The 459,691-nt window shown below is 66.6% G+C and carries 427 protein-coding genes, 9 tRNA genes, 1 other RNA gene and 2 riboswitches (1 of these 439 cut by a window edge); of the genes, 165 read left to right on the forward strand and 272 right to left on the reverse strand.

The window, feature by feature from the left end:
• The coding region (gene malQ, locus AOP75_RS01580) for a 4-alpha-glucanotransferase (protein ID WP_062076623.1) at positions 1–2,115 on the reverse strand (2,115 nt) is incomplete at its 3' end.
• Positions 2,116–2,220: 105 nt separating this feature from the next.
• Here malQ and AOP75_RS01585 point away from each other — a divergent pair.
• The 6 genes from AOP75_RS01585 (at position 2,221) to AOP75_RS01610 (ending at position 8,338) form a co-directional block, all read left to right on the forward strand.
• Positions 2,221–3,345, forward strand: coding sequence for a mechanosensitive ion channel family protein (locus AOP75_RS01585; protein ID WP_161794520.1), 1,125 nt, complete (start codon positions 2,221–2,223; stop codon positions 3,343–3,345).
• Between the two features lie 16 nt (positions 3,346–3,361).
• The gene (locus AOP75_RS01590; protein ID WP_062078291.1) at positions 3,362–3,784 is read left to right on the forward strand and encodes a globin; all 423 of its coding nucleotides are present in this window, start codon (positions 3,362–3,364) and stop codon (positions 3,782–3,784) included.
• Between the two features lie 22 nt (positions 3,785–3,806).
• Complete coding sequence (locus AOP75_RS01595; RefSeq protein ID WP_062076625.1) at positions 3,807–4,694, forward strand: acyl-CoA thioesterase; 888 nt, start codon at positions 3,807–3,809, stop codon at positions 4,692–4,694.
• A 374-nt stretch (positions 4,695–5,068) separates the two neighbouring features.
• Positions 5,069–6,340: a quaternary amine ABC transporter ATP-binding protein gene (locus AOP75_RS01600; RefSeq protein WP_062076626.1), complete on the forward strand. Its 1,272-nt coding sequence runs from the start codon at positions 5,069–5,071 to the stop codon at positions 6,338–6,340.
• Positions 6,337–7,275, forward strand: a complete 939-nt coding sequence (locus tag AOP75_RS01605) for an ABC transporter permease (RefSeq protein ID WP_083966616.1) — start codon at positions 6,337–6,339, stop codon at positions 7,273–7,275. The genes AOP75_RS01600 and AOP75_RS01605 overlap by 4 nt, the downstream gene beginning before the upstream one ends.
• A gap of 142 nt (positions 7,276–7,417) precedes the next feature.
• On the forward strand, positions 7,418–8,338 hold the full coding sequence (locus AOP75_RS01610; protein WP_062076628.1) for a glycine betaine ABC transporter substrate-binding protein: 921 nt from the start codon (positions 7,418–7,420) through the stop codon (positions 8,336–8,338).
• Positions 8,339–8,492: 154 nt separating this feature from the next.
• Here the strand turns inward: AOP75_RS01610 and AOP75_RS01615 are convergent, their stop codons facing one another.
• Positions 8,493–8,975 (reverse strand): acyl-CoA thioesterase, encoded by a 483-nt coding sequence (locus AOP75_RS01615; RefSeq protein WP_062076629.1) that lies wholly within the window; start codon positions 8,973–8,975, stop codon positions 8,493–8,495.
• 180 nt (positions 8,976–9,155) lie between these two features.
• Between AOP75_RS01615 and AOP75_RS01620 the strand changes: the two genes are divergently transcribed.
• Entirely contained in the window at positions 9,156–9,422 is a 267-nt protein-coding gene (locus AOP75_RS01620) for an HPr family phosphocarrier protein (RefSeq protein WP_062076630.1), read from the forward strand.
• Positions 9,423–9,493: 71 nt separating this feature from the next.
• On the opposite strand, the gene ptsP is transcribed toward AOP75_RS01620, so the two are convergent.
• Positions 9,494–11,167, reverse strand: coding sequence for a phosphoenolpyruvate--protein phosphotransferase (gene ptsP, locus AOP75_RS01625; RefSeq protein ID WP_083966617.1), 1,674 nt, complete (start codon positions 11,165–11,167; stop codon positions 9,494–9,496).
• Positions 11,164–12,507, reverse strand: coding sequence for a PTS transporter subunit EIIC (locus AOP75_RS01630; protein WP_062076631.1), 1,344 nt, complete (start codon positions 12,505–12,507; stop codon positions 11,164–11,166). The genes ptsP and AOP75_RS01630 overlap by 4 nt, the downstream gene beginning before the upstream one ends.
• A 206-nt stretch (positions 12,508–12,713) precedes the next feature.
• Here AOP75_RS01630 and AOP75_RS01635 point away from each other — a divergent pair, with 206 nt between their 5' ends.
• From AOP75_RS01635 to AOP75_RS01650, 4 genes are read left to right on the forward strand one after another with little or no spacing between them, the layout of a single operon-like run.
• Positions 12,714–13,496, forward strand: coding sequence for a GntR family transcriptional regulator (locus tag AOP75_RS01635; protein WP_062076632.1), 783 nt, complete (start codon positions 12,714–12,716; stop codon positions 13,494–13,496).
• Positions 13,493–13,735 carry a PTS sugar transporter subunit IIB gene (locus AOP75_RS01640; protein WP_062076633.1) on the forward strand — a complete coding sequence of 81 codons (243 nt, stop codon included), beginning with the start codon at positions 13,493–13,495 and terminating at the stop codon, positions 13,733–13,735. The genes AOP75_RS01635 and AOP75_RS01640 overlap by 4 nt, the downstream gene beginning before the upstream one ends.
• 50 nt (positions 13,736–13,785) lie before the next feature.
• Entirely contained in the window at positions 13,786–14,016 is a 231-nt protein-coding gene (locus tag AOP75_RS01645; protein ID WP_062076634.1) for a PTS sugar transporter subunit IIB, read from the forward strand.
• Positions 14,013–14,480, forward strand: coding sequence for a PTS sugar transporter subunit IIA (locus AOP75_RS01650; protein ID WP_439645179.1), 468 nt, complete (start codon positions 14,013–14,015; stop codon positions 14,478–14,480). The genes AOP75_RS01645 and AOP75_RS01650 overlap by 4 nt, the downstream gene beginning before the upstream one ends.
• Before the next feature lie 121 nt (positions 14,481–14,601).
• Here AOP75_RS01650 and ettA read toward each other — a convergent pair whose 3' ends face one another.
• The 5 genes from ettA to AOP75_RS01675 form a co-directional block, all read right to left on the reverse strand.
• Positions 14,602–16,284 (reverse strand): energy-dependent translational throttle protein EttA, encoded by a 1,683-nt coding sequence (gene ettA / locus AOP75_RS01655; RefSeq protein ID WP_062076635.1) that lies wholly within the window; start codon positions 16,282–16,284, stop codon positions 14,602–14,604.
• 140 nt (positions 16,285–16,424) lie between these two features.
• Complete coding sequence (locus tag AOP75_RS01660) at positions 16,425–16,958, reverse strand: single-stranded DNA-binding protein (RefSeq protein ID WP_062076636.1); 534 nt, start codon at positions 16,956–16,958, stop codon at positions 16,425–16,427.
• A 167-nt stretch (positions 16,959–17,125) separates the two neighbouring features.
• Positions 17,126–17,938: a pyrroline-5-carboxylate reductase gene (gene proC / locus AOP75_RS01665; RefSeq protein WP_062076637.1), complete on the reverse strand. Its 813-nt coding sequence runs from the start codon at positions 17,936–17,938 to the stop codon at positions 17,126–17,128.
• Positions 17,935–19,296: a GTPase gene (locus tag AOP75_RS01670; RefSeq protein ID WP_062076638.1), complete on the reverse strand. Its 1,362-nt coding sequence runs from the start codon at positions 19,294–19,296 to the stop codon at positions 17,935–17,937. Before AOP75_RS01670 ends, proC begins: the two co-directional genes overlap by 4 nt.
• Entirely contained in the window at positions 19,293–20,882 is a 1,590-nt protein-coding gene (locus tag AOP75_RS01675) for a dynamin family protein (protein ID WP_062076639.1), read from the reverse strand. Before AOP75_RS01675 ends, AOP75_RS01670 begins: the two co-directional genes overlap by 4 nt.
• A 261-nt stretch (positions 20,883–21,143) precedes the next feature.
• On the opposite strand from AOP75_RS01675, the gene AOP75_RS01680 reads away from it, so the two are divergent.
• A tRNA-Arg gene (locus AOP75_RS01680) sits at positions 21,144–21,216 on the forward strand.
• Here the strand turns inward: AOP75_RS01680 and AOP75_RS01685 are convergent.
• Positions 21,178–21,810: a TetR/AcrR family transcriptional regulator gene (locus tag AOP75_RS01685; protein ID WP_083966817.1), complete on the reverse strand. Its 633-nt coding sequence runs from the start codon at positions 21,808–21,810 to the stop codon at positions 21,178–21,180. The two genes, AOP75_RS01680 and AOP75_RS01685, sit on opposite strands and share 39 nt — an antisense overlap.
• Positions 21,811–21,893: 83 nt before the next feature.
• On the opposite strand from AOP75_RS01685, the gene AOP75_RS01690 reads away from it, so the two are divergent.
• The gene (locus AOP75_RS01690; RefSeq protein ID WP_062076640.1) at positions 21,894–22,619 is read left to right on the forward strand and encodes a DUF2306 domain-containing protein; all 726 of its coding nucleotides are present in this window, start codon (positions 21,894–21,896) and stop codon (positions 22,617–22,619) included.
• On the opposite strand, the gene AOP75_RS01695 is transcribed toward AOP75_RS01690, so the two are convergent.
• From AOP75_RS01695 to AOP75_RS01720, 6 genes are all read right to left on the reverse strand, one after another.
• A complete protein-coding gene (locus AOP75_RS01695) occupies positions 22,613–23,647 on the reverse strand; it encodes a LacI family DNA-binding transcriptional regulator (RefSeq protein WP_062076641.1) in 1,035 nt (344 codons plus the stop codon). The two genes, AOP75_RS01690 and AOP75_RS01695, sit on opposite strands and share 7 nt — an antisense overlap.
• An 11-nt stretch (positions 23,648–23,658) precedes the next feature.
• Positions 23,659–25,176: a sugar ABC transporter ATP-binding protein gene (locus tag AOP75_RS01700; protein ID WP_062076642.1), complete on the reverse strand. Its 1,518-nt coding sequence runs from the start codon at positions 25,174–25,176 to the stop codon at positions 23,659–23,661.
• Positions 25,177–25,233: 57 nt separating this feature from the next.
• On the reverse strand, positions 25,234–26,250 hold the full coding sequence (locus tag AOP75_RS01705; protein WP_062076643.1) for an ABC transporter permease subunit: 1,017 nt from the start codon (positions 26,248–26,250) through the stop codon (positions 25,234–25,236).
• Positions 26,247–27,347, reverse strand: a complete 1,101-nt coding sequence (locus tag AOP75_RS01710) for an ABC transporter permease (RefSeq protein ID WP_062076644.1) — start codon at positions 27,345–27,347, stop codon at positions 26,247–26,249. Before AOP75_RS01710 ends, AOP75_RS01705 begins: the two co-directional genes overlap by 4 nt.
• A 5-nt stretch (positions 27,348–27,352) precedes the next feature.
• On the reverse strand, positions 27,353–28,906 hold the full coding sequence (locus tag AOP75_RS01715) for a sugar ABC transporter ATP-binding protein (protein WP_062076645.1): 1,554 nt from the start codon (positions 28,904–28,906) through the stop codon (positions 27,353–27,355).
• A gap of 107 nt (positions 28,907–29,013) precedes the next feature.
• Entirely contained in the window at positions 29,014–30,024 is a 1,011-nt protein-coding gene (locus tag AOP75_RS01720) for an ABC transporter substrate-binding protein (protein WP_062076646.1), read from the reverse strand.
• 429 nt (positions 30,025–30,453) lie between these two features.
• Here AOP75_RS01720 and AOP75_RS01725 point away from each other — a divergent pair, with 429 nt between their 5' ends.
• Both AOP75_RS01725 and AOP75_RS01730 read left to right on the forward strand, forming a co-directional pair.
• Positions 30,454–31,542, forward strand: coding sequence for an NADH:flavin oxidoreductase/NADH oxidase (locus AOP75_RS01725; protein ID WP_439645180.1), 1,089 nt, complete (start codon positions 30,454–30,456; stop codon positions 31,540–31,542).
• A gap of 143 nt (positions 31,543–31,685) precedes the next feature.
• Positions 31,686–32,159, forward strand: a complete 474-nt coding sequence (locus AOP75_RS01730) for a hypothetical protein (protein WP_062076648.1) — start codon at positions 31,686–31,688, stop codon at positions 32,157–32,159.
• 50 nt (positions 32,160–32,209) lie between these two features.
• Here AOP75_RS01730 and AOP75_RS01735 read toward each other — a convergent pair whose 3' ends face one another.
• From AOP75_RS01735 to AOP75_RS01745, 3 genes are read right to left on the reverse strand one after another with little or no spacing between them, the layout of a single operon-like run.
• Complete coding sequence (locus AOP75_RS01735) at positions 32,210–32,992, reverse strand: hypothetical protein (RefSeq protein WP_062076649.1); 783 nt, start codon at positions 32,990–32,992, stop codon at positions 32,210–32,212.
• Complete coding sequence (locus tag AOP75_RS01740; RefSeq protein WP_062076650.1) at positions 32,989–33,891, reverse strand: ABC transporter ATP-binding protein; 903 nt, start codon at positions 33,889–33,891, stop codon at positions 32,989–32,991. Before AOP75_RS01740 ends, AOP75_RS01735 begins: the two co-directional genes overlap by 4 nt.
• A complete protein-coding gene (locus tag AOP75_RS01745) occupies positions 33,888–34,244 on the reverse strand; it encodes a GntR family transcriptional regulator (RefSeq protein ID WP_062076651.1) in 357 nt (118 codons plus the stop codon). The genes AOP75_RS01740 and AOP75_RS01745 overlap by 4 nt, the downstream gene beginning before the upstream one ends.
• 213 nt (positions 34,245–34,457) lie before the next feature.
• Between AOP75_RS01745 and orn the strand changes: the two genes are divergently transcribed.
• The 3 genes from orn (at position 34,458) to AOP75_RS01760 (ending at position 36,150) form a co-directional block, all read left to right on the forward strand.
• Positions 34,458–35,078, forward strand: coding sequence for an oligoribonuclease (gene orn / locus AOP75_RS01750; RefSeq protein ID WP_062076652.1), 621 nt, complete (start codon positions 34,458–34,460; stop codon positions 35,076–35,078).
• 82 nt (positions 35,079–35,160) lie between these two features.
• Positions 35,161–35,236, forward strand: a tRNA-His gene (locus AOP75_RS01755).
• 119 nt (positions 35,237–35,355) lie between these two features.
• Complete coding sequence (locus AOP75_RS01760; protein WP_083966620.1) at positions 35,356–36,150, forward strand: DUF4126 domain-containing protein; 795 nt, start codon at positions 35,356–35,358, stop codon at positions 36,148–36,150.
• Between the two features lie 105 nt (positions 36,151–36,255).
• Here AOP75_RS01760 and AOP75_RS01765 read toward each other — a convergent pair whose 3' ends face one another.
• Entirely contained in the window at positions 36,256–37,029 is a 774-nt protein-coding gene (locus tag AOP75_RS01765; protein WP_062076653.1) for an ABC transporter ATP-binding protein, read from the reverse strand.
• A 60-nt stretch (positions 37,030–37,089) separates the two neighbouring features.
• On the opposite strand from AOP75_RS01765, the gene AOP75_RS01770 reads away from it, so the two are divergent.
• The 3 genes from AOP75_RS01770 (at position 37,090) to AOP75_RS01780 (ending at position 39,651) form a co-directional block, all read left to right on the forward strand.
• The gene (locus AOP75_RS01770) at positions 37,090–37,752 is read left to right on the forward strand and encodes an ABC transporter permease (protein WP_062076654.1); all 663 of its coding nucleotides are present in this window, start codon (positions 37,090–37,092) and stop codon (positions 37,750–37,752) included.
• Positions 37,749–38,477 (forward strand): ABC transporter permease, encoded by a 729-nt coding sequence (locus AOP75_RS01775; protein ID WP_062076655.1) that lies wholly within the window; start codon positions 37,749–37,751, stop codon positions 38,475–38,477. The genes AOP75_RS01770 and AOP75_RS01775 overlap by 4 nt, the downstream gene beginning before the upstream one ends.
• A gap of 145 nt (positions 38,478–38,622) precedes the next feature.
• Complete coding sequence (locus AOP75_RS01780; protein WP_062076656.1) at positions 38,623–39,651, forward strand: glycine betaine ABC transporter substrate-binding protein; 1,029 nt, start codon at positions 38,623–38,625, stop codon at positions 39,649–39,651.
• A 269-nt stretch (positions 39,652–39,920) separates the two neighbouring features.
• On the opposite strand, the gene AOP75_RS01785 is transcribed toward AOP75_RS01780, so the two are convergent.
• Complete coding sequence (locus tag AOP75_RS01785; RefSeq protein WP_152649910.1) at positions 39,921–41,129, reverse strand: Fic family protein; 1,209 nt, start codon at positions 41,127–41,129, stop codon at positions 39,921–39,923.
• Between the two features lie 56 nt (positions 41,130–41,185).
• Between AOP75_RS01785 and AOP75_RS01790 the strand changes: the two genes are divergently transcribed.
• Complete coding sequence (locus tag AOP75_RS01790; protein ID WP_062076657.1) at positions 41,186–41,374, forward strand: hypothetical protein; 189 nt, start codon at positions 41,186–41,188, stop codon at positions 41,372–41,374.
• A 148-nt stretch (positions 41,375–41,522) separates the two neighbouring features.
• Here the strand turns inward: AOP75_RS01790 and AOP75_RS01795 are convergent.
• Both AOP75_RS01795 and AOP75_RS01800 read right to left on the reverse strand, forming a co-directional pair.
• Positions 41,523–41,598: transfer RNA gene (locus tag AOP75_RS01795), tRNA-Lys, on the reverse strand.
• A 78-nt stretch (positions 41,599–41,676) separates the two neighbouring features.
• Entirely contained in the window at positions 41,677–46,164 is a 4,488-nt protein-coding gene (locus tag AOP75_RS01800; protein WP_062076658.1) for a hypothetical protein, read from the reverse strand.
• A 435-nt stretch (positions 46,165–46,599) separates the two neighbouring features.
• On the opposite strand from AOP75_RS01800, the gene bcp reads away from it, so the two are divergent.
• From bcp to AOP75_RS01815, 3 genes are all read left to right on the forward strand, one after another.
• Positions 46,600–47,073: a thioredoxin-dependent thiol peroxidase gene (bcp, locus tag AOP75_RS01805; protein WP_062076659.1), complete on the forward strand. Its 474-nt coding sequence runs from the start codon at positions 46,600–46,602 to the stop codon at positions 47,071–47,073.
• A 36-nt stretch (positions 47,074–47,109) separates the two neighbouring features.
• Positions 47,110–47,194: transfer RNA gene (locus AOP75_RS01810), tRNA-Leu, on the forward strand.
• A 109-nt stretch (positions 47,195–47,303) separates the two neighbouring features.
• Entirely contained in the window at positions 47,304–47,831 is a 528-nt protein-coding gene (locus AOP75_RS01815) for a GNAT family N-acetyltransferase (RefSeq protein WP_062076660.1), read from the forward strand.
• Between the two features lie 217 nt (positions 47,832–48,048).
• On the opposite strand, the gene trxA is transcribed toward AOP75_RS01815, so the two are convergent.
• Entirely contained in the window at positions 48,049–48,411 is a 363-nt protein-coding gene (gene trxA / locus AOP75_RS01820; RefSeq protein ID WP_062076661.1) for a thioredoxin, read from the reverse strand.
• Between the two features lie 130 nt (positions 48,412–48,541).
• Here trxA and AOP75_RS01825 point away from each other — a divergent pair, with 130 nt between their 5' ends.
• Positions 48,542–49,084: an NUDIX hydrolase family protein gene (locus AOP75_RS01825; RefSeq protein ID WP_062076662.1), complete on the forward strand. Its 543-nt coding sequence runs from the start codon at positions 48,542–48,544 to the stop codon at positions 49,082–49,084.
• Positions 49,085–49,173: 89 nt separating this feature from the next.
• Here AOP75_RS01825 and rdgB read toward each other — a convergent pair whose 3' ends face one another.
• The 10 genes from rdgB to AOP75_RS01875 form a co-directional block, all read right to left on the reverse strand.
• A complete protein-coding gene (rdgB, locus tag AOP75_RS01830; protein WP_062076663.1) occupies positions 49,174–49,785 on the reverse strand; it encodes an RdgB/HAM1 family non-canonical purine NTP pyrophosphatase in 612 nt (203 codons plus the stop codon).
• Positions 49,785–50,537: a ribonuclease PH gene (gene rph, locus AOP75_RS01835; protein WP_062076664.1), complete on the reverse strand. Its 753-nt coding sequence runs from the start codon at positions 50,535–50,537 to the stop codon at positions 49,785–49,787. Before rph ends, rdgB begins: the two co-directional genes overlap by 1 nt.
• Positions 50,538–50,574: 37 nt before the next feature.
• Positions 50,575–51,348, reverse strand: a complete 774-nt coding sequence (locus tag AOP75_RS01840) for an MBL fold metallo-hydrolase (protein WP_062076665.1) — start codon at positions 51,346–51,348, stop codon at positions 50,575–50,577.
• Positions 51,348–52,151 (reverse strand): glutamate racemase, encoded by an 804-nt coding sequence (gene murI, locus AOP75_RS01845; RefSeq protein WP_062078301.1) that lies wholly within the window; start codon positions 52,149–52,151, stop codon positions 51,348–51,350. The genes AOP75_RS01840 and murI overlap by 1 nt, the downstream gene beginning before the upstream one ends.
• On the reverse strand, positions 52,144–52,779 hold the full coding sequence (locus AOP75_RS01850; RefSeq protein WP_062076666.1) for a DUF2017 family protein: 636 nt from the start codon (positions 52,777–52,779) through the stop codon (positions 52,144–52,146). The genes murI and AOP75_RS01850 overlap by 8 nt, the downstream gene beginning before the upstream one ends.
• A complete protein-coding gene (clpS, locus tag AOP75_RS01855) occupies positions 52,776–53,063 on the reverse strand; it encodes an ATP-dependent Clp protease adapter ClpS (RefSeq protein ID WP_062076667.1) in 288 nt (95 codons plus the stop codon). Before clpS ends, AOP75_RS01850 begins: the two co-directional genes overlap by 4 nt.
• Positions 53,064–53,107: 44 nt before the next feature.
• A complete protein-coding gene (locus AOP75_RS01860; RefSeq protein WP_062076668.1) occupies positions 53,108–53,398 on the reverse strand; it encodes a DUF3039 domain-containing protein in 291 nt (96 codons plus the stop codon).
• A 142-nt stretch (positions 53,399–53,540) separates the two neighbouring features.
• Positions 53,541–55,151 (reverse strand): hypothetical protein, encoded by a 1,611-nt coding sequence (locus tag AOP75_RS01865; RefSeq protein ID WP_062076669.1) that lies wholly within the window; start codon positions 55,149–55,151, stop codon positions 53,541–53,543.
• Complete coding sequence (locus tag AOP75_RS01870; RefSeq protein ID WP_062078304.1) at positions 55,127–55,876, reverse strand: ABC transporter ATP-binding protein; 750 nt, start codon at positions 55,874–55,876, stop codon at positions 55,127–55,129. The genes AOP75_RS01865 and AOP75_RS01870 overlap by 25 nt, the downstream gene beginning before the upstream one ends.
• Positions 55,877–55,925: 49 nt before the next feature.
• Positions 55,926–56,888, reverse strand: a complete 963-nt coding sequence (locus AOP75_RS01875; RefSeq protein WP_062078306.1) for a calcium/sodium antiporter — start codon at positions 56,886–56,888, stop codon at positions 55,926–55,928.
• A 174-nt stretch (positions 56,889–57,062) separates the two neighbouring features.
• Between AOP75_RS01875 and AOP75_RS01880 the strand changes: the two genes are divergently transcribed.
• Positions 57,063–58,136 carry a fatty acid desaturase family protein gene (locus AOP75_RS01880; protein WP_236683056.1) on the forward strand — a complete coding sequence of 358 codons (1,074 nt, stop codon included), beginning with the start codon at positions 57,063–57,065 and terminating at the stop codon, positions 58,134–58,136.
• A 94-nt stretch (positions 58,137–58,230) separates the two neighbouring features.
• On the opposite strand, the gene AOP75_RS01885 is transcribed toward AOP75_RS01880, so the two are convergent.
• The 3 genes from AOP75_RS01885 to AOP75_RS01895 form a co-directional block, all read right to left on the reverse strand.
• Positions 58,231–59,187, reverse strand: a complete 957-nt coding sequence (locus tag AOP75_RS01885; RefSeq protein ID WP_062076670.1) for an aldo/keto reductase — start codon at positions 59,185–59,187, stop codon at positions 58,231–58,233.
• A gap of 244 nt (positions 59,188–59,431) precedes the next feature.
• Positions 59,432–59,799, reverse strand: a transfer-messenger RNA (tmRNA) gene (ssrA, locus tag AOP75_RS01890).
• Positions 59,800–59,904: 105 nt separating this feature from the next.
• Complete coding sequence (locus AOP75_RS01895) at positions 59,905–60,465, reverse strand: TetR/AcrR family transcriptional regulator (protein ID WP_062076671.1); 561 nt, start codon at positions 60,463–60,465, stop codon at positions 59,905–59,907.
• A 140-nt stretch (positions 60,466–60,605) separates the two neighbouring features.
• Between AOP75_RS01895 and AOP75_RS01900 the strand changes: the two genes are divergently transcribed.
• Together AOP75_RS01900 and AOP75_RS01905 are read left to right on the forward strand one after the other, a co-directional pair.
• Complete coding sequence (locus AOP75_RS01900; protein WP_062076672.1) at positions 60,606–63,242, forward strand: MMPL family transporter; 2,637 nt, start codon at positions 60,606–60,608, stop codon at positions 63,240–63,242.
• Between the two features lie 109 nt (positions 63,243–63,351).
• Positions 63,352–64,317, forward strand: coding sequence for a serine hydrolase domain-containing protein (locus AOP75_RS01905; protein ID WP_062076673.1), 966 nt, complete (start codon positions 63,352–63,354; stop codon positions 64,315–64,317).
• Here the strand turns inward: AOP75_RS01905 and AOP75_RS01910 are convergent.
• The 5 genes from AOP75_RS01910 to ftsE form a co-directional block, all read right to left on the reverse strand.
• On the reverse strand, positions 64,314–65,207 hold the full coding sequence (locus AOP75_RS01910) for a formate/nitrite transporter family protein (RefSeq protein ID WP_062076674.1): 894 nt from the start codon (positions 65,205–65,207) through the stop codon (positions 64,314–64,316). The two genes, AOP75_RS01905 and AOP75_RS01910, sit on opposite strands and share 4 nt — an antisense overlap.
• An 81-nt stretch (positions 65,208–65,288) precedes the next feature.
• On the reverse strand, positions 65,289–65,753 hold the full coding sequence (gene smpB / locus AOP75_RS01915; RefSeq protein WP_062076675.1) for an SsrA-binding protein SmpB: 465 nt from the start codon (positions 65,751–65,753) through the stop codon (positions 65,289–65,291).
• Between the two features lie 129 nt (positions 65,754–65,882).
• Positions 65,883–67,295 (reverse strand): M23 family metallopeptidase, encoded by a 1,413-nt coding sequence (locus AOP75_RS01920; RefSeq protein ID WP_062076676.1) that lies wholly within the window; start codon positions 67,293–67,295, stop codon positions 65,883–65,885.
• Positions 67,292–68,203 carry a permease-like cell division protein FtsX gene (gene ftsX / locus AOP75_RS01925; protein WP_062076677.1) on the reverse strand — a complete coding sequence of 304 codons (912 nt, stop codon included), beginning with the start codon at positions 68,201–68,203 and terminating at the stop codon, positions 67,292–67,294. Before ftsX ends, AOP75_RS01920 begins: the two co-directional genes overlap by 4 nt.
• On the reverse strand, positions 68,203–68,895 hold the full coding sequence (gene ftsE, locus AOP75_RS01930) for a cell division ATP-binding protein FtsE (RefSeq protein WP_062076678.1): 693 nt from the start codon (positions 68,893–68,895) through the stop codon (positions 68,203–68,205). The genes ftsX and ftsE overlap by 1 nt, the downstream gene beginning before the upstream one ends.
• Before the next feature lie 197 nt (positions 68,896–69,092).
• On the opposite strand from ftsE, the gene AOP75_RS01935 reads away from it, so the two are divergent.
• A complete protein-coding gene (locus AOP75_RS01935; RefSeq protein WP_083966622.1) occupies positions 69,093–69,551 on the forward strand; it encodes a DUF1801 domain-containing protein in 459 nt (152 codons plus the stop codon).
• Positions 69,552–69,583: 32 nt separating this feature from the next.
• Here AOP75_RS01935 and prfB read toward each other — a convergent pair whose 3' ends face one another.
• Complete coding sequence (prfB, locus tag AOP75_RS01940) at positions 69,584–70,702, reverse strand: peptide chain release factor 2 (protein WP_062076679.1); 1,119 nt, start codon at positions 70,700–70,702, stop codon at positions 69,584–69,586.
• Between the two features lie 89 nt (positions 70,703–70,791).
• Here prfB and AOP75_RS01945 point away from each other — a divergent pair, with 89 nt between their 5' ends.
• From AOP75_RS01945 to AOP75_RS01955, 3 genes are all read left to right on the forward strand, one after another.
• The gene (locus AOP75_RS01945; protein WP_083966819.1) at positions 70,792–72,126 is read left to right on the forward strand and encodes an ion channel protein; all 1,335 of its coding nucleotides are present in this window, start codon (positions 70,792–70,794) and stop codon (positions 72,124–72,126) included.
• A 131-nt stretch (positions 72,127–72,257) separates the two neighbouring features.
• Positions 72,258–73,127, forward strand: coding sequence for a bile acid:sodium symporter family protein (locus AOP75_RS01950; protein ID WP_152649911.1), 870 nt, complete (start codon positions 72,258–72,260; stop codon positions 73,125–73,127).
• A gap of 67 nt (positions 73,128–73,194) precedes the next feature.
• On the forward strand, positions 73,195–73,863 hold the full coding sequence (locus AOP75_RS01955; protein WP_062076680.1) for a hypothetical protein: 669 nt from the start codon (positions 73,195–73,197) through the stop codon (positions 73,861–73,863).
• A 69-nt stretch (positions 73,864–73,932) separates the two neighbouring features.
• On the opposite strand, the gene adhE is transcribed toward AOP75_RS01955, so the two are convergent.
• Positions 73,933–76,671, reverse strand: a complete 2,739-nt coding sequence (adhE, locus tag AOP75_RS01960) for a bifunctional acetaldehyde-CoA/alcohol dehydrogenase (RefSeq protein WP_062076681.1) — start codon at positions 76,669–76,671, stop codon at positions 73,933–73,935.
• A 213-nt stretch (positions 76,672–76,884) separates the two neighbouring features.
• Between adhE and AOP75_RS01965 the strand changes: the two genes are divergently transcribed.
• Genes AOP75_RS01965 through AOP75_RS01980 form a run of 4 tightly spaced genes read left to right on the forward strand, consistent with a single transcriptional unit; the run spans position 76,885 to position 79,569 of the window.
• A complete protein-coding gene (locus tag AOP75_RS01965; RefSeq protein ID WP_062076682.1) occupies positions 76,885–77,175 on the forward strand; it encodes an SAV_915 family protein in 291 nt (96 codons plus the stop codon).
• The gene (locus AOP75_RS01970) at positions 77,172–77,453 is read left to right on the forward strand and encodes a hypothetical protein (RefSeq protein ID WP_062076683.1); all 282 of its coding nucleotides are present in this window, start codon (positions 77,172–77,174) and stop codon (positions 77,451–77,453) included. Before AOP75_RS01965 ends, AOP75_RS01970 begins: the two co-directional genes overlap by 4 nt.
• Positions 77,454–77,462: 9 nt before the next feature.
• Positions 77,463–78,647, forward strand: a complete 1,185-nt coding sequence (locus AOP75_RS01975) for a hypothetical protein (protein WP_062076684.1) — start codon at positions 77,463–77,465, stop codon at positions 78,645–78,647.
• Positions 78,648–78,699: 52 nt separating this feature from the next.
• Positions 78,700–79,569, forward strand: coding sequence for a hypothetical protein (locus AOP75_RS01980; RefSeq protein WP_062076685.1), 870 nt, complete (start codon positions 78,700–78,702; stop codon positions 79,567–79,569).
• Between the two features lie 67 nt (positions 79,570–79,636).
• Here the strand turns inward: AOP75_RS01980 and pflA are convergent, their stop codons facing one another.
• Both pflA and pflB read right to left on the reverse strand, forming a co-directional pair.
• Positions 79,637–80,515 carry a pyruvate formate-lyase-activating protein gene (pflA, locus tag AOP75_RS01985; RefSeq protein ID WP_062076686.1) on the reverse strand — a complete coding sequence of 293 codons (879 nt, stop codon included), beginning with the start codon at positions 80,513–80,515 and terminating at the stop codon, positions 79,637–79,639.
• A 76-nt stretch (positions 80,516–80,591) separates the two neighbouring features.
• Positions 80,592–82,862 (reverse strand): formate C-acetyltransferase, encoded by a 2,271-nt coding sequence (gene pflB / locus AOP75_RS01990; protein WP_062076687.1) that lies wholly within the window; start codon positions 82,860–82,862, stop codon positions 80,592–80,594.
• 152 nt (positions 82,863–83,014) lie between these two features.
• Between pflB and AOP75_RS01995 the strand changes: the two genes are divergently transcribed.
• Positions 83,015–85,534 (forward strand): glycoside hydrolase family 2 protein, encoded by a 2,520-nt coding sequence (locus AOP75_RS01995; RefSeq protein ID WP_062076688.1) that lies wholly within the window; start codon positions 83,015–83,017, stop codon positions 85,532–85,534.
• Here the strand turns inward: AOP75_RS01995 and AOP75_RS02000 are convergent.
• The 8 genes from AOP75_RS02000 to AOP75_RS02035 all read right to left on the reverse strand — a co-directional run bounded on the left by AOP75_RS02000 (position 85,531) and on the right by AOP75_RS02035 (position 91,531).
• Complete coding sequence (locus AOP75_RS02000) at positions 85,531–85,968, reverse strand: pilus assembly protein TadG-related protein (protein WP_062076689.1); 438 nt, start codon at positions 85,966–85,968, stop codon at positions 85,531–85,533. The two genes, AOP75_RS01995 and AOP75_RS02000, sit on opposite strands and share 4 nt — an antisense overlap.
• The gene (locus AOP75_RS02005; RefSeq protein WP_236683057.1) at positions 85,965–86,468 is read right to left on the reverse strand and encodes a pilus assembly protein; all 504 of its coding nucleotides are present in this window, start codon (positions 86,466–86,468) and stop codon (positions 85,965–85,967) included. Before AOP75_RS02005 ends, AOP75_RS02000 begins: the two co-directional genes overlap by 4 nt.
• Complete coding sequence (locus AOP75_RS02010) at positions 86,461–86,805, reverse strand: TadE/TadG family type IV pilus assembly protein (RefSeq protein ID WP_062076691.1); 345 nt, start codon at positions 86,803–86,805, stop codon at positions 86,461–86,463. The genes AOP75_RS02005 and AOP75_RS02010 overlap by 8 nt, the downstream gene beginning before the upstream one ends.
• A gap of 31 nt (positions 86,806–86,836) precedes the next feature.
• Positions 86,837–87,067, reverse strand: coding sequence for a hypothetical protein (locus tag AOP75_RS12690; protein ID WP_062076692.1), 231 nt, complete (start codon positions 87,065–87,067; stop codon positions 86,837–86,839).
• Between the two features lie 38 nt (positions 87,068–87,105).
• On the reverse strand, positions 87,106–88,026 hold the full coding sequence (locus AOP75_RS02020; RefSeq protein WP_236683058.1) for a type II secretion system F family protein: 921 nt from the start codon (positions 88,024–88,026) through the stop codon (positions 87,106–87,108).
• Positions 88,023–88,883, reverse strand: coding sequence for a type II secretion system F family protein (locus AOP75_RS02025; protein ID WP_062076693.1), 861 nt, complete (start codon positions 88,881–88,883; stop codon positions 88,023–88,025). Before AOP75_RS02025 ends, AOP75_RS02020 begins: the two co-directional genes overlap by 4 nt.
• The gene (locus tag AOP75_RS02030) at positions 88,880–90,055 is read right to left on the reverse strand and encodes a TadA family conjugal transfer-associated ATPase (protein ID WP_062076694.1); all 1,176 of its coding nucleotides are present in this window, start codon (positions 90,053–90,055) and stop codon (positions 88,880–88,882) included. The genes AOP75_RS02025 and AOP75_RS02030 overlap by 4 nt, the downstream gene beginning before the upstream one ends.
• A 126-nt stretch (positions 90,056–90,181) precedes the next feature.
• Positions 90,182–91,531 (reverse strand): NAD(P)-binding domain-containing protein, encoded by a 1,350-nt coding sequence (locus AOP75_RS02035; protein WP_083966624.1) that lies wholly within the window; start codon positions 91,529–91,531, stop codon positions 90,182–90,184.
• A 97-nt stretch (positions 91,532–91,628) separates the two neighbouring features.
• On the opposite strand from AOP75_RS02035, the gene AOP75_RS02040 reads away from it, so the two are divergent.
• The gene (locus AOP75_RS02040; protein WP_236683059.1) at positions 91,629–92,348 is read left to right on the forward strand and encodes an SOS response-associated peptidase; all 720 of its coding nucleotides are present in this window, start codon (positions 91,629–91,631) and stop codon (positions 92,346–92,348) included.
• A 102-nt stretch (positions 92,349–92,450) separates the two neighbouring features.
• On the opposite strand, the gene AOP75_RS02045 is transcribed toward AOP75_RS02040, so the two are convergent.
• The gene (locus AOP75_RS02045; protein WP_062076697.1) at positions 92,451–93,320 is read right to left on the reverse strand and encodes a biotin--[acetyl-CoA-carboxylase] ligase; all 870 of its coding nucleotides are present in this window, start codon (positions 93,318–93,320) and stop codon (positions 92,451–92,453) included.
• A gap of 41 nt (positions 93,321–93,361) precedes the next feature.
• Between AOP75_RS02045 and AOP75_RS02050 the strand changes: the two genes are divergently transcribed.
• The 3 genes from AOP75_RS02050 to AOP75_RS02060 all read left to right on the forward strand — a co-directional run bounded on the left by AOP75_RS02050 (position 93,362) and on the right by AOP75_RS02060 (position 95,804).
• The gene (locus tag AOP75_RS02050; RefSeq protein ID WP_062076698.1) at positions 93,362–94,951 is read left to right on the forward strand and encodes an acyl-CoA carboxylase subunit beta; all 1,590 of its coding nucleotides are present in this window, start codon (positions 93,362–93,364) and stop codon (positions 94,949–94,951) included.
• Complete coding sequence (locus AOP75_RS02055; protein ID WP_062076699.1) at positions 94,948–95,196, forward strand: acyl-CoA carboxylase epsilon subunit; 249 nt, start codon at positions 94,948–94,950, stop codon at positions 95,194–95,196. Before AOP75_RS02050 ends, AOP75_RS02055 begins: the two co-directional genes overlap by 4 nt.
• Positions 95,197–95,279: 83 nt before the next feature.
• Complete coding sequence (locus tag AOP75_RS02060; protein ID WP_161794521.1) at positions 95,280–95,804, forward strand: SanA/YdcF family protein; 525 nt, start codon at positions 95,280–95,282, stop codon at positions 95,802–95,804.
• On the opposite strand, the gene AOP75_RS02065 is transcribed toward AOP75_RS02060, so the two are convergent.
• The gene (locus AOP75_RS02065) at positions 95,801–96,163 is read right to left on the reverse strand and encodes a DoxX family protein (protein ID WP_062076701.1); all 363 of its coding nucleotides are present in this window, start codon (positions 96,161–96,163) and stop codon (positions 95,801–95,803) included. The two genes, AOP75_RS02060 and AOP75_RS02065, sit on opposite strands and share 4 nt — an antisense overlap.
• Positions 96,164–96,283: 120 nt before the next feature.
• Here AOP75_RS02065 and AOP75_RS02070 point away from each other — a divergent pair, with 120 nt between their 5' ends.
• A complete protein-coding gene (locus AOP75_RS02070) occupies positions 96,284–96,781 on the forward strand; it encodes a MarR family winged helix-turn-helix transcriptional regulator (protein ID WP_062076702.1) in 498 nt (165 codons plus the stop codon).
• A 70-nt stretch (positions 96,782–96,851) separates the two neighbouring features.
• Here the strand turns inward: AOP75_RS02070 and AOP75_RS02075 are convergent, their stop codons facing one another.
• On the reverse strand, positions 96,852–97,295 hold the full coding sequence (locus AOP75_RS02075; RefSeq protein WP_062076703.1) for a MarR family winged helix-turn-helix transcriptional regulator: 444 nt from the start codon (positions 97,293–97,295) through the stop codon (positions 96,852–96,854).
• Between the two features lie 159 nt (positions 97,296–97,454).
• Between AOP75_RS02075 and AOP75_RS02080 the strand changes: the two genes are divergently transcribed.
• From AOP75_RS02080 to AOP75_RS02095, 4 genes are all read left to right on the forward strand, one after another.
• Positions 97,455–99,251, forward strand: coding sequence for an MFS transporter (locus AOP75_RS02080; protein ID WP_062076704.1), 1,797 nt, complete (start codon positions 97,455–97,457; stop codon positions 99,249–99,251).
• A 240-nt stretch (positions 99,252–99,491) separates the two neighbouring features.
• Positions 99,492–100,118, forward strand: a complete 627-nt coding sequence (locus AOP75_RS02085; protein ID WP_062076705.1) for a Maf family protein — start codon at positions 99,492–99,494, stop codon at positions 100,116–100,118.
• Between the two features lie 171 nt (positions 100,119–100,289).
• Positions 100,290–102,071, forward strand: coding sequence for an acetyl/propionyl/methylcrotonyl-CoA carboxylase subunit alpha (locus tag AOP75_RS02090; protein ID WP_062076706.1), 1,782 nt, complete (start codon positions 100,290–100,292; stop codon positions 102,069–102,071).
• 45 nt (positions 102,072–102,116) lie between these two features.
• Positions 102,117–104,048 (forward strand): endonuclease/exonuclease/phosphatase family protein, encoded by a 1,932-nt coding sequence (locus tag AOP75_RS02095; RefSeq protein WP_062076707.1) that lies wholly within the window; start codon positions 102,117–102,119, stop codon positions 104,046–104,048.
• A 7-nt stretch (positions 104,049–104,055) separates the two neighbouring features.
• On the opposite strand, the gene AOP75_RS02100 is transcribed toward AOP75_RS02095, so the two are convergent.
• A complete protein-coding gene (locus tag AOP75_RS02100; protein WP_062078315.1) occupies positions 104,056–105,459 on the reverse strand; it encodes an NAD(P)H-quinone dehydrogenase in 1,404 nt (467 codons plus the stop codon).
• A gap of 62 nt (positions 105,460–105,521) precedes the next feature.
• Here AOP75_RS02100 and AOP75_RS02105 point away from each other — a divergent pair, with 62 nt between their 5' ends.
• Positions 105,522–106,322 carry a purine-nucleoside phosphorylase gene (locus tag AOP75_RS02105; protein ID WP_062076708.1) on the forward strand — a complete coding sequence of 267 codons (801 nt, stop codon included), beginning with the start codon at positions 105,522–105,524 and terminating at the stop codon, positions 106,320–106,322.
• A complete protein-coding gene (locus AOP75_RS02110) occupies positions 106,319–108,034 on the forward strand; it encodes a phospho-sugar mutase (protein WP_062076709.1) in 1,716 nt (571 codons plus the stop codon). The genes AOP75_RS02105 and AOP75_RS02110 overlap by 4 nt, the downstream gene beginning before the upstream one ends.
• 330 nt (positions 108,035–108,364) lie before the next feature.
• Here the strand turns inward: AOP75_RS02110 and deoC are convergent, their stop codons facing one another.
• A complete protein-coding gene (gene deoC, locus AOP75_RS02115) occupies positions 108,365–109,063 on the reverse strand; it encodes a deoxyribose-phosphate aldolase (RefSeq protein WP_062076710.1) in 699 nt (232 codons plus the stop codon).
• A gap of 145 nt (positions 109,064–109,208) precedes the next feature.
• Positions 109,209–109,273, forward strand: a riboswitch (guanidine-III (ykkC-III) riboswitch).
• A gap of 9 nt (positions 109,274–109,282) precedes the next feature.
• Between deoC and AOP75_RS02120 the strand changes: the two genes are divergently transcribed.
• Positions 109,283–109,597 carry a DMT family transporter gene (locus AOP75_RS02120; RefSeq protein WP_062076711.1) on the forward strand — a complete coding sequence of 105 codons (315 nt, stop codon included), beginning with the start codon at positions 109,283–109,285 and terminating at the stop codon, positions 109,595–109,597.
• A gap of 55 nt (positions 109,598–109,652) precedes the next feature.
• Here the strand turns inward: AOP75_RS02120 and AOP75_RS02125 are convergent, their stop codons facing one another.
• From AOP75_RS02125 to AOP75_RS02165, 9 genes are all read right to left on the reverse strand, one after another.
• Entirely contained in the window at positions 109,653–110,720 is a 1,068-nt protein-coding gene (locus tag AOP75_RS02125) for an adenosine deaminase (RefSeq protein WP_062076712.1), read from the reverse strand.
• Positions 110,721–110,760: 40 nt separating this feature from the next.
• Complete coding sequence (locus AOP75_RS02130; protein ID WP_062076713.1) at positions 110,761–111,777, reverse strand: hypothetical protein; 1,017 nt, start codon at positions 111,775–111,777, stop codon at positions 110,761–110,763.
• Positions 111,778–113,100 (reverse strand): thymidine phosphorylase, encoded by a 1,323-nt coding sequence (locus tag AOP75_RS02135; RefSeq protein WP_062076714.1) that lies wholly within the window; start codon positions 113,098–113,100, stop codon positions 111,778–111,780.
• Positions 113,097–113,498, reverse strand: coding sequence for a cytidine deaminase (locus AOP75_RS02140; RefSeq protein ID WP_062076715.1), 402 nt, complete (start codon positions 113,496–113,498; stop codon positions 113,097–113,099). Before AOP75_RS02140 ends, AOP75_RS02135 begins: the two co-directional genes overlap by 4 nt.
• Positions 113,499–113,508: 10 nt before the next feature.
• Complete coding sequence (locus tag AOP75_RS12775; protein ID WP_062076716.1) at positions 113,509–114,807, reverse strand: ABC transporter permease; 1,299 nt, start codon at positions 114,805–114,807, stop codon at positions 113,509–113,511.
• The gene (locus AOP75_RS02150) at positions 114,804–116,144 is read right to left on the reverse strand and encodes an ABC transporter permease (protein WP_083966627.1); all 1,341 of its coding nucleotides are present in this window, start codon (positions 116,142–116,144) and stop codon (positions 114,804–114,806) included. Before AOP75_RS02150 ends, AOP75_RS12775 begins: the two co-directional genes overlap by 4 nt.
• Positions 116,141–117,658, reverse strand: a complete 1,518-nt coding sequence (locus tag AOP75_RS02155) for an ABC transporter ATP-binding protein (RefSeq protein ID WP_062076717.1) — start codon at positions 117,656–117,658, stop codon at positions 116,141–116,143. The genes AOP75_RS02150 and AOP75_RS02155 overlap by 4 nt, the downstream gene beginning before the upstream one ends.
• 119 nt (positions 117,659–117,777) lie before the next feature.
• On the reverse strand, positions 117,778–118,851 hold the full coding sequence (locus tag AOP75_RS02160; RefSeq protein ID WP_062076718.1) for a BMP family lipoprotein: 1,074 nt from the start codon (positions 118,849–118,851) through the stop codon (positions 117,778–117,780).
• A 141-nt stretch (positions 118,852–118,992) separates the two neighbouring features.
• On the reverse strand, positions 118,993–120,078 hold the full coding sequence (locus tag AOP75_RS02165; RefSeq protein WP_062076719.1) for a mannose-1-phosphate guanylyltransferase: 1,086 nt from the start codon (positions 120,076–120,078) through the stop codon (positions 118,993–118,995).
• Between the two features lie 52 nt (positions 120,079–120,130).
• On the opposite strand from AOP75_RS02165, the gene sdhC reads away from it, so the two are divergent.
• Genes sdhC through AOP75_RS02185 form a run of 4 tightly spaced genes read left to right on the forward strand, consistent with a single transcriptional unit; the run spans position 120,131 to position 123,510 of the window.
• Positions 120,131–120,505, forward strand: a complete 375-nt coding sequence (gene sdhC, locus AOP75_RS02170; protein WP_269078801.1) for a succinate dehydrogenase, cytochrome b556 subunit — start codon at positions 120,131–120,133, stop codon at positions 120,503–120,505.
• Positions 120,505–120,957 carry a succinate dehydrogenase hydrophobic membrane anchor subunit gene (locus AOP75_RS02175; RefSeq protein ID WP_062076720.1) on the forward strand — a complete coding sequence of 151 codons (453 nt, stop codon included), beginning with the start codon at positions 120,505–120,507 and terminating at the stop codon, positions 120,955–120,957. The genes sdhC and AOP75_RS02175 overlap by 1 nt, the downstream gene beginning before the upstream one ends.
• A complete protein-coding gene (gene sdhA, locus AOP75_RS02180; RefSeq protein WP_062076721.1) occupies positions 120,954–122,729 on the forward strand; it encodes a succinate dehydrogenase flavoprotein subunit in 1,776 nt (591 codons plus the stop codon). Before AOP75_RS02175 ends, sdhA begins: the two co-directional genes overlap by 4 nt.
• 13 nt (positions 122,730–122,742) lie before the next feature.
• A complete protein-coding gene (locus AOP75_RS02185) occupies positions 122,743–123,510 on the forward strand; it encodes a succinate dehydrogenase iron-sulfur subunit (RefSeq protein WP_062076722.1) in 768 nt (255 codons plus the stop codon).
• Positions 123,511–123,591: 81 nt separating this feature from the next.
• Here the strand turns inward: AOP75_RS02185 and AOP75_RS02190 are convergent, their stop codons facing one another.
• From AOP75_RS02190 to sigE, 8 genes are all read right to left on the reverse strand, one after another.
• Positions 123,592–124,362 (reverse strand): DUF4190 domain-containing protein, encoded by a 771-nt coding sequence (locus AOP75_RS02190; protein ID WP_062076723.1) that lies wholly within the window; start codon positions 124,360–124,362, stop codon positions 123,592–123,594.
• 87 nt (positions 124,363–124,449) lie between these two features.
• On the reverse strand, positions 124,450–125,844 hold the full coding sequence (locus tag AOP75_RS02195; protein WP_062076724.1) for a choice-of-anchor A family protein: 1,395 nt from the start codon (positions 125,842–125,844) through the stop codon (positions 124,450–124,452).
• A gap of 61 nt (positions 125,845–125,905) precedes the next feature.
• Positions 125,906–126,988 (reverse strand): YihY/virulence factor BrkB family protein, encoded by a 1,083-nt coding sequence (locus AOP75_RS02200; protein WP_062076725.1) that lies wholly within the window; start codon positions 126,986–126,988, stop codon positions 125,906–125,908.
• Positions 126,989–126,991: 3 nt separating this feature from the next.
• A complete protein-coding gene (gene trpS / locus AOP75_RS02205) occupies positions 126,992–128,005 on the reverse strand; it encodes a tryptophan--tRNA ligase (RefSeq protein WP_062076726.1) in 1,014 nt (337 codons plus the stop codon).
• Positions 128,006–128,055: 50 nt separating this feature from the next.
• Positions 128,056–128,442, reverse strand: a complete 387-nt coding sequence (locus AOP75_RS02210; RefSeq protein WP_062076727.1) for a twin-arginine translocase TatA/TatE family subunit — start codon at positions 128,440–128,442, stop codon at positions 128,056–128,058.
• Between the two features lie 36 nt (positions 128,443–128,478).
• Entirely contained in the window at positions 128,479–129,939 is a 1,461-nt protein-coding gene (locus tag AOP75_RS02215) for a S1C family serine protease (RefSeq protein ID WP_062076728.1), read from the reverse strand.
• Between the two features lie 21 nt (positions 129,940–129,960).
• Entirely contained in the window at positions 129,961–130,803 is an 843-nt protein-coding gene (locus AOP75_RS02220; RefSeq protein ID WP_062076729.1) for an anti-sigma factor family protein, read from the reverse strand.
• Positions 130,800–131,390: an RNA polymerase sigma factor SigE gene (gene sigE, locus AOP75_RS02225; RefSeq protein ID WP_062078319.1), complete on the reverse strand. Its 591-nt coding sequence runs from the start codon at positions 131,388–131,390 to the stop codon at positions 130,800–130,802. The genes AOP75_RS02220 and sigE overlap by 4 nt, the downstream gene beginning before the upstream one ends.
• 127 nt (positions 131,391–131,517) lie before the next feature.
• On the opposite strand from sigE, the gene AOP75_RS02230 reads away from it, so the two are divergent.
• Positions 131,518–132,150, forward strand: a complete 633-nt coding sequence (locus AOP75_RS02230) for an O-methyltransferase (RefSeq protein ID WP_062076730.1) — start codon at positions 131,518–131,520, stop codon at positions 132,148–132,150.
• 115 nt (positions 132,151–132,265) lie between these two features.
• Here AOP75_RS02230 and AOP75_RS12335 read toward each other — a convergent pair whose 3' ends face one another.
• The 3 genes from AOP75_RS12335 to dapE all read right to left on the reverse strand — a co-directional run bounded on the left by AOP75_RS12335 (position 132,266) and on the right by dapE (position 134,465).
• On the reverse strand, positions 132,266–132,433 hold the full coding sequence (locus tag AOP75_RS12335) for a DUF3117 domain-containing protein (protein WP_083966629.1): 168 nt from the start codon (positions 132,431–132,433) through the stop codon (positions 132,266–132,268).
• A 113-nt stretch (positions 132,434–132,546) separates the two neighbouring features.
• A complete protein-coding gene (locus tag AOP75_RS02235) occupies positions 132,547–133,320 on the reverse strand; it encodes an LOG family protein (RefSeq protein ID WP_062076731.1) in 774 nt (257 codons plus the stop codon).
• A gap of 38 nt (positions 133,321–133,358) precedes the next feature.
• Positions 133,359–134,465: a succinyl-diaminopimelate desuccinylase gene (dapE, locus tag AOP75_RS02240; protein ID WP_062076732.1), complete on the reverse strand. Its 1,107-nt coding sequence runs from the start codon at positions 134,463–134,465 to the stop codon at positions 133,359–133,361.
• Positions 134,466–134,570: 105 nt separating this feature from the next.
• Here dapE and dapD point away from each other — a divergent pair, with 105 nt between their 5' ends.
• A complete protein-coding gene (dapD, locus tag AOP75_RS02245) occupies positions 134,571–135,515 on the forward strand; it encodes a 2,3,4,5-tetrahydropyridine-2,6-dicarboxylate N-succinyltransferase (protein ID WP_062076733.1) in 945 nt (314 codons plus the stop codon).
• A 1-nt stretch (position 135,516) separates the two neighbouring features.
• Positions 135,517–136,383 carry a hypothetical protein gene (locus AOP75_RS02250; protein WP_062076734.1) on the forward strand — a complete coding sequence of 289 codons (867 nt, stop codon included), beginning with the start codon at positions 135,517–135,519 and terminating at the stop codon, positions 136,381–136,383.
• A gap of 106 nt (positions 136,384–136,489) precedes the next feature.
• Here the strand turns inward: AOP75_RS02250 and AOP75_RS02255 are convergent, their stop codons facing one another.
• The 7 genes from AOP75_RS02255 to typA form a co-directional block, all read right to left on the reverse strand.
• Positions 136,490–137,779, reverse strand: a complete 1,290-nt coding sequence (locus AOP75_RS02255) for a citrate synthase (RefSeq protein WP_083966630.1) — start codon at positions 137,777–137,779, stop codon at positions 136,490–136,492.
• A 57-nt stretch (positions 137,780–137,836) separates the two neighbouring features.
• Entirely contained in the window at positions 137,837–138,958 is a 1,122-nt protein-coding gene (gene dapC, locus AOP75_RS02260) for a succinyldiaminopimelate transaminase (protein WP_062076736.1), read from the reverse strand.
• A gap of 9 nt (positions 138,959–138,967) precedes the next feature.
• Entirely contained in the window at positions 138,968–139,291 is a 324-nt protein-coding gene (fdxA, locus tag AOP75_RS02265; protein WP_062076737.1) for a ferredoxin, read from the reverse strand.
• 90 nt (positions 139,292–139,381) lie between these two features.
• A complete protein-coding gene (locus AOP75_RS02270) occupies positions 139,382–141,631 on the reverse strand; it encodes a VanW family protein (RefSeq protein ID WP_062076738.1) in 2,250 nt (749 codons plus the stop codon).
• Between the two features lie 91 nt (positions 141,632–141,722).
• Complete coding sequence (locus tag AOP75_RS02275; RefSeq protein WP_062076739.1) at positions 141,723–142,073, reverse strand: hypothetical protein; 351 nt, start codon at positions 142,071–142,073, stop codon at positions 141,723–141,725.
• 82 nt (positions 142,074–142,155) lie between these two features.
• Positions 142,156–142,758, reverse strand: a complete 603-nt coding sequence (locus AOP75_RS02280) for a hypothetical protein (RefSeq protein WP_152649912.1) — start codon at positions 142,756–142,758, stop codon at positions 142,156–142,158.
• A gap of 144 nt (positions 142,759–142,902) precedes the next feature.
• Positions 142,903–144,798, reverse strand: coding sequence for a translational GTPase TypA (typA, locus tag AOP75_RS02285; RefSeq protein ID WP_062076741.1), 1,896 nt, complete (start codon positions 144,796–144,798; stop codon positions 142,903–142,905).
• A 101-nt stretch (positions 144,799–144,899) separates the two neighbouring features.
• Here typA and AOP75_RS02290 point away from each other — a divergent pair, with 101 nt between their 5' ends.
• A complete protein-coding gene (locus tag AOP75_RS02290; RefSeq protein ID WP_062076742.1) occupies positions 144,900–145,499 on the forward strand; it encodes a hypothetical protein in 600 nt (199 codons plus the stop codon).
• On the opposite strand, the gene AOP75_RS02295 is transcribed toward AOP75_RS02290, so the two are convergent.
• A complete protein-coding gene (locus AOP75_RS02295) occupies positions 145,443–146,102 on the reverse strand; it encodes an FMN-binding negative transcriptional regulator (protein ID WP_062076743.1) in 660 nt (219 codons plus the stop codon). The two genes, AOP75_RS02290 and AOP75_RS02295, sit on opposite strands and share 57 nt — an antisense overlap.
• Positions 146,103–146,173: 71 nt before the next feature.
• Positions 146,174–147,604, reverse strand: coding sequence for a helix-turn-helix transcriptional regulator (locus tag AOP75_RS02300; protein ID WP_062076744.1), 1,431 nt, complete (start codon positions 147,602–147,604; stop codon positions 146,174–146,176).
• 114 nt (positions 147,605–147,718) lie between these two features.
• Between AOP75_RS02300 and AOP75_RS02305 the strand changes: the two genes are divergently transcribed.
• Positions 147,719–149,557, forward strand: a complete 1,839-nt coding sequence (locus tag AOP75_RS02305) for a phosphoenolpyruvate carboxykinase (GTP) (protein ID WP_062076745.1) — start codon at positions 147,719–147,721, stop codon at positions 149,555–149,557.
• 85 nt (positions 149,558–149,642) lie between these two features.
• Here AOP75_RS02305 and AOP75_RS02310 read toward each other — a convergent pair whose 3' ends face one another.
• From AOP75_RS02310 to AOP75_RS02325, 4 genes are all read right to left on the reverse strand, one after another.
• Complete coding sequence (locus AOP75_RS02310) at positions 149,643–150,212, reverse strand: hypothetical protein (protein WP_062076746.1); 570 nt, start codon at positions 150,210–150,212, stop codon at positions 149,643–149,645.
• 17 nt (positions 150,213–150,229) lie between these two features.
• Positions 150,230–152,209, reverse strand: coding sequence for a glycosyl hydrolase family 18 protein (locus AOP75_RS02315; protein ID WP_083966632.1), 1,980 nt, complete (start codon positions 152,207–152,209; stop codon positions 150,230–150,232).
• A 196-nt stretch (positions 152,210–152,405) separates the two neighbouring features.
• The gene (locus tag AOP75_RS02320) at positions 152,406–155,069 is read right to left on the reverse strand and encodes a glycosyl hydrolase family 18 protein (protein ID WP_083966633.1); all 2,664 of its coding nucleotides are present in this window, start codon (positions 155,067–155,069) and stop codon (positions 152,406–152,408) included.
• 164 nt (positions 155,070–155,233) lie between these two features.
• Positions 155,234–158,104: a LuxR C-terminal-related transcriptional regulator gene (locus AOP75_RS02325; RefSeq protein ID WP_161794522.1), complete on the reverse strand. Its 2,871-nt coding sequence runs from the start codon at positions 158,102–158,104 to the stop codon at positions 155,234–155,236.
• Between the two features lie 224 nt (positions 158,105–158,328).
• On the opposite strand from AOP75_RS02325, the gene AOP75_RS02330 reads away from it, so the two are divergent.
• Positions 158,329–158,673: a DUF952 domain-containing protein gene (locus tag AOP75_RS02330; RefSeq protein ID WP_062076748.1), complete on the forward strand. Its 345-nt coding sequence runs from the start codon at positions 158,329–158,331 to the stop codon at positions 158,671–158,673.
• Between the two features lie 25 nt (positions 158,674–158,698).
• On the opposite strand, the gene AOP75_RS02335 is transcribed toward AOP75_RS02330, so the two are convergent.
• Entirely contained in the window at positions 158,699–159,760 is a 1,062-nt protein-coding gene (locus AOP75_RS02335) for an EamA family transporter (protein ID WP_083966634.1), read from the reverse strand.
• A 39-nt stretch (positions 159,761–159,799) separates the two neighbouring features.
• Here AOP75_RS02335 and AOP75_RS02340 point away from each other — a divergent pair, with 39 nt between their 5' ends.
• Positions 159,800–160,339, forward strand: coding sequence for a CGNR zinc finger domain-containing protein (locus tag AOP75_RS02340; RefSeq protein WP_062076749.1), 540 nt, complete (start codon positions 159,800–159,802; stop codon positions 160,337–160,339).
• A 27-nt stretch (positions 160,340–160,366) separates the two neighbouring features.
• Here the strand turns inward: AOP75_RS02340 and AOP75_RS02345 are convergent, their stop codons facing one another.
• The gene (locus AOP75_RS02345; protein ID WP_062076750.1) at positions 160,367–161,200 is read right to left on the reverse strand and encodes a DUF4097 family beta strand repeat-containing protein; all 834 of its coding nucleotides are present in this window, start codon (positions 161,198–161,200) and stop codon (positions 160,367–160,369) included.
• Positions 161,197–161,706 carry a toxin-antitoxin system HicB family antitoxin gene (locus AOP75_RS02350; RefSeq protein WP_062076751.1) on the reverse strand — a complete coding sequence of 170 codons (510 nt, stop codon included), beginning with the start codon at positions 161,704–161,706 and terminating at the stop codon, positions 161,197–161,199. The genes AOP75_RS02345 and AOP75_RS02350 overlap by 4 nt, the downstream gene beginning before the upstream one ends.
• An 87-nt stretch (positions 161,707–161,793) precedes the next feature.
• Here AOP75_RS02350 and AOP75_RS12695 point away from each other — a divergent pair, with 87 nt between their 5' ends.
• Positions 161,794–162,012: an SCO4848 family membrane protein gene (locus AOP75_RS12695; protein WP_062076752.1), complete on the forward strand. Its 219-nt coding sequence runs from the start codon at positions 161,794–161,796 to the stop codon at positions 162,010–162,012.
• Here AOP75_RS12695 and AOP75_RS02360 read toward each other — a convergent pair.
• Positions 162,009–162,467 (reverse strand): HIT family protein, encoded by a 459-nt coding sequence (locus tag AOP75_RS02360; RefSeq protein WP_062076753.1) that lies wholly within the window; start codon positions 162,465–162,467, stop codon positions 162,009–162,011. The two genes, AOP75_RS12695 and AOP75_RS02360, sit on opposite strands and share 4 nt — an antisense overlap.
• 160 nt (positions 162,468–162,627) lie before the next feature.
• Positions 162,628–163,176, reverse strand: coding sequence for a GNAT family N-acetyltransferase (locus AOP75_RS02365; protein ID WP_062076754.1), 549 nt, complete (start codon positions 163,174–163,176; stop codon positions 162,628–162,630).
• Positions 163,177–163,583: 407 nt separating this feature from the next.
• On the opposite strand from AOP75_RS02365, the gene AOP75_RS02370 reads away from it, so the two are divergent.
• From AOP75_RS02370 to AOP75_RS02380, 3 genes are all read left to right on the forward strand, one after another.
• Entirely contained in the window at positions 163,584–163,802 is a 219-nt protein-coding gene (locus tag AOP75_RS02370) for a hypothetical protein (RefSeq protein WP_062076755.1), read from the forward strand.
• An 84-nt stretch (positions 163,803–163,886) separates the two neighbouring features.
• On the forward strand, positions 163,887–164,108 hold the full coding sequence (locus AOP75_RS02375) for a hypothetical protein (RefSeq protein WP_062076756.1): 222 nt from the start codon (positions 163,887–163,889) through the stop codon (positions 164,106–164,108).
• A gap of 44 nt (positions 164,109–164,152) precedes the next feature.
• On the forward strand, positions 164,153–165,073 hold the full coding sequence (locus AOP75_RS02380; protein ID WP_062076757.1) for a pseudouridine synthase: 921 nt from the start codon (positions 164,153–164,155) through the stop codon (positions 165,071–165,073).
• Between the two features lie 36 nt (positions 165,074–165,109).
• Here the strand turns inward: AOP75_RS02380 and AOP75_RS12480 are convergent, their stop codons facing one another.
• From AOP75_RS12480 to AOP75_RS02410, 5 genes are all read right to left on the reverse strand, one after another.
• The gene (locus tag AOP75_RS12480) at positions 165,110–165,424 is read right to left on the reverse strand and encodes a DUF2510 domain-containing protein (RefSeq protein ID WP_062076758.1); all 315 of its coding nucleotides are present in this window, start codon (positions 165,422–165,424) and stop codon (positions 165,110–165,112) included.
• 188 nt (positions 165,425–165,612) lie between these two features.
• Complete coding sequence (locus tag AOP75_RS02390; protein WP_062076759.1) at positions 165,613–166,044, reverse strand: VOC family protein; 432 nt, start codon at positions 166,042–166,044, stop codon at positions 165,613–165,615.
• Positions 166,045–166,634: 590 nt separating this feature from the next.
• On the reverse strand, positions 166,635–167,207 hold the full coding sequence (locus AOP75_RS02400) for a GNAT family N-acetyltransferase (RefSeq protein WP_236683060.1): 573 nt from the start codon (positions 167,205–167,207) through the stop codon (positions 166,635–166,637).
• A 254-nt stretch (positions 167,208–167,461) separates the two neighbouring features.
• Complete coding sequence (locus tag AOP75_RS02405; protein WP_062076761.1) at positions 167,462–168,199, reverse strand: class I SAM-dependent methyltransferase; 738 nt, start codon at positions 168,197–168,199, stop codon at positions 167,462–167,464.
• Positions 168,196–168,807 (reverse strand): hypothetical protein, encoded by a 612-nt coding sequence (locus AOP75_RS02410; protein ID WP_062076762.1) that lies wholly within the window; start codon positions 168,805–168,807, stop codon positions 168,196–168,198. The genes AOP75_RS02405 and AOP75_RS02410 overlap by 4 nt, the downstream gene beginning before the upstream one ends.
• 708 nt (positions 168,808–169,515) lie before the next feature.
• Here AOP75_RS02410 and AOP75_RS02415 point away from each other — a divergent pair.
• The 4 genes from AOP75_RS02415 (at position 169,516) to AOP75_RS02430 (ending at position 172,061) form a co-directional block, all read left to right on the forward strand.
• Positions 169,516–169,899, forward strand: coding sequence for a hypothetical protein (locus AOP75_RS02415; RefSeq protein ID WP_152649914.1), 384 nt, complete (start codon positions 169,516–169,518; stop codon positions 169,897–169,899).
• Positions 169,900–170,045: 146 nt separating this feature from the next.
• Positions 170,046–170,645 carry a class I SAM-dependent methyltransferase gene (locus AOP75_RS02420; protein WP_062076764.1) on the forward strand — a complete coding sequence of 200 codons (600 nt, stop codon included), beginning with the start codon at positions 170,046–170,048 and terminating at the stop codon, positions 170,643–170,645.
• A gap of 176 nt (positions 170,646–170,821) precedes the next feature.
• The gene (locus tag AOP75_RS02425) at positions 170,822–171,421 is read left to right on the forward strand and encodes a DNA alkylation repair protein (RefSeq protein WP_062076765.1); all 600 of its coding nucleotides are present in this window, start codon (positions 170,822–170,824) and stop codon (positions 171,419–171,421) included.
• Between the two features lie 172 nt (positions 171,422–171,593).
• Complete coding sequence (locus AOP75_RS02430) at positions 171,594–172,061, forward strand: P-loop nucleotide/nucleoside kinase family protein (protein WP_062076766.1); 468 nt, start codon at positions 171,594–171,596, stop codon at positions 172,059–172,061.
• A gap of 108 nt (positions 172,062–172,169) precedes the next feature.
• Here the strand turns inward: AOP75_RS02430 and ychF are convergent, their stop codons facing one another.
• On the reverse strand, positions 172,170–173,255 hold the full coding sequence (gene ychF, locus AOP75_RS02435; protein WP_062078323.1) for a redox-regulated ATPase YchF: 1,086 nt from the start codon (positions 173,253–173,255) through the stop codon (positions 172,170–172,172).
• A 62-nt stretch (positions 173,256–173,317) separates the two neighbouring features.
• Here ychF and AOP75_RS12490 point away from each other — a divergent pair, with 62 nt between their 5' ends.
• Entirely contained in the window at positions 173,318–173,518 is a 201-nt protein-coding gene (locus tag AOP75_RS12490; RefSeq protein WP_152649915.1) for a hypothetical protein, read from the forward strand.
• Positions 173,519–173,573: 55 nt separating this feature from the next.
• Here the strand turns inward: AOP75_RS12490 and AOP75_RS02445 are convergent, their stop codons facing one another.
• From AOP75_RS02445 to AOP75_RS02460, 4 genes are all read right to left on the reverse strand, one after another.
• Positions 173,574–175,355 (reverse strand): ABC transporter ATP-binding protein, encoded by a 1,782-nt coding sequence (locus AOP75_RS02445; RefSeq protein WP_062076768.1) that lies wholly within the window; start codon positions 175,353–175,355, stop codon positions 173,574–173,576.
• 2 nt (positions 175,356–175,357) lie between these two features.
• Positions 175,358–176,341, reverse strand: coding sequence for an ABC transporter permease (locus tag AOP75_RS02450; RefSeq protein ID WP_083966635.1), 984 nt, complete (start codon positions 176,339–176,341; stop codon positions 175,358–175,360).
• Between the two features lie 47 nt (positions 176,342–176,388).
• Entirely contained in the window at positions 176,389–177,906 is a 1,518-nt protein-coding gene (locus tag AOP75_RS02455) for an ABC transporter permease (protein ID WP_062076769.1), read from the reverse strand.
• Positions 177,907–178,050: 144 nt separating this feature from the next.
• Positions 178,051–179,826 carry an ABC transporter family substrate-binding protein gene (locus tag AOP75_RS02460; RefSeq protein ID WP_062076770.1) on the reverse strand — a complete coding sequence of 592 codons (1,776 nt, stop codon included), beginning with the start codon at positions 179,824–179,826 and terminating at the stop codon, positions 178,051–178,053.
• A 265-nt stretch (positions 179,827–180,091) separates the two neighbouring features.
• Here AOP75_RS02460 and AOP75_RS02465 point away from each other — a divergent pair, with 265 nt between their 5' ends.
• Positions 180,092–181,366 carry a DNA recombination protein RmuC gene (locus AOP75_RS02465; RefSeq protein WP_062076771.1) on the forward strand — a complete coding sequence of 425 codons (1,275 nt, stop codon included), beginning with the start codon at positions 180,092–180,094 and terminating at the stop codon, positions 181,364–181,366.
• A 445-nt stretch (positions 181,367–181,811) separates the two neighbouring features.
• Here AOP75_RS02465 and AOP75_RS02470 read toward each other — a convergent pair whose 3' ends face one another.
• A complete protein-coding gene (locus tag AOP75_RS02470) occupies positions 181,812–182,789 on the reverse strand; it encodes a 4-hydroxy-3-methylbut-2-enyl diphosphate reductase (protein WP_369345454.1) in 978 nt (325 codons plus the stop codon).
• A gap of 68 nt (positions 182,790–182,857) precedes the next feature.
• On the opposite strand from AOP75_RS02470, the gene xseA reads away from it, so the two are divergent.
• A complete protein-coding gene (gene xseA / locus AOP75_RS02475; protein ID WP_062076773.1) occupies positions 182,858–184,123 on the forward strand; it encodes an exodeoxyribonuclease VII large subunit in 1,266 nt (421 codons plus the stop codon).
• A gap of 79 nt (positions 184,124–184,202) precedes the next feature.
• On the opposite strand, the gene AOP75_RS02480 is transcribed toward xseA, so the two are convergent.
• Together AOP75_RS02480 and AOP75_RS02490 are read right to left on the reverse strand one after the other, a co-directional pair.
• Positions 184,203–189,764 carry a lamin tail domain-containing protein gene (locus AOP75_RS02480; RefSeq protein ID WP_152649917.1) on the reverse strand — a complete coding sequence of 1,854 codons (5,562 nt, stop codon included), beginning with the start codon at positions 189,762–189,764 and terminating at the stop codon, positions 184,203–184,205.
• A gap of 245 nt (positions 189,765–190,009) precedes the next feature.
• A complete protein-coding gene (locus tag AOP75_RS02490; protein ID WP_161794523.1) occupies positions 190,010–190,444 on the reverse strand; it encodes a hypothetical protein in 435 nt (144 codons plus the stop codon).
• An 85-nt stretch (positions 190,445–190,529) separates the two neighbouring features.
• On the opposite strand from AOP75_RS02490, the gene AOP75_RS02495 reads away from it, so the two are divergent.
• The 4 genes from AOP75_RS02495 to AOP75_RS02510 all read left to right on the forward strand — a co-directional run bounded on the left by AOP75_RS02495 (position 190,530) and on the right by AOP75_RS02510 (position 194,911).
• The gene (locus tag AOP75_RS02495) at positions 190,530–190,802 is read left to right on the forward strand and encodes an exodeoxyribonuclease VII small subunit (RefSeq protein WP_062076777.1); all 273 of its coding nucleotides are present in this window, start codon (positions 190,530–190,532) and stop codon (positions 190,800–190,802) included.
• Positions 190,799–191,722, forward strand: coding sequence for a carbohydrate kinase family protein (locus AOP75_RS02500; protein WP_062076778.1), 924 nt, complete (start codon positions 190,799–190,801; stop codon positions 191,720–191,722). The genes AOP75_RS02495 and AOP75_RS02500 overlap by 4 nt, the downstream gene beginning before the upstream one ends.
• A 162-nt stretch (positions 191,723–191,884) precedes the next feature.
• A complete protein-coding gene (locus AOP75_RS02505; RefSeq protein WP_062076779.1) occupies positions 191,885–193,288 on the forward strand; it encodes a class II fumarate hydratase in 1,404 nt (467 codons plus the stop codon).
• Between the two features lie 309 nt (positions 193,289–193,597).
• Positions 193,598–194,911 carry an NAD(P)/FAD-dependent oxidoreductase gene (locus tag AOP75_RS02510; protein ID WP_062076780.1) on the forward strand — a complete coding sequence of 438 codons (1,314 nt, stop codon included), beginning with the start codon at positions 193,598–193,600 and terminating at the stop codon, positions 194,909–194,911.
• Between the two features lie 106 nt (positions 194,912–195,017).
• Here the strand turns inward: AOP75_RS02510 and AOP75_RS02515 are convergent, their stop codons facing one another.
• The 3 genes from AOP75_RS02515 to AOP75_RS13020 all read right to left on the reverse strand — a co-directional run bounded on the left by AOP75_RS02515 (position 195,018) and on the right by AOP75_RS13020 (position 196,057).
• A complete protein-coding gene (locus AOP75_RS02515; protein WP_062076781.1) occupies positions 195,018–195,506 on the reverse strand; it encodes a hypothetical protein in 489 nt (162 codons plus the stop codon).
• A 121-nt stretch (positions 195,507–195,627) separates the two neighbouring features.
• On the reverse strand, positions 195,628–195,894 hold the full coding sequence (locus AOP75_RS02520; protein ID WP_062076782.1) for a metal-sensitive transcriptional regulator: 267 nt from the start codon (positions 195,892–195,894) through the stop codon (positions 195,628–195,630).
• 1 nt (position 195,895) lies between these two features.
• Complete coding sequence (locus AOP75_RS13020) at positions 195,896–196,057, reverse strand: DUF8730 family Cys-rich protein (protein ID WP_500778384.1); 162 nt, start codon at positions 196,055–196,057, stop codon at positions 195,896–195,898.
• Positions 196,058–196,137: 80 nt separating this feature from the next.
• Here AOP75_RS13020 and AOP75_RS02525 point away from each other — a divergent pair, with 80 nt between their 5' ends.
• Complete coding sequence (locus AOP75_RS02525) at positions 196,138–197,781, forward strand: FAD-dependent oxidoreductase (protein ID WP_062076783.1); 1,644 nt, start codon at positions 196,138–196,140, stop codon at positions 197,779–197,781.
• 103 nt (positions 197,782–197,884) lie between these two features.
• On the opposite strand, the gene purE is transcribed toward AOP75_RS02525, so the two are convergent.
• Together purE and AOP75_RS02535 are read right to left on the reverse strand one after the other, a co-directional pair.
• Entirely contained in the window at positions 197,885–198,391 is a 507-nt protein-coding gene (purE, locus tag AOP75_RS02530) for a 5-(carboxyamino)imidazole ribonucleotide mutase (protein WP_062076784.1), read from the reverse strand.
• Positions 198,391–199,533 (reverse strand): 5-(carboxyamino)imidazole ribonucleotide synthase, encoded by a 1,143-nt coding sequence (locus AOP75_RS02535; protein WP_062076785.1) that lies wholly within the window; start codon positions 199,531–199,533, stop codon positions 198,391–198,393. Before AOP75_RS02535 ends, purE begins: the two co-directional genes overlap by 1 nt.
• On the opposite strand from AOP75_RS02535, the gene AOP75_RS02540 reads away from it, so the two are divergent.
• Positions 199,532–200,056, forward strand: coding sequence for a GtrA family protein (locus AOP75_RS02540; protein WP_062076786.1), 525 nt, complete (start codon positions 199,532–199,534; stop codon positions 200,054–200,056). The genes AOP75_RS02535 and AOP75_RS02540 overlap by 2 nt on opposite strands.
• Here AOP75_RS02540 and AOP75_RS02545 read toward each other — a convergent pair.
• Together AOP75_RS02545 and AOP75_RS02550 are read right to left on the reverse strand one after the other, a co-directional pair.
• Positions 200,034–201,341, reverse strand: coding sequence for an ATP-binding protein (locus AOP75_RS02545; RefSeq protein ID WP_062076787.1), 1,308 nt, complete (start codon positions 201,339–201,341; stop codon positions 200,034–200,036). The genes AOP75_RS02540 and AOP75_RS02545 overlap by 23 nt on opposite strands.
• A gap of 8 nt (positions 201,342–201,349) precedes the next feature.
• A complete protein-coding gene (locus tag AOP75_RS02550; protein WP_062076788.1) occupies positions 201,350–202,027 on the reverse strand; it encodes a response regulator transcription factor in 678 nt (225 codons plus the stop codon).
• A 92-nt stretch (positions 202,028–202,119) separates the two neighbouring features.
• Between AOP75_RS02550 and AOP75_RS02555 the strand changes: the two genes are divergently transcribed.
• The 3 genes from AOP75_RS02555 (at position 202,120) to AOP75_RS02565 (ending at position 207,978) form a co-directional block, all read left to right on the forward strand.
• Entirely contained in the window at positions 202,120–204,243 is a 2,124-nt protein-coding gene (locus AOP75_RS02555) for a glycosyltransferase family protein (protein ID WP_062076789.1), read from the forward strand.
• 64 nt (positions 204,244–204,307) lie between these two features.
• Positions 204,308–207,280 (forward strand): type VII secretion EssC family protein, encoded by a 2,973-nt coding sequence (locus tag AOP75_RS02560; RefSeq protein ID WP_062076790.1) that lies wholly within the window; start codon positions 204,308–204,310, stop codon positions 207,278–207,280.
• Between the two features lie 443 nt (positions 207,281–207,723).
• Positions 207,724–207,978, forward strand: coding sequence for a WhiB family transcriptional regulator (locus AOP75_RS02565; RefSeq protein ID WP_062076791.1), 255 nt, complete (start codon positions 207,724–207,726; stop codon positions 207,976–207,978).
• Positions 207,979–208,015: 37 nt separating this feature from the next.
• Here the strand turns inward: AOP75_RS02565 and AOP75_RS02570 are convergent, their stop codons facing one another.
• Positions 208,016–209,458, reverse strand: a complete 1,443-nt coding sequence (locus tag AOP75_RS02570) for a sensor histidine kinase (RefSeq protein ID WP_062076792.1) — start codon at positions 209,456–209,458, stop codon at positions 208,016–208,018.
• A gap of 63 nt (positions 209,459–209,521) precedes the next feature.
• On the opposite strand from AOP75_RS02570, the gene AOP75_RS02575 reads away from it, so the two are divergent.
• Genes AOP75_RS02575 through AOP75_RS02585 form a run of 3 tightly spaced genes read left to right on the forward strand, consistent with a single transcriptional unit; the run spans position 209,522 to position 210,759 of the window.
• Positions 209,522–210,016 (forward strand): DUF2505 domain-containing protein, encoded by a 495-nt coding sequence (locus AOP75_RS02575; protein WP_062076793.1) that lies wholly within the window; start codon positions 209,522–209,524, stop codon positions 210,014–210,016.
• A gap of 3 nt (positions 210,017–210,019) precedes the next feature.
• Positions 210,020–210,400 (forward strand): fluoride efflux transporter FluC, encoded by a 381-nt coding sequence (locus AOP75_RS02580; RefSeq protein WP_062076794.1) that lies wholly within the window; start codon positions 210,020–210,022, stop codon positions 210,398–210,400.
• Positions 210,397–210,759: a CrcB family protein gene (locus AOP75_RS02585; RefSeq protein ID WP_062076795.1), complete on the forward strand. Its 363-nt coding sequence runs from the start codon at positions 210,397–210,399 to the stop codon at positions 210,757–210,759. Before AOP75_RS02580 ends, AOP75_RS02585 begins: the two co-directional genes overlap by 4 nt.
• On the opposite strand, the gene AOP75_RS02590 is transcribed toward AOP75_RS02585, so the two are convergent.
• The 5 genes from AOP75_RS02590 to AOP75_RS02610 form a co-directional block, all read right to left on the reverse strand.
• A complete protein-coding gene (locus AOP75_RS02590; RefSeq protein ID WP_062076796.1) occupies positions 210,756–211,040 on the reverse strand; it encodes a DUF427 domain-containing protein in 285 nt (94 codons plus the stop codon). The two genes, AOP75_RS02585 and AOP75_RS02590, sit on opposite strands and share 4 nt — an antisense overlap.
• A 95-nt stretch (positions 211,041–211,135) precedes the next feature.
• Positions 211,136–212,428, reverse strand: a complete 1,293-nt coding sequence (locus AOP75_RS02595; protein ID WP_062078327.1) for an APC family permease — start codon at positions 212,426–212,428, stop codon at positions 211,136–211,138.
• Between the two features lie 163 nt (positions 212,429–212,591).
• Positions 212,592–212,665: transfer RNA gene (locus tag AOP75_RS02600), tRNA-Met, on the reverse strand.
• Between the two features lie 45 nt (positions 212,666–212,710).
• On the reverse strand, positions 212,711–215,749 hold the full coding sequence (locus tag AOP75_RS02605; RefSeq protein ID WP_062076797.1) for a UPF0182 family membrane protein: 3,039 nt from the start codon (positions 215,747–215,749) through the stop codon (positions 212,711–212,713).
• A gap of 46 nt (positions 215,750–215,795) precedes the next feature.
• A complete protein-coding gene (locus tag AOP75_RS02610) occupies positions 215,796–216,896 on the reverse strand; it encodes a YlbL family protein (protein WP_083966638.1) in 1,101 nt (366 codons plus the stop codon).
• Between the two features lie 112 nt (positions 216,897–217,008).
• Between AOP75_RS02610 and AOP75_RS02615 the strand changes: the two genes are divergently transcribed.
• From AOP75_RS02615 to AOP75_RS02620, 3 genes are all read left to right on the forward strand, one after another.
• On the forward strand, positions 217,009–218,466 hold the full coding sequence (locus AOP75_RS02615) for a zinc-dependent metalloprotease (protein ID WP_062076798.1): 1,458 nt from the start codon (positions 217,009–217,011) through the stop codon (positions 218,464–218,466).
• A 143-nt stretch (positions 218,467–218,609) separates the two neighbouring features.
• Positions 218,610–218,768: a DUF5679 domain-containing protein gene (locus tag AOP75_RS12740; RefSeq protein ID WP_143340430.1), complete on the forward strand. Its 159-nt coding sequence runs from the start codon at positions 218,610–218,612 to the stop codon at positions 218,766–218,768.
• Positions 218,769–218,901: 133 nt separating this feature from the next.
• Complete coding sequence (locus AOP75_RS02620) at positions 218,902–219,714, forward strand: hypothetical protein (RefSeq protein WP_152649918.1); 813 nt, start codon at positions 218,902–218,904, stop codon at positions 219,712–219,714.
• Positions 219,715–219,757: 43 nt separating this feature from the next.
• Here the strand turns inward: AOP75_RS02620 and AOP75_RS02625 are convergent, their stop codons facing one another.
• Together AOP75_RS02625 and nudC are read right to left on the reverse strand one after the other, a co-directional pair.
• Entirely contained in the window at positions 219,758–221,740 is a 1,983-nt protein-coding gene (locus tag AOP75_RS02625; RefSeq protein WP_062076800.1) for an ATP-dependent helicase, read from the reverse strand.
• A gap of 15 nt (positions 221,741–221,755) precedes the next feature.
• Entirely contained in the window at positions 221,756–222,670 is a 915-nt protein-coding gene (gene nudC / locus AOP75_RS02630) for an NAD(+) diphosphatase (protein ID WP_062076801.1), read from the reverse strand.
• Positions 222,671–222,738: 68 nt separating this feature from the next.
• On the opposite strand from nudC, the gene AOP75_RS02635 reads away from it, so the two are divergent.
• Complete coding sequence (locus AOP75_RS02635; RefSeq protein ID WP_062078332.1) at positions 222,739–223,671, forward strand: phosphotransferase; 933 nt, start codon at positions 222,739–222,741, stop codon at positions 223,669–223,671.
• On the opposite strand, the gene AOP75_RS02640 is transcribed toward AOP75_RS02635, so the two are convergent.
• The 3 genes from AOP75_RS02640 to AOP75_RS02650 are packed head-to-tail and all read right to left on the reverse strand — an operon-like array spanning position 223,668 to position 231,123.
• The gene (locus AOP75_RS02640; protein WP_062076802.1) at positions 223,668–226,958 is read right to left on the reverse strand and encodes an ATP-dependent helicase; all 3,291 of its coding nucleotides are present in this window, start codon (positions 226,956–226,958) and stop codon (positions 223,668–223,670) included. The two genes, AOP75_RS02635 and AOP75_RS02640, sit on opposite strands and share 4 nt — an antisense overlap.
• Entirely contained in the window at positions 226,955–230,092 is a 3,138-nt protein-coding gene (locus AOP75_RS02645; RefSeq protein WP_062076803.1) for a UrvD/REP family ATP-dependent DNA helicase, read from the reverse strand. Before AOP75_RS02645 ends, AOP75_RS02640 begins: the two co-directional genes overlap by 4 nt.
• A gap of 41 nt (positions 230,093–230,133) precedes the next feature.
• On the reverse strand, positions 230,134–231,123 hold the full coding sequence (locus tag AOP75_RS02650; protein ID WP_062076804.1) for a DUF3152 domain-containing protein: 990 nt from the start codon (positions 231,121–231,123) through the stop codon (positions 230,134–230,136).
• A gap of 51 nt (positions 231,124–231,174) precedes the next feature.
• On the opposite strand from AOP75_RS02650, the gene AOP75_RS02655 reads away from it, so the two are divergent.
• A complete protein-coding gene (locus AOP75_RS02655; RefSeq protein WP_062076805.1) occupies positions 231,175–231,393 on the forward strand; it encodes a DUF3107 domain-containing protein in 219 nt (72 codons plus the stop codon).
• Between the two features lie 6 nt (positions 231,394–231,399).
• On the opposite strand, the gene AOP75_RS02660 is transcribed toward AOP75_RS02655, so the two are convergent.
• The 7 genes from AOP75_RS02660 to AOP75_RS02690 form a co-directional block, all read right to left on the reverse strand.
• Complete coding sequence (locus AOP75_RS02660) at positions 231,400–231,894, reverse strand: gluconokinase (RefSeq protein WP_062076806.1); 495 nt, start codon at positions 231,892–231,894, stop codon at positions 231,400–231,402.
• Between the two features lie 11 nt (positions 231,895–231,905).
• A complete protein-coding gene (locus AOP75_RS02665) occupies positions 231,906–232,817 on the reverse strand; it encodes an ABC transporter permease (RefSeq protein ID WP_236683105.1) in 912 nt (303 codons plus the stop codon).
• A gap of 111 nt (positions 232,818–232,928) precedes the next feature.
• Positions 232,929–233,912 carry an ABC transporter permease gene (locus AOP75_RS02670; RefSeq protein ID WP_062076807.1) on the reverse strand — a complete coding sequence of 328 codons (984 nt, stop codon included), beginning with the start codon at positions 233,910–233,912 and terminating at the stop codon, positions 232,929–232,931.
• Positions 233,913–233,917: 5 nt separating this feature from the next.
• The gene (locus AOP75_RS02675; protein ID WP_062076808.1) at positions 233,918–234,727 is read right to left on the reverse strand and encodes an ABC transporter ATP-binding protein; all 810 of its coding nucleotides are present in this window, start codon (positions 234,725–234,727) and stop codon (positions 233,918–233,920) included.
• Positions 234,724–235,578: an ABC transporter ATP-binding protein gene (locus AOP75_RS02680; protein ID WP_062076809.1), complete on the reverse strand. Its 855-nt coding sequence runs from the start codon at positions 235,576–235,578 to the stop codon at positions 234,724–234,726. Before AOP75_RS02680 ends, AOP75_RS02675 begins: the two co-directional genes overlap by 4 nt.
• Before the next feature lie 89 nt (positions 235,579–235,667).
• Positions 235,668–237,362, reverse strand: a complete 1,695-nt coding sequence (locus AOP75_RS02685; RefSeq protein WP_062076810.1) for an ABC transporter substrate-binding protein — start codon at positions 237,360–237,362, stop codon at positions 235,668–235,670.
• A 97-nt stretch (positions 237,363–237,459) separates the two neighbouring features.
• The gene (locus AOP75_RS02690; protein ID WP_062076811.1) at positions 237,460–239,916 is read right to left on the reverse strand and encodes a beta-glucosidase; all 2,457 of its coding nucleotides are present in this window, start codon (positions 239,914–239,916) and stop codon (positions 237,460–237,462) included.
• Between the two features lie 214 nt (positions 239,917–240,130).
• On the opposite strand from AOP75_RS02690, the gene AOP75_RS02695 reads away from it, so the two are divergent.
• The 3 genes from AOP75_RS02695 to trhO all read left to right on the forward strand — a co-directional run bounded on the left by AOP75_RS02695 (position 240,131) and on the right by trhO (position 243,443).
• Positions 240,131–240,766 carry a TetR/AcrR family transcriptional regulator gene (locus AOP75_RS02695; RefSeq protein WP_062076812.1) on the forward strand — a complete coding sequence of 212 codons (636 nt, stop codon included), beginning with the start codon at positions 240,131–240,133 and terminating at the stop codon, positions 240,764–240,766.
• Between the two features lie 196 nt (positions 240,767–240,962).
• Entirely contained in the window at positions 240,963–242,558 is a 1,596-nt protein-coding gene (locus tag AOP75_RS02700; protein WP_062076813.1) for a DEAD/DEAH box helicase, read from the forward strand.
• A gap of 6 nt (positions 242,559–242,564) precedes the next feature.
• Entirely contained in the window at positions 242,565–243,443 is an 879-nt protein-coding gene (trhO, locus tag AOP75_RS02705) for an oxygen-dependent tRNA uridine(34) hydroxylase TrhO (protein WP_062076814.1), read from the forward strand.
• Here trhO and AOP75_RS02710 read toward each other — a convergent pair.
• From AOP75_RS02710 to AOP75_RS02720, 3 genes are all read right to left on the reverse strand, one after another.
• Positions 243,440–243,772 (reverse strand): thiamine-binding protein, encoded by a 333-nt coding sequence (locus AOP75_RS02710; protein ID WP_062076815.1) that lies wholly within the window; start codon positions 243,770–243,772, stop codon positions 243,440–243,442. The two genes, trhO and AOP75_RS02710, sit on opposite strands and share 4 nt — an antisense overlap.
• Positions 243,773–243,811: 39 nt before the next feature.
• Complete coding sequence (locus AOP75_RS02715; protein WP_062076816.1) at positions 243,812–244,633, reverse strand: PHP domain-containing protein; 822 nt, start codon at positions 244,631–244,633, stop codon at positions 243,812–243,814.
• 88 nt (positions 244,634–244,721) lie between these two features.
• Positions 244,722–246,626 carry a hypothetical protein gene (locus AOP75_RS02720; protein WP_062076817.1) on the reverse strand — a complete coding sequence of 635 codons (1,905 nt, stop codon included), beginning with the start codon at positions 246,624–246,626 and terminating at the stop codon, positions 244,722–244,724.
• Between the two features lie 181 nt (positions 246,627–246,807).
• Here AOP75_RS02720 and AOP75_RS02725 point away from each other — a divergent pair, with 181 nt between their 5' ends.
• The 3 genes from AOP75_RS02725 to AOP75_RS02735 all read left to right on the forward strand — a co-directional run bounded on the left by AOP75_RS02725 (position 246,808) and on the right by AOP75_RS02735 (position 250,921).
• Positions 246,808–248,193: an aminopeptidase P family protein gene (locus tag AOP75_RS02725; protein WP_062076818.1), complete on the forward strand. Its 1,386-nt coding sequence runs from the start codon at positions 246,808–246,810 to the stop codon at positions 248,191–248,193.
• A 151-nt stretch (positions 248,194–248,344) separates the two neighbouring features.
• Positions 248,345–249,877 carry a thioredoxin family protein gene (locus AOP75_RS02730; RefSeq protein WP_062076819.1) on the forward strand — a complete coding sequence of 511 codons (1,533 nt, stop codon included), beginning with the start codon at positions 248,345–248,347 and terminating at the stop codon, positions 249,875–249,877.
• A 60-nt stretch (positions 249,878–249,937) separates the two neighbouring features.
• The gene (locus AOP75_RS02735) at positions 249,938–250,921 is read left to right on the forward strand and encodes an LLM class flavin-dependent oxidoreductase (RefSeq protein ID WP_062076820.1); all 984 of its coding nucleotides are present in this window, start codon (positions 249,938–249,940) and stop codon (positions 250,919–250,921) included.
• A gap of 227 nt (positions 250,922–251,148) precedes the next feature.
• On the opposite strand, the gene AOP75_RS02740 is transcribed toward AOP75_RS02735, so the two are convergent.
• A complete protein-coding gene (locus AOP75_RS02740; RefSeq protein ID WP_062076821.1) occupies positions 251,149–252,549 on the reverse strand; it encodes an aminotransferase-like domain-containing protein in 1,401 nt (466 codons plus the stop codon).
• A 96-nt stretch (positions 252,550–252,645) separates the two neighbouring features.
• On the opposite strand from AOP75_RS02740, the gene AOP75_RS02745 reads away from it, so the two are divergent.
• From AOP75_RS02745 to AOP75_RS02755, 3 genes are all read left to right on the forward strand, one after another.
• Entirely contained in the window at positions 252,646–254,157 is a 1,512-nt protein-coding gene (locus AOP75_RS02745) for a pyridoxal phosphate-dependent decarboxylase family protein (RefSeq protein ID WP_161794524.1), read from the forward strand.
• Between the two features lie 242 nt (positions 254,158–254,399).
• Positions 254,400–255,668 (forward strand): magnesium transporter MgtE N-terminal domain-containing protein, encoded by a 1,269-nt coding sequence (locus AOP75_RS02750; RefSeq protein WP_062076823.1) that lies wholly within the window; start codon positions 254,400–254,402, stop codon positions 255,666–255,668.
• Entirely contained in the window at positions 255,665–256,195 is a 531-nt protein-coding gene (locus AOP75_RS02755; protein WP_062076824.1) for a DUF1003 domain-containing protein, read from the forward strand. The genes AOP75_RS02750 and AOP75_RS02755 overlap by 4 nt, the downstream gene beginning before the upstream one ends.
• Positions 256,196–256,227: 32 nt before the next feature.
• Here the strand turns inward: AOP75_RS02755 and AOP75_RS02760 are convergent, their stop codons facing one another.
• Entirely contained in the window at positions 256,228–256,860 is a 633-nt protein-coding gene (locus tag AOP75_RS02760) for a hypothetical protein (RefSeq protein ID WP_152649921.1), read from the reverse strand.
• A 134-nt stretch (positions 256,861–256,994) separates the two neighbouring features.
• Between AOP75_RS02760 and AOP75_RS02765 the strand changes: the two genes are divergently transcribed.
• The gene (locus AOP75_RS02765; protein WP_062076826.1) at positions 256,995–258,128 is read left to right on the forward strand and encodes an Mrp/NBP35 family ATP-binding protein; all 1,134 of its coding nucleotides are present in this window, start codon (positions 256,995–256,997) and stop codon (positions 258,126–258,128) included.
• A 163-nt stretch (positions 258,129–258,291) separates the two neighbouring features.
• Here AOP75_RS02765 and AOP75_RS02770 read toward each other — a convergent pair whose 3' ends face one another.
• A complete protein-coding gene (locus AOP75_RS02770) occupies positions 258,292–258,744 on the reverse strand; it encodes a hypothetical protein (protein ID WP_062076827.1) in 453 nt (150 codons plus the stop codon).
• A gap of 88 nt (positions 258,745–258,832) precedes the next feature.
• Between AOP75_RS02770 and AOP75_RS02775 the strand changes: the two genes are divergently transcribed.
• Positions 258,833–260,062 (forward strand): galactokinase, encoded by a 1,230-nt coding sequence (locus AOP75_RS02775; protein WP_083966644.1) that lies wholly within the window; start codon positions 258,833–258,835, stop codon positions 260,060–260,062.
• A gap of 107 nt (positions 260,063–260,169) precedes the next feature.
• Here AOP75_RS02775 and AOP75_RS02780 read toward each other — a convergent pair whose 3' ends face one another.
• The 5 genes from AOP75_RS02780 to AOP75_RS02800 all read right to left on the reverse strand — a co-directional run bounded on the left by AOP75_RS02780 (position 260,170) and on the right by AOP75_RS02800 (position 264,904).
• Complete coding sequence (locus tag AOP75_RS02780; RefSeq protein ID WP_062076828.1) at positions 260,170–260,973, reverse strand: exodeoxyribonuclease III; 804 nt, start codon at positions 260,971–260,973, stop codon at positions 260,170–260,172.
• Positions 260,973–261,860, reverse strand: coding sequence for a bifunctional methylenetetrahydrofolate dehydrogenase/methenyltetrahydrofolate cyclohydrolase (locus AOP75_RS02785; protein WP_062076829.1), 888 nt, complete (start codon positions 261,858–261,860; stop codon positions 260,973–260,975). Before AOP75_RS02785 ends, AOP75_RS02780 begins: the two co-directional genes overlap by 1 nt.
• On the reverse strand, positions 261,860–263,152 hold the full coding sequence (glyA, locus tag AOP75_RS02790) for a serine hydroxymethyltransferase (RefSeq protein WP_062076830.1): 1,293 nt from the start codon (positions 263,150–263,152) through the stop codon (positions 261,860–261,862). Before glyA ends, AOP75_RS02785 begins: the two co-directional genes overlap by 1 nt.
• A 45-nt stretch (positions 263,153–263,197) precedes the next feature.
• A riboswitch (ZMP/ZTP riboswitch) is annotated at positions 263,198–263,286 on the reverse strand.
• 34 nt (positions 263,287–263,320) lie between these two features.
• Positions 263,321–264,334 (reverse strand): acyltransferase family protein, encoded by a 1,014-nt coding sequence (locus tag AOP75_RS02795; protein WP_062076831.1) that lies wholly within the window; start codon positions 264,332–264,334, stop codon positions 263,321–263,323.
• Positions 264,335–264,370: 36 nt separating this feature from the next.
• Entirely contained in the window at positions 264,371–264,904 is a 534-nt protein-coding gene (locus AOP75_RS02800; protein ID WP_062076832.1) for a GNAT family N-acetyltransferase, read from the reverse strand.
• Between the two features lie 109 nt (positions 264,905–265,013).
• On the opposite strand from AOP75_RS02800, the gene AOP75_RS02805 reads away from it, so the two are divergent.
• Positions 265,014–265,823 (forward strand): CDP-alcohol phosphatidyltransferase family protein, encoded by an 810-nt coding sequence (locus AOP75_RS02805; protein ID WP_062076833.1) that lies wholly within the window; start codon positions 265,014–265,016, stop codon positions 265,821–265,823.
• A gap of 19 nt (positions 265,824–265,842) precedes the next feature.
• Entirely contained in the window at positions 265,843–266,697 is an 855-nt protein-coding gene (gene purU, locus AOP75_RS02810) for a formyltetrahydrofolate deformylase (protein WP_062076834.1), read from the forward strand.
• 2 nt (positions 266,698–266,699) lie between these two features.
• Here the strand turns inward: purU and AOP75_RS02815 are convergent, their stop codons facing one another.
• The 10 genes from AOP75_RS02815 to AOP75_RS02860 form a co-directional block, all read right to left on the reverse strand.
• Positions 266,700–267,584 (reverse strand): glycosyltransferase family 2 protein, encoded by an 885-nt coding sequence (locus tag AOP75_RS02815; protein ID WP_062076835.1) that lies wholly within the window; start codon positions 267,582–267,584, stop codon positions 266,700–266,702.
• A gap of 51 nt (positions 267,585–267,635) precedes the next feature.
• Positions 267,636–268,511: an N-acetylglucosamine-6-phosphate deacetylase gene (gene nagA, locus AOP75_RS02820; RefSeq protein WP_062076836.1), complete on the reverse strand. Its 876-nt coding sequence runs from the start codon at positions 268,509–268,511 to the stop codon at positions 267,636–267,638.
• Positions 268,512–268,532: 21 nt separating this feature from the next.
• Positions 268,533–269,315 carry a glucosamine-6-phosphate deaminase gene (locus AOP75_RS02825; protein WP_062076837.1) on the reverse strand — a complete coding sequence of 261 codons (783 nt, stop codon included), beginning with the start codon at positions 269,313–269,315 and terminating at the stop codon, positions 268,533–268,535.
• On the reverse strand, positions 269,308–270,213 hold the full coding sequence (locus AOP75_RS02830) for an ROK family protein (RefSeq protein ID WP_062076838.1): 906 nt from the start codon (positions 270,211–270,213) through the stop codon (positions 269,308–269,310). The genes AOP75_RS02825 and AOP75_RS02830 overlap by 8 nt, the downstream gene beginning before the upstream one ends.
• Entirely contained in the window at positions 270,210–271,649 is a 1,440-nt protein-coding gene (gene nagZ / locus AOP75_RS02835) for a beta-N-acetylhexosaminidase (protein ID WP_062076839.1), read from the reverse strand. The genes AOP75_RS02830 and nagZ overlap by 4 nt, the downstream gene beginning before the upstream one ends.
• A complete protein-coding gene (locus tag AOP75_RS02840; protein ID WP_062076840.1) occupies positions 271,646–272,494 on the reverse strand; it encodes a carbohydrate ABC transporter permease in 849 nt (282 codons plus the stop codon). Before AOP75_RS02840 ends, nagZ begins: the two co-directional genes overlap by 4 nt.
• Positions 272,494–273,441: a carbohydrate ABC transporter permease gene (locus AOP75_RS02845; RefSeq protein WP_062076841.1), complete on the reverse strand. Its 948-nt coding sequence runs from the start codon at positions 273,439–273,441 to the stop codon at positions 272,494–272,496. The genes AOP75_RS02840 and AOP75_RS02845 overlap by 1 nt, the downstream gene beginning before the upstream one ends.
• Before the next feature lie 127 nt (positions 273,442–273,568).
• Positions 273,569–274,915: an extracellular solute-binding protein gene (locus tag AOP75_RS02850; protein ID WP_062076842.1), complete on the reverse strand. Its 1,347-nt coding sequence runs from the start codon at positions 274,913–274,915 to the stop codon at positions 273,569–273,571.
• A 71-nt stretch (positions 274,916–274,986) separates the two neighbouring features.
• Positions 274,987–276,204 carry an ROK family protein gene (locus tag AOP75_RS02855; protein WP_083966646.1) on the reverse strand — a complete coding sequence of 406 codons (1,218 nt, stop codon included), beginning with the start codon at positions 276,202–276,204 and terminating at the stop codon, positions 274,987–274,989.
• Positions 276,205–276,417: 213 nt separating this feature from the next.
• On the reverse strand, positions 276,418–276,750 hold the full coding sequence (locus tag AOP75_RS02860; protein WP_152649922.1) for a hypothetical protein: 333 nt from the start codon (positions 276,748–276,750) through the stop codon (positions 276,418–276,420).
• A 261-nt stretch (positions 276,751–277,011) separates the two neighbouring features.
• On the opposite strand from AOP75_RS02860, the gene AOP75_RS02865 reads away from it, so the two are divergent.
• Positions 277,012–278,553, forward strand: coding sequence for a LasA N-terminal domain-containing protein (locus AOP75_RS02865; RefSeq protein WP_062076844.1), 1,542 nt, complete (start codon positions 277,012–277,014; stop codon positions 278,551–278,553).
• A 77-nt stretch (positions 278,554–278,630) separates the two neighbouring features.
• On the opposite strand, the gene AOP75_RS02870 is transcribed toward AOP75_RS02865, so the two are convergent.
• Both AOP75_RS02870 and AOP75_RS02875 read right to left on the reverse strand, forming a co-directional pair.
• Positions 278,631–279,620, reverse strand: a complete 990-nt coding sequence (locus AOP75_RS02870; protein WP_062076845.1) for a malate dehydrogenase — start codon at positions 279,618–279,620, stop codon at positions 278,631–278,633.
• Positions 279,621–279,702: 82 nt separating this feature from the next.
• Positions 279,703–280,920, reverse strand: coding sequence for an NADP-dependent isocitrate dehydrogenase (locus tag AOP75_RS02875; protein ID WP_062076846.1), 1,218 nt, complete (start codon positions 280,918–280,920; stop codon positions 279,703–279,705).
• Positions 280,921–281,045: 125 nt separating this feature from the next.
• Here AOP75_RS02875 and AOP75_RS02880 point away from each other — a divergent pair, with 125 nt between their 5' ends.
• The 3 genes from AOP75_RS02880 (at position 281,046) to AOP75_RS02890 (ending at position 285,436) form a co-directional block, all read left to right on the forward strand.
• The gene (locus tag AOP75_RS02880) at positions 281,046–282,140 is read left to right on the forward strand and encodes an acyltransferase family protein (protein ID WP_062076847.1); all 1,095 of its coding nucleotides are present in this window, start codon (positions 281,046–281,048) and stop codon (positions 282,138–282,140) included.
• A 96-nt stretch (positions 282,141–282,236) separates the two neighbouring features.
• On the forward strand, positions 282,237–283,106 hold the full coding sequence (locus AOP75_RS02885) for an aquaporin (protein ID WP_062076848.1): 870 nt from the start codon (positions 282,237–282,239) through the stop codon (positions 283,104–283,106).
• A gap of 182 nt (positions 283,107–283,288) precedes the next feature.
• Complete coding sequence (locus AOP75_RS02890) at positions 283,289–285,436, forward strand: acyltransferase family protein (protein ID WP_062076849.1); 2,148 nt, start codon at positions 283,289–283,291, stop codon at positions 285,434–285,436.
• Positions 285,437–285,448: 12 nt separating this feature from the next.
• Here AOP75_RS02890 and AOP75_RS02895 read toward each other — a convergent pair whose 3' ends face one another.
• The 3 genes from AOP75_RS02895 to purN are packed head-to-tail and all read right to left on the reverse strand — an operon-like array spanning position 285,449 to position 288,051.
• Complete coding sequence (locus tag AOP75_RS02895) at positions 285,449–285,829, reverse strand: DUF3017 domain-containing protein (protein WP_062076850.1); 381 nt, start codon at positions 285,827–285,829, stop codon at positions 285,449–285,451.
• 30 nt (positions 285,830–285,859) lie between these two features.
• Complete coding sequence (purH, locus tag AOP75_RS02900; RefSeq protein ID WP_062076851.1) at positions 285,860–287,416, reverse strand: bifunctional phosphoribosylaminoimidazolecarboxamide formyltransferase/IMP cyclohydrolase; 1,557 nt, start codon at positions 287,414–287,416, stop codon at positions 285,860–285,862.
• Positions 287,413–288,051 carry a phosphoribosylglycinamide formyltransferase gene (gene purN, locus AOP75_RS02905; RefSeq protein ID WP_062076852.1) on the reverse strand — a complete coding sequence of 213 codons (639 nt, stop codon included), beginning with the start codon at positions 288,049–288,051 and terminating at the stop codon, positions 287,413–287,415. Before purN ends, purH begins: the two co-directional genes overlap by 4 nt.
• Positions 288,052–288,101: 50 nt before the next feature.
• Here purN and AOP75_RS02910 point away from each other — a divergent pair, with 50 nt between their 5' ends.
• Positions 288,102–288,527 carry a hypothetical protein gene (locus AOP75_RS02910; protein ID WP_062076853.1) on the forward strand — a complete coding sequence of 142 codons (426 nt, stop codon included), beginning with the start codon at positions 288,102–288,104 and terminating at the stop codon, positions 288,525–288,527.
• A gap of 4 nt (positions 288,528–288,531) precedes the next feature.
• Here AOP75_RS02910 and AOP75_RS02915 read toward each other — a convergent pair whose 3' ends face one another.
• The 3 genes from AOP75_RS02915 to sucC form a co-directional block, all read right to left on the reverse strand.
• Positions 288,532–289,824: a cell division protein PerM gene (locus tag AOP75_RS02915; RefSeq protein WP_062076854.1), complete on the reverse strand. Its 1,293-nt coding sequence runs from the start codon at positions 289,822–289,824 to the stop codon at positions 288,532–288,534.
• 247 nt (positions 289,825–290,071) lie between these two features.
• Entirely contained in the window at positions 290,072–290,950 is an 879-nt protein-coding gene (gene sucD, locus AOP75_RS02920; protein WP_062076855.1) for a succinate--CoA ligase subunit alpha, read from the reverse strand.
• Between the two features lie 12 nt (positions 290,951–290,962).
• Entirely contained in the window at positions 290,963–292,129 is a 1,167-nt protein-coding gene (gene sucC, locus AOP75_RS02925) for an ADP-forming succinate--CoA ligase subunit beta (protein ID WP_062076856.1), read from the reverse strand.
• Positions 292,130–292,322: 193 nt separating this feature from the next.
• Here sucC and AOP75_RS02930 point away from each other — a divergent pair, with 193 nt between their 5' ends.
• Positions 292,323–293,165, forward strand: coding sequence for a L,D-transpeptidase (locus tag AOP75_RS02930; protein ID WP_062076857.1), 843 nt, complete (start codon positions 292,323–292,325; stop codon positions 293,163–293,165).
• Between the two features lie 16 nt (positions 293,166–293,181).
• Here the strand turns inward: AOP75_RS02930 and AOP75_RS02935 are convergent, their stop codons facing one another.
• From AOP75_RS02935 to AOP75_RS02960, 6 genes are all read right to left on the reverse strand, one after another.
• Positions 293,182–294,132, reverse strand: coding sequence for an L-lactate dehydrogenase (locus AOP75_RS02935; RefSeq protein WP_062076858.1), 951 nt, complete (start codon positions 294,130–294,132; stop codon positions 293,182–293,184).
• A 249-nt stretch (positions 294,133–294,381) separates the two neighbouring features.
• Complete coding sequence (pcrA, locus tag AOP75_RS02940; protein WP_083966650.1) at positions 294,382–296,961, reverse strand: DNA helicase PcrA; 2,580 nt, start codon at positions 296,959–296,961, stop codon at positions 294,382–294,384.
• Positions 296,962–297,060: 99 nt separating this feature from the next.
• Positions 297,061–297,510 carry a hypothetical protein gene (locus AOP75_RS02945; RefSeq protein ID WP_062076859.1) on the reverse strand — a complete coding sequence of 150 codons (450 nt, stop codon included), beginning with the start codon at positions 297,508–297,510 and terminating at the stop codon, positions 297,061–297,063.
• Between the two features lie 63 nt (positions 297,511–297,573).
• Positions 297,574–298,695, reverse strand: coding sequence for a GGDEF domain-containing protein (locus tag AOP75_RS02950; RefSeq protein WP_062076860.1), 1,122 nt, complete (start codon positions 298,693–298,695; stop codon positions 297,574–297,576).
• A gap of 110 nt (positions 298,696–298,805) precedes the next feature.
• Entirely contained in the window at positions 298,806–299,456 is a 651-nt protein-coding gene (locus tag AOP75_RS02955; protein ID WP_062076861.1) for a response regulator, read from the reverse strand.
• Positions 299,453–300,475 (reverse strand): sensor histidine kinase, encoded by a 1,023-nt coding sequence (locus tag AOP75_RS02960; RefSeq protein WP_062076862.1) that lies wholly within the window; start codon positions 300,473–300,475, stop codon positions 299,453–299,455. Before AOP75_RS02960 ends, AOP75_RS02955 begins: the two co-directional genes overlap by 4 nt.
• Positions 300,476–300,657: 182 nt before the next feature.
• Here AOP75_RS02960 and AOP75_RS02965 point away from each other — a divergent pair, with 182 nt between their 5' ends.
• The 3 genes from AOP75_RS02965 (at position 300,658) to AOP75_RS02975 (ending at position 303,665) form a co-directional block, all read left to right on the forward strand.
• Positions 300,658–302,343, forward strand: a complete 1,686-nt coding sequence (locus AOP75_RS02965; RefSeq protein ID WP_062076863.1) for a PspC domain-containing protein — start codon at positions 300,658–300,660, stop codon at positions 302,341–302,343.
• Positions 302,340–302,789 carry a hypothetical protein gene (locus AOP75_RS12700; protein WP_062076864.1) on the forward strand — a complete coding sequence of 150 codons (450 nt, stop codon included), beginning with the start codon at positions 302,340–302,342 and terminating at the stop codon, positions 302,787–302,789. Before AOP75_RS02965 ends, AOP75_RS12700 begins: the two co-directional genes overlap by 4 nt.
• A gap of 174 nt (positions 302,790–302,963) precedes the next feature.
• Positions 302,964–303,665 carry a hypothetical protein gene (locus tag AOP75_RS02975; RefSeq protein WP_062076865.1) on the forward strand — a complete coding sequence of 234 codons (702 nt, stop codon included), beginning with the start codon at positions 302,964–302,966 and terminating at the stop codon, positions 303,663–303,665.
• A gap of 42 nt (positions 303,666–303,707) precedes the next feature.
• Here the strand turns inward: AOP75_RS02975 and AOP75_RS02980 are convergent, their stop codons facing one another.
• The 5 genes from AOP75_RS02980 to AOP75_RS03000 form a co-directional block, all read right to left on the reverse strand.
• Complete coding sequence (locus AOP75_RS02980) at positions 303,708–305,297, reverse strand: stealth family protein (protein WP_062076866.1); 1,590 nt, start codon at positions 305,295–305,297, stop codon at positions 303,708–303,710.
• Between the two features lie 364 nt (positions 305,298–305,661).
• Positions 305,662–307,236, reverse strand: coding sequence for a glutamine-hydrolyzing GMP synthase (gene guaA, locus AOP75_RS02985; RefSeq protein ID WP_062076867.1), 1,575 nt, complete (start codon positions 307,234–307,236; stop codon positions 305,662–305,664).
• Positions 307,233–307,598 (reverse strand): DUF3817 domain-containing protein, encoded by a 366-nt coding sequence (locus tag AOP75_RS02990; protein ID WP_062076868.1) that lies wholly within the window; start codon positions 307,596–307,598, stop codon positions 307,233–307,235. The genes guaA and AOP75_RS02990 overlap by 4 nt, the downstream gene beginning before the upstream one ends.
• Positions 307,595–308,392, reverse strand: a complete 798-nt coding sequence (locus AOP75_RS12835; protein WP_062076869.1) for an SURF1 family cytochrome oxidase biogenesis protein — start codon at positions 308,390–308,392, stop codon at positions 307,595–307,597. Before AOP75_RS12835 ends, AOP75_RS02990 begins: the two co-directional genes overlap by 4 nt.
• Positions 308,389–309,591, reverse strand: coding sequence for a GGDEF domain-containing protein (locus AOP75_RS03000; protein WP_062076870.1), 1,203 nt, complete (start codon positions 309,589–309,591; stop codon positions 308,389–308,391). The genes AOP75_RS12835 and AOP75_RS03000 overlap by 4 nt, the downstream gene beginning before the upstream one ends.
• 170 nt (positions 309,592–309,761) lie before the next feature.
• On the opposite strand from AOP75_RS03000, the gene pta reads away from it, so the two are divergent.
• From pta to AOP75_RS03020, 4 genes are all read left to right on the forward strand, one after another.
• The gene (gene pta / locus AOP75_RS03005) at positions 309,762–311,840 is read left to right on the forward strand and encodes a phosphate acetyltransferase (RefSeq protein ID WP_062076871.1); all 2,079 of its coding nucleotides are present in this window, start codon (positions 309,762–309,764) and stop codon (positions 311,838–311,840) included.
• Positions 311,837–312,973 carry an acetate kinase gene (locus AOP75_RS03010; RefSeq protein ID WP_062076872.1) on the forward strand — a complete coding sequence of 379 codons (1,137 nt, stop codon included), beginning with the start codon at positions 311,837–311,839 and terminating at the stop codon, positions 312,971–312,973. The genes pta and AOP75_RS03010 overlap by 4 nt, the downstream gene beginning before the upstream one ends.
• A 131-nt stretch (positions 312,974–313,104) precedes the next feature.
• The gene (locus AOP75_RS03015) at positions 313,105–313,893 is read left to right on the forward strand and encodes a hypothetical protein (RefSeq protein ID WP_062076873.1); all 789 of its coding nucleotides are present in this window, start codon (positions 313,105–313,107) and stop codon (positions 313,891–313,893) included.
• Positions 313,894–313,921: 28 nt separating this feature from the next.
• Positions 313,922–315,730, forward strand: coding sequence for an ABC-F family ATP-binding cassette domain-containing protein (locus AOP75_RS03020; RefSeq protein ID WP_062076874.1), 1,809 nt, complete (start codon positions 313,922–313,924; stop codon positions 315,728–315,730).
• Positions 315,731–315,816: 86 nt separating this feature from the next.
• Here the strand turns inward: AOP75_RS03020 and AOP75_RS03025 are convergent, their stop codons facing one another.
• Entirely contained in the window at positions 315,817–316,983 is a 1,167-nt protein-coding gene (locus AOP75_RS03025; RefSeq protein WP_062076875.1) for an ABC transporter permease, read from the reverse strand.
• On the reverse strand, positions 316,980–317,882 hold the full coding sequence (locus AOP75_RS03030) for an ABC transporter ATP-binding protein (protein ID WP_062078342.1): 903 nt from the start codon (positions 317,880–317,882) through the stop codon (positions 316,980–316,982). Before AOP75_RS03030 ends, AOP75_RS03025 begins: the two co-directional genes overlap by 4 nt.
• 228 nt (positions 317,883–318,110) lie before the next feature.
• On the opposite strand from AOP75_RS03030, the gene AOP75_RS03035 reads away from it, so the two are divergent.
• A complete protein-coding gene (locus AOP75_RS03035; RefSeq protein ID WP_062078344.1) occupies positions 318,111–320,549 on the forward strand; it encodes a phosphoketolase family protein in 2,439 nt (812 codons plus the stop codon).
• A gap of 62 nt (positions 320,550–320,611) precedes the next feature.
• Here the strand turns inward: AOP75_RS03035 and AOP75_RS03040 are convergent, their stop codons facing one another.
• The 3 genes from AOP75_RS03040 to AOP75_RS03050 all read right to left on the reverse strand — a co-directional run bounded on the left by AOP75_RS03040 (position 320,612) and on the right by AOP75_RS03050 (position 322,940).
• On the reverse strand, positions 320,612–320,983 hold the full coding sequence (locus tag AOP75_RS03040) for a hypothetical protein (protein WP_062076876.1): 372 nt from the start codon (positions 320,981–320,983) through the stop codon (positions 320,612–320,614).
• Positions 320,984–321,098: 115 nt separating this feature from the next.
• Complete coding sequence (locus AOP75_RS03045) at positions 321,099–321,620, reverse strand: DUF4854 domain-containing protein (protein ID WP_062076877.1); 522 nt, start codon at positions 321,618–321,620, stop codon at positions 321,099–321,101.
• Positions 321,621–321,815: 195 nt separating this feature from the next.
• Positions 321,816–322,940: a GuaB3 family IMP dehydrogenase-related protein gene (locus AOP75_RS03050; protein ID WP_062076878.1), complete on the reverse strand. Its 1,125-nt coding sequence runs from the start codon at positions 322,938–322,940 to the stop codon at positions 321,816–321,818.
• Positions 322,941–323,004: 64 nt separating this feature from the next.
• Between AOP75_RS03050 and AOP75_RS03055 the strand changes: the two genes are divergently transcribed.
• Both AOP75_RS03055 and AOP75_RS03060 read left to right on the forward strand, forming a co-directional pair.
• Positions 323,005–323,712, forward strand: coding sequence for an exonuclease domain-containing protein (locus tag AOP75_RS03055; RefSeq protein WP_062076879.1), 708 nt, complete (start codon positions 323,005–323,007; stop codon positions 323,710–323,712).
• Positions 323,713–323,796: 84 nt separating this feature from the next.
• A complete protein-coding gene (locus tag AOP75_RS03060; protein WP_062076880.1) occupies positions 323,797–325,071 on the forward strand; it encodes a Glu/Leu/Phe/Val family dehydrogenase in 1,275 nt (424 codons plus the stop codon).
• Between the two features lie 167 nt (positions 325,072–325,238).
• Here the strand turns inward: AOP75_RS03060 and AOP75_RS03065 are convergent, their stop codons facing one another.
• Both AOP75_RS03065 and guaB read right to left on the reverse strand, forming a co-directional pair.
• Positions 325,239–325,988 (reverse strand): TSUP family transporter, encoded by a 750-nt coding sequence (locus tag AOP75_RS03065; protein ID WP_062076881.1) that lies wholly within the window; start codon positions 325,986–325,988, stop codon positions 325,239–325,241.
• Between the two features lie 12 nt (positions 325,989–326,000).
• Complete coding sequence (gene guaB, locus AOP75_RS03070) at positions 326,001–327,509, reverse strand: IMP dehydrogenase (protein WP_062076882.1); 1,509 nt, start codon at positions 327,507–327,509, stop codon at positions 326,001–326,003.
• Between the two features lie 248 nt (positions 327,510–327,757).
• Between guaB and AOP75_RS03075 the strand changes: the two genes are divergently transcribed.
• Positions 327,758–328,048 carry a WhiB family transcriptional regulator gene (locus AOP75_RS03075; RefSeq protein WP_062076883.1) on the forward strand — a complete coding sequence of 97 codons (291 nt, stop codon included), beginning with the start codon at positions 327,758–327,760 and terminating at the stop codon, positions 328,046–328,048.
• Positions 328,049–328,162: 114 nt separating this feature from the next.
• On the opposite strand, the gene groES is transcribed toward AOP75_RS03075, so the two are convergent.
• A complete protein-coding gene (groES, locus tag AOP75_RS03080; RefSeq protein ID WP_062076884.1) occupies positions 328,163–328,456 on the reverse strand; it encodes a co-chaperone GroES in 294 nt (97 codons plus the stop codon).
• Positions 328,457–328,649: 193 nt separating this feature from the next.
• Here groES and AOP75_RS03085 point away from each other — a divergent pair, with 193 nt between their 5' ends.
• Positions 328,650–329,840 (forward strand): THUMP-like domain-containing protein, encoded by a 1,191-nt coding sequence (locus tag AOP75_RS03085; protein ID WP_062076885.1) that lies wholly within the window; start codon positions 328,650–328,652, stop codon positions 329,838–329,840.
• Here AOP75_RS03085 and AOP75_RS03090 read toward each other — a convergent pair.
• Positions 329,832–330,329: a hypothetical protein gene (locus AOP75_RS03090; protein ID WP_062076886.1), complete on the reverse strand. Its 498-nt coding sequence runs from the start codon at positions 330,327–330,329 to the stop codon at positions 329,832–329,834. The genes AOP75_RS03085 and AOP75_RS03090 overlap by 9 nt on opposite strands.
• 20 nt (positions 330,330–330,349) lie before the next feature.
• Positions 330,350–330,961: an L-lysine exporter gene (lysE, locus tag AOP75_RS03095; protein ID WP_062076887.1), complete on the reverse strand. Its 612-nt coding sequence runs from the start codon at positions 330,959–330,961 to the stop codon at positions 330,350–330,352.
• Between the two features lie 69 nt (positions 330,962–331,030).
• On the opposite strand from lysE, the gene AOP75_RS03100 reads away from it, so the two are divergent.
• Positions 331,031–331,900, forward strand: a complete 870-nt coding sequence (locus AOP75_RS03100; RefSeq protein ID WP_062076888.1) for an ArgP/LysG family DNA-binding transcriptional regulator — start codon at positions 331,031–331,033, stop codon at positions 331,898–331,900.
• Here the strand turns inward: AOP75_RS03100 and AOP75_RS03105 are convergent.
• Together AOP75_RS03105 and tsaD are read right to left on the reverse strand one after the other, a co-directional pair.
• The gene (locus AOP75_RS03105) at positions 331,892–333,544 is read right to left on the reverse strand and encodes a glycoside hydrolase family 3 N-terminal domain-containing protein (protein ID WP_152649923.1); all 1,653 of its coding nucleotides are present in this window, start codon (positions 333,542–333,544) and stop codon (positions 331,892–331,894) included. The genes AOP75_RS03100 and AOP75_RS03105 overlap by 9 nt on opposite strands.
• 47 nt (positions 333,545–333,591) lie before the next feature.
• Positions 333,592–334,629, reverse strand: coding sequence for a tRNA (adenosine(37)-N6)-threonylcarbamoyltransferase complex transferase subunit TsaD (gene tsaD / locus AOP75_RS03110; protein ID WP_062076890.1), 1,038 nt, complete (start codon positions 334,627–334,629; stop codon positions 333,592–333,594).
• 80 nt (positions 334,630–334,709) lie between these two features.
• On the opposite strand from tsaD, the gene AOP75_RS03115 reads away from it, so the two are divergent.
• A complete protein-coding gene (locus AOP75_RS03115) occupies positions 334,710–335,306 on the forward strand; it encodes a malonic semialdehyde reductase (RefSeq protein WP_062076891.1) in 597 nt (198 codons plus the stop codon).
• Positions 335,306–335,665, forward strand: a complete 360-nt coding sequence (locus AOP75_RS03120; RefSeq protein ID WP_083966656.1) for a DUF3817 domain-containing protein — start codon at positions 335,306–335,308, stop codon at positions 335,663–335,665. The genes AOP75_RS03115 and AOP75_RS03120 overlap by 1 nt, the downstream gene beginning before the upstream one ends.
• A gap of 3 nt (positions 335,666–335,668) precedes the next feature.
• Here AOP75_RS03120 and AOP75_RS03125 read toward each other — a convergent pair whose 3' ends face one another.
• Both AOP75_RS03125 and AOP75_RS03130 read right to left on the reverse strand, forming a co-directional pair.
• The gene (locus tag AOP75_RS03125; RefSeq protein ID WP_062076892.1) at positions 335,669–336,379 is read right to left on the reverse strand and encodes a GNAT family N-acetyltransferase; all 711 of its coding nucleotides are present in this window, start codon (positions 336,377–336,379) and stop codon (positions 335,669–335,671) included.
• A gap of 242 nt (positions 336,380–336,621) precedes the next feature.
• Positions 336,622–338,139 carry a SulP family inorganic anion transporter gene (locus AOP75_RS03130; RefSeq protein ID WP_062078348.1) on the reverse strand — a complete coding sequence of 506 codons (1,518 nt, stop codon included), beginning with the start codon at positions 338,137–338,139 and terminating at the stop codon, positions 336,622–336,624.
• A 218-nt stretch (positions 338,140–338,357) separates the two neighbouring features.
• Here AOP75_RS03130 and AOP75_RS03135 point away from each other — a divergent pair, with 218 nt between their 5' ends.
• Positions 338,358–338,753: a MerR family transcriptional regulator gene (locus AOP75_RS03135; RefSeq protein ID WP_062076893.1), complete on the forward strand. Its 396-nt coding sequence runs from the start codon at positions 338,358–338,360 to the stop codon at positions 338,751–338,753.
• On the opposite strand, the gene AOP75_RS03140 is transcribed toward AOP75_RS03135, so the two are convergent.
• From AOP75_RS03140 to glmS, 6 genes are read right to left on the reverse strand one after another with little or no spacing between them, the layout of a single operon-like run.
• A complete protein-coding gene (locus AOP75_RS03140; protein ID WP_236683108.1) occupies positions 338,710–339,201 on the reverse strand; it encodes a GNAT family N-acetyltransferase in 492 nt (163 codons plus the stop codon). The two genes, AOP75_RS03135 and AOP75_RS03140, sit on opposite strands and share 44 nt — an antisense overlap.
• Positions 339,202–339,206: 5 nt before the next feature.
• On the reverse strand, positions 339,207–339,815 hold the full coding sequence (gene tsaB, locus AOP75_RS03145; RefSeq protein WP_062076894.1) for a tRNA (adenosine(37)-N6)-threonylcarbamoyltransferase complex dimerization subunit type 1 TsaB: 609 nt from the start codon (positions 339,813–339,815) through the stop codon (positions 339,207–339,209).
• Positions 339,816–339,825: 10 nt separating this feature from the next.
• Complete coding sequence (gene tsaE / locus AOP75_RS03150; protein ID WP_439645182.1) at positions 339,826–340,323, reverse strand: tRNA (adenosine(37)-N6)-threonylcarbamoyltransferase complex ATPase subunit type 1 TsaE; 498 nt, start codon at positions 340,321–340,323, stop codon at positions 339,826–339,828.
• A complete protein-coding gene (alr, locus tag AOP75_RS03155) occupies positions 340,320–341,429 on the reverse strand; it encodes an alanine racemase (RefSeq protein WP_062076895.1) in 1,110 nt (369 codons plus the stop codon). The genes tsaE and alr overlap by 4 nt, the downstream gene beginning before the upstream one ends.
• Positions 341,429–341,785, reverse strand: coding sequence for a holo-ACP synthase (locus tag AOP75_RS03160; RefSeq protein ID WP_062076896.1), 357 nt, complete (start codon positions 341,783–341,785; stop codon positions 341,429–341,431). The genes alr and AOP75_RS03160 overlap by 1 nt, the downstream gene beginning before the upstream one ends.
• Positions 341,786–341,795: 10 nt before the next feature.
• Complete coding sequence (glmS, locus tag AOP75_RS03165; RefSeq protein ID WP_062076897.1) at positions 341,796–343,661, reverse strand: glutamine--fructose-6-phosphate transaminase (isomerizing); 1,866 nt, start codon at positions 343,659–343,661, stop codon at positions 341,796–341,798.
• A 153-nt stretch (positions 343,662–343,814) separates the two neighbouring features.
• Between glmS and coaA the strand changes: the two genes are divergently transcribed.
• A complete protein-coding gene (coaA, locus tag AOP75_RS03170) occupies positions 343,815–344,789 on the forward strand; it encodes a type I pantothenate kinase (RefSeq protein WP_062076898.1) in 975 nt (324 codons plus the stop codon).
• Between the two features lie 92 nt (positions 344,790–344,881).
• On the opposite strand, the gene AOP75_RS03175 is transcribed toward coaA, so the two are convergent.
• The 46 genes from AOP75_RS03175 to eccD form a co-directional block, all read right to left on the reverse strand.
• The gene (locus AOP75_RS03175; RefSeq protein ID WP_161794525.1) at positions 344,882–345,577 is read right to left on the reverse strand and encodes a copper homeostasis protein CutC; all 696 of its coding nucleotides are present in this window, start codon (positions 345,575–345,577) and stop codon (positions 344,882–344,884) included.
• A gap of 10 nt (positions 345,578–345,587) precedes the next feature.
• Entirely contained in the window at positions 345,588–346,466 is an 879-nt protein-coding gene (locus AOP75_RS03180) for a DedA family protein (RefSeq protein ID WP_062076900.1), read from the reverse strand.
• Between the two features lie 112 nt (positions 346,467–346,578).
• The gene (gene glmM, locus AOP75_RS03185; RefSeq protein WP_062076901.1) at positions 346,579–347,943 is read right to left on the reverse strand and encodes a phosphoglucosamine mutase; all 1,365 of its coding nucleotides are present in this window, start codon (positions 347,941–347,943) and stop codon (positions 346,579–346,581) included.
• Between the two features lie 10 nt (positions 347,944–347,953).
• Positions 347,954–348,433: a 30S ribosomal protein S9 gene (rpsI, locus tag AOP75_RS03190; protein WP_174435791.1), complete on the reverse strand. Its 480-nt coding sequence runs from the start codon at positions 348,431–348,433 to the stop codon at positions 347,954–347,956.
• 28 nt (positions 348,434–348,461) lie between these two features.
• A complete protein-coding gene (gene rplM, locus AOP75_RS03195) occupies positions 348,462–348,905 on the reverse strand; it encodes a 50S ribosomal protein L13 (RefSeq protein ID WP_062076903.1) in 444 nt (147 codons plus the stop codon).
• Between the two features lie 187 nt (positions 348,906–349,092).
• Entirely contained in the window at positions 349,093–349,638 is a 546-nt protein-coding gene (locus AOP75_RS03200; RefSeq protein WP_062076904.1) for a hypothetical protein, read from the reverse strand.
• 113 nt (positions 349,639–349,751) lie between these two features.
• Complete coding sequence (gene truA / locus AOP75_RS03205) at positions 349,752–350,651, reverse strand: tRNA pseudouridine(38-40) synthase TruA (RefSeq protein WP_062076905.1); 900 nt, start codon at positions 350,649–350,651, stop codon at positions 349,752–349,754.
• Between the two features lie 55 nt (positions 350,652–350,706).
• Positions 350,707–351,261, reverse strand: a complete 555-nt coding sequence (gene rplQ, locus AOP75_RS03210; RefSeq protein WP_062076906.1) for a 50S ribosomal protein L17 — start codon at positions 351,259–351,261, stop codon at positions 350,707–350,709.
• 18 nt (positions 351,262–351,279) lie between these two features.
• Positions 351,280–352,272 (reverse strand): DNA-directed RNA polymerase subunit alpha, encoded by a 993-nt coding sequence (locus tag AOP75_RS03215; RefSeq protein WP_062076907.1) that lies wholly within the window; start codon positions 352,270–352,272, stop codon positions 351,280–351,282.
• Positions 352,273–352,436: 164 nt separating this feature from the next.
• Entirely contained in the window at positions 352,437–352,826 is a 390-nt protein-coding gene (gene rpsK / locus AOP75_RS03220) for a 30S ribosomal protein S11 (protein ID WP_061963598.1), read from the reverse strand.
• Between the two features lie 3 nt (positions 352,827–352,829).
• Entirely contained in the window at positions 352,830–353,198 is a 369-nt protein-coding gene (gene rpsM, locus AOP75_RS03225) for a 30S ribosomal protein S13 (RefSeq protein ID WP_062076908.1), read from the reverse strand.
• A gap of 128 nt (positions 353,199–353,326) precedes the next feature.
• Complete coding sequence (rpmJ, locus tag AOP75_RS03230) at positions 353,327–353,440, reverse strand: 50S ribosomal protein L36 (protein ID WP_061960951.1); 114 nt, start codon at positions 353,438–353,440, stop codon at positions 353,327–353,329.
• 63 nt (positions 353,441–353,503) lie between these two features.
• Positions 353,504–353,725: a translation initiation factor IF-1 gene (gene infA / locus AOP75_RS03235; RefSeq protein WP_061960952.1), complete on the reverse strand. Its 222-nt coding sequence runs from the start codon at positions 353,723–353,725 to the stop codon at positions 353,504–353,506.
• 170 nt (positions 353,726–353,895) lie between these two features.
• The gene (locus tag AOP75_RS03240; protein ID WP_062076909.1) at positions 353,896–354,198 is read right to left on the reverse strand and encodes a hypothetical protein; all 303 of its coding nucleotides are present in this window, start codon (positions 354,196–354,198) and stop codon (positions 353,896–353,898) included.
• A 106-nt stretch (positions 354,199–354,304) separates the two neighbouring features.
• On the reverse strand, positions 354,305–355,006 hold the full coding sequence (locus AOP75_RS03245) for a hypothetical protein (protein ID WP_152649924.1): 702 nt from the start codon (positions 355,004–355,006) through the stop codon (positions 354,305–354,307).
• Positions 355,007–355,282: 276 nt separating this feature from the next.
• On the reverse strand, positions 355,283–355,963 hold the full coding sequence (locus AOP75_RS03250; protein WP_062076911.1) for a hypothetical protein: 681 nt from the start codon (positions 355,961–355,963) through the stop codon (positions 355,283–355,285).
• 136 nt (positions 355,964–356,099) lie between these two features.
• Complete coding sequence (map, locus tag AOP75_RS03255) at positions 356,100–356,909, reverse strand: type I methionyl aminopeptidase (RefSeq protein ID WP_062076912.1); 810 nt, start codon at positions 356,907–356,909, stop codon at positions 356,100–356,102.
• 18 nt (positions 356,910–356,927) lie between these two features.
• Positions 356,928–357,494 (reverse strand): adenylate kinase, encoded by a 567-nt coding sequence (locus tag AOP75_RS03260; protein ID WP_174435792.1) that lies wholly within the window; start codon positions 357,492–357,494, stop codon positions 356,928–356,930.
• Positions 357,494–358,792 (reverse strand): preprotein translocase subunit SecY, encoded by a 1,299-nt coding sequence (secY, locus tag AOP75_RS03265; protein WP_062076913.1) that lies wholly within the window; start codon positions 358,790–358,792, stop codon positions 357,494–357,496. The genes AOP75_RS03260 and secY overlap by 1 nt, the downstream gene beginning before the upstream one ends.
• Positions 358,793–358,878: 86 nt before the next feature.
• On the reverse strand, positions 358,879–359,550 hold the full coding sequence (gene rplO / locus AOP75_RS12345; RefSeq protein WP_083966659.1) for a 50S ribosomal protein L15: 672 nt from the start codon (positions 359,548–359,550) through the stop codon (positions 358,879–358,881).
• A complete protein-coding gene (gene rpmD, locus AOP75_RS03275; protein WP_062076914.1) occupies positions 359,550–359,732 on the reverse strand; it encodes a 50S ribosomal protein L30 in 183 nt (60 codons plus the stop codon). Before rpmD ends, rplO begins: the two co-directional genes overlap by 1 nt.
• 2 nt (positions 359,733–359,734) lie before the next feature.
• Positions 359,735–360,298: a 30S ribosomal protein S5 gene (gene rpsE, locus AOP75_RS03280; RefSeq protein ID WP_062076915.1), complete on the reverse strand. Its 564-nt coding sequence runs from the start codon at positions 360,296–360,298 to the stop codon at positions 359,735–359,737.
• A gap of 23 nt (positions 360,299–360,321) precedes the next feature.
• The gene (gene rplR / locus AOP75_RS03285) at positions 360,322–360,693 is read right to left on the reverse strand and encodes a 50S ribosomal protein L18 (RefSeq protein WP_062076916.1); all 372 of its coding nucleotides are present in this window, start codon (positions 360,691–360,693) and stop codon (positions 360,322–360,324) included.
• Positions 360,694–360,696: 3 nt separating this feature from the next.
• A complete protein-coding gene (rplF, locus tag AOP75_RS03290; RefSeq protein ID WP_062076917.1) occupies positions 360,697–361,233 on the reverse strand; it encodes a 50S ribosomal protein L6 in 537 nt (178 codons plus the stop codon).
• A gap of 19 nt (positions 361,234–361,252) precedes the next feature.
• On the reverse strand, positions 361,253–361,651 hold the full coding sequence (gene rpsH / locus AOP75_RS03295; protein WP_062076918.1) for a 30S ribosomal protein S8: 399 nt from the start codon (positions 361,649–361,651) through the stop codon (positions 361,253–361,255).
• 63 nt (positions 361,652–361,714) lie between these two features.
• Positions 361,715–361,900 (reverse strand): type Z 30S ribosomal protein S14, encoded by a 186-nt coding sequence (locus AOP75_RS03300; RefSeq protein WP_061960963.1) that lies wholly within the window; start codon positions 361,898–361,900, stop codon positions 361,715–361,717.
• A 1-nt stretch (position 361,901) separates the two neighbouring features.
• Positions 361,902–362,462 (reverse strand): 50S ribosomal protein L5, encoded by a 561-nt coding sequence (gene rplE / locus AOP75_RS03305; RefSeq protein ID WP_062076919.1) that lies wholly within the window; start codon positions 362,460–362,462, stop codon positions 361,902–361,904.
• Positions 362,459–362,800: a 50S ribosomal protein L24 gene (gene rplX, locus AOP75_RS03310; protein WP_062076920.1), complete on the reverse strand. Its 342-nt coding sequence runs from the start codon at positions 362,798–362,800 to the stop codon at positions 362,459–362,461. The genes rplE and rplX overlap by 4 nt, the downstream gene beginning before the upstream one ends.
• Entirely contained in the window at positions 362,800–363,174 is a 375-nt protein-coding gene (rplN, locus tag AOP75_RS03315; protein ID WP_062076921.1) for a 50S ribosomal protein L14, read from the reverse strand. The genes rplX and rplN overlap by 1 nt, the downstream gene beginning before the upstream one ends.
• 60 nt (positions 363,175–363,234) lie before the next feature.
• Positions 363,235–363,522, reverse strand: a complete 288-nt coding sequence (gene rpsQ / locus AOP75_RS03320) for a 30S ribosomal protein S17 (protein WP_062076922.1) — start codon at positions 363,520–363,522, stop codon at positions 363,235–363,237.
• Positions 363,523–363,534: 12 nt separating this feature from the next.
• Positions 363,535–363,777, reverse strand: a complete 243-nt coding sequence (gene rpmC, locus AOP75_RS03325; protein WP_061960968.1) for a 50S ribosomal protein L29 — start codon at positions 363,775–363,777, stop codon at positions 363,535–363,537.
• Entirely contained in the window at positions 363,777–364,196 is a 420-nt protein-coding gene (gene rplP, locus AOP75_RS03330) for a 50S ribosomal protein L16 (protein WP_062076923.1), read from the reverse strand. Before rplP ends, rpmC begins: the two co-directional genes overlap by 1 nt.
• 5 nt (positions 364,197–364,201) lie before the next feature.
• Positions 364,202–365,011: a 30S ribosomal protein S3 gene (gene rpsC, locus AOP75_RS03335; protein WP_062076924.1), complete on the reverse strand. Its 810-nt coding sequence runs from the start codon at positions 365,009–365,011 to the stop codon at positions 364,202–364,204.
• Positions 365,011–365,385, reverse strand: a complete 375-nt coding sequence (gene rplV, locus AOP75_RS03340; protein ID WP_062076925.1) for a 50S ribosomal protein L22 — start codon at positions 365,383–365,385, stop codon at positions 365,011–365,013. Before rplV ends, rpsC begins: the two co-directional genes overlap by 1 nt.
• 29 nt (positions 365,386–365,414) lie before the next feature.
• Positions 365,415–365,693 carry a 30S ribosomal protein S19 gene (gene rpsS, locus AOP75_RS03345; RefSeq protein WP_061960972.1) on the reverse strand — a complete coding sequence of 93 codons (279 nt, stop codon included), beginning with the start codon at positions 365,691–365,693 and terminating at the stop codon, positions 365,415–365,417.
• Positions 365,694–365,705: 12 nt separating this feature from the next.
• Entirely contained in the window at positions 365,706–366,542 is an 837-nt protein-coding gene (rplB, locus tag AOP75_RS03350; protein ID WP_062076926.1) for a 50S ribosomal protein L2, read from the reverse strand.
• Positions 366,543–366,561: 19 nt separating this feature from the next.
• The gene (gene rplW, locus AOP75_RS03355) at positions 366,562–366,867 is read right to left on the reverse strand and encodes a 50S ribosomal protein L23 (RefSeq protein WP_062076927.1); all 306 of its coding nucleotides are present in this window, start codon (positions 366,865–366,867) and stop codon (positions 366,562–366,564) included.
• Positions 366,864–367,553, reverse strand: a complete 690-nt coding sequence (gene rplD / locus AOP75_RS03360) for a 50S ribosomal protein L4 (protein WP_062078358.1) — start codon at positions 367,551–367,553, stop codon at positions 366,864–366,866. Before rplD ends, rplW begins: the two co-directional genes overlap by 4 nt.
• Before the next feature lie 4 nt (positions 367,554–367,557).
• A complete protein-coding gene (rplC, locus tag AOP75_RS03365; protein WP_062076928.1) occupies positions 367,558–368,220 on the reverse strand; it encodes a 50S ribosomal protein L3 in 663 nt (220 codons plus the stop codon).
• Between the two features lie 27 nt (positions 368,221–368,247).
• Positions 368,248–368,556: a 30S ribosomal protein S10 gene (gene rpsJ / locus AOP75_RS03370; protein ID WP_042213186.1), complete on the reverse strand. Its 309-nt coding sequence runs from the start codon at positions 368,554–368,556 to the stop codon at positions 368,248–368,250.
• A gap of 334 nt (positions 368,557–368,890) precedes the next feature.
• On the reverse strand, positions 368,891–370,081 hold the full coding sequence (tuf, locus tag AOP75_RS03375; RefSeq protein WP_062076929.1) for an elongation factor Tu: 1,191 nt from the start codon (positions 370,079–370,081) through the stop codon (positions 368,891–368,893).
• Between the two features lie 119 nt (positions 370,082–370,200).
• Positions 370,201–372,315, reverse strand: a complete 2,115-nt coding sequence (gene fusA / locus AOP75_RS03380) for an elongation factor G (protein ID WP_062076930.1) — start codon at positions 372,313–372,315, stop codon at positions 370,201–370,203.
• A 43-nt stretch (positions 372,316–372,358) separates the two neighbouring features.
• Complete coding sequence (gene rpsG, locus AOP75_RS03385) at positions 372,359–372,829, reverse strand: 30S ribosomal protein S7 (RefSeq protein WP_062076931.1); 471 nt, start codon at positions 372,827–372,829, stop codon at positions 372,359–372,361.
• The gene (gene rpsL / locus AOP75_RS03390; RefSeq protein WP_062069968.1) at positions 372,829–373,203 is read right to left on the reverse strand and encodes a 30S ribosomal protein S12; all 375 of its coding nucleotides are present in this window, start codon (positions 373,201–373,203) and stop codon (positions 372,829–372,831) included. The genes rpsG and rpsL overlap by 1 nt, the downstream gene beginning before the upstream one ends.
• 258 nt (positions 373,204–373,461) lie before the next feature.
• Entirely contained in the window at positions 373,462–376,059 is a 2,598-nt protein-coding gene (gene eccB, locus AOP75_RS03395; RefSeq protein ID WP_062076932.1) for a type VII secretion protein EccB, read from the reverse strand.
• Positions 376,060–376,062: 3 nt separating this feature from the next.
• The gene (eccD, locus tag AOP75_RS03400; protein WP_062076933.1) at positions 376,063–377,400 is read right to left on the reverse strand and encodes a type VII secretion integral membrane protein EccD; all 1,338 of its coding nucleotides are present in this window, start codon (positions 377,398–377,400) and stop codon (positions 376,063–376,065) included.
• 248 nt (positions 377,401–377,648) lie between these two features.
• Here eccD and AOP75_RS03405 point away from each other — a divergent pair, with 248 nt between their 5' ends.
• The 9 genes from AOP75_RS03405 to AOP75_RS03445 all read left to right on the forward strand — a co-directional run bounded on the left by AOP75_RS03405 (position 377,649) and on the right by AOP75_RS03445 (position 389,579).
• The gene (locus tag AOP75_RS03405) at positions 377,649–377,963 is read left to right on the forward strand and encodes a WXG100 family type VII secretion target (protein WP_062076934.1); all 315 of its coding nucleotides are present in this window, start codon (positions 377,649–377,651) and stop codon (positions 377,961–377,963) included.
• Positions 377,964–378,010: 47 nt separating this feature from the next.
• Entirely contained in the window at positions 378,011–378,289 is a 279-nt protein-coding gene (locus AOP75_RS03410) for a WXG100 family type VII secretion target (RefSeq protein WP_062076935.1), read from the forward strand.
• A gap of 77 nt (positions 378,290–378,366) precedes the next feature.
• Positions 378,367–378,765, forward strand: coding sequence for a hypothetical protein (locus tag AOP75_RS12595; protein WP_062076936.1), 399 nt, complete (start codon positions 378,367–378,369; stop codon positions 378,763–378,765).
• Between the two features lie 10 nt (positions 378,766–378,775).
• A complete protein-coding gene (locus AOP75_RS03420) occupies positions 378,776–380,158 on the forward strand; it encodes a S8/S53 family peptidase (RefSeq protein WP_062076937.1) in 1,383 nt (460 codons plus the stop codon).
• Between the two features lie 2 nt (positions 380,159–380,160).
• Positions 380,161–381,615 (forward strand): hypothetical protein, encoded by a 1,455-nt coding sequence (locus tag AOP75_RS03425; protein WP_062076938.1) that lies wholly within the window; start codon positions 380,161–380,163, stop codon positions 381,613–381,615.
• A 108-nt stretch (positions 381,616–381,723) separates the two neighbouring features.
• Positions 381,724–383,082, forward strand: a complete 1,359-nt coding sequence (locus AOP75_RS03430; RefSeq protein ID WP_062076939.1) for a hypothetical protein — start codon at positions 381,724–381,726, stop codon at positions 383,080–383,082.
• Positions 383,079–384,566: an FHA domain-containing protein gene (locus AOP75_RS03435; RefSeq protein WP_083966661.1), complete on the forward strand. Its 1,488-nt coding sequence runs from the start codon at positions 383,079–383,081 to the stop codon at positions 384,564–384,566. Before AOP75_RS03430 ends, AOP75_RS03435 begins: the two co-directional genes overlap by 4 nt.
• Positions 384,563–388,531, forward strand: a complete 3,969-nt coding sequence (eccCa, locus tag AOP75_RS03440; RefSeq protein ID WP_062076941.1) for a type VII secretion protein EccCa — start codon at positions 384,563–384,565, stop codon at positions 388,529–388,531. Before AOP75_RS03435 ends, eccCa begins: the two co-directional genes overlap by 4 nt.
• A gap of 46 nt (positions 388,532–388,577) precedes the next feature.
• Positions 388,578–389,579, forward strand: a complete 1,002-nt coding sequence (locus AOP75_RS03445) for a DUF2510 domain-containing protein (RefSeq protein WP_083966662.1) — start codon at positions 388,578–388,580, stop codon at positions 389,577–389,579.
• 160 nt (positions 389,580–389,739) lie between these two features.
• On the opposite strand, the gene AOP75_RS03450 is transcribed toward AOP75_RS03445, so the two are convergent.
• From AOP75_RS03450 to AOP75_RS03490, 9 genes are all read right to left on the reverse strand, one after another.
• On the reverse strand, positions 389,740–393,615 hold the full coding sequence (locus tag AOP75_RS03450; RefSeq protein ID WP_062076943.1) for a DNA-directed RNA polymerase subunit beta': 3,876 nt from the start codon (positions 393,613–393,615) through the stop codon (positions 389,740–389,742).
• A gap of 18 nt (positions 393,616–393,633) precedes the next feature.
• Positions 393,634–397,110: a DNA-directed RNA polymerase subunit beta gene (gene rpoB, locus AOP75_RS03455; protein WP_062078360.1), complete on the reverse strand. Its 3,477-nt coding sequence runs from the start codon at positions 397,108–397,110 to the stop codon at positions 393,634–393,636.
• Between the two features lie 362 nt (positions 397,111–397,472).
• The gene (rplL, locus tag AOP75_RS03460; RefSeq protein WP_062076944.1) at positions 397,473–397,859 is read right to left on the reverse strand and encodes a 50S ribosomal protein L7/L12; all 387 of its coding nucleotides are present in this window, start codon (positions 397,857–397,859) and stop codon (positions 397,473–397,475) included.
• A gap of 63 nt (positions 397,860–397,922) precedes the next feature.
• Positions 397,923–398,444, reverse strand: coding sequence for a 50S ribosomal protein L10 (gene rplJ / locus AOP75_RS03465; protein ID WP_062076945.1), 522 nt, complete (start codon positions 398,442–398,444; stop codon positions 397,923–397,925).
• A 364-nt stretch (positions 398,445–398,808) separates the two neighbouring features.
• Positions 398,809–399,507 (reverse strand): 50S ribosomal protein L1, encoded by a 699-nt coding sequence (gene rplA, locus AOP75_RS03470; RefSeq protein WP_062076946.1) that lies wholly within the window; start codon positions 399,505–399,507, stop codon positions 398,809–398,811.
• A 65-nt stretch (positions 399,508–399,572) separates the two neighbouring features.
• A complete protein-coding gene (gene rplK, locus AOP75_RS03475; protein ID WP_062076947.1) occupies positions 399,573–400,004 on the reverse strand; it encodes a 50S ribosomal protein L11 in 432 nt (143 codons plus the stop codon).
• A 57-nt stretch (positions 400,005–400,061) separates the two neighbouring features.
• On the reverse strand, positions 400,062–400,844 hold the full coding sequence (nusG, locus tag AOP75_RS03480; protein ID WP_062076948.1) for a transcription termination/antitermination protein NusG: 783 nt from the start codon (positions 400,842–400,844) through the stop codon (positions 400,062–400,064).
• A 30-nt stretch (positions 400,845–400,874) separates the two neighbouring features.
• Positions 400,875–401,132 (reverse strand): preprotein translocase subunit SecE, encoded by a 258-nt coding sequence (gene secE / locus AOP75_RS03485; protein ID WP_062076949.1) that lies wholly within the window; start codon positions 401,130–401,132, stop codon positions 400,875–400,877.
• A 56-nt stretch (positions 401,133–401,188) separates the two neighbouring features.
• Positions 401,189–401,264 (reverse strand) — tRNA-Trp (locus AOP75_RS03490).
• 317 nt (positions 401,265–401,581) lie between these two features.
• On the opposite strand from AOP75_RS03490, the gene AOP75_RS03495 reads away from it, so the two are divergent.
• From AOP75_RS03495 to AOP75_RS03545, 11 genes are all read left to right on the forward strand, one after another.
• Positions 401,582–402,790 carry a pyridoxal phosphate-dependent aminotransferase gene (locus AOP75_RS03495; RefSeq protein ID WP_062076950.1) on the forward strand — a complete coding sequence of 403 codons (1,209 nt, stop codon included), beginning with the start codon at positions 401,582–401,584 and terminating at the stop codon, positions 402,788–402,790.
• 164 nt (positions 402,791–402,954) lie between these two features.
• Positions 402,955–403,848 (forward strand): ABC transporter ATP-binding protein, encoded by an 894-nt coding sequence (locus AOP75_RS03500; RefSeq protein WP_062076951.1) that lies wholly within the window; start codon positions 402,955–402,957, stop codon positions 403,846–403,848.
• On the forward strand, positions 403,845–404,678 hold the full coding sequence (locus AOP75_RS03505; RefSeq protein WP_083966665.1) for an ABC transporter permease: 834 nt from the start codon (positions 403,845–403,847) through the stop codon (positions 404,676–404,678). Before AOP75_RS03500 ends, AOP75_RS03505 begins: the two co-directional genes overlap by 4 nt.
• A 60-nt stretch (positions 404,679–404,738) precedes the next feature.
• The gene (locus tag AOP75_RS03510) at positions 404,739–405,524 is read left to right on the forward strand and encodes a hypothetical protein (RefSeq protein ID WP_062076952.1); all 786 of its coding nucleotides are present in this window, start codon (positions 404,739–404,741) and stop codon (positions 405,522–405,524) included.
• Positions 405,525–405,626: 102 nt separating this feature from the next.
• Positions 405,627–407,039 carry a sensor histidine kinase gene (locus AOP75_RS03515; RefSeq protein ID WP_083966666.1) on the forward strand — a complete coding sequence of 471 codons (1,413 nt, stop codon included), beginning with the start codon at positions 405,627–405,629 and terminating at the stop codon, positions 407,037–407,039.
• Complete coding sequence (locus AOP75_RS03520) at positions 407,036–407,695, forward strand: response regulator transcription factor (protein ID WP_062076954.1); 660 nt, start codon at positions 407,036–407,038, stop codon at positions 407,693–407,695. Before AOP75_RS03515 ends, AOP75_RS03520 begins: the two co-directional genes overlap by 4 nt.
• 89 nt (positions 407,696–407,784) lie before the next feature.
• Positions 407,785–409,056, forward strand: a complete 1,272-nt coding sequence (locus AOP75_RS03525) for a sensor histidine kinase (protein WP_062076955.1) — start codon at positions 407,785–407,787, stop codon at positions 409,054–409,056.
• Positions 409,057–409,070: 14 nt separating this feature from the next.
• Positions 409,071–409,724 carry a response regulator transcription factor gene (locus tag AOP75_RS03530; RefSeq protein ID WP_269078802.1) on the forward strand — a complete coding sequence of 218 codons (654 nt, stop codon included), beginning with the start codon at positions 409,071–409,073 and terminating at the stop codon, positions 409,722–409,724.
• 144 nt (positions 409,725–409,868) lie between these two features.
• Positions 409,869–410,612 (forward strand): ABC transporter ATP-binding protein, encoded by a 744-nt coding sequence (locus AOP75_RS03535; protein ID WP_062076956.1) that lies wholly within the window; start codon positions 409,869–409,871, stop codon positions 410,610–410,612.
• A 49-nt stretch (positions 410,613–410,661) separates the two neighbouring features.
• On the forward strand, positions 410,662–413,193 hold the full coding sequence (locus AOP75_RS03540; RefSeq protein ID WP_161794526.1) for an ABC transporter permease: 2,532 nt from the start codon (positions 410,662–410,664) through the stop codon (positions 413,191–413,193).
• Between the two features lie 146 nt (positions 413,194–413,339).
• Positions 413,340–413,984 carry a GyrI-like domain-containing protein gene (locus tag AOP75_RS03545; RefSeq protein WP_062076958.1) on the forward strand — a complete coding sequence of 215 codons (645 nt, stop codon included), beginning with the start codon at positions 413,340–413,342 and terminating at the stop codon, positions 413,982–413,984.
• 49 nt (positions 413,985–414,033) lie between these two features.
• On the opposite strand, the gene AOP75_RS03550 is transcribed toward AOP75_RS03545, so the two are convergent.
• Positions 414,034–415,110, reverse strand: a complete 1,077-nt coding sequence (locus tag AOP75_RS03550; protein WP_062076959.1) for a UDP-N-acetylmuramate dehydrogenase — start codon at positions 415,108–415,110, stop codon at positions 414,034–414,036.
• Complete coding sequence (locus tag AOP75_RS03555; protein WP_062076960.1) at positions 415,107–416,498, reverse strand: MFS transporter; 1,392 nt, start codon at positions 416,496–416,498, stop codon at positions 415,107–415,109. Before AOP75_RS03555 ends, AOP75_RS03550 begins: the two co-directional genes overlap by 4 nt.
• Positions 416,499–416,628: 130 nt before the next feature.
• On the opposite strand from AOP75_RS03555, the gene AOP75_RS03560 reads away from it, so the two are divergent.
• Positions 416,629–417,693, forward strand: a complete 1,065-nt coding sequence (locus AOP75_RS03560; protein ID WP_161794527.1) for a LacI family DNA-binding transcriptional regulator — start codon at positions 416,629–416,631, stop codon at positions 417,691–417,693.
• Between the two features lie 19 nt (positions 417,694–417,712).
• Here the strand turns inward: AOP75_RS03560 and AOP75_RS03565 are convergent, their stop codons facing one another.
• From AOP75_RS03565 to AOP75_RS03595, 7 genes are all read right to left on the reverse strand, one after another.
• Positions 417,713–418,144 carry a MaoC family dehydratase gene (locus tag AOP75_RS03565; RefSeq protein WP_062076962.1) on the reverse strand — a complete coding sequence of 144 codons (432 nt, stop codon included), beginning with the start codon at positions 418,142–418,144 and terminating at the stop codon, positions 417,713–417,715.
• The gene (locus AOP75_RS03570; RefSeq protein WP_062076963.1) at positions 418,141–418,587 is read right to left on the reverse strand and encodes an FAS1-like dehydratase domain-containing protein; all 447 of its coding nucleotides are present in this window, start codon (positions 418,585–418,587) and stop codon (positions 418,141–418,143) included. The genes AOP75_RS03565 and AOP75_RS03570 overlap by 4 nt, the downstream gene beginning before the upstream one ends.
• A gap of 213 nt (positions 418,588–418,800) precedes the next feature.
• Entirely contained in the window at positions 418,801–420,261 is a 1,461-nt protein-coding gene (locus AOP75_RS03575; RefSeq protein WP_062076964.1) for an NCS2 family permease, read from the reverse strand.
• Positions 420,262–420,429: 168 nt separating this feature from the next.
• The gene (locus tag AOP75_RS03580; RefSeq protein WP_062076965.1) at positions 420,430–421,443 is read right to left on the reverse strand and encodes an endonuclease/exonuclease/phosphatase family protein; all 1,014 of its coding nucleotides are present in this window, start codon (positions 421,441–421,443) and stop codon (positions 420,430–420,432) included.
• A 167-nt stretch (positions 421,444–421,610) separates the two neighbouring features.
• Positions 421,611–421,775, reverse strand: a complete 165-nt coding sequence (gene rpmG / locus AOP75_RS03585; RefSeq protein ID WP_042213233.1) for a 50S ribosomal protein L33 — start codon at positions 421,773–421,775, stop codon at positions 421,611–421,613.
• A 65-nt stretch (positions 421,776–421,840) separates the two neighbouring features.
• Positions 421,841–421,914: transfer RNA gene (locus tag AOP75_RS03590), tRNA-Met, on the reverse strand.
• A gap of 53 nt (positions 421,915–421,967) precedes the next feature.
• Positions 421,968–422,043: transfer RNA gene (locus tag AOP75_RS03595), tRNA-Thr, on the reverse strand.
• Between the two features lie 119 nt (positions 422,044–422,162).
• Between AOP75_RS03595 and AOP75_RS03600 the strand changes: the two genes are divergently transcribed.
• The 5 genes from AOP75_RS03600 to nrdG all read left to right on the forward strand — a co-directional run bounded on the left by AOP75_RS03600 (position 422,163) and on the right by nrdG (position 429,283).
• Positions 422,163–423,449, forward strand: a complete 1,287-nt coding sequence (locus AOP75_RS03600; RefSeq protein WP_062076966.1) for a winged helix-turn-helix domain-containing protein — start codon at positions 422,163–422,165, stop codon at positions 423,447–423,449.
• A gap of 100 nt (positions 423,450–423,549) precedes the next feature.
• On the forward strand, positions 423,550–425,025 hold the full coding sequence (locus tag AOP75_RS03605; RefSeq protein WP_174435793.1) for a sugar porter family MFS transporter: 1,476 nt from the start codon (positions 423,550–423,552) through the stop codon (positions 425,023–425,025).
• 100 nt (positions 425,026–425,125) lie between these two features.
• On the forward strand, positions 425,126–426,208 hold the full coding sequence (locus tag AOP75_RS03610; protein WP_062076967.1) for a tRNA-dihydrouridine synthase: 1,083 nt from the start codon (positions 425,126–425,128) through the stop codon (positions 426,206–426,208).
• 139 nt (positions 426,209–426,347) lie between these two features.
• Complete coding sequence (gene nrdD / locus AOP75_RS03615) at positions 426,348–428,699, forward strand: anaerobic ribonucleoside-triphosphate reductase (RefSeq protein WP_236683062.1); 2,352 nt, start codon at positions 426,348–426,350, stop codon at positions 428,697–428,699.
• A gap of 2 nt (positions 428,700–428,701) precedes the next feature.
• A complete protein-coding gene (nrdG, locus tag AOP75_RS03620) occupies positions 428,702–429,283 on the forward strand; it encodes an anaerobic ribonucleoside-triphosphate reductase activating protein (protein ID WP_062076968.1) in 582 nt (193 codons plus the stop codon).
• On the opposite strand, the gene AOP75_RS12495 is transcribed toward nrdG, so the two are convergent.
• The 3 genes from AOP75_RS12495 to AOP75_RS03635 form a co-directional block, all read right to left on the reverse strand.
• Complete coding sequence (locus tag AOP75_RS12495; protein ID WP_062076969.1) at positions 429,247–430,587, reverse strand: GmrSD restriction endonuclease domain-containing protein; 1,341 nt, start codon at positions 430,585–430,587, stop codon at positions 429,247–429,249. The two genes, nrdG and AOP75_RS12495, sit on opposite strands and share 37 nt — an antisense overlap.
• A 138-nt stretch (positions 430,588–430,725) precedes the next feature.
• The gene (locus AOP75_RS03630) at positions 430,726–431,229 is read right to left on the reverse strand and encodes a GNAT family N-acetyltransferase (protein ID WP_152649927.1); all 504 of its coding nucleotides are present in this window, start codon (positions 431,227–431,229) and stop codon (positions 430,726–430,728) included.
• Positions 431,230–431,285: 56 nt separating this feature from the next.
• Positions 431,286–431,370: transfer RNA gene (locus AOP75_RS03635), tRNA-Tyr, on the reverse strand.
• 135 nt (positions 431,371–431,505) lie between these two features.
• Here AOP75_RS03635 and AOP75_RS03640 point away from each other — a divergent pair.
• Together AOP75_RS03640 and AOP75_RS03645 are read left to right on the forward strand one after the other, a co-directional pair.
• Positions 431,506–431,997, forward strand: a complete 492-nt coding sequence (locus AOP75_RS03640; RefSeq protein WP_062076970.1) for a YajQ family cyclic di-GMP-binding protein — start codon at positions 431,506–431,508, stop codon at positions 431,995–431,997.
• Positions 431,998–432,128: 131 nt separating this feature from the next.
• Positions 432,129–432,839 carry a YwiC-like family protein gene (locus tag AOP75_RS03645; RefSeq protein WP_161794528.1) on the forward strand — a complete coding sequence of 237 codons (711 nt, stop codon included), beginning with the start codon at positions 432,129–432,131 and terminating at the stop codon, positions 432,837–432,839.
• Positions 432,840–432,872: 33 nt separating this feature from the next.
• Here AOP75_RS03645 and AOP75_RS03650 read toward each other — a convergent pair whose 3' ends face one another.
• Positions 432,873–434,600: a thiamine pyrophosphate-dependent enzyme gene (locus AOP75_RS03650; RefSeq protein WP_062076972.1), complete on the reverse strand. Its 1,728-nt coding sequence runs from the start codon at positions 434,598–434,600 to the stop codon at positions 432,873–432,875.
• Between the two features lie 322 nt (positions 434,601–434,922).
• On the opposite strand from AOP75_RS03650, the gene AOP75_RS03655 reads away from it, so the two are divergent.
• Entirely contained in the window at positions 434,923–436,059 is a 1,137-nt protein-coding gene (locus AOP75_RS03655) for a VanZ family protein (protein ID WP_236683063.1), read from the forward strand.
• Entirely contained in the window at positions 436,056–436,790 is a 735-nt protein-coding gene (locus AOP75_RS03660; protein WP_062076973.1) for a DUF1361 domain-containing protein, read from the forward strand. The genes AOP75_RS03655 and AOP75_RS03660 overlap by 4 nt, the downstream gene beginning before the upstream one ends.
• Here AOP75_RS03660 and AOP75_RS03665 read toward each other — a convergent pair.
• The 5 genes from AOP75_RS03665 to AOP75_RS03685 form a co-directional block, all read right to left on the reverse strand.
• Positions 436,757–437,041 (reverse strand): DUF4190 domain-containing protein, encoded by a 285-nt coding sequence (locus tag AOP75_RS03665; RefSeq protein ID WP_161794529.1) that lies wholly within the window; start codon positions 437,039–437,041, stop codon positions 436,757–436,759. The two genes, AOP75_RS03660 and AOP75_RS03665, sit on opposite strands and share 34 nt — an antisense overlap.
• A 171-nt stretch (positions 437,042–437,212) precedes the next feature.
• A complete protein-coding gene (gene htpX / locus AOP75_RS03670; RefSeq protein ID WP_152649928.1) occupies positions 437,213–438,088 on the reverse strand; it encodes a zinc metalloprotease HtpX in 876 nt (291 codons plus the stop codon).
• 146 nt (positions 438,089–438,234) lie between these two features.
• Complete coding sequence (locus AOP75_RS03675; protein ID WP_062076975.1) at positions 438,235–439,611, reverse strand: FAD-dependent oxidoreductase; 1,377 nt, start codon at positions 439,609–439,611, stop codon at positions 438,235–438,237.
• A gap of 125 nt (positions 439,612–439,736) precedes the next feature.
• Positions 439,737–440,390: a DUF4125 family protein gene (locus AOP75_RS03680; protein ID WP_236683064.1), complete on the reverse strand. Its 654-nt coding sequence runs from the start codon at positions 440,388–440,390 to the stop codon at positions 439,737–439,739.
• The gene (locus AOP75_RS03685; protein WP_062076976.1) at positions 440,372–442,318 is read right to left on the reverse strand and encodes a DUF4037 domain-containing protein; all 1,947 of its coding nucleotides are present in this window, start codon (positions 442,316–442,318) and stop codon (positions 440,372–440,374) included. Before AOP75_RS03685 ends, AOP75_RS03680 begins: the two co-directional genes overlap by 19 nt.
• A 298-nt stretch (positions 442,319–442,616) precedes the next feature.
• Here AOP75_RS03685 and AOP75_RS03690 point away from each other — a divergent pair, with 298 nt between their 5' ends.
• From AOP75_RS03690 to rarD, 10 genes are all read left to right on the forward strand, one after another.
• Positions 442,617–444,398, forward strand: coding sequence for a nitrite/sulfite reductase (locus tag AOP75_RS03690; protein ID WP_304524081.1), 1,782 nt, complete (start codon positions 442,617–442,619; stop codon positions 444,396–444,398).
• Complete coding sequence (locus AOP75_RS03695; protein ID WP_236683065.1) at positions 444,395–445,129, forward strand: phosphoadenylyl-sulfate reductase; 735 nt, start codon at positions 444,395–444,397, stop codon at positions 445,127–445,129. The genes AOP75_RS03690 and AOP75_RS03695 overlap by 4 nt, the downstream gene beginning before the upstream one ends.
• Positions 445,130–445,161: 32 nt before the next feature.
• Positions 445,162–446,097, forward strand: coding sequence for a sulfate adenylyltransferase subunit CysD (cysD, locus tag AOP75_RS03700; protein ID WP_062078380.1), 936 nt, complete (start codon positions 445,162–445,164; stop codon positions 446,095–446,097).
• Positions 446,097–447,536, forward strand: a complete 1,440-nt coding sequence (locus tag AOP75_RS03705) for a sulfate adenylyltransferase subunit 1 (RefSeq protein WP_062076977.1) — start codon at positions 446,097–446,099, stop codon at positions 447,534–447,536. The genes cysD and AOP75_RS03705 overlap by 1 nt, the downstream gene beginning before the upstream one ends.
• The gene (locus tag AOP75_RS03710) at positions 447,537–448,340 is read left to right on the forward strand and encodes an ABC transporter ATP-binding protein (RefSeq protein WP_062076978.1); all 804 of its coding nucleotides are present in this window, start codon (positions 447,537–447,539) and stop codon (positions 448,338–448,340) included.
• Positions 448,327–449,160 (forward strand): ABC transporter permease, encoded by an 834-nt coding sequence (locus AOP75_RS03715; protein ID WP_062076979.1) that lies wholly within the window; start codon positions 448,327–448,329, stop codon positions 449,158–449,160. The genes AOP75_RS03710 and AOP75_RS03715 overlap by 14 nt, the downstream gene beginning before the upstream one ends.
• A gap of 283 nt (positions 449,161–449,443) precedes the next feature.
• Positions 449,444–451,243, forward strand: a complete 1,800-nt coding sequence (locus tag AOP75_RS03720; RefSeq protein WP_062076980.1) for a glycosyltransferase family 2 protein — start codon at positions 449,444–449,446, stop codon at positions 451,241–451,243.
• Positions 451,240–451,965: an efflux RND transporter periplasmic adaptor subunit gene (locus AOP75_RS03725; protein ID WP_062076981.1), complete on the forward strand. Its 726-nt coding sequence runs from the start codon at positions 451,240–451,242 to the stop codon at positions 451,963–451,965. Before AOP75_RS03720 ends, AOP75_RS03725 begins: the two co-directional genes overlap by 4 nt.
• A complete protein-coding gene (locus AOP75_RS03730) occupies positions 451,965–453,989 on the forward strand; it encodes a glycosyl hydrolase (RefSeq protein WP_062076982.1) in 2,025 nt (674 codons plus the stop codon). Before AOP75_RS03725 ends, AOP75_RS03730 begins: the two co-directional genes overlap by 1 nt.
• A 201-nt stretch (positions 453,990–454,190) precedes the next feature.
• The gene (gene rarD / locus AOP75_RS03735; protein ID WP_236683066.1) at positions 454,191–455,129 is read left to right on the forward strand and encodes an EamA family transporter RarD; all 939 of its coding nucleotides are present in this window, start codon (positions 454,191–454,193) and stop codon (positions 455,127–455,129) included.
• A 286-nt stretch (positions 455,130–455,415) separates the two neighbouring features.
• On the opposite strand, the gene AOP75_RS03740 is transcribed toward rarD, so the two are convergent.
• The 4 genes in view from AOP75_RS03740 to nuoL are tightly spaced (at most 4 nt apart) and all read right to left on the reverse strand, a layout consistent with a single transcriptional unit that may run on beyond the window.
• Entirely contained in the window at positions 455,416–456,411 is a 996-nt protein-coding gene (locus tag AOP75_RS03740; RefSeq protein WP_062076983.1) for a polyprenyl synthetase family protein, read from the reverse strand.
• A 4-nt stretch (positions 456,412–456,415) separates the two neighbouring features.
• Positions 456,416–457,996 carry an NADH-quinone oxidoreductase subunit NuoN gene (gene nuoN / locus AOP75_RS03745; protein ID WP_062076984.1) on the reverse strand — a complete coding sequence of 527 codons (1,581 nt, stop codon included), beginning with the start codon at positions 457,994–457,996 and terminating at the stop codon, positions 456,416–456,418.
• Positions 457,993–459,486 (reverse strand): NADH-quinone oxidoreductase subunit M, encoded by a 1,494-nt coding sequence (locus tag AOP75_RS03750; RefSeq protein ID WP_062076985.1) that lies wholly within the window; start codon positions 459,484–459,486, stop codon positions 457,993–457,995. The genes nuoN and AOP75_RS03750 overlap by 4 nt, the downstream gene beginning before the upstream one ends.
• 3 nt (positions 459,487–459,489) lie before the next feature.
• Positions 459,490–459,691 carry the end of an NADH-quinone oxidoreductase subunit L gene (gene nuoL, locus AOP75_RS03755; protein WP_062076986.1) on the reverse strand. The gene runs 1,679 nt beyond the window's last position, so only the last 202 of its 1,881 coding nucleotides appear in the window; the start codon falls outside the window, past its right edge; it ends in the stop codon at positions 459,490–459,492.

The following is a 459,691-nucleotide window of genomic DNA, read 5'->3' on the forward strand; positions in this document are numbered from 1 at the left end:
CACCGCCTTGAGCAAACGCTTGAGGCGGGGGTGGTCGAACAGGTCGTCGAGCAACACAGGTACTCCGTTGCTGTCCGCGAGCGCGACCCGCCAGTTGGGGTACTCGGTGTGCGTACCGGGGTGATTTTGCGAGCGGGTCTCCCCCACCGCATCGGTCAACGCGACGGAGGTCAGCAACGCCGGGCTGTTCAGCGCCAGCCTGTGCACGCCAGCCACAAGGTCCTCTTCTTCCCAGTCCTCAATCATCCAGTCGCGCGAGCGCAAGAACTCCACCATGCGGTCGCGTTCGTGGTCGCTCTTGGCCTGCTCATCCTCCATCGAACCGCCGAGGAGGCCCAGTTGCGCACGGGTTTCGATGTGGCCGCCCGCGAGGTACGTCGCCGTCGGCGGGAGGTCGTGCACCGTGACGGAGACGAGCGCGTCGGAGCGGTACTGCTCTGGCGGCGTCGGCGATCCGTCGTGCTGCTTCTCAAACAGGGCCACCACGGTGCCCAGCAGTCCGCGCTCGTTGAGGTAGTCGGACACCCACGGCTCGAGGGTCCCGAGGTCCTCGCCAATGACGATCGCCCCGGCACGCTGCGCCTCAAGGGCCAAGATGCCAATGAGCGCCTCGTGATCGACGTTGACGTACGCGCCGTCTGAGGGTTCGTGCCCTGCGGGCACCCACCACTGGCGGAACAGTCCCAGAATGTGGTCGATGCGCAACGCGCCCGCGTGCCGGACGGCAGCCCTCACCACGTCGCGGAACGGCAGGTACGCCGCGGCCTCAAGCGCACGGGGCTGCCACGGCGGCTGCGACCAGTCCTGGCCGCGCTGGTTGTACATGTCCGGGGGTGCCCCCACTGATACGCCACGCGCCATGACGGGACCCATGGCCCAGGCATCGGCCCCAAACGGATGAACTCCGACGGCGAGGTCCGTCATGAGGCCAATCCGCATGCCAGCGTCCCGCATGCGCCGTTGCGCACGCTCCAACTGCTCATCCGCGACCCATTGCAGCCACGCGTGGAAGAGGATGCGCTCGGCGTGCTCGTCGCGCCAGGCGTCGACTGCGGCGCGCGCACCGACCGAGAGTTCCTCGGGCCAGGGCACCCCTCGGTGGGCCTCGGCGATCGAGCACCACGTGGCGTAGTCCTCGAGGGCGCGTCCTTCCCGCATGCAGAAGGCCTCAAACTGTGCCTCACGCCCGGCAGACCGGGGCGCGGCGAACACCTGCTCGAGCGCGGCTGACTTCGCGCGCACCACGGCGTCACGGTCAATGTGGTCGCCGGTGGCGTTGGCACGGCGCGGGCGCTCGGATTCCCACGCGAGCACCGCCCGCTGTTGCGACGGCAGGTACGCGACCTCAGGGATGTCCTCAATGCGGATGTACAGGGGAGAAAGGAAGCGCCGCGAGGTCGGCAGGTAGGGCGAGGGCTCGATGGGCGGCACGGGCTCGGTCGCGTGAAGCGGGTTGATCTGCAGAAAGTCCGCGCCGCCGTGCACCACGCTAAGCGCACCCAGGTCGCCTAGGTCGCCAAAGTCGCCCATGCCCCACGAGCGCTCCGAGCGCACCGAATACAACTGGGCGGCCAGACCCCACGGGCGGCTCTCCCGGACGGAGGCGGGCACCTCGACACGAGCCGGGGTCACGACCACGTAGCCGCGCCCACGGCGACCGTTCGTAGTGGCCTCGATCCTGTGCCATCCCAACGGCACGTCGCCAGGCAGGTCAAAGGTGGCGCGTCCGATCGCGCGCGGCCCATCGCCACGTGGCGGCACGTAGATGTCGATCTGCTCCAGTTGCCGCACGCTGCCATCTTCGAGAGAGAGCGTCGCGGTCGCGGGGTCGCCGTGGGTCACATGCACGGGGATGTGGGTTCCCGATCCCTGCCGCACCACGGTGACGGGGGGCACCAACCTGCTCCACCGGTGGTCATCGATTGCCGCGAGCGCACGTTCGCATCCGGCGTCATCGGCGGCATCCATCCCCATGGCGCGCAGCACCGCGCGCACTGCCGAGGCGGAGGATTCGCGCCGCTGCCCGTCCCACCCGGTATACGACAGCGACACGCCGCATTCGCTGGCGAGACGAGCGAGCGCATCGCTGATTTCTTGCGTGGGGGTGTCCGTCATGGTCCTATCCTGCCAGGGCACACGTGCCCGTGACCATGGCCCATGTCCCACCTCCCGACGTCACTTGTATTTCCGTTCCGCCCGCAAGTGGCTAACCTGGACAACGTGTTTGACTTCAGCGCGTCCTCCGACCCTTCGACCTCGAGCACCTCGCCCAGCACCTCGCCGTCACCCTTGACCGTGCCAGACACGGACGACATTGGCCGCTGGTTGGCGGGCGTGGAGGAGCGCGCGCCCAGCCTGATCGCGGTGGTCGTGATCGCCTTCGTCATCTGGATCGTGTTCCACTGGGCTATCAAGCTGTTCACCCGCTCGATCGAGCGCGGCGCCCCCATGTCGGATCCCAAGACGGTCGCGGCGCTCAAGAAGGCGAAGATCCGCCTTCCCCAACAAGACGACATCGATGCGCGGCTTGAAGCGGAACGCCGCCGCCAACGCGCACACACTCTCCAACGCGTGCTGAACTCCGCCCTCACGCTGGTGATCATCATCATTGTGCTCATTACGGTGCTGGGCGTGCTGGGCGTTCCGGTGGGGCCGATGCTCGCATCCGCGGGAATCTTGGGTGTGGCCCTGGGCTTTGGCGCCCAGTCGCTCGTCAAGGACCTCCTCGCCGGCGTGTTCATGCTGATCGAGGACCAGTACGGAGTGGGCGACGTGGTTGACCTCGGCGCGGCCGCTGGTTCGGTCGAGGAGGTGGGCCTGCGCTCGACCCGTTTGCGCGCGCTCGACGGCACCGTCTGGTACGTCCCCAACGGAGAGATCACCCGCGTGGGCAACATGACGCGCCTGTGGAGCCGCGTCATGGTCGAGGTCCGCTTCGCGTACGACACCGACATTGAGGCCGCTCGCGAGGCCATGATCGACGCGGTCAAGGCCGCCGCGCAGGAGTCCGACGAGGTACGGTCGGCGCTCTTGGGCGAGCCGGAGGTCGCCGGAATCGAGTCCCTCGAGTACAACGCCATCATGCTGCGCCTCATGTGCCAGGTGAACCCCGCCATGCAGTGGGACGTCCAGCGCGAGGTCCGCCGCGAGATGCGGCGCATCTTTGGCGAACGCAACATCCGTCTGGCCGTTCCTGGCGACGCGATGGTCATCGACGAAAAGCCCGCCAAACGTGCGCCGCGCATTCGCGACAAGCGCAAGCACGACGAGCAGCCCTCCGATGACGACGGTCGACCGCTGCCCCCGCCCTCGCAGGACCTCGATGGTGACGGCGAGACCGACTGACGTGACCCAACCCGGCATGAATGTGGGCTCCGGCCCCACCCACGAGCCCGAGCAGAGCTTCTTTGAGGCCGTGGGCGGGCACGAGACCTTTGCGCGCATCGTCCACCGCTTTTACCAGGGCGTGGCGGAGGACCCCATCTTGGGGCCGATGTACCCCAGCCACGACATGGAGGGCGCCGAGTGGCGCCTCGCTGCCTTCCTTGAGCAATACTGGGGCGGCCCCACGACTTACTCGGATCAGCGCGGGCACCCCCGCCTGCGCATGCGCCACCACGGGTTCCACGTCAACCCCGAGGCCCGCGACCATTGGATCGCGCTGATGCGCGACGCCGTGGCCGCAGAGAATCTGTCCCCCCTGCACGCGACCACGCTCATGGACTACCTCGAGCGCGCCGCTCATTCGATGATCAATACTTTTGACCCCACGCCTGAGTCGTGAGGGCCGTCCCAAGGAGACCTTGATGGAGCACGTGGAAGACACCTGGGCCGAGCAGGCCGTTGCGTCCGGCATGGACGTCCTGAATCTGCGCAGGCTGGGTGACACCTCGTTTGAAGGCGACTCACTGCCCATGCCAGGAGGCCGCGCGTACGGCGGTCAGGTGTTGGCGCAGTCGCTGCTGGCGGCCGGGCACACCGTCGATGACGACCGTGCCGTCCACTCGATGCACGGCTACTTTCTGCGCCCAGGAGATGCGTCGCGTCCCATCACCTTCGAGGTCGAGGAACTGCGCGACGGGCGTTCCTTCTCCGCGCGCCGCACGCACGCCTTCCAGGACGGCAAGCCCATCCTGTCCATGATCGCGTCTTTCCAGCTCGACCAGGAGGGTCCAGAGCACTCCGTGCCAATGCCCGAGGTCCCCGGACCAGACTCCGTGGTGTCCGCGCTGGAGATCTTGGCGCCCATGGCCGGCCACCCCACGGCCGACTACTGGCTGGAGCGCACGCCCTTTGACCTACGTCACGTCGAGGGCTCCCTGTTGCTGCAGCCTGACCCGCGCCCCAAGCAGTACCAAACCACCTGGATTCGATTGCGCAAGCCCATCGAGGACTCGAGTGGACTCATGCACCGTGCGCTGCTGGCGTTTGCGTGTGATCAGGTGATGCTGGAGCCCCTGCTGCGCCGTCACGGCGCCTCTTGGATCACGCCCGGAGTGAACTTCGCCAGCCTTGACCACGCCATGTGGTGGCACCGCCCCGCGCGGGCCGACGAATGGCTCCTCTATGTGCAAGACGCTCCCACGGCTCAGGGCGGGCGCGGCCTGGGCGGCACGTGGATCTTCTCTGAGGATGGACGCCTAGTCGCGTCGGCGTCCCAGGAAGGCATGTTCCGGATGGCACAGGAGTCGTAAAGGCTCGGTCACGGACGCCTTTACCGAACCGTGACCAAAGTCCCCCGATAGTAGTTTTACCAGGGCCGATGCCCGCTCGAGTTGAGCGGGCATCGGCCCGTTTTGGTGCATCTCACTTGAGGCGTCCACCATCTCGTTGATAGCGTCATCAAGCCGTTTCGGGGTTCGCGTCAGTCACGACCGAAACGTCAATGACCAGCCCAGGCCTTGTGGCAGCGCCGTTCCCCGGCAGCGCCCCTGGCGAGCGCGCCTCTTCCCCATGGTGGAGTCCGCGGGCCCGTGACTGCCGTACGACGGCTGCGTGTCCCCTCGCTTGATTGACGAGGCCGCAATTCAACGCCCGTCGACTGACACGGGCGGCTGAGGATAAACGAGTGAACGACATCGCTTTGAAGGCGGAAGGCCTCTACAAGGTCTTTGGCCGCAACGCGTCAGATGCCGTCAAGAAATTACGTGACGGCGTCTCGCGAGACCAGCTTGACGGTGCCACGGCAGCCGTAATCGACGCCTCTTTCGAGGTCAACAAGGGCGAGATCTTTGTGGTGATGGGCCTGTCAGGCTCCGGCAAGTCCACCCTGATCCGCGCATTGAACGGCCTCCAACCAGCGACCACCGGCTCGGTCACAGTCGGCGACCAGTCCATCACGGACGCGAGCCCTGCGCAGCTGCGCGAGATTCGCCGGCACAAGATCTCCATGGTGTTCCAGCACTTCGCCCTGCTGCCCCACCGCACCGTGATCGACAACGTGGCCTACGGCCTGGAGATCCAGGGCATCAGCAAGGACCAGCGCCTCCAGCGCGCCCTCAAGGTCACCAAGATCGTCGGGCTGTCCGGATGGGAAGAGAAGTACCCCTCGGAACTGTCCGGCGGAATGCAGCAGCGCGTGGGACTTGCCCGCGCCCTCGCCGCTGACACCGAGGTGCTGCTGATGGACGAGGCATTCTCTGCGCTCGACCCCCTGATCCGCCGCGAGATGCAGGACCAGCTCCTCGAGCTGCAGTCCGAGCTCGGCAAGACCATCATCTTCATCACGCACGACCTCAACGAGGCCATGTACATCGGCGACCGGATCGCGGTCATGCGCGACGGCCGCGTGGTGCAGATTGGCTCCCCCGAGGACGTGCTGACCAACCCCGCGAACGACTACGTCGAGCAGTTCGTGCAGGACGTCGACCGCGCCAAAGTGCTGACCGCAGAGTCGGTCATGCGCAAGCCGCGCGCCGTCATCCGCGAAGACGCAGGCCCGCGTGCCGCGCTTCAAGCCATGCGCGAGAACGAGATCTCCGCTTTGTATGTCACCAAGCGCGACCGCACCATCGTGGGGTGGGTCCGCGACCGCGACGCCATGGAACTGGTGCGCAAGGGTGAACGGGCACTCGCCCCCATCATTCAGACTGACCACGGCGCCGTGTCAAAGGACACTGCGCTCGCAGACCTCTTCATCCCGTCACTTGAAGCGGCCTTGGCCCTCGCCGTCACCGACGACAACGGTCGCCTGGTGGGCGTCGTACCGCGCGTGACACTGCTGGCGGCCCTGGGCGGCGAGCCCGAGGCGGCCACCTCCGCAGAGCCCGTCATCGAACCCCTCCCCACCGAGGTGGTCGACAAGGTGCTTGACGCATCGACGGAGAAGGGAGGCCTGTGATGGATTTCCGCATTCCTGTAGGCGACTGGATCGCCGGGTTCTTTGACTGGCTCGAGGCAACCTTCTCGTGGTTCTTTGAGATCCTCGGCGACCTCTTCACCTCGATGGTGGACGCGCTCGTGTGGGTGTTCAGCACCCCGCCGGTGTGGGTCGTGATCCTGGTGGTCGCGCTCGGCGCACTTTTGGCTCGCGGTTGGAAGTTCGCGATCGGCGCCGCCATTGGCTTGCTCTTCATCGTGAGCGTCAACCAGTGGGACAACGCAGTGGACTCGCTCGCACTCGTGCTGGTGTCCGCATTCCTGGCCGTCGCGCTCGCCGTGCCGCTCGGTATCTGGGCCGCACGCAATGACACCGTGTCGAAGATCGTGAAGCCCGTCATGGACTTCCTGCAGACACTGCCGGCCTTTGTCTACCTGATCCCCGCGATCGCGCTGTTCAGCGTGGGAGTGGCGCCAGGTGTGATCGCGACTCTTGTGTTCGCAATCGCCCCAGGTGTGCGCCTCACGGAATTGGGCATCCGCGGCGTCGACAAGGAAGTGGTCGAGGCCGGCGAGGCCTTCGGTGCCACCCCGCGTCGCATCCTGCGCCAGATCCAGCTGCCCCTGGCACTGCCGTCGATCATGGCTGGCATTAACCAGATCATCATGCTGAGCCTGTCGATGGTCGTCATCGCCGGCTTTGTGGGCGCAGGCGGCCTGGGCGGTGACGTCGTGCGCGCCATCTCCGCGCTCGACGCGGAACTTGGCTGGGAGGCAGGACTGTCCGTCGTCGCCCTCGCGATCCTGCTGGACCGCTTCACCGCGGCCTTTGGCAAGAACGCTGGCCTGTACGCGTACTGGTCCAAGCAGCGCAAGCTCAAGCGTGAGGCCGATGAGCAGGCACGCCTCGACGCTCTCGAGCACGAGACCGCTGAGACTCACAGCTCCGCGTCCTAACCCCACCACCGCATCGGCCCTCGCGGCCGCTGCCACTACCGCAAGACTTCGCAACCCACGTGGTTGCGGGCGCCCCGCCCGAACCGGACGGCGGGACGCTTCCACGGCACCCGGAAATCCCTGTGCCGAGAAAGGAAGAAACATGTTCAAGCGCACTGGAACCGCATTTGCGATGACCGCCGCGGCGGGCCTCGTGCTCGCCGGTTGCGCGTCCTCCGACGAGGACTCGACTGAAGAGACCACCGCTGGCGCCACCACCGGCACCGAGACTGAGGCCGCCGCTGGCGGCGAGCTCACCCTCGCCGTGTTCAACGGCTGGGACGAGTCTCTCGCCAGCTCGCTCGTGTGGCAGCACGCACTCGAGAACCAGGGTTACGACGTGACTCTCGAATACGCTGACCCCGCCGTGGTCTTCAAGGGTGTGGCCGACGGCGCCTACGACGTCGTGACCGACGTGTGGCTGCCGCTGACCCACGCCTCGTACATCGAGGAGTACGGCGACGACATGGAGGAGCTCGGCGCTTGGTTCGACTCCGCCGCACTCACCATCGCGGTGAACGCCGATGCCCCGGTGAACTCGATCGAGGAGCTCCCCGACTACGTTGACGACATGGGTGGCCGCATTGTGGGCATCGAGCCCGGCGCTGGCCTGACCGCCGCCACCGAGTCGGCCATCGAGGCATACGGCCTGTCCGACTACGAGTTCATCACGTCCTCGACCCCCGCCATGCTGTCGGAGCTCGACTCCGCTGCATCCAACGGCGAGAACATCATCGTGACCCTGTGGGAGCCCCACTGGGCCTACGGTGCCTACGACATCAAGAACCTCGAAGACCCCGAGGGCGTCATGGGCGAGGCCGAGGAGATCGTGACCTATGGCCGCACCGGCCTGACCGAGGAGTTCCCCGAGGTCGCCGAGTGGTTCGGTAACTTCACGATGGACTCCGAGCTCCTGTACGACCTCGAAAACCAGCTGGTTGACGCGGACCAGGGCGACTACGAGCAGATCGTGGCCGACTGGGCAGCCGAGAACCAGGAGTGGGTGGACTCGCTCACCGCGTAAGTCTCACCCCAGCAGTACTGACAGCGCCGGCTGGCCCACAAGGGCCGGCCGGCGCTGTTCCCTTTCCCCTGGCCGTACATACTCGGCGGGGATCCGGGGGCTCAGAGCTTTTCGCCGTCACTTCTCGGTGGTGGCGAGCCGGCACAGGCCCTCCTCACCGCTTGCGGAACTCGACGGGCGCGTCGACAAAACCCGCCCACGCCTCGCGTTCGCGCTCGGTGAGCCGACGCGGCCGCTGCGACGCGGCATCCACCAGTACCAACGTCGTGGCCGCCTTCGCGTACACCACCTGATCACCGGCATCCCGCGGGGACCGTACCTCGTAGCAAATCTCGATGCTCGCTCCCCCAAGCCTCCCAATCCACAGCTGCACATCGAGCGGCTTGCGCACATACGGCGCCGGCGCGAGGTACTCGATCTGTTGGCCAGCGATGAGCGTGATCGTCTCCGCGCCCGGCCCGCCAGCGATCACCGCGGTGGCGTGACCATCGTGCGAACCCTCGCCCCCAGCCTCATCGGCCCAGAAGGCACGGATCCGAGCTTCCTCGAGGAGACGCAGCATCTCGGCGTTGTTGACGTGGCCGTAGGCATCGATGTCGGACCAGCGGAGCGTGACGGGAACGTGGATTCGGCTCATAGGGCCACCGTACCGCCGTCAATCTTCGGCCAGGAGGGCCGATGCTGGCGTAGCCCGCCGTGTATGTTCGGCCAGGCGAGAAGGGGGCTGGGCGGTGGCCGCGCGGTTAGGGGCCCGGTGGACGCGTAGTGGTCTAGACCGGTACGCTGAGGGTGTTCATCTCACCGTCTGGAGGTCGCCATGGAGCGCACTGTCACTGTCGCCATCGAGGAGGGCCTGCACGCCCGCCCCGCCGCTTTGTTTGTCGCCGCCGCCCAGGAGGCGCCGGCCGACGTCACCATTTCCACGGGCGGCGAGCCGGTGCCCGCCGACTCGATCCTGTCGATCATGACGCTCGGCGCGAAGGCAGGCGACACGGTCACGCTCGCCACTGAAGGCGACAGCGACGATGACGCAGCGGCGCTCGACTCGCTGGAGGCCTTCCTTCAGCAGAAGGTCGTCAGCTAGCCCCTCGACGCGCAACGGCGGTGGCCCCGGAGAGAGTCGGGTCCACCGCCGTTGGCGTATCAGCGGGGCGTCTAAAGGCCCCACTCCTCCAGCGCGGGGATGCGCTCACGCACCCGCGCACGGGCCTCGTGGGCCGAAGGCGCCTCCCGCGCCACCTCTGCCAACGCGCGGCACTCGTCCCACGTCAGGGTCGCCAGCACGGCGCCGACGGCGGGAAGCGAGCGTGCGGTCATGGACAGCGACGCCACCCCCAGACCCACCAGCACGGGCGCCAGCGCCGGGTCGGCGGCCGCCTCGCCACACACGCCGACCGGCCGGTCGTGGCCTGCCGCGCCCTCGCAAGCGACGGCGATGAGGTCCAGCACGGCGGGCTGCCACGGGGTGGACAGCTCGGCGAGCGAGGCCAGTTCGCGGTCCGCTGCGAGTGCGTACTGGGTCAGGTCGTTCGTGCCCACGGAGGCGAACGTCGCCACCTTGAGGAGATCGCGTGCACGCAGCGCCGCCGCCGGAATCTCGATCATGATGCCGGCCTGCTCAATGCCGAGGCTCGCACACGTGTCGACAAAGGACTGTGCCTCCGCGACCGTTGCCACCATGGGGGCCATCACGTGGACGTCCGCGCTGGTGGCGGCGGCCGCCTGCGCGATGGCGTTGAGCTGATCCTCAAGGACCTCGGGCCGCTCCCACGAGGTCCGCAGGCCGCGAACGCCCAGCGCCGGGTTCGGCTCATCATCGGCGGTCACGAACGGCAACGGCTTGTCCGCGCCGGCATCGAGCGTGCGGATGACGACCTTTTTGCCAGGGAATGCTTCGAGCACCGTCGTGTACTGAGAGACCTGCTCCTCGATCGAGGGGGCCGTGTCGCGACCCAGGAAGCAGAACTCCGTCCGGAACAGGCCAACACCCTCCGCGCCCGCCTCCGCGGCGGGCGCAGCGCCGGCGGGGTCGCCGATGTTGGCCAGGAGCGCGACGCGGTGGCTGTCCTTGGTCGCGCCAGGCCCGGTCAGTTCCGAGGGCGCCTCGATCGCGGCGGCAAAGCGCTCCACGAGCGCGTCATCCGGGGCAACATGGATCTCCCCCGCTCCGCCGTCGACCGCAAGCAGGTCTCCATCAGCGATGTCGTCCGCACCGCTTACGGCGACCACACACGGGATGCCAAGCGAGCGAGCCAAGATCGACGTGTGCGAGGTGGGTCCGCCGCCACTGGTGACGATCGCGAGCACCGCGTCGGCGTCAAGCGTCGCGGTATCCGCCGGCGCGAGGTCGTGCGCGACCAAGATATAGGGCTCATCGCGCACTGGCACGCCTGGCCCGGCAACGCCAGTCAGGCGAGCCACGATGCGAGCGCGCACGTCGCGGACGTCGGTCGCGCGCTCTGCCAAGTTACCGCCAAGCGCCAAAAGCTGCTCAGCCAAGGCATCGGCCGCCTGCCAAACGGCCCACTCGGGGCTGTCACCGTCGTCGCGCACGCGCTTTTCGGCAGCGCGGATCAGCGACGGATCCGTGGCCATCGTGGAGGTCACGGTGAGAATCTCGGATGCGGTACCGGACGCGGAAGCCGCCGCAGCCAGCAGGTCTTCCCTGACCTGATGGCTTGCGGCGGTGATCGCCTCCACGGCCGCCTCCCGCTCGGACTCAGGCAATGCCTCAGACGGAGCGGGCTCGGCGACCGCGGGGGCCATCCTCGCGGCCGGTGCCGCGCGGCGACCAGGACTCACGCCCACGCCGCGCAGCACCGTCGTCACGTGCGGTCACCTCCCGACGAACTCGCCGAACTGTCGAGCCTATTGAGCTTGGCCGCGTCGGCATCGGCCTCCAGCTCGGACGGCGACTCGTCGACCTTGGTCAACGTGTCGTCAGTCGTAGCCTCTGCACCGGTGTCATCGTCCTCGCGACCCGGGGTCTTGAGGTTCCACTTGGTGATGACCCAACGGAAGAGGAAGTAGTAGATGACCGCATAGCCCAGGCCGATCGGAATGAGCAGCAGCGGCATCTCCGCGATCCGGAAGTTCAGCAAGTAGTCGATCGCGCCTGCAGAGAATCCGAAGCCGTCGCGGATGCCAATCGCATTGACGAGCGCGAGCGACGTACCAGTCAGAACCGCGTGGATCACGTACAGCGGGTAGGCGACGTAGACGAAGGCGAACTCGAGGGGCTCGGTCACACCGGTCACGAAGGCCACCAATGCGGCGGAGCCCATGATGCCTGCGGTGAGCTTGCGCTTGTGAGGCTTGGCGGTGTGGACGATCGCGAGCGCGGCCGCCGGCAGGGCGAACATCATGATGGGGAAGAATCCGGTCATGAACAGGCCGGCCGTGGGGTCGCCGTGCAGGAAGCGCGCGATGTCGCCCTGCCACACCGCGCCGCTGGCGTCGGTGTACTCGCCGAACTGGAACCACGGGAACGCGTTCAGCAGGTGGTGGAGACCGAAAGGCAGCAGCAGGCGGTTCAGGGTGCCGTAGACAAAGCCACCGATGATTGGCAGACCGGTCACCCAGGTCCCGACGGCCGTGAACCCGGCATCAAACCAGGGATAGATCAGTGCGCCAATGACGGCGATGATGATCGACATACCCGCCGTGACGATGGGCACAAAGCGGCGACCACCGAAGAACGCCAGGTACGGCGGCAACTTGATGCGCGAGTACTTCTGGAACAGCAGTGCGGCGGTCATACCAATCACGATGCCGCCCAGCACGCCGTAGTTGATGAGCTCGCCTTCGTCGAGCATGCGCGGCGACAGCGCGTCGGAGACGCCCTTGAACACCAGATAGCCGACGACCGCGGCGAGGCCGGTGGAGCCATCCGCCTTGCGTGCGTAGCCCACCGCGACACCGACCGCGAACAACAGGGGCAGGTTTGCAAACAGTGCGTTACCGGCGGCGCCCACGACGTCAGCGACCGGCTGCATCCACGGCCAAAAGCTCGCGACGCCGTCGGCACCGAGCATGTCCGCCTGCCCCAGACGCAGCAGGAGTGCCGCGGCCGGGAGGGATGCGATGGGAAGCATGAGCGAGCGGCCCATGCGCTGTAGTTGCGCGAGGCCAGGAATGCCTCGTCGCGGAGTTTCGACTGCGGTAGCCATGAAACACTCCTCGTTGCGTATTTCACCTGTGATGGTTGCGTGCCCTGGGGAGGGACCCGCGTGCCCTCGCCGACATCGGAAGAGGGCCTCTGGTCTGGACCAGTTGCCAACAGAGTGGTCTATACCTCATGATGTTGTCAAGCGTTGGCTCGCCAGCGCCATCCACTAATCTGGACTGGACCACACCGAACCGCAAGGGGGCACCGATGCCTAGTGACGAAGACGCGCAGCAGGCTTCGCACAAATACTTGAAGGTCCGCGACTATCTTGTCCAGCTCACCACGGACGAGCTGGGGGTCGGCGACCCGATCCCATCCGAACGTGCCCTCACACAACGCTTTGGCGTCTCGCGCATGACGATCCGCCACGCCATCGACTCGCTCGTGTCCGAGGGCCTGCTTGAGAAGATTCAGGGCCGCGGGACGTTCGTGAGCGCACCCCGCATGGACTTCGAGGTGCGACTGTCCACCTTTGGCGAGCAGATGCACCGCCTGGGCCTGACCGCCTCGACGACGGTCCTGGAGTCGGGGGCCGTTGCCGCTCCCGCCGAGGTGGCCTCCGTGCTAGGCATCTCTCCCGGCTCACAGGTGCATCACCTGCGCCGCCAGCGCCACGCCGACGGCAAGCCGATGGCCGTCGAGGAAGCCTGGATCCCGGTCAAGCTCGCACCGGCCCTGTTCGACGATGGCCCGCCCGCGAGCCTTTACGAGGCCCTGCGCCTTCACGGCCACGACCCGCGGTGGGGTGAGGAGACGCTCGCCGCGGACTCACCCACCGATGAGGAGCGCCACCTGCTGGACATGGGCGGCCGCGGCGCGGTGCTGCGCGCCACCCGTCGCACCCACGCGGACTCCGGCGCAGTCATGTTTTCCCGCGCATGCTTCCGGGGGGACCGCTACCAGGTGTGGGTGCCGCTGGCACCGCCCCAGACTCCCGTCACGCCCTCGGGCGCGACCGCCACGACAACGACGTCCAAGGAGGACTCATGACAGCAGCTGAACCGCGCGCCGCCTTGTACCTGCAGGCGCTGGGCGGTGCCGACAACATCGAGGACATCGAGCCCTGCACTACCCGCCTACGCTCGCTGGTACACGACCCCTCCCGCGTGGATTCCGCGGCGCTACGAGAGTTGGGTGCCTTTGGGGTCATGATCAACGGCCGCGTGGTGCAGGTCGTGGTCGGCCCCGACGTCGACGTGGTCGCTTCCGAGATCGACGACCTCCTATAAACCGCGCGCTCCGCGCACCTTGCAAGCCCCTGAAGAAAAGGACACACATCATGGCTGACCCTCAGAAGATTCTTGACGGCCTTGGCGGCGACGAGAACATCATCGACCTGGAGCCGTGCATCACCCGACTGCGCGTGGAGGTAGAAGATGCCGCCGCGGTGAGCGAGGCGACCCTCAAAGCCGCAGGCGCCATCGCCGTCATGCAGCAGGGCACCGTCGTACAGGTCATCGTTGGCCCCGAGGCGGACACCATTGCTGCGGACATTGAGGACCTCCGTTGACCTCCCCCCTGACCGTCCTGGCACCCGTGTCCGGCACAGTGATCGCCATGAGCGACGTGCCCGACCCTGTGTTCGCGGCGGAATTGGTAGGCCCAGGCCTCGCGATCGAGCCAGACGCGCAGGACGGCTCCACGGTGCGCTCACCGATTGACGGCACCATCGTCAAGCTCCATCCGCACGCTTTCGTGGTCCAGGCCGCTGACGGGCGTGGGGTACTGGTGCACCTGGGCATCAACACCGTTCAGCTCGAAGGCGAGGGGTTCACCTTGCACGCCGCAGAGGGCGACGCGGTCACCGCGGGGCAGACGCTGATCACGTGGGATATTGCGGCCATCGCGGCGACCGAGCGCTCCACAACGTGCCCGGTCGTGGCGCTTGATGCCCAGGCAGACGCCGTGGATCGCACCGCAGCGGTGGGTTCCAACGCCGGCGACGGGACCACATTGCTCACCTGGGGCGCGTAGCGACACTGCCCCACAGACGACATCGGCCCTCCCCCGTACCTCCCGTCACCGGAAAGGTACGGCCAGGAGGGCCGATGTCGCTGTCGCCCGCCGTGTATGTACGGCCAGGCGAGAGTGCGGGTTAGTCGCGGGTGAGCTTGCGGTAGGTGACCCGGTGAGGACGCGCGGCGTCCGCACCGAGGCGCTCCACCTTGTTCTCCTCGTACGCCTCAAAGTTGCCTTCGAACCAGTACCAGTTCGCCGGGTTCTCCTCGGTGCCTTCGTAGGCGAGGATGTGCGTGGCCACGCGGTCCAGGAACCACCGGTCGTGGCTGACAACTACGGCGCAGCCGGGGAACTCGAGCAGCGCGTTCTCAAGCGAGCCGAGCGTCTCGACGTCGAGGTCGTTGGTCGGCTCGTCGAGCAGCAGGACGTTGCCGCCCTCCTTCAACGTGAGGGCAAGGTTGAGGCGATTGCGCTCACCACCGGACAGCACCCCCGCGGGCTTTTGCTGGTCCGGCCCCTTGAAGCCGAACGCAGAGATGTAAGCGCGCGAGGGCATCTCGACCTTGCCCACATTGATGTAGTCGAGCCCGTCGGAGACGACCTCCCACAGCGACTTCTTGGGGTCAATGCCGCCGCGCGACTGGTCCACGTAGGACACCTGCACGGTCTCGCCGACCTTGAGGTCACCGTCGTCGAGGGGCTCGAGGCCCACGATCGTCTTGAACAGGGTGGTCTTACCCACACCGTTGGGGCCAATGACACCCACGATGCCGTTACGCGGCAGGGAGAAGGAGAGCCCGTCGATCAGGACACGGTCGTCGAAGCCCTTCTTGAGGTCCTTGGCCTCGATGACCACGTTACCCAGGCGTGGGCCCGGCGGGATCTGGATCTCTTCGAAGTCAAGCTTCCTGGTCTTCTCCGCCTCAGCCGCCATCTCTTCGTAGCGGGCCAGACGGGCCTTGGACTTGGTGCGCTTGCCCTTGGCGTTTGACCGCACCCACTCGAGTTCTTCCTTGAGGCGCTTGGACAGCTTGGCGTCCTTCTTGCCCTGAACCTGGAGGCGTTCCTGCTTCTTCTCGAGGTAGGTCGAGTAGTTGCCCTCGTAGGGGTACAGACGCCCGCGGTCGACTTCACAGATCCACTGCGCGACGTGGTCGAGGAAGTACCGGTCGTGGGTGACGGCCATGACCGCGCCGGGGTACTTCGCGAGGTGCTGCTCGAGCCACAGCACGGACTCAGCGTCCAGGTGGTTGGTGGGCTCGTCAAGCAGCAGCAGGTCGGGCTTTTCAAGCAGCAGCTTGCACAGCGCTACGCGGCGGCGTTCACCACCGGACAGCACCGAGACGTCGGCGTCCGGCGGCGGGCAGCGAAGCGCGTCCATCGCCTGCTCGAGCTGAGCATCGAGATCCCAAGCATCAGCGTGGTCAAGCTCCTCTTGCAAGGTGCCCATCTCCGCCAGCAGCGCGTCGTAGTCGGCGTCCGGGTTCGCCATCTCCTCGGAGATCTCGTTGAAGCGATCAAGCTTGCCCTTGATCTCAGCGACGCCCTCCTCGACGTTGCCCAGGACCGTCTTTTCCTCGTTGAGCGGCGGCTCCTGGAGCAGGATGCCGACGGTGTAGCCCGGGCTGAGACGAGCTTCTCCGTTAGAGGGCTCCTCAAGACCGGCCATGATCTTCAAGATGGTCGACTTACCTGCGCCGTTTGGTCCCACAACACCGATCTTGGCGCCGGGGTAAAACGCCATCGTGACGTCGTCAAGGATGACCTTGTCGCCGTGCGCTTTGCGCGCCTTCTGCATCGTGTAGATGAACTCTGCCACTGCTGCTCCGTGAACTCGAAAGGAAGGCGCCCAACGGCGCCCAGATGAACTGCCCACCAGCCTACGCGGTCCAGGCCCCGGCGGGGCCCCGCACGCGACTGAGGGGGAGGCACGTGCGGAGCCGGTCCATGGGATGCCCGTCAGGCTGTCGCCAGCGCGGACTCGTCGGTGCGATCCGGATCGAAGGCGCCCTCGCCAGCGTCGTCGATAGCCCTCGCGTCCTCCAGGTCCTCCCCAGCGACAGGCGCATCGCCGTCCCTGTGGGCCACCGAGGATTCGGTGCCGTCAGCGCCATCGCCCCGCTCATTGACAGCTCGGGTGAAGTCCGACACGCCAAACGTCGCGTCGTGACCCACGGCCGTGGCCTCGATGACGAGGTCGATCCTGGGCTCTCCCTCACTGGTCGCCCACTCGTTGGTGCGCAGTTTGCCCGTCACAATCACGGGCTGCCCCTTCTTAATCGACTTCACCACGGCGCGTGCACCCACGCCGAAGACCTTCACGGTGAACCACTCCGTCTTCGCGTTGACCCACTGGCCCTCACCCGAACTGAAGTGACGAGGGGTCTGGGCCACTCGGAACTTGGCGATGTCGAGCGGCTCGCGATCCTTGCTGAGGACGAGCGCCGCGTCCGCGGCCACCCATCCCGTCACGGTCACATAGATGTCCTTCATGGTGTCCTCCCAGCGGCCGCACCTTGCGGCCTCGGGACCCAGCGTGGGTGAGCGCAGTCGCACGCAGCAGGGCGGGCGACACATTCGTGGACAGTGACCGGGCTAGCCCCTCCCTGGGGACAACAGCCAGGGGCCGCGCCGGCCCCGCTCAGGTGGAGTGACTGGCGCTAGGCGCCCATGTCAGCGTTGCGCGCGAACGCGGCACGCAGGGCGCGGACCACCGTTCCCTGCAGGTCCTCGGCCTCGAAAGTCTCGATCGCCTTCGCGGTCGACCCCCCTGGGCTCGTCACCTGACGGCGCAACTGCGCCGGGCATTGGCCCGCCTCGCCCAAATATGCCAGCGAGCCAGCGAGCATGGCCGGCACCACGCGCTGGGCCAGGTCGTCGTCCAGCCCCAAGTCCGCCGCGGCAGCCTCGAGCGCTTCGACAAAGTAGTAGGCATAGGCGGGACCGGACCCGCACACCGAGGAGAAGGCGTCGATGCTCGCTTCTGGCAAGACTTCCACGAGCCCCGTGGGCGCGAGTAGCTCGGCGGCCTCGCGCGCAACGGCGGAGTCGGCGTCCGTCTCGATCGCAATGGCTGTCACGCCACGACCGATCGCCGTTGGCGTGTTGGGCATGGAACGCACCAAGCGCACGTGTGCAGGTAGCGCGGCCCGCATTGACTCGAGCCTGATGCCCGCGGCCACGGACAACACCAGTGCCCCCTCAGCGAGCATCGGCCCTACCTCAGTGAGGAGATCCCGCACCTGTGCGGGCTTCACTCCCACGATCACCACGTCCGCATCCTCCACGGCCCACCGGGTCGCCCCCGCGTCCTGTGCAAGCGCCCGGTGCTCGACGTGAGACAGCCCCGACGCCCACTCGGGCACGCGAGTGCGCGTCGTGAGGCGCTGGTGCACGGTGGGGTCGGCGTCGGCAAGCCGCTTCGCGATCGCGCCCGCCATGTTGCCCGTACCCAACACTGCCACCGTGGTCATGCGTTCTCCTCGTCCGCAGCCTGCACTGCCTCAAGGCGCGTGAGCTCGTCCATCGCGCGATACGCCTGGTGAATAGTCTCGGTAGGCTCGACGACTTGCGGCATGACGACCAGGCGCACCGCCGCACGACCCACGTCAAGGGTGCGCCTGCGAGCGCGCGCGGCTGCGCCTGCCCGAGCGAAGAGCGCCTTGATCCCCGTCGGCCGTTCGATGTCTGGCCACGGCGCCGCCGCGAGTTCCGCCTGGATCGCCTCCGCGAGTTCGGCTCCCTCGCCGGTCGCGTCAGCGACCACCCGCCGCCACGTTGGCGGGAGGCCGTCGGTGGCAGCGTCCACCCAATCCAGACGCTCCCGTTCGGCCGTGGCCACTGACAGCCTCAGTGAGCCAGCCAACTCCCCTGCCGCACCCTTGGCTCGCGCGGCCGCTGACTCTGCCCTCGCGTCGACCCCGGCGGCCGCGGCAAGGGCCTGCACCAATTCCTCGGCATCCGGCAATGTGGGCTCGGTGCCGCGCGCCAATGCACCGGAGAGCAAGCGGCCGGCGTAGACCAGATCCGCGCGAACGGCTTCCGCCGCCACCGTTTTGCCGGCCACGGCGCCCGCCAACTCCGCGCGCAGGATGTCCAAAGACTGTCCGGTCTTGGCGCTGATGGGCATCACGGGCACCTGAGTCATTCCATCCACCGCCAGCAGGCGCTGGAGATCGCGGGCCACCGCCCACGCGTCCTCAGTAGACAACCGATCCACGTGGTTGAGCACCACGAGCGACGGGCGTTGCTGCTGCGATGCCGCCTCCAAGTACGCGCTGTGGAGAGCGTTGTCGGCGTACTTTTGCGGGTCCACCACCCACAGCAGCAGGTCTGCCATGGGGATGATCCGGTCCACGGTCGCACGGTTATCTGGGTTCACCGAGTCGTGATCGGGGAGGTCCAGCAGTACCAGCCCAGCGAGGCTCTTCTCGTCCTCGTCGTCCAACTCGTCAATCACCCGGGCAAGTCGCCGCTGGGGAGCCACGCCCAACCAATCGAGCAACGCTGACGCGTCGACGCCCCACACGGCTGCGCTCACGTCCGACGTGGTCGGCCGCGCCACCCCGGAGACGGCGAACTCGCGCCCCAGGATGGCGTTGAACAGGGTTGACTTGCCGGACCCCGTACCCCCGGCGAGCGCGACCACGGTGTTGTCGACCCCGAGCGCCAGGCGTTCTTCACAGCGGTCGATCGTCGCGAAAACCTCGTCGCGCACACCAGCGGGGATGGCATCAGACGCCCACTCCATCGCTGATCGCAGGCGCGCGACCCGGTCCCGCAGTGCGGCCGTCTCCGACGCCGGCTCGAGCGGCACAAACTGGACGCTCACATCAGCCCCCGGAGTTCTGCGCGCCGCAGGCGCACAGTCGAGGAGACCTCGGGCAGCAAGGACGGCACGTCCGTGGGCTTCATCATGTCCAACGCCTCGCGGTTAATGCAGTACCTGCGGGCCCCGGTGAGCTCAGCGCGCGCCAGGTGCACGGGCTCACTGACGGACGGGGTGACGAGCACTCCCAGCACGGTGCGCGCTTCCTCACTACCAAGAGCTGCGGAGGCCAGCGCCACCGTCAACCCCTCCTCGCCAAGAATCTCGGCCCCGCGCTGCGCGCCCGGCAAACGCATCACCTGCTCGTGACACTTCGTCATCCAAGCGCGGGTGGCGTCGGCCGCCCGGCGGTCGCGAATGATGCGCGCGTCCCTGGGGTCGCGCTGCCCGGCCAACCACACTCCGGGCGACTCCTCACCGTCGGTGAGGGCAGCGACCATGGTGTCTGAGGCATCGGCCGCGGCCGCCGCCAACGTGGCCTCGACGGAGGCGAGCACGTCTTTGCGAATCGCTTCCAACACCGCGTCGCGCTGCTCGCGCGCGGAGCGACGTTTTGTCCACATGCTGTGGCGGAGTTTGTACAGCGGGCCGCCCTCGGCACAGGCCGATTCCCACCGGCTGGCGAGCGAGCCCGTGGCGATCTCCTGGTACCAGGCGTCGCCGCCCTTCGCTTCTGCCTGTGCGGCGCAGCGTCGCACCTCGGCACGCACCTCTTTGGCCGCGCTGATTTGGTCGTCCATGCGCTCGGCGAGGGTCTCCAGCCACTCCTTGAGCGACTCGGTCGCGCCGTGCATGGTGCGCTCCACGATGGTGGCGGCGGAGGCGGCAGCGACGGACTCGAGCCACCGACCCAGGCCACCGACCACGTCCGCAGGCAAGTCCTTGCCGCCGCGCGTGTCCTCGGGGATCACGAACAGCGGCAGTGCCTCGAGGTCCTCATCCGCCAGCCGCTGCACGAGCTCGCGGCGCACCTGAGCGGCAACGTCGAGCGTGACGCGGTTGAGCACCATCGCGATCGAAGCGCCGCGCTCGGCTCCCCGGCGCAGGGCCTCCCACGGCACCGCATCGCCGTAGCGCGCGGCCGTCGTGACAAAGATCCACAGGTCCGCGGCCTCGAGCAGATTCTCCGCGACCTCGCGGTTCTCGGCGCGCACGGAGTCGAGGTCCGGTGAGTCCACGATGGCAAGCCCGCGCGGCACTGCGTCGGTCGCTACCACCTTGGCCTCGTGCGCCACAGACGTGAGCACGTCCGCGTCCAGAGGGTGGTGGAAGACATGCGGCACGCGCGTGGTGGGGCGCAGCACGCCGGAGGCGGTCAACTGTTCCCCTAGCAGGGCGTTCACGACGGTCGACTTGCCGGCGCCGGTCGATCCTGCGACGACCACAATTGCAGGAGAGGCCTCGTCGCGCACGCGCGGAATGAGGTGATGGTCGAGCTGGTCCAGCATGTGAGCGCGCAGCTCGCGCGTGCTCTCCGCGTTGCCCAGCGGGATCGGAAGTTCGAGTCCCGCAACAACGCGGCGGGTGTCCACGAGGGCGTCCAGGAGCGCGCCAGGGTACGACCACGTCTTCATGGGGCGGATGGTCATGCCGCTGTGGTCCCTCCTCGCTCAAGACTTGGGGTCCAGGCTACCGTCCCCGGCGCCTGCCCCTAGTTCACCACTCGGGCGTAGGGGGCGCCACCGAAAGGCCTGGTGCGGGCCGATGCTCCGGCGAGCAGCGCGAGCGCGTCAGCACTGTTGCTGGGGCCACTGCTGGGGCTGCGTCCCGTAGGCGCCGACGAGTGCACGTGGGGCACTGGCGCGGACGACTACCCTAGTGGCGTGGGCCGGCACGACGCGGGCCCCGCTGCCCCCGTAGCTCAATGGATAGAGCAACGGCCTTCTAATCCGTAGGTTGCAGGTTCGAGTCCTGCCGGGGGCGCACCTCGCCGCCCGGCACCCGAAGGAACGGCGCCGCGATGTCGCGAGCCAGGTCGCCCCGCGACACCGCGATGCTGAGTTTCGAGAATCCGCCTACCGCCTCCAAAACCGCAGCGCCGTGCACTGCTGCCCAGATGGCTCGCGCCAACGATCGAGGGTCCGCCTTCTTATCGAGATATCCCCCGCGCTGCGCTTCCACCACCGCGTCAAAGAAGGTCGTGAAGGACGGCGGCCCCACCACGTTGGGTCGGGCGCCGCGGTCACGGAACATGACCGAGAAGTATGTCGCGTGCTCCTGTGCGAACGCGAGGTAGTTGTCGATGATGCGCGCGATGGCGTCTCCGGGGTCGTTTGCCTGCGCGACGGCGGCGGCGAGCGCCTGACCGAACAGCACGTAGCCTTCATCCGCGATCGCGTCCACGAGGTGGTTGCGATCCGGAAAGTGGCGGTACGGCGCGGCGGGAGACACGCCCACGCGGCGAGCCAGCGCGCTCAAGGAGAACTCCTCGGGGCCGCTCTCGGCGAGGAGGTCGTGGCCCTCAGCCAAAAGCGCCTCGCGCAAGGACCCGTGGTGGTAACTCTCCCGCTGTGACATGTTGACGACATTAACATCTGGAGCTATGTTAATGGCATTCACACATGCAGCGCAGACGTCGCCGCAGGCCAGGAGGAGCCACCATGAGCGCACCGACCGCCCCCGCTCCCGCGCCAGCCCCCACGCGTGCCGCACGCACCGGCTGGTGGGTCATCACGGGCCTCGCGCTCGTAATTGTCCTCGTCAGCCTAGGCACCTATATGACCCAGTCGCTCGCGGACATCGGCGACGACTCGAGCGTGGCGCGCACGTACGCCAATGGCCCGGCAGCCCTGCAGTCCGCCTTCTACGCGCACGTCGTGGCCGCGAGCGCGGCGCTCGCCCTGGGCCCGTTTCAGTTCTCGCAGCGCCTCCGGCGACGCTTCACAGCGGCCCACCGAGCGTCGGGGCGCGTCTACGTGGGCGCGGTGGCGATCGGCGGCGTGAGCGGACTTGTCATTGCGCCCTTCAACTCCGCCGGCGCGCTCGGCACCGCAGGGTTCGGCATGCTGGGCGCCCTGTGGCTGGTGTCAGTGGTGATGGCGTACCGCGCCGCGAGGAGGCGCGACCTTCCGCGTCACCGCGCCTGGATGATCCGCAACTATGCATTGACTTTTGCTGCGGTGACGCTGCGCGCGTGGCTTCCGATCCTGATCGTCGCCACCGTCGCGGCGGGCGAGACCGACCCTGAGGCAGCGTTTGCCTCCGCCTACCTGTGGGTGCCGTTCCTGTGCTGGGTCCCCAACATCGCGGTCGCCGAGTGGCTCGTCGTGCGCCGCGGGCTACCGTCCGTCGTCACGCTTTGGAATCGCCGCGCTACCCGTCACTGACCCGCAGGGTCCACTCGACGCGCACTTTCGCGCTCGATCAGCTGAGTGGGAAGCGGTGTGTCAACCGTCGGTTCGCCGTCCTCTTCAAGTGCCACCAAGACCTTTTGGACCATCATCTGCCCCAACGCCGCGAAGTCCTGGCGCACCGTCGTCAGTGGCGGATACAGATAGGCCGCCTCTGGAATGTCGTCGAACCCCACCAAGCTGACGTCGCGCGGAACCTCGAGGCGACGATGACGCAAGGCGGACATGAGCCCTATCGACATCTGGTCATTGGCTACGAACACGGCGTCGCCTTGGCCTACATCGAGACGCTCTCCGACCTCATAGCCCGAACGCGCCGTCCAGTCACCCCGCAGCGGCTCGACTGCCTCGAGCCGGCGCTCGGCCAGTTCATCGCGCCAGCCGCGCTCCCGTTCGAGCGCGTCCGATGCCTGCTCAGGCCCGGCGAGATGCAGGATCCTCTCGTGGCCCAGTTCGGCAAGGTGACGCACGGCGGCCCGCGCGCCTCGGTACTGGTCGAGTGAGACCACCTGCGGCGACCGTCGCGCCGCGGACGTCGCCGCGACCATTGGCACGTTCAGGTCCAGCGCCTGAACTGCTTCAAGCGCCGTCGCGTCCGTGAGGATCAGCACCACCGCGTCCACCCGCTGACGCAAGAGCCCCTCAACGGTGCTGCGTACGGTCGCCGCCGTGGCATCGGCCGTCTGTGCGGCATCGACGCTGTACCGAGCGGCCCTGGCCGCAATGGTGAAGTGCATCGCGATCGAGGTGGGGCCAAAGTCCGCGACCGCAGGAGTCACCAAACCTAGGGTGCGCGTGCGGCGCGTCACCAACGCCCGCGCGGCAGGCGACGGGCTATAACGCAACTGCTTCATCGCCTGCTCGACGCGTTCCTTGGTCGCGGGACGCACGTTTGGCAGGCCGTTAATCACGCGCGACACGGTCTGGTGCGACACTCCCGCCAGGCGCGCCACATCAAAAATGTTGGCAGCCTTGGCCGGCTTGTCCCCCTTGGGCTGCGCCATATCCCCTCCCCTTACGCTTCCGGAAGGTCGGGCTGGGCGACCAGAGCCATGAGGGTGTCGGGGTTGAGGGATTCCGACGCCAGGGTTTCCGCAACGCGCCCCTCGCGCACCACTGCCACGCGATCCCCGACGCGCAGCACCTCTTCGAGTTCTGCAGAGATGAATACGACCGACAGCCCGTTGTCGGCCATCTCCCCCACGAGCTTCTGCACCTCTACCTTGGCGCCGACATCGATTCCTCGCGTGGGCTCATCGAGCACGAGCACCCGCGGCGAGAGGGCAAGCAGCCGGGCCAGCAACACCTTTTGCTGGTTGCCGCCCGACAGCGTGCGCGCGGGTGCGTCCGGGTCCGCAGGCTTGATTCCGAGGGCCTCGATCCAACTGGTGGCGAGTTCACGAGCGGCCTCGCCGCGGATGCGTCGCCAGGTCCCCTGCTGCGCCTGCAGTGCGAGAATGATGTTGTCTTGGATGGACAGCCCGCCAATGATCCCCTCAGTGCGGCGGTTCTCGCTCGAGTACACCACTCCCAATTGCATGGCCCGGCGGGGAGAGTCGAGCCGCTCCTCAGTGTCGTCGATGCGGATGATGCCGGCTTGGGGCTTGTCTACCCCGGTCAGCAACCGCGCCAATTCCGTGCGACCCGAGCCGAGCAGTCCGGCCACGCCCAGCACCTCGCCCTCAGCGAGATCGACATCGGCCTCCACCATGCCGGGAGCGCGCGTCAAGCCGCGCGCACTCAGCACGGCCTCCACCGGAACCTCCGGCTCGACCACGCGCTCACGCGGCGCAATCTCCGCGACCTCGCGGCCCAGCATCTTCTTCACGAGGTCGATGCGCAGCAGTTGGGTGGTCAGGTACTCGCCCACGAGCGCCCCGTCCCTCAGCACGGTAATGCGGTCGCTCATCTCGTAGACCTGATCGAGGAAGTGTGACACGAACAAGATCGCGACACCGCGCTCCTTGAGGTCGCGGATCACCCGAAACAGCTCGGCGACCTCATCCAGGTCAAGGCTTGACGTCGGCTCGTCGAGCACGAGCACCTTCACGTCCGCTGACGTCGCCCGGGCGATCGCGACGAGTTGCTGCACGGCGAGTGGGTGTGAACCCAGCCGGGAAGCGGGGTCGATGTCCAGCCCCAAGTCACTCAACACGCGGGCCGCCTCTGCGCGCATCGCGGTCGTATCGATCAGGCCCCAGCGACGCGGTTCCCGACCTAGCAGAACGTTCTCAGCGACGGACAAGTTGTCCAGCAAGTCCACCTCTTGATAGACCGTGCTGATACCCGCGTCTTGCGCATCCCGTGGACGGGTGAAGTGCCGCGTCTTCCCGTCGAGCACCAATGTGCCCTCATCCAGCGCGAGTGCTCCGGTGAGGGCTTTGATGAGCGTGGATTTCCCCGCCCCATTTTCCCCCATAAGCGAGTGCACCTCGCCGGGAAACATGCGGAAATCCACGGAGTCGAGCGCGGCAAATGCACCGAAGCGCACCGTTGCTCCGGCGATCTCCACCAGTGGACGCGCCTCGTTCACGTTGCCATCTTGGCATGGTGACCGAGGCGCGCCTGCATGGGGTACCTCACGTGGTGGTTAAGTGTTCCGGTCTGAGCGAGCGACGATGGCTCGCTGTACGACGATGAACAGCAGCAGGAGGGCGCCCACGATGATGTGGGTCCACGACTGCTCTGCGCCCATGAACGAGATGATCGTCTTAATGGTGCCGAAGACGAACACGCCGATCATCGACCCAAGGACGTAGCCGCGGCCGCCGGTCAACAGAGTGCCGCCGATGACCACACATGCGATCACGTCCAACTCGGTGCCGATGCCGTTGCGGGGATACCCCGCACCGGAGTAGGCCGTCAACAACAGGCCGGCGAGACCGCCGCACAGGCCGGAGATCACGTAGACCGCGACCTTGGTACGAGCGACGGACAGGCCCATCAGCCGCGCCGACTGCTCCGAGCCGCCGATCGCGTACACCGTGCGACCGAACCGGGTCCAGGCCATGGTGATGGCACCGATGGCCACGACTAGCAAGGCGATGATGCCGGTGGGCGTGATGTACCAGTCTCCGAGGTAAAACCGAGTGGTCTGGAGCCACAGGATGCCCTCATTCTCCACACGTACAGACGACAGGCTGACCACATAGGCCAGGCCTCGCCCTAGGAAGAGTCCGGCAAGCGAGGCGATAAACGGCTGCACATTGAAGTACTGCACGAGCACACCGATCAGCGTGCCGATCGCGGCGCCACCGCCCAGCATGGCGGGGATAACGATCCAGACCGGCGTCCCGGAGGCCAGCATGCTGGAGCCGAGGATGCCGGTGAAGGCCATCACAGAGCCGACCGACAGGTCGATTCCGCCCGTGACGATGACGAAGGTCATCCCCACGGCGAGCACCATCAGATAGGCGTTGTCCAGAAGCAGCGCGGACATGTTGCGCGCGGTGAGGAAGTTACCAAACTCGACTTGCGCACCAATGAGCACGATCACGAGGATGACGATCGCCGCCAGGGTGGGCAGGACCGATGCGTGGCGCGCAGCGAACTGCTTGATGGCGCCGGGTGATGAGGTCTTGGGTGCCTCGAGAGTCTGGGCGGTCATGCCGAGACCTCCTTGTGCTCGGGCTTGGTAGCGACGGGGGCCGATGTCGCGGTGGCGCCACCTGGAGGGGTGCCGTCTCGCGGGGTTTCCTTAGATGAGCGGAACATCGCTCCCACCTTGCGTCCCCAGGCGTGGACGCGTGGAGACTGGACGAGGACCACGATGATCACCACCACGGCGAAGAACACCGGGCTCTGCGCACTCGGTACACCGAAGAACAAAATGGTGGAGTCGAGCGTCTGGACAGTCAGCACGCCGATCACGGTGCCGGCAATCGAGAACTTCCCGCCCATGAGGCTGGTGCCGCCGAGCACGACCGCGAGAATCGCATAGAGCTCGATGAGGTACCCAGCCGCGTTGGCGTCCGCTGCCTTGATGTTCGAGGCGTAGATGATGCCCGCCACGCCCGCGAGGACACCAGAGGCGATGTACGCGCCCCAGACGATGCCGCGCGAGCGCACACCCGCCAGTCGCGAGGCTTCCGGGTTGATGCCCACGGCCTCTGTCAGCATGCCCAGCGCCGTACGACGCTCCAGCAACGCGATGACGGCGATGACCGCCACAGAGATAAAGAAGGCGAACGGCAACAGAGTCAGGTATCCGCTCGCGATGTACGACAGTGGGTCCGAGTTCACGGTGGTGATGAAGCCGCCGGTAATGAGGAGCGCGACGCCGCGCCCCGCCAGCATGAGCACCAACGTCGCAATGATCGGTTGGATCCCGAGCACAGAGACCAGGAACCCGTTCCACACTCCCAGCACGAGCGACACGAGCACTGCCACGCCGATCGCGATCGCCACCGTTCCGACGTTGTCGGGGTCTCCCGATCCATCAATGATCGTCAGCGCGACGGCGCCGGAGACCGCCATGATGGCGCCCACCGACAGGTCGATGCCGCGGGTCGCGATCACGAGCGTCATGCCGAGCGCCACGAGCATCAAGGGCGCACTTTGACGCAGGATGTCGACCATCGCGCCATACAGCTGCCCATCGCGCATGGTGATGCGGGCAAAGTTGGGGTTGACGACGATGTTGACCACGAGCAGGGTCACCAACGCCATGGCGGGCCAGAACAGCCTGCTCTTTACGAGCTTCATCCCGGTCACGCTCCCTTCTGGGCCGCAGCAGGGGCGTCAGCCTCCGCATTGGCGATGTAATCGATCAGACCGTCAAGGTCAACATCGTGCGAGTCGAGCTCTCCCACCTTGCGGCGGTCACGCATCACGTTGACGCGCTGCGAGATGCGCAGCACCTCTTCCAACTCAGAAGAGATGAACACCACGGACAGGCCCTGTGCGGACAACTCTGCGACCTTGCGCTGGATATCCGCCTTCGCTCCGACGTCGATGCCTCGCGTGGGCTCATCGAGGATGAGGAGCTCGGGCTGCATCGCGAGCCACCGGGCGATGAGCACCTTCTGCTGGTTGCCGCCCGAGAGGTTGCCGATGGGCACGTTCGGGTCAGCGGGTCGGACGCCCAGCGCGGTCATGTACTCACTCACGATCGCGTCCTGCTCTGCCTTCGAGACCCGGTGCAGCCAGCCACGCCGCGCCTGAACACCCAGGATCATGTTCTCCGCGACCGTGAGGTCGGCGACCACGCCCTCGGACCGGCGGTTCTCCGACGAGAATGCGATCCGCGAGTCGATCGCGTGACGCGGCTGGTGGATCTTGGCCTTCTTGCCGCGCACGGCGATGGTGCCCGAGTCCGCCTTGTCTGCGCCGTACAGGAGCCGGACCAACTCGGTGCGCCCCGAGCCGAGCAGCCCTGCGATGCCGACCACCTCGCCCTCAAAGACATCAAGGTCGGCGGGCTCGACAATGCCCTTCTTGCCCACGCCCTCGGCGCGCAGCACTGGGTGAGCGGCGCGGTTGATGGTGCGGTCTGCAACGGTCGACAGCGCCGCAAGTTCATCGAGCTCGCGGCCGATCATCTCAGTGACGAGTGCCTCACGAGGGAGATCGCCGACGAGGTGCTCGCCAACGAGTTTTCCGTTGCGTAGCACCGTGAGGCGGTCGGAGATCTCGTACACCTGGTCGAGGAAGTGGCTGACAAAGAGGATTGCCACACCCTTGTCACGCAGCGACCGAATCACATCAAACAGTTGCTCGACCTCACCGCGATCAAGGCTCGAGGTGGGCTCGTCGAGGATGAGCACCTTCGCGTCGAGCACCATGGCACGTGCAATCGCAACGAGCTGCTGAATCGCGATCGAGTGCGAAGACAGCGGTGAATGAGTGTCGAGGTCCAGCCCCAGGCTGCCCAGGTGCCGTGCCGCTTCCTTGTGCGCGCCGCTCCAGTCGATTCCGAACGTGCGGCGGGGCTCGTGGCCCAGCATCACGTTCTCCCCCACCGACAGGTTCGTGCAGAGGTTCACTTCTTGGTACACGGTGGAGATGCCAGCGGCCTGGGCGTCTGCCGTGCTGTCGAACGTTTGGGTGCGACCGCCAACGGTGATGGTGCCCGAGTCAATCTGGTACACACCCGTCAGGGCCTTAATAAGAGTGGATTTGCCGGCGCCATTCTCGCCCATAAGCGAGTGGACCTCGCCGGGGCGGAGCGTGAAGTCGACGCCGTCCAGGGCCTTCACCCCGGGGAACTCGATCGTGGTGCCACGCATCGACACGATCGGTGGGACTTCAGTGTCCGCGGTCATGGGAACTAGACCTCTTTGTCTTGTGTATGGAGCATCCGCCGGAGATGGACTCAGCCAACTCCGGCGGATGCTGTGGACCCTAGCTCACGTCAGTGAGTGGTGAGGCTTTAGTACGGACGCTCGTCGATGACCTCGGCGGCCTGCTCCTGCGTGAAGGTCTGGTCCTCCACGTAGTAGGTCTTCTCCACCTCGGTACCTGCGAGCACGTCCTTGACGATCTGTGCTGCGAGCTCACCGAGCATCGGGTTGCACTCGACGATGTAGTTGATCTTGCCGTCAACCAGCGCCTGCATGCCGTCCTTCACCGCGTCGATGGTGACGATCTTGATGTCCTCACCGGGGGTACCACCGGCGGCCTCGATGGCCTCAATGGCGCCCAGGCCCATGTCATCGTTGTGTGCGTACACCAGGTCGATGCCGTCGAGACCGTAGTTGGCGATGTAGCCCTCCATGACGGACTTGCCGCCGTCGCGGGTGAAGTCACCGGTCTGCGAGTCGATGGTCTCGATGGCGGTGCCAGCAATGGCCTCGTCGAATCCAGCGGCGCGCTCGTTGGCGGGAGCCGAACCGGTCGTTCCCTCGAGCACCACCATGTTGGTGGGCGTGTCGCCGAACTCCTCGGCAGCCCACTCGCCCGCCTTCACGCCCTCGGCGTGGAAGTCGAGTCCCACCCAGGACTCGTAGAGATCGTCGGACGCGGACACGGTGCGGTCCTCAAGCACGACGGGGATGCCGGCGTCCTTGGCCTCCTGGAGAACGTCGTCCCAACCGTCTTCCACCACGGGCGCGATGACAATCGCGTCGACTCCCTGGTTGATGAAGTTGCGGACAGCTGAAATCTGTGCGGCGGGGTCGTTGTCCGCCGCGTTGAACACCAGGTCGAACCCGTTGTCTTCAGAGAACGCGTTCTGCATCGACTCGGTGTTCGCTGAGCGCCAGCCAGACTCTGCTCCGGTCTGAGCGAAGCCAACGGTGATGACCTCGCTGGTTCCATCGCCCCCGGAAGCACCCGCGGTGGTGTCGTCCGCGACCTTGCCTTCGTCGCTGCTTGAGCAGCCTGCCAACACCAGAGCGGATGCTCCGGCGACGGCCATCGTGGAAATGAAAGTCTTCCTCATGCGTAGAACCTCCTCGTTCTGCACTCAGGCATCGTTGCCGAGTGGGTACTGCAGTGGCACTGCATGGTGTGCCCGTGCTAAATATTAGCGCTCACATTTCTCCCCATTGCAAGAGCAACGTCGTCACGTTTCGGTAACGGTGAACGTTAACTTACGCCTGTGAGGATGGCTTTTGGGCCACCTCTGTCCCGAGAAATGTGAAGGCTCACGGCTTCGCAGCGATCATGAAGCCCAGCAACACCACCGTCGTGGGCGATCGCGCGCCGGGACAATTCAGGCGTCGGCCGCAGAGGCGGGCCATGCAACGCGGCCGCGCAACTGCCGTCCACTAGCCATCACCGTTGCGCGCAAGGCAGGCTGTCAGCAACGGGGGAATCGCGCGGCCCAACTCGAGCGTTGACCCCGCAGACCCTCCTCGAAAGGATGCCCGTGCCTGACTCCGCACTGTTCCAGCCCCTCACCGTTGGCGCTACGACCTTCCGCAACCGCATCTGGGTTGCTCCCATGTGCCAGTACTCATGCGAGGACCGTGATGGCGTGCCGACCGACTGGCACCTGGTGCATCTGGGCGGCATGGCTCGTGGCGGCGCTGGCCTCGTCGTTGCCGAGGCCACAGCCGTGGTGCCGGAGGGGCGAATCTCCCCATGGGACACAGGCATCTGGAACGACGAGCAGCGCGACGCATGGGCGCGCATCGTGGCGTTCCAGCACGCACAAGGAACCGCGGCGGGCATCCAACTCGCGCACGCAGGCCGCAAGGCCTCGACATACCGCTCGCAGTCGGGTCGTGGCGCTGTCCCACATAGCGATGGCGGCTGGACGCCGCTCGGCCCTTCGACCCTCGCGTTCCGCGGGCTGGCGGACCCGCAGCCCATGAGCCACGAGCACATCCGCTCCACCGTGGAGGCATTCGCCGCCGCCGCCCGCAGAAGCGTTGAGGCGGGCTTTGATGTCCTCGAGGTGCACGCCGCGCACGGGTATCTGCTGCACGAGTTCCTCTCCCCCGCCTCCAACGACAGGACCGACGAGTACGGCGGCAGCTTGGACAACCGCGCCCGGTTCATGTTGGAGGTCATCCGCGCTGTTCGCGAGGCGGCACCGCACACGACCCTGTTCGTCCGCTTGTCCGCGACGGACTGGATTGAGCCGGACGGCTGGACGCTGGAACAGACCGTCGAGGTGTCGCGGTGGGCCAAGGAGGCCGGTGCGGACCTGATCGACATCTCTTCTGGCGGCAATCTCCCTGACGCCCGCATCACTGTGGGGCCGGGCTACCAGGTCCCGTTCGCGAGCGCTGTCCGTGACGGAGCTGATGTGCCGGTGGCCGCCGTCGGCCTCATCACAGATCCACACCAGGCAGAACGGATTGTGGCCGGGCAGGAGGCCGATGCCGTGATGGCCGGTCGCGAATTCCTGCGTGACCCTCACTTCCCATTGCGTGCCGCACACGAACTGGGAGTCGACGTCGACTACTGGCCAGTGCAGTACGAACGTGGGACGTTTGCCGACAAGCCCTAGTCACTCGCGCTTCGCTGGCCGGCCGTCACCCGAGGCACATGCCGGGAACGCCACGGCAGCGTGAACCGTTGGCCAGGCACAGGCGAGAACCTGAACAACGAGCCCCCACCCCCGCTGCTTGCGGGAGACATCAAGGAGGATGCATGCGCGCCGCATGGCTACCCGCCGTACTCTTCACCTCCGTCACTTTGACGGGATGCGCGAGCGGCGGATGGACAGAGGACCTTGGGAACGCGGCCGCCAGCGCCGCAGGAAGTGCCGCCGAGCAGGCCCTGCAGGACGCCACAGGCGGCGATGTGTCCGTGAACCTTGGCAATGGGGCGTCCGTCCCCAGCGACTGGCCCGACTCGGTGCCGGTGCCCGACCTCGAACTCGCCGCCGCATCCGTGACGGGGAGCGGATGGACCGCGGTTGCGCCGGCCCCTGCGCTCGCCTTCGACGACTATGTCGACGAGCTCGAACACGCGGGCTTCTCCTCGATCGGCGACATCTCGATGGAGGATGCCGCCAAGACCGATCGCCTCGACGACGGTTCGCACGAGGTCACCGTCGCATGGGCAAAGGAACCCGGCGGCGACTCCGGCCTCTTGACCGTGACGGTCGCTGGCGCGGCCTAACCCCGGCGCTTCGTCGGTGTTCCGCCCTGTCAGCGGAGCACCGACGACCGTTAGCTGCGCGATGTGGCGCGGCGCAAGAGCGCGAACCCCACCGCGGCGCACACGAGCGTCACCGGCAGTGTCCAGGCGGCGATCGCCACGGGCGACGTGGACACGAAGAACTCGCCAACGGCCGGCCAGGAGTCCGTTGCGGTGATGATCCACCCACTGGCGACGACGACCACGGCCAGCCCTAGGAAGAACACGTAGAGGCCGTAGGCACGCCACCTCATCCATACAGTCGCTACCGCGGCGCCGAGGAAGAAGAACAACAGCATCGCCGCGAGGTACACGAACCACACGGTGAGCATCGGCTCTTCGTAGAGCCCGAAGGGTGCAAAGAAGGCCGCACCCAGCCCCCAGCCGTCCGTCGCGCGCTCGATGCCGCCAATCACGGTGAGCCCGGTGGAGTACAGCAGTGACAGCAGCACGAAGAACAGCGCGCTTCCGAGGTAGTAGTCCCTGCGAGTGACCGAGAAGCCCAAAGCAAATCGGAACGTGAGGCTCATGGCCTGGATCGCGACCACCATCATGAACACCACGATCCACGAGATACCGCCGTTGTACTGAAAGGCGTCTTCCTCGAGGTTCTCGACCCCTCCTGCGGCCCGCGCCACCATGAGCCAGATCGCCAGGTTGAGCGCAAAGATCGCGAAGGTAATGGCCCACGGCAACACCAACGTGGGGACGGGGTTGGCAACGTGTAGGCGTACCACGTTGAGGATGCGCGCGATCGGCGTTGCGCCGCGCGCGGGCGCCGGCGCTGAGGCGGCGCGGGTATCGGTGGCGGTCATGCTGCGTCCTCCTGTGCGGATGGGTCGAGGCCGGCGCGGCCTCCAGTGCGATTGACGATGAGTTCTTGCAAGGACACCGAGGCCGCCTCAAGTCCGGCGGCGCTCGCGGCCCGGCGGTCCTCGTCGGACAAGCCGGTCATGGTCACCGACGCAATTCCACCCATCGTGGTGCGGTCGATCACGTCCCGCCCAGCGGCGAAGGCGTCAACGTCGCTCGCGCGCCCCACGAGCGTGGTCGCGCTCCCGCGCAGCTCATCGGCATCGGCATCGATCACGACCCGGCCTTGGTCGATGACCACCACCCGCTGGAGCAGGTCCGCGGCCTCATCGATGAGGTGGGTTGACAGCACGATCGTGCGCGGGTGGGCCGCGTAGTCCTCGAGGAGCAGGTCGTAGAACCGGCGGCGCGCGACGGCGTCCAGACCGGCGTACGGCTCGTCGAGGAAGGTGAGCTCGGCGCGCGAGGCCAAGCCGACGATCACGCCAATCGCACTGCGCTGTCCTCGCGACAGCTTCTTCATCTTGCGATCCAAGGGCACGTCGAATGCGGCGACCAGGCGCTGGGCGAACTCCGCGTCCCAGTTGTCGAAGAACCACGGCGCCGAGCGCAGCACGTGCTTGCCCTTGAAGTCGTCCGGGTAGACCTGCGACTCCTTAATGAAACATACGCGGCGCAGCGCGGTGGCGTTCTCGACAGGGCTTGCGCCAAAGATGCGCACGGCTCCGTCTGAGGCAAAGTCCTGCGCGGTCAGGAGGTTCATCAGCGTGGTCTTGCCTGCGCCGTTGCGGCCCAGCAGTCCGTGGATGGCCCCCTCTTCCAGCGAGAACGACACGTTGTCGAGCGCGGTGACTTTGCCAAAGCGCTTGGTGAGGCCTTCCGCCTCGACGACTGTGGTCACTGTTCCATCTCCTTCACGATCATCGTCTGTAGTTCCTGGGCGCTGAGCCCGATTTTCTTCGCGCGGTCGACAACCGGCCGCAAATGCAGCGTCGCGAACTCTGCGCGGCGGTTCGCGAGCAGCCGCGTACGGGCACCGTCCGCGACAAACATGCCGATGCCCCGGCGCTTATACAGGGTGTGCTGGTCGACGAGCAGGTTGATGCCCTTGAGTGCCGTCGCCGGATTGATGCGGTGAAACTGCGCGAGTTCGTTGATGGACGGCACCTGCGCACCCTCGGGCATGGAGCCATCGAGGATCTGCGCTTCGAGCATCTCCGCGACTTGCAGGAAGATGGGCCGCCCCTCGTCCACTGTGCGCCGCCTCTCTCGGGTTTGAGTTCGGCCATTCAGCCGCGCTCCTCCACCACATCGGTTAGTTACTTACCTAACTAACCAACCATGCCTGCTTGTTGTTGTCAAGAGCGGGCACTCACCACACGCGTCGGGCAACGGTTCGCTCGGCGCGCGGCCCCCACCCGGTGGCCGCGCGGGCACCGGATTCACCGCGGCCCGTAAAGTGGACGCATGCCTGAGACCCCCCTTGTCTGGATTGACTGTGAAATGACCGGGCTCGACGCGGAGCGTGACGCGCTCGTCGAGGTCGCGTGCCTGGTGACCGATCACGAGCTCAACGTGCTCGGCGACGGCGTGCAGGTGGTGATCAAGCCCTCCGACGAGGCCCTCGCCGGAATGAACGACTTCGTCACCACCATGCACACGGAGTCGGGCCTGTTGCCCGAGTTGGAGCACGGCACCACGATGGCCGATGCACAGGAACAGGTTCTGGCATACGTCAAGAAGTACGCGCCCCAGCCGGGCAAAGCACCGCTGGCCGGCAACACGGTTGGCATGGACCGCATCTTCCTTGACCGCGATATGCCCGACCTCACGGCGCACCTGCACTACCGAGTGGTGGACGTCAGTTCCATCAAGGAACTGGTGCGTCGCTGGTACCCGCGAGTGTTCTTCAACGCGCCCGCCAAGACCGGCAATCACCGCGCGCTGGGTGACATTCGAGACTCCATCACGGAACTTCGCTACTACCGCGAGACGGTGCTCGTGGCCTTGCCAGGCCCCGACTCGGACGCCGCGAAGGCCGCAGCCGAGCGTGTCGCCGCGCGTCACGAGGGCACCGACGGGGCCTGACGCGCCGCGTTCCGCGCACGCGGTTACACCAACCCTCACAAGCAGGGTATGATTTTCGCTGGTTCCGCAATGCGGGCCGATGGTGGCTATAGCTCAGTTGGTAGAGCACCTCGTTGTGGTCGAGGGGGCCGCGGGTTCAAGTCCCGTTAGCCACCCCAAGAAGAAAGGCCCCCGGTGAACCCCGGGGGCCTTTCGCGTTCCCCCGGCGCCCGCTGCACTGCCGCAGCGCAGGCTACCCTTGACCAGTTGGACCGCACCGCACTCATGGAGGACACGGATGATCGCAGCGCTCACCGGAGCTGGACTGTCGGCCGCCGCCGGCCTGAACGCCTTCATCCCGCTGGTGATCGTTGGCCTCTTTGCCCGCTTCACCGAGTTCATCGTTCTTCCCGACCACCTCACCTGGCTGGAGTCATGGCCAGTGATCATCGTGGGGCTGCTACTGCTGACCCTCGAACTTGTCCTCGACAAGATCCCGGGCGTTGACCACATCAACGACCTGATGCAGACCATCATCCGTCCCGTGGTGGGCGGCATCCTGTTCGCGGCCACCGCAGCCTCGCAGGTCGTCGACCAGTCCAACTTTTGGCAGGACAACCCCCTTGTCGCCGGCATCGTGGGCGCACTGGTGACGCTCGCCGTTCACCTGGGCAAGGCCGCCTCCCGCCCCGCCGTCAATGCGACCACAGGCGGCACTGGGGCTCCCCTGGCGTCATTTGCCGAAGACGCGATCGCCGTGGTGCTCAGCCTCGTCGCGATCTTTGTGCCCGTGCTGGTCGTCTTCGTCTTTATCTTCATGGGCATCGCGGTCTACCGCATCGTCACAACCGGCCGTCGCCGTCGGCGCCACCGCGAGATGTTGCAAGCGAAAGAACGCCAGGAACGCGAGGCACAGGAGGCCGAGGGCGGCATGGTCGCGTGGTGGCGGTCCAAGTGGCGTGAGCCGCGCAGCCTGAGCTGGCGCGGCGACGGCGCGAGCGCGCGCCGCGCCCGTTCCGCGAGTTCGGCCACCTCCGCCGCCAGCGTGTCGTCTGACGAGACCCCGTCGTCGGCCCCCACTCCTCAGGACTGACGCACACGTCGCCAACCGGCACCGCACGCGCCTGCCGTCGCCTGTCCGCCAGGTGCGCTCACCGCACGGTGTTTTTCGGCATCGGTGTTTTTCGGCATCGGCCCGCTACGCGTTGCGAGCGAGCCCGTCGAAGTCAGCCAAGAAGTCCGCCACAAAGTCGTTTGCAGGGTTGTCAACGATCTCTTCCGGCGACGCCAGCTGTTCCAGCACCCCGCCCGTGGACAGCACCGCGATGCGGTCGGCCATCAGCACGGCCTCGCGCATGTCGTGCGTCACCATCATGACCGTGAGCCCCAACTGGCGCTGCAGGTCCATGAACTCCCTTTGCAGGCGGCGGCGGCCCTGGGGATCCACGGCTCCAAACGGCTCGTCCATCAGCATCACCGGAGGCTCAACCGCGAGCGCCCGCGCCACTCCCACTCGTTGCCGCTGTCCACCTGACAATTCATGGGGGAATCGCGGGCCGTACAGCTCGGGCTCAAGGCCCACAAGGGTGAGCAACTCGTCCACGCGCGCCCCAATCCGCTCCTTGGGCCACTTCACCAACTGCGGAACCGTCGCGACGTTCTGGGCGACCGTCTTGTGCGGAAACAGGCCCACGTGTTGGATGACGTAGCCAATCGAACGCCGTAGCTCCACCGCCTGTGCCGCCATGACGTCCTGCCCATCCACGGTGATGGACCCAGACGTGGGCTCGATGAGCCTGTTCACCATGCGCAGCGTCGTCGATTTGCCGCAGCCAGACGGGCCTACCAGGCACAAGATCTCGCCGGGATTGACCACAAGATCCAGGTCGCCTACAGCGACCGTGCCGTCCGGATACTCCTTGCGCACCTTCGAAAACGTGATGCCGCCGTGGTCCGTCCCAACCTGTTCCATCCAGCCACCGTACCGTCCTGCCTGGCAGCGTCGTGGGACATGGGCCTGTACGGTCGAGGCATGGACGCCGTCCCCAATCCGTGGTTCTCCCTGGATTACCTCACCCGGAACTGGGAAGAGGTCTGGGAGCAGCTGGTCATTCACACCACCCTGACGGTGCAAGCGGTCCTGATCGCGCTCCTGATCGCCGTTCCGCTCGGCATCGCAGCGCGGCGCATCCCGCGCCTTGCGGGCCCCATCATGGGCACCACCGGAGTGCTCTACACGATCCCGTCGTTCGCGCTCTTCGGACTGCTCGCCCCCTTCACGGGAATCGGCCGCACCACCGTCCTCATTGGCCTCGTCGCCTACGCACTGCTGGTGCTGGTGCGCAACATCGTGGTGGGGCTGCAAAACGTTGACCGCGACGTCGTTGACGCCGCGCGTGGCCAGGGTTACACCTCGACCGCGATGCTGTGGCACGTCGAGTTTCCGCTCGCTCTGCCATCGATCATCGCGGGCATCCGCATCGCCACGGTCACGACCGTCGCGCTCGTGACCGTGGGTGTGGTCGTGGGGTACGGCGGACTCGGGCAGCTGATGTTCCGTGGCTTGCAGTCGGACTACCGCGCCCAGATCATGACGGCCACGATCCTGTGCCTCGCGCTCGCGCTCGTGTGCGATCTGGTCCTGATGCTGCTAGGCAGGGCCCTCACACCGTGGACGCGAAGGAGGGCCGCATGAGCATCCTCTCCGACGCCTGGGACTACCTCACCACAGCCCAGAACTGGACCGGCGCGTCCGGAATCACCTCCCCCACCTTCGACGGCGGGTGGCGCTTCTCCCGGGACTCGATCCTGGGCCTGGGCATCGAACACCTGTGGCTGTCGTTCGCGGCCGTCACGATCGCCGTCGCCGTCGCCCTCCCCCTCGGGATCTACCTAGGGCACGTGCGCAAAGGCGGCACCGCGACCGTCGTGATTTCCAACGTGACCAGAGCGATGCCCACCTTGGCGCTGCTCACCCTCTTTGCGGCATCGGCCATTGGGTATGGCAACCAGGCCGTGATCCTGGCCGCAGCGATCTTTGCTTTCCCGCCCGTGCTCACCAACGCGTACACCGGCATGGCGGACGTGGACCCCGACATCCGTGACGCGGCGCTCGGCCAAGGTATGACGCGACGCCAAGTCGCCCTGCGCGTTGAGCTCCCCCTCGCAGTCCCGCTCATCGCGGCGGGCCTGCGGACCTCGACCGTGCAGACGGTTGCCACCGTCCCTCTCGCGGCCCTCGTCGCAGGTGGCGGGCTCGGCGTGATCATCAACCAGGGCCTGGCGACGCAGCGCTACGGCCAGGTGCTCGCAGGCGCCTTCCTCGTGGCCGGTCTGTCGCTGGCGATCGACTTCGTCATGGCACGCCTTGAACGGCTCGCCACCCCTGTCCCACTACGCGAAGCCGCGATGGCCGCGTGACGCGCTGACGTCACAATTCGACCACGGGTGCGCCTGCCCCAGGCACAAAACGCCTGGTCGGCCTAGCCTGGAAGCACCCCACCGGGAACAACCAGGGCGGCGCGGTGGTTGGCACCGGTGACCGTCCCCAACACGAGGAGCTGTGATGCTGACCCGTTCCCTGCCTCTTGCGGCCATTGCCGCATCGGCCCTGATTGTCGCCGGGTGTTCGTCCGATGGCTCGGACTCCCCCGACTCCACCGCTTCAGCCGGCCCCACATCTGAGGGCGCGGCTGGCCCCACCGCCAACCCCGGCAGCATGGCCGAGTGCCTGCCGGTGCCCGGCGACCAGCTCGTCGTGCTAGACGACGACATGATGCTTCAAAACAGCGACAACATCATCCCTGCGCTCAACGAAGACGTCGCGACCGATGACGTGCTTGCAGCGCTCGAGGCGGTCTCCGGTGCACTGGACACCCCGACCCTGATCGAGCTCAACAAGGCCGTCGACATTGACCGACGCACCTCGGAAGAGGTCGCTGAAGAGTGGTTCGACGGTGCGGGCCTGACCGTCGACGAGACCGGCGACGGTTCGACGATCACCATTGGCGCGGCAAACTTCTCCGAGAACATCACGCTCGCGCAGATCTACGCCGAGGCCCTCGACGAGGCCGGCTACGAGACCGAGGTCCGCGAGATCGGCAACCGCGAGACGTACCTGCCTGCCCTCATCTCCGGCGAAATCGACATTGTGCCCGAGTACGCCGCAACCTTCACCGAGTTCCTGAACCTGTCCATCAACGGCGCGGACGCAGAGCCGGTCGCCAGCGGCGACATCGCGGCCACCGTGAGCGCACTCGAGCCGCTCGCTGCCGAGGAAGGCATCGTCATTGGCGCTGCGGCCGATGCCCAGGATCAGAACGCCTTCGCCGTCACCACGGCCTTTGCACAGGAGTACGAGGTCTCGACGCTGAGCGACCTGGCCGCGACCTGTGAGGGCATTGTGTTGGGCGGTCCCCCGGAATGCCCCGAGCGTCCCTTCTGCCAGGTGGGCCTTGAGGACACCTACGGCATCGAGGTCCAGCAGTTCCTGTCGCTAGACGCGGGCGGCCCGCTGACCAAGAACGCCATCACCACGGGCGAGATCGCCCTGGGTCTGGTGTTCTCCTCGGACGGCGCGCTCGCTGTCGAGTAGCACGACCTTTCCGCCACGCCACAGGCCCGGCCGCCCACGCCATCGGGGTGCCGGGCCTGTGGCGTATCCAGCGTGAGCACGCGACACCGCGAGGTGTGCCGGCGCACGCGCTTGCTCGTTGTTGGTGAGGGCTCGGCTGTTGTCCAGGCTTTCCTCTGCTTCCGCGTGTCACGGCCGACGGCGGCGAAGGGGGCGAGTACACAGTGCTGATACACAGTGCTGATGGGGCGGGCCGAGAACCTGCACGACGTGATCGCGGCGCTTCGCGGTTAGCCCATGGCGCGGCGCTGAGCTCGCTTGGCGAAGGCGTCCATCGCATCTAGCACTTCTTTGGCCTGCCACAACTGATTGCGCTTGTCGCGCGTGGACTGGGTGAGAATGCCCGCGCGCACGAGGGCGTCGATGGCGTTGAACGCTCCCTGCGGCGAAGAGCCCAAGGTCGCCTGCACCCATGAGTAGTTCACGACAGGTTGAGCGAAGAGTGCGTCGGCAAGTTTCCACGCGCCCGCCCCGCGTCGTGAGGTGATCGCACCAGCCCATCGCTCGTGGATCGCGGCGGTGTCGGCGGCAAGGGCACGCCCGTTGACCACCGCGCGGCGGGCTGCGACGGCGAAGGCTCTCACGATGGGTTTGGGGTCGCCGGCTCGGTAGGCAGTCAAGGCGCGGAAGTATCCGTCCACGTCCCCCAGGAGTCCGGCAGACACCGGAACCGTGGTGTGTCGCACGAGCTGGGCGTCACGCATGAGGGTGTGGACGATGACGCGACCGGTGCGCCCGTTGCCGTCCTCGAAGGGGTGGATAGTCTCGAATTGGGCGTGTGTGAGAGCGGCCACGATCAGTGGGTTCATCCCTGACGTGGCGGCGAACGTCACAAGGTCTGCGAGGGCGCCGTTGAGGCGTTCGGCCCGTGGCGGGATGAAGTCGGCACCGTGGGGACTCGCATCTGGCGCTCCGATCCACACAGGTCCGGCGCGCAAGCGCCCGGCAATGTCTGGTTCGGAGCGCGACAAGAGGGCGCGATGGATGCCGAGGATCGTAGGTACGCTCAGCGGGCCGGGGGTGGCCAGGGCGGTGGTCATCGCAGTGGCATTGTCCGCCACAAGGGCGGCATTTTGTCCGGCCGCTTCACCGAGCGCGGCGACGGCGAGGTTGCGGGCGTTGGCGGTGAGACGCTCGATCTGCGAGCTCGATGCGGACTCGGTGCGCAGCAAAACCGCGGGCATGGCCACAGGCAGTGCGGCCGCTTCGGTGTCGAAGACACGTATGTCGGCGACAGCATCGGCGGCGAGTTCGACGGTGGGTGCGTCGAGGAAGCTCATGGCGTCGAGGCCAGCGAGGTGGGCGGGGATCGCCGCCATGTAAGGGGTGGCCTCGAGACGGACGCGCGTAACGGGGTCGAGGTGGCCCTCGAGGCGGTCAGGCATGCGCCACGGCACTGGCTCGTGGGCCAGTGCGAGGGGGTTGCCGGTGTCAGCCATCGTTGAACGCCTTCCTGTCTTATTCAAGAATAAGCGCCTATCGTGGAATAAGACAGGTGCGTGTTCAAGAATATGCGGCGAGCGCGGACGACGACCGAGCCATGATCCATGTGGCGACGATGCTGTTTTCGATCAGGCTGTTGATCTACTTCTTGACCCTCATCATGATCCTCCTCAAGATCGCCCTGGGTCTGGTGTTCTCCTCGGACGGCGCGCTCGCTGTCGAGTTCCACGGTAGCCAATAGCAAACACGGCCCGGCCCCGCTCCCCACCACGGTGAGCGGGGCCGGGCCGTTGCGCTACGTTGAGGTAGCGGGCGCTCAGTGGGAAAGCAAGCGCACCATCGTGGGCGAGAAACACAAAAGGGCCGCCCTCACGGACGGCCCTTCTTGGTGGTACACCCCCTGGGACTTGAACCCAGAACCCACTGATTAAGAGTCAGTTGCTCTGCCAATTGAGCTAGAGGTGCTTGCCCGCGGCTGCGCGGTGCGAGATACCACTTTAGCAGGAAGTTGCGCCGGTGAAAAATCCACGATGTCGACGCTCCTCAGCGCATCTCCTTCAGCCGCTCCCAGGTCGCGGCGAGCGAGATCAAGAGGGCTCCCACCACCGCAAATGCGATCCATCGTGGCAGTAGGGCCTGGTCGGCTGCGAGCTGCGTGACAGCAATCACGACGGCGGTCGTGGCGGCACCCGCGACACAGGCGAGAAGGCGTGCCCGGGAACCCACGACTGCAAGGACGGCGACGGCGGCTGTCAGCCCCAATGTGCGGAGCAGGTTGCTGGGATCCATGGCGAGCGCGATCCAACTGGGCACCAGCAGCACGGCAAGGCCGGGGCCCAGGGCCGCGAGCGACCTCACGTCGGACTGTCTGGCCAGCCACCGCCACCCCACCCATAGCGCCAACGCAGCGGGGATGGCCGTGTAAGCCTCCACTTCGACCACGCTCAGCGACCCCAGCGCGCACCAGAGGCCGGCTATTCCCACCGCGCTGCCAATCCACAGCGCGGAGCGCATCCCCGCACGGTAGAGGGGCGCCCACTGGGCTGACGCAACGATGAGGAAAATCCCGACATCCCTCGCGACAGCCATGGTGGCGCTGACCGAGCCATCGCCACCCGGCGTCCCCGGCGCGAGGACCATAAGCCATGCGGTCCCGACAACCGTCGCGACGGTCAGGGCGACGACCGCGCCCCGCAAACTGGGGTCTACCTGCCGTGTCACGGTGGGCATCACAATGAGCCCCACGACCGTCACCGCGAGGAGTCCAGCCACGGCGTGAGGCACGTCGAGCGCGAGCCCGCCCACCATGATCGCGGAACCCGCCGCGAGCGCTCCCACCGCAAGCATCGCGGTGCGACGCGCCACGGGTGTGGCGCCGGCGTCCAGGGGGCGATGCGCCTCCAGGGGCCGGTGAGCGTCCAGAGGGCGGTGCGCGTCGGCCAAGGACAATGCCGACAGGACCGCGAGCGCACCCGCCACAGCCCACGGCTGTCCTAGCGCCCACGCGACGGCAGCGACCGCAAGGCCAACGCCCACCTCACGCCCACGCGGCACGCGCAGTCCAGCCGCGAAGGCAACCACGGCCGCGAAAACCAGCACCGCCACTCGCGAGGGGTCAGGCAGCGCCGCGACAGACACGACCGCCGCGGCCCCAATCACCACCGCCCACCACGGCCTCACGACCGGCAGGCTCACGGCACCTGCAACCGCCACGGCGAGCACGGCGATATCCCAGCCGGAGAATGTGGGTGCGTCGCTCCATGGAGCGTCGCCCACCCAGACGGTGAAGGACATCAGGACGGCGTGCCCCGCAGCAAGCGCGAGGCCAACGGCGGCCGGCAGGGCGCCCAGCCATATGCGGACGCGGACCGCCGTAGGGAGTCGCTGCGCGATCCACATCGCCGCGGCTACCGTGGCGCCCGCGCAGGTTGCGACGATCGCAAGGGTGTCAGAGGTCCCTGCGATGCCGTTGGCAATATGAACGCCCGCGGCCGCTGTCAGCGCCGTAGCGGACACCACCGGGAGCGAAGCCGCCGGGGGGAGATACCACCGTGTCACGGCCACCAGCACCGCCACGGCAACGCCGGCCACCACCATCGCGAGCACGTGAGATTCGTCGCGGGCCACCGACCACGTCGACAGCGCCACTGCTGCCACGGTGATCCAGCTCATGCTCAACCAGCGAGCGACGACCGCCGCTGTCCGCTCGTTCATTGCGCCTGCCGCCGCCACGACGGAGGCGCTCACCACCACCGAGGCCCCGACGGCCCACACGTGCGCGGCGGGGCGGTCGAGCGCACCCGCATCGACCAGTGCTCGCATGATCGCGGCACCGGCAAGCGGCGAGGCACCCGCCGCGACGACGGCGGCGGCGGTGCGGGTTGCCGTGCGTAGCTGCGCCAATGGGCGTTCTGTCGCGAGCAACACGGCCACGACGGCCAGCGCTGCCACGACCAGCGCCACGGAGGTGTCGGTGGAGAGCTGACCGACCGCGAGTGCTCCGGCGGCGCGGACCATCGCGATCGCCACGACCGCACCGGCACACGCCGTACCGCACAGAGCGGGGATGAGCCCCCACCACAGCCCCGCCTGGACCGCCCCTGAGAACTGCAGCGACGCCCAGGCGCCCACCGCCGCCACGACGGCCACTGTCGCGAGCACAGTGAACACGTCGGTCGAGGCCTGCCATGCCACTGCGGCAGCGACAGCCGTCGTGGCGAGCGGCACACCCGCAGCCGTCAGCGCCACGCCGGTGCTCGCCATGACGGCGACGGCGAGCACGCTCACCGCTCCTACGATGAGTGTCGCGCTCAAGGACAGCCGGTCGTTTCCGTGCATCGCCGCGGCAGCGACCGCGACCACCGTGGCCCAGCCCGCAGCGCCAACGCGCATCACCACGATGCTGGCCCGCTCGCGAGCGCGCGGCGCCATCGCGTGCAGACCCCAGGCGCATAGGGCCGATGCCCCGAGGGCAACCGCCACCAGGTCCGAGGGGGCCAGCGGCGTGGCATCCGTCACCGCGAAGAGCGCCTGGGCGGCGGCGAGCACGGCGCCCGGCACGAGCGTGAGCGCGGCGACCGCGAGGCTGGCCGCACCCACGCGCAGCACCTGCCTCAGGTCGGCGGTGGCGCCTGCAATGTTCAACCCCAGGCGGCTTGCAGCCGCGAGGGCGACGCCGACGACGAGCGCGACGGCGAGCATCCACCACGCCTGGGGCCGCGCGGGCCCCTGCGCCGCGACCGCTAGCCCCGTCAGGCGCGCCACGCTTTCGAAGGACGCCGCGAGCACCATGCTGGCACCGACCGTGACGGCCAGCAGGGCGCCCAGGGCCGCCGCTTCCCTCCACGCCTGTCGAGCTGTGCGCACGCCGTACAGCGCCACTGCCGCCACGGTCACGAAGGCAAACAGCGAAGGCCACGCCTGCACCCACACACCCCACACCACCCCAGCCGCCGCGACGGTGGCGATGCCGACGGCGCCGGCTCCTGCGGTACGCGGAGCCCAGCGCATCCCTACCAGAAGGACGCTCACGGCGACGGCCGCAAGGACAGCACCAATAAGGACGGAGCCGGTCGCGGCTGCCCCCGCAGCGACCACTCCCGCGGCCACGACGAGGAACACAGCGCTCATGCCGACAATCCGCCGCGAGCGGCCGTCGCGCCACGCCAGCGCAGCGACGGACGTGACGGCGCCCACCCCGATCAGGATCCCCGCCACGTAAGCAGGGGTGGCCCAGCCAGTGGCGTCAAGCACACCCGCAGCCACGGTGATGGCCGCCAGCGGGGCGACCGCTGCACCCAGGCGCGCCACCCATCGCAGATCAATAGAGGCCGCGGGCCCACCACTTCGCGCCGCGCCCAGTCGCCAGGACGCGCTTTGCACATGCTCCTTGCCGGGCCACCGTGTCACCACCGCACCAACACCCGCGGTCGCGGCGGCGGCGACGCCCCATCCGAGTGCCACGGCATCCGCGGATACGCCACTGCCTGCCGCCAGCAGAACACCCACCGCCATGAAACTCACACCCACGGCCACGGCATATGACAGCGTGAACCAAGGCGCAAAGAACACCGCAAAAACGTCGCGCTCGCCGTGTCGCAGCTGCCCCGCACCGGCCACCGTTGCCAGGCCGAGCACGGCCGCAGAGGCAAAGCCGACATCGGCCCGTCCATCTACCAGGGCGGCCCCCGCCGCTCCAGCCCACAGGGGCACGGCGACCGCTGCCGCTGCGATGCTCGGCCTGCGCCACGGCCACGCGCACCACCCCAACGCAACAAGGACAGCCAGGCCGGCCCACGCGACGGTTCCGCCGCGCTCCCCCTGAGCGACCATGAGGGCGAGCACTCCCATTGCTGCGGCCCCGACACCGGCGGCCGACCACGCGACAATGCGGCGCTGCGCCCTTGAGCGCCACAGCGGCCTGCTCGCTCGCAGGAGCGTGATACCCACGGCGGCTCCCCCAGCGACGGCAGCGGCCTCCTCAACGCTCCCCAAGGTCGGCAGGGCCGTCACCGGCACCGTCATTGCCGTCACGGCAGCGCCGACCGCGCCTACCGTTCTCATGCGCGTGAGACCCGTGCCGCTCAGGCCCACCGCCGTCGCCGACGACAACGCCAGTGCCACCGGCACATCCACATACCCGAGCGCGCCCACACCGCGGTCGAGCGCGATCACCGCCACTGCGGGCAAGGAGGACACCACGGCCCCGACCGCGGTCGCTGTAATCACGAGCTTCTGGCGCATCAGCCAGCGTGCGAGGACCACGCCACCTGCGGCCAGCCCCAGCAACACAGCGGCCTGGCCCACAGGCAGCAGGCTCTCCCACGTCACGGCCACGAACACCACGGCGGCCACAATGAGCAGCGCAGCACCGCCGACTCCGAGCAATGTCGGGGCATTGAGCTGACGCAGCGCGCGGGCCTCGGACACGAACGCATCGTCGCCGCGACGGTGGGTGCCGGACGGCGTTGAGGGCGCGGCGCCATGCGCGCGGACGGCCGGGCGTGCGGCACCGGTGTGGGTCTGGGCCACTGCACCCTGAGCCAGCGCCGATTCCGGTTGACGCGGCCTACCCGCACCTGGACGCCCATGGGAAGCCGGATGAGCGAAGGGGTCGTCGTGAGCGGCAGGAGCACCGGGAGCAGTGGCCGTCGGCGCGGCCTGTGCCATCGCACTCGCCCGCGCAAGCGCAGCGTCCCGGTACGCCACCCACTCTCCGCGCCGCGCGTGAAGCGCGGCCCACGCCCGGTCGCACTGCGCAATGGCGGCATCGGCCCTCAGCAGTGCCTGATACGGCTCGCTACGTACGTCACTGCCACAGTGGCCGCATCGCTGAGCCCCCATCTGTGCACCGCACACTCGGCACGCGTCCACGCCCACCCCCCACTTCTAGATCTGTGTGGACGGTAGTGGCGCCGCACTCGTGGGCGCAAGAGGGGTGTGGACAAGCCGCGATACCGTGGAGCCATGAGCGAATCTCGACTGAGCACTGGCGACGCCGCCCCCGACTTCACCGCCGCGACCGACAACGGCACCTTCACGTTGTCCCAGGCGCGCGGCAAGCACGTCATTTTGTACTTCTACCCCGCCGCCATGACGCCCGGGTGCACTACGCAGGCATGCGACTTCCGCGACTCCCTCGACGCCCTCCAGTCCGCGGGCTACGAGGTGGTGGGCGTGTCAAAGGACAGCCCCGAAAAGCTCGCGCAGTTCCGCGAGAAGGAGGGCCTCACCTTCACTCTGGTGTCCGACGAAGACAAGGCGGTCCAGGAGGCTTACGGAGCGTGGGGCGAGAAGAAGAACTACGGCAAGACCGTCGTAGGTTCCATCCGTTCCACCGTCGTGATCGACCCCGACGGCAAGGTTGAACTGGCGCTGTACAACGTCAAGGCCACCGGACACGTGGCCCGCGTGCGCCGCGAACTGGGCATCGACGCGTAAGACCGCCGTGCCGCGCCCGGGTATCCTGGGCGTCTTGCGCGAGTGGCGGAATTGGCAGACGCGCTGGATTTAGGTTCCAGTGTCCTAGGACGTGGGGGTTCAAGTCCCCCCTCGCGCACCACGAACACGGCCCCCCTCCCGGGATCTTCATCCGGGATGGGGCCGTGTGCCTTGGCGCAACGCAACGCGCGGGAAGCCTTGAATCGAACTAGGCAGATCTGGAATGTGACATGCAGGTTCTCCTCCGACCGCTGGCGATGCAAGACGTGCCCGAGTTATCGAAGCTACTCACGTTGCAAGCGAACTATCTACAGCCGTGGGAACCCGAGCGCGCACCGAGCTACTTCACCGAAGACGGTCAGCGGGAGCTCGCCAGGACCGCGATCGCCGCGCGCGAGGCGGGCACCCGGGCCCCATTCGTCATCTGCTCCGACAGTGGCGCCATCGTCGGCGTGCTCAACCTGTCAGGAATTGTGCGCGGCGCACTGCAATCGTGTGCGCTTGGGTATTGGGTGCGTTCCGAACTGACCGGGCGCGGATACGCGACCTCCGCCGTCGCGCAGGCGGTCGACTTCGCATTCGATGAACTTCACTTGCACCGTGTCCAGGCGGAGACACTCCCTGAAAACATCGCGTCGCAGCGGGTCCTTGCGCACAACGGCTTCCGCCAGTACGGCATGGCTCCCGAGTACCTCAGCATTGCAGGACGCTGGCGTGACCACCTGATGTTCCAGAAGATCAGTCCGCACGCGCGCTGACACGCGTGCGGCACTTCGGCAACGGCGATTGCGCGGCGGCGTGGCGCCGCGAGCAGACGTCAATTGCCTAGTGAGGCCGGCCTAGGCCTTGCTCGCAGTCGTGGCTTGCCAAGTATGAGGGTGAGGGGCGGGCGCAGGGGCTGTCGGCACGCGGGCGCGGGCATCACAACGCCCCGGCCACCATTGCTGGTGACCGGGGCGTCGTGAACGAGAAGAACTAGCTCTGCTGCTCGGCGAGCTTGGTGCGCACCTCATCCATGTCGAGCGCCTCGACGGCGTCCACGACCTGCTGCAGCGACGGTGCGGGGAGCGCACCGGCCTGCTGGAACACCATGATGCCGTCGCGGAATGCCATCAGCGTCGGGATGGAGGTGACGCCGAACTGCTGGCCGAGTGCGGCCTGGTCCTCGGTGTCGACCTTGGCGTGCACCACGTCGGGGTTCGACTCGGAGGACGCGTCAAAGACGGGCGCGAAGCGCTTGCAGGGGCCACACCATTCAGCCCAGAAGTCGACGAGGACAATGCCGTCCTTCGTGACCGTCTCTTCAAAAGTCTCAGTGGTCAGATCTACCGTTGCCATGGGGATTCCTTTCCTGTCGCTTCCCCGGATGCCCCCGTAACGCCGTTGACGGGGAACCTATTCCTGGACAAGCCTGCCATGGCTCGGCGCGGGTGTGACACGACCCTGAATGGACCGCCACAATGGGGGCATGACGGATATGGCGGAGTTGCCCCCTGAACCCTCCGGATGGCTTAGCGAGCCCGAACTGGATCACGTGCGTGCGGAGTTGCCGGTGCTGTACGTCAACGTGGTGCCGGTACGTGTCGATGCCATGGGACAGGTGCAGGAGGTCGGGCTGCTGTTGCGCGCAGACGACGACGCCATCCACCGCGCACTGATCGCCGGGCGCGTCCTGTATCACGAGCGCATTCGTGACGCCCTGATCCGCCACATCGAGAAGGACCTCGGTTCAGTGGCGCTGCCGCGGATCCCCGCCTCCCCCGCACCCTTCACGGTCGCCGAGTACTTCCCCGTGCAGGGCGTCACTGCGTTCCACGACCCCCGCCAGCACGCCGTAGCGCTCGCGTTTGTGGTGCCGGTGGACGGCGACTGCGAGCCCAGTCAGAACGCGCTGGACATCGTGTGGATCTCGCCCGAAGAGGCCGCGAGCGACGAGGTCCTGCAGGACATGACCGGCGGCCAGGACACGTTGCTGCGCCAGGCCCTGGCGCACTGCGGCGTGCTTCCCTAAGGACTTTTTTTAGGGTCGATGCCTCCTGAACCCCCGTACTCGGGATTCTCGGGCATCTGCCCTAGCGACCGCGGGACCGCCCGTGGCCGTCAGGCCCCGAGCGCCTCGGCCACGATTGGCGCAAGCGAGCGGAACGCCGCGCCGCGGTGCGACAGGGCGTTCTTGGTGTCGGGGTCGAGCTCCGCGTTGGACACGGTCTGCCCCTGCCCCATGAAGATGGGGTCATAACCAAAGCCGCCCTCGCCACGCGGCTCGCGCAGCAGCACGCCTGGCATACGGCCCACAACCACGTGCTCTTCACCTGAGGGCAGGGCAAGCGCGGCGGCGCACACAAACGCGGCGCCGCGGTGCTCATCGGGAACGTCCGCGACTTGGTCGAGGAGCAGCTGCAGATTCGCGGCGTCGTCCCCGTGCGACCCGGCCCAGCGTGCCGAGAAGATGCCGGGCGCCCCGCCCAGGACGTCGACGGCGATGCCGGAGTCATCGGCAATCGCGGGCAGGCCCGACGACGCCGCGAGAGCGCGCGCCTTGATGAGCGCATTTGCCTCGAAGGTCACCCCGTCCTCGACGGGGGCGGGCGCGCCCAGGTCGCCCGCGGAGGCGACATCCGCGCGCGACAATCCGTCAACTAGGGGCGCAAGAATCGCCCAAATCTCCCCCACCTTGTGAGCGTTGTGGGTCGCGATGGCGAGGCGGGTCATCAGCGCACCGGGCCGTCGGCGGCGTCGAGAGCGGCAGCCTGCATCCGCGCCAGGTCCGCGTTTCCGCTGGTGGCGAGGGCGAGCAGCTCATCCAACTCGGCCTTGGAAAATGGCGCGCCCTCCGCGGTGCCCTGGACCTCGACAAACCCGCCTGCGCCGGTCATCACCACGTTCATGTCGGTCTGTGCGCGCACGTCCTCGACGTACGGCAAGTCCAACATGGGCACGCCATCGATGATCCCCACGGAAATCGCGGAGACCGATCCGGTCAGGGGCGCGGCGCCGGGCTTGATGAAGCCCTGCGCGCGGCCGTACGCCACGGCGTCTGCGAGGGCCACGTAGGCGCCTGTAATGGCGGCGGTACGGGTGCCACCGTCGGCATCAAGGACGTCACAATCGAGGACGATGGTGTTCTCACCCAGGGCCTTCACATCCACCACAGCGCGCAGCGAGCGGCCAATCAAGCGGGAGATCTCCATGGTGCGCCCACCGATCTTGCCGCGCACGGACTCGCGGTCGTTGCGGGTGTTCGTGGCGCGCGGAAGCATCGAGTACTCGGCCGTGACCCACCCTTCGCCGGAGCCCTTCTTCCACCGCGGCACCCCTTCCGTCAGCGACGCCGAGCACAACACGCGCGTGCCGCCAAACGTCACCAGGCACGATCCCTCGGCGTTGCGCTGAAAGCCGCGCTCAAAGCTGACGGGACGGAGTTGGTCGGGACGGCGCCCATCGGCGCGGGTGTTGTCGCTCATAAGTCACGAGCCTAACGGCCCCTGCCCCAGGCGAAGGTTAGATCTCGATGTGCTGGCCGGGCCGTGCCAACGACACGTCGACGTCGCAGTGCGCGGCGGCCTCCGCGAGCACACGCTGGCAGTCCGTCCACGGAGGGATGTGGGTGAGGAGCAGGCGACCTACGCCTGCGCGTTCTGCGGCGGCGCCAGCGGCGGCAGCGGTGAGGTGGACACCGCGAGGCGCGTCCTGCTCTTCGAGGTAACTGGCCTCACACAGGAACAGGTCCGCTCCAGCCGCCGCGACGTCGAGACCGTCGCACACGTCCGTGTCTCCCGAGTACGTGAGGATCGCCGACGCACGCGCTGGCTCCGCGCTCGGCCCCTCGATGCGCAGCGCGTAGGCCGGCACGGGATGCTCCACGGCCTCGCACGTGACGTGGAGCGGCCCAATGCGCACTTCGCCGGAGGCTTGCCACACCACGGGGTTAAGGACCTCGGATGGTTCAGTCTCGCCGCGCAGCTGATTGATGCGGCCGGCCGCACCAAAGGGTGCGTACACAGGAACGGTGGTGGGGCCATCGGGGTGGTACTTCAAATACACGTGAAGTGAGGCCAAGTCAGCGCAGTGGTCGGGGTGCAGATGTGTGATCGCGACCGCGTCCAGCTCGCGGGGGTCACAGAAACGTTGCAACGCACCCAGTGCTCCGGCGCCCATGTCCAAGGCGACGCGCCAGGTACGCCCGTCCGCGTCATCGGCCTCAACCAAGTAGCACGAGGCAGGCGAGGCAGGGCCGGGAACCGAGCCCGAGCACCCCACGATGGTCACCCGCATCAGCTGAGGCGCTCCACGCTCGTCACCACAGGTCCCAAGAACCGTTGCGCCAGTTGCTCGAACCGCGCGGTCTCCCCCGTCGCCGAGAATCGGTGCTCGGGGGTGCGCGCGGTGTCGCGCTCCAATCCATGCGCGGTGAGCGCCCGGTACACGTCGATGGCGGTCTCCGTGGCCGAGTCCACGAGGGTGACCTCGGGCCCCATCACGTAGCCGATGGCGCCCAGCAGCATCGGGTAGTGCGTGCACCCCAAGATGACGGTGTCCACCTGTGCGGCCTGCAGCGGTTCGAGGTATTCGCGCGCTACGTCGATGACCTCGGGTCCCGAGGTGATGCCCGCCTCCACGAGGTCCACGAAACGCGGGCATGCCTGGGAGTAGACCGCGATGTCGGGTGCCGCCGCGAGAGCGTCGTCGTAGGCACCGGATGTCACAGTCGCCGTGGTGCCGATCACACCCACGCGGCCGGACTTTGTCAGTGCAGCAGCGCGGCGCACGGCAGGGACAATCACCTCGACGACCGGCACGCCGCGCTCACGGGCGAACCGTTCGCGCGCGTCCCGCAACACTGCCGCGGAGGCGGTGTTGCATGCGATGACCAGCATCTTCACGCCGTCGTCGACGAGCGAGTCCATGATGTCGAGCGCGTGCTGGCGGACCTCGGAGATGGGCAGCGGCCCGTACGGCCCAAATGCGGTGTCACCCACATAGTGGAGCGACTCGTGCGGCAATTGGTCCATGATGGCGCGGGCCACCGTGAGGCCGCCTACGCCCGAGTCGAAGACGCCAATGGGCGCGTCAGACATGGTCACCGCCTTCTTCCATCAGGGCATCCACCAGGCTCTGTTGGAGCCACCCCAGAGATTCGTACAGCATTCCGAGCCAGACTCGCTCCGCCTCCGCTCGCGTCGCGGGCTCCTCGCCGGACTCGAGCGCGGTCGCGAGCTCGCTGCGCAGCAGCTCGCCGTCGTCGTCTGAGGACAGTTGAAGGCGGCTCGCGAGGACAAGGCGGATGTCGGTGAGGGCCGATGCCGTGGCAAGGGCCTCGCTATAGGGCACCAGCCAGTCGGGGCCGTCATCGCTCAGGTCTTCCCAGATGCGGCGCAAGCGGTCCACTTTGGTGATGCGCAGGTCTGCTTCGGTGAGGCGCCTGAACTCCTGGGCCACTTCGCGGTCCTCGGTGGACGCGTGTGGAAGCAGGCTGAGCACGGCGGGATCCTCGGGATCGGTCGCGTTTTCCGCAATGCGGGACAGGGCTTGCGCGAGGGCGTCCTCGGGATCAAGGCCCGCGTCTCGGTCGACGGGCGGGGCCATGCCGAAGGGTTCGGCGCCCAGCAGCAGACCCACGTCCGCGACCATGCGCGCGACGACGGTGCGCTCTTCTTCGTCGAGTTGCGCGACCGCTCCCTCTGGGCTCGCGACGAACGCTCTCATTCGCCGCTCCGCTGGAGGGTGGCATGGAGTCCGTATCCGTGCATCGCTTGCACATCCACCTCCATTTTCTCCCTGGGGCCGGAACTGACGATCGAGCGGCCGTCGCGGTGCACTTCCAGCATGCGGGCCTCCGCGACCTCCTTGGAAAAACCAAAGTAGGCGCGGAACACGTAGGTGACGTAGCTCATGAGGTTGACGGGGTCGTTCCAGACCACCGTGACCCAGACGTCGTCGACGCGGGTCGCGACGGCGCCTTCGCGTTGGCGTTCTTCCTGGGTCGACACGCTTCTACCCTAGGGCTCGCGCGGGCCGATGTGCGGGAAGCAGGTCAGTCCTTGCCGCCGTCGTCGTTGCCGAATGCGGCGTCAAGGATTTCCTTGCACTGGGGGCACACGGGGAAACGCTTGGGGTCACGGCCGGGCACCCATACCTTTCCGCACAGAGCGATCACGGGGTCGCCTGACAGCGCCGACTCCATGATCTTGTCCTTCTTCACGTAGTGCGCGAAGCGTTCGTTGTCGCCGGGCTCAGCGAGCTCGCGCTGCTCGACGCGCTCAATGGTCGCGGTGCCGCCCTGGGTTGAGCCGTTGTCGGTCTGGGGGTCGAGGGTCTCGCTCATGGCTCCTATCCTACGGCCGGGCGGGGCGCGGGCAAGGAGCCGTCATGCGCCTCGTGCGGGCAGGTGCGGGTGCCCGGGAGACGTGGCTTGCCTCGTTGAGGCGGTGGTCCCCGCGCCGTCGATGTGGCGCGCCTAGGTTGGACTAGGTGATCGCGGCGATGAGCTTTCCCGAACGATGATTGAAGAGGCTTCCTGCGGCGCGGGCGCCCCAGGTGAAGCACACGGCGCCTAAGACGAGCCCCGTGGCGAAGGCGACCCAACCCCACCCCGAGTGGACCGTGAGCGACAGGAAAAACGGCACTGTCATCAGCGGCAGCACCGCCGCAGTCGCGATTGCCGACGCGAGTTGTGCGAGAAAAGATGCTCCGAGCGACCCGACCTCCGCCCCGAAAGGATTCTCGCCGGGCCCGGCCGTCCGGTACGGCAGCGCCACGGCGCACACCGCGGACACGCCCATGGTCGCGCCCAGGGTTCCGACCGCCGCACCGATGAGTCCGGGAGCATCCGCCCAGCGGCCGCTCCACGCAAGGATTCCCACTGCCGCGATCAACACCGCGGGCAGAGCCCACACCAACGTGGCCTGCATACGGCCCAGCATGACCTCGCGGCCGCGAGCGCCAGAGACGATGTCGAGCCACAGCCCGGACGAGTCCAACGCGACGTCGTTGTGACGACCCCACCCAATAGACGACGCCAACAAGACGGGCGCCACAAAGGCCCACCGCGTCTCGAGGCTGAGCACGGGCATCGCGACGGCGAAGAACAGCACGGGGAGTGCCACCACGCCCGCAGCGGCAACCACGTAGCGCGCGTCGGTTGCCCACGACACCAGCAGTCGAGCGCGCACTGCCCGCACCGGCCCCGAACTGTGCCACCACCGCGCGGGTGACCGTTCCTGGCCGTCACCAACACCCCCCAGGACGGCATCGGCCCGGCGCCGGCGTCCCCCACCGCGATGAAGCGGATGCACCAGGGCGTGCGCGATCGAGTCCTTCCACGCCCACCCCAGCAGGACCACCATGGCGACCATCATCGCCAGGCGCCACAGCGCGCCCCACGTGTCTCCTGCGACCCACGCCGCGGGCGCGTACATCCCCGCGCCCACCGGCGTGCGCGCGAGAGATTCGGCGACGACGGGAACCGTGAACTCGAGCCCGGCCTCCAAGCCGTCACGCAGCCCGATCCACATGACCGACCCCAGCACGGCAATGCCGACTCCCATACTGAGCAACAGCAGGCCACGTGTGCGACGGTCGTTGATCGCCCGCGCGCTCCAGGCGACGGCGACCCGGGCAGCGAGCACCATGACGGCGACAGTTAACAGGCCGCCCACGACGGCGATCGCCCTGGCGCCCACGCCGTCGTAGCGCCAGCTGCCCGACAACAACGTGAACATCGCGCCAAAGAAGAGTGCAGGCACGGTGAGGAACGCCGCGATGGTGAGCCCAGGCGCGATTTGTGTGGCGCTCACCCCGAGCGTCGCGAACCGCGCGGAGTCAAGGGTGTCTTCGAGCCCGGTGACCATGAGCGGCACCACGATCCAGCCCACGATGCACACGGCTGCGGCGAGCACGACAATGCTCGCGCGGACGTCGGCCGCCTCAAATCCAAGCCGAACCTGCGCCCACCAGACCATCGGCACCAACGTGACCGACCACACGGCGCCGCCGATGAGTAGCAGCGCCCTCCACCACTCGCGTTGGAGTTGGTGGCGAACGGTCGTGAACTTCAGCGCGAGGACTGTCGCAACCATGACAAATCCCGCTGGTCTGACACGTCGCCCACGAGTTCCACGAACCGTTCCTCGAGATCGCGTCCCTGGCTGACGTCCGCGACGGTGCCTGCGGCAAGGACCGCGCCGCCGCCGACGACGGCCACGTGGTCGCACAGCCGCTCAACGAGCGCCATCACGTGGCTCGACATCACCACCGTGCCGCCGGAGGCGACGAACTCCTGCAGGATGCGCCTAATTGCGCCGGCAGAAACGGGGTCGACCGCCTCGAAGGGCTCGTCGAGGACCAGGACGCGCGGCGCGTGAACGAGCGCGCATGCGAGCGCGATCTTCTTGGTCATGCCCGCGGAAAAGTCGGTGACGAGCGTGGAGCCCGCCGCGTCGAGATCGAGCGCTGCCAGGAGGTCGTCGCGGCGCTCGCGCACGGTCGCCTTTGGCAGCCCGCGCATGAGGCCCGCGTAACTGATCAGTTCGCCCCCGGTGAGGCGATCAAATGTGTGCAACCCGTCAGGCAGCACCCCCACCAGCGGCTTGGCAAGTGCCGGCTGCGTCCACATGTCGATGCCGTGGATGAGGGCCTGGCCGGAATCCGGCTCGAGCAAACCCGTCGCCATGGACAACGTCGTCGTCTTTCCGGCCCCGTTGGGGCCCACGACTCCGTAGAACGAGTGCGTGGGGATGTCGAGGTCGACGCCAGCGACCGCGACGGTGGAACCGAAGCGCTTCGTGAGTCCCCGCAATGACATGGCGGCCGGGTGGCTCACGACCTCGGTGGCGTCAGCGGCGCTCACGCGGCTAGGCCGTCACGAGCAGGAAGGCGGTGTACGCGAGCCAGATGGCGAGAAGAACGCCGCCTTCCAGGCGGTTGATGCGACCGTCGCGCTTCCACCGGAATCCAAAGATGATCAGCAGCAACGTCATGCCCATCACCATGGGGAAGTCGCGCACGAGGACCTCTGTGCTCACCGCGGCAGGGGCGATCAAGCCCGCGATTCCGATGACTCCCAGCGTGTTGAAGAGGTTGGAGCCAATGACGTTTCCGAGCGCGAGGTCGTTCTCGCCGCGACGGGTCGCGATGATGGTGGAGGCGAGTTCGGGCGCAGAGGTCCCGATCGCCACCACGGTGAGTCCAATGACAAGGTCGGACCAGCCTAGCGACTCGGCGATCTCAACCGCACCCCAGACCAGGACGCGTGACGCCACAAGGAGCAGGACTAGGCCCGTGACGAGCCAGGTCCAGGCCGCCTTCTTGCTCATGTCGCGTCTGTCAGTGCTGGCCTCGACGTCGTGCTCGAGCGCGTCTCCCTTGTGCTGGCGAGCAGACATGATCTGCCAGGTCAAGAGGACGGCGAGCAGAAGGACCAGGACGCCCGCGTCTCCGGAGGAGAGTTGACCGTCGCTCATGAGCAGCCATGCCACACCCGTCACGACCACCAGCAGCGGCAACTCTTTGTGGAGGATTCCGCGCTTGACGATGATGGGGAGCATGATCGCTGCCACGCCAAGGATGAGGCCAATGTTCGCGATGTTGGAGCCCAGCGCGTTGCCGAGCGCCATCTCGGGGTCGCCGCCGGCTGCTGCGAAGGCTGAGACGACCATCTCCGGCATCGAGGTACCAAAGCCGATCACGATCATGCCGATCAGCAGGGGCGCCATGCCCAGGTAGCGAGCGACCGACGCCGCCCCCATCACGAACTTGTCCGCGCTCCACGCGAGAACAGCAAGGCCAAGGACAGTCGCGAGAATGGGGACAAGCATGAGCACGAGCGTAATGCGTCAACGACTTGTTGAGAATGCGTGACAAGTAACCTACGGTCGCGTAGGGTCGACACATCCGCACAGTTTCGCGGCGTCGCTTTTGCTGCTCGCCCGGTGCCGTGTTCGCTCAACGGCTGGGAAGTCGTCCGCCCCCCAATGCATTTCTGGAGACGCATGACTCGCACGCCGCTCGCTGGCACCGTGATGCCCCTCAACCACGTCACCCACCGATTCGCCGAACTCGCCGCCACCGTGCGCGACACCGGCCTGCTGCGTCGCGCCTACGGCTTCTACGCCGGCTTTGGCGGCGCGCTCGTGCTCGCCATGGGCGGCGTCATCACTGGGTTCGTCCTGCTGGGCGACTCCTGGTTTCAGCTACTGATCGCCGCCGCCCTTGGCCTGGTGCTGACACAAGTCGCGTTTTTGGGACACGAAGCCTCCCACCGCACGGTCTTCAGCTCCGGACCCGCCAACGACCGTTTGGGCCGCATCCTCAGCGCGCTCGTCGTGGGCATCAGCCACCAGTGGTGGATGACCAAGCATTCGCGCCACCACGCCAACCCCAACAAGATGGGCGCTGACCCCGACATCGACAAGGACACAATCTCCTTTGTCGAAGAAGATGCTCGCGAGGCTCGCGGCATTGTCAAGTGGGTGACGCAGCGCCAGGGCTGGCTGTTCTTCCCGCTCCTCACGTTCGAGGGCCTGAACCTCCACTACCGCTCCGTGGCGTCCTTGGTGACGCAGGGGACGCGGAAGCAGCGCTGGACTGAACTGCCCCTCATCGCCGCGCACTTCGCTCTTTACCTGATCCCCGTGTTCGCGTTCCTCCCGCTAGGGCTCGCATTCGCGTTTGTGGGGGTGCAGATGGCCGTTTTCGGCGTCTACATGGGAGCGTCATTCGCCCCCAACCACAAGGGCATGGGCATTGTGCCTGCAGACGTGAAGATGGACTTCCTGTCCAAGCAGGTGCTGACCAGTCGCAACATCAAGGGTGGCTGGACCATGAGCATCCTTACCGGCGGCCTCAACTTCCAGATTGAGCACCACCTGTTCCCCAACATGGCGCGCCCGCACCTGATTCGCACCCGCGAGATTGTTCGCGAGTACTGCGATCAGCACTCCGTCCCGTACACCGAGACCACGCTCATTGAGTCGTACGCGATCGTCATCGCCTACCTCAACAAGGTGGGACTTGCCGCACGCGACCCGTTCGACTGCCCTGAGCGCGTGGCCATGGGCCGCTAACCTCACACACGAAAGGCCCCTGGCGCCCCACACGGGTGCGCCAGGGGCCTTTCGCATGGGCAGGCACCACGCGGGCGGCCGCCCCGTGAGTGGCCTAAGCCGGGAACAGTGACTCGATCAGCTCAACTTGGTCCGGACTGGGACGCCAGTGGGCAGAGCGCGCGTTCTGCTTGACCTGCTCCGGCCGCGTCGCGCCGGCAATCACGGAGGAGACAACGGGACGGGACAGGAACCAGCCAAGCGTGGCTTGCAACATCGTGACTCCCCAGTCGTCGCACAGCGCCTGGAACGCCTCCATGGCGTCCCAGTCGGCATCACGCGCGATGTGCGGCCTGACCTTCGCGATGCGAGAGTCCGCGGGCATGTCGGTACGCGTGAACTTGCCGGTGAACAGGCCGTTCGCCAGCGGGAAGAACGGCAAGAACCCCGCGTCGATGTCGTGCGCCGCGCTCAGGCGCCCGTCCTTCTCCACAGCGCGAGCAATCAGGCTCAGTTCGTCCTGGCTCGAGGCAATCGCCGGCAGTGATCGCTCCCTGGCCGCAGCGCTGGCCTTGCGCAACTGCGCGGCAGAGAACTGAGAGACGCCATAGGCACGGATCTTGCCCTCGTCGACCAGTTCCGCGAGCGCGCCCAGCGTGTCCTCAATGGGCACCGTGGGATCCGGCTGGTGCTGCTGGAAGAGGTCGATGCGGTCGGTCTGCAAACGCTCGAGGGACGCCTCGCACGCGGCGCGCAGATAGGCGCGCGACCCCTTGGGACCGAGCTCGTCCAGCGGCGTGGCGACCTCGGTGAACCCGAACTTGGTGGCGAGCACCACCTCGTCACGCCTCCCCGTAAGCGCGGTGCCCATGAGCGTTTCGCTCACGCCCCACTCGCCTCCATACAGGTCCGCCGTGTCGAGAAATGTGACCCCGGCGTCGATCGCGGCGTCGAGGACGGCGGTCGTACCATCCTGAGTCTGCGAGACCGTGCCCTCGCGGCCAAAGTTGTTGCAACCCAGGCCCATCGCGGAGACGGTGAAGGGGGCAGATCCGAGTCGTCGCTGTTCCATGACCCCACGGTAACCCCATGGACGGCGTGCAACGGTGTCAGCGGCACGCGCACCAGACGGGCGCGCACCTCGAGCGAGTGGCGCTGGGCGCTGGGCGCTCGCGCAGTGGTAGCGGACGCAGTAGTCCGGTACCGTGGATGGGGTGCACGTCCCGCGCCAGCCATCGGGCGCCACTGCACGCAGAAGGCCGCCGCGCCCGCTGAGGGGTCGCGGCGGCCTTCTGGTCACCTACCAGGGATGATAAACGTGGAGATGGCGGGAATCGAACCCGCGTCCGCATGCACAACGACAGGTATTCTCCGGGCGCAGTCTGAAATAACAGTGTCTCGGACCCGCACGACCTTCAGACAGGCTGTGCGATAGCCCCAGTTGCCTAAGAGTCCCGAGCCGCCCGGCAACGAGGCGACTCAGCAAGTTCCCTAGATGACGTCAGGGACCAGGACGGGAACTAGCCTGGGCTGACGGACTTCGGGGCTCGCTTAAGCAGCGAGGGCGAAGTCGGTGCGCTTGGAATCGGCACCTATTGGTTTGTCACGGGCGTTAACGAGATAACGTGACGTCCTCGGCCCGCTTCCCCTGAGGAAAGCACACACGTCGAAACCGATCATCCCCTGTGCAGTTGTACTGACAAGTCTACGCGACCGGCCGGCATGCTCCAAGAGGCGCCTCTTCAGGGCCGATGCCCCGACGGGGATTGGGCTCACGCGCCGCTGGCCGCTATGCGCCTTTGGCGCGGCCGCCCAGTCCCAGCAGAACGGTCCATACCCATTGGGCGGCCTCCGCGGCGTCGGGGCGCTCGTCGAGAGACAGCCACGCCCCAATGACGCCAATGATCGAGCCCGCAACGCCGGCCGCGACCACCTGCGCCGGCACGTCGATCGCATGGGCGTCATCGTGCTCAGCCGCTGCAAGGATCGCGTGATGCAGGTGCTCGCGCAGGCGTGACAGCACCACGCCGTAGCCGGGCTCGGTGAAGACACGACGGTAGACCTCCGCATGAGCGTCGACGTGCGAGATGAAGTCGACGAGCACCGCCGGGGCGCGCTCTGCGGCGGGGTCGATGTCGCCTAGCTGGGCGCCGGCCTCTTGCGCCACCAGGTCAAGCGCATCCGCCAGCAGTGTCTCCTTATCGGAGTAGTGCTGGTAGAACGTCGAGCGGTTCACGCCGGCGCGTTCGGCGATGTCGGAGACGCTCACATGATCGATGCCACGCTCGCGCGCCAGGCTAAAGAGAGCCTCCTGCAAGCGCCGGCGGGTTCTCACAATGCGGGCGTCCATGGGCTCATTGTGCCTCGCGGCCGCCCCAACTCCAAGCGTAAACCGACAGGTGTCGTAGAACTGGCCTGTTCGCGCTAAACTGTCCGCCTGGCATCGTCGCCACTGCCCTGCCCCCACCCCACCCCCCGAAAGGCACAGACGTGGCCAATTTCCTCTTCCGGCTTGGACGCGGCTCCGCGCGCAAGCCCTTCATCGCCATCGTCGCGTGGATTGTCGCGCTCGCAGCAGCGGGCGGCGCATTCCTGACGTTCGGTGGCACTCTCACTGACTCGTTCTCCATCCCCGGCACCGAGACTGACCGCGTCGCCTCGCAGCTCGCTGAGGAAATCCCCGACGCGGCCGGCACCACAGCCCGGGTGGTGTACCAAAGCACCGATGACGCAGAACTCACCGAGTCACAGCAAGCGCAGATCTCCGATTCTCTGGCTGAGGTCGCCGAGTTCGACTTCGTCACTGCGGTCATCGACCCCTTCGACACGGCAGCCCAGGCGCAGGAGCAGGCCTCGCAGCTCGAGTCAGGGGCAGAGCAGATTCAGTCGGCGCGCGAAGAACTCGACGCAGGCCAGGAACAGCTCAACGCCGGACTCGCGGAGGCACAGGCGGGCCAGGAACAGCTCAACGCCGGCCAGGAGGAGCTCGACGCGGCGATCGCCCAGGCCAAGGAAGCCGGCCAGTATGAGGCCGGCCAAGCGCAGTTTGATGCGCAGCAGGCGGAACTCGACGCTCAGCAGGAGCAGATCGACGCTGGGCTTGAGGAACTCGCGGCCCAGCAGGAGCAGATCGACGCCGGCTACGAGGAACTCGCCACTCAGGAAGAGCAGCTTGAGCTCGGGTCTCAGCTGGCCGACAACGCCTCCTCGCTGAGCACCATCTCTGACGACGGCACCACCGCCCTTGGCGCGGTCCAGTTCGAGGACGACATCCTCACGCTGTCCCAGGAGGACAAAGACGCCGTGATGGACACCATCGAGGCCGCTCCACTGGACGGCGTCGACGTGTTCTTCTCCTCCGACATCGCCACGTCTGTCGAGGGCCTCCTCGGAATCGGCGAGGTCGTCGGCGTGTTCCTCGCGCTCGTCGTGCTGTTCGTCATGATGCGCGTAGTGTGGCCGGCCCTCACCCCCATCATCACCTCGGTGGTCGGCGTAGGCGTGGGCGTCGCGGCGTCGCTCGCCTTGTCCGGATCCGTCGACATGTCCTCCGTGACCCCCGTCCTGGGAGTCATGCTCGCGCTGGCGGTCGGCATCGACTACGCGCTGTTCATCATCAACCGCCACCGCACCAACCTCAAGCGCGGCATGGAGGTCAACGAATCCATCGGCCTCGCCAACGGCACCGCCGGAAATGCCGTCGTGTTCGCAGGCGCCACGGTGCTCATCGCCTTGCTCGCCCTCAACGTCACTGGCATCCCCTTCATCGGAGTCATGGGCAATGTCGCCGCGTTCTGCATTGCGATCGCCGTGCTCGTCGCGATCACCTTGGTTCCCGCCGTGATGGGCCTCGTTGGCATCCGCGCCATCTCTCGCAAGTCCCGCGGCCGCATTGGTCAAGCAGCCGAGCCTGAGGCCCCCTACACGCCCATTAAGACCAGCCGCGCGTGGCTCCAGGTGGTCGCAGGTATCGCGGTGCTCGGCATCTTCGCGATCCCTGCCGCATCCATGCGCCTGGGGCTTCCCTCGGGCGACCAGGACACGCCTGACTCGACGTCCTACCAGGCCTACACCACGATCGACGAGAAGTTTGGCGAAGGCCTCAACGGCACCATCCTGGTCACCGCCGACCTGCCCGCTCCTGTCGAGGGAAACGACCTGCTGGCGGCCCAGGTCAGCGTCGGCAACCTCATCATGGAAAACGACGACGTCGCCGCGGTGGCTCCCGCCGGCACCTCTGAGGACGGCTCGTTCCTTGCGTTCCAGGTGATCCCGAATGAGGGACCAAACGCGGAGTCCACCGAGCAGCTGGTGCACGAACTCCGCGCGCTGTCGCCCCTCGATGACGGCACCCAGATCGGTGTCGCCGGAACGGCGTCCGGCAACATCGACATCTCGGAGAAGTTGGACGAGGCGCTGCCCGTCTACCTCGCCGTGGTCGTGGGCCTGTCGCTGATCATCCTGATCATCGTGTTCCGGTCGCTCGTAGTACCGGCAATCGCCACGCTCGGGTTCGTCCTGTCGCTGTTCGCGGCCTTTGGAGCCGTGACAGCCGTGTACCAGTGGGGCTGGCTGAGTGACCTGTTCGGCGTGCACTCCCCCGGTCCAATCTTGAGCTTCCTGCCGATCATGCTGACCGGAATCCTGTTCGGACTAGCGATGGACTACCAGTTGTTCATCACCTCTGGCATGCGCGAGGCATACGTGCACGGCTCCAACGCACGGGAGTCCGTCGTGGCGGGGCTGCGCCACGGTCGTGCAGTGGTGACGGCGGCGGCCATCATCATGGCTTCCGTGTTCGGCGGCTTCGTGTTCTCACACATCACGATGATTCGCCCCATGGGCTTTGGCCTCGCGATGGGCGTGCTCTTTGACGCCTTCGTGGTGCGCATGCTGATTGTCCCGTCGCTCATGCACATCGTGGGCGAGGGCGCGTGGTGGATGCCCAAGTGGCTCGACAAGATCCTGCCCAATGTCGATGTGGAGGGGTCTGCGCTTGAGCGTGACCACCCCGTCCCCGCTTCCGTCGGCGCAGCCGCTCCCGAGGGCGCCGCCGCGGACTCGGACGCCACGCCCGGCACCGGGACCACCACGTCGCCCGGTACGGAAACGAACGCGAGCACGTAGCCGCATCCGGCATCGGCCCGCAAGAGCCCGGTCTCCCCACGGAGACCGGGCTTTTGCGCGTGCGGCAACCCGCGCATCGGCCCTCCCGTCAGACCGTTAAGGTCAAGGCATGGACGATCTCCTGACAGCCGTTCACGACCTGCTGCCCGCACGCCACGACACCGTGATGGTTGCGGTCGCGAAGGAGGGGCGCACCGCGCACGCGACCTTTGGAGCCCCCGACGGCAGCGACGGCGAACTGGGCTCCATCACCAAGGGACTGACCGGCCTGCTGTACGCGCAGGCGCTCGCGCGCGACGAGATCGACTCCATGACGCGCCTAGGTGACCTCCTTGACCTCGGCAACTCCCCCGCCGCGCAGCTGCTGCTGGGAGACGTGGCCGTGCACCGGTCGGGCCTGCCTCGACTGCCCCACTTCGACCGAGACAAGTCCATGCGGGCGCGCGTCAAGGCTATGAAGCGCGACGGCACTGATCCCTACGGCGACTCGCTCGAGGAGTGGCTGGGGTTTGCACGCCAGACTCGCATCAAGCGGAGGCGGTTCCGCTATTCGAACGTGGGCTATTCGCTCCTGGGGCACGCGCTGGCGGCCGCGGCCGGAACCTCGTACGGGGCGCTCGTGCAGGAACGAGTCCTCACCCCCGTGGGTATGCACGGCGCCTACGTGGCGGCAGCGCCCTCTGACCTGCGCGCGTCAGCGCTGCCAGGGACCGCCAAGAATGGCGATGTGCAATCGGCGTGGACGGGTGAGGGGATCGCGCCGGCCGGCATGGTGCGCGGCACGGCGGGTGACCTCGAAGCTCTCGTTCAGGGGCTGGCTGGCATCACGGAACTGCCGGGGGCCGATGCCCTGGAACCGGTCGCGAAGGCACAGGCACCGTCCATGGTGGGCGCGGCTTGGCTCGTGACGCCCGCGCGCGGGCGCATAGTGACGTGGCACAACGGCATGACGGGTGGCTTCGCGTCCTTTGTAGGCGCAGATCGCGAGGCCGGCATTGGCGTCGGCATCATGTCAGCAGTGGCGTCCGATGTGACGCACTACGGGTTTGCCGCGATCGACGCCATGGGCGCCTAACCGCGCGGAGCCTCGGACTCCACCAAGACGGGCGGCGTCGCTGCGGGCTGCGCCCCGCCCTCGCGTGGCGTGGCGGGCAGTTCGTCGGCGCCAGCAGGGCCAGATTCGGCCCTGGCGTGGGGACCGCTGATGAACAGGTAGGCCATCCCGATGACGACCATGCCACCCACGAGGTTGCCCAGGCCCACCCACAGCAGCATGGAGGCGAACGCCCCGACGGACACCGACACGGTGCCGGCGCCAAGGATCCCGAGCCCAAAGATGGTCATGTTGGCGACCACGTGCTCGAAGCCTGAGGAGATAAACGCGAACACGCCCCAGAACAGGATGATCGCCTTCGCCGCTTCACTGCGCACGCGCGACGCGGCCCAGATGGCACCGCACACCAGGATGTTGCACATGACGCCGCGGAAGAAGAGCTCCGCGGGCGCGGACTCGAGCCGAGCCGTCACGGCACCGTCCAGCATTCCCTGGGTGGCGGGTGCGGAGAAGATGCCGGACTGAATCAGCACCCACGCCAAGAGCAGCGAGCCTGCGAGGTTGCCGATCACGATCACCACAAACGCCCACAGGGCCTGCCACCACGTCACGGCTCGCCGTGCGGCTCCGATCGGCAGCGACATCATTGCTGACGTCGCCAGCTGCCCGCCCGCGAAAACCACAAAGGTCAACGCGATCGCGAATACAGCGCCCGAGACGAGTTTGGTCGCAGGAGATCCCGCTGCGTGGAATGGTCCCGCCGCAGAGAACATCACGTACACGCCCGTGCCGATCCACAGGCCGGCCATCATCGCCGAGGTCAGGAACCGCCACGGGTGGGACCGTACTCGCGCCACCTTCGCGACGGCGTCGTCGACCTGTGTGCCGATGTTGTCTGAGAGAGTCTTCACGTGACTACGCTACGGTCACGACCCAGTCACTATCAGGGTCTTTGGTCCCCGCCCAGCAGGCGTTGCCGCCTGCACCTGGCGCTAGTCGTGCCGACGCAGGCTCATGGCCCGCTGCGCCTCACGGTTGTCCTGCTGCTCGCGAAGCGTTTGACGCTTGTCGTACTGCTTTTTACCGCGGCCAATACCGATCTCGATCTTCGCGCGCCCCTTCACGAAGTACAGCCGCAGCGGCACAATCGTGAAGCCCTTTTCACGGGTTTTGATGAGGAGCCTATCGATCTCGGCGTGATGCAGCAGCAGCTTGCGCTTGCGCCGTGGCGCGTGGTTCGTCCACGTTCCCTGCGAGTACTCGGGAATGTGAATGTTGTCGAGCCACGCCTCGCCGTTGTCGATGTACACGTAGCCCTCGCCAATGGCGGCGCGGCCAGCGCGAAGGGCCTTCACCTCGGTGCCTCGCAGCACCAGTCCGGCCTCGAAGGTCTCGTCGATGAAGTAGTCGTGGCGCGCGGCACGGTTGCTCGCCACCACCTTCAGCTCATCCGCCATGCCACACCTCCTCGGTACCCATTGATTGACCGCCACCCATGCACACGGTGCGCGGGACGGGGATCCGAGTCTAGGCGAAACTCCCACCCCTGCGCGACGCTCCTCGCGCCGAGCGGACGCTGGTGATGCTTACAGCACGCTCATGGGGTTGACGGTCGCGCCATTGACGTACATCTCGAAGTGCAGGTGGCACGCAGTCGAGGTTCCGGTGGTGCCTGAGTAGCCAAGCAGGTCGCCCCTGTTCACGCGCTGGCCGCTACCGACAGCGAAACGCGAGAAGTGGTTATAGCTCGTCATCACGGAGTCACCGCCCACGGTGCCGTGGTCCACCATGACCTGGTTGCCAAAGCCGCCCGTGTAGCGCGCCCACGCGACCGTGCCAGGCGCGGAGGCGTAGATGGGCGTGCCGCAGTAGGCGCGGAAGTCCGTACCCGCGTGGAGGCGCCAGTACCCCAAAACCGGGTGATAGCGCATGCCGTACGACGACGTAATGTGCACGTTCTTGGTGGGATAGGCGAAGAAGTTCGACTGTGTCTCCGCCCCGCCGTTGCTTTGAGCCGCTTCCTCATCCGCCTTGCGCTGCGCTTCCGCCTCAGCCTCCGACAAGCCCTCCTCGGCCACCAGCTTCGCTTCCTTAGCGTCCTGCTGCTGCCGGTAGAGCGCCGCCACCTCGTTGCGGATCTGCTGCTGGAGACGGTCGTTCTCTTCCTGCTGCGCCACGAGCGTGGAACGCTGCTGTTCCAACTCTCGCTTGACCTTCTCCTGTTCGGCCACCAGCGCGTCGACCTCGGCCTTGGCGTCTTCCGCGTCCTGACGCAGGCCCTCGAGCTCGATCACCAGAGCATCAGCCTGTGCCTTGAGCTCGGCGATGTAGTCCCTGACCGCTTCCTGACGCGCGCCACGGTTGCGGTTCACGGCCGCAATTTCTTCGAGCTCGCTGAGAGTGCTGGCCTGCACCCGCGACGCGGATTGCTGGGCGGTGTACTCGTCCACAAACTGCTGCGCGTCAGCGGAGCCCAGCACGATGCTGAGCGATGCGTTCAGCGAGGCGCCCTTGTAGCGTTCACGCGCGATGGCCGCGACGAGCGACTCAAGCTCCTCGGTGCGTTCCTCATCGTCAGCGATCTGCTTCGTGATGGCGCGGTCTTGAGCTTCAGCGGCCTCCAGCTTGTCGGCGACGATGCCCTGCTCGACCACTGCCGCGTCAACGGCCGCCTGGGCCTGCGCGAGGGCCTCTTCGAGCCCCGGCAACTGCGCGTTGAGTTCCTCAAGACGTTCGGTGGTCGCGACAATATCTGCGTCCGTGTCATCAATCGCAGAGTCGAGCATCGCGGCTTGGTCCTCGACGGACGCCTTTTCCTTCTCCGCGTCGTTGATGTCGTCCTGGGCAGAGTCGATCGCGTCCTCCTGCTTCGCGATCTCGTCCTCCCAGTCGGAGATAGACGCGCCTGCGGCGCCCGCCTGCCCCACGGCCACGCCTCCCACCACCGCAGCAAGGAGCACTGCGGCAATGACGATGAACTCTCGGCGAAGTGTCCTCATGCTCGGGTGTACCTCTTCAACGTGAGCAGGGATGCGATCAAGGCGAGTCCCACGGCAGCCACAATGAGCCACGGGGCTACGGCCCACACATCGTCCCGGCTGATGTAGTCGACCCACGCGATGGAGCTGGTGAGCCAGCCCTCGACGAAGTAGCGCACCGCGAGCCACAGGCCCCCGATCGCCATCAGGGCGCCACCCGTGGCCGCCGCAGCGCCTTCGAGCATGAACGGCGCCTGGATCAGGGACCGCGAGGCGCCCACCATACGCATGATGTTGGTCTCACGTCGCCGGCTCAGCGCGCTCAATCGGATCGTCGTCGTGATGAGCAGGATCGCGGTCAGCATCATGATTCCTGCCAGGGCCGCGGCAAGGATGGTCGCGGAGTTCAACAGCGAGAACAGATCGTCGAACACCTCTCGCTGGTCGTAAACGGTCTCGACACCAGGCAATCCCGCGGTCGCATCCGCGACAACCTGGAACTCCTCCGGATCGTGCAACTTCACTCGCAGCACTGGCGCGAGGTCTTCTGGTTCCAGCTGTGCGTAGACGCCGGAGTCGTCCGCAGCGACGATGTTCTCGTACACCTCGTCGCGGGTCTCGACATAGACGGTGTCAACCAGCTCGGAGACGTTGCCTTCCTCGAGCACGGCGATGACGTCGTCCTCCTGAGCGGTGGTCACTGGCCCTGCCGCGCAGTTGTCCTCATACGAGTCCGGCGGGCACAGGAAGATCGACACCTCAACCTGGCCGTACCAGGCATCCTTCAGTTGCTGCACCTGCATCTGCGTCAGAGCGGCAGCGCCCACGAAGGTCAGGGACACGAACGTCACCAGGGCGACAGAAAGCGCCATGGTCGAGTTGCGGCGGAGGCCATTCCAGACCTCGCCCATGATGAATCGCAGGCGCATCAGACAGTCTCCAGCCCGTAGACGCCACGATCTTGGTCGCGCACCAGCTGGCCGCCCTTGAGCTCAATGACGCGCTTGCGCATCTGGTCGACGATTTCGTCGTCGTGCGTCGCCATCAGCACCGTAGTGCCCGTGCGGTTAATCCGGTCCAGGAGACGCATGATGCCCACGGACGTGCCGGGGTCGAGGTTTCCGGTCGGCTCGTCGCACAACAGGATGGGCGGGTGGTTCACGAATGCGCGCGCGATCGCCACGCGCTGCTGTTCGCCACCGGACAGTTCGTGGGGCAGGCGACGTTCCTTGCCTGCGAGACCCACGAGTTCCAGCATCTCGGGAACCGTGGCCTTGACGTCACGGCGTGACTTGCCGATGACCTCGAGTGCGAACGCGACGTTTTGGTAGACCGTCTTGTTGGGAAGCAGGCGGAAGTCCTGGAACACCGCCCCAATCTCGCGACGCAGCTGGGGCACGCGCCAGTTGGAGAGGCGGTTGAGGTGGCGTCCAGCCACCCAGATGTCGCCGCTGGTGGCGCGTTCTTCACGCAGGATCAGTTTGAGGAACGTCGACTTGCCGGAGCCGGAGGATCCCACCAGGAACACGAAGTCTCCGCGCTCGATCTCCACGTCTACGGCGTCGAGCGCTGGGCGCGCGCCGCGCGTGTACACCTTGGAGACATTGTCGAATCGGATCATGAGTCACTTCCGCGCGTGGGGTCGGTCACGCGCTTCCGCAAGCATCGTAAGAACGCGTCAAGCACGCTCCCCGCAGGCGCGCCGCGCGTGTCCATGTCGCCTTGTTCACACTTCACAGTGCGCCCATGGGGCCGATGCTCGGGTTGCGCGCGCATTCGCGTCGCCTAGAGTCGAGGTAATCGAGAACGGGAGTCGCGGTGACGGACGACGACAGCGGGGCGAGTATGCGTGCGGCCGACTCGGCGCACACGCAGGGCGTACCTCACCTCCCGGCATCGATAGCGGCGGTCATCGCGGACTATCCGGAGGCAGTGCGGGACCGGATCCTAGAGGTGCGCAGCTTGGTATGGAGCATTGCCCACGGCGACCCAGGCATCGGCGATCTCCACGAGACCTTGAAGTGGGGCCAGCCGAGCTTCCTGACCGCGTCCCCACGCACGGGGACTACCGTCCGCATCGACCGGATCGGCAAGGGTGACGACGTCGCTGTCTTCACTCACTGCCAGACAACCTTGGTGGACGAGTGCCGCGCGCGGTTCGGTGACCTCTTCGACTACGACGGAACGCGAGCGGTGATCGTCAGGTCTTCCGAGCCCATCCCCACGACTGCCCTCGGCGAGCACATCAGTGCCGGCCTCACGTACCACCGCCGGTAACGACGCAACGCGACGCGACCGAGCATCGGCCCTTAGCTCGCCTGGTTCTCCACCTGCTGCTGCTTGCGCCACCGAATACCCGCGTCGATGAGCCCATCGAGGTCACCGTCAAAGACCACCTGCGGGTTACCCACTTCGTAGCCGGTCCGCAGATCCTTGACGAGCTGCTGCCCATAGAGGAAGTACGAGCGCATCTGGTCGCCCCAGGACGCCTTGATGTCTCCGGCGAGTTCCTTCTTTTGCGCCGCTTCCTCTTCCTTCTTGAGCAACAGCAGGCGCGACTGCAGCACGCGCATCGCGGCCGCGCGGTTTTGAATCTGCGACTTCTCGTCCTGCATCGACACGACGATGCCGGAGGGCAAGTGCGTGATGCGCACCGCGGAGTCCGTGGTGTTGACGGACTGACCGCCGGGTCCGGAGGAGCGGAATACGTCGATCTTCAGGTCAGCTTCCGCGACCTCGACGTGGTCGGTCGACTCGATCTGCGGAATCACCTCGACGGCCGCGAAACTCGTCTGTCGCTTGTCCGCCGAGCCAAAGGGACTGATGCGCGCCAGGCGGTGCGTTCCCGCCTCGACCGACAGCGTGCCAAACGCGTAAGGAGCGTTGACCTCGAAGGTCGCCGACTTGATGCCCGCGCCTTCCGCATACGAGGTGTCGAGGACTTTGGTCGCGTAGCCATGGCGTTCCGCCCATCGCAAGTACATGCGCAGCAGCATTTCAGCGAAGTCCGTCGCATCGTCGCCGCCGGCACCGGATCGGATCGTGACAACGGCGTTGCGCTCGTCCCACTCCCCCGACATCAGGGTGCGGACCTCCATCGAGGACAGGTCCTTCTTCAGCACCTCGAGCTCAGTCTCGGCTTCGGCAAGGGTCTCCGCGTCCTCGCCCTCCGTTCCGAGCTCCACGAGGACCTTGAGGTCTTCGATGCGGCGCCGGAAGGTCTCGAGCCGCTCGAGTTCACCGTTGGCGTTCGACAACGCGCTAGTCACGGCCTGCGCGTTGTCTTGGTCGTCCCACAGGTCCGGAGCCGCCGCCTGCGATTCGAGGTCAGCAATCTTGGCCTTGAGGGCCTCAGGGTCACTCACGGCCGAAATCTGCGCGAAGGTCGCCTGAAGCGCGGACAGCTCGGTAGGGAAATCGGTAGCCACGACAAACCAGTCTAGTCGCCACGCTCACGTACCCGCCCGCCTCACTCGACCCCGGCCAACGCGGAGCGTCTCCCCCTATGCTCGGTGGCATGACGGTGGACGCCACGGCACATTCCCCTTTCCAGACGGCACGCGTACGTACCTTGCTGCGGATCACTGTGCCGGCGCTCGTCATTGGCGCAATGTGCGGCGTTCTTCTGTGGGCGATCGATGAGGTGGCTGAGGGAGTCACCGTGGTCCTGTGGGAGTGGCTGCCCGAGCTCACGGGGGTTGATCCGGCGGCACGCTGGTGGCCCATCCTGGTGCTTGGGCTCGCGGGACTCGCGGTGGGCGTCACCATCCGCTACATGCCTGGGCACGGCGGCTATGACTCCGCCACCACCGAGCTGGTCGCGCCCGCCCTACCCCTGAAGGCACTGCCCGGCATTGCACTCGCGTTGATCGTCAGCCTCGGCGCCGGGGTCAGTTTGGGGCCCGAAAGCCCGATCATCTCGATCGCCGTAGGACTATCCGTGTGGGGAGTGGCGAAGATCCTTCCCAACGCGAGCCACGGCGCCATCTTGCTCGTGGCGGGAGCCGGCATGGTCGGCGCGATGTTCGGCTCGCCCGTTGCCGCGGCGCTGTTGCTGACGGAGATGGTGGCAGGGGTCAAGGCTGGCGGCCTTCTGTGGGACCGCCTGTTCGCACCCGTCGCGTCCGCGGCCGCGGGTGCTCTGGTGGCGCACCAGCTCGGGGTGGCGTTCGCACCCGGCCTGATCGGCGACTATGCAGGCCCGCACTGGATGGATCTCGTGGTCGGCACGCCTATCGCTCTCACAGCCGCGGCGGCGTCCCTTGCGGGCGCGTGGTTGATGCCGCGCCTGTGGCACCTTTTGCGACGCTTCCCCAACCCCATCGTTTTCACGACGATCGGCGGCGTGCTGTTGGGCATTCTGGGCGCCATCGGCGGACCGCTCACCATGTTCAAGGGCGCGCACGAGACCGGTGAGCTCATTTCGCGCGCCAGCGAGTTCTCCTTTTGGGCGCTGCTCGGACTGGCACTCATGAAGGTGGCCGCCCTGACGGTATCTGCGGCCTCCGGGTTCCGTGGCGGTCGGATTTTTCCCGCGGTGTTCATTGGCGCCGCCTTTGGACTGGCCGGCCATGCCCTCGTGCCAGACACATCGTTGGCTCTGGCAATCGCCGCGGGCTGCTTGGGATCGATCCTCGCCATCGGCCGTGATGGCTGGCTCGCCGTGTTCATGGCCGTGGCGATCGTGGGAGACGTTGAGATCCTCCCCATGATCACCGTGATCGTCCTACCGGTATGGCTGCTGGTGACCTCGGCTCCCGAAATGCTGGTGCACGGCGCGACCGTTCCGCCCAATGCCGGTCACAGCGCCCCCAAGGAGCCGGAGATTACGCCGGAGCAAGCGACCTCCTAGCGCCGCTCAATGCGCGACTTCCCCTGCTGGAGTAGCGGCGGGCCGAGTTTCCCGGCACAGTGGGGAGGACACGCCATCAGGGATGCCGGCGCTGCGCACAGCGGCTATCCCCCAGTTCACGAGGGGCTCCGTTGACCGACATCTTGACCGCCCTGGCACAAGTGGCCATCCTCGTATTTGTCGTCGCCTCGATGATCGCCCTCGGGCTGTCACTGACTTTTGCTCAAATCCTCACTCCGCTGAAGAACGCGCGGCTCGTTTTCATGGGGCTGGTCCTGAGCTTCCTCGTGGCACCCGCCGCTGCTTGGGCCATCGCACAGGTCTTTGGGCTCGGGCAGGATCAGACCCTCGGCTTGCTTCTGCTCGGAGTCGCCGGCGGCGCCCCGTTCTTACCCAAACTCGCCCAACTGGCCAAAGGCGACGTGCCCTACTCGGTGGGACTGATGGTGCTGCTCATGGTCGCCACCGTCGTCTACGTGCCGATCGTCTTGCCGCTTCTGGTTGACGGAGTCAGCATCAGCGCCTGGGACATTGCCAGGCCTCTCGTCGTGGTCATGCTGCTTCCGCTGCTGGTTTCTCTCGTGGTGCGCGCGCGGTATCCAGAGGCGGCCGGTGCAGCACCGGCGATGAACCAGATCTCCTCGAGCGCGCTTGCTCTCGGCCTTGGCGCCGGCATCATCGTCGCTCTGCCGTCGATCTGGGACCAGGTGGGCAGCGGGCTCCTCTTCGCCACCGCAGTGCTCGTCGCAGTGTTGCTTGTGTTGGGGTACGTGATGGGTGGCGCCACGCGCGAACACAAGGTCGTCACATCGCTGGGCACAGCGCAGCGCAACCTCTCCGCTGCGCTGCTGGTTGCCGGGACCAGCTTCATCGATACCCCCACCGTCCTCGTGACCGTCATGGTCGCCGCGCTTCTCCTCACCGCCTCCCTGCTCTTGGCCGCTGGCGAGATGGGCAAACGCGCCGGAACGACCGCGGCCACGACGGCCGATCCCGGTTAGGTGGCAGCGCGGCGTGCGCGTATTGGCTCTTTGTTTACGTGCACGAGGAGGGTGGTACGTTCTCGCTATGACGCAGTCTCCCGGGGGCGGGACTCCCATCGCCAACTACGCCAACGCGCCAAGGTCCACGCACCGCGTCCACGCACGCGCTTCGGTTTCCTCCCCCTCCCCGTTGCGACGGCGCCCGCGGCGGCTGCTGGGCTTGTCCACGGCGGCCGCCGCGACAATGCTGTGCGCAGCATGCGGCGTGTTTGCGCCCCATGATGTGGGTGACATCGAGCAACAGGCCGATGCCGTGTTTGACATGGCCGAGGCCACTTTCCCAGGCATGGCCGAAGACCTTGACGCTGTCCTCACGGGCGCTGGAAGCGGCGAGAACCCTGGCGGCGGCCTGGAAGGCGGGAACGTCTTCATTAAGGTCCAAGTGAAGGCCTCTTTGGACGGCCCACAACCCAGCACAGAACAGATCGCCTCCGCATTGAGCGATGCCGGGTTCGTTGACATTGAGGTGCGAGAGAACGACGTCGCGCTCGCGGGGGGTAGGGGCACCACCGCTGACGGCACGATGGAGGCATACATCGGCTACCTGTTCCCCCCGGAGTTCAGCGCACCGGACTACCACATGGTGTTGCGGAGCACTGAGACGCTGACGGTGCCGTACGGCGACTACTGGGATGACTACAGGTACCGTGACTATCGCGAGTTTGACCCATCGCTTCTCACCCCCGAGCAGTAACGCAACAAGGCCCCGTAGCCCGGATGCGAGATCCGAGCCACGGGGCCTACGTGCTTTGTGCGGCGTTGCTTACTTCTTCGCGGTGCGAGCCTTCCTGCCCGCAGCCTTGGTGACCTTGGCCTCGACCTTCGCCTCCGCATCGGCCGCCTCCGCTTCACGGGCGGCGACATCCTCGTAGCGGATGCCGTAGTACGCAGCCTGCATCATGACCTTCATGTCCGCCAGCATGGGCAGACGCGGGTTGGCGGGTGCGCACTGGTCCTCATATGCGTTCAGTGCAAGGGTGTCCAGCGAACCGATGAACTCCTGCTCGTCGATGCCGACCTGCTGGAACGACCGCTCGATGCCGACCTTGTCGCGCAGTTCCTCAACCGCGGTGGCGTAGGCCTCAACGGCCTCCTCCGGAGTGGAGTGCGCGAGGCCCAGGATCTTGGCGATCTCCTGGAATCGCTCGGGAGCCACGTAGGACTCCTGCTTGGGCCATGAGGTGGGCTTGGTGGGGATCTTGCCGTTGTAGCGGATCACGTGCGGCAGGTAGATCGCGTTGGTGCGGCCGTGAGCGACGTGGAACGTCGAACCGGTGACGTGGCTCATCGCGTGCACCAGACCAAGGAACGCGTTACCGAATGCCATACCCGCGACCGTCGCGGCGTTGTGCATCTTCTCGCGTGCCTTCTCCTGGTTCTCGCCACCGGTGACGGACTCCTCGATGTACTCGAAGACCATCCGGATGGCCTGCAGAGCCATACCGTCGGTGAAGTCATTGGCGTAGACGGAGACGAAGGCCTCTGTGGCGTGCGTCAGAGCGTCGAAGCCTGAGTCGGCCGCGACACGCGAGGGCAGCTGCGCGGTCAACACGGGGTCGACGATCGCGACTGACGGGGTGAGCGCGTAGTCGGCCAGCGGGTACTTGCGTCCGGTCTCGGTGTCCGTGATCACAGCGAAGGGAGTGACCTCCGCGCCGGTTCCGGACGTGGTGGGGATGCACACCAACTGGGCCAGTTCACCCAACTGCGGGAACGTGAAGGCGCGCTTGCGGATGTCGAAGAACTTTTCCTTCAGGTCGCTGAAGACCACCTCGGGGTGCTCGTACATGAGCCACATCACCTTGGCGGCGTCCATGGGGGAACCGCCGCCGATCGCGATGAGGGTGTCCGGCTTGAAGGCACGCAGCACCTCGGCGCCCTTGGTGACGGTCGCGACCGAAGGCTCCGGCTCGACGTTGTCGATGATCTGCACGGACACCTTGTTGGTGCGGCGGTTCAGTACGTCGAGGACCCGGTCCACGATGCCGATGCGGGTCATGGTGGCGTCGGTGATGATGGTGACGCGCTCCACGTCTGGCATGGACTTGAGGTAGCGGATCGAGTTGGGCTCAAAGTAAGTCTTGGCCGGCACCTTGAACCACTGCATGTTGTTGTTCCTCCGGCCAATGCGCTTGACGTTGACAAGGTTGACGGCAGTGACGTTGTTGCTCACCGAGTTGTGTCCGTAGGAGCCGCAGCCCAGCGTCAGCGAGGGCAGGAAGGCGTTGTAGATGTCGCCGATTCCGCCCTGGGAAGAGGGCGAGTTGCAGATGACACGCACTGCCTTGACGCGCGAACCAAACTCCTGGATGAGGTCCTGGTCGGTGGCGTGGATGGCGGCCGAGTGGCCAAGGCCGTGGAACTCGACCATGCGCTCTGCGTAGTCCAGGCCCTGCTCGGTTGACTCGGACTTGAGGATCGCGAGCACGGGGCACAGCTTTTCGCGGGTGAGGGGCTCGGATTCGCCGACTGTGGAGACCTCGGCCATGATGATCGAGGTTTCTGCGGGGACGGAGAAGCCTGCCTGCTGCGCGATCCACTGCGGCGACTTGCCCACCACGTTGGGGTTGAGCTTGGCTCCCCCGCAGTTCTCACCGGAGGCGGTCACACCAAAGATGAACTCTTCGAGCTGAGCCTTCTCCTCAGGCGTGACGCGGTACGCGTGCAGCTTTTGGAACTCCGCCATGGCCGTGTCGTAGATGGAAGCGTCGATGATCGCGGCCTGCTCCGACGCGCACACCATGCCGTTGTCGAAGGCCTTGGAGATGATGATGTCGTTCACGGAGCGCTTGAGGTTCGCGGACTCGTGAATGTAAGCGGGAACGTTGCCGGCTCCGACACCCAGCGCGGGCTTTCCGCATGAGTACGCGGCCTTCACCATGGCGTTGCCACCGGTGGCGAGGATCAGCGCAACACCGTCGTGGTTCATCAGCGCGTTGGTGGCGTCAATGGACGGGTGCTCGACCCACTGGATGCAGTTCTCCGGCGCGCCGGCGGCGATCGCGGCGTCGCGTACCACACGGGCGGCGGCGACCGAAGACTCCTGGGCGCTGGGGTGGAAGGCGAAGATGATCGGGTTGCGAGTCTTGAGCGCAATGAGCGACTTGAAGATCGCCGTCGAGGTGGGGTTGGTGACGGGAGTCACGCCGCAGATCACGCCCACCGGCTCGGCGATCTCAGTGATGCCCAGCAGCGGGTCCTCGTGAATCACGCCGACGGTCTTCATGGGCCCCATGGAGTGCGTCACGTGCTCGCACGCGAAGATGTTCTTCACGGCCTTGTCCTCGAACACACCGCGACCGGTCTCTGCGACGGCCTGAAGCGCCAGGTCGCCGTGCTGGTTGAGCGCGGCCACCGAAGCCTTCTTCACCACCAGGTCGACGTCGTCTTGCGTGAAAGCGGAGTATGCCTGGAGTGCGCGCTGGCCGTTCGCGACGAGCCTGTCGATTTCCTCTGCGACAGACGGTTGAGCAGCGGTGGGGCTGTCCACGGTGGCGGTCATGGTGATTCTCTCCCTTGGGTCACGGATCCCTAGGCGGGATCCTGATAGTTCGAATCTATGACCGAGCGCTGCGGTTCTCGCGTGGCCAAGGTCCCGTGTGACGTTGGTCCTACCAGTGGTGTTGCCGCGTCTTCGGTCATGTGGGGCCAAGTTTCGTCGACACGTGGGACACGGTCCGGTAGCGTCAGTGCCACGATCAACAAGGGGGCATCAATGCCAAATCTGACCGAGTTTCCTCCTGCCGTTTATGTGCCGTGCGCGGAGGCTGTCGCGGACGGCGCAGAGGCTCGCCTTGAGTATCGCCAGACCAAGGACGGTCGCACGGCACTGCTGGTGTACTCCGCACTCGACCGACTCCGTCGGGGCATGGGTGACGTCCAGCCATGGGTACTCCTGCCGACCCCCAGCCTCGAGAAGGTCTGGGAGAAGGACAAGTTTGATCTGGTGCTGATGGACATTGAAGTGCCGGACGAGCACCGCCGTCGCGGAGGGCTAACCGCATGATCCGGATCGACGCGGCCGCGGTACGAGCAATCGCAGCAGGCCTCGACGAGGCTGGCACGGACTTCGACAGCGCGGCATCGAAGGCACCGGCGGAGGCCGATGCTGGAATCGCCAACGCCGCGATCGCGAACCTGCTTGCCTCGCTGATGGACTGCGCTATCCGGCTCGCCGCGGAGCCTCAGGAACTGGCGTCACGAGCGGGAGACGCATTGAGCGACTTCGACTCCAACGAAGGCGCCGCCATCGACGGCCTCCACCTGCCACTGCGGGCAGAGTGAGGCCGCACCATGCAGCAAGACACTCTCATCGAGGGCACACCCGTGTCGATTCGTGAGGTCGAGACGTTCCTCGCCAACGCGTTCTCGCAAGCCGCCACGTCCCTGGCCGACTCTGCCAGGGACTCGGCACGCACATCACAGGATGCGTGGGAAGGCGTGTCCGGGACCGCCTTTCGCACCAGGCTCAACAAGCTCCGCGCCGCAGCGGAAGACGTCCGCGACGAGACCGCGACTGCGCGCACCGCCCTGACTGCGCTCGCCGATGCCCTCGAAAGTGCCCACACCACCATGGACAGCGCTCGCGCGCTCGCACGTGCAGGCGGACTGACCGTGGTCGGGACCGTCATCTATGCGCCCGGTCCCGCGCCCGTCATCATGGCCGACCAGATGGGCACGGCTGCCGCTCAGACCGCCCTGTCGACCTATCAGGCGTCCGTCGACGCGTGGAACAGCGCGATTGCTGTGGCGGACGAGGCGTTTCTTGCATGGGCAGAAGCAGTCGAGACGTTTTCTACCGTCGCCATCGCGTTTCCGGGTTCCTTGGCAACTTTGACCGACGGGCTCATCACTGGGGCGAGCGACGTCACCAAACTCGCAGCCAAGGCACACTCGCTCTCGGCGCTCCGGGAGCTACATCTGGACACGCAGGCGCGGCTCTTGGGGCACGCCGACGCGATCACCCCAGACGGCCGTCTCACCTCGACCAAGGCTCACTTCTATGACCTCCTCAACGGTGCCGACGACGCTGGCGCCAAGGTCAAGGCCATCGACGACGTTCTCAACAAGCACTCCGGGGTCCGCAACGCGGCACGCGTGGGCAAAGGTGTCCCGGTTCTTGGAATCGCGGCCACCGGGTACGGCATTTGGGCGGACATGGAGGCGGGTGAAAGCGGCGGTCAGGCTGTGGTGTCAAATGTTGGCGGCGCTGCGATCGGCATGGGCGCCGCGATCGGCACCGGCGCGCTGATTGGATCATTCATCGCGCCTCCTGCCGGCACCATCGTCGGCGCAGGAGTGGGGGCGATCGTTGGCGCTGCTGCCGGAATCTTCGCGTCGGGGGCCATCGATCACATGTGGGAGAACGCCAGCGAAGGGTTCGTGGACACCGTCAACGCAGGGTGGAAGGAGATCACTGACACGGGTGAAGCAATCGGTGATCTCGCCAGCGACGCGTGGGGAGCGATCTTTGGCTAACCGGCTTTACACGCACTCAGCGACACCCCCTCCGGCGGCCGCGCGTCGAACCATGCCAGGGGCGTACGGCGAACTCGCGCTTCCCCGCTGGGCGTGGTGGGCCGTCATGGTCGTGAATGTCGCCATCACAGGCTTCTTCGTGTTTGGCGCGTTCTACCCCGCAGGGAGCGCTCACTGGACTGCGGCCTTTGCCGCGCTGGCCTGCGGCTGGCTGGCCCTCACCATCCATCTGTATATCCAGGTCATTCATCGACCTCGTGGACGCCGCGACGTGATGTCAATCGAGCCATCCCGCCAGGCTCCCGCGCTCGTTCTCACGGCGAGCCGTCGGCTCACTGCGTGGATGACCATCACCGCATCGGTGTGGGCGCTCGCGCTCGCAACGTTTGCTGTGATCGCGGACGGCGGGTGGGGAGCCTTCTGGGCGGTATGCGCAGGCTTTGCCGCGCTCGGGGTCGCTTCGCAAGCGCTCGCGCTCAAGCCTCGCTCAGTGCGGCTGACCAGTGCGGGCATCGAGGCCGTCACCAACGGCGCGTCCGCCGCGGTCGCGTGGGATGACATCCAGGTGATGACGTGGCAACAAGTCCGCGAAGGCCTCATGGGCATCCGGGTGACGCCAAGGTCCGGGGCAGCTTCATGGCACGCCAAGCCGCATCGTCCCTGGTCCCGACGTGACCGCCGGTTCCTTGAGATCGACCTCATGCCGCTCGACGTGGATCCGCTGCTCGTGGCGCACGCCCTCTTCGCGTATTGGAAGGACCCGGCCGCGCGGCACGAACTCGACTCCGGCACTATCCCCCGCAGGTTCACGGATCCAACGACCGCAACGGTTGACTCGCATGGACGACACATCGTCATCCCGTCCCACACCTACCGCTTCGAGGCCATGGACGCCCGCGAGGGAACACTGCCAACGGCGTAGCCTGCCAATCGCACAGCCGGGCCCCGGCCGCATGATGCCCCGCCGTGAGGGCGACGCATCCCAGGGCTCAGTATGTGAGCAACCCGCGCGACTCGAACTGGCCCCGTACGCGCTCCACGAGTTCCTTGGAGGGTGGCTCCACATCATCGAGCGCGTAGTTCTCGCCCAGCTCGTGCCACTTGTCGCGACCCATCTGGTGGAACGGCAGCACCTCAACCCGCTCGAGCGAGGTAAGAGTGGCGGCGTAGTCGGCAACCTTGTCGACATTGTCGACGGCATCCGTCAGGCCAGGTACGAGGACAAAGCGCAGCCAGATCGGGATGTTGCGGTCGGCGAGCTTGCGACCGAACACGAGGGTCGGCTCCAACAGGCGTCCCGTGACTTTCTTGTACGTGTCTGGGTCCCCTGACTTCACGTCGAGCAGCACCAGGTCAGTGTTGTCGAGGAGATCGTCGGAGGCCCGCAGACCCAAGAACCCGGAGGTGTCGAGCGTCGTGTGCACTCCGATGGCTTTGCATTCGGCGAAGATGCGCTCCACGAACGAGGCCTGCAACAGCGCCTCACCGCCGGAGAGGGTCACTCCCCCACCCGAGGCCCGCATGACGGGCTCATAGCGGCGCACACGCTTCATGAGGTCGTCAACGTGGACGCGCGTGCCGCGCCGCATCTGCCAGGTGTCAGGGTTGTGGCAGTACAGGCACCTGAGGGGGCACCCTGCCAGGAAGAAGGTGAGGCGCGTGCCGGGGCCATCGACGGCTGTCACGAGCTCCCACGAGTGAACCGAGCCCGTGTCACCGCCGGCCTTGGCCGAGCGGTGCAGGTCGGCATCGGCCTCCTCCAGCGGAAGGGGGTTGCGCCCGCTGGGGGCCGATGCCCTGGTGGGCTGTGTCTCACTCGTCACCACGGCATCGGCCGTAGCGATGGAGAGGTCACTGGGGACGGACATGACCTGCGCTCCTTCACGAAGAAAGGGTGCGGCGCCCGGCGAGCGAGAGGAGTCCCCCGCCGGGGCCGCGTGAGTGTTACAGGCTTGCGTGGAACGTGCGAGACAGGACGTCGAGCTGCTGCTCGCGGGTGAGGCGAACAAAGTTGACGGCGTATCCGGACACGCGCACGGTGAGCTGAGGGTAGTTCTCGGGGTGCTCCATGGCGTCCTCGAGCGTCTCGCGGTTCAGCACGTTGACGTTCATGTGGAAGCCGTGCGACACGGTGTAGGCATCCAAGACACCGACCAGGTTCTTCACCTGCTCCGCCTTGTCGCGGCCCAAGCCGGAGGGCACCACTGACGTGGTCAGCGAGATACCGTCCTCAGCGTCTGCGTAGGGCAGTTTGGCGACGGACAGGGCCGATGCCACGATTCCGTGGGTGTCGCGGCCATTCATGGGGTTGGCACCCGGGGAGAACGGCTCGCCCGCACGGCGACCGTCAGGCGTGTTGCCCGTGGCCTTGCCGTACACCACGTTCGAGGTGATGGTCAGGACGGACTGGGTGTGCTTCGCGTTGCGGTAGGTGGGCTGGCGGCGCACCTTCTCCATGAAGCGGCGCACCAGGTCAACAGCGATGTCATCGGCACGGTCGTCGTCGTTGCCGTAGGTGGGGAACTCGCCCGTCACCTCGTAGTCAACGGCCAGACCGGTCTCGTCACGCACGGGCCGCACCTGGGCGTACTTGATGGCGGACAGCGAGTCCGCGACCACGGACAAGCCGGCAATGCCGCAAGCCATCGTGCGCAGAATCTCCTTGTCGTGCAGCGCCATCTCGATGCGCTCATAGGCGTACTTGTCGTGCATGAAGTGGATGCAGTTCAGGGCGTCCACGTAGGTCTCGGCGAGCCAGTCCATGAGCTGGTCGAACGCGGCGAGGGTCTCGTCGTAGTCGAGCACGTCGCCACTGAGCGGCGCGGTGGCCGGAGCGACCTGCTTGCCGGTGACCTCGTCGCGGCCGCCGTTGATCGAGTACAGCAGCGCCTTGGCGAGGTTCACGCGAGCTCCGAAGAACTGCATCTGCTTGCCGACCTCCATTGCGGACACACAGCACGCGATGGCGCCGTCGTCTCCGCACTGGGAGCGAATCAGGTCGTCGGACTCGTACTGAATGGAGGAGGTGTCGATCGAGACCTGAGCGCAGTACTCCTTGAAGCCCTGCGGCAGCTGGTCGGACCAGAACACCGTGAGGTTGGGCTCGGGTGCGGGACCCAAGTTGTACAGGGTCTGCAGGAAGCGGAAGGAGGTCTTGGTCACCAGCGGCCGGCCGTCGTCACCCATGCCACCAATGGATTCCGTGACCCAGGTGGGGTCGCCGGAGAACAGGGTGTCGTACTCGGGGGTGCGCAGGAAGCGCACGATCCGCAGCTTGATGACGAAGTCGTCGATGATCTCCTGTGCCTGGGTCTCATCGATCACGCCCTCGGCGAGGTCACGCTGGGCAAAGATGTCCAGGAAGGTGGAGGTGCGGCCCAGCGACATCGCGGCGCCGTTTTGCTCCTTGACCGCGGCCAGGTAACCGAAGTACAGCCACTGGACTGCCTCACGGAAGGTGCCGGCAGGTCCGGAGATGTCGTAGCCGTAGCTCGCAGCCATCTGCTTGAGCTCGTTGAGCGCCTTGATCTGCTCGCTGTTTTCTTCGCGGTCGCGGATCACGTCCTCGACGGAACGCTCCATGTCCAGCAGCGCGCGCTCGCGCTTCTTGCCAGCGATCAGGGCGTCGACGCCGTACAGCGCCACGCGGCGGTAGTCGCCAATGATGCGGCCGCGGCCGTAAGCGTCCGGCAGGCCGGTCACGATGTGAGAACTGCGTGCGGCGCGCACGTTCGGGGGGTACACGTCAAAGACGCCGTCGTTGTGGGTCTTGCGGTACTTGGTGAAGATGGTCTCGAGCTCGGGGTCAACGTCGTAGCCGTAGGTTTCCAACGACTTTGCGACCATGCGCCAGCCACCGAAGGGCATGATGGCGCGCTTGAGCGGGGCGTCGGTCTGCAGGCCAACGATCACGTCTTCGCCCTCCCGAATGTAACCGGGGCCATGCGCGGTGATGGTGGCGGGCGTCGTGGCGTCAACGTCGTAGACGCCCTTCTCGCGCTCCTCGGGGAACATGGCGGCGATGGAATCCCAGGCGCGGGTGGTGCGCTCGGTGGGGCCGGCCAAGAAGGTGCTGTCGCCTTCGTACGGCTGGTAGTTGGTCTGGATGAAGTCACGGACGTTGATGGCGTCGGTCCAAGGGCCGCGCTGGAAGGCCCGCCACTCGTGTGCGTGGGCGAGGTCGTCTGCGCTGGTGCGGGGATCAGTGGTCGTCATGATTGTTCTCCCTTGCGGCTCGAGCTTCGCGGTGGTTCCGCTGTCCTCTCGAGCGCTCTTCTTCGACAGTAGCCGCGAGGGGCCCGGCTCGCTTGGGACCTTTGGCCCCGCGACGTGCACACGGAACGTTTCGGCTCGCTACGGTGGGGCACATGTTGGCAACGTCGCTCACAACGGTCCCGCTCCATGATGCCTGGACACTCACGCATACCGGGGGCGATGCTCCTGACGACGTGACGGGCACTACCGTCGCCGCCACGGTCCCTGGCTCCACGCACACGGACCTCATGGCTGCAGGACTCATCCCGGATCCGTACCTCTCTACGCACGAGGCCGCGCTGGCCTGGATGCACCTGTGCCAGTGGCGCTATGACTGCACATTCGACGCCCGCGCCGCCGCGCCAGGAGAGCGAGTCGACTTGGTGTTCGAGGGCCTCGACACCGTGGCCACGGTGAGCGTCAACGGCGCAGAGATCGCTCGCACCAAAAACATGCACCGCTCCTTCCGGTTCGATGTCAGGGAGCTCCTGCGTGACGGCGACAACACCCTCAGCGTCGAGTTCGCATCCGCGCTCGAGTACGCCCGCAACCTCACCGAGACCTTGGGCCACCGCCCCACTCCGTACCCGCACCCCTACCCCGCGGTCCGCAAGATGGCCTGCTCGTTTGGCTGGGACTGGGGTCCGGACCTGCAGACGTCCGGCATCTGGAAGCCGGTCAGGCTAGAGCGTTGGCACACTGCACGCATCGACAGCGTGCGACCCGTCGTGACAGTCGAGGGGTGCACCGGTCGCATCGAGGCTCACGTCACGGTAGAGAGGGCGGCCGATGCCGACCTCACCGTGGTCGCGACCGTTGCCGGGGTACGGGCTGAGGCACAGATCGTCGCCGGCGAGTCCACGGCGACCGTGGTGCTCGAGGTGCCGGATGTTGAGCGGTGGTGGCCTCGCGGGTACGGCGAGCCGGTCCTGTACGGCCTGGACGTGACGGTCCACGCAGGGGACGACGCCCTCGACCGCTACTCGCGCTCGGTGGGCTTTCGCACCGTTAACGTCGACATGGCGCACGACGGCACCGGGGCCGGGTTCACCTTTGTCGTGAACGACGTCCCCGTCTTCATCAAGGGCGCCAACTGGATCCCCGATGACCACCTCCTCACCCGCATTACCCGCGAACGCCTTGAGCGCCGCATTGGCCAGGCCACGGACGCCCACATGAACTTGTTGCGCGTATGGGGTGGCGGGATCTACGAGTCCGATGACTTCTACGAACTGTGCGATCAGGCCGGCGTGATGGTGTGGCAAGACTTCCTGTTCGCCTGCGCAGCCTATGCAGAGGGCCCGCCGTTGCGTGGCGAGGTTGAGGCAGAGGCCCGCGAGGCGATTGTGCGCCTCATGACCCACCCGTCGCTGGTGCTGTGGAACGGCTCCAACGAGAACATTTGGGGATGGCACGACTGGAACTGGCAGGGCCACATTGGCGGCGACGGTACCTGGGGCATCGGCTACTACGAAGAACTCCTGCCTGCCCTGGTCGCTGACCTGGACCCTGGGCGCGCGTACACGCCATCGTCGCCCTTCAGCCCCCACCAGCAATACGACCAGGTTCATCCCAACGACCCAGCGTGGGGCCCTATTCACGAGTGGCAAGTGTGGAACCAGCGGGACTACACCCACTACGGCACGTATGTTCCACGCTTCAGTTCCGAGTACGGATTCCAAGGCCCGCCCACCTGGGCGACGCTGACCCGCGCCATCCCCGAGTCCGCACGCTCACAGGAGTCTGACGACTGGCTGGCGCACCAGAAGGCAGACGACGGCAACGCCAAGCTCAACCGCGGCCTCGAGCCGCACCTGCCTGCCGGCCGCGACTTCGAGGAATGGCATTGGGCCACGTCGCTGAACCAGGCGCGCGCCATCCGCTTCGCGATTGAGCACTACCGGTCGTGGTGGCCCACGTGTGCCGGGTCCATCATGTGGCAGCTCAACGACTGCTGGCCCGTGACCTCATGGGCCGCGGTCGATGGCGACGAGCGGCCCAAGCCGCTGTGGTTTGCACTCCGGCAGGCGTATGCGCCCCGCATGCTCACCCTGCAGCCGCGCGCTGCGGATGGCTCCCTCGACCCCGAGGGCGCTCCGCATCTGGCCGCGGTCAATGACACTGACGAGGACTGGGAGGACACCCTGACGTTCTCGCGCCTCACGCTGGACGGCACGGAACGTGCTGTCGCAACGGTGCACATGTCCGTGATGGCGCGCTCGGTTGCCGTGATCCAGGTCCCGGACCACGTGCTCGAGCATGAGACGTCGAACTCCGAGATTCTGGTCGCGGAGGCGGGCTATCCGGGCGATGGCGACCATGCGCGTGCGGTGTGGTCGTGGCACGAGGACAAGGACATGCCGCATCAGGCGCGCCCCTTCACCGCGACCGCGGAGATGGCCTCCGGCGGCTACGACATTCATGTCGATGCGCACGCGCTGGTGCGCGACCTCACCGTGCTGGCCGACAAGGTCGCGCCGGACGCCGTCGCATCAGACGCGCTAGTCACAGTGCTGCCGGGTGAAGCGATCACGATCCACGTCGCCACGGCGGCGGACGTTGACCCGCAGGAGTTCTTGAGCGAGCGGGTGCTCGTGAGCGCGAACTCCCTCGTGGCGGGCGCCGCAGGCTAGGTTGAGCGCGCTGTCGCCGAGGCGCTGATGGTGACGCCGTCGCTCCACGGCGCGAGTGCGTCGAGCCCAAAGAGCAACGGCACCGTGCGCGCCAGCGTCACGCGGGCGCTCTGTTGGTCAGGGGCCGATGCCTCGGTCACCACCGCGGTCGTGGACCACCTGCTTGGTGCGCCGGAGGTGGTGCGGACGGCCGCGATCGCCGCGACATCTGCCGACGTCAGCGCGCTGCCCCGGGCAGCCTCGTAGTAGCCATGCGAGCCAGCGCCCACGGCTTCAAGGACAATGCCGTCCGCGAGCGCCGCAAGCCGCGTCCGCTGGACGTGCACGTCGGAGACGACCGCCACCGTCAGTGCCGCGACGAGCACCACAACAACCCAGCCCAAGGACAGCACGGAGATGGATCCCGCATCGTCCGCCACCCGGCCGCGCGTCACGACGTCTCACCCGGAACCGGCGCGCTCGCTTGGGCGGTGACGTCGATGGTGAGAGGTATCACGGCGGCGAGCAAATCCGGCATCCCGGGCATGCGCACTGGCATGGTGACCTGAACGTCAATCGCCGAACCGGGCGCGAGGCAGTCGCCTTCACACGCGACCGCGACGGAAGGGTCGGGTATGCCCGCGTCCTCGCCTGCGAGTGACACGACCTGCCAGGCACGCTCTGAGGCGGCCTCCATCGCACGCGGGTCCCCGTCTTGGTGCGCCTGGACCCCTGCCGTGACGGCTCCGCGGGCGGCGGTGCGCGCGGCTCCCTCTGCGGCGAATACGCCCGCCTGCACCTGCGCGAGGGTCACCACCACATAGACGAGCGGGATCAGCACGAGCACAGAGATGCCAAGAAACTCCACGATCGCGCCGCCGTCGTCTCCGCACAAAGCCCAGCGGTGCCGCACCCTCGCGCTCCACCGCCCCCACGTGCGGGCGCCGCTAGGCATCGGCTTCCTCCAGCGCACGCGCAGTGACCTCGAGCCCTGTGGGGCCCCACAACCCGACGAGCGGGAGGGTCGTCGCCACCGACACTTCGACGGCGTCCTGCCCACCCACCGTGATTGCGCGCGCGGTCGCGGACACCGCAAGCGCGCTCATGGACTCCGCCGCAAGGTCGATCGCTCTCGCCTCGCCGTCCCCCAAGCCCCGGTCAGCGAGCGCCGCATGGGTAGCGCCCTCATAGGCACTTGATGCGAGCGTGTTACGCACGTGCAGCGCGAGCACGAGCTGAATCAGCGCGAGGGCCACGAGGATGACGATGATCGCGACGCCGAGGAACTCCACGACCGCGCTTCCGCGCTCATCGCGTGTGCGGCTAGCCCCCGGTGACGGACTTGATGGCATCGCCGAACAAGGTGGTCAACTGCGTCTCGGCAACTGCCCAGATCACCGCGACGAGTCCCGCGGACATGAGCGTGATCAGCACCCAGCCGGGGACATCTCCGCGATCCGACTGAGACTCTGAGCGCAGTTGTGCGCGGTGGCGGCGTGCCGCATCGCGCCACCGCGTGAGCGCTGGTTGTGGCCGTGGTGATGAGTGCTTCATCTGGTGCTCCCCTTCAAGGTGATGGTCACAGGTGGGTCCTACGACAGCCGTAAGGCCAGCAGACCCGGGTAAACGGCGAAGACGATGGTGATGGGCAGGATGAGGAACACGACCGGGACGAGCATCGCCAACTCGCGCTTGCCGCCCTCCTCGATCAGCGCCTCGCGGCCCTGGGCACGCACGTCCGCGGCCTGGGCGCGCAGCACGGCTGCCAAGGGCGTGCCACGTTCCATGGCGGTGGCGATGCCTTCCGCGAAGCGAGCGAGGGCGGCTACACCCGCGTCCTTTGCCATCGAGTGCAGCGCGTCTGGGAGCCGGGCTCCTGCACGACAGTCGGCGAGCGCGATCCGGAGTTCGTCGGACATGGGTCCGCGCGTGATCCGTGCCACGCGCTCGAGTGCGGCCGTGGCCGACTCTCCCGCGGACACGGCCAAGGCGAGAAGCTCGGCAATCGTGGGCAGTTCTTGCGTGAGTCGGCGCTCCCGGGTCGCGACCGCGCGGCTGAGGGCGAGGTCGCGCACCAGGACCCCGGTAGCGGTCGCGACGCCAACGAGCACTGTCAACGGGACCAGTCCCGCGCCGCGCGTGAGCGCCAAGAACGTCGCAAGTCCAAGGCCCGCGACGAGTCCGGCGCACCCGGCAAGAACCTGTTGCGCGCGGAACTGCTCGACTGTGGTGCCGCTGCCGGCACGGCGCAGCCTGCGCGAGACGTCCGACGCCGGCCCTGCGTAGCGTGCAAGGACTCTCGCAGCATCGCGGACGGCAGGAGCTAGCAGGCGCTCGAGCGTGGGCCACGGCGTGGTGGTGACCGCACGCAGTCGGATCTCCTCCGCCGGCTCTGCGCGCACGTATGGTGCTACGCGCTGGGCAACGCCAGGGCGCCGCGCCCGCACCCACAGGAGCACCATCCACGCGCCGCTTCCCAGTGCGAGGGCAGCAAGCCAGGTCACCGCGGTCACCGCAACACCCGGATCTCGGTACGCATGCGACCAGCTCGCATCATCAACCGGTATGCAACCACGGTGCACACCCCACCCACTGCGAGGACCGTGGCTCCCGCTGCAGAGTTGTATGCCTGCGCGTTGTCACCGCGGGCGGCCAGGAGCGCGAGCAGCACCCACGGCGCAGCGGCAGCGAGCCTTGCTGCGTTGACCGTCCAACTCTGCCTGGCCTCAATCTCTCCCCTGACCCGGGCATCGTCCCTCAAGAACTCCGACAGGGCGCCCAAGACGCGGCCCACGTCGGTCCCACCGACTTCCCGCGTCATGCGCAAAGCCTCCACGACCCGGTCACCGACGGGGTCGGCCAATCGCGCCTTGAGAGCGTTGAGGCAGTCGTCGAAACGACCGGATGCCCGGTAGTCGGCCGCGAAGAGCACAAACGGTTCGCGGAGCGGTTCCGGCCCCCTCGTGCCCACCTGCGCGAGGGCCTCTGGCAGAGTCAGCCCGGCCCTGATGCCTGACGCCAAAGTGTCCACGACGTCCGGCCACAACTGCCGCGTGGTCGCGGCCCGGCGGTGCGCGCGCGACGCCACCAACGCCCACGGCGCCCGGGCCGCCATCACCGCAAAGCACGCGGCGATCGGCACCGAACCCGTGACGCCGGCCGCCACCACGAGCGCCACCGTGCCCGCGCCAACACAGGTCACTGCGAGCGCAGCGGGCGTGACCGCATCGGCACCAGCCTGAACCAAGAGATCACTCGTGCGGGTCTGCCAGCCTCCGCTGCGAGCCTCGCCGCGCGTGGGCTGCTCCCACCACGACCACCACACCAGGAATAGCCCCATGCCGAGCGTCAGGCCCCACACCACGGTCATGCGAGCGTCCCCACGTGGTGCGGCACCAGTCGTGCCCCGTCGTGCGAAAACACGGTGGACGTCGAGATCACGCCGCCTTCCACGGCGCCGGGGACCTGCACTATCTCCTTGACGCGGCGCTCGCCCTGCGGGCCGCGATCAAGGTGGACGACAAGATCGATTGCAGATGCCACCGTCGGCACCACGAACCGGTCCGTGACGTTTTCGCCCGCCAGCAACGGCAACGTACACAATTTGGTGATGGCGTCGCGCGCCGAGTTCGCGTGCAGGGTGCACATCCCGGGCACCCCGGCGTTGAGCGCGATCAGCATGTCGAGCGACTCGGCGCCGCGCACTTCACCGACCACGATGCGGTCGGGCCTCATACGAAGCGCCTCTTTGACAAGCCGCCTCAATGGGATCTCCCCCGTGCCCTCCAGGGACGGCTGACGGCACTGCATGGCCACCGTGTCGCGACACTGAACCGTGAGTTCGAACACCTCTTCGCAGGTGATGACGCGCTCGCGAGCCGGGACCGCCCCAGCAAGCGCGTTCAACATCGTGGTCTTGCCAGCTTGCGTCGCGCCGGACACAAGCATGTTCGCGCCACCGGCCACCGCGGATGCGAGAAACCTGGCGGCCTCAGCGGTCAGCGATCCCAGCCTCACCATGTCATCGAGGTCACGTGCGCGCACCACGAACTTGCGGATGTTGACCGCCCAGTCGCGTCGGGTGACGTCCGGGATAACGACGTGGAGACGCTCGCCACCCGGAAGTGTCGCGTCCACGAACGGCATGCTCAAGTCGAGCCGGCGCCCGGATTGCTTGAGCATGCGTTCGACCAAGTCGCGGACAGCGTCCGCGGTCAGCAATGTCGTCGTCAGTTCTGCGCGGCCGCCCCGGGCGATGAAGACCTCCGTGGGCGAGTTCACCCAGATCTCTTCTACCTCGGGGTCGTCGAGATACGGCTGCAGCGGGCCAAGCCCGGCAACAGCATCGACAATGGAACGGGCCGCCGCGCGAGGGTCGGTGATCGGCGGCACAGCGCCCGCCAGCGACCGCGCATCCCAGGCCGCGAGCGCCTCCTCGACCATGGCACGTACCGCCGCGACCTCGGCGGCGGGATCCACGCCGGAGTCACGAATGCGCTGACGCACCTGGTGCTCAACCTGAGCAATGGCTTCCCCCGTCATGCGCTCGACAGTAGGGCGATTGCTTCCCTCGCGCGACAGCAAGGCGCGCGCCTGTGGATAACTCGACGTGCTCGAAATGCTCGATGTGCTCGGCGGGCCGATGCCGCGTCACGTCGCGGCTCGGCGTTACCTTGGCGTGGGCGACAGTCCCAACTCAATGCTCTGGGGCGCGCGGCGGGGCGCCGGCGCGCAGCAGGCGCCGCTTACCTCGGATCCAGGCTCGGCGTCGTAGTCGCCAGCGCCACCACACACGCCAGTGTCGGGAAGCACGAGCTCCACTCGCGCAGCCGCCTCGTGATCGCCAGCAATGGCGGCAACGACAGAACGGACCTGTTCGTAACCCGTCAAGGCGAGGAACGTGGGCGCTCGGCCGTAGGACTTGGCACCCACAATGTAGAAGTCCGTCTCGGGATGAGCGAGATCGGCGGCACCGGTCGCCCTGACCGAGCCACAGGAATGGACGTTGGGGTCGACCTCGGCCGCTACCCTTGCCGGCGCCTGGAGACGCATGTCGAGGTCGAGCCGGATCTCCGACAAGAAGCCCAGGTTCGGCCTCGCGCCAGTGAGCACGTAGACCTGGTCGGCTGCTGGCAGGTGCCGACCGTCTTCGGCGGACACGACGGCGCGGCGCCCCTCAAGCTCGATGCGTTCTGTGCGGAACCCCGTGACGATCTCCACGATCCCTTCGCGAACTGCTCGGCCCGCGCGCTTGCCCAGTGCACCACGCTCTGGCAACTCGTCGGCGGCGCCACCTCCAAACGTGGTTCCGACGGCGCCGCGTCGGAGCACCCACGTGACCTTTGTGGCGGGATGCGCCCTCGCTACGTCCGCGAGCGTGGTGATCGCCCCTGCGGCCGAGTGACCACTACCCACGACAACGACGTGCCGCCCGGCAAACTCTGCCGCTTCCAGGGCAGTCGGGATTCTCGACGCGACCACACCGCGCTCGCGTGCGGTGGCTTCACCCAGCGCCGGTAGGCCCTCCGCTCCGGCGGGGTTCGGGGTGGTCCACGTCCCGGAGGCATCGATCACCGCGGACGCCTCGAGGCGGTCCTCGGTGCCATCCGCGCCCACCACGGTGACCACAAATGGCTGCTCGGCACGCCCCGAGTCGACGGACAGGTCACGTCCTTTGCGTCCCACCCCTGTCACGGTGACGCCGTACTGCACCGCGTCGCCCAATGCGCGGGCCAGTGGCGAAAGATAGTGCTCAATCCACTCGGCTCCGGTGGGGTAGGCAGTGCCGTCGGCTGCCTGCACGGGCGCTGTCCAGCCCGTGGGCTCCAGCAGGCGGCGCGCGGCGGCGTCGATGAGCTCCGGCCAAGCCGAGAACAGGCGCACGTGGCCCCATTGCGCGACTGAGGCTGCGGGGCCAGTTCCGGACTCGAGGACTAGCGGTGTCAGGCCGCGTTCCTGCAGGTGGGCTGCCGCCGCCAGGCCCTGAGGGCCCGCTCCAATCACCAAGACACGTGGCATGGGTTCATTCCATTCGTTGCGAAACATTGACGAAGATCAATGTGTCCACTGTGGTGCAGATATCGATGAAAGTCAATGTCTGGATCCGGTCGACATCATGACGAGCACGCGCCACCATGAGGGTATGTGCGGCCGCTACGCGAACTTCCTGACCGAGCAAGAGCTCGTCGACCACTTCCACATTGCTGCCGTGGCGGACGAGCCCCGCCTGTTCGACGCCAACTGGAACGTGTCACCCACCCAACTGGTGGCGATCGTGGTGCCCGGCAAGGACGACGACCCCGGGCGGCGCCTTGAACCCGCACGCTGGGGCCTGGTGCCGTCGTGGGCCAAGGATCCGAGCGTGGGCGCACGGATGATCAACGCGCGCTCGGAGACCGCCGCGGAGAAGCCGTCGTTCCGATCCGCTTTCGCGAAGCGACGGTGCATCGTCCCCGCTAATGGCTACTTTGAGTGGCAGACGGGCGCGGACGGTAAACACCCGTTCTACATCCATCCCGAAGACGACTCGCCGCTGGCATTCGCTGGGCTGTACGAGTTCTGGCGGGACAAGGCGCTGCGCGAGGACGCGCCATGGCTCGTGACGACCACGATCATGACGACCGCGGCGCGCGGGTCGATGCGCGACATTCACGACCGTCAGCCCGTGATGCTGGGTTCCGAAGGCGTGGATGCCTGGCTGTCGCGCGATGCGGATCAAGGCACCTTGTTTGACGTGATCGCCGCACCCGCACCGTCGCTGGCGTGGCATCCGGTGCGCAAAGCCGTGGGCTCGCCCAAGAACAACGCGCCTGACAACATCGCACCGCTCGACTAGTACGGGCCGCGCCCCAGCATCGGCCCGCCCCAAGTGGCACAAAATGGCTGTTATAGCCCGCTAAAACAGCGAAATGGAGCCATTTGGCGGGGAAGGCGCGGGTTAGGCGCGGCGGACTCGCACGTCTCCGGCCATCACTTCGCGCTCACCATGGCGAGTCGCCACGCGCAATGCACCAGAAGGCGCCAGGCCCGTCACACGACCCGTGACCGCCTCTCCCCCCGGCAAATCCACGGTCACATCCCAGCCAATCGACGCGCACACGGACTCGACGGCGGCATGCACCCGCGGCAGGTCCTCATCGGCCTCCCACATCGCGACCGCATCTCTCAGGTGAGCCACGAGCGACTTCGCGAGCGAGACCCTGTCCAGGCGCGCGGCGCCCAAGGTCGCCAGCGACGCGGCGTGCGGGACGGGCAGCTCAGACGGCGACTGCGACACATTGATGCCAATGCCGGCCACGATTGCCGCCTCTTCATCGACACCAGAGCGCGGGACCATCTCGCACAGCACGCCCACCACCTTGCGCCAGCGCCCCCAGCCGGGAATGGCCTTGACGCCGGCCTCGACCACCACGTCATTAGGCCACTTGAGGTAGGCCCCCACGCCCGCATCTCGCAACGCCCCCACCGTTGCCACGCCCGCGACCAGCGGCGCCCACCCCAGGGAGTCGACGGGGACATCGGGCTTCCACAAGAACGATGCCGTGAGCGCCGCCCCCTGCGGAGTGGCCCACGCGCGGCCGGCGCGCCCCCGGCCGGCAGTTTGGTGATCCGCGATCATGGCACTGAAATGTGGCCACGCCTCAGGTTCGGCGCGTGCGGCGTCGAGCAGGGCCGTGTTGGTCGACGGTGACGCCGCGCGCACGTCCAGACGCGCCAACTGGCGCCCCGGGCCCACAAGGCCGTCAAGGGCGCTAGCCGTGAGCGGCTCGCGGGAAGCAGCAACGGCTGCGGGCGTCGGGGAGGTCACCGGGCTAGGCTAGCCGCCGAAGCCACACCACAAGGAGTACCGTGACCGATTCCCAGCCCACCTCGACCACCGCAGGCGCGCTCGACGCTCTGCGTGGCAAGCTCGACGAGGCCGTGACACAGCACGAGGCCACGGCCCAGGACAAGCAGCACGCGCGCGGCAAGAAGACCGCCCGCGAGCGCATCGAGCAGTTGCTCGACGAGGACTCCTTCGTCGAGCTCGACGCCCTGGCACGCCACCGCAGCCGCAACTTTGGCCTCGACAAGAACCGCCCCTACGGCGACGGCGTCGTCACCGGCTACGGCACCATCGACGGCCGCCAGGTGGCGGTCTACAGCCAGGACTTCACCGTCTTTGGCGGGTCGCTGGGCGAGGTCCACGGTCAGAAGATCACCAAGGTGCAGGACTTCGCGTTGCGCACCGGCGTGCCGCTGATCGGCATCTCCGACGGCGGCGGCGCCCGCATTCAAGAAGGCGTTGCTGCGCTGACCCAGTTCGCAGAGATTTTCCGCCGCAACGTGGCGGCCTCCGGCGTGATCCCGCAGATCTCGATCATCCTGGGCCCGTCCGCAGGCGGTGCGGTCTACTCCCCCGCGCTGACCGACTTCATCGTGATGGCGGACGGCACCAGCCAGATGTTCATTACAGGCCCCGACGTCATCAAGTCCGTGACGGGCGAGGAAGTGACGTTCGAGGAGCTGGGTGGCGGGCAAGCGCACAACGCCAAGTCCGGCGTCGCGCACTACCTGGCCTCCGATGAGGACGATGCGATCGAGTACGTCCAGCACCTGCTGCAGTTCCTGCCCTCCAACAACCTGTCCGACGCCCCCGACTGGGACGGGGCCGCTGATCTCACGCTGACGGAGGAGGACGAGGCTCTCAACACCATCGTCCCCAACTCCCCCAACCAGCCCTACGACATGAAGACGGTCGTCGAGACGGTCCTGGACGAGGGCGAGTTCTTCGAGATTCAGCCGCTGTTTGCGCCCAACGTGCTCACCGGGTTTGGCCACATCGAGGGCCACAGCGTAGGGATTGTCGCGAACCAGCCGCAGTCCATGGCCGGCACCCTCGACATCAATGCCTCGGAGAAGGCCGCGCGCTTTGTGCGCACCTGCGACGCGTTCAACATCCCGGTCATCACCTTTGTCGACGTCCCCGGCTTCCTGCCCGGCGTCGACCAGGAGCACCAGGGCATCATTCGCCGTGGCGCCAAGCTCATCTACGCCTACGCCGAGGCGACCGTGCCCCTGGTGACTGTCATCACCCGCAAGGCCTACGGCGGTGCGTACATCGTGATGGCGTCCAAGCAGTTGGGCGCGGACATCAACCTGGCGTGGCCCTCGGCACAGATCGCGGTCATGGGTGCAGGTGGCGCCGTGAACATCCTCCAGCGCCGCACGCTGGCCAAGGTGGCCGAGGACGGCGGAGACGTCGACGCCGAGCGTGCGCGCCTGACCGCCGAGTACGAGGACGAGATCGTCAACCCGTACGACGCGGCCGACCGCGGCTATGTGGACGCGGTGATCGAGCCGTCGGAGACTCGTGGCCAGATCACTCGGGCACTCCGGGCGCTGCGCACCAAGCGCGCATCGCTGCCGCCCAAGAAGCACGGGAACATCCCGCTGTGACCGGCCAGGCAGAGGACCCGTTCGCGGCCGCCGCAGGGCTGCGGGTGGTGCAGGGTTCGCCCGACGACGCGGAACTGGCGGCGCTGGTTGCCGGCGTCGCGGTCGTGGCGTCAGCGGCGTCAGATGATGACGCTCCCGGCTCCCCCACGTCCGCGTGGATGGACCGCACCCGCACCATGCGCGGATCCTTTCGCCAGTTACCGCTGGGGCGGGGCGCTTCCGCGTGGCGCCACTCGCTGCGGTAGGGCCGATGCACGGGGCACGCAGCACACTTGGGCTCACTGCTCTTGCGGGGGCAGCGGCACTCGCGCCCCAGCTCTATGCCAGGGTGAGCGCGCGTGGTCGGCTCAAGCCAGCATCGGCCGCCGACTTTGATGCGGCTGATGCCGCGCTTGTCCTGGGTGCCAGGGTGTGGCCCGACGGCAGGCCCAGCAGGTTCCTGCGTCAGCGGGTGGAAGCGGGCGCGGCCCTGTGGAACGCGGGACACGTCACCCAACTCATCCTGACAGGCGCCGGGAACAACCGCGAGGGCCTGGACGAGACCGCGGCAATGGAGCGCGCAGCACTCGAGCTTGGCGTCCCAGGCGACGCTCTCGTCAAGGACCCGTATGGATACGACACGCGGGAGTCAGCGCGCAACGCCCGCGCACAGGGGATCTCGAGCGTCATTGTGTGTTCGCAAGAGTTCCACCTGCCGCGGGCGATGTGGCTGTGCCGGTCTGTCGGCCTCACCGTTCAGGGGGCATACCCGCCTGTGCTCGCAACGCGGCACCACACCGCGCGCGGCTATGTGCGCGAGATCCCGGCCACCTGGAAGGCCGCTGTCGAGATCGCGCGCGACGCTGCGACCTAGATCCAGGCGAGGAAGCCGAGGATGGCCACCACGATGCTGGCAGCGCTCAGCGCAGCCGCGGGCACGTAGGGCTCCTTGTTCTGGACGTGGTCCACGACAGCAATGATCATCAGCACGGCGAGCGCGATGGCCGCGACTGGAGCCAGGATGACGGCGATCGAGGTCAGCGGGGGGACGATGAGTCCGACGGCGCCGATCACTTCGAGGGCACCGATGATGCGCTCGGACGCGAGGCTGCGTCGCTCGGGCAGAATGCCGGAGTCGCGCAGGTCCTTTTCCGACTTCACGAGCTTGCTGAGGCCGGCGGCAAGGAAGACGAGCGCGAGCAGCCCCGCGACGATCCAGTAAGCGATGACCATGAGTGTCCTTCCGGGCGGCGTGGATAGCCGTAGATTTCGGTTGATGTATCAACGATTGATATGACAACCGGAACTGTAGCAGTATTCCCTCGGCGCGTGCTCCTCGGTACCATGGTGCCCGTGACCGTTGAGGCGACCCCCACCCTGAGCACCCAGGACGAACTCTTGTGGCGCCGGTTCAGCGCTGTCCTCGCCACGGTCCCAGCCGCGCTCGACGAGCGTCTGCGCCACACCACCGGCCTCAACCACTTCCAGTTCACCATCCTGTCGACGCTCGCGGCCCAGCCCGACCGGACGCTGCAGCTCGCCCGGGTCGCTCAAGCGGCGGACTCGTCGCTGTCGCGCCTGTCGCACACCATGTCAAAGCTGGAGTCCGACGGGCTGGTCGAGCGCCGCACGTGCGACCACGACAGGCGCGCCAACTGGGCCGTCCTCACCGACAAAGGCGCGCGCGTGGTCGACGACGCCGCCGCAGCCTACGAGGACCTCAAGCGCGAGGTCCTGATCGAACGCGTGCCCGCCCACCTGCGCGCGGGGCTCACGGAGTTGTTCACATCGCTCCTGCCGACGGCCGTGGCTCAGCAGTGCGCCGCGGTGGACAGCGACCTCACCGCCTAGGTCGAGCGCTCAGGCCCGCACCGGGTGACGGGGCGGGCGCATCCGCCGCTCCTGGGCAGGTTTGCCCCCACTACTGCGCGGGCTCATCCCCCACGGCAGCCAAGATTGTCCCGAGGATGCCCCGGAGCTGGACCACCTGCTCGTCGGACAGCGCGTTGAGGTGCGAGATAAACCCACGCTCAGCCTCGGCCACCGCCTCATTGACCAGGGTGACTCCGGCATCGGTCAGCGACAAGAGCCGCACCCGCCCGTCCTCCGGCGATTGCTCGCGCCGCACCCAGCCGCGCTCGACAAGTCGCTGGATGACGCCAGTAGCAATGTTCGCGCGAATGTCGAGCGCGCCCGCGGCGTCAGACGTGGGCACGCCTGGGTGCGAGTGCAGGTGTAGGAGGAGGTGAAACTGCACCGGGGTGAGGTGTTCATCGACCATAGTGCGGGAGTGGTGGCGCATGGAGGTGCGCATCAGCCGGCCCTGAAGCTCGAGAATTTGCGCCACTTCGGCGTCGCGATTCATCGCCCACTCCTTGTCACGCCCTCAGCAGTCGGGAAGGACGCCGGCGGCAACGATCGTTAATTACTTCACGTCACACGAACTTGATAGTTCATCTAACGCGAAGTAGTGTAGCCGAGCCCCCCGTGCGGGGTCCCCATCTTTATCCGCAAGGAGCTGCAGTTGTCCAAGCCTGCCCCCATCCACGCCTCGCTGCAGGATGCCATCGACGAGGGCATCCCCGAGTCGACCTACCGCCGTCGCTGGGCCATCCTCGCGACTCTCTGCCTGGGCCTCATGACCGCGATGATCGCGAACATGAGCCTCAACCTGGCTCTCCCCGACCTCACCGTCGAGTTCTCCCTCACGCAACTGGAACTCACCTGGGTCGTCGAGGCATTCGCGCTCGTGTTCGCCTCGCTGCTGTTCGTCGCCGCCGCGATCGCCGATCGCTACGGCCGCAAGCGCACCATGGTGGTCGGCCTCGTTGTCTTTGTCCTCGCATCCCTGTACGCCCCGTTCTTCGCGGAAACGGGGGCAGAACTCATCGCCTCGCGTGCCTTCATGGGCATTGGTGGCGCACTCGTGATGCCGACGACGCTGTCCATCGTGAACGTCGTCTTCCCCAGCAAGGAGCGCCCCAAGGCGATCGCAATCTGGGCGGCCGTTGCCGGCGTCGGGATGATGATCGGGTCAGTGCTCACCGGTATTTTGCTGCACTTCTTCGACTGGCACGCTGCGTTCCTGCTCGGCGCAGTCTTCGGCGTGATCGCGCTCGCCATCACGTGGCGAATCGTGCCCGAGTCTGTCGATGAGAAGGCCACTCCGGTCGACTGGGTCGGAGGTGCTTTCATCACCGCCGCCCTCGCCGGAATTGTGTACACCATCATGGAGGTCCCCTCGCACGGCTGGGACGACGTCGTCACGATCACCGCCGCGGCCGTGGGCGTGACATCGCTGCTGGCCTTCATCTGGTGGGAGAACCGCGTCGAGCACCCCATGCTCGACCTCTCGCTGTTCAAGAACCGCCGCTTCTCCCTGTCGGTCGTGTCGGTCACGCTGACGTTCTTCGCCATGATCGGCGCGTTCTTTGGCATGACCCAGATCTTCCAGCTCGTCATGGACTACGGGGCACTGAAGACCTCCCTTGCCATGATCCCGCCCATGCTCCCCATGATGGTCGTGGGCCCCATGGTCCCCCGCCTGGTCGCTGCCGTGGGCACCCGTTGGACCGTGGTACCCGGCTTGGTTGCCGTCGCCGGAGGGTTCTTCCTCATGACGACCTGGCCGGCCGTTCCGAGCTACTGGGACTTCCTCATCGCCATGTCCATCATCACGCTCGGCATGGCGATGGTGATGACGCCCGCGACCAACATGCTCATGGCGTCCGTGCCTCGCAACCGCTCCGGCATGGGTTCGGCCATGAACGACACCACGCGCGAGTTGGGCGCGTCGCTCGGCATCGCGCTCCTGGGTTCGATGATCGCCACCCAGTACACGCAGAACATCTCCGACGTCGCTGAGCAGGTTCCCGGCGACGCCGGCGCGGTGATCGAGGACTCGCTGGCTGGCGCCCTCGCCGTCACCGACCAGATGGCCAGCGCCGGAGGCGACGCAGCAGGGGCAGCCGAACAAATCGCCTTCGCTGCCCAAGCAGCCTTCATGGAGGCCAACCAGTACGCCATGATGATCTCCGCAATCATCGCGATCGCCACCGCGGTGCTGATGCTTGTGGCGCTGCCGCGCGGCGAGAAGTCGCTGAGCGCGGAGCCCGGCAGTGGCGAGGGCGGCTCGACTGATGGCGCGGGCGAGGGTGCCGACGAGAGCACTGACGCGCACGATGGCATCCGGCAGGACAGCGCCGCCGAGCGTGGCGTGCGTGGGTCCGCGGACCAGGGGCCCACCCCTGCTGGCGTGTCCGCGTCAGGCGCAGCGGATCCCGACAGCGACCAGAACGCACCCGCCCCACCCGCCCGCTAAGCACGTCACGTCTGAGCACGTCCGGCCCAGCGGCGAACGAGGCACTTCACCTCCGTTCACCGCTGGGCCGGACTTTTTTTGGGCCTCGCGCGGCTGACGCGCGAGCCGCACACGCAACGTGCCGTTGAACCGCCGGGCCGCCGCGCGTGGATGCCAGTTGACTAGTCCGGCGGCGGGAGACGCCCAACGGCGCGGCGGCGGCGCGCAGGAGGGCAAGGCGCGGTCGGTAGGCTCTGCGGCATGACTGTCCCGCTCCTGCTCGCCTCACAATCACCCGCCCGCCTCGCCACGCTCCGTGCCGCGGGCGTCGAGCCAGACGTGATCGTTTCCGGCGTCGACGAGGACGCGATCCTGAGCGCGCTCGCCACTGATCATCCTGACGCGGGGCCGGGCGACGCCGTCCTCGCGCTCGCGCGCGCCAAGGCAGAGCACGTGGCAAGCGAGTACGAGACGGGTGCGATCGTGCTCGGATGCGACTCGATGCTGGAACTCGACGGCCAGATCTACGGCAAGCCGCACAGCCCCGAGGTCGCGCGTGAACGTTGGCAGTCCATGCGCGGGCGGTCTGGCGTACTGCACACGGGCCACTGGCTGGTCGACGACCGCGAGGATGGCTCGCGGGGGTCCGTGGGCGCGAGCAGCGAAACAACCGTGCACTTTGCGAACCTCACGGACGACGAGATCGATGCGTACATCGCGACCGGGGAGCCATTGAAGGTTGCCGGCGCATTCACCGTGGACGGACTGGGTGGACCGTACGTGGAGGCCATCGAGGGTGACTTTCATGGAGTGGTGGGAGTGTCCCTGCCCCTGCTTCGCGCCCTGCTCGCGGAACTCGGCGTGCCCTTCCACACCCTCCGCCACTAGCCGTTCATTGTGGATCGGCGACAACCTACGGCCCCGTAGCCCAAGAAATCGTCAAGTCGTTTGTGGGATGCCTACAAACGGCCTTCCGCAACGTGTCATGGCGCACCAAAGTTCCCGCGCGCCGCTGACCACAACGCCAAGAGCAGCGACATCGCGCGCTACGGTGTCGGGGTGCCCGCCTACTCATCCGTCCTCATCGCCAACCGGGGCGAGATCGCCGTCCGTGTGATCCGCGCCTGCGCAGACGCCGGACTGCGCTCGATCGCCGTCTACGCCGACCCCGATCGGGATGCACCGCACGTACGGCTGGCAGATGACGCTTACTCGCTGAACGGCTCCACGGCAGGCGAGACCTACCTGGACATCGCGAAGATCATTGAGGTTGCCCGACGCTCGGGCGCCGAGGCAATCCACCCGGGGTACGGCTTCCTGTCAGAGAACGCTGACTTTGCGCGCGCCGTGATCGACGCTGGGCTCGTGTGGATTGGGCCCCCTCCCGCGGCGATCGAGGGACTGGGAGACAAGGTCAGCGCACGCCACATTGCGCAGCGCGCTGGCGCTCCGCTGGTGCCCGGCACCAAGGACCCGGTGAAGAACGCCGACGAGGTTCTCGCATTCGCGGACGAGTTCGGCTTGCCGGTCGCTATCAAGGCGGCGTTCGGCGGCGGCGGCCGCGGCCTCAAGGTCGCGCGCACCCGTGAAGAAATCCCCGAACTGTTCGACTCCGCCACGCGTGAGGCTGTCGCGGCGTTTGGGCGCGGCGAGTGCTTCGTTGAACGCTTTCTCGACAAGCCCCGCCACGTCGAGACCCAATGCTTGGCCGACCGCCACGGGAACGTGGTGGTGGTGTCGACGCGCGACTGCTCGCTGCAGCGTCGCCACCAGAAACTCGTCGAAGAGGCACCGGCGCCGTTCCTCACCGACGAGCAGAACGCGCGCCTCATCGAATCCAGCCAGGCGATTTTGCGCGAGGCCGGCTACGAGGGAGCTGGGACCTGCGAGTTCCTCGTGGGCGCGGACGGCACCATCTCCTTCCTTGAGGTCAACACTCGCCTGCAGGTGGAGCACCCGGTGACGGAGGAGGTCACCGGGGTCGACCTGGTCCGCGAACAGTTCCGCATTGCCGCGGGCGACCCCATCTCCGTGCTGGAGCCCGTCACCCGCGGGCACTCCCTCGAGTTCCGCATCAACGGTGAAGACCCGGGCCGCAACTTCATGCCGGCACCTGGACGCATCAGCACGCTGCAGTTCCCGTCGGGCCCCGGGGTCCGCGTGGATGCGGGTGTGCGCGAAGGCGACACCGTTTCCGGCAACTTCGACTCGATGATCGCGAAGGTCATCGTCACGGGGGCCACTCGCGAGCAGGCCATTCAGCGCGCCCGCCGCGCGCTCGCGGAGATGACGGTGGAAGGCATCCCCACGGTCCTTCCGTTCCACCGCGCCGTGCTTGAGGCCCCCGAGTTCACCGCCGCGCACGGGTCGTTCAGCGTGTACACCACATGGATCGAGTCGGACTACGCGGAGACCGTCGCCAGCCTCGGTAGCACCGGAGCGGGCGTCGAGGTCGCGGCGGAAGCCTCGGCCACCGAGCGCGTGGTCGTCGAGGTGGGCGGAAAGCGTCTCGAAGTCGTCTTGCCTGCCGCTCTCGCCCAGGCGGGGCGCGCCAACGCACGACGCGCTGGAGGCCCTGCGCGGCGCACGGCGCGGCGCTCAACCGGGGCCAAGGCCGCGGCATCGGGCACCTCCCTCACCTCCCCCATGCAGGGGACCATCGTGAAGCTCGCCGTCGAGGACGGCGCCAGCGTCGCGGAAGGCGACCTCGTGGTCGTCCTCGAGGCGATGAAGATGGAGCAGCCGCTCGTGGCGCACAAGGCCGGCACGGTGACAGGGCTCAGCCACGCCGTTGGCGCGTCGGTGAGCGCCGGCACCGTGATCTGCGACATCGCGGACTAGCCCTTCCGTTATCCACCGCGCCCTGCCCGGGGTACGGTGATTTTCATGAACGACGCTCGACGTGCCCTGGGGCTGATCGCTGTCGCGAGCTGGATCCTGCTCGACTCCTTGAGAGCTGCAGGCCCGCTCATTCTGGATCTATCCGAGCCGAGTGTCGCGCCCGGCATGGTTGCATTGGCGGCGACGCTCGCGGGTGGCGCGGTCGTGGCGTGGGTGGCGTCGTTGTCCGCTCGCGTGTTCTCCCACGGCCATGTGGTGTGGTTCCTCCTGTCGCTCACTGCGGTGGCGCGGCTGGGGATGCCTCTCCTCGACGGCCCGTGGCTCATCGGCGCCGGCCTCTATGTGCTCGCGCTCGCGCTCGCATCCGTCATTTTGACGGCGCGGGTGGCGGTGGGAGCAGGAGGAGGCCCAGCACTGCTCGCCGGTACCGCGCTCGGCGGAGCGGCGGCGGTCGCGGAGCAGACGGCGCTGCGCACCTTGGACGCAGTCTGGAGGGCCGATGCCTGGGGCTGGGCCGCGCTCACCGGCGTCGCCGCGTTGGCTGTCCTGAATGGGTGGCGGTGTCATGACGTGGAGCCGGCCGCACACACTCGCGGCTGGTGGGGGTATGGCCTGTATTGGGCCCTCTTGACGTATGCCTTTGCGAACGTCGGCTTCGTCGCTTCGCAGGCCGATGTTCGCCTCTCCGCCGCTGCTGTGCTCGCCATGGTGGGGCTGCTGTTGGGAGCCCGTCTCGCGGCCTCCGCCGGCCACATGCCCGGTGGCGTGAGCATCGGCCTGGCAGCTGTGGGTACGGCGGCCGTGGCGGTCGCGACGCTGGTGCCCGGCACTGCAGCCATGATTGCCCTCCCCGCCGCTGCGGGCCTGTCGAGCTTTGCCGCTGCCCTCGTGATCAGGTCCGCCGAGGGCTCGGCTCTGCGCAGTCTGGGCGCGTCCTTTGGCTTTGTCGCGGCGTTGGCTATCCCTGTCCTCGCGGCGGAGGTGGACCGCATGGGCGACCTGCCCATTCGCCACGCCATCCTCATGGCCACCGCGGGGATCGCGCTCATGGTCGCCGCATCACTGGCGTCGTGGCAGGCCACCAAGCGGCCGACCGTCCCCGGTGTTCTGCCTCGCATCGCCGTCGGCGCTATCGTCGCGGCGGGACTGGGCTGGTGGACGCACGCGTCGTACGAGCAAGAATCCAACTACTCCGCGAACTTCCTCGCAAGCCCCTCAGTGCTGTCGTGGAACGTGCATCACGGCGTGACGCCGTCGGGTGACGAGGGGCCCGGCGTGAATGCCGCTCAGGTGGCGGACACGCTCACCGATCACGCACCTGATGTCGCGATGCTGCAGGAGGTCAACCGGGGCTCGCTCGTCGCGGGTGGGCTGGACATGGTCGAGTACCTCGCAGGCGAGCTCGACCTGCCCTACGTCTACGGCGGCGCCCAGACTCCGCAAGCTGGCAACGCCATCTTGACCTCCAGGCCGCACTCGGAGCCCCGGACGACCGCGCTGGACGGCGACGGCGGTCCGGACCGCGGCGCAGTCGCGGTGTCCTTCATGGGCGCCACCTACGTCTCAACCCAGCTCACGGCGGCAGAGGCCACCGATGGCCGCGCTGCTCAAGCGCAGCAGCTCGCCGCGTGGCTCGGTGACGACGAGCTCGTGGTCATTGGCGGCGACCTCGGGGACTCGACGGACTCGACGGGCGCCACGACCGTCGGAACGTTGCTCGACGAGGACTTCACTGCCGCCTCTGGAGGCGCCGCAGAGACGGCGCTTGACGAGGGTGAGCTCCGCGTGGACTTCATTCTTGGCCGCGGCGTCGAGATCTCGGACTTCACCATGCTTGAACTGCCGTGGTCGGATCACTTTCCGCTGACCGCACGAGTCTCCACCGGGCTGGACGAGACCATTGCTCCCGAGGCTGCGGCCGAGCAGGAAGCGACCGACGAGGACGGCGCTCCGGCAGGCGAGCCAGCGGAGGAGTAGCCGCGCGCTAGTTGCGCGAGGCGTCCGCCAGGTGGTGCAAGCGGCGAGCGACCTCGGCTGTGGTGCCCGACAGTGATGGGTAGACGGTGAAGGTCCCCGCGATGTCGTCAACGGTGAGGTGGTGCGTCACCGCGAGCGCGAGGGGGAAGATGTGCTCGCTGGCTCGCGACCCGACGATGACAGCTCCGAGGACCTGGCCGGTGACGGTGTGGCCGAAGATCTTGACGAACCCGCCATCCATGCCGAGCATCTTTGCGCGCGGGTTCCGCGCCAGATCAAGCCGCGACACTTCGTAGAAGATGCCGCGGTCCTTGAGTTCCGCCTCGCTGGCGCCAACGGTAGCGATCTCAGGTGTCGTGAACACCGCGGAGGCCACGTGGCGTAGGTCGAGCGGGGACACGGCGTCACCGAGCGCGTGCGCCATGGCGATGCGTCCCTGGGTAGCCGCCACCGAGGCGAGAGGCAGCACGCCGGTACAGTCGCCCGCTGCGTAGATTCCCCGTGCCGAGGTCCGCGAGACACGGTCGACCTCGATGTATCCGCGTGGGTCGACAGCCACGCCAGCCGCCTCCAGACCCAGTTCCTCGGTGTTGGGTACCGAGCCGACGGCCATGAGGCAGTGGCTGCCGGTGACCTCGCGCCCGTCGGTGAGGGTGACTGTGACCGAATCGCCGTTGTTGACGGCCGTCGCGGCGCGCGACCCTCCCAGCACGGTCATGCCGCGCTGCGCGAAGGACTCTTGTACCAGCGCGGCTGCCTCGGGGTCCTCCTTGGACAGCACGCGATCACCGGAAGACACCAGCGTCACTTGTGACCCCAGCAGGCTGTACGCCCCGGCAAACTCCGCACCGGTCACGCCTGAACCGACCACGATGAGATGTGCGGGCAGTTCTTGCAGGTGGTAGAGCTGCGTCCAGGTCAGAATGCGTTCACCGTCTGGCTCCGCACCGTGGACTACGCGCGGGCGCGCACCGACCGCGAGCAACACCGCGTCGGCGTCGAGCGTCTCGCCGTCGACCTCAACGCCGCCGCCGGTCGTCAGCATGCCGCGCCCGTGCACGACCTCGATGCCGTTCTTGGCCATGCGTGCCGCGATGTCAGACGACTGCTTCTCCACCAGCGCAGACACGCGGCTGTTGACGGCCGCCAAGTCCACGACGTGTTCGGCTACCTCGGTGCCTCCCACCCTGGCGGCGTCCCGAATGCCCAGTTGCGGGGCGCGTTCGGCGATGGTCCGCCACTCTGCGGTCGCGATCACGGTTTTTGAAGGAACGACGTCGGTGAGAACGGCGTTGCCGCCCATCCCCTGGCGTTCAATGAGGGTGACGTCGGCCCCGGCCTTGCGGGCCACCAACGCCGCCTCATAGCCTCCTGGGCCTCCGCCGATGATCGCGATGTGCGTGCTAGCCATGGTGTCCATTGTCGCTCACGCGCACCAGGCAATGCACACCCGATTGGGGCTACGCTCGGTCTATGACAGAAGCATCCAACTTTGCATCCGAAGCCGCTGCCGCCCTCGCCGCCGCCACTGGCGTGGAACGTCACGATGTGGCGCTCGTGCTGGGCTCGGGGTGGTCTGGCGCGGCCGACCTCATCGGCGAGGAAGTCGCGTCCGTACCTGCCTCCGACATTCCGGGATTCGCCGGGCACGTCGTTGCGGGGCATCAGCCCACGCTGCGGTCGCTGAAAACGGCCGACGGCCGCCACGTCTTGGTCTTGGGCGCTCGACAGCACTTCTATCAAGTACGCGACGCGGCCAAGGTCGCCCACGGCGTGCGTACCGCTGCTGCAGCGGGCTGCACCCAGCTTGTGCTGACGAATGGATGCGGGTCGACTAACCCCGACGTTGGCCCCGGCTCGGTGGTTCTCCTCTCGGACCACCTGAACCTGACCGGAGCCACCCCGCTTGAGGGTGCGACGTTCGTGGACATGACTCAGACCTACTCCCCCCGCCTGCGCGGCATTGCCCGTGAGGTCGACGGCGACCTCCATGACGGCGTGTACGCGCAGTTCACTGGCCCTCAGTACGAGACGCCCGCTGAAGTCAAGATGGCCGCCATCTTGGGAGCGGACCTCGTGGGCATGTCCACGGCGCTGGAGGCTATCGCGGCACGCGAGGCCGGCATGGAGATCCTGGGCCTGTCCCTCGTCACCAACCTGGCGGCCGGCATTGGCGGAGAAACGCTCAACCACCAGGAAGTGATCGACGCGGGCGCGGCCGCAGCGCCCCGCATCTCCCGACTTCTTGCAGACGTTGTGGAGCGCATGCGATGAACGAGCTAAGCGCACTGATTGATCGCGCCCGCGAGTGGGCCGCGGACGACCCTGACGCAGACACTCGTGAGGAACTTGACGCGCTGATTGTCGCCGCGGAGGCGGGCTACGACGACGCCGTGCACCAGCTGCAGGACCGGTTCCGTGGCATGTTGGAGTTTGGCACTGCGGGCCTGCGTGGCGCGCTTGGTGCTGGCCCCAACCGCATGAATCGCGCGGTGGTCATTCGTGCGGCTGCCGGCCTCGCTCACTACCTCACGGACGCACTCAATGACGCCGGCGAGAAGCCCAGCGCGACCGTCGTGATCGGTTTCGACGCGCGCCATGGTTCCCGCCAGTTCGCCTTGGACACGGCCGCGGTGATGACGGCGGCCGGCCACCGCGCGCACGTCATGCCACGCCTACTTCCCACTCCTGTGCTCGCGTACGCGACCCGGGCCATGAACGCCGATGCCGGCGTCATGGTGACGGCTTCGCACAACCCGCCGCAGGACAACGGGTACAAGGTTTACCTGGGTGGACGCGTGGTCACTGGTGATGGCCAGGGCGCTCAGATCGTGTCGCCATTTGACGCGGAGATCGCCGAACGCATTAGTCAGGTGCATGCTGTCGCTGATGTTCCGCGCGCGGCAGAGGGCTGGGAAACTATTGGCGCCGACCTGGTCTTCCAGTACGTCGCGGCGACCTCTGCGCTCGTCGGGGCACCCCAGGGCGATGGCACGCGCGGGGACATCAAGATTGTCCTCACCCCGCTGCACGGCGTGGGCGGCGATGCCGTGGAAACGGTGCTCAGCTCCGCCGGTTTTGGCAACGTGCACACGGTGCCTCAGCAGGCGCAGCCCGACCCGGACTTTCCGACGGTGGACTTCCCCAATCCTGAGGAGCCCGGCGCCATCGACCTCGCGCTGGCCCTCGCTCAGGAGGAGAGCGCGGACCTGGTCATCGCCAATGACCCCGACGCCGACAGGTGCGCCGTCGCGACCGTGATCGATGGCCAGTGGACCATGCTCCACGGCGACGTGGTGGGTTCGCTGCTCGGCGAACGCATCGCGGCGCGCGGCAAGCACTCTGCCGGTGCCGTGCTCGCCAATTCCATTGTGTCCTCCCAGCAACTGGGCCGGATTGCACAGCGGCACGGACTGCGTCACGCCCACACGCTGACGGGTTTCAAGTGGATTGCGCGCGAGCCTGGACTGGTGTTCGGCTACGAGGAGGCGCTGGGCTATTGCGTCGCGCCAGACCTCGTGCGCGACAAGGATGGGGTGTCCGCGGCCGTGCTGATCGCTGACTATGTCGCGGACCTCAAGGCACAGGGGCGCACGCTGGCCGACGCAATCGATGACCTTGCGCGCGCGTACGGCGTTCACCTCACTCGCCAGGTGTCGGGGCGCTTCGATGACCTGTCGAAGATCCCCGCGCTGATGACTCGCTTGCTGGCTGAACCTCCGGCAACGCTCGCTGGCTCGCCTGTCATCCACACCGACGACATGAACGAGGGCTTTCAGGGCCTGCCGCCCACGAATGGACTGCACTTGGCGACAGAGTCCGGTGCCCGCGTGATCATCCGGCCTTCGGGCACCGAACCCAAGATCAAGGCGTACCTCGAGGTCGTGGAAGAGCCCAGCGAAGACGTCGCAGCCGCACGCAGCCGCGCAGAGTCAGCGATGGACGCTCTCGTCACGGATGTCAGGGAGGCCCTAGGCCTCGCCTAACCCACCCCTCCCACCGCCAAATGGCTCCATTTGGCTGTTATAGAGGGCCATAACGGGCGAAAAGTGCCACTTCACGCGGTGGCGTCCTGCGGACGCTGTGGTGACTTAGTGCGATGCCCTGGTGACTTCGCGCCGACGCCGGGTTCAGCCAGCGCCGATGCCGTGGTGGCCGTCCATACGGGCGGCACCCGCGCATCGGCCCGCCGCTGCTCCCCTCCTACCGCTGAAGTGGCACAAAATGGCCGTTACGCACCCATAAAACAGCGAAATGGAGCCATTTGGCGGGATGGCGGGGTTGGCGGGGATGGGGCGACGGGATGGGGCGCGGCGTTAGTAGCCGCCGGCCTCTTCCCCATCGCTAGCGGAAGCGGAGCCGTCCAGGCCATCCAGCACCGCGCGCGTACCCGACAAGCCCAATCGTGACGCGCCGGCCTCGATCATGGCCAGTGCGGCATCGGCCGTGCGAATGCCGCCTGATGCCTTCACGCCCAGCGCGTCGCCCACCGTTTCACGCATCAGGCGCACCGCGTGCTCGCTCGCGCCGCCGGCGGGGTGGAATCCCGTCGACGTCTTCACAAAGTCGGCGCCAGCAGCGACAGCAGCGCGACACGCCCCCACGATCGACTCGTCGCTCAACGCCGCGGACTCAATGATGACCTTGAGCACCTTGTCCGTGGGCACGGCGGCACGTACGGCTGCGATGTCATCCTGCACCTCGTCGAACCGGCCCTCGATCGCGGCTGCCACGTCGATGACCATGTCCACCTCGTCGGCTCCCTGCGCGATGCTGAGGGCGGCCTCGGCGGCCTTGATGCTCGAGTGGTGTTTGCCCGACGGGAAGCCGCACACCGTGGCCACCGCGACTCCCGCCGGGGTGGAAACAGGGAGCATCGAGGGCGAGACGCAGATCGAGAACACCCCCAGTTCACCTGCCTCGGTCGCCAATGCCTCGACGTCGCCAGGCGTGGCCTCCGGCTTGAGCAAAGTGTGGTCGACGTACTGTGCCAGATCGGCTCGTGCCAGGGTCATCAGAACTCCTTGTGTGAGGGGGCGCATGTGCTGCTACCAGCCTACGTCCCGCCGGGCTCAGGCGCGCGTACGCACACGGCTGCGATGGTGACCAACGCCACAGCGCGCGACGTTGCCCGAGCGTCGGCGCCGTGCGAGCATGGGCCCAGAGCCCCAACCTGGCTCCCGGACGAGGGTGACGTACCCGGCAGCGCGACAAGACGTCACACGGGAGTCATCATGCCGTGGATCATTCTCATTGCCTCCGGAGTCCTTGAGGCTGTCTGGGCTACTGCCCTAAGTCGAAGCGAAGGCTTCACTCGCCTGTGGCCCAGCGTCATCTTTGTGGTGGCGCTCGTGGCGAGCATGTTCGGCCTCGCGTACGCCCTCAAAACCCTGCCCGTGGGCACCGCCTATGCAATCTGGGTGGGGATCGGCGCGGCGCTGACCGCCATTTGGGCGATGTCGACTGGCGCGGAGCCCTTCTCAATTGTGCGGGTGCTGCTCATTGTGGGCATTGTGGCCTGCGTGGGCGGGCTCAAGCTCACGCACTAACTCACGACAATGCCCCGGGCAAGCACACGCTCGCCCGGGGCATTCACGTGGGTGGCTAGAGTTCGATGCCGTAAGCCTCGAGGATGGCCTCGGCGAGGTCTCCACGCTCCTGGTAGGGCAGGAACGCGCCCCAGGCGGCGCTGAGCGTGGCCTCCAACAGGTCCTCGCGGGTCCAGCCGGCCTGGACGAGCACGTCGAACTCACCCGACATGGTCACGCCGGACACCAAACGGTTGTCGGTGTTGATCGTCACAGCGAAGCCCAGGTCACGCAGCGTGTGGATGGGGTGCTTCTCGATGGACTCAGCCGCGGCGGTCTGCACATTCGACGTGGGGCAGCACTCGAGCGGAATCTGCAGGTCGAGGGCGTGCTGAGCGATGTGTCCCAGGTTCGGCTCGTCCGAGTCGAAGTCCTCGATGTCCTCCCAGATGCGCACGCCGTGGCCCAGGCGGCGCGCTCCCTGGATCAGCGCGTCGGACACCGATGACGCGCCATCTGCCTCGCCCGCGTGAATGGTGACGGGCATGTGCTGCTCGCGCAGGTACGTGAAGGCTTCCGCGTGGTTCGAGGCCGGGAAACCAAACTCCGGTCCGGCGATGTCGAAGCCCACGCAGCAACGCTCGCGGTTGGCCACTGCCAGCTCCGCAATCTCACGCGAACGGTCCAGGTGACGCATCGCGTCCAGCAGCGCTGCGGCGCGAATGCCGCGGCCGGACTCGGCGGCCTCGGCCACGCCCTCCTCGATGCCCGCCTGCACAGCCTCGACCACCTGCTGGAGGCTGAGGCCACCCGCGACGTGCTGCTCTGGCGCGTAGCGGAGCTCGGCATAGATCACACCGTCGTCTGCGAGGTCGACGACGGCTTCGCGGGCAACGCGACGTAGGTTCTCTTCGGTCTGCATCACAGCGGTGGTGTGGGCAAAGGCCTCGAGGTAGCGAACGAGGTCACCGGAGTTGGCGTTCTCCGCGAAGATGCGAGCAAGCTCGTCCGGGTCCGTCGAGGGAAGCTCGTGGCCGATCTCGGCGGCAAGTTCGATCAGGGTTGCGGGGCGGAGGCCACCGTCGAGGTGGTCGTGCAGGACGACCTTGGGCAGGGCGACGATGTCGGAGTACGAAAGTGTCATGGTCCAAGGCTAGTCGCTCGGCCGCACCCTCGCGGTGGGTCTACTGCTTGAGGCGTTGGCGCGGAAGCACCATCCAGGACACCCGCGTCCACTGCCCCAGCGCCGGCTCACGGGACCCACCGCCCACCATGCGTTCGTCCGCGAGGGGCAGCACCCGTCCGGTGGACGGCTCGTATACGCGGAAGCCCCCGGCGATGCGTCCCACGAGCAACACCACGTGCCGTGGCACGACCGCATCCGTTCCCAGCGACGAGTCTCCCCCGGTGAACATCGGCACCGGGATGCCGTCGCGGAGTGCGGCGCTGGCATGCGCGATCGCGGCGTCCATCACGGCGGGGTCGCAGTCGTCCAGCATCGCCGAGTGGAACCGTACGCCCGCGAAGCGGGTGTGGTTGTCGACGCGCCATGGAGGCGTGCCGAACTTGCGCGGCCACGGTGCGACGACGAGCCCACGCGCGGTCGTTTCGCGGTGCAGGACGCGCTGCAACGCGCTCCACCGCTCGTCGATGGTGCGCGGATTGTCCTCGTGAAGGGTGACCGCGAGCGCCTCCGGTGGCAGGTGGTCACCGAATACGCGGCCCGTCATCACCCAAGCCGCGAGCAGCGGGTCCCCGGTCATCGCCATCATGCCCATGACCGCCGCGCCGCACGTCGTGGAGTCCACTTGGGTCGCTTTGATGGATCCCAGTTTGAGAGGGCCGATGCCGGTGCCGGTGGGGGCGCGCACGACGTCTTTCGCGGTTTCTGGCAGGCGCTCCCATGCGGCCGCGAGGCCGGCAGCGGCCGTGACGGTGGCACCGGAAGCAAGGACCCTCTCCAGGACGTCGGCATCCGTGACCATCTCCGCACGCGCGGCATCGAGCGCCTTGCGGTCCGCTGCCGAGAGCGTGGCCATGCGCCGCGCGTAGGAGCGCGCAAACACCGTGTCGCCGTCGCGGCGGGGGCCACGCTGGGCCAGACCTGCCGCGTGCGACGCCGCGTAGGGCTTAGCCCAGGAGCCCCGCAGGCCGACTTTGCCCGCGGTGCGAGCGGCGAGCGACGTGAGGGTCCACGGCATTTAGGACACCGTTCCGAGCGTCTCCAGGATGATCCGACGTTCTGGGGCGGTGTCTGCGACCTCGATGGCGCCGGCGCCGTCGCACGCGTCCGCGAGCGCCTGCAACCCGCGGGGCATGCGGGACTCCGTCTCGGTGTGGAGGGTGAGGATGGGCTCGCCCTTACGGACGGTCTCACCCACGGTGCGGTGCACGGTGATTCCGGCCGATGCTTGGACTGGGTCTTCCTTGCGGGCGCGGCCAGCGCCTAGGCGCCACGCGGCGACGCCTGTGCCCAGGGCATCGACGCGGCTCACGACTCCGTCGCGTTCGGCAAGGACCTGGTGGGTGTGAGGCGCGTCCGGCATCGGGGCGTCAGCGTCGCCTCCCTGCGCCTCGATCATCCGGCGCCATGCATCCATGGCGCGGCCGTCCTTGAGAGCGTCGGCTGGGTCCACGTCGGTGACCCCAGCGCCGGCCAGCATTTCGCGTGCCAAGGCAACCGTGAGCTCCACCACGTCTGCTGGGCCGCCACCTGCGAGCACCTCGACGGACTCCGTGACCTCGAGTCCGTTTCCGATCGCGCGCCCCAGCGGGGTGTTCATGTCCGTCAGCAAGGCGGACGTCTTGACGCCAGCATCGGTGCCGAGGTTCACCATGGTCTCTGCCAGTTCGCGAGCGGACTCGATGTCCTTCATGAAGGCGCCGGAGCCGACCTTGACGTCGAGAACGAGCACCCCGGTCCCTTCGGCGATCTTCTTCGACATGATCGAGGAGGCGATCAGGGGGATCGCCTCAACTGTGCCCGTCACGTCACGCAACGCGTACAGCTTTTTGTCGGCGGGCGCCAGCCCCGAGCCTGCGGCGCAGATGACGGCTCCGACGTCCCGCAACTGGTCCATCATCTCGTCATTGCTGAGAGCCGCGCGCCAGCCCGGAATGGACTCGAGCTTGTCGAGGGTGCCTCCCGTGTGCCCCAGGCCCCGGCCTGACAGCTGCGGCACGGCAACGCCGTAGACCGCGACCAACGGCGCCAGCGGCAAAGTGATCTTGTCTCCTACACCCCCAGTGGAGTGCTTGTCCGCGGTGGGCGCGCCCAGACCAGAGAAGTCGAGCCGTTCACCGGTATTGATCATCGCGTGGGTCCACCGTGCAATCTCCGCACGCGTCATGCCGCGCTGGAGGATCGCCATCGCGAGCGAACTCATCTGCTCGTCCGCCACCGCGCCACGGGTGTACGCGTCGATCACCCAATCAATCTGGTCATCGGCGAGCACTCCACCGTCGCGCTTGGTGCGGATGACGTCGACAGCGTCGTGGGATTCCGTCGTACCTGCTTCGGTCACTGCACCTTCTCCAAATCCTCGGGCCCGAACGCGCCGGGCAACATCTCTTCCATGGTGACCACGCCGCCCGCGGTTTCTACCAACAGGGCGCGGCCACCGTGTTCGAACAGCAATTGGCGGCACCGTCCACACGGCGCCAGAATCTCGCCGTTGCCGTCCACACACGTGAACGCCACCAGGCGGGAACCGAGCTGGTCGGTGTGGAGCTTCGACACCAGTGCGCACTCGGCGCACAGAGTGAGACCGTAACTGGCGTTCTCGACGTTCGCACCAACCACGGTGGCGCCGGTGTCCGTGAGTGCCGCCACCCCCACGGGGAATTTCGAGTACGGCACGTATGCGCGCGTGGCGGCGTCGCGCGCAGCAGCCCGCAACCCCTCCCAATCGATGTCGGGCACGTGGGGCCTCCTACTTCTTGTACGGGATACCTTCAGCGGCTGGTGGGCGAGAGACACCCACCAGGCCGGCCACGGCAAGGATGGTGACAAGGTACGGGAGCATCGACAAGAACTCCGATGGGATAGCGGAGCCGATGATGCCGAACTGCACGCGCAAGGCATCCGCGAATCCGAACAGCAGTGCTGCAGCCAGCGCGCCACGCGGGCTCCACCGGCCGAGGATCATCGCCGCCAGGGCGATATAGCCCTTACCTGCCGTCATTTCCTTGCCGAAGGCCAGCCCCGAGGCGACGGTGAAGAACGCGCCTCCGAGCCCGGCGACCGCACCACCGAGCACAGTGTTGCGCACTCGAGTGCGGTTGACCTTGATGCCAACGGTGTCTGCAGCCTTGGGGTGCTCGCCGACGGCGCGAACGCGCAAGCCCCAGCGGGACTTGAACAGCATGATCTGCAGGACAATCACCACGACGTACATGATGTACACAAGCAGGTTCTGCTGGAACAACACGGGGCCGATGATCGGGATCGACGCCAGCAGCGGGATGTCGATTTGCGGCAGCGACAACGCGCGGTTGAGGCTCGGGTCATCCGTCATCATCGTGGAGAAGAAGAAGCTCGTCAGACCGATCACCAACATGTTGAGCACCACGCCCACCACGATCTGGTTGACCCAGTACTTGGTCGCGAAGATCGCGAGCAAGAGTCCGACGAGTGCGCCGGCAATCGGGGCCGCGATGAGACCGACGTACGCATTGCCCGCCATCGACCCCACGAGCGCCGCGAGGAAGGCTCCGGCCAACAGCTGGCCCTCAATCGCAATGTTGATGATTCCCGAGCGCTCGCACAGCGTTCCGGCCAAAGAACCGAACACCAGGGGCACGGCGAGGAACAGCGCGGACGTCAGCAATCCGGTGAGCTGGATCGTTGTGCCCGAGCGGTCGGCACCGGCCCACGTCAGGAGGGCCCCTAGCACGGCCATCCCGAACACAATGGGCAGCCAGATGCCCACCTTGCGGAACTGGTTGGCCCGGAAGCCGACGTACGCGGCCAGCAGGATCGCGACCACCGACAGCACCACGGCCGCAGCACGTGCCGGCACGGTGATGCTGGGCAGCGTGATGAAGTCGGAGCTGGTGGCCACCGTAAAGGTGGTCTGGACGCCCGATGGCGTCGTCAGGCCGAACAGCAGTAGCGAGAGCACCGCGACCACGCTGAGGCCAATGGTGGCCTTCCACGACTTGGTCTCGGCTGGCTGGGGACCCTTGCCCTGCTGAGGCGTGGGGCTGTGTTCCGTCACCGTGGCGCTCATGCCGCCACCTCCTTCTCGTGGGTGGGGGCAGGCAAGCGGAACATCGACCGAATCAACGGTGGAGCGGCGATGAACAGCACAATGAGCGCCTGGATGACAAGGACGATGTCAACGGGCAGTCCGGCTTGAACCTGCAGGGTCGGACCTGCAGCTCGAAGACCACCGAAGAGGATCGCGGCAAACACCGTGCCGAGCGGACGCGAACGGCCGAGCAGGGCGACAGTAATGGCGTCGAATCCGATGGATCCCGCCGTCGCCGTCGTGAGCACCTTCTCTGTTCCCAGCACCTGCGCAGATCCCGCCAAGCCGGCGAACGCACCCGCGATCACCATGACAAGGATGTACGCCTTCGAGACGTTCATTCCCGCAGTACGGGCCGCGTGACTGTTCGCGCCCACGGCGCGGAGCTCGAAGCCGAGCGTCGACCGCTCCATCAACCACCAGGCAAACCACGCGCCACCGAGCGCGAGCACAAATCCCCAGTGAAGGTTGAAGTTGTCGCCCAGTAGCAACGGGTACTGCGCGCTCTCGTCGACGATCGGTGAGATGGGGTTGTTGGACCCCTCGCGTTGGAACGCTTCACGCGTCAACAGGTAGGCAACGAGGTAGAGCGCAATGTAGTTGAGCATGATCGTGACGATCACCTCGTGTGCTCCAGTGCGTGCCTTCAGGAATCCGGGAATGAAGCCCCACACCGCTCCACCGAGCGCCGCACCCACGACCGCGAGCAGCAGGTGGATGGGGAACGGCAGGTGGAACGCGAAGCCGATGTACGCACCAAGCGTGGCACCGATCAGCAGCTGTCCTTGAGCACCAATGTTGAACAGACCAGCGCGGAAACCAATACCCAGGCCAAGGCCAGCGAACAACAGCGGCGTAGCCATGGTGAGGGTCTGCGTGAACGGCTTGATGAAGCCGACAAAGTCGTTGGCCTGGAAGTTCACCACGGCGCCTTGGAAGATCGCGCTATAGGCCCCGCCGAGCGCGTCGCCGATTGCGGAGAAGGTGTCCCCGGGCTGCGAGAAGAAGTAGCCCGCGGCCGCGCGGACGTCTTCGTCGGCGAAGCAAATCAAGATGCCTGCGATGAGCAGCGCGGCAACGACTGCCATGACGACCACGAGCGTGGAGCTCTCGAGGATCTGTCGCAGGACGCTCTGCGAGCGAGGCGCTCCCTCGGTGTCCGCGGGGCTGGTCGGTCCGCCCGTGCCCTCGGGCTTGGGCGTTTGCGTCTCGACTGCCGCGCCGTCAGCCGCCGCACCGCCTGCGGTGGTGTCGCTCGCGGCCTTGTCGTTTCCTGCGTCGTCGTCACCCGGGCGGGGTGCGGTCGAGTCGCTCATGCAGCGTCCTCCTCGTGTGCGCCGGCCATCATCAGCCCCATCGTGTCGCGGTCAGTGTCGGGCGACACGATGTCGACAATTTCGCCGTGGTACATCACCGCAATGCGGTCCGCGAGCGCGTACACCTCGTCCAGTTCCGAACTCACGATGATGACCGCAACTCCCTTGTCACGTTCTTCGATGATGCGTTTGTGGACAAACTCGATCGAGCCCACGTCCAGCCCGCGCGTGGGCTGGGACGCGATCAGTACCTTGAGATCGCGCGCGAGTTCGCGAGCGAGCACCACCTTCTGCTGGTTACCGCCCGACAGCGAGCCGGTCAACGCGTTGATGGACGTTGTGCGCACATCGAACTTCTCCACCTGCGTTTCCGCATGCTCTTTCACCACGGAAGGCTTGATCGCGCCTGCACGCGAGTAGGGCTCGCGGTCGTACAGGTCGAGGATGAGGTTATTCGCCACCGTAAACGAGGCGACGACGCCGTCCTCGGTGCGGTCCTCGGGGACGAACCCCACGCCGGCGTCCAGCACCTGGCGGATGGTCTTGCCCGTCAGCTTCTCGCCCTGGAGCGACACGGAGCCGCTCTTGGTTTCGACGACGCCAAGGATCGCTTCCGCCAGCTCAGTCTGGCCGTTGCCTTGCACGCCAGCGACTGCGAGAATCTCCCCAGCCTTGACCTCAAGTGACACGCCGTTGAGCAGCGTGATGTGGGTGGCCGGGTCCACCACGGTGAGGTCGGAGACCTCGAGAACCACGTCGCCCGGCGACGCCTCGTCCTTCTCCACAGTCATGGACACGTCGCGGCCCACCATCAAGGACGCCAGTTGCTCCTGTGAATCCGTGGGCTCGGCCGTACCGACGACCTTGCCGCGCCGGATCACCGTGATGGTGTCCGCGATGGCCTGGACCTCGCGGAGTTTGTGGGTAATGAGCACCACGGCCGTACCGGAATCACGCAGCTGCCCCACAATCTCCAAGAGTTCATCGGTCTCTTGTGGGGTCAACACTGCCGTGGGTTCGTCCAGAATGAGCACCTTGGCGTCGCGAGACAGCGCCTTGATGATCTCGACGCGCTGTTGAGCGCCGACGGACAGGTCCTCGACCACAGCATCGGGGTCGACGTGGAAGTTGAAGCGATCGGAGATCTCGCGCACCTTCGCGCGCGCTGCTTCGACGTCCAAAAGCTTTGCTGGGCCGGTGACTTGCTCGTGGCCCAGCATCACGTTCTCCGCGACGGTAAACGGCGGCACGAGCATGAAGTGCTGGTGGACCATGCCGATGCCGGCCGCCATCGCCTCACCTGGACCGGAGAAGACCACCGGCTCATCGTCGAGCAGGATCTGACCCCCATCCGCGTCGTAGAGGCCGAACAGGACGTTCATGAGGGTGGACTTTCCGGCGCCGTTCTCGCCCAGAAGCGCGTGGACGGTTCCCGATTCCACAGTGATGCTGATGGCGTCATTCGCGGTGAAGTCGCCGAACTTCTTGGTGATCTCGCGTAGTTCGAGTTTCACGCTGTCTCCTTCTAGGACCTGCGCCGATGCTGGTCCCTCAAGTCAAGCACGAGGGGCGTACCGCGTCTACGCGGCACGCCCCTCGCGTGGAGTGAGCTCGCGGCTCACATGCTGGTGTGTTAGCCGGCCGTCGAAGGCTCGATCTCACCCGCGATGATGCCCTCACGCAGGGTCTCAAGCTCCGCGGTGACCTCCTCGGGCACAACGCCCTCGGGGAACTCCGCGATGCCAACGCCCTCGTTCTCCAGCGTGCCCACGTAGGGCTCGTTGGTGAAGCCGTCGCCGGCAGCCTGGTCGATCGTGTCGAACACTGCGTTGGAGATGTTCTTGAGCACCGAGGTCAGGATGATGTCGGCGTACTCAGGAGCGGACTCGGTCCAGTCGGAGTCCACACCCACGAGCCAGGCGTCGCCAGCCGACTGCACGGCCGAGGCGGCACCCAGACCCACGGGACCCGCGACGGGCATCACGATGTCCGCACCCTGGTCAAGGAAGCCCTGCGTGGTGTTCTGGCCCTTGGTCTGGTCGTCGAAGTCACCGGTGAACGAGCCGTCCGAGCCGTCCCAACCGAGAACCGAGACGGAGCCGCCCATGTCCTCGTTGTACTTGTTGGCGCCCGCGAGGAAGCCGTCCATGAAGATCGACACGGTCGGGATGTTCACACCACCGAAGGTGCCAAGCGTGCCAGTCTGCGACGCGCCAGCGGCCGCGTAGCCCGCGAGGAACGCCGCCTCGTCGGTCTCGAAGAACATGGGCTTCACGTTCTCGATGGGCTCGTCGTAGCCGAAGTCGACGATCGCGAAGTTCACGTCGGGGTTGTTGGCAGCTGCCTCAGCAGTCGCGTCACCCAGCAGGAAGCCGACGGTGATGATCAGGTCACAGCCTGCAGCAACCTGGGCCTCAAGGTTGGGGCCGTAGTCGGACTCGGCGGTGGACTCGGCCTGAGCGATCTCAACACCGAGCTCGTCGCCTGCGCGCACCAGGCCGTTGTATGCCGACTCGTTGAACGAAGCGTCATCGAAGCCGCCCGCGTCAGAAACCATGCACGCCTTGAAATCGATCGACTCGGCGGCCTCCGTGGTGGCGTCGGTCGTCGACTCGGCGCTGGTCTCTTCCTCAGGGGCAGAACCACACGCTGCCAAGACAAGGGCGGACGCTGCCGCCACTGCACCAATGCGAATCGAATTGCGCATCTGTAGCTTCCTCACTATCGAATGACCTGTTGGGTACGCCAGGCTGTTGCGTTGCTCACAATGCTACGCAGGAAATGTTTCCGCTACAGGTCAGTATGGTGCCGGCGAGGCAACGGTTCTGTATCAATCTGGCAGGCGGTTTTAGGGAAACCGGACATCCTTCACCCGCTGGGCCACAGACCGGCGCGTCACCAAGATCGCCTCGTCGGTCTCGACAATGACCGCGTCATCAATGCCCACCACCGCGACCGGCTTGGTGCCGCCAATCACCACGGGAGACTCGGAATCGACCGCGGCCACGGCCGCGGTGCGCTGACTAGCCAGGGTGCCTGAGGCATCGGCCTCCAGCAGGTGCGCAAGCGAGTCGAAGTCGCCAACGTCGTGCCATTCGAATGACCCAGGAAGGGTCGCGACTCCCCCGGAGGCGGCCACGGGTTCCGCGATCGCGTGGTCAATGGCGATCTTGGTGAGCGTGGGCCACACGCGGGTGAGGACATCCGCCCGGTCCGGCCCATCCCACGCGGCGGCGATCTCGCGCACGCCTGCTTCAAGAGTCGGCTGCAAGGTCGCGAGATGGTTCAGCAGCACGGTCGTCGACACCACGAACATGCCCGCATTCCACGTGTAACCTCCAGCGGCGAGCATTCGTGCTGCAGTGTCCTCTTCAGGCTTCTCTGTGAAGGCCTCCACCTGGAACACGCCCGGCACCTCAGGCAACGGCGCGCCGGCCTTGATGTACCCAAACGCGCTCGACGGCCCCGTCGGCTCAATTCCGATGGTCACGACCTTGCCGGTGCGCGCCGCGGCGATCGCAGTCCGCACCGTCTCGCGGAACGCATCGGCGTCGGGGATGACGTGGTCCGCAGCGAACGACCCCATGATGCGTTCCCCGTGGCGGTGCTCGATGACCGCGGCGGCAAGCGCGATTGCTGCCATCGAGTCACGGGGGCTCGGCTCGGTGAGGAGAGCCGATGCTTCAAGGTCAGGAAGTTGTTGAGCGACAGCTGGGGCGTGACGTTCGCCCGTCACGACCAGGGTCTCGCCCGCTACCGGCGCGAGGCGCGCGACGGTGTCCTGAATCAACGTGGTCCCTGATCCGAGCAGGTCGATGAGGAACTTGGGGCGGTGAGGTTGGGACAGAGGCCACAGCCGCGAGCCAATGCCCCCCGCGGGGATTACTGCCACAAAGTCGGAGACGGGTTCCTGACCGCTGTCATCGTGAGTCATGCGACCACATTAGGATGGACGGCGAGTCAACCCGGAATTCGAAGGAGAGTCCGTGTCGCCAGCGCCCACGCTCTACCGAGGAGCCGAGGGGATGTGGATGTGGGTCGTGCACCGCACGACCGGTATCGCCATCTTCTTCTTCCTTATTGTCCACGTCCTCGACACCGCGCTCGTGCGCGTGTCACCCGAGGCCTACAACACCGTGATCGGTCACTACAAAACCCCGCTGTACACACTGATCGAGGCCGGTCTCGTCGCCGCCATCTCGTTGCACGCCCTGAACGGCCTGCGTGTAATCGCAGTCGACAAGTGGACCTGGGCGTTGCGGCGCCAGAAGATGCTCGTGTGGTGGGTGTGGATCGGCTTCGCCATCATCATGATCGGCTTCCTTCCCCGCCACTTCATGCACGCGTTCGGAGGTGCATGATGAGCCAGGCTCCCGAACTCAAGGCGCCCAATAAGGCAATCAGCCACTCCACCCTCGGGCGCGCCCGCCGCTGGAGCTGGATTTTCCAGCGTGTCTCCGGTGCGCTGCTGATCGCGCTGATCGCGATTCACCTCACCGTGAACCTCGTCAGGGGCGACGGCATCAACCAGATTGACTTCGCCTTCGTCGCAGGCAAGCTCGCCAGCCCCTTCTGGCAGTGGTTCGACTTCACCATGCTCATCCTCGCGATGGTGCACGGCGGCAACGGCATGCGCATGGTCATCGATGACTACGCCCGCAAGCCCTGGTTGCACGCGACCCTGACGTGGGCACTGCGCATCACCACGGTCGTCATCATCGTGCTGGGCACCTTGGTGCTCTTCACCTTCGACCCGTGCCCCGCAAACGCCGACCCATCCCTGCTGCCGAGTTTCTGTGAGGACTTCTCATGACCACTGAGCACGAGTTCGACGTCGTCATCGTGGGCGCCGGTGGCGCCGGCATGCGCGCGGCGCTGGAGAGTTCTCAGCGCGCCAAGACTGCCGTCATTACCAAGCTGTACCCCACCCGGTCCCACACTGGCGCGGCACAGGGCGGCATGGCTGCGGCGCTGAGCAACGTCGAGGATGACAACGCCGAGTGGCACACCTTTGACACCGTGAAGGGCGGCGACTACCTGGTCGACCAGGACGCCGCTGAGATCCTGTGCAAGGAAGCGGTTGACGCGGTCCTGGACCTCGAGAAGATGGGCCTGCCCTTCAACCGCACCCCCGAGGGCAAGGTTGACCAGCGTCGCTTTGGTGGCCACACCCGCAACCACGGCGAGGCAGCCGTACGTCGCGCCTGCTACGCCGCGGACCGCACCGGTCACATGATCCTGCAGACGCTGTACCAACAGTGCATCAAGCAGGAAGTCGAGTTTTTCAACGAGTTCTACGTGCTGGACCTGATTCTCGACGGCGACCCGCAGGCCGCTGGCGACGACGGCGAGGTGGCTGCCGCTGGCGTGGTCGCGTACCAGTTGTCGACGGGTGAGGTTCACACCTTCCGCGCCAAGTCCGTGATCTTCGCGACCGGTGGCGCTGGCAAGGTGTTCAAGACCACCTCCAACGCCCACACGTTGACCGGTGACGGCATGGGAATTGCCCTGCGTGCCGGCATCCCGCTCGAGGACATGGAGTTCTTCCAGTTCCACCCCACAGGCCTGGCGGGTCTGGGGATCCTGCTGTCGGAGGCCGCGCGCGGCGAAGGCGGCATCCTGCGCAACTCGGAGGGCGAACGCTTCATGGAGCGCTACGCCCCCACGATCAAGGACCTCGCACCGCGCGACATGGTGGCGCGCGCGATGGCAAATGAAGTGCGCGAGGGCCGCGGCTGCGGCCCCAACAAGGACTACGTGCTGTTGGACCTCACGCACCTTGAGCCCAGCCACATCGACGAGAAGCTGCCCGACATCACGGAGTTCGCCCGCACCTACCTGGGTGTGGAGCCGTACACCGAGCCGGTCCCCGTGTTCCCCACCGCGCACTACGCCATGGGCGGTATCCCCACCAACGTTCAGGGCGAGGTGCTGCGCGACAACACGCACGTGGTCAAGGGCTTGTACGCGGCCGGCGAGTGCGCGTGCGTGTCGGTGCACGGCGCCAACCGTCTGGGCACCAACTCGCTGCTGGACATCAACGTGTTCGGGCGCCGCGCCGGTATTGCCGCCGCGGAGTACGCCAACGCCACTGACGTCACCCCCGAGCTGCCGGCCGATGCCTCCGCCAGGGTCGAGGCGCTCGTCGCCCAGTTGCGCGAGACCGTCGGCGGCGACGGCACCGAGCGGGTCGCGCAGATCCGCAAGGAGCTTCAAGAGACGATGGACCGCAACGTCCAGGTCTTCCGCACGTCGGACTCTCTCGCCGAGGCCCACGGGGTCGTCAAGGAACTGCAGGAGCGCTACAAGAACGTCGCGATCCACGACCGCGGCACGCGCTTCAACACGGACCTGCTTGAGGCGATCGAGTTGGGCTTCCTATTGGAGCTTTCCGAGGTCGTGATCGCTGGCGCCGAGGGTCGGAAGGAATCCCGCGGCGGTCACTACCGCGAGGACTTCCCCACGCGTGATGACGAGAACTACATGCAGCACACCATGGCCTACAAGCGTGCCGACGGCACCGTGGACTTGGACTGGAAGCCGGTCGTGGTGACCAAGTACCAGCCCATGGAACGCAAGTACTAGGAGGGATGGGGAGATGACCGCTACCGCTGAGAAGCCCGCCGAGGCAGGCGCCATCCCGTCGATGACGGTGACGCTGAAGATCCTGCGCTTTGACCCCGACGGCCTCGACGGCCGCGAAGCGGGGACTGAGTACTGGGAAGAGTTCACGGTCGAGGCGCACGCCACCGACCGCGTGCTGGACGCGTTGCACAAGATCAAGTGGGAGCAAGACGGCTCACTGGCCTTCCGCCGCTCCTGCGCGCACGGCGTGTGTGGCTCGGATGCCATGCGCATCAATGCCCGCAACCGCCTTGCCTGCAAGACGCTGCTCAAGGACCTCAACCCCGCCAAGCCCATCATGGTCGAGCCCATCAAGGGCCTGCCAGTGGAGAAGGACCTCATCGTGGACATGGAGCCGTTCTTCGCCTCCTACCGCGAGATCATGCCCTTCCTCATGACGACGGGTACCGCTCCTGAGCGCGAGCGCCTCCAGTCCCCTGAGGACCGCGCTCGCTTTGACGACACCACCAAGTGCATCCTGTGCGCCGCGTGCACGACGAGCTGCCCGGTGTTCTGGACGGACGGCCAGTACTTTGGCCCGCAGGCCATCGTGGGCGCCCACCGGTTCATCTTCGACTCCCGTGATGAGGGCGAGTGGGACCGTCTGGAGATCCTCAACGACAAGGCCGGGGTGTGGAAGTGCCGCACGGCATTCAACTGCACCGAGGCCTGCCCGCGTGGCATCGAGGTCACCAAGGCGATCTCTGAGGTCAAGCACGCGCTCAACACGGGTGAAATCTAGCCTCGTCAGCGTGACAGCGTGAAGGCCGGGTGAGGAGTCCTCACCCGGCCTTTGTGCTGGTATCGCGACTGCGCGCAGCGCCTACTCTTCGCAGTAGCCACCCATGGGAGTGGCCTCGCGGCCGCCGCAGGTCTCCGCGAAGGACTCATACTCGGAGCCAAAATCGGAGGCCCAGTACAGTTCGTTGCAGGCACCGTTGTCCCCCGCCTCGCACTGGTCGTACAGGGCGTCGAGGTCCGCGTCATCGCCGTAGGCCTGGTCACTGTCGAAGAAGTCGCCCAGCTCGCTGCCGATGGGCTCCACGTAGGCCTGCGTGGCCGTGATCGCGGCGGTGATGACGGCTGTCCACACCATGCATGCCAGGACGCCGAGCACCACACCGGTGACAGCCATCCACGTGCCCTTGCGCTGGCCGCCAGCCGTGCGTCGCAGGCCGATTGCGCCGAGCACTACGGCGACAGGGCCCATCGATAGCAGCCCTGTCACCAAGGCGCCGATCGAGACACCGTCGTAGTCACCGCTCGTGGTGGGCGCACTCGCCGGCGCGGCACCGTAGCCCTGCGGCGCCCCATAGACCGGTGGCTGCGGGGCCTGCGGCGGCGCATACGTGGCGCCAGGCGCGTAGGGCTCACCTTGCTGGTACATGGGGGTGGCTGGTGCTTGGACGCCAGGTGCGGGCGTGGCCACCCAAGGAGTCGCCCCTGCGTCGCGGTCGGCCTGCTCGGCAGGCGCCGGCCACGAAGTCTCGGGCTGGAACTGCTGCGGTGGGTTGCTTTGTTCGTGGGAAGCCTGCGGGGTCTGGGCGGGCTGCGAGCCGTCCTTGGGACGCAAGAAGGGGTCGTATTCGGTCACGCAGATCTCCTCAGTAGGCACTCGACCTCACGGAATCTACTGGTACACGGCCGTTACGCGCTACCCCCGACACATGTTCCGTGCGGGCTAGCGCCTGCGGGCGACCACCAGCGCGCTGAGGCCCAGGGCGAGCAACGTTCCCGCGACGAGCACCATCAATGCTGACTGGTCAGCGTCGGCTCCGGTGGCAGGCAACGTGCTCTGCGTCGGCTCCGGGCTGGGAGTCTCCGACGGGGACGCAGACGGGCTCGGCGTAGTAGACGGGCTTGGCGTGGTGGTCGGGCTTGGCGTGGTGGTCGGGCTTGGTGTGGTGGTCGGGCTTGGTGTGGTGGTCGGGCTCGGTGTGGTGGTCGGGCTCGGTGTAGTAGTCGGGGACGGTGTGGTGGTCGGGCTTGGCGTGGTGGTCGGGCTTGGGGTCTCGTCGCACGACGGCAACGGTCCGGTGAAGGGGTACGCGTGGACTTCGAGGCCGGTATTCGTCGTCGTCAACCCATGCTCGAGTGAGCCGGCGACCTCAGTGCGTCCGTTGAGTTGGTTGGCGTTGATGTGGGTCGTCGACGCTTCCTGTCCCACCAGGACCGAGCCCGGAATCACGGAGCCGCTCAACGTCACGTCAGTGGATTGTGGAAAGTTGAACACGATGCGCTGTGACGCGTTGATTTCCGCCTGATCCACACCACCGACGGTGCCGTTGAGCTGGAAATCGACGGGGTTGGAGGAAGTCACATTCACGATGACTGTCTCGGTGCCCGCCAAATTTTCTGCGGCGAGAACGGCGCCCCAGTCGGCTGTCACAGACTCCGCAGTCACCTCAAAGACCTCGATCTGGGCGCCGGAACCTGTGAAGGTCACGGTTCCGCCGTCGTCTTCCTGCACGGTGCCTGTGGGCGCCTGCGCTGCCAAGCACTGCGAGAGCGCGGTGACGTTCGCACGTCGTGCGGCCCATACCGAGGCCACATCGACGCTCTCGGTGACGGTGCCGGGCGCGACCTGAGTGATCGTCCCAGAGGCGGTTCCACCCACATTGACGTTGCCAACGAGGTCCGGCTGGCCCACGTGGAGATCGGTCCCCTGCGCCACAGTGAGGTCACCGCCGACGGTCAGCATGGTGGAGTTATTGGGAGGCGGCACGCGGGATCCGACGCCAGCGGTACCGAGGTTGTACACGCCCTGGCCCTTATCAAACGTGGCGTCGCCGAGGACAACCACATTCCCTTCCGCCTCCGCCGCTGCCTGGCCAATGGAGAAGTCACCGCCGGCGAAGATGCTGACGCCGTCATCGAATCCCAAGTACGCACCGTTATGCGGAGGACTGTACGAACCGGGGCACTCGTCCCCCAGACAGGGGTCGAGCGGCGTGTTGTCGTCAACCATGACTGCGCTCACCATGGAGGTGGTACCGATGGCGAGACCGATGGCCGTGGCAGCGACGAGGGGGCCACGCCACGCTCGGGTGCGATTGCCTGTGGGGACAGCATGCATGCCCGAATTGTACTAATTCTGCAGTAGTGATCTCACCATTGAGAATATTGGCAGAGCCACGTTATGACGACGTGTGGGACCGTCCTGTCGCGCGGGTCGTGGTGACCGACCCCTTGCCCCGGCGCGGCGGGGCTTCCAACGATTGGGTAGGCGCCGAGCCATGGTCGCCGAGTTCGCTGTCGGGAAGAGTCCCGAGCCACGCGGACCCCACGAGCACAATGCGCGCGATGAAGTCCACAAAGATCATGACGGTTACGATCGCCGCGACGGAGCCAAGCACCGGGTTCGAGGACACGGACGCGATGATGAGCGACACGGCCTGGCGCAACACTCCAATCGCCACGGCTGCCGCCAGCAATGTCCACAGGAGGTGCTGACGCGAGCCCCGGAATCCCCCCAGGACCACGATGAGCAAGCCCACAAAGGCGGCATCGAGTAGCCCACCAATGATGATGGCAGGCGCCCGGATCACGCTCTCAGAAATCCACTCCACGGCGAACCAACTCGCGACGGTGGTCGCAAACCGCGACGCCAGCACCTGCAAGCCAATCCCTAGGACCACGAGCAAGATGAGCGCGAACAGCACCGCAAAGTCCCTCAGCTTGCCCTGCGCCGGCGCCGCGGACCCATTGCCCAGCATGACGCGCACGCCGATGCGGTTTCCGCGCAGGTACCGCGAGGCGGTGTTGAAAAGAATGATGAAGGAGACGATTCCGACGACCCCCGTGAGGCCCTGAGGCTCGATGTCGGACGGGTCGATCACCGCGTCCTCGCCGGTACCGACAATCCCCGGCAGGATGTCGTCGATGAAGCCGTAGAACGCGTCGTTCCACGCCTCGTTGTTGTAGACCAGGAAGCTGGACAGTGTCACACCGATCACCACGGCCGCCGCGAGAGACGTCAAGGAAAAGTAGGCGATGCCGCCCGCAAGCAGCATCGCGTTGCCATCCTTGATGCGCTCCAGCATCCGGCCCACGTGGCTCTCGTCGAACCGTTCCTTGCGGCTCTTCGCTTCCGCAATGGCCGCCTTGGTCTTGTCGATTGCGCCGGAGTCCTCAAGCGCAGCGCGCCCCTTTTTGGCGGTCGTCGTTTCCTCGAACGTGCCGCGCAGCGGCATGCGCTTGGGGTCGGTGGGCTCGCTCACGGGCTACCTCCGGTGACTAGGGCGCAACAGTCCCACTCGGTCATACAGCCGCTCAAGGGTGGCCGACGCGATCTCGCTGGCCCTTTCCGCACCGTCGGCCAACACTGCGTCCAAACGGTCAGGAGACTCGATCCATTCCATCGCAGCGTCATGGATGGGCGTCAGGTAGTTGACCACGACCTCCGCGAGGTCGACCTTCAGGTGGCCATACATCTTGCCTTCGTAGTCCGCCACCAGTTGATCAACGCTGCGTCCGTCGAGTGCAGAGTAGATCGTGAGCAGGTTGGACACGCCCGCCTTGTTTTCGCGGTCGAAAGCGATGACCGCGTCCGAGTCCGTGGCTGCAGCCTTGATGTTCTTAGCGACTGACTTGGGGTCTTGGAGAATTTCGATGATGCCTTTGGGGCTCGAGAACGACTTCGACATCTTCTTGGTCGGTTCCTGAAGATCAAAGATCTTCGCTGTCTCCTTCACGATGTGCGGCTCTGGCACGGTGACGGTGTCCTCGCCAAGGCGCGCGTTGAGGCGCATCGCGAGGTCGCGAGACAGCTCGAGGTGCTGTCGCTGGTCCTCACCCACGGGCACCACGTTGGTGTCGTACAGAAGGATGTCGGCGGCCATCAGGATGGGGTAGGTGAACAGGCCCACGTTGGTACCGGACTCGCCCACCCTCGCGGACTTGTCCTTGAACTGAGTCATGCGCCCTGCCTCACCCATGCCGGTGAAGGTGCTCAGCAACCAGGCCAGCTCGGCGTGCTCGGGTACGTGCGACTGGAGGAAGACGATCGAGCGCGACGGGTCCACCCCGGCCGCCAGGAACTGAGCGGCGGTGACACGCGAGCGGCGCCGCAATACCTCGGGTTCCGGCGCCACGGTCAACGCGTGCAGGTCGACCACACCGTAGATCGCGTCATGCGTGTCCTGTAGCTTGACCCACTCCACCAGGGCTCCCAGAAAGTTTCCCAGCTGGAGGGAGTCTGCTGTGGGCTGCATAGCCGAGAACACGCGAGGTTTCATGCCCGCTATTGTTCCGCATCGGCCCGAGTGCTGTACAACGCGGGGAGCGGCTACGTCGCTTCCGAGTCAAAGGGCGCCGCCGCGCCACGAGCATCTGGATTGCTAGCGGAGGGGCCAGGCTGCGCAGCAGCGGCCGTGATGGGGGCCGATGCCTGGGTGACGGGGCGCACTGGAGGTGCCTGGGCAGCGGGGCTGGGCTCAGCGAGCGCCTCGCGCACAATCCGACGGGGATCGTACTGGCGGGGGTCGTACTGGGTCCAGTCGACCTGATCGCCTACCTCCGACTTCACCTGGTCCTTGCCCTGGTTCACCCAGTCGCGCCCGCGGACCACCCAGCGGCGAAGCTGGGCAGCGTACTCGGGCATGCGTTCGGGACCGATCACGACAATCGCGATCAGGATGAGGACGAGGAGCTCTCCTCCGTTGATGCCGAACACAGCACTATTGTGCCGTGTTCAGCAGTCCGGTCGCGATCACCCCTGCTGTGCCTCGAGCGTCGCGGAGGAGGCGAGCGTCACGGTGATGTCCTGCTCCTGGTTGTCGCGCAACACCGTCAACGTCACCTCGTCACCTGGCGCCATCGCGCGGATCGACACAATGAGCTCGTCGACCTGGGTGATGGGACGGCCGTCAATGGCCGTAATGACGTCTCCAGGCTCGATCCCCGCTTCACCCGCTGGCATTCCGTCCGTCACGCCGCTGGGGTCGTCCAGAACCTTGACCCCCTCGCCGGTGTAGGTGTCGTCGAGCAGCACGCCGATGATCGGGTAGGTCGCCGTCCCGGTCTCGATGAGCTCCTCAGCGGTGCGCTTGGCTTGGTTCGAGGTAATGGCGAAGCCCAGGCCAATGGATCCAGTGGTGTCCGTCGAAGTCGACAAGGTCGCGATGGCTGAGTTCACGCCAATCACCTCGCCATTGGCGTTGAGAAGCGGCCCACCTGAGTTACCCGGGTTGATGGCCGCGTCCGTCTGAATGGCGTCGATGAAGGCTGGTTCGCTCGACTCGCCGGCGCGCACGGGACGGTGCAGCGAGGAGACGATGCCAGTGGTCACCGTGGCTTCGAGGCCTAGTGGCGACCCGACGGCGATGGTTTCGTCACCGACGACCACCTGGTCGGAGTCCGCGAACACCAGCGGCGTGAGCCCGCTCAGTTCCACGTGCAGGACGGCGAGGTCGTAGTCCCCGGTCGCGCCAATCAGCTCTGCGGGGTGCTCGGACCCGTCGGAGAACACGACCGTGATGTCCTGCGCGCCCTCGACCACGTGGTTGTTGGTCAGGATGTAGCCGTCCTCGCGGATGACAAAGCCGGAGCCGGTCGACGACCCCAGCTGGCTTGAGGCCTCAATCGAGACTGCAGAGGGCATCGCCTCCGCGGCGACGGCGGCGACGGAACCCTCGGGACGGTCAACGGCCTCGACAGTCGAGGTGGCGATGGACGCTTGCGGGGCTTCAGTGAACTCATCGAAGGCCCACGCACCCAGCACTCCTCCGCCGAGCCCAAGCACCAGTGCGCCGGCCGTGATACCAGCCACTGCGCCTGCACCTACGCGGCCGCGCTTGTCCTTCTTGGTCGGCGCCTGGTGGGGAGCTGGCGCTCCCCCGTGGTAGCCCGCGCCATCGTAGGCAGGCTCAGCGGTGGAGAAGGTGCCGTCTGGCTGCGCGGCCATGGCGCCGTGAGGGGCCGGGGGTTGAGCGTAGACGGGCTGCTGCACAGTGGCCGGAGGCTGCGCATAAGCGGCCCCGCTGACGGGAGCCTGCGGAGCGCGGACCTGCGACGGGTCAATGACCTCGGTGTCCTGCTGCTGCGGGTCAGCAGCGGAGGGCGCGGACGCCGCGGATGCGGGCGGCGTTGCGGCCGATGCCGGCGTACCTTGCGGGGCGTCTTCAGCGTCGCGGCGACGCTCGTTGGGCGAGGCAAAGGGGTTGTCAGACATGGCGCTCCTTGTCAGAGGGTGTCATTCGCCGGTGAGGACCTGAGCGATACGCATCGCTCCGTCGCCCACACGGTCCAGGAATCCGGGGGTGCTGGTGGCGGGAAAACTGGCGGCCGCTGCCTCCAATGTCGCGGCGGTGCACTCACACGCCGCAGAGACCACGAAGTCGCCGGTCTCCCACAGCAGGCGGCGCGGCTGCTCGCTTACGAGGAACGCGGTCACACCACCCAAGTCCACGCGTGGGTAGGCGTCCGCAGCCGCATAGTCGAGACTGCCGCGCTGCTCTGCAACCACGATGGTCTCGGAACCAGCCACCAACCACAGCAAGAGGACGTCGTCGCCGTAGGCATCATGAACCACGCGAGCCTCGACGGGCTTGACGTCGGCGCTGTCCCATTCGGGATGGGCCCAAGCGCTGAGCACATCGTCCGAGCGCATCGAGGTCGACGTCATGTAGGACACGGTGTTGTCGTCGGAGTCGGCTCCGTCCGCGAACGCGGGCTCGACCCGCTCGGGGGCTCCCGCCGCGTATGCGCCGACCACACCCGAGGACAACACGATCAGCATGACCACGAGCGCCATCATGGGGCGGTGCGCGTGGCCGGCGGCCGCGCGCGCGTCCCGCTTGGACTCACGTTGGGCGATCTGCGACATGCGGTCACGGTCGAGCAACTGCTGCGCGAAACTCATGTCGATTCCCGCGGGCGACGACTGGAGCGCCTCTCGCGCAGCCCTCAACTCTGCCCAGCGCGTGCGACAGTCGGCGCACACGTCAAGGTGAGCCATGGCATCGGCCGCCTGCAGCGGCGTGAGCCGGTTGTCCAGCAAATCGTGGACGCGCTCTCCCAGGTGCTCTTGCTTCACACGCCACCTCGCACCGGCGCGCGGTGAGCCAAGGACTCACGGAGCTTCGCGCGGGCGCGAGACAGTCGGGACCGGACAGTGCCCATCTTGATGCCGAGCGTGGCGGCAATCTCCTCGTAACTGAGACCCTCGATGTCGCTCAGCACCACAGCTGCGCGGTACTCAGGGGGAAGGTCGGCGAGGGCGGCGACGATGTCGTCGCCAAGGTGGGCCATGTCGAAGGCGTCCTCTGGCTGTCCCGAACGCTCGTGGCGATCGAAGCTGTCGGACGTGGGAACGGCGGCATCGTCATCGGCCATGAAGTCGAATCGGATGCGCTTCTTGCGGCGCATGCGGTCAAGGAACAGGTTGGTCGTAATGCGGTGAAGCCAACCCTCGAAGGTCCCGGGCTTGTACTGCGACAGCGAGTTGAACACGCGGATGAAGACGTCCTGCGTGAGGTCCTCGGCATCGTGCTGATTGCCGGTGAGGTGATAGGCCAGCCGGTAAACGCGACCGGAGTGTTCCTCCACGATGCGCTCCCACGTTAGATCCTGGGGCGGGTTCGTAGGCGTGATGGAGGCGTGCTCACTTTGCACTTGAGTCATCTCAGTTGCCTCCTCCACATCACGATCAACGGCTACCAACAAGAACATGTTCCCACGCGATGCTGGGAGTTTGCTGAGACATACGTCCCTACAGGGCGACTACGATGCGGCATAGAGGAGGCCACCCATGAGCATCGAAGGTACCAACTGGGCGTACGCCGAGGACTTTGTACCCGAAGACAGGGTTCTCCTAGTCGCCCGCGACGTCGCAGAGGAGTTGGGCTGCCCGCCCGTTCTCCCGGGCGCCGGGCAGACGTTGCAACTGCTTGCCCAGGCCGCAGGCGTCAGGTCCGTCGTGGAGATCGGCACCGGCACGGGCGTCTCGACCACATACTTGCTGCGCGGCATGGTCAGCGGCGGTGTGGTCACCACGATCGACGTCGAACCCGAGCACCACAAGGCCGCCCGTAAGACGCTCGCCGCGGCCGGTTTCCCGCCCGAGCGAGCGCGCATGATTACGGGGCGTGCGCTCGACGTGCTCCCGCGGCTCACCGACGGCGGCTACGACCTGGTACTCATCGACGCACGCAAAGTCGAGTACCCGCAGTACCTCGAGCAGGCGTTGCGCCTGGTGCGTGTGGGGGGCATGATCGCCATCGACAACGCGCTGTGGCACGGGCGCGTGCCCGATCCCGCCCAGCGCGACCAAGAGACCACCGCGATCCGCACCACACTCAAGAGCGTCCGCGAACATGAGTCGCTCACGACTGTCCTGCTACCTGCGGGCGACGGTCTCCTGGTTGCGATCAAGAACGCGTAACTGACCTGCACGGGCGCGCCGGCAACGCCACCCAAGACAGGAGTGACCAGTGGTGACGTGCCCGCGCGCTGGTGTGTTCGCGGCGCGAGCCGTCATCCCTTGGGGCGGTTGAGCCCTACTGCAGGGCGCCAGCCAAGGCGTCGCGGAGTTCAGCGACCTCGTCCGCGTTGATCTCGACCACGAGACGACCGCCACCCTCAAGTGGCACTCGCATCACATACCCGCGACCCTCCTTCACGACCTCCATGGGGCCGTCGCCGGTACGGGGCTTCATCGCAGCCATATGTGCTTCTCCTCGCCAGTGTGCGTCGGCCGCGCATACGCACGGCACCGCAGACCATTCTACGACGTGTCATGGTCGCGCCCCAAACATCCCCGCAGATCGGAGCCGTGATGCTACATCGGCTCCGCCCGCGGCGGCGTCGCTGGAACCTCTGGTCCCGTCCCTTCGCCGCGCGAAAACTCGACCACAATGCGGATCGCCTCTTCCACATCATCCGTCACATGGAATAGGTCCATGTCGGTGGATGACGCCTTGCCGTCGGCGACCACGGAGTCTCGCAACCAGTCCACCAATCCATCCCAGTAGCGGTGCCCGACCAGCACCACCGGGAACTTGGTGATGGTCCGTGTCTGCACCAATGTGAGGGCTTCAAAGAGCTCATCCATGGTTCCGAACCCGCCGGGCAAAACGATGAAACCCTGGGCGTACTTCACGAACATGGTCTTGCGGGCAAAGAAGTACCGAAAGTTGATGCCGAGGTTCACGAAACTGTTCACGCCCTGCTCGAAGGGCAACTCAATGCCGAGCCCGACGGAGACTCCGCCTGCCTCGCTAGCTCCCTTGTTCGCGGCTTCCATCACGCCGGGACCGCCGCCGGTGATCACGGCGAAGCCCTCCTCGACAAGCCGGCGGCCAATGGTGACTCCCTGCTCGTAGTCGGGCGCATCGGGGGTAGTCCTGGCAGAGCCGAACACGGAGATCGCGGGTCCCAGCTCTGCGAGCGCGCCAAAGCCCTCCACGAACTCGCTTTGAATGCGCAGCACGCGCCACGGATCGCCGTGGAGCCAGTCCGGCTCATCCTGATTGCCCAAGAGGCGGCCGGACGTGGAACTCGAGGGAATGTTGCGACCGCGCAGCAGCACCGGTCCCTTGCGGTATTCAGACATCGCGTCCTCCTTACGTCGTGAGCCGGTGGGCTCGTGAATCACATCTCAGGCGGGGCTGTGAGCCACGCTTCCATACCCGCGCGGCACGCGTGGATATCCGCCACCGGGCAGTGTTCGTCGTCAGCGTGGGCGAGTTCCGGGTTACCGGGGCCGTAGTTCACGGCAGGAATGCCCATGTCTCCGAACCTCGACACGTCCGTCCACCCTTCCTTGGCGCGCGGCTCACCCCCGCCCGCAGCACGCACGGCCGTGGCGAAGGACTGCGCCAGCGGCGCGTCGAGGCCGGGTCGGCACGCGGCCGATTCATCGGTCCAGACCATGGTGTGGTCCCCAGGCAGGGCCGCACGAACCACGGCAGTCACGTGAGCCTTCGCTTCCTCAAGGCTTTTGTCCGGCGCGAACCGGTAGTTGATCGTCACGGTGGCCGCATCCGGGATCACGTTGCCTGCAATCCCGCCGCGCACACCAACGGCGTTGAGCCCCTCACGGTAGTCGAGCCCGTCCACCGTCACTGTGGCCGGGCGGTAGGCCGCCAGCACGGTCAACAGCGGCGCGAGGCCGTGAATCGCGTTGATCCCTTTCCATGCCCTCGCGCTGTGCGCCGCCTTGCCAGGGACCGTGACCTCTACACGTACGGTGCCGTTGCACCCGCCCTCGATCGCGGCAGAGGTGGGCTCGCACAGCACCGCAAAGTCGCCGTCAAGAAGGTCCGGGTGGTGCCGCACCATGCGGCCAAGGCCGTTCTTCGTCGCCTCGACCTCCTCATGGTCGTAGAAGACCCACGTGACGTCACGAGACGGGTGCTGAACCTGGGCCGCCAACGACAGCATGACGGCAACGCCCGCCTTCATGTCGACGCTTCCGCGCCCCCACAGCGTCGCGCCATCGTCATCGAAACGGCCGGGCACATTATCTTTGATCGGGACCGTATCAAGGTGGCCGGCGATGATGACACGCTCACTCGCCCCGGTCTCCGTCCGGGCCACGATGGCGTCGCCATCGCGCGTCACGGACAGGTGGGAGCACTGCCGTAGCGCCCGCTCCACCGCATCGGCAATCGCGCTCTCGTCACCGGACACGGAAGGGATGTTCACCAAGTCCGCGGCGAGTTGCGCCACTGGTGCGCTCAGATCAAGGTCAGCCATGCCGCCACCCTATCCACAGCATCGGCCCTCACCACGCCGCGCCTAGCCGACGTCACCGATCCGTCACCGCGTGGCGTGTCTGCGCCCTCAACTAGGCTTGTGCCCATGACTCGCTCTGCCTACGGATTCGGACTGGCCACCTACGACGCGAACGGCGTCGCACTCGACACTTGGTACCCCTCCCCCGGGCTCGGCGAGGGACCCACCGGCAACATCCCGGCGGGCCTCGCGGCGGCAGAGCGCTACGACGACCTGCGTGCCGTGACCATTCGCGCCGTCCATACCGTCATCGACCTTGACCAGGCTCCCGCCACCGTGGAGGACGCCTACCTTCGCCTCCACCTCATCTCCCACCGCGTCGTGAAGCCCCACGGCCTCAACCTCGACGGCGTGTTCGGTGCTTTGACCAACGTGGTGTGGACCTCCGCCGGGCCGTGCGCAATCGAGAGCTTCGACGCGACCCGCCTGCGCTTCCGCGCGGCCGGGCAGCAGCTCACCGTGTACGGCATCGACAAGTTCCCCCGCCTGGTGGACTACGTCATCCCGTCCGGCGTCCGCATCGCGGATGCCGACCGCGTGCGCCTAGGAGCGCACCTTGCCGAGGGCACCACGGTGATGCATGAGGGCTTTGTGAACTTCAACGCGGGCACGCTCGGCCACTCCATGGTCGAGGGCCGCATCTCTGCTGGAGTGGTCGTGGGCGACGGTTCCGATGTGGGCGGCGGCGCCTCCATCATGGGCACTCTGTCCGGCGGCGGCAAGGAAGTGATCTCCATCGGTGAGCGGTCGCTGTTGGGAGCGAACTCCGGCCTGGGAATTCCGCTCGGCGACGACTGCGTCGTCGAGGCTGGCCTCTACGTCACCGCGGGCTCGAAGGTGCTGCTCGTCGGCCAGTCCGATGACGACGGCAAGCCGGTCGTCGTCAAGGCTAAGGAGCTTGCGGGCAAGGACGGCATTCTGTTCCGCCGCAACTCTGTGTCCGGCGCGCTTGAGGCAGTCATGCGCCAAGGCGCCGGCGTGGAGCTGAACGCCGCTCTTCACGCGAACTAGCGTGGCTCAGCGGCGTCGCGGTCGCGGCGCGAGCCTGATCGCTGTGGGGTTGGTCCTCGCCGTGACCGTCGCCGCGCTGGTGTGGGTGCCGCGCCTGTGGGAACGCTTGAACGACGAGCCTGCGGCATCCTCACGGTGCACCGTGGCAGTCGCCGAGCGCTCCGACACCAAGACAGCCGAGCAAGCCAACAACACCGCGCTCATCGTGGCGGGATCGATGCGCTGGGGTTTGCCAGCGCGCGCCGGGACCATTGGCGTGGCCACCGCCATCCAGGAGTCGTCGCTACGCAATATCGACTACGGCGACCGCGACTCGCTCGGTCTGTTTCAGCAGCGCCCCTCGCAGGGATGGGGAACTGAAAACGAGATCATGGACCCCCACTACGCGACCGACAGGTTCTACGAGGCGCTCATCAAGGTCGCGGCCTGGACCGAGATGGAGATCACCGACGCCGCGCAGGAGGTCCAGCGCTCCGGGTTCCCTCTGGCCTATGCCGATCACGAGGAAGAAGGCCGGCTATGGGCCTCCGCCCTGACGGGCAACGGCGGAACCATCACCTGCGACCTCGACCAGCCGATCGAGCCGACCACCACGCGCGCATTCGCGGGCAGGCTTGCGGCGGACTTCGGCGAGGATGCCTACGTCGTCGAGGTTGTCGGCACGGACGGCGATGACACGGTGCTTCGTGTGACGGGGGCCGATGCCCTGGCCAACAGCGCTGTCCAGCGGTGGGCCGTCGCGGTCGCTGCGCACGAGCAGGTCACCTCGGCGGTGAGCGCCACTGCACAGTGGGTTCGGGACGGCTCCGCGCCACCACCGGCGCCCGAGTCCGCAGTGACGGTGACGCTACGCACGCGGGCTGACTGACGCGTCGGCCCGCAGCCCCCACCCGTGCCCACATAGTCAAATGGCTCCATTTCGCTGTTTTAACTAGCGATAACAGCGAAATGGAGCCATTTGGCGGGAACGGGGGTTAGCGCGATTCGATCGGCGTGTAGTCCCGGTCGGTCTCACCCGTGTAGATCTGGCGCGGGCGACCAATCTTGGTGCGCGGGTCAGCCAGCATCTCGCGGTAGTGAGCGATCCAGCCAGGCATGCGTCCCAGCGCAAACAGCGGCGTAAACATGGCCTTGTCGAAGCCCATGGCGGAGTACAGCAGCCCGGTGTAGAAGTCCACGTTGGGGTAGAGCTTGCGCTCGATGAAGTACTCGTCGGACAGCGCGATCTCCTCGAGGCGCTGGGCCATCTGGAAGGTCTCATCGTTGCCGCCCAGGTCGGACAGAATCTGGTTCGCGACCTTCTTCACCTGCGCGCCGCGCGGGTCGTACGACTTGTAGACGCGGTGGCCAAAGCCCATCAGGCGGGCGCCTTCGGCCTTGTCCTTCACCTTCGCGACAAACTGCTCAACGGTGTCGCCGGACTCCTTGATCTGGTCGAACATCCGCAGCGCGGCCTCGTTGGCGCCGCCGTGAAGCGGGCCAGACAGGGCGCCAACGCCGGCAGCGACGGAGGCGTAGATGTTCGCCTGCGACGAGCCGACGATGCGAACGGTCGAGGTCGAGCAGTTCTGCTCGTGGTCGGCATGCAGGATCAGCAGCAGGTCGAGCGCCTTGCGCATGATGGGGTCGATCGCAAGTTCGCCGTCCGCGCCAGAGAAGCCAATGCGCATGAACTCGTCGACATAGCGACCACCCTGACGGGGCTCAATGAGGTCACCGCCGGTGGAACGACGCTGCAGGTAAGCGATCACGGTGGCGGACTTCGCCAGCAGCAGCACGGTCGCGAGCTCAAGCTCGTCTTCCGAGGTGCCCACCGACTCGGGGTAGAACGTCGACAGCGCGGAGATGGCGCCGGACAGGACCGCCATGGGGTGGGCATCACGCGGGAAGGCGCCAAGGAACGTCTTGATGCCCTCGTGCACGTGCATGTGGCGGCTGACGCGGTTGTTGAATGCGTTGAGCTGGTCCTCGGTGGGCAGGTTGCCGTGAATGAGGAGGTAGGCGACCTCGAGGAACGTGGAGTTCTCTGCGAGTTGCTCGATGGGGTACCCGCGGTACTTGAGGATGCCGGCGTCGCCGTCAATGTAGGTGATGGCGGACTCGCACGAGGCGGTGTTCATGAAGCCGGGGTCCACGGTCACCAGTCCGGTGTCGCGCAGGAGCGTGGAGACCGAGACGCCGTCGTTGCCGACTGTCGCCCTCTCGATCGGGAGCTCCCTGGTGGTGCCGTCCACGGTCATTCGTGCGTCGACAACTCGAGTCATACTGAGGGTCCCTCCGTGCGCCGCAGCGCCTTTGTGTGCGTTCGCTTGGGCTTGAGTTTACCCGCGAATAGGCAGCCGCTTGACCGCCTGGGCAATGCGCTCATCGGTGGCGGTGAGCGCAATACGGACGTGCTGGGCGCCCGCATCACCGTAGAACGCTCCCGGTGCCGCGACGATTCCGAGGTCCGCCAGGAACGCGATGGTGTCCCAGCAATCTTCACCCCGAGTGGCCCACAGATACAAGCCCGCGTCCGAGCCTGTCACGGTGAAACCGGCGCGTTCGACGGCCGGCAACAGCGCGTCGCGACGGGCGCGGTAAAGCTCGCGTTGGCTGGACACGTGCTCGTCATCCGCGAGCGCCGCCACCATGGCGGCCTGGACGGGAGCGGGAACAATCATGCCCGCGTGCTTGCGCGTCTCCAGTAGCGCCCCGATCACGACGGGATCGCCGGCGACAAAGGCCGCCCGGTAGCCCGCGAGGTTGGACTGCTTTGACAGGGAGTACAGCGCCAGCAGGGACTCATGCGACCCGCCGCTGACCCGCTCATCCAAGACGGAGGGCACACCTTGGGTCGTCCACGGCTCGCTCCACGGCAAGGCGGCGTAGCACTCGTCGGAGGCGACGACAGCCCCGATCGCACGGGCCTGGTCGACGACGGCGCGGAGTCTCTCGACTCCCAGGACCTCTCCGGTGGGGTTGGATGGCGAGTTGATCCATACAAGCTTGACGTCCTTGCGGCCGGCCCAGTCGGCAGGGTCATCCGCAGCGACTGCGGTGGCGCCCGTGAGAGTCGCACCGACAGCGTAGGTCGGGTAGGCCGATGTCGGGAAGACGACCGCGTCGCCCTCACCGAGACCCAGAAGAGCCGGTAGCCACGCCACCATTTCCTTGGAACCCACCGTCGGGATCACGCCATCGAGGCCGAGGCCCGCCACGCCACGGGTGCGCGCGAACCAGTCCACAATCGCCTGGCGCACCGCCACAGTCCCCATGGTGGTGGGGTATCCGGGAGCGTCGGCGGCATCGCGGAGGGCGGCGCGCACCAACTCTGGCGTGGGGTCAACCGGCGTGCCTACGGAGAGGTCCACCACCCCGTCAGGGTGCTGAGCGGCCCGCTCGCGGAACGGCGTCAGAGAGTCCCAAGGAAAGTCGGGAAGCGCGCGCGGGTGCAGCCCCATGCGCGCGGATCAGCCGTTCGGGTTGGCCGGGAGCGACTTGATGAGGTCGTGGTCGTGCTCGATCAGACCCATCTTTGCGGCGCCACCGGGAGAGCCAATCTCGGAGAAGAACTCCACGTTGGCGTTGTAGTAGTCCGCCCACTTGTCCGGGACATCGTCCTCGTAGTAGATGGCTTCCACCGGGCACACGGGCTCGCACGCGCCGCAGTCCACGCACTCGTCGGGGTGAATGTAGAGCGAGCGCTCGCCTTCGTAGATGCAGTCGACGGGACACTCGTCGATGCAGGCCTTGTCCTTCACATCGACACAAGGCAAAGCAATGACGTAGGTCACTTCGTCTCCTCCATCCGGGGGTGCGTTGGCCGCACCATCATACCGCCGTCGGCTCCCGGGTGGAGCACGTTGGCGCGAGCGTGGTTTCAGTTAGTCATCGTCATTCGGGGACACGCACTTGATAGCGTCGTCGGGCGCGTAGGTCCAGGTGTCGACGTTCTCATCTACCTGCTCGCCGTCGAGGAACACCTTGCGCGTGTTCGTGATCGTGAAGCCGTCCTGACCCGGGCCCTTGGCCTCGCAGTTGGGGCTGTCCACTTCCTTCACGCCGGGCGAGCGCACGTTCGTCTTGTCCGACGCATAGGTCTCCACGTCGAAGTGCGGAGTGGACCACATGTCCACATACAAGCGCCCGCCAGAGATGTAGCTGTTCATCACAGCCGCGTAGGGCGTGTTGTTCTCGAAGATCACGTTGATGGTCGTGCCCCACAGCGTGGATTCGCGACCTGCGGGGTAGCGCGTGAACCATACCGAGTGGGGCCGGTGCTGGATCAGATCGAAGCCGGAGAAGTAGCCCACGTTGTACGTCGTGGTCGCCATCTGCGACAGTCCACCACCGACGCCGCTCGTCAAGACGCCGTCGACGATCACGTGCGCCTCGCCGTAGCCTTCCTCGGGCGTGATGGGCGCGAGCGTCTCCGCCAGGTTGAACTGCTCCCCCGGCAAAATGACCGTGCCTTCGACATCCGCGGCTGCGGTGCGCAGGTTTTGGGTTCGGATGGGCTCGTTGGTCAACGGCGTATCGAATGTCGCCACGACCTCCTTGAGGTCCTCGATCCCGAGGTCGTCATTGGAGACCTCCGGCTCGGTCACCTCGACCGGCAGCTCGGTTGAGCGAGTGGGGCTATAGGCGGCCTCGATCACCGCGGGACCAAGGTTCGCAGCATCCACCGCCTGGCCGTCAACACCCTCAACCGTCTCGAGTTGGTGGCTACTCGTGAACGACAACTCGGCGTCCTTGGCCTCGACGACCAGGTCCGGGTTTTCATCCTCAATCGTTTTGGCGAGCGGTTCGCCGTCGACCACGAGGCTGAGGACTCCGCCCTCGGTGTCGACGGTCGCCAGGGAGGCGATCTGCTCGGCGGTGACGTCGACGTCGCCCGTGTCGTTGGCAAGAGTCACCGGTCCTGCCAGCGCCACCGTGGTGACTTCATCTGCGAACGCGTCTGCATCGGCGGTGGTGATCTCAGGGTCGGCAACCTCGGCAACGCCCTCGACCTGCTCGGTGCTTGGCCACGCCGTGGCGACGACGGCGCCGGTCGCGTCAGCGTCCAACGTGATACCGGTTTGTCCGTCGGTGACGGTGGCGGCCGTGCCCACGATCTCCACGACCGCGTCGACGGGCTCGCGGTCGACCTGGCTCGCCAGGTCCGTCATGGCAGCCACCAGGGCATCATCGTCGACAGTCTTGACCGGCTCGAGCTCGCCGCCGCCTGCGATGCGCTCCCACATGCGCTGGGGTTCGAGGGTGAAGCCGACCGTCTGCTCGACTGTGGCCTGCGCATCCACGCTCAGGCCAGCATCGGCCCCCGTGACGACACCCTCGGTGTCAGCGACGGTCACGGTGATCGGCTGCGCATTGATCTCGGCAACGTGGTCGTTGAGCGTCGCTACTGCCTGCCCGGTGGACATGCCGCCAATGTCAACGCCCAGCGTCGACGTGCCTCGCGGCACCGTGTTGGCTAACAACGCCGCGGCGCCAACATAGGCACCCGCGAGGACCAGGACAAAGACGGCCGCGACAATCCATCCGCGGCCCCGACGGCTCTTCTTCGTCGGGCCTGCTGGGCTCACGTCTGCCTCTTCTGCACGGTCAGTGGACGACTGTTCGGTGGATGCCGTCTGGCCGGGCGCGCTCTGAGCGGACACGGGGTGGGCGGGTGCGGGGTGGTCTGCCGCGCTCGCGAAGGCCGCGCCGGCGGCGGCGCCGGCTGCTACCGCCGTCGCACCGGGGGCCGCGGCGTCGTTCGCCTCGTCCGACTGCTCGTCCGATGGCACCGGATCATGAACCTCGGTCGCAGCAGTGGGGTCGGCGTCGACGGCAGGCATCACTTCTGTCGCTGCCGCATCACCGCGCGCGTTGTCGGGTGCCTCGTCGGCCTGTGGACGAGAGTGCCGTCCAAGCCTGGCGGCCGCAGCGGCGGCGACAAAACTCACGCGTTCTGCGTGCTGATCGGTCGTGGGGTCCACGGTCGTCGGCTCGTCGTCTGCGTGCTCGGCGGCGAGCCATGTGGGCGCGACGAGTTCGGAGGTGGGCGTCCGCTCAACGCGAGGGCTCGGCTCGGAGGCCTGGTCCGGGGGTTGTGGGGCCGATGCTCCGGCGGCGGAGTGCGCCCCCACTCCCCGTTCGGCCCGTTTGCGTAGGCTCCGGTGCGCGGCTGAACTCCGGCGACGCCGAAGTTCCTGCTCGGCGGCCTGTCGATCCAGATCCCTACGGCGTGACATCGTCCCCCACAAGAAGTTTCACGGGGATGACTGCGGCAATCACGATGGCGACGGCCGCTCCCCCCAACCACGTAATTCCGAGCGGGTCCTGGGCGATCAGCACGGAGCCGCCCGGCCCATTCAGTGACCACACCAAGGTGGCCATCCCCCACAGCCCCGCATACAAGCCGAGCCCAGTCCAGGACAGCCATGCGCGCGCGAAGATCGCGGCGGCCAGCACCATCAGGATCGCCATGACAGCGCCCCACGGTGCGAGCGAACGGTAGGCGACGGCGCCCACGGTCGCGGTCAACAGACCGGCCAGGCTGACCACCACATACCCTACGGAGTCCTTCATGCGCTCAAGAATAGGTGCAACACACGCAAGCGCCGACGACCACGGTCAGGCGTTGCGAATCCGTAATGCGCGCCGGGGCACACTACTCGTCGTAGGCGGACGGCCACACGGTGACGGCGACCTGCTCAGGAGCGCCGTCAACATTGAAGTTCGCGTCAAATCCGTACAGTTCGACTTTCCAGTCGCTTTGCGGTTCGTAGAAGACGGTCGTGGCGGTGGTGCCGCCAATCCCGTTGTCGTTGTCGTACTCGGATTCGATGGCCCATCCAGCGGCCGCCAGGGCCTCCACCTGGGCGTCGACCACACCATCCCCCGCAATCACCACCGTGTAGACATCCCCCGAGCCCATGTCAGACACTCCAATGTTGGTCGTGCCCTGTGCCAGCGGGACCTCGTCGATAGGGAAGTCAGGCGGAACCTCAGCGCCCACCACGTCAGTCTCCGCGAGTGCCTGCTCGGCAGTGTCCTCGCCAGCCTGCGCGGCGTCATCGGCCGCATCAGCGGCATCATCGGCCCCATCAGTAGCCGCGCCCGCTGTGGGGGCCGTACTTCCCTCCAGGGTTGTTGCCGTCGCACTCGACGGCCCGGCTTCGCTGGAGGTGCCCTCGGCGGCACACCCGCCCATCACCAAAGTGGCCACCACCGCCGCAGTGACAGTGGCGCGGCTACTGCGGCGTCTGTTCATACTCAGCACGCTAGAGCGAACGCGCGCGACGCGCGCGAGGGTTCACCGAAGGTTCACCTTCGCAACCGGGGGGGTAAACGCCACAGGGCCGATGCCCGCCCGGGTGGGCGGGGCATCGGCCCTGTGGCACGGCGCGAAGGCGCGTTACATCTTCTTGGCGCGCGAAGCAGCACGCGCGCGCAACGTCGCGTCCAACTCGACCTTGCGAATGCGGATGTTCTCGGGGGTGACCTCGACGCACTCGTCTTCGCGAGCGAACTCGAGGGACTCCTCCAGCGTCAACGTGCGCGGAGGGGTCAAACGCTCCAACTCGTCACCGGTGGCCGACCGGATGTTGTTGAGCTTCTTCTCCTTGCAGATGTTGATGTCCATGTCCTCGCCGCGCGAGTTTTCACCCACGACCATGCCCTCGTACACGTCCTGGGTGGGCTTCACGAAGAACGTGCCGCGGTCCTGAAGGAGCAGCAGCGCGTTGGTAGTCACGGCGCCCGTACGGTCTGCAACGAGCGACCCGTTGGTGCGGTACTCGATGGGTCCGGCCCACGGCGCGAAACCGTGCGAGATGGACGACGCGATGCCGGTACCGCGGGTCTCGGTGAGGAACGTTGAGCGGAAGCCGATCAGGCCGCGAGCAGGGACGATGAACTCCATGCGCACCCAGCCAGTGCCGTGGTTGGACATCGAGTCCATGCGGCCCTTGCGCGACGCGAGCAGCTGCGTCACGGCGCCAAGGTGCTCCTCGGGGACGTCGATGGTCATGTGCTCCATGGGCTCATGGACCTTGCCATCGACCTCCTTGGTGACGACCTGCGGCTTGCCGACGGTCAACTCAAAGCCCTCGCGGCGCATCTGCTCCACGAGGATCGCGAGCGCCAGTTCGCCACGGCCCTGCACCTCCCATGCGTCGGGACGCTCGGTGGGCAGGACGCGGATAGAGACGTTACCGATCAGCTCCTTGTCCAGGCGGTCCTTCACCTGGCGCGCAGTCACCTTGGCGCCCTTGACGCGGCCAGCCAGCGGCGAGGTGTTGATACCGATGGTCATCGAGATCGCAGGGTCGTCCACCGTGATGCGCGGCAGCGGGCGGGGGTCGTTGATGTCGGTCAAGGTCTCACCAATGGTGATTTCCTCGATACCGGCAACGGCAACGATGTCGCCGGGCCGTGCGACCTCTGCTGGCACGCGGTCCAGGCCCTTCGTCTCCAGCAGTTCCGTGATCTTCACGGTCTGGGTGCTGCCGTCAGCACGCGCCCAGGCCACCTGCTGGCCCTTGCGCAGCTCGCCGTTGAAGATGCGCAGGAGCGCAAGACGCCCAAGGAAGGGGCTCGCGTCAAGGTTGGTCACGTGCGCCTGAAGCGGGTGGCCCTCCTCGAAGCTGGGGCCGGGAATGCGCTCCATGATGGTCTGGAACAGGGGCTCAAGGTTCTCGGAGTCCGGGAGCGAACCATCAGCGGGCTGCTCAAGGGACGCGAGGCCGGCCTTCGCGGACGCGTAGACGACGGGCACCTCGAGGAGTCCGTCGATGTCGAGGTCCGGGACCTCGTCGTGGAGGTCAGAGGCCAGGCCCAGAAGAAGGTCGTGGGTCTCTTCGACGACCTCGGCGATGCGGCTGTCGGGACGGTCAACCTTGTTGACAACAATGATCACGGGAAGCTTGGCCGCGAGCGCCTTGCGCAGCACAAAGCGGGTCTGGGGCAGGGGGCCCTCGGATGCATCGACGAGGAGCACCACACCGTCCACCATCGACAGACCGCGCTCCACCTCGCCACCGAAGTCAGCGTGGCCAGGGGTATCGATCACGTTGATCGTCACGCCCTCCGGGCCGGCAGCTTCACCGGTGTAGCGGATCGCCGTGTTCTTGGCGAGGATCGTGATGCCCTTCTCGCGCTCCAGGTCGCCAGAGTCCATGGCGCGGTCTTCGATGTGGGCGTGGTCGCCGTAGGCGCCGCCCTGGACGAGCATGCCGTCAACAAGGGTGGTCTTACCGTGGTCGACGTGGGCGACGATCGCGACATTGCGCAGGTCGGAGCGCACAGGCATGGAGACAACTCGATTCATTGAAGTGGGAGCGCGCACCGAACGGGGCGCCGGTACATTCTAGCGGGCGCGCCCGCGTGGCGCCTGCGTGGGACCATGGGGCCATGCTTCGTCGCCCCTCCCCCGACGCCCCGCGCACGTCCTCAACGGATGCAGTCGACTCCTACCGCACCCGGACGGCACCCATCTGGGGCTGGCTCGGCATTGCAGGCGGAGTGCTGATCGCTGGGCTGGGAGCAACCGCGGGAGGTACGGGATCGGTCGCCGTGCCCGTGCTGATCGGAGGCGCCGTGGCCATGCTCGCGGTCGCGTTGTTTATGCGCCCCATCGTCATCGTCAACGAGCACGCGATTGTGGTGCACAACATCACGCAGGTCGTGACAGTGCCGTTCGCTCGCTTGAAGGACCTGCACACTCGCTGGGGCCTCGAGTTGGTGATGGACGATGCCTCGAAGGTAGGCGCTTTCGCCGCCCCCGATCCCCACCGGCGCGACCGTCGTAAGGCGCCTTCGGAGCAGATGGCGGCCGACCTTGTCGCGATGATTCGCGGCGCGGAGGAGCAGTGGCTCGAAGGGCCCCACCGCGCGGCCGACCAGGCAGCGTGGGCGGGCAGAGCGCCACTCGAGCGGCGCTGGGACCCCGTGGGGCTAGCGCTGGTGTGTGGAGCGCTCGCAGCCGTCTTGGCGGGCTTCTTCCTCGCGTAGACGCATACGTGCGGCGACCGCGGCCGCCATGCCAGCTTGCTCCTCAAGACCAGCGATGATCGCATCGCGGTCAGCGTCGGACCTGTTCTGGCTGAGCTTGTCCTTGGCGTGCACCGCAGCGACCGCCACCTCGATGCCGATGATGGCGCGCAACTGGCCGCGAACGAATGGTTCCGGCGCGTCGTCGACGCGCCACGCTTGGGCCGACCCCGCCTCATGCACGTCCGTCAATCGCGTCACTGAGCGGTGAAGCCAGGTCGGGTCGCGATGAACTGTCACGGTTCCGCGGATCTGCACTGACGAGTAGTTCCACGTGGGCACCACGCGCCCGTGCCGAGCCTTTGCCTCGTACCACCGCGGCGTGACGTACGCCTGCGGACCCGTGACGATGAGGAGTGCCGCCTGGCCATCCTCGAGCGCCTCGGCGTGAGGATTCTGCACAGCGAGGTGCGCTTCGACTGTGTCGCCGTCCCAGACGATCGGCACCTGGGTCGCCAGCGGCTCCCCGCCGGGGCCTACGGTGACAAGCTGCGCCGCTGCGATCTCCGCGACAAAGCCACGGACACTGCCGGCATCCATGTGAGTCAAGCGCGGGATGTACATACGGGAAGCCTAGTTTTCCGAGTGCGTGGAAGACTCCCGTTGGATGGTGCCAGTGCTCGGTGAGCTGGGACCTAAATCTCCTCCGCGTGCGCTTCCAGGAACTCGTGCAATTCGCGGTCATCCACACCGGGATATGTCCCGTGTGGCAATGGTGCAAAGAGGTAGGGGCGCACCCGTGGAGACGCCCAGGAGCGGCCGTGCCATTGTTCCGCGAGTCCGTCTTCTGGGCGCCGGCAGCACGTGACATCAGGGCACGTCGACACCTCCCGCAGCGGCGTCTCCCGCCCGCGGAACCACTTGGAATCCGCATAGGGCACGCCCACGGTGATGGAGTACTCCTCCGCGCCAATGCCCGTCTGGGTCGCCTCAAAGAACGTTCCTGCAGGCGTGTCGGTGTACTGGTAGTGCTCGGTCGTGCGGGTCGCGCGCGCGAAGGCCCGCCGCGCGCTCCAGTAGCGGCACACCACTTCACCCTCCGTCGATCCCGTCGCGTCAAGCGGCAAGGGCAGTGAGTCGTTCTCGTACGCGCCCTGAACGGTGCCGTCTCCCGCGATCCTGACGTAATGCAGCGTGATCCCGAGGTGCACGGTTGCCAGGTTCGTGAAGCGCAGCGCGGCCGCCTCGTGCGTGACGCCAAAGGCATCGCGGAAGTCATCAATCGCCAGGTGGCGCGATCGCTTGGCCTCGTCCAGGAAACGCACCGAGGCTTTCTCCGGCATGAGGCAGGCCGCGGCGTAGTAGCTGGCCTCCAGCCGCTGGCGCAGGAACTCGCCGTAGTCTGCGGGCTCGCCGTGCTCAAGCACCTTTTGCGCGACGGCCTGGAGCGCAAGGGAGCGCAGCCCGTGCCCGCCGGGAATGGACGCCGGCGGGATGTAGATGCGGCCGTGCGCATTGTCGACCACGGCGCGGGCCGAGTGCGGAAGGTCGTCCGTGTGCACGATGCTGAGGCCCACGCGCTCCGCCATCAGCGCTACCGTGCGGTGGGTGAGGGCGCCGCCGGTGTGGCCGACCGCGTCCACGGCCTCTTGCGCGACAATCTCGACCTCGGGCAAGTGGTTGTCGATGGCCCGCATCCGAGCCCGCAAGTCAGTGTTCGCGCGCCGCGCTAACTCCGGCGTAGCGATGGCCTGGCGGGCGCGACGATCCAGTTCCCGGTGCAGGCCCACGAGGGTGCGCAACGTTTCATCTGTCATCGCTTTCGTGGGGCGCAGCGATGGCAGCCCCAACTCGCGATACGCGGGCGTCTCCTGGGCGCGCGCAAGTTCCATTTCCATCGCATCGCGGCCCGAGGGTGCCTCATCCTTCAGCAACTCGGCCACCGTGACGCCGACGGTCTCGGCGACTTCCTGCAAGAGCGACAGGCGCGGCTCGCGCTTCCCGTTTTCGATGAGCGACAACTGGCTGGGCGCTGTGCCAGTGGCGTGGCTCAGTTGGTCCAGCGTGAGTCCCGCGCGCGTCCGGTAGTGGCGGATCCGACGGCCCACAGTGACGAGATTTGCCATGGAATTAACGATAACGAAAGAACAGAGAAACTTCCGGGGCAAATGAGTCGATACCTCGCCCCCACACCTGCCTACGGTGAAATCACTGGAATCCTTCCAACCCAAGGAGCCGCCATGACCATCACCGCCACCACCGCCGCTCTCCTAGCCCCGGCATCGGCCCCCACCAGCGTCGTGTCCTGGGTCGAGCGCATCGCAGCGCTCACCCAACCTGACTCCATCCACTGGTGCGACGGCTCGCCGTCGGAACGCGCGGCACTCATCGAGACACTCGTCGACGCTGGCACCCTCACGCCCTTGAACCCCGACCTACGGCCCGGCTCCTACCTCGCGCGCTCGCATCCCGAGGATGTCGCTCGCGTCGAATCACGCACCTTCATCTGCTCCCCCACACCGGACGGCGCGGGACCGACCAACAACTGGGCGGACCCGGCTGAGATGCGCGAGACCCTCGACGGGCTGTTCGAAGGCAGCATGCGCGGGCGCACCATGTATGTGGTGCCGTTCTCGATGGGCCCAGTCGGGAGTCCGCTTGCGCGCGTCGGAGTACAGGTCACGGACTCCCCATACGTGGTGGTGAGCACCGGCACCATGACCCGCATGGGGGCGAACGCGCTGGCCCAGATCGGTCCGGAAACCGAGTGGGTGCCGGCCGTACACTCCGTGGGCGCGCCCCTGAGCCCCGGCGACACCGACGTGCCGTGGCCGTGCAATGACACCAAGTACATCGTGCACTATCCGCACGACCGGGAGATCTGGTCATTCGGCTCTGCTTACGGCGGCAACGCCATCCTGGCCAAAAAGGCCTTTGCCCTGCGCATCGCCTCCGCCATGGGCCGCGACGAAGGATGGCTCGCAGCCCATATGCTGCTCCTCAAGGTGACGAACCCGCGCGGCAAGACCTTCCACGTCGCAGCGGCCTTCCCCAGCGCGTGCGGCAAGACCAACTTCGCGATGCTGCAGCCCTCAATCCCTGGGTGGACAGTCGAGACCATTGGGGACGACATCGCATGGCTCGCTCCGGGACCGGACGGGCGGCTCAGGGCCATCAATCCGGAAGCGGGATTCTTTGGTGTCGCCCCGGGAACCGGGCAGTCCACCAATCCCGTCGCCGTCGACATGCTTCAGCGCGACGTCATCTTCACGAACGTGGCCCTCACAGACGACGGTGACGTGTGGTGGGAAGGACTCACCGAGGAGCCACCAGCCCACCTCACCGACTGGCGCGGCAACGACTGGACGCCGGACTCCCCCACCCCTGCGGCGCACCCCAACTCCCGATTCACGGTGAGCGCCTCCCAATGCCCCACCATCGCGGACACCTGGGATGATCCAGCTGGGGTTCCGGTCGACGCGATCATCTTTGGCGGGCGCCGCGCCACCAACGTGCCCCTGGTGACCCAGGCGCGCAGCTGGGAGCACGGCGTGTACCTGGGCGCCACGCTCGCCTCGGAACGCACGGCCGCAGCCGAGGGCGTTGTCGGCGAGTTGCGGCGCGATCCGTTTGCGATGATGCCGTTTTCCGGCACACACATGGCAGATCACTGGCAGCACTGGCTCGACGTAGGAACCACGCTAGAGGCGGCCGGCGGTGCGCCCGCAATCTTCCAGGTCAACTGGTTCCGCAAGGGGGACGACGGCCGGTTCCTGTGGCCGGGGTTTGCGGAGAACGCGCGAGTACTGGCGTGGATTCTGGACCGCGTTGAAGGCCGCAACTCCTACGTCGACGGCCCATTGGGCCGCATGCCCGTGGATGGTGCGATCAACTATGCGGCAGCGGGCGTCCCCCGTGCCGACTGGGACGCTCTGTTCGACGTCGATGAGGCAATGCTCACGGCTGAGGCCGACGACACCGGCCGGTTCCTTGAAGGCTACGGAGACGCGGTGCCGACGGTCCTCCGCCAGCAGCACGCGCAGCTGCGGTCCCGCCTCGCGGAAATCCCGCCGCACTAAAAAACCCCGCCAAATGGCTCCATTTGGCTGTTAAGCGACGCTAAAACAGCCAAATGGAGCCATTCGGCGGGGAACGCGGGGTGGTTTAGGACGCCACGAGTGTGGCGTCAGCAACCTTGGTCAGGAGGCCATCAAATGACCACCTGTCCACGACCAACAGCGTGCCGTCGTCCGTCTCCAGGCTCCACTGGTTCTGCGGCACCGCCACCTGTTCGGCACCATCGTCATCCGCACAGGTGATCTCGAACATATGCATAGTGCCGCTGTGACCCGCGACGGTCGCCTCGTGTTCACTGAGGAGTTCCGCGCTGCTGGGTTGTGTGCCCGGCACCGGGCATGCCACGCCATCATCGAAGAAGGCTTCAGACGGGTTCGCCGCCGCTGCCGTCTCGCCGGAGATGACAGCGAAGGCCGGGCACGGGCCGTCGTCCTGGCAGCCGCCTGCGGTGACCACAGCGATATCGCCATCGGCCTCCGTAGGCGTCCAGTACTCGGCCGCATCCATCTCGAGGGGCCCCACCGGCATGGCCGCGGCGGCCTCTGCCGGCGGGGAAGACTGCTCAGTCGCCTGCGCGGCCTCCGTCTCCCCCGGCGCGGGAGTGCTCCCCGTGCACCCCGCCGCGAGCACGCTCACGGCGAGGGCAACGGGGAGCACCCGCGCGGTTGAACGACCTAGCAAGCGCCGAGGTCCGTCCACGGGCCCCACTGCGACGCGCCGGGCGCCTCGCCGGTGGTCCACCACTTTGCGCGGTAGTTGTGGCCGTTGTAGGAGACCTCGTCACCGCCGACGTAGACGCCGCCATTGCTCCAGGCCGCGACGCACTGTCCGGGGTCGGTGGTCGGGTCGGTGGTCGGCTCCGTCGTCGGGTCCGTGGTGGGGTCGGTGGTCGGGTCCGTGGTGGGCGTCGGGTCGACGGCACCGTCACAGTCACCCTGGGCAACCCAAGGGCCCCATTGGGTGGCACCGGGCTCTTCGCCCTGCGACCACCACTTGTTCTTCCACGCCTGGCCGTTGTGCGAGACCTCAGTGCCGCCCGGGTAGGAAGCGCCGGAGTTCCACGCTGCGGGGCAGTCGGTGGGGTCCTCGGTCGGTGTCACCGTCGGGGTCACCGAAGGCTCAGGCGAGGTCGTGGGGTCCACCGTCGGGTCCGGCGAGGAGGTCTCGGTCGGAGTCGGGGTGGGAGTGACGACCGGGCCGCCCTCGATGGGGCCGGCAGGGCCAGCTTCCAGGTCATCCATGAGAATCTTGGTCAGTTCGCCGTTGCGGTCGCCGTCAAGCTCCCACCACATGCCGCCGCCCAGGCCCTTCTCACGGATGTAGTCCGCCTTGACCGGGATGGTCTTGTCATCGTCCAGGGTCCACCACTGGTTACCGTCGTAGCGCCAAGACGCCACGACCTCGGGGTCAAAGTACGAGGTGCCGACGTTCTTCAACTTGTAGTAGTCCTCGATGCCAGCTTCCCAGGTGCCATTCGCGCCACCGTTGGCGGAGTTCCAGGGCTCTGCGTCAGCAACACCCTTCCAACCGCGGCCGTACATCGCCATGCCGAGACCGAGCTGCTCGGGTGCGATTCCGGCGTTGATGTACTTCGACACCGCCTTGTCGACCGAGAACTGCTCGCCCGCGGGACGTGGGTCCGCAGGGTCGTCGTAGAGGTTGATCTGGTGCCCAGTGAGGCCCGGCTGCCACGCGCCGTGCAGGTCATATCCCTGCACGTTGCCGAAATCCAGCGACTCGAAGATGCGCGGGTCGTTCCAGCCACCTGCGTCAATGACTGCGGGGCTCGCGGGAAGGAACGCTGACAACAGGTAGTCCTTGCCCGTCTGCGCGCCGTAGGCGTCCAGCTGCGTGCGGAACTCCTGCAGCAGCAAGCGGAAGTTCTCCTTGTCCCTCGCCTCGTCGACGTGGTTGCCCTCGAGGCCAGCGTTGGATCCGGGCCACTCCCAGTCAATGTCGATGCCGTCGAAGACACCGGCAGCCGCGCCAGCGCCACCCTTGCCATCGATCGTGGGGAGGTTGCCCTTGATGTAGAGGTCGATGCAGGAGGAGACGAACTTTTTGCGAGACGCGTCCGTTGCCGCGGCCTTGGAGAAGTTTTTGGACCAGGTCCAGCCGCCCAGCGAAATCATCGCCTTGAGGTGGGGGTTCTTTTCCTTGAGCTGCTTGATCTGGTTGAAGTTACCGGCCAGAGGCTGGTCCCACTTGTCCTGCACGCCAGCGACGGAGTTCGCTGGGGTGTAGCCCATACCGAAGTCCGCCCACGCGTCACCGGCGCCGTCCGAGCCGTTGGGGCCGGTGCCCTGAGCCTTGTTGGCGATGAAGCACGTCAAGGTCTGGTGGTGGATGTTTCCGAACGCGTAGTTCAGGTGGGTCAAGTCCGCGGCAGCGCCAGAGTCCTGCAGCTGCTTGAGCTTGAAGTCGCGGCCGTAGACGCCCCACTGGGCGAAGTAGCCGACGTTGCGGTAGCCATTGATAGCGGAGTCACCGTCGGGGGTTGAGACCGCCTGGGTGGTGACGGGCGTGGCGGAAGCCACTTGGGTCGTGCTCGCGGACGCGCTGGCGGCAGCGGTGCCGACCAGGGCGAGCGAGGCGACCACGGAGCCGACGACAGCCCAGGGGCTGCGGCGGCTCGTCCTCGTTGATGAGGTCATGATGTGTGTCCTTTGTTCTCGTGTGTGCTGCGAGAGTTCCGGCGGGCCGATGCGGGGGTCACCCGGATATGGCCCGCCGGCAGGCGGGCGGCTGGCGTGAGGGAGAGGCAGCCGCCCACCTACCGAGCAGGTTGCTCGGACGTTGGGGTGCGGTGGCGGGCCGGACGTGCGTCACGGCCCGCCACCGCCGTCTAGATCAGCAGCTGCCGGCCGGGGCCCACGGGCCCCAGGAGTTGGCGCTGCTGGGCTGGTCGCCCTGCGTCCAGTAGCGAGCGGTCCATTCCTGACCGTTGTAGCTGACGCGAGCGCCACCGTTGTACACGGCGGTGGCGGTCCACGCCGTCGCCGCGCACTGGCCGGTGCCACCGTTGCCGCCATCGCCACCGTCGCCGCCGTCTCCACCGTCACCGCCGTCGATGGGCGAGGACACGACCTGGATGCCACGACCGTGGTCGTAGGTGGTCGAGTACTCCGCACCGTCGAAGGACACGATGACGTTCGAGAACTGGGCGATGGGCAAGGTCCACTTGAGGTTGTTCACGATCTCGCCGCCAGCGGGGAGGCCGCCGAGCGGAACCGTGAACTCAGCAGTGTGGAAGTCGCCGTCAAGGCCGCCAACATTGTTGCCGGTGTGACCCTTGTCCGTCGTCGTCGTCTTGAAGCCTGACCAGTCGCTCATCTCTCCGGTGTCGGACGTGCCGTACTGGAAGGAGATGGTGGCGCCAGCCGGGATGTCAACCGAACCGTTGTTGGTGAAGACGACTTTGGGTGCGATCGGGTAGTTGTTGTCGCCCAGTGCGAACTCCGTGTACTCGATGTCGATGTCAAGTGCCTCAGTCGGCATCTGACGGTCGGCGTTCGCCTTGGTAGCGCCGTACTGGCCGGCGTTCGACAACTTGTCGTGCATCAGCTCGACGAGCGTGGAGCCCATCTCGTACTGGCCCTTGGCCTGGTTGTACTCGTAGTCACCCGCGAGCTCCCAGATCATCAGACCACCCAGGCCCGTGTCTGCCACATAGTCGGCCTTGGCCGCGATCGCCTCGTTCGAGTCGCCGGACAGGAACGTCTTGGTCTGTGCGTTCCACCACCACTCGTTCTTGGTGACGTCATCGAAGTAACGGACGTAGTCGCCTTCGATCTGCTCGGTCACGCCGTAGGAGTCCACGTAGTCACCGCGCACGCCGTCTTCAAGGTTGAGCACGTGCCAGATGGGGTTCACGCCAGCGGGGATCGCATTGCCCTGGGGGTCGGAGTCGAACCACAGGTTGTTGATGCCTTCGCCGCCGAACCCGCACTTGCCGTTGGTGCCGTCGGGGCAGTTGAAGCCGGCAGGCGCAGGGGCCCTGCCGCCCATGCCGTTGACGCCGCCTTGGACGTTCTCGAAGCCGCGGGTGTAGAACGGCACACCCAGGTTGATACGTCCGGCCTGCATAGCGCCACGGAAGTAGTGCGAAGCCCAGTCACCGTTCAGGTAGCCGATGCCCTTGTAAGCGCCGTAAACGCCTGCAGCGGCGAGCTCCGGGTCCTTGCCGTCGTCGAACAACGCACCGTTGCCGCCGACGTACTCGTTCCACGCGCCGTGGAGGTCGTAGGTCATGAGGTTCAGGTAGTCGACGTACTCGGTCACCTGGAAGGCCTCCATGCCACGCAGCAGCCAGCCAGAGGAAGGCACCGCAGCGGTCAGCATGTAGTACTCGCCGTCCTCAGCGCCAGCCTCGTCGAGCTTCTCGCGCAGGGTCTTCATCAGGTCAACGAAGTCGGAGAAGAGCTCACCGCGCTTGGCGTCAGCGATTCCGAAGTCCAGCGGGTTGCCGGCCTGAGCGTTCGATGTCGGGTATTCGTAGTCGATGTCGATGCCGTCAAAGTCGTACTCGCGAATGAAGTCAACGACGGAGTCGGCAAAGGTGTTGATCCGGTCCTGCGACTCGGTCATCGTGTAGAAGCCGCCGTTGTCCACGCGGTCGCCGTTACCGTCGAAGTAGCCGCCAGTTTCGGCCCAACCACCCACGGCGGGCAGGATCTTCACACCGGGGTTGTCCTTCTTGTACTTGTTGAGCAGGTTGAAGTGACCGGTGTAGGGCAGCGATGGGTCCATCTCGACGCCCGGGAAGGTCATGTCCGTGGCAGCGTTGCCGGGAACGTCCTGGTTAACAGACACTTCGTAGTTGTCGTCGATGTGCGCGAAGGCGTAGTTGATGTGCGACAGGGACTCCCACGGAATGTCATCTGCCAGGTACGCCGGACCGTTGGCACCGGTGCGCCACGAGGTGAAGTAGCCAATCACACGGCGATCGAGGCCATTAGGCAGCCGCTCCACACCGTTCTCGTCGTAGATGTCGCAGTAAGGCGTGTCCACTCCTGGGGTCTGCGCCATGCCATCAGGGCGGCAGACCTCGTCAGGGTTGGCATCCGGGTCCGGAGTCGGGTCGACCGTGGGGTCCGGGCTGGGATCCGTGGTCGGCGTGGGGTCCGTGGTGGGTGTCGGATCCGTCGTCGGTGTCGGATCCGTCGTGGGTGTCGGGTCCGTGGTGGGCGTGGGGTCTGTCGTCGGAGTCACGCTGGGGTCGGGGGTCGGCTCAGTGCTCGGTCCGCACTCACCCTTGGACGCCCAGGGGCCCCACTGGCTCGCGCCAGGACGCTCGTTGACGGTCCACCACTTCGCCTCGTAGTTGACCCCGTTGAGGGAGGCGGCTTTGCCTCCCACGTATGTGGTGGTGGCGCTCCACTCGGGCGCGCATTCGGCGGCCGATGCCGCCGAGGCAGTCGCGGTGACCGCAACCGCCGTGAGCGACGCGCCGAGGAGTGCCGAAAGCGCTGTCGCGGCCACTCCTGACCGTGCTCGAGAACGGATGGAAAGCATCGTTGCTGTCTCTCTTCCTGTCCGCGCCATCGGCAGACCTTGGGGAACGTGCGTCCCACGTTAGGAAGATGTTCAGGTACTTGTAATCCGCGTTCACCACACTTTTGTGAGGAAACCTCACTAACTACCCGTACGTAAGTACCCGTACGTAGGGGGCTTGGCGCTCATCCGTTGCCAGAGAAACGATGGGCAAGGACTGCGAGTTCCACGCGTGAGCGGAGCCCAAGTTTGCGATACACGCGGCCCAAATGGACCTCGACCGTCCGCACGGACACGTACAGGCGTTCCGCGACGTCGCGGTTGGCGTAGCCCTGTGCCACGAGCGTGGCGACCTCGCGCTCGCGGTCCGTGAGATCGCTCGCCCACCGATGACCAGAAGGCGAGGGCGCGTCGGCCACAGCGGACTCATCAGCGGCGTCGCCAGCGACGCGCGCCGCCACTCCTGTCCCGGCGGACGTATCAGCCATGGCTTCCGTCTCCTCGCGCACCAAGGCGACCCAGGCGTCGGCCCCCGACTCATCGAAGAGGTCCTGCGCGGACATCAACGCGGCCACCGCGCGCTCACCGTGGTCAAGACGTGCCCACGCGCGGCCGATGCTCAGTTCAGTCCGCGCGCGGTCATAGGCACTCATGAGGTCCCGCGACGCGGCCATCGCCGCATCAACCCGGGCCTCGATGTCGTCCGTCGTCGCTACCGCGAGCTCCGCGCGAGACAACGCCGCTGCTCGGCTCACGGGAGACAGGGTGCCAATTCGCGTACGCAGTCGGTGCAACGCGCGATGTGCCTCGTGCCCACGCCCCGCGACCGCCCACTCCTCTACGACGTCCAAGCCCGGCACGGCCATACCCACGCTGGACTCCCGCAGCTCACGCTCGGCCGCAACCTCCAACAGAGTCGCGGCCTGGACATGATCGCGATCAAAACTGGCCTCGATTGCGCGGTCAACGAGAAGCCCCAAACGCACCGCGGTGCTCGCCGCGCAAGGAGACGTCGCACTCAAGGCATCACTCAGGACTCCCACCGAGCCGTCCCGGATCATGTCGATGCGCCTGTTCAAGGTCACGCCCAGACCCGCAAGCACCATGCCGATGGGCACGTGCTCGGCGGCCTCGCGCAGCGTTGCGGCCGCGCGTGCCACATCACCTGCCCGGAACTCGACCAACGCCTGCACCACGCGCAGGTGCGCGACCACCAGCGGCGACGCGGCACGCCCTGCACCGTCGAACCACCGCGCTCCGTGTCGCACCGGCGACAACTCTGCCACCGCGCTCGCGAGGAGTCGCGCGGCGGCATCAGGATCGTCAGCGTGCATGAGCGCGATCCCTCGCGCCACGGCACCCAGCGCCTCGTCGTCGGCCAGTTCCGCCTGGCTTGGCAGGTCAAACTCACCCGAGTTCTCAGCCGCGTAAATGGTGAGCCACCCACGGGCGAGCCGGGTGCCGTCCCGATCCCCGCATCGGCCCCCTCCCACCAACTCGCGGGCCTCCTCGAGCCGGCGCCACGCAGCGGCCGTTGCCCCGCGCTCCATGTGCAAACACGCAGCAGCAGACAGCGCCCGCGCGACGTCGGAACGGAGCCGTTCCCCGTCCTCGCCATGAGAGCCTTCCGCCACTTCCGCGCGGGTGCGCTGAAGGACGTCATCCGGCACGCGGCCATCGGTGAGGGTCAAGGTCAGGGCCATTCCCAACAGCGTGCGGGCGCGCGCGGCCAGATCGCCGCTGCGGGCCGCGTGGGGAAGCCAGTGCGCCGCATCATGGATATGCCCGCTCAGCACCGCGGCAAGCCCCGACAACTCGCAGGCACGCAAGCGCTGCTCGCCGGTCGCGTGACCCACCGCCTCGCGCGCCACCGCGTGCGCCCAGACCGTATCGCCGTGGCGCAGATGACGACGCGCCAACCGCAACAGGTGCGGAACCACAGCCGGGTCTCCGGCAATGTGCGCCAACGCGGTGTGCCACGACGCCAGCTCCGGCTCGTTGGCCTCCGCGTGCGCCCGCGCGAGAGCCTCATGCGCCGCGGTTCGTTCTGCAAGCGACGCCTCGCCGTGCAGGAGTGACCTCATGCGTGGGTCGTCGAACGTGAAACCACCGGACAACAAGTTGAGGTGCGGTGCGACAGGGCCGGACACAAAGTAGCTGACGTCCTTGCCCGTCGCGCTCGTGAGCGTATCGATCCTGTCGACGACAGCGACGGCCGCAATCAGCAACACCTCGCGATCCTCCGCGGTGAGATCGTCGGCGACGGGTGCCAGGGTGTTCTTTACGGCCGGCACCAGCGGCAGCGGATCCGGCAGCAGCGACGTTCCCGCGAGGTGGTGCGGGCTCAAGCGTCGCGCTGTTTGCACCACACAGCCAGGGTTGCCCCCCAAACGGTCGACGAGCAAGCGCGCCACATGCGGCGCGACGGGCCCGCAGCCGGCGCCCGCGAGTACGCGCAGCGCTCCCTCAGCCGTCAGGCGAGGCAGGTCGCGCATCTCCACGTCGTGCGGGATGCGCGAACCAAATGGCGACCGGCAGGCCGTCGCGAGCACCACTGTCGCCGAGCCGTCATGGCCCATCAGTTGTTGGAGGGAGTCAAGGGCGTCCTCGGCGAGCTCGTCGAGGTCATCGATGAGGATGACCGTGGTGCGACCGTGGGACAACTTGCGCAACTGCGCTGCGATGGCCGCCTCAAGACCGCGTTCGGCTGGCAACTCGTCTTCTGCCGCGTCGCTCAGCCGCTCCACTTGACTCAGAACCGCTGCCAAGAACGCATCACGCGAACGTTCGCGATCGAGGCGCTCGGGCGAGATGCGCAACACAGTGGTGCGAGCCGAGGCGGCGGTTGCGGTGAGGGCCTCGTACAACGCGTCGATGAGGGTGGAGCGGCCCATGCCGTGTTCGGCGGTCCACACCACTGCACCGGAGCCCTCCGCCACCACGGCGAGGGCATGCTCAAGTTCTGCCTGACGCGCGCCAGGCAAATCCGCGGCTCCCGCTTCTGCGCCCCTGCGGGCGTGAGCATTCACCAGCGGCACCTCAGTGGTCATTGCCATCATGGACCCCTTCGACCGCACGCCCTCATTGCGATGCCGCACATGCTAGCAATGGAGATTCTCAGAAATCCCCTGGCAGACGCGGCAAACACTCAGAAAGCGCTTGTGGAATTGTGGTGAGAAGGGATGGCCAGGATAACGGCGCACAACGATTCGACACCAGGGCGCCCGGCCCTCGCGGGCGAGTCTTGTGGTGGGCGTGACGTCGCGGGCATACTCGCCGCATGGCGATCTATCACCTCGCGCTCGTGCGCGACTGGGAGGCGGCCGTTGCCGCCGGCGAGTACCGCGTCTCGACGCTTGGACGCAGCTTTGACGAGGTGGGCTTCATTCACGCCGGTCACGCGCATCAAGTGGCCGGCGTGGCGGAGGCGTTCTACGCGGGCGTGACCGAGCCGTTGTGCGTCCTCACGGTCGACGTCGAGACGGCGCTGGCGTCCGGTGCTGAGCTCATCGAGGAGGACGGCGGCGAAGGGCAGTTGTATCCCCACATTTACGCGGCGATCGATCCGGCATGGGTGACGGAGGTGCGCCCGGCGGGTTTTGAACGAGGCCGGTTCGTGTGGTGATGAGGCTCGAGTACGCGCCGGTTGCCTAGTGCGGGGCGGGGGTGACCACGGGGGCCGATGCCGGGATGCCTGGCTCCTGCGAGTCACCTTCCGGCGCGGGCAGCGTGAAGTCCTCCGCCGGGTCCTCGGGCAGCGCCTCGGGGGTCCGTGCAGGCTCGATGCGCCGCTCGCCTAGCTTGACGATCACGACGCCGGTGAGCACCAGTCCAGCCCCAGCGATCTGGACGGCACCAGGAGCCTGACCCAACAGGATCCACGCGAAGATGGCGGCGGCGAGCACCTCAGTGAGCGCGACAAACGACCCCAAGCGTGCGCCAAGCCGTCGCGTTGCTGCAATGCCCGCGACGTAGGACACGCCTGCCGTCACGACGCCCAACACGATGGCGACGAGCCACCACGGAACGGCGAATGGCACAAACTGCACCGTGCCCGTGGCGAATGCCATGGGCAGCAGGCCCGTCACGGCTGCGACAGAGAGCACCACGAGCGCGACCAGCAGTGCACCCGCAGCGAGGGTCAAAGGCGGCAGGCCGTTGCTCTCGTCCCCGGAGATCACGAAGTAGACCGAGGCGCCGACCATGGCGCACAGCGCCCAGCCGATCCCCACAAGGCTGACTTCTCCGCCGCCCAGCACATCCAACAGCAGGACAAGCCCACCAAAGGCCACTGCCGCCCCTGCGAGAGTAAGGCGAGTGGGGCGGTGCCCGTGTCGAAGCCACATCCACAGCACCACGGCGACGGGCGCCAGGTACTCGATGAGCAACGCCACCGACACATCCAAGTGCTGAACGGCGAAGAAGTAACACAACTGCGCGCCCGCCACGGCGAAGACGCCGTAGGCGATGATCGAACCGATGCCGCGGCGCACCAAGTGCCAACGGCCGCGCAGGGCGACGATGCCGGGGAGGGTCAGCACCGCCGCTGCAATGGCGACGCGCACCAGCGTCGCCGAGCCTGCAGTCCAGCCCATGTCCATCAGTCCACGGCCAAGGCTTCCGGACATGCCGAAAGCCGCGGCCGACAGCAACGCAAACCCCAGGCCGGAGGCCAGGCGGGGCGCCCTGATGTCATGAGCCAACGTCGTCATGACTGATGACAGTACGGTGTCAGTTGGTAATGTGTCAACATGGTTTTTGCCCATGACACGACGATGGCCCTCGAGACCGCTGTGTGGCTGGCAAACTCGGAACTTGAGCCGGACACGTTGACCACCTTCGATGAGCTGGTGGCGTTCTACGACGAGTGGGGCTACACCGGCGCGCGACCCACAGCACGGGACCTGCGTGAGGTGCGGGCGATCCGCACGCAATTGAGGGGCCTGTTCAAAGCGAGCCGTGATGGCGCCGTCCCGCTGGTCAACGCGATCCTCGCCGAGCAACAGGCACTCCCCCAGGTCGTCAAGCACGGAGACATCGACTGGCACATCCACGCCACGACCGACGACCGCCCGCTTGCCGAACGCATCCTCGTCGAGGCAGCCATGGGCATGATCGACGTGATCCGCGCGGACGAGATGAGTCGCTTTGACCACTGCGAGATGGACGACTGCGAGGGCGTGGTCTTCGACCTGTCTCGCAACCGCTCGCGCAAGTACTGCTCGCCCACCTGCACCAACCGTGCCGCGGTCCAGGCCTACCGCGCGCGCCAGGCCGAGGACGACGACTAACCCAGCCCCGGCATCGGCCCCACGTCGTTAAGCGCGGTGCACCTTCACCGCGCCGTATCCGGTGCGCACGTGAAGCTCAACGGGGTCCTCGCCGGCGACCGGCCCGCCGTCAGCCTCCAAGTCCATCACCACCGCCCCGTGATCAGAGGCCGCGTCCAGCCACAGCGGTACGCCCGGCCTGACCCCGACTCGCACGGCGCCCATGGAGGTCTCACACCGGCTCACCCCGCCGGCCAGATCGCGCAACGTGATCGAGCCGTGGGTGGTGCGCGCGTCGAGGCCCGCGAGCGCGCTGCCGACCTTGATCGATCCGTTGGTGGTCTCCAAGGTGGCGGGCCCCGCGACCGACTCGACCGCAATGGCACCATTCGACCCGCGCACGCTCAGCGCCCCTTCCGCGGACTCGACCTTGGCGGAGCCGTTCGACAAAGCGACGGTCGCGTCGCCACTGACGTGCCGCACCCGCACCGCCCCATGCCCGCCGGTCAGTTCGAGCGCGGCAACTGTATCCACGCGCACGGCGCCATAGGTCGCTTGGAGACGCGCAGCGCCCAACTCACCGACGAGGCGAATCTCGCCGTACTTGGTCTGCGCATCCACCGACAGTCCCCGGGGACCCTCGACGATCACGTCAACGGAGTCAGGCTTGCCGAACACCGACGTGCGAGACGGGGCCGTCACCACGATGGCGTCACCGGAACGCTCCACACTTGCATTGTCGGCCGCCTCGCGGTCGCCTGCACGCATGCGGTTGGAGGGGTTGACGACCACCGAGACCTCATCGCGACCGGGAACACCGACAACGTCGATGCGGCCGGCTGGAATGTCGATGCGAACGGTCGTGATCTCCGCGCCCGTCACCGCACCCACCCCGTGTACCGAGCGGCAGCCATGCCGCGGCGCGACTGGGGAGCGGGCGTGACGGCGCCCTGGATTGCGCGTACGAGCCATGCGTTCAGCGACAGGCCCTCGGCAGCAGCTGCGGCCTCTGCCCGCTGCTTCAATGTGTCGGGCAAACGCAATGTGGTGCGGCTCGTGGCGTCATCATCCAGCGGCTCGGCGGCGTTGGAAACCGGTGCAGAGGGAGCCGATGCTCGCTCATCTTCGCGGGTTGAAGGGTCGGGCTCGGCAACGGTGACGACAAAGTCGACGTCCCGGCCGCGTACGCGCAGGTCGACGGATCCTGGGGAGAGGTCACGAGAGATCTCCCCCGTGGCTTCGGAGAGGGCCTCGACAATGACGAGGCGGGTGGCGGCATCCAGGGTCTGAGCGAGGCGCTCGGCGGTGGCCTGCGTCTCCTCGGTCCCGGCAGCTGCGGCGGAAATGAGCTGGCGCTGCAGCTCTTCGGTGTAGTGAGAGAGTTCCATGACGCCAGTATGACATCAAAGTGATGTCAATGTGACGCGACAAAGGTCCTGGGCCTAGCGGGGCCGCGCGACGGATATGGTGTTCGCGTGACTCTCGTGCTCTCGATCCTGCTCCTCACCAACGCCATCTTCGCGTTCATGGTGTGGCCCGCTTTCATGAAGCGCATCGCGGCAGACGCTCGCTCGACGGACGCTGACGGCCAGCGGACCAAGTTCTACGCGGTGCATCGCCGGCTCATCACGATTGCCCTGATCCTCGCAGGGATCTCAGGCGTTGCTGGAGTCGTGGGCTTTATCTTCGGCTAGTGGGCGGAGCTGCGGATGCGCTCCAAGCCCGCGCGGACCTGGTCCGCAGCGTGCGACAGGCGGTCGTCCGTAGAGCCCGCCCAGTCTGCAGAAATCTCGAAGCCGTCATCCGGGTATCGAGGGAATACATGCAGGTGGGAGTGGAAGATTTCCTGCAAGGCAGCCTCCCCCTCGGCAAAGAACAGGTTCACACCCTCGCACCGGACCTCCGAGGCACGCAGCGCCCGCGCGAGTTCCTGCGCCACCTGCATGACCTTGCCTGCCAGCGCCGGCGGCATGTCCGTCAACCCCACCGTGTGCTCCTTGGGCACGACCAACAGGTGGCCATCGGTCACGGGGTTGATGTCCATGAACGCCAACACGTCTGCGTCTTCCCACACCACGTGGTCCCGCGAAGGGTCTGCCACGATCGAGCAGAACACGCACTCGGCATTTGTTGAAGGCTCCGTCACCATGGCCCCAACGTACTACGCCGGTCGCGCACCAGGCCCGCACCTTGCCCGGTTCGCGCCAGCCCTGCCTCCCCCACGCCGACCCCGCGCTGGCCGACCGCCGGGCTACCGCCGGCCGAGCGCCGGCAGTCACCCAGTGCCGATTTTCGCGCGAATGCGGCACTCAGTGACTGCTGAGAAGCAGGTGCGGGGTTGACGGATGGGGGTCCGACTGAAGGCGCCCGTAGGTGTCGACATCGACGCGAACACCGTCGATCAGAAACTTGCCCCTCTCGGTGCCCTCCTGCACGAACCCTGCGGCGCGCGCCACCGCTCCCGATGCCGGGTTGTTCACGCGGTGACCTAGCTCGAGCCGCTCAAGACCCCCCGCCTCCAGGGCCCAGGCCGCCACTGTCGCAGCGGCACGTTGCATGACGCCCTTGCCCCGGGCGTCGGCCCTCATCCAGTACCAGAACCACCCTGACCTGTTCACCGCATCGACTGTGACGCACACCAGTCCCACCAAGTGACCCTCGTTCTCGATGGCCCAGGGACAATGCCGCGAGCCGGGCGCGGTGAGCCCCGCGATGTAGCGGTCCGCGTCGGCGAACGACGCGACATCGCCTTGGCGCGCCATGTCCGGGTGAGAGGTGAACGCCGCGAGGACATCTGCAGCGTCGCCTGCCACAAGCGGCCGCAGTGCGTACGGGAAATGCGCGGTGCTGGCAGTCATCCCACGCAATGTACCCGCCACACGAGGTGGCGACTGGCAACGGCGGATGCTAAGAGCCCTGCTAGACCGTCGCCGGAATCATGGTCACAGTTCAGCAAAGAGGCTTGCTCGCACTGAGTCGGGGGCGTAGTCTCACATCGTTCCAGCGGTCAGCTGGACGTGCTGAAGAGATTGAGGAGGTGCATGACCATGTTGAAGTTTGCAAACATCACGGCAATTGTCGTGCGCCTGCCCCTCGGCCGTAGCTAACGCTGCGTACTCCGCCCCGCACTCGTTGAGTTGCGCGGGCCCGGCCCTGGCCTGATGCCTCACCGCGCGCTCTGTCGCGACACCCGCCTATGTCATCGTGCGTCACCACGCACCTGAGCACGGGCCCACTCTTCCGCACCACCAGTCAAGGAACTGACATGCACACCATCGACCCTGAGTCGATGCTCACCGTTCACCACGCCGAGCACCGACAACTCATATCCCCGGCAGGCACTGCCCGCCGGGCCTACCGGCAGCACACCGTCATCCGTCGCGTTCGCGCGGTCTACGTCGTAGTCCTACGACGCGCCTACGTTCGCGCCCGAGCCGCTCAGGCGCGTTCCGAGGCGCACGCGTCGAGCGCGACGGCGGCGTAATGCGACCCACTGCGCGGCTCCGCCTGGACTCCTCCGGGCGGGGCCGCGTGACCATTCCCCGCTGCCAGAAGAAAGGACACTCCCATGGCACGCAAGCGCAAGAAGCCTCGCGCAGGACTGGCCGGCATGGGCAATGACGCACTTCATCACGCGATGCAGGAAAAGCGCCGTTCCAACGCCGCCCAGCCTCATCTCGACAGCCGTACGCAAAGGGCCCGCACCAGGGCCGACGCCACCCGCAAGGCCATCACCGACTCCCGCCGGTCCCTGGAGGGACATGGCTGTCAGCGTCACCGTAGGCGCTGACAGCTTTGCCTCTCTAGGGACGGCCGCAATATACGATTCCTGGCATGCCGCCCCGCTCCCCATTGCCGCAACGCCATGGGCTGGATGCTGCGTGGATTCGCACGCCCCGCGTTGACGGCGAAGCCCAGACCTGGGCGACCATGGGCGACTTTCTGCGCGACCGCCTTCCCGCCCGAGCGCAGGTGGACGCGCGCCTCGAAGCCGGCGAGTTTGTGAACCACGATGGTCAGCCGTGGTCAGGAGACGAGCCGTACCGACCGCACCAGTTCATCTGGTTCCACCGCCCGCTCGAACCGGAGGTTCCGGTCCCGTTTCCCATCACCGTCGTTGCCCAGACCGAGCGGTACGTGGTCGCCGACAAACCACACTTCATGGCTACGACCCCGCGCGGGGCGCATGTCCAGGAAACGGCGCTCGTGAAGCTCCGCGTGCGCTTGGGACTGCCCGAACTAACGCCTGCGCACCGGCTCGACCGCGCAACGGCTGGCCTCGTGATGTTCACGACGAGGCGTGAGTTCCGCGGGCCTTACGCGATGGTGTTTGAGCGGCGTCGCGCGCGCAAGAAGTACGAGGCCCTCGCTCCGCACGACCCCACGGTGACGTTCCCGGCGCGCGTCGCAAACCGCATTGAGAAGGAGCGAGGGAGTCTGCAGGCGCGGATTGTCGCGGGCGAGCCGAACGCCGAGACGTTCATTGAACGAGTGGAAGTGCGCGGCTCATGGGCCCGCTATGCGCTCACCCCGGTGACCGGCAAGACGCACCAGTTGCGGGTGCACATGGCGTCGCTCGGGCTTCCCATCCTGGGCGACCCCATGTACCCAGAGGTGCTGGAGGTGGCCGCGGATGACTTCAGCAACCCCCTCCAACTCGTCGCACGCGGGTTGAGCTTCACGGACCCCATCGATGGGAGCGAGGCCCGTTTTGAGAGCCGATGCGCGCTCCAGTGGCCGCACGAGGTCGCCTAGCGCACGCGGCAATTGTGGCTGCGCAGCAGCCAGGGTCTAGGTCAGCTTCTCGAAGACCATCGTGGCCTGGATGCGCTCGCCGCCTCCAAGACCTGCCGAGCCCGACGACGCGGTAGTGATGGTGTGCAGTCGGTAGCCAAGCGACGCCTGGTAGTTGATCACCCTCTCCAGCTCCACGAGATTGTTCGACCCCGTGCCCATGAACTTTTCCTTGAGCGACACTTGGAGCACCGCGTAGGGGCCCGACTGAGTGTCCCCCTGGCGCTCGCGACGCTCGTCACTCCAGCCTTGACCATCCCACCAGCGTTCCGCCCCCGATCCGTCGTCATACCAACCAGGCTGCGTTGTCATGGTGCCCCCCTTGTGCATCTCTGTGTCTGGCTCTTCCGATTCGCCTACCGTAGCGTCGAACCTTGTCCGGGCGTTTCACTGACCGTGATGTGATTCTCGTCAGGTGTGCGAGTACTGGTGCGTCCCCGCCTCACCATGTGAATCCGGCGCCAGTTCAACTCTCCCGTCGTGTGGCTGACAGCACTCCCCTATTGGAGGCAGAACTCGTTGCCCTCAGGATCACGCATTTGGTAATACAACTCGGGCCACTCACCCCATGTCTGGTCGATGAGGCGCACCACCTCAGCGCCCAAGGCGACAAGCCTGTCCTTCTCCGCGTCGAGTTCTTCACGCGAGGGACGGCGACCAGGAGTGGCCTGAACATCCAGGTGCAGACGGTTGCGACCCGCCTTGGCGGCGTCGGCGTGATGAAAGAAGAACCGTGGCCCTTCTTGCCCTTCGCCGGGCTCGGCGAGACCGCGCTTGGCCAAATCCACCTCTGTGAGGCCGGCGGCGAGGAGCTGACTGACGAGCGGTTCTTCCCACGTCTGCGGCGGATACCCAAATACGCCTGCCCAGAAGCGCGACAGGCGCTCAGGGTCGTCCGCGTAGAACGTGATGTTGCCTAGCTTCGATGCCACGGTTCGCTCCTTGTCGCGTGCTGCTGGCGCCTCGCGGCGCCGCTTGTGCAGTTCACATCAGCATGGCACCTAGGCACGTGCGGCGCAGGCGCGGGCAAGCCACCGCGTTGCTTGCTGAAATGCGCGCACGCTCTGGCGACGCTTACCGTCTGAGCCGCGCAGACGTATAGCTCGTGCTCGCGGCTGGACGTCAGGCGGGCGAGGGACGACACGCGATCCTGAGCGTGTCTTCGGAGCCCCCGACGAATCCCCGAAGCGACGAGTCCGCGATGAGGAGGCGGGCACCTCGATCACCGGTCTCGCCCACCGTTTCGACCTGGGCTACGTCTTGCCAGCCTGCTGCGCCCTTCGCGCGGCATACCCAGGTCGCACGCGGGGCTCGCGAGAGAAACGGCCGGAGCACGCTGGCCAACATCTCTGACAGCAAGAGGCCGTCGGACACATTCACGGTCGTTTCCCGACCGTACTGATCACCCGCATGAGCGTCGAGACGCTCGACTTCAACACAGATCATCGGCACGTGCTTCTCCCCATTTGCGAGTGCTCCGTCGAGCGCTCGCGCACCTCACAGCGTTCAACCGGAACGCCCCCTACGAGCGCGTTGAGCCACGCCCTTGACCATCGAGGTCACATGTCATCCACACGGTACAGCCGTGGTCCGGATTGAGGTCTCGCTGGCCACTGTCGGTGAACCCTAGCTTCGCCAACACCCTGAACGAACGAGCGTTCCAGTCCCATACAGAAGCCCAGACTTTGGACCGTCCAGTCGCCCGGGCAGCGTCAAGGATGGCTCTGGCAGATTCCGTCGCATAGCCCCGCCCCTGCCAGGCGCGAGCGACCTCGAAGACGAGTTCGGGCTCATCCGGGTTCATGCCGCCAACCCTCAGACCGCAGTAGCCAATGAAGCCCGGCGCGCTCCGCCGTTCGATCACCCACGTCGACAAGCCCGTCCGGTCAGACTCGGCCAACTGCGTCGCGAGCAACTCGTTGAACTCCATGATGGTGGGGCGACCGTCCGCGTCGATCCGCCGCCGTGGCGGAACTCGCGGATCACGCTCGAGCCACAAGCCTCGCACGGCCGCAGCATCGGCCAACTCCATGCGGCGCAGCCGAAGACGATCGGTGACCACGTCCTGCGACATCGACAGGTACACGCGGACCATTATCGCTCGACTCGTGCGTGCTGCGGCGGAGCGCTCACCCTTGCGAGCCGTCGCTCGCTCTAGGCGGGACGCGGATAACGGGGCGCCAACAGCGCTAGACGCTAAAGCGGAACTCCAACACATCACGTAGTCGAGCAACCACTGGTTGCTGTGCACACGTCGATACGCAGGATACAAACGCCGCTGCGATGCGCTTGGCGATCATCCCTGTTCGGCGGTCGCCAAGGCGTTACCAGCTTCGTTCGAAGGCGATGTCACGGCAGGACGGAGGCTTCGATCCCAATGAAACGCGGATACGGGAACGCGTCGACACTTTCCGGACCCCGCAATTCTTCGAAGGCAGTCACGGTTAGGCCGTGCCGACGGAGCGTGCTCAGATACAGCTCAAGCGGCCGGTGCACATGAGTCGCAACCAGCCCGTAGGACTTCGAGCTCGTTCTGAATGGAGTCTCAACGACGGTCTCAGCGAGATAGCTGAAACCGTCTCTGCTCGCGTAGTCCCAATAGATCGGCCAGAACGCCGGGTGAGCGATAGTCGCGAGCACTACTCCCCCGCGCGCGAGGGTCGCGAGCGCACCGACGATCCCCTCGAGATCAAGCGCGTCCATAAGAACCATGTTCGCGACAGCCAAGTCGAACCGCAGATCCGAGCCGCGACGCACCCACTCTTCAGCGGTCGCGACCTCGAATCGCGTTGTGTCATCGCGAACACGAGCAAGTCCGATACTCACGGCGCTCGGATCGATGCCCAGAGTTTCGCCAGAACGCAGATGCAACTTCGACGTGAGCCGTCCTGTCCCACATCCCACGTCGACAATCTTCGTTGCCGCCAAGCGATCGACACGCTCGAGGATCCACGGCTCGAGGACCTGCTCATACGAGGTGTCTTGATGCAGCGCAACTTGGCGATCACGGATCGGAGCAATCGAGTCCCATTCGCGGACGATTTCGGCCTCGTCCTTGTGATCGTAAAACTTCACAGGCTCGGTCACCTAGAACCCTTCTCGGCAAGACGGCGTGCGAGTTCAATCAAGTCCTTCGCCATGTTCAGCGTGGGGTCATCACTGGAATGAAACTCCCGGATCATGTGCGCGCCTTTTCGCCCATAGCCCACAGCCACCCATGCATCGGCTCTGCTCGAATTGACGACTGTAAATCGACTCCGAAGCCGGAAGGTCTCGTCACCGTAGTAACGCGCCTCCGCCCCTGCCCTCACGAGTTGACGGCTCATCTGATTAGCCCTCGGCATAACTAGCACGAGGGATCGCTCTGCTGCCTTCTTCATGAGCATCTCGTATGCCTCGCCAGAGACCCAACTTAGGTCGTTAGACGAGACGACGCACTGCCCATCAAGCTTTGTGAGATTCGCCATGTATTTCCGGATGCGCTCATTCCGCTTCTTGCCTTTGTATGCGATGGGCCGGGAGCGCACGGCAGCGACTACTTCCCACACCGCTAGCGAAATGGCGGCCACCACTGCGACTGCGACCAACACGACCTTCCACGGTGTCGCGAGAAGTTCGTCTAAATCGCCAGCCAACAGCACTGTCAGCACGACGGCGGCAACAGCTGAGAATTGCGCGAGGATGGTCCTGATCACAACGCAATGTTATTGCAATTCTCATGCCCTGACCGCTGAACACGGGTCCCCCGGGCGGCTCTGCCTGGCCCACCCCCAAACTTGCGTCGCCGCACTGACTCCACAGTGCTAGATGTTGAAGCGCAACCTAACTTGTGGCGTAATGGAAAGCAGTTTCACCTCTACCGTGTGAGCATGATCGAGGCTTCCGTGCGTGCCGCGCTCTACCTTCGTATCTCTTTGCATCGAGAGATGGATAGCCTCGCCATAGATCGGCAGCGGGCCGACTGCATGCAGATCGCCACGACTCGGGGCTGGCGGATCGCTCGCGCCGCGCACGCACCGCCAACACAAAACCCGTCACTCCTGTGGCGACGCCGAGCACAAGAATAGGCAAGTAGACCAACGAATCCGCCGCCCGGTACAGCACGACGAGCACGCCCAAGACCAGGAGCGCGACTCCCGACACCCACATCGCCAATGTAGGTTGCGGGCGCCCGGCGATCCGGAGTCGTCCGCGACGGCCGGAGATCCTGCGTGTTCGTCGGTCATAGTGGCCTTTCACATGCCTGGCGAGATGGCGGCGGCCCTCAAACAATACTTCCGGGAGGCTGATGTTCATCATCGTCCGACTGTGCCCACATCGCACCGGGCCCACACGCGATAGCCGGCGAACCAGGAATGAGAACGGTGGCCGAGTACGGAAATTTCGAAGCCAACGTCGGCCCAATGAAGCGCGCCGCTATCGATTGCTGGATGGCTGATCAAGGCTTCTACCCCGCGTGGGGCAATGATGGCTCCTATTGCAAGTGGCACTGGGCCCCGTATCAGTACTTCCGTCCTGCAGTGGACGGCTCTGGCGGACGCGAGAGCGCCGGCTATGGCGACGTCATCACGTGCGCTGCCGAGTTCGACAGGATACGTGCACGCATCGACGGGATTGCGAGCACATGGCTAGACCTGCCCGACGGGTCTCTATGCGACGCACCGCAGCAAGATGCGAATGCCACTGCCGCGATCCTCGGCACCAGAAATCGACCCCGCGCCACGAGGCGGCTGCTAAGGGGTGCCGGCAAGGCAAAAGCCGACCACGCAAGCAGGTGGCTGGCCTAGCTCGGCGCTCCTGCGTGCCCAGAGCTGCGCGCTGAACCTAAACTCCACCGCGTTCCGTACCCGACCAACGTGTGGCTGACGAGTCCGTCCACTGCCCCTCGGGTCGTGAGCCAACGGAGCGCGCAGATCGTCCTACACTCCTAGGCATGAAGGCGCCTGCCGTGATCGAGGCCTATGCTGTGCGATCCGCCGAGTACGTGGACCGCTTCGGACAGATCGAAACCGCGGCGGAACCAGACCGGCTCGCGGTACTCAACTGGGCCCTTCAGTTCGATGGACAGCTGGTCGACGTCGGATGCGGGCCAGGCCACTGGACCAGCTACCTTGCGCACCACGACCTCAATGTCACAGGCATCGACCCCACACCCGAGTTCATCGCAGCGGCGCGACAGCGCCACCCCGGGCTGGACTTCGGCGTCGGGTATGCCGAGCACCTGGCCGTTGACGACGAGACGCTCGATGGCATCCTGTCGTGGTACTCCCTCATCCACACGTCCCCCGAGTCGATCGACACGGCGCTGACCGAGTTCGCACGATGTCTTCGCCCCAGAGGGGGTCTGACGATCGGGTTCTTCGCGGGCGTCGAGTGCGTGCCATTCGACCATGCGGTGACGACCGCCTACTACTGGCCAGTGGAACAGCTTTCCGAGCGCATCGAGGCATGCGGGTTTGCCGTGACGAGCGCTGATACACGCGTCGAACCTGCAGCACGCACCCACGGGTTCATCACCGCCACGCGCATATAGCCGCGCTAGCGCAGAATAGAACGAACGCGACTACACGTTGAATCTCAACTCCACCGGGTTGCGCGAGCACTAGCGGCGAGAGCTCGCACCACCTTCCGTGGGCGAACGCGGCGGCGCCGGACAACGGCGACGGATTAGAGCAGCGAGAACCCTGACGATCTCACTAACATTGGGTGATGCGCAGTCCCCTAAGAACTGCAGACGAACTCGTCGCTGCATTGCAGGACGCGGCAGTTCCGCTCGAGGCCGAGCGCATCCGACCACGCGTCGCAGCGGACAAACCAATCATCGGCGTCCGGATGGGCACCTTGTTCGACACGTCGAAGCGGGCCACCGACATCCCTTCGGCAGAGCTCGAGCGACTCTTCACCCATCCTGCGTACGAGCCGCGACTCGCCGCGTTCTGCATCCTCGATTTTCGCGCCCGACGACGGCTGTCCGACAAAGAGCGCGAGGCTCTCGCCGCCACCTATCTCGACCACCACGATGCCATCACGACATGGGACATGGTCGATCGAGCAGCACCCAGGGTGATCGGATGGCCAATCCTCAGCGACGTGATCGAATTCACGATCCTCGAAGACCTCGCACGGTCCGACGACCCGCTTCGACGACGCTCTGCCATCACCGCGCCGCTATGGTTCATCAAGCAGGGGACGGATGCCGACATCGCGCGTGGAATTCTCATCGCGGACCTACTTGCTGACGACCCACATCCTCGCGTCGCTTCCGCGGTCAAGATCTACCGCAAGCATGCAGCGCGGCGCGGTCATTGATCCGGGTCACGCGTTAAAGCGGAACTCCACCGCAGTCCGTAGCCGAACTCTCTCTACGAACCACTGGTGCGCGCGCCCAGTCCAGCCGACCAATCAACCACGTCGCTCGCCCGTTCACGGCTGTCGCGCGTGGGCGCGGGTGGGAGGAGGCACGCTGCGCGAGAATGGCACCATGACCCAGGTGGTGATGGTGTGCGGCCCTGCGGGATCAGGCAAGTCTGCGCATGCGCGCCGCCTCACGACGAACGGCTACGCACTATTGTCGTTTGACGCGATCGCATGGGAGTTGGGGTTCCGCAAGCATCCGTTGCTGGACAAAGCCCGGCTGGCAGTGCATCGCGTCCTGCAGGAGCGTCTGGCGAGCTTACTCGATCGTGGTGAGTCCGTGGTGATCGACTCATCGTTCTGGTCACGCGCATCGAGGGACACGTACCGACAGATCTTGGCGCATCGCGGCGTCGAACCGGTGGTTCACTACATCGCGGCGCCGCCAGAGGTCATCCTGGATCGTCTCGCCAAGCGCACGGACAGCGGGCCGGACGACATCATGGTGCCAGCGACACGAGCCCAGGTGTACATGGACGGGTTCGAAGTTCCGCAGGCCGCTGAAGGCCCAGTGGTCTGGATCGACGGGTCGTAGGCCTCCGCGAAAGCGCTCCATGTGTCGGCGGTTGGCCCGGGCACTCACACAGCGCGCTCCGCAGGCGGGGAGAACGGCGAAGTGCTCGCAACTCCCGCTTGGGCGGAACTACACGTTAAACCTGAACTCGACCACGTCACCATCAACCATGACGTAGTCCTTGCCTTCCATGCGCACCTTGCCGGCCGCCTTGGCGTCGTTCATGGAGCCGTACTCCATGAGGTCGTCGAAGGACACGACCTCGGCCTTGATGAAGCCCTTTTCGAAGTCCGTGTGGATGACGCCCGCAGCCTGGGGCGCGGTCCAACCCTTGCGGATGGTCCACGCGCGCGCTTCCTTGGGGCCAGCGGTGAGGTAGGTCTGCAGGCCAAGCGTGTCGAAGCCGATGTGGGCGAGCTGGTCAAGGCCGGACTCGGTCTGACCAGTGGACTCGAGCATCTCGCGCGCTTCTGCGTCATCCAACTCAATGAGCTCGGATTCAAACTTGGCGTCCAGGAAGATGGCCTTCGCGGGGGCAACAAGCGCCTCGAGGCGAGCCTTCTTGCCCTCGTCCATGAGGCCCGCGTCGTCCGTGTTGAACACGTAGATGAAGGGCTTGACGGTGAGCAGGTTGAACTCACGCAGCTGAGCGACGTCGATTCCGGCAGCAGCGGCCCCGGCGAACAGCGTCTGGCCAGCCTCGAGCACCTCCTTGGCCTGCGCAACGGCCGCGAGCTGGTCAGCCGAGCCCTTCTTGATCTTCACTTCCTTCTCGAGACGCGGCAGGACCTTCTCGATGGTCTGCAGGTCAGCAAGAATCAGTTCAGTGGCGATGGTCTCGAGGTCGCCAGCCTCATCGGTGGACCCGTCGACGCGAGTGACGTCAGAGTCCTCGAATGCGCGAGTCACCTGGCAAATCGCGTCGGCCTCACGAATGTTCGCAAGGAAGGCGTTGCCCAGCCCCTCGCCCTCGGAGGCACCCTTCACGATGCCCGCGATGTCTACGAAGGACACCGTCGCGGGGATCTCCTTCTCCGACGAGAACACCTCGGCCAACTTGCCCAGGCGCGCGTCGGGCAAGGGGACCACGCCAACGTTGGGCTCGATCGTCGCGAACGGGTAGTTCGCAGCGAGCACCTCAGCGCGCGTCAGAGCATTGAACAGGGTGGACTTGCCAACGTTGGGCAGTCCGACGATTCCGATAGTAAGTGCCACGGGCGACAAGTCTAGTTCGTGCGGCCGATGCATGGGTGCAGCGAGCGGCGTACGCTCACCTTATGAGTGGACTCGAAGAGGTATTCAACCCAGGCGCGGTCGACGCCATCGACTACCTCGCGCGAGAAAAGGTACTGCCCGCTCCTGCGCCGGTCGCCGGAGATCCTATCCGTGACGAGGACGGAGCGGAGCTCTTTATCCCTCCCCTGCCCACCGAGGGTTCCTTGCCTGAACCGCCCCGGCGACCCGAGCATCGGCCCTAACAACGCATCAGGGCCGCCCGCGAACGGACGGCCCTGACAACGGAACTTCTGGCGTTTAGACGCCGCCAGGCATGCCTGCGCCGGAATCCGGGCCAGGCACCGAGCGCTTGCGCGAAGGCGCCTCGGGCGAGATGTGCAGCCCGTGCTCAGACTCGCCTACTTCCTCCAGGAAGCGGTGGCGGTCTTCGCGACGCTTGCGCTGCTCGTCCGGGTCTGGGACCGGAGCGGCCATCAGGAGACGCTTGGTGTACTCCTCCTGCGGGTTGGCGAGCACCTGCGAGCGGTCGCCCTGCTCCACCACCTTGCCGTCCTTGAGCACCACCACGCGGTCCGCGAGCAGGTCAACGACAGCGAGGTCGTGGCTCACGAACAAGCAGCCGAAGTTGTACTCCTCCTGCAGCGCGGTGAACATCTTCAGCACCGAGGCCTGCACGGACACGTCGAGTGCCGACGTTGGCTCGTCCGCCACCAGCAACTCGGGGTCCAGGCTCAGCGCACGCGCGATCGACACGCGCTGACGCTGGCCGCCCGAGAGCTCGTGCGGGTAGCGGTTCGCCATGGATCGTGGCAGTTCGACGGCGTCCAGCAGCTCGGCGACCTTGTCGCGTCGCGACTTCTTGTCGCCGATCTTGTGCACTTCCATGGGCTCGGCAATGCAGTCACCGACGGGAAGCCGCGGATTGAGCGAGCTTGCCGGGTCCTGGAACACCACACCCACGCGCTTGCGCAGCGCCTTCAGCGGCTTGCGCTTCATCTGCGTGATGTCCTCACCCAGAATTGCGACCTCGCCGGAAGCGGCCGGGATAAGACCCAGTGCAGTACGCGCAATCGTGGACTTGCCCGAGCCGGACTCGCCGACCAGACCCACGATCTCGCCACGCGAGACGCTCAGTGAGACGCCATCGACCGCACGGAACGGCGTCTTGCCGGCGCGGTGGAACTCCACGACCAGGTCGTTGACCTCGAGCGCCTTCGCGCCCTCGGTCTGCGCCACCGGGGGCGTCTCGCCACGCGAACCCAGACGCGGTACCGCGTCCAGCAGGCGCTTGGTGTAGTCGTGCTTGGGCTGCATGAGCACTTCGTGCACGCTGCCCTGCTCGACCAGGTCTCCCTTGTACATGACGGCCACGCGGTCCGCCATGTCCGCCACCACACCCATGGAGTGCGTGATCAGCAGGATTCCCGTGTTGAGCTCGTCCTTCAGCGACCGCAGCAGGTCAAGGATTTCCGCCTGCACCGTCACGTCAAGAGCCGTCGTGGGCTCGTCCGCGATGATGACGGTCGGGTCACACGACAGCGCCATCGCGATGACGATGCGCTGGCGCTGACCGCCGGAGAACTCGTGCGGGTACTGGAAAAGGCGACGCTCGGGGTCGGGGATGCCCACCATGCGCAGCAGCTCGATGGCCTTAGCGTCCGCATCCGTGCCGTACGCCTTGCCGTGCAGCTCGAGCGCCTCGACCATCTGGGTGCGGACAGTCAGCACGGGGTTCAGGGCCGTCATGGGCTCCTGGAACACCATGGCGACGTCGTCACCGCGCATCTTGCGAAGCGCGCGGTCAGACATCGTGTCGACGCTCTTGCCCGCCACATTGATCTTGCCGTTGACGGTGGCATTGCGAGGAAGCAGGCCCAGAGCCGAGGTCGAGGTCACGGACTTGCCAGAGCCAGACTCGCCCACCAGCGCGAGGACCTCGCCAGGCTTCACCTCCAAGGAGATGCCCTTCACCGCGTGTACGCGGCCAAACTCGGTGTTGAACTTCACATCGAGATCGGAGAAGGACAGAACGGCGCCGCCCTCGAGAGGCTGATCCGTGGTGTTGTCAGTCGTGGTCATGATCAACCGTCCTTACCCTGGCGGGGGTCAAACGCATCGCGCAGACCATCACCAATAAAGTTCACGCTCAGGGCGATCGCGAGGATGAAGATACCCGGGAACCAGAACAACCACGGGCGCGAGGTAAACGCGGTCTGGTAGTCACTGATCAGCGAGCCCAGGGAGATGTCCGGCGGCTGCACACCAAAGCCCAGGTATGACAGCGAGGTCTCCAGCAGGATGGCCGAGGCAATGGCGAACGTAGTCGCCACGATGATGACGCCAATCGTGTTCGGCAGGATGTGACGCATGATGATGCGCCAGTGACCGGTACCGATTGCCTGCGCCGCAGAGACGAACTCGCGCTCACGCAGGGACAGCACTTCACCGCGCACTAGACGCGCCAAGCCGGTCCACGTCACCGCCGCGAGCACAAGACCCAGGGCGAAGATTCCGGAGTCACCCGCGATACGACCGAGCACGGCCGCGAACACGAGCAGCGGGATGATGATGAACAGGTCCGTGACGCGCATCAGCAGGCTCTCTGCCCATCCGCGGAAGTAGCCCGCGATGGCGCCAATGAGAGTACCGATCATGGTGGACACGATTCCCACCGTGAAGGCGATCACGAGCGAGATCTGCGTGCCGCGCATCACCATTGCGAAGTAGTCGCGTCCGGTGGTGTCCTGGCCAAAGGGGTGCTCGCCGAGGTGGAACCATCCCATGGTGGGCTTGCCGCCATTGACGACGGTGCCTGTCGTGGAGAAGTCCTTGTCCCACCACCCGGGGATAGGCCCAATGCCGATCGAGCTGAAGGCCAGCACGGCAATAAACAACAGCACACCCAGTCCGGCGAGTGCACCCTTGTGCCGGAAGAACCGGCGGCGCACCAACTGGCCCTGGCTGTAGGACTTGTCTGCGAACTTGGGGTCATCGACCTCGGCGCCCGCGTGGGGCAACGGCTCGGGCGACCCCTGCATCGCGGAATCGCGATTCTGCTCACTCATGAGTGGCTCCGTTCGGGCGGGAGTTCAAGAAGTAGACACGCATGGCACTACCTCCTAATCCGCGGGTCGAGTGACGCGTACGCAAGGTCGGCAACAAGGTTCATGATCACGGCTGCCGTACCCGTCACGAGGAAGAACGCCATCACGGGGTTGGGATCGACGTGCGTGAGTCCCTCGCGGAACATCGCGCCCATGCCCTTCCAACCAAAGACCGTCTCCGTGATCACCGCACCACCGATCAGCGCTGCGAAGTCCAGCGCGACAATGGTCGTGATCGGGATGAGGGCGTTGCGGAAGGCGTGCTTCGTGATGACCGTGCGCTCGGACAGACCCTTCGACCGCGCGGTGCGGACGTAGTCCTGGTTCATGGTCTCGAGCATCGACGAACGCGTGTAACGCGAGTACGTCGCCACCGAGATCAGCGTCAGCAGGATCGACGGCAGGATCAGCTGCGTGCCCCAGTCGAGCGTGGTCTCCCAGAAGTCGCCCTGGAAGTTGGGCGTGGAAGCACCGATCGTGGAGATAGGCCGCGGCTTGAGCTCCAAGAAGCCTGCCCAGGCGTACACGAGGTGATCGACAAAGGTCATTCCAGCCATGAACGTGGCGGTCACGGCAGACAGCGCCATGGCCTGTCCCCTGGAGTAACCACCCCAGAAGTAGCCCACGACAAGACCCACGACAACCGCAGAGACGAACAGTCCCAGCAGCAGCCACCAGTTGGGCTCGGCCAACAGCGGCTGAAGCGCGAAGTACAGGATGGAACCGATGCCCACGGTCGTGAGGGTCGAGTACAGCACCCGCTTCTTGCCCAGACCGGCAATGAGGGCGACGAGGCCCACGGCGAAGGCAGCGGACACCAGGATCACGATGACGGGACCAAGAGCCGGGCTACGCCACCAGCCAACGTAGGTGAAGTACAGCAGCGCGGCGATCGTGAAGACTGCGGTCGCGCCGGCCGTGAAGAGGCGGCGCTTCATATCGCCGCCCATGATCCCTTGCAGGATGAAGCCCAAAAGGACTCCGACTATCACTGCTTGGAGAACAGATATCTGTGGATCGGCTATCCAGTCGTTGAAGCGGATAGCTCCGTACTCCTTGAGGAGCACCGCGGCCCAGAACACGGGCAGCGAGAAGAACAGGAACGTCAGGAACGTCACGACGTAGTCGAAGCCGGAGTACTGACGGATCGCGGTGAGGATACCGACGATGATGCCGATGATGATCGCGGCAAAGGTGGCAATCGTGACCAGGCGCAACGTTGCGCTTGCCGACTGCTGCAGCATGCTCAGAACGTCAGTGCCGCTTTGGTCAGTGCCGAGGTCACAGGCGCCGTAGAAACATCCAGCGACACCGGTGAGCCAGCCCCAGTAGCGTTCGTACCAGGGAAGATCAAGGCCCATCGTGTCGATACGGCCTTGGATGAGAACATCTCGGTTGGATGCTGTCGACTGACGGAGATCTTCGAGCGGGTCACCCGAGTTGATCGTCAGGATGTACATCAGGAACGAGCCGACGAACAAGACCCCGAAGGAGATCGCCAGCCGCCTGAGGATGTAGCGGGTCATAAAGAGACTTCCTCTTGAACAGTGAGCCGCCCGCTCGCCATCGTGCCTTCACCGGCAGTGGTCCGCATCTAACCCACATGTGACCGGTGGGGCAGGGCCGTGAAGCCCTGCCCCACCGGCAGGTGCTGTGCTAGGTGGGTAAGCCTAGCGGACCCACTCCTCAGCGTTCCACACGATGCCGGACTGCGAAGGCGTCGGGATCACGTTCTGGATCGTCGAGTCCCAAGCAGCGACACCGGGGTGCGCGAACAGCGGAATGCCGAACAGCGAGTCCCAGAGGGTCTTCTCAATGATGATGGTCTGCTCCTTCTGAGCCTCGGGGTCGAGGGTCGAGGTAAGAGCGTCCCAAGCAGCGTCCACGTCCTCGTTCACGTAACCGGTGACGTTCTGTGCACCGTCGGAGGCGTAGATGTTCTGACCGGAGGTGATCTGACCGGAGCCGGACCATGCGTACAGGGCGACGTCGAAGTCACCGGCGGTCAGGTCAACACCGAAGAAGTCGGCGTTTCCGTTGTCAACGATCTCGAAGCCAGCCTGGTCACAGGAGTCCTTGATCAGCGCAACGATGTCGGTACGACGGGGGTTCGGGGTGTTGTAACCGATACGAACCTGGACGGGCTCGGACACGCCGGCCTCGGCGATCTTCGCAGCAGCACCCTCGATGTCGACCTCGTCGTAGCGGCCGTCGTAGGAAGCGGAGACAATCTCTTCGTAGTCAGACTCGAACGGGAAGACCTCGCGTGCGTTCATGATGCCCGCCTCGGGGTTCATGGGCGCAATCAGGTTGTCCACGATCAGCTGGCGAGGAACGCACATGGCGAAGGCCTCACGCAGCTCCTGGCTGTCGGCGAGCGAAGCACCTTCCTTGAAGTTGATGTCAAGGTGCTCCCAGATGAGGGTGTCGTAGGTACCCACGGTGACAGCGTCGCCGATGGCGGCGAGCTGGTCGAGGGTGTCAACGGTTGCCTGCGGCTCGATGACGTTGAGGTCACCGTTCTGAAGCGCCTGCACGTGCGTGTCAGCAGCGGCGAAGCGGAAGGTCAGGTTGCCGGTGGCGGGAGCGGTGCCCCAGTAGTTCTCGTTCGGGACGAGGGTCAGCGACTGACCAGCCTCCCACGAACCGTAGGTGTAGGGGCCGGAGGACAGCGCGATGGCCGGGTCGGGCAGCTCACCCGGGGTGGGCGACAGCCAGCCGGTGTTCCAGAACTCGGCGACGGGGCGCAGGGCCTCGATGTCCTCAGCCTCAATAGCGGCGGCCATGTCCTCGAGGGACACGCCCGACTGCTCCGCAGCGACGTGTGCGGGGAGGTCGATGACCGTGGTCAGCAGGTAGTCGGGGTAGGGGTTGGTGTACTCAACCGTGAAGGTCTTTCCGCCGGCCTCACCCTGAGGGCCCTCCACGACGCGCTCGCCGTAGTCGATGCCGCCCACGTGGTCGAACAGCTGGATCGGCGTGCCGTCTTCGTTCTCACCGTCGGTGAACTTCTGGGCGGCCCAGGTCAGCAGAGCGTCGTCGTAGGTGATGGGGGTGCCATCGGACCAGACGGCGTCCTCGGCGATCGTGTACTCAACGATCATCGGGTCTTCCGAGACGAGCTCGACGTTGCCGAACTCCTCGTTGATCTGGATGGCGGACTCCTCGTCGAAGTACGTGAACGTCTCACGCACGCGGTCGTTGATGACCGAGTTGTACGTGGAGTAGGTCGCCGGCGTCATGTTGTTGTAGCCAGCCCACTCGTCTTCACCGACGGAGACCAGGATGGTGTCGTCGTTCGAACCAGTCGCGGCCTCGGACGTGGCTGCAGCCGTGGGAGACTCCGACGTCTCGTCGCTGTCACCTGAGTCCGAGGTGCACGCCGCCAGGGCGAGGGTGGAAGCAGCGAACAGTGCCACTCCCTTACCCATCGTGCCGATCTTCATACTTATTCCTCTCGCATCACGCGCCGCGGATGCCTCACGGGTTGGGGACGACATCGTTAGCGCGAAGGGGAAGCGGGGAGGTTCCCCGCTCGTGCCGATCAGATTAAGTAGGCATATGTGTCAGATTCGTTTCGAGATGGGCATAAGCGCGTGATTGTGCCTGAAATGTGATGAAACTAGGGTCAATATGGCGCTCGTGTGACTTTCTTCACACGCGCGACAAGGCCTCGGCTGCCATGTCACAGGGCGATGGCAGGCTGGCTCCATGGTCGAGTTCCTTCTTGTTCTGGTGTCCCTCGCGGCTGGCGTGGCGACTGGCATGGTCCTTGCGGGCCGACGCTCGCAGGCGTTACGTACTGAGCTTGCAGTGGCGATGGCAAAAGCCCAGGCAAGTCAGGCGCGCGAACAGGAACTCATGGAGGCTCACCGGCAGCGGTTGGCAGAGGTTCGTGCCGATCACGAGGGGCTCCGCTCTCAGTTCGCAGAGCTATCTGCTCGCCAGCTGAGTCAAAGTCAGGAGCAGTTGCTGCGGGTGGCCCAAGAACGGATGCGTCGCGAGCGCGAAGTGTCTGATGCTGAGCTGGCCAAGCGCGAGGAAGCCGTCAAGCAGCTCGTCGAGCCGCTCGCTAAGGCCCTTGGAGAGGTCCAGCGGCAGACTGCGGATGCGGACAAGGCTCGCGCGTCGGGCCAGGCTCAACTGTCCGAGCAGGTGCGTCAGATGCTCGAGGCTTCCGCGAAACTCGACAAGCGCACCAATGACTTCGTGAACACTCTGCGTCGCTCCGACGTGCGCGGAAACTGGGGTGAAGTCCAACTTCGCCGCGTCGTGGAGCTCGCGGGCATGGTCAGCCACGTCGACTTCACGGAGCAGGACTCGGTGCGCACGGCGGACGGTGACGTCCTGCGGCCAGACATGACCGTGCGCCTCGCGGGCGGCCGGTCGATTGTCGTGGACTCCAAGGTGGCGCTTGCGGCTTTGCTGGAGGCCTTCGAAACGGATGACGAGGCGGTGCGGGCCGAGCGGTTGTCCGCCCATGCGCGCCATGTCAAGAAGCACATCGACGAACTCGCGGCCAAGCGGTACTGGGAGCAGTTCGACTCGGCCCCGGAGTTTGTCGTGATGTTCGTACCGTCTGAGGCGTTTTATCAGGCTGCGCTCGAGCAGGATCCGCAACTCCAGGAGTACGCCTACGGCAAGCGGGTGTTCCTGGCGAGCCCGACCACCCTCGTGGCGATGCTGCGCACGGTTGCGCACGCGTGGAAGGAAGACGCTCTCGCGAAGAACGCGCAAGAGGTCCTCGCCGCCGGCAGGCTCCTGCACGACCGGCTCGCCACGATGGGCGAGCACTTGGCGAAGGTAGGGCGCGCGCTCGACTCAGCAAGCAAGGCCTACAACCAGACCGTCGCATCGCTTGAGTCACGCGTGCTTGTCACTGCGCGCAGGTTTGGAGAGATGCAGCACATCGAATCGGAGCTGCCGGAACCCGCTCAGGTCGGCACCGAGGTGCGCTCGCTCGCGGCTCCCGAGTGGCGCGACTAACAGCGAGCGACCCTTCGCACCACCCCGTTCCCCTGGCCGTAGATACACGGCGGCAATCCCCCAGCTCCACTCCCCTGGCCGTACCTACTCGGCGGCGATCCCCCGACCCCACCGTCCTGGCCGTACTTACTCGGCGGGGTCTCGGAAGCATCGGCCTCCTGGCCGTCGTTCTCAGAGGCCCGTCGCGCACAACCGCCCCCGCAGACGCGACAGCCGAATGGTGACGTGAATCCCCCGAGTGACGCAGAGACCCGCTCACCGCAATGCGGAGCTCGCGACTACGTCACACCACCGAGAATCTACGGCCAGCGCGCTAGAACACCCATTTCTCCGCCGTGTATGTACGGCCAGGGCATGGGGGAGGCCAGCGACGGGATGTGACCAGGGCCTGGGGCGGACTGGGCGGGGGCGGGGCTAGGTGGGCGGCGAGGGAAGGTGAGACGCGCTAGGCCTTCATCGCCTTGTCTGCGGCCTTGAGGTCTGCCCGGATCTCCCGCGGCAGGGAGAACATGAGGTCCTCCGTGGCCGTCTGCACTTCCTGGACGGTCGAATAGCCCAGGCCGTCGAGACGCTCAAGTAGGTCGCGCACGAGGATCTCGGGCACGGAGGCGCCCGAACTCACGCCCACCGTGCTCACACCGTCGAGCCACGACTCGTCCATCTCGGACGCACGGTCGATGCGGTACGAGGCATCGGCTCCCGCCTGCAACGCGACCTCGACCAAGCGGACGGAGTTCGACGAGTTAGCGGAGCCCACGATGATCACGAGTTCACACTCGGGAGAAAGCTTCTTGACCGCGACCTGACGGTTCTGCGTCGCATAGCAAATGTCGTCGCTCGGCGGGTCCTGCAGGTTCGGGAAACGTTCACGCAGGCGGCGCACCGTCTCCATCGTCTCGTCGACGGACAGCGTGGTCTGGGACAGCCACACCACGTTGTCGGGGTCCTTGACCTCGACGGTGTCCGCCTCCTCTGGAGAGTTCACCACGATCGTGTGCTCGGGGGCCTCGCCCGCGGTGCCTTCGACCTCTTCGTGGCCGTCGTGGCCAATGAGCAAAATGGTCTGCTCTGCCTTCGCGAAGCGCACCGCTTCCTTGTGGACCTTGGTGACCAGCGGGCAGGTCGCATCGATGGTGAGCAAGTTGCGCTTTTCGGCACTGTCGCGCACGGCCGGCGAGACGCCGTGCGCAGAGAACACCACGCGAGCGCCCTCAGGCACCTCGTCAGTCTCATTCACAAAGATTGCGCCGCGCTCCGTCAGGGTCTCCACCACATACTTGTTGTGGACGATTTCCTTGCGGACGTAGATGGGGGCGCCGTGGAGCTCGAGCGCCTTCTCGACGGCTATCACCGCGCGATCGACGCCGGCGCAGTAGCCGCGTGGCGCAGCGAGCAGTACACGCTTGGAGGAGGATTCGGGCATGCCGTCCATCCTACGTGCCATCACACTCACTCCATTCAGGTCGGACTTTGGTCTGGCACCCTAGGAACGTGACCGAGTCCGCTGATGTTCCTTCCCGCTCCGTGAGCTTGCCGGAGACGGCAGGCGAGACGTCCGCCGAACGCCCGTGGCCGGTGCGCCATCTCAGCCCCAAGATCCGGGACTTCATCGCGCGCATGCCGCCCGTGTGGGTGGAGGGGCAGGTCCTCAACGCAAAGCGATGGAAGCACATGGTGTTCCTCACGCTGCGCGACACCGATGAGCAGATGTCGCTCAAGGTCACCCTGCCGGCGTCAGAAGTCGACGCGCTGGGCACCCCCTTCGTCGACGGCGCGCGAGTGGTGGTGCATGCCAAGCCCTCCTGGTGGGTGAAAAACGGCGACCTTCAGATGGCAGGCGACGCAGTGCAGTCTGTGGGCCTCGGCGACCTCCTCGCCCGCGTCGAGGCGCTCAAGGAAGCACTCGCGGCAGAGGGCCTGTTCGACCCGGGCCGCAAGCGGGACCTTCCCCTGGTCCCCCGCCGCGTCGGTCTGGTGTGCGCGAATCAAGGCGACGCCGAGCACGACGTGATCGAGAACGCGCAGCGGCGCTGGCCCGCGGTGCAGTTCACCGTGCGGCGCGTCACGGTGCAGGGTGCACGGTGCGTGCCTGAAACCACCGCTGCCATTGCCGAGCTCGATGCAGACCCGGACGTTGACGTGATTGTGGTCGCGCGCGGCGGTGGATCGTTCGAGGACTTGCTGCCATTCAGCGATGAGTCCCTAGTGCGTGCCGCGGCGCGTTGCGGGACACCGCTCGTCAGCGCGATCGGCCACGAGAAGGACGCTCCCCTGTTGGACCTCGTCGCTGACTACCGCGCGTCAACCCCAACGGACGCTGGCAAGCGCATCGTGCCCGACGCCCACGTCGAGCGCACGCTGATCGCCGAGCTGATCCGCGACGCGTCGGCCGCCGTCGCCCACCACGTTGCCCGCGAGAGCGACGGACTGGCGCAGTTCTTGTCGCGGCCCGTCCTGGCTCACCCGGCACGCATGCTGGATCCCTTTGCCGAACACCTGGCTCGTGCACGCCAGGCGTCTGGGCGCGCGCTCATGTCCATCCTGTCCACGGCAGACGCCGCGACACGCGAACTCGCAGCGAGCCTGCGCGCGCTCAGCCCACAGGGGACCCTTGACCGCGGCTATGCGATCGCTCGTGACGCCTCGGGAGCCGTCGTCACCACGGCATCGGCCCTCTCCCCTGGCACGGCGCTGCACCTCAGATTCGCCTCCGGCAGCGCCGATGCCGACGTCACCCAGGTGCGTCCCTCGCCGTAACGGTGGCTCTCAGTCCGCTCCACGCGACAGAGGTCCCCACGGGCTGCGGCCGGTGGGGACCTCCCTGTTATTGCGGGCGCTAGCGATCCGAGCGGACTCGCGCCTTCCGCTGGGTGATGATGATGGCGCCAGTGAGAACCGCGACCATGGCAGCCGCGAGCAGCCACTGCCACGGCAGCGTGGCGCCGGTCGTGGGCAGATCGCCGGTGGCCTGCGCTCCCGAACCCGCCGCGCCACCGTCAACGTCCTCGGCATCCGGAGCCGTGGCAGCATCCGTGACCGTCAACGCCACGCTGGCCTCGAGCCCTGACGCGCCGCCCTCGGCGACCAGAGTGTGCTGGCCTGCGGGCACCGTGCTCGGGATTGCCAGCGTCGCGTCAAGCGACCCGTCAGCCGTCGCGGTGATGGTGCCAAGGTGAACAGGGTCAGAGAAGAGCGTGAAGGTGATCTGCTCGCCGGCCTGGAACCCGTTGCCTCGGACGGTGAAGGTGCCGCCCGCAGCGACCTCCGGCACGGACAGCGTCAGCGTGGGGGCCTCACCTGTGGAACCGCCGCCGTTGTCGGACCCATCGGATCCGCCGTCGCCGCTGTCGGTACCACCGTCGGTCCCGCCGCCACCATCGGTGCCGCCGCCATCGGTGCCACCATTGCCGGCATCCGTTCCGGACACGGTCAGGGTACGAACCTCAGATACGGCCACCCCGCCGTGCTCGTCCTCGGCTCGCACAAACCACGAGTGCTCGCCGTCGCCAGGGGTCCAGCGCGCGCTCACAGTCGTGCCAGACGGCACGCCCACAGAGGAGGCAATCGCCTGGTCCGTGAGGGAATCAGCACGGAACGAGTCCGTCGCGAGTTCCTTCGTCGACACATCGATGCCAAGCACCTCATAGGAGAGGCTGAAGTCCTGGTGTTCGGGCTCCAGGGTCGGGTGGTCCGCGTCGTAGTCCTTCAGGTAATCGGAGTAGGTACGGATGCGCACCGACTGAGACTGGTTGTCGAAGTGCAGCAGGCGCATGTACCCCTCGCCACCATTGGGAAGCCCCTGGTAGTCGAACAGCATCGACGTCACGGTGCGGTCGTTGACGCCATCACCGTCATCGTCAAACGAGTCCTGACGGGTGTAGGCGTCGTGATAGTGACCCGATGTGACCGCACGCACATTGGGGTTGGTCGCGACGACCTCGTCCATGATGCGCTGCGGGATAGGCCCCAGCCCGCCGGTGGTGAGCATGAACTCGTGCAGCTGGATGAACGCCACTCGCTCGGGGTACTGCGCGAGGATGTCGTTCATCCAGTCGATCTGCTCCGTTCCTGGCGCCCACCCCATGTAGAGGAACAGGAAGTCGATTCCACCCGCAGTGATGAGGTCGTAGTGACCGCGGTTGTCGAGGTGGTCGCCGCCCCACCAGGGGTTGGAGTCGTAGCGCGAGGCCCCAAACCAGGTGCTGAACTGGGTGTAGTCGTTCGTGGCCTGGTTCACGTCGTGGTTGCCAGCCAGGACGCCGTATGGCAGACCTGCCTGGTCCAGCATCGCGTACGCCGGGTCCGCGCGTAGCCACTGAGCCTCGTCGGTGGAGGTGTTCACGATGTCACCGTTGTGAGCCATGTACTGCAAGTTGAGCGCGCTGCGACGCTCCAGCAGGAACTCGTGCATCGAGAGCTGGCGATCGTAGATCCCGCTGTAGCCGCCCACGCCGTCCTGGTTGTAGTACTGCGTGTCCGACTCCCACGCGAGCGTGAAGTCGTATTCAGACCGCGGGGTGTCGTCGACATGGTGGGGCTCGACGGCAGATGCGCGGGTCGACAGGTTGTCGCCGGCATAGCCCTCGGAGTGTTGCACGAGCGCCGTGATCTGGCCGTCCGTGGCGTACCGCGCCGAGTTCACGACGGCTTCGAGGCCAAAGGCCTCGTTGTCCGTGGGGAGGGCCGATGTCACGTGTCGGTCCATCTCCACCCACGCGTTGGCAGCGGGGTCGAGGACGTAGAGCAACACTTTGGCGTTGGCGTTGGCCGTGCCGTCCCAGCGCACGCGCACCTCGCCTTCTCCGTCCACCTCAGTCGTCAACAGGACGTACGGCAACTTGCTGTCAGAAGCGGTGACGAGCGCGTCGTCGTCGAGGTGAGCGATCGCGGCGACCTGGGCCGCCGTGATCTCGGTCGCATCTGCACGGTCAACCGCGAGCGCAGTGGTGGCCTCGCCCGTGGAGACGGTCGTTGCGTCCCCTACGGTGAGCTGCGAGCCGCGGACGAACGTCACGTCCAGGGGGTCACCCGTGGGGTCGGACACCTCCGCCTCCAAGAGGGCCTCGCCAGCGTCCGCGAGTGCACCATCGGCTGGGCTGAGCGCATCAATGCTCGGCTGCTCATCCGCGATGGAGAACGGGACCTCCTTGGTGATCTCGTTGCCGGCGCGGTCGCTGGCCGTCACCGCGAGCGTGTAATCTCCGGCCTTGCCCGTCAGTGAGGAGATGGCGTGGGGGAAGTAGATGCGCCGGCCGTTCAGCGTGACATGGACCTCATCTACTCCGGCACCCGCGTCGGTGACAACAGCGGTCAGGTCGCGGTCACCGTGGACAACCTCAGCTTCCCCAACGTTGGGGGCGACGGTGGGTGCCGTGTTGTCGACATGCACGGTCGCCATCGTTTCCTCGTCGCCGTGGCGAGCGGTCACGACATGGGTGGTGTCGCCTTCCGCGGTGGTGTCCCAGGCGAAGGCGTGCGCCGCGAAGGCGTCGTCGGGTGCGAGGAAGGTGGCCTCGAGGTAGTCGACGGCGCCGCCGGAGTCACCCATGTAGATCCAGGACTCGGGGTCCATGGCCTCAAGGGGCCTCAACGTCCGTCCGTCTGGCAACACCAGGCGCAGGTTGCGCACGTTGAAGTTGTCATTGTTTTCGTTGAGGTCGATCTCGGGCGCGGCTTTGGTACCTGCGTAGATGCGTACCGAGAACTCTTCCCCTGGGTTGACTTCCTGCAGCGGAAGATCGGCCGTGACTGTCACTTCGCGGGCGTAGTACCCCTCGTCGAACACGGTGAGGACCTGGTCGCCCATGACGACACCGTTGCGGAAGTACGCGTCGGTCGCCGTCGCCTCGAAGGCGAACACGGGTGCCGCCTCGAGCTCAGGGTACGTTTCGAGCTCAGTGTCGTCGATGAACAACGAGATGTCGTCCGCGGCGGAGTCCGTCGCGGCGGCGATCACGTGCTCTCCCGACAGATAGTCGCCGTGGCTCACGTTGAGTCGCAGTGGGTCTTTCTGGACCGTCGAGGTCATTGCTGCGGGCACCGAGGACACAGTGGTGTACCCGTCCGAGGCGGTGAACTCATAGATGAACTCGCCCTTGCCAAGGGTGTCCGCGCCAGCGACCACCGTCGAGTAGGTCCCGTCCTGACCGGGCACCATATTGAGGACGAGGGTCTCGGCATCAACGTCATTGCTGACGGTCAACGTCGCGGTGCGCACGAGCACGTCATCGGTGATCACCGCCTTGAACGTCGTATCCATGCCAGGGGTAAAGGTCGGCAACGTCTGCACGTCGATCACTGGCGGGGTCCCGGGCGCCACCGCGGGCGCGAGCCCCTCGTTGACTTGTGTTGAGGTCACCGTGCCTGGAGACGCGGGAGCCAAGCCCAACAGCGGCGCAACACCGTTGTTACCAGGGATTCCATACTGAATTCCTTGGTCGGCCTGAGTGTCGTCCTCCGCGCCAATGTTGTAGAAGGCGCGGCTGATGACCACCTCCGTGTTCGTCATGACATCCATGCCACGCGGCGACGAGTTGGCCATGCCGCCCACCTGGGCCTCCAGCAGGTTCACGCCAGCGACGAGGTCCGTGCCAAAGTGGGCGTTGAAGTCCGCGGCCGTCAGGTCCTGGTTTCCGCCGTTCTTGACCCACACCACGATCGTTTGTCCTGGCTCGACACTCGCGGCACGCGGCTGCGACACCCACGGAGTGGAACTCGAGATGGACAGGTCTGAGTTCGGGTACAAGTAACGCAGCGTGAAGTCTTCCCATGCGAGCGCGGCGTCAGAGGCGTTGTAGACCTCGATGAACTCGAAGCCGTCCGCGCCGCCGGCATTGGTGGAGTCGGGCAGCAGTTCCGTGACCGTGAGCATGGGGGTCACGAGATCTGGATCCGTCACGCGGTCCAGGGTCACGTCGAACGCACGCACGTCGACGACGCCTGGCGTCGGCTCAGCCTTGGCCTCGAACACCGGCAGGACGGCCTCACCGCGAAGGGTAGGCGCGCCGTACATCGCGGCGGTGCCCGACGACAGCGTGGTGCCTCCGGTGTACTGCGCGCGGACCAGTTCCTCACCGGCATTGTCGAGCACGCGCAGCGCCCTATCCCCCGAGTTCGCCATGGCGGCCACGCCCGTGACGGGAACGACGACGGTGGTCTCCGGGACGCTCCAGTAGTCGCGGAAGTCGCTTAGGGTCTCCGGCGTCACGTCCGCGGTCGCAGGGTTCCACAGCACCACCGCACGGCCGGCAGGAATCACCAGCTCCGCATCGATGGACATCGCGACATCACTGTCGGGGTTGTTTCCCGCGCCGTAGGCGTAGGCGAGCGAGTACCCACTCGCAGCGAAGTCGATGTCTTCGGTCGTGAGGTTCGTCAACTCGATGTACTCGTAGAGGTCGGCGCCGGCGTGGTCGGCGACAACTTCGGAAATCACGACGGGCCACTCGGCGGCAACCTCAGGACTGACCACGATGGGCTGAATGGGGTCCGGCTGCTGCGGGACGGTGGTGAACGCGTCCCACTCGACCGCTCCCGGGGTGGGCTGGCCCTGTTGCTCCCACACCGGCAGCGACGTCACACCCACCTGTCCAGGGGTGCTGTAGTGAGCGGAGAGGTGAGACGCGACGTCATCCGCCCGGTAATACGAGCGCGCGATCTCGACGTCGTCGTCGCCGATGATGCGCACGCCGCGGTCGCCGCCGTTGCGGAACGCGCCCTGACCGTACATCTGTTCGACCTGGATGTCGTCGCCCAGCGACCAGTACGCACGGAAGTCGGTGAGCGCCCCCTCCGCCACCTCATCTACGCCAATGTTCCACAGCACCACAGTGGCCCCGGCGGCAATAGTCACGTCACCAACGAGCGACAGCGGTACGTCGTTGTCGCGGCTGTCCGAGTCGTCCCAGACGTAGGCGAGCGAAACGGACCCGTCCGACAGCGAGACTTCCGCGTCCGACACGTTGGTCACCTCGACGTACTCGTACAGGTCAGCACCATCGTGGTCAGCCATGATCTCCGACACCACCAGCGGCCATGCCTGCGCGACCTCTGCGGGGATCTCCTCCGCGGCCACACGGGCGAGCGGCGCCACGATGCTGGGCGAAGGAGTGGGGGTCGGCGAGGGGGCCGATACCTCGGCTGGGGCCTCGGCCGAGGGCGTCACGGACGGCTCGGGGGACGCCACCGGAGTCGGCACCGCAGACGCGCCGACGGACGACGGGGAGGGCTCAGCGGACGGGCTGGGCGAGACCGAAGGCTGCGTCGGCGCTGCAGCGCTGACAGTGGGGTCAGGCGCCGGTGTGGCGTCGGCGACGGCCGACGGCGCGAGACCCAGCGTCGCGACGCAAGCAAGGGCGGTCGCCGCAAGCGGCCGCCGATTGGTACGGAGGAAAGACACGAGAGACTCCAGGAAGTAGCTGGTGTGGACACCCGCGCAAGGCACGAGCCACCCGGAGTCAACCGCATTCCTAGAATCGATAATGCCGAAAACGTGACAGGTCAGACGACTGTCAGCCGACGTTTACCAGGACTTCACCGCCCGCGCCGAGTGAGACCCACCTCACCGGGCGCGCCATTCACCTCACACAGAACGGGGCCGATGCCGCTCCTGCAGCATCGGCCCCATCCCTCCGAGTGAGAGACTCAGCCAGACGCGATACCCAACTTGCCCAGGACCTTCGCCGCGCCGCCCTTAGAGGCGAGGCGGTCGCGAGCGGCGCCCGAGTACTCCTTGTTGAACTTGCGCCCCAACTTCGCGATCAACGAGTCAGGAACCTGCGGGTTCGCGATGAGCGCGTAGACGACCTCAGGCACCTTGTCGCCCGCGAGGTCGGTGTAGATGTCCTCAGGCATATCCGGGCGAGGGTTGCGAGCCAAGCCGGCGCGCACCGTCGCGGACTCGTCACGCGCGAGCTTGAGCAGCGTGGTCAAAGGGGTGTTGGGGTGGGCCGCGGCGGCCGCGCGGATCATCGCCTCGTCAGACTTCGCAAAGGTGGCGAGCTCGTGATCGGACAGGTTCTGGTCCATGTCCTTCAAGCTGGCCAAGGCGGTCTGGCGGGAGTAGTTCTCACTAAACATGTTCACTCCGTTGTGAATCAAGGGGACGGTCAACATCTCATGAGAGGGCTCACCACGCCAACTATGACGCGGTAAGTTGAGGCATATGCCACACAGCAACGAAGACGTGAAGGAACTGTCCTATGAGGAGGCCCGCGACGAGCTCGTCGCGATCGTCGCCAAACTGGAGGCCGGCGCCGCGACCCTCGACGAGTCGCTGGGGCTGTGGGAGCGCGGCGAGGCGCTCGGCGCGCGCTGCCAAGAGTTGCTGGATGGGGCGAAGGACCGCATCACCGCAGCCACGGACGACGAGCTCGATCCAGAGGCAGACGCCGGTGTGGTGGGCATCATCCCCGCCGACGACGAGGACGACGAGTGAGTGGCACGGCCCTCGTCATTGGAGAAGCGTTGGTCGATGTCGTGGTGCGTGCCGATGGCACCACTGCCGAGCACCCGGGCGGATCCCCCGCCAACGTCGCGATTGGTCTGGGCCGCCTGGACCGCGACGTGAGCCTCCTCACTCACCTCGCCGTTGACGCACGCGGACAGGATGTCGCGCGTCACCTCGAAGCGTCACACGTGAGGCTTGCCCCCGGTTCGCTTGACGCGGATCACACCTCGGTGGCGACCGCCACGCTCGACGCCACCGGCGCCGCGACCTACGTCTTTGACCTGGAGTGGGCGCTGCCCGCACCTGAGGTGACTGCCGCCCATCCCCTGGTGGTGCACACCGGTTCGGTCGCCGCCGTGCTCGCGCCAGGAGCGAGTGCCGTGCGTGATCACGTGCAGGCTCACCGTGAGCACGCGACCGTCACGTACGACCCGAACGCCCGCCCCACGCTGATGGGAGACCCCGCGGACGCCCGCGCGGCAATCGAGGCCATGGTCGCCCTTGCCGACGTCGTGAAGGTCTCCGACGAGGACCTCGAGTGGATCGCGCGCGACGGTGAGACGGTCGAGGATGTGGCCGCCGGGTGGCTTGAGCACGGACCTGCGCTCGTGGTGGTCACGCGTGGCGGCGAGGGAGCCACCGCCCTTGCTCCAGCAGGCCGCATCGACGTGGCCGCACTCCCCGTCACCGTCGCGGACACGGTCGGCGCCGGCGACTCCTTCATGTCGGGGCTCATCGACGGGCTATGGACCGAGGAACTGCTTGGCGCGGATCGTCGCCAGCAGCTGCGCGCAATCGACGCTGACACGCTCACCCGGGTGCTCGAGCGGTGCATCCGCATCGCGGCGATCACGGTCTCGCGCGCCGGCGCCAACCCGCCTACGACGGCGGAGCTCGCCACGGCCTGATCCTCGCCCCGCTCCACCGTCCCGCCCAGCCTTCCCCGCCTGGCCTTCCCCGCCAATTGGAACCATTTCGCTGTCTAGCGGTTCTATAACAACCACATGGCTCCATTTGAGTTGCGGGGGGGACGTGCGGCGGTGCGCCACCGAGGTGTCAGAATGTGACCCATGGCTAGCAACGAGGCATCCGAATTCCGCATTGAACACGACACCATGGGCGAGGTCCGCGTACCCGCGCACGCCCTCTACCGCGCACAGACCCAGCGCGCAGTCGAAAATTTCCCCATCTCCGGCACCACGCTGGAGCGCCGGCACATCGAGGCCCTTGCACGCGTAAAGAAGGCTGCGGCGCGCGCCAACGCCGAGCTCGGCGTGCTCGACCCCGCCATCGCCGAGGCCATTGTCGCCGCGGCAGACGAGGTTGCAGCCGGCGAGCACGATGATCACTTCCCCGTTGACGTGTTCCAGACGGGCTCGGGCACGAGTTCCAACATGAACACCAACGAGGTCATCGCCACCCTCGCGACGCAAAAATTGGGGTCGGACGTGCACCCCAATGACCACGTCAACTGCTCCCAGTCATCCAACGATGTGTTCCCCACATCGGTCCACGTCGCCGCGACCTCACAGCTGGTGAACGACCTCCTGCCGCAACTCGACCGCCTCGCCCAGTCGCTTGAGGCAAAGGCATCCGAGTTCTCCGAGGTCTACAAGTCCGGCCGCACCCACCTCATGGATGCGACGCCCGTCACCCTTGGTCAGGAGTTTGGCGGGTACGCCGCTGCCATCCGCTACGGCATTGAGCGCCTCGAGGCCGCGTTGCCGCGAGTCGCCGAGGTTCCTCAAGGTGGCACCGCCGTCGGCACCGGCATCAACACCCCCGCTGGCTTTCCCCAGCGCGTGATCGCTCTGCTCGCCGAGGACACGGGCCTACCGATCACCGAGGCCCGCAACCACTTCGAGGCGCAGTCGGCACGCGACGGCCTGGTCGAGGTCTCCGGCGCGCTGAAGACCATCGCCGTCTCGCTCACCAAAATCTGCAACGACCTGCGCTGGATGGGGTCCGGCCCCAACACTGGCCTGGGCGAGATCGCCCTGCCCGACCTCCAGCCCGGTTCCTCGATCATGCCCGGCAAGGTCAACCCGGTGATCCCGGAGGCGACCCTGATGGTGTGCGCGCGCGTCATCGGCAACGACGCCACGGTCGCGTGGGCGGGAGCGTCCGGCGCGTTCGAACTCAACGTCCAGATCCCCGTGATGGCGCTCGGCGTACTCGAGTCCATGCGTCTGCTCGGCAACGCCTCGCAGGTGCTCGCCGAACGCACCATCGACGGCATCACCGCCAATGTGGAGCGGGCACGTCGCCTCGCCGAGGCGTCGCCGTCCATCGTGACGCCGCTCAACCGCGTGATCGGCTACGAGAACGCCGCGAAGATCGCGAAGCACTCCGTGAAAGAGGGCCTCACCGTGCGCGAAGCCACGATCGACCTCGGCTTCGTTGAGCGCGGTGAGATCTCGGAGGAGCAGCTCGACCAGCTGCTCGACGTGACCACCATGGTGGGCGACCACTAACAGCCACACACGACGAAGGCCCCGGGCAGATGGCAGATGCCCGGGGCCTTCGTCGTACTCCTTGACCCTGGGATATCGCTGCCACCGCCGCTAGACTGCAACCCAGTGGAGGAGGAGCGCGCCCCCAGCGGCGCGCCGCGTCCCCTCAACTTCTCCGCGAGGTCGAGTCCAACTGCACCGGCAGCTGAACATCGCCCGCGCATCGGCGCGTCCCCTACTCTCCCCACCCATTGTGCGACGGAACAGAGTGGCCGCCTCCGTGGTTGCCCTGGTAAGCGCACGTCACTGTTGTGAGCCCAGGAGGTTCCCATGAGCACCACCCGCGTCCTGATCCTCGGCGGAGGCTACGTTGGCCTGTACACGGCCCTGTCCCTGCGCAAGAAGGCGGGCAACCACGTCGACATCACTGTCGTGGACCGCCGCGCATACATGACCTACCAGCCCTTCCTTCCGGAGGCCGCCGCCGGCTCCATCGAGCCGCGCCACGTCGTGGTGCCGTTGCGCAAGGAACTCAAAGGCATCCGAGTGGTGCAGGGCAAAGTTACAAGCATCGCCCACGAGGACAAGCGGGTGCGGGTCGAGACCGACTTTGGCGGCGATCAGGACCTTGAGTACGACGAGGTCGTCATCGCGCTCGGCGCCATCCCTCGCACCCTCCCCATCCCGGGCCTGGCTGAGATGGGCTTTGGATTCAAATGGGTGGAAGAGGCCATCAACTTGCGCAACATGGTGCTGGGCCGCATCGCGCGCGCCGCGAGCACCGAAGACCCGCACCTGCGGCGCAGGTTGCTGACCTTCGTGTTCGTGGGCGGCGGGTTCGCCGGGATCGAGGCGTTCGCGGAGACCGAGGACATGGCCCGCGCCGCGCTGCGCCACTACCCGGAGCTACGTCCTGCGGACCTGCGCTTTGTCATGATCGAGGCAGCCACGCGGATCCTGCCGGAGATGGGCGAGGAGATGGGCGGCTACACGCTCGAGGTACTGCGCAAGCGGGGCATGGAGATCTACCTGGCCACGCGCCTGGAGAGCTGCGTCGACGGCCGCATTGAACTGTCCGACGGCCAGAAGTTCGACGCGGACACGGTCGTGTGGACCGCCGGCGTCAAGCCCAACCCCGTCATTGGCGAGTCCGACCTCCCCACTGGCCCGCGCGGCCACGTGAACGCCCTGCCGACCCTGCAGGTGGCCACTGAGGACGGCGATGTGGTTCCCGGCGCGTGGGCCGCGGGTGACTGCGCGCAAATCCCGGACCTCGCGAAGGGCGAGGGCGCGTGGTGTGCCCCGTCGGCCCAGCACGCGGTGCGCCAAGCCAAGCTACTTGGAGCCAACATGGCGGCGCACATTCACGGCCGCCCCGTGAAGGAATACAAGCATCAGCACCTGGGCACCGTGGCGTCGCTGGGTCTCAACAAGGGCGTGGCGCAGATCATGGGCGTCAAGTTGCGCGGCTGGCCCGCGTGGTTCATGCACCGGACCTATCACATGGCGCAGATCCCCTCGTTTAACCGCAAGGCTCGCGTGGTGGTGGACTGGACGACTGCGCTGTTCTTCCGGCGTGACCTGGTGTCGCTGGGCCGCATCCACGAGCCGCGGCGAGCGTTCAAGGAAGCCGCCGACAGCTAGCCCCTCTTTCGTCAAGTGGCTCCATTTCGCTGTTATAGCAGGCTATAACAGCGAAATGGAGCCACTTGGCGGGGAAGCGAGTGGTGCTGGCCGATGCTCGGGCTGGCTAAGAGACGTCGGCGACGGCCTGCATGAGGTGGTCGACCGCACACGCCGCGTACGCGGCAGTGGCGAGTTCATCGAGCGCTTCCTCACTCAGCTCGGCCGACTCGAGGCGCACCACGGAAACGGCTAGCAAAGCGTCGAACCTGACCGCGACATCGGCCCCCTGCGAACGCGGGCGCACTCGACGCAGCGCGTGAACGGCGCGTTGGGCAGGCAGATCGGTGACGAACCACCGCACGGGCCCGGTGGCGAGCAACGGGCCACGCGCCACACCCCCGTCGAAGTGGATCTCGTCGACGCACGGCTGGTGCTCTCCGTGAGCCGGCCACTGCGAGGCCACATTGCGGAACGCGTGTGCACACATCGAAGCCTCGGGAAAATCACCCACAATCACGGTGGTGCCGCCGTGAGTGTCAAGGGACACCGTCAGTTGGGGCACCGCTGATGCAAGCGCAGCCACGTGAGTCAGCGTCGACACCGGGATCGGCATGGCGGGCTCCTGACCTCCAGGCGGCCGCGTGATGCGAGCCGCTCACCGCGAGAGTAGCCGCACCGCCGCGCTTTTCGCAATACCAATGTTGCGAAAAGCGGGCGGGCGTGGCAGCTGAGCCCTACGCAAGCGACAGGAACACCTTCTCCAGACGCTCAAGGTCCGCTTCACGGCCCTCCTCATCGGCGGAACTCAGGCACTCACGCACGGAAGCGGAAATGATCATGAAGCCCGCTCGGTCGAGCGCCTTCGACACGGCTGCGAGCTGGGTGACCGTCGGTTCGCACTCCCTCCCCTCCTCAACCATGCGGATCACTGCATCGAGCTGCCCGCGCGCCCGCTTCAGGCGGTTGAGCGCCGCGCGCTGAACTTCGGCATCGGCAGCCATGTCACTTACCGCGCAGCCACGGGAAGAACGATCGACCCGAAGGCGAATCGTGCCCTTCACACCACTGCCCTGCGGGCACCCGCGCCTTCACGGCGTCGACGTGCTGGCCGCAGCCGCTCCACGTGGTCTTGCCGCACTGACGACAGGTGATTGGTGAACACATGAGAAGACTCCTCCAGTTGTGCAATGTTGCGACGAGAATACCCCCCGGGGTATCGTGATGGCAACCCCAAGGAGGAATTCATGGCCCACAAGGTCGTCATCATTGGTGCGGTTGCTGCGGGCATGTCCGCCGCCACGCGCCTACGCCGCCTCGACGAGGACGCCCACATCGTCGTCCTCGAGGCAGGCGAGCACGTGTCCTTTGCGAACTGCGGGCTGCCCTACTACGCAGGCGGCGTCATCGAGGATCGGGAGGACCTGTTGCTGCAGACCCCCGAGTCCCTCCGCGCGCGCTTCAATCTCGACGTACGGACGCGCTCGCGCGCCACGTCGATCGACCCGCAAGCAAAAACCGTCACCATTGACTCCCGGGAGCACGGACTCATGATCGAGTCATTCGACTCACTCATTCTTGCTCCCGGAGCTCGGCCAGTGGTCCCACCCATCCCCGGCGCGGAGCGTGCGCTCACGTTGCGCGACGTCGCCGACGTGGACCGCATGGTGGCGCGCATGGATGGCGCGGCGAGCGCAGTCGTCATCGGCGCAGGCTTTGTGGGGCTCGAGGTCGCGGAGAACCTGGCCCTGCGCGGGCTCAAGGTGACGGTCGTCGAAATGGCAGACCAGGTGCTGACCGCACTGGACCCGGAACTGGCGATTCGCATTGAGGAACGACTCACCAGCAACGGGATCCACGTCACGACCGGTTCAAGGGCCAGCGAGATTGCGGACGATGCCGTGGTCATCACCGGCCCCAACGGCACTCAGCGCGTCGCCGCAGACCTCGTCATCGCAGCTATAGGCGTCACGCCGGACACTCACCTTGCCCGCGACGCGGGACTCGCGATCGCGCCCAACGGCGGCATTGCCGTCGACGAAGCTATGCGCACCTCCGCTGAGCACATCTACGCGGTCGGTGACGCCGCTGCGAAGGCAGACGCATTCGGTGACTCGTCGGTGCTCATTCCGCTCGCCAATCTCGCGAACCGCCATGGGCGGCGCGTTGCTGACACCATCACCGGCCGCGACGTCTCACCGGTGGCGTCGATCGGCACCGCGGTCGTGGGTGTCTTTGGCCTCACCGCGGCCGTCACCGGCCGCACGGAGCGGCGCTTGCGCACGGAAGGCCGCCCGTACCGGGCCCTCCACACTCACCCGCTCAACCATGCCGGGTACTACCCCGGAGCATCGGCCCTGGCTCTCAAGCTCCTCGTGGACCCCACAACGGACCTCATTCTGGGCGCGCAAGCCGTGGGCGAGTCAGGAGCGGACAAACGCATCGACATCATCGCGACCGCGATTCGTGGCGGGCTACGCGCGAGTGAGCTCGCTGACCTCGAACTGGCATACGCGCCGGCGTACGGCTCCGCCAAGGACCCCGTCAACATGCTGGGATACCTCGCAGAGAACGCCGCGACGGGCGACACCCCGTCGATTCAGTGGCACGAACTCACCGCAGCGGACTTCGTAGTCGACGTGCGGACGGCGGCGGAGCACGGGCGCGGTGCCGTGTTCACCGGAGGCGACACCGTGAACATCGACCTCAATGACCTGCGCGCGCGGCACCAGGAGCTGCCCCGCGACCGGCGCGTTGTGGTCCACTGCCAGGTTGGCCAGCGCGGTCACACTGCCACGCGCCTGTTGCGCCAGCTCGGGTATGACGCCGTCAACCTCGACGGCGGGTATCTCACGTGGAGGGACGGCCAGGCGGCTACCACGCGCCCCTGATCCGCCTCGCTTTCACACCAAATGGCTCCATTTCGCTGTTATAGCTTGCTAAAACAGCCAAATGGAGCCATTTGGCGCGGGGGGTGCGGGCTGGTGGAGTCGGCTACTGGCGGCGGAGGTTCTCGCCCTTCGCATACGCCTGGTCCCGCAGGTCTTCCTGGAACGTCCGCATCGCGGCGCGGAGGTGCTCCCCCTGCTCCGTGTCCGCCGCCCCCAAAATTCGCGCAGCCAAAAGCCCGGCGTTACGCGCGCCGCCAATGGAAACTGTCGCGACGGGGACACCCGCGGGCATCTGCACAATCGACAGCAGTGAGTCCATGCCGTCGAGGTGCTTGAGAGGCACCGGCACTCCAATGACGGGCAGCGTCGTCACCGAGGCAAGCATTCCAGGCAAGTGCGCGGCACCACCGGCGCCGGCAATGATCACGCGCAAGCCCCGCGCCTCCGCCTCACGGCCGTACGCGATCATCTGTTCCGGCATCCGGTGCGCGGACACCACGTCCTTCTCAAACGCAATACCGAACTCGCCAAGGGCCGTCGCGGCTGCCTCCATGGTGGGCCAGTCGGAATCCGACCCCATCACGATTCCGACCTTGATGTTCTCGCTCATCACTGCACTCCATCCCTGACCACGGCTGCGGCGGCCACGGCCCTGTCATAGGTCTCTGCGCGGTCATCGCCGGAGAGGTTCACATGTCCCACCTTGCGCCCGGGACGCACGCCCTTGCCGTACAGGTGAATCTTCGCGGCCGGGTCCTCGACCTCGCTGAGCGACCCTTGTAGGTCCTCGCGCGCGCCCCCAAGCACGTTGGCCATGACTGTCCACTGCGCGGTCGGAGCGGTGTCACCCAAAGGCAGGTCCAGGACCGCCCGGAGGTGCTGTTCAAACTGTCCAGTCACAGCACCATCCATGGTCCAGTGACCGGAGTTGTGCGGGCGCATCGCGAGCTCGTTGATGAGGATGGCGCCGTCGACCTCGAAGAGCTCGACCGCAAGCGCACCCGTCACGCCCAGCTCGTCCGCGACGGTGCGCGCAATGCCCTCCGCCTGGCGAGCAAGCGTGGGGTCGAGGTCAGGCGCTGGCGCGGTGACTTCGGAGCAGACTCCGTCACGTTGAATGGACTCGACAACGGCCCACGTACGCGACTCGCCGCTGGGGCGGCGTGCGATCTGCACGGCAAGTTCGCGCGTAAAGGGCACCTTTTCCTCGAGCAGCAGGCGCGGGCCGCCTTGCGAGGCGGCTTCCAGCCAGGCGGTGGCATCGGCCGATGCTCGAATCACCATCACGCCCTTGCCGTCGTAGCCGCCGCGAGCGGTTTTGAGGATGGCTTCGCCACCGTGGGCATCGAGGAAAGCCTGGACGTGCGCTTCCGTTTCCGCGACGGCCCACGCGGGGTTAGGCAGCCCCAACTCGTCCATTCGGCGGCGCATCTCGATCTTGTCCTGTGCGTACCGCAGCGCGTCATGACCGGGCCGCGCGGGAACGCCGAGCGCCTCCGCTGCCTCGAAAACCTCAGCCGGAATGTGCTCGTGTTCCCACGTCAGGACAGCCGGGCGCGGGTGCGCCAGCAACTTCTCAATGGCCTCGGGATCAGTCGGCAATCCAACAACGGTCTGGTGCGCGGGGTCGGCAGCGGCGGCGGCGTCGGATTCCACGAGCACCCGGAGCGTGAGCCCCAGGTTCGTGGCCACGGGAGCCATCATGCGCGCCAACTGACCGCCACCGACGACGGCAACGATGGGGGAAGTCATGGCTACAACCTACCGGCGACTAGGCTTCCCTTTTGTGACGATGCTCCAAGGACTGCGCGCGCGCGCCGGCGAACTGCTGCGCTTTGGTGCCGTAGGCCTCGCAGGGATCGTCGTCAACCTTGGCGTCTTCAACCTCCTGCGCCTGGGCCCCTTGGCGCCTGATGCAGAAATCGCTGGCGACGACGACCGGGTGGTGACAGCGAAGATCATCGCGACCGTCGTGTCGATTCTCTTTGCCTGGTGGGCGCACCGCGGCTGGACCTTTCGCGGCCCTCAGCGCCACACTCCCACCCGAGAGCTCCTCCTATTCGCCATCATCAACGGCGTGGCCATTGTGCTTGAGGCCGCGACAGTCGCGATCAGCCACCACGGACTTGGATACGAGTCTCTTATTGCGGACAACGTGGCTTCCGTCATTGGCATCGGACTGGGCACGATTACCAGGTACATCGGCTACGACCTGTTCGTGTTCACCTCGGAGGGCCGCGCTCTCCCCGCCGTCAGCGCCGACGACGAGGGCTGATCTTCCGTCCGTGTGGGATGACCGTGTCGAGGTCAACGAGCGAGGGCACACCCTGCAAGAACACCGCGAAAACCGCAGGTACGCGGTGAGCGAGCTCTAGCCTGCCCCCGTCGGCCGTCACCAAGTCACGCGCGAGCGCGAGGCCCAACCCAGTACCCCGGCCGGACGTCACCTCGCGCTCAAAGATGCGCGGTGCCAGTTCCTCAGGAACTCCCTCGCCCTCATCACGCACCTCGATGACGGTGGCGTGGTTGTCGCCTGACTCCCGCGCGGACACCGACGTTGTGCCCGCGCCGTGGTGCAGCGAGTTCTCGATCAACGTGGCAAGGACCTGGGCGAGTCCACCAGGAGTGGCGAACACGGATACGTCGGTCGGGTGAAGCACCAGGTGACGGCCAGCAGCGTGGAAGGCCTGCGACCACTCCTCGCGCTGCTGCTCGAAGATCTCTTCGAGCGCGACTGGCTCGGTGCCAGATCCCAAGGCGCGGCGTGAGCGGCCCAGCAACTCGTCGACCACGCCCACCAAGCGCTCCACCTGCTCGAGCGACTTCTCAGCCTCCTCGCGCACCTCTTCCTGATCAGACAGAGCCGAGATCTCTTCCAGGCGCATGGTGAGCGCTGTCAACGGGGTACGCAACTGATGCGAGGCATCGGCCGCAAACTGGCGCTCCGTCGCCAACCGCGCCGCCATGCGGTCCGCCGACCGCGACAGCTCGTCCGCCACCTGGTCGATCTCCTCAATACCGGAGCGCTCCAGACGCGGGCGCACCTGACCAGTGCCCAACTGCTCGGCAGACGCGGCGAGGTACACCAACGGGGCAGTCAACCGGTTCGCCTGCCAGATGGCCATCGCCACACCCGCCGCAATCGCGACCAGGCCTGCGCCCATCACGAGGAACACGAATCTCGCCGCAGACCAGAACACGTCCCACCACGGCACGTACATGACGACGACAAGACCGTCGTCCGTGACGTGGCTGTCAGAGAACGCTGGACGCGGCTCTTCGCCTGCCGTCATCACCTCGCCGTCGGGCAGGCTCACATACACATAGGCGGGGGCGCCGGCAGCATCGGAGACGTACGAGTCGAGGACGTCTTCCGTGATGCTCTCGCCCGAGCGGTAGCGCACTTCAAGCGCACGCGCGGCGGTGGCGGTGCGCAGGTCAAGGTCACTGAGAGCGTCAGTGCGCACCAGCTCCACCGCGGCGATTCCCAAGGGGATACCGAGGAGCACCACGGCCACGGCAAGTGCAGAGACCGTGGCGCGCAGGACTCGGCGCCGCACTGGCGCCCCTACTCGTCGTTCTCGAAACGGAAGCCCATGCCGCGCACCGTCGTGATGTAGCGCGGCTTGGTGGCGTCATCGCCGAGCTTGCGGCGCAACCACGACACGTGCATGTCGAGCGTCTTGGACGGAGCGCTGGACTCCGCCTCCCACACGTCGCGCATCAAGGTGTCGCGCGACACCACCGAGCCCGCATTGGCAACGAGCAGGTGAAGCAGATCAAACTCCTTGCTCGACAGCTGCAGTTCCCGGTCATCAAGGAAGGCACGGTGTGCGGCGACATCTACCCGCACTCCTCCGACGGTCAGCTCGCCAGCGGAATCGCCCGCCACCCGGCGGCGCAGGAGCGCACGCACGCGCGCCAACAACTCCGCGAGGCGGAACGGCTTGGTGACATAGTCATCCGCACCGGCATCGAGCCCGACCACCAGATCTACCTCATCCGCGCGAGCGGTGAGCATCAGAATTGGCACCTGAAGGCCCTTGTCGCGGATGCGGCGGGCGACATCGACGCCGTCGATGTCGGGAAGTCCCAGGTCAAGGATGACCAGATCGGCGTCGTCCGCCGCTCCGACTCCCCCCATACCGGTCCCGTGCCACTCCACGTCGTAGCCCTCGCGACCCAAAGCGCGGGTCAAGGGTTCTGAAATGGTCGGGTCATCTTCGACCAAGACAATACGAGTCATGAGGCAACGATACCCGGGCGACCTGAGTTTGCAATGTGCGTCACGCCCGCATTCACGGAACTCGCGGGCTGCCCGCCGGTAGGGTGGCGCGCGTGAGTACCTCCACTGACGTGACCTTCGAGGACACGCCTCCCAGCGCCACCGCCATCCGCCGCGCGCGCATCCTCGCGTCCATGCCCGAGCGGGCCGTCCTCATGACGGTGTCGCTCGCGCTCGCGGCGGGACTCGCGGTCACCGCCGGCGCGCATTACTGGTGGACGGTACTGCCAGGCGCCGCGGTGCTCACTGTGACGGCGTGGCGCGCATGCACGCCACGCACGCTGTCGCCCCGGGACGCGGTCGCGAGCGCGATCGCGGTGGGCGGGACTGTCGTCTGGGCAATCGTGAATATGGCCATGGCCGCTGAATACCTCCTCGTAGTGCGCGATCCCGGCTTTCTCACCCTGTCCGGCCTGTGGCTGGTCGACCACGGCACCACTGACATTCCGGCCGCCGGGGCCGTGGAGGCCGCCCACGCCAGCTCGACCATGCTTCCGGACGCCTCGGAAGCATGGAACCTCAAGGGCGACGTGGTTCAGCCGCAGGGAGCGAAGATGCTCCCTGCGACCATCGCGGTGGGCGGCTGGATCGCAGGTGACAGCGGAGTCCTCGCTGCCAACGTTGCTCTTGGCGCGGTCGGCATCCTCGCCGTCTACGCGCTGGCCCGTCAGTTCCTGTCCCCCATGGCCGCGCTCGCGCCCGCTGGCGCCCTCGCACTCACTGTGTCGCACATCGGCCTGTCGCGCCCCGCCTACACCGAGCCGCTCACGCTCTTGCTCGTGGTTGCGGGCATTCTGTGGGCGTGGCGGGGTGTGGTCGAACGCTCCACCAACCTGCTCATCGTGGGCTCGATCGCCACGGGCGCGACCATGCTGGTGCGTGTCGACGGCCCCAGCTACGCCATTGGCGCACTCGCTGGTGTGGGCATTGCCCTAGCGAGCGTTAAGGCAGACGACCGGTGGCGACGCAGCGCCGCCTTCGCATACATAGGCTGGCAACTCGTCACCATTGCCGTGGGGTACCTGTCGGTTGCACTGTGGTCAACCGAGTACCTCGAGCGCCTCGCTGACGAGACGCATGCGCTGCTCATTGTCTACACCGGTTTGGCGGTCGTGGGGGGCATCTGGGCGGCGACGTGGACCGGCAGGCCCGGCCAGTGGCTCGCGCGCCTGTCAGACGCGATCGGTCGCAGGGGCGCCATCGCGATGGGCGGCGCCGTCGTCGCCGTCTTGGCGGTCTTCGCGTCGCGTCCCCTGTGGACCACGGTTCACCGCGGCACGGAAACGTCGCGGGAGGAGTTCACCAACGGCGTCGTGGAGAGTTTTCAGCGGGCGCAGGGGCTACCGCTCGAGGGCACCCGCACGTATGCGGAGTCGACCGTCACCTGGCTGTCCTATTACCTCACGTGGCCCCTCGTCATTTTGGGAATCCTGGGGTTGGGCTGGGCGACCATGCGGATGGTGCGCCGCGATGCGCCATGGGCCGTTTTCCTTGGTGCGGTCCTTGCGCCCAGTCTCTTGTACTTGTTCCGCCCGTCGATTGTGCCCGACCAAATCTGGGCGATCCGGCGCTTTGAACCCGCCACCTTGCCGGGCTTTATCCTCGCTGCGGCAGCCGCGGCATGGGCGCTCGCGGCGCTGGTGCGCACCGACCGTGGGCGCGCGGCCGCACGTCGTGTCGCTGGCGTCGGCATGCTGGTGTTGCCGCTGACGACGTGGTTCTCGCTCACCCCAGGTGAAGAGTACCCGGTGCAGGGCTCGGTGAATGTCACGACGCGCGAGATGATCGGGGCGCGCGATCAGTTGACGTCGCTATGTGCGATTGAGCCTGGGCGCCCCATCGTGTTGGTCGGCACGAGCAGCCACTTTGGATCGCTGCGCGTGATGTGTGACGCGCCCGTGGTGCTCGAACTTGGCGACCCCACCGCGGAGGAGCTGGCGCAGGTCGCCGACTCCTTTGGTCAAGCGCCGCTGGTGCTGACGCGGCAAGGAGACTCGGTGCCGTGGACACAGACACCGACTGCGGTCGTCGACTCCCAGGTCACGCATTCCGCATACACGCTTCAGGGGATCCCTCACAGCCTCATGAACCGCAATTACACCTGGTACGCGGGGGTCGTCACCCAAGACGGCACGGTCGCGCCGGTGCCTGCGGGTCACAGCGCGAGCGCGCCCTAACAGTTATCCCCAGATTTGGGGTGCGGGGCGCGGGGGCCGGTCGCGCGGCGTCACCATCGGTCGCATGCGCGTCACCGATCCACACGGCCACGACTGGGAGGTTGAGCCCGGCACTCCGATCGCCGAACTCTGCGCCGCCTGGAGCGTGGCGCGGCTGTGGTGCGGGGACGTGGCGCTCACGGATGATCACCCCACGGGTGTGCCCCCTGTCCTCGAAGGGGCCGCGCTCACATTGCGGCCCGGGCCGCTCACCGCCACCCCGCTAGGCGCGCGCGTCGAGGTGGTGCGGGGGGCCGATGCCGGTGCCATAGCCTCGCTCCACGCTCCCGTCACCGTGGGCTCGGGGGCAGAGGCAACGTTGCGAGTCGCGGACCCTACGGTGTCGCGCCTCCACGCGCGGCTTGAGCCTGGCGTGCCGCCCCGCCTCACGGATCTGGGCTCGACGAACGGGATCGGTACGCGCGTGCGCAAGGTCAGGCGGTGGCCCCAGAACGGCGCGGTGCGCCTAGGAAACTCGTGGCTCGCCGTCAGCGGCGCACCCAGCGAGGAACCCGTCGACCACAGCAGGCGAATGGCTGTTCCCTGGCCGGCCCTCGTGGGCGGGCTCGCGAGCGGAGCGGTGATTGCCGTCATCACCGGGCGGTGGTACCTGGCACTGATTGGCCTCGCCCTGCCCGCCGCGATGATGCTGACAAGGCTCGTGCAGCGCGCCCGAGCGGCACGGCCCGGCGAAGACGTACCTGCGCTTCCCTCGGGGCCACTGGCCATCCGCGGACCTCGGGAGGCCGCCGCCGGCTATGCGAGGGCGGTGATGCTGGACCGTGGCTCGCGGCTGCCCGGGTGGAACGAGCCGTGGATGAGATGGCTGCCAGACACGGCTGCGGAGGATGTCGTAGTTTTGCGACCAGGCGAGACCGCACCGTCGTGGTGTACGACGGTCGTGGACGTGACCGCCACGGGTTGCCGTGAAGCTGGGCCCCACGGGGCAGTGGACACTCCCCCACTCATGGTGAATGAGGACAGGGCCGATGCCGCCGCGCGCCGGGCTGCGGGCGAACGCGGCCGCGACGAACTCCCCAGCGAAGTGAGGTGGGCGCAGGTAGCGGGTGCCGCGCTCGATCCTGCCGCCCACGCCGCCGGCTCGCCGCGCAGCATGCAGGTGGCGCTCGGCCAATCCGCCACGGGTCCCGTCGTGATTGACCTCGACCACCATGGCCCGCACCTCCTGGTCGCGGGCACCACCGGCTCCGGGAAGTCTGTCCTCCTGGAGACCCTCGTGGCAGGCCTGGCACACGCCCACGCCCCCGCGGACCTTCACCTCGCGCTCATGGATTTCAAGGGCGGTGCGGGCCTGCGCACATGCCTGCACCTTCCCCACGTCGCCGCGACTGTGACTGACCTGGACGAGGAGCAGGCCCGCCGGGCGCTCGCAGGGCTGGCGCAAGAAGTCGCGTCGCGTAAGCACACCCTCGCCGCCCACGGGCACTCGTCGTTGGCGGACTGGGAACGCGCGGGTGGCGCGCCCGCGCGCCTGCTGGTCGTGATCGACGAGTACCAAGAGATCACGCTGCGGATGCGCACGTTTGTCCCCGAGCTCGCGCGCATCGCCGCACAGGGCCGGTCGCTCGGGCTCCACCTCGTCCTGGCGACCCAGCGGCCCTCGGGTGCCGTCACGCCTGAGGTACGTGCAAACATCGGCTCCACCATCGCGCTCAGGGTCGCCTCGGAGACCGAGTCGCGCGACCTCATCGGCTCCTCAGCCGCCGGCAGCCTCCCCAGAAACTCCCCCGGTCGGGCCATCCTGTCCGGGCCAGAAGGCGAGACCACGTTCCAGACCGCCGCGCCGCTCGCGAGCGCGGCGGCGCGCATCCGCCGGTGCGACGACCACGGTTCCCCCGGCCAGTCGTTGCCGGCGGCGGTGGCCGCTCGGTGGCAGACCCACGAGCCGGCGACCCCGCTGTGGCAACCACCCCTCCCTTCCCAGGTGAGGATTCAGCCCGACGGGGAGCGCATCGTGATCGCCCTGCGAGATGATCCCGCTCGGCGGGTTCAGGACCACGTCACCTGGACTCCAGAAGACGGCGCGCTCGTGATCGTGGGCGCCGCGCGCACGGGCCGCACCAGCGCACTAAGGGCCATCGCGCAGCAATCCCACGTGGCCGGACGCGTCCCCGTCTGGCTTCCCGCACATCCCCGCCTTGCCGCTCGCACCCTCGCGCTTGCTGCTTCGCGACCCGAGGTACTGCTACTCATCGACCGTGCGGACGCAGCGCTGCCACGGCTGTCGCATGTGGACGACGGCCAGGCACACGAGGCACTCATGGACCGCCTGTCCCTGGGCTTGCCCACAGCAATCGCGGGCACGCCCAGCCTCCCTTCCCGGCTTCACCCACGCGCTGCGGTGGTGGCAGTCCTTGAAGGAACCGACCCGCAACAGGGTGCCCTGTGGGGCGTGCCGCGCGGGGGCCTCAGCACGCCGGGAGGCGGCCCGCGTCCCGGGCGCGCGTGGGTGACCGACGCCAGCGGCGCGGGGACGGCCCAACTCGCGAGTGCACCGGCCAGCATTGAATGCCGTGGACGCGACCTCGTGACCGACCTGCCCGCGACCGTTGCGACCGGCGTGTGGGCCATAGGCGGGGACCGCCCCCGCGAGCGAGACCGACCCACCACAGCGACACTGGTGGGTCCGGACGGCCCGCTACGTCAAGCGATCGCGAACTCCATCGGCACCGGCGCCACGACGGTGGACGTCGCGGCCCTGGCACCGCACTCGGGCCTGGTCATCCTGACGGAGCCACGGTCGCGGGACGTGCGCATGGTGGCCAGGGGAGCCACGGGCGGGCTTGTCGACGATGCCGCGCCTGCGGGCAGAATCGTCATGATTGACGACGGGAATGCGTGCGCGGCCCAGTTAGGCGTGGACGTCGTCGGGCATCTCCTCGATCGCGTCCATGACCACCGCAGCACCGGCCACGACTCCCGCGACAATGGCGCACACCGCGACCACGGGAGAGGCGCTGAACATCAGCACCGCTGAGGCAACCTGCAGCACTTGCCACATGATCGCGTACGACCGGCCCCACCGCTGACCCCCGTACAATGCCCGCGCGGCGAACCCCAAAGCCACGGCGAAGACACCCAGCATTCCGGCGACCGCGATGCCAAACCCGGAGCCATCACCGGTGATCGTCTCGACCACCGTTGCCCCTGCAAAAACAGCCAAAGCGAGCGCCTCGATGCCCACGACTGCGACACCAATGGGGCGCACCACACGCTGGCGGGGCGTGAGATCATTGTTCATGTCATCCAAAGTACCGCCCCAGAAATGTGAGCCATCACACACACGGGACCTCTTGTCATCTGTTGTTAACAATGAGAACCTTGAAACAGTGACATTCGCGATGGCCGCGGCTTAAGTCCCCACTCATTCACCCTTGAACTGGGATCTGCCGCGCCTCCCCACCCCCACTGGAGGATCCCATGGATTGGCGTAACAACGCGGCTTGCCTGGACGTCGACGACCCCGAGCTCTTCTTCCCGGTCGGCAACACTGGCCCCGCCCTCGTGCAGATCGAAAAGGCCAAGGCCGTCTGCGGCACCTGCCAGGTGCGTGAAGTGTGCCTGAAGTGGGCCATGGAGCACAACCAGGACTCCGGCGTGTGGGGCGGTCTGTCTGAGGACGAGCGCCGCTCGCTTAAGCGCCGCGCCGCCCGCGCCCGCCGCGCAGCCAAGTAACGCTCGCAGCCGCCTCTCCCCTTAGCACCCAGAGGCGCTACTCCCCCACCTGGACTTCGAGGCTCACCACCGAGCCCTCGTCCGTGTTGCTCCACGTAATGTGACCGCTGAGCTCGTTCTCGACCAGCGTGCGCACAATCGATGAGCCCAAACCGGACGGTTCCGCACTGAGGCCCACCCCGTCGTCGGCGATCGTCACGGCGAGGTGGGCGTTCGTGCGTGTGGCCGTGACCGTGATGGTGCCAAGATCCCGTCCCTCGAACCCATGCTCGACCGCGTTCGTCACCAGCTCGGTGATCACGAGTGCAAGGGAAGACGAATACTGCGCGGGGATCAGGCCAAAGTCCCCCTCGCGCACAATCTTCACCTGGACGTTCGGCGAAGCAATCTCCGCGGCCATGCGCATCGAGCGCGCGGCCAGGTCGTCAAAGTTCACCAGCTCGTCGAGCGTGCCGGACAACGTCTCGTGAACGAGCGCGATCGTCGAGACCCTCCGCATGGCCTCCGCGAGCGCCTCCTTCGCCTCCGGCGCCTCGACTCGCCGCGACTGCATGCGCAACAGCGCTGCCACCGTCTGAAGATTGTTCTTCACGCGGTGGTGAATCTCGCGAATGGTCGCGTCCTTGGTGATGAGTTCACGCTCACGACGCCGTAGGTCGGACACGTCCCGGCACAGGAGGACTGCGCCGGTGCGCTCTCCGTGGTCGGTGACGGGGATGGCGCGCAGCGACAATGCCGCACCGTTGGCTTCTAGGTCAGTGCGCCAGGCAGCTCGCCCCATCACCACCATCGCGAGGGTCTCATCGATGTGTCCCTGGTCATGCACAATCTCACTCGTCACCCGTGGCAGCGAGCGGTTCATCAACGACCCTGTCACGCCTAGGCGGTGGAAGCACGACAACGCATTGGGGCTCGCGTAGGTCACGTGGCCCGCTGCGTCCAGGCGCAGCACGCCGTCGCCGACACGCGGCGCGCCGCGGCGCGGCCCCGTCACGGAGGTGGCCACCGGGAACTCGCCCCGCGTGATCATGTGCAAGAGGTCGTCCGCGGCCCCCTTGTAGTTGAGTTCGAGGCGGCTCGATGACCGCGAGACCGCCTGCGACACCTCACGGGTGAGGACCGCGATCGCACGCCCTTCCATCATCACCGGCAGAGCGTCCTCGCGCACCGCGTACGTCTCGTCCCAGCGAGGCTCGCGTGAGGCAGTAATGCCGCCCTCATCGAGGGCGCGCTGCAGGTGCGCAATGCGCCCGGCCGCTGCCATGGTGCCCACGACATCGTCCTGATGGACGGTGGGGCCCGTCGACGGCCGGCACTGAGCGATCGCGACAAAGCCATCGTCGACTGCGCGCCACAACACGAGGTCGGCGAAGGACAGGTCGGCGATGATCTGCCAGTCGGACGTGAGCAGGGCCAGCCATTCGGCCTCAGCATCAGTCAACGTCCCGTACTTCTCAGCGGTCTCTCTCAGGGTTGCCACGCCTCTAGCCTAGGGTGCACGCGCGCGGGCGGTAGCCTGGTGGCACGGCGAGAGGGGACACAGATGCATTTCACGCACGAGCACCACTTCGATGCGCCCGTGGAGGACGTGTTCGCGATGCTCGCGGACAAGGAGTTCGCGGTGAAGCGTGCGGAGACCTCTGGTGCCGACGCCTCCGACGCCGTGTTCTCCGGCTCCATTGATGAGGGCTTCACCGTCGCCATCCGCCGGGTAGTGCCGTCGTCCTCGATTCCGCAAGAGTTCCGCGGATTCATAGGCTCCGATCTCACCGTGCGGTACAGCGAGGTGTGGTCCGCGCCGCGCGGGACCGAACGCCAGGGCACGTTCTCCGTCGAAATTGTCGGGGCTCCGGGGCATGCGTCGGGCCGACTGCTCCTCACCCCGGAAGGCAACGGCACCGACTTTGTCGTGGATGGCACGGTCACAGTGCGCGTGCCGTTGTTTGGCGCCATGATCGAGAAGTCGCTTCTCAAGAACGTCATCGAGGGGCTTGAGACCGAACTCCAAGCCGCGGACGCCTGGCTCGCAGCCCGCTAGCCCATGCCGGCCGTCTTTCTCGTCTTCCTCGGCGGCATGCTTGGAGGCGCGGTGCGCATCGGCCTTGACGCGGCGATTCCAAGCGCCGGCGCTGTGCCCCTTGACCTCGTGGTGATCAACGTCGTCGGCTCCGCCGCACTTGGCGCGGTCACCGGCTGGAGCATGGTGGAGGGACGTGCCTGGTGGCTTCCCCTGGTAGGCCCGGGACTCCTCGGCGGCTTCACGACCTTTTCCTCGATCGCCGCTCTTGCGTGGAGCGCTGAGGCCGGCCTCGCCGTGGGTGCTGGCGTCCTAGCCGGCACGATGGCAGCTTCCGTCTTCGCTGCGGCCGTGGGTTGGCGCTGGGCCGTGCGGAGGGCCGATGCCAGGGAGGCTACCCGGTGAGTACGGCTTTGTTTGTGGGCGCCGTCGTGGGCTGTGGACTGGGCGCGGTCGGTCGCTACCTTTTGGGCAAGATCGACTACTCCATGGACTTTCCGTGGCACACGGTCATCGCGAATGCGGTGGCCGCCGCGCTCGTGGGAGCGTTGGCCGCCGTCGACGATCTCCACCCTGGGTGGATGATCGTGCTGGGAGCGGGTCTCGGTGGCGGGTTGTCCACGTTCTCTTCGCTCGCCGTCGACGCGGTCGTGCTGTGGAATGAGAACAGGCGCCGCGCGGCGGCGGTCTACCTCTCCATCACGTTTGCGCTCGGCCTTGCGTGCGCCGCGGGGGCGTACGCGCTGGCAGGCGTGTGGGGTTAGTCCTCGACGACGTCGACGCCACGCCAGAAGGCGACGTGGTCGCGGATCATGTCCGCGCGCGGCTTGGGGTCCCGGTAGATCCACACGGCGTCGGGGTTCGTCTCGCCGTCAACCGTGATGGACCAGTAGCTGGCCTCGCCCTTCCACGGGCACTTCGAGACCATGTCGGAGTCGCTCAGGTAGTCGGTATTGACCGAGTCCAAGGGGAAGTAGTGATTGCCTTCAACGACCACCGTCTGGTCGGACTGCGCGATCACGGCGCCGTTCCACACTGCCTTCATGGCTTTACTCCCAACGTCCCGCGGGCTGGCCGGGTGCCTGCTCGCTCCTTGGTCGACAACGCTGCCGGTCAGCTCGCCATTCCGCGGTCCAGGGCTCAACGGCGCCGGCGAACTGCCGCAGCCGTCACGGGCCACCCGATGACAACGGCGAGCAGCACCACCGTGGGCCACCAGGCGGCAGACGCCCCTTGCACAGCGACGATGGCGAGGACAGCAGAGGCCGCCAGCCCCGCTGCGGAGACGGCCACGGGAATACGGAGGCTCGCGGTGCGTCCGGCCCGGCGCTGCACGATCGCAGCGAGGTTCGCGACCGCGTAATACGTCAGGACGCTGGCGGCGGAGACCAACACCAGCGAGGCGCCCTCGGTCCACACCAGCGCGATGGCAGCGAGCGCGATCAGGCCTTCTGCCTTCCACGGAGCGCCGCTGGTGCCCTGGTGAGCAAGGGCGCGCGGAAGATCGCCCTCCCGCGCCATTGCCATCGCTGTGCGTCCCGTACCGGCCATCACCGCGAGCATGGCCCCACCCACGCTGAGCGTGGCGGCCACAGTGACGATCCATACGGGCAAGCCCGCGGCATCGGCCAGATACTCCAAGGGCGCGTCCGCGAACCCGTCAGGCACCATGACCGTGTCCCCCTCCACGGCGATACGCGGCGTGACGCGCGCAAGCGCGAGCGCGACAGCGAGGTAGACGACGATCACGATCGACAGCGCAGCAACCATGGCTCGCGGGATAGCGCGCGCAGGATCGCGCACCTCCTCGCCAAGGGTGGCGATGCGCGCGTAGCCGGCGAAGGCGAAGAACGCTGCTGCGACTGCCACGAGGAAGGGCGGTCCGCCGGCTGCCGGGATGGGGTCCGCGAGCACAAACGACGCAACGGCGTCAGTAGCGCTCTTCTCCGTGGCGAACGCCGCAACCACCAGTGCCGCAAGCGCCGCGAGCACGATCACGGCGATCGCAGTGGCTCCGGCCGCGGTCCGCGTGATGCCGCGCGCGTTGAGCGCCCAGGCCAGGATCACCGCCGCTGTCGCGACCATCGAAGCATGGCCGGGAAGAACGTACGCGCCCAGCACCGTCGCGCCCACGGCGACGGAGACAGTCTTGCCGAGGACGAACGCGGCGCCCGCAATGTGCCCCGACAACGCTCCGAGTTCTGCCCTGCCATAGGCGTAAGCGCCGCCCGCCACCGGGTACCGCGCGGCAAGTTGCGCGGTTGACAGAGCGTTTGCGAAGGCCACCGCGCCGGCCACCACAATGGCGGCGAGGTAGTGCCACTGGCCTACGGCCAGGATGGGCACCCACATGTCGGAGAACACGCCCGCGCCGAGCATGGACCCGACGCCAATACCCACAGCGGCGATGAGGGAGATACGGCGCTGAGTCATCACGGCGCCAGCGTATAGGCGAACCGGCACCCCACCCCTGCCAGATGGCTCCATTTCGCTGTTATGGCCTGCCATAACAGCGAAATGGAGCCACTTGGCGGGAAAAGGTGGGGAAATGACGAAGCCCCCGATCCAGTTTCCTGGATCGGGGGCTATCACGTAGTAGCGGGGACAGGATTTGAACCTGCGACCTCCGGGTTATGAGCCCGGCGAGCTACCGAACTGCTCCACCCCGCGTCGGCTTGATAACTGTAACCGACGCGGGGCACGGAACCAAATCGGCTACTCGGTGGCACCCTCCGTCAGCTCGATGATGCGGTCGTCAGCAGCGATCGCGTCGGCGATCGCCTGGTCAAGCGCATCCTGAGCCTCGCCGTAGGCAGCGAAGTCGCCCTCGGCCAACGCGGCCTCACCTTCGTCGATCGCCTGCTGAGCGGCAAGGAGCGACTCGTGCAGCTCCTGCTGGGCTTCGGCAAGGTCGCCAGTGAGCGGCGCCGAGGTGGTGCCGGTCGTGGGCTCAGCAGAGGGCTCCTCCGTAGAGGTCTCCGAGGGCTCTGGCGACGGCTCCGGCGTGGGATCGACCAAGCCAGTGTCGACATCGGCCTCATCCGTGATCTCACCGTCGTCCGTGATGGTCTCGGTGTCCTCCGGCGCCTCAGGGGCGGCACCCTCACCGAAGATCTGGTCGAGCGCCTCCTGCAAGGTGTCAGCGAAGCCGACCTCGTCACCGAAGGACACGAAGACCTTGCGCAGCAGCGGAATCTGAGTGCCCTCGGACGCCTGGACGTACACCGGCTGCACGTACAGCAGGCCACCGCCGACCGGGAGCGTGAGCAGGTTGCCGTTCAGCACGTCCGTCTCACCCTGACGCAACAGGTTCAGCGTGGTCTGCGCCTCAGAGTTCGAGTTGAAGTCGTTCTGCACCTGACCGGGGCCAGGGATGGTCGTGTCACGCGGTAGTTCGAGCAGCCTCAGCGTGCCGTAGTCCTCCGCAATCTCACCCGGGGTATCTCCGGTCTCGGAGTCAACCGCCAAGTATCCGGTGAGGATGTTGCGGTCGGTGTTACCACCGGGGATGTATGTCGTGTACAGCGAGAACGAGGGGTCGTCCTGGCCCGGCATCTGCAGCGTGAGGTAGTAAGGCGGCTGTAGCACCGAGTCGCCAGCGGTCGGGTCGGAGGGCGTCGCCCACTCATCCTGGCCCGAGTAGAAGGCCGAGGCGTCGGTCACGTGGTACCGCTGCAACTGCGCGCGCTGCACCTGGAAGTACTCCTCCGGGTAGCGCAGGTGACTCATGAGGTCGCCCGAGATCTCCTCGAGCGGCTTGAGCGCGGTCGGGAACACGTTGTTCCACGTCTGCAAGATGGGGTCCTCGGGATCCCACGCGTACAGCGTGACCGAGCCGTCATACGCGTCCACCACGGCCTTGACCGAGTTGGACATGTAGTTGAGCTGCGACGGCAGCGGGTTGGTGGACGAGCTCGCGAACAGCGAGGTCGAGTTCACGGGAGCCGAGTATGGGTAACGGTCGGTCGTCGTGTAACCGTCCACGATCCACACAATGCGGCCGTCGACCACTGCGGGGTACGCAGTCGAGTCCAGCTCGAGGTACGGGGCGACGCGGCCCACGCGCTCGAGCGGATCGCGGTGGTAGAGCACCTGCGACTCGGAGGTCACGCGGTCGGAGAACAGGATCTGAGACTCGCCGAACTTGATCGCGTACATCAGCTTCTCGAAGAACGAGCCGATTGCGGGTCCGCCCTCGCCGGAGTACGTGGTGTTGACCTGGCCGTTGGCGGCATCGTCGTCCGGGTAGTCGAGCTCCCAGGGCTCGGTGCCCTCGGGAGCGCCAACGATCGAATAATCCGGCACGGTCGTGCCGAAGTACACGCGCGGCTCATCGACCTCAAGGAGGCCCGTCGACGGGATACCGCCCTCGAAGAAGGACGGCTGCCCGTCCTGTGTGGTGCGGTTGCCGTAGGCCGCCGCCACACCGAAGCCGTGGGTGTACACGGTTGTGTCGTTGACCCAGGTGCGGTTCTCGTCCGACAGTCCGTCGAGGTCGAGTTCACGCACCGCGATCACGGTGTCCTGGATCTCTCCGTCAATCCGGTACCGGTCAACAGCCAGGGTCTCGGGGAAGTTGTAGTACTGCTTGTTTTGCTGAAGCTGACGGAACGCCGGGGAGACGATGTTCGGGTCAAGCAAGCGGATCTGCGCGGTCGTTTCCGCGTCCGCCCGCAGCGCCTCAGCGTCGGCCTCCGTGGCCGCCGCGTAGTCAGTCGTCTCGACGCCATCGATGTTGTACGCCGCTAGCGTGGCGTCGATGTTGCGTTGGATGTACTCGCGCTCGAGCTCCTGAGCATTGGGCTCAACGGAGAAGTTCTGCACGATCGCGGGGTACACGCCGCCAATCACCAGCGCGGACAGCACCATGAGCGCAACGCCGGTGGCGGGGATACGCCAGTCACCGCGCCAGATCACCGCGAGGAACAGCAGCCCGACCATCACCGCGACGCCGGCGAGGATGATCTTTGCCGGGAGGATCGCGTTGATGTCGGTGTAGCCGGCTCCGTAGAACCGCTCGCCCTGGGAGTTCAGTAGCGCGTACTGATCGAGCCAATAGTTCAGCGCGAGCCCGATCATCACCAGAAGGCCGGAAACTGCGAGCTGGATGCGCGCACCGCCCGAGGCGACGAAGGCGCGGCCGCCGCCGGCGATGCCGCCGTAGACCAGGTGGACAAAGGCCGCGAGCAGCGTGCACAGGATGGTGATGACCAGCCAGAAGCCGACCAGCGTCTGCAGCATGGGAAGCGTGAAGACGTAGAAGCCGACATCGAGCCCAAACTGCGGGTCAACGGTGCCGAACGGCTCGTGGTTCCACCAGGCGAGGAAGTCTTCCCACCTACTCGACATTGAGAAGCCGGCAATGATGCCAACGAAGATGGGCAGCGCGACCATCACCGCGCGCTCCAGTGGCTGGATCTGTTCGCGCAGCTGGTCGACCGGGCTGCGCCCAGCCGTCGCGAGGGGGCGTGCGCGCTTCGCGAGCCACAGCGCCAAGAAGACGGCGCCGCCAGCGATCAGGCCAAACGCGACGAACAGCACGGCGCGAACCGCCCACTGCGTCCAGAACACGGACTCAAAGCCGAGCTGCTGGTACCAGCGCACTTCTGTCCATACCTGGGCGAAGATCACGGTGGCGAGAAGGAAAATACCCACGGCAATGAGCGCCACGAGCAGCGGCGAGCGCTTGCGCGGTGGGGTGGCGACCGGTCGCGTGGGACCTGGCCTGCCTGCGGGACGATCGGAGAAACTCACAAAAGGGTCCTTTGGTTCACTACTTCGGAACTGGGGTCAAGAGTAGTCACGGTGCGGCACACGTGGCTAGCGCGGCGGTGTCGCCTGCGCCGATGGCCTGGATTGCATCGTAGGCCTGGTCCACGTTGTCGACCGCGAAAACCTCGAGCCCCTCCGGGACGTGATCGATGACCTCGTCACAGTTTTCGATGGGGGCGAGGAAGTAGTCGGCGCCAGCGTTGAGGGCGCCGTAAAGCTTCATGCGGATGCCGCCGATGGGGTGAACGTCGCCGTCGGCACTCAATGCGCCCGTGCCGGCAACGTGGGCACCGTTCAGTTCGTCTGTCTCGGTGAGCTTGTCGAGGATGCCGAGCGAGAACATCATGCCTGCGCTCGGTCCACCCACCTTGTCGATCTGGACCGTCACATCAATCGGCAGGTCGAACTGGGGGTCGATGTACAGGCCCATGACGGCTCCACCGGAGCCGTTGTCGTTCAGCCCGAACGTCGCCTCTTGTGCCTGTCCGTCACGGGTGAAACCTACGGTGATGTCGTCGCCCGGCGCGTGGGCCGTCACGGCATCGGTCAGTTCCCCGAAGGTGTCGACGGCGGCACCGTCGACTGACGTAATGATGTCCCCCGCAAGGATGAGCCCGTCTGCCTGCGACGATCCATCCAGCCCGGCGACCTCAAGCGTCGCCGGGACAGGCTCACCCAAAACCTCCAGGGCTGCCACGGTGGCGGCCTCCTGCGAGGTCACCCACTCCACTTGCGACTGCTCGTCGAACTCTTCTTCCTGCTCAGGGTCGCCAAAGACGTTCTCCTCTGGCTGCACGTAGCGCTCGGGCGAGAGCCAGCCACGCAGCACGGGCCCCAACGTGAATAGCTCAGAGCTCGAGCGCGCAACCGACACAGTGGTCAACCGCAGCTCGCCGGAGGCGGGGTAGGTTGGGGCACCATCGATCTGCACCAACGGGGTTCCGTCTTCGGTCTCGCCGAGGGTGTCGTACGTGGGTCCTGGGCCTCCGATGGCGAACTGCGCGGGCAGCACTGACAGCACAGCCATGAGCGCCGCGGCCACCAGGCCAGCGATGGACATCACCGTGTAACGGTGAGCGCCAATCTCATGCGGGTCAGCGGGCACCGTGTCTGTCTCGGTCAGAGGCATCACCGGACCATCATTGCTTATAGCGAACGATGCTCCCAACTCGCTTATGTGCGGGTTAGGTTGGTGGCGACGCAAGCGACCTGCGCCCGTCACCGACTTCAGGAGACTTTTCGTGAGCGACGACAACACCCCATGGATGCGCCTGCTGCGCGAACTGTTCGGTGACGACGCCGAGGCAGCGATGGAAGAACTGCAGCGCATGGGCATGGATCCCGATGCCCTGGCACAGGCTTCCGGCATGCTCGACAACCCCGCGATGATGGACCACGTCTTGGGCCAGATCCGATCCCTCGTGAATCAGTCGCAGGGTGAGGACGTGAACTGGACCCTTGCGCACGACGTCGCCCGAGGGGTCGCCGCACAAGGGGGTGACCCGACCGTCACAGAGTCCGTGGCTGTCAAGCACCGCAATGCCATCTCGCGCGCCCAACTGTGGCTCGACGCCGCGACGGACTTCAACCCCACCGGGCGCGAGCCCAAGGTGTGGAGCCGCGCCGAATGGATCGAAGGGACGCTTCCCACCTGGCAGGTCCTGACCGGTCCCGTGGCGATCTCGGTGTCCCAGGCGCTGGGCTCGATCCTCAAGGGCGCGCAAGAAGACGGCGCAATGTCCGCCATGCTGCCCGGCGGGGACGCCACCGGACTGGTCGGCTCGGTCAGCCCCACGGTGTGCGGAATGCACATGGGCCAGGTCGCCGGGCAGATGGCGCGCGAGAGCTTTGGGTCCACTGACCTTGGCTTCCCGCTGCTCGCCGAGCCGCGCGTGGTCCTGGTGCCGAGCGTCATCAGCGGCTTCTCCCAAGACCTCGACATTGACGAGGACGAGGTCCTCACCTTCGTGGCACTGCGTGAGGCCGCTCACGTGCGGCTCTTCTCTGCCGCGCCGTGGCTGCCCGGGCACCTCCACCACCTGATCGAACGCTATGCCGCCGGCATCAACATCGACATCGAGGCACTCGACGAGGCCGTGGGACAGATCGGCATGTCTGACCCAGAAAAGTTGCAAGAGGCGCTCACGCGAGGAATTTTCCAGCCGCGCCACTCGGAGGAGCAGGAGGTGACGCTGCAGTCCATCGAGACGCTGCTAGCGCTCATCGAAGGCTGGGTTGATGAGGTCACGCTGAGGGCAGCCGCACCTCACCTGCCCTCCGTTGGTGCCCTGAGCGAGATGCTCCGTCGCCGTCGCGCCGCCGGCGGGCCCGCTGAGGACGCCTTCTCTACCCTGCTGGGGCTGGAGTTGCGGCCGCGGCGTATGCGCGAAGCGACGGCGCTGTGGCGCGAACTGTCTATCCGTGCCGGCCACGACGAGCGGGACCGGGTGTGGTCGCACCCCGACCTGCTGCCGTCGAGCGAGAATCTCGACGAGCCCAGCGCCTGGATTGACCGATGGCTCGCAGGGCCAGATGCTGGCGACGACGTTGACCGCGAGCTTGAGGCTTTGCTCTCCGGCGCAACCGGCGGCGCGGGCGGGGCCGACAGCACCGCCGACAGCACCGCCGACAGCGCGGACACGACCCAGGAAGACGACGGCGACCCGAACGGGGACGCCGACCACGACGAACGGCGGTGACTTTGGCCGCCGTACGACACGGCGCAGGCGTGGGTTGAGCACAAAACGCTCCGTTCCCGTCTACGCTGTCTGATGATCGGCCCTCGTGGCCACCACGTGTGCGGCGTCCCGGCGCTGCGCGACACTAGAGAAGGAGAAGGCTGATGGCCGACAAGTACCAGGGTGAGTTCTACTGCGTGAAGTGCAAGGACAAGCGCACCACTGAGGGTGACGTGGTTGTGTCCGAGAACGGCCGCCGTATGGCGAAGGCCGTGTGCCCCGAGTGCGGCACCAAGCTGAACCGTATCCTCGGCAAGGCGTAACGCTTCATCGCTCAAGCGATACCACGAAGGGCCGTCCCCGCATGGGGGCGGCCCTTCGTCATTGTCGTGACGACTGCTCAACCGACGCTGTGGAAATCGGCTCCCTCGCGCGTCGACCTGCCACGCTCAATACATGCGGCTGTCCCCCGGTGTTCCCGTACTCGCCCTACCCAACGGCGCCATACGCGTGGGGCTCCATCACCCCGTCATTGTCGACTGCCCCAGCGACGCTGAGCGGAACTGGCTGGAACGCCTCGAAGGCAACACGGCTGGGGCCACGCCACCGGCGCTCGCCGCCCCGTCGACCGTGCCGACCCGGCTCACCGCAGCTGGCTTGACCGGCGTGCCCGTGGCACCAGCGCAGCCGACCATACGGGTGCGAGGGCCCCGGATCGTCAGCGTGACTATTGCCGAGATTCTCGCGAGGACGGGGCTTGAGGCGACCGCCACGACGCTGCGCGGCGAACAGCATCCTCACGCGCGCTCCACGGTGACCTACGGGCGCCACGATCAATCCAGCGGCTCGCTGGCGCGCCACGCACACGCGGACGTCGAGGTTCTGGTGACGTTCGCCAGCCCGTCAGCACTCACCGTGGATCTCTTGGCCGCCGACCAACCGCACGTACTTGTGCTCGCGGATGACGCGGGGGTGACAGTGGGGCCCGTCGTCATTCCAGGGGCCACGGCCTGCGCGACGTGTGTGGGGCTGTACCGGTCAGACGCCGACCCCACCTGGCCGTGGGTCGCACTTCAATGCGAGGGCCGCGTGCCGCATGTGGGCACCGATCTGCTTGCAGACGTCGCAGGCGCGGTGGCCCGCCTCGCTCGCATCGCAACCGACCCGAGCGCCGCACGCGAGGCACCGGTGTGGCGGGTTGAACGCGGTAGTCTCACGAGCGTCGAAGCCCCGACCCCCCACCCTGATTGCGCGTGCTCGCATTGCTAGCCCGGGCACATGGGACAGGCACCAGAGGCTCTCGCGTGCCGCGCTAGTGCTCCGCGACGACTTCCAAGATCTGCAGACCGTATGCCTCGAGCTTGGATGAGCCGATGCCGTGCACGCCCGCAAGTTCCCCCAGCGTGCCGGGCCGCGTTCGCGCGATCTCAGCCATGGTGGTGTCAACGATCACCGTGAACGCGGGCTTGGACGCCGCCTTCGCGATTGCCGCTCGCCACGCCTTCAACGACTCGTACAAGCGCAGATCTTCAGGGCCAAGGTCCGCGAGCGTGTCCTTCGTGGACCGGCGTGGCTTGCGTGCAGGCATGCCGTCTGGCCACACGTGTTCGAGGAACCGCGTGCGCTTGCGCGTGGCACGGCCGCCCGCCTTGCGTGCCCGGGCAAAGCTGAGGTGCAGGTGTTCGCGCGCGCGGGTGATGGCGACGTACAGCAGCCGCCGCTCCTCCTCGATGGCCTCGGTGGTTTCCGCCATCGACACGGGCATGAGGCCTTCGGAGCAGCCCGCAATGAAGACGGCGTCCCACTCCAGGCCCTTGGCGGCGTGCATGGTGGTCAGCGTCACGCCCTCCACGGTGGGCGCGTGCTGGGCCTGCGCACGCTCCACGAGGTGCTCGACGAATTCACGCATGCTCGCGCCACCGCCCGCATCCGCATCGAAGTCATCGGCGAGCTGGACCAGTGACTGGAGCGACTCCCAGCGCTCGCGCACGGCGCCACGGGCGGAAGGAGCCTCTTCAGCCCAGCCCGTTCCGGACAATGCCTCCCGGACCTGCACACCAAGCGCGTCCTCGGACGGGGCCACGGCCGCGCCCCGCAGCAAGACCATCGCCTTGCGCACCTCTTCACGGTCGAAGAACCGTTGGCCACCGCGCACCAGGTAACCAATCCCCCGTTCCGCGAGCGCCTCTTCGATGGCTTCCGACTGGCTGTTCACGCGGTACAACACGGCGATCTCCGAGGCGGGTACGCCTGCTGACAGCAGCCGATCGATGCGGTCGGCGATTCCAGCCGACTCCGCGGGCTCATCCTCGTAGGCAGTGAAGATTGGCTCGGGGCCGTGCGGGCGCTGAGCGATCAGTTCCACGCCCGCCTGGCCCGCGCCACGCTTTGACATCAAGCCGTTGGCGAGCTTCACCACCTGTGGCGTAGAGCGGTAATCCCTCACCAGGCGGACCACGGTGGCGTTGTCGTAGGTGCGCGTGAAACCCAAGAGGTGCTGGGGAGACGCTCCTGCGAACGAGTAGATGGTCTGCGCGGGGTCTCCCACGACGCACAACTCGCTGCGTCCTCCCATCCACTGTTCGAGCAGGAACTGCTGCAGTGGTGAGACGTCTTGATACTCATCCACGACAAAGTGTCGGTACTGACGGCGAATCTGGTCGCCCACCTCGACATGCCGGCCGATGATGTCGGCGAGCAACAGCAGTATGTCCTCGAAGTCCAGCACCACGGCGTCCGTCTTCGCGTCCTCGTACGCGCGCATCACGTCCGCCATCACTGTCGCCTCCACCCCCGCGGGAGTGGGGCGACCTTCCTTCGCGATCACCGTGGCGTAGTCGTCCGGGGACACCAATGCGACCTTCGCCCACTCAATCTCGCTCGCGAGGTCGCGCACCGTGAGCCGGTCAGGCCGCAGCCCCGCGTGACGCGCGGCGCGCCCGACCAGGGGCGCCTTCTGCTCGACGAGCTGGGGCATTTGCCCGCCCACCACCTGGGGCCAGAAGTAACTCAACTGACGCAACGCGGCGGCGTGAAAGGTGCGGGCCTGTACGCCGCTGACTCCCAGGCCCTTCAGCCGTTGCCGCATCTCCCCCGCAGCGCGCGCCGTGAAGGTCACCGCAAGCACTGACTGAGGGTTGTATGCCCCCACTCGCGCGCCGTAGGCAATCCGGTGAGTGATGGCGCGGGTCTTGCCCGTTCCCGCTCCGGCGAGCACGCACACAGGGCCATGGAGCGCCGTGGCAACCTCGCGCTGTTCGGGGTCAAGGGCGTCGAGGATCTCTTCTGCTGACATCAGGCCACCAGGATGTCAGGTGTCACTGACATCGTCGGCCTCAGCCGGCATCGGCCCTGAAACCTCCCCCAGCCACCGCTGAACCATCGAGCGCGCAATGGAGCCCACCGGAGGGGCGACGATCTCGCCACTAGCCGTCAGGTGCTCGAACTCGGCGCGCGAGACCCAGCGGGCATCCGTGATCTCGATCCCGTCGGGACGCAGGACTTGCCCCGTCGCTCGTGCCCGGAAGCCGGTCATGAGGGAGCCGGGGAACGGCCACGGCTGCGAGCCCAGGTAGGACACGTCGGTCACCTCAATGCCTACTTCCTCTCGCACCTCGCGATGCACCGCGTGCTCAAGGCTTTCCCCCGGCTCCACGAATCCGGCGAGCACGCTGTAGCGCCGCTCAGACCAGTGAGCGGCATGCGCGAGCAGCAACCGGTCCGACTCATCTGTCACGGCCACGATCATCGCGGGGTCAGTGCGCGGGTAGAGGTCGCGTTCACAGGACGGGCAGCGCCGCACCCATCCCGCCTGTGCGGAGGAGGTTTCCGTGCCGCACCGCGGGCAGTAGGCGTGGGTCAGGTGCCAAGACACGATCGCGACAGCCGTGAGCGCGAGTTCCGCTTCGAGGTCACCCTCAGGAAGGGCCGATGCCAGGATCAGGAACTCTCGCAACGGCGCCCAACGCGCGCGTTCGGGAAGAGCGTTCTCGGGGTCCGTGGGGACACGGACGGTGAGGTTCCTCCCCCTGGCCTGGCCAAGAAAAGCCTCGACCGCCCCACCAGGCTGCTCGCCGGGACCGGCAAGAGCAAGCCCAGAGTCCGCCACCGCGACACGGCCGTCGTGCACCAGGACGGCGTAGCAGCGGTCCAGGTGGACGCTGTCACGAAGGTGGGAGGCCCGGTCGACGAGGCCGGGCGCGGAAAAGTCGCTGGCGTGGCTCACCCGCCCACGCTACGGCACCGGCGGCGTGGAACGTGGCGCACGCAGGGATTTGGCTCTACGGTGAGCAGGTGCCTCGTTCTCCGCTTGCGCTCGCAGCGCTCGCCTCAGTCGCCGTTCCCGGCCTTGACGTCTACGACGTGCTGCGAAGCCCCCACTCCGACGCAGATTTTGACGTGGTCGTGGTGAAGGACGCGACGGGCAAGCGCTGGGTGGTCCGCGCACCGCGCCGTGCAGCGGCCGGCGCCGCTCTCGAGGCAGAACAGGGCCTGCTGACGGCACTGGGCCGCGCGCACGATACGGAACTGGTGTCCTTCGACGTGCCGCGCCCCAAGGGCGCCGCGTCGATGGCAGGCGACGAGGGCCGCGCGATTGTGTACTCCGAGGTCCCAGGCGCGCCGCTCGTGCTTGCGCGCCTGGAGTCGGGCCCTGGACTCGCAGCGAGCCTGGGCCGCGCGATCGCAGAGATCCATGAACTGCCGCCCGCGCTCGTCGAGGACGAGGGCCTGCCGACCTACGACGCGGAGCAGTACCGCCAGCGCCGGCTCGCCGAGCTCGACGCCGGCATCCAGACCGGCAAGATTCCTCCGCGCTTGGCGGACCGTTGGGAACGCCAGCTTGAGAACGTGTCGTGGTGGCGCTTTGAACCCACTGTCGTCCACGGCGACCTCGGGGAGCACCAAATCGTCGTGGCCGGCGACTCGGTGCGCGGGATCGTTGACTGGATGGACGCCCGCGTGGCCGACCCCGCTGACGACCTGTCCTGGCTGGTCGCGTCCGCTCCCGAAGACATCGTCGACTCCGTCATGGAGGCCTACCGGCTCCGCCGGCGCGAGTCTCCCGACTCTCACCTGTTAGACCGGGCTCGCCTGGCGTCCGAGCTCGCCTTGTTGCGGTGGCTCATGTACGGCGTGCGCACCGACAATGCCGACGTGGTCGAAGACGGAGTCGGAATGCTGGCCGACCTCGAGACCATGCTGTTCGACGAAGGCGACGACTCCTAGGCTTCCCCGTCCGCCGTGATGAGCGCAATGATTTGCGCACGGGTGAGCAGGTCCCGCGGCCACACCGTCGTGTCAGACGCAGCGTAGTAAAACGCCGCATCAACCTCGTCGATGTCGAGCCCCTTCCACTCTGCCCAGGCAAGGCGGTAGACGGCGAGTTGCACCTCCCGCGCGGCCCGCTCGGCATCGTCGCGCGGTGGGCGACCTGACTTCCAGTCCACCACGGTCACGCGCTCCAGGCCGGCCCCCGGGGGGAACACGGCGTCGATCCGGGACCGGATGGTCACTCCCGCGACGGGGAGTTCCACGCGCACCTCAATGTCGGAGGGGGTGCGTGCGGCCCATTCAGATTTCGCGAAGTTCGCTGTGAGCTCGTCGACGGGCCCGCTCGTCGACGTCCCGTCGACTGCGTCGAGTTCGTCGACGCTCAGCAGCGCCGTGTGGCCGTATTGCGCCTCGATCCATGCGTGGAGCGCATTGCCGATCTCGGCTGCAACCGTGGGCTCTTGCGGCAACGGGCGCCGCAACTGATCGGCGAAGGCGTCACGGTCGCGGGTGAGAGACACGAGCGCAGACGTCGTGAGGTGGCCGGGCATGGGCACGGTCGGCCCCGAGCCTCGGTGTGCGTCCCGCTCCGCGAGCATCGCCGCGAGGTCGCGCGCCAATGGCAGTGCTGGGTCCCACTCGTCCTGCTCGGCCCCTGGTGTGGCCATCGCGTCGCTCACCTCGCGAGCAAGCGCCCGGCGAGAGGCCTGCTCATCGGTCACTGGCGGAGGCCACGGGGCCGAGGCCGGTGGTACGTGCGGCTTCTCCGCGTCCGGGCCCGGCTCCGGCGCCCAGCCATCGCGCGTGACGTATCCCCCGTCAAGCAGTTCCTGCAGGAGCAACGAGGGTGCGCTCGGCGAGGTCGACGTCGACCACCACGACCCCGACAGCAGGACGTGCGAGCGTGCACGCGTGAGCGCGACGTAGAAGAGGCGGCGCTCCTCATCGAGACGGTGGATTCCACAGTCGGCCTTGAACGCTGAAATCGACGCCCCAAGTGTCGCCCTGTCCGCGACGTCGCCGCGGTCCCACAGCGGGAGGTCGTCACGGTCCAGCCGCAACTCGAACGGGAGATTCCCAGTGCCGCTCATCCACGCGCTGTCTGCCACGGACACGTGGACGGAGCCGTCTTCCGCTTCGGCGTAGGTGGGAACAGCGCCGGACGGGAACTGGCTCTTGGCGCCCCGGCCGGTCCCGTGCGTAAGCCCCGGCACCGCGACGACGTCCCACTCGAGCCCCTTCGCACTATGCGCCGTAAGAATCTGCACAGCATCTGGCTCGGGTTCCTTGACCGGCGCGGTCAACCCCGACTCTTCTCGCCGCGCGGCGTCGAGCCACGCAAGGAACGCGCCGAGCGTGGCGTGTTCGGCGCCCGAGGCGAAACCGCGTGCGGCGTCCAAAAAGGCGTCGACGTTGCGGACCGCGCGCCCACCCGGCCGGGAGACCTCTGCCTCGATGTCGAGCCCCCACGCGCGCTCTGCGAAGACGATCAGCTCGGTGAGGGACAGGTAGGTGTGTTCGCGGATGGCACGCACGACCGACTGCAAGCTGCGCAGCCGTTCAAGCGCAGTCATCGAGAGCGAGCGACCCTCCGCGGAGACCCAGTGCGGGTCGGGCAGGTCATCGAGCGCATCGACGATCGTGGGCGCGTACTCGTCGTCGCGCGTGCGACGATCCCGGTCGCGATCAGCCCAGTCCTTGAGCGCGATCAGGTCACGCGGGCCGAGCGCGAGCCGTTCGCCCGCCAAGAGACGCATGAGCGAGTCACCCCGCGAGGGGTCGTGCACCACGTGCAGAAGCGCCATCAGCTCGGCGACCTCAGGCGTATCAATGAGCCCGCCAAGGCCCACGACCTCGTAGTCGAGGCCCGCTCGCGTCAGCGCGGCGACCATGGCGGGAAACTGCGCGCGCCGACGGCACAGTACCGCTGCCGTCACGGGGGCGGTGGCGGTGCGCGTGGAGCCCAAGTCCGCACGCCGTTGAATGATGAACTGCGCGACGGCGTCAGCCTCGTCGTCGAGGTCAGCCGCCATGTGCGCCACGACACCCGGGTGAGGGCGCTGCGGTTCAGCCACGTCCAGGTATTGGCCCTTGGAGCGCAGCGGTTCTACCGTCACCTGGGGGTTGACGGGCAGCGTCGCCGCCACCGCGTTCGCCACGTCGAGGACCGACGCTTCGTTGCGCCATGACACCGACAGGGTCCTGTTCACGACCGCGCCCGGGCCACCGAACTGGGTGACGAATGAGGACAGCGCGCTCGCGGAGGCTCCCCGGAAGCCGTAGATGGCCTGGTTCGGGTCACCCACCGCCATCACGGGGTGGTGCTCACCGAACATGCGCGCGAACAAGGTCAGCTGTGCGGGAGACGTGTCTTGGAACTCGTCGAGGAGAACCACGCGGTACCGGCTGCGTTCAATGGCTTGGACCGCAGGCAGTTCCGCAAGCTCGACGCCGTACGCCACTTGATCGGAGAAGTTGAGGTAGGCGCCATCACGCATGCGCCGTTGGAACTCCTCCACCATGGGGACCAGGTCCAGCAGCGAACGTACGGCCTTGAGGCTCGAGGCCTCCGGCGTGGGGTTGCCGTTGCGATTCACTAAGGCGGTGCCTGAGGGCGCGGGAAGGCTCTCCAGGGTCTCCCACAACGAGGTTGCCCAGCGGCGCACCCGGTCGGGAGTGACGAGGTGCTCGCGCATCTGCCCACTGAGCGAGACCAGAGCCTGCGTCAACGTACTCTGCGCCACGCTCGTGGCCACGGGACCCGTCCACGTGCTGACGATCTGGTCGGCCAATTGCCACAGCGCGGCGTTGGTCACCGTGGCGGACTCAGGATCGACGCCCAGCCGCAGGCCGTGTTCGGCAACCAGCGCGGCCGAGTAGCCGTTGTAGGTCGCCACAGAGACGGGCGGTCGAGCCGGATCCTCACCAAAGGCCGCCGCGATCCGGTCCTGCGAACGCTCGGCGATCTCTGCGGCCGCCTTGCGAGTAAACGTCAGGCACAGGATCTCGTCGGGGCTGATGGGCCGCCCAAACAGCTCTTCGCCATGGTCAAGCAGGTAGACCATGCGCATCGACAGCGTCTCGGTCTTGCCCGAGCCGGCGCCCGCCACCACCAAGGTTGGCGACAGGTCCGCGCCAATGATCGCTGCTTGCTCCGGCGTTGGCGTGGTGTGCGGGTCAATGAGCGTCGTCAGCTCCGCCACGCTGCGGGCCTGGCCGGCGACCGTTGAGTCCTCGTTCATCCCTCGCTCACCTGCTTGCCTTCGGGTTGCACAGGGCACACGTGGCGGACCGGGCACATCCCACACATGTCATTTTCTGTCGCCGTAAAGGTCGGGGCCGTCATGGTCCCCACCACGTCGTCGAGGCGGTGATGCTGCTCTTCAACGTCGATGGGGTCCTGGCGAACGACCTTGGGCTTCACCGTGTCGCCGCCAAGGAACGCGAGTGCGGCGCCCTCCACCTTCTCAACACCAGCAAAAGCCCCGTGCGCGGCCGCGAGCTGGTACATCGATAGTTGTGCGTGCGTCTCGACGTCGCCCACGTAACTCGCGCTACCGGTCTTGAGGTCGACAATCAGCGCGTGCCCATCGTCGTCGACCTCAATGCGGTCAGCGCTCCCGGACAGCAGGGCGCGGCCAATGGCCACGGAGAACCCCTTTTCCACGCTGATGGCCTCCGCCGGGTGCGTCGCGATGTACGTGGCAAGACGGTTGATCATGGCGTCCGCCCGCTGACGCAGGGCGCGATCAGGCAGCGTCTGCGTGCCCGCAATCTGCGGCCACCGCTCATCCAGCGCGGCCATGAGTTCGTCCCGTGTCCCGCGCGGGTGCTCGGCAGCGATCTCGTGCAGGAGCGAGCCCAACTGCTGCTTTGTGGAGCTTTGAGTGGTGCCACCGGCGGTCTCAAGCGCCCACCGAAGTGAGCATCGCTCCACGCCCTCCACCTTGGACGGCGACACCCGGACAGTGGAGTCCTCGGGGTAGAACCCCTCTGCGCTGGACGGTTCCGGCACGCCATGCCACTGATGCGGCGCCGCCCCCGGCACTCCACGACGCGCCAGGCGCGCGAGGGCAAGCGCGTAGCCCTCGCGCTCGGAGCCGTCGGCAACCGCGCCACGAGCGCGCAGCGTCGCTACCGCATGCCGGAGGTCCCCCACCTGGGGAACCGTGCCAGCCTCGACGCGCGCTACACCAGCCGCATGCTCCACCCAGTCCATGTAGCGAGACGGGCGGCTCTCAGCGTCCTGCACGCATGTCAGGATCAAGCGCTGGCGCGCCCGCGAGGCAGCGACTGCGAAGGCACGGGTCTCGTCGTCCACCACGCTGGTGCGCGCTGCTGCCGCGAGGACAGAGCGGCGCTCGGCCGTCAAAGGTTCGGGATCCGCGCGGTAACTCAGGATTTGCGCGAGGTGCTGTGCGCCCAGGACCGAGTCTCGCAGCCGTACGTTGGGCCACGAGCCCTCTTCGAGTCCGGCCACCACCACCACGTCCCACTCGCGCCCTGCTGCGGATGCAGGGGTAACGAGCGCCACCGCGTCGACGCCCTGTGCCCTGGCGCCCAGGCTGTCGGCCGCGAAATCCTGCGACTCGAGGTGCTCAAGGAATGCACCCAGGGGCGCGTTCCCCATGCGCTCTTCGAAGTTCTGGGCCGCGCGTAGTAGCGCGATGACCGCGTCCAGATCAGCGTCATCCCTTGCAGATCCCGCGAGCGCTGCCGCTCGCCACGTCTCGGCGACGTCGAGCGCTGTCCACAGGGCCCAGATCACGCGTCGAGGTGCGGCGCCCTCGCCCAGCAGAGTGCGGGCAGCGTCGACGGCGGCGACGGCTCGGGTCCCGGCGCTCGCTTCGCGGCCGTCCAGGCTGGCCCACGTGGCCGTGCTCTCCATGGCCTCCACGAGGAGATCAGCGGAGGACCGCATCCCCCCGTGGGCGCGCTCCTCACGGACAAGGGCCCGGCGGAGCCTGCGGAGCCCGACCGGATCCAGACCCACGAGCCGCGAGCCCAAGACGCTCAGCGCGGTGTCCTCGGTCCAGGGCTCACCCGCCGCCACGCGCATCATCGTCACCAGGGGCGCCACGGCGCTGGCCTGGTGAAGTGCCACGGCCTCGCCCAGCGAGTCACAAGGAATGTCGGCGCCGAGCAGATCCGCCCGCAGTTCTCGCAGCTGCGTGTTCGAGCGCGCGATCACCGCCATCCGGGACCAGCGCACGGCGTCTCCCGATTCCGGGTGCCTGGCACGGCGGAGCGCGGCTGCGACAGCGCGCGACTGCGCGTACCGGTGGGGCGCGACCACGACCTCGACCGGGGCATCGACGCCTGCGTCGGCTCGGCGGCGAGCGGACCCCACACCCTGGGTGCCAATGTGGCTCACAATCGCGTCCACCACGCCGCTCAGCTGCGGCGGCTGCCGGTGCGAACCCCCCAGGCGCATCAACTGTGCCCCAAAGGCTCGCGGACCCGCCTCCCGAGTCGCCTCAGCAAGCGCCGACGGCAGAGCTCCGCGGTAGCCCTGCACGGACTCGTCGGCGTTGCCCACCAGCATCAGTCGCGCGCCACCGCTGGCCATCGCATCAAGCAGCGCCACCACGGCGTCGGTCGCGTCTTGGTAGTCGTCAACGATCACGAGGTCCCACTCGGGACGGAGTCCACGTGCACTTGTCCAGGTGTCGAGGGCGACGGCGGCGTCGCGGGCGGCACTGGCGGGGTCGTACTTCACGCCCTGATCGCCCGGCAGGGTGCGGTAGATGAGGGTGCCTTGATACTCGCGCATGACGTGCGCCACGGCGGCCCACTCAGGCCGGTCCGTCTGGGCGGCAAGGTCCGCGAGCCCTTCAGCTCCCAGCCCGGCCTCCGTCGCGCGCATGATCACGTCGCGTAGCTCTGATCGGAACCCGGGAAGGACGGTGGCCTCGGCCGGGACCACTGACGCCCAGTCGGGCCCTGGGACAGTACCGAGTCGGTGGCCTTCGAGCAGGTCACGCAGGACCGCGTCCTGCTCCGCGCCCGTGATGAGCGCGGGCTCAGGTTGACCGTCCGCGCGGGCAGCGGCGGACAAGATGGCGTGCCCCACGGAGGCTGCGGTCCGGACGACCGGCACACCGGTGGGGCGGCCCACGGCGGCGGACACCACGTCTCTTAACTGCGCGGCCGCTGCGCGCGTTGGCGCAAGCACCAGCAGGCGTTCGGGAGAGATACCGCTGTCCACAGCGCGTGCGGCCGCCGCCGCGACCGCCGTGGTCTTGCCCGCCCCTGCTGCTCCGACCACCACCACGTGGCCCGTTCCGCGAGCCGCGGCCTCGACAACGGCCTCTTGGTCCACATCGAGTGCAGGCAGCTCTGACCGGGCAGGTGGAGGCGTCAGTCGGACCGTCATGCCCCTACCCCATCACGCGCCAGTGACACGTCTAATACTCGCTACTCGTCGTCGCTACGGGTGGCCGTCGGCGAGGGCGACGCGCTGGGGTCGGGCAGCGGCTGGTCGGGGAACGGCCATGGGTTGGGCTCGCAGTCGTCTGAGAGTTCACGCTGGTCCGTCATCACGAGGGCACGACCGGAGGCACAGATGCCGTCCTCTTCTCCCAGGACGTGACCCACTCCGTGGTTCAGGAAGTAGTCCCGCGCTCCTTGCCGGTCGTCGCCGTACGCGTCCAAACCTGCTGCCCAGTCGTACGCACTGATCATGATGAGGCCGCGATCGGCGCACGTGCCGTCCTCCACCGGGCTCGCAGCGGTCGCGGAACTCGACGGTGCTCCACTGGGTTCCGCGGAAGGCTCTGCCGACCCGTCCTCGGACGGCTCGGCGCTGTCCTGCGCCGTCGCCGTGGGCTGCGCGCCGACGGAGGCGGGCGCGTGCGGAGTCGGGCACGTGGCTGCGGCCGTGTAGGGGGTCGCGAGCGCGACGCGAATGTCTGCCGCACCGGTGGTGGGGACGTACTCGTACCGCCCGCTCGCGCCCCACCCGCGGGGATCGTTGAGCGAGTCCAGCACAAAGGCAGCAACAGCGTCACCCTGCAGGGCAAGCCCGTTTTCCACGTCTACTCGTACGTAGCGCACGGCCTGTGCTGAACCGGTAGCTTCGGCATCGGCCGTCACCGTGGTGTACACGCCATCACCTGCCTCCGGGACGACCAGCGACGTGATTCCCGCGTCACGATCGGCATCGTCGAGTTCACGATCGAGAGGCTCCAAGGGCGGCAAGGAGACGTCAACGGTGGACGTGGGCTCGGCGGTGGGAGTGGGTGTCACCGACGGCTCGGGCGCCGCAAGGTTGCCTCCTACCAGGCCGGTCCCCCAGCCCACCGCAATGCCGGCGACGAAGGCGCACCCGACGGTCAGCGCAATCGCCTTCAGGCTGGGCAGGTGGATTCCCCTGCCCGCGAACAGGCCCTTCTCACGCTGGTTCACGCCTCTACGATAGTCAGAACATCCCCATCATCAGCACCATCGGAGGCGGCAGTGGAGATTCGCATCGGCGTTCAGAACGTGGCACGCGAGATTGTCATCGAAACGGACATGAGCGGCGACGAGGTGGCGAAGGCAGTGGCCGACGCCCTCGAGGGCGCCACTCTCGATCTATCTGACGCCAAGGGGCGTCGCCTCGTGGTCCCCGCGGGGGCACTCGGCTATGTCGAGATCGGCGAGGAGAGCAAGCGCCGCGTCGGGTTCGGCGCGTAACGCGCGCTAGGACTCCATACGGGCCGATGCCGCGGCAACCGCCGCTGCCGGGTCCAGCACGCTCACGTCGAGCGTCACACCATCCTCGTCCGCCGCGAGGGGCTCCAACGTCGCATACTGCGAGTCCAGGAGCGCCACCCCAGCGAAGTGTCCTTCTTCAGCCAAGCGGCGCCTCACGCGCTCCTCAAGGACCGCCTGCGGCGCCGCGAGGTGCACAAACGTCACCTCGCCCACACCCGCCACAATGCGGTCGCGGTAGACGCGCCGCAGCGCCGAACACGCGATGACGGCACCGTCGCGCGCGGCCAGCCACTCAGCGACCCTGTCCAGCCACGGCCACCGGTCGTGGTCCGTGAGGGGCACGCCCGCAGCCATCTGAGCCACGGCATCGGCTCTGTGAAGGTCGTCCGCGTCCGCGAACTCCAAGCCACGCGCCTGTGCCAGGCCGCGAGCGACGGTCGACTTGCCGCATCCCGTCACTCCCATGACCACCACTCTCATAGGAATCAAGCCTAGGGCTGCGGGTCCTCAGCTGGCGTCGCTCGCACCTCGGTCACCCCAGACGTCGTCGACAGTCCCTTCTTGCGCATGGCACGCGCGCGTTCGCCCGCGGACCTCAGGCGCGGGTTGACGTACTCGTCGATGCCAAAGTTCACCAGCGACAACGCCATGCCGAACACCGCGATGCATAACCCGGCAGGGATGTACCACCACCAGAAGTCTGGGAAGGCGCCATTTTGCTGCGCCCAGAACAAGATCGTGCCCCAGTTGAGGTTGGTGATGGGGATGACGCCAATGAAGGCGAGCGTGGTCAAACCCAGAACGGCCGCCGTCACGGTGCCCACAAAACTGGAGGCAATGATCGCCGTGAGGTTGGGCAGCATCTCCACCGTAATGATCCGCAACAGCTTCTCGCCGTTCGCCCGTGCCGCCTGCACGAAGTCGCGGTTGCGCAGCGACATGGTCTGCGCGCGGAGCACTCGAGCGCCCCACGCCCACCCCGTAATCGCGATGACAGCGGAGATCAACACAATGCTGGGATCGTCATATTGCGACGCGATGATGATCATCAGCGGCAAGCCAGGGATGACCAGGAACACGTTGGTCAACGCCGACAACGACTCCGACTTCCATCCCCGAACATAGCCCGCGGCGACCCCGACGAACACTGCCACAAACGTGGCCAGCACGCCCGCCACGAGGCCAACCACAAGGACGCCCCTGGTGCCGTAGATGATCTGGCTGAACACGTCTTCACCCAGGTGCGTAGTGCCCAACCAATGCTCGGCCGACGGCGGCTGCTTGAGCGCGTCGTAGTCCTTTTCGAGGGGGCCGTAAGGAGCGATCAGCGGCGCGAAGATCGCCGCAATGGCGAACACCGCGATGATGATGAGGCCCGTGATGGACTTGCCGTTGCGAAACATCGCGAAGGACTGACCGAAGCGCCGGACCGACGAGGGCCGACGAGGCTCCGTTGGCAGGCCCTCCCGAGCCTCGGAGTCCTCATTGGTGGGGAAGTTCGACACAGTCATGATTTACGACTCCATCATTCGGGTGCGAGGGTCAAGGATCGCGTGGACCACGTCCGCGAAGATGTTGGCGAGCAACACGGCCATCGTGATCACGAGGAACAACCCCTGCATGAGCGGCCAGTCCTTGGCGTTGGTCGCATCGAGCAGCATCTTGCCAACGCCGGGGTAGCTGAAGACAAGTTCGGTGACGAGCGTGCCGCCCACGATGAACCCGAGCGCAAGCGCGAAGCTCGACAACTGGGGCAGCACCGCGTTGCGAGCGGCGTACTTGCGCAAGACTCGGCGAGGCGCCAAGCCCTTGGCCTCAGCGACCGTGACGTAGTCCTCGTCGAGGACCGTGATCATCATGTTGCGCATGCCCAAGATCCACCCGCCCAGGGAGGCGAACACGATCGTGACGGCTGGCAGCGTCCCGTGCGCAATGACCTGGCCAATGAAGTCCCACGAGAGGTTCGGCACCGTGCCCTTGTCATAGGCGTGCGAGGCCGGGAACCACCCCAGTTGCGTGGAAAACACCGCAATAAAGATGAGCGCCATCCAGAAGTACGGAACGGTCGAGAAAAAGGTCGCGAAGGGAATGACGTAGTCGCCTCGGGAGCCGCGCTTCCAGCCAATGACGGACCCCATCAGGGTGCCGAGCGCAAAACTGATGATGGTCGACAGGCCCACCAGACCGAGCGTCCACGGCAAGGCCGTCGCGATCACATCGGACACGGGTGCGAGGCCCTTGGAAAACGACACCCCCAAATCCCCCGTCAAGAGCTGCCCCCAATAGTCAACGTATTGCTGCCACAGCGACTTGTCGGAGTCCAGCCCAAACAACGTCCGCAGAGAGTCGATGGCCTCGGGGTTGAAGTCTCCTTGGTGCTTCGCCATATAAGCGGTGACGGGGTCGCCCTTCATGAAGCGAGGCAAGAAGAAGTTGATGGTGATGGCCGCCCATGCCGTAAAGGCGTAGAAGGCGGCGCGGCGCAGAATGAATCTCACGTGCGTCAGCTCCTTGAACTCGCCGGACCGGACGGGTCCGCGAAGTGCTTGTCGGGATCCGGAGAGGCGTCCCGCAGTGCGCGCGTGTACTCGTGCTGCGGGTTCAAAATCACGTCATCAGAGGGGCCGCGCTCCACCACGACGCCGTGGTGGAGGACCATGATCTCGTCAGAGAAGTGGCGAGCGGTGGCGAGGTCGTGCGTGATGTAGAGCACGCCCAAGTTGGACTCTCGCTGAAGATCGGCGAGCAGGTTGAGCACCCCGAGGCGGATGGAGACGTCCAGCATTGACACCGGCTCGTCGGCAATCAGAAGCTCGGGACGCGACGCCAGCGCGCGAGCAATCGCGACGCGCTGGCGCTGCCCTCCAGACAGTTCGTGGGGGCGGCGGTCAATGACAGCGTCGGGCTCCAGGCGCACGCGCGTCAACAATGACCGCACCTCGTCATCCACGCGGTCACTCGGGACAACCTTGTCCAGCCGCAACGGGCGCTCAAGGTGGTGGCGGATCGTGTGATACGGATTCAGGGACGCGAACGGATCCTGGAAAACCATGCGGACTCGTTGCCGGTAGGCCCGCAGGCCCTTGCCGCGCTTGGGGATGGGAGCCCCGTCCAACAGGACTTCTCCCGTGGTCTCGCGTTCCAGTTGCGTGAGGATCTTCGCGATCGTGGATTTTCCAGAGCCTGACTGCCCTACCAGCGCGATCGTTTGGCCGGAGGTCAGGGTGAAGGACACGTCATCCAGCGCGAGCATATCGCCGGCGCCCCTGACCTTGTACTGCTTGGTGACGTGGCGGAAGTCGAGGGTGGTCATTGCGCTTCCTCCTCGCGCTGAGTGCCACGGATAAAGTCGCCGCGTTCGCCCGTGAGGCTCGGGAACGAGTCAAGGAGGCGGCGCGTGTACTCATGCTCGGCGTGGTGATAGATCGACTCCGCTGAGGCGAGCTCGACGATGACGCCGTCCTTCATGACGGCGATGCGGTCGGAGATCTCAAGCAAGAGCGGGAGGTCGTGGGTAATGAAGATCACGGAGAATCCGAGTTCTTCACGCAGCTGCGAGATCTGGGTCAAGATCTCCCGCTGCACCAGCACGTCGAGCGCCGTCGTCGGTTCATCCATGATCATGAGTTGTGGGCGCAGCGCCATGGCCATCGCGATCATGACCCGCTGGCGCATGCCACCGGACAACTCGTGTGGATAGGAGCGGTAGCGGTCACGCCCCACTCCCACCAGGTCGAGAAGATGGCGCGCTTCCTCGAGCCGCTCGGCACGCCTCATGGCCGGCCTGTGCGTGGTGAAGACGTCGTCCAACTGGTCTCCCACGCGCGCAACCGGGTTGAGCGAGTTCATGGCGCCTTGGAAGACCATCGACACCTTGTCCCACCGGAACGCACGGATCTGCGCCGCGTCGAGGGTGTTGAGGTCAATGTCCTCGCCAGCCTCATCGTGAAAGACGGTATGACCGGACGTGATGACCGCTGGCGGCTTGAGGAGACGTTGAATGCCGTACGCGAGGGTGGTTTTGCCGCAGCCGGACTCGCCCGCGAGCCCGAGGATCTCTCCACGGCGCAATTCAAGTGAGACGTGGCTGACCGCCTCAACGGGCGGGTCAACGTCGTACACGACGCTGAAGTCCGTCACGGTCAGCAAGGTGTCGGTGGTCACTGGGGCCTTCCTGGAGTTCACGGGAGGGAGAGCAAAGGGGTGGCGCTGAGGTGGGGCGGGACACCGCCCCGCCCCACCTCAGCGAGAGATCAGCTCGCGGGCTCGAGGCTCGTGAGGATCATGACCGCACCCGGCATTGTGGGGTTCGGGTCTGCATACGGGTCGTCCGCGGAGGGCCAACCCACGTAGTTGCGGGTGTTGTACTCCACCAGCGAGGGTCGCGTTCCCACACCAATGGTGGGCACCTCATCCACGTAGATCTTCTCGATCGTGGCCAACGCGGCGTCACGGTCGGCGTCCTCCTGAGCGTTCGAGTAGTCGTTGAGCGCTTCGGTGACCTCAGCGTTGTCGAACCGGCCAAAGTTGTTGTTGGCGGGCTCACCCATCGGGACCAGCCAGTCCTGGCTCATCATCGACTTGTACATGTCGTAGGGAGTCAGGCCACCGTCGGTCCAGTGCAAAATCGCGTCGAAGTCTCCGATGGACTTGTTGTTCCACCACGTGTCCGCGTCGGGCGTGTCGACCATCGCCTCGACACCGAGCGCTGCGACCTCGTCGGAGATCAACGAGATGCCGGTGACGTAGTCGTTCCAGCCCTGGGGAACCGACAGTGTGAAGGTCACTTCCTCGCCATCGGGATCCATGAGGGTCTCGCCCTCCCAGGTGTAACCGGCGTCCTCGAGGACCTGGCGTGCGCCGTCAACGTCGACCTCGTAGTTAGCGCCCTGGTAGTCGGGAGCAATGTAAGAGTCACCGACCGGCGTCGGCAGTCCCGTGACCGACGTGAGTTCGGGCACGCCGCCCTCACGCGCAATCTCCGCGTGCTTGGCGCGGTCAACGACCATGTTCACCGCCGTACGGAACGCCACGTCGTTGAAGGGCTTCTCCTCCAGGTTCATGTACATGGTGTCGATCGCGAGGCCCGCGGCTGCCCAATAGACGTTGTTCTCGTCTTTGTCGAGGTAGGCGGACTGCACGTTGGGAATGAAGGCCTGCGCCCAGTCGGCGTCACCGGTGGCGAGCGCAGTGGTCAAGGCGGTGTTGTCGTTGTAGGACACGTAGTACAGCGTGGGAACGGCGAGTTCGCCGCCCCAGTAGTCGTCACGCGCGTCCAGTTGCACCGACTCCGTCGAGAAGCTAGTGAGCGTGTACGGCCCGGTGCCGACGGGTTCGAGGAACGGGTCGGTCGCCGGGTCTTCGACGCTTTCGTACACGTGCTGAGGGACGATGAGCTTCATTAGGACCTTGTCCTGCTTCACGTACATCGGCTCTGCGAAGGTCAACGTGACGGTGTTGCCGTCCTGGGCCACGCTTTGCAGGCCCAACGCAGCGGTGTCGAGCTCGGGGTGGTCCAGGAACAACTGGTAGGTGAAGGCGATGTCCTCCGCAGTGAACTCTTCGCCGTCACTCCAGGTGACTCCTTCACGCGCGGTGACCGTGACCGACGTGGTGTCGTCCGACCACTCAATAGATTCCGCCAGCCATGGCGTCACTTCCGCGGTGGGGTCAATCGTGTTGACCTGCGCCAGTGGCTCCAACAGCGCGTTGATGTACCCCAGCTTGAGGCCGGATGAGTCGCCGACCCAGGGGTTGTTCGACTCGGTTGCGATCGCGCCATCGGGCTTCGCGATCGTGAGCGGAGCGCCCGAGGCCGGTGCGGCTTCACCGCCACCGGTCCCTGTTGCACTCGGATCGGATTCGGGGTTGTCGTTGCCGCTGCACGCGGTGAGCGTCAGCGCGGTGGCCATACTGAGAGCCACCATCGAGGACTTCTTCATCCTCATGTCTTCCTCCTAGAAGAGCGGACCGGCCGTGCCGGTGCTGTGAGTGGGTCGGCTCGCCGTCGTTGGCGAACCGTTCTGGCTGAACCTCATGAGGCCGTCAGCGCGCTCTACCCAGGGAGACGTCAATGACTCCCCGAATATCGCGTACTGACCTCCCCGTGTGCAGGCGGTAGACGCCCTCCGGCAGCACCCATGCGTGCTGCCGCACATCCCATGTTTCGAGCGCACGGCGCGGGATACGCACCGTGACGCCCTTCTTCTCGCCGGGCTCGACGGCGACGGCGGCGTGCCCCCCGAGCCAGCGTGCCGGCCTGTCGTCCTCGCTCGGCGGCGCCTCGATGTAGACCTGAACAACTTCGCGGCCAGGGCGCGACCCCACGTTGGTGACGGTCACATCCAGGTCAATTCCGCCGTCGGTCACCCGGGCCTGCCCCACGTGGTGTTCCCAGCGGGTCCATCCCAACCCGAACCCGAACTCGGCCGCCGGGCTCGCGCCCGAGCGCTCCCAGCCCCGGTACCCCACATGCACGCCGTCGCGGTACTCGACCACGCCATCAGTCGGGCGCGCGTGGGGTACCGGGACATCTTCATCGCGCGCAGGCAGCGTCCACGGGAGGCGTCCGGACGGCTCCACGTCACCAGCCAGCACATCCGCAAGCGCGTGGCCGGCTTCTTGGCCGGGGAACCATGCCCACACCACGGTGCTGGCCTGCTCCAGCCACGGGAGCAGCACCGGCGCACCGGCGTTGACGACGACGACCGCATCGGGAACCTCGGCGAGCACGCGCGCCACGAGCTCATCCTGACGGCCAGGCAACGCGAGCGTCACGCGGTCCCAACCCTCGGACTCGCATTCTTCATTGGTCCCCACCACGACCACTGCAAGGTCGGCTGCCTTCGCGGCAGCGACGGCGTCTGCGATCTCCTGCTCGTCGCTACGACGCGGCAACGCGTGGCGGATCTCGGCTCTGACCATGCGTCCGTACCCTGCCGCGTCGATGACCTGGTGTCGGGAGACGATGCGCGCGGCACGGGGAGCGTCAACGGTCACCTCCGCGGGGGCGCCGTGGGGGGTGTTGACCGATGAGTCGAGGACGCAGTCCACGCCAACGCGGCGCGTACCAACGGACGTTTGGGTGCCGTCAATGTGCGTCTCGTGGATGCCCACGGTGCCGACGGATAGGACGTGGACGCCCGGCTCCACCAGATCCACGGTCGCGGACAGTTCCACGTCCACTGCCGAGTCGGGAATGTCCCGTAGCCACCCGTCGTGCGCGTCGAGAGTGTCTTCACGCACGGTAGCCCCGCGGGCGTCCAACCATGTGACGCGCAGGCCCTGAGGTACCCGGGTGGCGATGTCGAGCGCGGGGGCAAAGGCGCGGGGGTCCCCACCCCTCTCGCTCACAATCGACGCTCCTGGCCACCGCTGCGTGAGCCCTTCGAGTGGTGTGACCACGTGCGCGGGGTGCACTGTCGACGAGCCGCCACCCAACACGTGGGGGCGCTCGGCATTGGCACCGATGAGCGCGATGCTCGCGGGGGCACCGCGGTCCCACGGGGCGCCGCATTCTGGTGCGCGCAAGACCACCATGGCGCGGGCCGCCGCAACGCGCGCGAAACGGCGCAAGTCCACGCCTGCTGGCTCGCGGGGCTCGGGCTCGAAACCTCCCACGCGGTCCGCCAGCAGCAGTACTCGCGCGACTTTGTCGTCGATGTCGCTCTCGGTGACCTCTCCTTCATGGACCGCGTTCAGCAGCCCGTCTGCCCACGGCCCGCCGGGGCCGGGCATGACGAGGTCAAGGCCGCCGGTGGCGGCTTCGACAGCCCGGCGCGTTGCCTCCCAGTCGGAAACCAAGACGCCGTCGAAGCCGAGCTCATCGCGCAGGACGTCGACATTGAGGTGACGATGCTCGGTCATAGGTGCGCTCTCAGCGCCGTCATCCACGCCGTTGTACGCCGCCATCAGCGACCACACGCCGGCATGGATCGCGGCTTCGAACGGAGCGAGGTAGACCTCACGGAGCGCGCGCTCGTCCACGCGGGAGACCATCGTCGTGCGGTCAGTCTCGGAGTCGTTGGCGACGTAGTGCTTCATGCACGCGGCCACGCCCGCGTCCTGGATGCCGTTGACGAGCGCCGCGCCTACGTCTGCGGTCAGCAACGGGTCTTCGGAGAAGCATTCGAAGTGCCGCCCACCCACGGGCGTGCGCTGGATGTTCACCTGGGGAGCAAGCACCACGTCGACTCCGTGCGCGCGGGCCTCCTGCGCAAAGGCGGCGCCAACCTCGTAGGCAAGCTCGGTGTCCCACGCAGCCGCGATTCCCGACGGGGTCGGCAACAGGATGGACGTCTCGCCCTCGACCTCTCCGATTCCCCGCACGCCCACGGGGCCGTCGGAGAACGTGATGGAACGCATTCCGATCTCTGGCAGAGCGATCAGGCGCCACATGGTCGCGCCGGTGAGCAGTTCCACCTTGCGCTCAAGGGGCAGGCGCTGGGCAAGCGCGCGGCAGCCATCGAGAGTGTCACTCGTTGGCTCGGACGTCGTCGTCACTGCGGGCTCCTCGTCATCGGGGAAACCGACCCTGGTGGTCGTGTTGCGGACTAACTTACAATGCAGTCAGTAAGTAAGTGCAAACTCGCGGGATTCGATACCGTTTCGTGACCTGACGACCAGCGCGTACCCTCCCAGGAGGTGCCGTCCTAGACTCGGGACCTGCGGCCCGCGGCTACAGCCACGAGCGACAACCATTGCGACAAGGACGACCATGGCGACCAGACGACAACTCCCCCCGCGACCCGAAACGGCTGCGCGGCGCCGGGAGATTCTGGCCGCGGCGCTCGAGATCTTTGGGGCCAAGGGGTACAAGAACGGGCCGCTCGCCGAGATCGCGGAGCAGGTCGGCATGACCCATGCGGGCATCCTTCACCACTTTGGATCCAAAGATCGCCTTCTCGTGGAGGTGCTGCGCTACCGCGACGAATCCGACGTCGAGGGTCTCGAGGACCAGCACATCCCCGACGGGATCGAACTTTTCCGTCACCTCATCCGGACGGCCTTCGCCAACGAGGCGCGCCCCGGAATCGTGCAGGCCTACGCCGTCTTGTCCGCAGAGTCCGTCACCGACGGCCACCCGGGCCGCGACTACTTCGAGGAGCGCTACCGCGTGCTTCGAGCAGAGATCGTCGAGGCGTTCACCGTCGTGTGCCGCGATCGCGGGATCGACGATGCGCAGCTGGTTGACCGCGCGGCCGCGTCGATCCTCGCCGTGATGGACGGATTGCAAGTGCAGTGGCTCCTGGACCCCACCCAAGTCGAGCTGGCAGAAACCAGCGCGTTTGCGATCGAGGCAATCGCCCTGCAGGCCCTGTCCCCGCGACCCTCGCCGTTCGACGCCGAGTGACTGCCGCCACGGAGGTCCTGGTGCCCAGCGCTACCGCACGGTAGACTTGTAGGCGACCCGGGGCTGACCGGTCGTCATGTGAAGCGCGGCGCCGCTGAAGAAAGCGCAGGCCGCGAGCCTAAGATGATTCGCGATCGGCTGCCCGCCGACTAAGGGCGCCACTCATCGAGCGCCCTCGCAACACTCTCGAGGAACCATGACAGACACGCACGCCAGTGTGCAGACCCAAGACCAGAGCTTCGCCGACTTCAAGGTGAACCCCCTCATCGTTGAGGCGCTGGCCGACTCCGGCATCATCAACCCCTTCCCCATTCAGGCCATGACGTTGCCAGTCGCGCTCAGCGGCCACGACATCATTGGGCAAGCGAAGACCGGTACCGGCAAGACGCTGGGCTTTGGTGTTCCCGCTCTCCACCGCACCGTGTCCCCCGGCGAGGACGGGTTCGACGAGCTCGACGAGCCGGGCAAGCCCCAGGCCCTCATCGTGGCGCCGACCCGCGAACTCGCCGTTCAGGTGGCCGGCGACCTGGAAACGGCCTCGAAGAAGCGGTCAACTCGCATTGTTCAGATCTACGGCGGCCGTGCGTACGAGCCGCAGATTGAGGCCCTCCAGAGGGGTGCCGAAGTGGTCGTGGGCACACCCGGTCGCATGATCGACCTGCTCAACCAGGGACACCTCGACCTTCGCTACGTGCGCACCGTGGTGCTCGACGAGGCCGACGAGATGCTCGACTTGGGCTTCCTGCCTGACGTCGAGAAGTTGCTGGCAGCCACCCCCGCCTCCCGCCACACCATGCTGTTCTCCGCGACCATGCCGGGCGCGGTGGTGTCTCTCGCGCGCCGCTACATGGTTCAGCCCACCCACATTCGCGCGGCGGACCCCGATGACGATGGGGCCACCGTCAAGGCGATCAAGCAGGTCGTGTACCGCGCTCACGCGCTCGACAAGGTCGAGGTTCTCGCGCGCATTTTGCAGTCCGAGGGCCGCGGTCGCACCGTCGTGTTCGCACGCACGAAGCGCACCGCTGCAAAGGTGTCAGACGAGCTGCGCTCGCGCGGGTTCGCGGCCGGCGCCATTCATGGCGACCTGGGCCAGGGCGCCCGCGAACAGGCGCTGCGCGCCTTCCGTCACTCCAAGATCGATGTCCTGGTCGCGACTGACGTCGCCGCCCGTGGCATCGACGTCGACGACGTCACGCACGTGGTCAACTACCAGTGCCCCGAGGACGAGAAGACGTACCTGCACCGTATTGGCCGCACCGGGCGCGCCGGCAAGACCGGTACCGCCGTCACCTTCGTTGACTGGGACGACATCCCCCGCTGGACCCTCATCGATAAGGCCCTCGACCTCGGTTACCCCGAGCCAGTCGAGACCTACTCGACGTCGCCCCACCTGTTCGAGGAACTGAACATCCCTGAGGGCACCAAGGGCCGTCTGCCGCGCGACAAGCGCACGCTCGAGGGGCTCGAGGCAGAGACGCTGGAAGACTTGGGCGAGACCGGCAAGAAGCCCGCTGGCGGCGGCCGGGGCGGTTCCGGTCGCGGCGGTTCCGGTGGTCACGGCGGTGGTCGCTCCGGCGGTCAAGGCAGCGGCCGCAGCCGCTCCGGCGGCAATGGGCGCGGCAACGGCCGCGCTGGCGACAAGCCGGCCGATGCCGCACGCACCGAAGGAACCCAGCCCTCGGGAAACAACGGCGAAGGTGGGCGGCCTCGTCGCCGTCGTCGCCGCCGTTCCGGTGGCGGCCAGGGTGGTCAGGGCGGCCAGAACGCCGCCCCCGCAGCCTCGGAGTAAACCGTCATGGCCGAGCACAAGGTCCTGCTGTTTTACATCTTTACCCCGCTGAGCGACCCGGAAGCCGTGCGTCTGTGGCAGCGCGATCTCTGCGAGTCGTTGGGGCTGGGCGGACGCATCATCCTGTCCAAGGATGGGATCAATGGCACGGTCGGCGGCGAGCTCGGTGCAGTCAAGCGCTACCTGCGCAAGACGCGCGAGTACGCGCCGTTCAAGCCCATGGACGTGAAGTGGTCCGAGGGCTCGGGCGACGACTTCCCCCGCCTCAGCGTCAAGGTACGCGAGGAGCTGGTGAGTTTTGGCGCGCCCGGCGAGCTCAAGGTCGACGCGAATGGCGTGATTGGTGGCGGCACGCACTTGAGTCCGCAGGAGCTTCACTCGCTGGTCGCCGAGCGCGATGTCACCTTCTTTGACGGCCGCAATGCCGTCGAAGCGGAGATCGGACGCTTCAAGGGCGCTGTAGTTCCTGATGTCGAGACGACTCGCGACTTCGTGTCAGAGCTCGAGTCCGGCAAGTACGACCATCTCAAGGACTCCCCCGTCGTCACCTACTGCACCGGAGGCATCCGGTGCGAGGTTCTCAGCGCGCTGATGATCAACCGCGGGTTCTCAGAGGTCTACCAACTCGACGGCGGCATTGTCCGCTACGGAGAAGCCTTCGGTGACGCGGGGCTGTGGGAAGGCTCGCTGTATGTGTTCGATGGCCGCGAGGCCGTGCAGTTCAGCGACCAGGCCATCACGATCTCGACGTGCAGCGTCTGCGGCGAAGCGTCCAGCCGGCTACAGAACTGCGACGACCTGTCCTGCCGCACACAGTTGGTGATCTGCGAGACGTGCACCGTCGCCGACCGGTTCTGCCCCACTCACGCGAGCGTCGACCACTAGGACGACGGCGCTTCCTGCGCACCGTCGTCGCCGTCGATCGCCCGCTCGAGGCGCTCCAGTTTGCCGTCCAGCTCGCCCTCGTATCCGGGCCGGATGTCCGCCTTAATCACGAGCGACACGCGCGACCCGTACGGCTGCACCGCCTCCGTCGCGGCCTTGACGACCTCGAAAACCTCATCCCACTCGCCCTCGATCTCCGTGAACATCGCGGACGTGCGGTGAGGAAGGCCCGATGCCCTGACTACCTTCACGGCCTGGGCGACGGCGTCATGGACGGAGCCGTCTGCGCGACCGGTACCGGAAGGCGCGACGGAAAAGGCGACAATCATGATGCTCCTTGGGTGGGGTGACTGGGCATAGTCGCGACCCTAGCGGGCCGCCTGCAACGCGGCATAGGCCTCGGGGCTCGTGAGGTTCTCCCCTAGCTCGTTCGGTTTGCCGGCACCGTGGTAGTCGGAACTCCCGGTCGCGACCAGGCCTGAGCTCGCCGCAAGATCGCGCAGCCGCGCACGTTGCTCCGCGGTGTGGTCGCGGTGGTCGACTTCGAGTCCCACGAGCCCCGCTGCTGCGGCACGCTCCACCACCCGCGTCGGCAGCTCTGCACCGGCGCGGCCCGCATAGGGATGCGCAACGACCGGCACACCGCCAGCGGCCCTCATGGTGCGCACGGCGTCCACGACCTCCGGCGCGTAGTGCGGCACATAAAAAGCGGAGCCGGGCCTCAGAATCTCCGTGAACGCGGCCGAGCGGTCAGCTACGACCCCCCTGGCCACCAGTGCATCGGCTATGTGGGGGCGACCCACCGTGACGGCCCCGCCCGACTGTTCCACGACATCGGCCCACGTCACTGGGTAGCGCTGCCCCAAGAGGTCGACAATCGCCTGGGCGCGGTGAACGCGCGCGTCCCGCGTCTTCGCGATCATCGCTTCCGCCTCAGCGTCGCGCGGATCATGCCAGTAACTCAACAGGTGCACCGAGGTGCCGTGGTGGCGGGCAGAGACTTCAATCCCTGGCACCCATTCAACGCCGTGGGCCTTGCCCGCCTCGCGCGCCTCCTCCCACCCCGCGACCGAGTCGTGGTCGCACAGCGCCACGACATCGAGTCCGGCTCGCGCGGCCTGCGCCATGACCTCGGCGGGAGACTCGGTACCGTCCGAGACAGCCGAGTGCGTGTGGAGGTCGATGCGCATGACGTCACGCTACACCGGGCGCCCCGCACGAACGCCCCGCCGCGGACCCGGGTTGCGGGCCGCGACGCGGCGTCGGTTGATGCGTGCGTTACGCCTGCAAGAAGCGCCGAGAGACCAGCAGCCCAGCCCCCAGCACCACCAAGATGCCCGCAGGGAGCACCAGGCCAAGGTCGCCGCCCGTGGTGGGCAGTGCCTCAGAGGTCGTCGTGGCGGTCGGCGCGGAGCCCTCGGTGCCCGCGGGCTCCTCGGTTTCCTCGCCAGAGGTGGTGTCCGACTCCTCGGGCGCGTCATCGCTGGCCTCAGCCGGAACGTCAACGGCGGTGTCCACCGGCGTCGCGGCGGGCACGTCCACGGGCACCACGGTGTCGATCACAGGCAGCGCCTCGACGTCAAACGACACTGAGTGCGTGGCCTCGATCTTGGCGCGGTTCACCATGGTGGCGCGCGGGTTGCCAGGTCCTAGCGGCAGGAAGCCTTCCAAGAGCACCTCGAACGTCACGGTGCCGTGGTCGACATCGGCCTGCTGCACCTCGTAGTCGACGGTGCAGGCAATGCTCGCGCCAGCAGGCACGACGCCGTCCGCCGCGATGTCACACACCGGCGTGAGGCCAGCGGGCGACACGACCTGCACGGTCACGCCGGAGAGGTCGTAGTCGGCCGAGCCGGGAATCGTGAAGGCCACGGAGACCGTGTCTCCCGGGTGGACCACGCCGGGCGCCGCATCAGTGCCCCAGACAATCTCGGTCTGCGCCTTGCGGTAGTCCGCGAGGTCGGCGACGCGGTCGGCGACCTCGCGCTCGGCCCCAGCGAGTCCCTCGAGGAGCTCGTTCATGCGTGCGAGCGCATCGGCTCCCTCGCCCTGTCGTGCGACGAGCGCGAGGTAGATCGCTTCCTTCTCGTCCTGAATGGCGTCAGCATCGAACAGCGCCTGCTGCGCTTGCGCCTGCAGCGCTCGCAAACGGTCGAGTTCATCGCCCGCGTCCTTGTTGGCCTGCGCCTTCACCGCGTGATCAGCGATAGCCGCTTCGAGCGCTGCACGGGCGTGCTCGATGTCAGCGTTCGCCTGTCCGTGAGCGGCCTGCGCGGCAGAGAGCTCGGCACGCGCGGCGTTCGCTGCCGCAGCGGTGTCAGCGACCGCCTGCTTTTTGCCGTGGCCATCGACGGCCAGCATCATGCGGTCAATCGCATCGACCCGTACCTGCGCCACGTCCCGTACGCCCTTCGCGATTCCCAACGCGATGCTTGCGCCAATGCGATCGAGTCCGCGCGCCGCGTCGTAAGCCGCCTGTGCATCGGCGACTGCCTGGATACGTGAGTTCAGCGTCGCCACCGCCTCGTCGTACGCGCCGGACAAGTCGGATACGTGCACGGGGGCGTCGTTGATCTGCTGCCACCACGCGGGGGCGCCCACCACGGAAGCAATCGTGGCGTGGAATGCCTCTTCCGCGGCGCGCTCCTGAGCCTCCGCAGCAACCGCGGCGTCGGCCGCCACGCCCACCGCCGTCTCGCGCTCAAGCGCGGTTGCCTGTGCTGCTGCCAGCGTGTCCTCGGCCTCGCGCTTAGCGGTCACTGCCTTGTTGCGCGCCACGCGCGCAGCGTCCTTCACTTCCTGCTGGGCGTCGGCTGCGGCCTTGGCACCATTGCGGGCGACCTGCGCGGCACGGCGGTCCGTCTTCGCGTCCTGGAAGGCCGCGAGCGCATCGGCGAGTTCGCCGGTCTCAAGGTCAGCGAGCGCCACGGCAGCCGCATCTCGGAGCGACACGAGCGAGTCGCGCGCCGAGCCAAAGGCCTCGGCCTGAGCCAGCACCTCGTCCCAGTCGCCATCGATGAAGGCTTGGTTGGCGGCTTCGGCCGCAGCGTGAGCCGCGTTGGCGGCGGTCGTGGCCGGGTCTTCCGGAGCCACATCGGCAAAGGCGGGCACGCTGGCGCCCACCGCCAGCGCGGCGGCGGCGCAGGTGGCGGCCGCGGACGCGCGAAGGCGTGTCATGTTCATTGATTTCCCCTCAACTCGGCCGGCGAAGTTCACACGGCCTGGAGGCGACAGTAGCGATAAACACGCAGTGTGACAAGGCCCACACTCGAGCAAGTCGCCTGCAAATAGGACATATAAGACAACTATGAATGTAAATCGCCAGCGGCGCCGTCGCACAAGCGACCAATGGGACAATGGAGGGGTGAGCGACGACAAGACGAGCACCACCTCAGACAAGTCCAACAAGGCGCGCGCACTGCGCCCCGACAACGACGAGTTCAAGACCTGGATTGGCTCCCAGTGGGCCGAGCCGGACGACCTCGCCACTCAGAAGCTGGGCTCCGCGCCCTACGCGGCACAGCGGCGCGCCCGCCTGTCAGCGCGCTTCCCAGGCAAACGCATCGTTGCCCCCGCCGGTGACCTCAAGGTGCGCTCAAACGACACTGACTACCGGTTCTCGCCGTCACGCGACTTCGCCTACCTGACCGGGCTCGGCACCGACCGCGAGCCTGGCGCCGTGCTCGTCATGGAGCCCACCCCGAGCGGCCACGACGCCACCTTGTACTTGGTTCCGCCCGCGACCAAGGACGAGGACGGCTTTTACACCGACCCACGCTCGGGCGAGTTCTGGATCGGGCGGCGCCCGGGCTTGGCCGAGTTCGAGGCAATGACCGGAATTGCGACCGCTCCGCTCAGCGACCTGCCCACCGACATTCGCGTGGCCAATCACCCGCACAAGGCCGTCTCCCGCGTGTTGTCGGAGATGCGCCTCGTCAAGGACGCGTGGGAAGTGCAGCAGCTGCGCGACGCCGTCGACGCCACCATCGCGGGCTTTGAGCGCGTGGTCGGCGAGCTTCCGCGCGCGATCGAGCACAAGCGAGGCGAGCGAGTCGTCGAGGCCACCTTTGACGGCCACGCCCGCGAGGAAGGCAACGCGGTTGGCTACGAGACCATTGCCGCCTCCGGCCCCCACGCGACCACCCTCCACTGGATCACCAACGATGGCCAGGTCCATGCGGGCGACCTGCTGCTGCTTGACGCAGGCGTCGAGGTTGACTCGCTCTACACCGCGGACATCACACGGACGATGCCGGTGACCGGCCAGTTCAGCCCGGTGCAACGCCGCGTATACGACGTGGTCCTTGAGGCGGCGGATGCGGCCTTCGCCGTCGCCGCACCCGGCGTGACCTTGCGGGATGTGCACGAGGCAGCGATGGACGTCATCGAGGCGCGCCTCACCGAGTGGGGCATTGTCCCCGAGGCCAAGTCGGACGACTCGAAGCTATTCCGCCGCTGGATGGTCCACTCGACGTCCCACCACCTGGGTCTCGACGTGCACGACTGCGCGGCCGCGAAGCGCGAGACGTACATGGATGGCCCCCTCGAGCCGGGCATGGTGTTCACCATTGAGCCCGGCCTGTATTTCAAGGCGGACGACCTCGCCGTGCCCGAGGAACTGCGCGGCATCGGTGTGCGCATCGAGGACGATGTGCTGGTCACCGACGACGGCGTTGAGAACCTCTCGCAGGCGCTACCGCGCACGGCCGATGCGGTCGAGGCGTGGATGAACAAGCACCGCACGCCCTAACCCCTCTTCGCCAAATGGAACCATTTCGCTGTTTTAGCTACGCATAACAGCGAAATGGTTCCATTTGGCGTTGGCGGAGGGGGACCTAAGCCCCGCCTGACGCCGGCATACGCCTCCTAACCTCGGGTCAACCGCTGAAGAGGAGAGCGCCGTGACCCAAGCGCCCAGTCCCACTCCCGTGCGCACGCGCACCTCGCGCGTCGGCGCGTTCGCCGCAGGCCTCCTCATCGCGCTGCTCGTGCTCGCCACCGCAGGCGCGAACCTCATCACTGCCCTGACCGACGGCGCGGCCCGTGCCGCAGAGGGTCAGCCTGGTACGGAAGTCATTCAGGCATCGGCCCTCGATACGCCCGTCATCACAGCCGACGCCCCGGTCACTGTGGACCCGGACGCAGACTTGGTCTTGTTTTGGGGAGATGGCTGCCCCAACTGCGAAAAGGAACGCGCCTGGCTTGAGAGCGTCGAGCGCGACTACCCGGATCTGACCATCGCCCAATACGAGGTCTGGGGCGACGACGCCAACCGCGAACTGTTCGCGTCGGAGGCGGAGCGCCTCGGCTTCGAGGCAGGTTCCGTGCCCACGACCATCATCGACGAGCGTGTCTGGATTGGCTGGACTGATGCCATCGAACAAGACATGGCGGGCGCCATTTCCATGGTCGAGCGTGGCGAGACGCCCACCCCCGGCATCTACGGGACCGCTGGCGCCGGTACCTGTGCAGAAGACGGCGAGGTGTGTTCGGCGGAGGCTCCGCAGACCGTCATTGATGTGCCATTGTTCGGCGAGGTCACGGTGTCCGCCGACTCACTCCTCATGTCCACGATTGTCATCGGGTTCGTTGACGGCATCAATCCGTGCTCATTGTGGGTGCTGTCGGTTTTGCTCACCATCGTGCTGCGCACCAATTCACGCAGGCGCGTGCTCGCCATCGGCACCACCTTCTTGACAGTGACCGCCATCATGTACGCCCTCTACATGGCGGCGTTCTACTCCGCGCTGGCCGTCGTGGGGATGCTGGGCTGGATCCAGGTGGTCGTCGCAGCGGTCGCTGGCATCTTCGGGATCGTGTCAGTGAAGGACTACTTCGCGATGGGCAAGGGCCTGTCGTTCACGATCCGCAAGGAGGACAAGCCCGGCATCTACTCGAAGATGCGCGCCGCGGCAGGGAAAAAGGCGCTCATCCCCGCGCTGGGCGCAACCGTCGTGCTCGCCATTGGAGTGTCGCTGCTTGAGACCCCCTGCACGGCAGGTTTCCCCGTGCTGTGGACGGGAATGCTGCACGCGAACGGCGTGGGACCCACGGAGACTGCCGGCCTATTCGTCGCCTACATGGTTCCGTTCCTGCTTGACGAGCTGATCATCTTCGGTATCGCTGTCGCCACTATGAAGGCGACCAAGATGCAAGACAAGCATGGCGAGCTGCTGAAACTCTTCGCGGGCGTCACCATGCTGGTCCTCGCGGCCGTGATGGTGATCGACCCCACGCTCATGGAGAACCCATGGGCGGCGCTGGGGCTCTTTGCCGGGGCGTTCGCGGTAGCTCTCGTGATCCACCTTGTGACCGTCAGGGTCGTCGCGGCGCGGCAGCCGGTCGACGCACCGCGGCCCCCAGACGACGGCTCGCCCCCTGCCTCCGCGGAGGTGTCCTCCGGCGCTGCCGATGGCGACCGCGCCGGGGAATGATCCACGCGAGCAACTCGTTGTCCCTTCAACCGTTGTGTTGTCGAGGCCCAAGGAGCCACGTTGCCCATTCCGTTGTCTGTGCTGGACCTCGCCCCCATTGCCGAGGGAGAAACCGCGGGCGATTCGTTCCGCCACTCCGTTGACTTGGCGAGGGTCGCCGAGCGATCCGGCTACACGCGCGTCTGGTACGCCGAGCACCACAACATGTCCCGAATCGCATCCTCAGCGACGAGTGTGCTCATCGCCCACGTCGCGGCGCACACGTCCACGATCCGCTTGGGCGCCGGTGGGGTCATGCTGCCCAATCACTCTCCGCTGACGATCGCCGAGCAGTTCGGCACGCTCGAGACGCTCCACCCGGGCCGCATCGACCTGGGGCTTGGCCGTGCTCCGGGCGGGGATCGCGCGGTGTTCGCCGCCCTGCGGCGCACCCCCGAGTCCTCCGACCGCTTCCCCCAGGACGTCCTCGAACTGCAGGGCTACCTGGGTGACGAGTCCCGCGTCCACGGCGTCGAGGCCACCCCGGGCAAGGGCTCGCAGGTGCCGCTGTACATCCTTGGCTCTTCCCTCTTTGGGGCCCAGCTTGCCGCGCAACTCGGGCTGCCGTATGCCTTCGCGTCCCACTTCGCTCCGGCGGCGCTCACGGAGGCCGTGGCCGCGTACCGTGACGGATTCCAGCCGTCGGCCCAGTTGGACAGCCCGCACGTCATCCTGGGCGCAAATGTGTTTGCAGCGGAGTCGACGGCGCTCGCGCAGGAACAATTCGCGGCGTCGCGTCGCTCGCGCGTGCGGATGATGCTCAAGCGTGGCCCCTCCATCCCCGAGTATTCGGATGCGGACATTGACGCGTTCCTCACCACCCCTCAGGGCGCACAACTCGCGGACATGATGCGCATCACCGCGGTGGGGACGGGGGAAAAGGTGCGCGCGTGGCTCAACGACTTCGCGGCGCAGCACGGGGCCGACGAGGTCATCACGGCTCACGGCGCTCTTGAGGCCGATGCCCGGGTGGCGTCAGTAGCGCTCGCGGGAACGGCCGCTTGACGCGGCGTTCGTACAGAGCGGCGCTGAAGGCGTGCGGCTCCGCGCGGCGCTGAAAGCGTGCGGCCCCGCCCGGCGCTGAAGGCGTGCGGCCCCGCCCGGCGCTGAAGGCGTGCGGCCCCGCCCGGCGCTGAAGGCGTGCGGCCCCGCCCGGCGCTGAAGTGGCACAAAATGCCTGTTATAGGGACGCAAAACAGCCAAATGGAGCCATTTGGCGTGGGGCGGCGGGGCTATGCCGCGCGCTCCGCGAGCACCTTGACGCCGAGGCGCATCTCTTCAGGGGGCAAGTAGATCGGCAGCCGGAAGTGTGACGCCCCTCCCCCGGGCGCTACCTCGAAGGCAGTGCCCGGGGCGACTGGGACACCCGCGGCTTCCGCTCTAGCCGCGAACCGGTCGGCATTCATGCCAGGCACCTCCACCCACAGGCTGGGTCCACCGTCGGGCATGCGCACCTTCCACTCGGGCGCATACTCGCGCATGGCGTCGACTGTGGCGTCGAGGGATTCGCGCAGTGCCGCGACACGCCACGCCAGAGTCGACTCGAAGGAGTCAGTCAGCAACTCACGCGCGATCCTCTGCAACAGCGCGGAACTGCCCAGATCCATCGCCGCCTTCCGCTGGCGCAACTGAGCCGCGAGCGTGGCATTGGTGTGGAGCCACCCAATGCGCAGCCCTCCCCAGAACACCTTGGACAGCCCCGAGATAGTCACGACTGACGCGCCAGTCCCCAATGCGGCGAAGGGCGGCGCGGGCACACCGCCCAGCGCAAGATCAGCCGTGATGCGGTCGTCGACAAGGGTGGTTCCCGTCATGGCGGCAGCCTCAGCCAGCGCGAGGGCCTCGTCCTCGGTGAGCGCGGTTCCCATGGGGTTGTGAAAGGTCGTCACGTACGCGACATCCGGCCTCGCGGCGCGCAGGAGCTTGATGGAAGCTGCGACGTCTAAGCCGTCACGCCCAATGGGCAGGGCCAGGGGGCGCGACCCCGCGGAGGAGATGGCGTCAAACACCCCCGGGTACGTGACGCCTTCGAGCGCCACTGGGGAGCCCGGGCCCGCCAACTCGGTCAGCGTCAACCACAGGGCCTGTTGGCCACCACTGGTGATGACCACCTCTTCCGGCTGCGCGTCAATGCCCTGCGCGCGCAGGCGCGCCACCACTGCGTGCACGAGGTCGGGGTCGCCCAGCGCCGCGTACCCGGTCCCGAGAGTCGGCGACGCGCCAAGAAACGCCTGTGCATCCGCGAAGGCCGTCACCACTGCGGGCGCTGGCGGCGGCGTGGCAGAGGACAAGCCCACCAGAGGGGCCTGCGCACCAGGCAGGATGCGGTGAAAACGGTCCTGCAGACTCATGGCGTCGAGCCCCCGCGCACGCGCCCCCAACGTGGGTGCCGCGCCAGCCTTCACATCCAGCCAGGCGTCATCGCGCAGCCGCTGATACGCGGCCGTCACGGTGTTACGCGACAGGTGGAGCGAGTCGGCAAGCGCTCGCTCCGATGGCAGACGTGTGCCGTATTCAAGCGACCCCGACTCCGCCAAGGACACAATGGCGTCAGCGAGCTGCTGGTACAGGGGTCCGGTGCCGGATCGCCAATGGTCAAGGACGTCGCGGAGCTGGTCGGCCGTGGTGCGCATGGAGCCATCACAGCGCAAACTGGCCCCCTCTGGCTAGTGCCACCCGTGCGCCAACTGGACCTCGCCGTTAAGGGCCAGTCGCGCCAGTCTTCTGACATGAGCACCGACACCCTCGCCACGGATACCTCCGCTACGGACACCCCCGCCGCCGCAGACCTCAGCCGCGTGCGCACCAACCCCAGCACACTCGCCCGTACCCGCGAGCGCATCGGCCTCATGACCGAGGCCGCCCGCCGCGCCGGTTCCTACGCAGCGAACGCCGGCTCCCGGCCGGTCGCCCCTGCTCCTGCCGACGTTGCCGCGCTGTCCGTCCTGCGCCGCCCCCTCCCCGACCGCGGCGCCCCCGCGCGAGCGGTCCTCGCGGAGCTCGACCGCGTCGGATCCCCGGCAGCGACCGTCACAAACAACGGCCGCTACTTTGGCTTCGTCACCGGCGGCACCGACCCCGCCGCGCAGGCGGCGGCCATCCTCGCGGGCGCGTGGGACCAGAACCCCGGAGGGGCATCCGCGATCGGCGCAGAACTCGACCGGGTGGCGTGCACGTGGGTCATTGATGCGCTTGGCCTGCCCGCAGGGTCCGCGGCCTCATTCAACGCGGGCGCGACCGTCGCGAACCTCACTGGCATCATTGCCGCGCGCGATGCGCTCTACGCTCGCCTGGGGTGGTCGGTCGCCGAGCGCGGCCTCGCTGGCGCCCCGGCACTCCGGGTCGTGGTGGGCGAGGAGATTCACGCCTCCGCGCTGAAGGCGTTGCGCCTCGCAGGCTTTGGCGAGGCGCAGCTCGAACGCGTGCCTACCGACGCGACGGGAGCGGTCAAGGCGGATGCGTTCCCCACCGATACCGACGAGCGCACGTTGGTGCTGTTGCAGGCGGGCAATGTCAACACTGGGGCGTCCGATCCCTTCGCCGCCGTCATCCCTGGGGTCCGCGAGCGCGGCGGGTGGGTGCACGTCGACGGTGCATTCGGCCTGTGGGCTGCGGCCTCACCGACCTTGCGCCACCTCGTCGCCAGCGTCGAACTCGCCGACTCCTGGGCCACGGACGCGCACAAGTGGCTGCAGGTGCCCTACGACTCCGGGCTGGTCATCGTGCGCGACCCCGATGCGTTAACCCGCGCCATGACATCGCAGGCCGCCTATCTCTCGCCCGATCCCACCGCCCCCATGAACCGCGGTATCCAGATTTCCCAACGGGCGCGTGGGGTAGAGACGTGGGCCATGCTCGCCACGCACGGGCGCGCGGGGCTGGCCGACATTATCGACCGCTCGTGCGCTCAGGCGCGGCGCTTCGCTTCGGGTTTGGCCAGTGCAGGGGCTCAGATTCTTGCGCCGGTGACCTTGAATCAGGTGCTTGTCGCCTTTGGCGACGGTGAACAGACGGCAGCGACCATCGCGGCCGTTCAGGCCGACGGCACGTGCTGGGCGGGCGCCACCACATGGAAGGGACGCTGTGCCATGCGGATCTCCGTGTCCGATGCGGCGACGACCAATGACGACGTTGACGCGTCGATCGCTGCCATCGTCGCGTGCTGGGAGTCGGTCCGCGCCGGCGCCTCAAGCCCCGCTGCCTCGCCCCACTCCTCGCCACATGGCTCCATTCGGCTGTGATAGCCAGCCATAAGAGGCATTTTGTGCCACCAGGGGTGGGATTCCAGCCGGGCCGATGCCCGGGGCGCGTGACGTACGGGACGCGCCCCGGGCATCGGCCCACAGAAGTTCGACACCCCACGCGCTCCCAGGCCAACTGAAGTGGCAAGAAATGCCTGTCTTGCGTACTCATAACAGCGAAATGGAGCCATCTGGCGAAAAGAGGCGGGCGGGGGTATGCGGGCCCCGGTTAGGCTGACCCCATGAGCCAATCAGCCGAGCGTGTCTACGTTGCCCGACTGGTCGGTACCAGCGTGTTCGACCCCCTGGGAGATGCCGTGGGGCGGGTGCGTGACGTGGTGCTCCTCATGCGGCGCGGAAACGCCCCCAGTGCCGTAGGACTCGTCGTCGAGGTCGCCGGCCGCCGCCGCGTGTTCTTGCCACTGACCCGAGTGACGTCCATCGCTCCCGGCCAGGTGATCTGCACCGGCGTGCTGAACCTGCGCCGCTTCCAGGCCAGGGCCTCCGAGACCCTCGCCATCGCGGAGCTCCTGGAGCGCTCGGTGACGATCAAGAACGGCCGGATTCCCGCATACATTGAGGACCTCGCGATTGAACCTCAGCGGGGCGGAACATGGCAGGTGACCACGCTATTTGTGCGCAAGTCCGAACGCCGCAAGGGCGTCCTCGGCTTCTCCCGTCGCGGAGAGGCAGTGGTGGTGGGCCTCGACGAGGTAACCGGCCTCATGCGCCGCGACCAGCTTCAGGGTGCGCAACTGGTGATTCAGTCCTTCGCGGACCACAAGCCCGCTGACCTCGCGGCCGCGTTGATGGAGATGTCGCCGTCACGGTCGGCGGAGATCGCGGCCGCCCTGGACGACGAACGCCTCGCAGACGTCTTGGAGGAGCTACCAGAGGAAGAGCAGATCTCGCTGCTCGGAACCCTGCGCAACGAACGCGCGGCCGACGTCCTTGAGGCCATGGACCCCGACGACGCTGCGGACCTGTTGGGCGACCTGCCGGACGCTCAAGCGCAAAAGTTGCTCGAACTCATGGAGCCGCAAGACGCCGACCAGGTGCGACAGCTGCTGCACTACGAGGACGACACCGCCGGCGGCCTCATGACGACCGAACCCGTCATAGTGGGGCCCGAGACCACCGTGGCAACGTGCCTGGCACTGGTGCGCAAACAGCAACTTCCTCCCGCGCTCGCATCGATGGTGTTCGTCGTGCGCCCGCCCCTGGAAACGCCCACAGGCCGGTACATCGGCCTCGTGCACACCCAGCGCCTACTGCGTGAGGCACCGCACGACCTCATTGGCGGGCACACCGATCCCGCCATCGAGTCCCTCAGCGCCGACGACTCGCTGCAAGAGGTATCGCGCCGCATGGCCGCCTACGACATCCTCGCCATGCCCGTCGTCGACGACGACCACCGCCTGCTGGGTGCGGTCTCGATCGATGACGTGCTCGACCACCTACTGCCCAGCGACTGGCGCGAGCACATGGATGACGAGGAGGACGCCTCGTGAGCGAACGCCTCGACCGCCCCAAGGCTGAGCCAAAGCGATGGGGACTGTTCCGCAGGTCAGGTCGGTCCAAGGATCCGGACCGGATGGGCGCCTTCACTGAGGGCATTGCCCGCTTTTTGGGCACCACGCGGTTCCTGATCTACCTCACGGTGTTCTGCATCGTGTGGCTGGCGTGGAACTCGTGGGGCCCCGAGGGCCTGCGTTTTGACTCGGCCGCGAACGGGTTTACGGCGCTCACGTTGATGCTGTCGCTCCAGGCGTCCTACGCCGCACCGCTGATCCTGTTGGCACAGAACCGCCAAGACGACCGCGACCGCGTGGCCGCCGAGCAGGACCGTCAGCGCGCAGAGCGCTCCCTCGCGGACACCGAATACCTGGCACGCGAGGTCGCGGCGCTACGCCAGGCCGTCAATGAGACCGCGACCCGCGACTTTGTGCGCTCCGAACTGCGCGGCCTTCTTGAGGAACTGCAGCAGGCCGATGCCAGGGACAACTCCCGCAGGGACGACGCGGCTCAGCGCGACTAACGCGGCCGGGTGAGGGACTGCGGACGATCGGGCTAGGCTCCGCGCGGCCGGTATGCCTGGGTAGCGAGGACGGCTCCGGCGCAGGTCAGCACCACGAGCACGACCGCGAACGCGGTCTCTTCGAACAGCCGGGCCGATGCCGTCACGGGGTCTGTCACATACGGCGAGATAGCGGCACCGAGGTCGCCGTCGCTTTGCATCGCGTCGGCGCAGGCCCTCGCCAGCGCCGCTCCGGCCCACAGGAACACTGTCGCGCTGACCGCCGCGACCGCACCTGCCGGCCAGCCGGGAGCAATCCCACCGACCCTCAGGCCCGCGCCGCACAGGATGCCGATCACAATGACGGCCGGGAAAATCTGCGCACCCACAAGGACCGCGAGCGACACGTAGAACACGGCTCCCAGGAGACCGAGACCTACGGATGCCGCGAGGCCCCGCAACCACGCTGCCGTGACGCTTGGACCCCCGGGGTCGTCGACTGGCGCGCCCGCGCTTGGCGGAAGACCCGGCGGCTCTGGCATGACCGATGCCCACGACGGGGACTGACGCTCGCCGCTCGCGGGCCCCCCGTCGGGCAGAATCACGTGTGGTCGTCGCTGTGCCTGACCCGACTGTGCACGCTCGTTGTCGTTCATCGTGGCCCCCACCTGTCCCTCAACTGTCACGATTCACATACACCGTTGCAGGTAAATTGAATGCGACGCAAGAGGCGCGGCTCGCGATGTGATGCATCTCACAGGACGAACGGCGCAAGCACGGGCAAATCACCCGTCAGGGGCCCCCACGCAAAGCGCCTACGATGGGTGGCATGTCTACCGTCGAGCTTGTGACCGACGCCCTGTCAAAGGTCATCGACCCTGAGATCCGCCGCCCGATCACTGAGATCGGCATGGTGCGTTCAGTCGATGTCGAGGGCTCCCGCGCCATGATTGGCATCGATCTCACCACCGCCGGTTGTCCCATGAAGGAACGGATCACCGGGGACGTCAAGGACGCCGCATTGCGCGTGCCCGGCATCGACGAGGCCCAGATTGAGCTGGGCGTGATGGACGAGGAGCAGCGCCTCAACCTGCGCTCCAAGCTCCGTGGTGGCAAGCCAGAGCCCGTCATCCAGTTCACGCAGCCAGGCAACATGACGCGCGTGTATGCAATCGCCTCCGGCAAGGGCGGTGTGGGCAAATCGACCGTCACCGCCAACCTCGCGGCGGCCATGGCCCAGGACGGGCTCAAGGTGGGCGTGCTCGACGCGGACATCTTCGGCTTCTCGATTCCTGGCATGCTCGGCGTCGAGGGCCAGCCCACGCGCCTGGACGACATGCTCCTGCCGCCTATTGCCCATGAAGTGAAGGCCGTCTCCATCGGCATGTTTGTGCCCGAGGGCCAGCCTGTGGTGTGGCGCGGACCCATGTTGCACCGCGCGATCGAGCAGTTCCTGGCCGACGTCTACTGGGGCGATCTCGACGTCCTCCTGCTCGACCTCCCGCCCGGCACGGGCGACATCGCTATCTCCATTGCGCAGCTACTTCCCCACGCCGAGCTCGTGGTCGTCACGACCCCGCAGTCTGCGGCTGCAGGGGTTGCCGAGCGCGCGGGATCGATTGCCACCCAGACGTCTCAGAACGTCGTGGGCGTCATTGAAAACATGGCGTGGCTGGAGCAGCCGGACGGGTCGCGTCTGCATGTGTTCGGCGAGGGAGGCGGACAGGTGGTCTCCGAGCGCCTGTCGAAGACCCTTGGCACGGACGTTCCTATGCTGGGTCAGATCCCGCTCGACATCGCTGCCCGTGAGGCCGGCGACGCGGGCACTCCCGTCGTCATCAGCGATCCTGACACGGCCGCTGCGGCCGCACTGAAGGATGTCGCGCGGCGCCTGACGGGTCGTCAGCGCGGCCTCGCCGGCCGCTCGCTCGGCGTCACCCCTGTCTCGAAGTAGGCAACCTCGTCGGCTCCCACCCGTGCGCGCATCGGCCCACAGCCCACTGCCGTCCGCGCATCGGCACCCATAACCCACGTCCGTTCGTGCATCTGAGTGCCGGGTTTGGGGGTCATACCGGCACTGAGATGCACGCAGCGGTGGGACAGGAGGGTGGGCGGCGCTAGCGGCGGGGAGCCCAGCCCGCAATCATCGCCGCCACGAGGCCACCGAGGAGCGTTCCTACGCTGAAAGGCGGCGTCGCGAGCGCGCTCATCAGCGCGTCGTCGAATGCGACCCTCTCGACGCCGGTGAAGCGGGCCAAAGGCAAGGCCGAACCCGTGAGTGTGCCCGTGACCGCCATGAGGTGGACTCCGACCGCGGCCGACACAAACGCCGTCGCCTGGGTGCGCCAACCGCGATCCACCGTCACATAGCGAACGGTGAAGCCCACTGCGGCCGCGACGAGCGAGCCCAGCACAATCAGTGCGAACACCCCGGTCTTGGGCGGCACCACGACCGACAACAGCAGCCCGACCACGACGGCAACGCCCAGGCCCACAGCGAGCGGACCCATCGCGGTCCGGCGCACATGCTCAAGAGCGGGCGTACGGGGAGGAGTGGACTGATCGGTCATGCGGAGCTCCTTGGACGCGCGGGGTGAATGACTGGTCCCATCGTATGTCCCCTAGAGATTTTGAGCATCGTCCCTGATACTTGACCACATGGCCCCCACAGCACCGCCCTCTGAACTGGACTGGGTGCCCGCGTGGTCGCGCCAGGAGGCGCAGGCACACTTGGCCACCCTGTTCACCGAGTTTTTTGGATCCGGACCGTCACACATCGAGCGCGCCCCCGGTCGCGTCGTGCTCATGGGCGACCACACCGACTACAACGGTGGCGTGGTCCTCACGACCGGAACGCATCACTCGTTGGTGGCTGCGGTGCGAGCCCGCGACGACAGATTGCTGCGCGTCGCCACGGACCTCACGCCTTTCATGGACGGCCCACAGGGGCTTTGGGAGGGAAGCATCGACCACCCGTCCGCGGCCGATGCTGCTGGCTGGCCCGCGTACGTGGCTGGAGTGGTCTGGGCCCTGGCCGAGCACGGCTTCGATGGCCCCGGGCTCGACATCGTCTTCTCAAGCGACATCCCAGTGGGCTCAGGCATGGGAGGCTTCGAAGCCCTCGAGGCCGCCACCGCGCGCGCCGTGTGCGCCGCCTGGGGCATCGCCGTCAGTGACGACGACGGGGCGGACGTGCTCGCCGGCGTGTGCGAGGAGGGCGATCGCCTGGTGGTGGGCTCGCCAACCGGGGTTGGCGACAGGATCGCGGCGCTGCGGGGCGCTCCGGGCCGTGCGCTCGAACTGGATTTCCTTTCCGGCTCCCCTCACGCCACGGATGTCCCTTGGCCTTTCGCTCAGTACGGCCTGGGCCTCTTGGTGACCATGTCGGCACACCTTTACCGGCCCATGCGCGAGGGGTTCTTCGCCCGTCGGAGCGAATGCGACGCGGCAGCGGCCGCTCTGGGTGTGCCTTCCCTCGGAGCGCTGGCGACGCAGCCCGATGCGCTGCGCAAGGTCGCCGCCATCCCCGACCCGATCCTGCGCAGGCGGGCCCGGCATGTCGTTAGCGAGATCCTTCGCGTGCGCAGCGTCGAAGACAGCATTCGCGACACCGCGCCGGCGCACGAGCGCTTCACTGCGATTGGGGAGGAGATGTTCCGCTCGCACGCGTCTCTCGAGGCCGACTTCGGGATCTCCCACGCCGTCATCGATCTGGCGGTGGAAGCTGCGCACCGGTCGGGCGCTCTGGGCGCGCGAATGTTCGGGCAGGGCTTTGGCGGATCGTCAGTCGCGCTGGTGAGACGTGCCGAGGTCGACCGCGTGGCGCGAGGCATCCATCACGCCGTCGTGGAGGCGGGACAGCCGGCTCCACGGTTCCTGCTGGCCTGATCCTTCGCGAACCTCACGCCCCCTGCCCCCACGCCAAATGGCTCCATTTGGCTGTTATAGCGAACTAAAACAGCGAAATGGAGCCATTTGGCGAAAAACGGGGGGGGTTAGAGGGCGTAGTCGACCACGAGCGGGGCGTGGTCGGACCAGCGCGACGCGTAGTCTGCCGCGCGGTCCACCCGCACGTCCGTGACGGCGGTCGCGAGCGCGGACGTCGCCAACTGGTAGTCGATGCGCCACCCGGCGTCGTTGTCAAACGCCTTCCCTCGCATGGACCACCAGGTGTAGGGACCGGGCCGGTCGCCCGCGTGAACACGGTGGACGTCGACCCAGCCGGCCTCGATCCAGCGCGATACGTAGGCGCGCTCCTCCGGCAAGAAACCGGCGGACTTCAAGTTGCCCTTCCAGTTCTTGATGTCGTTGTTGCCGTGGGCGATGTTGATGTCGCCCATCACGACCACGCGCTCGTACTCGTCGGAAAGCGCATCGAGGCGCGCCGTCATCATGTCGAGGAAGGCGTACTTGTCGACCATCGACTCTGGCTTCTCGACGCTGCCGGAATGGACGTACACGGACACGACGCGCACAGGACCGGCCGGCGACTGCACGGTCGCCTCGACCCAGCGGCCCGTGTGGGTCGCCGCCGCGGCGGCGTCGCCGAGCGCTTCCGACCCCGCGTACACATCGGACAGGGGTTCGCGGGACAGGATCGCGACGCCGTTGCGCCCCTTCTGCTCGCTGATGTGATCGGCCACGTGCCAGGTCTCCCCCAGCTGGCCCGCAACCAAGTCCTGGGGCGCGCGCACCTCTTGCAGGCACACTACGTCCGCCTGGACCTGATCCAGCCACTCGCCCATGCCCTTGCGCATGGCCGCGCGAACTCCGTTGACGTTGACCGAGACGATGCGCATCAGCGAATGCCCGCCTTCCTCTCACATGCTTCGACGACGTTGGCCAGCAGCATGGCCCGCGTCATGGGTCCTACTCCACCAGGGTTGGGTGAGTACCACGCGGACTTTGCCACGGCATCGGCCGAGATGTCCCCGGCCACCTTGGACTTGCCCGTCTCTGGGTCCGTCACGCGCGACACACCGACGTCGATCATCACAGCCCCGTCTTTGACCATGTCCGCCCTAATGATGTCCGGCACTCCGGCGGCGGCAACGATCACGTCAGCGGCGCGTGTGTGCGAGGCCAGATCCTGGGTTCCGGTGTGGCACAGGGTGACCGTCGCGTTCACGTCCTTGCGGGTGAGCAGCAGGCCGATGCTGCGGCCCACCGTGGTACCGCGGCCCACGACGACCACGTGCTTACCGCGCAGGTCCACCCCGTGGCGCTCAATAAGCTCGATGATCCCCTTGGGAGTGCATGGGAGGCTGGATTCCACCGGTTCTGCGGTGCGCAGCACAAGCCGGCCCAGGTTGGTGGGGTGCAGTCCGTCCGCATCCTTGTCGGGGTCGATCAGTTCAAGCACACGGTTGGTGTCGATCCCGGCCGGCAGAGGCAATTGCACAATGAAGCCCGTGCACTCGGGGTCCTCATTGAGGCGGGTGACCGCAGCCTCGATCTCTTCCTGGGTAGCCGTCGCGGGCAGGTCCTCGCGAATTGACGCGATACCTACCTCGGTACAGTCGCGGTGCTTGCCCGCGACGTACCAGGTGGAACCGGGGTCCTCGCCCACCAGGAGCGTACCCAAGCCGGGAGTCACGCCGCGGTCCGTGAGGACCGCGACGCGCTCAGCGAGCTCAGACTTGATTGCGGCCGCGGTGGCCTTACCGTCGAGCTTCTGCGGGGCCATTACTGCGACAGACCCGGGTACAGCGGGAAGTCGTCCGCGAGCTTCTTGACGCGGGCACGCAGCGCGTCGATGTCCGCGCCGCCCTTGAGCGCCGTGGCGATGATCTCCGCAACCTCGGTGAACTCTTCTGCACCAAAACCACGCGACGCGAGTGCGGGCGTGCCCACGCGCAGGCCGGAGGTGACCATGGGCGGGCGGGGGTCGAACGGCACGGCGTTGCGGTTCACAGTGATGCCGACCTGGTGCAGCAGGTCTTCGCCATCCTGGCCGGTGAGCTCGGAGTTGCGTAGGTCGACGAGCACCAAGTGGACGTCGGTGCCGCCCGTGACGACGTTGAGGCCGGCTTCAATGGCGTCGGGCTGGACCAGGCGGTCGGCGATGATGCGGGCGCCCTCAAGCACACGCTCCTGGCGAGCCTTGAACTCCTCGCCGGCGGCGGCCTTGAGTGCAGTGGCCTTGGCGGCGATCACGTGCATGAGCGGTCCGCCCTGCTGGCCGGGGAACACCGCGGAGTTGAGCTTCTTCGCGTACTCGGTGTCGCGCGCGAGGATCATGCCGGAGCGCGGTCCGCCAATGGTCTTGTGGATGGTCGTGGACACCACGTCCGAGTGCGGCACGGGCGACGGGTGCAGCCCCGCGGCCACCAGGCCCGCGAAGTGCGCCATGTCCGTCCACAGCTTGGCGCCCACCTCATCCGCGATGGAGCGGAATGCTTCGAAGTCGATGTGCCGGGGGTAGGCGGACCAACCCGCGATGATGACGTCGGGACGCTCGGCGAGTGCCTGCTCGCGCACCTGCTCCATCTCGATGCGGTGCGTCTGCTCGTCCAGGCCGTACGCCGCGACCTCGTAGAGCTTGCCGGAGAAGTTGAGCTTCATGCCGTGGGTCAGGTGACCACCGTGGGGCAGGGACAGACCCATGATCTTGTCGCCGGCGTTGATCAGCGCGTGCAGCACGGCGGCGTTGGCCGTGGCACCCGAGTGGGGCTGCACGTTCGCGTACTCGGCGCCAAAGAGGCTCTTGGCGCGGTCGCGGGCGATGTTCTCGGCAACATCAACCTCTTCGCAGCCACCGTAGTAGCGGCGTCCCGGGTAGCCCTCCGCGTACTTGTTGGTCAGGACGGAGCCCTGAGCCTGCAGCACGGAACGGGGAACGAAGTTCTCCGAGGCGATCATCTCGAGGTAGGTGCGCTGACGGTCGAGTTCGCGGTCAAGCACCTGCGCGATCTCGGGGTCAAAGTCCTGCAGGGTCGCGTTCATGACCTCTGCGGTGGCGCTGGAGTCGGTACTCATCTGGGTGTCCTCCTGTGCGCGGCACGGGGCCGCCGGTTGTCCGGTGACCTTGGCCCAGGCGTACGACCAACAGTCCTCATCAGCAAGTCGCCGCTCCCTCGTGGTGTCCCACTGCGCCAGTCGCGACGCGCGCAAGTCTAGCAACGCGCATACGCGACGTGCACCCCGTCAGCGCCTCACGAGTTCCTTCCAGAAGGCGTAGTCCATCAGCGGGCGCGTGGCCTTCACGACGATCGGTCGGGAGGCGGCCCACGAGAACACCACGGAGAACGCAATGAGCACGACGATCATCACTGATTCTGACCAGCCGATGCGGTAGTCGTCCAGGTGCGCGGGGTACAGCACCAAGGGGTGCAGCAGGTACACGGGCAGGGTTGCGGCGCCGATGGACGCGAGGATCCGGTTGGTGCCGCCGCTCAGCGACAGCACGGCGAGCGTCAAGACCGCGCCGGCGACGAGCACTCCCCCGCGTTGAAGCATGCCTTCCGCGTTGTATTGACCAATGTCCTCGTAGCTCTCCGACATAAAGAAGATGGAGCGGATGACGGTCTCTTCGCTCAACCAACTCCACACCAACGCCAACCCGAGGAGCGTGACTGCGGCCAGGCGCATCGGCCCTGTGCGCAGCCGTTGCCACCACCGGTCCTCCCACAGCAGTCCTGCCGCGAAGAACGGCGCAAAGCAGATAATCCGCTCGAGCGACAGTTCGCGCCCCACCCCTGCGACGGTGCCGAGCAGGACGCCCGCGAGCGCGAGACCTGGCACAACCCACCACGAACTGCGCAACAGCGGCGCGCTCAGCCGCCATGCCGCGAGCGCCACCAGGTACCACAGGGTCCACGAGGGCGTGAGGAAACTGGCGGAGAACGCGTCGCCTGTCAGCGCCGATGTGAGCGCCGCGTGGATCACCGTGAACACCGCGTAGGGAAAGGCCAACTTCGCCACTGTGCGGCCCGGGGCCCACCGGGTGGAGTAGCGCGTCACATATCCGGAGACAAAAACGAACGCTGGCATGTGGAACATGAAGATCCACTGCGCGAGCGTCTCCGCGTACTGGCCGCTGAGCGGTTCGATGGCGTGGCCAAAGACGACCAACATGATGAGCACGCCAGCAAGGGCGTCGATGGGAGCATCGCGCCTGGTGGTCGAGCGAGGCGCGGGCGTAGGCGTGGGGGACGTCACCTGACTATTGTCTGGCGAGGCGTCTGAGACAGCGACTCAGTTGTCTCCGCGGACCGCGTTGGAGTCGGCGTCGTCGTCGACGATCGCACCGGACTCCAGAACCTTGCGCAGGTACGCGTAGGTGAGGTCACCGTTGACCTGATCAAACTGGTGCTCGTAGCCGGCCTTGTTGTACATCGCGATGTTGTGCTTGGAGTTTTGCCCCGTGAACACCCACACTTCGCGGGTCGAGTCCGGCAGGTAGCCGAGTACCGAAAACAGCAGCTGGGTACCGATGCCCTGGCCCTGCAGGTCAGGCGCCACGGCGAGACGGCCAATGGTCGCCTTGTCACCCTCGAGGCCCACGCGAATCGAGCCGATCAGACGGTGTCCGGCCCACGCCCCCAGTGTCACGACGTCATCGGACTCAAGGTCCACGATGAGCTCTTCGAGGGTCTGGGTGAGCGCGGGGATGTTGGGGTCGTTGTAGAGCTGGGCCTCGGTGACGAAGGCGGCGCGCCGCACCGTCAGCAGTTCGCCCGCGTGGGCCTCACCCAAAACATCTATCCGCACGTTGTCTGACTCGGTCATGGTCTTATCGTGGCATGTCCGCGCCCACTGGTCAGGCCCGACGCGCTCGCGCGTACCGCGCTGTTCGCCACAAGCGTGGCCACGGGCGCGTGCCGACTACCCTGGGCGCATGACCGACGAGACCCTCGAGCCCCGCCTGGGACGCCAACACCCCACCGTGGCCGACGTCAAGCGCGATGGCCAGCCAGAGCACATCCGCACCCGCGCCAACGCCGAGCACTGGTCTGCGGACGTGTGGTGGCGTCACCTCTCCCCCTACGTCTCGACGACCGCCATCCGCTTGGGCCTCAGTGCCAACGCCGTTTCCGTGGTCATGATCCTGTGTGGCTGGGCCGCTGCGGCGTCTCTGCTTGCCGGGGCCTGGTGGGGAGCACTCCTCGCGGTGCTCTTCGCGCATGGGCAGATGCTGATCGACGCCGCCGACGGCGAGGTTGCCCGGTGGCGGCGCACCATGTCGCCGCGCGGCATCTTCCTGGACCGCATCGCCCACACCACTACGGAGTCGCTCATGCCGCTGTGCTTTGGCATCGGCTTGGGGCTGGGCACAGAAGACGTCTGGAAGGGCGTGGCAGGCGGCGCGGTGCTCGGGCTGCTGGTGCTCATCAACAAGTCAGTGAACGACGCCGTCGCCGTGTCTCGCGCCTATGCCGGGCTGGGGAAACTCCCCGACACCAAGGCGGCTCACGCACCCAAGCCGGGGCTGGTCGCCACCGCACGCCGCGCCGCGCGCCTTGTGCCGCTGCACCGGCTGTACCACTCGGTGGAACAGTCACACGTGTACTTTGTCGCTCTTGTGCTGTCCGTGTGGATCGCTGGTTTTGCCGGCTGGGTACTGCTCGCGATGGTCGTCGTGACGCCGTTCGTCATCGCCGGCCACATCGCGGCCGTGTGGACCTCCTCGCGCCTGACCGCCCAGTAGCCTCGCTACCCTTACATCCATGACTGCCTCCGACACCCGCTTTGTGCTGGCGCTGTCCTGCCCGGACCAGCCGGGCATTGTCCACGCCGTCTCTGGACTTCTGGCCGAGCACGGTGGCAACATCACCGAGTCGCAGCAGTTCGGAGACCCCGACACCGGGTTGTTCTTCATGCGCGTCGAGGTCACCACGGCGGCTGACGAGGACGCGCTGCGCTCCGCCGTCGCCGGGCTGGCGGAGCGGTTCTCGATGTCGTGGAAGCTCGACCGTGCGGGCCGCCGCATGCGCACGCTCGTGATGGTCTCGAAGTCGGCTCACTGCGCCAACGACTTGCTGTTCCGCGAGCGCGCCGGCACGCTTCCCATCGACATTGTGGGCGTGACCGGCAACCACACCACGCTCGCGGACCTCGCGGGCTTCTACGGCAAGCCGTTCACCCACATCCCGGTCACCGCTGACACCAAGCCGGCTGCCGAAGCCGCGCTGCTCGACCTTGTGTCAGAGCTCGATGTGGAACTCGTGGTCCTCGCGCGCTACATGCAAATCCTGTCGCCGTCCCTGTCGGAGGCACTACGAGGGCGAGCGATCAACATTCACCACTCGTTCCTGCCGTCATTCAAGGGCGCGCGACCGTACTTCCAAGCCCACGACCGTGGCGTTAAGCTCATTGGCGCCACGGCCCACTATGTGACGAGTGACCTGGACGAGGGTCCCATCATCGAGCAGGAAATCGAGCGGGTCGATCACACCCATACGCCTGAGTCGCTCACTGCCGTGGGGGCCGACGTGGAGCGCCGCGCGCTCGCTCGCGCCGTCCGCTGGCACGCGGAGCACCGCGTGCTGCTCGATGGCCACCGGACCATCGTTTTCAAGTAGCGCTACAGCACAAGCAGACGCCCGTTGCGGGCGATGAACCACACGCTCTTCCACCCCATCTTGGGCTGGTCGCGCGGGCACTCCCGCCAGCCGGCCCACCAGCCTTCAAACCACGGCTTCAGGGTGGACGGATGTCGCCATGACCTCGCTACCTGGATAATGGCCCAGTTAGTTGCGTACACCACCGACAGCGGAGCTGGCAGGTTGCGCCGAGCGCACCACACCCGGTTGCGTGCCGAAAGCTGGTAGTACTGATCATGGCGCGTCGGCGGCTTCACTGGGTGGTAGATCGGTAAGTCCGGGTCGTAGACGACCTGCATTCGCTGTTCCCAGACTCGCCACGCGAGTTCTATACCTTCGTGCGCGTAAAAGTAGTCTGCTGGCCAACCACCCGCGCTCAAAAACACTGACCTGCGCACCGCCACAGCACCCTCCCAGAGCGAGAACGCATTCATGGGGTGGTCTGGGACCCGCCCGCCAATGCGCGGGACCCATCGAGTCGGCGCTTCTTTACCCTTCCGATCCGAGACTCGGCCTTGGACCGCGCCGTAGTCGGGAAACTCGTTCATCCGGCGTCTTATATCGCGCAACACCGTATCGCTTGCAAGTTCAGCGTCGTCGTCGAGGAAAAACAGCAAACGTCCCTCTACCTTGTCGACACCTGCATTTCTTCCAGCGGGAATCCCGATGTTATGCCGGAGAGCGAGGGTTCTTACCGATGGGAACTGGATGTGGACCGAAGGGTCCCAGCCATTGCCCACGACAAGCACGTCCGTAGAGACGTCCCGTTGCCTCAGCACTGAAGCTATGGCACGTCCTAAACGCTTGCGTCGCTTCCCCATAGTGAGGATGACGACGCCAAAGTCGGGCGTCTCGGGTTCAGGCATGGGTCGAGTTTACCGGCGTGTCACCTAGGTCCAGGGACGTCACCGGCGCCGCTATGCCAGGCCCAGGAGCGCACGCGGGGTGGTCGACGCCGCTGCCAGCGCGTCTGCCTCGGGCACGCCGGCCTCGACACACACCTCGACGGCGCGTGCCATCGTGAGCGTAGAGCCGGCGATAGTGTCCGTGCCTTTCAGTACCGCCTTGCGGTCCTTGACCTCGACCTCAAGCTCGCCGAGCATGTAGTCGCCCTCGGCAGCGGCAGCCGCAGCCATCGCGTCCGTCACCAGCACCACGCGGCCGGGCGCCGCGCGGAAGACAGTGGCGATGAGTGCGGGATCGACGTGGATACCGTCGGCGATGAGTTCGATGAAGACGCGCTCGTCGTCAAGGGCCGCGCCTACGGGACCAATTTCGCGGCCGATAATGCCCCTCATCGCGTTGAAACCGTGCGTGATGAGCGTGGCGCCCGCGTCGAACGCTTCGCGCGACAGCGCCGCGGTGGCCTCGGTGTGCCCCACGGCGACAATGACACCCTCGGCCGCAAAACGCTCGATCGCCTCGAGCGCTCCTTCGCGGGCGGGGTCCATCGTGATCTGGCGGATCGCCCCGTCGGCGGCCTCAAGCAGTTCGTCGACGACGTCCTTCGAGGGATCGATGAGGTTCGCGGGCTTGTGTGCGCCCTTGCGTTCGAGCGCCAGGAACGGCCCCTCGAGGTGGAGTCCAAGGATTGACTCGTCCTCAGCCATCGCGTCACGCACCACACCTATCGCCGTGACGATCTCCGGGATGGTGAGCGACACCAGCGACGCAACCATGGCGCTCGTGCCTGCGTCCCGGTGAGCTTTCGCGGCTGCCAGGGTCGCGTCGACGGATTCACCAAAGGCGAAGCCCCCGCCACCGTGGCAGTGGATGTCGGTCAACTGAGCCATGACGAGCCTCCTTGTGCGGCCTTAGATGCCCTGCCAGTCGGGCTTATTGCGCTGCGCGTGACGGTAGTAGTCGACGAACTTCAGCTTCGACGCGGCGGCCTCATCAATGACCACGGTCGCGTGCGGGTGGAGTTGGATCGCAGAGCCGGGCATCGCTGCGGACAGCGCGCCTTCCACTGCCCCGGCCACGGCGTCTGCCTTGCCCTCCCCGAACGCGAGCATGACCAGGTGACCGGCGCGCAAGATGGTGCCGAGCCCCTGAGTGACACAGTGCATCGGGACGTCGTCGATCGAGTCAAAGAAGCGGGCGTTGTCTTCGCGTGTCTGCTCCGTCAGCGTCTTGACACGAGTGAGTGAACCGAAGCTTGATCCGGGCTCGTTGAAGGCGAGGTGGCCATCCGTGCCGATGCCGAGCAGTTGGAGGTCAACGCCGCCGTGGGCGCGCAGCGCGGCTTCGTAGCGCTCTCCGGCCGTCTCAACGCCCTCGGCGGAGCCGTCGGGAACATTGACGCGCGCGGGGTCTAACCCGAGCGGTTCGGTGACCTCGCGGTCGACGACTGCCCGGTAGCTCTCGGGGTGCCCGGCGGGCAGGCCAACGTACTCGTCGAGCGCGAAGCACGTGATCCCGGTGAAATCGACACCAGCCTGGGCGTGGTTGGCGAGGCCCCGGTAGACAGGCAGCGGCGTCGAGCCGGTGGCGACGCCAAGAGTGTAGGCGGGGTTCGCAGCCACCTTGGCAGCGATGTGGTCCGCGACGAGTGCGCCAGCGGCGTCCTTGTCAGCAACGATGAGTACTTCAGCCATGTTCAACTCCCAACATTGCCGCCCCAATGGCGGCGACGGGCTTATAGCCCTCGAGCATTCGAGTTCGCTTGGCTAGCGCCAGCGAACTGAGGAAGGACGATGCCTCCGACCATTCATCCAGGACCGCTGTGGTGCCGTCAAGGAGAGTGTCCCCCAGGCCCGTGAGCCCGCCCCCCACGATCACCTGTTCCACGTCATACGCGAGCACCAGAACGCGGATGGCCGATGCCACACCGACGTAGAGCCGTTCGCGGATCGCCTCCGCCGCGGGGTCGCCCTTGGCTGCGGCGGCCATGATGGTGCGGGCATCCGAATCCGGCACGCCCCACTGGCGGACAATGCCGGAGCCGGAGGCGTACGTTTCGAGGCCGCCGGGGACGCCCTCAGCATCCACGGGCCCACGCGGGTCGATGCTGACGTAACCGATCTCCCCCGCAGCGCCATACGCGCCGCGCCACAACCGGCCATCGAGAATAATCCCCGCCGCCAGGCCCGTGCCGAGGTTGAGGTAGGCCACAGAGTTCGCATCCGGCGCCGCCAGGCGCCATGCACCAATCGCCGCAGCCGATACGTCGTTCTCGACGTACACGCCACGCCCCCACAGCTTCCCCAGCTCACCCGCGAGGTCGAGTTCCTTGAGGTCAAGGTTCTGCGCATACCGCACAATGCCGTCAGTCACGGTGCCAGGAATACCCACACCGACCGTCGCGGCGTCCGCGACCGTGATGCCTGCCTCCGCGGTGAGGGTCGCGACGGCTTCCGCGGTGGCGGCCACCACGCCCTCCGGACCACGGCGCACCGGGATGCGGTGACGACCCAGCACCTCCGCGTTCTCATCCACCACGACTGCATCGATCTTTGTGCCGCCGATGTCGACGCCAATGTGCACGCCGCTCATGCGAGCACCTCCTTCAAAGCTTGTCCCACCAGGCGCGAGGCGCCAAAGGTGGCGATATCTGCGTACGGCTCGTCGAGTTCGGGCCACCCCATGTCGATCACCAGCGCGCCGTGCTGGCGAGCCTGGTCGATCGCGGCACGAGCCCACGCGTGACGGTGGTTGTCCTTGCCGACCACGACCATCAACGCATCCGGGTCGGGGACAAAATCTCCTAGCGGCGCGTGAGGCGTGACAACGGCGTCGGCCTCCACCCCGTCAGCGAACGGCCCCCACGGACTATCTCCCACCGCCATGTTGGCGGCAGGCTCAAGCCGAACCCACTGAAGCCGCTGCACCGCGCCGCGCGCAGCCAACTTCGCACGAGCATCGGCCGTCATCCGGAACGCTCCCGCCACAGCGCTCGGCCCAAGCCCGAGGGTCTCCCCTCGGCTAAGACCCTCGGGCACGGGCGCGTGTTCGGCACGCTCGGAAAACTGGGCAACCATGGCGCCGATGCGCCCGGCGGCCTCGCGAACGCGCTCCGCCGTCAGTGCTCCTGTCGAGATCGCGCGCTCAATGGCCTCCGCCAAGTCGGTGATCTCGTCATCGGTGTTGCCATAGCCAACGCACAGCAGGTCGACTCCGGCCGCGAGCGCCTTGACCCCCGCGCCCGTCGTCCCTCCGTACGCTTGCGCTCCGGCCATATTCAGCGCATCGGAGACGACCACGCCCTCAAAACCCATCTGCTCGCGCAATAGGCCCGTGATGATCGGCTTCGAGAACGTTCCTGCGTTGTCCGGATCAAGAGCTGGCACCATGATGTGTGCGCTCATGATCGCGGCCACTCCCGCGTCGATCGTCGCTGCGAAGGGCGGGAGTTCCCGTTCCCTGAGGACATCAGCCGAGGCTGCGACCGTCGGCAGGTCGTGGTGGGAGTCCAGCGCGGTGTCTCCGTGACCCGGGAAGTGCTTGGCGGTGGCAGCGACCCCTGTCGACTGCAGGCCTTGCGTCCACGCAACGGCGTGCCGTGCAACGAGGTCGGGATGGTCCCCAAACGCCCTCACCCCGATCACGGGGTTATGGGCGTTTGAGTTGACATCCGCCTCGGGCGCCAGCGTGAGGTTCACGCCGGCCTCCCTCAGCTCCCAGCCCACCTGAGTGCCCACCGCTCGGGTGGCCTCAAGGTTGTCCAACCGGCCGAGGATCGCGCATCCGGGGTACGGCGAACCCTCGCGCTGGTACAGACGCGAGACGTCGCCGCCTTCCTCATCGATCGCGACCACGGCGCGAGGGTTCGCGGCGTAGATCCGGTCGGTGAGGCCCCGGAGCTGCTCAGGAGAGGAGACGTTAGTGCCGAACAGGCACACGCCTCCCATCCCCTGACGCAGGCGGCGTTCCACCCATTCCGGCAACTCGGTGCCGAGAAAGCCCGGCATGAGTACCGAAAGGGGGTTCATCCCTTAACCGCTCCGCCGACCATTCCCTGGGTCATGCGGCCCTGAACGATGAGGAAGAAGATCATCACGGGGATGGCGACCAGGACGGAACCGGCCATGACCTGGCCCCACGGGATGGGGCCGTAGGCGCTCGGCTGAGCGAAGTCACGCAGCCACAGCGGCAGCGTCTCCGACGCGTCCTCCGTCAACAGCACGGAGGCCAGCGCGAACTCATTCCAGACCTGAATGAAGGCGTAGACCGCAGATGCCACAAGGCCGGGGGCCAGAAGCGGGAACGTGACGCGCATGAATGCGCCAAAGCGCGTGCAGCCGTCGACCATGGCGGCCTCTTCGAGGTCAGCGGGAACGCCAGCAACAAAGCCACGCAGCATCCATGTCGTGAACGGAATGACCGTCGCGATGTAGATGATCGAGATACCTATCACGGTGTTGAGCAAATTGAGCTCAGCGATCATCTTGTACTGCGCGATGAACATCGCCTCCGCGGGGAGCATCTGAATCAAGATGATCGCCAGCACGAACGACTTGCGGCCGCGGAACTTGAAGCGGGAGATCGCAAGGGACGCAAGGAACGCGAACACGATGCAGACCGCTAGTGACAGCACCGTGATCATGACCGACATTCGCAGCGCGGTCCCGAACCCGGTCGAGGGATCGAGCACGGCCTTGTAGTTCGCCATGGTGCCGCCCGGGAAGGGGAACCACGTGGGCGTCAGGGCGTTGATGGTGGTGGTGGTCTGGAAGGACGAGTTCACCATCCAGTACACGGGGAACGCCCACAGGAGCGCGATGAGGATCGCGGCGGTGGAACCGATCCACTTGCCGGTCGAAGTCTTGGTGTTCATCAGTCGTCCTCCTTGAGGAGCTCACGCACGTAGAACCAGCTCAGGCCAATGGTGAAGATCATCACCAACATGGCGGCCGCGGCAGCCATGCCGAACTGGCCCTGGCCCACACCCATGCCGTAGATGTAGGTGCCCAGGAGGTCGTACCTGTCGCCGGCAGAGCCAAAGCCCTGCAGCAGTTCAATCTGCGCGTACACGCGCAAGTCCCAGATCATCTGCAGCAGCAGCAGGATGACAAGGATGGGGCGGATGATGGGAAGCGTGATGCGACGCAGCATCTGCCATCCGCTCGCGCCGTCAAGGGCGGCGGCTTCCTTTACTTCACCAGACACCTGGGTGAGCGCCGCGTACACGGACAGCGCCACGAAGGGCACGGATGCCCATGTGATGATGACGGAGGCGACAGCGAAGAAGGACAGCGGGTTGACCAGCCAGTTGTGGCCGATCATGTCGACGCCGGGGATCCAGCTCAGGGTGTAGTTGAGCAGACCGTTGCGCTGGTCGATCATCCAGTTCCACACGGTCATCTGCGCGACGATGGGCATGGCCCACGCCAGCAGCATCGCGACCTGCAATGTGATGCGCGCGGGGCGGCTCACGGCCTTCATCATGAGGGCCATGCCGATGCCGAGGATCACCGTGGCCAGGGCCGTGACGGCCATGAACAGGACCGACTTGATGAGGACGGACCAGAAGAAGCTGTCCGTCAGAAGAGTGATGTAGTTGTCCAGACCCACCCAAGCCGGGGGCTGTCCGAACTGCTGCGCGAGTCCGTACTCGCGGAAAGAGTTGAGGATCTGCCACCCAAGGGGGTATCCCATACCCACCAGCAGGGCAAGCAATGCGGGGGTGAGCAGAAGGTAGGGCAAAATCCGCTTGCCGAAGGGCTTCTTGGAAGAAGCCGGCGAGTCGTCGAGCCTGCTGGGCGCGACCGCGGGGGTAGTCATGGTGTGCCTCTCGAGAAGTGCCGAGGTGTGAGATAAGAGGGGCGGGGATCCCCCACTGCACGTGGGGCCCAGGCCGGAAACGCTAGCCCGGGCCCCACGCGTGTGACGGTCAAGCCGTCAGCAGGTGTTAGCCGTTGATCAGCTGGTTGATCTTTTCGTCGTACTCAGCGGCGAGAGCGGTGACGTCGCCACCCTCAGCAACTGCCTGGAAGTACTGCTCCAGGATCTGCTGCTCCTCGATCGCAGCCCAGCCCTTAGCGGCGGGGGTCAGCTTCGCGGACTCAGCGGTCTCGAGGGCAACCTCGTTCTGCGGAGCCAGGCCAGCGTAGATGTCACCGAACTCGGTGTTCGCGGGGCCGAAGCCGTTCTCAGCGAGCAGGGTCTGGTACTCATCCGAGAAGATGATGCCCATGAGCTGCTTTGCACCGTCGACGTTCTGCGAGGCAGCCGAGATCGCGATGTTCGAACCACCGGCGAACACGGGGGCAACGCCACCGTCAGCACCGGGCAGTGCGTAGAAGCCGTTGACTGCGTCGTCCCACACGGGAGCGGGGTTGCCATCGGCGTCTTCACCGGTGAGCGGGCCAATGCAGCAGCCAGCCCAGTTCGGAGCCATCTGAGCGGCAGCAGGCAGGCCCTGCAGCATCTCGTCGTTGATGGCGTTGAAGACCTCGTCGGTGTCCGTGACCTGGGCGACGCCCGCGGTCTCGAACAGCTCCTGCCACTGCTCCATACCGGAGATGGCCTCAGGCGAGGACAGTGCTGCGGTCCAGGAGGAGCCGTCGTAGGTGGCGATGTCTCCACCGTTAGCGAAGACCCACGAGATGCCGTTGCGCCAGTCCTGGCCGCCGATGTAGAAGCCGGCGATGTCCTGGTCCTTCAGCGAAGCGTGAACCTCGGTGACCTCGGCGAGCGTGGTGGGAACCTCGACGCCACCCTGCTCGTACAGGTCCTTGCGGTACCACGCGAAGCGCGAACCGAAGTAGTAAGGCAGTGCGTAGACGGTCTCGCCGACGGAACCGGCCTCAACGAAGCCCTGCAGGAGGCTGTCGCCACCGAGCTCTTCGTACATGTCGGTGATGTCCAGGAACGCACCGACGTTGGTGAACGTCGCTGCCTGGGTGTTGCCGACCTCGGTGACGTCGGGGGTGTTGGCGGAGTCCGGCAGAGCGGTGGTCAGCGCGGAGATCGCGTCGCCCCAGCCCACGTACTCCACGGAAAGCTCTCCACCGTTCTCGGCGGAGTAGGTCTCCTGGAGGTACTCACGGAACATCTTCGTGGTGTCGTCCTCCTGGCCCATCCACCACATGGTGAGGTCCTGAGCCGCAGCAGCGGTCTCCTCGCCACCAGCGGTGGAGGAGGTCTCAGGAGCGGTGCTCTCTTCGGTTTCAGCGTCGTCGGACGAGGAGCATCCGGCGAGGACGACGGCCGAGGCAGCGGCGAATGCCGCGATACCGCGAGTCATCTTCTTCATTGTGCTACTTCCTTCTCTGTTGTGTGTGCCGTCCGTGACTACATGGCCACGACGTTGTGGTTGCTGGGTAGTTACGAAACCCCCAGTTGTCCGGTGAGGACCATGACCACTGCTCCGAGCACGACGATGTCGCGCCCAAGTGCGGTCATCCGCAGTGTGAGATCACCGTGGAGTTCGGCCATCGTCCTACTACGGAGCGTCTCGGAGGTTCCCTCCAGGAGGGGTCCAGCGAGAAGATTGTGGGGCCCGGCGAGAACGACCTCGCCGAGGTTGAGTGCCGCGACGACTGGCGCGAGCGAGATGCCCAGGCGCTCCCCTGCCTCGCGCAACGTCGCTTCCCGGGCTGTCTCGTCGGCCTTGGCGGCCGCTTCCAGCCGCGGCGACGCCAGCCAGGTCTCGAGGCATCCGGCCTTGCCGCACGCGCACTCGTCGCCACCGTCGGTGCCGACCACGACGTGGCCGATCTCACCGGCCGCAAAACTCGAGCCGTACACGAGGTGACCGCCAACGACCACACCCGAACCCACACCGCGACCGATGCGCACGAGCATCATGTCGGTGCTGGCGCCGCCAAAGCTGCGCTCGCCCTGGGCGGCCATGTTCGCGTCATTGGCGACCTGCGTCGGCAGCTCGTAGCGCTCAGCCACCAACTGCTGGAGAGGAACGTCGGTCCATCCCAAGTTGGGCGCCGAGACGACCGTGCCGTCAAGGTCAACAATTCCGGGGCTGCCGATGCCGATGCCGACGATGGGGGCGGAGGCCCGGCTAACGAGATCGTCCAGCAGAGTGAAGACGGCCCCGACTGCTTCTTCGCCGGTCATGTCGCGAACGGCAACCTCAGCACGCTCCACGATGGACCCGTCGAGGTCAGTGACGACGCCGCGGAAGACAGAGTAGTTCGACAGGTCCAAACCGACGATGGCGAAGCCTTCGCGGTTGATGTCGAGCAAGGTGGCTGGCTTGCCTGGGCGCGCATCGGGACGCAGGCCCAGTTCGATGACGAGGTCCTCTTCGATAAAGTCCGAGACCAGGTCCGAGATGGTCACGCGGGTGAGGCCGACTTCGCGGGCGAGGTCCGCGCGGCTCAGGCCGTCTGCCCTGTACAGGGCCTGCAGCACCAGTGCCCGGTTGTGACGGCGGGCGTGCTCGGGACGGACGCGTGCGCCAGGGCGCACAGCACCAGCCAGCGCCTTGATGCGCTGCGGTGCAGCCGCGCTGCTTGCTCCGGCGTCGGCCACTGTCTGGACCGTGTCACCGGAGGAGCGCCGCTGAGCGTCCTTGGTCGTCATAGTTAGTTAGTAAAGGTTACTAACGAACTTCGCGCAAGTCTGTCGAATCGATTTGATGGCAACTGTTACCTAGCCGTGATGAACTTTGCGATGGCCTGGGAAGAACGGTCTGCGGCGCCCGGCTACACCCTGGAAGCGGCTCTCGCCACGCCGTGTCCGCACGCTCCAGCAGTGGCCACTCGTGGCTTATGGTGGTCACACTGTTCACATACGTCACGGAGTCTCGATGCGCACTGCCCGCAGCTCTTCGTCGCGCGGCTTCAAGGCCGCCATCGCAATTCTCGCTATCTGTGCGCCGCTGGCTGCGTGTGCCAGCCCGGTGGCCGCAGGCGCTTGGTCGACTTCTCCCACACCGACCGCGGACACGCCTTCTACCGGAGTGCCCTCGCCCGTGATCTCTGGCGACACGACTCCAACGGCAAGCTCGTCGCCCAATCCTTCGGTGAGCGCGACGAGCCCGACGCCCTCCCCTGCGCCAACCACGTCTCCTACTGAGGCCTCGCCAGAACCGACCGTCGAAGAGAACGAGATCGAGCCCATCCTCACTTACGTAGGGATCGAAGACGGTCAACTCACAGCGAACGCCGTTATCCCCTACGTGGTGGAAGAAGGCGGCCGTTGCGTCTTCACCGTCATGTCGAACGGAGCGATACGCAACCACACCACCGACGCGATCCCAGACGCGCAATCGACTTTGTGTGCACCTCTCACCGTGCCAACGTCAAGCAGCGAGTCGACCGTTACTGTCCGCTACGAGTCGCAGGAACTCTCCATCCAGAGCGACCCCGCACGTGCAGGAGACAACCCGTGAGGCGACGCTTCCTCGGCTCCATCGCCATCGCAGCCGCCGTCATTGCAGTCTTCACGCCGGCCTCGCAAGCAGCTACCGGCAGCAACTTCGACCCCGGCTACATCATCTCGGACGCCACGTTTTACGACGCGGCCGCGATGTCAACCACGCAAATCCAGGCCTTTCTCAACTCCAAGGGAAAGAACTGTGTCGCCGGCCAAGAGCCCTGCCTCAAGGACTACACAATGACCACGCGCTCGATCAGCGCGAACTCACAGTGCAGTTCTTACACGGGTAGAACGAAGGAGACCTCCGCGGCCATCATCGCCAAGGTGGCACAGGCATGCGACATCAACCCGCAAGTCTTGCTGGTGTTGCTCGAGAAGGAGCAGTCATTGGTTGGGCGCAGCCAGCCAACGAGCCGTTCCTACCAAATCGCCACTGGCTACGGGTGCCCTGACACCGCGCCGTGTGACACTGAGTACTACGGATTCCAGAACCAGGTCTACCTCGCCGCAAAGCAGTACCAGCGGTACCGGGACTATCCAGGTAACTACGCCCACCAAGCTGGTCGCACACAACAGGTGCTATACCACCCGAAGTCCTCATGCGGCTCGTCTGCCGTCTACATTCGCAATCAGGCAACAGCGGGGCTTTACAACTACACGCCCTACCAACCCAACAAAGCCGCGCTCGCCAATTTGTACGGAAGCGGCGATTCGTGCTCGTCCTACGGCAACCGCAACTTCTGGCGAATCTTCACAGATTGGTTCGGATCGACCTCAAACGTACCGCCGGTGAGCTTAGCCCAGCGCGACTGGGATACGGACGGAACGTCCGACATGCTCGCTCGCCACTCAAATGGGAGGCTCTACGGATACTTCGGACGCGCCGACGGCTCGGGATTGACCGGGAGGCAGATCGGGCATGGCTGGAACGGGATGCGACTTATGTCGACGGCCTACAACTTCAACGGCACTGCGATGCCACAGATAGTCTCGATCCACGGCAACGGCCTGCTCTACCTCTACACCGCTGACGGCAACGGCGGCTTTAAGGCTTCAGGGACCATAGGCCAAGGTTGGGGAGGCTACGACCAGCTCGTGGGGGTGTCCCAGTGGGGCGGGCAACGCCTAAGTGGAATTGTGACACGTCACCGGTCATCGGGAGACTACTACTACTATCCCAAAACCGCTAAAGGCAGTTGGCTCCCTCGCATAGCATTGGATATCCCGGATTACGACCTATTGTTCTTCGCTGGTGACTGGGACCGGGACGGGTTCGCGGACATGCTGGGCCGCAGCAGCGTAGACGGCCACCTCTACTTGATCAGTGCCGAACCCGATGGGTCGGTCCAAGACCCCGTTCGAGTAGGAACCAACTGGGGCCGCTTCTCCAACATCTTCAGTGGAGGAGACTGGAACAACGACGGGCGTGTAGACGTGCTTGCAACCGATGCCAAAGGAGACCTCTACCTGTACGCCGGAGATGGCAAAGGTGGCTTTGGTGCCAGCATGAGGTTTGGACACGGATGGGGAAACATGCAGTTCGTGCCTTGACCCACAAAGCAGGGCCCATATGTGCGTGAGGGGTTCGAGCCAGCTGGCTCGAACCCCTCACGCACATTCAGAGCGACCTAAATCAAACCCAGTTCCTTCACTGCATCGCGCTCCTCGACAAGCTCGGCGACCGAGGCATCAATCTTCTCCCGAGCGCCATCGGCAATCGACAGCCCCTGAACAATCTCCCACTTCCCGTTACGGGAAACGGCCGGGAACGAGGAGACGAGACCCTCGGGCACGCCGTAGGAGCCGTCTGACGGCAGTGCGACGGACGTCCAGTCACCCTCGGGGGTGCCGTGGACCCAGTCGCGAACGTGGTCGATCGCGGCGTTGGCCGCGGAGGCCGCGGAGGATGCACCTCGAGCCTCGATGATCGCGGCACCACGCTTGGCAACGGTGGGCACAAACGTGTCAGCGACCCAGGCGTCGTCAGCAATGACCTCGGTCGCGGCGCGGCCGGCGATCTCGGCGTGGGCGATGTCCGGGTACTGCTTCGCAGAGTGGTTGCCCCAGATGGCGACCTTCTTGACATCGGACACCGACGTACCGGTCTTGGCGGCCAGCTGGGCGAGGGCACGGTTGTGGTCCAGGCGCATCATCGCGTTGAAGCGCTCGGCGGGAACGTCAGGTGCGTGTGCGGAGGCAATCAAGGCGTTCGTATTCGCCGGGTTGCCCACAACAAGGATGCGGACGTCGTCGGCTGCGCCGGCATTGATCGCCTCACCCTGGGGGCCAAAGATCCCACCGTTGGCGGCCAGCAGGTCGCCGCGCTCCATGCCCGCACCGCGCGGACGCGCGCCCACGAGGAGGCCAACGTTGACGCCGTCAAAGGCAGCCTTGGCGTCGTCGTAGATGTCGATGCCGTCCAGCAGCGGGAATGCGCAGTCGTCAAGCTCCATTGCCGTGCCCTCTGCTGCCTTCACACCCTGAGGAATCTCCAGCAGGCGCAGGCGCACAGGGGTGTCGGCTCCGAGCATCTGACCGGAAGCGATACGGAACAGCAGCGCGTAGCCGATCTGGCCTGCGGCGCCGGTGACGGTGACATTGACGGGTGTGGTGCTCACGGCGGTGTGACTCCTTGGATTTTATCGAGGCGAGGGAAAGTAAAGCGGGCCCGCAGACCGGATGGCCTGCGGGCCCGGACGGTTAGGCCAGGCGGGCCGAGAGGTTCTCGTCGAGGGTCGCGAGGAACGCCTCGGTGGTCTGCCATTCCTGGTCAGGTCCAACGAGCAGGGCGAGGTCCTTGGTCATCTTGCCGGACTCGACGGACTTGATCACCACGTCCTCGAGCGTCTCCGCGAAGCCGGTGACCTCGGGCGTGTTGTCCAGCTTGCCGCGGTGCTTCAATCCACCGGTCCACGCGAAGATCGACGCGATGGGGTTGGTCGAGGTGGGCTTGCCCGCCTGGTGCTGGCGGTAGTGACGCGTGACGGTGCCGTGCGCAGCCTCGGCCTCCACGGTCTGGCCGTCCGGGGTCATGAGCACGGAGGTCATGAGGCCCAGCGAGCCGAAGCCCTGGGCAACGGTGTCGGACTGGACGTCGCCGTCGTAGTTCTTGCAGGCCCAGACGTAGCCGCCCTCCCACTTCATGGCGGAGGCCACCATGTCATCGATGAGGCGGTGCTCGTAGGTGAGGCCCTTGGCCTCAAACTCGGCCTTGAACTCGCGGTCGAACACGTCCTGGAAGATGTCCTTGAAGGCACCGTCGTAGGCCTTGAGGATGGTGTTCTTGGTCGACATGTACACGGGGTAGTTGCGCAGCAGGCCGTAGGAGAAGGACGCGCGGGCGAAGTCCTCGATCGACTTGTTGAAGTTGTACATGCCCATGACAACGCCGCCGTCCTCGGGCATCTTCACGACTTCGTGCTCGATGGGGGCGGAGCCGTCCTGCGGCGTGTACGTGATGGTCACGGTGCCGGGGCCGGGGACCTTGAAGTTGGTCGACTTGTACTGGTCTCCGTGCGCGTGACGGCCAATGATGATCGGCTTGGTCCAACCGGGCACCAGGCGGGGAATGTTGGAGATGATGATGGGCTCGCGGAACACGACGCCGCCCAAGATGTTGCGGATGGTGCCATTGGGGCTCACCCACATCTTCTTGAGGTCGAACTCCTCGACGCGGGCCTCATCCGGCGTAATCGTTGCGCACTTCACGCCAACGTTGTGCTTCTTGATCGCGTTCGCGGCGTCGATGGTGATCTGGTCATCGGTGGCGTCGCGCGACTGGATGCCGAGGTCGTAGTACTCGAGGTCAACGTCCAGGTAGGGGTGGATTAGGCGGTCCTTGATGAACTGCCAGATGATCCTCGTCATCTCATCGCCGTCGAGCTCGACGACCTTGCCTTCGACCTTGATCTTCGCCATTGAGGTTCCTCATCACGTCTGTTAGGGACAAATACGACGGACCCAGGCTAGTCCACTCGGGCGCGCGCGGGGAACGCGCGCGGGATCTGAGGCGCTTTGCCAGGGGTGTCTGCCTACCATGAGGCGTGCCCCGCGACCGCAACGCCAAGATCGAAGCCCTCCGCATCGCCGCGATGTTGGGAATCGTCGCGCACCACTACGCCATCCACGGCGGTGTCATCGGTGGCACCGAATCCGGCAACACCGCCGTCTTCTTGGCTGTCTTCAGCAGTTTTGGCAAGTGGGGCGTCGACGTCTTTGTCCTTGTCAGCGCGTGGTTCATGGTGGACCGGCCGGCCCGAGGGAAGGCGCTGTCGCGCGTCTACAGCGAGACGTTGCCCGTCTCGTGGCTGATCGGCACGTTGATGGCCGTCACCGGGGTCGTCGCGCTCAGCTCACGCGACGTGGCGAAGGCGGTGGCCCCTGTCGTTTTCAGCGAGTACTGGTTTGTGACGGCGTTCGTCCTCCTGGTTCTCATCTCTCCCTATCTCACGATCGTCATCGACGCCCTGACCAAGCAACAGTTGGGGAGGCTCCTCGCCGGGGGCCTCGTACTGTGGAGCGTGCTCACCCTGGTACCGGGAATCGCGCTCGGGATGTCAGACCTCGCATGGTTTGCCTTTCTGTACTTGATCGCGGGATACCTCAAGCGCCACGGGCTCCCCTGGACGCCCCGTGTGCTAGCTGTCACCGCACTCGTTTCCGTGGGAGTACTCGTGCTCGGTGTGGCCCTGGCTGCTAGTTGGCGAGTAGCCATCGGCTCCCCCGCCGACGTGTGGTGGGTGATGACCGAACTCGCGTCCCAGTCCTCCCTGCTCACTGCCGTCCCAGCCATCGCCGTGGTCGCGTGGGCGACCACCAGCCGTCCCTGGCGGTCCCCGCTCATCGTCACCGTTGCATCGGCCTCATTCGGCGTCTACCTCATTCACGACAATCCCCTGATCCGGCGCGTCCTGTGGAGCGACGTGGTGGACACGACGGGCGCCGCCGGCCAGGCATGGCTGCCGCTCCACGCCGTAGGGTGGAGCCTCGCCATTTACGTCGCCTGCACAGCGCTGGTGCTCGCGCTTCAGCCCGTGTGCATCCGGCCGATGCACCGAGTCACCGAGCGCCTCCGCGCTGCAGTGACGAACACCTGGGGAAGTGGCGAGGCATCCACCAAAGCCCCAGATAGGCGCTAAACCGGTTGCGCCGCGTGCACGAACACGCCGACCCGTGCCACGATGCCCCTAGAGTGCGGGCGGCGCATTCCTGGACTGACTGAAAGGCACTGCACTATGACGGAAGAAAGCAAGGCATCTGCGGCGGCGAGCGACCCGGACGTCACGGGCTCCCTCGCCGAGTCCGACCTGGAGCACGACGACTGGATCGAAGACAACTCGGCACCCACGCTCCTCGCGCGCATGGCGTCCGAGCTGGTGGGCACGTTCATTTTGGTGTTCATGGGTGTCGGCACGGCCCTGTTCTTCGCGACCGGCAACAACGGCACCTTGACGGTGGCCTTCGGCTTCGCCCTCGGTGTCATCATCGCCGCCGTGATCTTTGGTGGCGTCTCCGGCGCCCACCTCAACCCCGCTGTCACGGTTGGCGCGTGGGTGGCTGGCCGTTTCCCTGGTCGCGACGTGGCCCCTTACCTACTGGCGCAGCTGGTCGGCGCGACTGCCGCGGGCGGCGTCTTGTTTGGAGTGTCTGCCATGCACCCGCAGATCTCGGGTGGCGAGGGCGGCGCTCGCACCTATGTGTCCAGCGGCGCCAATGGCTTTGGCGAACACTCCCCCACCGGGTTTGACTGGGGAGCGGGTCTGATCATCGAGGTGATCATCGCGGCCCTGCTGGTTGCCGTGGTGCTCGCGGTTACCTCCGCCCGTGCCACCCACTTCACCGGCGCGGCTCCCATCATCATTGGCCTCACCGTGGGCTTCCTGGTCCTCATCGCGGTGCCGTTCACTAACGGTGCACTCAACCCGGCTCGCGCCACGGGCATCGCGCTGTGGTCGGACACGTGGGCGCTTGAGCAGTTGTGGCTGTTCTGGCTCGCACCGCTCGTGGGCGCAGTCATCTCCGGCTTGTTCTTCCGTGCGCTTGGCCCGGTTGAGGACCTCATTAGCGTGGAACGCGTCGAGGAGACCGTGCTGGTCGTCGAGTAGCGATCCCCTTCCTCTACGCTGAGGGCCTGGTACCTGCGGGTACCGGGCCCTCAGTGCGGTGAGGGCCATGTGAGGAGGGAACGACCATCGCCACCACAGACGCACCCGCGGGCCCGCAGCCACTCCGGGGGACAACCTGGCTGTCCCCCGGCTCCCGGGAGTACCTGCCAGCACTCACCGGTGTGCGCGCCCTCGCGCTGGCGCTGGTGGTGGCGTACCACCTGTTTGGAAACGGGCGAGTCTCCGGCGGCGTGGACGTCTTTCTCGTCATCTCCGCTTTTCTCCTGACGCGATCCCTGCGCCGCGCACCCACGGACCACCCCTGGCGGGCCGTCGTACGCAGGTGGGCAGCGACATTCTCGAGGCTCACCCCTCCGGCACTGCTCACGATTGCAGCCGTCGCGGTCACCGCCCCATGGGCGTTTGCGGAAACCCACCTGATCGCCATCTACCGGCAGGCTGCGGCCACAGCGCTCTATGTGGAGAACGTTGAGCTCGCACGGTCGCAACAGGCCTACGACGCTGCCAGCGCCACCACGAGCCCCTTGCAGCACTTTTGGTCGCTGTCCATCCAAGGCCAGATGTTTCTCCTGCTACCAATCGTGATCGCCGGGCTGGTGGTGCTCGCCCGCGGAGCCACACCGCGCACACGGCACATCCTGCTGGTCGCGCTCCTCGCCGCCAGCACCATCGCGTCTTTCCTCTACGCCATGGAGCTGGTCGACTCCGACCAGCAACGCGCCTACTTCTCAGGACCGGCGCGAGCGTGGGAGCTGGGGCTAGGTGCGCTGCTCGCGCTCGCCCCGTCCCGGTGGATGCTGCGGGGACGCCCCGCAGTCGTCACCGGCTGGCTGGGCACGGTCGTCATTGTGTGTTCCGGATGGTGGATCGACGGTGCGCACGCCTACCCCGGGCCCGCCACGCTTGTGCCCGTCGTGGCGGCGCTCGCCGTCATCGCCGCCGCAGCCGAGAATTCCCGGAGGTCGCTCGGACGCGTCCTGTCTGTCCGGCCAGTCGCCCACGTGGCCGCGGTCTCGTACGGCCTCTACCTGTGGCATTGGCCCATTCTCATCGCGGTCATGACCGCGACCGCCACGACGAGCATCGGCCCTGGCACAGCCCTGGTGGTGCTCGCCGCCTCCTACCTCCTCGCACGCGCGAGCGCCGCCATCTGGGCCCGGCCCACGCAATGGCTGCGCCAGCCGGCACGTCGGAGCCGGCAGGTCGTCCCGCTGCTGGCTGGCGCGGCCCTCGTTGTCGCGCTCCCGAGTGGCGCCTACGCCCAGCACCTCAGCACCGAGCGCGACGCCGAGCTTTCAGCGCTTGCCCACCAGACCCCAGAGGCCACCCCTGCTCCCAGCGCATCAGGCGGCCAGGACAAAGTTCCAGGAAACCCTGGCGCCGCAGCCTGGGGCGTGTCGGGCGCCGACTACAGCGCACCGTTGAGCCCCTCCATCTCCGCCGCGAACCAGGACCTCCCCCTCGATTTCTACAACCGCGACTGCTACCAGCGCTGGCCGGATGAACCGCGTTACACCGACGTGCTCGTGTGCGAGGACGAGGCCGCTCCGGACAACCCCAGCCACACGGTCGTGATGTCAGGCGGCTCGCATGCCTTGCAGTGGTACGCGGCGATCGAGCCGCTCGCGCGCGAGTACAACTGGGAACTCGTCATTGTTGAGAAGGACGGGTGCCGCCTTCAAGACCCCGGGCCGATGTTCTACGGCTCAGACGCGTGCCGGGTATGGAACGAATCAGCCGAGGACGTGATTGTGAGCCAACGGCCCGATGCCGTGGTGACGGTTGGCACCGTCACGCCGCCTGAGGTGTCCCGAGAGAGCGTGCTCGCCTCCCAGGCACTGCTGTGGGGAAGGCTCGTTGACCAGGGCATCGGCGTCGTCACGATCCGGGACAACCCCCGGTTCGCGTGGGACGTTCCCACGTGCATAGCCACCAACGGTGTCACGGAAGCTGACCAGAGCGCATGCACCAAAGAGACTGACGCCGCCTTGGAGGCATCGAGCCCCCTCACAAGCGGCGCCGGCACCATCAACGGCGCTGACATCCCTGGCGGCGGGAGCCGCGCTGACCTGACGGACCCAGAGGCCGCGACCACGCAGATCGACGTCACGGACGCTGTCACCGTGCCTGACCTCGCGGCCTCGCTCGACCTGACTCCGTGGCTGTGCGACAGCGTCACCTGCCCAGTGATTACTGGGAACGTGGTGATGTATCGCGACGACGACCACCTGTCAGCGACCTATGTCCGTACCCTCACTCCCATGGTGGAGGAGCAGCTCCGAGCGCAGGCGGCGTGGCTGTTCGAATAGCCGCCGTGCGGACTACCCCAGCGGGGTGGTGAGCCCCAAGAACGCCAGGGCGACGCCGAAGGCGAGCATGAGCGATATATCCACGGCGCGGCGACGCACCGAGAACGCCCGTCCCGCCGGCAGCCACATTCGCAGCGCCACGCCAGCGAATGCCGCGCCCGCCAGCAACAGCGTGCCGGCCTGCGCGTTCACGAGGGCACCGACCGCGACGCACAGTGCGATCACCACAAGCACCACCACGGCGGTCAGGGCGCGCGTCTGCGTGGTGTTGTCAGCTGGCAAGGGCACCGGGTCCGCCTCTTGCGAAGTGTGGCCCGAGGCGTCGCTGACGGCGCCGTCGTCACCGGCGTGCGGCGCGGGCGACTCCGACTCGCGTGGCGCGGGCTCGGTCATGACCTCAGTCTCCTCGTCGCGGTCCGCTTCCTAGTGGAAGAAGTGCCGCGTGCCCGTGTGATAGAGCGTGATTCCTGCCGCGTTGGCGGCGTCAATGACCTCCTGATCACGAACGGACCCGCCAGGTGACACCACCGCCTTGACGCCCGCGTCAATCAGTGTCTGGAGGCCGTCGGCGAACGGGAAGAACGCGTCGGACGCGGCAACTGAGCCAGCCGCGCGCTCCGCGCCTGCGCGCGAGACCGCGAGGCCGCACGAGTCCACGCGGTTCACCTGGCCCATGCCGATCCCGACCGCTGCCCCGTCCTTGGCCAGCAAAATCGCATTGGACTTCACGGCACGGCACGCGCGCCACGCGAAGTCGAGGTCTGCCAATGTCGCGTCGTCGGCCGCGTCTCCCGCCACCAGTTCCCACGTGTCAGCCGGGTCGCCGGGTGCGTCCACGGCATCGGCCTGCTGCACAAGCAGCCCACCCGTGATCCGGCGCCACTCTGTACGCAACGGAGCAGGGTCGACCACCAGGAGCCGGATGTTCTTCTTCGCCTGCAGAACCTCGGCGGCACCGTCCTCGAACCCAGGCGCGACCACCACCTCGGTGAAGATTTCCTTGATCTGATGCGCTGCCTCCACCGTGATGGGGCGGTTCGCGGCGATCACGCCGCCGAACGCGGAGACGGGGTCCGTCGCGTGGGCCTTCGCGTGCGCCTCAGCGATGGTGTCCGCCACGGCAATGCCGCAGGGATTCGCGTGCTTGATGACGGCCACCGCCGGGCCGTCGAAGTCGTATGCGGCGCGCAGTGCGGCATCCGCGTCGACGTAGTTGTTGAAACTCATCTCCTTGCCGTGGAGCTGCTGCGCCTGGGCGAGCCCGCCAGCGACCGCGGGATCCGCGTACACCGCGGCAGCCTGATGCGGGTTCTCGCCGTAACGCAGCGTCTGGGTCCGGTCAAACGACGCGGCGACCCAGCTCGGCAACGTCGACTCCGGTTCGGGGGCGACCACCGAGGTCATCCACGAGGCCACGGCGATGTCGTAGTCGGCGGTGTGGCGGAAGGCTGCCGCTGCGAGGCCCTGGCGCTCGGCGAGCGTGAAGCCACCCTCGGCGACGGCGCCCAGGACGTCTCCGTAGCGAGCGGGGTCAACTACCACCGCGACGGACGGGTGGTTCTTGGCTGCGGCGCGCACCATAGACGGGCCACCGATGTCGATCTGCTCCACGACGGCGTCCTGCTCGGCACCGGAGGCCACGGTCTCTACGAACGGATAGAGGTTGACGACCACCAGGTCAAAGGGCTCCACGTCGAGCTCGACAAGCTGCTCGCGGTGCGACTCGAGGCGGCGGTCGGCCAAGATGCCGGCGTGGACGCGGGGGTGCAGCGTCTTCACACGCCCGTCCAGGCACTCGGGGAAGCCGGTGATGGCTTCCACCGGCACCACGGGCACACCGGCGTCTGCGATGCGCGAGGCCGTGGAACCGGTCGAGACGATCTCGATGCCGGCGTCAGCAAGGCCACGAGCAAGGTCCTCGATGCCAGTCTTGTCGTACACCGAGATAAGGGCCCGGCGCACCGGCTGCCGCTGAGTCATGCTTCGCCTTCCTGTGAGCCGAGCATCACCCGGCGTCCGTGAATAGTCCATCCTTCGCGCGCCATTCTGCCGACGGTGTCCGCCACCAGCGCGCGCTCCACGACCTTGATGCGTTCGTGGAGGGAATCTTCCGTGTCATTGTCCCAGACCTCTACGGCCGCCTGAGCGAGAATGGGGCCAGTATCGACGCCGTTGTCGACGAGCATGACAGTGCAGCCCGTCACCTTCGCGCCGTTCGCGAGCGCGTCCCTCACGCCGTGCGCGCCAGGGTAGGCGGGCAGGAGCGCGGGGTGGGTGTTGACGATGCGACCGCTGTACGAGTCCAAGGTGGGAGCGCCGATGAGCTTCATGAACCCCGCACACAGCACCAGGTCGGGTTCGAAGATGCCGATCGACTTGTCCAGCGCGACGTCCCACGCGTGGCGATCGGGGAAGTCAGCGAGCGCGACCACGGCGGTGGGGATTCCGGCGTCGCGGGCGATGTCCAGTCCGGCGGCGTCCGCGCGGTCAGAGATCACGCCAACGATCCGCGCGCCGTAGCCGGTGTCCTGCGCTGCGGCGAGCACCGCGCGCATGGTGGAACCTGCCCCAGAGATGAGCACCACGACCCGCTGATCACGCTTCCGGTTTGTCACGGAGGCGAGCCTATCGGCATGCTGGTGCCACCACCTACCTCAGGAGCACCGTGGCCGAGAACGAAACCCCGCGTCCCACCATGCCCGACAATGTCCGTCGGAGCGTGACGTGGTTCACCGTCGTGCTGGGCATCACCGTGGTGCTGTACCTGTTCTCGATCCCGCTGTCGTTTGGCATGCTCGTGACTGCTCCAATCGCGATTGTCATGGCGATCCGCATCCTGATCCTCACGCGCAAGAACAAGGCCATCTCAGGGTTCCGCTTGTCGATCACGCTCGGCATGGCGATGGCCGGATTCTCGCTGCTCATGGGAGTCACCATGGTCGTGTTCCAAGACACCATCGTGGAACTGCAGAACTGCATGGAGCGGGCCGTCACCAACTCCGCGCAGGCGCAGTGCGAGGCGGACTACGAGGACGCGATCAATGGCATTACTGAGGATATCTACGAGCGCTTCGGGATCACCGCGCCGTAGAGGTCTACGTGCGAGGGGTGGCTTCCGCCTCGGAGCGGGCCGATGCCCCCGTCTCGTTGTCAGGGCGCGTCACCGGACGCTCGGGTTCAGTCCCGCTGACCGACGCACGCGCGCGCCTGCGGGCCCGCCACTGCACGGCAGCGATGCCCACGGTCACCGTCGCGTAGCCCGCGAGGGTGAGTGCGATCACAGAGGCGGTCACCGGCACAATCGCGGGGCCCGTCGAGGCCAGCACTCCGGGTCCCATGGCTCCGGAGGCCATCGCGGCGAGTCCACCTGTCACCACCGCGGCGACCGCGAGCGCGACTCCGTCGCTCGCCGCGTCCTCCCACGTCAACGCGGCGCGCCGGCGGGTCATCACCCGTGCCACGCCAGCGAGCACCGCAAGTAGCGCCGGTAGCCACACCAGCCACGTCGCTGTCGCGTCCGGTAGTGCCGCCAAGAGCGGGATCTGTGGGAGCGCATCGGCCTGTGCCACACCTGGCGAGAACGATGTCCCCTCCCCCACCGCGAACCCCGGCCCCGCGAGGTAGGACAGCATCCACACAATGAAGGCGGGCGCGTAGGCCAACTGTGCAATCGCGAGCACAATGCCGCCAATGGCATCCACGCCCAGACCGGTCGCCCACTGTGCCATCTGGCCGCCGTGCATCACCACGGTCACCACGGCTGCGACGGATGCCGCGCACACCACGAGGGCCATCGTTGCCGTGCCCCTGCGCAGGCCGCGCCGGGCCCAGTCTGGCAGCTCGAGGATCCAGGAGAACGAGGCCCCATGCGCGCGCCAGATCCCGATGGCTGCCGACGCACCGGCCACCATCGCGGCGACCGTGCACGCGCGGACCACCAGGCTGCCGCCGTCGGCATCCGAGCCCAACGCGAAGGTGCCGATCACGCCCACGACTGCGACATATGCGCCCGTCGCGAGGCCCCAACTGACCCACGACCGCGTCGCGAAGCGCCGCGCACACGCGGCTACGACCGCGCCGCACAGAAGCGTGAGCCCCGCAGGCAGCAGAGTGAACGTGACCCCGCCTGCCACTGCGGGCACGCCGTGAGCCATGAGGAACACCGTGGTTGCGACGGAGAATGCCGAGCCCCAGTTGATGCCCGACGAGGTCGTGGCCCCGGGATCAGAGGCGATGACAGCCAGCGACAGCACCACCACCACGAGGTAGGGGATCAGCGCGCCTTGGAGTCCCGTCAGGACTCCGCCGACCCATCCCGGGTAGCCCGCAAACCAGCCCTTGACCGTGTGGGCCAGGGCGCGCGCGTCGTGGGTGAGGGAGCGTGGCATGGCTCCATGGTCACCCACCGGTCCGCCAAATCGAGGGACCGCCTCGCGCAGGCCGCCTCGCAGCCGACCGCCCCACCCACGCCCACGCCCCCTCTCGTGCATCTCAGTGCCGGAATCAGCACCTAAACCGGCACTCACATGCACGGGGGGGGTGGGGGCGCGGGGCGAGGGCGGGGGGCGGCAGGGGGAAGCGCAACGGCCCGCCTCCCCTACCAGCGGGGAGACGGGCCGTGACGGGTCGAACGACTTAGCCGTTGATGATGGCGCGCATCAGTTCGGCGGTCTCGGTCGGAGTCTTGCCGACCTTCACGCCTGCGGCCTCAAGGGCCTCCTTCTTGGCCTGCGCGGTGCCTGCGGAGCCGGACACGATGGCACCGGCGTGGCCCATGGTCTTGCCCTCGGGCGCCTCGAAGCCGGCAACGTAACCCACGACGGGCTTCGTGACGTGCTCCTTGATGTAGGCCGCGGCGCGCTCCTCAGCGTCTCCACCGATCTCGCCGATCATCACAATCGCTTCCGTCTCGGGGTCGTTTTGGAACGCCTCGAGGCAGTCGATGTGGGTGGTGCCGATGACGGGGTCGCCACCGATGCCGACGGCGGTGGTGAAGCCAATGTCGCGCAGTTCGAACATCATCTGGTAGGTCAGCGTGCCGGACTTGGACACGAGGCCAATCTTGCCGCTACCGGTGATGTTCGCAGGGGTGATGCCCACGTTGGACTGACCGGGCGTGATGAGTCCGGGGCAGTTGGGGCCAATCAGACGCACGCCCTTGGACTGCGCGTAGGCGAAGAACTCCGCGGTGTCAGCGACGGGCACGCCCTCGGTGATGATGACGGCGAGCTCGATACCGGCGTCGACGGCCTCGATGACCGCGGCCTTCGTGAAGGCCGGGGGCACGAACAACACGGTGACGTTGGCGCCGGTCTCGGCCATGGCGTCTGCCACCGATCCGAACACGGGGATGTCGGTGCCGTCGAAGTCGACTGACGTACCGGCCTTGCGGGGGTTGACGCCGCCGACGATGTTCGTGCCGGATGCGAGCATGCGCGCGGTGTGCTTCTGGCCCTCGGAGCCAGTCATGCCCTGGACAATGACCTTGGAGTCAGAGTTGATGAAGATAGCCATGTCTGATGCTCCTTACGCGTTGGCCAGCTCGGCGGCCTTGGCCGCTGCGCCGTCCATGGTCTCGACGATGGTGACGAGCGGGTGGTTGGCGGCGGCGAGAATCTCGCGGCCCTCCTCCACGGCGTTGCCGTCGAGGCGCACCACGAGCGGCTTCGTCGCGGAGACGCCGAGCTGCTCAAGAGCGCCAACAATGCCCTTCGCGACCTCGACGCACGAGGTGATTCCGCCGAACACGTTGACGAATACGCTCTTGACCTGCGGGTCGTTGAGAATGACGTCGAGGCCGTTGGCCATCACCTGAGCGGACGCGCCGCCACCGATGTCCAGGAAGTTCGCGGGCTTGACGTTCCCGTGGCTCTCGCCGGCGTAGGCGACGACATCGAGAGTCGACATCACCAGGCCCGCACCGTTTCCGATGATGCCGACGGAGCCGTCGAGCTTCACGTAGTTGAGGTCGAGCGCCTTGGCCTTCGCCTCAAGCGGGTCGGCAGCGTTCTTGTCTTCCAGACCAGCGTGGTCCGCGTGACGGAAGTACGCGTTCTCGTCGAGCGTCACCTTGCCGTCCAGCGCGATGATCTGGCCGTCTTCGGTGCGCACCAGGGGGTTCACCTCGACCAGCGTGGCGTCTTCATTGGCGTACACGCCCCACAGCTTCACGATCACGTCCGCGACCGAGTCCTTGAGGTCCTCGGGGAAGTTCGCCTCGTCGACGATCTCTCGCGCCTTCGCGGCGTCGATGCCCACGAGGGGGTCCACGGCGACGCGGGCGAGCGCCTCGGGACGCTCCACGGCGAGCTGCTCAATCTCCATGCCGCCCTCAACCGAGCACATGGCCAGGTAACGGCGCTGCGCGCGGTCCAGCAGCACAGAGAAGTAGAACTCTTCGGCGATCTTGGCACCCGCGGCGATCATCACGCGGTGCACCGTGTGGCCCTTGATGTCCATGCCCAGGATGGCCTCTGCGGCGGCTTCTGCCTCCGCGGGCGAGTGGGCGAGCTTGACGCCGCCGGCCTTGCCGCGGCCTCCGGTCTTGACCTGAGCCTTGACGACGACTGTTCCGCCGCCCAGTTGCTCTGCGGCGGCTTTAGCCTCCGCGGGGGTTTCGGCGACGATGCCGGGCAGCACGGGTACGCCGTGCTTTTCGAACATATCGCGCGCTTGGTACTCGTAGAGATCCATGTGCGTCCTTGCTTGTCGCGAACGGCGCGCAGGGTTAGCACGCCGGGGTCCGTGGAGCACAGCCTAGTACGTGCATGTGACGGCCTAGTAACGCGGCTGCTCGTCCTGTGGAGGAGGGCCGATGCCTGGGCAACGCCCCGTACAGACAGGTGCCCGTGCTGGCGTAGCTGCCGTTGTTGCTTACCCTTGACCGGTGACTTCCCCCGGACCTGACACCTCTCGCCGCCGACTCCCCCTGATCATCGCGGCCGCTGCCGCGGCCGTGATCACGGTCATCATCGTGATCCAGGTCTTGGGCGCTGAAGACGAGCCAGCATCGGCCCCATCCCCCACCCCCAGCACGTCACACACGGCGGCCCCCCACGAGCCCTCCCCGTCCCCCACGAGCAGCGCTATCGCCCTGGAACCAGGCGAGGCCGTGCTCACGACCGCCGTCGAGGAACTCGCTTTGTTTGCCGCTCCCGGCGACGCGTCACCAATCCAGACGTACGGCGAGTGGTCGGCGTACGGCGCCCCCACCACACTCATGGCGTTTGGCGCGCAAACCGTCGGGGACGACGAGTGGTTCCAGGTCGAGCTCGTCGGCGCCCCTAACCATCGCGAGGCCTGGGTGCGTGCGGACGATGTCACGGTGGAGTCCACCACGACCGCCGTGCACGTCTACCTGGAGGAACGCGAAGTTGACCTCGTCCAGGAGGGCGACATCACGCTCACCTCCGAGGCCGTCATCGGCGCCCCCGCGTCACCCACCCCAGTGGGAACGTTCTTCATCACGGACCCGCTGGACTTCTCCTCGAATCCCTCGGGCACCTACGGCGCCTATGCGCTCGGGCTCAACGGCTATTCGGAAACGCTGACGGAGTTCAACGGCGGGGATCCACAGATCGCCCTCCACGGCACCGACCAGCCCGACCTGATGGGTCAGGACGTATCAAACGGGTGCGTGAGGCTACCCAATGACGTGATCACGCAGATCGCCGATGCCGTGGCGCCAGGCACGCCCGTGATCGTCGCGGAAAGCCGCTCCGGGGCTTAGGTCGCCGCGGCGCCGGTCAGACTCCGAACTTGTCCGCAGTCTCGCGGATCGACCGTGCGGAGGCCTCAAGGGCGGCACGCTCGGCGTCATCCATGGGGACGTCCGCGTGGTGCTCAATGCCGTGGCGGCCAATGACCGCAGGCACAGACATGCACACCTCTCCGACGTTCGGGTAGTCGATGAGCGTTGACACCGGCATGATGCGGCGCTGGTCGCCAAGGACCGCCTCGACAATGCGGGCTCCCGCAGCACCAACGGCGTAGTTGGTCGCGCCCTTGCCTTCGATGATCGTGTAGGCGGAACGCATCACGTCGTGGTGAATCTGCTCGCGAGCGGCCTCATCCATCACGATCGCGCCGTCGCGGTCGCGCCACTCTGACAGCGGCTGGCCGCCGACCGTGGCCGACGACCACAAGGCGACCTCGGAGTCACCGTGCTCCCCGGCGATGTAGGCGTGAACGTTGCCCACCGCGACATCGCACTTGGCCGCGACCTGGTGACGCAGGCGCGAGGTGTCCAGTGCGGTACCCGAACCGAACATCTGTGCCGGGTCCATGCCGGACTTCTTGATGGCGGCAAGCGTCACGACGTCGACGGGGTTGGTCACCATGATGTAGATGGCGTCAGGTGCGACCTTGATCAGCGGCGGCAGCACTTTGTCCATGAGGCCGATGGTCGCGCCAGCGAGGTCCATGCGCGTCTGTCCGGGCTGCTGCTTGGCCCCTGCGGTGACGACAATGACGTCGGACCCGCGGCAGACCTCGACGTCGTCGGATCCCAGCACGGTCGCTTCCGGCATGAACTGGATGCCCTGCGCCAGGTCGAGCGCCTCGGCCTCGACCTTCGCCTTGTTGATGTCGTAGAGAGCGACCGTGCGCGCGAACCCGCGCATCAAGCCCGCGTATGCGAGCGTGGAGCCCACCGCTCCCGCTCCGATGATCGAGACCTTTGACGTCCTGGTATCCACGGGTTCCTCCTGGGTTCGCACGGGGGCTGGGGACTGCTGCGAGGCCAGCCTAGCGCCCGCCCATGCTCGGCGTCGGCCCTCCTCGCACCCCCTTTGCCAAATGGCTCCATTTGGCTGTTTTAGGGCCCTTCAACAGCGAAATGGAGCCATTTGGCGGGTGGGGGCGGGTGGGGTCGGGTAGAGGCGGGCGCAAACGGGCGCGAGCGGCCCGCGCACGCAGCCAGTGCGCCTCGGCGGCCGGTCGTGCGGCTAGAGCTTCTCGAGCGAGTTGAATCGCAGGACGAGTCGCTTGACACCTTCTGAGCCAAAGTCGACCTTGACGACTGCATTGCGGCCAGCCCCCTCGGTGCCGACCACCTTGCCCATGCCGAACTTGTCGCTCATTACGCGCTCCCCCACCTCGAAACCGATGTCGCCACCGGCCCCACCGGGTGGGCTGGGCGGGACACGCCTGGTCGAGACTGCGCCCGCGCGGCTGTAGGTGTTGCCGTCGGCGCGATCCTGGGAGCCGCCATAGCCGCCCCCGGAGCCATAGCCCATGCCTGACCACGAACCCGACCGGCTTGTGCCGCGATCCGACCGCGCCCGCAGCTGCTGCATTGACGTCTGCGCGATCTCCCACTCGATCAGTTCGGCGGGGATCTCCTCGGTGAAGCGCGACGGCCCAAAGTACTGCGGCGCACCCCAGCTCGACCGGACCTGAGCTCGCGTCAGGTAGAGCTTCTGGCGTGCTCGCGTGAGACCCACATAGGCGAGGCGGCGTTCCTCTTCCATGTCCTTTGTCGCGCCAGACTCGATCGATCGCATGTGCGGGAACGTTCCGTCTTCCATGCCGGTGAGGAACACGACGGGGAACTCGAGGCCCTTCGCCGTGTGCAGCGTCATCATCGTGACGACGCCTCCGCCGTCCTCGTTGTCGGGAAGTTGGTCCGCGTCCGCGACGAGCGCGACCTTCTCCAGGAAGTCCTCGAGGGTGCCGTCGGGGTTCTCCTCCGAGAACTCACGGCCAACGGCCACGAGCTCCATGATGTTCTCCACGCGGCTCGCGTCTTGAGGATCGTCGCTCGCGCGGTATGCGGTGAGCATGCCCGAGCGGTCGGCGATGGCATCGAGCACCCCGGCCGGCCCGTTGTCGACCGCGAGCGCGCGAAGGTCATCCATGAGCGACACAAAGTCGCCGAGCGCGCGCACCGCGCGCGGCTGCAAACCGGCCTCATCTGCCCGGCGTAGCGCGTCGCCAAAACTCACCGAGGCATCGGCCGTGGTCAGCGACCGCCGCAACCCATCAATGCCCTCGACCGCGGTGTCGCCGATGCCACGCTTGGGGGTATTGATGATGCGACGCATAGCGATGTCGTCATCCTCATTCACTACCGCGGCCAGGTAGGCAAGCATGTCCTTGATCTCTTTGCGCTCGTAAAAGCGCGTGCCGCCAATGACCTTGTACGGGATGTCCGCCCTCATGAAGCGCTCTTCTAGCGCACGGGACTGGGCGTTGGCGCGGTACATGATCGCCATGTCGCTGGGTGCGTAGTCCCCGCTGTCACGCAGCGCGTTGATCTGGTCGGCGATCCACTTCGCCTCATCCTGCTCGCTCTCGGCCGCGTAGCCAGAGATCTTTGCGCCCGCGCCGGAGTCTGTCCACAGGTTCTTGGGGCGCCGGTCAGCGTTGTTCTTGATCACCGTGTTGGCGGCGGTAAGGATGTTCTGAGTCGAGCGGTAGTTCTGCTCCAACCGCACAATATGCGCGTTCGGGTAGTCCTTCTCGAACTCCATGATGTTGCGAATCGTGGCACCACGGAATGCGTAAATCGACTGGTCCGCGTCACCCACGACCGTGAGTTCGCCTGGCGGAAGCGACGCGTCTCCCTCGGGACCAATGAGTTCGCGCACCAGCGTGTACTGCGCGTGGTTGGTGTCCTGGTACTCGTCGACCAGCACGTGACGGAACCTCTCGCGGTAGCGCCGGGCCACGTCGTCGTTGTTTTGCAGCAAGTGCACCGTGCGCACAATGATGTCGTCGAAGTCCACGGCGTTGGCGGCCTCAAGCCGGCGCTGGTACTCGCCGTACGCGCGCCCGGCCGCGTGGTCGATCGTGAACTTGGAGGCGGACTCCGTCAACACGAGCGCCTGCTGCGGGCTCATCAGTTCGTCTTTGAACTTGCCGATCCGGTTGAGCAATGCCTTCGCATTGAACTTCTTGGGGTCGATGTCGAGTTCCTTCGCCACCAGCTTCATCAGGTTCGCGGAGTCAGATGAGTCGTAGATCGAGAAACTCGACTTCAGGCCTGCGGCCTCATAGTCAGCGCGCAGCATGCGCACGCAGGCGGAGTGGAACGTCGACACCCACATCCGCCGAGCCTCCGGGCCCACGAGATTCTCGACGCGCTCGCGCATCTCCCCAGCGGCCTTGTTGGTGAAGGTGATTGCGAGGACCTCATGCGGGCGCGCGCGCCCGGACTCGAGCAGGTATGCGATGCGGTGGGTGAGCACGCGAGTCTTGCCGGACCCTGCGCCGGCCATGATCAGCAGCGCCTCACCCTGGTGCAGCACTGCCTCCGCCTGAGCCGGGTTGAGGCCCTGGACGAGCGGAGAGTCCTCGCCCAATGGAACAGCGGTGCGGGTGGAGGGGGCCGATGCCTGAGTGACGGGCGGCAACCAGGCTTCTGCTGGCATCGGCTCGTCTTCCGGCTCGGGAACGGGTTCGAAGTCCGGCTCCGGCCCGGGGTCAAAGCTGGGGTCGCCACCGGCGGCGGGCGCGGGCGGCGTGGGGCGGGCAGGCGTGGGCTGCGAAGGATCGGAGCCGTCGAGTTCGAAAAGCGCATCCATGACGGCCACGAGTCTAGGCGTTGGCGGTGACGTTCTCGACTGGCGGAGGCGGGCAGACCCAGGCTCCGTCCGCTTTCGTGACTGGGGCCGGGGATGTGATCAGTGGGCGGTCCCGCGCAGGGACGTCGCGCGTCGCGGAACAGTCCCGTAAGTCTCGCAAGCACTGAGCGCCTCGTCAGCCGCGCCGCGCACCACGGGATCTGGATCGCTCGCGAGCGTGAGCAGCGCCGCCCATACCTGCCGGTCGGCCGGTCCCCGGCCGGCCTGTGCGAGGATCGCGAAACTCTTCGCGACGGTCGTGCGGGCGTGCGCGCCACCCGTTGCGGCCATCTTCAGCAGTTCGGGAACTAGCGCTTCGAGTTCGCGAACGCGCTCGGCCCGGCGCTGATCGGTGCTGGCACGCGCCGGTGGCACCGGTGAGGCCGGACGCCGCGGCCAGATGGGAGGCGCGGGCTCCGACATCTGATGGTGGCCCACCCAGAAGGCGAGCGCACGCAAGCGATCGTCCACGTCATCCACGTGGACCGGATTAGCCATCGTCACGGTCATGGGGTCTCAGCTCTATCTACACCGCGGTGCGGAAGCAGTCTGAAATGTACCGAATGTCCGTTCTCAGAAACCTGAGCGACTCGCGGGATTGGGCGTGGCTGCCACGCGGACGCGCCGACGTCCGCTGGACTTCGCCTGGTACAGCGCGCCGTCCGCCCGCGCCAGCACCCGGCGAGCCGGCTCTGCCTGCTCACGCCGCGCCACTCCGCCGGACAATGTGAGGGCGAACGTTCCCGCGGGTGTCTCCAACGGCGTGCGGGCAAAGTCCAGACAGAGCCGCTCAAGGGTGCTCACCACGTCGGTCGCCTTGTCAGAGGACAGCACCAGAAACTCATCGCCGCCCCAGCGCGCGACCATGCAGGACTCACCCAGTTCCGCGGTCAAACGCTCGGCAACGGCAGAGATCACGGCGTCGCCAACATCGTGCCCATGGCGATCGTTAATGGTCTTGAAGTGGTCAAGGTCCACGAGCGCGACGCACGCGTACTGGCGAGCGTCCGCATCCAGCGCATCAAGTTCGCGCATCACCGGCCTGCGATTGGGGATTCCCGTCAGCGAGTCTGTGTTCGCGCGGCGCTCGCCATCACGCGCCAGTCGCACAAGTTCGCCTTCCGCGCGGGCCGTGCGCAACAGAATCAACACCGTGGAGGTCAGCACCACGGCGATTCCACCCAACCTGCTCGTGGTCGCGAGCAGCGCAAAGTGAGGGTCGTTGAGCGGAATGTCTGCTCCCGGTGGACTCCACCATTCGCATCCCAAGATCACCGCAATGACCGTCCCGCAGTACACCAGGCGCGTCTTCACCAGGCGCTCGGGAATGACGGCAAGCACCATGAAGCCAACCGCGAGGCACAGTATCTGCACGCCGGAGGACGTGGGATACGTCGCGGCATACGGCAGGAGGCTCAGCAGCGCCGTCGTCACAATGGTGACGCCAGCCGGCACTACCAGGCCGCGAAGCGCCATCACCATCGCGACTCCGTACGCGGCGGCACACAGCACACCTAGAGTCACGGTCAGCGGCGCGCGCTCAGGGATCCACGTGGAGAACAGGACAACGTAGAAGACCGTCGCGCACAGACCAAGGATGGCCAGCCCAACGATCACCTTCCGGCTCGGGGTGCCGCGCCTGTCATAGCCGGCGCGGATGAGTCCCCGATGCTCTCGCGCCCCTCGCCGCATCATGATGAGCCTCATCGTAGGGCAGTGCGGCCGCGCGGGCGCGCCGAACCGGGTGAGAGACGACTGTGCACGCGGCGTTTGAGCTCGTGCGTTGCTCCCCGCGACCGGGCGTGTCAGACGATGCGCCGCTGCGCCGCCCAGTGCGCAAGCTCGTGACGGTTCGACAACTGCAACTTGTGCAAGACCTTGCCGACGTGAGTTTCCACAGTCTTAATGGAAATGAAGAGCTTGTCCCCCACCTCTCGGTAGGTGTAGCCGCGAGCGATGAGCCGCATCACTTCCTGCTCCCTCGCGGTGAGCTGATCGAGCTCGTCGTCTTCCACAGCAACCTCGCCGCCGGCGGCGCCGAAGGCGTCCAGGACAAACCCCGCCAGGCGTGGAGAAAACACGGCGTCGCCGCCGGCCACGCGGCGCACCGCATCGGAGAGGTCGGGTCCGGAAATCGACTTCGTCACATACCCGCGAGCGCCAGCGCGAATCACCGACACCACGTCTTCGGCGGAGTCAGAGACGCTTAATGCCAGCGTGCGAGTGCCGTCAACGCGGCCGCGGATCTGCGACAACACGTCCAGTGCCCCACCCCCCGTTCCTCCCGGCAGGTGCACGTCGAGGATCACCACATCTGGGCGAAGGTCGAGAATCTCCGCGACAGCGGACTCCACATCGCGCGCCTCCCCAAGCACCTCAATGGAGTCGTCGAGGCTTTCCCGCACCCCCACGCGGATGACGTCGTGATCATCCACGATCACCACGGACACACTCATCGGTTCTCCTCTCGAGGCACACAAATACTGACTTCCGTACGACTGCCCGGCGCCGACTGCACTACCGCTTGGCCATGATGGCGCTGCACACGCCCCACGATGGATTGCCGAATTCCCCAACGATCATGCCCAATGTCCTCGGGATCGAAGCCCGGGCCGCCGTCGCGGACGAACACCTCGCATTGGTCCGCCGTGAGTTCCGCGTACAGGGAGTATGGGCCAACCGCGTGACGAGCGGCGTTCGCAGCGGCCTCCCGCGCCGCAGCCACGGCGGCTCTGAGGTTGTCCGTCAACGGCGCATCACCCACGGTGACAGTGTCGAACACCACGCCATAGGCGTCTTCCACGTCCGCGACAACGTCGGCAATTGCCGTCGCCACGGAGTCGGCCGGATCGGGGCGATTGGCATACAGGTAGGCGCGCAGGTCTCGCTCTTGGGACCTCGCGAGGCGCGCCACGGTGTCGGGCTCGTTCGCCCTGGCACGGATCAGCGTGAGCGTTTGCAGCACTGAGTCATGCAGGTGCGCTGCGATCTCCGCGCGCTCGTGCTCCCTCACGCGTTCCGTGCGCTCGATCGAGACTTGGCGCAGCAGGCGCAGCCACCACGGCGCGAGCATCAGCGCCACGCCCACCACGACCACGAGCGACGTCACAACGGAGCGCAGCGCCAACGAGTCCGTGAAGTCCCACATCGCGAACCATCCCAGCGCCGTGATGCCGAGCGCGAAGCCCACCAAGAGCCGCAGCCAGTCGTCGCGACGGAACAGTCCGCTCACGTCGAGCCGGCGCGCGTCCTGGCCGAAGGCACCGTCGAGTGGACTCCACGTCAATCCCAGCGACACCAAGAACAGCAGCGTGGGCAGCAGCCAACCAGGAATGTCCTCCGTGCCCCACCGCTGGAATGCAAGAAGCGTCGCGCCACCCAGCAACGCGAGGCCTAGCAGGGCGCGCCACCACACGGGCGCGCCACGGCGCTGATGCAGAGGCTGGGCGATGCGCGTCGCCGACGTGGTGCTCACGGGTACATCGTCACACAGCGCCCAGCGGCGGTGACGGGAAGAGGTCCACGATCAGGGTGGCGCCCACAGGAAGATCAGGGTGCCAATCAGGGTGATACCTCATGGCGGGGTGGCCCACACGGCGGGAACACTAGTGACATTGCTAGACACCTCCGCGGTGTCCGAGACCACGAAGGAGCACCATGAGCGAGAACCCGCAGCCCCCCAAGGAGGCCGCGTTCTTCACCGCTATCCGCGACTGGGAGCTGACCCGCAGCGACCGCGGGCTAGGAGGCGTCGCGTCCGGACTTGGCGCCAGGGTGGGCATGGCCCCAGCCCCGGCCAGGTTGATTACCATCGTGGCGGCCGTGATCCTGCCCGGCGTGGTGCTCCTGGCCTACGCCGCCGCATGGGGCCTGCTGCCCGACCGGCGCGGCTCAATCGTCATTCAGGACTTTGGGCGCGGCATCACGAACGTAGGCGCGCTGCTAGGCATCGCCGTGATGGCGGTCCTTGGCTTCGCTAGCCTCGACAGCGGCGGCCTCCTGAACTGGTGGGGCGGCGGCTACGACCTGTGGTGGATCCACGATGCCGGCCCGTTCGAGCTTCTCGCCGCGTTCTTCGCGATCGTCATTCCCCTGGCGGTGCTTGGCGGGCTCGTGTTCCTCATCGTCTACCTGGTGCGGCGCAGCAAGGCATCAGGCCAGGTACCTCCCGGCACACCCGCAGCTGGCACCACGTGGTCGTCCGCTCAGGAACCGCAGCATGGCGGCCGGGCTGCCGGCCCGGCATCCGCTCAGCCGTCGGACGTCCCCGCCTCCGCGCCTGGAGAAGAGCCTTCAGGCGCCACTGCCCCGGTCAAGCACCCGTCGGACTCGTCAGACACCTCCGCGAACGAGGCAACCGACCTCTACTCGGGCGACCCCGCCAAGCCCCAGCCATGGGAGCCGGCCCTTACCCCAGGCGACCCCCGTGCGGGACTGCCGCCGGCCGGGCCTGGCAAGCGGGCATCGGCCCGTCGCAACGACGCCAGTGCCTACGCGTGGAGCACCTCGACCGGCCAGCCCGCGCCGGCTCCAGCACCCGCCTACACTCCGCCACTGCCCCCAAGGGCGCCGCGTGTTCCCGGCCCCGGCAAGGGCGCGTGGTTGGCACTCCTGGGAGTCGCCCTCTTGTCTGGCGCGGGCGTCATCATCGCCGAACGCGTCGGGGACCTCACTGTCGCCTGGCCGCTGGCATGGTTCGCGGGCTTCGCGGTGGGCCTGGGCCTCATCCTCGTGGTCGTGGCGCTCAGTGGACGTCGGCTCGGGTTCCTGGGATTCGTGTCCGTGCTGGTCGCGATCGCCGGCGTGGCGTTTTCCGCGAACTCCGATGACCTCCGCGCTGCGTACGACGACGCGAGCGCGAGCTTTGGTTGGACCTACCAGGAAGACTCGGGCTACGGCATCGAACCGACCCCCGGTGTCGACGAACCGGATCAGATCTCCGTTGCCGAGGCGTTCGGCGACGACTACTCCACCATGTACATCGAAGGTGCCTGCTACGACACGTCACGCTTTACCAGCGACGAGGAATGGAGCATGTGGTTTGGTTACGACCTCGACCCCACGCCCAACGCTGTCAACCGCTACGACGCCGTCGACGACGACACCTCGGCGACGCTCCGCGCCGAGGTCACCGACGTGACGATGCCCGCCGGCACCTCGCTTCACGTCACGGGCGTCAGCGGCCAGTTCATCGTGTGGCCGGACCGCGAGGTGTATTGCGAGATCTGGTCGGACGTGTCCGACGGCCCCGTCGTCGAACTCGTCAACCCTGACACCCCCGTGCTCACCCTGTCCGCCTACGAGGGCGGCACCATCATCGTCAACGAGGAGGTCACCCCGTGATCACCACCACTGCACCGCGCCGGCGCGCCGGTCAACGCCTCTCCTCTGCGATCTGGGGCCTGCTCGTCATCGGCTCGGGCGCGCTCATGATCCTCACGTTCTCGGGGTACGCCGTGGACCTGGAACTGTTGGGCATCATCCTGCTCGCCTCGCTGGGCGGGTGGCTGATGTTGTCGGCAGCGCTGTCCGGCCTAGGTCGCAAGCGCGAAATCCGCGAGGCCACCGCGCCCGTGGTCGAAGAGCCACACGACGACGCCCACGCAGGCACCGCGCCTGACGCCGATGACGCGCTCGACCGGACGGCCTCCCCCGACGCAGACGCGCTTGCAACGCCGAACGGCCCTGAGTCAACGGGCGCCGCGGGTCCCGCAGACCCGACAGACCCCGCAGACCCCACAGGCCCCGCAGACCCGACAGACCCCTCAGACCCGGAGCCGCGCAGCTAGAGGCCGCTCCGTCCTCCGCCGCCGGGTGCGCTTGCCATCGCGCGCCCGGCGGCACTTCTTTGTCTGAGCCAAGGCGCGGCAGGAGCGCGCCCCACGACCCTGCAGGGAATCCACGGCCCGCGCCGTCCGTTGCCCTTACGGAACCACGACGCCCCTCATGCCAAGGAGACACCCGTGCCCTACCGCCTGACCGCCGCCGCTCTCGCCTCCACCTTGGTGGTGGCCGGGTGCTCCGCGAGTGACACAGACACCACCGCAACGGCGACCGCGACCGCGCCGCCGACCACCGAGTCGGCACCTCACGCGGACGCCAGTCCCACATCGAAAACGTCGGCGGACATCGACGTGGACTCCGAGGGCTCACCGAGCGCCGATGCGCAGGACGCCGAGGGCACCGCAGCGCTGGGCACCGCCGCCGCGACTGTGGAGATCACTTTGCCGGGACAGTGGCAATACGAGGGCACGTACGGCGACGGCGCCGTGCCGTACGCCGTGCTGGTGGATGCCTCGCAAGCCTTTGACCTCTCCGAGCCGGGTTCGGCCGCATACGACGACTCCGTGTGGGTCCAGGTCGAGACCTACCGAGTAGGCGCCGACGCGCCGTTTGCTGACGCGGTCGCCGACAACCCGGCTGACCTCGCGGGCCAGCTCGCGGACGCCCATGGCGGCGACGCGCAAGAGGTCGACGGCCGAGACGTGCCGCTCGTTTATGCCACCTACGAGCAGGACGGAGCGAGCGTCGATGACCTGTACGCGCTCCACGGTGACGTATGGATCCTTGCGCGACCCAGCAACGTTGACGTCGACGGCTACCTTGACGGCGACGACGTCGACGGGATCCTCACCGCCGTCTTGGAAAAGGCAACGATTCTCTAGGGCCGATGCCCCGGCAAGCGGGCATAGAGCGTGACACGTCCGTCACGCTGCCTCGAAACTGCTAGGGACCGGGAACACCTGCTCGAGAAACGCCGGGACAATCTGGTCAAGTTCGGCCATCTGCTCAGGCGTGGCATTGGTCTCGTTGAGACAGAACACATCGAGGTTGCGACGCTGACGCAGGAGCGCGAGCTGAGAACGGACATCCGGACGGGCGAGATCGAGGTAGCCATACCGAATGGAGCCCTCGTGTGCCCGGCCGGACGCGTATGCCCAGTAGTGGTGCAGCGCGGACGTGATGGAGATGTCCTTGGGGTGACGCAGCACGGAGGCTTGGGTCTGCGCAAACAGGTCGGCGTGGGTCGCTTCGAGGTCTGCCAGTACGTCCTTGCGTTGGGGGTGCGGAGTGTGCTTGAACTTCTGCGTGATCGTCACTCCGAACGCGTCGCGCACGAGCGCGCGATTGTTCTTCGCGGCAGATAGCACGGGAAGGTCGCGTGCCGACGGCTCGGCGACGTCCAGCACTGCCTTAGAGCGGAAGAACTTGGTCAGGCCGCCGGGACCAAAGAACGTCTGGGCGGCGACTGGCCGGCCAAACATGATGTCGTCGTTGATGTAGAGGTAGCGATCGCTCAGGCCAGGGATGTGGTGAAGTTGGGACTCGATCGCGTGCGAATTGAATACCGGCAGGACGGAGGGGTCGGAGAAAATCTCGCTGTGGTCGACAACGGTCACGCGCGGGTGGCCCTCGACAAGCCACGCCGGGCGCTGGCGGTCCGTCACGATGTAGATGTGACGCACCCACGGGGCGTACATCTCGAGAGACCTCAGCGAATAGCGCAGTTCGTCGCGGTCGGCGTACCGGGACGGGACGTCTGCCGCATCGTTGTACTCCTCGCGCTCGGTGTCCCCAGTGCGCTCGGCTTTGCGCGCGAGCCACGCGGGATCGTTGCCGTCGACCCAGGTGTAGACAACATCGATGGGGTCAGTGACGGCATCGATCAGCGGGGGCCACGCGGGTGTGAACGTGGCATCGCCCGAATACTCGGCCCACGTGTCCGGCTCAAAATACGCAACCGTCGTCGCTGGGTGGCGTGGGTGACGGTGCAACGTGCCGGGCGTGAACTCATCGCCGTCGACCCGCTCGATGCCCTCGCCGAGCGCCGTGTACACCAGAACCGTGACCGTCTCTGCACGGGAATTGAGGCGCCGCGCGGGCGCGTCGACGTTGCGGTAGACGCGCGCCGACAGCAGACCGCCCTCACGATCACCAGGAACCATAGGCGCGGCACCATCGGCAGGCTTCGCCGAACGCGCCACTGGTTGCCGCTGAGCCTGCCGGGTGCGCAGGACCCAGCCGTCCTCAGCAGATAGCGCGCCAAGCGCCTCCGCTGTTCGTGAGGCATCGGCTTCACCGACCACCACCGTGGGCGCGTACGAGTCAGGCGCTGGTAGCACGGTGTGCCGCACCCCCGCCCCGCTCAGGGCTCGCCTGACCGCTGCCAGGTTCTCGGCCACGAGGTGCCCTGCGTTGTGGCCCCGCTGCGCGGGGATTGATGGCTCGCGGGACTCGCGCTCACGGAGCCGCTCCCACTTCCACTCGAGGTAGCGCAGACGCTGCGCCTCCGTCATGCGTGATGCCACATTCCGACGCAAACGCGTCACCAGTCGTGCCAATCCAGTGCCCTCCCTAGGCAGTGCCGAACAAACATGAACAGCAAGTGAACAGCGTTTGGGAGGCGGTATTTGTTCCCGGATATTTTGGTGTAAACCAGGACAAACCCTTGGCTGCCCGCGCGGCCGGCCCGACAGGCTGCCGCCGGTGGGCTCGTCAACCCGCGCCAAGGGGGATCGGTGGACGACCACATCGCGGCTCGCGTGGCGCGTACGGGATGAGGCGCGCGGCGGCGCCCAGGAACGCGAAACGGCGGCCAGGCTGACCTGACCGCCGTTGCCCGCCGTCAAAGTACAGGCAGGTAAAGGTACGCGCGGGGAGCTACTCCCACTCGATGGTGCCCGGCGGCTTGCTGGTGACGTCCAGCGTGACGCGGTTGACTTCGGCGACCTCATTCGTGATGCGGTTGCTGATGTGCGCGAGCGTCTCGTAGGGCAGGCGCGACCAGTCAGCGGTCATCGCGTCCTCGGAGGACACAGGCCGCAGCACGACGGGGTGGCCGTACGTGCGCCCGTCACCCTGGACGCCTACCGAGCGGACGTCGGCGAGCAGCACCACCGGGCACTGCCAGATTTCCTGGTCCAGGCCGGCTGCGGTCAGTTCCTCGCGAGCGATGGCGTCCGCTTTGCGCAGGATCTCCAGACGCTCCCAGGTCACCTCGCCAATGATGCGGATTCCCAGACCGGGGCCGGGGAAGGGCTGGCGTCCCACGATCTCCTCGGGGATGCCGAGTTCACGGCCCACCGCGCGGACCTCGTCCTTGAACAGGGTGCGCAGCGGCTCCACGAGCGAGAACTGAAGGTCATCGGGAAGACCGCCCACGTTGTGGTGGCTCTTGATGTTGGCTGCGCCTTCGCCGCCGCCGGACTCGACTACGTCGGGGTACAGCGTGCCCTGGACGAGGAACTCGACGTCGCCGTCGGCGCCGGCCTCTTCAACAACCTGGCGCGCGGCATCCTCGAACACGCGGATGAACTCGCGGCCAATGATTTTGCGCTTGTCCTCGGGGTCCGAGACGCCGGCGAGCGCAGTCAGGAACCGCTCCTTCTCATCACGAATGATGAGGCGCACCCCGGTGGAGGCCACGAAGTCCTTTTCGATCTGCTCGACCTCGCCCGCGCGCATGAGGCCGTGGTCGACGTGGATGCAGGTGAGCTGGTCACCCACGGCCTTTTGCACAATCGCTGCCGCGACGGCGGAGTCGACGCCGCCGGACAGGGCGCAGATGACGCGCTTGTCGCCCACCTGTGCGCGGATGCGCTCGACCTGCTCATCAATGACGTTCGCGCTGGTCCAGTCTGCGGTCAGCCCCGCGACGTGGAACAGGAAGTTCTCAATGGCGCGCTGTCCCTCGGGAGAGTGCTTCACCTCGGGGTGCCACTGCACGCCGCACATGCGGGCGTCGAGGTTCTCGAACGCGGCGACCGGAGCGCCTTCAGTCGTGGCGAGCACGGTGAATCCCTCGGGCGCTGCCTGCACGGAGTCGCCGTGGCTCATCCACACGGTCTGCTCTGCGCCGGACCCGGCGAGCGCGGTGCCAGGTTCAGCGACTGCTGCGGTGGTGCGTCCGTACTCGCGCTTGCCGGTCTGCGCGACGGTACCGCCCATCGCCTGCGCCATGGCCTGGAAGCCGTAGCAAATGCCCATGATGGGAACGCCAGCGGTGAAGATCGCTTGGTCGATGCTGGGCGCGCCGTCCGCGTACACGGAGGAGGGGCCGCCGGACAGGATGATCGCGGCGGGGTTCTTCTCGAGCATGCGCTCTGCGGACATCGAGTGCGGCACGATCTCGCTGTACACGTTGGCCTCACGCACGCGGCGCGCGATGAGCTGCGCATACTGGGCGCCAAAGTCAACGACCAGCACGGGCCGATGCTCGGTGGGCGGGGTAGTCATGCGGCCTCCTTGGCGACAACGGGCTCGAGCTCGCGGGCAACGCGCCGCTCGATGAAGAACGACAACAGCGGCACCACGCCGCCCAAGAACATGGTGGCGAGGCGGCCGTAGCCCCAGCGCGCTTGCATCCATAGTTGCATCACGGTGATGACGTAGACGATATAGACGAATCCGTGCACCTGCGCGAGGATCCCGAATCCCGACTCCCACGACTCCGGGGTGTTGAGCGCCGGAATGTAGCGCAGCAGTGCCAGAAAGACGATGATCAGCAGGGTGCCCGTAATGAACGCCATCACTTTGTAGCGCGCGAGGGCTCCAGGGGACACGGCCGATGCCGTGGCTGGGGTGGCGGGCTCAGTCACGAGGGTCCTTCCTTCAGGGCGGTGTCCGCGGCGGCCTCGACGTCCTGAGCGGGAGCGGGCTGCACACGTCCATTGTCCCGTATCCACCGCGCGGCAATGAACGCGAAGAACGCGGCGAACAGCCACCATTCCAAGGCGTAGACGATCGAGCGGAAGTTCAGCTCGGCCTGCGGCTCGGGGGCTGGCAGTGCGTTCAATCCTTCTTCAGGCGACTCGGCGACCAGCACCGCTGAGTACAACGGACTGTCCCAATGCTGAGCAAACTGCGCCGGCGACAGTGTTGGGACCCAGAATGCGCCGTCTACCTCGGTGTCAGGCAGCTGGCCAAGTCCGGCCAGGCCCTCGGACCCGCGCAAGTAGCCGGAGATCTCGGCAGCAGGTTCGGGCTCACCCACCGGTCCCCCGACCTCGGCCGCGTTTTCCCAACCCACGACGACGGCGAGAGTAGCCTCCTGCCCCGTGCCCGTGGCATCGGCCGCCACCGTGTACGGACGCACCACCAGGACGGCGTCTTGCGACTCAATGGTGCGGCCGGGAACCAAAGCCGCCTCGGCATCGGCCCATTCACCGGCGACGTCCACAGCGGAACCTACGCCCCCCTCCGCCGGGCTGGCCGGCGCGAGCACGTCTGCAAGTGGGACGGGCTCTGGGTCGGGCTCGGCGGACTGCGCGTGTGTGCCGGACGACCACTGCCAGGTGCCGAGCGCGCCACACACGATCACCACGGCGATCGCGAGCGCGCTCACACCGAAGACGGGGCCGCGCTTGATGGCACCCACGGGGCGAGCCGTCACGCTCCTGCCCCGCGCACGCGGCGGCGGTCTTGAACACGGTCAAGGCGCGCACCCTCAGCAGGGTCGCGTTGCACGGCGCTCACTCGGTCTCGGCCCTTCTGCTTGGACGTATACAGCGCGTCGTCGGCTCGTTTGATCGCGTAGTGCGCGGAGCCCACGTGCTCACCTTCAGTCACGCCTATCGACACCGTGATCGCGTGGTCGTGGCCGCTACACACGACGGGGCGTTCGCCGATGCTCCGGCGAATGCGATCCATCGTCAGCGCCGCTTCCTCGAGGGTCGCGTCTGGCAGAACAAAGATGAACTCTTCGCCTCCCCATCGTCCCACGGAATCCGTGAGGCGCAGTTCTGCTCGCAGGCGCACGCCCACCTCGGCGAGAACGGCGTCGCCGCAAGCGTGCCCGTGCGCGTCGTTGAGTTCTTTGAAGCGGTCCAGGTCCGCGATCGCGACGCAGTAGGGCGCAGCCCCTGGCAGAGCGAGAGCTTCGAGTCTCGCCAACACTGGCCGGCGAGTGGCCAAGCCCGTCAGCGCATCGGTGTTGGCGAGCGACTCTGCCCTGTGGGCCGATTCCGCGGCGAGCTGCTGCGCGGCGTCTGCGCGATAGTGCGCGATGGCGGCGAGCATGAACAGCAACGCGGCGGTCACAACGGCGGCAACGGAAAACATGCCGTTCAACACTGTGCGGGGCATCTCATATTGCGCCCTGGACGCCGGCATCGTGAACTGGCACAGCAAGAAAGCACCCAGGCTGAGCACCACCCACATGGCGCGCCAGGCCCACTGGCTCTTGGTCAGCAACACATACACCAGTTGAGCGGCGGCCAACAGGTACAGATGGACGCCCGACTCCCAGCCCAAGAACCACGTGCCATAGGCCATTTGCACGGTGGGGACGGCGAAGGCCGTGAGCGCCGCAGCCAACTGACGACCGCACCGCACAATGACGATGCCAGCTGTATGCAATGCGATCCACACCACGTGCATCAGCACTAGGGGACGCAGGCCCGCGGCGTCGTAGGAAAGATAAAAGCTCAGGTACCCCAACGTGATCACCAGGCACAGACCCAAGAATGCCTGGGTGGAAGCGGCTGCGCGCCCGACTTCGCCGGTCAAACCGCTGACGCCTCTCTCAAGAAGGCGCGCCACCGTGTCCGACAACGCGCCTCGCCGGCGCGACCCCGGTCCCTCAGCCGTCATGGGCCCCTCATATCCCGCACCAACTCGGCCGACCCTCACGAGTCACAGCCGCGCCGGGCGCCCCTCATTACCGTCAAGCGTACGCGGAGGCGCCGACATCCTCTAGGGCTGTGGACACTCGGGACTACAGTCACGGAGCACGCGCCCCACCTGCGTGAAAGGATGGTGACGTGGCTCGCAACATTTACATCGCATCGGCAGAAGGCGACACCGGGAAATCCACGGTGGCCCTGGGAATCACCGCGCTGTTGGCGCGCACGGTCACGCGCGTGGGGGTGTTCCGACCCGTGGCCCGCGTCGCGGACGGGTCCGACTATGTCCTTGACCTGTTGTTGGGGCACGACGGCGTGGACTTGTCCTACGACGAGGCAGTCGGCGTCACGTACGAGGATGTTCACCGCGACCCCGATGCGGCGCTCGCGACCATCGTGTCCCGCTACCACGAGGTTGAGCGCAAGTGCGATGCCGTCGTGATTGTCGGCACGGACTACACCGATGTCTCTGCCGCCGCAGAACTCGAGTTCAATGCCCGCATCGCGGCGAACCTCGCCGCCCCCGTCGCCCTCGTTGTACACGGCCGCGAGCGCACTCCGCGCGAAGTGGCGCGCGTCGTCGAACAAGCACGCAACGAACTGACCGACTCGCACGCGCGGGTCGCTGCAGTGTTCGCCAACCGCTGCGACCCCGACCAACTCGATGCCGTGCGCGACGCACTCCCGGCGGAGCTCGCCATGGGTGCGCTGCCCGAGGATCCCCTGCTGGTTGCGCCGCACCTTGGCCAACTGGTGGAGGCGGTCGACGGCGAACTCATCGCTGGTGACCCAGCGTTGCTGTCGCGCGAGGTCCGCAAGGTGCTCGTGGGCGCGATGACTGCGGAGAACCTACTCGAACACCTCCGCGACGACGCGGTCGTGATCACGCCCGGCGACCGCTCGGATGCCCTCATGACGCTACTGACAGCCCACGGCGCTGAGGGCTTCCCGACGTTGTCAGGGATCATCCTGAACGGCGGGCTCGAGCCCTCACCCACCGTGACCCGGCTCCTCACCGGCACGGGCTCCGCACTTCCGATTGTGCGCACCGACCTAGGCACGTTTGAGACCGCCAACCGGTGCTGGAACACCCGCGGGCGGCTCTCGCGCGAGTCCGCCATCAAGGTTGACCTCGCGCTCAGCCTGTTTGATCGCAACGTGGACACCGAGGCGTTGGCGCGCCTGCTCGACGTGGCGAGGACCGACGTCGTGACACCCCTGATGTTCGAGTACGACCTCCTGGACCGCGCGCGCTCAAGCCGCAAGCACATCGTGTTGCCCGAGGGCAACGACGATCGCATTCTGCGAGCCGCCTCGACCTTGCTCACCCGAGACGTGGTGGATCTCACCATCCTGGGCACGGAGTCGGCGCTACGCCAACGCGCAGCTGAACTCGGCATCGACATTGAGGCCGCCCGGATCATCTCCCCAGAGGACCCGGAGCTCGTGGAGCGCTTCGCCGCGCGCTACGCAGAGGTACGGGCCTCCAAGGGTGTCACCGTGGAACAGGCCCGCGAGCTTGTCCAAGACGTGAGCTACTTCGGCACCATGATGGTGCAAGAGGGGCTCGCCGACGGCATGGTCTCCGGAGCAGCGCACACCACCGCGCACACCATCACGCCATCGTTCAGGGTCATCAAAACGGCGCCAGGAGTGGGCGTGGTGTCGTCGGTGTTCTTCATGTGCCTGGCCGACCGCGTCCTCGTGTACGGCGACTGCGCCGTCAACCCCGATCCCACGGCAGAACAACTCGCCGACATCGCCATCTCCTCCGCTGAGACGGCTCAGCAGTTCCACATCCAGCCCCGCGTCGCAATGCTGTCCTACTCCACGGGCGAGTCCGGCTCGGGCCAGGATGTCGACAAGGTGCGCGAGGCAACGCGGATCGTCAAGGAGCGCCGTCCCGACCTCCTGGTTGACGGGCCCATGCAATACGACGCCGCCGTTGAGCCGTCCGTCGCACGCTCGAAGGCGCCTGACTCGCCGGTCGCAGGGCAGGCCACCGTATTGGTGTTCCCCGACCTCAACACGGGCAACAACACGTACAAGGCAGTGCAGCGTTCGGCTGGCGCCGTCGCCGTCGGCCCAGTCCTTCAGGGCCTGCGCAAGCCGGTGAACGACCTCTCTCGCGGCGCCCTTGTCCAAGACATCGTCAATACTGTCGCTATCACTGCGATCCAGGCGCAGGGTCTGGACGCCAAGGAGGAAAACGCGTGAGCGTCAACTACGTGGGGGTCGCGCTGGTCCTCAATTGCGGCTCCAGTTCCATCAAGTACCAAGTGGTCGACACCACGAAGGACGAGCCACTCACGGTCGGCCTGGTCGAGCGAGTGACGAACCACGCCGAAGGCGTCCAGGAGATCATCGCCTCGCTGGAAGCTCCCGGCTCAGGCGTGAACGTCAGCGACCTCACCGTCGTGGGCCACCGCGTGGTGCAGGGCGGAGCAGAATTCTCCGCCCCTACCATCATCGACGACGAGGTGGAGAAGAAGATCGCGATGCTCGCGACTCTGGCGCCGCTTCACAACCCGCCGAACCTTGCGGGGATCTCCGCGGCACGCCACGCCTTCCCGCACCTGCCGCACGTCGCGATCTTCGACACCGCCTTCCACGCCACGTTGCCGGAGGCCGCGTACACCTACGCCATTGACCGACGTGTCGCAGCCGAGCACGGCGTTCGCCGCTACGGCTTCCACGGCACGTCCCACGCGTACGTGTCGCGAGAAACGGCGCGCCTCATGGGCCGTCCGGTCGAGGACGTCAACACGATCGTGCTTCACCTCGGCAACGGAGCGTCGGCCTGCGCCGTGGCCGGTGGACGCTCCATCGACACGTCGATGGGCCTCACCCCACTTGAGGGACTCGTCATGGGCACACGTTCCGGCGACATCGACCCGGCCGTCGTGACCCACCTCGCCCGCACGGCAGGCATGACCGTCGACGAGGTCGACACCTTGCTCAACCGCCAGTCCGGCATGGTCGGACTCACCGGCTACGCGGACATGCGTGACGTCAACAACGCCATCGACGAGGGATCCCACGAGGCCAAGGTCGGCATGGACGTGTACTGCCGGCGCATCCGCGGCTACATTGGCCAGTACTACGCGCAGCTGGGCCACCTCGATGCGATCACCTTCACCGCTGGTGTGGGCGAGAACGACTCGGTGGTGCGCGCGGGTGCACTCGACGGGCTCGCCGAGCTCGGCATCGTCATCGACCTCGAGCGCAATGAGGGCCGCAAGAAGGAGCCCACGTTGATCTCTGCCGACGACTCCCGCGTCCAGGTGTGGGTAGTGCCCACCAATGAGGAGCGCGAGATCGCCGTGCAATCCGTGGCGGCCGCTACCTGACGCCACACGCCGCTTGTGTGACTTATTGCACGTGTCCGGTTTGGGCTTGTCGCCCACGGATTGCAGGCATGCCGCTTAGAGTGGCGATGCTGTAGCTCAGATGGCGGGATGCAGCAGGGAGTGAGATACCGATGTCTGACATTTCGGTGTGGGTGGCGACGGCCGCCCGCGAACCGTCCGAGGCACTACTGACGCGCCTGGATCGACGATGGCGTGACGGTGTCCAGGCAGCAAAGAACGAGGACTGCGTCTGGCTACGCGATGCCATGCACTCCTTCGTCCTCGCCCACGTGGACAGAGCGGCGTACCGCCGCCGGCTCAGGACGGTGTTCCTCACCGGGGGCGAAACCCACGAGCACTGTCACGGTTTCACGCCCATGTCCGACCTCGTCACCGGCGACATGTTTGGCCCCCAAGAGATCGACGCCCGCCACACCGGCGACGACTCGCCCCTGGCTGCGGCCATCTCGCTGGCCAAGACGGACCCTCATGTCCTCGCCGTCCCCGTCATCACGGAGCGCACCTACACCGACGTCGACGAGTTCTTCGACCACGCCGCGACCACGCTGCGCGCGGACGTGCACGGCGCTGTCCTTCCCGTCCTGTACGCGCCAATGGGCGAGGATCTGGACGAGGTTGACGCCCGCGAGAACCTCCTGCGAGCTGGAGGCTTTGCCACCTACACGGTGGATGTGGACTTCACCCGCGACGAGCCCCATGACATTCACGCAAGCGTGGCGCTGCTCCTCGAAGATGCGCTCGACTCGATCGCCCACCTCAAGGCGGATACGCCGGGGCTGAGCATGCTGGGCGCACCGACGTGGCCGCTCATCACCGTGCGTGCCGACCAGTCGTGGGACCCCGACCGGTGCCGTGAGCAGACGCTCGAAACCGCGCGTAAGGGCACCGCCGGGGCTTAGCGCCTCCCACGCCCTCTACCCTGGTCGGGTGGCACATCTCATTGGCGCTCAGGGCGTCCACCTCGACTTCGGCACCGGCACTGTTCTCGATGACGTCACGGTGGGCCTCGAGGACGGCGACCGGATTGGCATTGTGGGCTCCAACGGAGCCGGCAAGTCGTCGCTGATGGCGATCTTGGCCGGGCGGCTCGCACCGCACGACGGGATCGTGACGACCTCCCGAGGCACGCAGGTGGGTGTACTCGATCAGTCGGACCATGTGGACGAGTCACTCACCGTCCTACAGGCCATCGTTGGCGATGCCGACACCCACGAATGGGCGTCCGACCCTCGCGTGCGCGACATCATGTCCGGTTTGGTGCCCGACCTTCCGGCAGACGCCGTGGTGGGGACATTGTCAGGCGGCCAGCAGCGACGCGTTGCTCTCGCACACGTCCTGGTCGGCGAACATGACGTCGTATTCCTTGACGAACCCACGAACCACCTCGATGTCGACGGCGTCGCGTGGCTCGCCGAGCACATCAACCGGCGCTGGGCCAAGGGTCGCGGAGCGCTTGCCGTCGTGACCCACGATCGGTGGTTCCTCGATGCGGTGACTCAGCGCACCTGGGAAGTCCACGACGGCACCATTGACCAGTACGAGGGCGGCTATGCGGCCTACGTTCTGCAGCGAGTCGAGCGTGACCGGATCGCCGCGGCCACGGAGGCCAAGCGCCAGAACCTCATGCGCAAAGAGTTGGCCTGGCTTCAGCGCGGCGCTCCGGCTCGCACCTCCAAGCCCAAGTTCCGCATCGACGCGGCGAACGCGTTGATTGAGGACGTTCCGCCGGTGCGCGACAAAGTGCAATTGGCACGCATGGCGGCGGCTCGCCTAGGCAAGGACGTGGTCGAGCTCATCCGCTGCTCAGTGAGCTACCCCCTGCCCGACGGCACGTCGCGTGAGGTGCTGCGCGACGTGGACTGGAACATTGGTCCCGGCGAACGCACCGGCATCCTGGGGACCAACGGCGCAGGTAAGTCGACGCTCCTGAAGCTCATCACGGGCGCCATTGAACCCACATCGGGTCGCGTCAAGACAGGCAAGACGGTGCGGGTCGCCACGCTGTCGCAGCAGCTGGCCGAGCTGGACGATGTCGCAGACGAGCGCGTCTCGGGACTCGTCAAGCGGTTCCAGTCAATCGAGCTGTCCGATGGTTCCGAGATGACTCCCACGCAATTGCTTGAGCGACTGGGCTTCACGAGCGCGCAACTCAAGACCCAAGTGGGCCGCCTCTCCGGCGGTCAGCGCCGCCGCCTGCAACTGTTGATGGTGTTGCTGACGGAGCCCAACGTGCTTGTGCTGGATGAGCCGACCAACGATCTGGACACGGATGTTCTCGCGGCCATGGAGGATCTGCTCGACTCCTGGCCAGGCACGCTCATTGTCGTCAGCCACGACCGCTACCTCGTCGAGCGGGTGACCGACCAGCAGTACGCGGTGCTCGATGGCGGGCTACGGCACCTGCCGGGTGGGATCGACGAGTATGTGGGCCTCGCGCGCGAGCGCCGAGCGGCCACGGGTGGAGTCGGCACCTTTGGCTCGGCAGGCGATGCTGTAGCGCAGACGGTCAAGGGCGGGGCAGAGCGGCGCGCCCTCGAGAAGGACGTCGCCGCGGTGGAACGCCGCATGGAACGCCTCGACAAGGAGGCGGCGACGCTCCACGAGCAGATGGCCGCGCACGACCAGTCGGACTACGAAGGCCTGGGCGCCCTCACGTCGAAGCTACGCGCGATCGACGAAGAAAAGGACACGCTCGAGGAGCGCTGGCTAGAGCTCCAGGAGTGCCTTGGCGTGTAGCGGGCGGCCCTACGAGCGTTCGCGGGGCACAGGTGCGCGATCTCGCACGAGCGCGAGCACCCGTGCCCCTCGATCTCACGAGCGCGTTAGCCGCGCTTGAACGCCTCGGTCAGTTTCATTCGGCCACCAGTATTGAGGACGGCTCCGGCGTAGACGCGCCCGGCAATCCATGTCAGGACAGGGATCGTCACGAGGCAGATCACGATGGCGAGCACCGTCTCACCCGTCGTAATGGTGCCAAAGGCGGCCCGCATCGGCACCAGGAACGGCGCAAAGAACGGCACCTGCGTGAGCACCACGGTTGCCGTGCCGTCGGGGTTGTTCGGCACCAGGTAGATCGCGAGGTACAGCGGGACCATCATGAGGAACATCATGGGCGTCGTGATGGACCCGATGTCCTCTTGGCGGGACACGAGTGCGGCAAGGCCGCCAAACAGAATCGTGAAGACCGCGAAGCCCAGGACAAACCACACGGCGAAGTTCGTCACCAGCAGACCGGCGGGCACGTCCAAGGTATCCATGAAGCCCAGGTACCACGCGGCGCCCACCAACGGAACGAACATGGTGGCGGCCTGAACCAGGGAGTACATGCCCACCCCCAGTACCTTGCCGCCGAGCAACGTCGCGGGGCGCACGGTCGCCAGCAGTACCTCGACAACCCGCGAGGACTTCTCCTCGACCACGCCCATCATGATCACGGACGCGCTTTGGATCAGCACAAAGAACAGCACGATGACCACGACTACACCGGCAAAGAACGTCTGCCCGTCGAAGTCATTCGTGTCGCCCACCACCGTGACGTCCGGCGTCGCGGCCGCGAGTGCGTCGCCTACGCCCGCAGGGTCGCCCCCGAGGTCGCTGATGCGCTCGTCCAGCACGGCGGCCTGCGCTGCACCGTGCACGACTGACACGAGCGCATCGTTGCCGTCGCCGAGGTACAGCTGCGGCTGCTCGGCCGGACCCACCAGCACTCCAGCGGCGCCCTCGGATGGGGCAGGTTCCTCACCGGCATCGACCTCAACCACCTCGAGGTCGAAGTCCTGTGCGGCGGCGGCGCTGTCGAGATAAGGGATCAGGGGCGCGGCCGTCGCGGTGTCGACCTCAAGGACGGTGGCCTCGCTCTCCCCATCGAGGAAGGGCTTAGCGATGAGCGCGCCACCGATCACGACGACGAGCATGATTCCCGAGGAGATCAGGTTGGCCTTGGACATTGTGCGCGTGCGGAACTCCCGCTTTGCGATCAGCCACATCATGCGTGTGCGCCCTCCTCGGTGTCGCTCACCACGTCTTGGAAGAGGTCAGTCAGGCTAGGCCGCACGGGGGTGAACTCCGCGACGGTGCCCTGGGACAGGGCCGATGCCAGGACGGCTTGGGCGGCGTCGCGGGAGGGGGCTTCGACGAGCCAGCGCCGCTCGCCTTGAGCGGTCACGCTCACGCCGGGCCACTCCCCTGCGAGATCCCCATCTGCCAATGTCACCGTCCATTGTTGGCGATCGGTCGAGCGCAGTTCGTCGATGGTGCCGAGCGCCACGAGCCGCCCCGCCTTGACGATCCCGACTCGATCGCACAACTTTTCGACAAGTTCCAGCTGGTGGGAGGAGAAGATGACGGGCACGCCTTTGGCGGCCTGGCCACGCAGCACCTCGCTCATGACGGCAACGGCGACAGGGTCCAAACCCGAGAACGGCTCGTCAAGAACCAGGATGTCGGGATCGTGGACGAGCGCGGCCGCGAGTTGAACGCGCTGCTGGTTGCCCAACGAGAGTTTGTCGACCTCGTCTCCCCGGCGCTCAGCCACACCCAAGACGTCAGTCCAGTGCTCCATAGCCGCCACGGCATCGGCCTCACTGAGGCCATGGAGCTGAGCGAGATACACGAGCTGCTCGCCCACCTTCATCCGGGGGTACAGGCCACGCTCCTCCGGCATGTAGCCAATGCGACGGCGCACCTGCAGATCCACTGGCGCTCCGTCCCACCGCACCTGACCGCCATCGCCACGTAGGACGCCCAAGATGATGCGCATCGTGGTGGTCTTGCCGGCACCGTTGGAGCCCACAAACCCGAAGATCTCTCCGGCCGAAACGTTGAAGGAGACGCCATCGAGCGCTCTCACTCGTCCATAGGACTTCTCAAGGGCATCAATTTCCAGAATGGACACGTCTGCCTATCCCCCCGATCGTGGCTGTTGCGGCGCCTGTCACCGTTGAGGCGCTTTGTGTCACCCTATCCCTGACCACGAGGCAAAGTGATCCTCCGCGAGACCGACGCACACCCTGAGCCGGGGCATCGGCCCTTGTCACCTTCCGCCGCGCGAATGAGGCTCAAGCATGGAAATCTAGACACGAGTCCCGCGACGAAGGAGGTCACCGTGAGCACCTGGATGTCCCGCACTGCCGAGACCGCTACGGATGAAGAAATCGACGCCATTGACCGGTGGTGGCGCGCCACCAACTACATGTCGATTGGCCAGATCTACTTGCTCGACAATCCGCTCTTGCGCGAGCCGCTGCACCGCGACCACGTCAAGCCGCGCCTGGTGGGCCACTGGGGAACCACGCCGGGCCTGAACTTCCTTTACGCGCACCTCAATCGCGTGATCCGTGCGCGCCACCAGCCCACGATGTACGTCACGGGCCCCGGCCACGGCGGGCCTGGCCTGGTGGCCTCAAGCTTCCTCGACGGCACGTACACCGAGACGTACCCCCACATTTCAACCGATGCCGAGGGCCTCAAGCGACTCTTCACGCAGTTCTCCTTCCCCGGCGGCATCCCCTCGCACGTGGCTCCGGAAACGCCGGGGTCTATCCACGAGGGCGGCGAGTTGGGCTATTCGCTGTCACACGCATACGGCGCGGCCTTCAACAACCCTGACCTGCTCGTCGCCGCCGTCGTGGGCGATGGAGAGGCGGAGACCGGCCCGCTCGCCACCAGCTGGCACTCGAACAAGTTCCTCAACCCCGCGACCGACGGGGTCGTGCTGCCCATCCTGCACTTGAACGGCTACAAGATCGCCAACCCCACGGTGCTGGCGCGCATTGGGGACGACGAGCTCGACGCGCTTATGCGCGGCTACGGCCACACGCCGCACTTCTTTGTCGCCGGGTTCGACGACGAGTCCCACGAGTCCATCCACCGCCGCTTTGCCGCGACACTCGACGAGGTAATGGACGAGATCTCCGCCATCAAGGAGCAGGCCGCGGACGACCCGGAGATGCCCAGGCCAGCCTGGCCCATGATCGTGTTCCGGACCCCCAAGGGCTGGACCTGCCCGCCCCAGATTGACGGCGAGGTCACCGAGGGATCGTGGCGCGCGCACCAGGTACCCCTGTCGAGCGCGCGCGATACCGACGAACACCTCCAGGTGTTGGAGGACTGGCTACGCTCCTACCGCCCTGACGATCTCTTCGACGACGCTGGCGCACCCTTCGCCGCCACTCGAGCGATTGCGCCCGAGGGCGAACTACGCATGTCTGCGCGGCCCGAAACCAATGGCGGGCTGGTGCTGCGGGACCTGGTCATGCCGGGCTTCCGCGATTACGCAGTCGACGTTCCCCATCCCGGCTCAGGCCCGGTCGAGTCCACTCGCCAGCTCGGCGAGTTCCTTCGCGACGTAATGCGACAGAACATGGACAACTTCCGCGTGTTTGCGCCCGACGAACTTGCCTCCAACCGCCTGCAAGCGGTGCTCGACGTCACCGACAAGGTGTGGGAAGGCGAACGCGAAGACGACGGCGCGCACACCGCCGCCTCAGGCCAAGTGATGGAGATGCTGTCCGAGCACCAGTGCCAGGGGTGGCTCGAGGGCTACCTGCTGACCGGTCGCCACGGACTTTTCACCTCCTACGAGGCCTTCATCCACATCATTGACTCGATGTTCAACCAGCACGCGAAGTGGTTGAAGGTGTCGCGAGAGTTGCCGTGGCGCCGACCCATTGCCTCCCTGAACTACTTGTTGTCGAGCCACGTATGGCGCCAGGACCACAACGGCTTCTCGCACCAAGACCCTGGCTTCATTGACCACGTGGTGAACAAAAAGGCGGAGGTGGTGCGGGTCTACCTCCCGGCGGACGCGAACACCTTGCTGTCGACATACGACCACTGCTTGCGCTCGCGCGACTACGTCAACGTGGTCATCGCAGGCAAACAGCCGGCGCCGCAGTGGCTCACGATGGACCAGGCGGTCGACCATTGCACGCGGGGGCTCGGCATCTGGGAGTTTGCCTCCAACGTCGAGACGGGTGAAGAGCCGGATGTGGTGATGGCGGCCGCGGGCGACGTGCCCACCTTGGAGGTGCTGGCGGCAATCGACATCCTGCGCAAGGAGCTACCCGAACTGAAGGTGCGCATGATCAACGTCGTTGACCTGATGCGCCTGCAGCCGGAGGGCGAACACCCGCACGGCATGAGCGATCGCGAGTTTGATCAGCTTTTCACGACCGACAAGCCCATCGTCTTCAACTATCACGGGTACCCGTGGCTCATTCACCGTCTCACCTACCGCCGCACGGGTCACCACAACCTGCACGTACGGGGCTTCAAGGAGGAGGGCACCACGACCACGCCATTCGACATGGCGATGATGAACGACATCGACCGTTTTCACCTGGTCATGGACGTCATCGACAGGGTGCCTCACTTGGGGACGCGGGCGGCGTCACTGCGTCAGCGGCTCTCGGATCAGCGTCTCGCTGCACGGAGGTACGCGCGCGTACACGGCGCGGACCTGCCCGAGGTGGCCAACTGGGTGTGGCCCGATGCCGGGGCTGAGACCCGTGCGGCCGTTGCCGGGGCGCACGACACCGGTGGTGACAACGAGTAGCGGCAGTTCCCACACCCCTGGAGCGTCTGCTTGCAGTGCCCTGCTTCGCGGATTGGCCTGTGTCACTGGTGGGCTCTGCGCCTGAAGAATGGCGCGTCGTCCTCAAACCCGATCCAATTGCGCACCCCTGCGGGGACCTTGCCAACAAGGAAGACGCCCAGAAAGACAGCCTCGGGGTCGCGGGCCCTGCGTCGGCGCGTGTGCAACGCCCACAGGGTGCCGCCGAAGGCCGCCGTCGCGATGGCGACGACCCCCGGCCCCGTTCCGAGCTCCCACGCGAGTCCCCCGAGCACCACGACCCACGCCGCCGCGACGATGTATCCGATGACGTCGGTGAGCCGCAGACCAGCGATTGCAGCGACCAAAAAGAGCCGCACCGCGAGCGCGAGCACTATCGCATAGCCCGCAATCGAGAGAACCTCTGCTGCCGTCATTCGATCAGTAGTCCCTACCTGTCGCGGCGCTCACACGCCCGTGGCCCGTCACTCATTGCGGCGGCCCCCGATGGCGACGTTGCCGATGCCAGCGAGCGCGGGTGCGACAGCCGGGTCAGTTGGAGGTGTAGGTCTCACTCCACAGTTCGGAACCGTCGCTGTTGAGGTAGACGTAGCGTGCCTCAGGGCTCTCGACGCCCTCCGCCTCCATCATCGGGAAAACGGTGGACTCGCACAGGTCTGCCAGGGTGTCCGTCACGCCCTCGAAGTAGGCCGTCGCCTCGTCGGGGTCGACAGCCTCTGCGTACTGGTACGTGTAGACGATGGTCGAGGGCTCTTCGGCATCGATCCAGATGTCGGAGTAGACGCCGCTCGAGCTCTCCACAATGGTGTCGACCTGGGCGGCCTCGCGGGCGACGTAAGCCTCGAGCGCGCCGCCTGCTTCAGCCTCAGTGCTCTCCTGTGCGGGGGCGCTGGTCTCCTCGGCAGGAGCACTCGTGGTCTCCTCGACTGCGACGTTGCCCGACCCGTTGGGGTCGGTGGCCTCCGCGTCGCCAGAGCCGCTGCAGCCAGCGAGAGCCAGCACAGCAATGGAAGCGGCGCCGGTGGCGACGCGGACACGAATGGACGTGGTCATGATTCCCCCTTGTTTCAGGATGTGGTGGCATCGCGATGCCAGAACACGCCGCGGGCTCGGCCACGCGACTGCGGCGCGTCGACGCGACCGCTGACGCCGACACTACACGCCCACGGGTCCACTTGACGCGGCGCACGGTGGCTCGCGACGGGGCCGCCAGCGTCGAGCCGAGCGATGTGGTGGGGCGCGCGTGGACTACATCGGGTTGTAAGGCGAGACCACCACGTCGACCCGCTGAAACTCCTTGAGGTCGGAGTAGCCCGTGGTCGCCATCGAACGGCGCAAAGCGCCCATGATGTTCGTCGAGCCGTCCGCTGAGTGGGCCGGCCCGTTAAGGATCTCCTCAAGGGTGCCGCCAGTACCCACCTCGACGCGCTCGCCGCGGGGCAGTTCCGAGTGGTACGCCTCTTGACCCCAGTGGAATCCAGCGCCAGGCGCCTCCGCAGCGCGAGCCAGCGCAGAACCCAACATCACGGCATCGGCCCCACAGGCGAATGCCTTCACGAGGTCGCCCGAACGTCCCAGGCCGCCGTCGGCGATCACGTGCACGTAACGGCCGCCAGACTCGTCGAGGTAGTCGCGGCGTGCAGCGGCGACATCAGACACCGCCGTTGCCATAGGCGCGTGGATCCCAAGCGTGGTGCGCGTGCGCTGCGCTGACCCGCCGCCGAAGCCCACGAGCACGCCCGCAGCACCCGTACGCATCAGGTGCAGTCCGGCCTGGTAGGTCGAGGCTCCGCCCACAATCACGGGCACGTCGAGGTCGTAAATGAACTTCTTGAGGTTGAGCGGCTCGGTGTGCTCGGACACGTGCTCGGCTGACACCGTGGTGCCGCGGATCACGAAGAGGTCAACCCCGGCCTTCAACACCGTCTCGTAGTGCTCCTGCGTGCGCTGCGGGCTCAGGGCGCCTGCCACCGTGACGTCTGCGGCGCGGATCTCCCGCAGGCGCTCGGCGATCAGCTCATCCTTGACGGGCTCGCGGTAGATCTCCTGCATGCGGGTGGTCGCGGCCTCGCCGTCTAGCTGTGCGATCTCCTCGAACAAGGCCGTGGGGTCCTCGTAACGAGTCCACAGCCCTTCGAGGTCGAGTACGCCAAGCCCGCCCTGGCGGCCCAACGCGATCGCCGTCGCCGGGCTCATCACGGAGTCCATCGGTGCGGAGATCACGGGAATGTCGAACTGGAAGGCATCGATCTGCCAGCTCAGCGACACCTGCTTGGGGTCGCGTGTGCGGCGCGACGGCACAATGGCGATGTCATCGAAGGAATAGGCGCGGCGCCCGCGCTTGCCGCGGCCGATCTCGATCTCGTTGCTCACCGGACCACCCTATCGCTCCTGCGTTTCGACAGGGGATGTCGGCGGCGCGTGGAAGAGTGGTGCCATGAGCTGGCTAGACGAGACCATGGTGGGCTTCGACACCGAGACCACGGGCGTGTCCACGTCCCATGATCGGATCGTCACGGCAGCGATCTTGACGCGAACGGGCGGCGAGACGACCGCGCGCACGTGGCTGATCAATCCCGGGGTCGAGATTCCGGCGCGCGCCACCGAGGTACACGGGATCTCGTCCGAGTACGCCAGGGAACACGGCTCGGATCCGGCCGATGCCTTGGAAGAGATAGCGGCGATCCTCGCCTCCGCGATGGGCGCCGGTTTTCCCGTCGTCGCCTTCAACGCCCAGTTTGATCTTTCGATCTTGGAAGCGGAGCTCGCCCGCCACCAGCTTCCTTCATTGGCCTCGCGGGTCCCGAGCGGCAGCATCGGCCCCGTCGTTGACCCGCTCGTGCTTGACCGCCACCTCGACAAGTGGCGCAAGGGCCCCCGCAAGCTCCTCAACATGTGCGAGCACTACGGCGTGGCCGTGGTTGCCGATGACCTGCACGCCGCGGACGCGGACGTCGCGGCGACACTCGACCTGCTGCCTGCCATGGCGCGGGCGCACACCGCCTTGGCGGCAGTCGCACTTGCGGACCTGCAGTCACAACAGGTTGAGGCACACCGCGTGTGGGCGCTGGACTTCGCGGCATGGCTCAAGTCCAAGGGACGCACGGAGGACCTGCCCCGGCCCGAGTGGCCCGTCGCCGTATAAGAATCGCGAAACTTCACATCTCGCGACAACAGGGCCACACCAGAGGCGGCGTTAGAGTCGGAGTGACTCGACGAGGAGGCATGAATGATGGCATCGACCGGCGGCGGCACTCCTGCCCTGCACGGACCGTGGAATGACGCCCAAGCGCAGCTGACGGAGGCCGTGGAACACCTCAAATGTGCGCCGGGACTTCACGAGATGCTGGCGATGCCGCGCCGCGAGATGCAGGTCGCCGTCCCCTTGCGCAAGGATGACGGCACCACCGCAGTGTTCTCGGGGTACCGCGTCCAGCACAACTTCTCACGCGGCCCTACGAAGGGCGGCCTGCGCTTCTCCACGGCGGTTGACCTCAATGAGGTGCGCGCCCTGGCGATGTGGATGACGTGGAAGTGCGCGCTCGTAGACGTGCCCTACGGCGGCGCCAAGGGCGGTGTGGCCATCGAGCCGCGCGACCACACCCAGGGCGAACTGGAGCGGGTCACGCGCAGGTACACCTCGGAGATTCTGCCCATCATTGGCCCCGACACCGACATTCCTGCACCCGACATCGGCACCGACGAGCGCACCATGGCGTGGATCATGGACACCTACTCCGTGGCGAAGGGACACACTGTTCCTGGCGTGGTCACGGGCAAACCGATCTCGCTCGGCGGATCGCTTGGCCGCGCGCAGGCCACCTCACGAGGGGTGGCTCACGTCGCACTCATGGCGATGGCCTCCAAGGGCATCGAGGCGGAGGGCGCGACGGCCGCGGTGCAAGGCTTCGGAAAGGTGGGGCGCGGCGCGGCGCGGTTGCTGTCGGAGGCAGGCGTGCGCGTCATCGCAATCTCAGACGTCGATGGCGCTGTCTTTGCCGGGGACGGAATCGACGTCGCTCGCCTGGGAGCGCATGTGGATCGGGAAGGCTCGGTCGAGGGCTTTGAAGGCGCGGAGTCGTTGGATCCTCAGGCGCTCCTCACACTCGACGTCGACGTCCTTGTTCCCGCCGCCGTCGAGGGTGTCCTGACCGCGGCAAACGCCCGGGACGTGCAAGCAACCATCGTGGTCGAAGGCGCGAACGGTCCCACGACTCAAGAGGCCGACGCCATCTTGATCGACCGCGACGTGCTCGTGGTGCCTGACATTCTCGCCAACGCCGGCGGCGTGATCGTGTCCTACTTTGAGTGGGTCCAGTCCAATCAGGCGTACCAGTGGCGCGAGCGTGAAGTGAACGAACGGCTCGAAGAGAAGATGACGGCGGCATGGAGGGACGTCGTGGACTACGCGGGCGCGCAGTCGCTGACGTATCGCCAGGCCGCGACGGCGCTGGCCGTGCGACGGGTCCTCGAAGCCCACGAGTTGAGGGGGCTCTACCCCTGATTCACACCCGAGTCGCGATCTCTCAGCGCACAGCACCCGCACCTCAGTGCTCGCTAACTCCCCTGAAATGGAGCGCTGGCCGCCATCACGACGCCTTCTTGGCGGCCCGTGCTCCATTTCAGGGTGCGAATCGGGCGTGAGGCGATGTTGGCCATGGCCGCTGTGACTTAAGACAGGAGCACGCGCCACAGCATCGTGAGTGACACGGCGACGATGAGAACACGCAACACCATCGGGTTGACCCGGAGCAGAATGTGGGACCCGATGTATGCGCCAATCAGCTGACCCACAATCATGACTCCGCCTACGAGCCACACGATCTTGCCCGCGATGACGAACACGATCAGCGACGCAATGTTCGTCGCGAAGTTCAGCGTCTTCGCGATCGCTGTGGAACGGCGGAGCGGTAGCGCGCGCAGCGCCACGCCGGACAGCGCGAACAGCGACCCCGTTCCCGGGCCAAATGCGCCATCGTAGGCACCGATCGCAGGAACCACGGTCGCCTCATAAGTGGGGTCGCTCATTCGTGGCTTAGCAGGCGGCTCGTGGGACTTGGGGACAAACAGAAAGTATGCGGCGATCAGCGCGAGCACGACCGGGATCACGATCTCCAGCGCATCCGCGGACACGAACAGGATCGCTACCGTGCCAGCCACCGAGCCAAGGAAAGCCCACAGCATCGGCCAACGAACATCGGCCCACCTGACGCCATGCTTGCGTATGACCTGGTACGTCGCCATCCCCGTGCCTGCCGGTGCCTGCAACTTGTTCGTCGCGAGCGCCTGCAGCGGCGGCAGCCCGGCGAGCATGAGCGCGGGCACCGTGATGAGGCCGCCGCCGCCGGCGAGCGTGTCAAGACACCCGGCCAGCAGCGCGACCACCGCGAGGAGGAGAAGGATCTCCCACGTGATGTCCACGGCCGCCTGGGCCTAGCGACCGGTGTAGTTGGGGGCCTCGACGGTCATCTGGATGTCGTGGGGGTGGGATTCCTTGAGACCAGCGGGCGTGATGCGCACGAACTTGCCGCGCGAGCGCAGCTCGTCGATGGTGCGCGCGCCCACGTAGAACATCGACTGCCCCAGGCCGCCGACCAACTGGCGTGCGACGTCGTGAAGCGAACCCTTGAACGGGACGCGACCCTCGATGCCCTCGGGGATGATGTCGTCGTCGCTTGGCGCATCCGACTGGAAGTAACGGTCCTTGGAGTAAGAGACGCGGCCGCGCGAGGCCATGGCCCCCATCGAGCCCATGCCCCGGTACAGCTTGTACTGCTTGCCGCCCACGAGCACCAGGTCGCCCGGCGCCTCAGCGCATCCGGCAAAGAGCGAGCCGATCATCACCGACTCCGCACCGGCGACGAGCGCCTTGGCGATGTCTCCCGAGTACTGGAGGCCCCCGTCGGCGATCACGGGCACGCCCGCGGGACCGGCCGCCTGGTACGCCTCCCACACGGCGGTGACCTGCGGCACGCCCACACCGGCAACCACTCGCGTGGTGCAGATCGAGCCCGGGCCCACTCCGACCTTCACGGCGTCGACGCCCGCATCCACGAGCGCCTGTGCGCCTTCGCGGGTCGCGACGTTGCCGCCAATCACCTGGACGTGGGACGTCGTCGGATCCGACTTCAGGCGCTTGATCATGTCGATCATGGCCTGGGCGTGCCCGTGCGCGGTGTCGACGACCAGGGCATCGACGCCTGCCTCTACCAGCGCAGTCGCGCGCTCCCACGCGTCTCCATAGAAGCCCACGGCAGCAGCAACGCGCAGGCGACCCTGCTCGTCCTTGGTTGCCTTGGGGTAGCGCTCGGTCTTCACGAAGTCCTTGACGGTGATGAGGCCGGTCAGGCGCCCATCCTCATCCACCAGCGGCAGCTTCTCGACCTTGTGTTGCGCGAGCAGGTCTGCGGCATCGGCATTCGACACACCGGTGGGCGCTGTGATGAGCGGCATGGGCGTCATTGCCTCGCGCACCTTCCGGCCCTCGTAGTCGGCGTGGTCGACAAAGCGCAGGTCACGGTTGGTGATGATGCCCACCAAGCGGCGGTCCTCATCGACCACGGGAAGCCCGGACACCCGGTACTTACCGCACAGTGCATCGAGCTCCGTGAGCGTGGCCTCAGGCCCCACAGTGACGGGGTCAGTGATCATGCCGGACTCGGAACGCTTCACGATCTCGACCTGGTGCGCCTGGTCGGCGATCGACAGGTTGCGGTGCAGGACACCGATGCCGCCCTGGCGTGCCATGGCGATCGCCATGCGGGCCTCGGTCACCGTGTCCATCGCTGCGCTCAGCAGCGGGGTCTCGATGGTGATGCCACGCGTGAGGCGCGTGGTCGTGGAGACCTCAGAGGGAATCACGTCGCTTTGCCCGGGAAGCAGCAGGACGTCGTCGTATGTCAGACCGGTGAACGAGAACGGGTTGTTGTCAACTGGCGCCATTGCTCGATTCTACGGGGAGCGTCGCGTCGGGCCGGACAGCAAGGGAAACACCCCGTAAACGTTCCTTCCCATCTTTGCGAACGCCCTAGCCAAGGTGCGAGCCAGGGGGTATGAATGGGAGAGATGGCCACATTTCGCACTGGTCCCGACGGTTGGAGCCGGGTCCTGGCGGCGTGTGAATCGTGAAGCGTTTGACCCTCAACGGCGAGGGGCAGACAGGTCAGTAGACCCGATGTGTAAGGAGCGCCATGAGTACAGTCGCGAAGCTTCCCGCACCAACGCAGGAGCAGTGGGAGTGGCAGTACCAGGGGGCGTGCCGCGAGGCCGACCCCGATCTGTTCTTCCACCCCGAGGGGGAGCGCGGTGCGGCTCGGCGCCGTCGTGCGGAAGCTGCCAAGGCTTATTGCGAGCAGTGCCCAGTGATGGACATGTGCCGTGAACGGTCGCTCGACGCGCGTGAGCCCTTTGGAGTGTGGGGCGGAATCAGCGAAGACGAGCGCCACTCCATGCTTGTGCAGCGCCTCCCCAAGGCAAGCTAGCGCCGCACTGCGCCGTTCGGCGCGCCGTCCATCCCCCCGAGCGAGCGCCCGGACAACAAGAAGCCCCCGGCCAGATTGACTGGCCGGGGGCTTCCTTGACTTACTGACGGAGCGTTACTGCACGACTCCGAGCAGGTCACGCGCCGAGAGGATCAGCAGCTCTTCGCCGCCGTACTTGACCTCGGTGCCGCCGTACTTGCTGTAGATGACCTTGTCGCCCACGGCCACATCCACGGGGATGCGGTTGCCGTTGTCGTCGACACGGCCCGGGCCAACTGCCAAGACTTCACCCTCCTGGGGCTTCTCCTTGGCAGCATCGGGGATGACGAGGCCGGACGCGGTGGTCTGCTCGGCGGCAGAGGGCTTCACCACGACCTTGTCCTCAAGAGGCTTGATAGAGACCGACACAGCGGACCTCACCTTCCATGATCCATGACAGTTGTGTTCCACGGCCCTCGCGTCCGTCCTGCCGTCGCGGGGGTCAGGGCGGCCGTTGTGGGCCACGGGCTCCTCGGTAGGAGCAATGCCCAATTTAGCACTCACACCTGGCGAGTGCTAACTCACGCCACCCGTTGTTCACGGACCGTGAAAGGATTCTCACATGGATGTCCAAACCGCTCAGTGGTTGACCTCTGCGCACGGGCGCGCCGTGGTCGACGCGCTGCCGCCCTACGTTGCTGCGGACGCCGTTTCTTGGGGCGCCGAGCTGCGGCAGGACGGGCTCGAGCCGGATCGCGTGGCCGCGGCGCTCACGCAATCGGCCCTGAGGGCCGATGCCAGGGCTAAGTTTGGCGACTTTGCGGCGGGGATGCTGTTCACGCGTGACGGCCTCGAGCAGGCGACTCGGCTTCCGGTCGCGGCGCGGCACGCCGCGCGCTTTCGGGATGCCGGCATCACCAAGGTCGCCGACCTCACCTGCGGCATTGGGGCCGATGCCATGGCAATGTCCGCGCTTGGGCTTGCTGTCACCGCAGTGGAGCTTGACGAGGGCACTGCGGTGCTCGCGGACCACAATCTGCGCCACTGGCCGGACGCGCGCGTGGTGCACGCGGACGCGCTTGAGGTCGCCGCTCACCTTGGGGTAGACGGATTCTTCGCGGACCCCGCCCGCCGAAATGCGCGCGGGCGCAGGCATGACCCACGCGACTACTCCCCCGCGCTGGATCGTGTCCTTGCCTTGCGTGACCTAGCTCCGGCCGTGGGGGTCAAGGTGGGACCTGCCGTTCCGCACGAGGCCGTCCCGGCAGGCACGGAGGCGGAATGGGTCAGCGTGGACGGCACAGTCGTGGAAGCGGCGCTGTGGTGCGGACCGCTGGCCCGCACGCCAGGGCACGCGGCCGTCGTGATCCACGACGGGGCCGCGCACCGACTCGACGGCGACACTCACCGCGCTGAGGCTGGCGCGCTCGGGGCGTTTGTGTATGAGCCGGACGGCGCCGTCATTCGCGCCGGCCTCATTGGCGCGTTGGCTGACCGCACACAGACGCGGCTTGTGGACTCCCAGATCGCGTACCTCACGGCAGACGTTGCCGTCGAGTCCCCGTTCATGCGCGGATGGCGGGTGCTCGAGACGGTGCCGCTGCAGACGAAGGCCATCGCGGCGGCCTTGCGGGCGCGCGAGGTGGGCGCCGTCGACATCAAGAAGCGCGGGGTCGACATCACGCCGGAGCAGTTGCGACCCGCGCTCAAACTGCGAGGACCTCACCGACTCACCGTTTTCCTGACCCGCCTCCAGGGCAAGCGCCAGGCGATCATCGCCGAGCCCCTCGAAGCCGCGCCGTTGTCAGCGTAGGTCGCGAACGACCTTACTCACCATTTGCTGGCTGGTGCCCTCCGCGCGCGCGATCGCCGACTGGGATTGACCGGCCAGGTAGGCGGCACGGATTCTGGCACGGGTCTCGTCGTCCAGCGCACCAGCCCGCGCGCCGGTGGAGCCTCCGCGCCGGCCCGCCATGATGGAATGCACGCTCGCGAGGGAGATACCGAGATCTGCCGCCACGCTCGCGCGCGCCTGCCCATCGCCCACTCTGCTCTTCACCTCTGCAGCCACCGCAGGCGTCAATGCCGCGCGGCGGGGTGACGAGGGCGCGCGGTCCGGGCGCGGGGCCCGTCCGCGGGGCGCCGCAAGGGGCCCGCCCGCGTGGGCCCGCGCACGCCCTGCCACCAGCGCGGACACGCTCGTTTGGGAGATGCCGAACGCCTCGGCAAGTGCACTTTGGCGCTCGCCGCCGGCGTAGCGTTCGCGCAGGCGTACGACGTCCTCGTCGGTCAAGCGGGTCATGGCCTCAGGGTAGCGGCGCGCTAGACAAGGCCCCAGACCAAGCTCACCGCGAGCGCTGCCATCACGACCGCGACGAGCACATCGAGGACGCGCCAGGCACCCGGCTTCGACAACACCCCTGACAACAAGCGGGCGCCGTAGCCCAGCACACTGAACCATAGGAGCGAGCCAGACATCGCCCCCGCCGCAAAGAGCCACTTGTCGTCGCCGTAGGTCCCCGCCACCGAGCCCAGCAGGACCACGGTGTCGAGGTACACGTGCGGGTTAAGCCACGTGATCGCGGCGGTGGTGGCGGCCACGGACCACAAAGAGGCACCCGTCTGATGCGCCTGCGCAGCATCAAGGCCCTCATCAGGACCACGCCATGCACGGCGAGCCGCGATGACCGCATATGTGGCGAGAAACACCGCCCCGCCCAATCGGGCTACGGTCTCTACCCACGGGTGGGCGGAGATCAAAGCACCAAGACCCGCTGTCCCCGCGGCAATGAGGATGGCGTCTGACAGGGCGCACACCAACACCACCGCGATCACGTGCTCGCGGCGGATCCCCTGGCGGAGCACGAACACATTCTGAGCGCCGATGGCGGCGATGAGAGACAGGCCAAGTCCCAGGCCAGCGAGGTAGGTCATGCGTCGACGCTAGTGGCGACGTTTCCTTAGTTCCACCAAGGTTTTCTACATATCCATTAGCCTGGCTGAATGAAAGTTCCGGTGGATCTCGCCCACACACTCGCTGCCGCGGTCGACGCGGGAACGCTTGAGGGGGCCGCTCGTCGCCTTCACCTCACGCAGTCGGCGGTGAGCCAGCGCCTCGCCACACTGGAACGCCTCACTGGCCAGGTCCTGTTGGTGCGGTCGCGTCCCGTGAGGGCGACCGCGGCAGGCGAGCAGGTGATCCGCTACGCCCGACAGGTCGCGCACCTGGACGACGATCTCGCCGACCGGCTTGGGGTAGGCGGGTCCGCAACGACAGTCCCGCTCGCCATCAATGCCGATTCGCTCGCCACGTGGATTCTGCCCGCGCTCGTCGAGGTCGCGACCGCGCACGACATCACGCTCGAAATCCACCGCGAAGACGAGAGCCACACGACAGAACTCCTCGCTGACGGCACGGTCGTGGCGGCCGTCACGACGGTGGCCCAGCCCGTGGCCGGTTGCACCGCCACCCGGCTCGGCAGCCTGACCTACCGAGCGGTCGCGTCCCCCGCATTCGCCGAGCGCTGGCTTCCCGATGGAGCCACTGCCGCCGCGCTCGCTCTCAGCCCCGTCGTGGACTTCGACGCACGCGACCAGATCCAACGCCGCTATCTCACGCGGCGCGGCGTCAATCCCGAACGATGCCCGCGCCACCTTGTGCCCTCGTCACCCGAGTTCGCCGAGGCCATCGAGTTGGGCCTGGGCTGGGGGCTGCTCCCCGCTTCGCAACGCACCGGCCGGACCCTCGTCGAACTGGGCGGCCCAGACATCTCCGTCACGCTGTGGTGGCAACAGTGGCGCACCCACTCGCCCACGCTCGGCACCATCGGTGAGGCCGTCACCCAGGCAGCCCGCGCCCACCTGTCAGCCTGAGCCACATACGGGCACCGGCAAATCGAGGTCCACGGGCCAGGTCCCACCCGGCGAGGCCGCGCCCGTCAACACGTCCGCGAGCGCATTCATGCTCGACCCACTCGTGCCGTACAGACCCACGTACACGTCCGCGTCAGCGTCCTCCAACCCCCACGGTCCGCGCAGGGCGACCACGACATCGGCCCTGGGCGAACTGTCGTCGGAACCCGCGAGAGCGATGCTCGTGCCAGCGCCGCCTACGCTCACGCCGCGCTCGGCGAGGGCCGCGCCGAGCGCGGCCCTGTTCCCCTCTGTCCCGCCGGAGATGCTCACCTGGGTCCCCACGAAGCTTCCACCACAGGACTTCGCCGCCACCGTCGCGCCCGCCACGGCAAGCCTGTGGGCGTAGGAAGCGCCAGCATCAGCGACCGACTCAAGCCCCGCTTGCCACCGGCCGGCGAGGATGACCCGCGCGGCGGCCTCTGTCAGACGCTCGCGCGTGAGGTCGCCATCCTCGACCGCGTCGACGATCGCGTCTCGCGCGGCCTCCGGTTCCGGGGGAAGCAAGAGCACGTCCGCGCCCGCCTTGAGCGCCGCAACCGCTGCCTCACCAGGCTCGTGATCATTCTGAATGGCGCCCATGTTGAGCGCGTCCGTCACCGCCAGACCCGTGAAACCGAGCGTCTCCCGCAAGTAAACGTAGGCGCGCGGGTTGAGCGAAGCGGGAAGAGAACCCCAGTCCTCAACGGCGACATGCGCCATCATCACGGCAGGCGCTCCCTCGTCGATCGCGCTCGCAAATGGTGCCAGGTCCGTCGCGACCAAGGATTCGATCGAGCGGGCCTGCACCGGAAGCCCCACGTGAGAATCCACCGTGACTGACCCGTGCCCAGGGAAGTGTTTCACCACCGGCGCCACCCCACCGGCGATGTAGCCGTCGACAGCGGCATTGACTGTCGCCGCCACAACCTCGGGATCATCGCCCGCCGCGCGCGACCTGATCACAGGATCGCTCAACCCTCGCGTCACGTCAGCGACAGGAGCGAAGTCCATGGTGAAGCCCAGACCACGCAGATCCACCGCTTGCTGGGCATATGCGTCGGTCACGGCCGCCTCGTCACGCGCGGCCCCCGCAGCCATGAACCCTGGCATCCCCGGCACCACGCCCCGGAGGCGGGACACGGTCCCCCCTTCCTCGTCGACGGACACAATGGTGCCCCAGTCGCGCGCCCCGCCAGCGGATCTCGCGGCGGCTGTCAGTTCCTTGACCTGCGCCGCGTCATCCACCGCGCCGCGCATCACGATGACGCCGCCCAGCCCCAGCTCCTCTACGAGTTGCGCAAGCCCATCCGCGTCTGGCGAACTCCATTGCGCCACGATCACCTGCCCGGCGGCTTGTTCCACGGAGAGCTCACGGGCCGTCGCGAGCGCCGCCGTCCACTCATCCACCGAGGGGCCCCACGCCAGGCGTGGTCGCGTCACCGTCAAGTCCGGCCCAGGAGCCGACCACGAGCCCTCACCAGCGGACATCTCCGGCCATGGCGCGGGCGAGGGCGCCTCTTCCGCCCTGGTGAGGTCAGTTGAGGCCGCAACTGAGGCATCGGCCCGTTGCGGCGACAGCGCTGCCCAGGCGATGGACCCCGCGGCGGCCAGCACGGTGGCCACGAGAGCCACCCACGCCAGCGCCGAGTGATGCCGGCGAGCCACGTGCGTCAGGCGACGACGCGAGTGAGCGGCATCGAGGAGTCCACGCCGTAGTCGAGCGCGTTAGGAGCCACACCGCGACGCACCACAGCGGCGCCCAGCGCCGCAATCATGGCGCCGTTGTCAGTGCAATAGCGGATAGGCGGGATGCGCACGTCGATGCCGGCCTCCTCGCCGCGCTTCACGGCCATCTCGCGCAACTGAGAGTTCGCGGAGAACCCGCCCCCGATCACCAGGGTGTCGATGTCATGCTCACGGCACGCGTTCAGGGTCTTCAGCATCAGCACATCTGCGACTGCGTCAGCGAAGGACGCGGCGACGTCCTCGAGCGGGATCTCGCGGCCAGCGTCTCGCTCGCGCTCCACCCACCGCGCAACGGCGGTCTTGAGGCCGGAGAAGGAGAAATCGTACGCGTGCTTGTCTTGGAACTTAGGCGCCGTGAGCGCACGCGGGAACGGGATCGCCGTGGGGTCGCCCTCGCGAGCCAAGCGGTCAATGTGTGGCCCGCCGGGGTAGGGCAGTTCGAGCAGTCGCCCCACCTTGTCGAAGGCCTCACCGGCGGCATCGTCCAGGGTGTGGCCCAGCTCGGTCACCTGCGTGGCGACATCGTCGATCTTGAGCAGCGACGTGTGGCCACCGGAGACCACCAACGCCATGACCTTCTCTGGGAACTCACCGTGGACGAGCTCATCCACCGCCGCATGGCCAATCACGTGGTTCACGCCGTGCAAGGGCTTGCCGAGAGCGACCGCGAGCGACTTCGCTGCCGCGTTGCCCACGGTGAGCGAACCCACCAGGCCAGGCCCGGCGGCGACCGCAATCGCGTCAACGTCGCTCAAGGTCTTGCCCGCACGCGTCAACGCCTCATCCAACGTGGGAAGGAACGCTTCCAGGTGGGCGCGGCTGGCTACCTCCGGAACAATCCCGCCAAAACGCGCATGCTCGTCCATCGAAGACGCGGTCACGTCGACAAGGAGCTCAGTGTCCTCGACAAGCGCGACACCCGTCTCATCGCAGGTGCTCTCAATTCCCAGTACCAAAGCCACGGCTTGAGTCTAGTTGGTGGGGTGGAGGCGGCGTTCCTCGTGGTTCACAGCACTCCCCGCTGCGGGCGACAATGGTTGATATGTCTCCCTTCATTCTGGACGACCTCGCGCTCGAGCGGCTCTTCACCGGTGCGCGATCCAATATCCGCTTCGCCGATCAGCCCGTGACGATGGACACGATCACGCAGGTGTGGGACCTCATCAAGTGGGGCCCCACGGCGAATAACACCGTGCCCCTGCGCATCGCGGGAGCCACGTCGCCCCACGCACGCGCACGCGTCCTCGCGCACGCGGCTGAGGGCAACCGCGCCAAGGTCGAGGCCGCTCCGCTCGTGTTGATCGCCGCGCGCGACGAGCGCTTCCACGACCACTTTGGCGTCACCGGAGGCACCGACACCGCCGCGGCTCGCTTCGAGGGCGACCCGGAGGCGCGGACGCGATTCGCGCACACCAATGCGATGCTGCAGACCGGCTACCTCATCGTGGGACTGCGCGCCGCTGGACTGGCCGTAAGGCCGCTCGGGGGATTCAACCGCGCCGGCCTGGACGCCGACCTGTTCGCCGATTCGCCATGGCGGTCTGAGGTCCTCCTGCTCGTGGGCTACCCCACCGACGACCACGGCGCGGGCGACCGTAAGGGCCGCATCGACGCCGCCGACGCCATCAAGGAGATCTAGTGACCACGGACACCGGCACCACGACCACCGCTCCCCAACGCCCAGCATTCGCCACCCTGCCGCGGCTCTCGCGCGCCTACGTCGTGCTCGCGATTGTCGAGGCATTCACCTGGGCAGGGCTGCTGATCGGCATGCTGCTCGAGCACGTGCTTCACGTGACCGAGTGGGGCGTGACCATCTTTGGCCCGCTCCACGGCGGCGCGTTCATGCTGTACGGCCTGGTGACACTCCTGCTCGCGTTCAAGATGCGCTGGGGCTTCTGGCTCACGGTGCTCACGCTCGCGGCCGCGGTGCCTCCGCTCACGACCATCCCTATGGAGATCTGGCTGCGCCGCAACGGGAAGCTCACCGCGAAGTAGCGCTCAATCGGGCAGGCCGTGGGCGTCCGCCTGGACGCTTGCCAATTGCGCCTTCACGGGCTGTGCCCCTTCGACCACGAGGTCGCCGCCCAGCAAGCCCAGGTCGTGATCGCGCACCTGTGCCCACCGCTCCCTCGACATCCGCCACCGGTTGAGCATGGCGGGCTTGTCTGCCCGAACGTCATGCAGCAACCCGTCTGGCTCGTAGCCGGCCTTGCGAGAGACCGCATTGGATGACGGATTGTCCTGGAACGCCGCGGATGTCACATAGTTCGCGTCGAGGTGGTCGAACATGAGCGCAAGGTACATGATGCGCATGCGCGTGCCGATTCCCCGGCCGTGAAACTCAGCACCCAGCCACGAGCCGGTCTCGACCTCGCGCTTGATCCCCCACTGGCCTCCTGACGCGCCCTGGATTCCGACGGGTTCGCCGCGCCACAGGACGCCAAGTTCCAGGACAAGGCGGGCAGGGCTCACATGCGCACGCTGTGCCCACTGAAACGTCAGCACCGCGCGAGCGACTTCCTCGGGAGTACCCGTGGTCCAAGGGCGGTAGAACGGCATCACCTCAGGAGCGTGAACGCCGCGTCCCGCCACCTCGGCGACGCGCGCCAGCAGGGCGTCGTCCATCCACCTCAGTTCGAGGTCGCCGGCGGTGACACGGAGCGCCGCTGCAGGCCACAGCGTCGTCAGGCGCGGATTCGATTCAGACATGCGGTCAGCGTAGTGATGCAGGGGCGTTCTCGCGCGTCAAAGTGACTGCGATTCCCGCATGGGAGCGTGTCGGCGTGCGAGGCGACACGCGGCGCCGCACGAACCTCAGTCAGTTTGCTGCACGGCCGGGGAGTGTCGCGGCCCGGCTTGGGTTCGGTCGCGGCGTGTCGCGGCCCGGCGTAGGGTCGAAAGGCGCGTGTCGCGGCCCGGCCATACGACGACCGGCCACCCATCTCGACCGACTAGTGGCCGGCGCCCAGGTTCCCGGTGAGGCGGCCGTGCCGCTGCGCTGAGTCGTCGTTGAGGCCAATGATCTCGACTGTTTTCCCGCGCGCCTCGTACTTGGTGCGCACCGCGTCGAGCGCAGCGACCGTGGAGGCATCCCAGATGTGGGCGCCGGTCAGGTCGATCACAATCCGCTCGGGGTCACCCGAGTAGTCGAACTGGTAGACCAGGTCGTTGGAGGAGGCAAAGAACAGCTCACCTTCAACGGCGTACACACGCTCGCCGTCGGCATCAGAGGCATCCAGGCGCTTCACCGTGGTCAGGTGAGCCACGCGGCGCGCGAACAGCACCATGGCGACGAGCACGCCGGCCACCACGCCGTACGCGAGGTTGTGCGTCGCCACGGTCACGGCAACGGTGATGACCATCACGGCGGTCTCCGACTTGGGCATGCGCTTCAGGGTCGCAGGCTGGATGGAGTGCCAATCGAAGGTCCCCACGGACACCATGATCATCACGGCGACGAGTGCGGCCATGGGAATCGCCGCCACGACATCGCCTAGTCCGACAACGAGGATCAGCAGGAACACACCTGCGAGGAAGGTGGAGATGCGGGTACGAGCGCCCGAGGCCTTCACGTTGATCATGGTCTGGCCGATCATCGCGCAGCCTCCCATGCCGCCAAAGAAGCCAGTGATGACGTTCGCCGCGCCCTGGCCCCACGCCTCGCGGGTCTTGTTGGAGTGGGTGTCCGTCACGTCGTCGACAAGCTTGGCCGTCAGGAGCGACTCGAGGAGACCCACCAATGCCATGGCGAGCGCGTAGGGGAAGATGATCTGGAGCGTCTCCCACGTGAGCGGCACGTCGGGGAACAGCAGCGAGGGCAGCGACTCGGGCAGTTCTCCCTCGTCGCCCACCGTCGGCACGTTGATGGCGGCGATCACGGCCGCGAGCGTGAGCAGCACAATGGCCACCAGCGGCGCGGGGATCACTTTGGTCCACCGCGGCATCAGGACCATGATGACGAGTCCAATGGCCACCATGGGGTACACGGCCCAGGGCACGTCGATGAGGTGGGGCAGCTGCGACATGAAGATGAGAATGGCCAGCGCATTCACAAAACCCACCATCACGGAACGGGGGATGAATCGCATGAGCTTCGCGACGCCCAGGAGGCCAAAGGCGACTTGGATGACGCCCGCAAGGATCACTGTGGCGATCAAGTAGTCGGTGCCATGGTCGGCGACCACGGGCGCCACGACGAGCGCGACCGCACCCGTGGCCGCGGAGATCATGGCTGGCCGGCCGCCCAAGAATGCAATGGAGACGGCCATGGTGAAGGACGCGAACAGGCCCACGCGAGGGTCAACGCCGGCGATGATCGAGAAGGCGATCGCCTCAGGAATCAGGGCCAGCGCCACGACCAGGCCGGCAAGCACTTCGGTGCGCAACATGCGGGGAGAGCGGAGCGCGGCGCGCACGGAGTAGGAAGCGTCGGCTTCTGGGGCACCGGTCACGGGCGCGGGCTCGGGCAGGCGGTCAGAGGCGGGTGTAGACACGCGTCATCCTCGGGTAGGGCGGGCTGGAACGGACGGACGGGGCCGATGCCGTGGCATCGTTAGCCCCGGCAGTCCGGGAGGGTCGTCGCGCGGCTTCGCGCTGGGCCGGGGCGCGGGGGCGCCAAGGCCGGAGCAACCCTACCCTAACGTGAGGGTAGAGCCGACCTCACCCGATCACACGGAAGAATGGACCCATGCCCGCGCCCGATCCAGCAGCCACCCTCCACATCGGCGCCGTCGCCGAGCGCACGGAGTTGTCGCTGCGCACCCTGCGCCACTATGACGAAGTGGGGCTCGTGACGCCCTCGGGGCGCTCTGACGGCGGATTCCGGCTCTATACGGAGGCCGACATCGAAAGGATCATGCTCGTGCGGCGCATGAAGCCCCTGGGCTTTTCGCTCGACGAGATGGGTGAGGTTCTCGCCCTGGCGGAGGCCCTCGGGGACACGGCGACGGCCGATGTCCAGAATAAGTTAGCGGACTATCTTGAGTTGGCGCGGGAGCGGCGGGCCAAACTCGAGCGGACCCTGTCGATGGCCGATGAGTTCATTGCGCTGCTGGAGCAGCGCCGCGCAGACGCAGGCGCATGACGAGCGCATCGAGCCCCTCGGGCTGGTAGTAGCGCGGCCTCACGCGCACGTCCTCGAAACCGAACGACCGGTACAAGGCAAGGGCCCCGCGATTGGTGGTCGCCACTTCTAGCCATGCGTCCGGAGCACCGAGCCGCCTCGCTTCCGCGAGGAAGTCCTCGACGAGCGTACGGGCGAGGCCCTGCCTCCGCGCCTCCGGCACCACTGCAAGGTTCATGAGGTGAAACGCGTCGCCTTCATAGCCATACACCGCGTATCCCGATAGCAGCCCCTCGACCTCGATGCCACGCCAGCGCGAAAAGCCGTGAAAGAAATCCTCACGGATAAGCGACAGTGACCAGGCAGACAGCCCAAAGATGTCACGTTCGCGCTGCGCGACCCAATCCAGGTCTTCATCGACGAGGTCACGAATGGCCACCTCGGCGTCCGGGTCCAGGTCGCCTGTCACGCCGATCAAGCGCCGGGCACCCCGTGCACGTCAGGGCGGCGAAGATACATGGGCTCAACCGGGAAGTCCGTGACGCCCGCCTTGCGACGCGCGGCGTACACCCGCCCGAGCCAAGCCGGGTCGGGATCCCCCGCCTGCGCGTGAGGAAAAGCCTCCGGGTACAGCAGTGCGCCCCGGCCGACGACATCACCCAGGACGTCAACGTCGCCTGGTGCACTCACCTGCGGGCCGGACAACCGTTCGCCATCTCGGTAGGTGGCGGAGTAGACCTCTTTGCGACGGGCATCGGCCACCACCGTGACCTCCCCACCGTGGAATGCCGCGAGCGCGTCAAGCGAGCACACGCCATGGACGGGCACGTCCCAAGCGAAGCCAAGCGTCCGCGCGGACACCAGGCCCACGCGCAGACCCGTAAATGGCGCCGGCCCGGTGCCCACCACGATGTCCGTGATGTCCGCCCCGGTGACCCCGGCATCGGCCATTACCGAATCAAGAAAGCCGCTGAGCAGTTCTGCGTGACCGCGGGGCGCAAACTCGGCCCGCTCGGCCACCACGTCGTTGTCGCGCAGCAGCGCGACGGCGACCGCTGCGGAGGTGTCAATGGCGAGAATCACGGTACTTAGCCTAGTTGTGAGCGAAGGTCACGCCTGCCCAGCGCGGACCGTGGGCGGCGATGGTGACCTCCCTCACCCCCTGATCGGGGTTGGCCAAATCAACGTCCCCGCCCCGTTCACGAGCCAGCGTGAGGTGAAGGCGATCCGCGGCGAGGGTTTCCGCCTTGTTCTCCCCCCACTCCACCACGGTGATGGAGTCCTCAAGCGTGGAGTCCAGGTCCAGGTCATCGAGCTCAGCCAGCGAACCCAGGCGGTATGCGTCGACGTGGATGAGGCCAGGACCGCCCACCTCGGACGGGTGGGTGCGCGCGATGATGAACGTCGGGCTCGCTACCGGTCCGCGCACACCGAGCGCGTCTCCCAGGCCCTGCGTGAACGTGGTCTTCCCCGCGCCAAGATCGCCGGTGAGAATGATCAAGTCCCCTGGAAGCAGCAGTGGCGCAATGACATCCGCCGCGAACGTGCGCATCTGGTCAGCGTCGGCAATGGTGTGCGTGTGGGCGCTCACGCGCTCTCCTTGTCTCGCAGTCCACCAAAGCGGCAGACAATCTCGTAGTCGATGGTGTCCACGGCCGTGGCCCAGTCGCGGGCGGTGGGCCCGTCTGGCCCCACGAGCGTGACCACGTCGCCTTCGCACACCTGCGTCGCAGGTCCCAGGTCGACGACAAACTGGTCCATGCACACCCGCCCCGCAATGCGATAGCGACGCCCGCGGATCTCCACTTCCGCGCGGTTGCCCGCGGCCCGGAAGACTCCGTCAGCGTACCCGGCACTCACCAACCCCAAGGTGGTGCGGTAGGGGGTGACGTACTCGTGCCCATAGCTCACGCCCTGACCCTCGGGCACGTCCTTGACGAGCACCACTCGGGACCGCACCGCCATCGCGGGACGCAGACCAAAGTTCGCGCCGTCCGGGTCCTCGACCGGAGGGAGCCCGTACGTCGCGATCCCGGGGCGCACCAGGTCAAAGTGCAAATCGGGTCGCGTCAGCGTGCATGCCGAGTTCGCCAGGTGGCGCACCTCGAGGTCGATGTCCCGCTCCTCCGCCAACACCACGGCGGATCGGAAGTTCTCCGCCTGCAGGTTGATGGTGGGGTGTCCCGGCTGATCGGCCCACGCGAGGTGTGACCACATGCCCGCAATGCGCAGCAGGCCCTCGGCTTGAGCCGCCTGTGCGACGGACAGGAGCCCCGGCAAGTCGTGGAGGGTCACCCCTTCGCGACCCAGACCGGTGTCGACGCAGATGTGGATTCGGGGCGCCACGGTGAGGTCGCGCGCGACGGCGATAATCTCGCCGAGCACCTCGGCGGAGTTGACCGAGAGGTCGACGTCTGCCGCGATCAAGGCACGGGCCGGCACCTCCGTGCCGTAGAGCCACGTGAAGATGCGTCCGCTGTCCCCTGCCGCGCGCAACGCCAGCGCCTCCGACGGCTGCGCGACGCCCAGCCAGGTTGCCCCACCCTTGCGAGCCGCTGCCGCTGACGGCAGCAAGCCGTGACCGTACGCATCGGCCTTCACGACGGCCATCACCTCAGCGTCCGCGGCACGGGCACGCAAGGTGCGAACGTTGTCAGTGATCGCGTCGTAATCGACAGCAATCGCGAGCGCGCTCATCAGTCTCCTTCCGCCACGACCACGGCCGAGGCGATGCCAGCATCATGCGACAGCGACACGTGCACGTGGGAGATGCCCAACGCGGCCGCGCGGTCGGCCACCGATCCTCGCATCACGAGGTGGGGGCGACCACCATCTTCTCGCAGGACCTCGCAGTCGTGCCAATGCAGACCAGCAGGAGCGCCCAACGCCTTCGCGAGCGCCTCCTTGGCCGCCCACCGCGCGGCCAACGACGCCGTGCCGAACTCCCGCTCGGAGGGCGTGAAGATGCGCTCGACAAAGGTAGGGGACTTGCGGACCGTGTCCTCGAATCGATCGATGGCGACTACGTCGATACCGACGCCCTTCACGGCCATGCGCGCTCCTCTACTCGACAGTCACCGACTTCGCTAGGTTACGCGGCTGGTCGACGTCATAGCCCTTCGCCGCGGCGAGTTCGAGTGCGAAGATCTGCAAAGGGATCACAGACAGCAGCGGCGTCATCAGCACAGGTGCGCTGGGCACGTAGAACACGTGCGCGGCATGGTCGGCCGCGACCGTGTCTCCCTCTTCAGCAATCACCAGCGTGCGCGCGCCGCGCGCGCGGACCTCCTGAACGTTGGACAGCACCTTCGAGTGCAGCGACTCCCGGCCCCGCGGGGAGGGCACCACCACAAAGACGGGCTGGTCCTGCTCCACCAGCGCGATGGGCCCATGCTTGAGCTCGCCAGCGGCAAAGCCCTCTGCGTGGATGTACGCCAGCTCCTTGAGCTTGAGGGCGCCCTCCATCGCGACCGGGAACCCCACGTGGCGGCCCAGGAAGAGGACCGTCTGCTCGTTCGCCATGGACCGCGCGACCTCACGGATGGGCGCGGAGGTATCGAGGACGCGCTGAATCTTCGCGGGGATCTCATCCAACTCACGCAGCAGTGCGTCGATCTCGTCGGGGAACTTGTTGCCGCGCAGTTCGGCGAGGTAGATGCCAAGCAGGTAGCCGGCGGTGATCTGGGCCAGGAACGCCTTGGTGGATGCGACCGCGATCTCCGGTCCTGCGCGGGTGTACAGCACGGCATCGGCTTCGCGGGCGATCGTGGAGCCCTGAGCGTTGACGATGCCGATCACTGTCGCGCCCTGCTGCTGCGCGTGCCTGACCGCCATGATGGTGTCCATGGTCTCGCCGGATTGGCTGACCGCGACCACCAAGGTCTTCACGGACACAATGGGATCGCGATAGCGGAACTCGTGCGCGAGCTCGACCTCGACCGGTACGCGCGTCCAGTGCTCGATCGCGTAGCGGGCGACCTGGCCTGCGTAGGCGGCCGTGCCACACGCAATGACGATGATCTTGTCGACCGACTTCAAGATGTACTCGTCGACAATGCCCTCGTCGAGCTTGAGGCGTCCACGCTCGTCGAGGCGGCCGCGCAGGGTGTCGGCCACGGCCGCGGGCTGGTCGTGGATCTCCTTGTCCATAAAGGTGTCGAAGCCGCCCTTCTCGGCAGCGGCGGCGTCCCAGTCGACGTGGTACGGCTCCCGTTCGACCGTCTCACCGTTGGCATCGGTCACGACGACTTCGTCAGGAGTGATGGTCACGACCTCGTCTTGCCCGAGTTCGAGTGCCGTACGGGTGTGCTCGATGAACGCGACCACGTCGGAGCCCAGGAAGTTCTCGCCTTCGCCCAGGCCGACCACCAAGGGAGAGTTGCGGCGCGCCCCCACGACCGTGTGAGGGTCGGTGGCGTCAACCGCGAGGAGCGTAAAGGCGCCTTCGAGACGACGCGCCGTGGCGCGCATGGCGTCAGGAAGGCTCAGTCCGGATTCGACGAGCGAGCCCAGCAGGTGTCCCGCCACTTCGGTATCGGTGTCCGACAAGAAGTCGATCCCGGACTGCGCGAGCTCCGTGCGCAGGGCGCCGTGGTTTTCGATGATGCCGTTGTGAATGATCGCGATCCGTCCACCTGCCGCGAGGTGAGGGTGCGCGTTCGCATCGGTGGGCGGGCCGTGGGTAGCCCACCGGGTGTGGCCGATCGCCGCCGTACCTTCAGGCAGGGGGCGCTCCTCGAGTTCGGCGGCAAGCATCGCGAGTTTGCCGGCCTTCTTCGCGGTCGCGACCCGTTCGAGGTCCTCGGACACAAGCGCGATGCCCGCAGAGTCGTACCCGCGGTACTCAAGGCGGGCGAGCCCGCCCATCACGACGGCGCTCGCGCGTTGCCCGTCACCCAATTTGCCGACATATCCAACAATTCCGCACATGGCGACGAGTTTACGTGGCCGGCCACCCCTCGGACGCCACGCCACCCACCTCCTCGCCAAATGGAACCATTTCGCTGTTACGCGGAGCTATAACAGCGAAATGGTTCCATTTGGCGGAGGGGGCGAGGGTTCGGGGACGGCGAGAAAGCGCACATGCGCAAGAATGGGCGAGTGAATGAGCGAACCTCAGCGGAAGCCATCACCCCCTTCACGACCTTCACGCGTGACGAGTGGGCGGCCCTGGCAGACGCCACCCCCCTGCCGCTGACGCAGGAAGACATCACCCGTGTGCGCGGGCTCGGCGACCCCATCGACCTTCACGAGGTTGACCGCATCTACCGGCCGCTGTCCCGCCTGCTTGACCTGTACTCATCCGCGGTCGGGGGGTTGCACGATGCTACGAGCGCCTTCCTGGGAGAGCGCACCCGGCGCACCCCGTACGTGATCGGCATCGCCGGATCCGTCGCCGTCGGCAAGTCAACGACAGCGCGCGTCCTGCGAGAACTGATGGCCCGCTGGCCAGGCTCGCCCCGCGTCGAGCTCATCACCACCGATGGCTTCCTTCACCCCAACGCTGTGCTGCGCGAACGCGGCCTGTTGCAGCGCAAGGGTTTCCCGGAGTCGTACGACCGCCGGGCGCTGCGACAGTTCATTGCCGACGTGAAGTCAGGCGCCCCGGAGGTCCACGCCCCGGTCTACTCGCACATCACCTACGACATTGTCCCGGGCGAGGTCGCGAGCGTGCACGCCCCAGACATTCTCATTGTGGAGGGCCTCAACGTCCTCCAACCGGCGGGCCCACGCGACCTGGACGAGACTGCGCTCGCCGTCTCGGACTACTTCGATGTGTCGATCTACGTCGACGCCGAACCCACGGACGTGCGCCGCTGGTACATCGAGCGCTTCTTGTCGCTACGGTCAACGGCGTTCTCCCGCCCCGACTCCTACTTCATCAACTACGCGAATCTGTCGGATGAAGAGGCGGTCGAGCGAGCAGGGCAGATCTGGGACTCCATCAACGCCCCCAACCTCGCGCGCAACATCGCCCCCACGCGATCGCGCGCCACGATCATTCTGTCCAAGGGCACCAACCACGAGGTGGAGTCCGTCCACATGCGCAAGCTGTAGCGCGTGGCACGGGCGGGTTGAGGCGAGCGCTACCGCTCAGCGCCTCTGCGCAGCCCGCCGTCAGCGCAACCCGGCGTCAGCGCGACCCGCCGTCAGCGCAACCCGGCGTCAGCGAGCGCGGCCACAATCGCCGCCACTTCAGCGGCATCAGTGCCGGAGCCATCCGCCCGGGGCGCGCGCATGTGCACCTCGCGCAACCCGGCGCGTGTGACGATATCGACGACCGAATGCGCGCGCACTCCCCCAGAGCCAAGAATCGTCATGCGCTCCCCCGCTGCCGCGCCCATCGCCGCAAGTCCGGCGACGTCGGCCACTGAGCCGGCGGCACCGGTCGTGAGCACGCGATCGAAGCCTAGGGTTGCCAGGGTTCGGGTGGCGGCCAGGGGATCGCGTGTGGAGTCGATTCCTCGGTGAAAGGTCAGCGGCGCCTCACCCGCGGCGTCGCGGAAGGCACGAGCCGCGTCCTCATCGAGCTCCCCGTCGCGGCGCACGGCGCCCACCACGAATCCCAGCCGATGCTCGGGCCACTCGTGCCGCCAGGTTGCCATCCGTTCGCACAGGTCGCGCACCTGGTCTGGGGGCACCACGAACCCGTCGCCCGAGGACCGCATCAGGGCATGCACCCCCGCGCGCGGGGCTGCAGCCAGCGCATATTCGACCAGCGCCGACGGTGGCGTGAGTCCGCCCACCGCGAGGTCAACGCACACCTCGAGGCGGTCCGCGCCTCCCTCGAGCGCCGCGTCGATCGCCTCTTCGCTATCGACGCACAGTTCGATCAGCACGGTCACGGTGCGACCCTCATGCCCCGTCCCGGCGGTCAGACGGGTGGTCGGCGTCATCGGTGTCGTTGGCCGCGTCGCTGGCATCTAAGTCGTGGCCGTGCTCGACGTCGCCTTCGCCGTCCGTGCCCCCGCGGCGTTCCTCGCGGCGCGCTTCCCGGGCCTCGCGCCGGGCGGCTTTTTCGCGCTCAAGTTGCTCTGCCTTGGCGCGCTGCTCGGGGGTCTGAAGGCTCGCAATGTCGGAAGCGAGGTCTGGCAACTCAGGTTCCGTGATGCCGAGCTTGTTCAGAATCTTCTCGACCAAGACGCCTAGTGCGACACCACCGATGAGCCCAATGATGATCGACAGCAGAAGGTTGTCCTCGAAGAGCGCCCCGAAGAACCAGCCGATCAGGATCGAATACGTCGCCCACAGCACTGCACCAATGGCGTCCATGCCCATGAACCGGCGGTGCGGGTAGCGCAAGGCACCCGCGCCCACGTTCACGGCGAAGCGCCCCATGGGAACAAAGCGAGCAGCCACGATGAACGTCGCGCCGCGCTTCTCAAGCGCGTGTTCGGCCCAGTCGAGTGACCGCTTGCCACGTGGCGTGCGGAAGATGCGGAACTTGCGGACGTCGAGTTTGGCGCCAAGGAGGTAAGCGATCTGGTCGCCGGCCCAGGCACCCACCGCGGCGCAGATCCAGATGAGCCAGATCATCGGCTGCCCGTCGTGCACCCAGGCAGACGTGGTGGCGATGATGATTGACTCGCTGGGCACGACCGGGAAGAAGCCGTCAATGACCGTCAGGGCGAACACCCCGGGGTAGATCCAGAGGGAATCCATCAACGCGAGGATGTACTCCTCCGCCGTTGAGGAAAAGTGCAGAATCCAGTCTGCAAACGAGGGGTCGTTCACGCGGCTAGTCTTCCAGGGCTGACGCACGCGCGCGATAGGGGATCCCCCTGATAGGGCCGATGCCCGGGACGGGAACCGCTGTTACCTCGCCAAACGCACCACATGCCGGGCGTCACGAAAGGGCGAGCGACTCCCGTACCACTGCGGCTAGCGCATCTGCGTGGCGTTGTGCGTCTTCCGCTGTGGTGGCTTCGACCATGACACGGACCAACGGCTCGGTGCCGGAGGGGCGTAGGAGCACGCGGCCGCCGTTACCCAGCTCGCGCCGCGAGGCCGTCACGGCCTCTTGGACGCGGCGGTCGCTGTAGACGCGGGCACGGTCCACATCCTTGACGTTGGTGAGGACCTGGGGCAGCGACTCGATCGCTGCACACTGCTCTCGCAGTGGGCCGGCAGCGGCCACCCGCGCGCCCAGCAGCAGGCTGGTGAGTACGCCATCGCCAGTGGTCGCGAACTCCGACGCAATGATGTGTCCGGACTGTTCGCCACCTAGCGTGTAGCCGCCCTCGCGCATGGCTTCGAGCACATAGCGGTCTCCCACGGCGGCCTCGATCATCTGAATGCCAGAGCGCTCCATGGACCGCTGTAGTCCCAGGTTGCTCATCACGGTGGCCACGAGCGTGTCGTGATACAGCGTGCCGGCTTCCTTCATTGCGATAGCGAGGATGCCCATGATCTCGTCGCCGTTGACCACGGCGCCGGTGTGGTCGACTGCCAGGCAGCGGTCGGCGTCGCCGTCGTAGGCCACGCCCAGGTCAGCGCCGCGGGCGACAACCTCAGCCTGCAGAGACTGCATGTGGGTCGATCCCACGCCGTCGTTGATGTTGAAGCCGTTGGGCGAGGCGTGTGCCACGTGGACGGTCGCGCCTGCCGCTTCGAGGGCGCGCGGGCCGACCGTTGAGGCGGCACCATGCGCGGTGTCGACGACCATCGTGACGCCCGCGAGCGGCGCGTCCGTGCCAGCAAAGGTGCGCACGGCGTCCACGACATGGGTGACATAGTCCTGGGCTAGGTGGGAGGCGTCGCGGATCGAGCCGACGGACTCGCCAATGGGGCGTGCCCACTGCTCGCCGATCTTGGCCTCGATCGCGTCCTCGATCCCGTCGTCGAGCTTGTGCCCGCCGCTGGCGAAGAACTTGATGCCGTTGTCGGGCATGGGGTTGTGAGACGCGGAAATGACCACGCCGAGGTCCGCGCCTGTCGAGGCCGTGAGGAAGGCGACGCCGGGCGTGGGAAGCACGCCTACGTCCAGCACATCCACGCCTGCTGACGCGAGTCCCGCCGCGACCGCGTGGGACAGGAACTGACCGGAAATACGGGTGTCGCGGCCCAGGACCGCGCGGGGGCGGTGACCGGAAAAGTCACCGCGCTCCGCGAGGACCCGAGCTGCAGACACAGAGAGGCCCACGGCCAGCTCTGCCGTGATGTCACGGTTCGCTAGGCCGCGGACCCCGTCCGTGCCGAAAAGTCGCGCCATGCGCGGCAGATTAACGCTTCGAGTACTGAGGCGCGCGGCGGGCCTTCTTCAGACCAGCCTTCTTGCGCTCCACCACACGGGCGTCGCGGGTCAGGAAGCCCGCCTTCTTCAGTGCGGGACGGTTGGTCTCCGCGTCGATCTCGTTCAGCGCACGAGCAACACCCAGGCGCAGCGCGCCGGCCTGGCCCGAGGGGCCGCCGCCAACGATGCGAGCGTGGATGTCGAACTTGCCCTCGATGTCGAGGAGCGCGAACGGGTCGTTCACGAGCTGCTGGTGCACCTTGTTCGGGAAGTAGTCCTCAAGGGTGCGTCCGTTGATCTTCCACTGGCCGGAGCCGGGAACCAGGCGCACGCGTGCGATGGCCTCCTTGCGGCGGCCGAGGCCGGCGCCGGGGGCGATGGCCGAAGTACCCTTGCCACGCTCGGGCGCGGACTCGGAGGTGTACTCGGTGGGGGTGTCGTTCTCGACGGTGTCAGTCACGTCTGCCACTTCAATCAGTCCTTATGTCCTGCCGGCGCTACTGCGCGACCTGGGTGATCTCGAACGCCTGCGGCTGCTGCGCGGCGTGGGGGTGCTCGGGGCCAGCGTAGACCTTGAGCTTAGAAATCTGAGCGGCGCCCAGCTTGGTCTTGGGCAGCATGCCCTTGACGGCGTTCTCGATGACGCGCTGCGGGTTCTTCTCGAGCAGTTCGCCGATCGGCACTGCGGAGAGGCCGCCCGGGTAACCGGAGTGGCGGTAGACCATCTTGTCGGTCGCCTTGGTGCCGGACAGCGACACCTTTTCCGCGTTGATCACGATGACGAAATCGCCGCCGTCGACGTGGGGAGCAAAGGTCGCCTTGTGCTTGCCGCGGAGCAGCGTAGCAGCCTGGGAGGCCAGACGACCGAGCACCACGTCAGTTGCATCGATGACGTACCAGTTCTTGGTCACGTCACCCGGCTTGGGGGAATACGTACGCACTGTTAAGCCTTCTTCACTGGTCAGGTGGGTGGTGGCTGTCTCAGCCACCGGGTTGGTTCGGTCGGCGGATCCTTAAGGCTCAGGCGAGTGGGAGGCACCATTCCTCGTGGAACGCACAACAGCGAACGAGTCTACCGGCCCGGAGGCACAACGGTCAATTCACGGCTGTGGCCCAAGCCCGCGGAGCCTACATCCGCGCCGCGCGCTGCTCACCGTGCTGCGCCAGTGCCAGCATACCGGGCCAGATGAGGCCGACTCCTGTGAGGACTGTGCCGACGCCTGTGCCCACCAGCCACAGCGCCAGCACCCAGCCCCCTGCGCCCGCGACAGCCAGGGCGATCGTGAACAGAGCGAATTCGATGATCCCTGTGCCCACCAGGCCAACGACGTACACGATCGCAAGCCATCCAGGGGCGTTCGTCGTGGCATTGAGCCAGATGAGCACCGCTGCGATGAGGTAGCGAACCGCGGCGGTCACCCCCCACGCCCAGATCATCGCCGTGCTCACATCCGCTGGCACTGAAGCGCTCCACGCCCCCGCGAACCCGAGCGCCGCCACAGCCATCACGACGGACGCGAGCGCTAGCCACGTCAGCCACCGGCGCCAGTTCTCTCGCAGCCACCATGCCCGCCCGCCTGGGGCTGGTTGGGTGCCGTGCGAGCGCGATCCGACGGTGTGAGGGGCGGACGACGAGCCGCGCTCAGTCCGCCTCGTCGGGGTCTCGTCGTTCACGTGCGTATCTCCCCCCAGGGTCGCGCCGCGGACGCGCCGTCAGGACACCGCTCACCGGCCCCGAGAGCCACGCTAGAAGGTCACTTTCTCAGTCTCTTGGAGACTGTTCGTGATCAGGACGACTGCGGAGGCGGGGTGGTGCGGCGCGCCCGGGTGACCTCGGCACGGGCCGCCAGATCGGCATCGGCCGGGTACGTCACCTGCTCCAACGTCAGCCCGTGAGCGGGCGCAACCGCGATGGCCGATGACCGGCTCGCTGCGGTCGCGACCTGGGCCAGCCACTCGAGGTCACGACGTCCCATCCCCACCGGCAGCACTGCGCCCACGAGCGCGCGGACCATCGAGTGGCAGAACGCATCGGCCTTCACGGTCGCCACGACGAGCCCCTCGTCGGGCCCAGTGTCCACACGCGCCCAGCTGAACTCGGTGAGGTCCCGAATCGAGGTCGCGCCTTCGCGTGCCTTGCAAAACGGCGTGAAGTCTCGTAGCCCCGTCAGGGTGGCCGACGCGCGGTTCAGGGAATCGACGTCGAGGGCCTCGTCGTGCCACAGGACGTGACGGCGACTGAGGGGGTCACGCAGCTCGCGTCGGTCGCAAATCCGGTAGGCATAGCGGCGCTGGGTCGCGGAAAAACGTGCGTCGAATCCTGGCGGCGCCTCCACAGCTTCGTGGATGGTGACGTCTGGCGGCGAGACACCGTCCAGACGCGCGCGCAGCCCCTGTGCGGGAGTGCGATCGCTCCGGCCGGGAAGCAGCGTCCACGCGGCCGTGGGAATGTCGACGTGGGCCACCTGATGGCGTGCATGGACACCCGCGTCAGTGCGCCCCGCCACCGTTAGCCGCGGGGCCAACGACTCCCCCGTTGCGGGGTCGCGGATGACGCGCGCAAGGGCATCCTCCAACTCCCCCTGAACCGTGCGCAGCGCCGGCTGCGTGGCCCAACCCGCGAAGTCGGTCCCGTCGTAGGACAAAACAAGGCGGGCCCTCACGACCTCACCAGTGGTGTTGGTCATGAGAGCCCGCCTTGTGTCAGCTCACAGCGCGGGCAAGCCCGCGCATCGGCCCGTGTTACTTGTCTTCACCCTCGGCCGGAGCGTCAGCGTGCTCGGCGACGGCCTCTTCGGCCTTCACCTCGGGCTCGCTGGCCTCGGCGTCGATCGACGTGGCGTCCTCGACGGACTTCTCCTCGGCCTTGGCGGCCTTCTTGGGAGCAGCCTTCTTGGTTGCCTTCTCCGCCTCAGCCTTGACGGCCTTCTTTGCGGGGGCGCCGAACTCAACGAGCTCGATGACCGCCATGGGGGCGTTGTCGCCCTTGCGGGTACCGACCTTCGTGATGCGGGTGTAGCCACCGTCGCGCTCAGCGAAGCCGGGGCCAATCTCGGTGAACAGGGTGTGCACGACACCCTTGTCCGAGATGATGCCCAGCACCTTGCGGCGCGAGGCGAGGTCGCCACGCTTAGCGAAGGTGATGAGGCGCTCGGCGTAGGGACGCAGACGCTTGGCCTTGGTCGCGGTGGTCGTGATGCGGCCGTGCTCGAACAGGCTCTGCGCGAGGTTCGCCAGCATGTGACGCTCGTGCGCAGGACCACCGCCGAGGCGGGCACCCTTCGTGGGGGTAGGCATTGTGCTTAGTTCTCCTTGTTACTGGTCGCTGCCCGAGAAGTACACGCCGGCCGCGGAGCCGCCGTCGTACTCGGTGCCGCCGTCCTTGAGGCTGAAGCCAAGCTCAGCGAGCTTTTCCTTCACCTCGGTGATGGACTTCTGGCCAAAGTTTCGGATGTCCATGAGGTCTGCCTCGGAACGCGCGGTGAGTTCGCCCACAGTGTGGATGCCCTCACGCTTGAGGCAGTTGTACGAACGCTGGGTGAGGTTCAGCTCCTCGATGGGCTGGTTGTAGTCCTCTTCCAGAGTCTCCTCGGAATCCGAAGGACCGATCTCGATACCCTCGGCCGCCTCGTTCAGGCCCTTGGCGAGCGAGAACAGCTCGACCAGGGTCGAACCAGCAGAGGCCACGGCGTCGCGCGGCGAGATGGCGTTCTTGGTCTCGACGTCGATGATCAGCTCGTCGAAGTCGGTGCGCTGAGCCACACGGGTGGCTTCCACCTTGTAGGTGACCTTGAGCACCGGCGAGTAGATCGAGTCAACGGGGATCTGGCCGATCTCCGCGTCGTAGCTCTTGTTCATCGCCGCAGGCACGTAGCCACGGCCACGCTCGACGGTCAACTCGACCTCGAACTTAGCCTTCGAGTTGAGGGTGGCGACGTGGAGGTCAGGGTTGTGGATCTCGACGCCAGCCGGCGGAGCGATGTCCGCAGCAGTCACGGCGCCAGCACCCGACTTGCGCAGGTACATGACGACGGGCTCGTCGTGGTCGGAGGAGACAACCAGGTTCTTCAGGTTCAGCAGGATCTCGGTGACATCCTCCTTCACGCCCTCGATAGTCGTGAATTCGTGGAGGACTCCCTCGAAACGCACCGACGTCACTGCAGCGCCCGGGATGGACGACAGCAGGGTACGGCGGAGCGAGTTGCCGAGCGTGTAGCCGAAGCCAGGCTCGAGCGGCTTGAGAGAGAACTGCGAACGGTTGTCCGAAATGACCTTCTCGGTCAGCGTGGGACGCTGTGCGATCAGCACGGTTCATTTCCTTTCCGAGCACCCGCTATTTGATGCTCGCAAACCTGCCGGGTTCTGTCCGCCAGGGTGGGAGTTCTTCAGTTTGAAAGGATTCGGGTCGTAGCCGGCCCGAACGACGAGGCGTGGTGACTGCCACCTACTCAGGCGGCAGTCACCACCGTTCGCTAGTTGCGGCGGCGCTTGGGCGGACGGCAGCCGTTGTGGGCCTGAGGAGTCACGTCCTTGATGGAGGTGACCTCAAGGCCGGCAGCCGTGAGCGAGCGGATCGCGGTGTCGCGGCCCGAACCCGGGCCCTTGACGAACACGTCGACCTTGCTCATGCCAGCGTCCTGCGCACGGCGAGCAGCAGCCTCGGCTGCCATCTGGGCGGCGTACGGGGTCGACTTACGCGAACCCTTGAAGCCCACCTGACCAGACGACGACCACGACACCACGGCGCCCGAGGGGTCCGTGATCGAGATGATCGTGTTGTTGAAGGTCGACTTGATGTGCGCCTGACCGTGCGCGACGGTCTTCTTGATCTTCTTGCGCGGCTTACGAGTGGGTGCGGCCATGGCTTACTTCTTCTTTCCGGCGACGGTCTTCTTGGGGCCCTTGCGAGTGCGGGCGTTGGTCTTGGTGCGCTGACCACGGACCGGCATGCCACGACGGTGGCGCAGTCCCTGGTAGTTACCGATCTCCACCTTGCGGCGGATGTCGGCCTGCACCTCACGGCGAAGGTCACCCTCAACCTGGAAGTTGGCTTCGATGAAGTCGCGGATAGCGACCAGCTCGGCGTCACCGGCGTCCTTCACGCGCAGGTCTGCGCTGATGCCCGTGGCGGCCAGGATCTCCTGAGCGCGGGTGCGGCCGATGCCATAGATGTAAGTGAGCGCGATCTCCATGCGCTTGTCGCGCGGGAGGTCGACGCCTACGATGCGTGCCATTGTTCTGTTTCTACTCCTCAGTAGTCGGAGGTCTGACGCTCAGACTTCCCGCGGGATATGGTGCGGGCCTCGGCCTCCGAGCCGAGGGCTGCCTTGCGGCTGCCTGAACGCGGTCTTCTTGTGTGTGTCTAGCCCTGACGCTGCTTGTGGCGCAGGTTGTCGCAAATGACCATGACACGGCCATTGCGACGGATCACCTTGCACTTGTCGCAGATGGGCTTGACGCTGGGCTTAACCTTCATGATTCCTTCTTCGCTCTCGGCGTGCCTGGACGCGGCCCGTTCAGGGCGCGCCGGGGGCGACGATCACTTGTAGCGGTAGACGATGCGGCCGCGGGACAGGTCGTACGGGCTCAACTCGACCACGACCCGGTCCTCAGGGAGGATTCGGATGTAGTGCTGTCGCATCTTGCCCGAGATGTGCGCGAGGACGAGGTGCCCGTTGGTCAGTTCCACACGGAACGACGCATTGGGAAGCGCCTCGACCACAGTGCCTTCGACCTCGATGACTCCGTCTTTCTTGGCCATGAACTCCACTCACATTTGTTGACTGGTTTTCGGGCGCGGCAAAACGCCCGACTATCCACTATACGCGAGGTTGGCCTGTGTCTCAACCACAGGCACGCGAGTTCGTCCACTAGACACGCCGTAGGGCACTCCGTGCCCGCCGACGTCGCGTGTCAGCGGTGCCGGATCAGCTAGGACCGAAAACTCGTACGAAGGCGCTGTGTCGCGGCCTCCGCTACCGCAGCATTGCGGTGGTCAGCCAGTCGCCGGATGACCGACGACGGCGTGCGCGGGTTCTTCACGAGAGCGTGAAGAACATCCGCTGAAGGATCGTACGCCAACGCTGTCAAAGGCGCTACCGGGCAGTCAATGCTCGCCGCGGCGCTCGCGCGCACGAGCGGATCGCGGTCAGCGGCATGGCGCATCAGGTCATCCGCGACAACGGGCGCGCGCGCTGGCACAACGCCATCATTGACGGTCTGTGACTGGTCCACGACTCAAGCTCCACATCTGAGGGGTGCTTTGACTGTGCCCTCATGCTAGGGCTCGTATGCGTGGAAAGGAAGGACAAAAAGGGTGAAGTGACGAATCCTTCAGTTCTTAGGCCTCGATAGTCCCGCCAGGCAGGATGATCGCGCCGGTGGTTGGCAGGCCGCCAAGCCGCGGCGAGACCGTGGGCACCACCGGCGCGCGCCGGCCCGCAACCGGACGGGGCGCGAGCGTCGCTGGCGCGTGTTTGCGCTCCGGGCTCTGGTGCTGCGGTGTCGCAGGAGCGACCTCGTCTGAGTCCTGCGCGTGGAGGCGCGTCGCCACTGTGCTGCGCAGGAGCGGCGCGGCGACGGCAGCGACCTGGTCTCCCCCTTCGCGCTCCGTCTGCACCTTGCTGACCAGGTAGCGCACCTCTTCACGCCGGTGGCGGCTGAGCCCGTCCAAGATCGCACCGTCGGTCGCAGGGTTGCGCACCACAGCCTTGACGACGAAGGCATCGCGGTCTGCGGCGAGGAACTCCAGCACAGTGGTGCCCGCCCGCGGGTGGGAGGCAACAGCGCCACGCACCGTAGGCCGCGAGTCATGGGCGAGTGCAGCCAAGACGCCGAAGGGACAATCCGCTCGCCGGGCAATCGCCTCTCGCACAGCAGGGTCGCGATGGCTTGCCAGCTCGACCATGCGCTCACGCGTCAGGTCCGCGCCCTCGGCGATGTGCCGGTCAGGTGACTCCGTGCTCCCGCGCCGCTGCAGTGACAAGCCGGATCCGGCCATATACGCCCGGGACCATGAGCCGTCATCCGCTCCCCTTGGCATGCATACCTCCTCATCGGCACTGCCCCGACTGGGAGCGTTGCACCTGGTATTGAGGGGCTACGTTACGTGGGCAGAGTGACTGAAGGCTGTCCTTTACGTGCACGAAGAATGAACATGAGGCCAAACTTTGGCCCGGGAGCCGCGGCGGCATGGGCGGGTATCTGGGCCTGGGCTGGAGGGCCGATGCTGGGACGGACCTGGCGGTACACGCCCGGTGGTTAGGTCGTGCAGGTGAGCAGGTGAGCAGGTGGGTAGGTGGCGCAGCCGGGCGGGTGTCTAGTCGGTGATCCGGAATCCGCGAATGGGCGCGGTCCGGGTCGGGCGCGGCTGAGGTGCAGCGTCCGCCGCTGGCTGCACGGCGCGGCCGTCAGGGAATCGCACCACCGTGTGTTCGGCACCTGCGGCGAGTAGTTGCTCGGGTGTCCAGTCCTCACGTTCCGAGGCGCCTGCGTCGCCGCCAGCTGCTCCTGCGGACAGCTCGTCAGCGGGCACTGCGGCCGGCACGTGTTCGTCAGGAATGGGTCCGTGCAGGTGGACGGCGGTGGTACGCGGCGCCGCCGCGTGGGGCGCCGTTGTGTCGTTGAGACGCGCGGCGGCCGCCAGCCTCACCTGATCCTTGCGGTGAAAGGCCAGACGTTCGACCAACGCCAGCGGTGTCACAGGGTTCGCGAGAAGAGCCTCGAGCACAGGGACGTGACGGTCACCCGCGAGGTGCTCCAGGATGGTCGCCGAGACACGCGGGTTGCCTGCAAGGGCGGCACGGACATCGGTCGCACGATCATGCGCCATCGTCACCATCACTCCGAGCGGAAGGTCGTCGCGCGCGGCGATCGCTTCACGCACGACCACGTTCCTGCTCTGCGACAGCGCAGTCATCTCGGTCCGGTGCAGAACGGGCTGTTGCGCAACGGCAACCTCATCGCTGGCACCGGGCGCGTACTGGAAACCTCGAGCCATGATTGACCTCCCCAGGCCGGGCGCGCGGTTCGCGCCTTCCCTTGGGTCCGACGCTATCGACGCGCCGTGTCACCACCATGGCGTGGGTGTAAAGGTCCTGTTACTGCGCGTGCAATGCCTCACACCGTATGCGGGACTACAAGGGTGCTGGAGTGACTCCGAAGGGGGCCAAGCCCTGAGCGCCACCGTCGGACGCAGTGAGGACCCAGATGCCATCGTCATGCACAGCGATGGAGTGCTCCCAGTGCGCGCCCCGGGAACCATCAGCGGACACGATCGTCCAGTCATCGTCCAAGACCCGGCTGTCCTCGGTGCCCAACACGAGCATCGGCTCGATCGCCAGGCACATGCCTGGCTTCACTCGAGGATGCCGACCGCGGGTGCGGTAGTTCAGCACATCCGGGGGCTGGTGCATCTCAGTGCCGATCCCATGACCCACGTAACCAACGAGTGGATGGAGGCCCGCGGCATCGGCCACGTCCTCAATTGCTGCGCCAACTTCATCCAAGCGGGTCGCGGTCGCCAAGGCGGCAATGCCCGCCCACAGCGAGCGGCGCGTCTGCTCAACGAGTTCGACATCCCTCGCGGACTGCGGTTCGCCAATGATGAAGGTCACCGCGGAGTCGCCGTGCCACCCGTCGACGATCGCACCGCAATCAATGGAGACCACGTCCCCCTCAACGAGGACGCGTTCACCGGGGATGCCGTGCACGATTTCCTCGTTCACGGAGACACAGGCGGTCGCCGGGAAGCCGTGATAGCCCTTGAAGTTCGACGTCGCTCCTGCATCAGAGATGACGGAGGAGGTCGCCGCGTCAATGTCCGCGGTGGTGGCGCCAGCGACGGCGGCTGCACGACCGGCAGCGAGTGCGCGCTCAACGATGACGCCGGCGCGGGCCATGACCCGCATTTGCTCCCGGGTCTTGTACTCGATGCGCTGTGCCATCGCGGTAACGCCCGCGCGTCAGCGGGACTCGACGGATGAAACGATGCGCTCGGTGACCGCGTCGATGTCACCCAAACCGTCCACCTGCACCAGCAGGCCACGGCCCTCAAAGAATGCCGTCAGCGGAGCGGTCTGCGTCGCGTAGACAGACAAGCGCTTGCGGATCACGGGCTCGGTGTCGTCTGACCGTCCCTCGATCTCGGCTCGCTTCAGCAGGCGCTGCGTGACCTCATCGCTGTCCGCGGTGATCTCGATGGCGACATCGAGGTTCACGCCTAGGTCAGCAAGCATGCCGTCGAGTTCAACGGCCTGCTCGGGATTGCGCGGGTAGCCATCCAGCAAGAACCCGGGAGCGACATCTGCAGCCTGCAGACGGTCGCGCACCATCGCGTTCGTGATCTCGTCCGGGACCAGTGCTCCTGCAGACATGTACTCCTGAGCCTTGCGGCCCAAGTCAGTCTTGCCGGACACGTTTGCGCGGAAGATGTCGCCCGTCGAGATGGCGGGGATGCCGTAGCGCTCAGCGAGGCGAGCTGCCTGGGTACCCTTGCCGGCTCCGGGAGGACCGAGGAGGACAATACGCATTACTTCAAGAACCCTTCGTAGTGGCGCTGTTCCAGCTGCGACTGGATGCGCTTGACGGTGTCAAGACCCACACCCACGAGGATGAGGACCGACGCACCGCCGAATGGGATTGAGGTGCTCAGCCCGAGGGCCACGAACACCACGGTCGGCAGGAGCGCCACGATCGCCAGGTACAGCGATCCGGCGGCGGTGATGCGCGACAGGACATAGCCGAGGAAGTCGGCCGTGGGCTTGCCCGGGCGGATGCCGGGAACGAAGCCGCCGTACTTCTTCATGTTGTCCGCGACGTCCGTGGGGTTGAACGTAATCGCGGTGTAGAAGTACGCGAAGAAGATGATGAGCAAGGTGAACAGAGCGATGTTCAGCGGCGAGCCCGGGTCCGCGACGTGAGTCTGCATCCACAGGACCCACTCAGCGGGATCATTGCCGGAGAACTGCACAATGACGGTGGGCAGCATCAGCAACGAGGACGCAAAGATCACGGGGATGATTCCCGCCATGTTGATCTTCATCGGGATGTACGTCGATGAGCCACCGAGCATCCGGCGCCCGACCATGCGCTTGGCGTACTGGACCGGAATGCGGCGCTGCGACTGCTCGACGAACACCACGACCGCGATGATCGCAAGGACCAGCAGGAGCACGAGGATGGTGTTGCGCACGCCGTCCGAGGAGTTCCAGATGGTCGACGCTGCGCCGGGGAACGACGCGGCGATCGAGGTGAAGATCAGGAGCGACATTCCGTTACCGACACCGCGCTCGGTGATGCGCTCACCGAGCCACATGATGATCACGGTGCCCGTGGTCATCGTCAAGATCATGACCGCGATCATGTACCACGAATCGTTGGGCACAATCGGGTAAGCACAGCCCGGGAAGAACGCGTCGTTGCGGGCCAGCGTCACGTAGGACGCGGACTGCAGAGCTGCGAATCCCAAGGTGATGTAGCGCGTGTACTGCGTGAGCTTGGCCTGGCCTTCTGGGCCCTCCTTGTAGAGGGTCTCGAAGCGAGGAATCAGAACGCGCAGCAGCTGCACGATGATCGACGCCGTGATGTAGGGCATGATGCCCAGGGCGAAGATCGAAAGTTGGAGCAACGCTCCACCTGAGAAGAGGTTCAGGATCGCGAAGGCCGAGTTACTCGAGGCCGTCGCCGCACATAGCTGGACGTTTTCGTAGTCCACGCCCGGGGTGGGAATCGCGACGCCCATACGGTAGACGACGATGATGCCCAGCGTGAACAACAGCTTCCTGCGCAGATCCGGGGTCCGGAACGCGCTCACGAAGCCTTTCAGCATTGATCCTCCACAGGTTGGGCCCAACGTCGGGCCAATTGAGCGGGGCGGGCCACGCCTGCGCGCGGCCCGCCCCCGACTCTAGTCTGCTAGCCCTCGTTCACCGAACCGCCGGCGGCCTCGATCTTGGACTTCGCGGACTGCGAAACCTTGTCCGCGTCCACGATCTCCACCTTGACCGAGATCTCGCCGTCGCCCAGCACCTTGACGGGCTGGTTGCGACGCACGGCACCCTTGTCGACGAGGTCAGCCTTGGTGACCTTGCCGCCCTTGGGGAAGAGCTCGGCAATCTGAGAGACGTTCACGACCTGGTAGTAGACCTTGAACGGGCTCTTGAAGCCGGGCAGCTTGGGGATGCGCATGTGGATCGGCGTCTGGCCGCCCTCGAAGCGCTCGGGCACCTGGTAACGGGCACCCGTTCCCTTCGTACCGCGACCTGCGGTCTTACCCTTCGATGCCTCACCACGACCCACGCGGGTCTTCTTGGTGTGGGCACCCTCGGCGGGACGCAGGTGGTGCATCTTGAGCGTCGAGACCTTGGCCTCGGGCTCAGCTGCAGCAGCCTTCTTGGGAGCAGCCTTCTTGGCAGCGGGCTTGTCAGCCGCGTCCGCCTTCTTGGCCGCAGTCGCCTTGGAGGCCGTGGCCTTCTTGGCAGCGGGCTTCTTAGCCGCGGTCGACGAGGTGGCCTTCTTTGCAGCAGGCTTCTTCGCCGCGGGCTTCTCCGCGGTCTCGTCGGCGGGAGTCTTCTTCTCCTCAGCCATTACTCAACCTCCTCCACGGTGACCAGGTGGTCAACCGCCTTGACCATCCCGCGAATTTCGGGACGGTCTTCCTTCACGACGATGTCGCCGATCCGCTTCAGGCCGAGCGACCGCATGGTCTCGCGGTGCTGCGGCTTGACGCCGATGATCGACTTCTTCTGCTGGACCTTCAGTCGTGCCATGGTTACTTCACCCCCGCTGCCTGAGCGCGGAGCATCGCGGCAGGCGCCACGTCCTCCACGGCCTTGCCGCGGCGAGCCGCGACAGCCTCAGGCTGCTCGAGACCCTTGAGGGCCGCGACGGTGGCGTGCACGATGTTGATCGCGTTGGACGAACCGAGCGACTTCGACAGAACGTCGTGGATGCCAGCGCACTCGAGCACGGCGCGCACGGGACCACCCGCGATCACACCGGTACCGGGAGCGGCGGGACGCAGGAACACGACGCCGGCCGCGGCCTCACCCTGCACCACGTGCGGGATGGTGCCCTGGATGCGAGGCACACGGAAGAAGTTCCGCTTTGCCTCTTCGACACCCTTGGAGATTGCCGAGGGCACCTCCTTGGCCTTGCCGTAACCCACACCGACGTTGCCTTCACCGTCGCCCACGACCACGAGGGCGGTGAAGCTGAAGCGACGACCACCCTTCACGACCTTGGACACGCGGTTGATGGTGACCACGCGCTCGATGAACTTGTTGTCAGGCTCGTTGCCGCGGCCATTGCCGCGACGGTTGCTGTTGTCAGCCATACGAATTCCTTATCTGGACCCGGCTACAGAGCCAGGCCACCCTCTCGGGCGCCGTCTGCGACCGCGGCCACACGACCGTGGTACTTGTTGCCTCCGCGGTCGAAGACCACGGTGTCGATGCCGGCAGCCTTGGCGCGCTCAGCGACAAGCTCTCCGACCTTGGTGGCCTTCGCGGTCTTGTCGCCATCCAGCGCACGCACGTCTGCCTCGAGAGTCGAGGCGGAGGCGAGCGTCTTGCCGACGGTGTCGTCCACGATCTGCGCCACCATGTGACGGGACGAACGGGTCACGACCAGGCGCGGACGCGCAGTGGTGCCCGAGATCTTCTTGCGCAGGCGGAAGTGACGGCGCTTGCGCTGAACCGTCTTCCCCTTGCCCTTGATGCTGATAGCCATGGCTTACTTACCCGTCTTTCCTGCCTTGCGGCGAACGTGCTCGCCCGCGTAGCGCACACCCTTGCCCTTATAGGGCTCCGGGGGACGTACCTTGCGGATGTTGGCGGCGACTTCGCCGACCTGCTGCTTGTCGATGCCCGAGACCGAGAACTTGGTCGGACCCTCCACTGCGAAGGAGATGCCCTCCGGGGGAGCAATGACGACAGGGTGCGAGAAACCGAGCGCGAACTCGAGCTCCGAGCCCTTGAGCGCGACACGGTAACCGGTGCCGACGATCTCGAGCTTCTTCTCGTATCCGTTGGTCACACCCTCGACCATGTTGGCGATCAGGGTGCGGGTCAGGCCGTGCAGCGACTTGGACACGCGCTCGTCGTCGGGACGGTTGACCGCGATGCCCTCCTCACCCTGCTCGACCGTGATGGGGGCTGCGACCGTGTGGGTCAGGGTGCCCTTGGGGCCCTTGACCGTGACGAGCGCGCCGTCGATGGTGACGTCTACGCCGCCGGGAACCGGGACGGGGTACTTACCAATGCGTGACATGTGAGTGCTCCTTCCCGAATTACCAGACGAACGCGACGACTTCGCCGCCGACGCCCTTCTTCTCGGCCTCGCGGTCAGTCAGCAGACCGGAGGAGGTGGACAGGATTGCGACACCAAGACCGCCGAGAACCTTAGGCAGGTTCGTCGACTTTGCGTACACGCGCAGGCCCGGCTTGGACACGCGGCGCACGCCAGCGAGCGAACGCTCGCGGTTGGGGCCGTACTTCAGGGTCAGCGTGAGGGTCTTGCCCACCTCGGCATCGGTCGTTTCCGAGCCCGAGATGTAGCCCTCCTGCTCCAGGATCGAGGCAATGTTTGCCTTGAGCTTGGAGTGCGGCATTGCCACGGTCTCGTGGTACGCCGCATTCGCGTTGCGCAGACGGGTCAGCATGTCTGCGATGGGGTCAGTCATCGTCATGAGTGTTGAACTCTTCCTCGCCATGGTTTCCACTCACATGAGTGGACCTGTGGCGTAGTGGTTTTACCAGCTGCTCTTGGTGATGCCGGGAAGCTCACCTGCGTGGGCCATCTCACGGAAGCACACGCGGCAGAGGCCGAACTTGCGGTACACGGAGTGCGGACGACCGCACCGCTGGCACCGGGTGTAGGCGCGAACGGCGAACTTCTGCTTGCCGGCGGCCTTGTTCTTCAGGGCAGTCTTCGCCATGTCACTTCTCCTTGAACGGGAAGCCCAGCTGCTTCAGCAGCGAGCGGCCCTCGGCGTCGGTCGTGGCGGTGGTCACCACGGTGATGTCCATGCCACGGACGCGGTCGATCTTGTCCTGATCGATCTCGTGGAACATCGACTGCTCCGTGAGTCCGAACGTGTAGTTGCCGTTGCCGTCGAACTGCTTGGGGCTGAGTCCACGGAAGTCGCGGATACGCGGCAGTGCGATGGACAGCAGACGGTCCAGGAACTCCCACATGCGGTCGCCACGCAGGGTGACGTGCGCGCCAATGGGCTGGCCCTCACGGAGCTTGAACTGCGCAATGGACTTGCGAGCCTTGGTGACCTGCGGCTTCTGGCCGGTGATCGCCGTGAGGTCCGCAATCGCGCCCTCAATCAGCTTCGAGTCCTTCGCAGCATCGCCCACACCCATGTTGACCACGATCTTGGTGAGGCCAGCAACCTGGTTCACGTTCTCGTGGCCAAACTCCTCCTGGAGCTTGGCGATGATCTCCGAGCGGTACTTCTCCTTCAGCCGCGGCTGAGTCGTAGCGGTGCTCATTCGACGTCCTTACCCGAGCGCTTGGCGACGCGCACACGCTTGGTGCGGGTACGACCGTCCTGCTCGACCTCCTCCGTGCGGTAGCCCACACGGGTGCCCTTCTTGGTCTCCGGGTCCACGAGCATCACGTTCGAGATGTGCATCGAGGCCTCAACCTCAACGATGCCGCCCGACTGGTTGTCACGACGGGTGCCCGGCTTGATGTGCTTGGTGACGCGGTGCACGCCCTCGACCAGGACGCGCTCGCGCTCCTTGTCGATCTCGAGCACGCGGCCCTGCTGGCCGCGGTCGCGTCCGGCGATGACGACCACGAGGTCGCCCTTCTTAATCTTCGCCATCAGATGACCTCCGGTGCCAGCGAAATGATCTTCATGAACTTGCGGTCACGCAGCTCACGGCCCACGGGGCCGAAGATGCGGGTGCCTCGGGGCTCGCCCGACTCCGCGTTCTTGAGGATCACCGCAGCGTTCTCATCGAACTTGATGTAGGAACCGTCGGGACGACGGCGCTCCTTGGTGGTGCGGACGATGACGGCCTTCACCACATCGCCCTTCTTGACGTTTCCGCCAGGGATTGCGTCCTTGACGGTGGCGACAATCGTGTCACCAATGCCGGCGTAGCGACGCTTCGAACCACCGAGCACACGAATGACAAGGATCTCCTTGGCACCCGTGTTGTCGGCGACTCGCAGTCGCGACTCCTGCTGAATCATGTCTGTCTCCTGTCGTCTGGTTCTCGCCCGGGATTACCGCACGAGCCTGGTCGAACCTAGTTACTTAGCCTTCTCGACGATCTCGACGAGACGCCACCGCTTCGAAGCGGACAGCGGGCGGGTCTCCATGACCACAACGAGGTCGCCGATGCCGGCGGAGTTGTTCTCGTCGTGCGCCTTGATCTTGCTGTTGCGACGGATGACCTTGCCGTAGAGGGGGTGCTTAACGCGGTCCTCGACATCGACGGTGATGGTCTTGTCCATCTTGTCGCTCACGACGTAGCCACGGCGCACCTTGCGCTGTGCCCGGCTTTCGTCGGTCGCGGTAGTGGGCTTGTTAGTCGACATTGTTCGCTTTCCTTACTCGGCCGACGCCGTGGGGGCCGTGCGGATTCCGAGCTCGCGCTCGCGCAGGATCGTGTAGATGCGGGCGATGTCTCGCTTCACAGCCTTCAGACGACCGTGGTTCTCCAGCTGGCCGGTTGCCGACTGGAAACGGAGGTTGAACAGTTCCTCCTTGGCCTTGCGCAGCTCGTCCACGAGACGCTCGTTCTCCATGGCATCGAGTTCGCTCGGCATGAGGCCCTTGGTACCGATGGCCATCAGATGTCACCACCCTCACGGGAAACGAAACGGGTCTTCATGGGCAGCTTGTGCTGAGCGCGGCTCAGCGCCTCACGAGCGAGGTCCTCCGGAACACCGGCGAGCTCGAACATGACGCGGCCGGGCTTGACGTTGGCCACCCACCATTCGGGCGAACCCTTACCGGAACCCATGCGGACCTCGGCAGGCTTCTTGGTCAAAGGACGGTCGGGGTAGATGTTGATCCACACCTTTCCGCCACGCTTGATGTGACGAGTCATCGCAATACGAGCCGCCTCAATCTGGCGGTTCGTGACGTACGCCGGCTCCAGAGCCTGGATGCCGAAGTCGCCGAACGACACCTCGGTGCCGCCCTTGGCAGCGCCGCTCCGCTTGGGGTGGTGCTGCTTGCGGTACTTCACACGACGGGGAATAAGCATGCTGCTTAAGCCTCCTTCTTGGCCTCGGCCGAAGCCTCAGCCGCGGGGGCCTCGGCCTTGGGAGCCTCGGCGGACTGCTGGCGGTCACGGGGACCACCCTCGCGACGGGCGCCGCCACGGCCTCCACGGCCGCGCTGGGGACGAGGGGCCTTGGCCTGCTCGGCCGCCCACTCCTTCTCCGTCATGTCGCCCTTGTAGATCCACACCTTGACGCCGATGACGCCGAACGTGGTGCGGGCCTCGAAGAAGCCGTAGTCGATGTTCGCGCGGAGCGTGTGCAGCGGCACACGACCCTCACGGTAGAACTCCGAACGCGACATCTCAGCGCCACCAAGACGGCCCGAGCACTGAACTCGGATGCCCTTGGCGCCTGCGCGCAGCGAGGACTGAATGCCCTTGCGCATCGCGCGGCGGAAGGCCACGCGGGACGCGAGCTGCTCGGCGATGCCCTGGGCGACGAGCTGTGCGTCGACCTCGGCGTTCTTCACCTCAAGAATGTTGAGCTGCACCTGCTTGCCGGTCAGCTTCTCCAGGTTGGAGCGGAGCTTGTCGGCCTCGGCGCCACGGCGACCGATGACGATGCCGGGACGAGCGGTGTGCAGGTCCACGCGAACGCGCTCACGAGTGCGCTCGATCTCGACCTTCGACACACCAGCGCGCTCGAGGCCCTGGCTCATCAGCTTGCGAATCTTGACGTCCTCGTCCACGTAGTCGCGGTAGCGCTCCCCGACCTTGGTCGAGTCGGCGAACCAGCGCGAGCGGTGGTCGGTCGTGATTCCCAGGCGGTAGCCGTGCGGGTTGATCTTCTGACCCATTACTTGGCCCCTTCCTTCACGGCAACCTCGGGCGTCGCGACGACCACCGTGAGGTGGCTGCTGCGCTTGAGGATGCGGTTGGCACGACCCTGAGCACGCGGCTGAATGCGCTTCATGGTCGGACCCTCGTCAACGGTGATCTCCTTGATGACGAGCTCACGCTCGTCGAAGCGCTCGCCAGCGGCATCGGCCTTGACTCGCGCATTGGCGATCGCGGACTCGATGAGCTTGCGCACGTCGGTCGCGACCGCCTGCGGCTGGAACTTCAGCGAGGCGATTGCCTCGGTGGCGTTCTGACCACGGACCAGGTTCACGACACGGCGAGCCTTCTGGGCGGTCACGCGAAGGTATCGCGTCTGCGCCTTGGCTTCCATCTGTACTCCTCTAACCTTCGCCGGGCGCCTTAGCGGCGGCCCTTGCGGTCGTCCTTGATGTGGCCCTTGAACGTGCGCGTGGGAGCGAACTCGCCCAGCTTGTGGCCGACCATCGACTCGGTGACGAACACCGGGACGTGCTTGCGGCCGTCGTGCACGGCAAAGGTGTGACCCAGGAAGTCCGGCGTGATGACGCTACGGCGCGACCAGGTCTTGATGACGTTCTTGGTACCCGCATCGTTCTGGGCGTCCACCTTCTTCTGCAGGTGGTCGTCGACGAAGGGGCCCTTCTTGAGACTGCGTGGCATTCTTCAGGCTCCTTAGCGCTTCTTGCCAGTACGACGGCGGCGGACGATGAGCTGGTCGGACTCTTTGCCCGGCTTGCGGGTGCGGCCCTCAGGCTTACCCCACGGCGAGACCGGGTGGCGTCCACCGGAAGTCTTGCCCTCACCACCACCGTGCGGGTGGTCGACCGGGTTCATGACGACACCACGCACGGTCGGGCGCTTGCCCTTCCAGCGCATGCGGCCGGCCTTACCCCAGTTGATGTTGGACTGCTCGGCGTTGCCGACCTCACCGATGGTGGCGCGGCAACGAGCGTCGACGTTGCGGATCTCGCCGGAGGGCATGCGCAGCTGCGCGAAGCGGCCCTCCTTGGCGACGAGCTGCACCGAGGCACCCGCGGAACGGGCAATCTTGGCGCCGCCGCCGGGCTTGAGCTCAATCGCGTGGATGACCGTACCGACCGGTATGTTACGCAGCGGGAGGTTGTTGCCAGGCTTGATGTCGGCGCCGGGACCGGCCTCGACAACAGTGCCCTGGGACAGCTTCTCCGGAGCGATGATGTAGCGCTTCTCGCCATCTGCGTAGTGCAGGAGGGCGATGCGCGCGGTGCGGTTGGGGTCGTACTCGATGTGAGCGACGGTGGCAGGCACGCCGTCCTTGTCGTGACGACGGAAGTCGATCACGCGGTAGGCGCGCTTGTGGCCACCGCCCTGGTGGCGAGTGGTGATGCGGCCGGTGTTGTTACGGCCGCCCTTCTTGTGCAGGGGACGGGTCAGCGACTTCTCGGGCTGCGACCGCGTCACCTCGACGAAGTCGGCGACCGACGAGCCACGACGGCCCGGAGTCGTCGGCTTGTGCTTGCGAATAGCCATGGTTGCTTGAGTCCTTTACCTAGCCCACGTGGCCCGAGAAGATGTCGAGCGCTTCGCCGTCACCGACGGTGACGATGGCGCGCTTGACGTCCTTACGCTTGCCGAGCCCGTAGCGGGTGCGGCGCGTCTTGCCCTTGCGGTTGATGGTGTTGACAGAGACGACCTTGACGCCGAAGACCTGCTCGACCGCGATCTTGATCTCGGTCTTGTTGGCTCGGGGGTCGACCTCGAAGGTGTACTTGCCCTCATCCATGAGCGAGTAGCTCTTCTCCGACACGATGGGACGGATCAGGATGTCACGGGGGTTCTTGTTGACGGTGCTCACTTGGTCTCCTCCGCCTCAGACTCGGTGGCGACGGCGGTCGCCGACTTGCCCTTGGCAGGGCCGGCCAGGAACGCCTCGAGCGCGCCAGCGGTGAAGACGGTGTCGTCGTTCACCAGCACGTCGTAGGTGTTGAGCTGGTCGACCGCGATGACGTGGATCCACGCGGCGTTACGCAGCGACTTCCACGAGACCTGGTCGGTGCGCTCGAGCACGACCAGGGCGCTACGGCCGTTGGTCAGGTTCGAGATCGACTCGAGGGCCTTCTTGGTGGAAGGCGTCTCGCCGGCGACGAGGCTCTTCAGGACGTGCACGCGGCCAGCGCGAGCGCGGTCGGAGAGAGCACCGCGCAGGGCGGCAGCCTTCATCTTCTTGGGGGTGCGCTGCGAGTAGTCACGCGGCTGGGGACCGTGAACGGTGCCACCACCGGCGAACTGAGGGGCGCGGATCGAACCCTGGCGGGCGCGACCGGTTCCCTTCTGCTTGTAGGGCTTGCGGCCACCACCCGCGACCTCGCCGCGGGTCTTGGTGGCGTGGGTTCCCTGACGCGCAGCGGCGCGCTGTGCCACCACAACCTGGTGGATCAACGGAACGTTGGTCACGACGTCGAAGACCTCAGCGGGAAGCTCGGCGGTGCCGGCCTTCTTGCCAGAGGCGTCGCGGACGTCGACAGTCAGAGCATCAGCCATGGTGTCACGCACCCTTCACGGCAGAGCGAATAAGGACGACGCCGCCCTTGTTGCCGGGAACCGCGCCCTTGACGAGCAGCAGACCCTTCTCGACGTCGACCGAGTGGACGGTCAGGTTCTGGACGGTCTTGCGGGCGTTACCCATGCGACCGGCCATCTTGAGGCCACGGAACACGCGCGACGGCGTCGAAGCGCCACCGATCGAACCGGGCTTGCGGTGGTTGCGGTGTGCACCGTGGGAGGCGCCCACACCGGCAAAGCCGTGGCGCTTCATGACACCAGCGGTGCCCTTACCCTTCGTGGTGCCTGTGACGTCGACCTTCTGGCCTGCCTCGAACACCTCAGCGGTGAGCTCCTGGCCCAGCGAGTAGTCGGCAGCGTCAGCGGTCCGGACCTCGGCCACGTGGCGGCGCGGCGTGACGCCGGCGGCCTCGAAGTGGCCCTTGAGCGGGTCCGTCACGCGACGGGGGTCAACGGTGCCGAACGCGAGCTGGACAGCTTCGTAGCCGTCCTTGTCCGCGGAGCGCACCTGGGTCACAACGTTGGTGTCGACCTGAACGACGGTCACGGGAACAACCCGGCCCTCGTCGTCCCACACCTGCGTCATGCCCAGCTTCGTACCCAGCAGTGCACGCGTGGTGCGCTGGGCATTGGAAGTCGTAGTCATGGTGCTTGGTTTCCTGTCTTTGGGGAGTTAGAGCTTGATCTCGATGTTGACGTCCGCAGGGAGGTCGAGACGCATGAGCGAGTCGACAGCCTTGGGAGTCGGGTCCACGATGTCGATGAGGCGCTTGTGGGTGCGCATCTCAAAGTGCTCGCGGGAGTCCTTGTACTTGTGGGGCGAACGGATCACACAGAACACGTTCTTCTCCGTAGGCAGCGGGACGGGGCCCACCACCGACGCACCAGCACGCGTGACCGTCTCGACGATCTTGCGGGCCGAGGAGTCGATGACCTCGTGGTCATAGCTCTTCAGCCGAATGCGGATCTTCTGTCCCGCCATGGCGTGGTTCTGCCTTTTCTCTCGAACGACTAAGGTCTCCACCTCCGACCCCCGCGCTCGGGCGTGTCGCATATCTGCGACGCACAGGCGCGCTTACCGAGTGACTCGGCTCGTCGTTGGTGGTGTGCGGCTGCCTGCAATAGGCAACCTGGATATTGTGCCAGATTTTTCCCCGGCGCGCCACTCGGGCGCTTGCGGCCGATGCTGTAGTACCGGCCCGTGGGGTCAGCGCCCCCGGGGCAGCCCGGGTGCAGACGTGCGCGGGGCCATCGGCCCTCACGCAGAAGCGGGGCCTGACCGAAGTCAGGCCCCGCTTCCGGAGCGTAGCTACAAACTACTTGATGATCTTGGTGACGGTGCCTGAACCGACGGTGCGGCCACCCTCACGGATCGCGAAGCCCTGACCCTCTTCGAGAGCGATGGGCTGGATCAGCTCAACCGACATCTCGGTGGTGTCACCCGGCATGACCATCTCGGTGCCCTCGGGCAGCGAGATGACGCCGGTCACATCCGTGGTGCGGATGTAGAACTGCGGACGGTAGTTCGTGTAGAAGGGGTTGTGGCGGCCACCCTCATCCTTGTTGAGGATGTAGACCTTGCCCTCGAAGTTGGTGTGCGGCGTCGTGGTGCCGGGCTGGACGATGACCTGTCCACGCTCGACGTCCTCACGCTTGGTACCGCGCAGCAGCAGACCGCAGTTCTCGCCGGCCCACGCCTCGTCCATCTGCTTGTGGAACATCTCGATACCGGTGACCGTGGTCTTCTGGGGCTCACGGATACCGAGGATCTCAACGTCGGAGTTGATGGCAAGCTTGCCGCGCTCGACCTTACCGGTGACAACGGTTCCACGACCGGTGATCGTGAAGACGTCCTCAACGGGCATCAGGAAGGGCTTGTCCATGTCACGCTCGGGCTCGGGAACGTTCTCGTCCACAGCGTTCATGAGCTCCTGGACCGAAGCAACCCACTTCTCGTCGCCCTCGAGCGCCTTGAGCGCCGAGACCTTCACGACGGGAGCGTTGTCGCCGTCGAAGCCCTGCGACGACAGCAGTTCGCGGACCTCCATCTCGACGAGGTCGAGGATTTCCTCGTCGTCGACCATGTCGGACTTGTTGAGCGCGACCAGCAGGTAAGGAACGCCAACCTGCTTTGCGAGCAGCACGTGCTCACGGGTCTGTGCCATGGGGCCGTCGGTGGCGGCAACCACGAGGATCGCGCCGTCCATCTGAGCAGCACCGGTAATCATGTTCTTGATGTAGTCGGCGTGGCCGGGGGCGTCAACGTGTGCGTAGTGACGCTTCTCGGTCTCGTACTCGATGTGCGCGATGTTGATCGTAATGCCGCGCTCGCGCTCCTCAGGAGCCTTGTCGATGTCCTCGAAAGGCGTGAAGGGGTTGAGGTCGGGGTACAGGTCGTGCAGCGTCTTCGAGATCGCAGCGGTCAGCGTGGTCTTACCGTGGTCGACGTGACCAATGGTGCCGATGTTGACGTGCGGCTTCTTCCGCTCGAACTTGGCCTTAGCCATGAGGGGTTCCTCCTGAATTAGTGAGACTCGGGTAAAGATGTTAAGCCTTACGCTGGCCGGAAGCCATCTGGGGCGCCATCCCTACTGGTCGTATTATTTCTTATTTTCAACCGGTGGGGTTACTCGCCCCGGGTCTTCGCGATGATCTCGTCGGCAACAGCCTTCGGGACCTCCGCGTAGCTGTCGAACACCATCGAGTAGACGGCACGACCGGACGTCTTGGACCGCAGGTCGCCGACGTAACCGAACATCTCCGACAGCGGCACCAGCGCGTCGACCACCTTGACGCCGGACGCATCCGACATCTGGCGAATCTGACCGCGACGGGAGTTGATGTCGCCGATCACGTCACCCATGTACTCCTCGGGCGTGCGCACCTCAACGGCGAACATCGGCTCGAGCAGAACGGGCTTCGCGAGTCGAGCGGCCTCCTTGAAGGCCATCGAACCGGCGATCTTGAACGCCATCTCCGAGGAGTCGACGTCGTGGTACTGACCGTCGAGCAGCGTTGCCTTGATGCCCACGACCGGGTAACCGGCCTGGATACCCAGCTCCATCGACGCCTGGATACCAGCGTCAACCGAAGGGATGTACTCGCGGGGCACGCGGCCACCGGTCACAGCGTTGACAAACTCGTACTGCACCTCGGAGTCGTCCGGAAGCGGCTCGAGCGCGATCTGGACCTTTGCGAACTGGCCCGAACCACCCGTCTGCTTCTTGTGGGTGTAGTCGTACTTGTCGATCGTCTTGCGAATGGTCTCGCGGTAGGCCACCTGGGGCTTACCCACGTTGGCGTCCACCTTGAACTCGCGACGCATGCGGTCCACGAGGATGTCGAGGTGCAGCTCACCCATACCGCCGATGACGGTCTGGCCGGTCTCCTCGTCCAAGCGGACGCGGAAGGTCGGGTCTTCCTCAGCGAGCTTCTGGATCGCGGTCGACAGCTTCTCCTGGTCACCCTTGGTCTTGGGCTCAATCGCCACGTCGATCACGGGCTCGGGGAAGGTCATCGACTCGAGCACAACCTGGTGGTCCGGGTTGCACAGCGTGTCACCAGTGGTGGTGTCCTTCAGACCAATGACGGCGTAGATGTGGCCGGCCTGAATGGTCTCGACAGGGTTTTCCTTGTTGGCGTGCATCTGGAAGAGCTTTCCGATGCGCTCCTTCTTGCCCTTGGTCGAGTTGATGACCTGAGCACCGGTCTCGAGGTGACCCGAGTAGACGCGGACGTAGGTGAGGCGACCGAAGAAGGGGTGCGACACGACCTTGAACGCGAGGGCCGCGAAAGGCTCCTCGGCGTCAGCGTGGCGCTCGATCTCGATGGTCTCGTCCTTGGCGTCGACACCCTTGATGGCGGGGACGTCGGCGGGGCCGGGCAGGTAGTCGATGACCGCGTCAAGCATGGGCTGCACGCCGCGGTTCTTGTACGCCGAGCCACACAGGACCGGGTAGATCTCCGACGCGACAGTCAGCTTGCGGATCGCAGCCTTGATCTCTGCAACCGTGAGCTCTTCGCCGCCGAGGTACTTCTCCAGGAGAGCCTCGTCCGACTCCGCGACGGCCTCGAGGAGCTCGGCGCGGTACTGCTCGGCCTTGTCCTGGAGGTCCGCGGGGATCTCGGTGGTCTCGTAGGTAGCACCCATGGTCACGTCGCCCTTGGCGTCGCCGGGCCACACCTTGGCGTTCATCTCGACCAGGTCAACAATGCCGACAAAATCGTTCTCAGCACCGATGGGCAGCTGGATCACCAGCGGCTTGGCGCCGAGGCGCTTGATGATGGTCTCGATGGTGAAGTAGAAGTCCGCGCCGAGCTTGTCCATCTTGTTGACGAAGCAAATGCGGGGGACGTCGTACTTGTCAGCCTGGCGCCACACGTTCTCCGACTGGGGCTCAACGCCCTCCTTAGCGTCGAAGACCGCGACGGCACCGTCGAGCACGCGGAGCGAGCGCTCCACCTCAACGGTGAAGTCAACGTGACCCGGGGTGTCGATGATGTTGATCTGGTGCTTGTCCCAGAAGCAGGTCACCGCGGCGGAGGTGATGGTGATGCCGCGCTCCTGCTCCTGCTCCATCCAGTCAGTGGTCGACGCACCTTCGTGAGTCTCACCGATCTTGTGGTTCACACCCGTGTAGAACAGGATGCGCTCGGTGGTGGTGGTCTTGCCGGCGTCGATGTGCGCCATGATGCCGATGTTGCGGACCTTCGTGAGGTCCGTGAGCACGTCCTGTGCCACGAGTGGTTCTCCTTGGGTGTGTTCCGTCGAACGCGGTCAGCGACTACCAGCGGTAGTGCGCGAACGCCTTGTTCGACTCGGCCATCTTGTGCATGTCCTCACGGCGCTTCACAGCGGCACCAAGGCCGTTCGAAGCGTCGAGGATCTCGTTCATCAGACGCTCGGTCATGGTCTTCTCGCGACGAGCGCGCGAGAAGTCGACGAGCCAGCGCAGCGCGAGCGTCGTCGAGCGCGACGGACGCACGTCAACCGGGACCTGGTAGGTCGCGCCACCGACACGGCGGCTGCGGACCTCGAGGGCGGGACGGATGTTCTCGAGCGCGCGCTTGAGCACGACGACGGGGTCCTGACCGGACTTCTCGGCGACACCCTCGAGCGCACCGTAGACGATCGCCTCAGCGGTCGACTTCTTGCCGTCGAGCAGGACCTTGTTGATCAGCTGCGTGACGATGGGTGCACCGTGGACGGGGTCGTTGATGATGGGCCGCTTAGGGGCCGGTCCCTTACGAGGCATTACTTCTTCTCCCTCTTCGCGCCATAACGGCTGCGAGCCTGCTGGCGGCCCTTGACACCCTGGGTGTCGAGCGAGCCGCGGACAATCTTGTAGCGGACACCGGGGAGGTCCTTCACACGGCCACCGCGCACGAGCACGATCGAGTGCTCCTGCAGGTTGTGACCCTCACCGGGAATGTAGGCCGTGACCTCGATGCCGCTGGACAGGCGCACACGTGCAACCTTGCGCAGAGCGGAGTTCGGCTTCTTAGGGGTCGTCGTGTAGACGCGCGTGCACACGCCGCGACGCTGGGGGCTTGACTTAAGCGCCGGGGTCTTGGACTTGCCCGGCTTGTCTTGCCGGCCCTTCCGAACCAGCTGCTGAATCGTAGGCACTACTTCTCCGTTTGGTCGTTGGACGAAAACTCATGACGGTGCGACCCCCGCGCCCGGGCGTGTCGCTCCTGTGTTGCGTGCTCCCGACGGGGCACACAGAGATGCCCGACGTCGCGGGCACGAGTATCAACAATACTCGCCACGCGCATCCGCGTCAAAGCCAAATGCTCGGGGCCGTGCTAAGGAGCCTCACCGCTGCGTGGACGAGCGCCTCCCATGCTACCCCTGTGAAGGGAAAACCGGTGCCGATCGCGCCGGTCAGCGAGACCCCGGCTCCGCGCCAGACGGTCCTTCTGGGGGCGGCTCGACCACCTTGGTCGCGTCGCGCCGCCTCGAATCAAGCAGGCCGGGTCGGCTCGGGGCTGACTCCACGGCAGTGTCACGGCGCCTGCGCATAACAAGGACGGTACCCATGCTTGCTAAGGCGGTGGCACCGACCACCGCGACGACGACCATGAGCGCGCGCGTATCCGCGAGCGGGGACTGCACGTGGCGCGACTCCAGCGCAACCGTGCCGGGGGCGACAGGCTGCGCTGCGGTCTGGGTGAAAGGGTTGTCCGGACCGCGCTGTGAGGATCCTGGCACGAGTGCGAGCGCGTCATACGGCTGGACAATGCCCCACCCCGCGGCCTCGTCCCAGTGGTCCGGGTTCGCGCGAGCGGCGCTCGCCGTCAACCTATATGTGGTCTGCGCAATGGTGTCGTCTGGATACTCTTCGCGCACGAGTGCAGCCGCGCCCGCGGCATAGGCCGTGGCGAAGCTGGTCTGGGGCTGCTCAGTGGCGAAAAGACAGTCACCCGCTCCAGTGGCGGAGGTCAAGACGTTCTGCCCTGGCGCCGCGAGGTCGACGTGCTCGCCATGGATCGACGCATCCGTCACCACCCCAGCGGTCGTGGCGGCCGCAACTCCGAGGACCTCGTCGTAGGCCGCAGGGAACCGGGCGGTGTCGGTCGGGGCATCCGCGGTGGTGGCGTTACCGGCAGAAGCCACCACGAGGATGCCGGCCTGCGTGGCGCGCTGCACGGCCGCGCGCACAGCCGGATGGTCGCTCTCATCGCTGAGTGACACGTTGATGATGTCGGCACCGTTGTCAACGGCCCACTCGATGCCAGCAGCGACCTTCGTCGCCGTGGGCCCGTGACCTGCCTCGATGGATTGCTCGTCGGTGCCGCGATACACCCTGACCGCCAAGAGATCAGCGTCGGGAGCCACTCCCACCACTCCGGATCCCTCGACCGCGCGGGCGGCCATGGCACCCGCGACAGCGGTGCCGTGGCCCTCGAAGTCAACGTAGCCATCGGCCTCGTCGTCGCCAGCGAGGTTGACCCCACCGACGACTGCGGAGGCCAGGTGCGCGTTGCCAGCGTCAATGCCGGAGTCCACGACAGCAATGGTCACTCCAGCGCCCGTTGCCACCTCACCCGCGGCATCGGCCTGCAACACGGACAGCGCCTCCGGGGTCTCGGGACTGTACTCGATTGTGCCCGGCTCACACCGTCCGCTCGAGCCGACCGAGGCGCGCAGCGCCGCGTCGACCGTCATCGCGGATTCTGGGCTGCGCCCGGCGGCCTCGACGGTCAGGTCGGGGCCCGCGGGGAAGAACTGCGACCACGCACTTGGCACGCGGGTTTCATCGTCGCCGGTGTAGCCCAGCCTGGCGAGAATCTCGTCGTCGGACCCGGGGATGGGGAAGGCGGTGCCGGTCTGATCGATCAGTGCCACGGTGCTCGCGGCCTGGTCGCCAGCACCCACCACGCGCGCCAGGGCTCCGCCACGCACGGCGACACTCACCCCGGCCTCTGATGGGGCCGATGCCGTGGTCGCCAGGGTCGTCACGGGCGCGAAGGACTCGGTGTGGGTGAGCGACGCACAGGGCGTCGCGGTGGGGTCGATCGGGGTGAAGGCCTCGTCCGGCCACGCCTGACCACTGGAGTCGACCGGTGCCGTGGGGAGGTTCGCGATGTCCGCCGGCGCGACTTCGCGCGCACCCCCCAGGGATGCGCCCGTGCCCAGTTGGTAGAGCTGGAACTCCACACTGCTAAGCGGGCGCAACTCTCCGTTGGTGGTCACGAGGAACAGCGAATCTGATCCCTCGGGCGTGAGCACCGACCCCACGACCAACGACGTACCGTCCACGGCCTGACCCGCGCCGTCGATCACGAGGGGTGCAAGCGGGGCGCCCTCAGCGAAGAGATTGAGCCATCGGCTCTCAACCGGCACGGCGACTGCCTCTTCCAGCCCGACCGCGCGCAGCACTGCATCGGGCCCCTGGGGGTCAACGGCGTAGCGCACCTGGTCCGCCACCACCCACGGCACGCCATCAACGGTCACGAGCGCCGCGCCAGTCGGACGGTCAAGCCCCGACGCCCCGGGAACGGCCACGGCGGTCTCACCGTCAGCCACGCACGCACTCCACCCGGTCGGCACCAGGTTCTGGGCTGCCGGCACATCGTCAGGTGCCCCCACGATGCCCACCGCGGGCCCCACCGGAATGTCCGCCACGGTTCCCGAGTCCGTCGCGACGACCGTGAACTCGTCCGCAGGGATCAGCAGGCGCGCGCTTGTCGTGTTCAGTGCGGGGTACAGCGTCGCGTCCATCGAAACAAAGCGGGATCCCGTGTCCTCCAGGACAACCAGGCGGTTGGACTCCCAGTCATCCGGCAACCCCTGGTTGAAGTAGCCGTAAAACAGGCCGACGAGCACCACCATCACCGCAAGAGTGATCGAGGCGATGACCGCGCGCAGGGGTTTCGCGGGTTCGAGTTCCTTGCCGCCGGGCGCACCCGAGGTAAAGGCCGTCAAGAGGCGGCGGCGGCTGAACGTCTGGGCCTCGATGAGGTCCTTCTTGGTCGCCATGGACTAGATCCAGCCAGCCGCGAGCACTCCAAGCGGCAGGAGCGACGCGAGGATCAGCACCTCAACAGTGTCGGCCACGCGCGCAAGTCGCATGCGCGCGCGCGGATTCAGCAGTGCCACTGCGACCAGCACGCCAGTCACGGTCAACACCACAGGCAGCATGATTGCCCGCAGGTCCGGCTGGGCCACCGCGACGGTGAGCCCGGTCACCGCAAGCCCCACAGTGCCCATCGCCATGATCACCATGACTGCTGAGCGCGCGTAGGCCTGGCGGGATTGGAACATCATTCCGACAAAGACCAGTGCCGCGAGGACGGCGCCGAAGGTAGACGCACTCGCCACCAGCGGCGTCGCGAGAAGCAGCACGACGCCCAGTCCCAGGCGGAGAGCCTGCAGTACTTGACCGCCCGCGCGTGCGCGCGCCTTCACAGCATCGGCCTCAATGGGCGCGGGATCAGCAAAGATGTCCTGCTCGTTGGCGAAAGAAAGCGCGGGGATGCGTGCGGAGGAGAACGCGAGCCACGGAAGCAGATTGCCGAGGGCTCCGCCGACTGCCATCACGACGACCCACGCCGCGGTCTGCCACGCGGGCTCGAGGCCGCTGATGAGCGCGGGAACTCCGGCGACCACACCTGCCGTCACGGCCGCAAGAGGCACAAAGTGATGACGCCGCGTCAGCACGAGCGCGAGCCCACCGGCCGCCGCCGCACCTGCGCCCGCGAAGGCAAGGGGCCACCCCCACACGGAACCCTCGGGACCGATGAGGAAACCCGCGAGCGCCGCGTAGAGCGCGGCCGCTAGCGCGAGCCCACGCCCAGATTCAGGCTGGTCCATACGGTCCAGGACGGCAGCTGCCGCAATGAGTACTGCAGCGCCACCCGCCGCAATCAACGCGCCCACCGCGCTTGGCCGCCCCATCGACAGCAGCACAACAGCGCACAGCGCCAGGAATGACAGCGCGACCGCGAGCGCGGTACGCGCGCTGTCCGTGCCCGTCCACGTGTGGTGGTGGTCAGATGTCGCGTCGAGGACCGCCTCGGTGATGTCGTCGTACACCTTGGGTTCGACCAGGAGCTCTCCACGCACCAACGTCAAAACGTCACCGTCGTGGATGGACTGGGCGGTGGCGGAAAGGCTGGAATCCAGGGGCGAGCCGTCGGCCCGCCGCAGTGCATAGCCGCCGTGGACCAAAGTGGGGTCGAGCGAACCAAGGTTGCGGGCAAAGCCGGGGATCACCTCGACGAGCGGCACGGCGCCTGGGATGGCGATGTCGAGCCGCCGGTCGTCGCTCAGCACGGAGACGCGCACCACGGTGCTAGTGCTGGTAGCAGGTGTGCTCACGTGCGTCCTCTCCCCCGGGAAACCCCCCGCGGCCGATGCGCACGGGCGTCCGTGGGGAGTGTAGCGCGCGCACTGTTCGGGGCAACACCCACGAGCCAGCGCCACCGCTCGTTTCCATTGCGACCGCTAGTAGCCTCTGCTAGCGTGAGCGCGTCAGCGTGAGTACCGGGGGCACCATGCGCAGACACCCAGGTCCTGTTCCGGACTCTAGGCCAACCGCCCCCTCCACCATCGAAGGGGAGCTTGACATGGCTTTCGAAGTCGCTTCACAGGAAGGCGCCCTCAAGGCCGGCGCCGACGCGGTCAACACCGCGCACACCGACATCAACCGTCACATCGCGAGGGTTCGCGGCGAGATCGACCAGCTGCGCGGCTTCTGGACCGGCGCTGCCGCCACGTCCTTCACCGGCCTCATGTCGCGCTGGGATGGCGAGACCCGCAAGCTCAACGACGTCCTCACCACCCTTGAGGAGGCCCTGCGTGGCACCGAGCGCGACCAGATCGCCTCGGAAGAGTCGCACCAGGCCACCATCGCCAACCTCGCCGGCGGGATGAACGGCTAAGCGGCCGTTCCCCCACGACAGACTTTTAGGAGACCACCATGGAATCAATGAGTGTCCGCCCCGAGCAGGTCAATGCTCTCGCCGGCCAGATCCGTACCGGCGCCAACGAGATCCGCGGCTCGCTGGAGAAGCTCGACTCCGACGTCGCCAAGCTGCGTGCCGGCTGGTCCGGTGAGGCCCAGGTCGCCTACGACCAGGCCCAGCTGCGCTGGAACAAGTCGCTGGCCGAGCTGCAGCAGCTGCTGGCTCAGATCGCCAACAAGACCGAGGAAATCTCCTCCGGCTACGTCAACACCGACAACAACGCCGCGAAGCGCTTTAGCTAAGACCTCCGTGAACGAGGGCCGGCCCCCAGGGGCCGGCCCTCGTTTGCTGTCCACACCATCCCTGTGAAAGGTGCGCCGTGACCGCCCGCAACGAGATTTCACTGCAGGTAGACGAGATCGTCAGCCTCCTCACACACGTGCGCGCCGAAATTGAGCAGGCACCATCCGCCGCCAGGGTCGAAACACTCGACGGACCCAGCGCACAGGTCGTCGCTGACTTCCGGCGTGATGCAACTGGTGCCCTCCAACGGCTTGCATCTCGCACAGCGGTACTCGAACAGCGAGTGCACATGTTGGTGTCCAACTCCAGCGCCGCTGTCCGCGACTTGGCGGGAGTCGACGACGCCGCCGCCGCGAGCGCGGACTCACTACGCGATGCCGTCGCTGCACCCACGTCACCCGCACCACGGACACAGGCCGCCCCGTCGCAGCCACGCTCGGCCGCCCGGGGTTCCGCAGGGGTGGCCGATGCGTAGAGCTTCCCGAGTGGCGGCCACCGCCGCGGGCGTCGCGGTGCTTGTCCTGTCCTCCACGATGCCGGCCGCCGCGGATGTGGTGGACGACGGCCAGTGGTACATCGACGTGTATGAGATCGAGCGGTTTCATGACCAAGGCATCGATGGCTCAGGCGTCACGATCGCGGTCATCGACGACTACATCAATCCGGACGCACCCCCTCTCGAGGGCGCCAATGTGACGGTGCACGAGGAAAACTTTTGCCACGGCGCGGACGGTGAATCGCTTGGTTCCGTAGTGACTGACGAGTGGCCGCTCGCTGACCACGGCACGAACGTTACTGCGATGATCGCAGGCACGGGCGCCGGCCCGGGCGGTACTGAGGGGATCCTCGGCATCGCCCCCGGCGCTCACGTGCGGTTCTACGGGGTCGGCAGCGGCATCGATGACCCGTGTTACGCCTCGGTGCCGGCGCAGTACCGACCATCCCAGGACGACGACGAGGACCTCTCCTTCGCCGACGACCTTGGAAACGCCGTGGACAACGCACTTCTCCAAGCCTTCGCCGATGGCGCCGACATCGTGTCGGTGTCGATGGGGTACGGAACGGGCCAAGCCACCGAGGAGATTCTCGCCCTCATGCAGCGTCACGGCGTCCTGTTCGCGAACTCGGTCAGGAATGCCGGTGCCGAGGACGCATCGCAGGGCCTGAGCAAAGCCAATGGCGTGGTGGGCGTGACCTCCGTCGCCGCGGACGGGTATCCGCAACTCAGGAATGCGGACCAGTACGACAGCCGGGAAGAGGCTTTGGATGACACCTGGGCGGACTGGATGATCGGTTTCGAGACTGACATCGCCGCGCCGGGCATCGACGTGCTCAACATTGGTGGGGAGAACTGGGATCAACAGGGCACCGCAACGGGCACGTCGTTGGCTACACCTATCCTCGCCGGGAATCTTGCGCTCGCGATGCAAGCCAACCCCGAGGCGACGCCCCACCAGATCCTCCAACTCCTCATTCACAACACCGGTACCGACGCGCCTCACGAGCCTGTCTTCGATGAGACCGGCATGTTTGGCTACGGGTATCTCGACACGATCTCCCTCCTCGCCGACGACGCCACCGCGTACGACGACGTCAATCCCTTCGTCGACACCTCCATCACCAATGACGACATCGGAGGTCCGTCGGCGGCTGAGATCGCCGCGGCGGGAAATGCGGACACCACGGTGACGGCCTCCCCCGATCCCAGCGCCAGTGCCTCTGACGGGGCCACGGATACCCCACCCGCCCCGGACAGCGAGGGCGGTGTTCCGACGATCGTCTGGGTCATCGTCGCCGGGGTCGTCGCGCTGGTCGTCGCCATCGCCGTGATTGTCGTGGTCGCCACCCGCAACAGAAGGAGCACCTAGCCATGGGCCACTTCGAAGACCAGCTTCAGGATCTGGCCGCATCCTCCGAGGACTTTGACGGGCCTTATTTGCTCAAGCTCGAACTCGCAATGTTGGAAGTGCGCGAGCGCCTGACGGCGCTGCGGCGGTCGCCGGCGTGGACCGGGCCCTCGGCGGAGGCCGCCCGCGCCGCGATCGAGGAACTCACCGCCGAGTGCACCGCCATCGAACTGTCCACGCGGCGGGCCCGCTTTGCCCTGCCCAACGCCAATGAGGCGGTGAACCAGGCACGCCAAGCGTATGCGTCGTTGCCCTCCAGCTGGGTTCCCGAGTGGATGCGCGACACCATCGACACCGCGGCGGACGCCGGCGACGCCCTGGTGCGCATCCCATCGATCGGCACCATCGCGGTTGGCAGCGGCCTGAACTACCTCGAGGACGTCTTCGTGAACTCGCGCGAGGATGCGGCACGGGAGGCCGTCGAAAAGTTGCAGGCCCAGCTTCAGGCTCCGCGGCAGGTCCTCAACGGGATCGACGCGCGGGAGAAGCCGACCACACTGTCCGTCCCGAGCCCCGCCTCACTTCCCAGTGCTCCCACGCCACCGTCGGCCCCCTCGCCCGTGCGTTTCGAGGAGCGCACCGGCGGCGACGGAACGGCCTCACGCCTGAGCGGCGTCGGCTCATATACACCCACGGCCTCCGCGCTGAGCTCGGCGAGCAACGCGAACGGCAACACCAGCCCCGTGTGGGACGTGACGTCCCCGGATTCCGGGAACCACACCTCGGGAGACGGGCCTGGCTACGACGAATCCGCCTATCAGGATGATGCCAATGGCGGCGGCGATGCGGGCTACCGGCCAGGCGGCACCGATAGCGACGACCCCGACTACTCCGTGGACTCGGGCGCGGCCGGGTACGGCGTTGGCGGCGGCACGGGCTACCCCGGCACCGGTGCGGGCGGAGCCGGATATTCGGGAGCGGGCACGTCCGGGCACGGCAACGGCGGCCTCACATCAGGCCTGATGGGCCTCGGCGCGGCCGGCAGCGCTGCGGCAGTCCGAGCGGGCACCGCCGGACTGGGCTCGTCACCTCACGGCGCGCAGGGGGCCTCGGGGCTCACAGGCCGAGGCGGAATCCTGGGACGCATGGGGGCCGATGCCGGCGGAACCTCCTTGCGGGGCTCCGCCGGAACGGGTGGCCTGGCTGGCCAACGTTCGGGTGGCCTCGGCACGGGCGCCTCGGCCACCGGCTCCGGGTCGGGCACGAGCGCCGCCGCGGGCGGCGCCAACGCGGGGGCCCGCGGCGGCATGGTGGGCGGCGCTCCCATGGGCGGCGGCGCAGGGGCGTCAGGAAAGAAGTCGGGCCCGCGCTCGGGAGGCCTCATTGCGCCAAAGATCACCGATGACGGGGACACAGCTCCACTACCGCCGGCCGCGCGGGCCGGGAGTCGGGACAACCTTCGCGACCGCGACGAGTGACGCAATGCGCAGGCGAGGCAATCTCGCGGCGCGTGTTCCGCCAGAGCGGGCCGCGGCGGTATTGTCAGCACTGCTGGTGACGGGGACCACCACTGGGAGGGGGCACTGATGACGGCAACGGGCCTTCATCGCCGCATTGTGGTGCTCCACGACAGTGGGCGCGTTGACGTCGATGTCGCCGAGGCGACCACGTTCGCGCAGCTCACCGAGAGCCTGGGGCTGCCCTTCACACCTGGCACTGACCGGATTGTCGGCATCGACGGAACTGAGTACGGCGCGACCGCTCCCGTAGGTGATTTGGCCGATGGCGCGCTGGTCACGCTCATCTCGCAATCCCACGAGCGCCGGGTTCGCGGTGGCGCTGGCGATTCCACTGCCCCGTCCGGACTTCCGTGGGGCATTGCGCTTGGCGGCATCGCTGTAGCACTGGCTGCGCTGGTCGCCCTCACCCAGTCCTCGACCTTGCTCGGTGACTCGGCGCGACTGTGGTGCGCAGCAGCGTCCGCCACGGTCGCGATCGCGCTGGCCGCGCTATGGAGCGTGCGCGCCCCGACTCAACTCTCCCGTGCTTCCGCGGGCCTCATTGCCCCGTTGACGCTCAGTTTCGCTGCAGCCGCGGTGATTACCCCTGCGGTTGTCCAAGGAGCGCTCGTGGCCGCGAGCGCCGGTCTGATCGCCATGACATTGGTGTGCATCGTCGCCGCGATTGCCGCGCACCATCGGTATTTGCGCGCGCTGGCGTCCTCGGTGGCCATCGTGCTGGTGATGACGTCCGTGGTGTGGGCCCTCCCCGCGCTGTGGGGCTGGCCCGTGGCCACGCCTGCGCTTGTCACGATGGGGCTCGGGACCCTCGCCCTCAGGATTGTGCCGGCCACGGTGATCAACGTGCCGGAGGGGCACTTCATCAACTACGAGCACTTCATGTCGCACCGGTGGACGGTCCGTGGCGCGGTGCCGGCTGACCCTGGTGAATTGAACGCGGACGGTGTGGGCGCATATCTCGACGAGTCCGAGGCACGGTACGTAGGTGGTACGACTGCCGCTGCCGTCCTCACTGCACTCGCCGCGCCCTTGGGACTGTCCGCGTTGAACGGACCGTGGTCGGTGGCGAGCATCGGGGCGCTCGTGGCGTATGTCTCGACGCTCGCGGCCTTTGGCCTCGCGGCCCGGCGGATCGCCACGCCTGTGCTCCGGTGGATTCTGCGCGCGGTGTCCCTGGTGATCGGCGCCTCGCTCACGCTGGCGGCGGTGACCGCCGACCTCAACGCGCTCGTGGTGGTCGGGATTTTGCTCGCAGTCGCGGTCCTATCGATCGCGTTGATCGTGCCGATTTCTCGGGGCACGCGGTGGCTTCGGTGGTCCCGGCTCGCCGACGGCATCGAGGCGATGTGCATCGCGATTGCCCTTCCGACCGCACTCCTAGGCGCGAACATGATCCAGCTAGTGCGAACCATGGTGTCCTCATGACGACTCCTCCCGCCACCACGATTCCCTGTCCCACGTGCGGGCAGCCCACCCAGCCAGCGGCTGCACGCTGCATTTGGTGCGGCACGGCGCAGCGCGTGCCCGCCACTGCTCCGGTTGCTGCTGCACCCGCCACGGCTGGCGCGCCGGTAGTAACGACCGCCGCGCCACGGCCGTCGCCTTCAGGCCAGGTGCCCGGTCCCTCGCGCGAGGCGGGAGCCGCCACGTCGTCGACCCCACCGCGCGGCAACCTGGGCCCTAGGTTTGCGGCCTACCCTGCGGGCACGGGCGCGCGCGTGGCTGCCTGGTCGATCGACGTTGTCGCCGCCGCCGGCGTGACTGCGCTCGTGACCGTGTTGACACACTCGTGGATCCTGGGCGCCGTCGCGCTCATCGACGTCGTGGCGTTCCAGTGGGTGTGGCAGGCCCGCCGCGGACTCACCCTCGGAAGCGCGCTTGTGGGCCTGCGCGTGGCACGCGACGACGGCCCCTACTCTCCTGGCGCGACCAGGGCGTTCGTCCGCGGAACCGTCACCTCAGCCGGCCTCATTGTCGCCGTCGTGGGTGCTTGGGTAGTGGCGGCGTCTAGCGCCTGGGACGCGACTGCCCAACGACGGAGCTGGGCCGACGCGCTCGCACGTACCGTGACAGCCACCAGTCCGCGGGGGAACCGCCCCACTCCGACGCCTCCCGCCGTGTCTGCCGCCACGGTCGACCCCGCGCACGGCGCCCCCACCGCTACCGTCACTCCCTTGCGGACCGCACCGTCACCCATCCCCGCGATGGCGGCTACACCCACGCCCTCCCACACGCCTAGTGCGCCCGTGACGGCGACCGGGACATCGGCCCTCCCCCCTGGCCTCGCGTCACCCACCGGGGCGCCGCAGCCCGCGCCAGCGCCACCCGCGCCGCCCCAGGCCGCAGCCCCCGTCGTCGCCGCAGCATCGGCCGCACCCCAGCGCGTCAGTCCCGCTGAGCCTTCGAGTGCCGCTCAGCCCTCCGGTGTCACTGCGCCGTCGGGGGCCACTGCGTCGTCCGGTGGCACTGAGCCGTCCGGTGTCACTGCGCCGTCCAGCCCCGCCGAGCCCGTGCAGACGCCCGTGCAGCCGCCCGCCCCTGCGGTCGCTGAAACGCACTCGCTGCTCCTCACGTTCGACACCGGCCAACGCGCGCAAGTCACCGTCCCCTGCGCGGTCAACCTGGGTCGCAAACCTTCGCCGACCGAACCCACCGACCACGTCGTGGCCGTCGAGGACCCCGCGGGGTCCGTCTCACGCACCCACCTGCGCCTTGAGCATTCGCGCGGTCGCACCTGGGTCATCGATGGCGGCTCGACCAATGGCTCGGCCCTCGTCAGCGACCACACGACTCGCCCGCTCACGCCTGGCGAACGCACCGAGGTGCCAGACGGCGATCGGGTCCGCATTGGCGACCGCATCTTCACCATCGCGATGCTGATGAGTGCATCGGAGAAGGAGAACTCGTGACTGGCCCCCGCCTCGCTCCGCCCCGCGTTCCCACGGGCACTCTGCCCATCCAAGCGCCCCCAGAGCTCGAGCCTTCGGACGGCGCCTCTGGCATGCTGGCGTCGATGCTGCCGATGCTGGGCTCGGTGGGTGCCATCGTCATGATCTCGATGACGAGGCCTGGCCCCGCGGGCTACCTCACGGGCGGAATGTTCCTGCTGTCTGCGCTCGGATTTGTCGCCGTGAACGGATGGCGCCAGCGAGCACAGCGCAACGCCCAGCTCCTCACCTCACGGCGCGAGTACCTGGCCTATTTGAGCGACCTGCGCACCACCGTGCGCACCGCGGCCAAGCAGCAACGCCGCGCAGCAAACTGGATTCACCCCGCCCCCACAGCCCTGCCATTCTTGGCGGAGGAGCGCACGCGCGTGTGGGAACGCTCGGTGTCAGACGGGGACTTTCTCCACACCCGGGTAGGACGCAACGACCAGCCGCTGTGCTTGGAGATGCAGCCGCCGGAACTGCCCGCGCTCGCTCAACTCGATCCCGTTTCCGCATCCGCGGCGCACCGCTTCATGCTCACTCACGAGGTGCAGCACCGGCTGCCGTGCTCCGTTCCACTGCGCGACTACGCGCGCGTCGAGGTCACCGGCGCTGAGTATCCGGCCCGGTCGCTCGCGCGTGCCATGGTGGCGTCCATCGCGACATTGCACCACCCCAATGACGTGCGCATCGTCATCGCCGCTGACCCCGCCGTGCTCGATCAGTGGGAGTGGGCCAAGTGGCTCCCGCACTGCCACTCCCCCCACGCGACCGACGGGCTAGGCGCGGCGCGGATGATCGGCAGCGACCTCCGTGCGCTCGAAGCCATGCTGCCCAGCGACGTTGCGGCACGTGCACACTTCACCCCGGGCGATGGCCCCCTGCCCCACATCATCCTTGTGACGGACGGATTACGACTGCAGGGCGAATCGACGCTGCTGGCGCGCCAGGGCGTGCAAGGTGTCACCGTGCTCGACATTCCGGCCAGTTGGGGCGAGCTCCAGGGCCGGGCGACGCTCCGGTTGGCACTGGATCAGGCCGACGACGCGACCGCCGTGGAGGTCATTTCCACCCAGGCGCCCTCCTTCGGCGCGGTGGCAGACACGCTGTCGATTGCGGAGGCGGAGGCCACGGCGCGGCGGCTGCTGCCCCTGTACGACGGGCCAGCCGACGAGGGCGATGAGGGTGCCAGGACGTCCACCGAGCAGCGCGAACTGGTCGAGTTGCTGGGGCTGCCAGACGTGCGCGACATCGACTTCTCTCACGTGTGGCAACCGCGCCCCGAGCGCGACCGGCTGCGCGTGCCCATTGGGCAGACCACCACCGGCGCCCCCATGGTGCTCGACATCAAGGAATCGGCGCAGCAGGGCATGGGCCCGCACGGTGTGATGATCGGAGCGACGGGTTCTGGAAAGTCGGAAGTGCTGCGCACCATGGTGCTCGCGCTCGCCATGACGCACTCGCCCGAACAACTGAACTTTGTGCTCGTGGACTTCAAGGGTGGAGCCACCTTCGCCGGCATGGCTGACATGCCGCACGTCTCCGCCGTCATCACGAACCTCGCCGACGAGATCGCTCTCGTGGACCGCTTCCAGGACGCCCTCACCGGCGAGGTGACCCGCCGCCAGGAACTGCTCCGTAAGGCCGGCAACTTCGTCAACGTCACCGAATACGAGAAGGCGCGCAAGTCTGGTCGCACTGACTTGGAACCGCTGCCTGCGTTGCTCATCGTTGCCGACGAGTTCTCCGAGCTGCTCGCCGCGAAGCCCGAGTTCATCGAGACTTTTATCAACATCGGCCGCGTGGGCCGCTCGCTGCAGGTCCACCTCCTGCTGGCATCCCAGCGCCTCGAGGAAGGCAAGCTCCGCGGGCTCGACACCTTCTTGTCTTACCGCATTGGTCTGCGCACCTTCTCCGCCGCCGAGTCCCGCTCCATCTTGGGCGTGCCGGACGCCTACACGCTGCCCCAGCAGCCCGGTGTGGGTTACCTCAAGGCGGACACCGAGACCATGACGCAGTTCCGTGCCGCCTACGTGTCAGGGCCGCCTCCCCGCCGCACGGTCGCCGCCGCAGACGGCACCGGACCCGCACGCCAGCGCGCCAAGATCACCGCATTCACCGCCGCAGCCGTGACTGCGGAAGAACCCGTCGAGACGGACGAGGACCAGCCCGCACCGTTGCTCGACAGCGGCCCCGCGGAGAAGCGATCCACGTTCGATCTCGCGGTCAGCCGTATGGCCGGCCACGGCCCCGCTGCCCACCAGGTGTGGCTGCCGCCCCTGGACATCCCCGCGACTCTCGACCAACTCATGCCGGACCTCGCGGTGGACCCGGAGATGGGTCTGGTGTCCCGCCAGTGGCGCGCGGCCGGAACGCTCACCGTGCCGTTGGGAATTGTGGACGTCCCACTCGAGCAGCGCCGCGAAAGCCTCACAGTCTCGCTCGGCGGCGCTGCCGGCCACATGGCCATCGTTGGCGGACCGCTGTCAGGTAAATCCACGCTGGCCCGCACCACCGTGGCCGCGCTGGCCCTCACACACACGCCGCAAGAGGTCCAGTTTTACGTCCTGGACTTTGGTGGCGGCACTTTTGTGGGCATGCGCGACCTGCCCCACATCGCGGGTGTCGCCACGCGATCCGAGCCGGAAGTGGTGCGTCGCGCCGTCTCCGAGGTCTCCGGCATCCTCAACGCCCGCGAGCAGTACTTCCGCGACCAGGGAATCGACTCGATCGAGACCTACCGTCAGCGCCGCGCCGCTGGAACCGCCAACGACGGCTACGGCGACGTGTTCCTCGTCATCGATGGCTGGGGAACCGTGCGCGCGGACTTCGAGGCCATCGAGGCCCAGATTCAGGCCATCGCCGCGCGTGGACTGACGTTCGGCATCCACGTGATCATCACGGCCTCCCGGTGGATGGAGGTGCGCATGAACATCAAGGACCTGCTGGGAACGCGCATTGAGCTGCGTCTAGGTGATCCCTCTGACTCCGAGGTGGACCGCAAGGCCGCGGTGAACGTCACGACCAACGCACCGGGTCGCGGCTTGGCGCCCACGCGTCTCCAGATGCTCACCGCCCTGCCGCGCGTGGACGGCTCGAGCGATGCGGAATCGCTTTCTGATGGCATCGCTGACCTCATCAGCAAGACCACGCAGGCCTACCGTGGTCCTGCCGGCCCCAACCTGCGCCTGCTGCCGGAACGCATCACGCTCACGCAGGTCCGCGAACTGGTGCAACCGGACGACAAGCGCCTGCTCCTGGGTATCGACGAGGCAGGCCTGGCTCCATTCGGCGTAAACGTGATGAGCGAACCGCACCTGTTCCTGTACGGCGACGCCGGCTCGGGCAAGACGTCGTTCCTACGCGCGTACGCGCAAGAGATCACGCGCCTGTTTGCCCCGCACGAGGCCAAGATCTTCACGATCGACTACCGCCGTTCACTGCTGGGAGACCTCCCCAGCGAGTACGTCATGGCAAGCCTGTCGACCCACGACGAGGCGACCGCGGGGGTGCAGGAACTCGTCGACTTCTTTGGCACCCGCGTGCCGGGCAAGGACGTCACGCCCGAACAGCTACGGTCACGATCGTGGTGGAAGGGCGCGGAGGGCTTTGTGCTGGTGGACGACTACGACTTGGTCGCTACCTCTCAGGGCAACCCGCTCGCCCCCTTGGCGACGCTGCTCCCACAGGCCCTGGACCTGGGGCTACACGTTGTCCTGACGCGCCGCGCCGGTGGAGCCTCGCGTGCAGCGTACGACCCTGTCATTCAGCGGTTCACGGACCTGGGCGTCACCGGCATCCTGCTCAGCGGCAACCCGGAGGAGGGCGCGCTCATTGGCAAGGTGAAGCCGGCGCCCGCCGTCCCCGGTCGCGCTCAAATTGTGTCCCGCGACCAGGGTCTGATCGCTGCCCAGTTGGCCTACCAGGCTTCTCAATACTCATGACGCTGCCGTCCGCTCGCCAGGCCCGCGCCCGCCGCGGCTCGCCATCATGACGGACCACGTGCCCGCGGGGTGGTATCCCACCCACACGATCCACGACGGCGAGCGTCGCTACTGGGATGGTCAGCAGTGGACGGATCGGTTTGACCCGCCACGGAACTTCACGATGGAGGACCTGTGGATGCCTGCTCCGGGCGAGCGCCAGGAGCCCCCAGCGCTCCCACCTGGAAGCGCATACCCCGCGCAGGCGAACAGCGCATATCCCCCAGCGCCAACGGAACACACGTGGCCGGCGCACTCGGGCGGCACCACGGGCACGCATGGTGAGGGCTGGAGCCAGCCGACGGTCCCCACATACGGATACCCAGACCCGCAGCCACCGCGCAAGCCCTTGCGGCGGTGGGGCGGCCTCCTCGCAGGCGCGGTCATCGCCGTCGCGTTGTGGTCAGGACTCGGCGCCCTCACTGACGGCGGCAATGGGATCCCGCCAGCGAGTGCGCGCTCCATGCTCGACGTCCGCGTGACCGAGCCAGCCGGCGTCGACTCTCGTGACCTTGCGGCGGCGGAGGCCTTCGCCGTGAGCCAGCCTCGCGAACGCGACGAGAACGGCTCATTCGTGACCACCGCCGCGACGCTCGCGGACGCATTCGGGTCGGAGTTGCGGTGGCACGAATACGACCGTTACGGCCTGTGCGCGACCGGTCAGCCAGGTGACGGCGAGTTCGTCCTCGCAGCCTACTGTCCCCTGGACCCTGGCATGGTCATGCTCAACTCCACCCACGCCTCCTATCCCGATTACCTGTACCTCGAGGGCTTCGTGGACATCGTGGCCCACGAACTCGCACACAAGGTCATCGATGTGCGCTGCGGCACCACCTCCCCGCCGGGGCTCGGGGTAGAGACGGAGGGGCTCACAAACTCCTACGCAGTGGCCTACCTCGGGGCCGACCGTAGCCACTTGGAATCCACCATGGATGGCTTCCCCGAGTACGCGATGACAAACGCCACGGACGAGGCCGCGCGCCGCGTCCACGAAGGCGACTGCGGGTAGCGCCACCCGCCCGCACCGCCGTCACGGCTCTCACCTACGGCGGCCCCGTCAACGCCGTCAGTACCACCCGCTCGCGCCGCTCAACCCGGGCATCGGCCCCGGATGCACAAAGCCCGGTCCCGCACATGGCGGAACCGGGCTTTGTGAACCTCAGCAGAGATTAGTCGCGCGGGAGTTCGAACTCCTCCAGCGGCACGGCCTCGCCGGTGCCCTCGGAGAAGAACTGGCCATCCCACTCCTCGTACCCGAAGGTCGGGAACAGGTTGTTCTTGGCCTCCTCGGTGGGCTCGACCGTCGCCGTGCGGTACTGGTGCAGACCGGTACCGGCGGGGATGAGCTTACCGAGAATGACGTTCTCCTTGAGGCCCAGCAGCGGGTCAGACTTGCCCGACAACGCAGCCTCGGTGAGCACGCGAGTGGTCTCCTGGAACGATGCGGCCGACAGCCACGACTCGGTCGCGAGCGACGCCTTGGTGATACCCATGAGCTCGGGGCGGGCCGATGCCGGCTTGCCACCCTTCGTCACGGTCTCACGGTTGGCGTTCTCGAAGCGAGCACGCTCCACCAGTTCACCCGGCAGCAGCGGCGCATCGCCAGCCTCGAGGATCGTCACGCGGCGCAACATCTGGCGCACGATGACCTCGATGTGCTTGTCGTGGATCTCCACACCCTGCGAGCGGTACACGTTCTGGACCTCGTCCACCAGGTGCTTCTGGGTGGCACGGGGACCAAGAATGCGCAGGACCGACTTGGGGTCGACGGCACCGGCGATCAGCTGCTGACCGACCTCCACGTGCTCGCCGTCCTGAACCAGCAAGCGCGAACGCTTGGTGACGGGGTACTCGATGACCTCATCGCCGTTGTCGGGGGTGATGACGAGGCGACGCATGGCCTCCGAGTCGTCAACCTTGAGCTTTCCTGCGACCTCGGAGATCGGGGCCTCACCCTTGGGGGTACGGGCCTCGAAGAGCTCCTGGACACGGGGAAGACCCTGCGTGATGTCGTCTGCGGACGCCACACCACCGGTGTGGAACGTACGCATCGTCAGCTGGGTGCCGGGCTCACCGATCGACTGTGCGGCGACAATACCCACGGCCTCGCCGATGTCGACGAGCTCACGGGTGGCGAGTGAACGGCCGTAGCACTTGGCACAGGTACCCACTGCCGACTCACACGTGAGCACGGAGCGGACCTTCACCTCAGTGACGCCGTGGCCAATGAGCGCGTCGATCAGCACGTCGCCGATGTCGGCGCCGGCCTTGCCGATCACGTTGCCGTCCGGGTCGGTGACGTCTGTCGCGAGCGAACGAGCGAAGACGGAGGTCTCCACGCGCTCGTGCTTGACTACCTCGCCACCGGCGGTGGTCTCCACAATCGGCATGACCAGACCGCGCTCGGTGCCACAGTCGTCCTCACGGACGATGACGTCCTGCGACACGTCCACCAGACGACGGGTCAGGTAACCCGAGTCGGCGGTACGCAGCGCGGTGTCGGCCAGGCCCTTACGAGCACCGTGGGTCGCGATGAAGTACTCGAGGACGGACAGGCCCTCGCGGTAGTTCGACTTGATGGGCCGAGGGATGATCTCACCCTTCGGGTTGGCCACCAGGCCTCGCATACCGGCGATCTGACGCACCTGCATCCAGTTACCACGAGCACCCGAGCCCACCATGGTGTGCACGGTGTTGTACTTCGGGAAGGACTCACGCATGGCGCGGTCCACCTCGTTAGTGGCCTGGGTCCAGATCTCGATGAGCTCCTGGCGGCGCTCGTCGTCCGTGATCAGACCGGTCTCGTACTGGACCTGAACCTTCTCAGCCTGAGCCTCGTAGCGGTCCAGAATGTCCTGCTTCTGCGCGGGCATCGCGACGTCGCCAATACCGATCGTCACACCCGAGCGCGTGGCCCAGTGGAAGCCGGCCGACTTGAGCGCATCCAGCGAGGCGGCAACCTCGACCTTGGGGTAACGCTCCGCGAGCGTGTTCACGATGTCGCCCAGGACCTTCTTGTCAACGTTGCGGTTGACGTACGGGTAGGACACCGGAAGCAGCTCGTTGAACAGCGCGCGGCCCAGCGTGGTCTCGAGCACGAAGGGCTCGCCCTCCACGTGGCCCTCAGGCAGTTCGACGTCGACCGGGGGTACCGTCTCGCCGTCGACGCGGAGCTTGATCAGCGCGTTCAGCGAGATCTCGCCAGCGTCGAACGCCATCGTGGCCTCGGCGGTCGTCGTGAACGCCTGGCCCTCACCCTTGTCGCCTTCCTTCAGCAGCGACAGGTGGTACAGGCCAATGATCATGTCCTGCGAAGGCATGGTCACCGGACGTCCATCCGAGGGCTTCAGGATGTTGTTGCTCGACAGCATCAGCACGCGGGCCTCTGCCTGCGCCTCGGCGCTCAGCGGCAGGTGCACGGCCATCTGGTCGCCGTCGAAGTCGGCGTTGAAGGCACCACACACCAGCGGGTGCAGGTGGATGGCCTTACCCTCGACCAGCTGCGGCTCGAACGCCTGAATACCAAGGCGGTGCAGGGTGGGCGCGCGGTTCAGCAGCACGGGGTGCTCGGTGATGACCTCTTCGAGGACGTCCCACACCTCGGGGCGCGAACGCTCGACCATGCGCTTAGCCGACTTGATGTTCTGTGCGTGGTTGAGCTCAACCAGGCGCTTCATCACGAAGGGCTTGAACAGCTCCAGTGCCATCTGCTTGGGCAGACCACACTGGTGCAGCTTCAGGCGCGGGCCGACCACAATGACCGAACGGCCCGAGTAGTCGACGCGCTTTCCGAGCAGGTTCTGACGGAAACGTCCCTGCTTACCCTTCAGCATGTCGGAGATCGACTTGAGCGGGCGGTTGCCCGGTCCGGTGACCGGACGGCCGCGACGGCCGTTGTCGAACAGGGCGTCAACAGCCTCCTGCAGCATGCGCTTTTCGTTGTTCACGATGATCTCGGGGGCACCGAGGTCAAGCAGGCGCTTGAGGCGGTTGTTGCGGTTGATCACGCGACGGTACAGGTCGTTGAGGTCGGAGGTCGCGAAGCGGCCACCGTCCAACTGCACCATGGGACGCAGGTCCGGCGGGATGACCGGGACGGCGTCCAGCACCATGCCCGTGGGGGCATTGGTGGTCGTGAGGAATGCGTTCACGACCTTGAGGCGCTTGAGCGCACGGGTCTTGCGCTGGCCCTTGCCGTTGGCGATGATGTCGCGCAGCAGCTCGGCCTCAGCCTCGAGATCGAAGGACTCAAGGCGCTTCTGGATGGCCTCGGCGCCCATCGAACCCTTGAAGTACGGGCCGTAGCGACGCGAGAGCTCGCGGTACAGCAGCTCGTCGCCTTCGAGGTCCTGGACTTTGAGGTTCTGGAAGCGGTCGAAGACGTTGTCGAGACGCTCGATCTCGGCGTCTGCGCGCTTGCGCAGGGTCGCCATCTCACGCTCAGCGCCGTCCTTGACCTTGCGCTTGACATCGGCCTTGGCACCCTCGGCCTCAAGTTCGGCGAGGTCCTTCTCCAGCTTCTCGGCGCGGTTGTTGATGTCCACGTCGCGCTGGTTGGCGATGTACTTCTTCTCGTTCTCGATCTCGTTGCGGAGCTCGGGCAGGTCGCGGTGACGTGCCTCCTCGTCCACCTCGGTGACCATGTAGGCCGCGAAGTAGATGACCTTCTCGAGGTCCTTGGGAGCCAGGTCCAGCAGGTAACCCAAGCGCGAGGGAACGCCCTTGAAGTACCAGATGTGCGTCACGGGAGCGGCGAGCTCGATGTGACCCATGCGCTCACGACGAACGCGCGAACGCGTCACCTCGACGCCACAGCGCTCACACACGATGCCGCGGTAGCGGACACGCTTGTACTTACCGCAACCGCACTCCCAGTCGCGAGTAGGTCCAAAGATCTTCTCGCAGAACAAGCCGTCCTTTTCGGGCTTCAGCGTGCGGTAGTTGATGGTCTCCGGCTTCTTGACCTCACCGTGCGACCAGGTGCGGATCTCTTCCGCGGTCGCCAAGCCAATACGCAGGTCGGCGAATTCATTCACGTCAAACATTTATTGAGACGCCTACTTTCAGATCTCGTCGACGCTGGACGCGTCCGGGCGGCTGGACAGGGAGATGCCGAGCGATTCGGCGGCCTGATAGGCGTCCTCTTCGGACTCGCCCATCTCGACAGCCTGGCCCTCAGCGTTCAGGACCTCGACGTTCAGGCACAGGGACTGCATTTCCTTCATGAGGACTCGGAAAGACTCCGGCAGACCTGGGTCAGGGATGTTCTGTCCCTTCACGATGGCCTCGTAGACCTTCACACGACCCACCACGTCATCCGACTTGATGGTCAGGAGCTCCTGCAGGGCGTAGGCAGCGCCGTACGCCTCAAGGGCCCACACCTCCATCTCACCGAAGCGCTGACCACCGAACTGTGCCTTACCACCCAGCGGCTGCTGCGTGATCATGGAGTACGGACCGGTCGAGCGGGCGTGAATCTTGTCGTCCACCAGGTGGTGCAGCTTCAAGATGTACTTGTAACCCACGGCAACGGGCTCGGGGAACGGCTCACCGGAGCGGCCGTCGAACAGGCGCGCCTTACCGTTCTCGTTCACCAGGCGGTCGCCGTCACGGTTGGGGTTGATGACCTCGCGCAGGTTCAGCAGCGTGGACTCTTCCAGACCATCGAACACCGGCGTCGCCACAGGCGTACCGGGCTCCGACTTGAGGGCGCCCTTGGGCAGCTTGGCCGCGATCTCGGGGTTGTCCGATGCATCCCAGCCGTTCTTGGCTACCCATCCGGTGTGGGTCTCGAGGACCTGTCCCACGTTCATACGACCGGGAACACCGAGGGGGTTCAGGATGACGTCGACCGGCGTGCCGTCTTCGAGGAACGGCATGTCCTCGACAGGCAGGATCGTCGAGATGACGCCCTTGTTGCCGTGACGGCCGGCGAGCTTGTCACCCTCGGAGATCTTGCGACGCTGAGCGATGTAGACACGAACCAACTGGTTCACGCCGGCAGGCAGGTCGTCGCCGTCCTCTTCGGTGAACACGCGGACACCGATGACGGTTCCGGTCTCACCGTGGGGAACCTTGAGCGACGTGTCGCGAACCTCGCGGGCCTTCTCACCGAAGATGGCGCGCAGCAGGCGCTCCTCGGGGGTCAGCTCGGTCTCACCCTTGGGCGTGACCTTGCCGACGAGGATGTCACCGGCGCGGACCTCGGCACCGATGCGAACGATGCCGCGCTCGTCGAGGTCAGCGAGCACCTCTTCCGAGGCGTTCGGGATCTCGCGAGTGATCTCCTCGGGGCCCAGCTTGGTGTCGCGGGCGTCGACCTCGTGCTCCTCGATGTGGATCGAGGAGAGGGTGTCGTCCTGGACGAGGCGCTGCGACAGGATGATCGCGTCCTCGTAGTTGTGGCCTTCCCAGCACATGAATGCGACGAGCAGGTTCTTACCGAGCGAGAGCTCGCCACCGTCGGTGGCGGGACCGTCGGCGAGGACGGAGCCCTCAACGACCTTGTCGCCCTCGTCCACGAGAACGCGCTGGTTGTAGCTGGTGCCCTGGTTCGAACGCTGGAACTTCGCGATCTTGTAGGAACCGGTGGTGCCGTCGTCGTTGGCGATGGTCACGAGGTCAGAGCTGACCTCGGTCACCACACCGGGCTTGGTCGCCACGATCACGTCGCCGGCGTCGATCGCCGCACGGCGCTCCATGCCGGTTCCGACGAGCGGGGCCTCCGAACGCACCAGCGGCACTGCCTGACGCTGCATGTTCGCACCCATGAGGGCGCGGTTCGCGTCGTCGTGCTCGAGGAACGGGATCAGAGCGGTCGCGACCGACACCATCTGGCGCGGCGAGACGTCCATGTAGTCAACGGCCTCGCGGGGAACGAACTCGACCTCGCCACCCTTCGAGCGCACCAACACGCGCTCCTCGGCGAAGGTCTTGTCCTCGTCCAGCGGCGCGTTGGCCTGGGCGATCACGAAGTGGTCCTCGTCGTCCGCGGTCAGGTAGTCAACCTTGTCGGTGACCTTGCCCTTGAGGACCTTGCGGTACGGGGTCTCCACGAAGCCCAGCGGGTTCACGCGACCGTAGGACGCGAGCGCACCGATCAGACCAATGTTCGGTCCTTCAGGGGTCTCAATGGGGCACATGCGGCCGTAGTGCGACGGGTGAACGTCGCGGACTTCCATGCCGGCACGGTCACGGGACAGACCACCGGGGCCCAGCGCAGATAGACGACGCTTGTTCGTCAGGCCGGCCAGCGGGTTGTTCTGGTCCATGAACTGCGACAGCTGCGAGGTTCCGAAGAACTCGCGGATCGCAGCGACAACCGGGCGCGTGTTGATCAGGGTCTGCGGCGTGATGGCCTCGACGTCCTGCGTCGTCATGCGCTCGCGCACCACGCGCTCCATGCGCGACAGGCCGGTGCGGATCTGGTTCTGCACCAGCTCGCCCACGGCGCGGATGCGGCGGTTACCGAAGTGGTCGATGTCGTCGGTCTCCACCTCGACGGTGCCGGCGGCGCCCTCGAAGGTGGCGTGACCGGCGTGTGCCGCCACGGTGTACTTCACGGTCGCGATGATGTCGTCGATCGTGAGGACCGAGTTCGACAGTTCCTTGCCGACCTTGAGCTTCTTGTTCAGCTTGAAGCGGCCGACCTTCGCAAGGTCGTAGCGCTTGGCGTTGAAGTAGAAGTTGTCGAGCAGGTTCTGACCGGCCTCAACCGTGGGGGGCTCGCCCGGACGGAGCTTGCGGTACAGGTCGACCAGGGCCTCTTCCTGGGTGTGGACCGTGTCCTTCTCGAGGGTCTCGAGCATGGCCGGGTAGTCCTTGAACTCCTCGGCGATCTGCTCGGCGGTCATGCCCAGCGCCTTGAGGAACAGGGTCACGGGCTGCTTGCGCTTGCGGTCGACGCGCACGCCAACGGCGTCGCGCTTGTCGATCTCGAACTCAAGCCATGCGCCACGCGAAGGAATGACCTTCGCGGTGAAGATGTCCTTGTCCGACGTCTTGTCAGGGGTGCGCTCGAAGTACACGCCGGGCGAACGCACGAGCTGCGACACGACTACGCGCTCAGTCCCGTTCACGATGAACGTGCCCTTGGGGGTCATAAGGGGGAAGTCACCCATGAACACCGTCTGCGACTTGATCTCGCCGGTGGTGTTGTTCATGAACTCCGCGGTGACGAACAACTGCGCCGCGTAGGTGAAGTCCTTCTCCTTGCACTCGTCAGGGGTGTAACGAGGCTCCTCGAAGTAGGGGTCGGAGAAGCTCAGCGACATCGTCTCGCCGAAGTCTTCGATCGGGGAGATCTCTTCGAAGACCTCCTCCAGACCGGCGATCTCGGGGACGTCGTTGCGGCCGGCCTTCTTGGCGGCGGCGACGCGAGCCTTCCAGGAGGTGTTGCCGACGAGCCAGTCAAAGCTCTCGGTCTGAATGCCCAGCAGGTTCGGAATCTCGATGGGTTCGTCGATCTGGGCGAAAGAGATGCGCGGTGATGCGGAGCGGTTAGCGATTGCTGTTGCCGAGGGGGTGCGCGAGGCAGCCAAGGGCGGGTCCTTCCCTTTGAAGAGCGTGCGTGTCACGTGTCACAAGCCGCGGCTCCACCGGATCCCGGGGCCAAACCGCTACGGAGCGGTGGCGCGCCAGGTAGGCATCTGAGGGCAGGGCAATAGACAGCGCAAAGCAAGAGCCTACTCGGGCGCGCGCAAAAAGTCCAGCCGCGCAAGTCGCCGCGCCGGGCCGATGCCGCATTGCTCTCGTACCCGTACTTCTGTTGCCTGCGAAAAGAGTACCCCCTCCCGGACTCTCACCGGCATCGGCCCTCCGCGATGCCCCCAGAATGGGCCGGACACGGCAAAAGCCGGGCCGCCCCGAAGGGCGACCCGGCTTGTGCGAACCGAAAGCGAGCTTACTTGAGCTCGACCGTGGCGCCAGCAGCCTCGAGCTGCGCCTTGGCCTTCTCGGCGTCTTCCTTCTTGGCACCCTCGAGGACGGGCTTGGGAGCCTCGTCGACCAGAGCCTTGGCCTCACCGAGGCCGAGCGACGTGAGCGCGCGCACCTCCTTGATGACCTGGATCTTCTTGTCGCCAACGGCGGCGAGGATGACGTCGAACTCGTCCTTCTCCTCGACGGCGGGAGCGTCGCCACCAGCAGCGGGGCCGGCAACGGCCACAGCGGCGGGGGCAGCAGCGGTGACGTCGAAGGTCTCCTCGAAGGCCTTCACGAACTCGGACAGCTCGATGAGCGAGAGCTCCTTGAACTGCTCGATGAGCTCTTCGGTGGTGAGCTTAGCCATGATGTGTTTCCTTACCTGTTATCTGCGTGTGTTGCAGGTTCTTGCGATGGGGGGTCGCAGCCGTTAGGCCGCGTCTTCCTGCTTGGCACGCAGGGCGTCGACGGCGCGCGCTGCCTTGGACAGCGGTGCCTGGAACATGTATGCAGCGTTGACGAGCGATGCCTGAATGGCACCCGCCGCCTTCGCGAGCAGCACTTCGCGGGACTCGAGGTCTGCGAGCTTGTTGATCTCCTCAGCGGAGATGGCCTTGCCTTCGAGCACGCCGCCCTTGATGACGAGCGCGTCGTTGTCCTTGCCGAACTCCTTCAGACCCTTTGCAGCCTCCACCGGGTCACCGGTGATGAATGCAATGGCCGTGGGGCCTACGAAGAGGTCGTCGAGACCCTCAACGTCAGCGTCCTTAGCCGCGAGCGCCGTCAGAGTGTTCTTCGCAACCGTGTAGGTCGCGGCGCCACGGATCTTGTCGCGCAGCTCAGCGAGCTGCGGAACCGACAGGCCGCGGTACTCGGTGACGATGACAGCGTTGGACTCACGGAACTTGTCCGCGAGCTCCTTGACTGCAGCCACCTTGTCTGGCGTCGCCATGTTTGTCCTTCCTTTGGGTGACCGTCGGCGCCTCCTTGCGGAGACGGCCTGTCCCGGACAAACAAAAAGCCCCGCGCAGGCGGGGCTGGGATACTCGGTGTCGCACGCTGGCACGGGGCCGATGCTGCATCCGAGAGATCTTCACTCTCACCTACGCTGGCCTCCGCTTGAGCGGGACTTCGGTCGGTTTCAGTTTCCTGATTCCGATGACCGGCGGTCTTGGGCAAGGAAAAGTGTACGTCGAGTCTCGCGCCTACGCAAACTGAGCGCCGCGAGGACGTGGCCGGTGCGGACCACCGCTAGACGCACGGAAGCCCGGCACCTCGCGGTACCGGGCTTCCGTCAGCGTTTGCTACGCGGTGCTCTACGCCTCAGGCTTGGCGAGGGCGTCCACCGGAATGCCGGGGCCCTGCGTTGCAGAGATCGAGGTCTTGATGATGTAGCGACCCTTGGAAGCCGACGGCTTCACTCGCTGCACCTCATCCAGGACGGCCTGGAAGTTCTCGAACAGCTTCTCGTCGCCGAACGACGCCTTGCCCAGCACGGTGTGCAGGTTGGCGTGCTTGTCGACACGGAACTCGATCTTTCCGCCCTTGATGTCGGACACGGCCTTGGTGACATCCATGGTGACGGTGCCGGTCTTGGGGTTCGGCATGAGGCCACGGGGGCCGAGCACGCGACCCAGGCGACCAACCTTGCCCATCAGGTCGGGGGTAGCAACAACGGCGTCGAAGTCCTGACGGCCGTTCTGCACCTCCTCGATGAGCTCGTCGCCACCGACGATGTCGGCGCCGGCCTCACGGGCGGCTTCTGCCTTGTCACCGTTGGCGAAGACCAGGACCCGAGCGGTCTTGCCGGTGCCGTGGGGCAGGATGACGGTGGAGCGAACCGCCTGGTCCGCGTGGCGAGGGTCAACGCCCAACTTGAAAACGACGTCGATAGTCGAGTCGTTCGTCTTGGAGGACGTCTTCTGAGCGAGGCGCAGGGCCTCGATCGGGGTGTAGAGCTGGCCGCGGTCGACGAGCTGGGCTGCGTCGCGGTAAGCCTTGGAGCGCTTGGTCATCTGCTTCTTCCTTTGCAGTCGTGGTGGCGGGCCAGCGCGGCCCCTCCCACTGGAGTTAAGTGGCCTTAGGAGACCGTGATGCCCATGGAGCGGGCAGTGCCGGCGATGATCTTCGCGGCGGCGTCGACGTCGTTGGCGTTGAGATCAGCCATCTTCTGCTCCGCGATCTCACGAACCTGCGCCTCGGTGATCGAGCCGACCTTGTCCGTGTGCGGAACACCCGAACCCTTCTGGACGCCGGCTGCCTTCTTGATCAGCTCAGCGGCGGGAGGGGTCTTGGTGATGAACGTGAACGAACGGTCTTCGTAGACCGTGATCTCCACGGGGATCACATTGCCACGCTGCGACTCGGTTGCCGCGTTGTAGGCCTTGCAGAACTCCATGATGTTCACGCCGTGCTGACCCAATGCGGGTCCAACCGGCGGTGCCGGGTTTGCGGCGCCGGCCTGGATCTGAAGCTTGATCAGACCAGCGACCTTCTTCTTAGGGGCTGCCATGTTTCGGGTCCTTCTATTGCTTGGGGCGGCTGGCGCCGCCAGATGTGCTGGCGCGAATCAGATCTTGGTGACCTGGTTGAACGCCAACTCGACCGGGGTCTCCCGGCCGAAGATGGAGACGAGAACCTGCAGCTTCTGGGACTCTGCAGAGATCTCGGAGATGGTGCCGGGCAGGGTCGCGAACGGCCCGTCGACAACAGTGATCGACTCGCCGACCTCGAAGTCGACCTCGATCTGCGGCTTAGCGGACTCCGGCTGCGAGTCATCGATGTCGCCATCGACGGACTCGGGGGTCGCCATCATCGAGTACACCTCGTCCGCGGTCAGCGGCACGGGCTGGTGAGCGTGGCCAACAAAGCCGGTCACACCGGGCGTGTTGCGCACAGTGCCCCACGACTCGTCGGTGAGGTCCATACGGACCAGGACGTATCCGGGCATGCGCACACGGGTCACCAGCTTGCGCTGGCCGTTCTTGATCTCAGCGACCTCTTCCATGGGAACCTCGACCTGGAAGATCGAGTCCTCCTGGTGCAGGCTCTCGCGGCGGTGCTCGATGGACTGCTTGACGCGCTTCTCGTGCCCCGAGTAGCTGTGAACGACGTACCAGTCGCCCTCCTGCATACGCATCTGGGCGCGGAACTCTTCGAGGGGGTCGGCCACAGGGGCGGGCTCCTCCTCGACCTCCACGGCGTCGGCCTCGGGGGCCTCACCCGCGGGCTCGTCGGCGGGGACAGTGTCGTCGTCAGACTCCACGACCGCGTCCACGGGTGCGTCGCTCAGCTCCGCCTCGTCGACGGCGGGAACGGTGTCCTCCACCGCATCGAGCTTGTCGTCACTCACTTGTCATCACTCCTTTAGCGTCGGACGGCCTTAGCCGCCGAAGACCATCGAGGAAAGCCAGCCGAAACCAACGTCCAGCGCGAACACGATCACCATCATCACGGCGACGAACCCCAGTACGATCCAGATGTACTGAATCCACTCCTCACGCGAGGGCGTCACCACTCGCTTGAGTTCCGAGATCACCTGGCGCACGAACAGCGCGATGCGACCGAAGATGTTGCGACCCTCGCGAGACTCGTGCCGCGGGTCGTTCTCTCCGGAATCCGTCACGGCAGATTCACTCACCAGGAAGTCCTTTGCTCGGAATTGGGGATCTTTCTTGTGCACGCGGCTTCCCGCGTTGGCAGGGTAGGAGGGACTCGAACCCCCAACCGTCGGTTTTGGAGACCGATGCGCTACCAATTGCGCCACTACCCTTCGGAGGCGGTTGGACCTCCAGGCTCGTCACACCTGCCATGCGGAACGTGCGGTGGGCACGCCTCATCATGGCGGATGTCAATCGCCGACTTGCAATAGTACGTGTTCGCCCGCCGAAATGCGAACTCGCTCCTGGCAGTGCAGAAGGTGACCCCTGCATCGGCCCTCGCGAAGCGCGATTGCCACCTCATTCACCGGGCCTTACTGCCGCGGTGATACTCCCACGAGACGCGACGGCGACGCAACGCCGTCGCACGCCCAGCACCCAGGACGTTCAGTCGGGTGACCTCATACCGCCGCCATGGAACAATGACCTCATGACCTCCTCCAGCCGCGTCTCTGCCCGCCTCGGCGCCATTGCGCCGTCTGCCACCCTCGCCGTCGACGCCAAGGCCAAGGCCCTTAAGGCCGCCGGCCGTCCGGTCATCGGTTTCGGCGCGGGTGAACCTGACTTCCCCACTCCCGAGCACATCGTCGAGGCTGCCGTCGAGGCCGCCCGTGACCCCAAGAACCACCGGTACACCCCGGCTGGTGGACTCCCCGAGCTCAAGCAGGCCATCGCGGACAAAACCAAGCGCGACTCGGGCTACGAGATTGACCCGGCAAGCGTGCTAGTGACCAACGGCGGCAAGCAGGCCGTGTTCCAGGCCTTCGCCGCGATCCTTGACCCGGGCGACGAGGTCATCCTTCCGGCGCCCTACTGGACCACGTACCCCGAGGCGATTGGCCTCACTGGCGCGACGACCGTTGAGGTCTTCGCCGGCGCCGAGCAGAACTATCTGGTGACGGTCGAGCAGCTCGAACAGGCCCGCACCGACCGCACCAAGGCGCTGCTGTTTTGCTCGCCCTCCAACCCCACCGGCGCGGTCTACACGCCTGAGCAGACCAAGGCGATTGGCGAGTGGGCCCTTGAGCACGGCATCTGGGTCATCACCGACGAGATCTACGAGCACCTGCTGTACGACGGCGCGCAGTTCACGCCCATCCTGCGCGAGGTCCCCGAGCTGACAGACACGACCATTGTCCTGAACGGCGTGGCCAAGACGTTTGCCATGACCGGTTGGCGCGTGGGCTGGATGCAGGGCCCCCAGGACGTCATCAAGGCCGCCACCAACTTCCAAAGCCACCTGACGAGCAACGTCGCCAACGTGTCTCAGCGTGCCGCGATCGCCGCGCTCACGGGCCCACTGGACGAGGTGTACGCGATGCGCGAGGCGTTCGACCGTCGCCGCCAGACCATGGTGTCGATGCTGCGCGAGATCGATGGATTTACCGTCCCGACCCCGCAGGGCGCCTTCTACGCGTACCCCTCGGTGGAGGGGTGGATGGGTCGCACGCTCCGCGGGCGCGAGATCACGTCCTCGATCGACCTGGCCGCAGTGATCCTCGACGAGGCCGAGGTCGCCGTAGTGCCCGGCGAGGCATTTGGCCCCTCCGGCTACCTGCGCCTGAGCTACGCGCTGGCCGACGCCGACCTCGCCGAGGGCGTGGGCCGCATCCAGTCGCTACTGGCCGACGCGCAGTAAGTTCGCTTCACTTCAGTCACGAGGGCGGCTCCCGGTGGGGGCCGCCCTCGGCGCATATAGGCAGGGGTGCGGTCGCGCGTCACGCCCGCTCGCGCGCTGAGGTCCGATGCCCTTCACCCGGGCGGATGCTGTGACAGCGGGCGCGGCGCATTAGCCTCGTGCCCATGACAGATGCGGCTATTGAGGTCTCCGGCCTGGTCAAGTCCTACGGCGGGGTACGAGCGGTGGACGAGCTCGACCTGACCATCAAGCGCGGCGAAATCTTCGCGCTCCTTGGGCCAAACGGCGCGGGCAAGTCAACGACTGTCGAAATCCTTGAGGGCTTCCGCGGCCGCGATGGAGGCGACGTATCCGTCCTGGGCATTGACCCCGTCATGGCGACGCGCTCGTGGCGCGAACGTGTAGGTGTGATGCTCCAGTCCACGTCCCCGCGTTCGTTCCTCACCGCACGGGAGGCGCTCGACCATGCCGGTCGGCTCTACAGCGCACCCAGGGACGTGGACGAGATGCTCGAGGCCGTTGGGCTCACCCAGAAGGCGGAGGACAAGCCGCAGGAGCTGTCTGGCGGGCAGCGCCGGCGGCTGGATGTGGCGCTCGCGCTGATTGGTCGCCCTGAGCTGGTGTTCCTCGACGAGCCGACGACGGGGTTCGATCCGGAGGCAAGGCGGCAGTTCTGGACGTTGGTGGAGTCCATCGCCGCAGACGGGACGACGGTCGTGTTGACGACGCACTACCTGGACGAGGCCGACCACCTTGCCGACCGGATCGGCATCATCTCCGCCGGCCGCCTGGTCGCGCTTGACACGCCCGAGGGCCTGCGCCGGCGCGCCAGCGGTGCACGCGTGTCGTGGCGCGAAGGCACCACGACGCACGCCGAGCACACGGAGACCCCCACGGCCTTCTTGCGCGGCCTGCTCGCGCGCCATGACGGCGAGATAGAGCGTCTTGAGGTGACCCACCCCAGCCTCGAGGACGTCTACCTGGACCTGATCGGCGTTCAGCATGAGTCCGCGTCACCCGTCGCCGCGCCGGCCAAGGGTCAGGAGGAGCGCGCATGAGCGCCGCACGCACGGTCACGGTGGGCGCTCCCCCGTCGTGGTGGTCGATGACGTGGGACCGCACGCGCGTGGAGCTGAAGGAGTTCCTCCGCTCGCGCGAGCAGATGATCTTCATCTTCTTTTTCCCGATGATTTTTCTCGCCATGTTTGGCGCGATCTTCAACACTGACGATCTGTACGGCACCGGGGTGTCGTTCGGCCAATACTTCGTGGCGGGCATGATCGCCTCAGGCATGCTCAATACGGGCTTTCAGTCCCTCGCGATCTCGATCTCGATTGACCGTGCTGAGGACGTGCTCAAGCGCATCCATGCCACACCCTTGCCGCCCACGGCCTATTTCGTGGGAAAGATTCTGCAAGTGCTGATCGTGTCCGTGGTCCAGGTGGCGCTGCTGCTGCTGATGGGCGTCGTGATGTTTGGTGTTGAGCTTCCTTCCGATGCCCAGCACTGGATCACGTTCGCGTGGGTGTTCCTGCTGGGCCTCGCTACCTCCACTGTGTGGGGCATCGCGACCAGTTCACTGCTCCGCAACGGCAAGGCGGCGTCCGCGATCCTGACGCCGGTGGTGCTGGTCCTCCAGTTCACCTCGGGAGTGTTCTTTGTCTTCACGGAACTACCGACGTGGCTGCAGCACTTCGCGGAAGTGTTCCCGCTGAAGTGGCTTGCGCAAGGCATGCGTGCCGTGTTCCTGCCCGAACAGTTCGAGGCCGCAGAAGCGTCCGGGTCGTGGCAGCTGCCCATGGTCGCAGTCATGCTGACCGTCTGGCTGGTCGCCGGTCTCGTCATCTCGATGAAGACGTTCCGCTGGCTGCGGCTCGAGGACCGTTGATGCCGCGCCCCGGCAGCGCGTCTGAGTGCAACCTCAGAAGAAACGGGCAACACTAAGGCCATGGGCCTTCCCTCGTTGCGCGCTGCCGCCGTCGCCGCCGGTCTCGTTGGCGTGAGCCTGATCGTCGCAGGCACCGCCACCGCCATGGCTGCGGGGCCCTCACCTGACCCGGTGGGCCAAGCGATTCAACTCCCGGTACCGGAGGTTTCCCTGGCCCCGGCCGCTGGCCCCACTGCCGAATCGGACGAGCCGAGCGCGCCCATCGAGGTCGTCGCGGAGCCCATCGTGTGCAGCGACGACGGCCACTGTGGCGACGACCCCATCCCGACCCCCAGCGACTCGCCCGACAGGTCCGAGGCATCGGCCTCCAGCACCCACTCAGAGGACCCCGCCTCCGCGCCAAGTGCCACGGACGAGGCGTCTGCGGGCGCCACCTCCGGCAGTACTTCCTCCGCGACGGCGACATCAAAACCCGCACCCAAGTCCACCTGCACGCTTCCCACCGCTCCAACCTTGACAGCGAAAATGACGGCCGCGTCAGTCGACGCCGCTCTCGCGCAGTGGCAGTCAGCCAGGGACGGCGCGATCAAGGCGTGTGGGGCCGATGCCGTCGCCGCCCTTCCCACCAAGGCCCAGTTGCGCGACCGCTGGCAGGCGCTCGTGGAGCAGGCCAAGCCCGAGTCCACGCCCGACCAGACGTACGACGACGGCCAGTGGCGAGGCAACGAGGGCGATTGGGACGACGGCCAGTGGCACGGCAACGAAGGCGACTGGGATGACGGCCAATGGCACGGCAACGAAGGCGACTGGGACGACGGCCAATGGCGGGATGACACCGGCAAATAGCCGGGAACGCCTGCACCCTGTCAATACCGCTTGAGCCCTCCGGCGCGCTAGCGTGAGCGCAGGATCGGCGAGGAGGCCCGCATCACGCGCACCGTGGAAACCATGACATCAGCAGCCCGGCGCATGAGCGTGCGCGCGCGACTGCTGGTGTATTTGCTTGTGCTCACCACAGCCGCGTTGATCATCTCCGGGCTCACGGCGTTCGCCATCGAGCGCGCACGGATCGACAACAACATCACGGAGGGCCTGGCGCTCAGGACCGAGGCGTTCACGGAACTGGCGACGAGCGACGACCCCTCGACGGGACAGCCGTACGCCTCCGCCGACGACCTGATGCGCGAGGCCATGATTCGCGTGGTCGCGAGCCCCACGGAGTCCGCCGTCGCCCACATCGGCACCGTCGCCCGCTACGTGCCGTCGGCGCCCTCCCGCCTGCGTCTTGAGGACGACCCGCAGCTGCTCGAGGCGGCGGCAGCGAACGCGACCAACGACGTCGTGGTGCGCGCTGTCTCCACTGACGTCACCGACTACCGCTACGCGGCCGTCCCGATCATCGCCCCCGACGGCACTGAGGCTGGGGTCTTCACGATCGCGACCGACCGTGGAGCGTTGCAAGCGAACCTCTCCGAGACCTTCCGCGTGTACTCCCTGGTGGCCGTGATCGCGCTCGCGGTCATGGGCATCGTGGCATGGACCACCGTTGGCCGGACACTGCGTCCTATTGGAGTGCTCGAGGCGCGCGCACGCCAAATCTCCGAGCACGACCTCTCCGGGCGTATCCCGGTCCAGGGCCACGACGACCTCGCGCGCCTGACGGGCACGTTCAACGGCATGTTGAACCGCCTCGAGGGCGCGTTCGCCGACCAACGCCGCCTGCTCGACGACGCTTCCCATGAACTCCGGACGCCGCTGGCGATCATGCGCACCAATCTGGAACTGCTGGAACCGCGTGATCCGGAGGAGGTGACCCGGGTTCAGCGCGACTTGCTCGAAGAAGTGTCGATGATGTCGCGGCTGGTCGACGACCTCGTGACCCTGGCAAAGTCCGACCGCCCCGAGTTTGTCCTGCGGGCGAACGAAGACCTCCGCGACCTCACCGACACCACCTTCACCCGCGCGAGCGCACTCGGCGACCGGGACTGGCGGGTCGAGGGCGACGGCGCCGGCCCGGTCTGGGCAGATGCCCAGCGACTTACCCAGGCGTGGCTGCAGTTGGCGGCGAATGCGGTGAAGTTCTCGGAGCCGGGGACCCCCATCTGGATTGGCTCTTCTACCGGTCGCACGACCGTGCGCGTGTGGGTGCGCGATCAGGGCATTGGCATTGCGCCTGAGGACCACGCACGGGTCATGGAGCGTTTTCACCGCGTTGACCCCGATGCGGAAGGCGCTGGCTTGGGATTGACCATCGTGAACGCCATTGCCATCGCGCATGGCGGGCGGCTCGAGCTCTCGTCCTCCCTGGGAGCGGGCTCTCAGTTCACTATCGTGCTACCCAAGGATGGAGGTGCGTCATGATTCGCATGCTGCTCGTCGAGGACGAGGACAAGCTGGTCGCGACCCTGATTCAGGGGCTGCGGACAGCGCAGATTGAGGTGGACGCCGTACGCACGGGCCGCGAGGGTCTGCAAAGTGCGCTCGAAGGCGACTACGACATCATGGTGCTCGACATTGGTCTGCCGGACCAGGAGGGCTTTACCGTCCTGCGCAAATTGCGTGCGGCCGGCTCCGACCTGCCCGTCATCATCCTGACGGCACGCACCTCCGCGGAGGACACGGTGCGTGGCCTTGAAAAGGGCGCGGATGACTACATGGCGAAGCCGTTCAGCTTCGATGAACTTGTCGCACGCATCAAGCTGCGGGCACGCCCCGCCGACGACGACGCCGCACCTGCCGGCATTGTGCGCGTGGGCGCATGCGACCTCGACCCCGAGGCCCGCACTCTCACCTGCCGCGGCAACCAGGTCCCGCTGAGCCCGCGCGAGTTCCAGCTCGCCCAGCTCCTGATGGAGCGCGGAGGCGACGTCGTGCCGCGCGCTGTCGCGCTTGAGCACGTGTGGGGGTCCGCGACGCGCGACAACGTCCTCGACGTCTACATTCGCTACCTTCGCTCCCACTTGGGAGCCGATGCCATCGAGACAGTGCGCGGAGTCGGATACCGGTTCGTGGGGTAAGGCCGAAGGTGTCGGGGGCTGCGCCAGGTACCCCCGGCATCGGCCACAAGAACGATGCGCGCGCCCAGCGCGCCCTCTAGCCTGGGGCCATGGATCTGAAGGCACCGCGCTGGACCGATGCCCTGGTCGCGGGCGCGCTGCTCGCGCTGAGCGTCCTATGGGGCGTGTCTGCGACCGCATTCCAAGGACTCAACCACCGTCCCATGGACGTGCTCGGATGGTCCCTTGTCGTAGCCGTCATCATCCCGCTCATGTGGCGCCAGCGGTACCCGCGCACAGTGCTGTGGGTGATCTTCGTCGCCTGGATGGTGTTCGCCGGACTGGGGTACGAGGCGACGCCGGCGATGCTCGCGCTGTTCGTTGCGCTCTACGGCGTCGCGTCCTACACCCCGCGTGCGGTCGCGATCCGCCACGGTGCCGTCATGTTGGGGCTCATGATGGGCTGGACCGCCCTGGGGATCGCAACCCTCGACAACGTGCACGGCTGGGCACTCATCGCAGAGCCAGTGGGAATGCTGATCCCGTTCCTGTTGGGCTCGACCGACCGCAAGCGCCGGCAGCGCCTAGGCGAGCTGGAGGTCGCGCACGCGCGACGGGAACAGGCGGCCTTTGAGGCGGCGACCGATGCCGTGCGCGCCGAACGCGCTCGCATCGCACGCGAGCTCCACGACGTCGTGGCCCACGAGATCACCGTCATGACGCTGCAGGCCGAAGGAGCCCGGCGCCGCGTCAAGGACGAGCCGGAGGTCGCGCAAGCCCTCAGCACGATCGCGGCGTCCGGCCGCCGCGGCCTGGAAGAGATGCAGCGAATGATCCGAGTGCTGCGCGCCTCGGAGCAAGAGGCGGCCGAGCGCGTCGACCACGACAAGGTTGTCGCAGGAGCGCACGGCGCCATGCGCGCTCCCCTGCGCGATGAACTTGCCCCCATGCCGTCGCTGGCAGCGCTGCCCGGCCTGGTCAAGCAAGTCAGGGACGCCGGGCTTAGCGTGACACTCGAAGTTTCCGGCTCCGCACACGTGCCCGCCGGCGTCGAGCTCAGCGCCTACCGAATCATCCAAGAGGCGCTGACCAATGCGCTCAAACATGCCGGCACTGGCGCGACCGCGCAGGTGACGGTGAACAGGACTTCCGACGCCGTGCGGATCTCCGTCGAAGATGACGGCCGGGGCACTCCGACGGAGCGACAGCGCGTGGTCGGCGGGCAGGGGCTCGCGGGAATGGTGGAACGCGTGCAGGCGCTTGGAGGCTCCCTGTCGCACGGGCCCCGGCATGGCGGAGGCTTCCAGGTTCACGCGGTATTGCCCTCAGACGACGATCAAATCAGCGAGGCCGCGAACGCGGCAGGACGGGAGGCCTCGTGATTCGCGTGGCGTTAGTGGATGACCAGGCGATGGTGCGCGTGGGCTTGCGGATGATTCTCGAAGCCGAGGCCGACGTCGAGGTATGCGCGGAGGCCGCGGATGGGGCCGAGGCGACGGCGATGGTCGCCGCGCACACCCCCGACGTGGTCCTGATGGACATTCGCATGCCGGGCATGGACGGGCTCGCCGCCACCCGAGAGGTGCTCGCCGCGCATCCCGGCACCCGCGTCGTGATCCTGACGACCTTCGACGACGACGAGTACGTGTACGAGGCGCTACGCGCGGGGGCGTCCGGGTTTCTTCTCAAGAGCGCCGACGGTGACACGCTGATCGACGCGGTGCGGGTCATCGCCTCCGGCGAGGCCCTGCTGGCACCGGAGGTCACCCGGCGGGTGATCGAGCGATTCGCCGCGGGCTCTGCGACCGTATCCCCCGAGGAGCACGTGCCGTCACCCGAGGCCGTGGGCGACCTATCCGAGCGCGAGGTGGAGGTCCTCACCCTCATGGCGCGAGGGATGTCGAACCAGGAGATCGCGCAGGAGCTGTGGGTCTCCGCGACCACCGTCAAGACCCATGTCAGCCACATCCTCACCAAGCTTGGCGTCCGCGATCGCGTGCAGGCCGTGGTCGAGGCGTACGACTCAGGGATTGTGGTGCCGCGCGGGTGACGGCGCCCCTGGCGACCCCCTTGCGGGTCATCCCTGAGTCCCACCCATCACAACCGTCCGCAAGAACGATTCCCCTGACTCGGGCATTGTTGGCACACTGATCACGTTCAACGACTGACCGTCCCCTGCTCGAAAGGCACACCGATGACCACCACCACCGTCTCCGCGCCCGCGGCGACCATGCGCGATGGATACAAGGACTACGGCTCGGGCGAGGCGGCTGTCCGCGCGCTCGACGGCATCAACGTGTCGATGGCACGAGGCGAGTTCACGGCGATCATGGGCCCGTCGGGCTCCGGAAAGTCGACCCTGCTGCACACGCTCGCTGGCCTCGACAACCTGTCGGCTGGTTCCTCAACGATCGCCGACACCGTCATCACCGACCTGTCCGAGGCGCAAATCACCGAGGTACGCCGCAAGTACATCGGGTTCGTGTTCCAATCCTTCAACCTCATCCCGTCGCTGAGCGCCAAGGAGAACATCACCCTGCCGCTGGACATCTCCGGCACCAAGGTCGACCCTGCGTGGTTCGACGAGATCATTGGGATCCTCGGTCTCAAGGACCGCCTGACGCACCTGCCCGCAGAGCTCTCGGGCGGCCAGCAGCAGCGCGTCGCGGTGGCGCGCGCTCTCGTGGCGCGCCCCGAGATCATCTTTGCCGACGAGCCTTCAGGAAACCTGGACTCGAAGTCAGGGTCAGAGCTCCTCGCGTTCATGCAGCGCGCGGTCAAGGAGTTTGGCCAGACCATCGTGATGGTCACGCACGACCCCACGGCCGCGTCCTACGCGGATCGGATCCTGTTCCTCGAAGACGGCAAGATCGTCGACGAGATGCGGGAGCCCACCGCTGACCGCGTGCTCGACCGCATGAAGCAGATGGGGCACTGATCGCATGTTCCGCCTTGCACTGAAATCCGTTCGGCATAATCCGAAGCGGTTGATTTTGACGGCGTTCGCCGTGGCGTTGGGAGTGTCGCTCGTCGCGGCGACCCAGGTCTTCACGAACGCCCTGTCCTCCGGGTTCTCCGACCTCTTCGAGGACATCTACTCCGGCTCCGACGTGATTGTCGAAGCGGCTCCCACCACCGATGATGAAGCGGGCGACCCCTTCGCGGCCGCAGAGGGCATCTTCACGCCTGAAGAGGTGGAAGAGATTGCGGCCGTGGACGGCGTCGAGATCGCCGGCGGCGGGCTCCAGGTGGACGGCAGCGTGCTCGCGTCCGGCTACGCCGATGCGGGCGCTACGGACTCGTTGTCTGGCGGTCCGCCCAGCCAAATCTTCAACTGGGTCGGCGACCCACGCATTGACCAGGCCACCCTCATTGATGGGCGGGGGATCGAGTCCCAGGGCGAGATCGTGCTCGACCTCGATGCGGCTCCCGCGCTCGGATACGAGTTGGGCGATGAGGTGGCGATCGCTACCCTCGACGGCGTCTCCACGTTTGAACTCGTGGGCACCATCCGCTTTGGCGACTCCAACAACCTGCAGGGTGCCACGCTCGCCTTTATCGAGGACGCGGACGCACACGACCTCGCGGGAGACCCGAACTACTCCTCGGTCTCCGTCGTCGCTGAGGAGGGGCAGGACCTCGACAGGCTCGCCTCCGACATCTCCGGTGTCATCCCCGAGGGCACCCGTGCGATCACCGGTGAAGACAAGGCAGCAGAACAGACCGAGGAACTCAATGACGTCCTCCAGTACGTCGACATCTTCGCCATTGCCTTTGGCCTGATCGCGCTGTTCGTGGGCGCGTACATCATCGTGAACACGTTCCGCATCATCGTCACCCAGCGCACGCGGGAGTTTGGCCTCATGCGCGCGATCGGCGTGACGGGCAAGCAGATTCGCCGCATGATCCTGCTTGAGGCGGTCGTGATCGCGTTCATTGCCTCGACGCTCGGCATCATCATGGGCTACCTGCTCGCGTTGGCGTTCTCGTGGCTGGTGAGCCTGTTCGCTGGCGACATCTTTGGCACCCTCACGCTGCCTCTGGACGCCGTGTTGTGGAGCTACGGACTGGGTACTGCAGTCACGCTCATCGCGGCGATCATGCCTGCCATCCACGCCTCGCGTATTGCCCCCATGGAGGCGCTGCGCGAGTCCGCCACCAGCGGGAAGAAGCCCCTCAAGGTGCGCAACATTGTGGGCGCGGCGATGTTCCTCGTTGGTGCAGGGGTCGTCACCCTGGGGCTGTACGCCGACTTCGAGCGTCCCTACATCTACGTGGGCGTGGGCGCCGTCACCCTCGTGATCGGTGCGACCTTGCTGAGCGCGCAGATCCTGTCACCGCTTGCTGGCGCCATGCGTCCCGCACTGTGGAAGTGGTTCCGCGTGGACGGCAAACTCGCCGCCAACAACATCCAGCGCGAGCCGCGCCGCAGCTCCAACACCGCCGCCGCGCTCATGATCGGCGTGATGCTGCTTGCGCTCGTGGCCACCTTCACGGAATCGCTGAAGACCGTGGTGACGGAGGAGTTCTCCTCGACGCGTGCGGACGCATTCGCGACGTCGACCCAGGGCGCCATGCCGTACGGGGCCATCGACGTCATCGAGTCGGTGGATGGGGTCGCCCTCACCAGTTCAATTGGGTTCAGCCAGGCTGAGTACGACGGCGTGGCTTACTCTGTCGCCGTGCTCGAGCCGGAAACGGCTTCTGAGGTCGTCGAGTACCAGAGTGATCCGTCCGTCGACGATCTTGGCTCGGGTGAGGCCTACATTGACCCCACCATCGTGGACCTCGGGGTCGAGGTCGGTGACGAGATCACCCTGACCGCGGGCGAGAACGACATCACGCTCGAGGTCGCCGGCACGCTAGCGCGCGAAGGTGAGGGCAACTTCTGGATCGACTTCGCCACGGGCGAGGACTTGCTTGGCGAGGTCAGCATCGTTCAGACGCTGGTGGTGTACGACGATTCCGTCGTGGCTGACGATGCCGACAACGCGGACTCGGCGACGACCGTGACCGAGCAGACCGAGTTGGTGCAGGAGGCGCTCGCTGAGGACTACCCGCTGGTGTTTCTCGCGCAGCCTGGTCAGCTTGAGCAGCTCGCGAACACGTTCATTGACCTCCTGCTGGGAGTCATCTCCGCACTGCTGGGCTCGGCCTTGGTGATCGCACTCCTGGGCGTGGCCAACACGCTGCTGCTGTCGGTCACCGAACGCACCAGGGAGATTGGCCTACTGCGCGCTGTGGGGCTCAAGAAGTCCTCGGTGTGGCGCATGATCACCGTGGAGTCCATGGTGATGGCCGTGTTCGGCACGGTGATGGGCATGGTGCTGGGCGTGGCGCTCGGCTCCGCGCTGGTGCTGTCGCTCGCCGACTTTGGCTTCGACGGCGTCACCATCCCGTGGGTGTGGCTGATCGTCTACACCGTCGCTGCGGCCATCGCAGGTGTGCTCGCAGCAGTCTGGCCAGCGTGGAGGGCCTCGCGCCTGAACATCCTGGCGGCGATCGCTGCGGACGGATAACCTCCGCCGCGCCTCATCTTGGGCCCCCTTCCCCTGGCCGTACATACACGGCGGGAGAAGGGGGCCCAAGTTTTTCTGGCCGTCACTTCTCGTCGCTCACGCACGTGGAGCACAATGACGAAAGAGCCCAACGACAGGAGCAGATCGTGACAACGGCCACCGAGAAATGGGACGCGAAGAAGTCCATTCCGTCGTACCGTGCACGCCCGGGCCGGGTCGATCTGATCACGCTCCCGTCACAGAGGTATTTAGCGGCCGACGCTGCGGGAGCCCCAGAGGCCGAGCTGCGGGTGCCCGAGTCCTCGCTGCCCATGTTCTCGGAGGCTGTTCAGGCGCTCTACCCCCTCGCGTACGCGCTGAAGTTTGCCTCCAAGAACGTGCTCGGCCGCGACTACGTGGTGCCGCCCCTTGAGGCACTGTGGTGGGCGGATGACATGAGCGTGTTCACCACGCCCAGCAACCGCGATCGGTGGCGGTCAACAGCGCTGCTGATGATCCCGGCCTGGATTGAAGAACCGCAGATCGAATCCGCGTTCGAGACCGCCTCCGGGAAAGTCGCGCCAGAGTTGCTGTCACACGTGCGCGTCGAGACCCTGACGGAGAATGTGGCCGCGCAGACGCTGCATGTGGGCCCCTTCAGCGAGGAAGGCCCGGTTGTCGAGTCCCTCCATGCGCACATCGCCGACGCCGGTATGGAGTTGGCGGGCAAGCACCACGAGGTCTATTTGTCCGACGTTCGCCGGGCTGCGCCGGACAAGTGGCGCACCATCATTCGGCAGCCCGCGCGCTAGCTCGGGCTCTGCGTCCCCGCCGTCGGCGCGCCCCACGCGCACGTCCGCGTCACAGGTCGACGCCCACCCTCACCGGCTCCGGGACCAAGTCGACTGCGAACGCGTCCGCCACACCACCTTGGACCGTTTTCGCCAGCTCCACCAGGTCGTCGGCCCGTGCCGCGCCCCGGTTAGTAAGCGCCAGAGTGTGCTTAGTCGACAGCGAAGCGGGGGCGTCTGGCCTCACCTGGAAGCCACGGGCAAATCCCGCTCGCTCAATCAACCACGCCGCGGAGGTCTTGACGCGGCCATCCGCAGTGGGAAACCGCGGAGCGTCTGCGGGCAGCGCAGCCGCCGCTGCCGCCGACAGGATCGGGTTGGTGAAAAATGACCCCGCGCTCCACGTGTCGTGATCCGCGGAGTCGAGCACCATGCCCTTGCGCGCCCGCACCTCGAGCACGGCCTCGCGAACCTCAGTGAGCGGCGCGCGGTCGCCTTCCGCCACGCCCAAAGCGGCGGCCAATTGGGCGTACCGGATAGGCGCAGACAAGGTGCCAAAGCGCATGTGGAACGTGACGTCGAGCACGATGTATCGCGGACTGGGACGCCAGATCTCGCCGTCGGGTGCCTGGCCGCGCATGGACTTCTTCAGCAGCGAGTCACGGTAGGCGAAACCGCACGCGACCTGCGGCAGGGACCGGACGCGGGACTCCGCTCGGTCCCAGACCCGCACCGTGGCGATGGTGTCCGCGACCTCCGCGCCATACGCACCCACGTTCTGCACCGGCGTCGCGCCCGTCGACCCTGGGATGCCGGACAACGCCTCGATGCCGACCCATCCCTCAGCGCATGCCTGCTCCACGAAGGAGTCCCATGGCAGCCCAGCCGTCGCAGTCGCGGAGACTCCCCCGCACATGCCGTCGTCTTGGACACGCACCTCGCGGCGGGCGTCGCGCAAAACCACGCCATCGAAGCCGCCGTCACCGATCAACAGGTTGGAGCCTCCGCCCAGCACCAGCAGCGGCGTGCCTGCGGCATCGGCGTCTGACACCGTGGCGATCAGCTCGTCCTCCGAGGCGGCGTCCACGAGGGTGCTAGCGGGCCCGCCCACGCGCAGCGTGGTGAAGTCTGCGAGGGCGACGGTCATGGGTTCAGCCTAGAGGGCCGCTGTGCCGCGGCCTCGTCGTCCCGTGCCGGAGCGTGATCAGGCGTGCCGTCGTGAACCACGGATCCCGTGTCAGCGCCCAGGGTCGCGTGCTCGGCGTCGTAGGCGTCGTGCGCGGCGTCGTGCGAGGCGCCGCGCGCGGACCGACGCCGAATGTGGCCCGAGCCACGCACGCCCTGCGCGAAGATCAGCGTCACCGTCGAGGCGACCGCCACCACCAGCAGCGCGTCCCGCAGTGGCACCAGCTCGCCCAGCTGGCCCACAATCTGGGGCACAAACAGCCCCGCGACGGTGGAGAACGATGTCACGGCGGCGACCCTAGCGGCGGCGTGGCGTGGATCATCCGCGGCCGCCGTCATCAAGATGGGGACACCCAACGCAGCGCCCATGCCCCACAGCACTGCGGCCACCGGCACCAGCCAGGCCACCGGGGTGAAGGCAAACAGCACAAGCCCGGCGATCACGCTCAACGCGGACAGGCGCAGTGTCGTGACGCGGCCAAGGCGGGCAATGATCGGGGCACCCAGCCACCTCACCGTGACCATCGCGACCACGAAGATCCAGTAGACGATGACGCCGGTCGCTTCCGAGCCACCGAAGTCGTCGACCACGCTGAGCGCCAGCCATTGGCCCGCGGTCATCTCAGTCATGGCGGCGGCGCAGATCAGGATTCCGAGCAGCAACACGTGGCGGTTGCGGTACTCCTTCTTTGCAGTCGCGAAAGGTCCGCCAATGCTCGCGGCACGCGAGTCCTCGCTGGGCATCCCGTCCATGGTGGCGGCCGGAATGATGAGGAAGCGGATCACGGTCATGATCGCGACCGCGCCAAGGAAGTGCCAGGCCGGCTCAAGCTGGAGCGCGGAGGCCACTGCGCCGATGCCAAGACCTGCCGCGAGGCCAATCGAGAACGAGGCGTGGAACTGGCTCATGACGGCGCGCCCCATTTTGCGCTCGACCTCGGCTGCCTCCGCGTTCATCCCCACGTTGATGAAGGAGTAGGAGAAGCTCATCATGAAGTAGCCGGCAGCAAACAGCCACCGCGACGGCACCTCCATCGACAACGCGATGGTGACAAATGCAGCGAGAACGCCCCAGTTGGCCCATGCCAGCACTCGGCGGGTACCGAACTGCGCGGCGGCCCACCCCGTCACCACGAGTCCGGCGAGCGCGCCGAGCGCTCCGAACATGATGAGGGTCGCCAGCTCCGCGGAGGACGTGCCGAGCGCGTCGCGAATGGACGGCATACGCGACATGAGCGTCGCCATCGAGAAACCCATGAGGATAAACAGGCCGAGCACGGCCACTCTCGCCGAGCGGACCCGCGCAGGCGTGGGCGCGTTCGTGGGCTCGAAACGTTGCGAGAGGGGCATGCGTCGTATCACCTTTATGTTGGGGGAACCCCGCAATTGGCCGATGCGTCGATCGCCTCCGGTCAACGCTACGATGCGCTTGAGCAGGGGTACCTTCATGGTACGCGCGTTACACACTTCAGGAGGCACCGTGGCAGCGAAGCGACGACCCACGATGGCCGATGTCGCGGCCAGGGCAAAGGTGTCACTGTCAACGGTGTCGCTCGCCTACTCGGGCGCCGGCCCCATCTCAGGGGACATGAAGGCCCGCGTCATCAAGGCCGCAGACGAGCTCGGCTATGCCGGCCCCTCCGCACAGGCCCGCGCCTTGCGCTCAGGGCGCTCGCACGTGGTCGGCGTGGTCATTCACGACCAGCTCTCACTCGCGTTCCGGGCGCCACTTATCCTCAACATCATGGACGGCCTCATCTCCGACCTGGGCGAGATGGGACTCGGGGTCCTCCTCATCCCCTCCCCGAGCGGCAAGGCGGATGAGAAGTCGCTCCTGGAAACTGCCCCCATGGACGCGGCCGTCCTGTTCCGCGTCCGCGACCACGACGAGCCCGCCCTAGAGATTCTGCGCAAGCGCGCGATCCCCACCGTGGTGATGGACGCGAACGCCCCGTCTGGCGGAGCCGAGGTCAGCATCGACGATGGTGCCGCCACGGTCGAACTCATCGAACACCTGCAGAGCCTGGGCCACGAGCGCATTGGCACCATTACCCTCCCTCACGCTCCCGGCGGCGAGACGTCACTCAAGCCCGTCGACTACGACCCGCGCTCAGCGTGGGCCCCCATGCACAATCGCCTGCGCGCGTTCCGCGAAGCCGGAGTCGAGCCGTGCGTGGTGGTGGAAGCACGAGAGTCGATGGTCGCTGAGGGCATCGCGGCCGGCCATATTGCGTTGTCCCACGATTCCCGGCCCACCGCGCTCGTGGTGCAGTCGGACATCCTTGCCGCTGGCACCATCCTCGCCGCACGCGAGCTCGACCTGTCGATCCCCCACGACGTCTCGATCACCGGCTTCGATGGACTCGATCTGCCGTGGATCTCGCCGCTCGAGCTGACCACTGTGGAACAGGACGGGGAGGCCAAGGGACACACGATGGCACGCCTGGTCCGCGAACTTCTCGACGGTGGCGCGCCACAGCAGGTGCTCAGCCCACTGACCTTCCGCATCGGCAACACCACGGCCAAGGTGAACCCGGAGCGCTAAAGCGCCCCGGGCATCGGCCCTACTCGCAGTCGACGACCGCCTGCGCCTTGCCAAGGACCTTGGCGCCGTCGAACTCGACGGTCAGATCCACGCGCGCGGTGCGGCGTTCCTCGTCGAGCGCGCCAATCTTCGCGCTCACCTGAACGCGGGCCTCGCCTGGGTTCGGCACGGGAATGGGGCGCGTGAAGCGCACCTGGTAGTCGGAGACATTGCCCGCACCAGCCCACTCCTCAACCACCGACGCGCCCACGCCCATGGTGAGCATGCCGTGCGCGATCACGCCGGGCAGGCCCACCTCCTCGGCGATGACATCGTTGTAGTGAATGGGGTTGAAGTCTCCTGACGCACCCGCGTAGCGGACCAAGGTGTCGCGCGTCAGCGCCACCTCGCGCTCGGCGACCACCTGGCCTACCTCGAGGCCATCGAAGCTGGGACTCGTGGACTCGGTCATGCGGACTCCCTCACAGCCAGGGTCGAGGTGACGGTAGACACGGGAGCACCGTCGGCGTCCGTGAGTTCAGCTCGCGTGGTCACCATCGAGATGCCCGCGCGCTGCTTGATGGAGTCGATGTGCACGGTCGTGTAGATGACGTCACCGGCCACCAGGGGGCGCACGTGGGTGAAGCGCTCTTCGCCGTGCACCACCATGGAAAAGTCGACGCCGACCTCGGGGTCCGTCACGACGTGAAACTCGGCCTTTTGCGCGATCACCACTGCGAAGGTCGTGGGGGCGACCAGGTCGTGGAAGCCTTCCGCCTGCGCGACCGCGACATCGCGGTGGGCGCCGGAGTAGGCATCGACGGCGTCGGCGAACTCGCGAATCTTGACGCGCGTCACCTCGTACGGCTCAAAGGGGCCGTATGAGCGGCCCACTGCATCTGCGTTAACTGGCACGTGGCCAGCCTAGCGAACCGCGCCGACGGCCCCACCTCTCCCGCCAAATGGAGCCATTCGGCTGTTTTAGGGGGCCATAACTGCGAAATGGTTCCATTTGGCGGGCTGGGCCGGGGCGCGGGTGGGCTGGGCGGGAAAGCACAGCGGGCCGATGCCCGGGTGCGCCTCCGTACGGAGGTCGGCCCGGGCATCGGCCCGTATGAGCGGCGGGGTTTAGCCCAGCGCCTCCACGATGGGACCAAGCGCGAAGTAGACCACGAACGCGCCGGCGGCACCCCACATCAGGGGGTGAACCTTGCGAGCGCCGCCGGTGAAGACCTGGAGCACCACAAAGGAGATGAAGCCCACGCCAATTCCGGCGGAGATCGAGTAGCCAAAGGGCATGATGATGAACGTCAGGAACGCGGGGATCGCGATCCGGTAGTCCTTCCAGTCAATGCCCGCCACCTGCGACACCATCAGGAAGCCCACCACGACCAGCACCGGCGTGGCGGCCTCGAACGGCACCAACGCGTACAGCGGGGTCAGGAAGGTCGACAACAGGAACGCGACACCGGTGATCACCGACGCGAACCCGGTCCGCGCACCATCACCCACACCTGCGGCAGACTCGATGTACGAGGTGTTCGAGCTCACGGAGCCCAGACCACCGGCAGCGGCACCCACGGAGTCAACGAGCAGGATCTGCTGCGTGCGGGGCGGGTTACCGTCCTTGTCGTTCAGGCCGGCCTCGGCACCCACGGCGGTCATGGTGCCCATGGTGTCGAAGAAGTCGGTGATGAGCAGCGAGAAGATCATCAGCAGCGCGGTCAGGACGGGCAGCGACGTGAAGCCGCCGAACAGGTCGACCTGGCCCACGAGCGAGAAGTCCGGCGCGGACACCACGGAGTCCGGCACCGCGGGGACCACGAGCGCCCAGCCGTCAGGGTTCTCACCGCTCTTGGCGCCCAGGCTGGCGACGGCCTCCACAATGACGGCCACCACGGTCGCGACGATGATCGAGATCAGCAGCGCACCGCGAACCTTCTTGGCCATCAGCACGATTGCGGTGAACAGGCCGATGACGAAGACAACCATGGGCCACGTCGAGATGTACCCGCCGTTGCCAAACTGCGTGGGCGTGCCAGCGCCGGTGGTGACAATGCCGGCGTCGTACAGGCCAATGAATGCCAGGAACAGGCCGATGCCGACCGCGATGGCCTGCTTCAAGAAGGCCGGCACGGCCGCGAACACGGCCTTGCGGAAGTTCGTGAGCACCAAAATGAAAATGATGATGCCCTCGATGACCACAAAGCCCATGGCCTCCGGCCAGGACATGCCCTCGCGCGAGGCAATGGAGTAGGCCAAGAAGGCGTTGATGCCCAGGCCGGCAGCCATGGCGAGCGGGAACCGCGCCCACACACCCATGACGATGGACAGGAGTCCGGCGACCAAAGCGGTGGCGGCTGCGACGAGGGCAAGGTTGGGCTCAGTGCCGCCGCCCAGGAAGTTGCCCTGCCCGTCCGCGACGGTACCGATGATCAGGGGGTTAAGAACCACGATGTAGGACATCGTGAAGAAGGTGGTGAGTCCTCCTCGGATCTCTTGGCCGAAGGTGGACCCCCGGCTCGAGATTGAAAAGTAGGAATCGAGTGTGCCGGCGATGCCGGTGCGCTCAGTAACGGGCGCGGACATAAATGCTCCTCAGTAACTTGATGGGTGCTGAGTTCCCAACGGTGATGCCGCCAGTCGGCCATCGTGACGTGAGCGTTGCACGGGTGCAACGCTGTGGCGACGGGCGATAGCGTACCTGCCTCAACCGGACGTGTGTGACCGGTTTCAGACAGGCGGCCATTTGCCCTGCTAGGGGGCGCCGAGTTGAGCGACAAGCGCGAGGTGGTCCGCACCTGAAACCGGCGCCGTGCTCACCGCCTGAGCAGCAAAGGGACCGCCACGAAGCAACACGTGGTCGATCCCAGCGACCGGGAACGGCAACCTCCCGTGCGGAAACGACATCACCCACCCGGCTCCTGCTTGGTCCGCCGCGCTCGCGTAGCCACGGTCCTCGAGGGCGCGGAACGCCCGGTGGTCACGCGTCATGTTGAGGTCTCCCACCACGAGCGTGGGGCCGTCCTGCGCCGCGAGCAGATCGACCAACGCTTCGGTGTCCGCTCGCCAGGCATCGGTGGAGAACGGGCCAGGCGCTGCCGGGTGGGGCGCGAGGACGGTCAGTGGCCCCTGCTCGGTTGCGACACCGGCGCGCACCAAATGAGAGGTGAAGCCGTCCACCGACTCCGCGGATTCCAGCGCTAGCCGCGACCACAGCCCCACGCCTACGTACCCAGGTTCTGGGAACGCCGCGCTGTAGGGAAGGTGCGTGGACAGCCCGGCCTCAGCCAAGGCATCGGCCGCCTCCGGGGTGAGCTCTTGCAGCGCGAGAAGGTCAACACCATGGTTCTTCACGAGCGCGACGACCTCATGCGCGTCTGCTCGCCCGAACGTCAGGCTCACCGAGGCGACGGTGAGCGTCGATGCGGACTCGCGCGGGGCATCGGCCGTCCACACGGGCAACTGCCACCACGTCAGCGGCACGGCGATCACCGCTGCGACGGCCGCTAGGCGCCACGACCGCGCGCCTGCGGCCAGCGCGACACACGCCGCGATGCCCACAAGCGCCCACGGGGTGAGTGCGACCAGCCACGCGAAGGGGCCCCACTCAAACCCGGTCGCGCGGGCGAGGACCGTCAGGGCCGTCGCAAATGCGCATGCAGCACCAGCGATCAACGCAAGACGGCGGCCGATGCTCGGGTTCGTGTCGCTCGGGTTCGTGTCGCTCGGGCGGCCGATGCTCGGATGGCCTAGTGAGGTGGGCGTCACGAGGGCAGTGTGGCATGGCGCGCTCGCAATGCGGCTCCCAGTGGCACTTTCCGGACGTTATGGGCACCTATAACTGCGAAATGGTTCCATTTGGCGGGGATAGGGGGCTGGGGATGCACGAAGGCCCGGCACCTTTCGGTACCGGGCCAACGCTGAAGAGGTTGTGCTTAGCGCGTCTCGCGGTGCGCGGTGTGCTTGCCGCACTTCCGGCAGAACTTGGAGAGCTCCACGCGGTCGGGGTTGTTGCGACGGTTCTTGCGCGTGATGTAGTTGCGGTCCTTGCACTCGGTGCATGCCAGCGTGATCTTCGGGCGAACGTCGTTCTTTGCCATGGGTCTCTCCCAGCCTTGTGATGACGCGCCTGACGGGCGCGGTCGCAGACGTCGTGTCTGCGTCGTAGCGAGGGCGGGACTTGAACCCGCGACCCCACGATTATGAGTCGTGTGCTCTAACCAACTGAGCTACCCCGCCGCGAGAATGGGACAGCCGCCGCTTCTCGACCGAGATGCGACGGCACCCATCCTTGGAGCCCCGACAGGGAATCGAACCCTGGACCTTTTCCTTACCATGGAAACGCTCTGCCGACTGAGCTATCGGGGCCAGCCGGACTAGGGTACACGGACTTGGAGCGAGAAGTGAAATCGGCGAAGTTTTGGTCGCCGGGGCCCCTCGACGACCACTCCCGCGTCCGTGTCACCCCCACACTCTAGGGTGGCGTTGTGACGACCTCTGTGAGCGCCAAAGAAGCCCGCCGCGTCTTCCTGCACCGCCAGGGCCTGGGGCGCGCGCGTCCTCGTAAGGCCGTGCGTCCGCGGGACATCGCTGGCTACCTCGAGCGCCAGGGCATCCTGCAACTGGACACGGTGAATGTGCTTGCGCGAGCGCACTACATGCCCCTGTATTCGAGGCTGGGCCCCTATGACACCGCGATGGCTGATCACGCGCTGTGGGGTCACGAGTCAGGCCATGCTGAGAATGCGTTCGAACACTGGGGGCATGAGGCCTCCGTGATGCCGCGCGACCTTCTGCCGCTCATGCACCACCGCATGGCGGCGGGATCGTCGTGGCAGGCGCGCACCCGGGAAGGGCTTGAGGCGGAGCGTCCCGGCCTTATCGCCGCAGTCCTCGCTGCCGTCGAGGACGCCGGGCCCGTGACCGCCGGCGACATCGAGCACCTCGCGCCACGCACCGGCCGCAAGGGACCGTGGTGGGACTCAAGCCACGTCAAGGTTGCGCTGGAGTACTTGTTCATCACCGGCGAGGTGGCTGCCTCGCGCGGGCGCCACTTCGCGCGCACCTATGACTCCACCCAGCGGGCGTGGGGGCTCCCGCGCGCAAGCGAGGGTGACTGGGGAGTTCCGGCCGACGCCGCGCGCCAGGCCCTCTTTGACCGCGCACTGGCTGCGGTCGGCATCGGCACCCCCAAGGACGTATGCGACCACTTCCGACTCTCCTTCCAAGCCGGTCCCCGCACGCGCGACGTGGCCGGAGCGAAGGTATGGGCGGCGTCCGCCGTGGAACGGGGGCTCGCCACGTGGGTGGAGGTCGAGGGCTGGGGAGAGCCTGCACTAGTGGCGGCCGATGCCGTCGACCCCGGGCGCACCACTGGCGCTGCGTTGCTGAGCCCGTTCGATCCGGCGTGTTGGTACCGACCGCGCCTCGAGCGCATGTTTGGCATGGACTACCGCATCGAGATTTACACCCCCGCGGCCAAGCGGCAGTACGGCTATTACTGCCTTCCGCTGCTCATCGGCGATCAGATGGCGGGCAGGTTCGACCTCAAAGTTGACCGCAAGTCCGGCACCCTCATGGTGCAGGCCGCCTGGGCACAGCCGCATGGTGCCCCCGGCTCACGGCGCCTGAGCGACCACACGACGGCGCGCGCCGCAGCGGCGGAACTGCGCACGCTCTCGCGCTGGCTGGCCGCACCTCACATTGTTGTCGCTAGCAGGGGCAACCTTGCGCCCGCCCTACACCAAGCCGTTGGCGACACACCGGGGGCATGAGGCCTCGACAACTTGAGCGCCCCACCGCCACGGCAACTAGGGTGAGGACCATAACGGTGCAGGCCAGCCATCCGCCTGCCTTGGATCAAAGGAGACACACGTGAGCACCGAGTCCCCGGCTCCGATAGCGAGCGCCAAACTCAACCGCAGAGTGATCGCCATTAGCGTGGGCGCGGCTCTGGGCGGCTTCCTCTTTGGCTTCGACTCTTCCGTCATCAACGGCGCAGTCGAGTCCATCGACAAAGAATTCGCGCTCTCCGAGGCGCTGTCAGGCTTTGTCGTCGCCTCCGCGCTGTTGGGGTGCGCGGTGGGCGCATGGTTTGCCGGAAGCATCGCCAACCGCTTTGGCCGCATCCCGGTCATGGTCATTTCTGCGATCTTGTTCCTAGTCTCAGCGCTCGGCTCGGGTTTCGCGTTCGCCGTATGGGATTTGATGCTGTGGCGCATTGCCGGCGGTCTGGCGATCGGTGCCGCATCCGTCATTGCACCGGCCTACATCTCCGAGGTGGCGCCCGCGAAGTTCCGCGGACGCCTGGCCTCACTCCAGCAAATGGCGATCGTGCTGGGCATCTTCGCGGCCCTGCTGTCTGACCAACTGCTCGCGGAGGCTGCCGGTGGCGCCTCCAACGACCTCTGGTTCGGCGTCGAGGCCTGGCGCTGGATGTTCATCATGTGCTTCATCCCCGCCGTCATTTACGGCCTGGCGGCCCTCAAGCTCCCCGAGTCGCCGCGCTACCTCGTGTACCGCGGTAAGTCGGAAGAAGCCGCGGTCATTCTGCGCGAGTTCTCTGGCGAGCAGAACGTTGACCACCGCATCGCAGAGATTGAGCGGTCGCTGGGCACCGAGGAAAAGCAGTCGCTGCGCGACCTACGCGGAGACCGCCTAGGCCTCAAGCCGATCGTATGGGTCGGCATCCTGCTGAGCGTCTTCCAGCAGTTTGTCGGTATCAACGTGATCTTCTACTACTCCACGTCGCTGTGGCAGTCGGTGGGCTTCGACGAGTCCGAGGCGTTCCTCACGTCCACCATCACCTCCGTCACCAACATCGTGGTCACGATCGTGGCTATCTTGCTGGTGGACCGGATTGGCCGTCGCCTGCTGCTCCTCATCGGATCCGCTGGCATGACGGTGTCGCTGGGCATCATGGCGGTCGCGTTCTCGACCGCCACCCTCGACGCGGACGGCGAAGCCATCCTGAACGGACCGTGGGACAGCATCGCCTTGGTTGGTGCCAACGCCTTTGTGGTGTTCTTTGGCGCCACGTGGGGACCCGTGGTGTGGGTGCTCCTTGGCGAGATCTTCCCCAACCGCATTCGCGCGACGGCGCTGGCCGTGGCTGCGGCAGCACAGTGGCTGGCGAACTGGGCCATCACCATGACCTTCCCGATTTTCGCGGACATTGGGCTGACGTTCGCCTACGGCTTCTACGCGACTATGGCGCTCCTATCGCTGGTGTTCGTGTTCTTCCGTGTTCCGGAGACCAAGGGCATGGAGCTGGAGGACATGGACAACGTCGTGATCGAGCGCGGCAAGTTTGTCGCCATCGAGGGCGGCTCCAAGCGCGTCATCGAATAGCAGCCACGCCGGCGGTACGCCGCCGGCACCCTCGCTCGAGCGGGGTGAGCAGGCCCGAAAGTCCCGGCCTGCTCACCCCGCTCGTGCGTATGGTCAGGGGGTGACCTGGTTCTACGACCCGCGCGCCACCTACGAGCACAATCGCGAGCACGGCCCCTTTGGCGCCTTCGCAACTCCGGCGGAACACGCCGAGCCCGGCGTTCCGGAGATGGACTTCTTGGGCAACGCGGTCCACCGCCCCTTTGGCATCCCGGCCGGCCCCCTGGTCAATGCCGCGTTCTGTGAGGCCGCGTTTGAGCACCGCTTCGACATCGCGGTGTACAAGACCGTGCGCACCCGCGCCCACCCTGCCCACCCCTTTCCCCATACCCTCGCTGTCCACGTCGAAGGCGATCTCCTGCCGGACCGCGCCGCCCCCGTACTCGCGGACGACGCCCTGGACCAGGCCACATCGATCTCCAACTCATTTGGCGTCCCCTCACGCAACCCCGACGAGTGGCAACCGGACATGGCGCGCGCCGTCGCCTCCGCGGCAGAGGGTCAGGTCCTGGTGGGGTCATTCCAGGGGAGCAGGCCACTCGCCCAGGGCGGCGATGCCGCGTACATCGCGGATCACGTCACCGCCGCGCGGCTCACGGCCCAGACGGGGGCGCCAGTCCTCGAGATGAACCTCTCGTGCCCCAATGAAGGCACGGGGTCACTGCTGTGCTTCGACACCGAGCTCGTCGCGCGCATTGCCGCCGCGGTCAAAGAGGAGATCGGCGACCTTCCCTTGGTGCTGAAGTTGGCCTACTTTGCCGACGACGCGGCGTTGCGCCTGCTCGTGAACGCCACGGCGGGGATCGTCGACGGGTACGCCGCGATCAACACCATTCCCGCCACCCTGGTGGACGCCGGCGGCCAGCAGGCTCTGCCAGGCAAAGGCCGCGAGCGCGCCGGCGTGTGCGGGGCAAGTATCCGGTGGGCGGGCCTCGACATGGTGCGCAGGCTCGTGCGGCATAGGGCGGATGCCGGGGCGGACGTCACCATCATTGGCGTGGGAGGGGTGATGACGGCTGACGACGCGGAGACGTATGCCGCGGCGGGCGCTGACGCTGTCATGAGTGCCACGGGCGCGCTGCTGAATCCGGGCCTTGGAGCGGCCGTCCGCCGCGTGTCGTGGCCATCGTTCACGGCGCTATAAAGCGCGGTGTGGGACTTTGGGCCCAGATTCCTCGCCACGGCACATCTAGTGTCAGATTCACACCAAGGCACTAGATGTAGTGGCCGCGCCCCGTCTGGGCGGTCTGCTGGCTAGCGCCGCGCACACACCGGAGGGGACCATGACGACCACCCAACCGAGCACGCTCAGCAGTGCCCAATCGAGCGCTGCCCCACGCGGCACTGCCGTCCACACCTCCGCCGCGACCATGACGAGCGTCCCCCTCCAGGTGGTCAAGCGCGACGGCCGCACGCTGGACTTTCAGCCCGAGCGGATCACGGCAGCGCTTCGCAAAGCGTTCGCGGCCGTCCACGGCCAGCACCCGAGCGCGGAGCACTCCTCCAGCCTCCACGCACCCGCGCCGCGCTCCGGTGACGCACCTACGCAGGGCGACCCGCGCATCGGCCCCCTCACCGAGCGCATCATCGCCGAGCTCACCTCACGCCAGGGCGCAGTCAAGATCTACGAGATCCAGTCGGCCGTGGAGCACGAGCTGCTGGCCGCAGGAGAGTACGAGGTCGCCCGCGCGTACATCGACTACCGCGTGCAACGCGACTTTGCCCGCGCCCGCGCGACGGATCTTAACCACACCATCTCCACCCTCCTGGACAAGGATCAGGCGGTGGTGAACGAGAACGCCAACAAGGACGCCGACGTCTTCAACACCCAACGCGACCTCACGGCAGGCATGGTCGGCAAGGCGATTGGGCTGCGCCTCCTACCCGCGCACGTCGCCAACGCACACACCAAGGGCGACATCCACGTGCACGACCTGGACTACCAGCCGTACGCGCCTATGACGAACTGCTGCCTCATCGACGTGCCCGAGATGTTTGCGCACGGCTTCCGTATGGGCAACGCGGAGATTGAGCCGCCCCGCTCCATCCAGACCGCGACCGCGCAGATCTCGCAGATCATCGCCAACGTGTCTTCAAGCCAATATGGCGGCTGCACCGTGGACCGCATCGACGAGGTGCTGGCCCCCTACTCCGCACGGAACTTCGACAAGCACCTCGCCCACGCGCGGCAATGGATCGAGGACCCAGCCAAGCACGAGGACTACGCGCGCGAGCGCACGCGCAAGGACATCGAGGACGCCATGCAGTCCCTCGAATACGAGATCAATACCCTGTTCACGTCCAACGGGCAGACGCCCTTCACCTCCGTGGGCTTTGGGCTGGGCACCGGGTGGCACGAGCGGGAGATCCAGAAGGCCATCCTGCGCATTCGCCTGCGTGGACTGGGCAAAGAGGGCCGCACCGCGATCTTCCCCAAGCTCCTGTTCACGCTGCGCCGCGGCGTGAACCTCGAGCCAAGCGACCCCAACTACGACGTGAAGGAACTTGCGGTCGCGTGCGCCACCGAGCGCATGTACCCGGACGTGCTGAGCTACGACAAGATCACCGAGCTCACGGGCTCCTTCAAGGCGCCCATGGGGTGCCGCTCCTTCCTTCAGGGGTGGACCGACTCCGACGGAAAGGACGTCGTCAACGGCCGCATGAACCTCGGTGTCGTCACCCTCAACCTGCCGCGCATCGCGCTCGAGGCCGACGGCAACCTGGAGGCATTCTGGGACCTCCTCGAGCAGCGCCTAGTGACCGTACGCGACGCCCTGAACTACCGCATCGGCCGGTGCAAAGAAGCAGTGCCAGCCAACGCGCCCATCCTGTACGTGCACGGTGCGTTCGGGCAGCGTCTTGCGGTGGAGGACGACGTCGACGACCTGTTCCGCGACGGCCGCGCGACCATCTCGTTGGGATACATCGGGCTGTATGAGGTTGCGGCTGCGTTCTACGGCGGCGCGTGGGAGGACAACCACGAGGCCAAGGAGTTGACGCTCGCGGTGCTGCGCCGGCTCGCCGATGCGGCGGCGCAGTGGAAGGCGGAGTCCGGGTACCACTTCTCCGTGTACTCCACGCCGTCCGAGTCCCTGACCGACCGGTTTTGCCGCATGGACCGCGAACGCTTTGGTGCGGTCCCGGACATCACCGACAAGGACTATTACACGAACTCCTTCCACTACGACGTGCGCAAGAACCCCACCCCCTTTGAGAAGCTCGACTTCGAGGCCCCGTACCCCGAGTACGCCTCCGGCGGGTTCATCCACTACGTCGAGTACCCAGTGCTGCGCACTAACCCCAAGGCGCTAGAAGCGGTCTGGGATTACGCCTACGACCGCGTGGGCTACCTCGGCACGAACACCCCCATCGACCGGTGCTACGCGTGCGGCTACACCGGCGACTTTGACCCGACCGCGCGCGGCTTCGCGTGTCCCGAATGCGGCAACGACGACCCGCGCACCTGCGACGTCGTCAAGCGCACCTGCGGCTACCTCGGCAACCCGCAGCAGCGCCCCATGGTGCACGGCCGGCACGAGGAAATCGCGGCCCGCGTCAAGCACATGCCCGGCTCCGTGCGGGCCAGGGCGGGGCGGGCCGATGCCGGGGCCGGGTCGCCCGCCGACGGGGAGTAGGCATGGCGCTCGAGCCGAACCTCCGGACGTGGGTGGCAACGAAGGTGTCGCACTCCTACGTCGCGGACTACAAGCCGTTCAGTTTCGTGGACGGGGAAGGGGTGCGCTGCTCGCTGTATGTCGCCGGCTGCCTGTTCAAGTGCGACGGCTGCTACAACGAGGCGGCATGGTCCTTCCGCTGCGGTCAGCCCTACTCGCGCGACCTCGAAGACCGGATCATCGCTGACCTCGCGCACCCGGCCGTGCAAGGCCTGTCCCTGCTGGGCGGTGAGCCGTTCCTCAACACCCAGGTGGCGCTGTCCGTCACGCGCCGGCTACGCACGGAGTTTGGCAGCGAGCGCGATGTCTGGGCGTGGTCCGGCTACACCTTTGAGCAGCTCGTGGCGGATTCCGAAGATAAACAGGAGTTGCTGTCCATGCTCGATGTGCTGGTCGACGGCACCTACGAGGAGGGCCTGCGGGACCTGTCACTGGCGCACCGGGGCTCGACCAACCAACGCGTTCTAGATGCGCGGGCCTCGCTCACCGCAGGCCAGCCCGTGACGCACTACTCGCACACCACCCCGTCGCCGTCGCGGTCCTGATAGAACGCGTACTCGGGGTCAACGCCCTTGACGTACGGACCCTTGCCCGCCGGCAGCTTGTAGCACGCGCCGTAGTTCTGATCGATGTCCTCGGACGTCTCCCCGGCATCGGCCGTCTTCTTAGGCTTGGGTTCCGGCTCCGGCTCGGGCTCTGGCGGCGCGGCAGGCGCGGGCTCCTCAATGTCGAGTGCGATGACCTCCCCCGCGGCAGGCAGCGGCTCGTCGGGGCAGGCGCCCAGGACGCGCTCCATCGCGCTCGACTCCGCGGGAGTTACCCACAAGCCGTACTTGCCTTTGATCGCGATCTGGCGGGCCACGTACTGGCAGTGGAAGTCGCGGTGCGGCGGGAGCCACTCGGAGGCGTCGTCGTCGCCCTTGGAGCGGTTCTCACCGGCGTCAACGGGCTCGAGGTTCAGCGGGTCATTCGCAAACGCCACGCGCGTGGCGTAGTCCCACTCGGAGGCGCCCGTCACCCACGCCGCGGACAGCGCGACCAGGTGGTCGATGTCGACCTCGCTCGCGCCGCCGCGCTCGAACCAGATGGACGTTCCCGTGAACGGGTCGGTGAGGCGTCCCGACGTGACGGTGCATGAGCCGCTCATGTCGCGCTCGTATAGCCGCAGGATGAGCATGTCGTTGCGGGTGTCGCAGCCGTTGCGGTCCACGTCCACCCAGCCGTCGCCGAACGCTTCGCGCTCGTAGGGAGACTGCGCCTGCTCCGCCTTGACCTCGAGGGCCACAAGAGCCGCGGCGGCGGTGCCGTCCGTGAGCGTCTGGGAGGGACTCGGGGTGGGTGTGGGCGCCGGCGTCGGCGTTGACAGGGCCGATGCCGTGGGGCTGGGCGTCGCGGTCGCGCTGAGGCTGGGGCTGGGGCTCGGGGTCGCCGATGGCGCGGTCGCCGTGGGCGTGGGCGTGGGCTCAGCGGCGGCCGACGGCTGCTCCTCGCTGCTGCCCGCCGACCCGATTGCGATGAAGAGCACGAGGACACCCATCGTGGCCCCTACTTTGATCGCAAGGTGAGTCCCCCGTCGCATCCACAGCAGCACCAGGCCGGGGAACACGCACAGAAAGAAGCCCACGGCGATCGCGGGCCAGGAGGTCCACCACGGGCGTTGACGCCGTACCGCGCGCACAGGAACGGTTTCCGGGGGCGGCGGGTTAGCGCCGGCGGCAGGCGCGTGGGCGGTGTTCGCTACCGAGGTGCCTTGCGGGGCCCAGGCCAAGCCGTCCCAGTACCGCAGATCGTGAGGCCGGGCGGGGTCAGGCGCGTACCATCCGGGCGCAGCGCTGCCGTTGTCAGTCATGAAGCTCCCTCAGCGTGTGACTTCGGGTGACTGTAGCCCGCCAGTGCGTGCGGATTCACGCTCGTGTGAGGAAGTTCTCATTCCCGAGAATGCTCGCGTGGGCGGCGCCGCCAATGCGTTTCCCCTCCTGGCGGGGCGTCAGAGAAAACGGTGCATGATGCGCAGTCCCACGGGCCCCAGCGTCGGGTGCGCAAAAGCCTCAGGAACCGTGGCGAGCGTCGCAAAGCCGAGCGACTCCCACAAGCGGACGGCCGCGACATTCGTATCTACGACGGCGTTGAACTGTATGGCTCGGTAGCCGTCTGCCCGCGCCGCGTCGATGACCGCCTGGCCGAGCGCCCTGCCGACACCCCGCCCCGCTGCACGTGCCGCTACGGCGAAACTCGCGTTCGCCACGTGTGCCCCGGCCCCTGGGTGGTTGGGCAGGTACTTGGCGGTCCCCACAATGTCGCCCGGGCCAGCATCCACCGCAACCAGCACCCGCGTGTGCTCGCCGCCCAGCCAGGACGCCCGCGCACTCTCTTCGCGAATGTCCCGCGGGTAGGTATACGTCTCCCCCGCCCGGAACACCGGCTCGAGGACCGCCCAGACTCCCGGCCAGTCTGCGTCGGTTGCCGCGCGGATCGTGATGGTGTCGCTCACATTCGCGAGCGTAGGGGACGGATGCAAAAAGCCCGGCCGAGGCCGGGCTTTCCACGTGGTGGCAGGTGAGGGATTCGAACCCCCGAAGTCAGTGACGGCTGATTTACAGTCAGCTCCCTTTGGCCGCTCGGGCAACCTGCCGTGCTCCGGGTCCAACTGCAACCTGGCGCGCATGGAAGGATAGCAAGCAAATGGCCCTCAACGCTAACTGGCTCCCGCCCACCGCGGATGCGCAGCGCGGACGGGGCCCATCAGACCACTACTGAGGAGGACACCATGGCCGGTGACAGCAGCTTCGACGTCGTTTCCAAGATTGACCGCCAAGAGGTCGACAACGCTGTGAATCAGGCGATCAAGGAGATCAACCAGCGCTACGACTTCCGCGGTGTGGGTGCGTCCGTGGAGCCCACCGGCGACGCGATCCTCATGAAGGCCAACTCGGAGGAGCGCGTCAAGGCCGTCCTCGACGTCCTCATTGCCAAGCTCGCCAAGCGCGGCATCTCGATGAAGTCCCTGGACTACGGCGACCCGGTCGCTTCCGGCAAGGAGTTCCGCTTGGTCGCCGACCTCAAGGAAGGCATCACGCAGGAGACCGCCAAGAAGCTTGGCAAGATCATCCGCGAGGAAGGCCCCAAGACGGTGAAGTCGCAGATCCAGGGTGACGAGCTGCGAGTGTCCTCCAAGTCTCGCGACGACCTCCAGAAGACCATTCAGTTGCTCAAGGGCGCCGACGTCGACGTCGACCTCCAGTTCGTGAACTTCCGCTAATGCCAGGCTCCGCCCTCCGGGGCGGAGTTCCCGCGGACCGCCCCCGGACCGCCCGCGCGACTTCGCGCCCCTCAGTGACCGAAGCATCGGCCCGTACCGCTGCCCCTCACCGTCGACCCCGGCGACGCTCAGTGCGCGCTTGGATCCCGCCCCAGCACGGCGTCTGGGCGATGCTGCTGCTGCCCTTCCTTGCGGGCCTGCGCCTCGGTCTGGACTGGTGGCACGCGCCACTGCTGGTCGGGTGGCTCACCGGGTGGCTCGCCAGCCATCACTTCCTGGTCGGGGTGAAGACCCGCCGGTGGGCGAAAGTGCGCCCCCAGGTCCTGACCTTCGGTGCCGTGTGCGCCGCCAGCCTGGTGCCGGTCGCGGTCGCACGCCCCGCGGTGCTGTGGTTCGTGCCAGTGTTCGCGACACTGGTGGGCGTCAACGTGTGGCTCACCGCCATTGGCCACGAGCGATCCACCATCAATGGGATCGCGTCGGTCACCATGGCGTCCCAGATGGCTCTCATTGTTCCCGTGACGGCCGGCCTGGACTGGCGGCCGGCCATCCCGCTCGCGGTCCTCACCTGGCTATACCTGGTCGGCACGGTCGTGTACGTGAAGTCGATGATCCGGGAACACGGCTCACGCCCGCACTATTGGGTATCCGTGACCTACCACGCGGCCGCGCTGGGCGTCGTGACGCTCTGGGAGCCGTGGCTCGGCGTGGTGTTCGCCGCGCTCCTCATCCGCGCCGCCTGGCTTCCCCGCCGGCCTCGCATGAAGGCGGCCGTCATCGGGGCCGTGGAAACCGTCCTCGCCGTGGCTGTCCTCATCAGCGAACTGGCGATGCCGCTGTAGGCCCGTCCAGGCACCGGCCCGCCCTACGGGGAGTCAGCGACTCTCAAGCGACTCCGTGAGCTTCGCTACCGCGTAACCCCACGCCTGAGAGACCTTGGGGTGCGGCGGCACAGCGATCTCATCGGGATTGGTCACCACGTCCAGCAGCACCGGCCCGTCCTGCGCCAAGGCCCACGACACTGCCCCGTCCAGGTCATCCGCGTCCTCAACGCGGCGAGCAGTGAGCCCCAGCGCCGTCGCGACCGCAGCGAAATCGGGATTGTCGAGCTCGGTCCCGAACGAGGCGATTCCGCCCTCCTGCTGCTCGAGCTGCACCATGCCAAGGGACCCGTTGTTGAACACGACCACCACGAGCGGCAGCTGGTACGCGACCGCCGTGCGCAGGTCACCCAGGAGCATCATCAGTCCACCGTCACCTGACAGCGACACCACCTGCCGGTCGCGGTCCAGCGCTTGCGCACCCAGCGCCTGCGGCAGTGCGTTCGCCATGGACCCAAGGTTGAAGGACCCCAACAGCTCGCGATCCTGCCGCATCTCGATAAACCGTGCGGCCCACACCGTCGACATTCCGGTGTCTGCGGTGAAGACCGCGTTGTCCGGCGCGTGGCGGTCAATGGCGGCCGCGAGCGCCTCGGGCCGGATGCGGTCGTCGGGGTTGTCAAAGACGGAGCGCACCTTCGCGACCACGCCCGAGTCCTCGTAGTCGGGGTCCGCGACGTGGTCTTGGCGCTCGCGCCAGGAGTCGTAGGTCGAGCGGATCCCCTCGAAGAAACCGGCATCGTCGTGTGAGGTCAGGCGCGGCAGCAGCGCGCGCAGCGCCTCGCCCGCATCCGCGGTGACGGCAACATCCACACCCACGCGCCTGCCAATGTGCGTGGCCGCTTGGTCGATCTGAATGACCGTCGCGTCCTTCGGATAAAAGTCGCGGTAGGGGAAGTCCGTGCCCACCATGAGCAAGACGTCGCACTCAGCCAGAGCATCGGCCGCAGCAGGGTTACCGAGCAGCCCTGCCTGACCCACGTTGTGGGGGTTGTCGCCGTCGAATCCAGTCTTGCCCTTGAGGGTGACGACCATGGGCGCGGACAGCCGCTCGGCAACGGCGAGCGTGTCACGGCGCGAGTGTTCGGCGCCGCGACCCACGAGCATGGTCACCTTATGCGCCCCGTTGAGGGCCGATGCCGCCGCGGCGAGCGCCCCTTCCGCGGGCTCTGCCGCCACGGAGGGGTGCGCGAACTGGGGCACGTGAGTGTCCTTGGGCAGTTCCAGGGCACCCACGTCTCCTGGAATGGTCAGTACCGCCACCCCGCGCTGCGCGTAGGCGGCGTTGACGGCCTGCACGAGCATCTGCGGGAGCTGCGAAGGGGACGTGAGGGTCTGGTTCCACACGGCCACGTCATCGAAGACACGGTCGTTGTGCACTTCCTGGAAGTAGTCGGTGCCGATCTCCTCCGTCGGCACCTGACCGCAGATGGCGAGAACGGGGGCGTGCGACTTCTTGGCGTCGTACAGACCGTTGATGAGGTGCAGCGACCCTGGGCCGACGGTGCCCATGACCACGCCGATCCGGCCGGTCAGCTGCGCCTGGGCGGCGGCGGCAAACGCGCCCACCTCTTCGTGGCGCACCCCTACCCACTCGATGCGGTCCTCGGTGCGGATGGAGTCGGTCAAAGGGTTGAGCGCATCGCCGACCACTCCCCAAACCTGCGTGACGCCATGATCTGCCAGTGCGTCAATGATGTGCCGTGCAACGGTCGTGCTCATCCGTGCCACTCCTCTCAACGTGCGCGTAGCAGGGGTCTGGCGCGGCGCTGCCGGCGCCAGGCCCTCCGTGGAGTCAACGCGTAGCGCGGCGGGGCGCATTCCCCGTGCAGGGATAGCGTGCGCTTCAGGGCACCGGCCGCTACGTCCCGCACGCCGCTCCTCACCGGGCGCCGGAGCGCTGGCGCGGGATCACGCGGGTCCGAGTCGCACCGCTCAACAGTTCCGGCGTCGGAGCATCGTGACGGGCGCCCAGCCTCTCTCAAGAGGCGCTAAAGAAAACACTATGAAAGGCTAACGACGACAGGGACAACCGGAGGTCACTGTGTCACAGGTGCTGCTCGCCGTACTCGCCGTCGGGGGCGGCCTGGTCGTGTTCCTCGGACTGTTTGTCCCGTTCTTAGGGCTCATGATGCGCAGGCGCGGCGCGGTGTCGTTCCGTGCAGTCGCCATCGCCGTCGCGACGCTGGTCTACTTCATCGCACTGTGGACCTACACGTTGGTTCCGCTGCCAGAGCCGGACTCCATTGTGTGCGCCGGGCCCGCCCAACTGGATCCTTTGGCCTTCGTCGATGACCTTACGGGGGCGAGCGCACGCGGCCACTTTTTGTCCGATCCAGCCTTTTTGCAACTCGCGCTGAACGTCCTGCTCTTCGTTCCGCTCGGAGTTTTTGTACGGGTGGTGGTGCACCGCGGCATGGGGGTGGCAGCGGCGGCGGGGGCGGCAGTGTCGCTGCTGATCGAAACCACGCAGATCACCGGCGTGTGGGGTTTGTACCCCTGCGCCTACCGCCTATTCGATGTCGACGACCTCCTCACCAACACCCTGGGAGCTGTGCTGGGCTGCGTGGTCGCTCTCGCGGTTCCACCCCGGTGGCGAGAGCCCCAAGCGCTCGACGTGTCGGCGACCGTCCCGCGGCCCGTGACGCGCGGACGCAGACTCCTGTCGATGATCGCGGACTTTGTGGTGACGGTGGTGCTGAGCTTCGCGACTGCGATCGTCGCGGCGCTGGTGATCACTGCGGCGCACGCACAGCCCAGTGAAGTGCTCGCGTCCCCGCTCGTCACCCTTGGTGTGGCGCTCGTGCCTCTCGTGGCAACAACCGTGTTCTTCACCGCAACCGGCACCACCTGGGGGCAAGCGGCGATGCTCCTCAGATACGACGTCCCCGGCGGCCTTGGACGGCCACGGCAGTTCCTGGTGCTTCTTGGGGGCATTGGCGGGTATCAGCTCCTGGCGCTCTTGCCACCCGTGTGGTTCAGCGTGATCGGTCCGCTCTTTTGCCTCGCATCTCTCATCTTCACGCTTGCCACCCCGGACGGACGCGGCCTCCCAGGACTTCTCTCACGCGCCGCGGTCGTGGATGCGCGAGCGCCGGGGGCCGGGGACGATCACCCGCTGGGCGGTGGACATACTCGCGCTGCGCAAAGAAATGCTGACAGCCAAGGAGGCAACGCATGACTGGAATCGTGACGGCAGCAATAGCGGCACTCCTGCTCAACCTCTATGCGTTGACCCTGATTTTCGCGCGCGGAAGGCTCTTCGGGGTCAAGGTCTACCGGCCGATGGTGCTCAACTTGGGCCTGTCTGCAGTGCCCATCATCGCGGCGATTGTGCTGGTGGTGGGGCCCTTGCTCCTGACCGCCGTCGTTGCACCCGCTCCTGCGGGCACGGCCACAGTCGCGCTCTGGGTGTTCCTGATCGTCAGTACCGCCGCCTGGCTGGTCTTTTTCCCCAACTCGACCTACTTGATCACCGAACTGAACTTTAGCCACAGGCGAGACGACAGCCCCGTGCCCCTGTGGTTCGACATCATTCAGACTCTTGCGTTGACGCTGTCGGGGATTGCCAACGCAGTCATCAGCCTGGCGCTCGTCCAGACGGTGTTCATTGGCGCCTTGATCGATCCACCTGCAGGCGCGGGCGTCCCCGTAGCGAGCTGGGTGTTTGCGCTGACGATGATCGTGGCCGGCGCGGCGGGGGTTTACTTGGGTCGCACCCTCAGGTTCAACAGCTGGGACATGCGCCACCCCACGTCATTGTTCGCGAAGCTCGGTCGGCACCTCGCGGACAAGAGCAACCGTGCGACGGCTCTAGGCTTCGTCGGCTTGCATGCCGTGTTGGTGGCGCTCGTCTACGTTCCGATCTACGCCTTGGCCTACGCCGCTGTGTCCCCCGTGGTCGCCAGGTAGGCGCCCCCCGCGAACAACACAATCAACAGGATGACGATCGCGATCGCGACGGCAATCCAGCCCAGGACAACGGCCGCGAGCGCCATCCCCCGGCCACCTTCTCCCGTTCGCTTGATCTGGGACAGAGCGATGTAGCCGAAGACGAGGCCGAGTATGCCTGTGAACCACACAAAGATGATCGCAAGGATCGCAAAGACGTTGGTACCCCGGCCTGCGGCGGGCTCTGACGGCGTGACCATTGGTTCGCTCATGCCCGCGATCATAGGCACAGTTCGGCCACGACCGCATTCGCGAATCCTCACGGCAACCGTCCGCCATCCGGCTACGGCCCCACGTGCCCGCTCGAGGCGCAGGACCGTGTCCCGCCACCGTCACCGACCTGCCGCCACGCTTGCGCAGGCGTCGCTCAGGCGCCCATCTCCCTAGAAATACTGGCCGTTACGGCGCGCCATTTCTTCGAGGCGCCCCACGCGCTGGTCCATGGGCGGGTGCGTCGCGAACAGGTTGGCCATGCCCTCGGGCTTGAAGGGGTTCGCGATCATCATGTGCGAGACGTTCTCGAGCTTGGGGTCCGGCGGCAATGGACGCGACGCGGTCCCGGACTCGAGTTTGCGCAATGCAGAGGCCAGCGCGAGCGGGTCGCCGGTCAGGGCCGCACCGTCCTCGTCCGCGTCGTATTCGCGGGTGCGCGAGATCGCCATGCGTATCAGCGTGGCGGCAATGGGTGCGAGCAGGAGCATGGCCAGCATCGCGAATGGCCCAAAGGGGTTGTCGCGGTTGTTGCTACCGCCGCCAAAGAAGAACAGCATCTGCGCAAGCGCGGTGATCATGCCGGCGAACGCGGCCGCCACGGAGCCGATGAGGATGTCGCGGTTGTACACGTGCATGAGTTCGTGCCCGAGCACGCCGCGCAGTTCGCGCTCGTCAAGCAACTGCAAGATGCCCTCGGTGCAGCACACGGCCGCGTTCTTGGGGTTGCGGCCGGTGGCGAAGGCGTTGGGGGCCGATGTCGGCGAGACGTAGAGCCTGGGCATGGGCTGGTTAGCTTCTGCGGACAGTTCGCGGACTATGCGGTACATCGCTGGGTGCTCGACCTCAGTGACAGGGCGCGCATGCATGGCGCGGATCGCGAGCTTGTCGGAGTTCCAGTAGCCGTAGAACGTGCCGAACACGCCGAACAACGCGAAGGCCCAGAGCCATTGACCGCCGCCTACGACGGAGCCAACGCCGAGCAGAACGACCCACATGAGCACGAAGAGACCCATGGTCTTCACGCCATTGAAGTACTTCCCAGACACCTGTTCCTCCGGTCACACCTGTGCTCTTGCTCAACGCGTGATGGACCGTCCGCGTTCCACCCGCCCCCACACTCAAATGGCTCCATTTCGCTGTCATAGCTAGCTATAACAGCGAAATGGAGCCATTTGGCGAAACGGGGTGGGGGTTAGCTGCGGCCCAGCGAGATGTTGGTCATCTCGTCGCGGGGCACAACCTTGATGCGCTCGCGGCCGTCGGCCTCGCCCAGGCCACGCTCGTGCGCGTCCAACAGCTCCCAGTCAGCCCACTGAATCACGTCGACGCCACGCTGGTGGAGCAGGCGCATCACGTTGTCTGGACTGCGCTGCTCGGCGCCCGCAGAGGAGTTCTCGTACAGCGCGTCCGCGTCCTCGATAATCTTGGCGATGGTCTCCTGGGCGTCGGACTTGGTGTGCCCAATCAGGCCCACGGGTCCGCGCTTGATCCACCCAGTCGTGTACATGCCGGGGACGGGGTTGCCGTCCTCGTCGAGCACGCGTCCTGCCTCGTTGTTGATGGTGCCCTTGCGGTCGTTGAACGGGACACCATCGATGGGCGTGCCCCAGTAGCCGACGGCGCGGTACACGGCCTGGACGGGATAGTCGATGAACTCGCCGGTGCCCTTGACAGTGCCGTCGCCCTGGAGGGCGGTGCGCTCCATGCGCACGCCGGTGACCTTGCCGTCCTCGCCCAGCACCTCGTGCGGCGACTGCATAAAGTGCAGGTGGATGCGGCGCGACGCGGTGCCCGGCTCCCGCAGGGCGTAGTCGGTCAGCGTCTTGACGACCTGCTTTTGCTGCTTGTTGGTCTCCGCGATCTCCATGGAGACCTCGTCGAACTCGTAGTCGGTCTCTGGGTACACCACGATGTCGACGTCGGGCACGTGGCCCAGTTCGCGCAGCTCGAGCGGCGAGAACTTCACCTGAGCGGGGCCACGGCGACCAAACACGTGGACGTCAGTGACGGGGTTGGACGTCAGCCCGTCCAGCACGTTCTTGGGGACCTCGGTGACCGCGATGTCCTTGGGGTGCTTGGCGAGCACGCGGGCGACGTCAAGCGCCACGTTGCCGACGCCGAAGATCGCCACTTCCTTGGCCTCGAGCGGCCACGTGCGCGGCACGTCGGGGTGGCCGTCGAACCACGACACAAAGTCGGCCGCGCCGTACGAGCCGTCCAGGTCAATGCCAGGGATGTCGAGGTCGGCGTCCTCGAAGGCGCCGGTCGCGAAAATCACCGCGTCGTAGTGCTCGCGCAGGTCCTGCAGCGTCAAGTCTGTGCCGATGTTGACGTTGGCAAGCAGACGGATGTCCCCGCGTCCAAGCACGTTCGCCAGCGCGACGATGATCTGCTTGATGCGCGGGTGGTCCGGCGCGACTCCGTAACGCACCAGGCCAAACGGCGCTGGCAGGCGCTCGATGATGTCGATCGACACATCGAGTCCGGACTTGGACAAAATGTCGCTGGCGTAGGTTCCGGCGGGGCCGGCACCGACGACGGCGACGCGCAGGGGGCGTTCCGTGGTCACGGCGAATCACAATCCTTGAGGATGGGGGTCGGCGAGCCGGGGACGCTCCCGGTCGCAATGGCCACGAGTATAGACATGCCCGTCAAGCGTAATTCGCGCGCGGAGTCAAAAACCGGCCAGTGGTCCTACCGCGCCTGTGCCGCCTCCGCCTCGTCGAGCGAACCCATTCCGGCCAGTGCCACGGTCAATTGCACGGTCTGTTCGGTGAGGTTCCCGCCGCGGCGCCCCACCTCAGCGACGAGCTCCTGGTACAGCGCAAAGGTCCGGGGTCCGTAGGTGCCGAGTTCGCCCCGCAGGTATGTCTCGAAGGACGTCTCCGCGAGCGAGTCCTGCTCGGTTCGCAGCACCCGCATCCCGGCCCCGAGCGAGGGGAAGCGCGCGTGGAAGTCCCGGGCCCATGCCACTTGCGTCGCGATCACGTCCTCCTGGGCGGCCACGCGCTCCGCCCCGAGCGCCGGAAGGCGGGGAGCGATCTCGCGGGCATACCGCTGCGGCTCCGTGGAAGCCATCATGCGGGCGTACTTCTCGGTGAGCAGGTTGCGGCCAGCGGAGTCCGCTGCGGCCAGGTCGGAGCCGTACGACTCCAGCAGCGGCACCGTCCAGGTGAGAAACTGCGGCAGGCGTTGGCCATGAAAGGTAGGCCAGTCGTCCTGACAGGCGGCGCGGCCACCCTCCGAGTCCACGGCGTCAAACTGCGTGAACTCGTGACGGACCACCGCCTCGGCAAGGTCGAGCTTTCCGGCCAACGCGTTGCGGTCCATCACTGCCCCCGCAGCCACGGGTCGACGACCTTCGCCGCGAGCGCGGGTCGGTGGTGCTCCAGGAACGGGTCCTCGACGTCGGACAAGCCCTGCGTGCGCAGCTCATCGGCCACGCTGGCGCACACGGCTTCGACCTGCGCAGTGAGCTGCTGAACCGCCCGAGTGACCCCCTTGCCGCCTTCGCCGAAGGCGGCGCCGCCCAGGCAAGCGGCGGACGCAGTGCGCATCACCGCGGTCAGGTCGCCGGGCACGGCGGCCAGGCGAGCCAGCGGACGCTCACGGAGGCGACGCAGCGCGGCGAACTGCCATTTGTAATACGGCAGGTAGCCCACCTGAGCGGGCTTGTTCAGCAGGTACGTGACGGACGCGGCGGCACGGACGAACTCCCCCACCGCAAGCCAGGCGGCCTCGCCGTCCCCACGGCCCAGCATGCGCGGCACGTTGTACTGGCCGGCCTGGGACATCATCGCGATGCGCCGGGATACGTGGGTGAGCCACACGTCGCGGGGCATGCGCAGGAAGGCTCCGCGGGCCGCGCCGAACGCGCCGTGCGGGTCCGCAAAGACCTCGCCATTGGTCGCGGCCGCCAGCGTGGGCTCATCGAGTGCCATCCACAAGTGTGGCTCGGACGCGGACGGGGCCGCCTCCATGCCAGTGAGGGACGCGAAGAACTCGCCGATCTCGAAGACCCCGCAGCGGCGCTGCCCGTGCGCCGCGAGCGCGGGCCGCACGGGGTAGCCCTCAAACGTGCGCGGGAGTGAGTCGTAGGCGTCTTGAAGGGAGCGCCCAATCTTCGCGTGATCGCCGGCGGTGAGCCACCAGCAAAACCCGACCCCGAAGTCGTGGTCGGCGCTGACGGCGTCGTCGAAGCCGTAGCACTCCGACCCGTGGCCCACGAGGCCCGCAGCGATGCGGCCCGCGTACTCGGGGAACTCGGCGTCCAGGAGGGGCTTGCCGTGAGCCAGCCAGTACCGGCGCGCCAAGACCAGGCCTGGCACGTGGGGAGAATGAGTGGGGGCCGATGCTGGGGCTGGCCGGTCCGCTTCCGGCGCGGCAGAGGGGGACTCACGACGGGACGAGGGCTCATCGCCAGCGGGGGCCTGTGCTCTCGCGTCACGCAAGGAACGCGCAGCCGAGAGGTTCTCGGCGGTCACGGTGTACGCATCCGAGTCGCGGCCGTACGCGGCGTCGACAATGGCCAGGGCCTGCTCGTAACGCTCGACGGCACCGGCGGCGTCCCCGCCCGCGATCATGGTGGCCGCCTGCGCCGCGAGCGCGGCCGCCAGGTGCGGGTCATCTGTCGCGCCAGCCGCGTGGAACATCTGAACCGCCTCACTCGCATGCCGCGCGGACCCGTCCGCGTCGCCAAGGGCCGCGAACGTGTGCGCCAGGTTGGAGTGCGTCATCGCGATGTCGACGTCCACGTCCGGATCAGTCGCGGCTCGGCGCAACACGTCCAGAGCCGCTGTCTGATGCTCGCGCGCTCCTGCGTGGTCACCGCCGTCGGCCAAAGCCAACGACAGGTTGTTGTGAAGCGCCGCCAAGCGGCGGTCGTCCGCCCCCAACAGACGCCGCGCCCCGTCGAGCGCGCGCGTGTACGTCTCCGTGGCATCGGCCACCTGACCCGCAGCGCGTTGCGCGGTGGCGACGTTGATGAGAGTGGTGGTCTCCGCGTCCGTCCCCTCCAAGCCCAGTTCGGAGACCAACGCCACCGCGGCATCGGCCGCCTCCAAAGCCTCCGCGTGCGCCCCCACCGAACGGAAGAAGCCGGCCTGCTCGTTGCGCAGCGTCAGCAGCGCGGCTCGGTCCCCCATCTGCTCAGCGCGAGCAACGCCCTCCTCAAGGATCCGCCGGGCCATGTCTGGACCACTCGAGTGGGCGAACGCCTGATCCAGGCGCTCAAGGAAGCCCTGCATGGGGAACTGGGCATGGGGGCTGGTAGTCACCGAAGATCTCCTGCCGGACGTAGGTGCTCTCTGGCGGTGGGGACAACCGTCCTTGCCAGTCTACGGATTGGGGGTAGTCACTCCCTGGGCCGTATGGCACAATCACTCACATGTCCCAGCAGCTGATCGTGCGCGCATCCGTGATGTGCCGTTGCTGCTGTGCCATGTGTCTTCAGGCCTAGTCGCCCGCGGATACGCAACGTAGCCCTGGGCGCTCGGCCAGAACGAGCGCGAACCAGACGTGCTCTGAACGGCCTCGCTCCCACTGATCGTGATCATTTCGAGTCGAGGAGTCTCGGTGACTGACGCCGACACCACCAAGAACGGTGCCCCCGCCGCACTGACGGACGCTGAAGAGCGCCGCCGTCACCGCGAGGAGGCGCGCCTCATCCGCACCCGCGAGGCAGCCGCGCGCAAGAACACCGCGTCCAAGGACGGCCAATGGGCCGCCGGCGACCGCACGCCGCTGAACCCGAACGAGGAGATGAAGGCAGCCGGCGACCCGCTCGAGGTGCGCCAGCGCATTGAGTCGATGTACTCGAAGTGGGGTTTCTGGTCCATTCCCCCGGGTGACCTGCGCGGACGGTTCCGTTGGTGGGGCCTGTACACGCAGCGCCGCCAGGGAATCGACGGCGGAAAGACCGCGATCCTTGAGCCGCACCAGCTCGATGACGAGTACTTCATGTTGCGCATCCGCTCCGACGGTGGCCAGCTCTCCGTCGCCCAGGCGCGCGAGATCGGTGCCCTGTCAGAGGAGTTTGGCCGCGACACTGCCGACGTATCCGACCGCCAAAACATTCAGCTGCACTGGATCCGCATCGAAGACGTGCCGGAGATCTTCCGCCGGGTCGAAGAAGTGGGCCTCCTGTGCACCGAGGCCTGCGGCGACGTCCCGCGCGTGATCTTGGGGTCCCCCGTCGCAGGGATCGCCAAGGACGAGCTCATCGACCCCACGCCCCAGATTCGCGAAATCATGGACAAGTACATCGGTTCCCCCGAGTACTCGAACCTGCCGCGTAAGTTCAAGACCGCTTTCACGGGCCAGCCCGTGCCCGACATCCTGCACGAGGTCCAGGACATCGCGTTCTGCGCGGTCGAGCACCCCGAGCTGGGAATCGGCTACGACCTGTGGGTGGGCGGCGGCCTGTCCGTTAGCCCGTTCCTGGGCCAACGCCTGGGCGTCTTCGTCAAGCCGGAAATCGCGCACGATGTGTGGCGCGGCGTGGTCAGCATCTTCCGTGACCACGGCTACCGGCGTCTGCGCACGCGCGCTCGCCTGAAGTTCCTCGTCAAGGCCTGGGGCGCAGAGAAGTTCCTGCAGGTGCTGCAAGACGACTACCTGGGATACGAGTTGCCCAAGGGCCCCGCACCCAAAATCGCCCAGCGCGGCGAGCGTGGCGACCACGTGGGGATCCACGAACAGGCTGACGGCAAGTACTACGTGGGCGTGGCCCCCGTCGCCGGTCGCGTATCCGGCACCAAGATGCAGCGCATTGCTGACATCGCGGCGTCCGTAGGCTCCGACCGCGTTCGCCTCACGCCGCTGCAGAAGATCCTCGTGCTCGACATCCCCGAAGACCGCGTCAGCGACGTCGTGAACGGGCTGCGCGAACTTGAGCTCGAATCCCAGCCCGGCGAGTTCCACCGCAACGTGATCGCTTGCACGGGGATCGAGTACTGCAAGCTCGCGATTGTGGAGACCAAGGCCACGGCCCGTGAGGTCGTCAAGGTGCTGGACCAGAAGTTCCCCACCCTCGACAACCCCATCACCGTGCATGTCAACGGATGCCCCAACTCCTGCGCGCGCGTGCAGATCGCTGACATTGGCTTCAAGGGCCAGCTTGTCCTTGACGAGGAGTCCGGCGAGCAGGTGCCGGGCTTCCAGGTGCACCTGGGTGGGCGCCTTGGTCGCGGCGACGACAACGACTTTGGTCGCAAGATCCGTGGTCACAAGGTCACCCAGAACGGCATGCCCGACTACGTGGAGCGTGTCACCGCGAACTACCTCGACGACCGCAACGGTCCCGAGGAGACCTTCGCCGAATGGGCCTTCCGTGCCGAGGAGGAGCTGATCAAGTGAGTGCCATCCTGCCCGGCGCGGTGTCGCTGACGCTGCTGAACCCCTCGGAGTGGAACGCGCAGACCTGCGCGGAGGTCAACGCGCGCCTCGAGAGCGCGTCCGCCACCCACATCGCGGACTGGGCGGTGGCGACGTTTGGCCGCGACATGATCGTGGCAGCGTCAATGCAGGACACGATCTTGCCGCACATGTTCGGCACCCGCCTGGCGGACATCGACGTGCTGTTCCTGGAAACCGGGTACCACTTCGCTGAGACCATCGCTACGCGCGACGAGGCGGCACGCCGCTTTCCGATCACGATCGTCAACGCCGAGTCAGAACTCAGTATCGACGAACAAGCGCAGAAGTATGGCAAGGGCCTGTTCAGGACGGACCCGAACCTGTGCTGCCAGTTGCGCAAGGTCGAACCCCTCAAGCGTGAACTCGCGAAGTACAGCGCGTGGGTGACCGGCGTGCGCCGCGTGGACGCCGCCACCCGCTCCGAGATGCCGGTCGTCTCCTGGGACGCCAAGCATGGCCTCGTGAAGATCAACCCGCTGGCCCTGTGGGACGACGACACTGTGGAGAACTACCAAGTCGCGCACGACCTCCCGCGCAACCCGCTGGTGGCGCAGGGCTACCCGAGCATTGGCTGCGAGCCTTGCACCCGCAAGGTCGCGCCGGGCGAGGACCCCCGCGCGGGCCGGTGGTCAGGCCAGAACAAGACTGAGTGCGGCCTCCACAGTGAGTAGTGGCGCGACAGCACAAGAACCATGGACAGCAAGTGAGTGACGAGGAACACGTGACGACCGAGACCCCCACACCCGCGCGCCTGAGCACGCTCGACTCGCTCGAGGCGGAGGGCATCCACATCATCCGCGAGGCCGTCGGAACGGCCCGCAAGCCCGTGCTGTTGTTCTCCGGCGGCAAGGACTCCGTTGTGGTGCTGCACCTGGCCACCAAGGCGTTCTGGCCCGGCAAGGTGCCCTTCGAACTGCTGCACGTGGACACCGGCCACAACTTTGATGAGGTCCTCGAGTTCCGCGATCGCACCGTCGAGAAGCTTGGTCTGCGCCTCCAGGTCGCGAAGGTCCAGGACTACATTGACGATGGTCGCCTCCGCGAACGACCCGACGGCACCCGCAACCCACTGCAAACAGTGCCGTTGCTGGACGCCATTGCTGAGCACAAGTACGACGTGGTGTTTGGCGGCGCCCGCCGCGACGAGGAAAAGGCGCGCGCGAAGGAGCGTGTGGTGTCGCTGCGCGACGAGTTCGGCGCGTGGGACCCCCGCAACCAGCGCCCCGAGCTGTGGAACCTGTACAACCCTCGTCACCTGCCCGGCCAGCACGTCCGCGTGTTCCCGCTGAGCAACTGGACCGAGTTGGACGTGTGGCGTTACATCGAGGCCGAGGGCATCGAGCTGCCGCCTCTGTATTACGCGCACGAGCGCGAGGTCTTCCAGCGAGACGGCATGTGGCTCACCCCGCACGCGAGCGTTCGCGTGAAGGACACCGACGTGATCGAGACCCGCACGGTGCGCTACCGCACGGTCGGCGACGCCTCATGCACGGGCGCAGTCGAGTCCCCCGCCGCGAGCATTCAGGACGTGATCGCCGAGGTCGCCTCCACCCGCATCACTGAACGAGGCGCGACCCGTGCCGACGACCGCCTGTCTGAGGCGGCCATGGAGGATCGCAAGAAGGAGGGCTACTTCTAATGAGTGCCGCACCCCAGACCACCTCCGCGCTCGACGAGCACGGCGTACCCGACACCACCCGCACGTCGCTGTTGCGCTTCGCCACGGCAGGTTCGGTCGACGACGGCAAGTCCACGCTGGTGGGCCGCCTGCTCCACGACACCAAGTCGATCCTCGCGGACGCTTACGAGGCCGTCGAGCGCGTGTCCAAGGAGCGCGGCTCCGAGGAAGTTGACCTGGCACTGCTGACGGATGGCTTGCGCGCGGAGCGCGAGCAGGGCATCACGATCGATGTCGCCTACCGCTACTTCTCAACGCCCCGCCGCACTTTCATCCTGGCGGACTGCCCCGGTCACGTGCAGTACACCCGCAACACGGTGACCGGAGCGTCAACGGCCGATGCCCTGGTGGTGTTGATCGACGCCCGCTACGGCGTCGTGGAGCAAACCAAGCGTCACCTGGCGGTTGCCGCGCTGCTGCGCGTGCCGCACGTCATCATCGCGGTCAACAAGATTGACTTGCTCGACTACGCATCTGGCCCGTTCCGCTCCATTTCGCAGCACGTGCAGTCCCACGCCGAGTCGCTGGGCCTGCCGAACGTGATCTGCGTGCCGGTGTCCGCGCTCAATGGCGACAATGTCGCGGAGCGCTCGGAGAACACTCCCTGGTACGAGGGCCCCACGGTGCTCGACATCCTCGAGACGGTGCCCTCCATTGACCAGGGCGCGGACGCCTTTGCCGCGGCTCACCGTCACGGGGTGGTCCACCCCACTGCGGCCGATGCCGTGGCTGAGGAGGGCGGCTGGCGTCTGCCGGTGCAGCTCGTCCTACGTCCCCAGGACGCTGCGGTGTCCGAGGAGTACCGCGAGTACCGCGGCTACGCGGGCCAGGTGGCCGAGGGCACCATTCGCGTGGGTGATGAGGTCGTGGTGCAGCCGTCGGGCAAGCGCACCACCGTCGCCGGCATCGACACCGCAACCGGGTCGCTCGACGAGGCACACACGGGCCAGTCCGTCTCCGTTCGCCTGGCCGACGAGGTCGATATCGCGCGCGGCGACATGCTGTCATCGGCCCCTGACGCCGCCGCAGCGTCGAAGACGTTCCACGCTCACGTGGCGTGGCTGACGGACCGGCCCCTGCGCGTCCGGGACCGTGTGCTTGTTCAGCACGGCTCCGCCGTCGTGCAGGCGATGGTCACCTCGATCGACGGCATCCTCGACATCTCGCTGCCAGGCGGCACGCTCGACTCGTCGATCGCGAAGGGCACGGAGCTGCAGCTCAATGACATCGGCGTGGTGTCACTGCAGCTCGCGCAGCCGCTCGCGGTCGAGGACTACGGGACGCACCGCCGCACTGGAGCGTTCTGCCTCCTGGACCCGCAGGACGGCAACACGCTGGCCGCCGGCACGGCGCGCGCCCAGGTTCCCGGCAGTGGCGACGAGACGTACATCTCGATCTAGATGAGCGCATCCGTTTCCCTCACCGACGTCGCGCAGGCGTTTCCCGGGCGCGAGCGTGCCCGGCTGGCGCTCGAAGGCATCAGCCTGGACATTGAGCCCGGGCAGTTTGTGTGCGTGGTGGGCCCGTCCGGCTGCGGCAAGTCCACGCTGCTGGATTTGGTGGCAGGCCACACGCGACCCGCGCGCGGCTCGGTTGAGGTCGACGGCACCACAGTGAAGGGACCAGGGCTTGACCGAGTGATGGTCTTTCAAGACCACGCGCTGTTTCCGTGGATGTCCGTCGCAGACAACGTCGGCTTTGGGCTCAAGAACGCAGGGATCCCTGCCGCCGAGCGTGAGGCCACGGTGGCCACGTGGCTATCGAAGGTGGGTTTGACGGATGCCGCCGCGCTCCACCCGCACCAGCTTTCAGGCGGCATGCGTCAACGTGCCGCGCTCGCACGAGCGTTCGCCATGAAGCCGCAAGTGCTGCTGATGGATGAGCCGTTCTCCGCGCTCGACGCCCCCTCGCGCGACCGCCTCCACGTGGAGTTGCAGCAACTGTGGGCGGACACGGAAACCACCATCATCTTCGTGACCCACAACGTGCGTGAGGCCGTCGCGCTCGGCGACCGAGTCATCGTCCTGTCCTCCGGCCCCGGCCGGATCATCGGGGACGTGCCCGTCACCCTCACCCGCCCCCGCGTGGTCGAGTCCGAACGCGTCGTCTCCGTCGCGCATCAGGTGCGCCGCCTGCTCGACGAGGCCGACCAGCTTGGCATCACGACGCCGCGCGAAGGCGGTGACTCGTATGTCGCGATCTGACGTGGAACTGACAACCGAGCAAAGCGTCCAGGCGCGCTCGCGTGCCCCCTGGTGGAAGGCATCGGCCCCCATCCTCATCACCGGCGTGGTGTTGCTCATCGTGTGGGCTGGGCTGGCGCTGTTTGTCGACACGCTGCCGGGGCCCGGCGAGACCGCGTCGGAACTAGGCCGCATGGCCGCGGACGGTCAGTTGTGGTCGATCTTTGGACGCATCACCGTGTTCATGACGGTGTGCTTCGTGATCGCGGCCGTTGGCGGCGTGGCGCTCGGCCTGCTGCTGGGGTCCCGCAAGCGGCTGGACCGCGGCTTGTCCCCCTACCTCGCGGCGCTACAGGGCATGCCCACCTCGATGTGGATCCCCGTCGCCGCCGTCGTCCTGGGCACGTCGCCGTGGTCGCTGGCGGCGGTGGTGTCGATCGGCGCGATGCCCGCGATTATGCTCGGCACCCGTTCTGCGGTGGCCAATGTGCCCCCGTTGCTCATCCGTGCGGGCCGCACCTTTGGCGCTGACGGCGGCAATCTGCTGCGCAACGTAGTGCTGCCGGCCGCGCTGCCAGGAATTATGACCGGGCTTGAACTGGGCTGGTCCATCGCCTTCCGCTGCCTCGTGGCAGGCGAAATCTTCTCCGGCGCGCTGTCGGGAACCGGCATTGGTGAAGTTATCCAGCGCTCGCGCGACACCGGGGAGCTCACGGAGATGATGGCGACCATCATGATCGTGCTCGCTTTCACGCTGATCGTGGACCGCCTGGTGTTCGCCCGCGTGCAACTGCGCCTGCGCGTGTCTCGCGGCCTCATCGACACGGGCCTGCCGCACTAACACCTCGCCAAATGGAGCCATTTGGCTGTTTTACGTGGCTATAACAGCGAAATGGTTCCATTTGGCGTGTGGGCTGGGGGCGCGCCTGTGAGGGAGATGTCACACAGAATTCACGTGGCAGGTCTAGTGCCGGTGAGCTTGGGTACCTAACCTGACGCTGTGGAGGCCCCGCGCCTTTGCCGCACCGCAGGGCGCGTCCGCCGGACCGCCACCGCCGACGATGCCGGACCTTCCCGTCACGACCCACCCCACCCGCACGCTCGCGTGCGCTGGAGGTCCCCCCATGGCATCCCGTCCGCGCACCGCGCCCCCACACCACAGCGTCGACCTCGACTCCGCCCGCCAGCGCCTGACCAGCAAATCGCCGGTCATGATCCTGCTAGTCCTCGTGAGCACGCTCGGCATTTTGGTCTACACAGGCTTTCTGCTGGACCCGTCCAACCGCGGGGATCTCCTCCCGTGGCTGATGGTCATTGCCGCTGAGGCGGTGCTCGTGTTCCATGCGCTCCTGGCGATGTGGACCATCCTCTCCGGCGGCCAGGACCCCCGCGATTTCCAGTACCACCACACCAGGGAAGCGATCTTTGGGCGAGCAACCCGGGGCCCGGCGACGGCGTGGCCGCTGCACGTGGGCGGGCGGCGCGTTGAGGTGGACGTGTTCATCACGGTCTACGGCGAGGACCTCGAGGTGATCAGGCGCACCGCTGTGGCGGCTCTCGCCATCCGCGGCAAGCACCGCACCTGGATCCTGGATGACGGCAGGTCGGACGACGTCCGCGACCTTGCCGCGACGATTGGCGCGCGCTACATCCGCCGCCTCAGTTCGGGAGGCGCGAAGGCCGGCAACGTCAACCACGCGCTGACCATCGCCAAGGGCGACTACTTCGCGATCTTCGATGCCGACTTTGTGCCGCGGCCCGACTTTCTCGAGGAGACGTTGCCGTTCATGGCGGACTCACAGGTGGCGTTCGTGCAAACACCGCAAACCTACGGAAACTTGCACACGACGGTGGCCCGCGGAGCGGCATACATGCAGGCCGTCTTCTACCGCTTTGTGCAGCCGGGCCGCAATCGCTTCAACGCAGCGTTCTGCGTGGGCACCAACGTGCTGTTCCGTCGCGAAGCGATCGACGACGTGGACGGCATCTGCACCGATTCCAAGTCGGAGGACGTGTGGACCTCGCTCAACCTTCACGAGCGCGGCTGGAAGTCGATCTTTATCCCCAACGTGCTTGCCGTGGGGGAGGCACCCGAGACCATCGAGGCGTACTCGAAGCAACAGCTGCGATGGGCCACCGGTGGATTCGAGATTCTGCTCACTCACTTTCCCCTGACCGCGAAGCGCCTCACCATGGACCAGCGAATCCAGTACTTCGTGACGGCGTCCTTTTACCTCACCGGCATCTGCCCACTGCTGTTGATTCTGGTCCCGCCGCTCGAGATCTACTTTGATCTACGCCCCATGAACCTGTCCATCACGGTCCTGACGTGGCTGCTGTATTACGCGGGGTTCTACGTGATGCAGATCCTGCTCGCCTGGTACACGCTGGGGTCTTTCCGGTGGGAGACCCTCACACTTTCCACCGTGTCCTTCCCGATTTACACCAAAGCACTCGTGAACGCGTTCACTGGGCGCGACGTGGGCTGGCAGTCAACGGGCACGGCGCGCGGCCAGTCGCCCTACAACTTCATCGTCCCCCAGATCTTGTTCTTTCTGTTCCTCTTGCTCACCTCAGCGGTCGCGATCTGGCGTGACGTCGACAATGGCGTCTTCACGCTGGCGACGGCGTGGAACGTCACCAACACCGTGATCCTGGGTGCGTTCCTCAACGCAGCCCGCCGCGAAGCCAAGGCGCTGCGGCGTGGCACGCCGCTGTCACCGCCGTCTGCCCCGGCCGCGACAGAGCCGCGGAGCCCTCGCACGGTCGTCGCGCGGCCCTCAGGCCGCATACCAACTGAGGTGGGGTACGGGCGCCAGGGCGGGCATCGGGCCGATGCCCCCGGCAGTACCGCTCCCGCGTCACCTGAACCGCACCTGGTGCCAAGCGGCACCCGCACCGCCACGAAGGAGGACGCGTCATGACGTGGAAGAGTCGATTTAAGTTGGTGCTTGGCGTGATCGCGGTGATCGTGATCGTCGCGGCCTTCACCCTCGTGTTCAACCAGCGGCAAACGCAGGTGACGAGCACCTCGGCGGCGATCGCCGCGCAGCACTACGACGTGGGAACCGACTATGGCGGCATTGTGTCCGAGGCGTTCGTCGAGGTAGGCGACGAGGTCTTCGAGGGACAACGCCTGTTTGAGGTGCAAAGCCTCACCCTGGAACGCGACGTCGAGGCGGGCGCGGTGTCCGACGATGACGCCACCGTGACCGAGGACGGCACCTTCGTGGTGAAGTCAGCGGTCACGGGAGTCGTGAGCGAGATCGCCGTCAATACCGGCTCCTACGCCTCCCCCGGCGCCGTCGTTGCCACCATCGACAAGGCGGACTCGCTCTTCGCGTCCGCCGACTTCATCCTCACCTCGCGCGACTTTGGCCGCATCGAGGATGGCGCCACCGTGGAACTGGTCCTGCCCGACCAACGCAGCGTGGCCGGCAGCGTGGAGGACATCGCTGTCGAGACGGTCGACGGCGAGGCGCACGTCACGGCGCGCGTGGCGTCCGATGGCCTGGTGATGGGCGAGGCGAACAACCTCATCAAGCCAGGCACACCTTTGACTGCCACGCTCCACCTGCGTGACGATGGCCCGCTGGCCGGGGTCGACGACGCCATGCAAGACTTCCTCACCAAGATTGGGCTGTAGTGCGTGGCCGGGTCGCGAGCGCAGCCGCCGTGCTGGCCTGGTGCCTGGCGGGTGCGGCGTGCACCGCGGCTGAGCCCACGCTGGCGGCCCTGCCGACCGCTCCCGTGAGCGCGACGGGAGCACCGGCGGCGGTCGATCTCCTCCCGCAGGAACGGGTGGATGAGGACATGACAATGAGGGTCGCCGACTCCGTGGCGCCGCCGTCGAACCGCTGGTACTCGTCGCTGGCCTTTGGCCAGGGCGGACTGCCCGTCTTCCCGCGCCCGCTTGCCGTGACACCTGTCGACGGCGGGGTGGGCGTGGGCCTCACGCAGCCGCAGGCGAGTGCGGCCGCGATCCTTGCGCCAGCGCGCACCGACCTGACCATGACAGTGGAGGGCGCCAGCGGGCTCGGCGTGGTGACGGCTGCCGACCCTGTGGGTGTGACGCTTGACCTTGGCCCGGCGCAGGTGGTGCTCGCGCAGGGGTGGCCCGTGGCGGGCCTGGTGGCGTCGGAGGACGTGGCGGTCACGTTCTCGGTGGCGCTGTCAATGGAGTCCGAGCGGCTCGCGGTGGCGACCATCGAGGGACGCAGCTACGGCGTCGTCATTGAGGACGGGGCGTGGGAGGTGAGCGAGGCGACTGACGCCACCGCCAGCGCTGCGCAGTTACGCGTCGGCGGCTCGCTCCAGGCGTTTGCGGTGCCCGAGGGGTCAAGTGCCAGTGCCCTCGCAGGGGCGCTGACCCGCCCCGTCACCGACGTCACGTGGGCCGCTGCGACCATTGGCGATGAGGTGGAGACCACCCTCGACTATGGCGTGGACACCGTGCTGACGGTGCCGGCCGACCGGGCCGTCGAGGCCGGCCTGGACTGCAGCTTGGGGACGTACGCCACCATCGACGGCACCTTCGCGGTGTGCGCGGCGCGGGAGTACGCGTGGAAAGTCGACGCCCTCGCTCCCTCCGCACAACTTGACGTCGCTGAGCTCACGGAGTCCGAACGATCGACCATCCGGGCGGCGCTCATCGATGATGTCGCGACAACGCCCGACTTGCCGGCGGACAGTTACTTTGGCGGCAAGGCGCTATACCGGCTGGCGAACCTGCGTGTGCTGGCGGAGGACCTGGGCGAAGACGAGGCCGCGAACGACCTTGACGCCCTCCTCGCGGAACACTTGCGGCTGTGGGGCGACGCCGCGCGCTGCGACAGCGAGGACGCCCGCTGCTTTGTGTACGACCCCGTATTGCGGTCGGTGGTGGGACGCACGCCCGCGTTTGGGTCCGATGAACTGAATGACCACCATTTCCACTACGGATACCTGCTGTACGCCGCGGCTGTGGCCGGCGCCAGGGACCCTGCGCTGCTCGCTGACATTCGCGACGTGTTCGACCTGGTTGCTGCGGACATCGCAGGCGGCGAGCAGGGGGTGGACGCAGCGGGCGCCGCGCTACCCCCCATCCGGCACATGGACATTGCGGCGGGCCACTCGTGGGCGTCGGGCTACTCCCCCTTCGCCGACGGCAACAATCAAGAGTCCAGTTCCGAGGCCGTCGCCGCCTGGAATGCGGTCGCGCTATGGGGTGAGGTGACCGGCGATCAGGCACTCGCCACCCGGGGCCGGTGGCTTCTTGCTCTGGAGGCCGATGCCGCGCGCCGTCTGTGGCTCGCTCCCGACCTTGAGCAGTTTCCCGAGTTCGAGCACCCGATTGTCTCGCTGCAATGGGGCGCCAAACGGGACTATGCCACGTGGTTCTCCGCCGAACCCGGGGCCATGCTCGGCATCGAAATCATCCCCGCGTCCCCCGCCATGGCCCAGTACTTTGCCTCCGTCCCGGCCGAGCGCATTGAAGCAGCGGTCGCGGAGGGCCTCGCTGCGGGCACGTCCGTAGCGTTCGCGGACTACATGCTCATGTACTCGGCCGCCGCAGGGCCGCAGGAGGCGGAGCAGGCGTGGCACGCTGCGCTTGAGTTGCCAGCGACCGCTATCGACGACGGCAATTCACGTGCGTACCTCCTGGCGTGGATCGCCTCGCACACCCGCTAACCTCCCGCCAAATGGAACCATTCCGTTGTTTTCCGCCCCCTTAACAGCCAAATGGCTCCATTTGACTGTTCAAGGGCGCGATAACGGGCATTGTGTGCCACTCCACCGCAGCCCAGTCCAGCCCGCACCCAACTGGCACCTGGATACGGGAGCCGGCGAGCATCGGCCCGCAGCACGCTTGAGCGGTGACAGACTCAATCCGTGACCACTTCCCTGTCCCGCTCGGGCCTCGCGTACGGCGCCGGCGCGTACCTCATGTGGGGCCTATTTCCCCTCCTCATGGCGGCGCTCAAGCCCGCGGGCGCGCTCGAGATCACGGCGCACCGCGCGGTGTGGTCCCTCGTGGTGTGCCTGGGACTGGTCGCGATCCTGCGCGGCTGGGCGCGACTGCGGGCCGTCCTCCGCGATCGCCGCACCATGCTGATCCTCAGCGCCGCAGCGCTCGTCATTGCCGTCAACTGGCTCGCCTACGTCTACGCCGTCGTGACCGACCACGTGAACTCCGCGTCGCTCGGCTACTACATCAACCCGCTCTTCACTGTGGCGCTCGGGGTGATCTTCCTGGGCGAACGCCTCAGCCGCGGGCAATTGATCGCTATCTCAATCGCGCTTGTGGCGGTCATCGTCATTGGCGTGGGCCTCGGTGAGTTCCCGTGGTTGTCTCTCCTCATGGCGGTGTCGTTCGGCTTCTACGGCCTGCTCAAAAAACGTGTGGGCGGCACCGTGGACGCGATCACGGGGCTGACTGTCGAGACCATGGTGCTGGCGCCCGTGGCCATCGTTGGCCTGGTGGCACTGCATTTTGCCGGCATGCAGACGTTCCTGGTGCGCGGCGAACCCGGCTTGGGCCTGTCCCACGACTTGCTGCTGATGTCGACCGGAATCTTCACCGCCGGCGCGCTCCTGTTGTTCGCGGCCGGTGCGCGCCGCCTGCCGCTGTTCGTCACGGGGCTGTTGCAATACATCGCGCCCACCATGATGTTCGTCCTGGCGGTGTGGCACTTCGGCGAGCCGATGCCGGCGTCGCGTTGGATCGGCTTTGTCCTGGTGTGGGTCGCGCTCGTGGTGCTCACCGTGGACGGGTGGCTGCGGCGTCCGCGCCGGGCCGATGCTCGGGTGGAGCCAGCAGAGCCGGTTTAGGCGCGTAGGGGCCGGGTTCCGGTGCTAGTCGTTGGCCGGGCGCGCCACGACCATGATCGGCACAACGTCCTTCCTCACGCAAGACTGCCCTGTGGCGACGAACCCACGGCGCGAGTAGAACCGCACGGCGCGGTCGTTGTACGTCGCGACTCAATGACGGCCGGCGCGAGGTGAGGTCGCCTTGCGAACGCGGGACGCACACCCGGACGAGTCCCCGGAAATGTACGGCCAGGGCTCGCGAAGTGCCGCGGGCCCGCCGAGTATGTTCGGCCAGGGGAAAAGGGGGCTAGGCGGCGCGGGCTACCAAGGCGTCTGCGAAGGTGTTGAGCGCGTCCTTCACGGGACCGTCTGGCAACGGGTCGACGGACTCGGACGCCCTCACGGCCCACTCGCGGGCCTTGGCACTCGTCTCATCGACGACCGGGTGGACGGCAAGTCGAGCGACGACATCCGCGAGAACCTCGTCCGAGGACAGGTCGCCGTCGATGTCCGCCAGCAGCTTCTCGTCCTCAGCCGTGGCCCGACCGCTAGCGACCCGCTGGCGCAAGAGGAGGACGGGCATAGTCGGCACGCCCTCGCGCAGGTCTGTGCCGGGGGTCTTTCCCGTCTCGTCCGCAGAGGACCGTACGTCGATGACATCGTCGGCCAGTTGGAAGGCCACGCCCGCCAACTCGCCATACCGTGTCACGCGCTCGACGGTGGCCGGCTCGCACCCGGCCAACAGTGCGCCAAAACGTGCCGAGGTCGCAATCAGTGAGCCCGTCTTGTCCGCGAGCACCTGAATGTAATGTGCGACGGCGTCCTCACCATCCCTGGGACCAACGGTCTCGTGCAGCTGTCCCAGGCACAGGCGCTCAAACGTTTGCGCCTGAATGCGGACAGCCTCTGGCCCCAGACCTGCCACCACGCGGGAGGCGCGAGCAAACAGCAGGTCTCCCGTGAGGATCGCCACCGAGTTACCCCAGACCTCATGCGCCGCAGGGGCGCCACGCCTGGTCGGAGCCGAGTCCATGACGTCGTCGTGATAGAGCGTCGCAAGGTGAGTCAACTCCACCACGACGGCGGCCTCCACGACCTCAGGCCGGGCACCATCCCCCAACTGCGCAGTGAGCAACGTGAGCATGGGGCGCAGGCGTTTGCCACCTGCGTTCACCAGGTGCTTGGACGTTGCATCAGCGAGCTGATCGGCCTGGCCCACCGCGTCCCGCAGCCGTTCCTCAACGATCGCGAGGCGCGGGGTCAGGACGTCCTCGAGCTCCGCGCTACCCAGGGGAAGTGACATGTACCTATCCTGCACTCACCAGGAACACCGCGGCGTCCTGGAGCACATTCAACACGCCCGACGGCACGATTCCGAGCAGCACGGTGGCGGCAGCGGTCACGATGATGACAATGCGGGTCAGGAGGTCGTTCTCAACGGCCACCGTGTCCTGTGCGCCCTCGGGAACGTCAGTGAAGAACATGAGCACAATGAGGCGAACGTAGAAGAACGCGGCGACGGCCGAGGCCAACACTGCGATCAGCACCAGCGGCCATGCGCCACCGGCGACCGCAGCGGAGAAGACCTCGAACTTACCGATGAAGCCAGCGGTGAGAGGGATACCTGCGAAGGACAGCAGGAACAGCGCCATGGCTCCCGCCAGCAGCGGCGAGCGCCTGCCCAGGCCGGCCCACTGGCCAAGGCGCACGGCCTCGGCAGCGACTCCGCCGTCTTCAGCACGCTCGCGCACCTGAGAGATCACGGCGAAGGAACCGATAGTCGCGAGGCCGTATGTCAGCAGGTAGAACGGCAACGCCGTCAGCGCTTCTGGGGTCAGTCCAGCGAAGGCCACGAGGATGAATCCGGCGTGAGCAACGGCGGAGTACGCCAACATGCGCTTGACGTCGGTCTGCACCAGAGCGACGACGGTGCCGACCACCATCGACGCGATGGCGACGGCCCAGAACATCCAGGACAGTTCCCACTCAAGGGGGTAGAACGCCAGGTACATCACGCGCACGAGCGCAGCGGTCGCAGCCGCCTTGGTCGCGGCGCCCATGAATGCGGTGACCGGGGTCGGCGCGCCCTGGTAGACGTCGGGGACCCACGAGTGGAACGGCACGGCGCCAATCTTGAACATGAGCCCGACAACCACCATGACGGCACCCGCGAGCAACATGGCGTCGTTGCTCGGGATGAAGTCGATTGCGATGCCGATGGACTCCATGTCGATCTGCGTGGTCGATCCGTAGACCAGTGCGGCACCGAACAGGTAGATGGCCGACGAGAACGCGCCGAGCAGGAAGTACTTGAGGGCGGCCTCTTGTGACAGCAGCCGGCGCCGGCGAGCCAGCGCCACCATGATGTACAGCGGCAGCGAGAACAGCTCGAGCGCCACGAACAAGAAGATCAGGTCGGTGATGCAGGTGAAGAGCATCATGCCGCCCACGGCGAACAGCAGCAGGGCGTAGACCTCGGTGACCTGCAGCCCTGCGCGGCGTGCCAGGCGCTCCTCGGTGGAGCCCGGCGGTACGGAACCCAGCGAGGTGAAGGACTCCTCCCCGTCGGCGGTACGGGCCGCGAACAGGAGAGCCGCCAGGATTCCGAAGACCAGCAGCATGGCCTGCCACGCAAGCGACTGGGCGTCGACCGTGATCTTGCCCGTCATGACGACGGTGCCAGCCGAGTCGCCCAATCCCACCCACTGGACCACGACCATGCCGAGAGCGACGGCGAGGGCACCAATGGTGACGGTGAGCTGGACAAGGCGGCGCGTGGCCGGAGTCTTGATGAACGCCTCGATGAGCACGGCCGCGGCGGCGGCGCCCAGGACGATCAGGATGGGCGTTAACGGCGCCCAAGCGATCTCGGGGGTCACGAAGTTCACGCGTTCGCCTCCTCAAGCTCTACGTGAGCCACCACATCAGCGGCGGGTGCGCTCACGTAGTCGATTGCTAGACCGGGCACGAAGCCCAGCACCAGCATCGCCACGATCAGCGGCCATGCGACGAGCTTCTCGCGCAGGCTCAGGTCCTTGGTGTCCTGGAGTTCCGGGCGCGGCGGGCCGGTGAACACCTTCTTGTAGGTCAGCAGGATGTACAGCGCGGCGAGCACCACCGAGATCGCGGAGACAATCACTGCCGCCTTCGCCACCGGGTAGGCGCCGATGAACACCATGATCTCCGACACAAACGGCGACAAGCCCGGCAGGGCCGCGGCGGACATTCCGACAATCAGGAATGCGCCAGCGAACACCGGCACCACCTTCTGCAGGCCGCCGTAGTCGCTCATGTCGGCAGACCCTGTGCGCTTGATGAGGAAGCCCACCAGGAAGAACAGCGCTGCGGTCGACAGTCCGTGGTTGAACATGTAGAGCGCTGCGCCTTCCATGGCGGTGGCCTGGAACACGAAGATGCCCAGGATCATCACACCAAAGTGGCTGACGGAGGTGAAGGCCACGAGACGCAGCATGTTGCGCTGGCCAATCGCGAGCAGGGCGCCGTAGATGACCGAGATCACCGCGAACACGATGATGACCGGGGCGGCCCACTGCGCGGCGTCGGGGAACATGACCAAGCACAGCGTGATCATGCCGAACGTACCGATCTTGTCCAGCACCGCGACCAACAACGCCGTGGTGCCGACGGGGGCCTCTTCGGCGACCGTGGGCAACCAGGTATGGACTGGGACCATGGGTGCCTTGATCGCGAAAGCGAGGAAGAAGCCCAGGAACAGCAGGCGCTCGGTGGTCGCCGAGGCGTCGAGAGTGCTCAGGTTGTCGATGAGGAAGGCCTGCTCGCCACCGGGTCCCACGAAGTACAGCGCGACGACGGCGACCAGCATGATGAGGCCACCCACAAGCGAGTACAGCAGGAACTTCACGGCCGCGTAGCGGCGCTGGGCACCACCGAATCCTCCAATGAGGAAGTACAGCGGAACCAGCATCGCCTCGAAGAGCACGTAGAACAGGAACACGTCGCGCGCGGCGAAGATGCCGACCATGAACGCCTGGCTCAGCAGCACCAGCGCCATGTAGTTGCGCTGGCGGACAGGGTCCGTCTCGTCACGCCACCCAGCGAGCATTGCCAGCGGCACCAGGATCACGGCGAGCGCGATCATCAGCAGGCCAAGGCCGCTGACGCCGAGCGCCCACGAGGCACCGATCTGCGGAATCCACGCGTGGGTCTCGGAGAACTGGATGGCGCCAGCGTCAGCGGTGTCGAACTGCAGCGCCATCACGGCGAACAGGACGGCCTCGATCACGGTGACGCCCAGCGCGATCTGACGCGCCTTGGGACGGGCCGATGCGGGTAGGGCCCACAGGACGGCTGCACCCAGGACGGGCAGCACGATGAGGACAGTCAGGAATGGGAACACGGTTTACAGACCCCCGACCACGATGATGAGAGCAATGAGGACCACGCCTACGAGCATGGTGGCGGCGTAGGACCGCACCTGCCCTGTCTGGAGCTTGCGCGAGGCCTCGCCCAAACGGGCCCAGCCATGCGCTTGCTTGTTGACGGCGCCGTCGACGATTGCGGCGTCCGCGTAGACCAGCGTCCGCGTGAGGTGCTGGCCGGGA

The organism is Demequina globuliformis, assembly GCF_000975155.1.
Lineage (GTDB): Bacteria > Actinomycetota > Actinomycetes > Actinomycetales > Demequinaceae > Demequina > Demequina globuliformis.

Bases quoted from the DNA above. Each gene is read 5' to 3' on its own strand.
- AOP75_RS02420 (WP_062076764.1), top strand. From the start codon at position 170,046: ATGAAGGCGCCTGCCGTGATCGAGGCCTATGCTGTGCGATCCGCCGAG.
- AOP75_RS02855 (WP_083966646.1), bottom strand. From the start codon at position 276,204: ATGACGACCAAGGACGCTCAGCGGCGCTCCTCCGGTGACACGGTCCAG.
- AOP75_RS02315 (WP_083966632.1), bottom strand. From the start codon at position 152,209: ATGACCTCATCAACGAGGACGAGCCGCCGCAGCCCCTGGGCTGTCGTC.
- lysE (WP_062076887.1), bottom strand. From the start codon at position 330,961: ATGACCTACCTCGCTGGCCTGGGACTTGGCCTGTCTCTCATCGCCGCC.
- AOP75_RS02300 (WP_062076744.1), bottom strand. From the start codon at position 147,604: ATGGCAAATCTCGTCACTGTGGGCCGTCGGATCCGCCACTACCGGACG.
- AOP75_RS02195 (WP_062076724.1), bottom strand. From the start codon at position 125,844: ATGCATGCTGTCCCCACAGGCAATCGCACCCGAGCGTGGCGTGGCCCC.
- AOP75_RS01880 (WP_236683056.1), top strand. From the start codon at position 57,063: ATGACTCGCACGCCGCTCGCTGGCACCGTGATGCCCCTCAACCACGTC.
- AOP75_RS03045 (WP_062076877.1), bottom strand. From the start codon at position 321,620: ATGACCACGTCCATTCGTGTCCGCGTCGCCACCGGCGCCGCTTCCATT.
- AOP75_RS02700 (WP_062076813.1), top strand. From the start codon at position 240,963: ATGACAGACACGCACGCCAGTGTGCAGACCCAAGACCAGAGCTTCGCC.
- rplR (WP_062076916.1), bottom strand. From the start codon at position 360,693: ATGGCTATCAGCATCAAGGGCAAGGGGAAGACGGTTCAGCGCAAGCGC.
- rpsQ (WP_062076922.1), bottom strand. From the start codon at position 363,522: ATGTCGACTAACAAGCCCACTACCGCGACCGACGAAAGCCGGGCACAG.
- AOP75_RS02875 (WP_062076846.1), bottom strand. From the start codon at position 280,920: ATGGCGAAGATCAAGGTCGAAGGCAAGGTCGTCGAGCTCGACGGCGAT.
- purE (WP_062076784.1), bottom strand. From the start codon at position 198,391: ATGAGCGAGAACATCAAGGTCGGAATCGTGATGGGGTCGGATTCCGAC.
- murI (WP_062078301.1), bottom strand. From the start codon at position 52,151: ATGTCTGACGCGCCCATTGGCGTCTTCGACTCGGGCGTAGGCGGCCTC.
- AOP75_RS02360 (WP_062076753.1), bottom strand. From the start codon at position 162,467: ATGGTGACGGAGCCTTCAACAAATGCCGAGTGCGTGTTCTGCTCGATC.
- AOP75_RS02235 (WP_062076731.1), bottom strand. From the start codon at position 133,320: ATGTCTGAATACCGCAAGGGACCGGTGCTGCTGCGCGGTCGCAACATT.
- AOP75_RS02460 (WP_062076770.1), bottom strand. From the start codon at position 179,826: ATGAAGATCGGCACGATGGGTAAGGGAGTGGCACTGTTCGCTGCTTCC.
- AOP75_RS01955 (WP_062076680.1), top strand. From the start codon at position 73,195: ATGACGCAGTCTCCCGGGGGCGGGACTCCCATCGCCAACTACGCCAAC.
- AOP75_RS02450 (WP_083966635.1), bottom strand. From the start codon at position 176,341: ATGAGTGAGCAGAATCGCGATTCCGCGATGCAGGGGTCGCCCGAGCCG.
- AOP75_RS02715 (WP_062076816.1), bottom strand. From the start codon at position 244,633: ATGCGCATCGACCTCCACACGCACTCGGCTGTCTCGGACGGTACCGAG.
- AOP75_RS03505 (WP_083966665.1), top strand. From the start codon at position 403,845: ATGAGCGCCGCACGCACGGTCACGGTGGGCGCTCCCCCGTCGTGGTGG.
- AOP75_RS02720 (WP_062076817.1), bottom strand. From the start codon at position 246,626: ATGAACATGACACGCCTTCGCGCGTCCGCGGCCGCCACCTGCGCCGCC.
- AOP75_RS02125 (WP_062076712.1), bottom strand. From the start codon at position 110,720: ATGACACTTTCGTACTCCGACATCGTCGCCCTGCCCAAGGTCGTCCTG.
- AOP75_RS03115 (WP_062076891.1), top strand. From the start codon at position 334,710: ATGTCTCCCTTCATTCTGGACGACCTCGCGCTCGAGCGGCTCTTCACC.
- AOP75_RS01875 (WP_062078306.1), bottom strand. From the start codon at position 56,888: ATGCTTGTCCCCATTCTCGCGACTGTCCTTGGCCTTGCTGTTCTCGCG.
- AOP75_RS01720 (WP_062076646.1), bottom strand. From the start codon at position 30,024: ATGAGGAAGACTTTCATTTCCACGATGGCCGTCGCCGGAGCATCCGCT.
- AOP75_RS02105 (WP_062076708.1), top strand. From the start codon at position 105,522: ATGACAGAAGCATCCAACTTTGCATCCGAAGCCGCTGCCGCCCTCGCC.
- AOP75_RS02575 (WP_062076793.1), top strand. From the start codon at position 209,522: ATGCATTTCACGCACGAGCACCACTTCGATGCGCCCGTGGAGGACGTG.
- AOP75_RS01690 (WP_062076640.1), top strand. From the start codon at position 21,894: ATGAGCGCACCGACCGCCCCCGCTCCCGCGCCAGCCCCCACGCGTGCC.
- AOP75_RS03060 (WP_062076880.1), top strand. From the start codon at position 323,797: ATGATGGCATCGACCGGCGGCGGCACTCCTGCCCTGCACGGACCGTGG.
- AOP75_RS02520 (WP_062076782.1), bottom strand. From the start codon at position 195,894: ATGGCTGCCGATGCCGAAGTTCAGCGCGCGGCGCTCAACCGCCTGAAG.
- AOP75_RS02185 (WP_062076722.1), top strand. From the start codon at position 122,743: ATGACCGCTACCGCTGAGAAGCCCGCCGAGGCAGGCGCCATCCCGTCG.
- adhE (WP_062076681.1), bottom strand. From the start codon at position 76,671: ATGACCGCCACCGTGGACAGCCCCACCGCTGCTCAACCGTCTGTCGCA.
- AOP75_RS02775 (WP_083966644.1), top strand. From the start codon at position 258,833: ATGGCCCCCACAGCACCGCCCTCTGAACTGGACTGGGTGCCCGCGTGG.
- rplB (WP_062076926.1), bottom strand. From the start codon at position 366,542: ATGGCTATTCGCAAGCACAAGCCGACGACTCCGGGCCGTCGTGGCTCG.
- truA (WP_062076905.1), bottom strand. From the start codon at position 350,651: ATGACCAACACCACTGGTGAGGTCGTGAGGGCCCGCCTTGTTTTGTCC.
- AOP75_RS02895 (WP_062076850.1), bottom strand. From the start codon at position 285,829: ATGACCGAGCCCGCGCCACGCGAGTCGGAGTCGCCCGCGCCGCACGCC.
- AOP75_RS03550 (WP_062076959.1), bottom strand. From the start codon at position 415,110: ATGACCGTCGCCCTCGCAGACTTCACCACGCTGCGCGTGGGCGGGCCC.
- AOP75_RS02685 (WP_062076810.1), bottom strand. From the start codon at position 237,362: ATGAGGATGAAGAAGTCCTCGATGGTGGCTCTCAGTATGGCCACCGCG.
- AOP75_RS02695 (WP_062076812.1), top strand. From the start codon at position 240,131: ATGGCGACCAGACGACAACTCCCCCCGCGACCCGAAACGGCTGCGCGG.
- AOP75_RS01640 (WP_062076633.1), top strand. From the start codon at position 13,493: ATGACAGCAGCTGAACCGCGCGCCGCCTTGTACCTGCAGGCGCTGGGC.
- AOP75_RS01825 (WP_062076662.1), top strand. From the start codon at position 48,542: ATGACGGATATGGCGGAGTTGCCCCCTGAACCCTCCGGATGGCTTAGC.
- AOP75_RS03515 (WP_083966666.1), top strand. From the start codon at position 405,627: ATGACATCAGCAGCCCGGCGCATGAGCGTGCGCGCGCGACTGCTGGTG.
- AOP75_RS01620 (WP_062076630.1), top strand. From the start codon at position 9,156: ATGGAGCGCACTGTCACTGTCGCCATCGAGGAGGGCCTGCACGCCCGC.
- rplV (WP_062076925.1), bottom strand. From the start codon at position 365,385: ATGGAAGCCAAGGCGCAGACGCGATACCTTCGCGTGACCGCCCAGAAG.
- AOP75_RS02675 (WP_062076808.1), bottom strand. From the start codon at position 234,727: ATGACCACCCTCGACTTCCGCCACGTCACCAAGCAGTACAAGGTCAGG.
- rpsC (WP_062076924.1), bottom strand. From the start codon at position 365,011: ATGGGTCAGAAGATCAACCCGCACGGCTACCGCCTGGGAATCACGACC.
- AOP75_RS02400 (WP_236683060.1), bottom strand. From the start codon at position 167,207: ATGGTCCGCGTGTACCTGTCGATGTCGCAGGACGTGGTCACCGATCGT.
- AOP75_RS02165 (WP_062076719.1), bottom strand. From the start codon at position 120,078: ATGACTCACGATGACAGCGGTCAGGAACCCGTCTCCGACTTTGTGGCA.
- AOP75_RS02805 (WP_062076833.1), top strand. From the start codon at position 265,014: ATGACCGACGAGACCCTCGAGCCCCGCCTGGGACGCCAACACCCCACC.
- AOP75_RS01675 (WP_062076639.1), bottom strand. From the start codon at position 20,882: ATGACCATCCGCCCCATGAAGACGTGGTCGTACCCTGGCGCGCTCCTG.
- AOP75_RS02335 (WP_083966634.1), bottom strand. From the start codon at position 159,760: ATGACGACGTTGGCTCATGACATCAGGGCGCCCCGCCTGGCCTCCGGC.
- AOP75_RS02850 (WP_062076842.1), bottom strand. From the start codon at position 274,915: ATGAAGAAGATGACTCGCGGTATCGCGGCATTCGCCGCTGCCTCGGCC.
- rpmD (WP_062076914.1), bottom strand. From the start codon at position 359,732: ATGGCACGACTGAAGGTCCAGCAGAAGAAGTCGATCATCGGCGTCAAG.
- rpsS (WP_061960972.1), bottom strand. From the start codon at position 365,693: ATGCCACGCAGTCTCAAGAAGGGCCCCTTCGTCGACGACCACCTGCAG.
- AOP75_RS03090 (WP_062076886.1), bottom strand. From the start codon at position 330,329: ATGACCCGCTTGACCGACGAGGACGTCGTACGCCTGCGCGAACGCTAC.
- AOP75_RS03040 (WP_062076876.1), bottom strand. From the start codon at position 320,983: ATGACGGCAGCAGAGGTTCTCTCGATTGCGGGCTATGCGATAGTGCTC.
- AOP75_RS02290 (WP_062076742.1), top strand. From the start codon at position 144,900: ATGCTTCGTCGCCCCTCCCCCGACGCCCCGCGCACGTCCTCAACGGAT.
- AOP75_RS13020 (WP_500778384.1), bottom strand. From the start codon at position 196,057: ATGTGTTCACCAATCACCTGTCGTCAGTGCGGCAAGACCACGTGGAGC.
- AOP75_RS01840 (WP_062076665.1), bottom strand. From the start codon at position 51,348: ATGCGGGTGACCATCGTGGGGTGCTCGGGCTCGGTTCCCGGCCCTGCC.
- AOP75_RS03650 (WP_062076972.1), bottom strand. From the start codon at position 434,600: ATGAGCACGACCGTTGCACGGCACATCATTGACGCACTGGCAGATCAT.
- AOP75_RS01715 (WP_062076645.1), bottom strand. From the start codon at position 28,906: ATGACCGCGGACACTGAAGTCCCACCGATCGTGTCGATGCGTGGCACC.
- pflA (WP_062076686.1), bottom strand. From the start codon at position 80,515: ATGTCCGTCCCCAGTGACCTCTCCATCGCTACGGCCGATGCCGTGGTG.
- rdgB (WP_062076663.1), bottom strand. From the start codon at position 49,785: ATGACCCGCCTCGCCATCGCGACCCACAACGCTCACAAGGTGGGGGAG.
- sdhA (WP_062076721.1), top strand. From the start codon at position 120,954: ATGACCACTGAGCACGAGTTCGACGTCGTCATCGTGGGCGCCGGTGGC.
- AOP75_RS01735 (WP_062076649.1), bottom strand. From the start codon at position 32,992: ATGACCGCCACCGATACCCGCGCCGCCTCAGCGCCGGCGCCCGCGCGC.
- AOP75_RS03710 (WP_062076978.1), top strand. From the start codon at position 447,537: ATGAGCGCATCCGTTTCCCTCACCGACGTCGCGCAGGCGTTTCCCGGG.
- AOP75_RS02085 (WP_062076705.1), top strand. From the start codon at position 99,492: ATGACTGTCCCGCTCCTGCTCGCCTCACAATCACCCGCCCGCCTCGCC.
- AOP75_RS03300 (WP_061960963.1), bottom strand. From the start codon at position 361,900: ATGGCGAAGACTGCCCTGAAGAACAAGGCCGCCGGCAAGCAGAAGTTC.
- AOP75_RS01815 (WP_062076660.1), top strand. From the start codon at position 47,304: ATGCAGGTTCTCCTCCGACCGCTGGCGATGCAAGACGTGCCCGAGTTA.
- purU (WP_062076834.1), top strand. From the start codon at position 265,843: ATGACTGCCTCCGACACCCGCTTTGTGCTGGCGCTGTCCTGCCCGGAC.
- AOP75_RS01660 (WP_062076636.1), bottom strand. From the start codon at position 16,958: ATGAAGGACATCTATGTGACCGTGACGGGATGGGTGGCCGCGGACGCG.
- AOP75_RS02470 (WP_369345454.1), bottom strand. From the start codon at position 182,789: ATGCCCGAATCCTCCTCCAAGCGTGTACTGCTCGCTGCGCCACGCGGC.
- AOP75_RS03085 (WP_062076885.1), top strand. From the start codon at position 328,650: ATGGATGTCCAAACCGCTCAGTGGTTGACCTCTGCGCACGGGCGCGCC.
- AOP75_RS03495 (WP_062076950.1), top strand. From the start codon at position 401,582: ATGACCTCCTCCAGCCGCGTCTCTGCCCGCCTCGGCGCCATTGCGCCG.
- guaA (WP_062076867.1), bottom strand. From the start codon at position 307,236: ATGACTACCCCGCCCACCGAGCATCGGCCCGTGCTGGTCGTTGACTTT.
- AOP75_RS02275 (WP_062076739.1), bottom strand. From the start codon at position 142,073: ATGAAGGACTCCGTAGGGTATGTGGTGGTCAGCCTGGCCGGTCTGTTG.
- AOP75_RS02950 (WP_062076860.1), bottom strand. From the start codon at position 298,695: ATGATGCGGCGAGGGGCGCGAGAGCATCGGGGACTCATCCGCGCCGGC.
- AOP75_RS02915 (WP_062076854.1), bottom strand. From the start codon at position 289,824: ATGCCACGCTCCCTCACCCACGACGCGCGCGCCCTGGCCCACACGGTC.
- AOP75_RS01730 (WP_062076648.1), top strand. From the start codon at position 31,686: ATGCGCGCCGCATGGCTACCCGCCGTACTCTTCACCTCCGTCACTTTG.
- AOP75_RS03055 (WP_062076879.1), top strand. From the start codon at position 323,005: ATGAGCTGGCTAGACGAGACCATGGTGGGCTTCGACACCGAGACCACG.
- AOP75_RS02845 (WP_062076841.1), bottom strand. From the start codon at position 273,441: ATGACTACCCCCGCGGTCGCGCCCAGCAGGCTCGACGACTCGCCGGCT.
- AOP75_RS02495 (WP_062076777.1), top strand. From the start codon at position 190,530: ATGCCACACAGCAACGAAGACGTGAAGGAACTGTCCTATGAGGAGGCC.
- AOP75_RS03025 (WP_062076875.1), bottom strand. From the start codon at position 316,983: ATGATGTGGCTGATCGCAAAGCGGGAGTTCCGCACGCGCACAATGTCC.
- rpsJ (WP_042213186.1), bottom strand. From the start codon at position 368,556: ATGGCGGGACAGAAGATCCGCATTCGGCTGAAGAGCTATGACCACGAG.
- AOP75_RS12740 (WP_143340430.1), top strand. From the start codon at position 218,610: ATGGCCGACAAGTACCAGGGTGAGTTCTACTGCGTGAAGTGCAAGGAC.
- AOP75_RS03405 (WP_062076934.1), top strand. From the start codon at position 377,649: ATGGCTTTCGAAGTCGCTTCACAGGAAGGCGCCCTCAAGGCCGGCGCC.
- AOP75_RS01630 (WP_062076631.1), bottom strand. From the start codon at position 12,507: ATGGCTACCGCAGTCGAAACTCCGCGACGAGGCATTCCTGGCCTCGCG.
- AOP75_RS02380 (WP_062076757.1), top strand. From the start codon at position 164,153: ATGCCGCCCCGCTCCCCATTGCCGCAACGCCATGGGCTGGATGCTGCG.
- AOP75_RS02665 (WP_236683105.1), bottom strand. From the start codon at position 232,817: ATGTTTCGCAACGGCAAGTCCATCACGGGCCTCATCATCATCGCGGTG.
- AOP75_RS03435 (WP_083966661.1), top strand. From the start codon at position 383,079: ATGACGACTCCTCCCGCCACCACGATTCCCTGTCCCACGTGCGGGCAG.
- AOP75_RS02540 (WP_062076786.1), top strand. From the start codon at position 199,532: ATGGCTACAACCTACCGGCGACTAGGCTTCCCTTTTGTGACGATGCTC.
- AOP75_RS02430 (WP_062076766.1), top strand. From the start codon at position 171,594: ATGACCCAGGTGGTGATGGTGTGCGGCCCTGCGGGATCAGGCAAGTCT.
- AOP75_RS03075 (WP_062076883.1), top strand. From the start codon at position 327,758: ATGAGTACAGTCGCGAAGCTTCCCGCACCAACGCAGGAGCAGTGGGAG.
- AOP75_RS02640 (WP_062076802.1), bottom strand. From the start codon at position 226,958: ATGAACGAGGACTCAACGGTCGCCGGCCAGGCCCGCAGCGTGGCGGAG.
- AOP75_RS02505 (WP_062076779.1), top strand. From the start codon at position 191,885: ATGGCTAGCAACGAGGCATCCGAATTCCGCATTGAACACGACACCATG.
- AOP75_RS03520 (WP_062076954.1), top strand. From the start codon at position 407,036: ATGATTCGCATGCTGCTCGTCGAGGACGAGGACAAGCTGGTCGCGACC.
- AOP75_RS02280 (WP_152649912.1), bottom strand. From the start codon at position 142,758: ATGAACAGACGCCGCAGTAGCCGCGCCACTGTCACTGCGGCGGTGGTG.
- AOP75_RS02885 (WP_062076848.1), top strand. From the start codon at position 282,237: ATGACGGAAGAAAGCAAGGCATCTGCGGCGGCGAGCGACCCGGACGTC.
- AOP75_RS01885 (WP_062076670.1), bottom strand. From the start codon at position 59,187: ATGGAACAGCGACGACTCGGATCTGCCCCCTTCACCGTCTCCGCGATG.
- AOP75_RS02955 (WP_062076861.1), bottom strand. From the start codon at position 299,456: ATGAGTGTGTCCGTGGTGATCGTGGATGATCACGACGTCATCCGCGTG.
- rpmC (WP_061960968.1), bottom strand. From the start codon at position 363,777: ATGGCCATCGGTACCAAGGGCCTCATGCCGAGCGAACTCGATGCCATG.
- AOP75_RS02325 (WP_161794522.1), bottom strand. From the start codon at position 158,104: ATGGCAATGACCACTGAGGTGCCGCTGGTGAATGCTCACGCCCGCAGG.
- rplO (WP_083966659.1), bottom strand. From the start codon at position 359,550: ATGGCTGAGGAGAAGAAGACTCCCGCCGACGAGACCGCGGAGAAGCCC.
- dapC (WP_062076736.1), bottom strand. From the start codon at position 138,958: ATGGGGCTGCACCCGCGCGCGCTTCCCGACTTTCCTTGGGACTCTCTG.
- AOP75_RS01785 (WP_152649910.1), bottom strand. From the start codon at position 41,129: ATGGCTGACACCGGCAACCCCCTCGCACTGGCCCACGAGCCAGTGCCG.
- rpsK (WP_061963598.1), bottom strand. From the start codon at position 352,826: ATGGCCGCACCCACTCGTAAGCCGCGCAAGAAGATCAAGAAGACCGTC.
- AOP75_RS03125 (WP_062076892.1), bottom strand. From the start codon at position 336,379: ATGTCTGAATCGAATCCGCGCCTGACGACGCTGTGGCCTGCAGCGGCG.
- AOP75_RS02110 (WP_062076709.1), top strand. From the start codon at position 106,319: ATGAACGAGCTAAGCGCACTGATTGATCGCGCCCGCGAGTGGGCCGCG.
- AOP75_RS02825 (WP_062076837.1), bottom strand. From the start codon at position 269,315: ATGGCTGAAGTACTCATCGTTGCTGACAAGGACGCCGCTGGCGCACTC.
- AOP75_RS01975 (WP_062076684.1), top strand. From the start codon at position 77,463: ATGCAGCAAGACACTCTCATCGAGGGCACACCCGTGTCGATTCGTGAG.
- AOP75_RS02490 (WP_161794523.1), bottom strand. From the start codon at position 190,444: ATGTTTAGTGAGAACTACTCCCGCCAGACCGCCTTGGCCAGCTTGAAG.
- pcrA (WP_083966650.1), bottom strand. From the start codon at position 296,961: ATGGATGCGCTTTTCGAACTCGACGGCTCCGATCCTTCGCAGCCCACG.
- sigE (WP_062078319.1), bottom strand. From the start codon at position 131,390: ATGACTCAAGTGCAAAGTGAGCACGCCTCCATCACGCCTACGAACCCG.
- AOP75_RS01710 (WP_062076644.1), bottom strand. From the start codon at position 27,347: ATGAAGCTCGTAAAGAGCAGGCTGTTCTGGCCCGCCATGGCGTTGGTG.
- bcp (WP_062076659.1), top strand. From the start codon at position 46,600: ATGAGCGAATCTCGACTGAGCACTGGCGACGCCGCCCCCGACTTCACC.
- rpmJ (WP_061960951.1), bottom strand. From the start codon at position 353,440: ATGAAGGTTAAGCCCAGCGTCAAGCCCATCTGCGACAAGTGCAAGGTG.
- AOP75_RS01695 (WP_062076641.1), bottom strand. From the start codon at position 23,647: ATGGCGCAGCCCAAGGGGGACAAGCCGGCCAAGGCTGCCAACATTTTT.
- AOP75_RS02710 (WP_062076815.1), bottom strand. From the start codon at position 243,772: ATGATTGTCGCCTTTTCCGTCGCGCCTTCCGGTACCGGTCGCGCAGAC.
- rpmG (WP_042213233.1), bottom strand. From the start codon at position 421,775: ATGGCAAAGAACGACGTTCGCCCGAAGATCACGCTGGCATGCACCGAG.
- AOP75_RS02620 (WP_152649918.1), top strand. From the start codon at position 218,902: ATGCGGCTGTCCCCCGGTGTTCCCGTACTCGCCCTACCCAACGGCGCC.
- AOP75_RS02800 (WP_062076832.1), bottom strand. From the start codon at position 264,904: ATGACCGAGTCAGACAACGTGCGGATAGATGTTTTGGGTGAGGCCCAC.
- secY (WP_062076913.1), bottom strand. From the start codon at position 358,792: ATGCTGAAAGGCTTCGTGAGCGCGTTCCGGACCCCGGATCTGCGCAGG.
- AOP75_RS03740 (WP_062076983.1), bottom strand. From the start codon at position 456,411: ATGTCACTTCCCCTGGGTAGCGCGGAGCTCGAGGACGTCCTGACCCCG.
- AOP75_RS03510 (WP_062076952.1), top strand. From the start codon at position 404,739: ATGGGCCTTCCCTCGTTGCGCGCTGCCGCCGTCGCCGCCGGTCTCGTT.
- AOP75_RS12490 (WP_152649915.1), top strand. From the start codon at position 173,318: ATGAGTGGACTCGAAGAGGTATTCAACCCAGGCGCGGTCGACGCCATC.
- rpsG (WP_062076931.1), bottom strand. From the start codon at position 372,829: ATGCCTCGTAAGGGACCGGCCCCTAAGCGGCCCATCATCAACGACCCC.
- AOP75_RS02350 (WP_062076751.1), bottom strand. From the start codon at position 161,706: ATGGAACTCTCTCACTACACCGAAGAGCTGCAGCGCCAGCTCATTTCC.
- AOP75_RS02065 (WP_062076701.1), bottom strand. From the start codon at position 96,163: ATGGTCATCGCTTACTGGATCGTCGCGGGGCTGCTCGCGCTCGTCTTC.
- AOP75_RS02160 (WP_062076718.1), bottom strand. From the start codon at position 118,851: ATGCGCAATTCGATTCGCATTGGTGCAGTGGCGGCAGCGTCCGCCCTT.
- AOP75_RS02025 (WP_062076693.1), bottom strand. From the start codon at position 88,883: ATGACCGTGGTGTGGGGCCTGACGCTCGGCATGGGGCTATTCCTGGTG.
- AOP75_RS01860 (WP_062076668.1), bottom strand. From the start codon at position 53,398: ATGAGCGAGACCCTCGACCCCCAGACCGACAACGGCTCAACCCAGGGC.
- AOP75_RS02375 (WP_062076756.1), top strand. From the start codon at position 163,887: ATGGCACGCAAGCGCAAGAAGCCTCGCGCAGGACTGGCCGGCATGGGC.
- trxA (WP_062076661.1), bottom strand. From the start codon at position 48,411: ATGGCAACGGTAGATCTGACCACTGAGACTTTTGAAGAGACGGTCACG.
- AOP75_RS02040 (WP_236683059.1), top strand. From the start codon at position 91,629: ATGACGAGCACGCGCCACCATGAGGGTATGTGCGGCCGCTACGCGAAC.
- AOP75_RS03725 (WP_062076981.1), top strand. From the start codon at position 451,240: ATGACGTGGAAGAGTCGATTTAAGTTGGTGCTTGGCGTGATCGCGGTG.
- AOP75_RS02035 (WP_083966624.1), bottom strand. From the start codon at position 91,531: ATGCCACGTGTCTTGGTGATTGGAGCGGGCCCTCAGGGCCTGGCGGCG.
- orn (WP_062076652.1), top strand. From the start codon at position 34,458: ATGCCTGAGACCCCCCTTGTCTGGATTGACTGTGAAATGACCGGGCTC.
- AOP75_RS02785 (WP_062076829.1), bottom strand. From the start codon at position 261,860: ATGGCCCCGCAGAAGCTCGACGGTAAGGCCACCGCGGCCGCAATCAAG.
- eccB (WP_062076932.1), bottom strand. From the start codon at position 376,059: ATGGCGACCAAGAAGGACCTCATCGAGGCCCAGACGTTCAGCCGCCGC.
- rpsE (WP_062076915.1), bottom strand. From the start codon at position 360,298: ATGGCTGACAACAGCAACCGTCGCGGCAATGGCCGCGGCAACGAGCCT.
- AOP75_RS02230 (WP_062076730.1), top strand. From the start codon at position 131,518: ATGAGCATCGAAGGTACCAACTGGGCGTACGCCGAGGACTTTGTACCC.
- rplN (WP_062076921.1), bottom strand. From the start codon at position 363,174: ATGATTCAGCAGGAGTCGCGACTGCGAGTCGCCGACAACACGGGTGCC.
- nrdD (WP_236683062.1), top strand. From the start codon at position 426,348: ATGACGACCACCCAACCGAGCACGCTCAGCAGTGCCCAATCGAGCGCT.
- AOP75_RS03410 (WP_062076935.1), top strand. From the start codon at position 378,011: ATGAGTGTCCGCCCCGAGCAGGTCAATGCTCTCGCCGGCCAGATCCGT.
- rplP (WP_062076923.1), bottom strand. From the start codon at position 364,196: ATGCTTATTCCCCGTCGTGTGAAGTACCGCAAGCAGCACCACCCCAAG.
- AOP75_RS02980 (WP_062076866.1), bottom strand. From the start codon at position 305,297: ATGACGGAGGCGCAGCGTCTGCGCTACCTCGAGTGGAAGTGGGAGCGG.
- AOP75_RS02425 (WP_062076765.1), top strand. From the start codon at position 170,822: ATGCGCAGTCCCCTAAGAACTGCAGACGAACTCGTCGCTGCATTGCAG.
- AOP75_RS03135 (WP_062076893.1), top strand. From the start codon at position 338,358: ATGCCCGCGCCCGATCCAGCAGCCACCCTCCACATCGGCGCCGTCGCC.
- AOP75_RS01850 (WP_062076666.1), bottom strand. From the start codon at position 52,779: ATGAGAGCGTTCGTCGCGAGCCCAGAGGGAGCGGTCGCGCAACTCGAC.
- AOP75_RS02660 (WP_062076806.1), bottom strand. From the start codon at position 231,894: ATGAGAGTGGTGGTCATGGGAGTGACGGGATGCGGCAAGTCGACCGTC.
- deoC (WP_062076710.1), bottom strand. From the start codon at position 109,063: ATGACCCTGGCACGAGCCGATCTGGCACAGTACGTCGACCACACTTTG.
- rplQ (WP_062076906.1), bottom strand. From the start codon at position 351,261: ATGCCTACCCCCACGAAGGGTGCCCGCCTCGGCGGTGGTCCTGCGCAC.
- AOP75_RS02610 (WP_083966638.1), bottom strand. From the start codon at position 216,896: ATGCCTCTGACCGAGACAGACACGGTGCCCGCTGACCCGCATGAGATT.
- AOP75_RS01760 (WP_083966620.1), top strand. From the start codon at position 35,356: ATGATCGCAGCGCTCACCGGAGCTGGACTGTCGGCCGCCGCCGGCCTG.
- AOP75_RS01645 (WP_062076634.1), top strand. From the start codon at position 13,786: ATGGCTGACCCTCAGAAGATTCTTGACGGCCTTGGCGGCGACGAGAAC.
- nagA (WP_062076836.1), bottom strand. From the start codon at position 268,511: ATGGCTCAGTTGACCGACATCCACTGCCACGGTGGCGGGGGCTTCGCC.
- AOP75_RS02645 (WP_062076803.1), bottom strand. From the start codon at position 230,092: ATGACGGTCCGACTGACGCCTCCACCTGCCCGGTCAGAGCTGCCTGCA.
- typA (WP_062076741.1), bottom strand. From the start codon at position 144,798: ATGCCTGTGCGCTCCGACCTGCGCAATGTCGCGATCGTCGCCCACGTC.
- AOP75_RS02535 (WP_062076785.1), bottom strand. From the start codon at position 199,533: ATGACTTCCCCCATCGTTGCCGTCGTCGGTGGCGGTCAGTTGGCGCGC.
- AOP75_RS03575 (WP_062076964.1), bottom strand. From the start codon at position 420,261: ATGTCCGCGCCCGTTACTGAGCGCACCGGCATCGCCGGCACACTCGAT.
- AOP75_RS01965 (WP_062076682.1), top strand. From the start codon at position 76,885: ATGCCAAATCTGACCGAGTTTCCTCCTGCCGTTTATGTGCCGTGCGCG.
- AOP75_RS03450 (WP_062076943.1), bottom strand. From the start codon at position 393,615: ATGTTTGACGTGAATGAATTCGCCGACCTGCGTATTGGCTTGGCGACC.
- AOP75_RS02815 (WP_062076835.1), bottom strand. From the start codon at position 267,584: ATGCCTGAACCCGAGACGCCCGACTTTGGCGTCGTCATCCTCACTATG.
- AOP75_RS02740 (WP_062076821.1), bottom strand. From the start codon at position 252,549: ATGCGCACCACGGCCGACCAGCTCCGCGACGTCCTTGACCATTGGCGA.
- AOP75_RS02365 (WP_062076754.1), bottom strand. From the start codon at position 163,176: ATGACTGCCAGCACCGCGCATTTCCCGTACGCACTGCGGCCGCTTGTG.
- AOP75_RS02030 (WP_062076694.1), bottom strand. From the start codon at position 90,055: ATGACGGGGGAAGCCATTGCTCAGGTTGAGCACCAGGTGCGTCAGCGC.
- AOP75_RS01765 (WP_062076653.1), bottom strand. From the start codon at position 37,029: ATGGAACAGGTTGGGACGGACCACGGCGGCATCACGTTTTCGAAGGTG.
- AOP75_RS03245 (WP_152649924.1), bottom strand. From the start codon at position 355,006: ATGCCAAGGGGAGCGGATGACGGCTCATGGTCCCGGGCGTATATGGCC.
- AOP75_RS01595 (WP_062076625.1), top strand. From the start codon at position 3,807: ATGGAGCACGTGGAAGACACCTGGGCCGAGCAGGCCGTTGCGTCCGGC.
- rplA (WP_062076946.1), bottom strand. From the start codon at position 399,507: ATGACCAAGCGCTCCAAGGCTTACCGCGACGCAGCCCAGCTCGTCGAC.
- AOP75_RS01995 (WP_062076688.1), top strand. From the start codon at position 83,015: ATGTTGGCAACGTCGCTCACAACGGTCCCGCTCCATGATGCCTGGACA.
- nrdG (WP_062076968.1), top strand. From the start codon at position 428,702: ATGGCGCTCGAGCCGAACCTCCGGACGTGGGTGGCAACGAAGGTGTCG.
- AOP75_RS02005 (WP_236683057.1), bottom strand. From the start codon at position 86,468: ATGCCTAGCGGCGCCCGCACGTGGGGGCGGTGGAGCGCGAGGGTGCGG.
- AOP75_RS03015 (WP_062076873.1), top strand. From the start codon at position 313,105: ATGTCTGACATTTCGGTGTGGGTGGCGACGGCCGCCCGCGAACCGTCC.
- AOP75_RS01635 (WP_062076632.1), top strand. From the start codon at position 12,714: ATGCCTAGTGACGAAGACGCGCAGCAGGCTTCGCACAAATACTTGAAG.
- AOP75_RS02945 (WP_062076859.1), bottom strand. From the start codon at position 297,510: ATGACCGTGACGATGGCTAATCCGGTCCACGTGGATGACGTGGACGAT.
- AOP75_RS03445 (WP_083966662.1), top strand. From the start codon at position 388,578: ATGACGGACCACGTGCCCGCGGGGTGGTATCCCACCCACACGATCCAC.
- glyA (WP_062076830.1), bottom strand. From the start codon at position 263,152: ATGAGTACCGACTCCAGCGCCACCGCAGAGGTCATGAACGCGACCCTG.
- AOP75_RS03555 (WP_062076960.1), bottom strand. From the start codon at position 416,498: ATGCCCCTCTCGCAACGTTTCGAGCCCACGAACGCGCCCACGCCTGCG.
- AOP75_RS12775 (WP_062076716.1), bottom strand. From the start codon at position 114,807: ATGAGCGCCACGGTGACGGAACACAGCCCCACGCCTCAGCAGGGCAAG.
- AOP75_RS02465 (WP_062076771.1), top strand. From the start codon at position 180,092: ATGGTCGAGTTCCTTCTTGTTCTGGTGTCCCTCGCGGCTGGCGTGGCG.
- AOP75_RS02305 (WP_062076745.1), top strand. From the start codon at position 147,719: ATGACCATCACCGCCACCACCGCCGCTCTCCTAGCCCCGGCATCGGCC.
- ftsX (WP_062076677.1), bottom strand. From the start codon at position 68,203: ATGCGCCTGCGATTCATCATGGGCGAGGTCTGGAATGGCCTCCGCCGC.
- AOP75_RS03260 (WP_174435792.1), bottom strand. From the start codon at position 357,494: ATGCGTATTGTCCTCCTCGGTCCTCCCGGAGCCGGCAAGGGTACCCAG.
- infA (WP_061960952.1), bottom strand. From the start codon at position 353,725: ATGGCCAAGAAAGACGGAGTCATCGAGGTCGAAGGCACTGTGGTCGAG.
- AOP75_RS02565 (WP_062076791.1), top strand. From the start codon at position 207,724: ATGGATTGGCGTAACAACGCGGCTTGCCTGGACGTCGACGACCCCGAG.
- AOP75_RS02370 (WP_062076755.1), top strand. From the start codon at position 163,584: ATGCACACCATCGACCCTGAGTCGATGCTCACCGTTCACCACGCCGAG.
- AOP75_RS02965 (WP_062076863.1), top strand. From the start codon at position 300,658: ATGAGCGAGAACCCGCAGCCCCCCAAGGAGGCCGCGTTCTTCACCGCT.
- AOP75_RS01770 (WP_062076654.1), top strand. From the start codon at position 37,090: ATGGACGCCGTCCCCAATCCGTGGTTCTCCCTGGATTACCTCACCCGG.
- AOP75_RS03160 (WP_062076896.1), bottom strand. From the start codon at position 341,785: ATGGCCGTGAAGGGCGTCGGTATCGACGTAGTCGCCATCGATCGATTC.
- AOP75_RS03720 (WP_062076980.1), top strand. From the start codon at position 449,444: ATGGCATCCCGTCCGCGCACCGCGCCCCCACACCACAGCGTCGACCTC.
- ftsE (WP_062076678.1), bottom strand. From the start codon at position 68,895: ATGATCCGATTCGACAATGTCTCCAAGGTGTACACGCGCGGCGCGCGC.
- map (WP_062076912.1), bottom strand. From the start codon at position 356,909: ATGGCACAGCGCATCGAGTACAAGACCCGGGAGCAAATGCGGGTCATG.
- AOP75_RS03715 (WP_062076979.1), top strand. From the start codon at position 448,327: ATGTCGCGATCTGACGTGGAACTGACAACCGAGCAAAGCGTCCAGGCG.
- glmS (WP_062076897.1), bottom strand. From the start codon at position 343,661: ATGTGCGGAATTGTTGGATATGTCGGCAAATTGGGTGACGGGCAACGC.
- AOP75_RS02075 (WP_062076703.1), bottom strand. From the start codon at position 97,295: ATGAATCGCGACGCCGAAGTGGCGCAAATTCTCGAGCTTCAGGGCCGG.
- rph (WP_062076664.1), bottom strand. From the start codon at position 50,537: ATGAGCGACAACACCCGCGCCGATGGGCGCCGTCCCGACCAACTCCGT.
- purH (WP_062076851.1), bottom strand. From the start codon at position 287,416: ATGACTCAGCGGCAGCCGGTGCGCCGGGCCCTTATCTCGGTGTACGAC.
- AOP75_RS02580 (WP_062076794.1), top strand. From the start codon at position 210,020: ATGCCGGCCGTCTTTCTCGTCTTCCTCGGCGGCATGCTTGGAGGCGCG.
- tuf (WP_062076929.1), bottom strand. From the start codon at position 370,081: ATGGCTAAGGCCAAGTTCGAGCGGAAGAAGCCGCACGTCAACATCGGC.
- smpB (WP_062076675.1), bottom strand. From the start codon at position 65,753: ATGGCGGATGAGCTGAAGGTGGTGGCGAGCAACCGTGCCGCGCGCCAC.
- AOP75_RS02590 (WP_062076796.1), bottom strand. From the start codon at position 211,040: ATGAAGGCAGTGTGGAACGGCGCCGTGATCGCGCAGTCCGACCAGACG.
- trpS (WP_062076726.1), bottom strand. From the start codon at position 128,005: ATGAAACCTCGCGTGTTCTCGGCTATGCAGCCCACAGCAGACTCCCTC.
- AOP75_RS01945 (WP_083966819.1), top strand. From the start codon at position 70,792: ATGACGGTGGACGCCACGGCACATTCCCCTTTCCAGACGGCACGCGTA.
- pflB (WP_062076687.1), bottom strand. From the start codon at position 82,862: ATGACGACCACTGATCCCCGCACCAGCGCAGACGACCTCGCCCACGCA.
- AOP75_RS02525 (WP_062076783.1), top strand. From the start codon at position 196,138: ATGGCCCACAAGGTCGTCATCATTGGTGCGGTTGCTGCGGGCATGTCC.
- AOP75_RS02130 (WP_062076713.1), bottom strand. From the start codon at position 111,777: ATGCCGTGGACCCTCACGTCGCTCGCCGCTCGCACCGCGGGCAAAGTC.
- dapE (WP_062076732.1), bottom strand. From the start codon at position 134,465: ATGGCTGACCTTGATCTGAGCGCACCAGTGGCGCAACTCGCCGCGGAC.
- AOP75_RS02840 (WP_062076840.1), bottom strand. From the start codon at position 272,494: ATGAACACCAAGACTTCGACCGGCAAGTGGATCGGTTCCACCGCCGCG.
- AOP75_RS01970 (WP_062076683.1), top strand. From the start codon at position 77,172: ATGATCCGGATCGACGCGGCCGCGGTACGAGCAATCGCAGCAGGCCTC.
- nagZ (WP_062076839.1), bottom strand. From the start codon at position 271,649: ATGAACCCCCTTTCGGTACTCATGCCGGGCTTTCTCGGCACCGAGTTG.
- AOP75_RS01980 (WP_062076685.1), top strand. From the start codon at position 78,700: ATGCCAGGGGCGTACGGCGAACTCGCGCTTCCCCGCTGGGCGTGGTGG.
- AOP75_RS03640 (WP_062076970.1), top strand. From the start codon at position 431,506: ATGGCCGGTGACAGCAGCTTCGACGTCGTTTCCAAGATTGACCGCCAA.
- AOP75_RS01895 (WP_062076671.1), bottom strand. From the start codon at position 60,465: ATGGACGCCCGCATTGTGAGAACCCGCCGGCGCTTGCAGGAGGCTCTC.
- AOP75_RS03525 (WP_062076955.1), top strand. From the start codon at position 407,785: ATGGATCTGAAGGCACCGCGCTGGACCGATGCCCTGGTCGCGGGCGCG.
- AOP75_RS03660 (WP_062076973.1), top strand. From the start codon at position 436,056: ATGACTGGAATCGTGACGGCAGCAATAGCGGCACTCCTGCTCAACCTC.
- rplD (WP_062078358.1), bottom strand. From the start codon at position 367,553: ATGGCTGATGCTCTGACTGTCGACGTCCGCGACGCCTCTGGCAAGAAG.
- rplF (WP_062076917.1), bottom strand. From the start codon at position 361,233: ATGTCACGCATTGGTAAGTACCCCGTCCCGGTTCCCGGCGGCGTAGAC.
- AOP75_RS01610 (WP_062076628.1), top strand. From the start codon at position 7,418: ATGTTCAAGCGCACTGGAACCGCATTTGCGATGACCGCCGCGGCGGGC.
- AOP75_RS12495 (WP_062076969.1), bottom strand. From the start codon at position 430,587: ATGACTGACAACGGCAGCGCTGCGCCCGGATGGTACGCGCCTGACCCC.
- AOP75_RS12480 (WP_062076758.1), bottom strand. From the start codon at position 165,424: ATGACAACGCAGCCTGGTTGGTATGACGACGGATCGGGGGCGGAACGC.
- AOP75_RS02255 (WP_083966630.1), bottom strand. From the start codon at position 137,779: ATGACTCGAGTTGTCGACGCACGAATGACCGTGGACGGCACCACCAGG.
- AOP75_RS03535 (WP_062076956.1), top strand. From the start codon at position 409,869: ATGACCACCACCACCGTCTCCGCGCCCGCGGCGACCATGCGCGATGGA.
- AOP75_RS12690 (WP_062076692.1), bottom strand. From the start codon at position 87,067: ATGAAGCACTCATCACCACGGCCACAACCAGCGCTCACGCGGTGGCGC.
- AOP75_RS02770 (WP_062076827.1), bottom strand. From the start codon at position 258,744: ATGACCGATCAGTCCACTCCTCCCCGTACGCCCGCTCTTGAGCATGTG.
- AOP75_RS02745 (WP_161794524.1), top strand. From the start codon at position 252,646: ATGAGCACCGACACCCTCGCCACGGATACCTCCGCTACGGACACCCCC.
- AOP75_RS03565 (WP_062076962.1), bottom strand. From the start codon at position 418,144: ATGACCGAGTCCACGAGTCCCAGCTTCGATGGCCTCGAGGTAGGCCAG.
- AOP75_RS03665 (WP_161794529.1), bottom strand. From the start codon at position 437,041: ATGAGCGAACCAATGGTCACGCCGTCAGAGCCCGCCGCAGGCCGGGGT.
- AOP75_RS12335 (WP_083966629.1), bottom strand. From the start codon at position 132,433: ATGGCTGCGATGAAGCCCCGTACCGGCGACGGCCCCATGGAGGTCGTG.
- AOP75_RS02830 (WP_062076838.1), bottom strand. From the start codon at position 270,213: ATGAGCGGCGTGCACATTGGCGTCGACATCGGCGGCACAAAGATCGAT.
- rplJ (WP_062076945.1), bottom strand. From the start codon at position 398,444: ATGGCGACGCCAGACAAGGTGGCTGCAGTCAAGGAGCTCGCGGACAAG.
- sucD (WP_062076855.1), bottom strand. From the start codon at position 290,950: ATGGCTATCTTCATCAACTCTGACTCCAAGGTCATTGTCCAGGGCATG.
- coaA (WP_062076898.1), top strand. From the start codon at position 343,815: ATGCGCAAGAATGGGCGAGTGAATGAGCGAACCTCAGCGGAAGCCATC.
- AOP75_RS01705 (WP_062076643.1), bottom strand. From the start codon at position 26,250: ATGACCGCCCAGACTCTCGAGGCACCCAAGACCTCATCACCCGGCGCC.
- proC (WP_062076637.1), bottom strand. From the start codon at position 17,938: ATGACCACGGTGGCAGTGTTGGGTACGGGCAACATGGCGGGCGCGATC.
- rplK (WP_062076947.1), bottom strand. From the start codon at position 400,004: ATGGCAGCCCCTAAGAAGAAGGTCGCTGGTCTGATCAAGCTTCAGATC.
- AOP75_RS01905 (WP_062076673.1), top strand. From the start codon at position 63,352: ATGGACGATCTCCTGACAGCCGTTCACGACCTGCTGCCCGCACGCCAC.
- AOP75_RS02175 (WP_062076720.1), top strand. From the start codon at position 120,505: ATGAGCCAGGCTCCCGAACTCAAGGCGCCCAATAAGGCAATCAGCCAC.
- AOP75_RS02320 (WP_083966633.1), bottom strand. From the start codon at position 155,069: ATGCTTTCCATCCGTTCTCGAGCACGGTCAGGAGTGGCCGCGACAGCG.
- AOP75_RS03430 (WP_062076939.1), top strand. From the start codon at position 381,724: ATGACGGCAACGGGCCTTCATCGCCGCATTGTGGTGCTCCACGACAGT.
- AOP75_RS02215 (WP_062076728.1), bottom strand. From the start codon at position 129,939: ATGTCTGACAACCCCTTTGCCTCGCCCAACGAGCGTCGCCGCGACGCT.
- trhO (WP_062076814.1), top strand. From the start codon at position 242,565: ATGGCCGAGCACAAGGTCCTGCTGTTTTACATCTTTACCCCGCTGAGC.
- AOP75_RS02780 (WP_062076828.1), bottom strand. From the start codon at position 260,973: ATGCGCATCGTCTCGGTCAACGTCAACGGAGTTCGCGCGGCCATGCGC.
- rplC (WP_062076928.1), bottom strand. From the start codon at position 368,220: ATGACTACGACTTCCAATGCCCAGCGCACCACGCGTGCACTGCTGGGT.
- AOP75_RS03425 (WP_062076938.1), top strand. From the start codon at position 380,161: ATGGGCCACTTCGAAGACCAGCTTCAGGATCTGGCCGCATCCTCCGAG.
- AOP75_RS02120 (WP_062076711.1), top strand. From the start codon at position 109,283: ATGCCGTGGATCATTCTCATTGCCTCCGGAGTCCTTGAGGCTGTCTGG.
- AOP75_RS02295 (WP_062076743.1), bottom strand. From the start codon at position 146,102: ATGTACATCCCGCGCTTGACTCACATGGATGCCGGCAGTGTCCGTGGC.
- guaB (WP_062076882.1), bottom strand. From the start codon at position 327,509: ATGGCGCCAGTTGACAACAACCCGTTCTCGTTCACCGGTCTGACATAC.
- AOP75_RS02340 (WP_062076749.1), top strand. From the start codon at position 159,800: ATGGTTTTTGCCCATGACACGACGATGGCCCTCGAGACCGCTGTGTGG.
- AOP75_RS03250 (WP_062076911.1), bottom strand. From the start codon at position 355,963: ATGGCTCGAGGTTTCCAGTACGCGCCCGGTGCCAGCGATGAGGTTGCC.
- AOP75_RS02100 (WP_062078315.1), bottom strand. From the start codon at position 105,459: ATGGCTAGCACGCACATCGCGATCATCGGCGGAGGCCCAGGAGGCTAT.
- AOP75_RS02625 (WP_062076800.1), bottom strand. From the start codon at position 221,740: ATGTCAGCAGAAGAGATCCTCGACGCCCTTGACCCCGAACAGCGCGAG.
- glmM (WP_062076901.1), bottom strand. From the start codon at position 347,943: ATGGCGCGACTTTTCGGCACGGACGGGGTCCGCGGCCTAGCGAACCGT.
- dapD (WP_062076733.1), top strand. From the start codon at position 134,571: ATGACTCGCTCTGCCTACGGATTCGGACTGGCCACCTACGACGCGAAC.
- AOP75_RS02560 (WP_062076790.1), top strand. From the start codon at position 204,308: ATGCGCGTCACCGATCCACACGGCCACGACTGGGAGGTTGAGCCCGGC.
- rplE (WP_062076919.1), bottom strand. From the start codon at position 362,462: ATGAGCACCGCTACGACTCAGCCGCGGCTGAAGGAGAAGTACCGCTCG.
- AOP75_RS03035 (WP_062078344.1), top strand. From the start codon at position 318,111: ATGTCCCGCACTGCCGAGACCGCTACGGATGAAGAAATCGACGCCATT.
- AOP75_RS02750 (WP_062076823.1), top strand. From the start codon at position 254,400: ATGAGCCAATCAGCCGAGCGTGTCTACGTTGCCCGACTGGTCGGTACC.
- AOP75_RS01590 (WP_062078291.1), top strand. From the start codon at position 3,362: ATGAATGTGGGCTCCGGCCCCACCCACGAGCCCGAGCAGAGCTTCTTT.
- AOP75_RS02765 (WP_062076826.1), top strand. From the start codon at position 256,995: ATGGGTGGCATGTCTACCGTCGAGCTTGTGACCGACGCCCTGTCAAAG.
- AOP75_RS01775 (WP_062076655.1), top strand. From the start codon at position 37,749: ATGAGCATCCTCTCCGACGCCTGGGACTACCTCACCACAGCCCAGAAC.
- AOP75_RS02510 (WP_062076780.1), top strand. From the start codon at position 193,598: ATGAGCACCACCCGCGTCCTGATCCTCGGCGGAGGCTACGTTGGCCTG.
- AOP75_RS01780 (WP_062076656.1), top strand. From the start codon at position 38,623: ATGCTGACCCGTTCCCTGCCTCTTGCGGCCATTGCCGCATCGGCCCTG.
- rplX (WP_062076920.1), bottom strand. From the start codon at position 362,800: ATGGCGAAGATTAAGAAGGGCGACCTCGTGGTCGTCATCGCCGGACGC.
- rpsH (WP_062076918.1), bottom strand. From the start codon at position 361,651: ATGACGATGACTGACCCCATCGCAGACATGCTGACCCGTCTGCGCAAC.
- AOP75_RS01920 (WP_062076676.1), bottom strand. From the start codon at position 67,295: ATGAGGACACTTCGCCGAGAGTTCATCGTCATTGCCGCAGTGCTCCTT.
- AOP75_RS01865 (WP_062076669.1), bottom strand. From the start codon at position 55,151: ATGGTTGCGACAGTCCTCGCGCTGAAGTTCACGACCGTTCGCCACCAA.
- AOP75_RS02415 (WP_152649914.1), top strand. From the start codon at position 169,516: ATGAAGCGCGCCGCTATCGATTGCTGGATGGCTGATCAAGGCTTCTAC.
- rpsM (WP_062076908.1), bottom strand. From the start codon at position 353,198: ATGGCACGCATCGTAGGCGTCGACCTCCCGCGCGACAAGCGCATGGAG.
- rplL (WP_062076944.1), bottom strand. From the start codon at position 397,859: ATGGCTAAGCTCACCACCGAAGAGCTCATCGAGCAGTTCAAGGAGCTC.
- AOP75_RS01615 (WP_062076629.1), bottom strand. From the start codon at position 8,975: ATGAGCCGAATCCACGTTCCCGTCACGCTCCGCTGGTCCGACATCGAT.
- sucC (WP_062076856.1), bottom strand. From the start codon at position 292,129: ATGGATCTCTACGAGTACCAAGCGCGCGATATGTTCGAAAAGCACGGC.
- AOP75_RS03100 (WP_062076888.1), top strand. From the start codon at position 331,031: ATGAAAGTTCCGGTGGATCTCGCCCACACACTCGCTGCCGCGGTCGAC.
- AOP75_RS03705 (WP_062076977.1), top strand. From the start codon at position 446,097: ATGAGTGCCGCACCCCAGACCACCTCCGCGCTCGACGAGCACGGCGTA.
- AOP75_RS02445 (WP_062076768.1), bottom strand. From the start codon at position 175,355: ATGACCACGACTGACAACACCACGGATCAGCCTCTCGAGGGCGGCGCC.
- AOP75_RS02515 (WP_062076781.1), bottom strand. From the start codon at position 195,506: ATGCCGATCCCGGTGTCGACGCTGACTCACGTGGCTGCGCTTGCATCA.
- AOP75_RS02150 (WP_083966627.1), bottom strand. From the start codon at position 116,144: ATGAGCGACTCGACCGCACCCCGCCCGGGTGACGACGACGCAGGAAAC.
- AOP75_RS02330 (WP_062076748.1), top strand. From the start codon at position 158,329: ATGGCGATCTATCACCTCGCGCTCGTGCGCGACTGGGAGGCGGCCGTT.
- AOP75_RS02455 (WP_062076769.1), bottom strand. From the start codon at position 177,906: ATGACCCGCTACATCCTCAGGCGGCTGGCGATCTCCTTCGGGGTCTTG.
- alr (WP_062076895.1), bottom strand. From the start codon at position 341,429: ATGAGCGCGCTCGCGATTGCTGTCGATTACGACGCGATCACTGACAAC.
- AOP75_RS02550 (WP_062076788.1), bottom strand. From the start codon at position 202,027: ATGACTCGTATTGTCTTGGTCGAAGATGACCCGACCATTTCAGAACCC.
- AOP75_RS01685 (WP_083966817.1), bottom strand. From the start codon at position 21,810: ATGTCACAGCGGGAGAGTTACCACCACGGGTCCTTGCGCGAGGCGCTT.
- AOP75_RS01870 (WP_062078304.1), bottom strand. From the start codon at position 55,876: ATGTCATTGCGGGGACTCACGAAGCGCTTCGGTTCCACCGTCGCGGTC.
- AOP75_RS02095 (WP_062076707.1), top strand. From the start codon at position 102,117: ATGAACGACGCTCGACGTGCCCTGGGGCTGATCGCTGTCGCGAGCTGG.
- AOP75_RS03000 (WP_062076870.1), bottom strand. From the start codon at position 309,591: ATGACGGCTGAGGGACCGGGGTCGCGCCGGCGAGGCGCGTTGTCGGAC.
- AOP75_RS03500 (WP_062076951.1), top strand. From the start codon at position 402,955: ATGACAGATGCGGCTATTGAGGTCTCCGGCCTGGTCAAGTCCTACGGC.
- AOP75_RS02595 (WP_062078327.1), bottom strand. From the start codon at position 212,428: ATGACTCAGCGCCGTATCTCCCTCATCGCCGCTGTGGGTATTGGCGTC.